Source organism: Streptosporangium oxazolinicum (assembly GCF_039537505.1).
In the GTDB taxonomy this organism is placed as follows: Bacteria; Actinomycetota; Actinomycetes; order Streptosporangiales; family Streptosporangiaceae; genus Streptosporangium; species Streptosporangium oxazolinicum.
Map to the genome: position 1 here is coordinate 1 of NZ_BAABAQ010000006.1, position 461,373 is coordinate 461,373.

382 protein-coding genes, 2 tRNA genes, 3 pseudogenes and 2 riboswitches are annotated in these 461,373 nt (G+C 70.7%); of the genes and pseudogenes, 227 read left to right on the forward strand and 160 right to left on the reverse strand.

Features of this window, described 5'->3' with window-relative positions:
* The 3 genes from ABD817_RS17605 to ABD817_RS17615 form a co-directional block, all read right to left on the reverse strand.
* A partial coding sequence (locus ABD817_RS17605) for a hypothetical protein (protein ID WP_344919043.1) occupies positions 1 to 202 on the reverse strand: 202 nt, incomplete at its 3' end.
* Between the two features lie 176 nt (positions 203 to 378).
* Positions 379 to 1,569: a helix-turn-helix domain-containing protein gene (locus ABD817_RS17610; protein WP_344919044.1), complete on the reverse strand. Its 1,191-nt coding sequence runs from the start codon at positions 1,567 to 1,569 to the stop codon at positions 379 to 381.
* Between the two features lie 14 nt (positions 1,570 to 1,583).
* On the reverse strand, positions 1,584 to 2,219 hold the full coding sequence (locus ABD817_RS17615; protein WP_344919439.1) for an HAD family hydrolase: 636 nt from the start codon (positions 2,217 to 2,219) through the stop codon (positions 1,584 to 1,586).
* 401 nt (positions 2,220 to 2,620) lie between these two features.
* Here ABD817_RS17615 and ABD817_RS17620 point away from each other — a divergent pair, with 401 nt between their 5' ends.
* Together ABD817_RS17620 and ABD817_RS17625 are read left to right on the forward strand one after the other, a co-directional pair.
* Positions 2,621 to 4,087 carry an aldehyde dehydrogenase (NADP(+)) gene (locus tag ABD817_RS17620; protein WP_344919045.1) on the forward strand — a complete coding sequence of 489 codons (1,467 nt, stop codon included), beginning with the start codon at positions 2,621 to 2,623 and terminating at the stop codon, positions 4,085 to 4,087.
* A 249-nt stretch (positions 4,088 to 4,336) separates the two neighbouring features.
* Positions 4,337 to 5,290 carry an aldose epimerase family protein gene (locus tag ABD817_RS17625; protein WP_344919046.1) on the forward strand — a complete coding sequence of 318 codons (954 nt, stop codon included), beginning with the start codon at positions 4,337 to 4,339 and terminating at the stop codon, positions 5,288 to 5,290.
* A gap of 89 nt (positions 5,291 to 5,379) precedes the next feature.
* Here ABD817_RS17625 and ABD817_RS17630 read toward each other — a convergent pair whose 3' ends face one another.
* Complete coding sequence (locus ABD817_RS17630; RefSeq protein WP_344919047.1) at positions 5,380 to 6,024, reverse strand: LysE family translocator; 645 nt, start codon at positions 6,022 to 6,024, stop codon at positions 5,380 to 5,382.
* A 213-nt stretch (positions 6,025 to 6,237) separates the two neighbouring features.
* A complete protein-coding gene (locus ABD817_RS17635; RefSeq protein ID WP_344919048.1) occupies positions 6,238 to 7,104 on the reverse strand; it encodes a LysR family transcriptional regulator in 867 nt (288 codons plus the stop codon).
* 75 nt (positions 7,105 to 7,179) lie between these two features.
* On the opposite strand from ABD817_RS17635, the gene ABD817_RS17640 reads away from it, so the two are divergent.
* A complete protein-coding gene (locus ABD817_RS17640) occupies positions 7,180 to 7,704 on the forward strand; it encodes a cysteine dioxygenase family protein (protein WP_344919049.1) in 525 nt (174 codons plus the stop codon).
* A 113-nt stretch (positions 7,705 to 7,817) separates the two neighbouring features.
* On the opposite strand, the gene ABD817_RS17645 is transcribed toward ABD817_RS17640, so the two are convergent.
* Positions 7,818 to 9,176: a M20/M25/M40 family metallo-hydrolase gene (locus ABD817_RS17645; protein WP_344919050.1), complete on the reverse strand. Its 1,359-nt coding sequence runs from the start codon at positions 9,174 to 9,176 to the stop codon at positions 7,818 to 7,820.
* A gap of 281 nt (positions 9,177 to 9,457) precedes the next feature.
* Between ABD817_RS17645 and ABD817_RS17650 the strand changes: the two genes are divergently transcribed.
* Positions 9,458 to 10,852: an aspartate aminotransferase family protein gene (locus ABD817_RS17650; protein ID WP_344919051.1), complete on the forward strand. Its 1,395-nt coding sequence runs from the start codon at positions 9,458 to 9,460 to the stop codon at positions 10,850 to 10,852.
* Between the two features lie 301 nt (positions 10,853 to 11,153).
* Entirely contained in the window at positions 11,154 to 12,269 is a 1,116-nt protein-coding gene (gene ald, locus ABD817_RS17655) for an alanine dehydrogenase (protein WP_344919052.1), read from the forward strand.
* 81 nt (positions 12,270 to 12,350) lie between these two features.
* Here the strand turns inward: ald and ABD817_RS17660 are convergent, their stop codons facing one another.
* The 8 genes from ABD817_RS17660 to ABD817_RS17695 form a co-directional block, all read right to left on the reverse strand.
* Positions 12,351 to 13,763, reverse strand: a complete 1,413-nt coding sequence (locus ABD817_RS17660) for a tetratricopeptide repeat protein (RefSeq protein ID WP_344919053.1) — start codon at positions 13,761 to 13,763, stop codon at positions 12,351 to 12,353.
* Positions 13,764 to 13,917: 154 nt separating this feature from the next.
* Positions 13,918 to 15,165, reverse strand: a complete 1,248-nt coding sequence (locus ABD817_RS17665) for a sulfite exporter TauE/SafE family protein (RefSeq protein WP_344919054.1) — start codon at positions 15,163 to 15,165, stop codon at positions 13,918 to 13,920.
* Positions 15,166 to 15,295: 130 nt separating this feature from the next.
* Positions 15,296 to 16,489: a hypothetical protein gene (locus tag ABD817_RS17670; protein ID WP_344919055.1), complete on the reverse strand. Its 1,194-nt coding sequence runs from the start codon at positions 16,487 to 16,489 to the stop codon at positions 15,296 to 15,298.
* The gene (locus ABD817_RS17675) at positions 16,486 to 17,004 is read right to left on the reverse strand and encodes an RNA polymerase sigma factor (protein WP_344919056.1); all 519 of its coding nucleotides are present in this window, start codon (positions 17,002 to 17,004) and stop codon (positions 16,486 to 16,488) included. Before ABD817_RS17675 ends, ABD817_RS17670 begins: the two co-directional genes overlap by 4 nt.
* A 127-nt stretch (positions 17,005 to 17,131) precedes the next feature.
* Positions 17,132 to 17,404, reverse strand: a complete 273-nt coding sequence (locus tag ABD817_RS17680) for an SHOCT domain-containing protein (RefSeq protein WP_344919057.1) — start codon at positions 17,402 to 17,404, stop codon at positions 17,132 to 17,134.
* A gap of 104 nt (positions 17,405 to 17,508) precedes the next feature.
* Positions 17,509 to 18,144, reverse strand: a complete 636-nt coding sequence (locus ABD817_RS17685) for a Uma2 family endonuclease (protein ID WP_425583383.1) — start codon at positions 18,142 to 18,144, stop codon at positions 17,509 to 17,511.
* Between the two features lie 83 nt (positions 18,145 to 18,227).
* Complete coding sequence (locus tag ABD817_RS17690) at positions 18,228 to 18,875, reverse strand: response regulator (protein WP_344919058.1); 648 nt, start codon at positions 18,873 to 18,875, stop codon at positions 18,228 to 18,230.
* The gene (locus ABD817_RS17695) at positions 18,872 to 19,999 is read right to left on the reverse strand and encodes a sensor histidine kinase (RefSeq protein WP_344919059.1); all 1,128 of its coding nucleotides are present in this window, start codon (positions 19,997 to 19,999) and stop codon (positions 18,872 to 18,874) included. The genes ABD817_RS17690 and ABD817_RS17695 overlap by 4 nt, the downstream gene beginning before the upstream one ends.
* 131 nt (positions 20,000 to 20,130) lie before the next feature.
* Between ABD817_RS17695 and ABD817_RS17700 the strand changes: the two genes are divergently transcribed.
* The gene (locus tag ABD817_RS17700) at positions 20,131 to 21,897 is read left to right on the forward strand and encodes a gamma-glutamyltransferase family protein (protein ID WP_344919060.1); all 1,767 of its coding nucleotides are present in this window, start codon (positions 20,131 to 20,133) and stop codon (positions 21,895 to 21,897) included.
* Between the two features lie 596 nt (positions 21,898 to 22,493).
* Here ABD817_RS17700 and ABD817_RS17705 read toward each other — a convergent pair.
* Positions 22,494 to 22,670: a hypothetical protein gene (locus ABD817_RS17705; protein WP_344919061.1), complete on the reverse strand. Its 177-nt coding sequence runs from the start codon at positions 22,668 to 22,670 to the stop codon at positions 22,494 to 22,496.
* A gap of 207 nt (positions 22,671 to 22,877) precedes the next feature.
* Between ABD817_RS17705 and ABD817_RS17710 the strand changes: the two genes are divergently transcribed.
* Complete coding sequence (locus ABD817_RS17710; protein WP_344919062.1) at positions 22,878 to 23,693, forward strand: SURF1 family protein; 816 nt, start codon at positions 22,878 to 22,880, stop codon at positions 23,691 to 23,693.
* Between the two features lie 29 nt (positions 23,694 to 23,722).
* Positions 23,723 to 24,034, forward strand: coding sequence for a DUF3817 domain-containing protein (locus tag ABD817_RS17715; RefSeq protein ID WP_344919063.1), 312 nt, complete (start codon positions 23,723 to 23,725; stop codon positions 24,032 to 24,034).
* Positions 24,035 to 24,103: 69 nt separating this feature from the next.
* Here ABD817_RS17715 and ABD817_RS17720 read toward each other — a convergent pair whose 3' ends face one another.
* From ABD817_RS17720 to ABD817_RS17735, 4 genes are all read right to left on the reverse strand, one after another.
* A complete protein-coding gene (locus ABD817_RS17720; RefSeq protein WP_329090742.1) occupies positions 24,104 to 24,295 on the reverse strand; it encodes a hypothetical protein in 192 nt (63 codons plus the stop codon).
* A 113-nt stretch (positions 24,296 to 24,408) separates the two neighbouring features.
* Positions 24,409 to 25,443 carry an LLM class F420-dependent oxidoreductase gene (locus tag ABD817_RS17725; RefSeq protein ID WP_344919064.1) on the reverse strand — a complete coding sequence of 345 codons (1,035 nt, stop codon included), beginning with the start codon at positions 25,441 to 25,443 and terminating at the stop codon, positions 24,409 to 24,411.
* Positions 25,440 to 26,606 carry an acetyl-CoA C-acyltransferase gene (locus ABD817_RS17730; protein WP_344919065.1) on the reverse strand — a complete coding sequence of 389 codons (1,167 nt, stop codon included), beginning with the start codon at positions 26,604 to 26,606 and terminating at the stop codon, positions 25,440 to 25,442. Before ABD817_RS17730 ends, ABD817_RS17725 begins: the two co-directional genes overlap by 4 nt.
* 64 nt (positions 26,607 to 26,670) lie before the next feature.
* On the reverse strand, positions 26,671 to 28,122 hold the full coding sequence (locus ABD817_RS17735) for a carotenoid oxygenase family protein (protein WP_344919066.1): 1,452 nt from the start codon (positions 28,120 to 28,122) through the stop codon (positions 26,671 to 26,673).
* Positions 28,123 to 28,432: 310 nt separating this feature from the next.
* Here ABD817_RS17735 and ABD817_RS17740 point away from each other — a divergent pair, with 310 nt between their 5' ends.
* Complete coding sequence (locus ABD817_RS17740; RefSeq protein WP_344919067.1) at positions 28,433 to 29,353, forward strand: winged helix-turn-helix transcriptional regulator; 921 nt, start codon at positions 28,433 to 28,435, stop codon at positions 29,351 to 29,353.
* A 16-nt stretch (positions 29,354 to 29,369) separates the two neighbouring features.
* Here the strand turns inward: ABD817_RS17740 and ABD817_RS17745 are convergent, their stop codons facing one another.
* The 4 genes from ABD817_RS17745 to ABD817_RS17760 form a co-directional block, all read right to left on the reverse strand.
* Positions 29,370 to 30,719, reverse strand: a complete 1,350-nt coding sequence (locus tag ABD817_RS17745) for a hypothetical protein (protein ID WP_344919068.1) — start codon at positions 30,717 to 30,719, stop codon at positions 29,370 to 29,372.
* A 297-nt stretch (positions 30,720 to 31,016) separates the two neighbouring features.
* Positions 31,017 to 32,558 carry a serine/threonine-protein kinase gene (locus ABD817_RS17750; protein WP_344919069.1) on the reverse strand — a complete coding sequence of 514 codons (1,542 nt, stop codon included), beginning with the start codon at positions 32,556 to 32,558 and terminating at the stop codon, positions 31,017 to 31,019.
* Complete coding sequence (locus ABD817_RS17755) at positions 32,551 to 34,530, reverse strand: serine/threonine-protein kinase (RefSeq protein ID WP_344919070.1); 1,980 nt, start codon at positions 34,528 to 34,530, stop codon at positions 32,551 to 32,553. Before ABD817_RS17755 ends, ABD817_RS17750 begins: the two co-directional genes overlap by 8 nt.
* Positions 34,527 to 36,122, reverse strand: a complete 1,596-nt coding sequence (locus tag ABD817_RS17760) for a serine/threonine-protein kinase (RefSeq protein WP_344919071.1) — start codon at positions 36,120 to 36,122, stop codon at positions 34,527 to 34,529. Before ABD817_RS17760 ends, ABD817_RS17755 begins: the two co-directional genes overlap by 4 nt.
* Positions 36,123 to 36,267: 145 nt before the next feature.
* Between ABD817_RS17760 and ABD817_RS17765 the strand changes: the two genes are divergently transcribed.
* On the forward strand, positions 36,268 to 37,989 hold the full coding sequence (locus tag ABD817_RS17765) for a class I adenylate-forming enzyme family protein (RefSeq protein ID WP_344919072.1): 1,722 nt from the start codon (positions 36,268 to 36,270) through the stop codon (positions 37,987 to 37,989).
* Positions 37,990 to 38,243: 254 nt separating this feature from the next.
* Here ABD817_RS17765 and ABD817_RS17770 read toward each other — a convergent pair whose 3' ends face one another.
* Entirely contained in the window at positions 38,244 to 39,092 is an 849-nt protein-coding gene (locus ABD817_RS17770; protein WP_344919073.1) for an arylamine N-acetyltransferase family protein, read from the reverse strand.
* Positions 39,093 to 39,648: 556 nt separating this feature from the next.
* Here ABD817_RS17770 and ABD817_RS17775 point away from each other — a divergent pair.
* Positions 39,649 to 40,338, forward strand: coding sequence for a response regulator transcription factor (locus tag ABD817_RS17775; RefSeq protein ID WP_344919074.1), 690 nt, complete (start codon positions 39,649 to 39,651; stop codon positions 40,336 to 40,338).
* 181 nt (positions 40,339 to 40,519) lie between these two features.
* Positions 40,520 to 44,242, forward strand: a complete 3,723-nt coding sequence (locus tag ABD817_RS17780; RefSeq protein WP_344919075.1) for a DUF4153 domain-containing protein — start codon at positions 40,520 to 40,522, stop codon at positions 44,240 to 44,242.
* A gap of 96 nt (positions 44,243 to 44,338) precedes the next feature.
* Here the strand turns inward: ABD817_RS17780 and ABD817_RS17785 are convergent, their stop codons facing one another.
* Entirely contained in the window at positions 44,339 to 44,587 is a 249-nt protein-coding gene (locus ABD817_RS17785; RefSeq protein ID WP_344919076.1) for a helix-turn-helix domain-containing protein, read from the reverse strand.
* 89 nt (positions 44,588 to 44,676) lie between these two features.
* On the opposite strand from ABD817_RS17785, the gene ABD817_RS17790 reads away from it, so the two are divergent.
* From ABD817_RS17790 to ABD817_RS17805, 4 genes are all read left to right on the forward strand, one after another.
* Positions 44,677 to 46,200 carry an N-acyl-D-amino-acid deacylase family protein gene (locus tag ABD817_RS17790; RefSeq protein WP_344919077.1) on the forward strand — a complete coding sequence of 508 codons (1,524 nt, stop codon included), beginning with the start codon at positions 44,677 to 44,679 and terminating at the stop codon, positions 46,198 to 46,200.
* Positions 46,201 to 46,368: 168 nt separating this feature from the next.
* A complete protein-coding gene (locus tag ABD817_RS17795; protein ID WP_344919078.1) occupies positions 46,369 to 47,478 on the forward strand; it encodes an alanine racemase in 1,110 nt (369 codons plus the stop codon).
* Positions 47,479 to 47,507: 29 nt separating this feature from the next.
* Entirely contained in the window at positions 47,508 to 47,894 is a 387-nt protein-coding gene (locus tag ABD817_RS17800; RefSeq protein WP_344919079.1) for a Rid family detoxifying hydrolase, read from the forward strand.
* Positions 47,895 to 47,925: 31 nt separating this feature from the next.
* Complete coding sequence (locus tag ABD817_RS17805) at positions 47,926 to 49,137, forward strand: hypothetical protein (protein WP_344919080.1); 1,212 nt, start codon at positions 47,926 to 47,928, stop codon at positions 49,135 to 49,137.
* Between the two features lie 118 nt (positions 49,138 to 49,255).
* On the opposite strand, the gene ABD817_RS17810 is transcribed toward ABD817_RS17805, so the two are convergent.
* A complete protein-coding gene (locus ABD817_RS17810; protein ID WP_344919081.1) occupies positions 49,256 to 49,876 on the reverse strand; it encodes a LysE family translocator in 621 nt (206 codons plus the stop codon).
* Positions 49,877 to 50,012: 136 nt separating this feature from the next.
* Here ABD817_RS17810 and ABD817_RS17815 point away from each other — a divergent pair, with 136 nt between their 5' ends.
* Complete coding sequence (locus ABD817_RS17815; RefSeq protein ID WP_344919082.1) at positions 50,013 to 52,811, forward strand: helix-turn-helix transcriptional regulator; 2,799 nt, start codon at positions 50,013 to 50,015, stop codon at positions 52,809 to 52,811.
* A gap of 321 nt (positions 52,812 to 53,132) precedes the next feature.
* Here ABD817_RS17815 and ABD817_RS17820 read toward each other — a convergent pair whose 3' ends face one another.
* Positions 53,133 to 53,513: a response regulator transcription factor gene (locus tag ABD817_RS17820; protein ID WP_344919441.1), complete on the reverse strand. Its 381-nt coding sequence runs from the start codon at positions 53,511 to 53,513 to the stop codon at positions 53,133 to 53,135.
* Positions 53,514 to 54,695: 1,182 nt separating this feature from the next.
* On the opposite strand from ABD817_RS17820, the gene ABD817_RS17825 reads away from it, so the two are divergent.
* Together ABD817_RS17825 and ABD817_RS17830 are read left to right on the forward strand one after the other, a co-directional pair.
* Positions 54,696 to 55,100, forward strand: a complete 405-nt coding sequence (locus ABD817_RS17825; RefSeq protein WP_344919083.1) for a C40 family peptidase — start codon at positions 54,696 to 54,698, stop codon at positions 55,098 to 55,100.
* Positions 55,101 to 55,386: 286 nt separating this feature from the next.
* Positions 55,387 to 55,458 (forward strand) — tRNA-Arg (locus ABD817_RS17830).
* A 131-nt stretch (positions 55,459 to 55,589) separates the two neighbouring features.
* Here ABD817_RS17830 and ABD817_RS17835 read toward each other — a convergent pair.
* Entirely contained in the window at positions 55,590 to 55,718 is a 129-nt protein-coding gene (locus ABD817_RS17835) for a hypothetical protein (protein WP_344919085.1), read from the reverse strand.
* A gap of 165 nt (positions 55,719 to 55,883) precedes the next feature.
* Entirely contained in the window at positions 55,884 to 56,960 is a 1,077-nt protein-coding gene (locus tag ABD817_RS17840; protein ID WP_344919086.1) for a tyrosine-type recombinase/integrase, read from the reverse strand.
* A 103-nt stretch (positions 56,961 to 57,063) separates the two neighbouring features.
* Between ABD817_RS17840 and ABD817_RS17845 the strand changes: the two genes are divergently transcribed.
* Positions 57,064 to 58,289, forward strand: a protein-coding gene (locus ABD817_RS17845; RefSeq protein WP_344919442.1) for an IS3 family transposase whose coding sequence is annotated in 2 segments (ribosomal slippage) — positions 57,064 to 57,376 and positions 57,376 to 58,289 — 1,227 coding nt in all. Because the reading frame shifts where the segments join, the coding sequence is not laid out codon by codon here.
* Positions 58,290 to 58,304: 15 nt separating this feature from the next.
* On the opposite strand, the gene ABD817_RS17850 is transcribed toward ABD817_RS17845, so the two are convergent.
* The 3 genes from ABD817_RS17850 to ABD817_RS17860 all read right to left on the reverse strand — a co-directional run bounded on the left by ABD817_RS17850 (position 58,305) and on the right by ABD817_RS17860 (position 59,508).
* Positions 58,305 to 58,523 (reverse strand): hypothetical protein, encoded by a 219-nt coding sequence (locus tag ABD817_RS17850; RefSeq protein WP_344919088.1) that lies wholly within the window; start codon positions 58,521 to 58,523, stop codon positions 58,305 to 58,307.
* Positions 58,524 to 58,594: 71 nt separating this feature from the next.
* On the reverse strand, positions 58,595 to 59,323 hold the full coding sequence (locus ABD817_RS17855) for a hypothetical protein (RefSeq protein ID WP_344919089.1): 729 nt from the start codon (positions 59,321 to 59,323) through the stop codon (positions 58,595 to 58,597).
* Positions 59,320 to 59,508 carry a hypothetical protein gene (locus ABD817_RS17860; protein WP_344919090.1) on the reverse strand — a complete coding sequence of 63 codons (189 nt, stop codon included), beginning with the start codon at positions 59,506 to 59,508 and terminating at the stop codon, positions 59,320 to 59,322. Before ABD817_RS17860 ends, ABD817_RS17855 begins: the two co-directional genes overlap by 4 nt.
* Positions 59,509 to 59,977: 469 nt before the next feature.
* On the opposite strand from ABD817_RS17860, the gene ABD817_RS17865 reads away from it, so the two are divergent.
* The 4 genes from ABD817_RS17865 to ABD817_RS17880 all read left to right on the forward strand — a co-directional run bounded on the left by ABD817_RS17865 (position 59,978) and on the right by ABD817_RS17880 (position 63,678).
* A complete protein-coding gene (locus ABD817_RS17865; RefSeq protein ID WP_344919091.1) occupies positions 59,978 to 60,388 on the forward strand; it encodes a GntR family transcriptional regulator in 411 nt (136 codons plus the stop codon).
* A gap of 86 nt (positions 60,389 to 60,474) precedes the next feature.
* Positions 60,475 to 61,650 (forward strand): hypothetical protein, encoded by a 1,176-nt coding sequence (locus tag ABD817_RS17870; RefSeq protein WP_344919092.1) that lies wholly within the window; start codon positions 60,475 to 60,477, stop codon positions 61,648 to 61,650.
* 4 nt (positions 61,651 to 61,654) lie between these two features.
* A complete protein-coding gene (locus ABD817_RS17875; RefSeq protein ID WP_344919093.1) occupies positions 61,655 to 62,215 on the forward strand; it encodes a cysteine hydrolase family protein in 561 nt (186 codons plus the stop codon).
* Positions 62,216 to 62,358: 143 nt separating this feature from the next.
* Positions 62,359 to 63,678, forward strand: a complete 1,320-nt coding sequence (locus ABD817_RS17880; RefSeq protein WP_344919094.1) for a hypothetical protein — start codon at positions 62,359 to 62,361, stop codon at positions 63,676 to 63,678.
* 298 nt (positions 63,679 to 63,976) lie between these two features.
* On the opposite strand, the gene ABD817_RS17885 is transcribed toward ABD817_RS17880, so the two are convergent.
* Positions 63,977 to 65,158, reverse strand: a complete 1,182-nt coding sequence (locus tag ABD817_RS17885; protein WP_344919096.1) for a Fic family protein — start codon at positions 65,156 to 65,158, stop codon at positions 63,977 to 63,979.
* A 170-nt stretch (positions 65,159 to 65,328) separates the two neighbouring features.
* Here ABD817_RS17885 and ABD817_RS17890 point away from each other — a divergent pair, with 170 nt between their 5' ends.
* The 4 genes from ABD817_RS17890 to ABD817_RS17905 all read left to right on the forward strand — a co-directional run bounded on the left by ABD817_RS17890 (position 65,329) and on the right by ABD817_RS17905 (position 68,722).
* The gene (locus tag ABD817_RS17890; protein WP_344919097.1) at positions 65,329 to 66,411 is read left to right on the forward strand and encodes a virulence RhuM family protein; all 1,083 of its coding nucleotides are present in this window, start codon (positions 65,329 to 65,331) and stop codon (positions 66,409 to 66,411) included.
* A gap of 582 nt (positions 66,412 to 66,993) precedes the next feature.
* A complete protein-coding gene (locus tag ABD817_RS17895; protein WP_344919098.1) occupies positions 66,994 to 67,536 on the forward strand; it encodes a P-loop nucleotide/nucleoside kinase family protein in 543 nt (180 codons plus the stop codon).
* A 40-nt stretch (positions 67,537 to 67,576) separates the two neighbouring features.
* The gene (locus tag ABD817_RS17900) at positions 67,577 to 67,756 is read left to right on the forward strand and encodes a hypothetical protein (RefSeq protein ID WP_344919099.1); all 180 of its coding nucleotides are present in this window, start codon (positions 67,577 to 67,579) and stop codon (positions 67,754 to 67,756) included.
* A gap of 96 nt (positions 67,757 to 67,852) precedes the next feature.
* Positions 67,853 to 68,722, forward strand: a complete 870-nt coding sequence (locus tag ABD817_RS17905; RefSeq protein ID WP_344919100.1) for an SIS domain-containing protein — start codon at positions 67,853 to 67,855, stop codon at positions 68,720 to 68,722.
* Positions 68,723 to 68,937: 215 nt separating this feature from the next.
* Here ABD817_RS17905 and ABD817_RS17910 read toward each other — a convergent pair whose 3' ends face one another.
* From ABD817_RS17910 to ABD817_RS17920, 3 genes are all read right to left on the reverse strand, one after another.
* Entirely contained in the window at positions 68,938 to 70,086 is a 1,149-nt protein-coding gene (locus ABD817_RS17910; RefSeq protein WP_344919101.1) for an NAD(P)/FAD-dependent oxidoreductase, read from the reverse strand.
* Between the two features lie 353 nt (positions 70,087 to 70,439).
* Complete coding sequence (locus tag ABD817_RS17915; protein ID WP_344919102.1) at positions 70,440 to 71,405, reverse strand: TIGR03557 family F420-dependent LLM class oxidoreductase; 966 nt, start codon at positions 71,403 to 71,405, stop codon at positions 70,440 to 70,442.
* Positions 71,406 to 71,467: 62 nt separating this feature from the next.
* Positions 71,468 to 72,841 (reverse strand): NAD(P)/FAD-dependent oxidoreductase, encoded by a 1,374-nt coding sequence (locus tag ABD817_RS17920; protein WP_344919103.1) that lies wholly within the window; start codon positions 72,839 to 72,841, stop codon positions 71,468 to 71,470.
* A 344-nt stretch (positions 72,842 to 73,185) separates the two neighbouring features.
* Between ABD817_RS17920 and ctaD the strand changes: the two genes are divergently transcribed.
* Complete coding sequence (gene ctaD / locus ABD817_RS17925) at positions 73,186 to 74,886, forward strand: aa3-type cytochrome oxidase subunit I (RefSeq protein WP_425583384.1); 1,701 nt, start codon at positions 73,186 to 73,188, stop codon at positions 74,884 to 74,886.
* Positions 74,887 to 74,922: 36 nt separating this feature from the next.
* Here ctaD and mshB read toward each other — a convergent pair whose 3' ends face one another.
* Positions 74,923 to 75,774 carry an N-acetyl-1-D-myo-inositol-2-amino-2-deoxy-alpha-D-glucopyranoside deacetylase gene (gene mshB / locus ABD817_RS17930; protein ID WP_344919105.1) on the reverse strand — a complete coding sequence of 284 codons (852 nt, stop codon included), beginning with the start codon at positions 75,772 to 75,774 and terminating at the stop codon, positions 74,923 to 74,925.
* A gap of 70 nt (positions 75,775 to 75,844) precedes the next feature.
* Positions 75,845 to 76,855, reverse strand: a complete 1,011-nt coding sequence (locus tag ABD817_RS17935; protein WP_344919106.1) for a hypothetical protein — start codon at positions 76,853 to 76,855, stop codon at positions 75,845 to 75,847.
* 597 nt (positions 76,856 to 77,452) lie between these two features.
* On the opposite strand from ABD817_RS17935, the gene mshA reads away from it, so the two are divergent.
* Positions 77,453 to 78,757: a D-inositol-3-phosphate glycosyltransferase gene (mshA, locus tag ABD817_RS17940; RefSeq protein ID WP_344919107.1), complete on the forward strand. Its 1,305-nt coding sequence runs from the start codon at positions 77,453 to 77,455 to the stop codon at positions 78,755 to 78,757.
* Here mshA and ABD817_RS17945 read toward each other — a convergent pair.
* Both ABD817_RS17945 and ABD817_RS17950 read right to left on the reverse strand, forming a co-directional pair.
* On the reverse strand, positions 78,688 to 79,473 hold the full coding sequence (locus ABD817_RS17945) for a tyrosine-protein phosphatase (RefSeq protein ID WP_344919108.1): 786 nt from the start codon (positions 79,471 to 79,473) through the stop codon (positions 78,688 to 78,690). The two genes, mshA and ABD817_RS17945, sit on opposite strands and share 70 nt — an antisense overlap.
* An 89-nt stretch (positions 79,474 to 79,562) precedes the next feature.
* On the reverse strand, positions 79,563 to 81,017 hold the full coding sequence (locus ABD817_RS17950) for a condensation domain-containing protein (RefSeq protein WP_344919109.1): 1,455 nt from the start codon (positions 81,015 to 81,017) through the stop codon (positions 79,563 to 79,565).
* A gap of 496 nt (positions 81,018 to 81,513) precedes the next feature.
* Between ABD817_RS17950 and ABD817_RS17955 the strand changes: the two genes are divergently transcribed.
* Positions 81,514 to 88,515, forward strand: coding sequence for an amino acid adenylation domain-containing protein (locus tag ABD817_RS17955; protein WP_344919110.1), 7,002 nt, complete (start codon positions 81,514 to 81,516; stop codon positions 88,513 to 88,515).
* 115 nt (positions 88,516 to 88,630) lie between these two features.
* Entirely contained in the window at positions 88,631 to 89,014 is a 384-nt protein-coding gene (locus ABD817_RS17960; protein ID WP_344919111.1) for an acyl carrier protein, read from the forward strand.
* A 149-nt stretch (positions 89,015 to 89,163) separates the two neighbouring features.
* Here ABD817_RS17960 and ABD817_RS17965 read toward each other — a convergent pair whose 3' ends face one another.
* Positions 89,164 to 90,099 carry an MBL fold metallo-hydrolase gene (locus ABD817_RS17965; protein WP_344919112.1) on the reverse strand — a complete coding sequence of 312 codons (936 nt, stop codon included), beginning with the start codon at positions 90,097 to 90,099 and terminating at the stop codon, positions 89,164 to 89,166.
* A 112-nt stretch (positions 90,100 to 90,211) separates the two neighbouring features.
* Complete coding sequence (locus ABD817_RS17970; RefSeq protein WP_344919113.1) at positions 90,212 to 91,552, reverse strand: carotenoid oxygenase family protein; 1,341 nt, start codon at positions 91,550 to 91,552, stop codon at positions 90,212 to 90,214.
* An 86-nt stretch (positions 91,553 to 91,638) separates the two neighbouring features.
* Here ABD817_RS17970 and ABD817_RS17975 point away from each other — a divergent pair, with 86 nt between their 5' ends.
* Positions 91,639 to 92,367: a PadR family transcriptional regulator gene (locus ABD817_RS17975; RefSeq protein WP_344919114.1), complete on the forward strand. Its 729-nt coding sequence runs from the start codon at positions 91,639 to 91,641 to the stop codon at positions 92,365 to 92,367.
* A 152-nt stretch (positions 92,368 to 92,519) separates the two neighbouring features.
* On the opposite strand, the gene ABD817_RS17980 is transcribed toward ABD817_RS17975, so the two are convergent.
* Together ABD817_RS17980 and ABD817_RS17985 are read right to left on the reverse strand one after the other, a co-directional pair.
* A complete protein-coding gene (locus ABD817_RS17980) occupies positions 92,520 to 93,413 on the reverse strand; it encodes a serine/threonine-protein kinase (protein WP_344919115.1) in 894 nt (297 codons plus the stop codon).
* Positions 93,414 to 93,438: 25 nt separating this feature from the next.
* A complete protein-coding gene (locus ABD817_RS17985) occupies positions 93,439 to 95,382 on the reverse strand; it encodes an HsdM family class I SAM-dependent methyltransferase (protein WP_344919116.1) in 1,944 nt (647 codons plus the stop codon).
* Between the two features lie 84 nt (positions 95,383 to 95,466).
* On the opposite strand from ABD817_RS17985, the gene ABD817_RS17990 reads away from it, so the two are divergent.
* On the forward strand, positions 95,467 to 96,270 hold the full coding sequence (locus ABD817_RS17990; protein ID WP_344919117.1) for a PP2C family protein-serine/threonine phosphatase: 804 nt from the start codon (positions 95,467 to 95,469) through the stop codon (positions 96,268 to 96,270).
* 201 nt (positions 96,271 to 96,471) lie between these two features.
* Here the strand turns inward: ABD817_RS17990 and ABD817_RS17995 are convergent, their stop codons facing one another.
* The 5 genes from ABD817_RS17995 to ABD817_RS18015 all read right to left on the reverse strand — a co-directional run bounded on the left by ABD817_RS17995 (position 96,472) and on the right by ABD817_RS18015 (position 106,687).
* Complete coding sequence (locus ABD817_RS17995) at positions 96,472 to 97,302, reverse strand: phosphoribosylaminoimidazolesuccinocarboxamide synthase (protein ID WP_344919118.1); 831 nt, start codon at positions 97,300 to 97,302, stop codon at positions 96,472 to 96,474.
* Positions 97,303 to 97,586: 284 nt separating this feature from the next.
* A complete protein-coding gene (locus ABD817_RS18000; protein ID WP_344919119.1) occupies positions 97,587 to 102,557 on the reverse strand; it encodes a DNA repair ATPase in 4,971 nt (1,656 codons plus the stop codon).
* Complete coding sequence (locus tag ABD817_RS18005; RefSeq protein WP_344919120.1) at positions 102,554 to 104,695, reverse strand: flotillin family protein; 2,142 nt, start codon at positions 104,693 to 104,695, stop codon at positions 102,554 to 102,556. Before ABD817_RS18005 ends, ABD817_RS18000 begins: the two co-directional genes overlap by 4 nt.
* 13 nt (positions 104,696 to 104,708) lie before the next feature.
* Complete coding sequence (locus ABD817_RS18010; protein ID WP_344919121.1) at positions 104,709 to 105,338, reverse strand: hypothetical protein; 630 nt, start codon at positions 105,336 to 105,338, stop codon at positions 104,709 to 104,711.
* Positions 105,339 to 105,925: 587 nt separating this feature from the next.
* Entirely contained in the window at positions 105,926 to 106,687 is a 762-nt protein-coding gene (locus ABD817_RS18015; RefSeq protein ID WP_344919444.1) for a PP2C family protein-serine/threonine phosphatase, read from the reverse strand.
* 272 nt (positions 106,688 to 106,959) lie between these two features.
* On the opposite strand from ABD817_RS18015, the gene ABD817_RS18020 reads away from it, so the two are divergent.
* Both ABD817_RS18020 and ABD817_RS18025 read left to right on the forward strand, forming a co-directional pair.
* Positions 106,960 to 108,543 (forward strand): peptide chain release factor 3, encoded by a 1,584-nt coding sequence (locus tag ABD817_RS18020; RefSeq protein ID WP_344919122.1) that lies wholly within the window; start codon positions 106,960 to 106,962, stop codon positions 108,541 to 108,543.
* Between the two features lie 174 nt (positions 108,544 to 108,717).
* Positions 108,718 to 109,698, forward strand: coding sequence for a Gfo/Idh/MocA family protein (locus ABD817_RS18025; RefSeq protein WP_344919123.1), 981 nt, complete (start codon positions 108,718 to 108,720; stop codon positions 109,696 to 109,698).
* A gap of 216 nt (positions 109,699 to 109,914) precedes the next feature.
* On the opposite strand, the gene ABD817_RS18030 is transcribed toward ABD817_RS18025, so the two are convergent.
* Positions 109,915 to 110,463, reverse strand: coding sequence for a YciI family protein (locus ABD817_RS18030; RefSeq protein WP_344919124.1), 549 nt, complete (start codon positions 110,461 to 110,463; stop codon positions 109,915 to 109,917).
* Between the two features lie 746 nt (positions 110,464 to 111,209).
* On the opposite strand from ABD817_RS18030, the gene ABD817_RS18035 reads away from it, so the two are divergent.
* On the forward strand, positions 111,210 to 112,379 hold the full coding sequence (locus ABD817_RS18035; RefSeq protein WP_344919125.1) for an amidohydrolase family protein: 1,170 nt from the start codon (positions 111,210 to 111,212) through the stop codon (positions 112,377 to 112,379).
* A 122-nt stretch (positions 112,380 to 112,501) separates the two neighbouring features.
* The gene (locus ABD817_RS18040; protein ID WP_344919126.1) at positions 112,502 to 112,669 is read left to right on the forward strand and encodes a hypothetical protein; all 168 of its coding nucleotides are present in this window, start codon (positions 112,502 to 112,504) and stop codon (positions 112,667 to 112,669) included.
* A 253-nt stretch (positions 112,670 to 112,922) separates the two neighbouring features.
* Here ABD817_RS18040 and ABD817_RS18045 read toward each other — a convergent pair whose 3' ends face one another.
* On the reverse strand, positions 112,923 to 113,522 hold the full coding sequence (locus ABD817_RS18045; protein ID WP_344919127.1) for a hypothetical protein: 600 nt from the start codon (positions 113,520 to 113,522) through the stop codon (positions 112,923 to 112,925).
* 129 nt (positions 113,523 to 113,651) lie between these two features.
* On the opposite strand from ABD817_RS18045, the gene ABD817_RS18050 reads away from it, so the two are divergent.
* Both ABD817_RS18050 and ABD817_RS18055 read left to right on the forward strand, forming a co-directional pair.
* Positions 113,652 to 114,224, forward strand: a complete 573-nt coding sequence (locus ABD817_RS18050; protein ID WP_344919128.1) for an RNA polymerase sigma factor — start codon at positions 113,652 to 113,654, stop codon at positions 114,222 to 114,224.
* Positions 114,205 to 115,038, forward strand: a complete 834-nt coding sequence (locus tag ABD817_RS18055; RefSeq protein ID WP_344919129.1) for an anti-sigma factor — start codon at positions 114,205 to 114,207, stop codon at positions 115,036 to 115,038. The genes ABD817_RS18050 and ABD817_RS18055 overlap by 20 nt, the downstream gene beginning before the upstream one ends.
* Before the next feature lie 75 nt (positions 115,039 to 115,113).
* Here the strand turns inward: ABD817_RS18055 and ABD817_RS18060 are convergent, their stop codons facing one another.
* The 4 genes from ABD817_RS18060 to ABD817_RS18075 form a co-directional block, all read right to left on the reverse strand.
* The gene (locus ABD817_RS18060; RefSeq protein ID WP_344919130.1) at positions 115,114 to 115,266 is read right to left on the reverse strand and encodes a hypothetical protein; all 153 of its coding nucleotides are present in this window, start codon (positions 115,264 to 115,266) and stop codon (positions 115,114 to 115,116) included.
* A 65-nt stretch (positions 115,267 to 115,331) separates the two neighbouring features.
* Positions 115,332 to 116,018: a hypothetical protein gene (locus tag ABD817_RS18065; RefSeq protein WP_344919131.1), complete on the reverse strand. Its 687-nt coding sequence runs from the start codon at positions 116,016 to 116,018 to the stop codon at positions 115,332 to 115,334.
* A 258-nt stretch (positions 116,019 to 116,276) separates the two neighbouring features.
* Entirely contained in the window at positions 116,277 to 119,375 is a 3,099-nt protein-coding gene (locus ABD817_RS18070; protein WP_344919133.1) for an AfsR/SARP family transcriptional regulator, read from the reverse strand.
* Between the two features lie 329 nt (positions 119,376 to 119,704).
* Complete coding sequence (locus ABD817_RS18075) at positions 119,705 to 120,172, reverse strand: NBR1-Ig-like domain-containing protein (RefSeq protein WP_344919445.1); 468 nt, start codon at positions 120,170 to 120,172, stop codon at positions 119,705 to 119,707.
* Positions 120,173 to 120,663: 491 nt separating this feature from the next.
* Here ABD817_RS18075 and ABD817_RS18080 point away from each other — a divergent pair, with 491 nt between their 5' ends.
* The gene (locus ABD817_RS18080) at positions 120,664 to 120,975 is read left to right on the forward strand and encodes a hypothetical protein (RefSeq protein ID WP_344919134.1); all 312 of its coding nucleotides are present in this window, start codon (positions 120,664 to 120,666) and stop codon (positions 120,973 to 120,975) included.
* A 269-nt stretch (positions 120,976 to 121,244) separates the two neighbouring features.
* On the opposite strand, the gene mscL is transcribed toward ABD817_RS18080, so the two are convergent.
* Positions 121,245 to 121,673, reverse strand: a complete 429-nt coding sequence (gene mscL, locus ABD817_RS18085) for a large conductance mechanosensitive channel protein MscL (RefSeq protein ID WP_344919135.1) — start codon at positions 121,671 to 121,673, stop codon at positions 121,245 to 121,247.
* A 190-nt stretch (positions 121,674 to 121,863) separates the two neighbouring features.
* On the opposite strand from mscL, the gene ABD817_RS18090 reads away from it, so the two are divergent.
* From ABD817_RS18090 to treZ, 4 genes are all read left to right on the forward strand, one after another.
* The gene (locus tag ABD817_RS18090; protein ID WP_344919136.1) at positions 121,864 to 125,217 is read left to right on the forward strand and encodes an ATP-binding protein; all 3,354 of its coding nucleotides are present in this window, start codon (positions 121,864 to 121,866) and stop codon (positions 125,215 to 125,217) included.
* 112 nt (positions 125,218 to 125,329) lie between these two features.
* Positions 125,330 to 127,435: a glycogen debranching protein GlgX gene (glgX, locus tag ABD817_RS18095; RefSeq protein ID WP_344919137.1), complete on the forward strand. Its 2,106-nt coding sequence runs from the start codon at positions 125,330 to 125,332 to the stop codon at positions 127,433 to 127,435.
* On the forward strand, positions 127,428 to 129,953 hold the full coding sequence (treY, locus tag ABD817_RS18100; protein WP_344919138.1) for a malto-oligosyltrehalose synthase: 2,526 nt from the start codon (positions 127,428 to 127,430) through the stop codon (positions 129,951 to 129,953). The genes glgX and treY overlap by 8 nt, the downstream gene beginning before the upstream one ends.
* A gap of 3 nt (positions 129,954 to 129,956) precedes the next feature.
* Positions 129,957 to 131,684: a malto-oligosyltrehalose trehalohydrolase gene (treZ, locus tag ABD817_RS18105; protein WP_344919139.1), complete on the forward strand. Its 1,728-nt coding sequence runs from the start codon at positions 129,957 to 129,959 to the stop codon at positions 131,682 to 131,684.
* Between the two features lie 69 nt (positions 131,685 to 131,753).
* Here the strand turns inward: treZ and ABD817_RS39600 are convergent, their stop codons facing one another.
* From ABD817_RS39600 to ABD817_RS18115, 3 genes and pseudogenes are all read right to left on the reverse strand, one after another.
* Positions 131,754 to 132,758 (reverse strand): YbgA family protein, encoded by a 1,005-nt coding sequence (locus tag ABD817_RS39600; RefSeq protein ID WP_425583389.1) that lies wholly within the window; start codon positions 132,756 to 132,758, stop codon positions 131,754 to 131,756.
* Positions 132,759 to 132,908: 150 nt separating this feature from the next.
* Positions 132,909 to 133,394 (reverse strand): annotated as a pseudogene (locus ABD817_RS39605) (RNA polymerase sigma factor); the annotation flags it as partial.
* A 189-nt stretch (positions 133,395 to 133,583) separates the two neighbouring features.
* Positions 133,584 to 134,534, reverse strand: a complete 951-nt coding sequence (locus tag ABD817_RS18115) for a MerR family transcriptional regulator (protein ID WP_344919141.1) — start codon at positions 134,532 to 134,534, stop codon at positions 133,584 to 133,586.
* Between the two features lie 134 nt (positions 134,535 to 134,668).
* Between ABD817_RS18115 and ABD817_RS18120 the strand changes: the two genes are divergently transcribed.
* Positions 134,669 to 135,967: a cryptochrome/photolyase family protein gene (locus ABD817_RS18120; RefSeq protein WP_344919142.1), complete on the forward strand. Its 1,299-nt coding sequence runs from the start codon at positions 134,669 to 134,671 to the stop codon at positions 135,965 to 135,967.
* Positions 135,968 to 136,059: 92 nt separating this feature from the next.
* Positions 136,060 to 137,025, forward strand: a complete 966-nt coding sequence (locus tag ABD817_RS18125; protein WP_344919143.1) for a hypothetical protein — start codon at positions 136,060 to 136,062, stop codon at positions 137,023 to 137,025.
* A 170-nt stretch (positions 137,026 to 137,195) separates the two neighbouring features.
* On the opposite strand, the gene ABD817_RS18130 is transcribed toward ABD817_RS18125, so the two are convergent.
* The 6 genes from ABD817_RS18130 to ABD817_RS18155 form a co-directional block, all read right to left on the reverse strand.
* Positions 137,196 to 137,558: a hypothetical protein gene (locus ABD817_RS18130; protein ID WP_344919144.1), complete on the reverse strand. Its 363-nt coding sequence runs from the start codon at positions 137,556 to 137,558 to the stop codon at positions 137,196 to 137,198.
* 37 nt (positions 137,559 to 137,595) lie between these two features.
* Positions 137,596 to 138,273: a uracil-DNA glycosylase gene (locus ABD817_RS18135; protein ID WP_344919145.1), complete on the reverse strand. Its 678-nt coding sequence runs from the start codon at positions 138,271 to 138,273 to the stop codon at positions 137,596 to 137,598.
* An 83-nt stretch (positions 138,274 to 138,356) separates the two neighbouring features.
* Positions 138,357 to 139,232: a carbohydrate ABC transporter permease gene (locus ABD817_RS18140; protein ID WP_344919146.1), complete on the reverse strand. Its 876-nt coding sequence runs from the start codon at positions 139,230 to 139,232 to the stop codon at positions 138,357 to 138,359.
* Positions 139,229 to 140,893, reverse strand: coding sequence for an ABC transporter permease (locus ABD817_RS18145; protein WP_344919147.1), 1,665 nt, complete (start codon positions 140,891 to 140,893; stop codon positions 139,229 to 139,231). The genes ABD817_RS18140 and ABD817_RS18145 overlap by 4 nt, the downstream gene beginning before the upstream one ends.
* A gap of 12 nt (positions 140,894 to 140,905) precedes the next feature.
* Positions 140,906 to 142,237 (reverse strand): ABC transporter substrate-binding protein, encoded by a 1,332-nt coding sequence (locus tag ABD817_RS18150; protein WP_344919148.1) that lies wholly within the window; start codon positions 142,235 to 142,237, stop codon positions 140,906 to 140,908.
* Positions 142,238 to 142,342: 105 nt separating this feature from the next.
* Positions 142,343 to 143,614 (reverse strand): ABC transporter substrate-binding protein, encoded by a 1,272-nt coding sequence (locus tag ABD817_RS18155; protein WP_344919149.1) that lies wholly within the window; start codon positions 143,612 to 143,614, stop codon positions 142,343 to 142,345.
* Between the two features lie 137 nt (positions 143,615 to 143,751).
* Between ABD817_RS18155 and ABD817_RS18160 the strand changes: the two genes are divergently transcribed.
* The 3 genes from ABD817_RS18160 (at position 143,752) to ABD817_RS18170 (ending at position 147,378) form a co-directional block, all read left to right on the forward strand.
* Positions 143,752 to 144,249, forward strand: a complete 498-nt coding sequence (locus ABD817_RS18160; RefSeq protein ID WP_344919446.1) for a PadR family transcriptional regulator — start codon at positions 143,752 to 143,754, stop codon at positions 144,247 to 144,249.
* A 17-nt stretch (positions 144,250 to 144,266) separates the two neighbouring features.
* Complete coding sequence (locus ABD817_RS18165) at positions 144,267 to 145,007, forward strand: ABC transporter ATP-binding protein (RefSeq protein ID WP_344919150.1); 741 nt, start codon at positions 144,267 to 144,269, stop codon at positions 145,005 to 145,007.
* A gap of 91 nt (positions 145,008 to 145,098) precedes the next feature.
* Positions 145,099 to 147,378 (forward strand): ABC transporter permease, encoded by a 2,280-nt coding sequence (locus tag ABD817_RS18170; protein WP_344919151.1) that lies wholly within the window; start codon positions 145,099 to 145,101, stop codon positions 147,376 to 147,378.
* Positions 147,379 to 147,420: 42 nt separating this feature from the next.
* Here ABD817_RS18170 and treS read toward each other — a convergent pair whose 3' ends face one another.
* Together treS and ABD817_RS18180 are read right to left on the reverse strand one after the other, a co-directional pair.
* Positions 147,421 to 149,148 (reverse strand): maltose alpha-D-glucosyltransferase, encoded by a 1,728-nt coding sequence (gene treS, locus ABD817_RS18175; protein WP_344919152.1) that lies wholly within the window; start codon positions 149,146 to 149,148, stop codon positions 147,421 to 147,423.
* A 486-nt stretch (positions 149,149 to 149,634) separates the two neighbouring features.
* Positions 149,635 to 151,293, reverse strand: a complete 1,659-nt coding sequence (locus ABD817_RS18180; protein WP_344919153.1) for an asparagine synthetase B family protein — start codon at positions 151,291 to 151,293, stop codon at positions 149,635 to 149,637.
* A gap of 71 nt (positions 151,294 to 151,364) precedes the next feature.
* Here ABD817_RS18180 and ABD817_RS18185 point away from each other — a divergent pair, with 71 nt between their 5' ends.
* The 16 genes from ABD817_RS18185 to ABD817_RS18260 all read left to right on the forward strand — a co-directional run bounded on the left by ABD817_RS18185 (position 151,365) and on the right by ABD817_RS18260 (position 172,656).
* Positions 151,365 to 153,272 (forward strand): glycosyltransferase, encoded by a 1,908-nt coding sequence (locus ABD817_RS18185; RefSeq protein WP_344919154.1) that lies wholly within the window; start codon positions 151,365 to 151,367, stop codon positions 153,270 to 153,272.
* A 33-nt stretch (positions 153,273 to 153,305) separates the two neighbouring features.
* Positions 153,306 to 153,962 (forward strand): DALR anticodon-binding domain-containing protein, encoded by a 657-nt coding sequence (locus ABD817_RS18190; protein WP_344919155.1) that lies wholly within the window; start codon positions 153,306 to 153,308, stop codon positions 153,960 to 153,962.
* Between the two features lie 44 nt (positions 153,963 to 154,006).
* Complete coding sequence (locus ABD817_RS18195; RefSeq protein WP_344919156.1) at positions 154,007 to 154,819, forward strand: neutral zinc metallopeptidase; 813 nt, start codon at positions 154,007 to 154,009, stop codon at positions 154,817 to 154,819.
* 341 nt (positions 154,820 to 155,160) lie between these two features.
* Positions 155,161 to 158,028, forward strand: a complete 2,868-nt coding sequence (locus ABD817_RS18200; RefSeq protein WP_344919157.1) for a type 2 lanthipeptide synthetase LanM family protein — start codon at positions 155,161 to 155,163, stop codon at positions 158,026 to 158,028.
* Positions 158,018 to 158,263 carry a hypothetical protein gene (locus ABD817_RS18205; protein WP_344919158.1) on the forward strand — a complete coding sequence of 82 codons (246 nt, stop codon included), beginning with the start codon at positions 158,018 to 158,020 and terminating at the stop codon, positions 158,261 to 158,263. Before ABD817_RS18200 ends, ABD817_RS18205 begins: the two co-directional genes overlap by 11 nt.
* A 39-nt stretch (positions 158,264 to 158,302) precedes the next feature.
* Entirely contained in the window at positions 158,303 to 161,242 is a 2,940-nt protein-coding gene (locus ABD817_RS18210; protein WP_344919159.1) for a helix-turn-helix transcriptional regulator, read from the forward strand.
* A 216-nt stretch (positions 161,243 to 161,458) separates the two neighbouring features.
* Entirely contained in the window at positions 161,459 to 164,686 is a 3,228-nt protein-coding gene (locus tag ABD817_RS18215; RefSeq protein ID WP_344919160.1) for a type 2 lanthipeptide synthetase LanM family protein, read from the forward strand.
* Positions 164,683 to 166,854 carry a peptidase domain-containing ABC transporter gene (locus tag ABD817_RS18220; RefSeq protein WP_344919161.1) on the forward strand — a complete coding sequence of 724 codons (2,172 nt, stop codon included), beginning with the start codon at positions 164,683 to 164,685 and terminating at the stop codon, positions 166,852 to 166,854. Before ABD817_RS18215 ends, ABD817_RS18220 begins: the two co-directional genes overlap by 4 nt.
* Before the next feature lie 91 nt (positions 166,855 to 166,945).
* Positions 166,946 to 167,131: a hypothetical protein gene (locus ABD817_RS18225; RefSeq protein ID WP_344919162.1), complete on the forward strand. Its 186-nt coding sequence runs from the start codon at positions 166,946 to 166,948 to the stop codon at positions 167,129 to 167,131.
* A gap of 99 nt (positions 167,132 to 167,230) precedes the next feature.
* Positions 167,231 to 167,404, forward strand: a complete 174-nt coding sequence (locus tag ABD817_RS18230) for a hypothetical protein (RefSeq protein ID WP_344919163.1) — start codon at positions 167,231 to 167,233, stop codon at positions 167,402 to 167,404.
* Between the two features lie 31 nt (positions 167,405 to 167,435).
* Positions 167,436 to 167,603 carry a hypothetical protein gene (locus tag ABD817_RS18235; protein ID WP_344919164.1) on the forward strand — a complete coding sequence of 56 codons (168 nt, stop codon included), beginning with the start codon at positions 167,436 to 167,438 and terminating at the stop codon, positions 167,601 to 167,603.
* 31 nt (positions 167,604 to 167,634) lie between these two features.
* Positions 167,635 to 167,814: a hypothetical protein gene (locus ABD817_RS18240; RefSeq protein WP_344919165.1), complete on the forward strand. Its 180-nt coding sequence runs from the start codon at positions 167,635 to 167,637 to the stop codon at positions 167,812 to 167,814.
* A gap of 193 nt (positions 167,815 to 168,007) precedes the next feature.
* Positions 168,008 to 168,184, forward strand: a complete 177-nt coding sequence (locus tag ABD817_RS18245; RefSeq protein ID WP_329090927.1) for a hypothetical protein — start codon at positions 168,008 to 168,010, stop codon at positions 168,182 to 168,184.
* 265 nt (positions 168,185 to 168,449) lie between these two features.
* Positions 168,450 to 169,832: a diaminopimelate decarboxylase gene (lysA, locus tag ABD817_RS18250; RefSeq protein WP_344919166.1), complete on the forward strand. Its 1,383-nt coding sequence runs from the start codon at positions 168,450 to 168,452 to the stop codon at positions 169,830 to 169,832.
* A gap of 58 nt (positions 169,833 to 169,890) precedes the next feature.
* On the forward strand, positions 169,891 to 171,183 hold the full coding sequence (locus ABD817_RS18255; RefSeq protein ID WP_344919167.1) for a homoserine dehydrogenase: 1,293 nt from the start codon (positions 169,891 to 169,893) through the stop codon (positions 171,181 to 171,183).
* 660 nt (positions 171,184 to 171,843) lie between these two features.
* Positions 171,844 to 172,656, forward strand: coding sequence for a polysaccharide deacetylase family protein (locus ABD817_RS18260; protein ID WP_344919168.1), 813 nt, complete (start codon positions 171,844 to 171,846; stop codon positions 172,654 to 172,656).
* 168 nt (positions 172,657 to 172,824) lie between these two features.
* On the opposite strand, the gene ABD817_RS18265 is transcribed toward ABD817_RS18260, so the two are convergent.
* From ABD817_RS18265 to ABD817_RS18280, 4 genes are all read right to left on the reverse strand, one after another.
* On the reverse strand, positions 172,825 to 174,558 hold the full coding sequence (locus ABD817_RS18265; protein WP_344919170.1) for a glycosyltransferase family 2 protein: 1,734 nt from the start codon (positions 174,556 to 174,558) through the stop codon (positions 172,825 to 172,827).
* A gap of 65 nt (positions 174,559 to 174,623) precedes the next feature.
* Positions 174,624 to 176,570: a glycosyltransferase gene (locus tag ABD817_RS18270; RefSeq protein WP_344919171.1), complete on the reverse strand. Its 1,947-nt coding sequence runs from the start codon at positions 176,568 to 176,570 to the stop codon at positions 174,624 to 174,626.
* Positions 176,570 to 178,294 (reverse strand): glycosyltransferase, encoded by a 1,725-nt coding sequence (locus tag ABD817_RS18275; RefSeq protein ID WP_344919172.1) that lies wholly within the window; start codon positions 178,292 to 178,294, stop codon positions 176,570 to 176,572. The genes ABD817_RS18270 and ABD817_RS18275 overlap by 1 nt, the downstream gene beginning before the upstream one ends.
* A complete protein-coding gene (locus ABD817_RS18280) occupies positions 178,291 to 178,770 on the reverse strand; it encodes a hypothetical protein (RefSeq protein ID WP_344919173.1) in 480 nt (159 codons plus the stop codon). The genes ABD817_RS18275 and ABD817_RS18280 overlap by 4 nt, the downstream gene beginning before the upstream one ends.
* A 421-nt stretch (positions 178,771 to 179,191) precedes the next feature.
* Between ABD817_RS18280 and ABD817_RS18285 the strand changes: the two genes are divergently transcribed.
* Positions 179,192 to 180,892, forward strand: coding sequence for a glycosyltransferase (locus ABD817_RS18285; protein WP_344919174.1), 1,701 nt, complete (start codon positions 179,192 to 179,194; stop codon positions 180,890 to 180,892).
* Between the two features lie 71 nt (positions 180,893 to 180,963).
* Here ABD817_RS18285 and ABD817_RS18290 read toward each other — a convergent pair whose 3' ends face one another.
* Both ABD817_RS18290 and ABD817_RS18295 read right to left on the reverse strand, forming a co-directional pair.
* Entirely contained in the window at positions 180,964 to 181,773 is an 810-nt protein-coding gene (locus tag ABD817_RS18290) for an SAM-dependent methyltransferase (protein ID WP_344919175.1), read from the reverse strand.
* 486 nt (positions 181,774 to 182,259) lie between these two features.
* On the reverse strand, positions 182,260 to 183,852 hold the full coding sequence (locus ABD817_RS18295; RefSeq protein WP_344919176.1) for a glycosyltransferase family 2 protein: 1,593 nt from the start codon (positions 183,850 to 183,852) through the stop codon (positions 182,260 to 182,262).
* 223 nt (positions 183,853 to 184,075) lie between these two features.
* Here ABD817_RS18295 and thrC point away from each other — a divergent pair, with 223 nt between their 5' ends.
* The 24 genes from thrC to ABD817_RS18415 all read left to right on the forward strand — a co-directional run bounded on the left by thrC (position 184,076) and on the right by ABD817_RS18415 (position 208,555).
* Positions 184,076 to 185,134, forward strand: a complete 1,059-nt coding sequence (thrC, locus tag ABD817_RS18300) for a threonine synthase (protein WP_344919177.1) — start codon at positions 184,076 to 184,078, stop codon at positions 185,132 to 185,134.
* 70 nt (positions 185,135 to 185,204) lie between these two features.
* A complete protein-coding gene (gene thrB, locus ABD817_RS18305; RefSeq protein ID WP_344919178.1) occupies positions 185,205 to 186,155 on the forward strand; it encodes a homoserine kinase in 951 nt (316 codons plus the stop codon).
* A 467-nt stretch (positions 186,156 to 186,622) separates the two neighbouring features.
* Positions 186,623 to 188,632, forward strand: a complete 2,010-nt coding sequence (rho, locus tag ABD817_RS18310; protein WP_344919179.1) for a transcription termination factor Rho — start codon at positions 186,623 to 186,625, stop codon at positions 188,630 to 188,632.
* 331 nt (positions 188,633 to 188,963) lie between these two features.
* Positions 188,964 to 190,283, forward strand: a complete 1,320-nt coding sequence (locus tag ABD817_RS18315; protein WP_344919180.1) for a sensor histidine kinase — start codon at positions 188,964 to 188,966, stop codon at positions 190,281 to 190,283.
* Positions 190,284 to 190,296: 13 nt separating this feature from the next.
* Positions 190,297 to 190,941 carry a response regulator transcription factor gene (locus ABD817_RS18320; protein ID WP_344919447.1) on the forward strand — a complete coding sequence of 215 codons (645 nt, stop codon included), beginning with the start codon at positions 190,297 to 190,299 and terminating at the stop codon, positions 190,939 to 190,941.
* A 278-nt stretch (positions 190,942 to 191,219) separates the two neighbouring features.
* Complete coding sequence (rpmE, locus tag ABD817_RS18325; protein ID WP_329090954.1) at positions 191,220 to 191,438, forward strand: 50S ribosomal protein L31; 219 nt, start codon at positions 191,220 to 191,222, stop codon at positions 191,436 to 191,438.
* 101 nt (positions 191,439 to 191,539) lie between these two features.
* Positions 191,540 to 192,592: a peptide chain release factor 1 gene (gene prfA, locus ABD817_RS18330; protein ID WP_344919181.1), complete on the forward strand. Its 1,053-nt coding sequence runs from the start codon at positions 191,540 to 191,542 to the stop codon at positions 192,590 to 192,592.
* Positions 192,593 to 192,601: 9 nt separating this feature from the next.
* Entirely contained in the window at positions 192,602 to 193,456 is an 855-nt protein-coding gene (gene prmC / locus ABD817_RS18335) for a peptide chain release factor N(5)-glutamine methyltransferase (RefSeq protein WP_344919182.1), read from the forward strand.
* A gap of 10 nt (positions 193,457 to 193,466) precedes the next feature.
* Positions 193,467 to 194,132: an L-threonylcarbamoyladenylate synthase gene (locus ABD817_RS18340; protein WP_344919183.1), complete on the forward strand. Its 666-nt coding sequence runs from the start codon at positions 193,467 to 193,469 to the stop codon at positions 194,130 to 194,132.
* A gap of 108 nt (positions 194,133 to 194,240) precedes the next feature.
* On the forward strand, positions 194,241 to 196,844 hold the full coding sequence (locus ABD817_RS18345) for a hypothetical protein (RefSeq protein WP_344919184.1): 2,604 nt from the start codon (positions 194,241 to 194,243) through the stop codon (positions 196,842 to 196,844).
* A gap of 118 nt (positions 196,845 to 196,962) precedes the next feature.
* The gene (locus ABD817_RS18350; RefSeq protein ID WP_344919185.1) at positions 196,963 to 197,343 is read left to right on the forward strand and encodes a hypothetical protein; all 381 of its coding nucleotides are present in this window, start codon (positions 196,963 to 196,965) and stop codon (positions 197,341 to 197,343) included.
* Between the two features lie 126 nt (positions 197,344 to 197,469).
* Entirely contained in the window at positions 197,470 to 198,735 is a 1,266-nt protein-coding gene (locus tag ABD817_RS18355; protein WP_344919186.1) for a serine hydroxymethyltransferase, read from the forward strand.
* Positions 198,736 to 198,792: 57 nt separating this feature from the next.
* Positions 198,793 to 200,151, forward strand: coding sequence for a glycosyltransferase family 4 protein (locus ABD817_RS18360; RefSeq protein ID WP_344919187.1), 1,359 nt, complete (start codon positions 198,793 to 198,795; stop codon positions 200,149 to 200,151).
* A gap of 152 nt (positions 200,152 to 200,303) precedes the next feature.
* Positions 200,304 to 200,729 carry a Cg1360 family ATP-synthase-associated protein gene (locus tag ABD817_RS18365; protein WP_344919189.1) on the forward strand — a complete coding sequence of 142 codons (426 nt, stop codon included), beginning with the start codon at positions 200,304 to 200,306 and terminating at the stop codon, positions 200,727 to 200,729.
* A 78-nt stretch (positions 200,730 to 200,807) separates the two neighbouring features.
* Positions 200,808 to 201,023 carry an AtpZ/AtpI family protein gene (locus tag ABD817_RS18370; protein WP_329090972.1) on the forward strand — a complete coding sequence of 72 codons (216 nt, stop codon included), beginning with the start codon at positions 200,808 to 200,810 and terminating at the stop codon, positions 201,021 to 201,023.
* 67 nt (positions 201,024 to 201,090) lie between these two features.
* The gene (gene atpB / locus ABD817_RS18375) at positions 201,091 to 201,882 is read left to right on the forward strand and encodes a F0F1 ATP synthase subunit A (RefSeq protein WP_344919190.1); all 792 of its coding nucleotides are present in this window, start codon (positions 201,091 to 201,093) and stop codon (positions 201,880 to 201,882) included.
* A gap of 69 nt (positions 201,883 to 201,951) precedes the next feature.
* Positions 201,952 to 202,179, forward strand: coding sequence for an ATP synthase F0 subunit C (atpE, locus tag ABD817_RS18380; RefSeq protein WP_155338733.1), 228 nt, complete (start codon positions 201,952 to 201,954; stop codon positions 202,177 to 202,179).
* A 35-nt stretch (positions 202,180 to 202,214) separates the two neighbouring features.
* Positions 202,215 to 202,763, forward strand: a complete 549-nt coding sequence (locus ABD817_RS18385) for a F0F1 ATP synthase subunit B (protein ID WP_344919191.1) — start codon at positions 202,215 to 202,217, stop codon at positions 202,761 to 202,763.
* A 46-nt stretch (positions 202,764 to 202,809) separates the two neighbouring features.
* Positions 202,810 to 203,619 (forward strand): F0F1 ATP synthase subunit delta, encoded by an 810-nt coding sequence (locus ABD817_RS18390; protein WP_344919192.1) that lies wholly within the window; start codon positions 202,810 to 202,812, stop codon positions 203,617 to 203,619.
* A gap of 23 nt (positions 203,620 to 203,642) precedes the next feature.
* The gene (gene atpA, locus ABD817_RS18395) at positions 203,643 to 205,292 is read left to right on the forward strand and encodes a F0F1 ATP synthase subunit alpha (RefSeq protein ID WP_344919193.1); all 1,650 of its coding nucleotides are present in this window, start codon (positions 203,643 to 203,645) and stop codon (positions 205,290 to 205,292) included.
* Between the two features lie 3 nt (positions 205,293 to 205,295).
* Positions 205,296 to 206,195: a F0F1 ATP synthase subunit gamma gene (locus ABD817_RS18400; RefSeq protein WP_344919194.1), complete on the forward strand. Its 900-nt coding sequence runs from the start codon at positions 205,296 to 205,298 to the stop codon at positions 206,193 to 206,195.
* Position 206,196: 1 nt separating this feature from the next.
* The gene (atpD, locus tag ABD817_RS18405; protein WP_344919195.1) at positions 206,197 to 207,624 is read left to right on the forward strand and encodes a F0F1 ATP synthase subunit beta; all 1,428 of its coding nucleotides are present in this window, start codon (positions 206,197 to 206,199) and stop codon (positions 207,622 to 207,624) included.
* Positions 207,625 to 207,692: 68 nt separating this feature from the next.
* On the forward strand, positions 207,693 to 208,100 hold the full coding sequence (locus tag ABD817_RS18410; RefSeq protein ID WP_344919196.1) for a F0F1 ATP synthase subunit epsilon: 408 nt from the start codon (positions 207,693 to 207,695) through the stop codon (positions 208,098 to 208,100).
* A gap of 44 nt (positions 208,101 to 208,144) precedes the next feature.
* On the forward strand, positions 208,145 to 208,555 hold the full coding sequence (locus tag ABD817_RS18415) for a DUF2550 domain-containing protein (protein WP_344744681.1): 411 nt from the start codon (positions 208,145 to 208,147) through the stop codon (positions 208,553 to 208,555).
* 149 nt (positions 208,556 to 208,704) lie between these two features.
* Here the strand turns inward: ABD817_RS18415 and ABD817_RS18420 are convergent, their stop codons facing one another.
* The gene (locus ABD817_RS18420) at positions 208,705 to 209,295 is read right to left on the reverse strand and encodes a cob(I)yrinic acid a,c-diamide adenosyltransferase (RefSeq protein ID WP_344919197.1); all 591 of its coding nucleotides are present in this window, start codon (positions 209,293 to 209,295) and stop codon (positions 208,705 to 208,707) included.
* Between the two features lie 66 nt (positions 209,296 to 209,361).
* Between ABD817_RS18420 and ABD817_RS18425 the strand changes: the two genes are divergently transcribed.
* The 6 genes from ABD817_RS18425 (at position 209,362) to ABD817_RS18450 (ending at position 217,024) form a co-directional block, all read left to right on the forward strand.
* Positions 209,362 to 212,529, forward strand: coding sequence for a S41 family peptidase (locus tag ABD817_RS18425; protein ID WP_344919198.1), 3,168 nt, complete (start codon positions 209,362 to 209,364; stop codon positions 212,527 to 212,529).
* A 95-nt stretch (positions 212,530 to 212,624) separates the two neighbouring features.
* On the forward strand, positions 212,625 to 213,800 hold the full coding sequence (locus tag ABD817_RS18430; protein WP_344919199.1) for an ABC transporter ATP-binding protein: 1,176 nt from the start codon (positions 212,625 to 212,627) through the stop codon (positions 213,798 to 213,800).
* A gap of 2 nt (positions 213,801 to 213,802) precedes the next feature.
* A complete protein-coding gene (locus ABD817_RS18435) occupies positions 213,803 to 214,600 on the forward strand; it encodes an ABC transporter permease (RefSeq protein WP_344919200.1) in 798 nt (265 codons plus the stop codon).
* A gap of 117 nt (positions 214,601 to 214,717) precedes the next feature.
* A complete protein-coding gene (locus tag ABD817_RS18440) occupies positions 214,718 to 215,854 on the forward strand; it encodes a sensor histidine kinase (protein ID WP_344919201.1) in 1,137 nt (378 codons plus the stop codon).
* A 64-nt stretch (positions 215,855 to 215,918) separates the two neighbouring features.
* The gene (locus tag ABD817_RS18445; protein WP_344919202.1) at positions 215,919 to 216,512 is read left to right on the forward strand and encodes a response regulator; all 594 of its coding nucleotides are present in this window, start codon (positions 215,919 to 215,921) and stop codon (positions 216,510 to 216,512) included.
* 194 nt (positions 216,513 to 216,706) lie between these two features.
* Entirely contained in the window at positions 216,707 to 217,024 is a 318-nt protein-coding gene (locus ABD817_RS18450; protein WP_344744689.1) for an STAS domain-containing protein, read from the forward strand.
* 224 nt (positions 217,025 to 217,248) lie between these two features.
* Here ABD817_RS18450 and ABD817_RS18455 read toward each other — a convergent pair whose 3' ends face one another.
* The 6 genes from ABD817_RS18455 to ABD817_RS18480 all read right to left on the reverse strand — a co-directional run bounded on the left by ABD817_RS18455 (position 217,249) and on the right by ABD817_RS18480 (position 222,368).
* On the reverse strand, positions 217,249 to 217,854 hold the full coding sequence (locus tag ABD817_RS18455; protein WP_344919203.1) for a TetR/AcrR family transcriptional regulator: 606 nt from the start codon (positions 217,852 to 217,854) through the stop codon (positions 217,249 to 217,251).
* A 245-nt stretch (positions 217,855 to 218,099) separates the two neighbouring features.
* Positions 218,100 to 218,723 carry a response regulator gene (locus tag ABD817_RS18460; protein WP_344919205.1) on the reverse strand — a complete coding sequence of 208 codons (624 nt, stop codon included), beginning with the start codon at positions 218,721 to 218,723 and terminating at the stop codon, positions 218,100 to 218,102.
* Between the two features lie 3 nt (positions 218,724 to 218,726).
* Positions 218,727 to 220,127 (reverse strand): sensor histidine kinase, encoded by a 1,401-nt coding sequence (locus tag ABD817_RS18465; RefSeq protein ID WP_344919206.1) that lies wholly within the window; start codon positions 220,125 to 220,127, stop codon positions 218,727 to 218,729.
* On the reverse strand, positions 220,085 to 220,927 hold the full coding sequence (locus tag ABD817_RS18470; RefSeq protein WP_344919207.1) for an ABC transporter permease: 843 nt from the start codon (positions 220,925 to 220,927) through the stop codon (positions 220,085 to 220,087). Before ABD817_RS18470 ends, ABD817_RS18465 begins: the two co-directional genes overlap by 43 nt.
* Positions 220,928 to 220,935: 8 nt before the next feature.
* Positions 220,936 to 221,820 (reverse strand): ABC transporter ATP-binding protein, encoded by an 885-nt coding sequence (locus ABD817_RS18475; protein ID WP_344919208.1) that lies wholly within the window; start codon positions 221,818 to 221,820, stop codon positions 220,936 to 220,938.
* Between the two features lie 86 nt (positions 221,821 to 221,906).
* Complete coding sequence (locus ABD817_RS18480; protein WP_344919457.1) at positions 221,907 to 222,368, reverse strand: ATP-binding protein; 462 nt, start codon at positions 222,366 to 222,368, stop codon at positions 221,907 to 221,909.
* On the opposite strand from ABD817_RS18480, the gene ABD817_RS18485 reads away from it, so the two are divergent.
* Together ABD817_RS18485 and ABD817_RS18490 are read left to right on the forward strand one after the other, a co-directional pair.
* On the forward strand, positions 222,315 to 222,443 hold the full coding sequence (locus tag ABD817_RS18485; RefSeq protein ID WP_344919448.1) for a Scr1 family TA system antitoxin-like transcriptional regulator: 129 nt from the start codon (positions 222,315 to 222,317) through the stop codon (positions 222,441 to 222,443). The two genes, ABD817_RS18480 and ABD817_RS18485, sit on opposite strands and share 54 nt — an antisense overlap.
* A gap of 23 nt (positions 222,444 to 222,466) precedes the next feature.
* Entirely contained in the window at positions 222,467 to 222,691 is a 225-nt protein-coding gene (locus tag ABD817_RS18490; protein WP_344919209.1) for a DUF397 domain-containing protein, read from the forward strand.
* Between the two features lie 78 nt (positions 222,692 to 222,769).
* On the opposite strand, the gene nucS is transcribed toward ABD817_RS18490, so the two are convergent.
* The 5 genes from nucS to ABD817_RS18515 all read right to left on the reverse strand — a co-directional run bounded on the left by nucS (position 222,770) and on the right by ABD817_RS18515 (position 226,380).
* A complete protein-coding gene (nucS, locus tag ABD817_RS18495; protein ID WP_344919210.1) occupies positions 222,770 to 223,429 on the reverse strand; it encodes an endonuclease NucS in 660 nt (219 codons plus the stop codon).
* Between the two features lie 104 nt (positions 223,430 to 223,533).
* Complete coding sequence (locus ABD817_RS18500; RefSeq protein ID WP_344919211.1) at positions 223,534 to 224,688, reverse strand: ABC transporter permease; 1,155 nt, start codon at positions 224,686 to 224,688, stop codon at positions 223,534 to 223,536.
* Positions 224,685 to 225,563, reverse strand: coding sequence for an ABC transporter ATP-binding protein (locus ABD817_RS18505; protein ID WP_344919212.1), 879 nt, complete (start codon positions 225,561 to 225,563; stop codon positions 224,685 to 224,687). The genes ABD817_RS18500 and ABD817_RS18505 overlap by 4 nt, the downstream gene beginning before the upstream one ends.
* Positions 225,563 to 225,943, reverse strand: a complete 381-nt coding sequence (locus ABD817_RS18510; protein ID WP_344919213.1) for a winged helix-turn-helix domain-containing protein — start codon at positions 225,941 to 225,943, stop codon at positions 225,563 to 225,565. The genes ABD817_RS18505 and ABD817_RS18510 overlap by 1 nt, the downstream gene beginning before the upstream one ends.
* A complete protein-coding gene (locus ABD817_RS18515; protein ID WP_344919214.1) occupies positions 225,940 to 226,380 on the reverse strand; it encodes a hypothetical protein in 441 nt (146 codons plus the stop codon). The genes ABD817_RS18510 and ABD817_RS18515 overlap by 4 nt, the downstream gene beginning before the upstream one ends.
* A gap of 236 nt (positions 226,381 to 226,616) precedes the next feature.
* Here ABD817_RS18515 and ABD817_RS18520 point away from each other — a divergent pair, with 236 nt between their 5' ends.
* The 3 genes from ABD817_RS18520 to ABD817_RS18530 all read left to right on the forward strand — a co-directional run bounded on the left by ABD817_RS18520 (position 226,617) and on the right by ABD817_RS18530 (position 228,801).
* The gene (locus ABD817_RS18520; protein ID WP_344919215.1) at positions 226,617 to 226,937 is read left to right on the forward strand and encodes an ATP/GTP-binding protein; all 321 of its coding nucleotides are present in this window, start codon (positions 226,617 to 226,619) and stop codon (positions 226,935 to 226,937) included.
* A 202-nt stretch (positions 226,938 to 227,139) separates the two neighbouring features.
* Positions 227,140 to 227,853, forward strand: coding sequence for an alpha/beta hydrolase (locus ABD817_RS18525; protein WP_344919216.1), 714 nt, complete (start codon positions 227,140 to 227,142; stop codon positions 227,851 to 227,853).
* Between the two features lie 147 nt (positions 227,854 to 228,000).
* A complete protein-coding gene (locus tag ABD817_RS18530) occupies positions 228,001 to 228,801 on the forward strand; it encodes an alpha/beta fold hydrolase (RefSeq protein WP_344919217.1) in 801 nt (266 codons plus the stop codon).
* A 232-nt stretch (positions 228,802 to 229,033) separates the two neighbouring features.
* Here the strand turns inward: ABD817_RS18530 and ABD817_RS18535 are convergent, their stop codons facing one another.
* Both ABD817_RS18535 and mce read right to left on the reverse strand, forming a co-directional pair.
* A complete protein-coding gene (locus ABD817_RS18535; protein ID WP_344919218.1) occupies positions 229,034 to 230,329 on the reverse strand; it encodes a DivIVA domain-containing protein in 1,296 nt (431 codons plus the stop codon).
* A gap of 157 nt (positions 230,330 to 230,486) precedes the next feature.
* Positions 230,487 to 230,948, reverse strand: a complete 462-nt coding sequence (gene mce / locus ABD817_RS18540; protein ID WP_344919219.1) for a methylmalonyl-CoA epimerase — start codon at positions 230,946 to 230,948, stop codon at positions 230,487 to 230,489.
* Between the two features lie 83 nt (positions 230,949 to 231,031).
* Between mce and ABD817_RS18545 the strand changes: the two genes are divergently transcribed.
* Complete coding sequence (locus ABD817_RS18545) at positions 231,032 to 232,219, forward strand: acetyl-CoA C-acetyltransferase (protein ID WP_344919221.1); 1,188 nt, start codon at positions 231,032 to 231,034, stop codon at positions 232,217 to 232,219.
* A complete protein-coding gene (gene meaB / locus ABD817_RS18550) occupies positions 232,216 to 233,160 on the forward strand; it encodes a methylmalonyl Co-A mutase-associated GTPase MeaB (RefSeq protein WP_344919222.1) in 945 nt (314 codons plus the stop codon). Before ABD817_RS18545 ends, meaB begins: the two co-directional genes overlap by 4 nt.
* Before the next feature lie 157 nt (positions 233,161 to 233,317).
* Here meaB and ABD817_RS18555 read toward each other — a convergent pair whose 3' ends face one another.
* Together ABD817_RS18555 and ABD817_RS18560 are read right to left on the reverse strand one after the other, a co-directional pair.
* Positions 233,318 to 233,995, reverse strand: a complete 678-nt coding sequence (locus ABD817_RS18555; RefSeq protein WP_344919223.1) for a DUF4230 domain-containing protein — start codon at positions 233,993 to 233,995, stop codon at positions 233,318 to 233,320.
* 75 nt (positions 233,996 to 234,070) lie between these two features.
* On the reverse strand, positions 234,071 to 235,486 hold the full coding sequence (locus tag ABD817_RS18560; RefSeq protein WP_344919224.1) for a hypothetical protein: 1,416 nt from the start codon (positions 235,484 to 235,486) through the stop codon (positions 234,071 to 234,073).
* Between the two features lie 291 nt (positions 235,487 to 235,777).
* Here ABD817_RS18560 and ABD817_RS18565 point away from each other — a divergent pair, with 291 nt between their 5' ends.
* The 10 genes from ABD817_RS18565 to ABD817_RS18610 all read left to right on the forward strand — a co-directional run bounded on the left by ABD817_RS18565 (position 235,778) and on the right by ABD817_RS18610 (position 247,664).
* The gene (locus ABD817_RS18565; protein WP_344919225.1) at positions 235,778 to 236,311 is read left to right on the forward strand and encodes a MarR family winged helix-turn-helix transcriptional regulator; all 534 of its coding nucleotides are present in this window, start codon (positions 235,778 to 235,780) and stop codon (positions 236,309 to 236,311) included.
* Between the two features lie 448 nt (positions 236,312 to 236,759).
* Complete coding sequence (gene icmA / locus ABD817_RS18570) at positions 236,760 to 238,427, forward strand: coenzyme B12-dependent isobutyryl-CoA mutase large subunit (RefSeq protein ID WP_344919226.1); 1,668 nt, start codon at positions 236,760 to 236,762, stop codon at positions 238,425 to 238,427.
* A 46-nt stretch (positions 238,428 to 238,473) separates the two neighbouring features.
* Positions 238,474 to 239,412 (forward strand): tetratricopeptide repeat protein, encoded by a 939-nt coding sequence (locus tag ABD817_RS18575; protein ID WP_344919227.1) that lies wholly within the window; start codon positions 238,474 to 238,476, stop codon positions 239,410 to 239,412.
* A 200-nt stretch (positions 239,413 to 239,612) separates the two neighbouring features.
* Complete coding sequence (locus ABD817_RS18580) at positions 239,613 to 241,025, forward strand: NAD-dependent malic enzyme (RefSeq protein ID WP_344919449.1); 1,413 nt, start codon at positions 239,613 to 239,615, stop codon at positions 241,023 to 241,025.
* A gap of 219 nt (positions 241,026 to 241,244) precedes the next feature.
* Entirely contained in the window at positions 241,245 to 241,823 is a 579-nt protein-coding gene (locus ABD817_RS18585) for a YqgE/AlgH family protein (RefSeq protein ID WP_329091052.1), read from the forward strand.
* Between the two features lie 174 nt (positions 241,824 to 241,997).
* The gene (locus ABD817_RS18590; protein WP_344919228.1) at positions 241,998 to 242,249 is read left to right on the forward strand and encodes a DUF3039 domain-containing protein; all 252 of its coding nucleotides are present in this window, start codon (positions 241,998 to 242,000) and stop codon (positions 242,247 to 242,249) included.
* Between the two features lie 348 nt (positions 242,250 to 242,597).
* On the forward strand, positions 242,598 to 243,260 hold the full coding sequence (locus ABD817_RS18595; RefSeq protein WP_344919229.1) for a zinc metalloprotease: 663 nt from the start codon (positions 242,598 to 242,600) through the stop codon (positions 243,258 to 243,260).
* Positions 243,257 to 244,657 carry an MFS transporter gene (locus tag ABD817_RS18600; RefSeq protein ID WP_344919230.1) on the forward strand — a complete coding sequence of 467 codons (1,401 nt, stop codon included), beginning with the start codon at positions 243,257 to 243,259 and terminating at the stop codon, positions 244,655 to 244,657. Before ABD817_RS18595 ends, ABD817_RS18600 begins: the two co-directional genes overlap by 4 nt.
* Positions 244,658 to 244,755: 98 nt before the next feature.
* On the forward strand, positions 244,756 to 245,622 hold the full coding sequence (locus ABD817_RS18605) for a hypothetical protein (protein WP_344919231.1): 867 nt from the start codon (positions 244,756 to 244,758) through the stop codon (positions 245,620 to 245,622).
* A 290-nt stretch (positions 245,623 to 245,912) separates the two neighbouring features.
* Complete coding sequence (locus ABD817_RS18610) at positions 245,913 to 247,664, forward strand: DEAD/DEAH box helicase (RefSeq protein WP_344919233.1); 1,752 nt, start codon at positions 245,913 to 245,915, stop codon at positions 247,662 to 247,664.
* Between the two features lie 188 nt (positions 247,665 to 247,852).
* On the opposite strand, the gene ABD817_RS18615 is transcribed toward ABD817_RS18610, so the two are convergent.
* The 3 genes from ABD817_RS18615 to ABD817_RS18625 form a co-directional block, all read right to left on the reverse strand.
* A complete protein-coding gene (locus ABD817_RS18615) occupies positions 247,853 to 248,608 on the reverse strand; it encodes a hypothetical protein (RefSeq protein ID WP_344919234.1) in 756 nt (251 codons plus the stop codon).
* A 119-nt stretch (positions 248,609 to 248,727) separates the two neighbouring features.
* Positions 248,728 to 249,303 carry a nicotinamidase gene (locus ABD817_RS18620; RefSeq protein WP_344919235.1) on the reverse strand — a complete coding sequence of 192 codons (576 nt, stop codon included), beginning with the start codon at positions 249,301 to 249,303 and terminating at the stop codon, positions 248,728 to 248,730.
* Positions 249,304 to 249,307: 4 nt separating this feature from the next.
* Entirely contained in the window at positions 249,308 to 250,585 is a 1,278-nt protein-coding gene (locus tag ABD817_RS18625; protein ID WP_425583390.1) for a nicotinate phosphoribosyltransferase, read from the reverse strand.
* 52 nt (positions 250,586 to 250,637) lie between these two features.
* Between ABD817_RS18625 and clpS the strand changes: the two genes are divergently transcribed.
* The 6 genes from clpS to ABD817_RS18655 all read left to right on the forward strand — a co-directional run bounded on the left by clpS (position 250,638) and on the right by ABD817_RS18655 (position 253,882).
* On the forward strand, positions 250,638 to 250,925 hold the full coding sequence (gene clpS / locus ABD817_RS18630; protein ID WP_329091067.1) for an ATP-dependent Clp protease adapter ClpS: 288 nt from the start codon (positions 250,638 to 250,640) through the stop codon (positions 250,923 to 250,925).
* A 136-nt stretch (positions 250,926 to 251,061) separates the two neighbouring features.
* Complete coding sequence (locus ABD817_RS18635; RefSeq protein WP_344919237.1) at positions 251,062 to 251,586, forward strand: DUF2017 domain-containing protein; 525 nt, start codon at positions 251,062 to 251,064, stop codon at positions 251,584 to 251,586.
* A gap of 9 nt (positions 251,587 to 251,595) precedes the next feature.
* Positions 251,596 to 252,012 (forward strand): M67 family metallopeptidase, encoded by a 417-nt coding sequence (locus tag ABD817_RS18640; protein WP_344919238.1) that lies wholly within the window; start codon positions 251,596 to 251,598, stop codon positions 252,010 to 252,012.
* Between the two features lie 280 nt (positions 252,013 to 252,292).
* Positions 252,293 to 252,430 (forward strand): hypothetical protein, encoded by a 138-nt coding sequence (locus ABD817_RS18645; protein ID WP_329091073.1) that lies wholly within the window; start codon positions 252,293 to 252,295, stop codon positions 252,428 to 252,430.
* An 87-nt stretch (positions 252,431 to 252,517) separates the two neighbouring features.
* Positions 252,518 to 252,796, forward strand: coding sequence for a MoaD/ThiS family protein (locus ABD817_RS18650; RefSeq protein ID WP_344919239.1), 279 nt, complete (start codon positions 252,518 to 252,520; stop codon positions 252,794 to 252,796).
* 138 nt (positions 252,797 to 252,934) lie between these two features.
* Complete coding sequence (locus ABD817_RS18655) at positions 252,935 to 253,882, forward strand: PLP-dependent cysteine synthase family protein (RefSeq protein ID WP_344919240.1); 948 nt, start codon at positions 252,935 to 252,937, stop codon at positions 253,880 to 253,882.
* Positions 253,883 to 254,044: 162 nt separating this feature from the next.
* On the opposite strand, the gene ABD817_RS18660 is transcribed toward ABD817_RS18655, so the two are convergent.
* Complete coding sequence (locus ABD817_RS18660) at positions 254,045 to 255,913, reverse strand: DUF3352 domain-containing protein (protein ID WP_344919242.1); 1,869 nt, start codon at positions 255,911 to 255,913, stop codon at positions 254,045 to 254,047.
* Positions 255,914 to 256,208: 295 nt separating this feature from the next.
* On the opposite strand from ABD817_RS18660, the gene ABD817_RS18665 reads away from it, so the two are divergent.
* The 8 genes from ABD817_RS18665 (at position 256,209) to ABD817_RS18700 (ending at position 263,738) form a co-directional block, all read left to right on the forward strand.
* Positions 256,209 to 257,000 (forward strand): thioesterase family protein, encoded by a 792-nt coding sequence (locus ABD817_RS18665; RefSeq protein WP_344919243.1) that lies wholly within the window; start codon positions 256,209 to 256,211, stop codon positions 256,998 to 257,000.
* Positions 257,001 to 257,107: 107 nt separating this feature from the next.
* The gene (gene murI, locus ABD817_RS18670) at positions 257,108 to 257,929 is read left to right on the forward strand and encodes a glutamate racemase (protein ID WP_344919244.1); all 822 of its coding nucleotides are present in this window, start codon (positions 257,108 to 257,110) and stop codon (positions 257,927 to 257,929) included.
* A gap of 120 nt (positions 257,930 to 258,049) precedes the next feature.
* Positions 258,050 to 258,802, forward strand: coding sequence for an MBL fold metallo-hydrolase (locus tag ABD817_RS18675; protein WP_344919245.1), 753 nt, complete (start codon positions 258,050 to 258,052; stop codon positions 258,800 to 258,802).
* A gap of 5 nt (positions 258,803 to 258,807) precedes the next feature.
* The gene (gene rph, locus ABD817_RS18680) at positions 258,808 to 259,524 is read left to right on the forward strand and encodes a ribonuclease PH (RefSeq protein ID WP_344919246.1); all 717 of its coding nucleotides are present in this window, start codon (positions 258,808 to 258,810) and stop codon (positions 259,522 to 259,524) included.
* On the forward strand, positions 259,521 to 260,129 hold the full coding sequence (rdgB, locus tag ABD817_RS18685) for an RdgB/HAM1 family non-canonical purine NTP pyrophosphatase (protein WP_344919247.1): 609 nt from the start codon (positions 259,521 to 259,523) through the stop codon (positions 260,127 to 260,129). The genes rph and rdgB overlap by 4 nt, the downstream gene beginning before the upstream one ends.
* Before the next feature lie 239 nt (positions 260,130 to 260,368).
* Positions 260,369 to 262,057 carry a molybdopterin-dependent oxidoreductase gene (locus ABD817_RS18690; RefSeq protein ID WP_344919248.1) on the forward strand — a complete coding sequence of 563 codons (1,689 nt, stop codon included), beginning with the start codon at positions 260,369 to 260,371 and terminating at the stop codon, positions 262,055 to 262,057.
* A gap of 552 nt (positions 262,058 to 262,609) precedes the next feature.
* On the forward strand, positions 262,610 to 263,365 hold the full coding sequence (locus ABD817_RS18695) for a toxin glutamine deamidase domain-containing protein (protein WP_344919250.1): 756 nt from the start codon (positions 262,610 to 262,612) through the stop codon (positions 263,363 to 263,365).
* Positions 263,366 to 263,468: 103 nt separating this feature from the next.
* The gene (locus tag ABD817_RS18700) at positions 263,469 to 263,738 is read left to right on the forward strand and encodes a hypothetical protein (RefSeq protein WP_344919251.1); all 270 of its coding nucleotides are present in this window, start codon (positions 263,469 to 263,471) and stop codon (positions 263,736 to 263,738) included.
* Between the two features lie 99 nt (positions 263,739 to 263,837).
* Here the strand turns inward: ABD817_RS18700 and ABD817_RS18705 are convergent, their stop codons facing one another.
* The 9 genes and pseudogenes from ABD817_RS18705 to bcp form a co-directional block, all read right to left on the reverse strand.
* On the reverse strand, positions 263,838 to 266,354 hold the full coding sequence (locus ABD817_RS18705) for an ABC transporter permease (protein WP_344919252.1): 2,517 nt from the start codon (positions 266,352 to 266,354) through the stop codon (positions 263,838 to 263,840).
* 1 nt (position 266,355) lies between these two features.
* Entirely contained in the window at positions 266,356 to 267,126 is a 771-nt protein-coding gene (locus ABD817_RS18710; RefSeq protein ID WP_344919253.1) for an ABC transporter ATP-binding protein, read from the reverse strand.
* Positions 267,127 to 267,458: 332 nt separating this feature from the next.
* Positions 267,459 to 268,016: a DUF1707 SHOCT-like domain-containing protein gene (locus ABD817_RS18715; protein WP_344919254.1), complete on the reverse strand. Its 558-nt coding sequence runs from the start codon at positions 268,014 to 268,016 to the stop codon at positions 267,459 to 267,461.
* Positions 268,017 to 268,025: 9 nt separating this feature from the next.
* Entirely contained in the window at positions 268,026 to 268,691 is a 666-nt protein-coding gene (locus tag ABD817_RS18720; protein WP_344919450.1) for a response regulator, read from the reverse strand.
* 23 nt (positions 268,692 to 268,714) lie between these two features.
* Entirely contained in the window at positions 268,715 to 269,914 is a 1,200-nt protein-coding gene (locus tag ABD817_RS18725) for a sensor histidine kinase (RefSeq protein ID WP_344919256.1), read from the reverse strand.
* 186 nt (positions 269,915 to 270,100) lie between these two features.
* Positions 270,101 to 270,229, reverse strand: a complete 129-nt coding sequence (locus ABD817_RS18730; protein WP_344919257.1) for a hypothetical protein — start codon at positions 270,227 to 270,229, stop codon at positions 270,101 to 270,103.
* Positions 270,230 to 270,533: 304 nt separating this feature from the next.
* Positions 270,534 to 270,606 (reverse strand) — tRNA-Leu (locus ABD817_RS18735).
* 28 nt (positions 270,607 to 270,634) lie between these two features.
* Positions 270,635 to 271,042 (reverse strand): annotated as a pseudogene (locus ABD817_RS39610) (HNH endonuclease signature motif containing protein); the annotation flags it as partial.
* A gap of 104 nt (positions 271,043 to 271,146) precedes the next feature.
* Complete coding sequence (gene bcp, locus ABD817_RS18740) at positions 271,147 to 271,611, reverse strand: thioredoxin-dependent thiol peroxidase (protein WP_344919258.1); 465 nt, start codon at positions 271,609 to 271,611, stop codon at positions 271,147 to 271,149.
* Between the two features lie 111 nt (positions 271,612 to 271,722).
* Here bcp and ABD817_RS18745 point away from each other — a divergent pair, with 111 nt between their 5' ends.
* Together ABD817_RS18745 and ABD817_RS18750 are read left to right on the forward strand one after the other, a co-directional pair.
* Positions 271,723 to 272,052, forward strand: a complete 330-nt coding sequence (locus ABD817_RS18745; protein WP_344919259.1) for a DUF3618 domain-containing protein — start codon at positions 271,723 to 271,725, stop codon at positions 272,050 to 272,052.
* 121 nt (positions 272,053 to 272,173) lie between these two features.
* Complete coding sequence (locus tag ABD817_RS18750) at positions 272,174 to 272,662, forward strand: hypothetical protein (RefSeq protein WP_344919260.1); 489 nt, start codon at positions 272,174 to 272,176, stop codon at positions 272,660 to 272,662.
* A gap of 207 nt (positions 272,663 to 272,869) precedes the next feature.
* Here the strand turns inward: ABD817_RS18750 and ABD817_RS18755 are convergent, their stop codons facing one another.
* A complete protein-coding gene (locus tag ABD817_RS18755) occupies positions 272,870 to 274,063 on the reverse strand; it encodes an amino acid deaminase/aldolase (protein ID WP_344919261.1) in 1,194 nt (397 codons plus the stop codon).
* A 149-nt stretch (positions 274,064 to 274,212) separates the two neighbouring features.
* On the opposite strand from ABD817_RS18755, the gene ABD817_RS18760 reads away from it, so the two are divergent.
* A complete protein-coding gene (locus ABD817_RS18760) occupies positions 274,213 to 274,875 on the forward strand; it encodes a DUF6286 domain-containing protein (RefSeq protein ID WP_344919262.1) in 663 nt (220 codons plus the stop codon).
* 224 nt (positions 274,876 to 275,099) lie between these two features.
* Here ABD817_RS18760 and ABD817_RS18765 read toward each other — a convergent pair whose 3' ends face one another.
* From ABD817_RS18765 to ABD817_RS18800, 8 genes are all read right to left on the reverse strand, one after another.
* Positions 275,100 to 277,049, reverse strand: a complete 1,950-nt coding sequence (locus ABD817_RS18765; protein ID WP_344919263.1) for a hypothetical protein — start codon at positions 277,047 to 277,049, stop codon at positions 275,100 to 275,102.
* Positions 277,050 to 277,336: 287 nt separating this feature from the next.
* A complete protein-coding gene (locus ABD817_RS18770) occupies positions 277,337 to 278,713 on the reverse strand; it encodes an L-serine ammonia-lyase (protein WP_344919264.1) in 1,377 nt (458 codons plus the stop codon).
* A 72-nt stretch (positions 278,714 to 278,785) separates the two neighbouring features.
* Entirely contained in the window at positions 278,786 to 279,175 is a 390-nt protein-coding gene (gcvH, locus tag ABD817_RS18775) for a glycine cleavage system protein GcvH (RefSeq protein WP_344919265.1), read from the reverse strand.
* Positions 279,172 to 280,263, reverse strand: a complete 1,092-nt coding sequence (gene gcvT / locus ABD817_RS18780; RefSeq protein WP_344919266.1) for a glycine cleavage system aminomethyltransferase GcvT — start codon at positions 280,261 to 280,263, stop codon at positions 279,172 to 279,174. The genes gcvH and gcvT overlap by 4 nt, the downstream gene beginning before the upstream one ends.
* A 33-nt stretch (positions 280,264 to 280,296) precedes the next feature.
* Positions 280,297 to 280,391: riboswitch (glycine riboswitch) on the reverse strand.
* A riboswitch (glycine riboswitch) is annotated at positions 280,392 to 280,491 on the reverse strand.
* A 73-nt stretch (positions 280,492 to 280,564) separates the two neighbouring features.
* A complete protein-coding gene (locus ABD817_RS18785; RefSeq protein ID WP_344919267.1) occupies positions 280,565 to 281,260 on the reverse strand; it encodes a gamma-glutamyl-gamma-aminobutyrate hydrolase family protein in 696 nt (231 codons plus the stop codon).
* Positions 281,261 to 281,438: 178 nt separating this feature from the next.
* Entirely contained in the window at positions 281,439 to 282,203 is a 765-nt protein-coding gene (locus ABD817_RS18790; RefSeq protein WP_344919268.1) for a 3-oxoacyl-ACP reductase, read from the reverse strand.
* 5 nt (positions 282,204 to 282,208) lie between these two features.
* Complete coding sequence (locus ABD817_RS18795) at positions 282,209 to 283,555, reverse strand: aldehyde dehydrogenase family protein (protein ID WP_344919269.1); 1,347 nt, start codon at positions 283,553 to 283,555, stop codon at positions 282,209 to 282,211.
* A 2-nt stretch (positions 283,556 to 283,557) separates the two neighbouring features.
* Positions 283,558 to 284,901 (reverse strand): glutamine synthetase family protein, encoded by a 1,344-nt coding sequence (locus ABD817_RS18800; RefSeq protein ID WP_344919270.1) that lies wholly within the window; start codon positions 284,899 to 284,901, stop codon positions 283,558 to 283,560.
* An 88-nt stretch (positions 284,902 to 284,989) separates the two neighbouring features.
* Between ABD817_RS18800 and ABD817_RS18805 the strand changes: the two genes are divergently transcribed.
* The 5 genes from ABD817_RS18805 (at position 284,990) to ABD817_RS18825 (ending at position 288,358) form a co-directional block, all read left to right on the forward strand.
* On the forward strand, positions 284,990 to 285,709 hold the full coding sequence (locus tag ABD817_RS18805) for a FadR/GntR family transcriptional regulator (protein WP_344919271.1): 720 nt from the start codon (positions 284,990 to 284,992) through the stop codon (positions 285,707 to 285,709).
* 274 nt (positions 285,710 to 285,983) lie between these two features.
* Positions 285,984 to 286,736 (forward strand): hypothetical protein, encoded by a 753-nt coding sequence (locus ABD817_RS18810; RefSeq protein ID WP_344919272.1) that lies wholly within the window; start codon positions 285,984 to 285,986, stop codon positions 286,734 to 286,736.
* Between the two features lie 49 nt (positions 286,737 to 286,785).
* Positions 286,786 to 287,226, forward strand: a complete 441-nt coding sequence (locus ABD817_RS18815; protein ID WP_344919273.1) for a hypothetical protein — start codon at positions 286,786 to 286,788, stop codon at positions 287,224 to 287,226.
* Positions 287,223 to 287,909, forward strand: a complete 687-nt coding sequence (locus ABD817_RS18820; RefSeq protein WP_344919274.1) for a nucleotidyl transferase AbiEii/AbiGii toxin family protein — start codon at positions 287,223 to 287,225, stop codon at positions 287,907 to 287,909. Before ABD817_RS18815 ends, ABD817_RS18820 begins: the two co-directional genes overlap by 4 nt.
* A gap of 260 nt (positions 287,910 to 288,169) precedes the next feature.
* The gene (locus ABD817_RS18825; protein WP_344919275.1) at positions 288,170 to 288,358 is read left to right on the forward strand and encodes a hypothetical protein; all 189 of its coding nucleotides are present in this window, start codon (positions 288,170 to 288,172) and stop codon (positions 288,356 to 288,358) included.
* 121 nt (positions 288,359 to 288,479) lie between these two features.
* Here the strand turns inward: ABD817_RS18825 and ABD817_RS18830 are convergent, their stop codons facing one another.
* The 3 genes from ABD817_RS18830 to ABD817_RS18840 all read right to left on the reverse strand — a co-directional run bounded on the left by ABD817_RS18830 (position 288,480) and on the right by ABD817_RS18840 (position 293,159).
* Complete coding sequence (locus ABD817_RS18830; RefSeq protein ID WP_344919276.1) at positions 288,480 to 290,297, reverse strand: nickel/cobalt transporter; 1,818 nt, start codon at positions 290,295 to 290,297, stop codon at positions 288,480 to 288,482.
* Positions 290,298 to 290,404: 107 nt separating this feature from the next.
* On the reverse strand, positions 290,405 to 291,700 hold the full coding sequence (locus tag ABD817_RS18835; RefSeq protein WP_344919277.1) for a tetratricopeptide repeat protein: 1,296 nt from the start codon (positions 291,698 to 291,700) through the stop codon (positions 290,405 to 290,407).
* Positions 291,701 to 291,776: 76 nt separating this feature from the next.
* A complete protein-coding gene (locus ABD817_RS18840; protein ID WP_344919278.1) occupies positions 291,777 to 293,159 on the reverse strand; it encodes a DUF4331 domain-containing protein in 1,383 nt (460 codons plus the stop codon).
* A gap of 500 nt (positions 293,160 to 293,659) precedes the next feature.
* On the opposite strand from ABD817_RS18840, the gene ABD817_RS18845 reads away from it, so the two are divergent.
* The 3 genes from ABD817_RS18845 (at position 293,660) to ABD817_RS18855 (ending at position 298,516) form a co-directional block, all read left to right on the forward strand.
* Positions 293,660 to 295,387, forward strand: coding sequence for an ABC transporter ATP-binding protein (locus tag ABD817_RS18845; protein ID WP_344919279.1), 1,728 nt, complete (start codon positions 293,660 to 293,662; stop codon positions 295,385 to 295,387).
* Positions 295,388 to 295,724: 337 nt separating this feature from the next.
* Positions 295,725 to 297,380: a urocanate hydratase gene (hutU, locus tag ABD817_RS18850; protein ID WP_344919280.1), complete on the forward strand. Its 1,656-nt coding sequence runs from the start codon at positions 295,725 to 295,727 to the stop codon at positions 297,378 to 297,380.
* Between the two features lie 311 nt (positions 297,381 to 297,691).
* A complete protein-coding gene (locus ABD817_RS18855; RefSeq protein WP_344919281.1) occupies positions 297,692 to 298,516 on the forward strand; it encodes a MurR/RpiR family transcriptional regulator in 825 nt (274 codons plus the stop codon).
* Between the two features lie 185 nt (positions 298,517 to 298,701).
* Here ABD817_RS18855 and ABD817_RS18860 read toward each other — a convergent pair whose 3' ends face one another.
* From ABD817_RS18860 to ABD817_RS18870, 3 genes are all read right to left on the reverse strand, one after another.
* Positions 298,702 to 299,451: an ABC transporter permease gene (locus tag ABD817_RS18860; RefSeq protein WP_344919282.1), complete on the reverse strand. Its 750-nt coding sequence runs from the start codon at positions 299,449 to 299,451 to the stop codon at positions 298,702 to 298,704.
* A 17-nt stretch (positions 299,452 to 299,468) separates the two neighbouring features.
* Positions 299,469 to 300,437 (reverse strand): ATP-binding cassette domain-containing protein, encoded by a 969-nt coding sequence (locus ABD817_RS18865; RefSeq protein ID WP_344919283.1) that lies wholly within the window; start codon positions 300,435 to 300,437, stop codon positions 299,469 to 299,471.
* Between the two features lie 112 nt (positions 300,438 to 300,549).
* Entirely contained in the window at positions 300,550 to 301,080 is a 531-nt protein-coding gene (locus tag ABD817_RS18870; RefSeq protein WP_344919284.1) for a PadR family transcriptional regulator, read from the reverse strand.
* Positions 301,081 to 301,118: 38 nt separating this feature from the next.
* On the opposite strand from ABD817_RS18870, the gene ABD817_RS18875 reads away from it, so the two are divergent.
* The 6 genes from ABD817_RS18875 to ABD817_RS18900 all read left to right on the forward strand — a co-directional run bounded on the left by ABD817_RS18875 (position 301,119) and on the right by ABD817_RS18900 (position 307,230).
* A complete protein-coding gene (locus ABD817_RS18875; RefSeq protein ID WP_344919285.1) occupies positions 301,119 to 301,454 on the forward strand; it encodes a hypothetical protein in 336 nt (111 codons plus the stop codon).
* Between the two features lie 28 nt (positions 301,455 to 301,482).
* Positions 301,483 to 302,169: an SDR family oxidoreductase gene (locus ABD817_RS18880; RefSeq protein WP_344919286.1), complete on the forward strand. Its 687-nt coding sequence runs from the start codon at positions 301,483 to 301,485 to the stop codon at positions 302,167 to 302,169.
* Between the two features lie 100 nt (positions 302,170 to 302,269).
* Complete coding sequence (locus ABD817_RS18885; protein WP_344919451.1) at positions 302,270 to 303,535, forward strand: allantoate amidohydrolase; 1,266 nt, start codon at positions 302,270 to 302,272, stop codon at positions 303,533 to 303,535.
* Positions 303,523 to 304,884 carry a formimidoylglutamate deiminase gene (locus ABD817_RS18890; RefSeq protein WP_344919287.1) on the forward strand — a complete coding sequence of 454 codons (1,362 nt, stop codon included), beginning with the start codon at positions 303,523 to 303,525 and terminating at the stop codon, positions 304,882 to 304,884. The genes ABD817_RS18885 and ABD817_RS18890 overlap by 13 nt, the downstream gene beginning before the upstream one ends.
* Complete coding sequence (hutI, locus tag ABD817_RS18895; protein ID WP_344919288.1) at positions 304,881 to 306,071, forward strand: imidazolonepropionase; 1,191 nt, start codon at positions 304,881 to 304,883, stop codon at positions 306,069 to 306,071. The genes ABD817_RS18890 and hutI overlap by 4 nt, the downstream gene beginning before the upstream one ends.
* Before the next feature lie 211 nt (positions 306,072 to 306,282).
* Positions 306,283 to 307,230, forward strand: coding sequence for a sigma-70 family RNA polymerase sigma factor (locus ABD817_RS18900; protein ID WP_344919289.1), 948 nt, complete (start codon positions 306,283 to 306,285; stop codon positions 307,228 to 307,230).
* 331 nt (positions 307,231 to 307,561) lie between these two features.
* On the opposite strand, the gene ABD817_RS18905 is transcribed toward ABD817_RS18900, so the two are convergent.
* From ABD817_RS18905 to ABD817_RS18915, 3 genes are read right to left on the reverse strand one after another with little or no spacing between them, the layout of a single operon-like run.
* On the reverse strand, positions 307,562 to 307,864 hold the full coding sequence (locus ABD817_RS18905; protein WP_344919290.1) for a hypothetical protein: 303 nt from the start codon (positions 307,862 to 307,864) through the stop codon (positions 307,562 to 307,564).
* Positions 307,865 to 307,874: 10 nt separating this feature from the next.
* On the reverse strand, positions 307,875 to 308,426 hold the full coding sequence (locus tag ABD817_RS18910; protein WP_344919291.1) for a hypothetical protein: 552 nt from the start codon (positions 308,424 to 308,426) through the stop codon (positions 307,875 to 307,877).
* 38 nt (positions 308,427 to 308,464) lie between these two features.
* Complete coding sequence (locus ABD817_RS18915) at positions 308,465 to 310,642, reverse strand: DUF6571 family protein (protein ID WP_344919292.1); 2,178 nt, start codon at positions 310,640 to 310,642, stop codon at positions 308,465 to 308,467.
* A gap of 854 nt (positions 310,643 to 311,496) precedes the next feature.
* Here ABD817_RS18915 and ABD817_RS18920 point away from each other — a divergent pair.
* From ABD817_RS18920 to ABD817_RS18960, 9 genes are all read left to right on the forward strand, one after another.
* On the forward strand, positions 311,497 to 312,810 hold the full coding sequence (locus ABD817_RS18920) for an ammonium transporter (RefSeq protein WP_344919293.1): 1,314 nt from the start codon (positions 311,497 to 311,499) through the stop codon (positions 312,808 to 312,810).
* A complete protein-coding gene (locus tag ABD817_RS18925; protein ID WP_329091194.1) occupies positions 312,807 to 313,145 on the forward strand; it encodes a P-II family nitrogen regulator in 339 nt (112 codons plus the stop codon). Before ABD817_RS18920 ends, ABD817_RS18925 begins: the two co-directional genes overlap by 4 nt.
* A gap of 3 nt (positions 313,146 to 313,148) precedes the next feature.
* Positions 313,149 to 315,425, forward strand: coding sequence for a [protein-PII] uridylyltransferase (locus ABD817_RS18930; RefSeq protein WP_344919294.1), 2,277 nt, complete (start codon positions 313,149 to 313,151; stop codon positions 315,423 to 315,425).
* Positions 315,426 to 315,628: 203 nt separating this feature from the next.
* Positions 315,629 to 318,499 (forward strand): sensor histidine kinase, encoded by a 2,871-nt coding sequence (locus ABD817_RS18935; protein WP_344919296.1) that lies wholly within the window; start codon positions 315,629 to 315,631, stop codon positions 318,497 to 318,499.
* Positions 318,496 to 318,918 carry a roadblock/LC7 domain-containing protein gene (locus tag ABD817_RS18940; protein WP_425583385.1) on the forward strand — a complete coding sequence of 141 codons (423 nt, stop codon included), beginning with the start codon at positions 318,496 to 318,498 and terminating at the stop codon, positions 318,916 to 318,918. The genes ABD817_RS18935 and ABD817_RS18940 overlap by 4 nt, the downstream gene beginning before the upstream one ends.
* 39 nt (positions 318,919 to 318,957) lie before the next feature.
* Positions 318,958 to 319,320: a DUF742 domain-containing protein gene (locus tag ABD817_RS18945; protein ID WP_344919297.1), complete on the forward strand. Its 363-nt coding sequence runs from the start codon at positions 318,958 to 318,960 to the stop codon at positions 319,318 to 319,320.
* A complete protein-coding gene (locus ABD817_RS18950) occupies positions 319,301 to 319,888 on the forward strand; it encodes a GTP-binding protein (RefSeq protein WP_344919298.1) in 588 nt (195 codons plus the stop codon). The genes ABD817_RS18945 and ABD817_RS18950 overlap by 20 nt, the downstream gene beginning before the upstream one ends.
* A 600-nt stretch (positions 319,889 to 320,488) precedes the next feature.
* Positions 320,489 to 323,377 carry a sensor histidine kinase gene (locus tag ABD817_RS18955; RefSeq protein ID WP_344919299.1) on the forward strand — a complete coding sequence of 963 codons (2,889 nt, stop codon included), beginning with the start codon at positions 320,489 to 320,491 and terminating at the stop codon, positions 323,375 to 323,377.
* 1 nt (position 323,378) lies between these two features.
* Positions 323,379 to 323,981 (forward strand): DUF742 domain-containing protein, encoded by a 603-nt coding sequence (locus ABD817_RS18960; RefSeq protein WP_344919300.1) that lies wholly within the window; start codon positions 323,379 to 323,381, stop codon positions 323,979 to 323,981.
* Positions 323,982 to 323,994: 13 nt separating this feature from the next.
* Here the strand turns inward: ABD817_RS18960 and ABD817_RS18965 are convergent, their stop codons facing one another.
* Both ABD817_RS18965 and ABD817_RS18970 read right to left on the reverse strand, forming a co-directional pair.
* The gene (locus tag ABD817_RS18965; RefSeq protein ID WP_344919301.1) at positions 323,995 to 324,981 is read right to left on the reverse strand and encodes an SIS domain-containing protein; all 987 of its coding nucleotides are present in this window, start codon (positions 324,979 to 324,981) and stop codon (positions 323,995 to 323,997) included.
* A gap of 37 nt (positions 324,982 to 325,018) precedes the next feature.
* Positions 325,019 to 326,002 carry a hypothetical protein gene (locus ABD817_RS18970; protein WP_344919302.1) on the reverse strand — a complete coding sequence of 328 codons (984 nt, stop codon included), beginning with the start codon at positions 326,000 to 326,002 and terminating at the stop codon, positions 325,019 to 325,021.
* A 313-nt stretch (positions 326,003 to 326,315) separates the two neighbouring features.
* Here ABD817_RS18970 and ABD817_RS18975 point away from each other — a divergent pair, with 313 nt between their 5' ends.
* Genes ABD817_RS18975 through ABD817_RS18990 form a run of 4 tightly spaced genes read left to right on the forward strand, consistent with a single transcriptional unit; the run spans position 326,316 to position 330,112 of the window.
* The gene (locus ABD817_RS18975) at positions 326,316 to 327,443 is read left to right on the forward strand and encodes a polyamine ABC transporter substrate-binding protein (protein ID WP_344919303.1); all 1,128 of its coding nucleotides are present in this window, start codon (positions 326,316 to 326,318) and stop codon (positions 327,441 to 327,443) included.
* Positions 327,440 to 328,321 (forward strand): ABC transporter permease, encoded by an 882-nt coding sequence (locus ABD817_RS18980; protein WP_344919304.1) that lies wholly within the window; start codon positions 327,440 to 327,442, stop codon positions 328,319 to 328,321. Before ABD817_RS18975 ends, ABD817_RS18980 begins: the two co-directional genes overlap by 4 nt.
* Positions 328,314 to 329,087 (forward strand): ABC transporter permease, encoded by a 774-nt coding sequence (locus ABD817_RS18985; protein ID WP_344919305.1) that lies wholly within the window; start codon positions 328,314 to 328,316, stop codon positions 329,085 to 329,087. The genes ABD817_RS18980 and ABD817_RS18985 overlap by 8 nt, the downstream gene beginning before the upstream one ends.
* Positions 329,087 to 330,112 (forward strand): ABC transporter ATP-binding protein, encoded by a 1,026-nt coding sequence (locus tag ABD817_RS18990; RefSeq protein ID WP_344919306.1) that lies wholly within the window; start codon positions 329,087 to 329,089, stop codon positions 330,110 to 330,112. Before ABD817_RS18985 ends, ABD817_RS18990 begins: the two co-directional genes overlap by 1 nt.
* On the opposite strand, the gene ABD817_RS18995 is transcribed toward ABD817_RS18990, so the two are convergent.
* The gene (locus tag ABD817_RS18995; RefSeq protein ID WP_344919307.1) at positions 330,106 to 330,714 is read right to left on the reverse strand and encodes a TetR/AcrR family transcriptional regulator; all 609 of its coding nucleotides are present in this window, start codon (positions 330,712 to 330,714) and stop codon (positions 330,106 to 330,108) included. The two genes, ABD817_RS18990 and ABD817_RS18995, sit on opposite strands and share 7 nt — an antisense overlap.
* A 124-nt stretch (positions 330,715 to 330,838) precedes the next feature.
* On the opposite strand from ABD817_RS18995, the gene ABD817_RS19000 reads away from it, so the two are divergent.
* From ABD817_RS19000 to ABD817_RS19025, 6 genes are all read left to right on the forward strand, one after another.
* Positions 330,839 to 332,110: a glycosyltransferase gene (locus tag ABD817_RS19000; RefSeq protein ID WP_344919308.1), complete on the forward strand. Its 1,272-nt coding sequence runs from the start codon at positions 330,839 to 330,841 to the stop codon at positions 332,108 to 332,110.
* Positions 332,111 to 332,144: 34 nt separating this feature from the next.
* Entirely contained in the window at positions 332,145 to 333,551 is a 1,407-nt protein-coding gene (locus tag ABD817_RS19005; protein WP_344919309.1) for an aminobutyraldehyde dehydrogenase, read from the forward strand.
* Positions 333,552 to 333,748: 197 nt separating this feature from the next.
* Positions 333,749 to 336,703: a nitrate- and nitrite sensing domain-containing protein gene (locus tag ABD817_RS19010; RefSeq protein WP_344919310.1), complete on the forward strand. Its 2,955-nt coding sequence runs from the start codon at positions 333,749 to 333,751 to the stop codon at positions 336,701 to 336,703.
* Positions 336,700 to 337,122 carry a roadblock/LC7 domain-containing protein gene (locus ABD817_RS19015; protein WP_344919311.1) on the forward strand — a complete coding sequence of 141 codons (423 nt, stop codon included), beginning with the start codon at positions 336,700 to 336,702 and terminating at the stop codon, positions 337,120 to 337,122. Before ABD817_RS19010 ends, ABD817_RS19015 begins: the two co-directional genes overlap by 4 nt.
* A gap of 9 nt (positions 337,123 to 337,131) precedes the next feature.
* Positions 337,132 to 337,530, forward strand: coding sequence for a DUF742 domain-containing protein (locus ABD817_RS19020; protein WP_344919312.1), 399 nt, complete (start codon positions 337,132 to 337,134; stop codon positions 337,528 to 337,530).
* A gap of 7 nt (positions 337,531 to 337,537) precedes the next feature.
* Positions 337,538 to 338,077 (forward strand): GTP-binding protein, encoded by a 540-nt coding sequence (locus tag ABD817_RS19025; RefSeq protein WP_329091233.1) that lies wholly within the window; start codon positions 337,538 to 337,540, stop codon positions 338,075 to 338,077.
* Between the two features lie 528 nt (positions 338,078 to 338,605).
* Here the strand turns inward: ABD817_RS19025 and ABD817_RS19030 are convergent.
* The 5 genes from ABD817_RS19030 to ABD817_RS19050 all read right to left on the reverse strand — a co-directional run bounded on the left by ABD817_RS19030 (position 338,606) and on the right by ABD817_RS19050 (position 343,077).
* Positions 338,606 to 339,610, reverse strand: a complete 1,005-nt coding sequence (locus ABD817_RS19030) for a methyltransferase (RefSeq protein ID WP_344919313.1) — start codon at positions 339,608 to 339,610, stop codon at positions 338,606 to 338,608.
* Positions 339,611 to 339,722: 112 nt separating this feature from the next.
* Complete coding sequence (locus ABD817_RS19035; RefSeq protein ID WP_344919314.1) at positions 339,723 to 340,505, reverse strand: ABC transporter ATP-binding protein; 783 nt, start codon at positions 340,503 to 340,505, stop codon at positions 339,723 to 339,725.
* A gap of 9 nt (positions 340,506 to 340,514) precedes the next feature.
* Entirely contained in the window at positions 340,515 to 341,306 is a 792-nt protein-coding gene (locus ABD817_RS19040; RefSeq protein WP_344919315.1) for an ABC transporter permease, read from the reverse strand.
* Positions 341,306 to 342,094, reverse strand: coding sequence for an ABC transporter permease (locus ABD817_RS19045; protein WP_344919316.1), 789 nt, complete (start codon positions 342,092 to 342,094; stop codon positions 341,306 to 341,308). Before ABD817_RS19045 ends, ABD817_RS19040 begins: the two co-directional genes overlap by 1 nt.
* Positions 342,091 to 343,077, reverse strand: coding sequence for an ABC transporter substrate-binding protein (locus ABD817_RS19050; RefSeq protein WP_344919317.1), 987 nt, complete (start codon positions 343,075 to 343,077; stop codon positions 342,091 to 342,093). Before ABD817_RS19050 ends, ABD817_RS19045 begins: the two co-directional genes overlap by 4 nt.
* A 499-nt stretch (positions 343,078 to 343,576) precedes the next feature.
* Between ABD817_RS19050 and ABD817_RS19055 the strand changes: the two genes are divergently transcribed.
* The 17 genes from ABD817_RS19055 to dprA all read left to right on the forward strand — a co-directional run bounded on the left by ABD817_RS19055 (position 343,577) and on the right by dprA (position 360,512).
* Positions 343,577 to 346,750 (forward strand): nitrate- and nitrite sensing domain-containing protein, encoded by a 3,174-nt coding sequence (locus ABD817_RS19055; RefSeq protein WP_344919318.1) that lies wholly within the window; start codon positions 343,577 to 343,579, stop codon positions 346,748 to 346,750.
* A gap of 43 nt (positions 346,751 to 346,793) precedes the next feature.
* Positions 346,794 to 347,207, forward strand: a complete 414-nt coding sequence (locus ABD817_RS19060) for a roadblock/LC7 domain-containing protein (protein WP_326646986.1) — start codon at positions 346,794 to 346,796, stop codon at positions 347,205 to 347,207.
* Positions 347,208 to 347,291: 84 nt separating this feature from the next.
* Positions 347,292 to 347,693: a DUF742 domain-containing protein gene (locus tag ABD817_RS19065; protein WP_425583386.1), complete on the forward strand. Its 402-nt coding sequence runs from the start codon at positions 347,292 to 347,294 to the stop codon at positions 347,691 to 347,693.
* Positions 347,674 to 348,267, forward strand: coding sequence for a GTP-binding protein (locus tag ABD817_RS19070; RefSeq protein WP_329091247.1), 594 nt, complete (start codon positions 347,674 to 347,676; stop codon positions 348,265 to 348,267). The genes ABD817_RS19065 and ABD817_RS19070 overlap by 20 nt, the downstream gene beginning before the upstream one ends.
* 85 nt (positions 348,268 to 348,352) lie before the next feature.
* A complete protein-coding gene (ffh, locus tag ABD817_RS19075; protein ID WP_344919319.1) occupies positions 348,353 to 349,909 on the forward strand; it encodes a signal recognition particle protein in 1,557 nt (518 codons plus the stop codon).
* Positions 349,910 to 350,975: 1,066 nt separating this feature from the next.
* Positions 350,976 to 351,461, forward strand: a complete 486-nt coding sequence (gene rpsP, locus ABD817_RS19080; protein ID WP_344919320.1) for a 30S ribosomal protein S16 — start codon at positions 350,976 to 350,978, stop codon at positions 351,459 to 351,461.
* Between the two features lies 1 nt (position 351,462).
* Positions 351,463 to 351,705: an RNA-binding protein gene (locus ABD817_RS19085; RefSeq protein WP_329091253.1), complete on the forward strand. Its 243-nt coding sequence runs from the start codon at positions 351,463 to 351,465 to the stop codon at positions 351,703 to 351,705.
* A 104-nt stretch (positions 351,706 to 351,809) separates the two neighbouring features.
* Positions 351,810 to 352,337 (forward strand): ribosome maturation factor RimM, encoded by a 528-nt coding sequence (rimM, locus tag ABD817_RS19090; protein WP_344919321.1) that lies wholly within the window; start codon positions 351,810 to 351,812, stop codon positions 352,335 to 352,337.
* 1 nt (position 352,338) lies between these two features.
* Complete coding sequence (gene trmD, locus ABD817_RS19095; protein ID WP_344919322.1) at positions 352,339 to 353,148, forward strand: tRNA (guanosine(37)-N1)-methyltransferase TrmD; 810 nt, start codon at positions 352,339 to 352,341, stop codon at positions 353,146 to 353,148.
* A 187-nt stretch (positions 353,149 to 353,335) separates the two neighbouring features.
* The gene (rplS, locus tag ABD817_RS19100) at positions 353,336 to 353,689 is read left to right on the forward strand and encodes a 50S ribosomal protein L19 (protein ID WP_344919323.1); all 354 of its coding nucleotides are present in this window, start codon (positions 353,336 to 353,338) and stop codon (positions 353,687 to 353,689) included.
* Positions 353,690 to 353,845: 156 nt separating this feature from the next.
* Complete coding sequence (gene lepB / locus ABD817_RS19105) at positions 353,846 to 354,712, forward strand: signal peptidase I (RefSeq protein WP_344919324.1); 867 nt, start codon at positions 353,846 to 353,848, stop codon at positions 354,710 to 354,712.
* A gap of 9 nt (positions 354,713 to 354,721) precedes the next feature.
* Entirely contained in the window at positions 354,722 to 355,315 is a 594-nt protein-coding gene (lepB, locus tag ABD817_RS19110; protein WP_344919326.1) for a signal peptidase I, read from the forward strand.
* Between the two features lie 64 nt (positions 355,316 to 355,379).
* On the forward strand, positions 355,380 to 356,066 hold the full coding sequence (locus tag ABD817_RS19115) for a ribonuclease HII (RefSeq protein ID WP_344919327.1): 687 nt from the start codon (positions 355,380 to 355,382) through the stop codon (positions 356,064 to 356,066).
* 39 nt (positions 356,067 to 356,105) lie between these two features.
* On the forward strand, positions 356,106 to 356,429 hold the full coding sequence (locus ABD817_RS19120) for a DUF2469 domain-containing protein (RefSeq protein ID WP_030511723.1): 324 nt from the start codon (positions 356,106 to 356,108) through the stop codon (positions 356,427 to 356,429).
* A 323-nt stretch (positions 356,430 to 356,752) separates the two neighbouring features.
* Positions 356,753 to 357,106 (forward strand): YraN family protein, encoded by a 354-nt coding sequence (locus ABD817_RS19125; RefSeq protein ID WP_344919329.1) that lies wholly within the window; start codon positions 356,753 to 356,755, stop codon positions 357,104 to 357,106.
* A 104-nt stretch (positions 357,107 to 357,210) separates the two neighbouring features.
* Complete coding sequence (locus ABD817_RS19130) at positions 357,211 to 358,926, forward strand: YifB family Mg chelatase-like AAA ATPase (RefSeq protein ID WP_344919330.1); 1,716 nt, start codon at positions 357,211 to 357,213, stop codon at positions 358,924 to 358,926.
* Between the two features lie 611 nt (positions 358,927 to 359,537).
* On the forward strand, positions 359,538 to 360,512 hold the full coding sequence (dprA, locus tag ABD817_RS19135; protein ID WP_425583387.1) for a DNA-processing protein DprA: 975 nt from the start codon (positions 359,538 to 359,540) through the stop codon (positions 360,510 to 360,512).
* Here the strand turns inward: dprA and ABD817_RS19140 are convergent.
* Positions 360,452 to 360,910 (reverse strand): murein hydrolase activator EnvC family protein, encoded by a 459-nt coding sequence (locus tag ABD817_RS19140; protein WP_344919331.1) that lies wholly within the window; start codon positions 360,908 to 360,910, stop codon positions 360,452 to 360,454. The genes dprA and ABD817_RS19140 overlap by 61 nt on opposite strands.
* A gap of 1,132 nt (positions 360,911 to 362,042) precedes the next feature.
* On the opposite strand from ABD817_RS19140, the pseudogene ABD817_RS19145 reads away from it, so the two are divergent.
* Positions 362,043 to 362,970 (forward strand): annotated as a pseudogene (locus ABD817_RS19145) (CoA transferase).
* A 235-nt stretch (positions 362,971 to 363,205) separates the two neighbouring features.
* Here ABD817_RS19145 and ABD817_RS19150 read toward each other — a convergent pair.
* Positions 363,206 to 364,489 carry an MFS transporter gene (locus ABD817_RS19150; RefSeq protein ID WP_344919332.1) on the reverse strand — a complete coding sequence of 428 codons (1,284 nt, stop codon included), beginning with the start codon at positions 364,487 to 364,489 and terminating at the stop codon, positions 363,206 to 363,208.
* 118 nt (positions 364,490 to 364,607) lie between these two features.
* On the opposite strand from ABD817_RS19150, the gene ABD817_RS19155 reads away from it, so the two are divergent.
* From ABD817_RS19155 to ABD817_RS19180, 6 genes are all read left to right on the forward strand, one after another.
* Complete coding sequence (locus ABD817_RS19155; protein ID WP_344919333.1) at positions 364,608 to 365,216, forward strand: ArsR/SmtB family transcription factor; 609 nt, start codon at positions 364,608 to 364,610, stop codon at positions 365,214 to 365,216.
* A 227-nt stretch (positions 365,217 to 365,443) separates the two neighbouring features.
* The gene (rpsB, locus tag ABD817_RS19160) at positions 365,444 to 366,364 is read left to right on the forward strand and encodes a 30S ribosomal protein S2 (RefSeq protein ID WP_344919334.1); all 921 of its coding nucleotides are present in this window, start codon (positions 365,444 to 365,446) and stop codon (positions 366,362 to 366,364) included.
* Between the two features lie 109 nt (positions 366,365 to 366,473).
* Positions 366,474 to 367,307 (forward strand): translation elongation factor Ts, encoded by an 834-nt coding sequence (tsf, locus tag ABD817_RS19165; protein ID WP_344919335.1) that lies wholly within the window; start codon positions 366,474 to 366,476, stop codon positions 367,305 to 367,307.
* A gap of 50 nt (positions 367,308 to 367,357) precedes the next feature.
* Positions 367,358 to 368,125, forward strand: a complete 768-nt coding sequence (pyrH, locus tag ABD817_RS19170) for a UMP kinase (protein ID WP_386160956.1) — start codon at positions 367,358 to 367,360, stop codon at positions 368,123 to 368,125.
* Positions 368,126 to 368,564: 439 nt separating this feature from the next.
* Positions 368,565 to 369,122, forward strand: coding sequence for a ribosome recycling factor (frr, locus tag ABD817_RS19175; RefSeq protein ID WP_344919337.1), 558 nt, complete (start codon positions 368,565 to 368,567; stop codon positions 369,120 to 369,122).
* Positions 369,123 to 369,178: 56 nt separating this feature from the next.
* Positions 369,179 to 370,048 (forward strand): phosphatidate cytidylyltransferase, encoded by an 870-nt coding sequence (locus tag ABD817_RS19180; protein WP_344919338.1) that lies wholly within the window; start codon positions 369,179 to 369,181, stop codon positions 370,046 to 370,048.
* A 32-nt stretch (positions 370,049 to 370,080) separates the two neighbouring features.
* Here ABD817_RS19180 and ABD817_RS19185 read toward each other — a convergent pair whose 3' ends face one another.
* Complete coding sequence (locus ABD817_RS19185; protein WP_344919340.1) at positions 370,081 to 371,154, reverse strand: suppressor of fused domain protein; 1,074 nt, start codon at positions 371,152 to 371,154, stop codon at positions 370,081 to 370,083.
* Positions 371,155 to 371,226: 72 nt separating this feature from the next.
* On the opposite strand from ABD817_RS19185, the gene rlmN reads away from it, so the two are divergent.
* Together rlmN and ABD817_RS19195 are read left to right on the forward strand one after the other, a co-directional pair.
* Positions 371,227 to 372,351, forward strand: a complete 1,125-nt coding sequence (gene rlmN / locus ABD817_RS19190; protein ID WP_344919341.1) for a dual-specificity RNA methyltransferase RlmN — start codon at positions 371,227 to 371,229, stop codon at positions 372,349 to 372,351.
* Positions 372,352 to 372,764: 413 nt separating this feature from the next.
* On the forward strand, positions 372,765 to 374,042 hold the full coding sequence (locus ABD817_RS19195; protein ID WP_344919342.1) for an ATP-binding protein: 1,278 nt from the start codon (positions 372,765 to 372,767) through the stop codon (positions 374,040 to 374,042).
* 444 nt (positions 374,043 to 374,486) lie between these two features.
* Here the strand turns inward: ABD817_RS19195 and ABD817_RS39615 are convergent, their stop codons facing one another.
* Both ABD817_RS39615 and ABD817_RS19200 read right to left on the reverse strand, forming a co-directional pair.
* The gene (locus ABD817_RS39615) at positions 374,487 to 374,732 is read right to left on the reverse strand and encodes a hypothetical protein (protein WP_425583388.1); all 246 of its coding nucleotides are present in this window, start codon (positions 374,730 to 374,732) and stop codon (positions 374,487 to 374,489) included.
* Positions 374,733 to 374,769: 37 nt separating this feature from the next.
* Entirely contained in the window at positions 374,770 to 375,195 is a 426-nt protein-coding gene (locus ABD817_RS19200) for an ATP-binding protein (protein ID WP_344919344.1), read from the reverse strand.
* Between the two features lie 563 nt (positions 375,196 to 375,758).
* On the opposite strand from ABD817_RS19200, the gene ABD817_RS19205 reads away from it, so the two are divergent.
* The 4 genes from ABD817_RS19205 (at position 375,759) to ABD817_RS19220 (ending at position 379,653) form a co-directional block, all read left to right on the forward strand.
* Positions 375,759 to 376,562 (forward strand): helix-turn-helix domain-containing protein, encoded by an 804-nt coding sequence (locus ABD817_RS19205; protein ID WP_344919454.1) that lies wholly within the window; start codon positions 375,759 to 375,761, stop codon positions 376,560 to 376,562.
* Between the two features lie 15 nt (positions 376,563 to 376,577).
* Entirely contained in the window at positions 376,578 to 376,787 is a 210-nt protein-coding gene (locus ABD817_RS19210; protein WP_344919345.1) for a DUF397 domain-containing protein, read from the forward strand.
* 501 nt (positions 376,788 to 377,288) lie between these two features.
* Positions 377,289 to 377,780: an AAA family ATPase gene (locus ABD817_RS19215; protein WP_344919346.1), complete on the forward strand. Its 492-nt coding sequence runs from the start codon at positions 377,289 to 377,291 to the stop codon at positions 377,778 to 377,780.
* Positions 377,781 to 378,150: 370 nt separating this feature from the next.
* Entirely contained in the window at positions 378,151 to 379,653 is a 1,503-nt protein-coding gene (locus tag ABD817_RS19220; RefSeq protein ID WP_344919347.1) for an alpha/beta fold hydrolase, read from the forward strand.
* Between the two features lie 100 nt (positions 379,654 to 379,753).
* On the opposite strand, the gene ABD817_RS19225 is transcribed toward ABD817_RS19220, so the two are convergent.
* The 4 genes from ABD817_RS19225 to ABD817_RS19240 all read right to left on the reverse strand — a co-directional run bounded on the left by ABD817_RS19225 (position 379,754) and on the right by ABD817_RS19240 (position 386,867).
* Entirely contained in the window at positions 379,754 to 380,425 is a 672-nt protein-coding gene (locus ABD817_RS19225; RefSeq protein ID WP_344919348.1) for a hypothetical protein, read from the reverse strand.
* Positions 380,422 to 381,216: an ATP-binding cassette domain-containing protein gene (locus ABD817_RS19230; RefSeq protein WP_344919349.1), complete on the reverse strand. Its 795-nt coding sequence runs from the start codon at positions 381,214 to 381,216 to the stop codon at positions 380,422 to 380,424. The genes ABD817_RS19225 and ABD817_RS19230 overlap by 4 nt, the downstream gene beginning before the upstream one ends.
* 135 nt (positions 381,217 to 381,351) lie before the next feature.
* Complete coding sequence (locus tag ABD817_RS19235; RefSeq protein WP_344919350.1) at positions 381,352 to 384,687, reverse strand: galactose-binding domain-containing protein; 3,336 nt, start codon at positions 384,685 to 384,687, stop codon at positions 381,352 to 381,354.
* A gap of 50 nt (positions 384,688 to 384,737) precedes the next feature.
* Entirely contained in the window at positions 384,738 to 386,867 is a 2,130-nt protein-coding gene (locus ABD817_RS19240) for a ThuA domain-containing protein (RefSeq protein ID WP_344919351.1), read from the reverse strand.
* 662 nt (positions 386,868 to 387,529) lie between these two features.
* On the opposite strand from ABD817_RS19240, the gene ABD817_RS19245 reads away from it, so the two are divergent.
* A complete protein-coding gene (locus tag ABD817_RS19245) occupies positions 387,530 to 390,244 on the forward strand; it encodes a glycosyl hydrolase family 95 catalytic domain-containing protein (RefSeq protein WP_344919352.1) in 2,715 nt (904 codons plus the stop codon).
* A gap of 218 nt (positions 390,245 to 390,462) precedes the next feature.
* On the forward strand, positions 390,463 to 391,011 hold the full coding sequence (locus ABD817_RS19250) for a DivIVA domain-containing protein (protein ID WP_344919353.1): 549 nt from the start codon (positions 390,463 to 390,465) through the stop codon (positions 391,009 to 391,011).
* Between the two features lie 104 nt (positions 391,012 to 391,115).
* Here ABD817_RS19250 and ABD817_RS19255 read toward each other — a convergent pair whose 3' ends face one another.
* Positions 391,116 to 391,610, reverse strand: a complete 495-nt coding sequence (locus ABD817_RS19255) for an Lrp/AsnC family transcriptional regulator (protein WP_329091340.1) — start codon at positions 391,608 to 391,610, stop codon at positions 391,116 to 391,118.
* 193 nt (positions 391,611 to 391,803) lie between these two features.
* On the opposite strand from ABD817_RS19255, the gene ABD817_RS19260 reads away from it, so the two are divergent.
* The 11 genes from ABD817_RS19260 (at position 391,804) to ABD817_RS19310 (ending at position 404,194) form a co-directional block, all read left to right on the forward strand.
* Entirely contained in the window at positions 391,804 to 393,261 is a 1,458-nt protein-coding gene (locus ABD817_RS19260) for a gamma-aminobutyraldehyde dehydrogenase (RefSeq protein ID WP_344919354.1), read from the forward strand.
* Positions 393,262 to 393,287: 26 nt separating this feature from the next.
* Complete coding sequence (locus tag ABD817_RS19265) at positions 393,288 to 394,433, forward strand: ABC transporter ATP-binding protein (protein WP_344919355.1); 1,146 nt, start codon at positions 393,288 to 393,290, stop codon at positions 394,431 to 394,433.
* Between the two features lie 43 nt (positions 394,434 to 394,476).
* Positions 394,477 to 395,685, forward strand: a complete 1,209-nt coding sequence (locus ABD817_RS19270) for a polyamine ABC transporter substrate-binding protein (RefSeq protein ID WP_344919356.1) — start codon at positions 394,477 to 394,479, stop codon at positions 395,683 to 395,685.
* A gap of 42 nt (positions 395,686 to 395,727) precedes the next feature.
* A complete protein-coding gene (locus ABD817_RS19275) occupies positions 395,728 to 396,579 on the forward strand; it encodes an ABC transporter permease (protein ID WP_344919358.1) in 852 nt (283 codons plus the stop codon).
* Entirely contained in the window at positions 396,576 to 397,427 is an 852-nt protein-coding gene (locus ABD817_RS19280) for an ABC transporter permease (RefSeq protein WP_344919360.1), read from the forward strand. Before ABD817_RS19275 ends, ABD817_RS19280 begins: the two co-directional genes overlap by 4 nt.
* Before the next feature lie 261 nt (positions 397,428 to 397,688).
* Positions 397,689 to 399,083, forward strand: a complete 1,395-nt coding sequence (locus ABD817_RS19285; RefSeq protein ID WP_344919455.1) for an NAD(P)/FAD-dependent oxidoreductase — start codon at positions 397,689 to 397,691, stop codon at positions 399,081 to 399,083.
* A gap of 200 nt (positions 399,084 to 399,283) precedes the next feature.
* Positions 399,284 to 400,171, forward strand: coding sequence for an alpha/beta hydrolase (locus ABD817_RS19290; RefSeq protein WP_344919361.1), 888 nt, complete (start codon positions 399,284 to 399,286; stop codon positions 400,169 to 400,171).
* A gap of 5 nt (positions 400,172 to 400,176) precedes the next feature.
* Positions 400,177 to 401,178: an N-acetylglucosamine kinase gene (locus ABD817_RS19295; RefSeq protein ID WP_344919362.1), complete on the forward strand. Its 1,002-nt coding sequence runs from the start codon at positions 400,177 to 400,179 to the stop codon at positions 401,176 to 401,178.
* Between the two features lie 219 nt (positions 401,179 to 401,397).
* A complete protein-coding gene (locus tag ABD817_RS19300; protein ID WP_344919363.1) occupies positions 401,398 to 402,564 on the forward strand; it encodes a DUF418 domain-containing protein in 1,167 nt (388 codons plus the stop codon).
* Positions 402,565 to 402,572: 8 nt separating this feature from the next.
* Complete coding sequence (locus tag ABD817_RS19305; RefSeq protein ID WP_344919364.1) at positions 402,573 to 402,881, forward strand: hypothetical protein; 309 nt, start codon at positions 402,573 to 402,575, stop codon at positions 402,879 to 402,881.
* Positions 402,882 to 402,973: 92 nt separating this feature from the next.
* A complete protein-coding gene (locus ABD817_RS19310) occupies positions 402,974 to 404,194 on the forward strand; it encodes a cation:proton antiporter (protein ID WP_344919365.1) in 1,221 nt (406 codons plus the stop codon).
* An 85-nt stretch (positions 404,195 to 404,279) separates the two neighbouring features.
* Here ABD817_RS19310 and ABD817_RS19315 read toward each other — a convergent pair whose 3' ends face one another.
* The 3 genes from ABD817_RS19315 to ABD817_RS19325 all read right to left on the reverse strand — a co-directional run bounded on the left by ABD817_RS19315 (position 404,280) and on the right by ABD817_RS19325 (position 409,263).
* Positions 404,280 to 406,511, reverse strand: a complete 2,232-nt coding sequence (locus tag ABD817_RS19315; protein ID WP_344919366.1) for a WD40 repeat domain-containing serine/threonine protein kinase — start codon at positions 406,509 to 406,511, stop codon at positions 404,280 to 404,282.
* A gap of 232 nt (positions 406,512 to 406,743) precedes the next feature.
* A complete protein-coding gene (locus ABD817_RS19320) occupies positions 406,744 to 408,630 on the reverse strand; it encodes a propionyl-CoA synthetase (RefSeq protein WP_344919368.1) in 1,887 nt (628 codons plus the stop codon).
* Positions 408,631 to 408,708: 78 nt separating this feature from the next.
* A complete protein-coding gene (locus ABD817_RS19325; RefSeq protein ID WP_344919369.1) occupies positions 408,709 to 409,263 on the reverse strand; it encodes a hypothetical protein in 555 nt (184 codons plus the stop codon).
* 139 nt (positions 409,264 to 409,402) lie between these two features.
* On the opposite strand from ABD817_RS19325, the gene ABD817_RS19330 reads away from it, so the two are divergent.
* The 3 genes from ABD817_RS19330 to ABD817_RS19340 all read left to right on the forward strand — a co-directional run bounded on the left by ABD817_RS19330 (position 409,403) and on the right by ABD817_RS19340 (position 414,876).
* Positions 409,403 to 410,068 carry a TetR/AcrR family transcriptional regulator gene (locus ABD817_RS19330; RefSeq protein WP_344919370.1) on the forward strand — a complete coding sequence of 222 codons (666 nt, stop codon included), beginning with the start codon at positions 409,403 to 409,405 and terminating at the stop codon, positions 410,066 to 410,068.
* A gap of 270 nt (positions 410,069 to 410,338) precedes the next feature.
* On the forward strand, positions 410,339 to 411,667 hold the full coding sequence (locus ABD817_RS19335) for an SWIM zinc finger family protein (RefSeq protein ID WP_344919371.1): 1,329 nt from the start codon (positions 410,339 to 410,341) through the stop codon (positions 411,665 to 411,667).
* Positions 411,664 to 414,876, forward strand: coding sequence for a hypothetical protein (locus ABD817_RS19340; protein WP_344919372.1), 3,213 nt, complete (start codon positions 411,664 to 411,666; stop codon positions 414,874 to 414,876). Before ABD817_RS19335 ends, ABD817_RS19340 begins: the two co-directional genes overlap by 4 nt.
* Before the next feature lie 69 nt (positions 414,877 to 414,945).
* On the opposite strand, the gene ABD817_RS19345 is transcribed toward ABD817_RS19340, so the two are convergent.
* Positions 414,946 to 416,664, reverse strand: coding sequence for an HAD family hydrolase (locus tag ABD817_RS19345; protein WP_344919373.1), 1,719 nt, complete (start codon positions 416,662 to 416,664; stop codon positions 414,946 to 414,948).
* Between the two features lie 461 nt (positions 416,665 to 417,125).
* On the opposite strand from ABD817_RS19345, the gene ABD817_RS19350 reads away from it, so the two are divergent.
* Positions 417,126 to 418,025, forward strand: a complete 900-nt coding sequence (locus ABD817_RS19350; RefSeq protein ID WP_344919374.1) for a hypothetical protein — start codon at positions 417,126 to 417,128, stop codon at positions 418,023 to 418,025.
* Positions 418,026 to 418,121: 96 nt separating this feature from the next.
* On the opposite strand, the gene ABD817_RS19355 is transcribed toward ABD817_RS19350, so the two are convergent.
* From ABD817_RS19355 to ABD817_RS19375, 5 genes are all read right to left on the reverse strand, one after another.
* Complete coding sequence (locus ABD817_RS19355; RefSeq protein ID WP_344919375.1) at positions 418,122 to 418,664, reverse strand: hypothetical protein; 543 nt, start codon at positions 418,662 to 418,664, stop codon at positions 418,122 to 418,124.
* A 206-nt stretch (positions 418,665 to 418,870) separates the two neighbouring features.
* The gene (locus ABD817_RS19360; RefSeq protein ID WP_344919376.1) at positions 418,871 to 424,588 is read right to left on the reverse strand and encodes a ThuA domain-containing protein; all 5,718 of its coding nucleotides are present in this window, start codon (positions 424,586 to 424,588) and stop codon (positions 418,871 to 418,873) included.
* Positions 424,589 to 424,797: 209 nt separating this feature from the next.
* Positions 424,798 to 426,078, reverse strand: a complete 1,281-nt coding sequence (locus ABD817_RS19365; RefSeq protein WP_344919377.1) for an ROK family protein — start codon at positions 426,076 to 426,078, stop codon at positions 424,798 to 424,800.
* 420 nt (positions 426,079 to 426,498) lie between these two features.
* Positions 426,499 to 428,922, reverse strand: a complete 2,424-nt coding sequence (locus tag ABD817_RS19370) for an alpha/beta hydrolase (protein WP_344919378.1) — start codon at positions 428,920 to 428,922, stop codon at positions 426,499 to 426,501.
* A gap of 334 nt (positions 428,923 to 429,256) precedes the next feature.
* Entirely contained in the window at positions 429,257 to 430,255 is a 999-nt protein-coding gene (locus ABD817_RS19375) for a helix-turn-helix transcriptional regulator (RefSeq protein WP_344919379.1), read from the reverse strand.
* 168 nt (positions 430,256 to 430,423) lie between these two features.
* On the opposite strand from ABD817_RS19375, the gene ABD817_RS19380 reads away from it, so the two are divergent.
* The 9 genes from ABD817_RS19380 (at position 430,424) to ABD817_RS19420 (ending at position 439,468) form a co-directional block, all read left to right on the forward strand.
* The gene (locus ABD817_RS19380; protein ID WP_344919380.1) at positions 430,424 to 430,885 is read left to right on the forward strand and encodes a VOC family protein; all 462 of its coding nucleotides are present in this window, start codon (positions 430,424 to 430,426) and stop codon (positions 430,883 to 430,885) included.
* 72 nt (positions 430,886 to 430,957) lie between these two features.
* Positions 430,958 to 431,995 carry an aldo/keto reductase gene (locus ABD817_RS19385; RefSeq protein WP_344919381.1) on the forward strand — a complete coding sequence of 346 codons (1,038 nt, stop codon included), beginning with the start codon at positions 430,958 to 430,960 and terminating at the stop codon, positions 431,993 to 431,995.
* Between the two features lie 227 nt (positions 431,996 to 432,222).
* On the forward strand, positions 432,223 to 433,884 hold the full coding sequence (gene mdcA / locus ABD817_RS19390; RefSeq protein WP_344919382.1) for a malonate decarboxylase subunit alpha: 1,662 nt from the start codon (positions 432,223 to 432,225) through the stop codon (positions 433,882 to 433,884).
* A gap of 7 nt (positions 433,885 to 433,891) precedes the next feature.
* The gene (locus ABD817_RS19395; RefSeq protein ID WP_344919385.1) at positions 433,892 to 434,872 is read left to right on the forward strand and encodes a triphosphoribosyl-dephospho-CoA synthase; all 981 of its coding nucleotides are present in this window, start codon (positions 433,892 to 433,894) and stop codon (positions 434,870 to 434,872) included.
* Positions 434,860 to 435,153: a malonate decarboxylase subunit delta gene (locus tag ABD817_RS19400; RefSeq protein ID WP_344919386.1), complete on the forward strand. Its 294-nt coding sequence runs from the start codon at positions 434,860 to 434,862 to the stop codon at positions 435,151 to 435,153. The genes ABD817_RS19395 and ABD817_RS19400 overlap by 13 nt, the downstream gene beginning before the upstream one ends.
* Positions 435,150 to 436,970, forward strand: coding sequence for a biotin-independent malonate decarboxylase subunit beta (locus ABD817_RS19405; RefSeq protein WP_344919387.1), 1,821 nt, complete (start codon positions 435,150 to 435,152; stop codon positions 436,968 to 436,970). The genes ABD817_RS19400 and ABD817_RS19405 overlap by 4 nt, the downstream gene beginning before the upstream one ends.
* On the forward strand, positions 436,967 to 437,575 hold the full coding sequence (locus tag ABD817_RS19410) for a malonate decarboxylase holo-ACP synthase (protein WP_344919388.1): 609 nt from the start codon (positions 436,967 to 436,969) through the stop codon (positions 437,573 to 437,575). Before ABD817_RS19405 ends, ABD817_RS19410 begins: the two co-directional genes overlap by 4 nt.
* Positions 437,560 to 438,498 carry an acyltransferase domain-containing protein gene (locus ABD817_RS19415; protein WP_344919389.1) on the forward strand — a complete coding sequence of 313 codons (939 nt, stop codon included), beginning with the start codon at positions 437,560 to 437,562 and terminating at the stop codon, positions 438,496 to 438,498. The genes ABD817_RS19410 and ABD817_RS19415 overlap by 16 nt, the downstream gene beginning before the upstream one ends.
* 79 nt (positions 438,499 to 438,577) lie before the next feature.
* On the forward strand, positions 438,578 to 439,468 hold the full coding sequence (locus tag ABD817_RS19420; RefSeq protein ID WP_344919390.1) for an alpha/beta hydrolase: 891 nt from the start codon (positions 438,578 to 438,580) through the stop codon (positions 439,466 to 439,468).
* Between the two features lie 309 nt (positions 439,469 to 439,777).
* Here the strand turns inward: ABD817_RS19420 and ABD817_RS19425 are convergent, their stop codons facing one another.
* From ABD817_RS19425 to ABD817_RS19440, 4 genes are all read right to left on the reverse strand, one after another.
* The gene (locus tag ABD817_RS19425) at positions 439,778 to 440,803 is read right to left on the reverse strand and encodes a carbohydrate kinase family protein (protein ID WP_344919391.1); all 1,026 of its coding nucleotides are present in this window, start codon (positions 440,801 to 440,803) and stop codon (positions 439,778 to 439,780) included.
* A 217-nt stretch (positions 440,804 to 441,020) separates the two neighbouring features.
* A complete protein-coding gene (locus ABD817_RS19430; protein WP_344919392.1) occupies positions 441,021 to 443,864 on the reverse strand; it encodes a PEP/pyruvate-binding domain-containing protein in 2,844 nt (947 codons plus the stop codon).
* Positions 443,833 to 444,318, reverse strand: coding sequence for a MarR family winged helix-turn-helix transcriptional regulator (locus tag ABD817_RS19435; protein ID WP_344919393.1), 486 nt, complete (start codon positions 444,316 to 444,318; stop codon positions 443,833 to 443,835). Before ABD817_RS19435 ends, ABD817_RS19430 begins: the two co-directional genes overlap by 32 nt.
* A gap of 301 nt (positions 444,319 to 444,619) precedes the next feature.
* Positions 444,620 to 445,327, reverse strand: a complete 708-nt coding sequence (locus ABD817_RS19440) for a hypothetical protein (RefSeq protein WP_344919394.1) — start codon at positions 445,325 to 445,327, stop codon at positions 444,620 to 444,622.
* Positions 445,328 to 445,846: 519 nt separating this feature from the next.
* On the opposite strand from ABD817_RS19440, the gene ABD817_RS19445 reads away from it, so the two are divergent.
* Complete coding sequence (locus ABD817_RS19445; protein ID WP_344919396.1) at positions 445,847 to 447,085, forward strand: NAD(P)/FAD-dependent oxidoreductase; 1,239 nt, start codon at positions 445,847 to 445,849, stop codon at positions 447,083 to 447,085.
* Between the two features lie 102 nt (positions 447,086 to 447,187).
* Positions 447,188 to 447,766, forward strand: coding sequence for an N-acetyltransferase (locus tag ABD817_RS19450; RefSeq protein WP_344919398.1), 579 nt, complete (start codon positions 447,188 to 447,190; stop codon positions 447,764 to 447,766).
* Between the two features lie 24 nt (positions 447,767 to 447,790).
* Here ABD817_RS19450 and ABD817_RS19455 read toward each other — a convergent pair whose 3' ends face one another.
* Positions 447,791 to 449,401 (reverse strand): NsdA family TPR-like regulatory protein, encoded by a 1,611-nt coding sequence (locus ABD817_RS19455; RefSeq protein WP_344919399.1) that lies wholly within the window; start codon positions 449,399 to 449,401, stop codon positions 447,791 to 447,793.
* A gap of 327 nt (positions 449,402 to 449,728) precedes the next feature.
* Here ABD817_RS19455 and ABD817_RS19460 point away from each other — a divergent pair, with 327 nt between their 5' ends.
* From ABD817_RS19460 to ABD817_RS19470, 3 genes are all read left to right on the forward strand, one after another.
* Complete coding sequence (locus ABD817_RS19460; RefSeq protein WP_344919401.1) at positions 449,729 to 450,394, forward strand: ATP-binding protein; 666 nt, start codon at positions 449,729 to 449,731, stop codon at positions 450,392 to 450,394.
* 131 nt (positions 450,395 to 450,525) lie between these two features.
* The gene (locus tag ABD817_RS19465) at positions 450,526 to 451,596 is read left to right on the forward strand and encodes a hypothetical protein (RefSeq protein ID WP_344919402.1); all 1,071 of its coding nucleotides are present in this window, start codon (positions 450,526 to 450,528) and stop codon (positions 451,594 to 451,596) included.
* A 262-nt stretch (positions 451,597 to 451,858) separates the two neighbouring features.
* Complete coding sequence (locus ABD817_RS19470) at positions 451,859 to 452,599, forward strand: VOC family protein (RefSeq protein ID WP_344919403.1); 741 nt, start codon at positions 451,859 to 451,861, stop codon at positions 452,597 to 452,599.
* Positions 452,600 to 452,654: 55 nt separating this feature from the next.
* Here the strand turns inward: ABD817_RS19470 and ABD817_RS19475 are convergent, their stop codons facing one another.
* The 7 genes from ABD817_RS19475 to ABD817_RS19505 all read right to left on the reverse strand — a co-directional run bounded on the left by ABD817_RS19475 (position 452,655) and on the right by ABD817_RS19505 (position 458,627).
* Entirely contained in the window at positions 452,655 to 453,869 is a 1,215-nt protein-coding gene (locus ABD817_RS19475) for a hypothetical protein (protein ID WP_344919404.1), read from the reverse strand.
* The gene (locus ABD817_RS19480; RefSeq protein WP_344919405.1) at positions 453,866 to 454,150 is read right to left on the reverse strand and encodes a hypothetical protein; all 285 of its coding nucleotides are present in this window, start codon (positions 454,148 to 454,150) and stop codon (positions 453,866 to 453,868) included. The genes ABD817_RS19475 and ABD817_RS19480 overlap by 4 nt, the downstream gene beginning before the upstream one ends.
* Positions 454,147 to 456,801, reverse strand: a complete 2,655-nt coding sequence (locus tag ABD817_RS19485) for an SUMF1/EgtB/PvdO family nonheme iron enzyme (protein ID WP_344919407.1) — start codon at positions 456,799 to 456,801, stop codon at positions 454,147 to 454,149. The genes ABD817_RS19480 and ABD817_RS19485 overlap by 4 nt, the downstream gene beginning before the upstream one ends.
* On the reverse strand, positions 456,798 to 457,547 hold the full coding sequence (locus tag ABD817_RS19490) for a class I SAM-dependent DNA methyltransferase (protein WP_344919408.1): 750 nt from the start codon (positions 457,545 to 457,547) through the stop codon (positions 456,798 to 456,800). Before ABD817_RS19490 ends, ABD817_RS19485 begins: the two co-directional genes overlap by 4 nt.
* Positions 457,548 to 457,676: 129 nt before the next feature.
* Positions 457,677 to 457,976 carry a hypothetical protein gene (locus tag ABD817_RS19495; protein WP_344919410.1) on the reverse strand — a complete coding sequence of 100 codons (300 nt, stop codon included), beginning with the start codon at positions 457,974 to 457,976 and terminating at the stop codon, positions 457,677 to 457,679.
* A complete protein-coding gene (locus tag ABD817_RS19500) occupies positions 457,966 to 458,373 on the reverse strand; it encodes an ATP-binding protein (RefSeq protein WP_344919411.1) in 408 nt (135 codons plus the stop codon). Before ABD817_RS19500 ends, ABD817_RS19495 begins: the two co-directional genes overlap by 11 nt.
* Positions 458,370 to 458,627 carry a hypothetical protein gene (locus tag ABD817_RS19505; RefSeq protein WP_344919412.1) on the reverse strand — a complete coding sequence of 86 codons (258 nt, stop codon included), beginning with the start codon at positions 458,625 to 458,627 and terminating at the stop codon, positions 458,370 to 458,372. Before ABD817_RS19505 ends, ABD817_RS19500 begins: the two co-directional genes overlap by 4 nt.
* A 207-nt stretch (positions 458,628 to 458,834) precedes the next feature.
* Here ABD817_RS19505 and ABD817_RS19510 point away from each other — a divergent pair, with 207 nt between their 5' ends.
* Positions 458,835 to 459,692: a helix-turn-helix domain-containing protein gene (locus ABD817_RS19510; RefSeq protein WP_344919456.1), complete on the forward strand. Its 858-nt coding sequence runs from the start codon at positions 458,835 to 458,837 to the stop codon at positions 459,690 to 459,692.
* 23 nt (positions 459,693 to 459,715) lie between these two features.
* Positions 459,716 to 460,015 (forward strand): DUF397 domain-containing protein, encoded by a 300-nt coding sequence (locus ABD817_RS19515; protein ID WP_344919413.1) that lies wholly within the window; start codon positions 459,716 to 459,718, stop codon positions 460,013 to 460,015.
* A 350-nt stretch (positions 460,016 to 460,365) separates the two neighbouring features.
* Here the strand turns inward: ABD817_RS19515 and ABD817_RS19520 are convergent, their stop codons facing one another.
* Positions 460,366 to 461,313 carry an alpha/beta fold hydrolase gene (locus tag ABD817_RS19520; RefSeq protein ID WP_344919414.1) on the reverse strand — a complete coding sequence of 316 codons (948 nt, stop codon included), beginning with the start codon at positions 461,311 to 461,313 and terminating at the stop codon, positions 460,366 to 460,368.
* Positions 461,314 to 461,373: the final 60 nt, after the last annotated feature.

Below are 461,373 nucleotides of genomic sequence, written 5' to 3' on the forward strand. Positions count from 1 at the left end.
GGCGGCGCGCGTCGAGGCGCGCGGCCATCAGCGCGCCGGTCGGCTGCGCGTACTCGTGGTCGGCGACCTGGCCGGGACAGCCGTGCGCGTAGGGCGCGTGCCCGCAGTCGGCACAGCCCATCGGCAGGGGCGGGACGTCGGCGAAGCAGACGCAACGCCTCGTTGTAGTCCGGTCGAGAACCGGAGCATTAGGGTTGTTCACGGGTCAGGAGTCCCTTCCTGATCAAGGGGCCCGTACGGCGTGTCAGCGCCTGCGGGCTCCACTTTTCGCGTAGGGAAACGGAACGTCACCGCTTGCCTACGCCTTGACTCGGACGACCCCATGGTGCTTCGCAGGGAATCCGCGAAGTGCCACACCTTGTGTCACTGGAGCGGCTGTTAGATCACGCCGACCCATTCGGCGAAACTGATCAAGGCTTCGCTGCTGGTGCGGTACAGGCGTAGGAGAGTCTCGGTATCCTCACGGACCCACGGATGCTCTCGGGTGTGCTGCGGCGCGATCCGGCGGGCCGTACGCAGCGACTCGAATGCCGCGTCCTTCAGACCGGCCCACAGCTGCGCCCTGGCCAGGTCGATGAAGAAGCCGCTGCGGCGTTCGGCGGGCATGTCCAGAGGCGGCGACCAACTGCCGCCCAGGGTGAGGGCGAGCTGAAGGTGGCGGTCTCCGAGGCCGAGCGCGATGGATACCTCGTGGACGCGGACCGAGCAGGGGCCGAACGCGGTCCCGTAGTAGATGTCTTCGGGGACGAGGTCGCCGAGTCGCCGCGCCTCGCTCAGGTGGGTCATGGCGGCGTCGGCGTTAGCCGCTCGCGCCGCGATGACGGCAGCCCGCATGTGCAAGGACCCCAGGACGCCGAGACGTGGGCGTCCTGCTTTCTCTGGCAGGCGGTCAATGGCCGACTCAATGGCACGCAACCCCGCCTGGTAGGCGTGTGCGGCGAAGAAGATTTCGGTCCGCACATACGCTGTTGACGCGGTCAGGAGGGGATCCTCGGCGGCGGCCGAGGTCTGGCGCATCAGCTCGATCAGCCGAGCTGACAAATCCAGGTAGCCGTATTTGTAGGCGACCGCATCGGAGGCTCGGTAGGTGGCGACAAGCAACGCCGCGAGGTCATCGGGATTAGCCGTTGCGTGAGCCCCGCGGATGAGTTCGCCGAGTAGTCCGGGAAGGATCTGTGACAGCAGCACGTACTGAGCGCCCAGGCGTTTCTGGACCACGCCGGTAACGGACGCTCGAAGCGCGGGCAGGGGGCGTACCGGACCCTCGTCGGGGATGTCGTAGGCGGCGATGACTTCACGCAGTGCGGGGATCGCGTCGTGGACGCGGCCGTCGAGGCGGCCAGAGTTCCCTAGGAGTCGCGAGGGATCAACGCCCAGCGCCGCGGCGATGGTGTCCAGGGCCTGGTCGCCAGGTACGCGTGTGCCTTGCTCGATCTTCCGAAGCATGCTGATGGAGACGTTGGCCGCCTGGGCGAGGTCGGCTTGGTGCATGCGGCGCGCGCTGCGAATCGCGGCGACGCGCTTTCCGAGGCTGTTTCCAGAAGATTGGCGGGCCATCTCGGTGTGCACTTCCGGCTAGGAGGCTAGGAGGCTAGGAGGGAAGGTAGTTGGGTGATGCTGTCGACCTGCCAGTCGGCCGCGCTCAAGGTGGCTGTGTCGTTTGCCCAGAGGTGCCCCCAGGGGCCGCGCCGGATTATGCAGGTGCGCAGGCCGAAGGCTTTCGCGGGAATGATGTCGTTCGCGGGGTGGTCGCCTACGTAAACCGTTTCACGAGCAGGCGCTTCGGCAAGCTGCAGGACTTTGGCGAAGAACCCGGGGTCGGGTTTCGCGGTGCCCCATTCTTCCGATGTGACGATGGCGTCGGCCGGAATCGACAGCCCTCGTAGGAGGTCACCGGCCCTGCGTGTCTGGTTCCCGGCGACGCAGACACGAAGTCCCGCATCACGCAGGGCCTGTAAGCCCTGCCGCACGTCGGGGTAGAGGTCGGTCTCGTCAAGGTGCTCGCCATGACCGGCCTCCTCACGGGCCCGGCGCTCTGCGTGCAGGTCGATGCCGGGCCGGAGAATGCGGACCGCCTCCGCGTTGTCCATGCCCAGTGCTGTCACCGCGCCGACCAGGGCGGACAGGGTATGGCGAGGGACGTTCAGCCAATCCGCCCAAGACCCCCAGTAGCGGTCATCGCGAACCAGCGTCTCACCTATGTCGAACACCACAGTCATGACCACACTTCGGAGAGTAAGTCAGCGCGGCGGCGTACGCCTGGGAAGCGTGACCGCCGCCGCGCTGATCGCAGCGTACGTGAGGCGTACTACCTCTGACTAAACATTGGTGCTGCGGGTAACCGACCGGCGGGCGCGGAGGCTGCCCGTATGGGGGCTGAGATTGTTGGCGCGGATCGTGCGGACCATACTGGCTTGCCATCGGTGATCCTGGGGCTAGGGGTGTAGCAGGACACCTCGAATGCCTGGTCGGATGACACGTTCTGTTGCTCGATGGGTTGGTCCAAGGCGTGGTCGATCGAGGGTGAGTGGATCCGTGCCCGGTGACCACTGTGATGGAAAGCGCTTACCATAGGAGGGTGGTCTGGCGTGGCAGGTTCCGTTGAGGAAAGGCTTCCGTTGTGATCCACTCAGTTGACCCCAGGACCGGTGAGTCCGTCGGGGACCCCTTCCCGCTGACCTCGGACGACGAGGTGGACGCGATCGTCGGGGCGGCTCGCGCGGCCGGGACCGCCTGGCGGTCCGCGGACCGGGCGGGGGCGCTCGACGCGGTCGCGGCGGCGCTGGAGGCGAACGTCGAGGAGCTCTGGCGGGCGGCCGACGCGGAGACCGCGCTCGGGGAGACCCGGCTGCGCGGGGAGGTGGCGCGGGCCGCCGGTCAGTTCCGGCTCTTCGCCCAGGTGCTGCGGGACGGCGGGCACGTGGAGGCGGTGATCGACCACGCGACGGCCCAGCCGCCGGTCCCCGACCTGCGGAGGATGAACCACCCCCTGCCCGGCGTGGCCGGGGTCTTCGCGGCGAGCAACTTCCCGTTCGCCTTCTCGGTCGCGGGCGGTGACACGGCCTCGGCGCTGGCCGCCGGGTGTCCGGTGGTGGTCAAAGCCCACGACGGGCATCCGGCCACGTCGGAGCTGTCGTGGCAGATCATCCAGCGCGCCCTGCCCGACCCGGCCCTGCTCGGCCTGGTGCGCGGGCTCGACGCGGGAAAGCGGCTGGCCGTGCATCCGTCCGTGGTGGCCGTCGGGTTCACCGGTTCCATCCCCGGGGGCAAGGCCATCCAGGCGCTCATCGCCGAACGTCCCGACCCCATCCCGTTCTACGGGGAGTTGGGCAGCGTCAACCCCGTCGTCGTGCTGCCCTCGGCCGCCCGCGACGGCCTCGCCCAGGGGTTCGCCGCCTCGCTCACCCTCGGCACCGGCCAGTTCTGCACCAACCCCGGGCTGGTGTTCGTCCCCGACGACGCCGACCTCCTGGTGTCCATCGCCGAGGCGGTCTCCGAGACCGTGGGCGGGCCGATGCTCACCGAGCGGATGCAGGGCGGCTTCCTGCGCGGGCTGGCCAGACTCGGCGGGCTCACCTCGCTGGCCGAGGGGCAGCCGGGAGAGGGGGCGTTCGCGGTGACCCCGCAGGTGTTCGTCACCGACCTGGCCTCGTTCGCCGCGGACCTGCCCGATCTCGCGGAGGAGTGCTTCGGCCCGGCCGCCCTCGTGGTGGTCTACACCGACCCCGCGCACCTGCGTCCCGTACTGGAGAGGCTGGACGGCTCGCTGACCGCCACGATCCACGCGACCGACCCCGCGGAGGCGCGTGAGAGTGCCGAGGTGCTGCTCAGGAAGGCGGGACGGCTGATCTGGAACGGCTGGCCGACCGGTGTCGCGGTCCGCTGGGCCATGCACCACGGCGGTCCCTGGCCCGCCAGCACGGCCGCCGCCCACACCTCGGTCGGCGCCGCCGCGATCCGCAGATGGCTGGTGCCCACCGCCTACCAGGACTGGCCGGCCCAGCTCCTGCCGCCGGAGTTGCGCGACGACAACCCCCTCGGCATCCCCCGCAGGGTCGACGGGGTCCTTGTGGAGGGGCGTGCCTGACCGCGCCTGACATCCCCGCGGACCCGGGGGCTCGCTGTTAACGAGCCGTCCGGGTCCGCCGGGTCCGCCGGGTCCGCCGGGTCCCGCGGTCCTCAGCCGACGGCGTCGTACCCGGACGGCTGAACCGGCCTAAGCTGACCACCGTGGTCATGCCCACGGCCGCCGCGGTCGTTCGACGACGGTGCCACCCCCACCCTGCCCCCCGGACACCAGCCCGGTCGTCCGTGAATCCACCGGAGAGGCACGACAATGACCTTCGGAACCACCCCGTCGGGCGAGCGGGTCGAGCGGCACGTGCTGTCGAACGGGTCGATGCGCGCCGCGATCCTCAGCTACGGGGCGATCCTGCAGTCGCTGGAGGTCTCCGGCGTCGACGTGGTCCTCGGCTACGACAACCTCGGCGACTACCTGACGCGCAGCCACTACTTCGGCGCCGTGGTCGGCCGGTACGGCAACCGCATCGCGGGCGGGCGCTTCACCCTCGACGGCCGCGACCACGAGCTGCCGGTCAACAACGGCCCCAACAGCCTGCACGGCGGGACGCACGGCTTCGACACCCGGGTCTGGCGGATCACCGCCGCCTCGGACACCGCCGTGACCCTGGAGCACGTCAGCCCGGACGGCGAGCAGGGCTACCCCGGCACACTCACCGTCTCGGTCACCTACACGCTGACCGGCGACGCGATCCGGATCGACTACCACGCGGTCACCGACGCGCCGACCGTGCTGAACCTCACCAACCACTCCTACTTCAACCTCGCCGGGGGCGGCGACGTCCTCAAGCACGTGGTCCGCATCGACGCCGACCACTACCTGCCGGTCGACGCCACCCAGATCCCGACCGGGGAGCTCGCCCCGGTCGCCGGAACCCCGTTCGACTTCACCTCGCCGCGCGAGATCGGCGAGCGGATCGCCGACCCCCTGCTGGGCGGCGGCTACGATCACTGCTACGTCCTGCGCGGCGGCATCGAGGTCCGCGAACCGGCCGGGGGGCTCGCGATGGAGGTCACCACCACCGAGCCGGGCGTGCAGTTCTACACGGGCAACGTCCTGGACGGCGTCGCCACCGCGTACGGCAAGCACGCGGGACTGTGCCTGGAGACCCAGCACTTCCCCGACTCGCCCAACCGGCCCCACTTCCCCTCGACGGTCCTGCGTCCCGGCGAGCCGTTCGAATCCACCACCACCTACCGCTTCGTCTGACGCCCCCGGGCCGGATCTGGCCCTCGAAGAGCTCGCCCGGTAACCGGGGGTGACTCGGCTCTGCCGTGCTCCGGCAGGGCCGGACAGGGTCAGGCCTTGGCCATGGAGTTCTCGCCGCTGAAGGCCGCGACGGCTCCCAGGCCGAGGTAGACGACGCCGCTGGTGACGTCCAGACGGCGGCGGGCGCGGGCCGAGCGGCGCAGGCGGCCCGCCATGGCCGAGGCGAGCAGGGCGAAGGCGCCGTCACTGGCCATGCCGAGCACCGTCCAGATCAGGCCGAGCAGCACGATCTGCGGGGCGATCGGCCCGGCCTCCGGGTCGGCGAACTGCGGCAGGAAGGCGAGGAAGAAGATCGCGGTCTTCGGGTTGAGCACGTTGACCACGAAGCCCTCCCAGAACATCCGCGATCTGGTCGCCGTCCGAGGCTCGAAGGACTCCTCCCCGTTCGAGCGGGTCATGAGCTTGCGCACGCCCAGCCAGACCAGGTAGGCGGCGCCGAGATACTTCACGATCGTGAACCCGGTCGACGAGGCCGCGAGCAGGGCGCTGATGCCCAGGGCGGCGGCGGCCACGTGGACCAGCGAACCGAGGTGGATGCCGAGCACCGATATCAGCCCGGCCGACCGGCCCTGGGCGACGCTGCGGGTCACGATGTAGAGCACCGCGGGCCCCGGTACGACGAGCAGGGCGAGGGTCGCGGCGGCGAAGAGCGCGAGAGTCGGCAAATCCGGCATGTCCGGATCGTAGGGTCACCGATTGCCCCGGCGCCTCACATTTTCACCGCCGCACCGCGCGACCGTACGGGGTGATCAGTAGGGTCACCGGTTGCTCCGGCGCCTCACATTTTCACCGCCGCACCGCGCGACCGTACGGGGTGATCAGTAGGGTCACCGGTTGCTCCGGCGCCTCACATTTTCACCGCCGCACCGCGCGACCGTACGCGGCGATCACGGGGACGTCACCGAGGCCAGGGCCGTCAGCAGGGCGGCGGTGGCCGGAGGGTCGGGGGGCTCGCCGTAGGTGGCGGCGTAGACGTGGCGGGTCGAGCCGGGGAGCTCGGCCACGTTGACCTTCGGATGCCGGTGGGCGTGCAGGGCGAGCCCCGGCAGGGCGGTCACCCCGATCCCGGCGGCGACCAGGGCCTGGACGGCGACGATGTCGTCGGTGGTGAAGGCGATCTCGGGCTCGAAGCCCGCCCTGGCGCACAGCTCCAGCAGGTGGCTGCGGCAGCGGTCGCAGCCGCCGATCCACCGGGAGTCGCGGTGCGAGGCCAGGTCGCCGGTGAGGCCGGAGGTGACCAGGTAGCTGGGGTCGTCCAGCAGGTGGAGCAGGCGGATCCCGTCGGCCTCGGGGGCGGTGTCGTCGTAGCGGAAGATGACCGCCACGTCCACGTAGCCCGCCTTGAGCATGCGCAGTGCGTCGGGAGGCTCGGTCTCGGTCAGCCGCAGCTCCAGGCAGGGGTGTTCCTCGGCGAGGACGGCGGCGGCCTCGGGCACGAACGTCCCGAGGGCGGAGGGGAAGGCGGCCAGCCTGACCCGCCCGGCGCGCAGGCCCACGTGCGCCGACAACTCGGCGGACGCGGAGTCGAGGCGGCCGATGATCTCGGTGGCCCGTTCGGCGAGCAGGCGGCCCGCCTCGGTCAGCCGGATGCCCCGGCCGACCCGCTGGATCAGCTTGGCCCCGGTCTCGGCCTCGAGCTTCGCGAGGTGGTGGCTCACCGAGGGCTGGGAGTAGTGCAGCTCCTTGGCCGCCGCGGTCACCGAGCCGTGCCGGGACACCGAGGCGAGGACGCGGAGCCGCACGATATCAAGCATGTATCAACTTTATCTATGAATAAGCGGGAAGATAGGCATTAGACGTTATGGATCTCCCCGGCGCATCCTTGAAGCATGACAACCTTGACGCTCACCCGTCCGGGCCTGGCCGAGCTGGTCGCGGGGGTCCGGGAGCTCGTCGACCCGTCCGCCGACGCTCGGATGACGGCCTTCGCCGTGGCCGGGCTGCTGCGTGAACGGCTGCCGTCCCCCGAGATCCTCACCGAGGAGGAGCGCCTCGGCGACCCCGACCGCTACATCGGCCACACCCTCCACACCGAGGACGCCTTCTCGATCATGGCCGTGGTCTGGCGGCCCGGACAGAAGACCGTGATCCACGACCACATCGCGTGGTGCGTGTTCGGCGTGCTGCAGGGTGTGGAGTACGAGACCCTCTACCGCGACCACGGCGACCACCTGACCGAGATCGGCAGGGCCGCCAACCAGACCGGTGAGGTGAGCGGTTTCGCCCCGCCCGGTGACATCCACCGCGTCCACAACACGGGCGACGAGACGGCCATCTCGCTCCACATCTACGGGGCCGACCTCGGCGCCGCCCCCACCAGCGTGCGCCGCGTCTACGACCTGCCCGTCCGCTGAACGCCCCCCGTACCCTGAAAGACCCCTGCGCCCCGCCCGTCCGGTGAGCGGGGTCCACGGGCCTGGCCTCCCCATCGGGCCGGGCCCGCCCCGGGGCCGTGCCGGACCGTCCGTCAGAACGCCGTGGAGCCGTACTCCCGGCCGTACTCCTGAAGGAAGAGCGCCTCGGCGGTGGCGGTGCGGCGGAGCTCTTCGAGGTTCACCCGCTCGTTGGGGGCGTGGATCGCCGCGTCGTCGTCCTCGGCGCCGAAGAGCAGGATCGTGGCGGCGGGGAACTGCCTGACGAAGGTGGAGACGAGCGGGATCGAGCCACCGGCTCCGACGTCGCGCGGGGGACGGCCGAAGGCACGTTCCATCGCCCGGTTCAGCGCGGAGCGGGCCGCGCCGCCGGTGTCGGCCAGGTAGCCGGAGCCCATGGTGTAGTCGCCGACCTCCACCTGGACGCCCCAGGGGGCGACCTGCCGCAGGAAGTCGACGACGGCCTCCAGGGTCGTCTTCGGGTCGCCCGCCGGGGGCACCCGGACGGTCACCCGGGCCCTGGCGACGGCCTGGACCGCGTTGATCGCGCCGGAGACCGTCGGCACGTCCAGGCCGGTGACCGTGATCGCGTACGAGGCCCACAGGCGGTCGGCCAGCGAGCCGGAGCCGATCGTGGAGACGCCGTCGAGCACACCCGCGGTGGAGCGGAAGTCCTCCTCCGACGGGCCGGTGCCGAGGAAGCTGCCGCGCGGCAGGCCGGGGACGCGGATGTCGCCGTGGTCGTCGTGCAGGGCGGCGAGCATCCGGATCAGCGCCGCGAGGGCGTCGGGGGCGGCGCCGCCGAACGAGCCGCTGTGCAGCGACTCCTTGAGGGTGCGCACCTCGATGGTGAAGGCGCCCATGCCGCGCAGCGAGGTCGTCACCGAGGGGTCGCCCACCCGGGGGTTGCCGGTGTCGGCGACCACGATCGCGTCGGCGCGGAACAGGTCGGGGTTGTGCTCGACGAAGGACTCCAGGCGCTCGCCCGCGTACTCCTCCTGGCCCTCGATGATGACCTTGACGCCGACCGGGAACCGCCCCTGGAAGGCGCGGAGCGCCGCGACGTGGGAGATGACCCCCGACTTGTCGTCGGCCGCGCCCCGGCCGTAGATCGCGCCGTCGATCTCCGTCGGCTCGAAGGGCGGGGTGCGCCAGAGCGCGAGGTCGCCCGTGGGCTGCACGTCGTAGTGGGCGTACAGGAGCACGGTCGGCGCGCCGGGCGGGGCGGGGGCCTCGGCGTAGACGGCGGGGAAGCTGCCCTCGACGGGGATCTGCCGCACGTGCGGCAGGCCGGTGCCGCGCAGCAGCTCCTCGGTCACCGCGGCGGCGGCGTGTACGGGCTCCTCGGGGTGGCCGGGGAAGGCCACCGAGGGGATGGCGACGAGCCGTTTGAGGTCCGCGACCGTCTGGGGCATGCCGGCGGCGACGGCGTTCTCGATCTCGTCAGGAGTCACGACTTTCCCCCGCATCTCAATATCTGGTGCGTCCTATTGGATCACAAGCGCGGCTACGGCCGCCCTCGCGCACGATTCCAGCACACCAGGGTTCCGCCAAGTGGAACCGGGGTTTGGGCAATGATCGGATGCCCTTCTCATCTGATCGCGGATTTCGTCGTTGTTACATAGTGGTTTTGCGGATTCCGAGGTTCTCGCACTTTAATGCCACGTTTTCACTTGGCAAGAGCTGTTCTGGCAGGCAGACTGTTGGAAGCTCAGCTCAACGAGGGAAGATCGTGATGACGCACCCTGAAAACACCGACGTGACCTCGCTCATGAAGGCCGCGCAGGACAACCTGTGGATGCACTTCACCCGGCACAGCTCGTACGAGGGCGCCGAGGTGCCGATGATCGTGCGGGGTGAGGGCTCCTACATCTACGACGTGCACGGCAAGCGCTACCTCGACGGCCTCGCCGGGCTCTTCGTGGTCCAGGCGGGTCACGGCCGCAGTGAGCTGGCCGAGGCCGCCGCCAAGCAGGCCCAGGAGCTGGCGTTCTTCCCGCTGTGGTCGTACGCGCACCCCAAGGCCGTCGAGCTGGCCCAGCGTCTCGCCGCGGAGACCCCCGGCGACCTCAACCGCGTCTTCTTCACCACCGGCGGCGGCGAGGCCGTCGAGAGCGCGTGGAAACTCGCCAAGCAGTACTTCAAGATCACCGGCAGGCCGCTCAAGCACAAGGTCATCAGCCGCCAGATCGCCTACCACGGCACCCCGCAGGGCGCCCTGTCGATCACCGGCATCCCGGCCTTCAAGCAGATGTTCGAGCCGCTGGTCCCGGGCTCCGTCAGGGTGCCCAACACCAACCACTACCGCGCCGACGAGATCACCGGCGTGCCCGGCATGACGCCCGAGCAGTACGGCCACTGGGCCGCCGAGCGCGTCGCCCGCGCCATCGAGATGGAGGGCCCCGACACCGTGGCCGCCGTCTTCGTCGAGCCGGTGCAGAACGCGGGCGGCTGCTTCCCGCCGCCCCCCGGATACTTCCAGCGCCTGCGCGAGATCTGCGACGAGTACGACGTCCTGCTCGTCTCCGACGAGGTCATCTGCGCCTTCGGCCGCCTCGGCACCATGTTCGGCGGGCAGAAGTTCGACTACGTCCCCGACATCATCACCTGCGCCAAGGGCATGACCAGCGGTTACTCGCCGATCGGCGCCATGATCGCCTCCGAGCGCCTCTTCGAGCCGTTCAAGAACGGCACCGAGATGTTCGCCCACGGCTACACCTTCGGCGGCCACCCGGTGTCCTCGGCCGTCGCGCTGGCCAACCTCGACCTGTTCGAGCGGGAGGACCTGCTCGGCCACGTCACCCGCAACGAGCCCGTCTTCCGCTCCACCCTGGAGCGTCTCCGTGATCTGCCCATCGTCGGCGACGTGCGCGGCTCCGGTTACTTCTGGGGCATCGAGCTCGTCAAGGACAAGGTCACCAAGGAGACCTTCACCACCGAGGAGTCCGAGCGCCTCATCAGGGGCTTCCTGTCCGGCGCCCTCTACGAGGCGGGCCTGTACTGCCGCGCCGACGACCGGGGTGACCCGGTCATCCAGCTCGCCCCGCCGCTCATCTGCGGCCCCAAGGAATTCGACGAGATCGAGTCCATCCTCCACTCGGTGCTGACGGAGGCATGGAGCCGCCTCTGAGCGCGTACGGCCGCGCCCCCTCCGGACCGCCACGCGCGGCCCGGAGGGGTGTGCCGTACCCACCGGCGCCCCTCGCGCCCACCGGCCCTCCCGCCGCCGTACGGTGTCCCTCCCGGCGGCCGAGCGGTACGCCGAGCGGTATGCCGACCCTTCCGCCGTCCGGCCGCCGTGCCGGACGCCTGTCCGGGGACGAGCCCGGCGAGACGCCGTGCCCTCCCGATGCCATGTCCGCTGGAGTGGCCGCACCGCACCCGCGGAAACCTCGCCGTGCCACCCCGTCGAAACAACGAAAGGAAATCCCATGAAGATCGGCGTGCCTGCCGAGGTCAAGAACCACGAGTACCGCGTCGCCGCGACCCCGGCGGGCGTGCACGAGCTTGTCCGTCACGGCCACGACGTCTACATCCAGCGCGACGCGGGCCTCGGCTCGCACCTCACCGACGAGGAGTACCTCTTCGCCGGGGCCAAGATCCTCGACACCGCCGACGAGGTGTGGGGCCAGGCCGAGATGATCCTCAAGGTGAAGGAGCCCATCGCGGAGGAGTACCACCGCATGCGCCCCGGCCAGGTGCTCTTCACCTACCTGCACCTCGCGGCGGGCCGCGAGTGCACCGCCGCTCTCCTCGACCGCCAGGTCACCGGCATCGCGTACGAGACCGTCCAGGTCGGCAACACCCTGCCGCTGCTCGCCCCGATGTCCGAGGTCGCGGGCCGTCTGGCCCCGCAGGTCGGCGCCTACAACCTCATGCGCTTCAACGGCGGGCGCGGCGTGCTGCCCGGCGGCGTGCCCGGCGTGGCCCCCGCCAAGGTCGTCGTCATCGGTGCGGGCGTCTCCGGGCTCAACGCCGCGCAGATCGCGGTCGGCATGGGCGCGGACGTCACCGTCCTCGACCTCAACATCGACCGCCTGCGCTTCGTCGACGCCATCTACCAGGGCCGTCTCAAGACCCTCGTCTCGACCTCGTACGCGATCGAGAAGGAGGTCCTGGAGGCCGACCTGGTCATCGGCGCCGTGCTGATCCCCGGCGCCAAGGCCCCGACCCTCGTCTCCAACGAGCTGGTCTCCCGGATGAAGCCGGGCTCCGTGCTCGTCGACATCGCCATCGACCAGGGCGGCTGCTTCGAGGACTCCCGCCCGACCACGCACGCCGAGCCGACCTACCGGGTCCACAACTCGGTCTTCTACTGCGTGGCCAACATGCCGGGGTCCGTCGCCAACACCTCCACCTACGCGCTGACCAACGCCACGCTGCCGTACGCGGTCAAGCTGGCCGGTCTCGGCTGGAAGACCGCGCTCCAGCGGGACGCCTCCCTCGCGCTGGGCCTCAACACCCACGCGGGACGGCTCACCAACGAGCAGGTCGCCATCGCCCTCGACCTGCCGTACGTGCCGGTCGCCGAGGTCATCGCCGCCTGAGCCGGGTTCCGTACGCGCCACCCGTACCGCGCGGGCAGGCGCGGGACGGGTGACCCCACCGGGCCGGGTCGGCGGTGCCGGTCACGGTGACCAGCCGGAGCGCAGGGCGCGGGCGGTGATCAGGACGTGCTCGACCTCCGCCGGAGTCGGCCAGGGGGCGCCTCCGGGGCGCAACAGCGTGGCCCGTACGGACGCCAGGTGCTCGATCGCGCCCGACGGCAGCCCGCTCCGCTCGGTCAGCCACGCCGTGACGTCGGTGTGGTCGCGCAGCGGCCGGGTGACGAGATCCCAGGTGCCGAGGATCTCGGTCAGGTCGGCGACCCTCAGGGGGGCGCCGCCCCGCCGGGCGACGGCGGCCGCAGCCAGCTCGGCGCGGGCGACGAGCTCGGGCTCGGTGGTCCGGCTCCACGGGGAAGAGGGCGGATCGGACAGCCACCGCTCCGCCTCACGGGAGAACCCCGCGGCCGACAGCAGCGCGGCCAGCTCGACCGCTGCCCGGTGATGCCCGGCCTGTGCCGCCTGGCGGAACCAGTGCTGCCCGCCCTGCAGATCGCTGTGCTCGGCGATAAGCAACAGGCCGAAATTGAAGGCGGCCTCCGGGTCGCCCCCCGCCGCGGCCCGGCTGAACCAGTGACCGGCCCCCCGCGCGTCGCTCATCTCCACGCACACGAACCCGGCCGTCCGCTGGTCGTCGATCCTGCCGGTGCAGGCCGCCCGCTCGAACCAGGCGCGCGCGGTGCGCAGGTCGCCGAGGGAGAGCGCGATCCCGCCGAGCTGGGACGCGGCGCCGGGATGCTCGTTCCTGGCGGCCAGCCGGAAGAACGCCTCCGCCCCCTCGGGGTCGCGGTTGGCCTGGAGGAACAGCCCGAGGTGGTAGGCCGCGTCGGCATGGCCGCTCCGTGCGGCCAGCTCCCACCAGCGCAGCGTCTCGTCCTCCTCACCGGAGGCGTAGGCGAGGAACCCGAGGTCGTGGGCCGAGGCCAGGTCGCCGTCCATCGCGGCCCTGCGATGCCACTCCCCGGCGGTCTTCACCTCGCCGCCGTCCTCGCAGAGCAGCGCGAGCCGCCTCGCCGCCGCGCGGGAGCCCGCGTTGGCCGCCGTCTCGAACCACCGCCGGGCGGCCGGGACGTCGCCGTGCTGATCCAGCAGGAGGGTCGCCAGGTTCACCGCGGCCTCGACGTCTCCGGCGTTCGCCGCCAGCTCGTACCACCTCGCGGCCTCCGCGGGGGTGCCGTGCTTCTCGTGCCAGATCCCCAGGTTGTAGGCGCTGTCGAGGTTTCCCGCGGCGGCGGCGCGCTCCCACCAGTGTCGCGCCGCCGACCGGTCGCCCCGCTGCGCGAAGTGGCGGCCGAGCAGGTGGGCGGCCTGCACGTCGCCGCCGTGCGCGGCGAGCAGCAGCTCCGTCTCGCCGTCCGTGTCGTTCTCGTGCTCGGTGCTCCGGGGGGTGGGTATCAACCCCGAGACCGTCTCCTGGTCGTCAGGCCACCACCCCATGTCACCCTCCTCGCCGACGGCGCGCAGCCGACAGATCACAGGGTGACACGTAACCATTCGCTGGCGGAGGGTAATCGCGGACTTCCGCCCTACCGGTCCGTCCCACCGTCCCGTCCCACCGGTCCAACCGTCGGTCGTCCGGGGGCGCCGACGCTCAGACGAAGCGCACGAACCCCACGTACATGCCCATCGAGCAGACGTAGCGCAGGGAGCCCGCCTCCCGCGCGCCCAGCCGTACGGTGGCGGGCAGCGCCACGTCGCGGCCGTCGATCGTGAGCGTCCCGGTGCAGCCGGGGACGCCCTCAAGGTGGAAGACGAGGTCGGCGGGAACCCCCGCGCGGACGGTCACCACGCCTGGCCGGTATCCCCGGTCGGTGGCCCAGATCTCGACCCGCTGGACGCCGTCGGCGGCGCGTACGGCCGCTCTCGCCTGATCGACCGCCTGATCGCCCACTTGATCGCCCGCTGTGCCCCTCGGGTCGGTCGTGGTGCCACCCGCCTGGTCGTCCGTCGTCCCCGCCGGGTTTCCCGTCGTCCCCGCTGTCCCCGCTGTCTCCGCTGGGGCGCCCGCCACCCGTGCCGGGCCGCCGGATCCGGGGAGCCATCCTCCGAGGCTCAGCCCCGAGGAGATCGTCCACAGGCCCGCCGCCAGTGCGACGACCCCCGCCAGCGCCGCCAGCCTGGTGGTCGCGGCCCGCCGCAGGACCAGTCCGAGCAGCGCGAACGCGGGCGCCGTCCCCGCCACGAACCCGGCCATCACCGCGCTCCCGCCCAGTGCCGACCCGCTGGAGACAGCGACCATCTCGGTGCTGAGCGTCACCCCGCACGGCAGCAGGACCGTCGCGGCGCCGAGCAGCAACGCCCGGGGAGAGGGGGCGGAGATCCCGGACACGCCGTCACGCCGCCACGTACGCCTACCCGACCGCGTATGCCTGCCCAACCACGTGCGCTCCTTCGACGCGGCGCCCGGGTGGCATCCACCCTCCGGCTCGCGCCCGAACATGCGGATTCCGAAGAACACGACCGCGATCCCGGCCGTGACGAGCAGCGCGGCCCTGACCTGGGGGCCCAGCCGCACGGCGGACCCGGCCAGCCCGAGCAGGGCTCCGGCCACCGCATGGGAGCCGAGGCGCCCGGCGAGGAACAGCGCGACGACCGCGGGACCCGACGGCCCCGCCCCGCTCCCCTCACTCCCGCCGTGACTCCCATCGTGTCCGCAGGAGCGGGCCGGGCGGTCACGGGAGGTGAGGCCGGTGAGCAGGCCACCCTGTACGGCCGTGCACGAGGCCGTACCCGCGACCAGTCCCGCGGCGAGCCCTCCGGCGAACAGCGCGGCCGGTCCCGCGCTCAGCGGACATCCCCGGTAACCATCCAGATCGCCACGGACCCAACGTAAACTCACCAGAGGACAACTGGCAGTGACATTTCCTTACCGAGCGCTCACGCTGTCCTTACCGGACGTCCATGCCCCCAGCGTTCTTCGATGTTTCTTGGCGGCCGGGTGCGCGGGTAAATCCCGCCGACGGCGAAACTCATCGTCCGGCGGCGTTCAGGTTGACGAGAACCTGGGTGCCACGCTCCGTCCGGAACCAGAAGATGCCCTCCTGCACGTACAGGGTGGGGGAGGGCTTCTCGCCCTGGCGTGTCGAAACCGGGAACAGCAGGCCGGTGCGTCCCGTGGCGACGTCGTGCACGGCGCTCGCCCGCCTGTCGTCGCGGTCCTTCTGGTGGAGCAGGATGAAGCGGCCCGAGTAGAGATCCCCGCCGGCTGTCCCCGGCAGCCCGCGCGGGCCCGTCCCGTCGCGTCGCCATGCCTCGACGCCGTTGAAGCACCACGTCACCCCGCAGTCATTCCACGACGTTCGCCCGGCGGGAGGGTTCGCGTTCCTGGCCTCGCCGGTGAGGACGTTCTTCAGGAACTCCATGGGGCGAGTGATGGGATGGTCCACCATCGTGTCCCGCTCGGGCCACCCGGCCCACGGCCAGTCGACCAGGTAATAGCCCCTCGTGCCATTGATCAGGGACGCCTTCCCACCCTTCAGCGGGGCCCGGTAGACGCCGCCGTCGAGCGGCGACCACACGGCCATGCCGCCGGCGATGGCCAGATCGATCCCCCTGTAGCTGTTGTCGCTGGTCAGCACGGCCGTGATCGAGGCGATCCGCCGCGGGATGCCGCCGGTGACCGGCACCGCCCATATCTCCGTCATGCGGTCACGGAACGCCGACCACGCCACATACCCGTCACCGAAGACCAGCGGCGCGTTCATCACGCTCACGTCCTTGAGCGGTGCGATCTGGGTGAACCTCCGCCGGTCGACGTCGTACGACCAGATCCCGTCGAGCCGGTTCCTGGTGAGTCCTCGCCCCACCACGACCCGGTCGGTGACGAACACGTCCGGCTTGAACACCCGGCCGCCCGGTCCCTTCGTCGGGATCTCGTGCACCGCGCCCGGCCACACCTGCTTGACCGGTGGTGAAAGGGGGCCGATGTGGGGCGTCGGCTGTACCGCCGGAGTGGGTGGAGCGGGTGGCGTGACCGTCCGCGCCCCCACGACGGTGGCCACCGCCACGATCGCGATGGCGGCGGCCACCGCCACCGGCGCCCACCACCTGGCGCCGGACGACAGCCCGCGTGGCGAGGGCAGGGCCCGGGGCCGCCCGTCGTCCAGCACGGTCTCGGCCTTGGCGGCCATCGCATCCCTGAGCCGGTCCTCGATGTCGGTCATGCCTTGCCTCCCAGCTCGCGCTCAAGCCGCTCCAGGGCCCTGAAAGCGGTGGACCGCACGGTGCTCTCCCTGACGCGCGTCGCCTGGGCGATGTCGGCGTAGGACAGGTCGAGGTAGTAACGAAGGATGAGGACCTCGCGCTGCCGCCTGGGCAGCCGGCCGAGCGCGGCCAGCATCTCCTGCCGCGACTCGCCCAGCAGCGCGGTCGTCTCCGCGGAGTCCATCGGCTCGTCCGGCCGCCCCGGCACCGCCCTGGCGGCGACGCCGCGCCTGCGCAGGACCGAACGCGAGGCGTTGAGTACGCAGACGCGGATGTACGTCAGGGTGAGGACCTCGGGGCGCTTGCCGTGCAGCCTGGAGAAGACGTCCTGTACGACGTCCTCCGCCCCTTCCCGGTCGCCGACGAGCAGCACGGCCAGGCGTACCAGGGCGAGCCGGTGCTCGCGATACAGGTCGACCAGTATCGCCTCGGCACCGGGCGGCGCGGACGCGCGAGCGACTATCTCACCGTTCATGTTCTAAGAACGCGTACCGGTCCCGATCCGCTGCCTCGGCGGGTACGGCCATGCGCACACCCGCCCGACCGGTCGGGGCCGCCGTGAGAAGGCGTCGCGGCCCGCCGGGTGCGCGCCCAGGCGGCGTTCAGACGACACCGCTCCGCAGCACCGACACGCGCTCGAAATACTCGTCGCCGCTCATCTCGCCGCGCGCGTACCGCTCGGCGAGGATCTGCTCCGCCGTCGCGGTCGTGCTGGGCGGCGGGGTCGCGCGGTGAGCGCCCCACGGTCCCCATCCGTTGCGCCGTGCCCGGAACGCGAGCGTCCCCAGCACGATCCAGAACACGATCCAGAAAGCCGGGAACACCGGCCACCACGGCCCCGGGCCCCAGTGGGGGGCCATCGAGAGGACATCCATGTCCTCACCTCCTTCAGACACCCCCACCTTCCTCTCGCGACGCCCGCCGCGAATCGGCCCGTCGTCCGATCCCGCCCTACCGCCCGTGGCGTACGCCCCGCTCGTCACGGCGTGGCCGGGGTGTCCACGAAGATCGAGGTGTCGAGGGTGAAACCGACCGGCTCGGGGATATGGAGGCGTGAACCCATCTCGACCCGGGTGGAGGTCCGGTATTCGCCCTCCTTGGGGTCGCTGAGGACCGTCACGGTGGCGGGGGTGGCCACGGGGTCGATGAGGATCGTCACGGGGACACCGCCGGAGGCGTATATGGCGGGCTTGCGGTCGCGGTCGTCGACGGCGCTTCCGGGGGACACGACCTCGGCGACCATGAGGAGGCCGGAGGAGAGCAACTCGCGGGCGCCCCAGCGCGGGCAGTCGGCGGGTACCAGGACGAAGTCGGGAACGACCGAGTCTTGGGATCCGTTGACGTGGACCGCGACGTTGCCCGTGTACGCGTTCAGGTCGCCATCCGCGATCAGGTGACGGAGTTCGGAGAAGAGGCGCATCGCCATTCGGGCGTGCTCCGGGGTGCCCAGCGGGCTCACCACCAGCCTTCCGTCGATCACCTCGGCCCGCAGTCCCGGAAGGGACGGGAGGGCGTCGAAGAGTTCGCGTGGCGTGTGCGGCAGACGTCGGGACGCGGTTCCGGGAGAGGGCCTCAGATCCGCGTGACGTGGACGCGGCGCTGTTTCCATGATCATGCACCCCTCCGTCTCGTCGTGAACACGCTGAGTATTCCAGGGGAGGGGATGAGACGCCGGGTTCTCGCGGAAGGACGCCGAGGTCAGACCCAGCCGGGGCGGACGAGGCCGGATTCGTAGGCGATGACGACCAACTGGGCGCGGTCGCGGGCGTGGAGCTTCATCATGCTCCGGCTGACGTGGGTCTTGGCGGTGGCGGGGCTCATGAAGAGCTCGCCCGCGATCTCGTCGTTGGTCATGCCGGTGCCGACCAGGGCGAGGACCTCGCGTTCGCGGTCGGTGAGCAGGCCGAGGTCGCGGGTGTGGTGCGGCTCCTTGGCGCGGCTCGCGTACTCGGCGATCAGGCGGCGGGTCACGCCGGGGGAGAGCAGGGCGTCGCCTCCGGCCACCACCCGGACGGCCTGGATGAGCTCGGCCGGTTCGGTGTCCTTGACCAGGAAGCCGCTGGCGCCGCTACGGAGGGCCTCGAAGACGTACTCGTCCAGCTCGAAGGTCGTCAGGATGATGATCCTCGGCCCGGCGGGCATCTCGCGGGTGGCGGTCAGCCCGTCCATGCCGGGCATGCGGATGTCCATCAGGACCACGTCCGGCTCGTGTTCGGCGGCGAGCCGCACGGCCTGCGCCCCGTCGGCGGCCTCGGCCACCACGGTCATCCCCGGCTGCGCGTCCAGCAGGGCGCGGAATCCGGCCCTGACGAGAGCCTGGTCGTCGGCGAGAACAATCTTGATCATCGGGGCTCCTCCGGGATCGGCAGCCGGGCCTCGACGCGGAAGCCCCGGCCGTGGTGCGTGGCGGTCAGCGTTCCCCCGAGTGCCGAGGCCCGCTCCCGCATGCCGGGGACGCCGTTCCCGCCGCCCAGGCTCTCCCCGGGGGCGTCGCCGCCCGAGTCGGTGACCTGGACGGTCAGCGCGCGGGGGTCGTAGCCGAGCAGGACCGTGACCGACGCGCCGGGGGCGTGCCGGGTGACGTTGGTGAGGGCCTCCTGCACGATGCGGTACCCGGCCCGGTCGACGCCGGGAGGCAGCGGCCCGGCCTCGCCGACGATCTCCTTGGTGACCGGCAGCCCGCTGCGCTCGATGAGCTCGTCGAGCCGGTCCAGCCCGGCGGTGGGGGAGCGGGGGGCGCCGTCGCGCAGGACGTTGAGCACCGACCGCATCTCGGTCAGCACGTCCTTGGACGCCTGCTTGATCGTGGTGAGCGCGGTCCGCGCCTGCTCGGGGTGGTCGTCGATGAGGTGCAGCGCGGTGGACGCCTGCACGTGGATGAGGGAGATGTTGTGCGCGAGCACGTCGTGCAGCTCCTGCGCCATGGTCAGCCGCTCCTCGCTGGCCTGCCGCCGCACTTCCTCCTCCTCCACCCGTGCGCGCTCGGCCTGCCGCTCCCTCCTGGCCCGCGAGAACTCCGCCGCCACCAGGACCAGGCCCATCAGCGCGCCCACCGTGAGGTTGTGGAGCCAGCCGGACGTACGGACGGGGGCGAGCCAGGACGTGTAGACCACGAGGAACACGTAGGCCAGGCCCCAGATCGACCAGGCCGCCCGCCGATGGCCGCTCACCACGGCGGTGTGGAACGCGACGATCGGGCTGAGGAAGACCGGGCCGTAGGAATAGCCGAGGCCGATGAAGATCACGGTCGAGGCCGCCGCGACGGCCAGGCAGGGCACCGGACGGCGACGGCGTACGATCAGGGCCAGAGGCCCGGCCAGCAGGAGCGCGCAACCCAGCGGGTCGAGCGGGACCCTGAGCATGCCGGGGTCGTGGACCTGCCACCACTGCACGCCGCGGGTGGCCATGACCTGGAAGACCCCCGCGAACAGCGGGAGCAGGAGCTCGGCCCAGCGGGGTTTGGCGTGCACGCTCAGCACTGTACGTGCGCCCGTCCGGACGGCGCGTCCGTCCGGTGACGCATGAGGCACTACACCCCCCGCGGTAGGGAAGGGGCTGACAAGGCTCACAGGCTGAGTCAAGCTGTCTGCGGGAGGTCATCATGATCAATCGTCGAATCGCCACCCCCCTGGCGGGGATCCTGGTGGGAAGTTCCGTATTGCTCGTCCAACCCGCCGCCGCGTCTCCACAGGCGTCACCGGCGTGGCCACGGGCGGAGAAGAAACCCGTCGCGGAGGGGTACGGGGGCGCGGTCTCGACCGTCGACCTCGACGCCAGCAAGGTCGCGCTGGGCGTGCTGCGCGAGGGCGGCAACGCCATGGACGCGGCGGTCGCAGCGGCGGCCACCCTGGGCGTGACCGAACCCTACTCGGCCGGGCTCGCCGGGGGCGGGTTCATCGTCTACTACGACGCGCGCCGCAAGAAGGTCCACACGATCGACGGCAGGGAGACCGCGCCGAAGGCGATGGGGCCGACCTCTTTGGAGGGCATCCCGTTCGAGGAGGCGGTGACCAGCGGGCTGTCCGCGGGGGTGCCCGGCAGCGTGGCCCAGTGGGAGCTGGCGCTGCGCAGGTTCGGCACGCTCTCGCTGCGCCAGGCCCTGAACCCCGCGATCGAGGTCGCGTCCAAGGGGTTCAAGGTCGACCAGACCTTCTACGACCAGACCGCCTCCAACGCCGCCCGTTTCAAGGACTTCACCTCCACCGCCAAGCTCTACCTGCCGGGCGGGGCCCCGCCGCCGGTCGGCTCCACCTTCCGCAACCCCGAGCTGGCCGACACCTACCGCAGGCTCGGCAGGCAGGGCGGCGAGTGGCTGTACGGCGGCGGCCTGGGCGCCGAGATCGTGGCCACCGTCAAGAAGCCGCCGGTCACCCCGGGCTCCACCCGCAACGTGCGGCCCGGCCTGATGGAACTGGGCGACCTGAAGGCCTACCGGGCGCTCGAACGGCCGCCCACGAAGGTGACGTACAAGGGCATGGACGTGTACGGCATGGCGCCGCCGTCCTCGGGAGGCTCGACGGTCGGCGAGGCGCTCAACATCCTTGAGGCCCTGCCGAAGGTCGGGGAGCACGAGTATCTGGAGGCGTCCAGGCTCTCCTTCGCCGACCGGGGCAAGTACGTCGGCGACATTCCGGGCGTCCCGCTCAAGGAGTTGCTGTCCGACGGGTTCGCCAAGGAGCGCGCCTGCCTGATCGGCGAGCGGGCGCTGGCGAGCCCGGCCGCGCCGGGCAACCCCGACGGGACGTACGGGCCGTGCGCGCCCGCGCCCTCGGCGGAGGCCACCCCCTCGGCCCCCGAGGGGCCGGAGACCACGCACCTGGTGGTCACCGACCGGTGGGGCAACGTGGTCGCCTACAACATCACCATCGAGTCGACCGGCGGCAACGGCATCGTCGTCCCCGGCCGGGGCTTCCTGCTCAACAACGAGCTGACCGACTTCACCTTCGGCCCGGCCCCCGGCGACCCGAACCTGCCCGCGCCGGGCAAGCGGCCCCGTTCCTCGATGGCGCCGACGATCGTCCTGGACGACGGCAGGCCGCTGCTCGCGCTGGGTTCCCCCGGCGGCTCGACGATCATCACCACCGTGCTGCAGATCCTGGTGAACCGCTGGGACCTCGGCATGTCGCTCCCCGAGGCGCTCGCCGCGCCCAGGGCCACCCAGCGCAACACCGCCCAGACCCAGGCGGAGCAGGCCTTCATCGACCGCTACGGCGCCGAGCTCACCGCCCGGGGCCACAGCCTCGTGCTGAACCCCGAGATCGGCGCGGCCACGGCGGTCGAGTTCCTGCGGCACGGGAAGCTCCAGGCGGTGGCGGAGCCGACCCGTCGCGGTGGCGGCAGCGCGCTGGTGGTGAGCGAGCGCAGGTAGGGTTCCCGCCCTCGCGCCGACACGTACGGTGACGGTGTGAAGGACGCCGACCCCGGTGGCGCGGTCCTGGCCGCGCCGCCGGGCCTGTCGGGGGACGCCCAGGTGATCGGCTCTCGCGGCCCCGCCCCCGGCCCCCGGCCCCGGCCCCCGGCCCCGGCCCCCGGCCCCGGCCCCCGGCCCCGGCCCCGGCCCCCGGCCCCGGCCCCCGGCCCCGGCCCCGGGAGGAGGCCGGTCAGGGGCTCGGTAACGCCGCGCTCATGCGGTCTCCTCGCCCCCGGCGGCTGGAGGTCACCGGGGACGTCTTTTGGACGTCCTTGGATGTTCTAGGACATCCATGGACGCTCAGCGGCGTTCGGTGACGTTCGAAGAGGCTCGTGGGCGTCCGAAGGGGCTCGGGCGGCGTGTGGCGTTCAGGGACGTTCGAAGACACCCAGGAACGTCCGGGGACGCTTGGACGCTCAGGAGCGTTCGGGGACATTTGAGACACCTCTAGGACCGTTCGGGGACGTTTGAGATGCTCAGGGACGTTTCAGGGATGTTCGGGAACGCGAAAAGCGCCGAGGGCGAGGCCGTCGGCGCTGCGGACCCCTCGGTCGTCAGAGCAGCAGGTACGCGCCCACGGCGACGACGACCAGCACCGCGACCACCACCGCCGCCGTGATCGGCAGGGCGAGCGACCGCTTCTCGGGAACGGCCTCCGGGTCCTTGCGCTGGGCGAACGCGCGGAACGCCTGGGTGTTGCCCGCGGGGTCAATCGGCTGAGGATCAGACATGGAGATGACTTTAGCGATACGGGATACCTCCCAACACTGATTTGTCCACTTTCACGGGAAGGATGTCCTGGTGCTTGGCCGAGGGCGGGTGCCGGTCGTGTCGCCAAGGCGCTGGGACGGCGCTGGGGCGGTGAATGTGCCCCGGTGCCCGGCCGGAGGACGGGTACTGGGGGCCGGACCGCCGACCCGGCCGGATAGCGTGGTGTCATGCTCCGCATCCTGTTCTCCGCCCGCGTGGTGGTGCTCCACCTGCTCGCGGTCGGAGCCCTCGTCGTGTGCGGGCTGCTGGGCAGGTGGCAACTCGGTGTCTTCGAGGACTCCGGCAGGCCCCACTCGCTGCTCGACCCCGCCCCCGTGGCGGTCACCACCCTCACCGCGCCCGGAAAGCACCTGACGGCCGACGCCGTCAGCCGCCGGGTGACCGCCGAGGGCACCTTCGACGCCTCGAAGCGGCTCCTGGTGGCCGAGCGCGACGGGGGCCTGTGGCTGCTCTCGCCGCTCGACCTCGGCGACGGCACCTCCATCCCGGTCGTACGCGGCTGGGTGGCCACGGCGGGCGACCCCGCCGTCACGGCCCCGGCCGAGGGCAGGGTGGTCCTCAGCGGGCGCCTGCAAGCCTCCGAGGCCACCGACAGCGTCCAGCGCCGGACCCGGCAGCTGCCTCCGGGACAGGTGCTGACCGTGTCGTCGGCCGAGCTGATCAACCTCTGGCGGGGCACGAAACTGCGCGACGGGTTCATGGTCGCCGCCACCCAGTCACCGGCCCCCGAGGTCGCGGCCAGGCCGGTGAGCGTCCCCCCGCCGACCGAGCCGGGCGGGCTCACCTGGCGCAACCTCGCCTACGCCGCCCAGTGGTGGATCTTCGGGCTTTTCGCGGTCTTCATGTGGTGGCACTTCGTTCGTGACGCGCTGCGCGGCCGCACGCGGGAGCGCGACGCCGCCGACGCCGCCGATTCCGATCCCGCTCCCAGCCCCACTCCCGAGGCGGAAACCCCCGCCCTGCCAGCCCGCACCGCCCCGTGAACCGAATCCCAACACCGAGGTAACCGACCGTGGAATCCGCTCTCAAGCCCTTTCGCATCCTGGCCTACATCGTCGGCGTGATGCTGCTCGTCCTGGTCACCTGCATCGTGCTCAGGTACGGCTTCGGCATCGAGCAGCCATCGAAGATCGTCTCTCCGATCCACGGCTTCCTCTACATGCTCTATCTCGTGGCCACGATGAACCTGGGCATGAAAGCGCGCTGGACGTGGCCGTACATCCTCGGGGTGATGCTCGCGGGCACCGTGCCGCTGCTCTCGTTCGTGTTCGAGCGCAAGGTCACCCACCGGGTGGAGTCGGAGCTCGCGACCGCCACCGCCTGACCGGCCCGGCCCGGCCCGGAGACGCGGGTTCGCGGGGCCGGGCCGTGCCGTGCGGGCTCACGTGCCGCGTCAGCGGCCGAGACCCCGGCGGCGCGAGCGCTTGAGGCGCTCGCGCTGTGACGGGTCGAGCATCAGGTAGCCGACGACCGGGGCGGCGACGACGCCCAGGAGGACCAGCAGCGTCACGAAACCTGGCAGGAAGAGCCACGACAGGAACACCACTGCTCCGGCGCCGATCGCGTACTTCTGGACGGGCGACATCCTCAACATCCTCCGAACGCGGGGCGGACGCCCCGTCTGTAGTTCATTGTGCGTCGCCGGTCCAACGTGTGGAGCTATCGCCGTGGTTCCGACCGAGATATATCGTGATTTAACTATCTCGCCAGAGCCTTGAGCGTCGCCACGCCGCCGGGGTCGGCGTCCGTGCTGACCGGGACCAGGGCCACCTCGTCCACCCCCGCGTCGGCGTACGCGCGCAGGCGCTCGTGGGCCGCGTCCACGTCACCGAGCAGGGCGACCGACTCCAGCAGGCCGTCGGGGATGGCGGCCAGCAGCTCGCGGGGGTGCGGGCGGGTCCTGGCGTACGCGACCACGTCCCCGAATCCGGCCTCGATGAACATCTCGCCGTATCCGGGTGCGGCGAGATAGCCCACGACGGCGCGTCGGATCCGGTCGACCGCCTCGCGTCCCGGGTCGACCGCGGCCGTCACCCAGGCCGCCACCCTCGGCACCTGCGTCGGCGCAGGGGTCGCGTCCCGGCCCTGTCCCCGGTCCTTTTCCTGGTCCTGTCCCTGGTCTTGGTCCTGGGCTGTCTGGGCCATATGGGCCGCCGCGCGGAGGTCGGCGGTCAGGCGGGCCGCGGAGGCGGGGGTGATCAGGTTGAGCACCATCCGGTCGGCCGTCGCGGCGGTCCGTACGGCGGAGGCGCCGAAGGCGGCCACGGTCAGCTCGGCGCGGGGCGCCGGAAGCCGGAGTCGATAGCCGCGACTTTTCACGTATTCACCTGAAAAATCGGATTTGTCGCCATCCAGGAGCGGCCTGAGCGCCCGCACCGTCTCCCGCAGTACGGCCGCCGACCGCGCCCGTGACCTGCCGTGCCACTCCTCGACGACCATCGGGCTCGACGTGCCGACCGCCACGTTCACCGGTCTCCCGGCGAGGGCGGCCACCGACGCCACCCCCATCGCGATCATCATGGGGTCCCGTACGGCCACCGCCAGCGGCCCGACGGTGAGCCCGATCCGGCCGGTGGACAGCCCGATCGCGGTGGCCAGCGCGAAGGCGTCGTAGGTGGCCATCTCGCCCACCCACAGCTCGTCGTAGCCCAGCTCGTCGGCGGCCCTCGCGGTCAGCAGGGCCTCCTCGGCGGGCCGGTCCTGCCAGAGGCCGAGGGAGACGCCCAGCCTCACGCGACCCGCTCCAGCAGTACGGCGGAACCGCTGCCCGCGGCCCCGCTGACCGCGGCGACGCCGTACCGGGCCCCTCGGCGTTCGAGCTCGTCCGCGCAGGCGGCGACGAGGATGGCGCCGGTGGCGCCGAAGGCGTGGCCCATCGCGATGGTGCCTCCGTTGACGTTGAAACGGTCGTCGCCGACCTTCAGGTCCCGCTGGAATTTCAGGCACAGGGCGGCGAACGCCTCGGCGAACTCGTAGACCTCGACGTCGTCGGGGGTGAGACCGGCCCCGGCGACGACCCGTTCGACCGCGAGCTGGCCCGCGGTGAGCATGGTGACCGGATCGACGGAGGCGGTCGCGGTGGCCACGATCCTGGCCCTGGGACGCAGGCCCAGCTCCGTACCGGTCGCCTCGGAGCCGATCAGGAGCAGGCCCGCCGCGTCGCACAGGCTGGGAGAGGTGCCCCGGGTGTGCAGGTGGCGCAGCTCGCCGACCTCGGGACGATGCCCGCGGACGATGGCGTCCTGGTCGTCCTGTCCGGCGAAGGCGGGGTCCATCGCGGCGAGCGCCTCCAGGGTCGTGCCCGGCCGCACGTGCTCGTCGCGCCGCAGGTCGTTGACCGGCACCAGCGAGCGGTCGTGGCGCCCGGCGGCCCACGCCTCGGCGGCCAGGGTGTGGGTGCGCAGGCCGTACGCGTCGAGCTCCTCGCGTTCGAAGCCCTCGACCGTCGCGACCAGGTCCGCCGCGATGCCCATGTGGATCGACCCGACCCTGTCCACCACCGCGGGGTCGGCCCACAGCGGCCCGCCGTCGGAGAACATCGGCACCCGGGAGACCGACTCGACCCCTCCGGCGACCACGGTGCGGCTCTGCCCGGACTCCACGAGCGCGAAGGCCGTACGGACCGCGTCGATGCCCGAGGTGCAGTAGCGGTTGACGGTCATGCCGGGCGCGTCGAAGCCCGAGGTGAGCGCGGCGGTCCTGGCGAGGTTGCCGCCCTGGTCGGCGTTCTGCGAGGCACAGCCGACGATCATGTCGTCCGCCCGCTCGACACCCGTCCGCTCGCGCAGGGCGTCCAGGAGCCTCTCCAGCATGGTCAGCGGCGTCACATCCGCGAGCCCTCCGCCGGGCCTGGCCTTACCGCGTGGGGTTCTGACCGTCTCGTAGATGTATGTCATCGCCTGTTCCGCTCCTGCCGGATGTCGTGCGCGGGACCCCCGCGGTCTTGCTCGTCCGCGGGCCTCACGTGGCCGAGTCCCGCAGCTGGTCCGCGCGCACCCAGGTGGCGTGGAAGCCGAGCGGCACCCGCTGGGGCAGGATGATCCGGGCGACCGGTCCCGCGCCCAGGTTCGCCGCGTGCAGGACCTGCACCTCGGAGGTGCCCTCGCGCTCGTCGGTGACGAAGCTGACGAGGTAGCCGTCCTCCTCGCCGGTCGCGCCGTCGCGCGGCGCGAACGGGGCCTCGCTGCCGTAGCGGTGCTCGCCGTAGTAGTACGTCTCCTTGCCGCCCGTCACGTTGTCGTAGCGGACCAGGCCGTCGAAGAGGTTGGTCGCGGCGTCCTTGACCGAGACGTTGTAGGCGTAGCGCGACCGCAGGCCCGTCAGCCGGGCGTCCACCGAGGGGAACTCGGTGTTGTGGTCCTCGTCCACGAACCCCTCGGACGTGCGGCCGGTGCGCAGGTCGAAGCGGTAGCGGTACATCCGCGCGTCGAGCTTGAGGTAGGAGATCATGCGGGCCAGCGGGCTGCCGCTCCCCGCGGGCGCGGGACGGCTCACCCGGCAGACGTCCAGCACGATCTCCCCGTCCTCCTCCCAGGAGTTGACGACGTGGTAGATGTAGCAGGGTTTCGCGTCGAACCAGCGGATCTCGTGCGCCTGCCCGCGCCGGGGGATGACGCCGAAGCGCGAGGGCAGCTCCCGGTCGAACGTCAGCTTGTAGCGGCCCTGACGGGCGGCGTCCATGTCCTGGTAGAGCGGCAGGTCCATGAGGATCGCGTGGTTCTCGGTGATCGCCATGTCGTGCGGTAGCCGGGCCCCCGGCAGCTCCAGCTCCACGCAGTGCTCGACCTGCCCGCCCGCGCCGACCACCCCGTAGCGCAGGTACGGCCTGCGGGGCCCGTAGTCGAACCAGAAAAGCTCCCCGGTCCGCTCGTCGACCTTGGGGTGGGCCATGAAGTCGCCGGTCAGCGTGTCGAGGAAGGTCTCGACGCCGAGCGTCTCCAGGCTGAGGGGATCCACGCCGTACGGGGAGCCGCACAGGTACCACGTGGTGAGGACCCGGCCCCGGTGGAAGATCACGTCGGTGTTGGCGGAGTCCTTGAGGCCGAGCCCGCGGGTGTTGCCGAACGGGTTGCCCTTCGGGTTCTCCATCACGCCGGTCCACAGGGACCGCCCGGCGGCCGACTCCGCCTCGAACGCCCTCGTCCTGACGTAGCGGTTGCGGTAGCGGGCCCTGCCGTTCTCGAAGTGCATCGCGTGCACCATGCCGTCGCCGTCGAACCAGTGGTAGCGCCCCTTCATGGGAAACCGCGCGTTGGGCCCGTTGCGCAGGTAGACGCCGTTGAGGTCCTTCGGGATCTCGCCGACGACCTTGAGGTTCTCGGCCGTGATCTCGTCCTGGACCGGGGCGTAGACGCCCAGCAGGTACGGATTCGGCTCGCCCGACTCGTCCATGACCATCACAGGTTCCGCCATGCCCTGGACGCTATGATAAAAGAAGTCAGCTCGTCAATGGCCGTTCGCGCCGGGGATGTGGCCAAAGGGGGCACCGGGCTGTCCGGGCGGTGCGGGGTTGGTAGTTTGGCGGTTTCGCCGGAAAGTTTCGCCGGGAAGCCGGAAAGCCGGGAACAAGAATGATCATCCTGTCCGCCGGAGACAGGCACGATCATGTTCGCCGGTTACCGTGCCCGTTCGGCTGAAAGGGCACGGCTGAAAGGACGCGACCGGAACGCGGTCACCCTCACCGGCGACGAGGACGACCACGCGACCATCTGGAGGACAGGCTGTGGACGGCGCTGAGCGGGAGCGGGCGCGAGCCGAGCTCAGTGCGATCGGGCAGGCGCTGGCGATCCTGGGAGACCGATGGGTGCTGCTGATCCTGCAACGGGCGTTCCTGCTGCGGATCCGGACCTTCGCCGGCTGGCACGACGCGCTGGGCATATCCGAGTCGGTCCTCGCCGCCCGGCTCAAGGAACTGGTCGACCACGGCATCTTCGAGCTGTCGGCGTACCGCAACGGCCGCACCCGCTACGAGTACCGGCTGACGGAGCGCGGGCTCCGGCTGTGGGCCCTGCTGGTGGCCATCCAGGCGTGGGAGCGCGACTGGGTCGACCCGGAACGGCTCCCGCCGCTGCTGCACGAGCAGTGCGGCCAGGACGCCAAGCCCTACCTCGGGTGCGGTTCCTGCCTGCGGCCGACGAGCGCGCGCGACACCAGGACCGAGCCCGGCCCGCTCGCCACGTTCTCCCGGATCGGCCCGCCGCGGCGCCACCGCCGCACGGTCCGCTCCGACGCCCCGCCCGACCTGATCGGCTACTGCCCGGCGTCGATGGAGATCCTCGGCGACCGGTGGAGCACCAGCGTCCTGGCCGGGGCGTTCCTCGGCACCCGCCGCTTCGTCGACTTCCAGTCCGGTCTCGGCATCGCGCCCTCGGTGCTCACCGACCGGTTGCGCCGCTTCGTCGAGCTGCGCGTCTTCGACGCCCGGCCCGACGGCTCGTACCGGCTCACCGACAAGGGACTGGCCTTCTTCGAGGTCTTCGCCTTCCTGGTCGACTGGGCCCAGCGCGAGCTCCCCGCCCCCGAGGGCTCGGCCCTGTCGATCACCCACGCGTTCTGCGGCGCCGCCTTCCGGCCGGTCCTGCTGTGCAGGGCGTGCGGCCGGCCGCTCCAGCGGCGCGAGGTCCGTTTCGTCCTCCCCGAGTGACGGCGGCCCGGAGCTCTCACCTCCGGCCGCGGAGCGCGTCGATCACCCAGCGGGCCGCCTGGAGCGCTCCGGCGCGGCCCCTGCCGCCGGTGTCGGTAACGGTGAACCGGTGATACTGCAGCGCCGTCACGAGGTTCCCCGTACGGAACACGACCACCGAGTTGACACTCGAATGGCCGTTGCCGAGCTGGTAGACGTAGGCCTCGTCACCGAGTCCCGGCACGTCGGCCGGAGCGTTCACGATCCGCGAGTCCTTCGCGTCCCGTGAGCGGAGGCGAAGGTAGGCCGAGTGCGCGAGCGCCGCCTTCGGCTCGCGGACGACGGTGATCTCCAGCGTGTTCTTGAGGCTGCCGGGCGCGGTCCTGTCCGCCGCCGGCCACTCGCACGCCGTCTTCTCCCTCGACGGGGAGGGCGCGAGATAGAGGCGGTCGGCCTGTTCCCCGGAGATCAGGGAGCACGGGTCCGGGGCCTTCGCGAAGAAGGTGGGCAGCGGTGCCGGAGCCGTGTCCCTCGGCTGGACCGCGGGACGGGGCCAGAGCAGCCAGAACGCCGTACCGCCACCGGCCAGGAGGACGAGCGCGGCGGCCATGACGAGCAGGCGGGTACGGCGGCGTGACCCGGCGGGGCGTGGGGTGAGTCCCCGCAGGATCGTCCGAGCCGTGGCGGCGTCCGGGCGACGGGCGGGGTCGGTCGCCAGCAGGCCCTCCAGCAGCGGGGCCAGCGGGCCGGAGCCCGCCGCACCGGTGCCCCCCGAGGCGGGGCCGGACCCGCCGACGGTCCCCGGGGTGGGGGCGGTGCCGCCTGCCGGGTGCGGGCCGGTGTACGGGCCGGTGTGCGGTCCGGTGCCCGGCGCCTGCCCCTCGACGGCGGTGAAGAGGACGGCGCCCAGGTCGCGCAGCTCGTCGGTGGCGTCGAAGATGGCGAAGCCGGTGACCACGACCCTGCCGTCCGGGGTGAGGAGTACGCTCTCCGGGCCGGCCAGGAGACGAACGCCTCGCTCGTGGGCGGAGGTCTGCGCGTCCAGTACGCGCAGCCCGACCTCGGCCGTCCGCTCGGAGGTGAGCGGTCCTTCGGCCCGGACGGTCTGCAGCACCGAGCGGCCCTCGACCGACTCCAGGATCAGCCACACCCGGTCGGGGAGGGAGACGACGTCGTGCAGGGCGATGACGTTCGGGTGCCTGAAGTCCGCCGCGGCGCGGATCCGGCCGAGAAGCCCGTCGCGGTGCGGGCCGGGTGGCGGGAGCGGTATCCCGGTGATCGTGACGTCACGCTGGAGCAGCTCGTCGCGGGAACGCCAGGTGGTCCCGGCCCGGTCGCGGCGCTCCAGCAGCCGGTAGCGACCGGCCAGCAGGTTCGGGTCGGTCATGCCGGACGCCTGGGGGCGGCGGTGCTGGAGTGCGCGGGTCGCCGGTGTGCGGTGCCGAGGCGTGCCGTTCGCCGGTGTGTGGTGCCGGGGCGTGTGGGGCGTCCGGAGGTGGCGGTGCCGGAGTGCGCGGGTCGCGGGTGTGTGGCGCCTGGGAGTGTGGGCCGCTCGGAGGTGGCGGTGCTGGAGTGCGCGGGTCGCTGATGCGCGGTGCCTGGGTGTGCCGGTCGCCCGGGGGCGGCGGTGCCGGAGTGCGCGGGGCGCCCGGGAGCGGTCGGGTGGGACGCGGGGCGGGGGTGCTCAGTCACTGTTGTTCAGCTTCTCGGCGACCTGGCGGGCGGCGCGAAGGACCCGCTCGCGCAGCTCGGCGTCCGGACGCTCGCCCTTCTGCGACGCGTTGACCTCGACCAGCAGGTTGCTGATCCGGAAATGAACTGTGGAGTTGACCCGGTCCAGCGCGATCAGGTCGTAGGCGAAGGCCTCCGCGCCCACCCGGTCGGCGTTCCTGACGGCGCCGGTCGTGCCGAGGAGGCCGTCCCCCCTGTCGGCGGTGATCTTGGTGCGTTCGGAGACGAAGAACGCGTGGGCCACCTCCGGGGCCGCCTTCGCCCGCACGGGTGCCTTGCGGGTCAGCGAGAGCCGTAACCAGCGCACCTCCGACGGGCCACCCCAGTCGCAGCGAGACTCCCCTTCCGCCTGCGCGGTCGCCGCGGGTTCGGGGGTCGAGCCGGGCACCACGGCCCAGCTCTGGGCGTCGGCCAGCAGCGAGCAGGCGTCCGGCACGGTGGCGAACCGTCCGGCACCGGCCGTGGGCGACGGGGTCGCGGGTGCCTCGGGGTCGCCCGCCGCCGTCATCAGCACCACCGCCCCGGTCGTCGCCAGCGCCACCACGGCGAGCGCGGCCCCGGCGATCAGGCCGGTACGGCGGCGCGGGGCCGCCCGCTTCCCGGGCACGGTCTCCTGCGCGGAGAGCGGGGAGACGGGGGAGAACGGGAAGAGCGGTTCCACCGGCAGTCCCTGGGAGACCTGCCGCAGGGCCGCGCGCAGCCCCGACTCCCCGGGGCGCAGCCGGGGATCCTTGACCAGCGCCGCCATGAGCACCGGAGCCAGATCCCCCGCCCGGCGCGGCGGGGGCGCCTCCTGGGTGAGGATCGCGCCGATGGTCGCCGCCGAGGTCTCGCGGCGGAAGGGACTCCGGCCCTCGACGGCCGTGTACAGGGTCGCCGCCAGGGCCCACAGGTCGGTGGCCGGGCCGTCGTCGGCGCCGCGCAGCCGCTCGGGGGCCATGTACCCGGGGGAGCCGATCAGCGCGTCCGGCGAGGTGAGCTGGACGTCCCCCTCCAGGGTGGCGATGCCGAAGTCGGTCAGCAGCACCCCGCCGTCCCCGGCGAGCATGATGTTGGCAGGTTTCACGTCGCGGTGCACGATGCCCCGGCTGTGCGCGAGGGCGAGCGCGTCCAGCACGGCCAGGCCGATCACGGCCACCCGCCGTGGCGGGAGCGGCCCCTCGGCCTGGACCGCCTGTTCCAGCGAACGGCCCTTGACCAGGTCCATCACGATCCACGGGCGGCCGTCCTGCGCGACGACGTCGTGTACGGCCACGATGGACGGGTGTCCCAGCCGGGCGGCGGCGCGCGCCTCGCGCAGGGTGCGCTCCCGCGCCTCGACGCGCTGCGCCTCGGGCAGGTTCGGGTCGAGCCTGACCTCCTTGATCGCCACCTCGCGGTGGAGCAGCTCGTCGCGGGCCCGCCACACGACGCCCATCCCGCCCGCGCCGAGTTTCGCGACGGCCCGGTAGCGGCCCGCCAGCACGGGCAGCGGGCCCGCCACCCGATCAGTCATCGGTCTTCAGGGACTCGGTGAGCCAGCGGGACACCTTCAGCGCGCCTTCGGCGATCTTGCCGTCGGGGTCCTCCTTGACGCCGCCCCGCTCGTAGTCGACCTCGGCGATCAGGTTGCTGATCCGGAAGACCACGGTCACCTTGTAGGAGCCGCCGTACAGGTTGATGGAGTTGTACGCGCCGGAGGTGAACGCCTCCTCGCCGATGCCCCGCAGGTCCTTGGGCGGGAGAGGTTTGGGAGTGGTGAACTGGCCCTTGTCGACGAAGTCCTTCTTCTTGCCCGCCAGATACTCCCTGGCCCTCATCACCTCGGAGCCGTCCTGCCTCTGGGCGATCAGCCGGACCCGCAGGTCGTACTTCTCGACGTTGGGCTTGCGCCAGTCGTGCTGGTTGAGCCAGTTGCAGACGGAACGCTCGACCTCCGAGCTCTTGAAACCCGGCACGACCTCGTTCACCTGCTTCTCGTCGAGCAGGCTGCAGGCCCTGGGGGCCGTGGCGAAGCGGCCCTTGGCGCCGGAGGGCTCGGTGGCGGTGAGGCCGTCGTCGGAGTTCGTGACCAGCGAGGTGAGCAGGACACCGATGGTGACCGCCATGCCGAAGAGCAGCACACCGGTGAGTGCCACGACGGGCCGGGGTACGAGCACCCCGGTCGTCCGCGTCGGAGGCTCGGCGGGCGGGCCCTCCGGTGCCGGGAGGGGGAGGGGGGCCGGTTCGCGCGAGGTGGGGGCGTCCTGCGGGTTCGGGTGGGGCGGCGTGGTGCCGGGCGGGACGGGCGGAACGGGGGCGCCGGGGTGGGGCGGGCCCTGCTGAGGTGAGCCCTGCTGGGGCGGGCCGGGGTGGGACGGGCCCTGGAGGGAGGTGCCCTGCTGCGGCGGGACCGAGGGCGGGGCCTGCCAGAGGATCGGCGTGCCGGGGGAGGAGGAGAGCGCGACCTGCGGGGGGACGGGGACGTCCTGAACGGGAAGTCTCGCGGTGATCGCGGACATCTGCTCGGCCAGGGTCTTCCTGAAGGGCGCGGTCGACTCCCCAGCGCTGACCGGAGCGGTCCCGTCGTCCTCCTGCCTCCCGGCGGTGCCGGACGCTCCGGGCCCCCCGGGCCCCCCGGGCGGCGCGGTCGCGTCGTACCTCTGGGGTCCCGTCGTCGAGGCGGATCCTGTCGCGGCGGGTCCGGTCATACCCGGGCCTGTCATGCCCGGTCCGGGTGTGGTGGCCGCTCCCGGTGCCCCGGCCGCTCCGGATGCCCCGGGGCCCGGGAGGGGCGCCTGCCCGAAGGCCGCCGGCGTCCCGGCGGCGGTCCCAGCGGCGAAGGGGGGAAAGGACCCGGAAGGGGTGAGGGGGCCGGAGGCTCCCGGATCGGGGGCTCCCGCGGCCTGCGGGAACGGGCCGCCCGAGGCCGGGGGGAGCGTACCCGCGGGGGGCTGCGCGACCGGGGGTTCGGGACGGTACTGGGAAACGTCGATCAGGGCGGCGCGCAGGGCGACCGGGTCGGGCCGCTGGGCGGGATCGCCCGCGAGCAGGTGGAACAGGACGGGCGCGATCGGGCCCGCGTTGTCCAGGGAACCGCCGGGCGACGGCGGACGGCCCTCGACGGCGGTGTAGAGGGTCGCGCCGAGCGACCACAGGTCGGCGGCCGGGCTGGTCACCCCCTCGGGAGAGGTGAAGAGCGAGGACGGCAGGGACGGCCCGGCGAGGACGATCTGCTCGTACGGGCCGAGCAGCACCGAACTCGGCCGCACGTCGCCGTGGAGCATGCCCTGCCGGTGCATCGCCACGAGCTGGTCCAGCACGGCCACCCCGACCACCGCTGCCTGCTGGGGGGACATCGGCCCGAACCGGGCGACCACCTGTTCCAGCGAGCTCTGCTCAAGCATCGGCGCGCCCTCGGCTCCGGCGATCCCGGGCCCCGGCGCGGGGGGAGCGGCCTGCCCGCCCGCGTGCCTGCCCTGCGATCGAGGGACGTCTGGATGGTTCATCCGCTCGCTTTCTGCTTGTTCAAGGCGTTCGCGACCCATGTCGCGGTGGTGTGGGCGCCCGCCTGGATCGCCGGGCCGTCCTTGCTGCCGTCCACGACGGTGTAACCGACGTCGAGGACGAGGTTGTCCACGCGTACGACCACGTAGCTCTGCTCCAGCCTGCCTGTCTTGCGATTCTCGTAGACGTCGTAGCCGAACGCCTCGTCCCCGGCGGGTTTCACCGCCGTCGGGGCGGTGGAGCGGGAGGAGCGGATTCCGGCCTGGATCTCCGGCCAGCTCCAGGCGTTCTCCCCGCTCGGTATGACGCTCTGGCGCCGGTTCACGAACAGCTCGTGGGCCTGTCGCGGGCTCTTGCCCCACTGGTCGCCGCCGGAGAGGCGCACCTCCAGCCCCATGCCCCTGGCCGCCCACTGGCAGCCGCCGTCGTTGGTCGGCTTGCCCTCGCCCGCCAGCGCGGGCAGCAGCTGCCTGGCCATGGCGCCGGGGATGAGCTCGCACACGTTCACCGGTGTGGCGAAGGCGCCGGGACTCTCGCTGAGCCTGACCCGCTTCTCGGCGGCCGTGGGGTCCGAGGTCAGCAGGAACGTCACCCCGAAGGTGACCGCGACGACCACCGCGATCCCGGCCGTCTCCACGGCGGCCCACAGCGCCGTGCGGCTCAGGCGCGGCTCGGGTGGCCGTACGGAGACGGAGACGGGGGCGGCGGGGCCGGGGCCGGGGCCGGGGGACGGCGGGGGGACGGACGGCGCGGCCGGTGTCTCGGCGGGCGTACGACCGGCGGCCAGCTCTCCCAGCGAGCGGGCGACGTCCTCGAAGGACGGGCGGCCCTCGGGAATCGGGTGGAGCATGCGCGTCAGCAGCGGGCCCAGCTCGCCCGCGCGCTCCGGCGGCCTCGGCGGCTCGGTGAGCACCCGGCTGATCGCCGCGATGGGGCTCTCCGCGGGGTGCGGCGGCACCCCCTCGACGGCGAAGTAGAGCGTGGCGCCCAGGGACCACAGGTCGGAGGCGGGACCGCCGCGCTCGCCGCGCAGCCGTTCCGGCGCGATGTAGTTGGGCGAGCCGACCAGGTGGCCGGTCCGGCCAGAGGTGGCCTCGCCGTCGGCGACCGCGAAGCCGAAGTCGGTGAGGACGGCCTTGCCGGTCCTGGTGAGGAAGACGTTGCCCGGCTTGACGTCGTGGTGGACCACCCCGGCGGCGTGGGCGGCACCGAGCGCGCTGAGGATGCCCACACCGATCCTGGCCGCCTGGTGCGCGGGCAGCGGGCTCCGGTCGCGGACGGTCCGCTCCAGGGACGCGCCGGACAGCAGCTCCATGACGAGCCAGGGCCGTTCCTGATCGATGACCACGTCGTGGACGGTCACGATCGAGGGATGCTTGAGCCGGGCGGCGAGGTTGGCCTCCCGGAGCGCCGAGGCGAAGAGCTCCTGCCGCTTGACGGGATCGAGGTCAGGCGGGAGCCGTACCTCTTTCACCGCCACGTCGCGGCCAAGCGTCTCGTCGGTGGCGAGCCAGACCGTGCCCGCCCCACCCTCGGCGAGAGGGTTCAGCAGCCGGTAACGGCTCGCCAGCACTCGAGTGTCGATCCCGCTCACCCCGTTCGCTTATCCCATCGCGGACAGCAACATAGTCACTTAGCGGCACATGAACCAATGAACGGTGATTCCGCCTCATCCATTGACCCCTAGCTTCTGTTTTCGTAGTGTCACGAGCATCCTCACAAGGACCTCTGGAGTCGCGATGAAGCGCCTGCACACGCAAGAGCGGATCGACCGTTACACCGCCGGAGGCTGGTGGACCGGAGACACGATCGACCAGCTGCTACGTGCCCAGGTGAGCGCCCGTCCCGGCGCCCTCGCGATCGCCGACCCGCCCAACAAGGCCGACCTGCTGCCCGGTGAGATCAAGCGGCTCACCTGGTCCGAGCTGGACGCCGAGATCGACCGGGTGGCGGGGGTCCTGCGCGGCCGGGGGATCGGGCCGGGGGACGTGGTCGCCGTCCAGCTGCCCAACAGCGTGGAGCTCGCGGTCACCTTCCTCGCCGTGGTCAGGGTGGGGGCGGTGGTCACCCCGTTCCCCGTGCAGTACCGCGAGTACGAGCTGAACCAGCTCTGCGCCCTCGCCGGGGTCGTGATCTTCGTCACCTCGACGACCGCCGCCGCCCGGGTGCCGGAGAACATCCCGGCCCTCACCTGGCCCGAGCTGGACGCCGACCTCGACGCCGCGAGCGCCTCCCCGGTGGGTGAACCCGGTTCCGTCCAGCCCGGGGCGTCGGGTGTCCCGTCTGGGGCGCCGGGTGTTCCGTACGAGGCGCTGGATGTCCCGTCCGGGGCGTCGGGTGTCCCGTACGAGGCCCACCCCGCGGACCCCGTCACGATCTGCTGGACCTCGGGCACCGAGGCCACTCCCAAGGGGGTGCCGAGGTGCCACTACGACTGGCTCGCGGTCGCCTCGACCTGCGCCGCGGCTCCCGGCCTCACCGAGGACGACGTCATCCTCAACCCCTTCCCCATGGTCAACATGGCGGGGATCGGCGGGGTCTTCCTGCCCTGGCTGAAGACCGGTTCCGTGCTCGTCCAGCACCACCCGTTCGACCTGCCGACCTACCTCGGGCAGATCGCGGCCGAGGGCGTCACCTACACCCTGGCCCCGCCCGCGCTGCTGTCGATGCTGCTCCAGCAGGAGGCGATCCTCGCCAGGACCGACCTCACCACGCTGACCCGGATCGGCTCGGGCTCGGCGCCGCTGCCGCCGCCGATGGTCAAGGGCTGGCAGGACCGGTACGGCATCGCGATCATCAATTTCTTCGGTTCCAACGAGGGCGTCGCGCTCCTCTCCGACCCGGTGCACATGCCCGACCCCGAGGACAGGGCCCGCTTCTTCCCCCGGCCCGACGCCCCGGGCACCACCTGGCCCGGCACCCTCGGCGCGACCAGGACCAAGCTGGTCGACCCCCTCGGCACGGAGATCGTCGAGGCCGGGATCCCCGGCGAGCTGTGCCTTTCGGGGCCGACCGTCTTCTCCGGTTACCTGCCGGGTACGGCCGCCGCCGACCCGTTCGACAGGGACGGCTACCTGATGACCGGTGACGTGTTCGAGATCGCCGGAGACCAGGGGCAGTACCTGCGCTACGTCGACCGGGCCAAGGACCTGGTCATCAGGGGCGGTATGAACATCGCCCCCGCCGAACTGGAGGCGCTGGTCTCCGGCCACCCGGCGGTGGCCGAGGTGGCGGTGGTCGGCTACGCCGACGAGGTCCTCGGCGAACGCGTCTGCGTCGTCCTCGTCCCCAAGCCCGGCCAGACCGTGGACCTCGCCTCGGTCGTGGACCACCTGCGGGGTAAGGGCATCGCCTCGTACAAGCTCCCCGAACGCCTGGAGATCGTCGAGGCCCTGCCCCGCAACCCGCTGGGCAAGATCCTCAAGCGGGAGCTGAAGGAGTCGCTGGCGACAGGCGACTGAGCCCCGCGCCCCCGCTCCGGCGGTCCCCTGCTCTGGCCCTGGCCCCGGTCCCGGTCCACGCGACCGGCTCCGCGTATCCGCGTATCCGCATGGACCTCACGGAACGCTCGGAGGCGGGACTTGCCGGGTAGGGAGACACGGGGGCTCCGAGGGCCCGAGGCAGCGGAGGCGGGACTCTCTACGGCAGGAAGCCCGGGTTCATCGGAGGCGGGACTCTCCATGGCAGGGAACGCGGGGGCTCCGGGCGCCCGGGGTCAGCGGGAGGCGGCCCATTTCTCGTGGGCGATCCACAGGCGCTGCCAGAGTTCGGCGCGTTCCGCGAGGGTGACGTCGGGCAGGGACAGGCCGAAGACGTCGGCCAGCATCTCGAAGTAGTCGCGCTCCGTCCACGCGGTCAGGGTGTGCTCACGGTCGCCGAGACGGGTCAGGACCAGGCCCCGCATGACGTCGACCCCGCTCGCGTCGCGCCGCTGGACCGTGGCCACGCGGACGAAGCCCGACTCGGGCGAGGTGGAGAAGAACTCGTGCCTCGCGGCGAACTCCCGCATCTCGGCGGGCGCGGCGCGGAAGTCCATGCCCAGGAAGTCGCCGCGCGGGTCGTGGTCGAACCGCCACCCGCCCGGCTCCACCTCGGAGGGACGCAGGCCGTACGTGAAGGGTCCCTGCCGGTATGTGCCCGCGACGAGCGGGAGCGGGTCGTGGATCGCGTCGCCCAGGCCCTGGTCGACCAGCCACTCTCCGCCGGGATTGCCCGGACCGGGCAGTCCCGAGACCGTGAGCACGAGGTGGCCGCCGTCCACGTTCGCCGGGACCCCGGCGTGGCCCTGCACCCCGCCGCGATGCCGGGTCACCCGGTAGCCGAGCGCCCTCAGCAGCACGGAGAAGGCCCCGTTCAGGTGGTAGCAGTAGCCGCCCCGGCCCCGGACGATCCGCGCCGCCGACTCCACGGGGTCGACGGTCGTCGGGCGGCCCAGCCAGATCTCCATGCACTCGTACGGCACGCGCTCCGCGTGTGCCCGGTGCAGCAGGTGCAGCGACTCCACGCTCGGAGGCCCGTCGATCTTGACGCCGATCCTGCGGAGGTACGCGGTGACATCGATCACCCTGTCACGGTAACGCCGAGATGGGCGCGTACCTAGCCTCGGACGTGCGCTTTCTCCGACAGACGGGAGTGGTTTCCCGGACGCGCGAGAGTGCTTTCTCGAACGCGGGAGTGGTTTCTTGGACGCGCGGGAGCGGCTTCTCGAACAGACGGGAGCGGTCGTGAACGGCCGCCGGTGCCCCGGCGGATGCCGGGGCGCGGGGCGTCGCGTCCGGTGGGGTGAGGCGCGGCGCATGGCCCGGGTGCCGACGAGCGGACCCAGCGCGGCCACGACCACGACCACGGCCGCGATCACGCCGCCGCCGGTGGCCGCTGAGACGATCTCACCGTCGAACAGGGCACGCTCGGCCTCCACGACGTACGTCAGCGGGTTGAGCCACGAGAGCACCCGAGACCAGTCCCCGGGCCGTCGCTGACGGGCTCGTTTCCTTGGGACGCCACTGGTCCCGACGGGGGCCTCGCACGCGCGGCCGGTGGGTCAACCGATCACTGGGGTACGCAGAACCTTCACAATTCGCCACAGGTCTTCTGCACGGCTCAGGTCTACGCTGCCGGACATGGCAATCCCTCAGCAACGACGTGTCCTCGTGGTCGAGGACGACGAGACGATCGCGCGGGCCGTACGCCACAGACTGGCCGCCGAGGGTTTTGACGTGCAGGTCGTCGGGGACGGGCAGGCGGCGCTGGCCGCCTACGCGAGAACAGGACCCGACGTGGTGGTGCTCGACCGGCTGCTGCCCGGCCTCGACGGGCTGGAGGTGTGCCGGCGGATGCAGGCGGCCAGGCCGGTGCCGGTGCTCATGCTCACCGCGCTGGGCGAGGAGACCGACCTTCTGGTGGGACTGGGGGTCGGGGCCGACGACTACATGGCCAAGCCGTTCAGCATGCGCGAGCTGGTCGCCCGGGTGCACGCCCTGCTGCGCCGGGTCGAACGGGCCTCCCAGCTGGCCGTGACCGACACGGTCATCCGCCTCGCCGACGTCGAGATCGACACCGCGGAGCGCCGCGTCTACGTGCGGGGCGCCGAGGCCCAGCTGACCAGGACCGAGTTCGACCTGCTCTGCCGTCTCGCCGAGCGCCCCGGCCAGGTCTTCGAGCGGGAACGGCTGCTCGCCGACATCTGGGGCTTCTCCGAGGCCGCGGCCACCCGCACCGTCGACAGCCATGTGCGCGCCCTGCGCCGCAAGCTCGGCCCCGGCGTCGTCCGTACCGTCCACGGCGTCGGCTACGCCCTCGTCAAGCCATGAACCGGCGGCCGGTGCGCGCTCTCGGGCACGACGGTCGTGAACGCACGCGGTGGCGGGGCCGTGAACGCGGGCCCGCGTACGCCCCCGAAGCGGCATTCACGTCCGGACGAGAACCGATCGTCCTCTCCGTCACTCAGACACTCATGTGCCCCTCCACTCCAACACCGGAATGCGCCGACCATTGAGACCTCTCGACTTCCTGGGCCGGATCAAGGTAAAGCTCGGCATGGTGATCCTGCTGGCCGTGGTGACGGCGTTCGTCGTCAACGAGGTCGGCATCAACATCGGTTACTCGCGCAATGTGCGCGTCGCGGTGGCCGTGGTGTTCGCGCTGATCATGGTGCAGTTGCTCGCGCGGGGGATGACCAAGCCGCTGCGAGAGATGGCCGCCGCCGCGCAGACCATCGCCAAGGGCCGGTACGGCCTGCGGGTGACCGCGTCCTCCCGTGACGAGGTCGGCGAGCTCGCCCGCGCCTTCAACGCGATGGCCGCCGACCTGGGCGAGGTGGACCGGCAGCGGCGTGAGCTGGTGGCCAACGTCAGCCACGAGCTCCGCACGCCGATCACCGCGCTCCGTGCGGTGCTGGAGAACGTGGTCGACGGGGTCTCGGATCCCGACCCCGTCACCCTCGGCACCGCGCTCGCCCAGACCGAGCGGCTGGGCCGACTGGTCGCGCAGCTGCTCGACCTGTCCCGACTGGAGTCCGGGGCCCGGCTGATCGAGCGTGAGGACGTCGAGCTGCGCCAGCTGTGCGAGCAGGCCCTGCGGGAGGCCGTACTGGCCAGGGAGGGGGTGGTGGCGCGCTGTGAGGTCCCGGAGGGGTTGAGCCTGCGCGCCGATCCCGACCTGCTCGCCCAGGTCCTCGCCAACCTGCTGGACAACGCGGTACGGCACAGCCCCATCGGCGGGGTGGTGGTGCTCGCGGCGACGGCCAGGGGAGAGGGGGTCCGGCTGCGGGTGAGCGACCAGGGGCCGGGGATCGCGGCCGAGGACCGGGCGCGGGCGTTCGAGCGCTTCTCGCGCCTGGACGCGGGGCGGGCCGCCGACGACGGCGGCGCCGGGCTGGGACTGGCCATCACCAAGGAGATCGTCGAGCTCCACGGCGGCTCCATCCACGTTGACGACGGTGTCGGCTGCCACGTCGTGGCCGACCTTCCGGAAAGGATCGAGATGAGCCCCCCGTCTCTCCCCGCCAAGGGTTCCCTTCCTTCGGAAGCGGACGCGGTCGCCCCGGGGAAGATTCTTCCGGGCGAGGTTCCCGTGGCTTCTACGGTCTCCGCGTCTTCCGTCCCGCTTACGGCCGGTACACCGTCCGGAGGTCGCGAGGCAGCCGGGGCCGTGGGGGGTCCCGGATCCGACGAACCAGACGAACCAGTGGAGAGCGGCCGGGTATCCGGAACTGGTCAGGAGTCCGGAGCCGTCGAGTCGGTCGAGCGGGGCGAACCGGCGGAGACCGGCCGGGCGGCCGAGGTTCGTGAGATGGTCGGGGCCGGGCAGGTGTCCGGGTCGCGAGAGGTCGCGGCGACCGCTTCCGTGACCGGCTCTGTGAACAGCTCTGTGACCGGTGCTGTGGCCGGTCCGGTGAGCGAACCGGCAGTCGGCTCGGTGGGCGGATCGGCAGTCGGACCGGTGATCGGTTCGGCGGTTGGTTCGGCAGTCGGACCTGTGATCGGCTCGGTGGGTGGGCCGGTGATCGGCTCGGGGGCCGTTCCCGGCGAACCGGTTGGGGCCGTCCAGGACGCCGGACCCGTTCAGGTGTCCGGACCTCGCGAGACCGGCGAGGCGCCCGGCACCTCCGACCCGGCCACGGATCCGGTCACGGACCCGGGCGGACCCGGGCGCGACGTGATGTCCGGACCGATGCCCGCCTCTCCGGAGCCCGGAGCCGCCGCCCCCGATGCCCCTGTCCCCGCCGTCCCCGATGTCGCCGTCACGCCCTCTCCTCCCGTACGGCCTTCCTCGCAGCCGTCCCCACCGCGGCCCGTTCTCGTCAGGGACGGGAGCGCGCGTCAGAGGCCGGTCGTGATGCGGAACTGGTCGGGGGCGTTCATCGGGGTCCTCCTCGGCGGCATCGCCGGACTGGTGTGCGCCGTGATCGTGGGTATCGTCCTCGCGAACGTCGACCCCCTGCTGGCCGTGTTCACCGGGGCCGTCATCGTCGCCATCGGCGCGTTCGTCGGCACGGTCATCGGTGCCACCACGCCCGCCGAGGATTTCCTGGCCCCCGTCGAACCGCTCCCGCACCGGCCTCCGGCGCGGGGGCCCGCCGCGCAGCGCGTCACCGTACCGGGTCCGGAAGCTCCGCAGCGGGAAGGCGAGGCACGGCAGGCAGTTGTCAGGGAAGAGGCCACGGGTTCATTGGCGAGCCCCTCGGCGGTCTCCCGGCCGGGCGGGGGGAGAGGGCCCGGGGCTCCCGGCGGGTACGAGGCGCCGCCGATCTTCCCCCGGCCCGAGCTGCCGGACACGCCCCGGTGGGTGCTGCCGGTGTCGGCCGCGGTCGGGCTGCTCGCCGCGGTCGCGGTGCCGTACAGCAGGGCCGGGCTGGGGCTCGTGCTGGTGTCCGCGGCGATGGGGATCGCGGCGATCCCCGCGGCGCGCAGGAGGATCAACCCGTGGTCGGCGGGGATGGGGGCGATCGCCTACGGGCTGGTCGCGATGGTGATGTTCAGGGACGCGGACTGGCTGGTCGCGATACTTCTGCTGGCCGGGTTCCTGACGGCCGCGCTCGCCCTGTCGGGGGCCGGGCGCGGCTGGCTCGGGGTGCTCAGGGGTGGCGCGTCGGTGATCCTGGGCCTCCTGCCGGTGCCGTGGTTCCTCGGCGCGAGGCTGAAGGGCCTCGTGTCCCGCCGCCGGGCGATGCCCCTGCTGCTGGGGGGCGGGCTCACCGTCGCGCTGCTCGCGGTGTTCGGGGCGCTGTTCGCGTCGGCGGACGCGGTCTTCGCCGAAGCCGTCGAGCGGGTGTTCAGCGCGCAGGAGTGGGCGGAGTCGCTGCCGCTGCGGATCCTCCTCTTCGTCGTCTTCGCGGCCGTGGTCGCCTCCGCCGTGCTGGTCGGGCTGCGACCCGTGGCCGAGCCGAAGGCCCCCGACCTGAAGGCCACGGTCGGCCGGGGTCTGTGGGTGACCCCGCTCACGGCGCTCAACCTGCTGTTCGCCACGTTCGTGGGAATGCAGCTGACCGTGCTGTTCGGCGGTACCCGGTGGGTGCTGTCCGCCACCGGGCTGACCTACGCCGAGTACGCGCGCTCCGGGTTCTTCCAGCTCGTCGTCGTCAGCGTGTTCGTCCTGGCCATCGTGGCGGTCGCCTCGGGGGTCGTGGAGCTCAAGGGGGGCGACCGCTGGCTGATGGCCGGGCTGCTCGGCCTGCTCTGCGTGCTGACCCTGGTGATCCTGTTCTCCGCGCTGCACTGGCTGGACCTGTACGCCGACGCCTACGGGCTCTCCCGGCTGCGGGCCTCGGTGTCGGCGACGGTGCTGTGGCTGGGCGGGGTCTTCGCGCTGGTCCTCGCCGCGGGCGCGGCCCGGCTCACCGGACGCGGGCACGCGCGCTGGCTGCCCAGGACCCTCGTCCTGATGACGAGCGCCTCCCTGCTGGCGTTCGCGGTCTGGAACCCCGACCTGCGAGTCGCGGAGACCCAGCTCGCCGTACGGGGCGTGGAGCGGGTCGACCTCGACTACCTGGGAGACCTCGGCGCGGAGGCCGTGCCCGCCCTGGACAGGCTGCCGGAACCGGCCCGCAGCTGCGTTCTGCGGGACGTGGTCGCGGCCAACGAACTCGCCGGGCCCGACCCGTGGAACGGCTGGAACCTGGTCCGCCGCGAGGCGAGGGACCTGCTGCGGGAACGCCCGGTCCTCAAGGACGTCTCATGTCCGCAGACCCCTTCCCGGCTGGAGACCCCGTACTAGGACTGATCCGAACATCCCGGCAGGTAGAGCGGCAACAGGGACGCGGTGAAGCCCGTGAATCGCCGCGTCCCAGGAAGTGATGCGTGACCGAGGAGGTCAACTCGCCTCGCGTAGTGGCTGGAACCGGACGCTCAACCGCATTTCCAGAGCTTCTGCGAGCCGCTCCAGCATCGGGATGGTCGGCATCGTCCCGCCCGCCTCGAAGCGCGCCACCGCCGGCTGCTTCAACCCGCTGCGCTCAGCCAACTCGGTTTGAGTCAGCCCGAGTTGCTCACGCCGGAGCCGGTCATCGCCGCCACCGAGTAAGCCGCTGGAGATCAGGGTGCCGTTGAGGGAGCGGCCCACGCGTCACTTGGGAAATCCGGGACATGGGCAGGGGGAACGAAGGTGAGCGCTGGATGCGACGAAGACCTTCCGGGTGATTGAATCCCGGCATGTCGTTCGATGTGTTGATCAGGGATGGCTGGGTGCTGGACGGCACCGGAGCCCCGGCCTGCCGGGCCGACGTCGGCGTCACCGGGGACCGGATCACCGCCGTGGGCCGCCTGGACGGCGCGGACGCCACGACCGTCGTCGAGGCCGCCGGGCGTCACGTCATGCCCGGTCTCGTTGACTGCCACGCACACGGCGACGCCCTCGTCCTCGACAAGGACGTGCAGCTCGCCGCGCTCCGCCAGGGTGTGACCACGTTCGTCCTCGGCCAGGACGGGCTCTCCTTCGCCCCCTCCACCACCCTGGAGACCTTCGCCTACGCCACCCGCTACTTCGCGGCCGTCAACGGTGTCCACCCCTCGGCCGACGGGCCGATCGGCGTCGGGGAGCTGCTCGCGGGCTACGACCGGGCGACCGCGCTGAACACCGCGTACCTGCTGCCGCACGGCACGATCCGCCACGACGTGATGGGCGCCGCCGAGCGGGCCGCCACCGCCGACGAACTGGCCGCGATGCTGGCCCGCGTCGAGCGCGGCCTGTCGGAGGGCGCCGCCGGTCTCTCCACCGGCCTGGAGTACGCCCCGGGCCGCTACGCCGACGCCGCCGAGATCGCCGCGCTCTGCGCGCCGCTGGGCCGCCTGCCGTACGTGACGCACATGCGTGGGTACGGTGCGGCGGCCCCCGAGGGGATGGCCGAGGTGACGGACATCGCCCGGCGCTCGGGCGTCGCCGTGCACGTCTCGCACTACCACGGTCCGGCCGCCACGCTCCTGCCGCTGATCGACGAGGCCCGGCTCATGGGGCTGGACGTCACCTTCGACACCTACCCCTACCTGCGGGGCAGCACGATCCTGGCGATGGTCGCGCTGCCCCGGTGGGTCCCGGCCGCCGACACCGACCGCGCGCTGGAGCTCCTGGAGTCCGAGCCGATCGAGTGGGACGAGACGCTCTGGCCGAGGATCACCTTCTCCCACGTGCCCGGCGCCGAGTGGGCAGAGGGGATGACGCTGCCCGAGGCCGCCGCCGAGGCCGGGCTGGAGCCGGGGGAGTTCTGCCGCAGGATCCTCATCGACACCCGGCTGGAGGCCGGATGCGTGTCGGCCCGCCCCGACGAGGGCCCCGAGGGCGAGGCGTCGGTCCGCGCGATCCTGCGCCACCCGGCCCACACCGGCGGCTCCGACGGCATCTACGTGGGCGGACACCCCCACCCCCGGGGCTACGGGGCGTTCGCCAGGATGCTCGGCCACCACGTCCGCGAGACCGGTGACTGGACCCTGGAGCAGGCCGTCGTCCACCTCTCCTCGCACCCGGCCCGCCGCTTCGGCCTCGACGGGCGGGGTCTCGTCCGCCCCGGGCAGGTCGCCGACCTGGTCGTCCTCGACGCCACAGCGATCGCCGACCGGGCCACGTACGCCGCCCCGCGCACCCCGGCCACCGGGATCGGCGACGTCCTCGTCTCCGGGGTCCCGGTTCTCGCCGAAGGGGCGCTCACCGGCGCCATTCCTGGCAGGGCACTACGCCCCTGAGCCCCCGGAGGCTCTGGCCCCTCAAGAAGCCCCGAGGGCGCGGCCCTGCGGAGGGCGCCGTGAGGATAGGGTCCTCAGGGCGGCCAAGGGGGACGCGATCTCCCACGCCCGGATCCGGCGGCCGACGAGCCGTCACATCCGCCGAGGCGACCAGAGGGGGACGGGGACGTGAAGGGCATCGTGGATCCCGAGGCGGCGCTGGGGGCCTCGCTGTTCGGCGGGGCGTTCACCTTCCCCGTGATGGTGGCCCACCGGAGCGCGCTGGAGCACAACATCGCGACCCTCGCGGCCTTCACCCGGCAGTACGGGCTCACCTTCGCCCCGCACGCCAAGACCACCATGTCGCCCGAGCTGGTGCGGGCGCAGCTCGACGCGGGCGCGTGGGGGCTGACGGTCGCCACCCCCAGCCAGGCGCTCACCCTGCGCGAGTTCGGCGTCTCCCGGATCGTCCTCGCCAACCAGGTCTTCGACCCGGCCGGGCTGACCGCCCTGGCGGGCCAGCTGGCCGACGACCCCGCGTTCGAGTTCCTCTGCTTCGTCGACTCGACGGCCGGGGTCGAGGCGCTCTCCCGGCACGCCGGAGCCAGGCCGTTCCGCGTGCTGGCCGAACTCGGCCACGAGGGCGGGCGCGGCGGCAGCCGTACGCTCGCTCAGCTGCTGGAGGTCGCCTCGGCGGCGGAGGCGGCCGAGGGCGTGGAACTGGCGGGCGTCGCCGGGTACGAGGGGTCGCTGGGCTCGGCGCGGGAGGTGCGGGCCTACCTGCACCGGCTGCTGGAGGCGCTGGAGCACCTGCGGGTGCGCGGCCCGATCCTGTCGGTGGGCGGCAGTCAGTGGTTCGACGTGATCGGCCGTGAGCTCGCCGCCTGCCAGGCCACGGTCATGCTGCGCAGCGGCGCCTACGTCTCCCACGACGACGGCTACTACCGCGAGCGCACCCCGTACACCCGGATGGACGGGGAGCTGCGCGCCGCGCTGGAGATCTGGGCGCACGTGCTGAGCGTTCCCGAGCCCGGTCTGGCCGTGGTCGGGTTCGGCAAGCGCGACGCCCCCTTCGACGAGGGGCTGCCGATCCCGCGCGGAGCCGTCGCGGACGCGACGGTGCTCAAGGTCCAGGACCAGCACGCGGTCCTGAGATTGGCGCCGGGCTCGCCGGTGGGGCCGGGGGACCTGGTGTCGTTCGGCATCTCCCACCCGTGCACCGCCTTCGACAAGTGGCGGGCCATCCCGGTGGTCGACGAGGAGTACGTCGTCGTCGATCTGATAAACACCTTTTTCTGAATTCCCCATTGCTGAAGAGGAGTCTTGAGATGAGCGGCAAGCAGGAGCTGAGGACCGACGAGGGCGCGGCCCCCGTCGGGGCGTACTCGCAGGGCCTCGTGGTCGGCGACTTCGTCTACACCTCGGGCATGGGGCCGCTGAGCCCCGAGACCGGTGAGGTCGTCGGGACCGACGTGGCCGAGCAGACCCACCAGGTGATGCGCAATCTTGGCGCGATCCTCGCGGCGCACGGGCTCGGCTTCGACGACGTGGTGAAGTCGACCGTGCACCTGGAGCACCTCAAGCGTGACTTCGCCGCCTACAACGAGGTATACAAGTCGTACTTCACCCGCCCGTACCCGGTCCGCACGACCGTTGGCTCGGACCTGATGGACATCCTCGTCGAGATCGACTTCGTGGCCTACAAGCCGCGTTAGAGTCTGACCGACTTCGTGGGAGGGCGGCGGCTTGGACAGCTCGCTATACGTCTACGTCGAGGACGTACGCGGGGAGGGCCTGGAGGCGGTCCTCGACCGGATCACCGGATACGGCGTGACGGGCGTGACCGTGGCCGCCGCCTACCACCGTGCCCGCGACGTCACCCCGCACGGCCGCTCCCGGGTGACGCTCCGCAGCGACGGCGCGCACTTCACGCCGCCCGCCGACCTGTTCGGCGGGCTGCGGCTGGTCCCGCCCGTCCAGGAGGGTGCCGAGGACGAGCCGCTCGCCGCCCTCCGCCGGGCCACCGCCGAGCGCGGCCTCGCGCTGCACGGCTGGACCGTCTTCCTGCAGAACACCACGCTCGGCCTGGCCAACCCGGACGTGACCGTACGCAGCTGCTTCGGTGACCGGGGCTCGCCCGCCGACCTGTGCCCCTCCCACCCCGACGTGCGCCTGTACGCGGTCGCGCTGGGCCGGGCGGTGGCCAGGCAGGGCGTCGACAGCGTGGTGGCCGAGGCGCTGCACTTTGGCACCTTCGGCCACGGCTACCACCACGAGCGCAGCTTCGTCCCGCTCGGGCCGATGGACGCCTTCCTGCTCGGCCTGTGCTTCTGCGGTTTCTGCATGCGCCGCGCCGCCGACCTGGGCGTCAACGCCGAGGTGGCGCGCGAGGAGTGCTCCAGGATCGTGGGCGCCGTGCTCGACGGCGACCCTCCCGCCCAGGGCGAGGTGACCCGCGCAGCCCTGACCGCGTACGCGGGGCCCGAGGTGGTCGCCTACGCGCGGGCCCGCTCCGAGGTGGTGACCTCGCTCGTCTCCGAGGTCTCCACCGCCGTCACCGGCGAGGGCTCGCGTCTCGTCTTCCTCGACGCCACCGGAGCCGTCAAGGGCTACACCGACGGCCTGCCCTCACCGGGGCTCGCCGCGCACGACTCCTGGCAGCTCGGCGTCGACCTGGTCGCCCTCGGTGACCTGGTGCCCTCGCTCGGCGTGCTCGCCTACGCCCGCGACGCGGCCAGGGTGGCCGACGACGTGGTCGCCTACCGCCGCTCGACGGGCAAGGACAAGGAGCTGCGGGTCGTCCTGCGGCCGGGGCTCCCCGACACCGACTCGGCCGACCGCCTCGCCGCCAAGGTCCGCGCCGTGCGGGCCTCGGGCGCCGACGCGGTCGACTTCTACGCGTACGGGCTCATGCCCTACCCGATCCTGGACCGCATCCCGGGCGCGCTTTCTACTTGACCACCGGGATCGCGGGTCCGCGGAGGTGTCGTCCGGGGCGGTGCTCACGGCGCGGCCGTTCGCTCGGGTGGGGCCGGGGCGGTTCCAGGTCGAGCGACCGCAGGGCGCGGTGTGGTTTTCAGGTCGAACGATCGGAGAGCGCGGTCGCGACGCCGAGACCCAGGTAGACGACCCCGCTGAAGTGGCCGATCAAAGGTGCCCTGCTCCTCAGCCGCCCGCCGACGGCGCCCGCCGCCATGGCGTAGATCAGATCGGAGAGCAGGCCCAGGAGCAGCAGGGTCCCGCCCAGGACGGCGATCTGCAGCGGCACCGCGCCCGCCTCGGGCTCCACGAACTGGGGCAGGAACGCCAGGAAGAAGAGAATCACCTTGGGGTTGAGCACGTTGACGACCACCCCTTCAAGGAAGATCGTCCGAAGCGGCTGCGGTGCGGGCTCCCGGCTCGCGAGCTCCTGCCTGCTCGTCAGCGCCCGGATGCCCAGATAGACCAGGTAGGCCACCCCGGCCCACTTGATCACATTGAACAGGGTCGCCGACCGCGCGATCACGTACGAGAGACCGGCCGCCGCCGCCGCGATGTGCACCAGCGTGCCCACCTCGATGCCGATCGCGCTCGCCACACCGGCGGCGCGGCCCTGGGAGACGGCGCGGGTGATGATGTAGATGTGGTTCGGGCCCGGTACCAGGACCAGTGCCAGCGAGGCGACCGAGAAGATCAGCAATGTGGAGGGCGAGATCATGCCCTGACCCTAGGGGCGTTCCTGTCCTCGCCGTCAGGGCCAATGCGCGGGTCCTTTGGCGTACCAATCCGTCCCCGCTCGTTCCCTGTCGGGGTACCAATCGCCCCCTTCGGCGCCCCGTGCGATACTCGCCGACGTGGGGTGGCAGAGCACGCAAAGCGTTCTGATCGGGCGATCGGCAGAGCTCGATCGCCTGACCGCCGTGCTCGACACCGCGGCCGAGGGACAGGCCGGGGTGGCCCTCGTGGGAGGCGACGCGGGCATCGGCAAGACCCGTTTGATCACCGAGCTGGCCGGGCGGGCCGAAGCCGCGGGGTTCGCCGTCCTCGTCGGCCAGTGCGCGGAGCTCGGCGACGCCCTTCCCTATCTCCCGCTCGCCGACGCCCTGCGTTCGGCGCGCGGGGAGCTGCGCGCGGCGCTCGACGCGCGGCCGGTCCTCGGCCGGTTGCTGCCCGGCGGCACCGACCCGGGCAGGGAGAGCACGTCGGGCCTGACACAGCAGCAGCTCTTCGGCTCGATGCTCGGCTTCCTGGCCGTGCAACCCGTGCTCCTGGTTCTTGAGGACCTGCACTGGGCCGACCAGTCCACCCGCGACCTGCTGGTCTTCCTCAGCCGGATGCTGCAGACCGAGCGCGTCTGCCTCGTCGGCACCTACCGCACCGACGACCTCCACCGCCGCCACCCGCTGCGCCCGGTCCTCGCCGAGCTCAAGCGACTTCCCTCGGTGACTCCGGTGGAGCTGAATCCTCTCGACCGCCACGAGATGACCGACTACCTGGCCGCACTCGGCGGCACCGACGCCGGTGTGATGCGGAAGGTCGTCGACCGGGCCGAGGGCAATCCGTTCTACGCCCAGGAGTTGCTGGACGCCGCCTCCGAGGGCTCCTCGATGCCCGACGGCCTGGCCAGCCTGCTGCTCTCCCGGGCGGAGCTGCTCTCCGACCCCGCGCAGCGGGTGCTCGGCGGCGCGGCCGTCGCGGGCCGCCGGGCCGACCACGACCTGCTCCAGCAGGCCTCCGGCCTCGACGACCTCGCCTTCGAGGAGGCCATGCGGGAGATCGTCTCGCGCGGCCTGCTCCGCCCCGACGGGGAGTACGGCTACGCCTTCCGGCACGCGCTCCTCCAGGAGGTCGTCTACAACGACCTGCTGCCCGGCGAGCGGACCAGGACGCACGCCGAGTTCGCCCGCCTGCTGACCGCGAGAGGAGGGGCGGCGGCCGAGCTCGCCCACCACTACCTTGCGGGTCACGACCTGCCCGGGGCGCTGGCCGCGTCCGTGGAGGCCGGGCGCAGGGCCGAGCGCCTCGGCGCTCCCGCCGAGGCGCACCGCCACTTCGACCGGGCACTCGGGCTCTGGGACCGGGTTCCCGACGCCGAGCGGCTGGCCGGGATCGACCACGTCGCCCTCGCCGGGCGCAGCGCCGCCGCCGCGGCCGACAGCGGCGACAACCATCGGGCGATCTCCCAGCTCCGCCGCCTCCCACCCTCCGCCGAGATCAACGAGCGGCTGTCCTACTACCTCATCGACACCGAAGACGTCGAGGGCGCGATCGCCGCCGCGTACACGGCCGTCGAGGCGGCGCCGGAGGGGCCCGTGCTCGCCCGCGCGCTCGCCACCTACGCCCGTTCGCTCTACTGGACCGAACGGCACGACGAGGTCGAGGCCCTGGCCAGGCGTGCCCTGGAGACGGCCCGCGCGAGCGGCGCCGCCGACGCGGAGACGAGCGCGCTGATCACCCTCGCCGCCCTCGCCGCGCTCGCCGACGACATCTCCCACGCCAAGGAGCTGCTCGCCTGCGCGAGCGCCGAGAGCTCGGGCAACCTCGCCATCGACCTGCGGGCCATGTTCACCTACGCCCGGGTCCAGTACGAGAGCGGCGACCTCGCCGAGGCGGCGACCACCACCGACCGGGGGCTGCGGCTGGCGCACGAGAGCGGCCTCAACTGGAGCACCTACGGCACCGACCTGCGTTTCCTGCGCCTCATGATCCACTACGTCGCGGGGGAGTGGGACCTGGCGGCGAAGGTCGCCTCCGGGTTCGCCGTTCGCGTCGGGACCCCGCCGGAGGCGCTCCTGTCGTCCTTCGCGCTCTTCGTCGAGGTGGCCAGGGGCCTGCCTGTCGTCGAGGACCGCCTGTCCTGGCTGAAGTCCTTCTGGTCCGGTGATATCACGATCATCGCCATGAGCCGCAGCCTGGCCGCCGAGCACGCCCTGTGGCGCGGCGACCCCGAGACCGCGCTCGAACACGCCCGCGCGGGACTCGACGCCATACCTCCCAACGACCCCGCGGTGATCCGGATCAGCAGCACCGCCCTGTGGGCGCTGACGGATCTGGGACGCGCCGACGAGGCCGACGCGTTCCTGGAACGGGCGAGGGTGCCCGCCGCCGTCGGCCCCGGTTCCGTCCGGCGCGGCCCGCTCGGTCCCGAGGGGCTGGCCTGGCTCGCCAGGGCCGAGGCCGAGTGGCACCGCGCGCACGGCCGCCTCGACGTCGCGGCATGGCGAGCGGTGGTCGAGGCCTTCGACTTCGGATTCGTCTACGAGGTCGCGCGCTCGCGGTGGCGGCTGGCCGAGGCGCTGCTCGCCCAGGGCGACCGTGCCGACGCCCTGAAGGAGTGGAGGCGCGCCGTCGAGACCGCCGAGTCACTGGGCGCCCAGCCGCTCGCGGCGGCCCTGGCGGAGCTGGGCCGCAGGGCGCGCTTCACCCCCGAGCCGTCGGACGCCCCCACCTCCGCTCCCACCTCCGCCCTCACCGCCCGCGAGCGGGAGGTGCTTGCCCTGGTGGCCGAGGGGCTGCCCAACCGTGAGATCGGTGAGCGGCTGTTCATCGCGCGGAAGACGGTGAGCGTGCACGTCTCCAACATCCTGGGCAAACTGGGCGTCTCCTCCCGCACCCAGGCTGCCGCGGTGGCCCACCGGGACGGCCTGCTCTGACGACCCCGCGGCTCCCTCGGGGGGTTCGCGGCTGGAACACACCGAGGCCCGCCACCTCGCGGCAGCGGAACCGGCCGATGTCGCCCGGCCATTGCTCGGGGCGGTGTACGGCCGGAGCCGTCCTGCCCTGCTCCTCGCCCGTGCCCGGAACCCGTCCCGGCCGCCGGATGAAGCCGGGGCTCGTCCGGCTGCTGTGAGCCCCTGCCCTGGCCGCCGTGGGCATGGCCCCCGCCTCGGCAGTCATGGGCTCGTCGTCGCGTACGGCCGAAGTGGTCTTGGCCTCCGCCCGTGCCCGGAACCGGCCCTGTCCACCGGGTGGGATCAAGAGCCGGTCTTGCCGCCGCGCGCCGTCAGGGCCAGCTCCCGGACGACCTGGATCAGCTCGGCCGGGTCGAAGGGTTTCGTGAGGTAGGCGTCGACCCCGATGCCGAGGCCCCGCCGCTTGTCGTCCTCCTGCGCCCGCGCGGTGATCAGGACCACTTTGATGTGGCCGGTCCCCGCGTCGTTCCGCAACCTGGTGGCGGTCATCCAGCCGTCCAGCCTGGGCATCATGACGTCCAGCGTGATGACGTCCGGCATCACGTCCAGCACCCGATCCAGGCAGTCCTGTCCGTCAGAGGCCGTATCCACCTGGAATCCCTCCAGGGTCAGATTGACCGCGATGAGCTGTCGGATGACGTCGTCATCGTCCACTACCAACACCTTGCCCAGAACCTCTCCCACGGGCGTGAGGCTAACTCCTCTCCCTCACCCACGCGCGGCTTTCCGAGGATGTGTACGCACAGCTGTCCACGGGTGACACGTTTCCCCTCTTTCGTCCGGAACACCGAGGCTCCATGACCACGTCACCGGAGAGGCGGGGAACGGTCACCGGGGAGGCAGGGAACGGTCGCCGGAGAGACGGAGAGCGCGGAAGTCGCGGGCATTGGCCGCGAGGGCCGGGGCCGCGAGGCGCACTGACCATTCTTCCCCGGCGAGCAACACCTTCCAAAAGGCGGCCCGGCCCGTGCTCGTGTCCATGCGGGCCGGTTCCTCAGCTGGACGTGGATATTCGCAGTTATCCACAGGGTGGTGTCGTTCACCGGAGTTATTCACAGAATCCCGTTCGGCTCATTAGCGATCACCTCTCCCCGTCGATCCTGGGGCCTCGATCCTTTATCGAGCCCAAGGAGGGCGTGCGTGATCACGACACTCGTCTCCGTCACCATCCTCTCGGCGGCCCTCGCGGGAAGCTCCCCGTTCCCCGCGCCCCGCCTCTCCCCGGAAGCCTGCGACACCTGGGGTCGCCTCCTCTCCCTCTTCCAGGCCGCCCCACCCGCCCCACCGGGCGGCACATCACACTCGTTGCCGGAAAGGAACTGGTTACCGGAGAGGAGTCGGCTGCCGGTGGAGATCCGCGCCGTTCTCGCAGCGGTCTGCGAGCCCCGGTCCTCGCTCTCCCCGGGCGCGGGCGACAGTCGATCGACGTCCTCCCGTGGCTTCTTCCCCGCCCTCGCCGGCGAACGGCCACCGGGGCCCTCCGGAGTGGGAGGGGGGCGGGCGTTCACCCCCTTCACCCCTCTCGCCCCGGAGGCGGGAGCGCCGGTGGAGCCCTTGGGCGCCCTAGGTGGGTGGGCGATGGGCTCCTCCTCTCTAGCGGAGCCAGCAGAGCCAGCGGATTCGGTGGAGCCGAGAGGCCCCCGAGCCTTCTCGGGGCTGGAGTCCTCACAGGCGCGCGCCAAGAGATCGCAGAGCCCTTCCGAGGGAAGGAAAGCGTCTTCCAGTCGAGGGGCGGTGTCCCCCCGGGCAGCGTCCCCTCGGGCGGTGTCCTCCCGAGGGAAGGCCCTCTCCGGTGGGCGGGCGGCGCCTTCGAGCGGAAGGGCGATGTCCTCTCGCGAGCGCATCATGTCTCTGTCTCTGCGGGGGCAGATCGCGGCCACCACGGCACTCCGCCAGGTCGGCAAGCCGTACGTGTGGGGCGGCGGTTCGAGCGCGGGCCCGACCGGTGGGGGCTTCGACTGCTCGGGGCTCACCCTGCACGCCTGGGCCAAGGCCGGGGCCAGGCTCACCCACTACACCGGCACCCAGTTCAGGCAGGGCCGCCGGGTGCCCTTCTCCCAGCTCCGTCCGGGAGACCTGGTCTTCTTCGGCGGAGGCACCGGAGATCCCACCCACGTGGGCATCTACGTCAAGGACGGCGTCATGGTCCACGCTCCCAAGACCGGCGACGTCGTCAGGACGATCGACTTCGCCGCCTCGCCCTACTACCTCTCCCGCTACCGAGGCGCCATCCGCCCCACTCCGCGCTGACTCGCCCCATCGGGCCCCGTTCGGCCCTGCCTGACTCGTCCCGCCCTGGCCTGACCCCCCGTCCGATCCGGTCCCACGCTGACTCGCTCCGTCTCGGAGTCACTTCGTCACGGGCGGCGCCCTGTTTCGCGCGGCGTCTCCCCGCGTCGTCCCGTCAGCGCCTGCCCGTCCCGATAGCCCCCTTGCTCTCGGCTTTCCCGTCGCCCTCGACCTGTCTTGGAGATCACTCGCTTCCCTAACCGAGTGTCGGTCCCCCTCAGGATGCTGGTAATGTAATCACGCGTTGGCCCCCTTAGCTCAGGGGATAGAGCACCGGCCTCCGGAGCCGGGAGCGCAAGTTCGAATCTTGCAGGGGGCACACAAGCCAGGCCAGCCCAGATATGCGCTGACCTGTAGGTAGAACGTCGAAACGGGCGGGACTCCAGTCTCACGGAGTCCCGCCCGTTCTCATTGGCGCTCACTGGTTGTGGACCAGCTGTGGACCAGATCTCACGGGGTCAGCACGGCCTCTATGCGGCGGTTGTTCTGATCTTGGCGGCCATCCAGGCATTTGGCGTAGCGCTTGAGGAGGACTTCCACGCTGTTGCCTGCGCGAGCGGCCACCTCGGTGGCGTCCACTCCTGCGTTGAGCCAAGTAGACAGAGCCGCATGTCGTAGGTCGTAGGGCCTCCTGGCCAGAGGGGAGGCCACCTGCTGAGGGGTGAGAGCGAAGCTGCGGGCCTCCCTCCACACCCGCGCGTAGGTGGAAGCCCCCAGCACGCCGCCGCGCTCGTTGCAGAACAGTCAGCCGTCGGGAGCGGTTCCGAACTCCTCCAGGTGGGCTCGGAGCATGTCGACCAATGCAGGCGGGATAGGAACCTCCCGGACCGCCCTCGTGTCACGTTGCTTCAGGCCACGCAGATCGTGAACCGTGCCCGTGTCCGTCCACTGCTTTCCACTGCTGGGACGGGTCTTGGCCAGGGTGAGAAGGCCCCAGCCTTCCTCGGGTAGGTCGCAGTCGTCTTGCCGTAGCCCTACGGCCTCGGCGGGCCGGACACCCGCGAAGTAGAGCGTGGCGTAGAAGGCCACCAGTCGGCGCCCTCGGGCACGGTGCCAACTCCCGATATAGGACACAGCGGCGAGCAGTTCCCGCGCCTGTTCCGGGTTGACGACCGCGCGCCTGTCTACGGCATCGTCCTTGGCGATCTTCTTCTGCTTGATCCGCTTGAGCGGATTCTCCTTGAGTTCGCCAAGGTCGATGCCGTACTCTAGCGCCGTGTTCAACCCCCGGCGACGGCGGGCCGTGGTGTCGGTGGCGGCAGTTCGCCGCTCCAGGGTGAGGCCGAGAGCCTCGCTCACGCGGCGCGCAACAATGGGGTCGGCCATGTCAGCGAGGGGGAGCGTGGACTTCCGGAGAATCCGCATGGTCGATACCAACTCGACGGGTGCTGCCTCGCTCTCCTCGCGGGGAATCAGCGCCCATTGCATGGCTGCGCGGATCTCTTTACGGGGCAGGTCGAGCGCATCGCCATCGAGCATCGCGAACGTGGCCACGGTCAAGCTGTCCACGATGCTCTCGCGAGTCTTCGCCGCAGCACCGGGCCATCGTATGGCGGTGTACTTGGCGGCGAAGTCGTACCAGCTCATAGGTGGTTTTTCGACTTCCGGAGCCAGCATGGAGGAGGGCAGGCCGGTCTCGGTGTCGAACAGCTCACCCTTTTTCGCGGCCTTGAGCAGGTCGGCACGGAAGTTGTCGGCGAGTGCCTTGGTCAGGAACGCTTTGGATTTCGGCTCTGTGCCGACCTTCCATCGAAGCTGGTATGGCTTGGTGCGCCCCTTGCGGTTGCGGATGCTCCACACCACCACGTCGTGAGTCAGCACGGCGTCCCCTCTTGCGCTACGCCCTGCTCGAAGGGGGCCTTTCCCCTTGAACGTGGACACCTTGGAGACTGGATCTTGAGGTCCAGGGGAAGAGATGTCCCTGATGGTGATGAAGAACTACCCGCCCGAGTTCAAGGCCGATGCGGTGGCGCTGGTGCTGTCGAGACCGGACCGGACGATCACGTCGATCGCGCGGGATCTGGGAGTCAGCCGCGAGACGCTGCGGGTGTGGGTACGAGCCGCGCAGGCTCGGGGTGAGGGCGGGCGGCGAGCGGCTGGCGGGGTCAGCACTGGCAAGGACACCTCGGCCGGGCCCGTAGCCTCAGACGACGTGCTGGAAAAGGAGAACAAGCAGCTCAAGGCGCGAATCCGGGAGCTGGAGCAAGAGCGCGACATTCTGCGCAAGGCGGCCAAGCTTTTCGCGAACGAGACAAACTGGTGAACCGCTTCCAGTTTGTTGAAGATCACAAAGCGCTCTACGGGGTGAAGCGGTTGTGCCGGGTGCTGCAGGTGTCACGCTCAGGCTTCTACCGATGGTTGAAGGGTGTTGCGGCGCGGCTGGCCCGCCGCCAGGACGACGAGCAGCTGGCCGGGCGGATGCGGCGGATCCATGCCGAGCATGAGGGCACCTACGGCTCGCCTCGGATGACGGCCGAGCTGCGCGCGGCCGGGATCGTGGTCAACCACAAGCGGGTGGAACGGGTGATGCGCGAGCACGGCATCGCCGGGCTGCATCTACGCAAGAAGGTCCGCACCACCGTCTCGGAACCGGACGCGGCACCGGTGGCGGACCTGATCCGGCGTGACTTCACCGCCGAGCAGCCGAACACCCGCTACGTCGGCGATATCACCTATCTGCCCGTCAGCGGCGGCCGGTTCCTCTACCTGGCCACGGTCGTGGATCTATATTCGCGTCGGCTGGTGGGCTGGTCGATCGCCGATCACATGCGCACCGAGCTCGTCGTCGACGCGCTGCAGGCCGCGGCGCACACCCGAGGCGGCCCTCTGGACGGCGCGGTGTTTCACACCGACAACGGGGCGCAGTATTGCTCGCGGGAGTTCGCGCGGGCCTGCCGCCGGCTCGGCGTCACCCGCTCACGCGGCGCGGTCGGCACCAGCGCCGACAACGCGGCGGCCGAGTCCTTCAACGCGAGTCTGAAACGCGAGACACTGCAGGGCGCACACCACTGGCCCGACGCCCGCACCGCCCGCCTGGCCGTGTTCGGCTGGATCACCCGCTACAACACGATCCGGCGGCACTCCCGGCTCGGCCAGCTCAGCCCGATCGACTACGAGAAGACGACAGATAGCCTGAAGTCTGCCGCCTGAAACCGGTGTCCACGTTCATGGGGGAAGCCCCACCTCTCCGATAGAGAAGTTCAGGCCGCTCAGCCACTCACCGATGAACGTCCCGGCCAGGCCGGTCCCGCCCAGGAACATCAGGATGGAGATCACCCGATTGAGCACCGGGCCGTTGAGCTTGCCGAGCTTGGCACGTTTCTTGTGGAGCAGGATTCCCAGCGCCAGGCACAGAATGCCGAACGCAATGGCGGGCGCGTCCATGACGAGTCCTTTCTGAAGGTTGGAGGTTCCGGCCGAGGTCGAAGACCATGACGGCGGTAGTGCTGGTGCGGTTACTGAGCCACCTCCGCCCCGGAGATGGCGACTGGAGCGGCGGGGCGGCGGTCCCACCAGGGGCGACGAGGGCGCTCCGACCTCAAACTGGCCATCTCGGTGACCAGCCCCTCCACGGCCAAGCCCACGCTGGCGATGTCACCCCGGCCCTTGGCCAGGACGTCCAGGCCGGTGGCGATGGCAGCCAGACTGCCGGTTACCGCCTCGCCGATCGGGGCGGCGGCCGAGAGTGCAGCGGTCAGGCCCGCCATCTCCGCGCGGATCGCGGCCAACTCGGCGGTTAGCGCGGTGGCCTGGACCTGGTGAGCTTGGCGCGTCTGCGCCAGTTCCTCTCGGATGGCCACCAGCGCGTGCGCAGTGGACAGCTGTGCGTCTACCGCTTGCGCCTGCTGGCGGTCTGGGTGCCACGCGTCAGCAGGGTGGTAGGCCAGGTACCCCTGTGCCAGGTCAGCGTGCGTCACCCGGCACCCCTCGGCGTGAGTTTGCGCCCACGCTCGCGCTATCCCCAGCGCGTGCTCCCCGTCCTCGATCAAGATGCGGGTGGGAGCGCCCCAGTGCTCCCTGCCCCACCAGACGGTTTCTTCCGCGCCGCATCCGGCACAGGTAGCGACGGTCTGGTCTGGGCCGTAGGAGTCGTAGCGGCCGGCGCGCTCGGCGATCGTCACGGACAGACCGCCCACGGTCATGTATCGGGCGCGGAACCCCTTGGGAGTCGCGGCGGCGGTCACCAGGTCACCTCCGCCGGCGTCGCGCCGGCGTCGGCGGCCTCCCTTAGGAGGTCATCAAGGATGTCGGCAGCTGCAGCGCGACGTGCCCTCATGTCGTCCCAGCTCTCGCCGGGCAGGATCGGTGCGTTGAGGTCGGGGTGCATGTGTGTCAGCACGTAGGCCAAGGGGCGGACGTCGATGTCCAACGATGGTGGCGCCCCGGCTTCCACAGGCGACACACCGGAGGGAACGGCAGAGTGACGGGGCATCGTGGGAGTACCTCTCTGAACTGGTGGATGAGGGGTCGGCGGGTGCGGTCGGAGTGCCCCGGCAGGGAGTCGAACCCTGCCTGCGACCATCGGGGCGGTAGATCGGTGGGCTCTTTGCGGGAGGTATGGGTTGCTCCCGTTGTAGGCAGAGCCCTGCCCTCCGGCTGCCAAGGTGCCGGGAACCTCGGCCCCCTCTATCCGGGGCCCCTTGAAGTGCGTATGCACAGCCCGTCGGAGCACGGCTTGACGCCGCCTTCCCAGGTCTTCCATCTGTGCAGGCTGAAGCAGTAATGCGGATATTTGACTAGACGATCGTATTGAGACGGTTCACCTGTCTCAAGACAGTAGTTAGGAGCGACTGGCTCGTCAAGCTCTCTGTCGTAAGACGGTTAAGTACGCTTGATCCGTGGAGAAGCAGAGTCCTCGCGAGGATGCGGACCGTCATGCGAGCAAGAAGCTCGCTGCGGTTCTGCGCACTGACATTGCAGAGGGGCGGTTGGCCCCCGGTGCTCGACTGCCCTCCTACCGGCAGCTCGCCGAGAGGCATGGAGTCGTGGTCAACACCGCTCAAGCGGCGGTTCGACTGCTTCAAGCCGAAGGTCTGGTGACGATCCGGCCGGGCAGCGGCACCGTTGTTCGGTCAGAGCAGGACGCGCTGCCAGAAGACCTGAGAAGCGAGTTGGAAGAAGTGCGTGGACAACTGCGGCAGACTCGGGAAACTCTGTCCGCAGCGGAGAAGGCTGTAACAACCCTCCTGGAACGACTCCCTGTCATGGCTTCCGCAGAGACTCGGCGGGAGCCGAGGGATTCCGGCTGATCTGGCGGTTTCTTTCACGCCTCAAGAGTTGCGGTGACGTTCGGCAAGCAGTAGACGACGCGAATAGACGCGAAGGGGCATCCCCCATGTCCGGAGAGAGCGTACGTGCCGGCAGTAAGCAGTTCGCCCCGAACAACGTCCTAGTCGCCAAACGTCAGGCGCTCGGATGGAGCCGCAACCGGGCGGCGCGGGAGCTTGAACGGGCGGGCAGGGATCGAGGGTTAAGCGTCCCGGAGCTTGGGACGATCGAAAAAGCCCTATACCGGCATGAAACGGGCCGCGCTGCTTATAGGGATCCGCTCTATGTCGAGCTGTACTGCCTTGTCTACGAAGCGACGGTTCAAGACCTTTTCGGGGAAATCGAACCGGCTTCCTCTGCTAACGGCGAAGCGTTTGGGGTTCGTTCTCATAAGTTCGTTGCGGCTTACATCGGCGCTGAACAGGTTGACGCGCTTATCACGAGGGGAGTGGTTGCCAAGCATCCTCCCCAATGCGGTCTTGAATGCCATGTGGCAGACGTAGCGCACGCTGAGGGGGAACGTCGCCTCTACGTATGGCCATTCGGCGTTGCGATCTTCCACGTCGTTGAGGAACTTGAGCTTCCCAACATCGCACGCTTGGCCGTATGGCGCAGGAAGACGTATGCCCGAGAGTTGGAATGGGCCTCAAGTCATCTTTCTGGCTTGACTGGGGCGTTAGTCGAGGCATCCTACGTGCTGAGCACTTATTGGCTTCACCAGCCGTCATGGCCAGGGCATGAGATGGACGCAGCGATCCGTATCATGTGTGCGCCACGAGTGCTCTTGGAAAGAGCCTCAGAGGCTACAGAAGCATCGCTGGCACACGCGGAACTAGTTGAGCGCTCCTTGCTGGCCGAAGGATACGAGCCAGCGGAAATGGTCCCCTTTGGGATTAAGGGGATATCGATCGGATATGCCTCTTGGTCTGGAGTCGTTTACTGCCCTACCGCTCCCCGGCGTGCGCTAGCCGAAGACGAGCTTGTCACCATTGAGCTAGCTACCCAAGCCATTTGGGCGTACTGCGAGCACATTAACCGACAGGTAGAGCAGGGCATGGATCCTGAAGTGCCTGAACCGTACGGCTGGCGCTTCCTGCGGGGCGTCCGTTCTCGACTGACGAACGCCCGCCCACAGGAGACCGGGCAACACAGGTCTATGCGTACTGCGATCCTGGACACGAGCGGCCTTATCGGCCACCTTTCCCAGGCGATCGACATCCTTAGAGAAACCAGCGAAAGGTAAGCCCGTGTTCAACAGTTCCGCGGTTCTGGTTGTGGTAGATGTCCAGAACGGATTTGTGCGGGAGCAGTCGGCCCACGTGGTTCCAGTCATCGTGGACGTAGTGAGTCGCTGGCAGGCCGCAGGCGGCGACGTGGTTTTCACGCAGTACTTCAATTACGCGGGAAGCAACTTCGAGCGGCTATTCAAATGGTCCAAGCTTATGGAATCACCCGAAACGGATATCGTTCCCGAACTTATTCCGTACGCGAACAAGGCAACGGCTGTAGTCGATAAGACTGTGTATAGCTTCTTTAACGAAGAGGGTGTAGCCCTGGTACGAAGCCATGGATGGACCGATATTTACGTTTGTGGAATCGCCACAGAAAGCTGTGTCCTCAAAACTGCAGTTGACGCCTTCGACTATGGCGACCATCTGACGCCATGGCTTATCGAAAACGCATCGGCAAGCCATGCGGGCCGGGCGGCCCACGAGGCCGGGATTCTGGTGGCGTCCCGCTTCATCGGTCCCGGGCAGATCATCAAGGCCTCTGACATTCCATGGGCCAGGCTCACCGAAATGGCGTGAGCTGGCGCTGATTCTTCGCCGGGCCTCATTGCAAGGTCCTTGATCTCAACGGCGTAAAGAATAAAGGCTTGTCAATCCCCCGAGGTCGAGCCAAAGCGCGACGCTACTTTCGATACCCCTTACTTATTGATAAGAGAAACTCCATGACCAACGAAGTTAACGAGCACAGCGAAGACATCGGCGCTTTCATTTTCGCTCTAACTGCGATACTTCCGCACGGTATCAAAAGTACCAAAGAAGGGGTATCGCTTCCACTTTCGGAAGGCCATTTAGGGGCGGAGGGATCAAATTTTATCCCATACGCAGAACTGAATGGCATATTTGACAAGCTGAAATTAGCGAAGAGAATAGACGGCTCCGGGCTAATGTGGCTACGGAGGGCAGAAATTCTCCTAACTTCCCTCGATGACAGGTCGATCACCGCTTTTCTTCGAGATATCAAGATATCTGGGTATGGGGAAAATTCTATACAGTATGAAGTTGGTCGCCCATCAAAAGAGTTTCTTGTCTTCACTCTTGCACACCTCTCTCGAAATTCAGAGAAGGAAGGAGCGGGTTGGTGGTCGCAGATCCGGATGCGTATTTATAAGCGATCTTATGGAACTCGTCGAACATCTTCAGATAACATCGATGACTCGGTCGATGCTCTTGACTTTTTGGCCAGCATATTTCCTGCGATTACGCTGAAAATAACTGCTCCTGCTGAACGTTCCGATTTTGAGGCTCTCGCAAATTCTTTCTTGTTTCATTGGGCCTACAACTTCGATGCGGCGGTTCGGTCGAGTAATGGGTTTGATCAATTTACGCGAAGCACAAGAATTCGGCGCACTCGTAGGTCTAAGTCGCAAACCTTCGATGCGCCGATGAGGGTCTATCACCCTGATCTGACTCAGCACTATCTTATGGGGGTGGCGGCGCGAGTTCCCCTACTCGAATACCTTTCTTACTATCACATCGCTGAGCACTTCTTCGAAAAGGTATTTCAGGATGACCTTGTCGAAAGAGTTCGCCTGACAATTACTGACCCGTCCTTCTCTGTAAGAAGATCAAAAGATATTCAGGATCTCATTAAGATAGTAACTAAGTCTCAACGTCAAGTTCGCGAGGAAGGGGGTCGAAATGAACTGAGATCTCTTCAACTCACTCTCGAACGCTTCGTTGACCGCGATAGGCTTGTGAATGATCTAAATGCGTACGATAGCTCGCTCGTGGCGCATTATGGAAGCAATGCGGTTGCTTTTGCAGATGCCGACAAGGTGGATTTGCAGGAGAGTGATTTAGGGAGGGTTTTTGGAGCCCTATCGCGGCGCATATATAAGGTGAGGAACTCTCTGGTTCATGCTAAAGACGGCGCATATCCGAGATATGCCCCATTTATGCATGATGTGGACCTCTCTCAAGAAGTGCCCTTAATGCGATTCATTTCAGAGCAAATAATTATTGCTCATGGAAAAGTTATTTGACGGTGTGGTAGATCGGTTGAGCAAAATCTGCCACGCGGCGGGTGCTGGGTGAGGAGCACCCCTCCACGTTGGCCAGCCGCAACAACCTGGCAACCGTGCTTTCGAAGCTGGGCCGCTTGTGGGTCGTCCGAAGTAGGCCAACGATGACAGGCGACAGGCTGACGTGGCCTCTTCGCTGGAGCTGTCATTACTTCGTTTGTACGCATTCCTGCGCGCGCTGCGCTTAAACACGCGCAGCGCGCGTGCTTGTCGCCCTTGGCTCACAGCTGCGCAGCTCGCCAAGGGGGGCCAGCTCTACCTAGTCAGCAACGTCTTCATGCTGGGCTCGGAAAGGGAGGAAGGCTCTCATCTGCTCGACAAAGGGCCGGACGTTGCCGCGGACCTTCAGGATGAGCCCGAGGTCCTCTAACGCGTTGACATCCCGGCTCACGGTTCGTCGAGTCTTGCCTGCGTACTCGGCCGCTAAGCGTGTGGAAACCTCGGGGATCTTGCTGATGGAGGTCCAGCGGTCAGCGGGTAGGTCCAAGACGAGATGTCGTTGGCGGACACTGGAGGCCGTATGGCTATCGGGCACAGTCTCGTGGACGAAATTGATCCAAGCTACTGTGAGTTGTTGCATCTGAATCGTCTTAACCTGCTCACGCAGTTCATCAACGAACCCCTGCAGCGCGTAAAATAAGAACCCGTTCGGGTCGTATGGCGACTGACTGCTTTCCTGGAGTACCTGATAGTAGCGGGTACGGGTACGCATATAGAAGTTTGCTGGCAGATGTGCAGCCAATATTGGAACGCCTGCGTGAAGTAGAAGTTGGTACTCCACTAGTCGTGCTGTACGGCCGTTTCCATCACGAAAAGGGTGAATCCAAGCTATATACAAATGGGCTAACAGTGCTGAAAGGATTGCGGCGGGCTGACGTAACTCCTCGCCGGCAACCTTGCAGATTACCCGAAGCCATTTGCAGAGTTGGTCTAGGAGGTATCCACAGTCCTCCGGGGGCGCGCCGCGGTAGCTACCAACGAGGACGCTCTCGGTACGGATCTCCCCTGGGGCGACCTTCTCGGCGTCTGGGACCTTGTGGAGGACGAGTCGGTTTAGTTCTTCAATGCGTTCCCGAGTCAGCGCCAGAGACTTGCCGTCCCTGAGATCCGCCTCGATCAGGCTGTAGGCGGCCACGATGTTGTCGACCTCCTGACCTAGGTACTCCAGGGAAGGAGGCAGGTCAAGCTGATGGCGGACCCGCTGGAGAACCTCGTTCTCCGAGAGGGTATTGCCCTCGATCCTTGTAGTTGCATGGGCGCTCTTGCTTAGGAAGATCTGGTTCAGTTCGTCGGCAAGGCTGGGTTGAAGTGGCGCTCCGGCGATGTGCCCACACTTGGAGAGCACCTCGCCGAGCAGCATCCAGGTGCGGAAGCCGAGCTGCTCACGGGGATCGAAGTCGAACGCGATCCAGGGGTGAGTCTCCGAGTGTTGTCGTACCATGTGTCCAATCCTATATCTAACGAAACCGCAGATGAGAGCAGGTTTCAAAGATCGTTGTGAGTATTTGTGACGCTCGTGATGTCCACGACCGTGTCTGTTTGGGTGTCTAATGGGTTCCCGTCCAGAGGCTAACGAGCAGGTCAAGATCACGAAGGCGAGGGGGAGGCCGTATGGCCGGATCCAATGGCGAACTGATCCTCTACACCACAGAGGACGGGCGCGCAGAGATCCAAATGCGCACCGATGGCACGACGGTCTGGATGACCCAGGCGGAGATGGCCCACCTGTTCGACACCAGTACGCAGAACGTTCAGCAGCGGATCTCGGCGATCTTCGCAGAAGGGGAGTTGACTGAGTCAACTATCAACTCAGAGTTGATAGTTCGCCAGGAGGGCAGTCGGCTCGTCAAGCGTGAGCTGCTGACCTACAACCTCGACATGGTCCTTGCCGTGGGCTACCGCGTGCGTTCTCCGAGGGGTACCCAGTTTCGTCAGTGGGCTACTACTACCCTGCGGGAGTACCTGATCAAGGGCTTCGTCATGAACGACAGTCGGCTCAAGGAGCCGGGTGGGCTCGACTACTTCGACGAGCTGCTCAAGCGCATCCGGGACATTCGGGCCTCGGAGAAGCGCTTCTACCAGAAGCTTCGTGACTTGTTCGCGACCAGCGTCGACTATGACAGCAGGTCGGATGCGTCCCCCAAGATCTTTGCGACGATCCAGAACAAGCTCATCTACGCGGTGTCCGGGTGTACTGCAGCCGAACTGATCGTTAAGCGGGCCGACTCCTCTCACCCCACGATGGGTCTCACTTCGTGGGTGGGCGAGCGGGTTCGTAAGGCGGACATCACGGTGGCCAAGAACTACCTCAACGAGGATGAGATCGACACGCTCAACCGGCTGACGACTCAGTTCCTCGACTTCGCCGAGGGGCGTGCGAAGCGCCGCCAGCAGACGACCATGGCTGAGTGGGTTGCTCAGACTGACAGGTTCATCGAGTTCAACGAATACGAGGTCCTGCCCAACGCGGGACGCGTGTCCGCTAAGGACATGAAAGGCATCGCGTGTGAGCGCTTCCGGGAGTTCGACGAGCAACGTCGGCGTCGAGAAGCGATCGAGGCGGATCGGGAGGATGAGGAAGTAGTTGCTCGACTCCTATCCGATGTAGCCGATGATGGGGCTCTGGATGAGCTGAAAACCGTGGAGGAAGGGGTACGTAGGAACGCCCACGGGGGCGCCCCTGGTGCCGATTGAGCCCATAGCCCGGCGGGGTTCCTAAGGTCCGGAGGGGGTCGCTAGGAGCCGATATCCGCCAGTAGGACCGATGATGTTGAGCCCCTGCTCTCGAAGATGAGGGCAGGGGTTGTCTGCTCGTACCATGATCCTTGTGAATGCGTCTTCAGATTTCTCCACGCGGCCGCTCCAGCCGTCCTTCCCCCGCATTAGGCGTAGTCAAGGAGATCAGCAAGGCTGTTTCCTGCTATCTGTGGACTATCTGTGGACCGTCAGTGGTGGGGGAGCGAAGATCGATTAAGTAGTCACTGGTCAGGCACCATGTGGATGGGAAGTGTGCACTCCTCTCCGGAGCCGGGAGCGCAAGTTCGAATCTTGCAGGGGGCACCAGCGATCCATCAGGGGAAACCCGGCGATGACCTGCGGAAACGCAGGTCATTTCGCGTTTCGGGCCCTATGTCCGTGATCTACGGCTTCCCGTTCCGGGTGAGGGTCTCCGCTGAGGGGGCGATCTTCTGTGTGAGGACGCGGGTCTCTGCCGAGGACGGGGATCTCTCGTCGGCGTGCCGGTGGTGGCATACCTGTGGCGGCTAAGATCAGGTCATGGTCGCTGTGCTGGTCAACGGGCTGCCGGGGGCGGGCAAGACGACGCTCGCACGGGCGTTGGCCGACGAGTTGGGGCTTCCGTTGTTCAGCAAGGACTCCGTGAAGGAGTCACTGGCGGAGACCATGGCCCAGGTGCGTCCGCGGGACTGCGCGCCCGGCGAGTGGAGCCGGATTCTTGGCGCGGCCGCCGCCGAGACCCTGTGGACGCTGCTGGCCGACGCGCGTGGCAGGGCCGTTCTGGAGAGTCCGTGGCTGGCTCATCTGCGTCCCGTCGTCGCCGAGGGTCTCCGGCGCGCGGATGTGACGGTGGTACACGAGGTCTGGTGCGACGTGCCGCTGGAGATCGCACGTGGCCGGTTCGCGGCACGGGCCGCCGACCGGCACGCCGTGCATACCGGGAGCAGTGGCTCCTCCGATGAGGAATGGCGGTTCTGGGAGCGGGTCGCCGAGCCGCTCGGGCTGGGAGCCGTGCACCGCGTCGACACAACGCGGCCGGTCGACGTTCCGGCACTCGTCCGTCTCATCAGGGCCGTCCGCTGAGGGCGACCGCTTCGCAGGTCACCAAGTCCTTGCAGCGTGGATGCCTCGTCCTCCAGGCCCGTCCTTCAGGGCGGGGGAAGGAAGCGCCTTCCTCACTTACGGCGCCGACGGCGTTTCCTCGGGCGACGGCACCGAGCACCATGTCTCGGAGTACGCCGTGCTCGCGCTGGACGATCTGGTCGTGCGGCTGGTGGGTGACGAGTTGCGGCCGCTTTCCTGACCTGTCCCCGTGTCCCCTCTGCCTGACCCGTCCCCGCGCCGCCTCCCGGTGTTCGTCCATGCTCAAATATCAACAGGCATCGATGAGGAGGCGCACGTGACGTACGTCCTGCGGGAGATCGCCGATCAGCCCGCGTGCTGGCGGCGGGCGCTGGATCTTGGCGCGGCGAACCCGGCGGGTCTGCCGGAGGCGGGGGAGCGCGTCGCCGTGATCGGCTGCGGCACCTCGCTGTACATGGCGCAGGCGTACGCGGCCCTGCGCGAGCGGTCGGGGCAGGGGGAGACCGACGCGTTCCCCGCCTCCGAGCTGCCCGCGCGCCGCTACGACCGGCTGGTGGCGATCACCAGGTCCGGGACGACGACCGAGGTGCTGCGCGCCCTCGGCGCGGCGGGTGACGTCCCGACGGTCGCCATCACCGCCGATCCCGAGACCCCGGTGACCGGCCTGGCCGGGACGGTGATCGCGCTGGAGTTCGCCGACGAGCGCTCCGTGGTGCAGACCCGGTTCGCCACCAGCGGGCTCGCCCTGCTCCGCGCGCACCTCGGGGAGGCCCCCGCCGACCTGGCGGTCCAGGCCGAGACCGCGCTCGCCACACCGCTCCCGGAGGGGGCGGTCTCGCGGCGGCAGTTCACCTTCCTCGGTGGCGGGTGGACCAACGGCCTGGCCCGGGAGGCGGCGCTGAAGCTCAGGGAGGCCGCGCTGGCCTGGTCGGAGGCGTACCCCGCGATGGAGTACCGGCACGGGCCGATCAGCATCGCCGACGAGAACAGCCTGGTGTGGTTCTTCGGCGGCGAGGAGGAACTGCTCGACGACGTCGCCCGCACCGGGGCCCTGATCACGGTCACCGCCCTCGACCCAATGGCCGACCTGATCCGGGCCCAGCGGCTCGCGGTGGAACTGGCCCGGTCGCGCGGTCTCGACCCGGACAACCCACGCAACCTCACCCGGTCGGTGATCCTCCGCTAGCCACGGTGGAGATCCGTCACCGTCAACGCCGCGCTGGACGTCGCCTAAAGGGTGGAGGCGCCGGTGCCGAACACCGCGCCCTGTTCCCGGAGCTGTCCGGGACGCCGGGGTGTCGTGCTGCCGGGGAGCCCGCCGCCCGGTGTCGCTCCCGGCGTGGGTGCCGCGCTTGACGTCGGGGCGGGCGTCGTGGCCGGTTCGCCCGCCGGGGGCTGTGTTCAGCGGCGCCGGACGGTGTTCAGCAGCCAGCGGCGGACCACGGCCAGCGCCAGCGGCACCGGTACGGTGCCCGCCCCGAGGCCCACGTCGACGAGCAGGTCGAACACCTCCTTGCGGCGGGCGGCGGTGTCGATCGCGGCGTCGATGAAGCCGGGTGACTGGGAGGCGAGGGCGAGCACGTCGGTGGTACGCAGGTGCCGCCCGAGGGCTTTTCCCAGCCCGCGCCGGTACGCGGGCAGCGGGTCGCCCGCCGCCTGGACGGCCGCCTCCCCGGCGAGCCGGCCGGAGACCAGCGCGTAGAAGATGCCCTCGCCCGTGAGCGGGTTGATGAGACCGGCGGCGTCACCGGCGAGCATCACCCGCCCGGACCCCGGCGTCGGGCGGCCCGGGGACAGGGGCAGGTGGTGGGCGCGCAGGTCGCGGGCCCTCACGTGGGGCAGCAGCTCGGCGAGCCGTCCGTGCAGCACTTCCTTCCCCGGCAGGCCGGTGGCGTGCAGCCGGGGCAGGAGCATGCCGTAGCCGACGTTGGCGGTGCCGTCGCCGATCGGGAACGACCACGCGTACGCGGGCCACCCGTCCCGCTGCATGAAGATGGACTGGACGTCGTCGTCGGCGGGCACGTCGGCGTAGCCGCGCACGGCGATCGCGGTGTGCCTCTCGGGGGAGGGGGAGATGCCGATGAGGCGCCGTACGGTCGAGTTGGCCCCGTCCGCGGCGACCACGGCGCGGGCGGTGACGGTGCCGTCGAGGACCACGCGGTCGTCGAGGACGGCGAGCGCGCGGACCTGGTGGCGGCGGACCTCGACGCCGCGGGCGCGGGCGGCGTCGACGAGGCGGGCGTCGAAGACCTTGCGGGGGACGACGTGGTTGGGCCTGGCGGAGGTGGCGGAGACGCGCGCGCCACCGGGGGAGACCACCGCCAGGCGCTGTGTCGGCCGGTAGTCGGCGATGAGGTCGGGAAGGCCCAGCAGGGCGAGCTCGTCGCGCCCGTGGGCGGCGATGCCGTCGCCGCACGCCTTGTCGCGCGGGAAGTCGGCCCTGTCGAGCAGGAGGACCCGCGCCCCGGGCCTGAGCTGTCTCGCGCGCAGGGCCGCGGCCGCTCCCGCGGGCCCGCCGCCGACCACCACCAGATCCCACACGTCATCCACCCCGGTGAGCCTTCCCCGTACGCCCGGGGGGAACCGCCGCCGCGGTGGATCTCCATGCGTGGCACCTACCCGGCCGGTGGCTTGAGGTCGCTCGGGGCGTGGATCTCCACGGAGAGCGCCTGCCCGGCCGGTGGCTAGAGGTCGCTCGGGCGTGGATCTCCACGAAGAGTGCGTGTCCGGCTGGTGGTTTGAGGTTGCTCGGGGCGTGGATCTCCACGGAGAGCGCCTGCCCGGCCGGTGGCTAGAGGCCGTTCGGGGCGTGGATCTCCATGGAGCTCCACGATGAGCGCCTGCCCGGCCGGTGGCTAGAGGGCGCTCGAGGCGTGGATCTCCATGGAGAGTGCGGCCGGTGGTTAGAGAGCGCTCAGGGCGGGGAGCAGCTCCTTCTCTGACCAGTCGAGGAACGCCTCCTGGTGCTCGTGGCCGATCTGGACCAGGGCGACGTGGGTGAAACCGGCGTCGGTGTAGGCGCGTACCGCCTCCACCACGGCGTCCACGTCGGGGCCGCACGGCACCTTGGCCGCGACGTCCTCGGGCCGCACGGTCTGGGCGGCGGCGGCGAAGTTGACGGGGCCGGGAAGCTCGGACATGACCTTCCACCCGCTCAGCGACCAGCTCCACAGCCGGTGCGCCCGCTCCGTGGCGGCCTCCACGTCGGGGTCGTAGCAGATGGCGAGCTGGCCGTAGACAGGTTTGCCGGTGCCGCCCTCCCCGGAGAACAGGCGTACCAGGTCCGAGTCGGGGTCGACCGCGACCAGCGCGTCGCCGTGCTCGGCGGCGATCCTCCCCGACCGGCCGCCGGAGGCGGCGATCGCCAGCGGGACGGGCCGGTCCGGCAGGTCGAACAGCTTGGCCGAGTCGACGTCGAAGAACTCGCCGCGGTAGGTGACGTACCCGCCCTCGAACAGCTCCCTGATGATCTGCACGGCCTCGCGGAACATCCCGTGCCGGGTGTCGGCCGAGGGCCAGCCCTGGCCTATCACGTGCTCGTTGAGGTTCTCTCCCGCGCCCAGTCCCAGCGTGAAGCGGCCCTCGCTCAGTACGCCCATGGTCGCCGCCTTCTGCGCCACCACCGCCGGGTGGTAGCGCATGATCGGGCAGGTCACGTACGTCATCAGGGGCAGACTCCGGGTGGCCTGCGCCGCCGCGCCGAGTACCGACCAGGCGTACGGGGAGTGGCCCATCTCCTCCAGCCACGGAAAGTAGTGGTCGGAGATGACCGCGTAGTCGAAACCGACCCGTTCGGCTGTGGTGACGTCCTCGACCAGCTGCCTGGCGGGCGTCTGTTCGCACATCATCGTGTAACCGATCTTTGCCATACCCTGCCCCTTCCCCGGCTTCCCGCGAGCATCGCCGGGAGCGCCGAAAATCTCGCCGTCCTTTACGAATCTCCTGGCCTCGATGAGTTGCCCGATCTAGATGAGGCGCTCGTCTTCGGCGGTTCCTCCCCGCCCGAGCCGTGCGGGTGCTCGGGGGTGGCGGAGGTGAGCGGGACCGCTGGGCCGCGGACCACGTCCAGCTGGACGGTCTGGCGGGGCACCAGGAGGTCCAGCAGCCAGCTTCCCGCGATGCGCACCCGGTTGCGCGGGATGGCGAACAGGTGGTAACCCCGGGTGATCGCCTTGGCCACCATGCCCGACAGCGGCACGCCCAGCGGGTCCGCGGCGGCGCCGGTCCCGCCCAGGTCGACGACGAACCCCAGGTCGTGGTGCTTGTACGGCCGGAGCTTCCCGTGACCGTAGGAGGCGGCGATGTTGTGCGCGACCCGTTTGCCCTGGCGGCCGGCGTGCTGGGCGGTCATCGCCGTGTACTCGCCCGGCCGGGTGAGGTCGGGAACCGCGGCCGCGTCGCCGCAGGCGAAGATCTCCGGGTGGCCGGGCACCCTCAGGTACTCATCGACGAGCAGACGCCCCTTCACGGTCGGCAGGCCCAGGGACTCCACCATCGGGTCGGGGCGCACGCCGACGCACCAGATCAACGACCTGGTCGCCACGAACTCCCCGTCGGAGAGCTTCACCCCCTCCGCCGTCGCCTCGGCCACGCTCGTGCCGGTGCGGATCTCCATGCCCCGCTCGGACAGCGTCCGGTGCGCGACCCGGGACAGCCGCTCGTCCAGCTCGGGGAGGATGCGCGGGGCGATGTCGGCGAGGATCCAGCGCACCGGCTGGTCGCGCAGCCCCGGCCGGTGCCTTCGGATGGCGAGCGTGAGCAGCTGGCCCTGCGCCGCCACCTCGGTCCCGGTGTACCCGGCGCCCACGACCACGAACGTGCACCTGGCCCGGCGCTCCTCGGGGTCGTCGGACGCGTCGGCGAGCTCTATCTGGCGGATCAGGTGGTCGCGCAGGTAGACGGCCTCGGCGATGCTGCGGAAGCCGTGGGCGTACTCGGCGACCCCGGGCACGGGAAGCAGCTTGTTGACGCTGCCGACCGCGATGACCAGGCGGTCGTAGCCCAGTTCGCGGTGGTTGCCCTCGGCGTCGGTGCACTTCACGCGGCGCGCCTCGATGTCGACGGTGTCCGCCGTGGCGAGCAGGTGTCGTACCCCGGGGTAGTCACCGGCCAGGGAGACCGCGACCTTGCGGGGGTCGAGGATGCCCGCCGCGACCTCCGGCAGCAGCGGGAGGTAGAGGAAGTAGTCGGTCGGGTTGATCAGGACGATCTCTATCGCGCCCTTCGCGATCCGGGACAGGGTACGGACCACGGTGAAACCCGCGAACCCTCCTCCGATCACGACGACTCGTTGTCGCTGAACCATGACGTCGCTCCTTTCGGCACTCCGTTTCCAGCGGCGTGCCCTGTCCGCCCCCGGGTCAAGCGCGACGGGCCGTCCTATGTTGTCCGTACGGCGAGTACGGCCCGTGATCCGGCACGGTGTGCCAAGGGGGCCGGAAGGCAGACAAGAGGGATTAATCGCCAGGTCATCGCGTGGGCAAGATGGCGGGGGCGGGCGAGTGGGAGCCGCTTTCCCCGGGGATGGCCGGGGGAAGGCGGTGGAATCCGGATGCCGCGCCGGTTCGAGGACGGTCCGGTCTGTTCGAGGATCGGCCGGTTCCCGGGACAGGCCGGTTCGAGGACGGGCCGGTTCGGAGGGGGTGGGTCGTGACGACCTTCGAGCAGTCACGCGAGGAGCCGCTGACCTCACCGCTGGCACCGCGCGGCAGGGAGCCGGGCTCGATCGTCGTACGCTGGCTCACGAGCACCGACCACAAGGTCATCGGCTACCTGTACCTGATGACCTCGTTCGTCTTCTTCCTGCTCGCCGGGATCATGGCCATGATCATCAGAGCGGAGCTCGCCCACCCGAAGCTGCAGGTGGTGACCCAGGAACAGTACAACCAGCTGTTCACCATGCACGGCACCCTCATGCTGCTGCTGTTCGCGACGCCGCTGTTCGCCGGGTTCGCCAACGTGGTCATGCCCCTGCAGATCGGCGCGCCCGACGTGGCGTTCCCCCGGCTCAACATGGTCAGCTACTGGCTCTTCCTGTTCGGCGGGATCATGGTCTTCTTCGGCTTCATCACCGAGGGGGGCGCCGCCGACTTCGGCTGGACGGGATACTCGCCGCTCGCCAGCGCGACCCACTCCCCGCAGCTCGGCGGCGACCTGTGGGTCGTGGGCCTGACGATGTCCGGGCTCGGCACGATCCTCGGCTCGGTGAACTTCATCACCACGATCATCTGCATGCGGGCCCCGGGGATGACGATGTTCCGCATGCCGATCTTCACCTGGAACACGCTGCTCACCGGCGTCCTGGTGCTGATGGCCTTCCCGGTACTGGCCGCCGCGCTGCTCGTGCTGCTCGCCGACCGCAGGTTCGGCGCCCACGTCTACGACCCGCTGACCGGGGGGCCGATCCTGTGGCAGCACCTGTTCTGGTTCTTCGGCCATCCGGAGGTCTACATCATCGCGCTGCCGTTCTTCGGCATCATCACCGAGGTGATCCCCGTCTTCAGCCGCAAGCCGATCTTCGGCTACATCGGCCTGGTCGGCGCGACCATCGCCATCGCGGGCCTGTCGATGACGGTGTGGGCGCACCACATGTTCGCCACCGGCCGGGTGCTGCTGCCGTTCTTCTCGTTCATGTCGTTCCTGATCGCGATCCCGACCGGGGTGAAGTTCTTCAACTGGGTCGGCACCATGTGGCGCGGGCACATATCACTCGACACGCCGATGCTGTTCGCCGTCGGCTTCCTGGTCACCTTCCTGCTCGGCGGGCTGACCGGGGTCATCATGGCCTCCCCGCCGCTCGACTTCCACGTGACCGACTCGTACTTCGTGGTCGCGCACTTCCACTACGTGGTCTTCGGCACCGTGGTCTTCGCGATGTTCGCGGGCTTCTACTTCTGGTGGCCGAAAATGACCGGCAAGATGCTGAACGAGAAGCTGGGCAAGTGGCACTTCTGGACGTTGTTCATCGGCTTCCACACCACCTTCTTCGTCCAGCACCTGCTGGGCGCGATGGGCATGCCGCGCCGCTACGCCGACTACAGCGCGTTCGACGGGTTCACCGACCTCAACCTGATCTCCTCGCTCGGGGCCTTCCTGCTCGGCGCCTCCACGCTGCCGTTCCTGTACAACCTCTGGTACACCGCGCGCCACGCCCCGCGCGTGACGGTGGACGACCCGTGGGGCTTCGGCAACTCGCTGGAGTGGGCCACCTCCTGCCCGCCGCCCCGGCACAACTTCACCTCGATCCCGGCCATCCGCTCGGAGCGGCCCGCCTTCGACCTGCACCACCCGAGGACGGGGACGCAACCGCGCCAGCTCGACCCCGCGGCCGGGCTCAACGAGGAGATCTGACCCCTGGGTCATGACCGGGATCGTACGTGAGCGGGGTCAGCCGAAGAGGCCGGTCTCGCGGCCGTCCTCGCCGGGCGGCCCCGGCTCTCCCGCCAGCAGCGTGTAGTACTCCACGCCCAGCGCGGGCTGTCCCACGTAATCGGAGAGCGCGAAGAACGAGCCGTCCACGCTCAGCTGCGTTCGGTGCGCGCGCAACGCGGTGATCTTGGCGCCCAGGTGCGCCCTCGCGTCGACCCGCGTCGTCACCTGCTCGCCGGGGACGCCGAAGCCGAACTCCTCGACGGAGCCGACCCGCTTGAACGGCCCGGTGCCCACCGCGCGCTCCAGCTCGTCCAGCGGCATGGCGGTGACGTAGAACCGGGAGGGCCGCCACGGCTCGCCCTCGCCGAAGGACGGGTCGGAGGCCCTCTCGAACGCCCGCCACGCCACCCGGTGGGCCTGGATGTGGTCGGGGTGGCCGTAGTAGCCGTTGTCGTCGTAGGTGACGACGACCTGGGGCCTGACCTCCCTGATGAGGCGGACCAGCTCCGCGGCGGCCTCGTCGAGGTCGGCGCGGAAGAAGCAGCCGGGGTGGTCGTTGGACGGCGAGCCCATCATGCCGGAGTCGCGCCAGCGTCCGGGCCCGCCGAGGAAGCGGTGGTCGTCCACGCCGAGGGCCGCGCACGCCACCGCCAGCTCGCCCTCGCGGTACGGGCCCAGCCGGTTCTCCCGGCCGGCGGCGAGGTGGCCCAGCTCGGGAGGGACCACGTCGCCCTCCTCGCCCAGCGTGCACGTCACCAGGCAGACGTACGCGCCCTCGGCGACGTACTTCGCCATCGTCGCCCCCGTCCCGATGGACTCGTCGTCGGGGTGGGCGTGGACGAGGAGAATGCGACGGTCGTACGGCATGGCTCCGCTCCGCCCTCTCTGTTTTCGTGGTTTCCCGCCGGGGCTCCCGGTGGCGGGAGCCCCGATGGGTTCACCTCGCGTCGACGTATCCGCTCGCGGCGGCCCGGATCCCGGCCTGGAACCGGCTCACCGCGCTCAGGTTCTGCAGCAGCGCGCCGATGTGGCGGCGGCAGGTGCGCACGGACATCCCCAGCCTGCGGGCGACGGCCTCATCGGTGAAGCCCTGGGCCAGCAGGGTGACGATGGCGTGCTGTATCTCGTCCGTCGCGCCCTGGTAGCCCAGGTCGGAGGCGGAGTAGGGGATCGCGGAGTTCCACAGGTGCTCGAAGACCTCCGACAGGAACCCGACGACGGACAGGTCGCGTGCGGCGACCGCCCCCGGCGCCGCACCCGCCTCGCCCGGCCGGGACATGAAGGCGATCTCCCCATCGAAGATCACGAGATGGTTCGGGAGCTGGGGCGTGGTGCGCACGCTGGCACCGGCCGCGATGAGCTTCTTGATGTGCCCCCTGGTGGGCAGGTCGGCGCGGGCGCTGTGCTGGTAGAGCATCCGCAGCCGCACCCCCCGCTCCAGCATGGCGAGGTTGCGCGTCAGCGTGTCGTCGAGGTCGGCCCAGGAGGGCGCGTTCGGCTCGACGCTCAGCATCTCGCGCTCGCACGCCGCCGCCGCCATGTGCAGCGATCCGCGCACGGCCGCGCCGTCGGGCAGCGACTCCACCGGGTTCGCCGGTTTCCTGGTGCGCTGCACCTCGTCGTATCCGTGCATCAGGGAGTGCATCTGCGTACGGATTCCGGTGATCAGGTCGCGCCGGTGGTGGATCTCCGTCTCCATCGGCGATATCAGCGAGGCGGCGGCGATCTCCGGGTTCACCGGTACGAGGTTGGTCAGATGGCCCGGCTCCGGGCGGAGCAGGTGCAGGCGGGTCAGCCGTTCTATCGCGTCCTCGACGGTGCGGGGGTCGAGATCGAGCTCTTCGGCGACGTCGCGGGCCGTACCGATATGGCCCCTGTGAAGTGCCCTGAAGTAGACGGAGGCGGTGTCCTCGTCCAGGGCGCGTAGTTGGTCAGATAGTCCACCCACAAGCCTTTTCCCCCTTGCGGCTATTCTTGCCAGAGTGTGCCAGAAAATTGCACAACATTGCTAGATAGTTGTGAAGAACTGTCTGGATCGCTTTCCTCGTCGCCGCCAAGGGGGCTGGCGGGCCGTGGAGAGCGGCAGCCGGGCCTCTCCCGAGGGCCGCGAACGTAACCGCACACCAGGGCGCTGGCACCATCGGGGTGGCCAATTGTTGTCAATGTCCTGTGCCGTGACGCCCGCGTCAACAGGTTGACGACGCCGCGGGCGAGAGTGTCTGATCATTCACAGTTCGCGACCGGCGTGTCCCGTGGGATCGCGACGACCACACCCGGCCCCCCCGTGATCCCACGATGGCCGGGCACGACTTCCGGATTCCGTCCCGGGAGAACGGCGGGGGCGCCGCGTGCGGCAGCCGTACCTCGCCGGGCTTCTCCACGCCCTCGCCGAGATCCTGTGACGGCGCGGTTGCCCGGGAGGCGGGACGGCTCGCGCCGCGCCGCCCGCGAACCCGGCATCGGTGCCGGGATTCCGGTCACCGGAGATTCCCAGCCGCGGGGGCGGAGGACGACGCGTCCCGGGCGAATGCTCAAGCGGAGGTGAATGCCTGTGCCGCGACGCCTTCCCCCTCTCCGGAGGATCGCGACCGTCAGCGTCCTTACTTCCCCGTTCGCCCAGCCGGGCGGCGGCGACGCGGGGGGACTCAACGTCTACATCGTCGAGGTCGCCCGGCGGATGGCGGCGCTGGGCGTCGAGGTGGACATCTTCACGCGCGCCACCGCCCCCGGCGTGCCGCCGCTGGCCGAGCTCGCCCCCGGCGTGCTGGTCAGGCACCTGGCCGCGGGCCCGCCCAGGGAACTCGACAAGAACGACCTGCCGGACACGCTCGGTCCGTTCACCGCCGAGATGCTGCGGGCGTGGGGTGGGTACGACCTCGTGCACGCCCATCACTGGCTGGCCGGGCGGGTGGGGGCGGTCGTCAAGGAGCGCTGGGGCGTTCCCCTGGTGCAGTCCATGCACTCGCTCGGCGCGGTCAAGAACGCGTCGCTCGCGGCGGGAGACGAGCCCGAGCCGGCCGGGCGCATCGCGGGGGAGACGGAGGTGGTGGCCGCCGCCGACCGGCTCGTCGCCAACACCGTGCAGGAGGCCGGTCAGCTGGTCACGCTGTACGGGGCCGACCCGGCCAGGGTGCGGACCGTCAATCCCGGCGTCGACCTGTCCCTGTTCCGCCCCGGCTCGCGGGCCGGGGCCCGGCGCGCGCTCGGCCTCCCCCCGGACGCCGTCGTGCTGCTGTTCGCCGGGAGGGTCCAGCCGCTCAAGGCACCGGACGTCCTGCTGCACGCCGCCGCCCGGATGATCCACCACGACCCGGGCCTCACCGGGCGCCTCGTCGTGGCGGTCGTGGGCGGGCCCAGCGGAGCCGGTTGGGGACGCCCCGACCACCTGGGCAAGCTCGCCGCCACGCTCGGCATCACCGGTCAGGTACGGCTGGAGCCGCCCTGCCCGCAGCCCAGGCTCGCCGACTGGTACCGGGCGGCGACCGCCGTCGTGGTGCCCTCCCACGCCGAGACGTTCGGCCTGGTGGCCGTCGAGGCCCAGGCGTGCGGCACCCCCGTGGTCGCCGCGGCCGTCGGCGGCCTCCGCACCGCGGTGCGGGACGGGATCTCCGGCGTGCTCGTGGACGGGCACGACCCGGCCGCGTACGCCCGCGTGCTCGGCGACCTCGTGGCCGCGCCCCGGCTGCTGCGCGCCCTCGGCGAGGGGGCGCTCGCCCACGCGTCCCGGTTCGGCTGGGACCAGGCCGTCGACAGGCTGACGGAGGTGTACGCCGACGTCGCTCAGGTGGCGGGGCCGACGAGCCGGGCGCGGGCCGCGGTCAGGTCGTCGTCGCCGAGTCCGGCCCCGTGAAGGTAGGACTCGACGTCGAGCGACTCCACCGTGGCCACGATGACCTCGCGGGCCGTGGTGTTCGCGCGGGCGAGCGCAGCCTGGATCCTGGGACTCTCGTCAGGCTCGCCGAGCTTGACGAAGAGAGGCCGCAGCCGCTCGGTGCTCAGCTCGTAGTCGGCGGCGATGTCGGCGGCCGGCACGCCCGCGAGGGCGAGCATCAGCAGGATGACGAGCCCGGTGCGGTCGCGGCCCGCCATGCAGTGCACGACGACACCGCCCGGCTCGGCGCGGGCGATCGCCGATACGGCGGCGGCGCACCGCTCCGCCTTCCGCTCCAGGAAGGGCCGGTAGTACAGGGGCGTGCCGTACAGGCCCTCGGCCAGCCCGGCCCAGAACCCGGTGTCGCCGCGGTCGTCCAGGGGTACGCGCACGGTGGTCAGACCGGCGGGACGGCTCACCGTCCCGCCCCGCCAGTCGCCGTCGTTGCGCAGGTCGACGACCGTGCGGACACCGTGGTCCGCGAGCGCCTCCCACCCGGCCGGGCTGAGGCGCTCGGGGGCGTCGGAGCGGACGAGGGCGCCCCAGCGCGTCTCGCGGCCGTCGGCGGTGCGCAGGCCGCCCAGATCGCGGACGTTGTGGCAGCCGTCCCAGTCGAGGTGCCGGTCCCTCGGGACGGCGGCGTCTCCTGGGACGGCCGGTCCCTCGCGACCTCGATCGTCACGGTGGGCGTCCATGTGAGGTCCTCCCGGTGCTTCGTCGTGCCGTCGCCGTACTCGCCGCGACCGTCCCACGTTGGTCCGCCGCCCGTGTCGCCGTGTCCCCCTCAGGGGGCGGAGATCGTGCCGCCGGGCGCCGGAGGGGCTCCCGCGCACTCCGACGCGGCCCAGACCATCAGGTCCTCGACGTACAGGAGCATGTCCTCCGCGGTCTCCCCCCAGCCGGTCGCGTCACTCCACTGGAGGCTGAACACGGCGCCCGCGGGGCGGTGCAGGACGGTCATCATGTAGCGGGCGCCCAGCGGGCGGGGCGGTGAGAAGGTGACGATCCGGTCGTCCTCGTCGCCGGGGAACCCGGCGTCGCCCGCCGGCCACAGCGTGTTGAGGTCGTCCGCGACCCCCTCGTCCATGTAGCTGAACCGGGGGTAGGCCACCCCGGTCTTGTACAGGTCGCCGAGGATCTCCTCGCACATCCGCTCCGTGGCGTACGGGTCGGCGTTGGCGAACCGGTGGCCGGACAGCTGCTGGGCGGCGCAGTCCGCCAGCGCCCTCCGGTACGCGGCCCCCGGCGAGCCGGTGGACACGGTGGACACGGCGGACACGGCGGGCAGGAGCACGGGCATCGTCATGGTGGCCTTGCGCACCGACCGTCCCGCCCCCGCGGAGAAGCGGTTCGCCGAGATGGCGAAGATCCCGGCCCGCGACGACCGTTCCACCGCGCAGACGGCGGTACCGAAGGCGAGGAGGAAGGCGGCGGAGGGGGAGACGCCCGTCGCCCGCGCTATGGCGCCCGCCGCGTGCCCCGCGCGGCGGGACGCCAGCCAGCAGGAGCGGAACTCCCCCCGGCCCGGCTCGCCGGACCGCCCGAGGGGGGCACGCGAGGGCGCGTGGGGCACGTGGCCGTGGAGCGCCTTGCCGATCTCACCCAGCCGCCGCTCCCAGTAGCCCAGGGCCCGCCGCTGGTAGGCCCGCCCGGCGGGGGAGGTCTCGGAGAGGGCGACGTCGATCGGCTGCTCGACGGCGAGGCCGGAGCCGAACGGCTCGCGGCCCGCCGCGCGGGCGCGCAGGGCGTGGTTCAGGTCGTCGCAGAGGACCCGCATCCCCCACGGGTCGATCGCGACGTGGTCGACGACGAGGTCGATCCGGCGCACGTGCCCGCCCGCCGCGTCCAGGACGGCCTTGACGGGCCACTGCTCGCCGATCCTGAAGCAGGTGCGCCGCCACGGGGTGTCGAACCGCCGTCTGAAGGACACCTCGTCCTCCATCACCTGGATCACGTCGTCCAGCCGGTCGTCGGCCGGGCAGACGTACTGGAGGCTGTCCTCGCGCCCGGCGCGGCGGACCAGTGACCGCAGCCCCTCGTGCCGGGCGAGGACGTCGCGTACCGCCGCGACGACCTGGCCGACGGGCAGGTCCCGCCCCGGTACGGCGGCGCAGATGTTGTCCTCGTAGGAGGTGTCGGTGTCGGTGGGGATCCACTGGACCCACTCGTGCTGGGCCCAGGTGAGCGGTCCGTCGCGTACCACCCGCGTGTCCGGAGACCAGCCGGGTCCGGTCAACAAAGTCCCCGCCTTCGAATATCGGGAATCTCTCCCGGGGCCGGAAGCCGAAAAACGGTTCGGACGGAACGGCGAGCGGAGGGAGAGAACGTCGTGGGCGACCGTCCGGACCGTGTCCGGCGTGATTCCGCGAATCCGCCCCTGTCGTGAATCCGCCCGCGAAGCCGCTCGCCGACAATGATCAGACACTCCCGGCGGCGGCGCGGTCAACCTCCCGCACCCGCTTTCGCGGCGTGAGCACCGGCAACTAGTGCCGGGCAACATGATGTCAGCGGTACGCCCGGCGGTGGAGTGAGCGACCCGGAGCGAAGTCAGCGCCCCCTCGGCGGCGGCTTCGGTATCCGAGGCTAAATGTCTAGTCCTTGCGGATTTATGTTTTTATCTGACAGTCTTTTGTCGTGATTATGAGGGATTTCCTTTCGGGCTCGCGATCTGCCAGTGGGGAGGCCGTCATGAGAACGGCCCCCGTGCCTCTCCGGTGGGAGGCATAGGAATGGACATGCTCGCGCGGGGGGACGCGCGGGAGGGGATCGCTCCCCGGCCCGACGGTGTCCGCGAGCTGCCGCTCTCGTTCGGCCAGGAGCGCATGTGGTTCCTCGACCGGCTGGAACGGACCGGCGCCGCCCACAACGTCTTCATCGCCGAACGGCTCAGGGGGCCGCTCGACCCGGACGCCCTGGAGCGGGCGCTCGCCGGGATCGTGGTCAGGCACGAGATCCTGCGGACCCGCTTCCCTGGCAGGGACGGCGCTCCCGTCCAGATCGTCGACGAGCCGCGCCCGACCGGCGACCGGCCGCACGCCGCCGCGACCGGGACGCGAGGCGAGACGGGAGCGCGGGACGAGACCGGACCACAGGATGAGGCCGGGGTACGGGGCGAGACCGGATCACAGGGGGAGACCGGGGTACGGGGGAAGATCGGGGCACGGGGTGGGTCCGGGGCGCGGGATGAGGCCGGTTCGGGGAACGAGGGACACGACCGGCCGTACCTGGAGCTGCTGGACCTGTCGGATCTTCCCGAGGCGGAACGTGAGGCGCGGACCGCGCGGCTCGTCCGGGAGCAGATCGAGCGGCGGTTCGACCTGGCGGGCGAGCCGCCGCTCCGGGCGGGCCTGGTGCGCCTGTCCGAGCGGGAACACGCGATCTACATCGTGTTCCACCACATCGCCGTGGACGGCTGGTCGGTCGGGGTGTTCGCGCGCGAGCTGGCCACGCTGTACGGCGCGTTCCTGGCCGGTGAGCCACCGGTGTGGGAGCCGCTGCCGGTCCAGTACGCGGACTTCGCGCTGTGGCAGCGCCAACGTTCGGACGACCTGACGGACAGGACGCTCGGCTACTGGCGGCGCAGACTGGCCGACCCGCCGACGCTGGAACTCCCGACGGACCGGCCGCGCCCCGCGGTCAGGACCTCCGAGGGCGGCGCCGCCCGGCTCCGGCTCCCCGCCGAGCTGGCCGACGGTGTGGACGGGCTCGCCCGGAGCACCCGCACCACGCCGTTCATGGTGCTGCTCGCCGTGTACCTGGTCCTGCTGTCGCGCCGCTCCGGCCAGGAGGACGTCTGCGTCGGTACGCCGATCGCCGGACGGGACAGGGACGAGCTGGAGCCGCTCATCGGGCTCTTCCTCAACACGCTGGTGATCCGCGGGGACCTGTCGGGCGACCCGACCTTCGGGGAACTGCTCGTCCGGGTCCGCCGCGCGGCCCTGGAGGCGTACACCAACGCGGACCTGCCCTTCGACCGCCTGGTGAGCGAGCTGAACATCCCCAGGGACCTCAGCCGCACCCCCCTGTTCCAGGCTCAGCTCGTCCCGCACGACTATCGGGACACCGCCCTGACCCTGCCCGGGGTCACCGCCGAGCCGATCGACCCGGGCGACGCCCGGCCCGCGATGTTCGACCTGTCGCTGGAGTTCGGGCGGCGGGACGGCGGCCTCGAACTCTCGCTCGTCTACAACACGGCCCTGTTCGACCACGGCACGGCCGAGCGCATGGCGGAGCACGTCGCGGCCATGCTGCGCAGGGCCGTCGACGACCCCGGCACGAGACTGTCGGAGCTGGGCCTTCCCCCGGAGGCGGAACGCGAGCTCACCCTCACCGCGTGGAACGACACCGCCGTCCCGCTCCCGGAGACCACCCTGCACGACCTGGTCGCGGGCGAACCCGGCACGGTCGCGGCCACGTGCGGGGGGCGGAGCCTGACGTACGCGGAACTGGAGACGAGCGTCAACCGGCTGGCGAACCGGCTGCGGCGCGAGGGCGTGCGGCCCGGCGCCGTCGTGGCCGTGTGCGCCACCCGCTCGCTGGAGACGCTGGTCGCGCTGCTCGCCGTGATGAGGGCGGGCGGCGCCTACCTGCCCCTCGACCCGGACTACCCCGCCGAGCGCCTCGCCTTCGTCCTGCGCGACTCGGGCGCGGAGCTGCTCCTCACCGAGGAGCGCGTACGCGGACGGCTCCCCGAGGGGGCCGCGCGGGTCCTGCTCATCGAGGACCCCCGGGCGTTCGCCGGTGAACCCGGTACGCCCCCCGCGCCGCTCGCGACACCGGACGACCTCGCGTACGTGATCTACACGTCGGGCTCGACGGGCCGCCCCAAGGGGGTCGCGATCGAGCACCGCGCCGTGGTCAACCTGCTGCTGGCCATGAAGGACCTGCTAAACGCCGGACCCGGCCACGTCTGGCTGGCGCTCACCTCCCTGTCGTTCGACATCTCCGTGCTGGAGCTCTTCCTCCCGCTGGTCACCGGCGGCCGGGTCGTCGTCGCGGGCGGCGCGGAGGCGCCGGACGCGCTCGCGCTGGTGAGGCTCGCCGCCGGGCACGGCGTGACGCACGTCCAGGCGACGCCGTCGGGCTGGCGCGCGCTCCTCGACGCGGGATTCGACGGACCGGCGGTGACCGCCCTCGCCGGGGGCGAGGCGCTGCCGCCCGCCCTCGCCCGCGCGCTGCGAGAGCGCGTACGGGCGATGTGGAACGTGTACGGGCCCACCGAGACGACGATCTGGTCCACCCGCGAGCCGGTGCCCGCCGAGCCCGGCGCGGTGGCGATCGGCAGGCCGCTGGCCAACACCCGGGTCCACGTGCTCGACGAGAGGCTCGACCCGGTGCCCGTCGGGGTGGTCGGCGAGCTGTTCATCGCGGGGACGGGGCTGGCGCGGGGCTACCTGCACCGGCCGGGCCTGACCGCGGAGCGCTTCCTGCCCGACCCGTTCGGCCCTTCGGGCTCACGCCTGTACCGGACCGGCGACAGGGTGAGGTGGCTGGCGGACGGGCGGCTGGAGTTCCTCGGCCGGGCCGACGGCCAGGTGAAGCTGCGAGGTCACCGTATCGAGCTGGGCGAGGTCGAGGCCGCCCTGGAGACCCATCCCCGGGTCGCCCGCGCGGTCGCCGCGATCATCGACGACACCCTGGTGGCGTACGTGGTCGGGGCCTCGCCGGTCGCCGGAGAGCCCGCCGTCCCGGCCGTTGCCGCCACCGAGGACCCTGCCACCGGAGCCGGAGCCGAAGCCGGAGCTGGATTGGGCTCGGGAGCCGGTGCCGGTTCCGATGTCGAGGTCGTGAGAGGAACCGGAGCCGGGGCCGGGGATATCGCGGACGCCGCAGACACCGATACCCCCGTGACCGTCGGGGAGCCGGATCTCGCGGGACTCCGGGAGCACGTCGCGCGGTCACTGCCCGCGATCATGGTGCCCGCGGTCGTGGTGCCGCTGTCCACGCTGCCCCTCACCCCGAACGGCAAGCTCGACCGCAAGGCGCTTCCCGCGCCGGGCAGGCCGTCCGCCGGGCACGGCCGTCCGCCGGAGAGCCACCTGGAACGGCAGGTGGCCGGGATCTTCGCCGAGGTGCTGGGCGTGGCCGCCGACCGGCTCGGCGCCGACGACGACTTCTTCGGCCTGGGCGGGCACTCGCTGCTCGCGGTCAAGGTCACCGCGCGGATCGCGGCGCTGCTCGGCGTGGAGGTTCCCCTCAGGGAGCTGTTCGGCCGGCCGACGATCGCCGGGTTCGCCGAGGCCGTCGGCGCCGCCGCGTCCGGTCTCGCGGACGACCGCGACGGTCGTGCCGTCCCGCTGCGTCCGCGCCCGGACGGTACGCCGCTCGCGCTCTCGCCCGCGCAGGAGCGGCTCTGGCTCATGCACCGGGTCGATCCGGACGACGCGGCGTACAACATGTTCACCGTCTGGCGCCTGCGCGGCGATCTCGACACCGCCGCGCTGGAACACGCTCTCCGGGATCTGGCGGCGCGGCACGAGACCCTGCGCACCCGCTACCCGGAGGTGGACGGCGGGCCGGTCGCGATCACCGACCGCGCGACCGGTCCGCTGATCGAGCACATCGACCTCACCGGTGAGGAACCGGCGAGCGGGGAGGCCACCGAGGAGAGGCCCGGGGAAGCACTCGCGGGGCGGGGCGGCTCGGGAAGCGTCGAAGGACTCGCGGGAAGGACCGGCTCGGGAAGCGCCGGAGGGGTCGCGGGGAGGACCGGTCCCGGAAGTGGCGAGGGGCTCGCGGACCTCGCGAGCAGGGAGCGGGAGGCGCGGAGGCTGGTCGCGGAGCGGACCAACGCCCCCTTCGACCTCACGGGCCCGCCCCCGTTGCGGGTCAGTCTGCTGCGCCTGGCCGAGCACGACCACGTGCTCTGCGTCGTCCTCCACCACATCGCGGGTGACGGCTGGTCGCTCAACGTGCTGGCCGATGACCTGGCAGCCCTGTACGCCGCGCACAAGAACGGGACCGAGCCCGGTCTCGCCGAGCCGCCGGTGACGTACGGGGACATCGCGTTCTGGCAGCGGAGCCGCGACGACGGGGCGGCGCTCGGCTACTGGCGCGAACGGCTCGCCGACCCTCCCGTGCTGGAGTTGCCGCTCGACCGTCCCCGCCCGCAGATCTCCTCCCACATCGGGGGGTCCCACTCCTTCCGCCTGTCCGCCGATCTCGCCGCGCGGCTGGAGGAGGTGGCCCAGGAGTGCGGGGCGACCCTTTTCATGGTGCTGCTCGCCGTGTACCAGGTGCTGCTGGCCCGTCACACCGGCCAGGATGACATCATGGTCGGCTCCTCCTACGCGGGGCGGGACCGCGTCGAGCTGGAACCGGTCGTCGGTTATCTCGCCAACACCCTGGTCCTGCGGGGCGACCTGTCGGGAGACCCCTCCTTCACCGACCTCGTCGGTCGTACGCGGACGATCCTGCTGGAGGCGATGGCGTACCCGGAGGTGCCGTTCGAGAAGCTCGTGACGGAGCTGGAGGTGGAGCGCGGCCTGAGCCGTACGCCGCTCTTCCGGACCATGGCCATCCTGCACAGCCAGGACGACGGCGTCAGGGACTCCCTCGCCGACCTGGACCTGGAGTTCTTCGACGCCGGATACCGGCAGGCCAAGTTCGACCTCATGCTGGAGATGTGGCGGCGCGACGACGAGCTCTTCCTGGTGCTCGGCTACGACGCCGAGTTGTTCGAGGCCGAGACCGTCGCCCGCCTCGCGGGCCGGTTCGCCGTCCTGTGCCGCGCGGTCGCCGCCGACCCCCGCCGGGTCCTCTCCGCGCTGCCGCTGCGCACCGACGAGGACGACGCCCGGCTGCGCGTCCACGAGGAGACGACGGCCCACGTCCCGGGCCCCCTCGTGCCGGACCTCGTCGCGGAGGCGACCGCCGCGCACGCGGGCGCGACCGCGGTGGGCTGCGGCGCCGAGACGCTCACCTACGCGGGCCTGGAGCTCCGCGTCGCCTCGCTCGCCGCCCTGCTCCGGCGCCGCGGTGTCGTACGGGAGACGGTCGTCGCGGTCCTGGCGGACCGGTCGATCGACGTCGTCGTGGCACTGCTCGCCGTGTGGCGTGCCGGTGGCGCCTACCTGCCCGTCGATCCGGAACTCCCCGGGGAACGGGTCGGGACGATCCTGTCCGACAGCGGAGCCGCCCTCCTGGTGACGGCCCGCCCCCTCGACGGCCCGCCGCCGGGGGACGTCCCGGTGCTGGTCCTGGCCGACCTGGAGGCCGAGGAGCCCGGGGAGCTCACGGAGACCGCGCGTCCCGCCGACGGTGACGACGCCGCGTACGTGATCTACACCTCGGGGTCCACCGGGCGGCCCAAGGGCGTGGTGGTGGAGCACCGGGCACTGGCCGAGCGGGTGGCCTGGATGAGGGAGGCGTACGGGCTGGGGCCGGGAGACCGGGTGGTCCAGTTCGCCGCGCTCGGCTTCGACGCGCACGCCGAGGAGATCTACCCCGCCCTCGCCTCGGGAGCGGCCCTCGAACTCCTGCCGGGCGGCGCGGTCACCCTTCCCGAGGTGCTCGCCGGACCACGGGGACATGAGGTGACCGTGCTGGACCTGCCGACCGCCTACTGGCACCGGCTGGTCGACCAGCTCGACGACGTGGCCTGGCCGGAACGGCTGCGGCTGGTCATCCTCGGCGGCGAGCAGGTGCACGCGGAGGCCGTGGCCCGCTGGCGGGAGAGGTTCGGCGACCGGGTCCGGCTGGTCAACACGTACGGGCCCACCGAGGCCACGATCATCGCCACCGCGGCCGATCTCGGCTCCGCCGACACCGAGGGACGCCCGCCGATCGGACGGCCGATCGGCGGCACCCGGGCGGTCGTCGTCACCCCTCGACCCGGTGCTTCCGGAGAGGCGCCTGGTGTTTCCGAAGAGCCGCCTGGTGTTTCCGAAGAGCCGCACGGTGTTTCCGGAGAGCCGTACCGCACGCCGTCCGCTGTTTCCGGGGAGTCCCTCCGCCGTGTGCCGCCCGGTGTCCCCGGGGAGTTGCTCCTCGGCGGCGCGGGGCTCGCCCGGGGGTATCTCGGCCGTCCGGACCTGACCGCCGAGCGTTTCCCGGACGACCCGGAGATGGGACGGCTGTACCGCACCGGGGACCTGGTCCGGTGGCGCGCGGACGGCCTGCTGGAGTTCCTGGGCCGCGTCGACGACCAGATGAAGGTCCGCGGGTTCAGGATCGAGCCCGCCGAGATCGAGGGACGCCTCCTCGCCCACCCCGGCGTACGGCAGGCGGCGGTGACCGCCCGTGAGGACAGGCTGGTCGCCTACGTCGCGGGCCCGGCCGACCCGGTGGAGCTCCGGCGCGACCTCGCCGTGGTGCTCCCGCCGTACATGGTCCCCGATGTCTGGGTGACCCTGGACGAGCTGCCGCTGACCACCGGAGGGAAGATCGACCGCCGTGCGCTGCCCGCGCCCGGCCTCGACCTCGACGAGGACCGGCCCTTCGTGGAGCCCAGGAACGACGCGGAGATCCTCGTGGCGGGCGTCTGGCAGGAGGTGCTGGGGGTCGGCAAGGTCGGCGCGCTCGACGACTTCTTCGCGCTGGGCGGCCACTCGCTGCTCGCCGTGCGCGTCGGATCCCGCCTGCGTACGGCCGCGAAGATCGACGTTCCCATGCGTGAGCTCTTCAGGAACCGTACGGTGGCCGATCTCGCGGTCGTGGTGGAGCGGATCCTGATGGAGGAACTGTCCGCGCTGACGGACGAGGAGGTCGCCCGGATACTCGGCACGGACGGCTCCTGACCGCGCCCCCCTTCCCCATGGCTTTTCCCACGACGACCGACGAGCCGGAGGAGAACCCGGCCCCCTTCCCGGGCTGGAACCCGGGGTCTTCCACAGCTCCCACAGGAGGTATTCGATGAGTCACCAAGACGTCGCCGGTCCGGCCGGTCCGACAGGTCTGGCCGAACCGGCGGAACCAGCCGGTCCTGCCGGGCAGGCGGCGGTGGCCGAGCGGGCCGGGGGTACGGCGGGGGAGGGCGCCCCTCTTTCCGGGGACGCTCTCCGGCTGTGGCTGGCCGGGGCCTTGTCCACGGCGTGCGACGGGGAACTCTCCGCCCAGGAAATCCTCGACTCCGACAACTCGTTCGTCGCCATGGGGATCACGTCGATCGCCACGATCCGCCTGGTCGACCTCATCGAGGCGGAGCTGGACGTCATGATCGACTTTGGCGGTGACACCTGGTTCCTCCAGGACCTGGACGCCCTGACCGCCTACCTGACCGACCTCACCCGCTCCTGAGGGACCGTCGCATCCGCTCCTGAGGGATCGCCGCCGGACGCGAGCCCGGTACTCCGTCCGGCGCGACCTGTCCCGCCGGACGTGCCCTTCGCCGCCCGGATGGTCCTCCCGGCCCGCTTGCTCTTCGAGGGTCTGACGCGACCGCCCCGTCAGAGGTGACCCATCGCGCGGCCGAGGGCGATCCCGGTGGTCTCCTCGGGGTACGGGGACAGGCGCACGGCGTCGGCGGGAGACAGGAGACCCGTGGTCACCTGCTCGCACAGGTGGGCCAGGGCGGTGATCTCCGCGTGCTGGGCGACGACGAACGCGCGGCCGACCGGGTCACCGTGACCGGGAACGACCGTACCGCCGTGACCGTGACCGGCCGCGCGGCCCAGGTCCGGGCCGGTGGCGGAGCGGGAGACGGCCGTGTCGTCGTGACCGTTCCCGGGGCCGGTCGCGCCGCCAGGACCGTCGCCGGGGCCGTCGTCGAGCAGGTCGAGCAGGTCGAGCAGCCCGGCGACCGTGGCGGGCCATTCGAGGGGATAGGCGTCCTCGTAGGCGGGCGGCGCGCCGTTCTCCACGAGGTCCCCGGCGAAGATCACCCCGGCGTCCGGTACGTGGACGACCAGATCGTTGCCGGAATGGCCACGGCCGAGATGGGCCAGGACGATCGGGCGGCCTCCGACGACCAGCCGCGCCCGGTCGGTCACGAGATGGTCCGGCGGCACGATCTCGGTCCTCGCGATGTCGTCGGCGATGTCCGGGCGTCCCAGATCCCGGTAGTGGCGTGCCCACTCCTCCTTGGCCCGGTCGCCGTTCTCGACCAGGTCGGCGCGGCAGCCCTCGTGCGCCCAGACGGGGCGGCCGAGGAACGGCCGGGTGCCGAAGCTGTGGTCGAAGTGCGAGTGGGTGATCGCCACCGTCCACGGGTCGCGGGTGATCCGCCTGACCTCCGAGAGCAGCTCCGCCCCCTGCCGCTCGTCCCCCCGCGTGTCGACCACCAGGCAGCCGCCGTCGCCCATGACCAGCCCCACCGACAGGTCCAGCTCGGCGTACCGCCGCACCAGCACCCGATCCGCCACCTCGACCCATCGACCTTCCACGGGTCGTATTCTTCCCGACCGCCGAGGTCGGCCGAGGCGACCGGGACACCGGCCCCGCCGAACCGTGCGAACCGCCCGGAAGGTCCCCCGTCCCGCCGGTGGGGCGGCGGGGTCAGGAGTCGGCGAACCAGGAGCCGTGGAAGCCCGCGGGCACCCGGCGCGGCAGCCGTACCGTCGCCACGGACTCCAGCGTCCCGGCGTCCAGCACCCGCAGCGACGAGTCGTTCCCCGCCGTGACGATCGACATCAGCCAGCCGTCGTCCTCGGCCCGCGCGTTTCCCGAGGGGACGAACACGGCCTCGCCCGTCGCGCCGCCGGTCTCCCTGACGTCGCTCGCGCCGGTCTCCACGTCGTACTTGACGATCGTGTTGTGGGCCACGGTGTACAGGTAGCGGCTGGGGAGACCGGTTCGTGCCGGGTTGACCGTGGGAAACTCGGTCGCACGGTCGTCGAGGTGCTCGTCCTTCGCGATGCCGCTCTCCGGGTCGAGCGTCCACCGGTGCAGGCTCGCCCCCAGCCGGACGTCTCCCGGGGCGGCGGGGCCGGGAACCCCGCCCGTGCCGCCGCTGATCCTTTCCCACAGGCCCTGGAAGCTTCGCGGCGTGTAGCGGATCGCGTCGAGGACCACCCGGCCCGCGGCGTCCTCGTGGGCGTTGCCGACGTGGAAGACGTAACACGGGTCCACGTCGAACCAGCGCACCCGCCCGTCGGCCCGGCCCATGACGCCGAGCCGGGCGCCGTAGGCGTCGTCCCAGCGGTAGGGGAGGCCGCGACGCTCCATGGCCACCTCCATGTCGAAGAGCACCGGCAGGTCCAGCCAGACCACGTGGTTCTCGGTGATCGCGAAGTCGTGCATCATGGTCGGCCCGGGGACCTCGACCTGCCGGCTCTCGACCAGCTCGCCGCCGGCCGACAGGCGGTGGTAGGTGAGGTACGGAGGGGCGAAGCCGTAGCCGAAGAACAGCAGCTCCCCGGTGCGCGGGTCCTCCTTGGGGTGGGCGGTCATCGCCGTGGTGAGCCTGCCGCCGAAGTCGCAGGAGCCGATCGTGTCCAGCTCGGGGCCGATCTCGTACGGCAGGCCGCTCTCGACCAGCGCGAAGATCCGTTCGGAGTGCCGGATCACGCTGGTGTTGGCGGTGACGGCGGCCAGGTCGCGCTCGCCGGAGTCCGTCTCGCCGGAGTCCGTGAGGAACAGGGGGTCGTCGGTGAACGAGGTGGTCCGCGTCCACCGGTTGCGGTACCACTCGGCGCGGCCGTCGCGCAGGCGGACGCCGTGGAGCATGCCGTGACCGGCGAACCAGTGCCCCGGGTCCTGGCCCGGCAGCGGGTTGGGACCGTTGCGGAAATAACGCCCCGTCAGCTCGGCAGGGAGAACCCCGTCGACAGGGAGGTCGTGGGCGTCGGTCTCGTCGGGAACAGGGGCGAGGTCGCCCTGCAGGTAGGACGGGGTCATGGCTCCTCCTCAATATTCTACTAGTGACATGTCAAAAGTAGAACTTCCATAAATGACATGTCAATAGAGAAATGTAAGATGCCGTCATGAGTCTCCGACACGCGCTCCTGGGTCTGCTCTACGAGGGTCCGGCGAGCGGCTACGACCTGATGAAGCTGTTCGAGATCTCCCTCGACAACGTCTGGGCCGCCACCCAGAGCCAGCTCTACGGCGAGCTCGGCCGCCTCGCCGCCGCCGGGCTGATCGAGGTCGTCGCCGAGGGGCCACGGGGTCGTAAGGAGTACGCGCTGACGGAGCCGGGCCTGGTCGAGCTGCGCCACTGGCTGACCAAGGTCGAACCCGAGCGGGTCCGCCGCAGCGACATGCTGCTCCGGGTCTTCTTCCTGGGGACGGTCGATCCCGCCCAGGCCAGTGCCTACCTGGCCAGGCAGGGCGCCGTCGCGGCCGAGCAGCACGAACGGCTCAGCCAGATCCGCCCGCTGACCGAGGGCCCCGAACAGGTCTCCATCTACGGGCGGCTCGCCCTGGAGTGGGGCCTGCGCGCCAGCGTCATGGAGCAGGAGTGGGCCGAGTGGGCCGCCCGCGAGATCGAGACCTTCGCCACCGCCGAGGCAACCCGGGACACGCGGGCAACACCGGACGCCCAGGACGGACGGAAAGCACAGGACACACAAGACGAGCACGACGAACGGGGCGAGCGGGACGGGGAAGGTGAGCGGGACGGGCAGCCCCGGGGTGAGCACACCACCGACGCCGAGCATCCGGACCCGGGCCGTGAGACGCCGGAGGCCGGTAAGGCGACCGCCGACCGCTAGGAACCCGCGACGGGGCCAGGCCGGGGGCCGTGCGGACAATACCCGGCCCGACCCCGTGATGCCCGGCCCCGCCCCGTGATACCCGGTCCCACTCGGGCGGTGCCCGACGGTGCCCGGCCCCGCCCGACGGCGTCACGGGCGCCGTGGATCCGTCAGCCCAGGACCCGGCCGACCATCCGCGCGTACATCCGCCCCGGGCTCGGCACCGACGACGGGTGCAGGAAGCCGGGGAGCATCGGCAGGTCCACCGCGAAGGGTTGCAGCCGCTCGTAGAGGACGTCGGCGCTCGGGGGGCGGTTGTCGGGGTCCTTCTCCAGCAGTTCGGCGACCAGGCGGTTCAGCTCGTCCGGCACCCCGGGCACCTCCGGCGGGCGTTCCTTCACCTGGCGCTCGAACACGGCGTACTCGGTGGGGCCGGTGAACAGCTGGCGGCCCGTCAGCATCTCGTGGATCACGCACCCGAGGGCGTAGAGGTCGCTGCGGGGGCCGGACAGGCCGCGCTGGATCTGCTCGGGGGCCATGTACGACGGGGTGCCGAGGATCTGGCCCGTCCGGGTGAACTGGGTCGAGCCGGACTCGCGCAGCACGGCCAGGCCGAAGTCGAGGACCTTCACGCTCCCGTCGGGGCAGAGCATCAGGTTGGTCGGCTTCAGGTCGCGGTGGTAGATGGACAGCGCGTGGGCGGCCGTCAGCACCGCGCAGGCCTGGGCGGCGATCGCCGCGGCCCAGGGCACCGGGAGCGGGCCGTGCTCGCTGACCACGTCGGCCACGGTGACGCCCTCGATGAACTGCATCACCTGGAACAATCGCTGGTCGAAGGTGCCGAAGTCGTACAGGACCGGAGCGCCGGGGTGCTCCAGCCTGGCCAGGATGCGGGCCTCGCGCAGGAAGCGCCGCTTCAGCTCCTCGTCGGGGCCGGTGAGGAACTTCAGGAACTTGACGGCCACCCTGCGGTCGAGATGCTTGTCGTGACCGCCGTAGACGGCCCCCATGCCCCCCTGGCCGAGAGGAAGGTCGTCGAGCACGTATCGGTCGCCGATGACCATCGACCCTCCCATGGACCTGCGGGCATCAAGCCCCTTGGTCGCACGGCCGGAGATGACCGTCGACCAGTCCGTCAAAGCCTAGCCGGATCAGCGTTTCCCCCAGCGTCCGCGTTTCGCGCAGTCTGTCCTCCAGCTCGAACAGCTCGCGGAAGGCCGTACCGTACAGCCGCTGGTCGGACAGGGGCAGCATGGGCACCCGCGCCCGTCGCACGTCGAGGCGGCTGGAGCTGGGATGGATCCTGGCCGCGTCGGCCGAGCGCAGGAAACCGGCGAGGAACCCGGAGTCGAGCCGCTGCGGGTCGACCCGGTAGAGCGTGAGCTGCGGGCCGAGTGCCGCGCCACTCTGGGTGATCACCCTGACCGCGCCCAGCACGGTGGTCACCACGTCGCCCGGTCTGATCATGACCAGGGCCGGGTCGAGGGTGGTGCGGCCCGAGGGCGGCGTGCCCGCCGCGGTGTCGTCGGCGGTCAGTACCGGGAGCGGGCCCTCGTCGGCGGACATCCTCGCCGGAGCCTGCAAAATCGTGATCAGTCCGGCCTTGGCCAGCTCGCCGATCGTGGTGGTCGGCAGGTCCTGCCGCTCGGTGAGCACCTGGAGGGCGGGGATGGCGTCCGGCAGCAGGGCCGAGGTCTCCTTGAACCTGGCCAGGGCGTCGGTGAAGTCACGTGGGAAGTCGAGGCCGCCGTGCTGCGGGCGGTGCCTGGACGGGGCGAGGTCGACCTCGTCGTCGAGCAGGTCGATGATCCGCACCGTCCGGCTCTCACCGGACAGCTCGGCCTCGGGGTTCTCCACGTACGCGCGCCAGGCGGGCTCCACGATCGACAGGTCCTCACCCGCGTCCACCACCAGCAGCTGGGACGGGGAACGCCCGCCGTCGGGCCTGCGGAGCATCCACAGGTCGGGGCCGCCGGGTGCCAGCGTCACCACGGCCCGCAGCGCTCCCGCCCGGAGCAGGTTGCCGCGGATCCGCTTGCCGGGACGGCGGCTGGCGGCGGCGGTGGGCATCAGGATCGCCACCAGGCCGCCCGGCCTCACCCGGGCCAGGCAGTGCTGCACCCAGGCGAGCTCCGACTCCCCGCGCGGCGGCAGCCCGTACTCCCAGCGCGGGTCACCCGCGAGCTCCTCGTGTCCCCAGACCCGCTCGTTGAACGGCGGGTCGCAGACCACGGCGTCGGCGGGCTCGCCGGCCAGGCGGTCATCGCGCAGGGAGTCACCGGCGACGATCCGCGCCTCGGCTCCGCGCAGCAGCACCCGTACGGCGGTGAGCAGCGCGTTCGTCTCGTTGATCTCCTGTCCCATCAGGACGGTCTTCCGGTCCTCCGGCACGCCTTCTCGCCGCCCGGTCCAGGAGTCCGCGCCCAGCAGCAGCGTCCCGACGCCACACGCGGGGTCGAGGACGACGCCCCCGTCCCCGGCCGCCAGCCGGACCATCAGGGCGGCCACGTCGTCCCTGGTGACCGGGAGACGGCGGGAATGGGCCTCGACGTAGCGCTCGAACAGGAACTCGAAGACCTCCAGCGGCCCTCGTTCGGCGGCCAGTTCCGCGACCAGCCGGACGAGGGCCAGGTCGTCCAGGCGGAGATCGGCGGAGCCGGGGAGATCCGTCGTCACCTCGGCCACGCGGGTGAGAGACTTCGTACCATGATCACGCCAGGCGGTGGGCTCGCGGCGCAGGAACAGCAGGAACGCGCCGACCCTGGCCACCAGTCCGCCCAGCCTGAGGTCGTCGACAGAGGTGCGCATCCGCTGCCAGACCAGGTCGCCGAGCGAGACCTCGAACGACTTGCCGTTCGCGCGCAACCACACGGCGATCTCGGGCAGGGAGAACAGCGGGCTGGAGGTGGTGCCGCCCACCGGCTGGGGAAAGTCCTCGTGGCGGCGGCGCCAGTTGCTCACCGCAGCCCTGCCGACCCCGGCGAGCCTGGCGATGTCGCCCGCGTTCACGGTGATCTCCTGGCTCTCCTCCATGATGGGCCACAGTAGTTGACTGTGCCGCAACGGTCTACAACGACTTTGCTTGTGAAGTGCTTCAACCAATGATTTACTGCCCTCATGGCACTGAACCAACCACTTGCACTGCGCTACGCGGCCCGCTCCGATGTGGGTGTCCGTCGTGAGGCGAACGAGGATTCGGGCTACGCGAGCGCGCGCCTGCTCGCCATAGCCGACGGCATGGGTGGTCATGCGGGTGGAGAGGTCGCCAGCTCACTTGCCGTCACAGCCATGGCGAAACTGGACGACACCCTGCCCGCCGATGGTGTCGACCTGCTCGCCGCGCTCAAGGATGCCGCCAGGGACGTGAACCACACGCTGCGCGACATGAGCGAGCAGGACCCCACGCTCCGTGGCATGGGCACCACGTTGACCGCCATGCTCTGGGACGGCGCCACCTTCGCCCTGGCCCACGTGGGAGACTCGCGGGCCTACATGTTGCGCGACGGCGCCCTCTACCAGATCACCCACGACCACACCCTGGTCCAGTCGCTGGTGGACGAGGGGCGGATCACCCCGGAGCAGGCCGCCGAGCACCCGCGCCGGTCGATGGTGCTGCGGGTCCTCGAAGGCACCGGTGACGGCGAGCTGGACCTGTCGCTGCGCGAGGCCTACCCCGAGGACCGCTACCTGCTCTGCTCCGACGGCCTGACCGCCGTGGTCGGCCCCGAGACCCTGTTCAACACGCTGACGGAGATCTCCGACCCCGACGAGGCCGCCCGCTGGCTCATCGACCTGGCCAACCGGGGCGGCGGTCCCGACAACATCACCTGCATCGTGGCCGACTTCGGGGCGCCCACCGACGCGGCCCAGCAGGGCCCGACCGTCGTGGGCGCCGCGGTCGAGCGGAAACTCTCCCTCTGACCGACCCGTGAGCCCCCGGCCCCTCGGCCCCGCGGGCTCCGGTCCTCAGGTCTTACGGGGTCGGCGAGAGCCGGCGCCCGCACGATCCCGTGCCGGTCCGCAGCCGGCCCGGAGCCGACACATCGACACAGCCGACATGAGGCCGACGCGACACCAGCCGGCCTCAGCCCGCCTCAGCGGGAGGCCGTACCCCTTCGGCACTCACCAGGTCCTGCCGGTGATGCGCTCGTACGCCTCGATGTAGCGCTCCCGGGTGACCTTCACGATCTCGGCGGGCACCTCCGGAGCGGGCTCCTTCTTGTCCCAGCCCGTGCCGGTCGCCCAGTCGCGCACGTACTGCTTGTCGAAGGAGAACTGCGCGTGGCCGGGCTCCCACCGGTCGGCGGGCCAGAAGCGGGAGGAGTCGGAGGTCAGCACCTCGTCGCCGAGCACGAGCGTGCCGTCGGCGGCCCGGCCCAGCTCGATCTTGGTGTCGGCGATGATGACGCCCCGCTCCGCGGCGAGCTCGGAGCCGCGCCGGTAGACCTCCAGCGTGATCCGCCTGAACTCCTCGGCGGCCTCCGCACCCTCCAGGGCGACGACGTCCTCGAAGGCGATGGGTTCGTCGTGCTGCCCGAGCGGCGCCTTGGTGCTCGGGGTGAAGATGGGCTCGGGAAGCCTGGAGCCGTCGACCAGTCCGGGCGGCAGCGGCACACCCGACACCGACCCGTTCGCCCGATACTCCTTCAGCCCGCTGCCGGTCAGGTAGCCGCGCGCGATGCACTCGACCTGCACCATGTCCAGCCTCCGGCACCGCACCGCCCGCCCCTCGAACTCGGCGGGCACGTCGGTCGCCGAGATCACGTGGTTGGGCACGATGTCGGCGAGCTGCTCGAACCACCACAGCGACAGCCGCGTGAGGATCTTCCCCTTGTCGGGGATCGGGGTGGGCAGGATCACGTCGTACACCGAGACCCGGTCGGACGCCACGAGGACGATGTCCCCGCGATCCTCGTAGACGTCGCGGACCTTCCCGGAATGAAGAAGCTTCACTGCGTTCCTTGCTCTCGCTCGACCCGGCGGCCCTCAGCGGGCCACCGGTCGCTGACCGACACCTGCTCACCGTATTCGACACCCCGCGACGCCCCGTGGCCGGGCGCCGTCCCGGGGTGTCGGGCTCCTCGTGGACCCGGCGCACCCGCACCTCCGGTGGGGTGGCCATGCCGCGACCGTTCCCGGGCAACCGCGACGACAGCCTTGGACGTCGGTGGAAGCCGCCGGTCAGCGGGCCGAGGTTGACGGAGGGGGCCGGCTCGACGGTGGCCCCGCCCCGGGTCTCACGGTCCGGGGGACAGGCGGTCGGCGGCGTGTTCGATGGCGGTGCTCACCCGGTCGGCGAGCAGGCCGACCGCGCCGACCGCGCGGGTCATCGGGTCGTCCTCGGCGCCGCCGAGGGCCTGGGAGCGCAGGTAGGCGGCCTTCACCTCGGCCCACCGCGCGGCCTGTACGGGGGTGATGGTGCCGCGCAGCTCGGCCAGTTTGAGCAGGTTGGCCTCCGCGCCCGAGGTGAGGGTCTGGGCCTCGCCGAGGTAGTGGTCGTCGATCACGGCCTCCAACTCGGCGTCGTTCATCACCGGGACGACCCGGGCCGCGAGCTTGTTCATGTTCCGGTACGAGCCCTGGAGCTGGAACGGCGGCTCGGTCCGCGACGCGTCCGACTGGGCGGCCGAGGCGATGTACGCCCGGTTGTTGGCCAGCACCACCCGCTGGACCCGCAGCAGCTTGCGCAACACCGCGAGGACCTGCTCCAGCTCCACCGAGGAGTACGGGTGGGAGAGCTGGTCGGCCCGGACCCCCGAGTCGCCGCGCGCCAGCCGTACCAGGAGGCGGATGTCGCCCCGGTCGCGGGTGGAGAGCGGCGACAGGACCGGATTGGAGGTGAGCGCGTTGTCGATGTAGCTCAGCGCGAACAGCTCGTCCCGCCCCGACAGCACGTCACCGAGGTTCCACACGTCGGCGCGGTTGGCGAGCATGTCGGGGATGTGGAAGCGCCTGCCCGACTCGGTGTACGGGTTGCCCGCCATGCAGACCGCGAAGCGCTTGCCCCGCAGGTCGTAGGTGCGGGTCCTCCCCTCCCAGACGCCCTCCATCCGGCGCTGGCCGTCGCACAGGGAGACGAACTTCTGCAGCAGCTCGGGGGAGGTGTGCTGGATGTCGTCCAGGTACAGCAGGACGTTGTTGCCCATCTCCAGCGCGAAGGAGATCTTCTCGATCTCCTGCCGCGCCGTCGCGTCGGGCGCCCGCGCCGGGTCCACCGAGGTCACCAGGTGCCCCAGGGCCGGACCGTTGACCTTGACGAAGATCAGCCCCAGCCGGTTGGCCACGTACTCCATGAGGGTGGTCTTGCCGTAGCCCGGCGGGGAGATGAGCAGCAGCATGCCCATCTGGTCGGTCCGCTTGACGTCCCCGGCCGCGCCGAGCTGCTTGGCCAGGTTGTCGCCGATCAGCGGCAGGTAGACCTCGTCGAGCAGCTGGTTGCGGACGAAGGCGCTCATCACCTTCGGCTGGAACTCCTCCAGCCTCAGCCGCTCGCGCTCGGCAGCGACCAGCTCGTTGCGCCGCCTCTGGTAGGCGCGGTACGCGGGGACGCGGTGGTCGCGGAAGTGCCGGGTCCTGGCGAGGAACTCGTCCAGGCGCAGCTCCATCGCGCGCCCGGAGATCCGGGGGTGCGCGCCGAGCAGCCCCTTGACCTCGGTGGTCAGCGCCGCCGAGGAGTCGTGCCGGGGCACCTCGCACAGCAGTACGGCCACCGCCTCCACCAGCTCCGCCGACCCGGACCCCGACCTCGATTCCAGGCCGGAGCCCGACCCCGAGGTGTCGAAGGCGGAGAGCCACGCCTCGGCCAGGCGGTGGCGTGCGGCGAGGTCGTCGCCGAGCGCCCGCAGGTCGTCCTCGAACTCCCCGCGCGCCGGTCCCAGCGCCCGGTCGAACCGGTCGAGCAGCGACCGCGCCCCCGCGCTCGTCACGAACCCGAACGGCCTGCCCGGCAGTTCCTCGAAGAGATACTCCCCGGCCAGCTCGAAGACACGCTCGTCTCCCGTACCGTCGCCGTGGAGGTCCCGGCCGAAGGACGCGATCGCGGAGCCGAGGGCGGCGCGGGTCTCCTCCACCGCCTCCACCCCGCCGAACAGGGTCCGTGCCCGCGCGAGCGACGTCGCCCGGGTGGTCCACGCCGCCCGGGTGGCCTCGTCGGTGCCGAAGGCCCAGAAGAGCTGGGCGGCGGCCCTCGCGGCGGGCGGGTAGCGGAGCAGTCCCGCGCCCGCGCGCAGCCGGAGCGCGGCCTGGAGGATCGAGGTGGCGTCGTGGTCGTGCACGCCCCGCTCGTAGCCCTCGTCGTACCGGGTCTCCGCCACCCGGCGGACGATCTCCAGCAGCTTCCCGCCGCTCCCCGCCGCCTCGTGCAGCGCCTCCAGGGAGCCCGCGCCCGGGGTTCCGGCCTCGGCGGCGGCCAGGATCGAGGCGGCCAGGTGCTCGCCCCGGTAGACCTCCGGCGACTCCGAGACCGTCAGCTGGTTCCAGAACGGCCGGGTCTCCTCGAAGGCCGCGTCGCGCACCGGGGAACGGTAGTCGGTCCCGGTGACGGCGAACGCCATCCGGTCCTCGTGGGGAACCAGGGTGAGGTCGGCCGCCCGGGTGTTGACCGCGAACAGGTGGCGGCCGAGCCGGATGGTCTCCCCGCCGTCGGTGTAGAGGTCGAGCCGGTCGCGCAGGGCGCGGCCCGCCTCCTGGCGGGCGGACTTGATCCGGCCTTCGAGCTCCTCCGCGCGCACCTGGTCGCCCAGTGCGCGTAGCTCCCCGGCCACGCTCTTCAGCTTGAGCACCATCGGGTCGGACCCGAAGTAGGTGTTCACCTCGTCCAGCGACGTCAGCCCGGCCACCCGGCGCCGTACGCTCGACAGGACGCGCGTGGCGGAGTCGGCGAGCCGGTCGGCGCGGCGGGCCCGCTCGTCGAGCAGTGCCTGGCGGCGCGAGGAGAACGCCTCGTAGACGTCCTCCCGCTTGGAGGTCAGCTGCCCCAGGAAGTCGTCGAACTCGGCGAAGCGCGACTCCAGGTTCTCCAGCTGGAGCATCAGGCGGCCCAGCTGCTCGTCGCAGCGCTCGGGGGTGTCGGACATCGCCAGCGCCCCGGTGACCGCCTGCCCCAGCAGGGCGTACTCGGCCGCGAAGGCCGCCCGCCCCTCACCGGCCAGCAGCTCCCCGCGCCGGGCGTCCAGCGTGGCGCGGGCGCGGTTGACCCCGCCGAGCACCTCGCCGATCCGTTCCAGGATGGCGGTCCGCACGGTGGCGTCGGCGATGTCGAGGGTGCCGACGACCTCGACCACGATCTCCAGGCCCCGCGCCTGCCGTTCCAGCCGCTCGCCGATCGGCCCGGCCTCGGCCACGGTCGCGATGGCGCCCGCGTCGGAGACCAGCCGCTCGACCTCCGCGTGGTATTCGGCGAAGGCGTCGTCGCCCCGCAGGAATTCCGCCGCCCGCCGCGCGGTGCCGCCCAGCTCGGCCGTGAGCTCCGCGTCGAGCGCGTCGATCCCGGCGGTGTCGACGCGCCGCAGCTCGCGCAGGGTCACCAGGTGCCCCTGCGACCGCCGCAGCTCCGACAGCCGGTCGATCCAGCCCCGCGCGGACCTGGGCGTCTCGCCGCGCGCGTGCCGTACGAGCGCGGTGACCTCGGCGGCGGCGGCCTCCAGCGCCTCGGCGGCCTGCCGGGTGAGCGACCGGACCTTCTCGAACTCGTCCAGCACCTGCTCGGCCGTGGCCCGCACGTCGGCGAGCGGGCCGCGCAGCCGGTGCTCGCCCAGCCAGTGATAGTGGTCGAAGACCCGGGAGCAGGAGGCGATCAGCGCTTCGAGGACCGGGGTCGACGGCGCCATCTCCTCGACCATCCGCGCCACCGACAGGCAGTCGGAGATGCCCCGCACCAGTTCCGCGTTGCCGATCCGCTCCAGCGGCCCGGTGCCGGCCGGGCGCCCGGCGGCGTAGACGTCCGACTGGTACGCGGTCTGCCAGACCTGCATGGGGTGGACGCGAGTGGGTTCGTCGGAGGTGGCCTTGAAGACGACCAGCGTGCCGTCGTCGAACAGCGAGTACCCGTGGCAGGACAGCGGCGTCTCCACCTCCTTGCGGATCACGTTGTACGGCAGCAGCAGCGACCGCCCCTCGGCGCGGGCGTGGAAGACGTACAGCACGTCCTCGCCGTTGGGGGAGCGGATGACCCGCTCGAACTCCAGCTCGGACACGTCGGTGTCGAAGGTCTTGCCGACCCCGGTGGACAGGTGGTAGCCGCCGGGGAAGATGATCCCCTGGTCCTCGGGCAGGCGCCGGCAGGCCCGCCCGATGCCGTCGAGGCGGACCACGCCCTTGGTCCGGGTGTTGAACACCAGGTGCCGCCACTCGGGTTCCTTGTACGGCCGTACCCGCAGCAGGATCAGCGGGCCGATCCTGGCGTGGTGCACCTCCGCGTCGGCGAGGCTCTGCAGCGGCTCCGCGACGGGCTCGCGGTAGACGCCCTCCCCGGTCTCGGTGTTGTTCTCGATCTTGATGGTGAGGTCGCCGCCGACGGTCTCGACGAACACCTCGCCCTCGATCGAGATGTGCGGGTGGCGGCCGGGCACGTGGTCGTCGCGGGTGGCCGGGATCCACTCGAAGTCGTGCGAGGGCGGGAACGTGTGGTCGCGTTCCCCCCGGTCGTCGATGTAGGAGAGCGTGCCGTCCGCCCCGACCTGCCAGCGCAGCACGCGCGTGTCCTGCGGGCCGGTCTGGAAGACGGCGAGCATCCTGTCCTCGACGCGGCGGAGCTGGAGCAGCCGGGTCTCCCGGTAGTACCGGTAGAGCTCGGCGAAGTCCCGCTCGAAGCGCGGGTCGCGGAACATCGGCGCGGGGTCGAACCGGAACGCGTTTCCCTCGTCCCCCGTCACGTCCCGGACGAAGGTGTGCACGGAGAAGACGTCCTCGACGGTCGTCTCCGGCTTCATCCCGATGAACACGTTGTAGCCGAAGAGCATGAGCCCGCCGACCGACACGATGTCGCGCGGCACGCAGTTGTTCTCGGTGCGTATCCGCTCGGTGCCGACCAGGCGCAGCTCGGTCCCGCCGAACACCGCGAGGCGCTCGGCGTTGAGCGCGTCGGACTGCCGGGCCAGCTCGGCGGCCTGCTCGGCCAGCCGGACGCGGAGCACCTCGTAGGTGCCCGCGTCCAGCCCCGCCCCCTCGCCGGGGGCGCCGGTGACGGCCTCCGCCGTGGAGGACGTCACTGCTTGACGGAACCGGTGGAGTTGCCGGTGTTGGCGTTGGCGTTGGCCAGGGCGGCGACGGGGACCTCGGTCGTGGTGGCCGCCTGGGCCTCGCCCAGCAGGCCGCGCAGCCTGTCCGCGTCGGGACCGCCTTCCTTGATCATTTTCATCAGCAGCGCGGACAGCGAGAGGTTCCGCACGTCGGCGGTGTCGATCGAGCCGAGAACCCTGCCCAGGTCGGCGGGGAGGCTCGCCGAGCCGTCCAGGTAGGGACCGGCCAGCGTACGGGCGACGTCGGAGTTCTCCACGAAGCCGTCCACGGCCTTGCCCATGGTGATCGAGCCCATCAGCCGGTCGAAGAACACGGTGTCGCCGCCGACGATGTCGATGTTGGCCTTGGACAGTCCGGCCGACACCACGGAGGCCTGCGCCTCGGCGATCTTGAGCTGGACGTTCACCCCCGCGAGACGGATCTCCTTCTCGGCCTCCAGCCGCAGGCGGTACTCCTCGTGGGCGCGGGTGGCGTCGGTGAGCGCGGCCATCGCCGCGGCCTTCTCGGTGAGACCCTCGGCCTCGGCCTTGAGCTTCTCGCCGACCGTCGCGGCGGCGGCCAGCGCCATCGCCTGCTCGCCCTCCGCCTCGGCCTTGAGCTTCTCGCGCACCGCGGTGGCCACGGCGTGGGCCCTGGCCTGCTCGCCCTCGGCGACCGCCAGCGCCTTCTCCCGCTCGACGCTTGCCTCGGCGCGGCCGACCTTCTCGATCGCCGCGGCGTCCCGCTCCCGTACCTGCACCTCGGCCAGGCCGACGGCGGCCATCTCGGCCTGCACGCCCTCGGCGAGGCGGATCTGGGCGCGGGCGTCGAGCTCGGCGGCCTGCTGCCGCGACTCGGCCAGCACCAGCGCCTCACGCGCCCGGTGCCTGGACGCGGCCTCGGCGGCCTCGGCCGCCTTGATGTCCTTGACCAGGCTCTCCTGCGCCTCGGCCTCGGCCTGGATGATCACGGCCTGGCGGTTCCGCTCGGCCTCCTCGACCACGCGCAGGCGCTTGATGCTCTCCTCCTGCTCGGCGACCGTCTTCTCCACCACGATCCGCTCGCGGACCACCTCGGCGATGGAGCGCTTCTCGCCCTCCACCTCCTTGTCCTTGGAGATGCGCGACAGCTCGGTCTCGCGCTCGCGGGCGATCACCTCGAGCAGGCGGTCCTTCTCGATCCGCTCGGTCTCGATGGCGAGGACCCGCTCGCGGTTCTTCGCAGCCACCGCGATCTCGCGGGCCTGGTTCTCCTGCTGGACGCCGAGCTGCTCGTCGGTACGCAGGTGCGCGGCGTGCGCCTTGAGCCGCTCCTCGGCCTGGACCCTGGCGGTCTCCGCCTCCTCGCGGGCGCGCATGGTCTCGACCTCACGCTTCTGCTTGGTCTCCGCGTCGGCCTGGCGGCGCTCCAGCTCCAGGATGGCCTCCCGCGCGTCCACGTTCTGGCGGGTGATCTCCTTCTCCTCGCGCCGCTGGAACTCGTTGGTCCGTACGTGCTCGATGGCGGTCAGCTCGGTGATCTTCCTGATGCCCTGCGCGTCGAGGATGTTGTTCTTGTCCAGGGAGAGCAGCGAGGTCTGCTCCAGGTAGTCGATGGCCGCGTCCTCAAGGCTGTAGCCGTTGAGGTCGGTGCCGATGACCTGGATGATCTGGTCGCGGAAGTGGTCGCGCTGGGTGTAGAGGTCCACGAAGTCGAGCTGCTTGCCGACCGTCTTGAGCGCCTCGGAGAACTTGGCGTTGAACAGCTCCTGCAGCGTCTCCTGGTCGCTCGCGCGCGCGGTGCCGATGGCCTGGGCGACCTTCACCACGTCCTCGACGGTCTTGTTGACGCGGACGAAGAAGGTGATGCGGATGTCGGCGCGGATGTTGTCACGGCAGATCAGGCCCTCACGGCCGGTACGCGCGATCTCGATGGTCTTCACCGATATGTCCATCAGCTCGGACTTGTTGAAGACGGGCAGCACGACGGCCCCGGTGAAGGTGACGTCGACCTTGTTGATCTTCGAGATGATCAGGGCCTTGCCCTGTTCCACCTTGTGGAACAACTTGCTGACCATGAAGAGCATGGCGATGACGACGAGGAGGACGACGGCGAGGAGGATGCCGAGCCCGGTGGAGATGACGTCCAATGTGGCCCCTCGGTTAAATAGGACGATCAGGGTCGAGTTCCGCGTCGTACGGCGTCACCCAGAAGAATTCGCCGGGGGAGTCATAGGCGAATATCAGGGCGACGCTGCCGGCGGCGAAAACCTCGTCACCGGTCTGCCGTACTTGAACGAGAGCGGAGGAGCCGTCGGCGGACGTGACCTCGGCCTGGCCGAAGGCGCGGTCGACGCGGCTCGTGCGGATGACGCACACGCGGCCCACGAAGTCGGCGCGGGAGGGGACGCGCTCCTTCGGGACGAGACGCCGCAGTGACAGGACGAGGAGACGCGTGCACGCCCAGGCGCAGACCAGTGCCGCGACCAGTACGGCGACCAGGGCGGGGGTGCTCGTGACCAGCGTGCCGCCCACGAGGCTCGCGAACCACGCGACGACGACCAGCAGCGAGACGGCCACCGCGGCCGGGACCCCGCCGAGTCCCAGACCGCTCAGGAGGCCGGTGCCCCCCGTCGCCTCGGACCCGTCACCGTCGACACCGCTGCCACCGCTGTCACCGTCGAACCCGAACACCCCGGCCACAACGAGCACCCAGTACGCGATGATCACCAGGAGCAGGAATGTGAACAGGACGGTCGGAAAAGACAGTGCGGCATCGACAAACTGGCCCATCGGCGTGTGAGATCCCCCTGCTGGCATGCTGGAACGCGCTCCCCCGAGCACGTGTAAGTGACTATATACAGATAAAGAATAGTTAAAGGGAATAGTTCCCAAAGCGGGGAAATATCTGCACAGGTTTCTCGGCCACGGGGCTTACCGGCGCGCGAGGGGGCGGGGGAACCATCCGAGGGCCAACGCGACCAGGGCGTGGAGAACAGGACGTAGAAGGGCGGAGGAGCGGGAGCGGGGCTCCGCGTCCTTCGGCCCCGTCCCGGGAAGTCGTTCCGGGAAGCCGCCGCGGGAGGTCAGGCGGGGCGAGTGATCATGTAGGCGAGGCCGACGAGGATCACGACGGGAATGAGCCACACGACGGCCTCGATGGCGAACTCCTTGTACATGGGGAACATCCCTCCGGAGCGGTGATCGGCGAGGAGCCCTGATCTCCGACGATAGCCGCTGCCCCCGGCCGCGACCAGGACTCGCCGCGTACCGGTCCGGCCTCCGTGAGGGCCGGTCCGCACGGGAGGGGGCGCCTCCACATGGGTCGTGCGAGGGACTGGCTCTACGAGGGACTAGCTCTATGAGGGGTCGGGTCGGCCCTACGAGGGGTTGGCCGAGCCGACCACCACCGAGGTGTCCGAGGGTTCCCCCTCGACCACGTCGGCGACCACGCAGGTGATGTTGTCGGGCCCTCCCGCGTCGCAGGCGAGCGCGATCAGCTGCCGCGCCACCTCGTCGAGGTCGTCGACCTCGGCGAGCACCTGGCGGAGCCGTTCGGCGTCGACCACCCCGGACAGTCCGTCGGAACAGAGCAGGTAGCGGTCGCCGATCTCGGCGTCCCGCAGGGAGAGGTCGAGCTCAAGATTGTCGCCGCCGTCGAGGACCTGCAGCAGGATCGACCGGTGCGGGTGGCGGGCGGCCTCCTCGGCGGTGATCCGGCCGTCGTCCATCAGCGTCTGGACCAGGGTGTGGTCGTAGGTGATCTGGTACAGGTCGCCGTTGCGCAGGAGGTAGGCGCGGGAGTCGCCGATGTGGGCGAGCGCGACACGCGAGCCGTTCCAGAGCATCAGGGTCAGGGTGGTGCCCATGCCGGTGAGTGACGGGTCTTCCTCGACCAGCTCGCGCAGGCGCTGGTTGGCCTTGCGGACCCCGGCCTCGGCGGCGGCGGCGAGGTCGCCGGGGCACTCCTGGTCCAGGGACGCGACGGTGGCGATCGCCGCCGAGCTGGCGACCTCCCCGCCCACATGGCCGCCCATCCCGTCGGCGACGGCGAGAAGCCGGGCGCCCGCGTAGGCGGCGTCCTCGTTGCCTTGCCGGATCCGGCCGACGTCGGAACCTGCCGTATAGCGCAGCGTGATCATCTGCACATCACTAGATCGTCGAGTTGCACGAGCTGAGCCGCTTTCGGACAGTTGGGATGGGCATAGGGCGAACCGAGATGTTCCACAATCCACTTAACACCATGGTGGCGCAAGCGGCCTGGGGAAGTGTTGCCACATCTGTTGACACCTGTGGTGGCGCGTAAGCTGTTTTCAGTGCACCAGGCGGCACCCAGGGTGCACCCTAGGACCCCTTCAGTGCCCCCGCACTGTGCCCGGAGTACCCCACCTTACGCATCGCTAGGAGATCAGTAATGGCCGCGATCCTTCAGGAGGCGGCTCGTCGCCGCACGTTCGCGGTGATCAGCCACCCCGACGCGGGTAAGTCGACCATGACCGAGGCGCTGGCGCTGCACGCCTCCGCGATCAGCCAGGCGGGTGCGGTGCACGGCAAGTCCGGGCGGCGCGGGGTCACCTCCGACTGGATGGAGATGGAGAAGGCCAGGGGCATCTCCATCACCTCCGCCGCGCTCCGGTTCGAGTACCGCGGGCACATGTTCAACCTGGTCGACACCCCCGGCCACGCCGACTTCTCCGAGGACACCTACCGGGTGCTGGCCGCCGTCGACTGCGCGGTCATGCTGCTCGACGCGGCCAAGGGCATGGAGCCGCAGACCCTGAAACTGTTCGAGGTCTGCCGGCACCGCCGCATCCCCGTGATCACGTTCGTCAACAAGTGGGACCGGCCGGGGCGCGAGGCGCTGGAGCTGCTGGACGAGATCGAGGAGCGCACCGGCCTGAAGCCCACGCCGATCACCTGGCCGATCGGCACCGGCGGCTTCTTCCACGGCGTGGCCGACCGCACCGCCGACCGGATCGTCCGCTACACCCGTACGCCCGGCGGCGCCACCAAGGCCATCGAGACCGACCTGAGCGCCGAGCAGGCCCTGGCGGAGCTGGGCGGCGACTGGGAGCGGGCCAAGGACGAGATCGACCTGCTCTCCGCGATCGGCTCCGACCACGACCAGAAGACCTTCGAGGCGCACGAGTCGACCCCGGTGCTGTTCGGGGCCGCGCTGTCCAACTTCGGCGTCGGCCGCCTGCTGGACGCCATGGTCGACATCGCCCCCGCCCCCACGCCCCGCCCGGACGTCGCCGAGGACCCGCGCCCGCTGGAGGAGCCGTTCTCCGGCCTGGTCTTCAAGGTGCAGGCCAACATGGACCCCTCGCACCGCGACCGGATCGCCTTCGTCCGGGTCTGCTCGGGCAGGTTCGAGCGCGGCATGGTGCTCGTCCACGCGGCCACCGCCCGCCCGTTCGCGACCAAGTACGCCCAGTCGGTCTTCGGCCAGGAGCGCGCCACGATCGACGAGGCGTACCCCGGCGACGTGGTCGGCCTGGTCAACGCCAGCGCCCTGCGTCCCGGCGACACGCTCTACGACGGCCCGCCCGTCGAGTTCCCGAGGATCCCGAGCTTCGCGCCCGAGCACTTCTCCACCGCCAGGGTCCGCGACTCCAGCCGGTCCAAGCAGTTCCGCAAGGGGATCGAGCAGCTCGACGCCGAGGGCGTGGTCCAGGTGCTCCGCTCCGACGTCCGAGGCGACCAGTCGCCGGTGCTCGCGGCGGTGGGCCCGATGCAGTTCGACGTGGTCAAGCACCGGATGGCCGCCGAGTTCAACACCGAGATCCTGATGGACCGGCTCGACTTCGGCATCGCCAGGCTCACCGACGCCGAGTCGGCGCCGATCCTGGCCCGCCAGCGCGGGGTGGAGGTCTTCACCCGATCGCTCGACGGGGTCCTGCTGGCGCTGTTCACCGACGAGTGGCGGATGCGCGGCGTGATGCGCGATCACCCCGACCTGGTGCTCAACGCCCTGCTCGCCGACACGCGCGGCTGACGTTTCCAGGGGGGTGCGGGCCACACGGGGTGAGGCCCGCCCCTGAGGGCCGCCTCTGAGACCCGCACCTGAGGCCCGCACCGCCGGTCCTTTCGCGGGTCCTTTTGTGGGCGCCCGGGACAAGGCCGGTACCGGGGACCTCCTCGCCGGGCGTCCATGGTGAGATATATCGTCATGAACGCGATTAAGTGGGGAATTCTGGCGACCGGCGGCATCGCCGCCACTTTCACCGAAGACCTGAAGCGCCTGCTGGACGCCGAGGTGGTCGCGGTCGGATCGCGGTCGGAGAAGTCCGCGCGAGACTTCGCCGACCGGCACGGCATTCCGCGGGCCCACGGGAGCTGGGCGGAACTGGCCGCCGACCCCGAGGTGGACATCGTCTACGTCGCCAACACCCAGAACGCCCACTACGACGCCGTACGGACCTGCCTTGAAGGGGGCAAGGCCGTGCTGTGCGAGAAGGCGTTCACCCTCAACCGGGCCGAGGCCGCCAAGCTGGTCGACCTCGCGCGGGAGCGGGGGCTGTTCCTGATGGAGGCCATGTGGACGCGCTGCATCCCGGCCATCCGCAAGATCATGGAGCTGGTCGAGGAAGGCGCCGTCGGCCCGGTCAGCACCGTCCACGCCGACTTCGCGTTCTCCGTCTCCGTCCCGCCCGACCATCGGCTCCGCAATCCGGCACTCGGCGGTGGCGCGCTGCTCGACGTGGGCGTCTACCCGATCTCCTTCGCCCACATGGTGCTCGGCGCCCCCGCCGGGGTGCGGTCCTGGGCGCGGCTCACCCCCGAGGGGGTGGACGAGAACACCGGCGTACTGCTCGGCTACGACAGCGGCGCGGTCGCCCTGCTGTCCTGCGGCATCGCCACGGACAGCCCGGTCACCGCGTCCATCTCCGGCCCGCTCGGCCGGATCGAGCTGCCGCACATGTTCTTCCGCCCCGACACCTTCACCCTGTACCGCACGGACAGCGAGCCGGAGACCTTCTACGTCCCCTTCGAGGGGAAGGGCATGCTGCACGAGGCGACCGAGGCGATGCGCTGCCTGCGCGAGGGCCTGCTGGAGAGCCCGCTGATGCCCTGGCAGGCGACCCTCGACGTGATGGGCGTCATGGACGAGGTCCGCTCCCAGGTGGGCGTCCGATTCCCCGGCGAATAACACAACCGGGGCGTTCCCCTTTCGCGCTCTTGAGGCTTTTCCCGCTCCATGTGCTTGGGGTGTTTCCCCTTCCGTTCCAGGGATCGTCGCAACACCCCAGCTCGGGGAGTGCGATGGAGTTCGAGGTCCGCAAGATCCGGACACCTCAGGGGCGGCGGAAGCCGACCCGTGAGCGGGAGGAATACTTCCGCCTTATGGATCACGGTCAGGTGCTCATTACCGTCGCCCGCCGAACTCCCAGTCGTGGACCTCGATGTCGGCGTACCGGTCCAGGGTCAGGACGGCACGTGCCGCGTCCGGGTCCGGCGCCCGGAGCAGCAACGCCGTACCCAACCAGGTGGTGCCGTCGTCGGACAGCAGCGGCCCGTACGCGATCAGCTCGTCCCGGTCGGGCGGCGGGACAAGGTCGGCGGCCTGCCCGGATCCGAGGCCCAGCACCAGATACCGGTTGCCACCGTCCCTGCCGCCAGGGAAATCCCACATGGTGCGCCCCAGCACGTTGCGCCATCGGCGCAACACCACGTCCCGGTACACACCGGCCTGATAGTTAGGCTCATCGAAGACGAACGCGCGCGCACTCGCGAGATCTGGCAGGTCGGCGATGTGCACGCTGCCGGTGGCCGTGTCGCCACCGCGGTCGAAGGTCGGGCCACGTGCGATCATCTCCGCCGCGTACCGGTCCATGTAGGACCAGTGCTCTTCCAACAGCTCGTCACGCAGCTCCGCGGAATCAGGCCGATCGCGGTGATAACAGAAGAACTCCATGCCGAGTACCTACCATGGACCGCAGCGACAGCCCCAATCTGGTCATCCGAGCCATCGGCGGAACCCCAGTCGGCTCGCTATTCTGGATGTCGCCAGTAAGTGATCATCGTGTTGCGACGATCCCTCGAATGCGCCCCCTTTTCCTGCGCCTGAGGTGTTTCCCGTCCTGTCTGCCTGGAACGTTTCCCTGGCGGACGGGGCGTTCTCGGTACGTGGTGCCCGGTGTGGTTGTTCTTTGTGCTCGCTGCGGTGGGCGGGTGTTCCGGCCGGCCGTCTCAGTTGCTGTCTGGTGTTTCCGGCCTTCGGCCTGCTCGGGCGTGGTGGTTGCGGGCTCTTTTTAAGTCGGCCGGAACACCCGCCCACCTCCGCTGCACGTGTTCTGCTCGTACGGGGTGCGGGCCGTAGTTGCTTGCTTTCCGGCTGTCTTGGCGACTCGCCGCCGCTGAAGCGTCCCGAGGGGGTGGGCTCAGGGTGGATCGCCGTAGCTGAAGCGCAACCTCGGAAAGGAGCGCAGGGCCGGGGTCACGACCCGGCCCAGGGGTGCGACGCGACAGCCGCCCCGTTGACGGCCGTACGTGCCGAGGAGCGCGGGGGCGTTCGTTCCTTCTGAGGGGTTTCTCAGCGAATTTCAGGGTCCTCTCAGGTCGTTCGTGATGTTGTTACGCCGCTACCACCTCCCGATCCGCGCCGTCCCGAAAACGGGACAGGCCGCCCGCGTGTGCCATCCCCCCAGGAGCCTCCCGACCATGACGCCACTCGCCATTCACGCCGGACAGATGTTCGACGGTACGAACGTGTCCGGACCCACGACGGTCTTCGTGGAGGGTGGGCGGATCACCGGCGTGGACACCACGGGCGCTCTCCCGCCGGACGGGGTGGGGCTGGTCGACCTCGGCGCGGACGCGTTCCTGATGCCAGGGCTCATCGACCCTCACGTGCATCTCGGCTTCGACGCCGGTTCCGACCCGGTGACCGCGTTCACCACCGCCGACGACGCGGAACTGCTGGCCAGGATGCGTACCGCGGCAGGCAGGGCGCTCCGGGCCGGTATCACGACCGTGCGCGACCTCGGTGACCGCGACTATCTGGCGCTGAGGTTGAACGCGGAGTCCGGAGAGGGACCGGAGATCCTCGCGGCGGGGCCCCCGATCACCACGCCCGGCGGCCACTGCCATTTCATGGGGGGCACGGCCGAGGGAGCCGCTGCCCTGCGTGCCGCGGTACGGGAGCGGTACGAGCGGGGCTGCGCGGTCGTCAAGATCATGCTGAGCGGTGGCAACATGACGCCGGGCTCACCGCCGCACGAGTCGCAGTACTCCCTGACCGACCTGCGGGTCGTCGTCGACGAGGCGCACCGGCTCGGCCTGCTCGTCGCGGCCCACGCGCACGGTACGCCGGCGATCAGGGACGCGCTCACGGCGGGGGTGGACAGCATCGAACACGCGACATTCGTGACCGCGGACGGAGTCGACGCGGACCCGGCCCTGCTCGCCGCCATCGCCGAGAGCGACGTCTTCGTGAGCGCGACGATCGGCGTCGTCCCCGGCGACTCACCGCTTGTCCTGCCACCGGAGGTCGCCAAGCGCGTGCAAGCCGTCCACGAGGCCCTCAGGACCCTCTACAGGCTCGGTGCCAGGATCGTGCTCGGTACGGACGCCGGCATCATGCCGGTCAAGCCGCACGACGTGCTGCCGTACGCCATCTCCCAGTTCACCGCGGAAGGTCCGTCCTCCCTGGAGGCGCTCACGGCGGCGACCAGCCTGGCCGCTCAGGCGTGCGGGGTTTCCGACCGGAAGGGACGGATCGCGGTGGGCGCGGACGCCGACCTGCTGGCAGTGACCGGGAATCCCCTTGAGGATCTCGACCGGCTCCGAGACGTCCGAGCGGTCTTCCGCGCGGGCGTCCGGGTCAGATGACTCGTTCGGGGTGGAGCTGGTCGAGGAAGGCGCCGTCGGCCCGGTCAGCACCGTCCACGCCGACTTCGGGTTCTCCGTCTCCCTCCCGCCCGACCATCGGCTCCGCAACCCGGCACTCGGGCATGCTGCACGAGGCGACCGAGGCGATGCGCTGCCTGCGCGAGGGCCTGCTGGAGAGCCCGCTCATGCCCTGGCAGGCGACCCTCGACGTGATGGGCGTCATGGACGAGGTCCGCTCGCAGTCGGGCGTCCGCTTCCCCGGCGAAGGACCTTTCCCGGCGCACGACTGACCAGGGCGTTCTCCCGGTTTCCCGGTTGTGACGCCTCCCGGTCATCCGGTATGACGCGCGCCGTCCTCGGCTCGCCCGGCCCGCCGATTCCGAACGCTTGACGGCAGGCCGGGTCCCCTCTCGCGCCCGGCGCGCGAGCCACTCCGCACCGGGCGCTCCATATGTCTCGTCCGCCGGTCGGCCGTTTGCCGTGGCGGCCGCTAGTTTCGAGGGCGATGAGGTCGGGACGTGCTGTCCGCGGCGTCGGGGCGGCTCAGAGGTGCAGGGTGGTCGACGCGGTGCCGATTCGCAGGCCCCCCGAGAACAGGTGGGTCTTCAGCGTCTTGTTCAGCGCATCCGCCGCGACGGCGGTCAGCTTGACCCGGATGTTGCGGGCGTGCACGACCGAGCCGTCCACGTTGAGCTTGGCGGCCGACAGGTCGAGGTCGAAGACCGGAACGCGGGTCTTGGGGTCGTCGTTGACGTTGCCACTGATCCTGCCCTTGGCCAGGTCGATGACGAAGTCACCGACCTTGAGACGCTTGCCGTTCTTCACGTTGACGAACGCCAGGTCGCCGCGGTGCTCGACCTTCCCGCCCAGCGGGTCGACCGAGGCCTGGCCACCGGTGACCGGGTAGCGGAAGGAGAGGGCCAGGTTGTCGCCGGAGACGTGGACGCCGGTTTTGCCGGGAGAGGTGGCGTAAGCGGAGATCCCGTTCTCCAGAAGGACCTTGCCCAGGCCTCGGACCGTGGTGACCTTGGTCTCGCCGCCCTTGACGGGCGCGGTCGTGGCAGCCGAGGCCGGAGCCTGGAGGGGGAGGACGAGCAGGGCGGCGCAGGCCGCGACCGAACTCAGCGTGCGAAGGAAGCGCATGGTAGGTTTGCCTTTCCTTGGACCGACATCACCCCCTCTTCTTGGGCCAGGTGCCGCGTGGATGCACCTTTACTCCCCGTTTGTCGCCGAAGAAATGAATGACGATTGTCCCGACCACCCCGACCGGACATGTCGCACAAAACTAACGACGACAGGACCGGGCTAGACGAGGAAGCCCTGGCCGCCGGCCTGCGCGGTGGAGACGAGCGCTGCCTGGCCGAGGCGTACCGCCGATGGGCCCCGATGGTCTACACGCTCGCGCTGCGCTCGCTGCGGCACGCCGCCGACGCCGAGGACGTCACCCAGCAGGTGTTCATCGCCGCGTGGAAGGGCAGGGTCGGCTACGACGCCGAGGCCGGATCCCTGGCCGCCTGGCTCACCGGCATCACCCGGCACAAGGTCGCCGACCGCTGGAGGATGATCCAACGGGAGCAGAAGATCACCCACACCGTGGGCTCCGCGGTTCAGGAGCCCCCCGCCCTGGACGCGGTGACCGACGGTGTCCTGCTGACCGACGAGCTGAACAAGTTGGGCGAGCCACGACGTACCATCCTTGAACTGGCCTTTTACCAGCAGCTCACGCACATCGAGATCGCCGCCAAGCTGGATCTGCCGCTGGGAACGGTCAAGAGTCACATCAGCCGAGGGCTCGACCGGCTGCGCCGACGTCTGGGGGTGAACGGTGCATCATCTGAACGATGACACGCTCGCGCTGATCGCCCTGGGAGAGGAGAGCGATCCCGCGCACCTGGCCACCTGCCCGGACTGCCGCGAACGCCTCGACGGGCTCGTCCAGGTCGTCCTCGCCGTCCGGCAGGGACCACTGGAGCATCCCGGCCCCGGTGTGTGGGAGGGGGTGCGCGCGGAGCTCGGCCTCTCTCCCGGTCTCCTGCCCGGACCCGCCGTCCCACCCGCTCCCGCCGCCCCGCTCGTTCAGGCCGAGTCGGCTCCGCCCGGCCCGGCGTCCACCGGTCCGGGCGCTCAGGCGGCCCCGGCCGCTCCCGCCGCCCCCACGCGGCCCCGCCCGTTCCGTTCCTTCCGCGAAGCGGGCGGAGGGGGGGCGAGCTCGCGTGCCGGCCGGCGCGTCCGGCTGCTCGCCGCCGTGGCCGCCGGTCTGGCCGTGGGTCTGGTCGCCGGGATCGGTGGCACGCTCCTCTTCCAGAGGCCGGCTCCGGATCGTGACACCGTCGTGGCCCAGACGGTGCTCGGCGCCCTGCCGGGCAAGCGGGGGGACGGCGTGGCGGAACTCCGGACCGGAGCGGGCGGCGATCGCCTGCAGGTCCGTCTCAGCGGACTGCCCGCGCCCGACGGCTTCTACGAGGTCTGGCTGCTCGACCGGGCCGCCCAGCGGATGATCTCGCTCGGACCCCTGGGCCCTTCGGGACAGGCCTCCTACTCCCTGCCCGCCGACATCAGGACCAGCGACTACCCGGTGGTGGACGTCTCCCGCGAACCGCTCGACGGGAATCCCGGGCACTCCTCCGACAGTTTCCTGCGCGGCACCCTGCACGGATAGGAGCCGAGCCCGCCGCGTCGGCGGCGGGCTCGGCTCGCGTGTTCGCGCGGAACCCGGGGCTGAGCGCCGATGACCTCACCCGCGACCGGGCTTCCGCGCGCCCCGCGCCGTCTCGGCGAACGCGGATTCGTCCTGCTCGAAGGCGAACGGCGGACCTTCCAGCACATCGCCGCCAGTCCCGGCCGAATCGGCGGCCTCGGCGGCCTCGGCGGCATCGCCCGCGCTCACCCGTTTCGAGCACGACCACCCACCGGAGATCCACCGAGGTCACGTCACCCCGCGCCCGCCGGGAGTTAGACGAGGCGCCAGTCGTGGCGTTCCAGGAAGGCGCGCTCGCCGGTGGCGTACTCGGTGAAGGCGTCCTGGACCGCCCCCAGGTCCGGGACGTGGGTGCGGAACATCCGGTTCCTGACGCTGTCCTTGTACTCCAGCTCGTAGCCCGAGCTCTCCGGGGAGCTCTGCACGAAGTGCTCGCCGAAGACGACCAGGGCCGTGAACGGGTTCTGCGGGGACATGGTGGCGAGCGCGTCGGAGATGAGCTGGAGGTCGGGGCCGACCACGATCATCCCGTCGCCCGTGCGCATCTCCATGGTCGGGTAGACGCCTCGCGGAGACAGGTTGTGCACCAGGCCGCGCTGCGGGTCGTAGCAGACCAGGCCGCACTCGGTGGCCAGGGCGAAGACCTCGGCGGACACCTCGTCGGCCCGCTCCAGGTCCACGCCGACCAGGACGTGGTCCGGGGAGAGCCACTCGGCCCCGGGCAGCCGATCGGCGAACGCCGTCACCCCGGGGTGCGTCTCAACGTCCTCCCGCCCTCCGGGGCGGGGATCCGCGTCATGCGGGAGCGTCGCCTCCGGCTCCCCGGGAGGAGCAGCCCAGGCGTCCTCCCGATCGCCGTGGCGGAGAGCCTGGAAGACGTTCTCCGCGTGTTCCCTGGTGATCGGTTTGGGCTCGTACCAGACGGCCAGTTCGAAACTCACGGTTCCATTGTCCTCCGGGTGCCTTTCCCGGTGGAAAGGGCCGGACCGATCGGATGATCGGCCCGGAGGACGTGCCGGTGGCCGGGGTGTTCACGACACGCGGGGAGGGCCGGCCCCTGTATGGCCCTGCCGGTGACGAGCCCGGCGTACCCGCGCTCATCCTCTACGGATCGTGAAGCTTCGAACGACCACGTGATTCTCCTGCCATCCGGACGCTACGGAGCGACTGCATATTTTCCGCATATGCCGGAAAGCTGATCAGGGGGAGCCGGTGATCGAGGATCCGAGGAGACCGGCCAGGTTGTCCGCCTTCGCCCTGTCCCCGATGAGGGTGAAGAGCTCGTGGGCCTCGCGCCAGCACCTTACGGCCCTCTCCCTGTCGCCGGCCGCCACGTGGGCGAGGCCGAGGCTGCGGAGCGCGCCTCCCAGGTACGTCGTCCAGCTGCGGGTCCGCCACAGCGCCACGGACTCCGTCAGGCGTTCGACCGCTCGCGCGTGGTCGCCGTCGGCGCGGTCGAGGTCGCCGAGGATCCAGAGGGCGTCGGCCAGGTGGTGGGTGAGGTTGTAGCGGCGGCTGAGCTCCTCCACGGTGTCGGCGGTGGGCCTCGCCCGCTCGTCGCCGTCGCCGTTGTAGAGCTTCGCCAGCGTGACCAGGGTCATCGCCTCCGACGCCGGGTCCCTCGCCACCCGGGACATGACGAGCGAGCGGTTGAGACAGTGTTCCGCCGGCTCGGACTGGCCGGTCTCGACGTACGCGAGGCCGAGGAACTGCAGGGACGTCGCCTCGAAGCGCGGGTTTCCCAGCGTCTCGGCCACCCTCAGCGCGCTCACCAGGTGCGGGATCGCCGAGAGGACGTCCCGCTGGCCGTGCGTGATGCCGAGGGCGAGGTGGGCACGCGCCCGGCCGCCGAGGTGGCCGGTCTCCTCCGCGAGGCGCAGCGCCGTCTCCGCCGACTCCACGGCCGGTTCGACGAATCCCTGCGCGGCCAGGCCCCAGGCGCACATCACGTGGGCGTCCGACAGCCCGCGCAACTCGCCGACCTCGGTGAACATCTCAGCGAGCCGGACGGCGTTGGTGTGCAGCGCCACCATGGCGCCGCCCTCGTGCTCGACGCCGGTCCAGGTGGTCACGTCGAGCAGCCCGCGCAGCATGACGGCCTCGCCGAGCAGGTTTCCCGCCGTACGGCAGGCCAGCATGGCCCGCTCGTTGAGGCGCCGGCACTCGGAGAAGAACCCGTGCGAGTCGAAGTAGCGTTCGAGGCACCCCGCGAGGTCCCAGGCGAAGTCGTCGAGCGCGAGGGCGCAGGCCTGCTCGATGAGACCGGCCAGCGCGGTCCGTTCGGCGTTGAACCAGGCGAGGGGGTCGCGCAGGAGGGACGCGGCGATGTCCCCGGGCAGTGCCCGGCGCGGCGCCGGGCCGTGGAGCACGGCGTAGCAGGCGCCGTGGACGTGCTCCATGGCCTGTTCCGCCAGCCAGAGCCACGCGCCGAACGCCCGGGTCGTCGCGAGCAGCAGTTCGGCGGGCTCCTCCTCGGCCTCCGCGCGCTCGCGGGCGTACAGCCGGACGAGGTCGTGGAAGCGGTAGCGGGCCTGCCCGGTGGCGTCGATCCCGGAGATGGTGGCGAGCTGCGCGTCCACCAGGAACTCCAGGTACGTCTGTCCCTCCTCGTCCGGGCAGTCGAGCAGCGCGGCGGGAACCCAGCTCGCGAAGCCGGGGACGTCGAGGAGGCCGAGCAGCCGGAAGGCGCGCCGCGCGTTCTCGGGGAGACCGACGTAGCTCAGGGCCAGGCTCGCCCTGACCGCGTGGTCGCCGACGATCAGCTGGTCGAGGCGCCCGCGCTCGTCGCCGAGCCGCCCGACGAGCCAGGCGACGCTCTGCCGGGGGCGGGCGGCCAGCCGCGCGCCCGCGACGCGCACGGCGAGCGGGATGCGGTCACACAGCCAGACGAGCTCGGTGGCGGCGGAGAGCTGCGCGGCGACGCGGTCGTGCCCGATCATCCGCGAGAGCAGCTCCACGGCCTCCTGGGTGCTCAGGACGTCCAGTTCGACCGGTCGCACGCCCTCCAGCCCGGAGAGCCTCGCGCGGCTCGTGACGATCACGGCGCAGCCGGAGACACCGGGGAGCAGGGGTCTGACCTGCTGTTCCGACGCCGCGTTGTCGAGGACGATCAGGACGTTCGCGCGGGCCAGGCGGCTGCGGTACAGCGCGGCGCGGGCCTCGACCGACTCCGGGATGCTCGACCCGGGTACGCCCAGCGCGACCAGGAACCGCCCGAGCACGTGGCCGGGATGCGCCTGCTCCTCCTCGTGCGCGCCGTGCAGGTCGACGTAGAGCTGCCCTCCGGGAAACCTCCCGGCCAGCCGGTGCGCCACGTGCACCGCCAGCGCCGTCTTGCCGATGCCGCCCATTCCCGTGATGACCGAGACGGTCGTCGCGGAACGCTCGTCCAGCCGCGCGACGAGCTCCCTGACGTGCTCCTCGCGGCCCGCGAAGTCGGCGATGTTCATCGGCAGCTCCGCGGGGGGTTCGCGCGGCTCGGCCGAACCCCATCCGGCTCTCGCCTGCCCGTCCCGCTCGTTCCTCGCGGGCTCCTTGACGGGGCCGCTCGCGACGTGCCCGGAGGCCGCCCGCTCCCCGGTCAGGATCAGCTGGTGGAGGTCGCGCAGGCCGTCGCCGGGTTCGACGCCCAGTTCCTCGTTCAGGAGGCGCCGGGTGTCGGCGTACACCGTCAGCGCCTCGGAACTCCGGCCGACACGGGTGAGCGCCACCATGAGGTGTGCCCGCAGGCGCTCGCGGAGCGGGTGCGCGTTCATGTGGCCGGTGAGCTCGGCGACGAGCTCGGGCTGGAACCTCACCGCGAGGTCGGCCTCGACGCGGTCCTCCAGGGTGGACAGCCGCAGCTCCTCCAGGCGCGCTGCCTCGCCGGAGAGGTCCTCGACGAACCGCAGGTCGGCGTACGGGGGGCCGCGCCACAGCCGCAGGGCCTGGTGGAGGAGGTCGGCGGCCTCGTGGTGGTCGCCGTGCAGGAGCGCGTCGCGGCCCTCCTTGGCCAGTGACTGGAACCGGTGGACGTCCAGCTCGCCGGGGTGCACGACCAGCAGGTAGCCGCCGTGGCGGCGCAGGATCCGGTCATGGCCCAGGGCCCGGCGGATACGGGAGGCGTACAGGCGCAGGTTGTTCCCGGCCGTCTTCGGCGGGGACCCGCTCCAGAGGGCGTCCGTCATCAGGTCGTCGCCGACGGACCGGTTGGCGTGGTGGAGCAGCATCGCGAGCAGTGCCCTCTGCTTGCTCCCGCCCAGCGGAAGCGGCCGGTGGTCGGACCTCACCTCGACCGGCCCCAGGACGGAGAAGTCCATACCACTCCCCCGGAAGGCTTTTGGGAAGGCTTCGAAGGGGCCAAGTGTGCCCGACCTCCCACAGACCGTCAACGATCTCTACGGGGCCAGGAGGCCGGGGCGCGAGGTGAACGGGCGCTCAGGGCGGCGAAGCCGGGTTTCCCACCGGGGGACCGCCCGGCCCCTCCACGGGCCTCCAGGCGCTCAATGGGTGTTCGAGAGCTGATCGCCGGCTTCACCGGCCCGTTCGAGCGGCTGTGGCCCCGTCACGTCTATGCATCTCCCCACCACGGGACGGCCTCCACGATCAGCTCTCGAACGCGCTGTCGGGGAGGCCGCCGGTGGGTGGATCACTTCACGGTGACGTCAAGGAAAATCGGATTCTTCCCGGCGAACGTCTGGGCACCGCTGTCGTTGATCATCTTCCAGTAGATCTTGCACCTGCCCGCGACGTCGGCGGCCCGTACGTCCACCGCTATGTCGACCGCCTCGCCGGGGGCGGTCGGCCGGATCGGGACCCGCTCGGGGGCCCGGCAAGGCGTGTTGTTGATCCGTCTGAGATGGCGCCCGTGCCACGGGACGGTTCCCGTGTTGCGGAGCCGCCATATCTTCGTGAAGCGCGTTCCGCTCCGCACCACGGTCCCGTCCGGATAGGTGACGTCCCCCTCGAAGGCGGAGTCGTCACGCGGGGCGGCGGAGTCGCCGAGCGGGTCGGAGGTCCGGGCCCAGGTGGCGGACGGAGCGGGCTCGTTCTCCGCGCCCCTGCTGACGAACGACAGGACCAGGGTGACCAGGGTGCTCACCCCGCCCGCGACCACGGCGGTCAACAGGGTGGAGAGAACCTGCTTCCTGGCACGCGGGGACCGCCTCTCCGGGGCCGGTCCGGATGCAGGTTCGGCGCGTGCGATTTCGTCTGATTGCCTTGGTGATCGGGGTGGTGATGGCGGTTTTGATCTCCGGGGTGGGAGTTCCCGAACGCCTGGTTCAACCAGCGTCCGCAGCCGTTCCCGGCGAGCCGATCGTCTTGCGCCGGCGGCGGATCGGCCCGGCCACATAGCTCAGTGTTGAACGCGACAAAATCAACCGCGGCACGGTAGAACAACACCTGAGGATCTGGTTGGGATGGGTCTGGTCGTGGCGATCAACCCACCTATCGGGAACTTCTCTGTGTCATCAGGCGAACACCGGACCCGCGATCACGCCGTGACCGACATGCCCCACCCTGGGATGAGAAGAGTTCCCTCAACCACTTCAAAATCGCAATCCATGAGTGGGATACTTATGGAGAAAACGTTTACCGGGAGTATTTGTGTCATCGTGGGATTATTATCAAGCGAAGTCCGAAAATGGCCGTTTAATTGACGATCCGTCAGAGGATGCGATCTATATCATGCTCGGAGAGCTGCGATTTCCCGACAACACTTTCCTTGTGATCGAGCAGCCTGAGCACAATTCTTCGTGGTATGTAGTGATATCGGTCCTCGATCCAGATGGCTATGAAGTGGAATTTAAAGATGGCGTCCGGGGCATACACCGTTTATTCTCTGAAGTGGATCAGGGTGTTGTTGTCAAAGAAGTTACAATTTGGCTTGCGCAAGCGTATCGATTTCATAGTGCGTAGAGAGCGAAGAGCGACAAAGCCACATACGACGAAGTCATGCGGCACCTGCACGACAAGAAGCCCGACGAAGCGGCCAGGCGTCTGGCCGGCGAAGTTCGCATGTCTCCGGAAGAGGCCGTGGCTACCGTCACAGGTCTGCCCTTGCCAGGCTCTACGTGCCGGTTACCCGGCAGCCTCCTACGTCAGGACGGTCTTCGTGCTCTCGAAGTAACGGGACGGCGCAGGAGCATGAACGGCCGGAGAGCTTGGAAGTCCGGGGCCTGATGCCACTACGCGGGCGGTCTGTCGCCGACGGCGACCCGCGACAGCTCGACGGTGCAGAACGCGCAGCGCTTGGCCTCGATCGGGATGTCGCTCAGGCACTCCGGGCACTCCTTCTCGGTGGCCTTCTTGTCCCGGTCGAAGAAGCCGATCAGCCGGGTCATGGGCATCACGACCAGCCAGTAGATGACCGCCGCGATGATCATGAAGCTCAGCAGGTGGTTGATGAAGTCGCCGTACATGAACTTGGAGCCGTTGATCGTGAACACGTACTGCGAGAAGTCCGGTTCCCTGCCGCCCGTGATCGCCCCGATCAGCGGTGTGATGAGGTCCTTGACCAGTGCCTGCACCAGCCCGCTGAAGGTCGCCCCGACCACGACCGCCACGGCGAGCTCGACGAGGTTGCCCCTCAGCAGGAACTTCTTGAATCCGCCCATCACTCATGTCCTCCACTCGTGAGGACAGTCGCACTACCCAGCCGTCGGCGGCCAAACTTCCGTGTTTTCCGGGCTTCCCGCCCTCGAAAGCACCCTTCCCAACCGGGGTGCGAGTCGTCCCGTGGAGCCGGACAGGGGACGACAGGGGCGAAAGGTTACTATCGGCGCAGTTCGCGAGCGAGGTGGCCGGATGGACTTTCGTGTGCTGGGCCCGGTCGGGGTGTTCGCCGACGGAGGGGCGGCGCTGGACATCGGCCCCTACCAGCAGCGGCTGGTGCTCGCCATGTGCGTCCTCGCCGCCCCGCGCCCGGTCGGCCCGAACCGGATGATCGACGCGCTCTGGGAGGGCGACCCCCCTCCCGGGGCGCTCAACACCGTGCAGGCGTACGTCTCCAAGCTCCGCCGCGTCTTCGAGCCGGGCCGGGCGAGGAACGTGCCCCCGGCGGTCCTGGTCAGCAGGCCGGGGGGCTACGCGCTGGACGTCCCCGGCGGCGCGATCGACCTGGGCAGGGCGCGGGGGCGGGCGGCCGGGGGCAGGAGCCTGGGGGCCGAGGGCGACCACGAGGGGGCGGTGAGGGAGCTGCGGCTGGCGCTGGGGGAGTGGAGCGGGGAACCGCTCGCGGACCTCTCCGGCAGTTCCTGGGCGGTGGAGGAGAGCGCGCACCTGGCCGAGCTGCGGCTCACGACCGAGGAGGACCTGGCCGAGGCGGAGCTCGCACTCGGCCGGGGGGCGGCGCTGACGAGCGGGCTGGCCCACCTGGTCGGCGCCCACCCGTTCAGGGAGCGGCTGCGGGTGCTCGCCGCGCACGCGCTCTACCAGGCGGGACGGCAGGCGGACGCGCTCGGCGCGCTCGCCGAGGGACGCCGGTTGCTGATGGAGGACATGGGGCTGGACCCCGACCCCCGGTCGAGGGAGATGGAACGGCGCATTCTCGGCCAGGACCCCGCGCTGACTCCCCGCATCGTGGCGGAAACGGTACGGGAGAAGGAGAAGGGCTCCGGGCTGGTGGGCAGGGACGCCGAGACGGAGGCGCTGGAGCGGGCGGTCGCCGGTGACGGGCACCGGGTGGTGCTGCTCGCCGGGGAGCCCGGCATCGGCAAGACCAGCCTGGCCGAGCACGCCGCCGGGGCCGCGCGGGCGCGGGACCACCGGGTGGTGTGGGGCCGCTGCTGGAGCGGTACCGGCGCGCCGCCCTTCTGGCCCTGGACGCAGGCCGTGCGGGACCTGGTCGGCAGGGACGGCGAGCTGGCGCGGCTGACCGGGGCGGGCCTCACGGGACAGGCCGGGCAGTTCGCGTTGTACGAGGCGTTCGCCCGGCTGCTGAACGAGCACGGCCGGGTCCTGGTGGTCCTCGACGACCTCCAGTGGGCGGACACCTCGTCGCTGCGGCTGCTGGAGTTCCTCGCCTCCACCCGGCTCTGCCCCGAGCTCACCGTCGTGGCCACGTACCGCGACACCGACGTGCGCCCCGGCGAGCCGCTGGAGTACGTCCTCGGCGCGCTGCTGCGGCTGCCGCACGTGCGGCGGCTCCTGCTGCGCGGCCTGGCCGAGGGGGAGATCCGCGAGTATCTGGGACGGGCGGGCGCCGACCCGGCCCTGGCCGAGGAGATGGGCAGGCTGACCGCGGGCAACCCGTTCTTCCTGGGGGAGGTGCTGCAACTGGGGGAGACCCCGGAGGCGCTGTCGGACGTCGTACGCGGCCGGATGGCCGGTCTGCCGCCCGGTACCGAGGAGGTGATGACCGTCGCGGCGCTGCTCGGCAGGGAGGCGGCGACCGACATCCTGACCCGCGTGGCGGGGCTGCCCGAGGATCGGGTCCTCGACATCGTCGACGCCGCCGTGGGGGCCCGGCTGCTGGTCGAGGGGGACGGGCCGAGCTGCCGGTTCGTCCACGACATCGTCCGCGACGTGTTGCGCGAGGCACTGCCGCCCCTGCGCCGCAGGAGGCTGCACGCGCGGATCGCGGAGGTGCTGGAGGAGCGGAGCGGGACGCGGCTGACCGAGATCGCCCACCACTACCGCGAGGGCCTGCTGAACCCCCGGATGGTGGGCAAGGCCATCGGCTACACCCGGCGCGCGGCGGCCCAGGCGACCGCGCAGTTCGCCCACGAGGACGCGGTGGAGAACCTGGAGAGGGCGATCGCGATGATCGACCGGCTGCCGGGGCCCGACGACGCGCTCCGCTGCGACCTCCTGCTCGACCTGGCCGAGGCGCGGACGGCGGCGGGGATGAGCGCCGCGGCCCACGCCTCCCTGGAGGCCGCCGCGGAGATCGCCGAACGACTCGGCGACGACAACCGGCTGGCCAGGGCGGCGCTGGGGTTCTCCGACCCGATCCATCTGGCCATGTACGAGGAGATGACCGGCATCGACCGACTGGCCGAGCGCATCGACCGGGTCCTCGCCTCCGACCTGGCCGGGGACTCGCCGTGGCGGGCCCGGCTGCTCGCCGCCGCCGCGCTGACCGGCTCCACCGTACGGCCCGTCGAGCGCAGTGTGGAGATGGCGAGGGAGGCGGTGCGGCTGGCCCGCCTCGCCGGTGACGACCGGACCCTGTCCAGGACGCTGATCGCCCTGGAGATCCTGCTGCGCTCCGGCCACGACCACGAGCGGCGCGAGGCGGTCGCCGGTGAGATCGTGGAGATCGGCCGCCGTACCGGGGACCTGGTCGTCGAGTGGATCGGCAGGGAGAACGAGTACGTCGAGCTGAACGCCAGGGGAGCCTCGGGGCGGGCCGTGGAGCTGCTGGCCTGGCTGCGGGAGACCGCGGAGCGGCTCAGGCTGCCCTCGCTGGTGAGCCTGGCCGCCTGGCAGACCGCGGTCCGCGCCTACCTGTCCGGGCGCTTCGCCGACGCGCTCGCCGCGGCCGACGCGTCCGGCGCGGCCCACCCCGAGGGAGCGCTGGGCCGGGACGACGCGTCGCTGCGGCGGGAGATGTTCCGCTTCCTGTCCCTGCGGGCGGCGGGCAGGGCTCACGGGGCGAGCGAACCGAGCGGACCGGGCAACGTGTGCGGACCGGGCAAGGCTTATGGACTGGGAGAGGAAGGCGAACCGAGCGAGGTTCACGGACCCGGCGGGGAAGGTGGGCCGGGCGAGGCGCTCGCGCTCGCCGACGAGATGCTCGCCCGCCGCCCCGGCCAGAAGCCCTGGCGCGTCCTGCGCTGCCTCGCCCTGATCGACCTGGGCAGGACGGCCGAGGCGCGCGACGCCTTCGCCGGGCTCTCCCGCGACGGCTTCGCGGAGATAGGTCCCGAGCTGGCCTACCGGTTCGTCCCGGACGCCCTCAGCGAGATCTGCGCGGCGCTGGGCGACGAGGCGGCGGGGAGGATCCTGTACGGCAGGCTCGCCCCGCACGCGGGCCGGTTGCTGGGCTGGTCCCTGACCGACCTGTGCCTGACCAGGCTCGCCCTGCTCGGAGGTGACGAGGACCGGGCGCGGGCCCATCTGCGGGCGGCCGAAACGTTCGCCGCCGGAGCGGGACTGCGCGTCTACGAGCCCGCGATCCGCGCGCTGGCCGGTGAGTTCCGCCACGGCCTGTTCTAGGCTCGTCACGCACGTCGTCACCGAGCTCTGAGATCACCGTCACAGGAGTGAGAAATGTGCGCATGGCCGGGCCAACTTGGGGCATGTTTGTCCACCGCTGAAGGGCGGTGCAATGATCGAGATCTGGCCGGGTGACCCCTATCCCCTTGGGGCCACCTACGACGGCGCGGGAACCAACTTCGCGCTTTTCACCGAGGCCGCCGAACGCGTCGAGCTGTGCCTGTTCGACGAGGAGAACAAGGAGACCAGGGTCACCTTCACCGAGTGTGAGGGTTTCGTCTGGCACGGATATCTGCCGGGCGTCGGCCCGGGGCAGCGGTACGGCTACCGCGTGCACGGGCCGTACGACCCGCAGAGAGGGCAGCGGTGCAACCCCGCGAAGCTCCTGCTCGACCCGTACGCCAAGGCGGTCGAGGGGGAGGTGAACTGGGACGAGGCCGTGTACGGCTACCGTTTCGGCCATCCCGACAGCCGTAACGACGCCGACTCGGCCGAGTTCATGCCGCGCTCCATCGTGATCAACCCGTTCTTCGGGTGGGGGCACGACCGGCCGCCGAGCACGCCGTACCACAACACGGTGATCTACGAGGCGCACGTCAAGGGCCTCACGATCAACCACCCGAAGATCCCCGAGCGGATCCGGGGCACGTACGCCGCGATCGGCCACCCGGAGATCATCGATCATCTCACCGCGCTCGGCGTGACGGCGATCGAGCTCATGCCGGTGCACCAGTTCGTCACCGACCACGTCCTCGCCGAGCGGGGGCTGACGAACTACTGGGGCTACAACAGCATCGGGTTCTTCGCGCCGCACAACGCCTATTCGAGCACCGGGCAGCGCGGCGGGCAGGTGCTGGAGTTCAAGGCCATGGTCAAGGCCCTGCACGAGGCGAACATCGAGGTCATCCTCGACGTGGTCTACAACCACACGGCCGAGGGCAACCACCTGGGCCCGACGCTGAGCATGCGCGGCATCGACAACCCCGGCTACTACCGCCTGGTCGACAACGACAGGCGGTACTACATGGACACCACGGGCACCGGCAACAGCCTGTTCATGCGCTCTCCGCACGTGCTTCAGATGATCATGGACTCGCTCCGCTACTGGGTCATCGAGATGCACGTGGACGGCTTCAGGTTCGACCTGGCCTCCACGCTCGCGCGCGAGCTGCACGAGGTCGACCGGCTGAGCGCCTTCTTCGACCTGGTCCAGCAGGACCCGGTGCTGTCGCAGGTCAAGCTGATCGCCGAGCCGTGGGACGTCGGCCCCGGCGGCTACCAGGTGGGCAACTTCCCCGCCAGGTGGACCGAGTGGAACGGCATGTACCGCGACACGATCCGCGACCTGTGGCGGGGCGAGCCCGCCGCGCTGCCCGAGTTCGCCTCCCGGCTGACCGGCTCCAGCGACCTCTACCAGGACGACAGCCGCCGCCCCGCCGCTTCCATCAACTTCGTCACCTGCCACGACGGCTTCAGCCTGCAGGACCTCGTCTCCTACAACAACAAGCACAACGAGGCGAACGGCGAGGACAACCGGGACGGCGCCGACGACAACCGCTCCTGGAACTGCGGCGAGGAGGGGCCCGCCTCGCTGGCGATCGAGTCCCTGCGCGAGCAGCAGAAACGCAACTTCCTGACCACGCTGTTCCTGTCCCAGGGCGTTCCGATGATCTCCCACGGCGACGAGTTGGGCCGCACCCAGCGGGGCAACAACAACGTGTACTGCCAGGACAACGAGCTGAGCTGGGTCGACTGGTCCGACGTCAGGGAGAACTGGCTGCTGCTGGAGTTCACCCGGCGGCTGGCCAAGCTCCGCGCCGACCACCCGGTCTTCCGGCGGCGCCGGTTCTTCTACGGGCGGCCCGTACGCGGTTCTGAGGAGAACCTCAGCGACATCGCCTGGCTCACCCCGAGGGGAGAGAAGATGACCGACGCCGACTGGAACGTGGGGTACGCCAAGTCGCTCGCCGTCTTCCTGAACGGCGACGCCATCACCGAGCCCGACCGCCGGGGCCGGCAGATCGTCGACGACTCGTTCCTGCTGCTGTTCAACGCCCACCACGACGTCATCAAGTTCACGCTGCCGAAGGACTACGGTGAGATGTGGCTGACGGAGATCGACACGGCCATGCCGATCACGGTCGACACCCGGGTCTGCCGGGCCGGAGAGAGCGTGCCGGTGGTCGGCCGCTCGGTGAGGGTGCTGCGCCGTGTCTGAACCTCTGACCCAGCCCGCCCCCGAGCCCGCTCCCCTGGAGCCCGCGCCCGGGATCGTCCCCCCGGAGTCCGTGCCCGAGCCGGGCATGCCGCCGGACCCCCTGCCGGACTCTCCGCCCGAGCCCCCGCCCGGTGCCGTCCCCCCGCAGGTCGGCCACGACGAGATCCTGCCGGACTCCGTCCCCGGGACCAGGGCGGGCGGCGACGTCCCCGACCTCCTGGCGCTCCCCGAGGAGGCGCCCGCGCCCTCGCCGTCGCCGGGCTCGTACGAGGTGCCGGTCTCGACCTACCGGCTCCAGCTCACCCCCGACTTCGGGTTCGACAAGGTGGCCGAGCTCGCCCCGTACCTGCGGGACCTGGGGGTGAGCCACGTCTACCTGTCGCCGATCCTCCAGGCCGTGCCGGAGTCGCGGCACGGCTACGACGTGACCGACCACTCGCGCGTCCGCGAGGAGTTCGGCGGCGTCGAGGGACTGCGGGAGCTGTCGGCGACGCTGGCCCAGCACGGGATCGGCGTCGTCGTCGACATCGTGCCCAACCACATGACGGTCCCGGTGCCCGAGTCGGGCAACGCGCAGCTGTGGTCGGTGCTCAAGGACGGGCCGGAGTCGCCGTACGCGTCGTGGTTCGACATCGACTGGTCCGTCGAAGACGATGACGAGAACGTCGGCGTCGGCAGGGTGAACATGCCGGTGCTCGGCGACGCGGGCGAGGCGGTGGCCGACGGCGACGTGCTGCGCTACCACGACCACGAGTTCCCGCTGCCCGACACGCACTACCGGCTGGTCGACTGGCGGCGCGGGCCCGGCTACCGCCGGTTCTTCGACGTGTCCTCGCTGATCGGGGTGCGGGTGGAGGACCCGGAGGTGTTCGACGCCACGCACGCCGTCATCCTCTCGCTCGTCAAGGAGGGGGTCATCCAAGGGCTGCGGGTGGACCACCCCGACGGGCTCGCCGAGCCGCGCGGCTACCTGTCGCGGCTGCGCGAGCGCTCGGGCGTGTGGACCGTGGCGGAGAAGATCCTGGTCGGCTCCGAGCGGCTGCCCGACGACTGGGAGTGCGACGGCACCACCGGCTACGAGACGCTCAACCGGATCACCGGGCTGTTCGTCGACCCGGCGGGCAAGGAGCAGCTGGTCGAGCTGTTCACCCAGCACACCGGGGTGCCCGGCGACTACGCCGCCGTGGTCCGCGAGTCCAAGGCGGAGGTCCTGGACCTGTTCTTCGGCGCGGAGATCGACCGGCTGCACGCCGTCGTCGGCTCCGACCGCCGGACGCTGGTGGAGCTGCTCGCCGCGATGCCGGTCTACCGGGCCTACGCGGTCCCCGGCGAGCCGGTGCCCGAGATCTCGGTGCGGATCGTCGAGGAGGCCGGGCGGGTCGCCGCCGGACGGCTGCCCGAGGGCGCCCCGGTGGCGGAGGTCGTCAAGCGGGTCCTGACCGGGCCCGCCGAGGCGGTCACCCGCTTCCAGCAGACCTGCGGCCCGGTGATGGCCAAGGGGGTCGAGGACACCGCCCTCTACCGCTGGTACCCCCTGTCCTGCCTGAACGAGGTGGGCGGCGAGCCCGACCGGTTCGGCGGATCCGTCGAGGAGTTCCACGCGTTCTGCCGGGAGATGGCGCCGGGCACGATGACGACGCTCTCCACGCACGACACCAAGCGCTCCGAGGACGTACGGGCGAGGCTCGCCGTGCTGTCCGAGCTGCCGGGGGAGTGGGCGGCGGCGGTCGGCGAGTGGTCCTCGAAGGTCTCCTTCGACCCGGCCCTCGACTATCTGGCCTGGCAGAACCTGATGGCCTCCTGGCCGATCGGGCCCGACAGGTTCTTCGACTACCTGTTCAAGGCGGCCCGCGAGGCCAAGACCTCGATCTCCTGGGCCACCCCCGACCCCGCCTACGAACGCGGCATCCGCGACTTCGTCGGCCGGGCCGTCGAGGAGTGCGGGGCCTCGGTCGCGGAGTTCGCCGCGAGGATCGAGCCGTACGCCAGGTCCAACTCGCTGGGCCAGAAGCTCGTCCAGCTCATGCTGCCCGGCGTGCCCGACCTGTACTGGGGCAACGAGATCACCGACTTCTCCCTGGTCGACCCGGACAACCGGCGCCCGGTCGACTTCCCGCTGCGCCGCCGGATGCTCTCGGCGGCCCAGGCCCACGCGAGCCAGGCCCACCCGGACGAGGCCCACCCGAGCCCCGCCACGACGCGCCTTTCGTGGGACGAGGCCAAGCTGGCGGTCACCGCCATGGCCCTGGACCTGCGCCGGAGGCTGGACCCCGAGGCGCCGTACGTCCCGATCGAGGCCGGGGAGCACGCGATCGCCTTCGCCAGGGGGGAGCGGGCCGTGACGGTGGCCACCCGGCTGCCCGTCGGCCTGGAGCGGCGCGGCGGCTGGGGGAGCGACACGCTCACCCTGCCGCACGGCACGTGGCGGGATCTGCTGTCGGGGAGCGAGTACACCGGCAGGATCCCGCTCGCCCACCTGCTGTCCGTCCACCCTGTCGCGCTGCTGGAAAGGGGCTGACCGATGTTCGAGGTATGGGCACCGCGGGCGACGGCGGTGGACGTGGAGATCGGCGAGGTCCGCTACCCGATGTCGTCCGCCGGGGGCGGCTGGTGGACGGCGGAGGTGCCCGGCGCCGGGCACGGCACCGACTACCGGTTCCGGCTGGACGGGGGCGAGGCGCTGCCCGACCCCAGGACCCGGTGGCAACCGGAGGGGATCTTCGGCCCGAGCCGGGTCTACGACCACGACCGCTTCGAGTGGGGCGACGCCCTGTGGCGGGGCCGCGACCTGCCGGGCGCGGTCATCTACGAGTTACACATCGGCACCTTCACCCCCGAGGGCACCTTCGACGCGGCGATCGGCAAGCTGGAGCACCTGGTGGAGCTCGGCGTCGACTTCGTGGAGATCATGCCGGTGCCGCCGGTGCCCGGCGGGCGCAACTGGGGCTACGACGGCGTGGACCTGTGGGCCGTCACCGAGACCTACGGCGGCCCCGACGGGCTCAAGCGCCTCGTGGACGCCTGCCACCGGAGCGGGCTCGGCGTGATCCTCGACGTCGTCTACAACCACCTCGGCCCGTCGGGCAACTTCCTCGCCCCCTTCGGCCCGTACTTCCACTCCAGCGCCTCCTCCTTCTGGGGACAGGCCGTGAACCTGGACGGCCCCGGCTCCGACGAGGTGCGCGCCTACTTCGTCGGCAACGCGCTGCAGTGGCTGCGCGACTACCACGTCGACGGCCTGCGGCTGGACGCCGTGCACGCGCTGCACGACGACCGGGCGACGCACCTGCTGGAGGAGATCGCCGCCGAGACGGAGGCGCTGTCGGCGGCCGTGGGCAGGCCGCTCACGCTCATCGCCGAGTCCGACCTCAACGACCCCCGGCTGATGACCCCCCGCGAGGCCGGGGGGTTCGGTCTGGCGGCGGCCTGGAACGACGACGTCCACCACGCCCTGCACGTGGCGGTGACCGGCGAGCGGCACGGCTACTACGACGACTTCCACGGCGCCCTGCCCAAGGTGCTGACCCGCGCCTACTACCACGACGGGACCTACTCCTCCTTCCGGGGGCGCTCCCACGGCCGCCCGGCGTCCCACGTGCCCGGCTACCGCTTCGTCTGCTGCGCGCAGAACCACGACCAGATCGGCAACCGGGCCGAGGGCGACCGGATGGCGCCCGAGGCGCTGCGGCTGGCCGCGGGACTCCTGCTCACCTCGCCGTTCACCCCCATGCTGTTCATGGGGGAGGAGTGGGGGACGCGGGCGCCGTTCCTGTTCTTCACCGACCACGTCGAGCCGCAGCTGCGCGAGGGGGAGGGCGAGCGGCGGCGGCGGGAGTTCGTCGGCTTCGGCTACGACGACTGGGCGGACAAGGCCCCCGATCCCGGTGAGGAGATGACGTTCCTGCGCTCCAAGCTCGACTGGGGCGAGCTGGACGACGACGCCCACCGGGCCCACCTCGACTGGTACCGCGCCCTGATCGCGCTGCGCCGCGCCCACCCCGAGCTGACGGACCCGAGGCTGGAGCGGGTACGCGTCGACCACGGTGAGTCCTGGCTGGTCGTGCACCGGGGAGGGCTCAGGGTGGCGGCGAACCTCGGCCCGGTCGCGCTCACGGTCAAGCTGGGGACGGGCCGGTTCGCGCCCGGCAACATCCTGCTCGCCTCCGACCCGTCGGCGACCGTGGAGGGGGAGGAGCTGTCCCTGCCTCCTCGTTCCCTCGCGGTCGTACGGCTGGATCCGGCCGTCTGACCGGTGGTCCCCTGACCGTCGCGAGGCCCGGACCCGACCGGTCCGGGCCTCGCTCGCGACGTCGTGGGATCAGGCGGGCACGTGGTTGCGCAGCCGCAGATCCTCCGGGTACGGGGAGAAGTACGTCTGGTCCCGTACGTACTCCCCGGCCTGGCCCTGGGCGTGGTGGCGGATCAGGGTCGCCGGGACGCTCAGCGCCACCTGCCCGGCCTGGTAGGAGGCGATGACCTCCGCCAGGTCGGCCCGGCGGGCCGGGTCGAGCGCGTCGCCCACCATCCCCATGCAGTGCTGCAGGACGTTGACGTGCCGGCCGATGCTCGTCTTGGTGGCGAACGCCGTGCCGAAGACGCGGGCGTAGTCGGCGGCCAGCTCGTCGCGGGGCCGGGTGCCCGCCCCGGCCACCACCCGGCCCGCCTCCCGGGAGGCCTCGGGGTCGTGGGCCAGCAGCTGCATCTTGTGCCGGGAGTGGAAGGAGACCAGGTCGCGGGGGCGCCAGTCGCTCTCCAGCAGCGCGCGGAGCCGGGCGCGGGCGAAGATCCGTTCCACGAAGTTCTCGCGGAGCAGGGCGTCGTTGAGCCGCCCCTCGTCCTCGACCGGCAGCAGCGGGTGGGTGTCGAGGACCGCGGCCGCGAACACCCCCCTGCCCTTGCGGTCCACGGTCGTGCCGCCCGCGTGGACGGGAATGCCGTGCACCCCGCAGCTGGGGCTCTTGGACTTGAGGACGTAACCGTCCACCTCCCGCAGGGCCGGAACCCGTTCGGCGGCGAGGGCGGTCATCCTGCCGGTGAGGTCCACCCGGCTCTTCCTGGAGACCAGCCGCGTGCCGTCCGGTGAGCGCTCCAGGCGAAGGGTCTCGCGCGGGCTGCCGAGGCCGATCTCCATCTCCGGGCAGATGTGCACCCACTCGACGTGTTTGTCCAGTTCGCCGCTGAGGAACCGGTTGCGGCTGTGCCCGCCGTCGAACCGGACCGGCTCGCCCAGCAGGCAGCTGGACACCGCGACCCTCGGCCTGACGACCTGCCGGCCCGCCTCGTCCGTCCTGTCGGTTCTGTCGGTGTCGTCGGTGCCGTTCATCGTGCCCGCCTCGCCTGCCTCGCCCATCGCGCCTGTCGCGCCCATCGCGCTCGAACCGCTCGCGCCACGCGCGGCGGGCACCTCTTCCCGGTGCGGTCCGGCCTCCCAGCCGTCCGTCGCGGACGTGCTGAGGATGCCGGACAGGCGGCGCAGACCGCGCGCCGTACGGGCCTTGATCGTGCCGAGCGGGACGCTCAGCTTCTCGGCGATCTCCCGCTGGGTCAGGTCGCCGTAGTAGGCCAGCTCGATCGCCTGGCGCTGCGGGTCGGGCAGCTCGGCCAGCGCGCGCCGCACCTGGTCGCGCTCCGCCAGGCCGTCACCGTCGATCCGGCCGTCGTCCCCGGCGGGATCGGCGATCACGTCCAGCGGCACCGTGCGCAGGGTGCGTATTCGCAGATGGTCGACCGCGCGCTTGTGGGCGATGCCGAGCATCCAGGCGGGAAGGCTGCGCGCCGGGTCGAAGCGGTGCCGGGAACGCCAGACCTCCGCGAACACGATCTGCTGAAGATCCTCGACATCCTGTGGCCGGACGAATCGCCGCAGGTAGGAACGGATGAGAGGCCCGTGGGCGCGGAGGCACTCGACCAGCGCCGCCTCGTCGCCCTCGGCGAACCGAGTGTTCAGGGGGTCTGTCATGATGCCCTCCTCTTACCAAGAAAACCTACTCAAAACTTATTCATACTCGCCCGGCGCCCGTGATCGCAAGCAGGGTGCGCGGCGGTGCCCACGAGTCCGGCGGGAAAGGGCCAATCCAGGGCGGGGCGGCCCGAAGCGGCGTGCCGGAAGGAGCGGCAGAGCGGAGCAGGGGCGTACCGGGGAAGGGCGTCAGGCCAGGGCGGCGGCGGCGACGCGGGTGAGCGCGTCCTGGAAGGACGTGACGCGGGGGATGGACGCGGGCAGGCTGTCCCACCAGCCCATACCGCCGGCGACGATCAGGCTCGGCGGGCGGAGCGCGGGCAGCGACGCGAGCGGGGCGGGGTCGCCGGTCTCGGCGAGCTGGGACCAGACGAAGACCACCGAGGGGCCCAGCCGCCGCATCGCGTCCGCCAGCGCCGGGTACGGGGTCCTGGCGCCCAGCACCCGGGTCTCCACGTGGTGGTCGGTGGTGAGCGCGGCGGCCAGCGCGTAGATCGGCAGGCTGTGGAGGTCGTCCTCGGCGCAGGCGAGCAGGACGGGACGGTCGGCGGCCGGCCGGGCGGGGCGCTCGGTGAGCCCGATCAGCGCGGCCAGCAGCCGGTCGGAGAACAGATGCTCGACCTCGATGCTCGCCCCGCTCTCCGCCTGGCGCCTGCAGATCGTCTCGAAGACCGGTATCGCCAGATGCTCCCAGGTCCACAGCACGCCGTGCCTGGCGAGCGCCGCGTTGATCCAGTCGTGGACGGCCCCGCTGTCCAGCGTCATCGCCGCCCGCGCCAGCATCGCCACCGTGGGCACGCCGGACGGCCGTCCGGCCATCCGCTCCGGCGGGGGCGGCCACCCGGGCTCCGACCGCCGCTCCGCCGGGGGCGTCGAGGGAACGGTCTCGATCCTCAGGACCTCCCGCGCCGCGTCGGAGGCGGGAACCCCGCTCCTGATGAGCCGGTTCATCTCCTCCAGGCGCCACAGGTCGCGGGCGTCGTAGCGGCGGTGGCCCCCCGGGCTCCGGCGGCTCGGGCCCACGCCGTAGCGTAGGTTCCAGGTCCGCAGCGTGGGGGCGGGCACCCCGAGGCGCCGCGCGACGGCTCCGATGCCGTAGCCCGGTTCCTCACCGGTTGCCACCTGACGCTGCTCGTCCATCTCATCCCATTTCACGCCTGCTCTGCCCCGTACCAGCCTGACAGGCGACGCGAGCGGTTGCTCCATGAACATTCTTTCGAGTTCCGGGCCCCTGTGGACGCAACCAACAGAGCGTGACCGGCCGAAGGGGAAACGTGACCGATACTGTGATCGTTTTGTTCAGCCGCGATCTCCGGGTGCACGACCACCCGGCGCTCGCCGCGGCGTGCGAGCACGCACGTCATGTCATACCGCTCTTCGTCGCGGACCCCGCCATACCCGGGGACAACCGCCGGGGATTCCTCGCCGAGTGCCTCGCCGACCTGCGCGAATCGCTTCGCGAACGGGGTGGCGAGCTGGCCGTGCGCCACGGTGACCAGGTCGCCGAGACGATGCGCCTGGTGGGCGAGTCGAAGGCCCAGGCCGTCTACACCAGCATGGACGTCAGCACCTTCGCGAACCGCAGGCAGCGGCGCCTGGCCGAGGAGTGCGAGCGCGCCAGGACGGCGTTCCAGATGTTCCCCGGCCTGACGATCGTGCCCCCCGACGCCCTCAGGCCGTCGGGCGGAGGCGACCACTACCGGGTCTTCACGCCCTACTGGCGGGCCTGGACCCGGCAGCCCCGCAGGGACGTGCTCAAGGCTCCCGGCATGGTGAACGTCCCCGAAGGGCTGAGGGCGGGGAGGCTGCCCGAGCCGGGGCGCGAGCCGCGCGAGCTGTTCAGGGGCGGTGAGACGGCCGGGCGCCGGAGGATGACGCAGTGGCTGAGGCACTGCGTGGCCGACTACGCCGACGGCCACGACGACATGGCGGGCAACCGCACCTCCATGCTCAGCCCCTACCTGCGCTTCGGCTGCGTCTCGCCGCTGGAGCTGGAGTCGTTCGCCGGGGTAGAGGGGGCGGGCGGGGACGGCGAGGAGTTCGTCAGGCAGCTGTGCTGGCGTGACTTCTTCCACCAGGTGACGCGGGCCTTCCCGCGTATCAACCGGGACGACTACCGGCCGCGCGGGCACGAGTGGCGCGACGACGACCACGCGGCGCAGGCGTGGAAGGAGGGCATGACCGGAATCCCGATCGTGGACGCCGGGATGCGGCAGATGCTCTCCGAGGGCTGGATGCACAACCGGGCCCGCCTGATCGTGGGGTCGTTCCTCGTCCGGCGGCTGCGCCTCGACTGGCGCGTCGGCGCCCAGCACTTCTTCGACTGGCTGCTCGACGGCGACGTCGCCAACAACTACGGCAACTGGCAGTGGGTCGCCGGGACCGGCAACGACACCCGCCCCAACCGGCCCGTCAACCACATCCGGCAGGCCAGGCGGTACGACCCGGACGGCGAGTACGTCCGCCGCTACGTCCCCGAGCTCGACGCCGTGCCCAGGCGGGCGGTCCACGAGCCGTGGAAGCTCCCCTTGGGCGTCCCCGGCTACCCGGCGCCCCTGGTGCGCATGGACTGACTCCGGCCGGGGCGGTGATGCAGGTGGTACGAGGGGGTACGGAGGGTACGGGTGATGCGGAACGAATCGTCCCCCTCGCGCGTCGCACAGGTGTGACCCCCTATGACGCCGCCGATGCAGGCACCCCCGATGCCGCCGACGCCCTGCTCACCGCCCGCGAACGAGTGCGGCGGCTCGAACGACTGACCAGCCGGCGCGACGCGGTGGCCGTGCAGCTCGACGAGGTCGCGGCGCTCCTGGGTGACCTTGAGGACCAGCTCGCCAAGGAGGAGGAGGACGTCTCCAGGCTGGAGGGCGGTTTCTCCGCCTTCCTGGCCGGGCTCACCGGGTCCAGGGACGAACGGCTCGCCAGGGAGCGCGCCGAGGTGCTGGCCGTGCGGCAACGCCTGGACGGCCAGCGCGGCCGCCTCGAATGGCTGAACGCCGACCGGGCCGCCGTCGACGAGGGGCTCGCCGGGCTCGGGCGGGCGCGGGAGGAGTACGACGCGCTGCTGGAGCGCGAGGAGCGCCGGCTGGTCGCGTCCGGTGACCCCAGGGGCCGTGAGCTGGTCGAGCTCGGCCACAACCTCGCCGACACCCGCGCCGACCTGGCGGAGCACCAGGAGGCCCACCGGGCCGGGGTCGACGCCTTCCACGGGGTCGGCGAGGTGCTGCGCTGCCTGGGCGGCGCCCGGGGCGCCTCCAGGTGGGACATGCTGGCCGGGGGCGGCGGCTTCGCGGACATGATGGAGCACGGCCACCTGCGCGACGCGGACGAGGCCGCCTGGCACGCCCAGCAACTGCTGGACACCTTCGCCAGGGAGCTCGTCGACATCGGCGTGAACGTCGCCCCGAAGCTTCCCGAGGTGGACACCCGCTGGTTCGCCGACATGTTCTTCGACAACATCATCACCGACGCGATCAAGCACCACCGGATCGCGGGCACCGGCGCGGCCGTGGCGGAGGTCGCGGAGTGGGTGCGGCGTACGGTCGAGGGCCTGGAGGTCCGCCGCGAGGAGCTGACCCGGCGGCGGGACGCCCTGACGGCCCGCCGAGAGGAGGTCATCGTCATCGGCTGAGCCGCGGGCCCCTCCGGCGGGCGTCCCACGGTGGGACCCCTGGCGAAGGGCTCCGGCGAAGGGCTTCGATGACGAGAAAGCCCCGGCGGTGATGGGTCCTCCCGGCGGGGCGCCTGGCCGGGAGGACCCACCACCGCCGGGGTGGCGGGGTCGTTCTCAGTCGTGTGTTCTCAGTGCCTGTGGTCGTGACCGGCGTGGTCGTGGCCCGCGTGGTCGTCGTCGTCCTCATCCTCGTCCGACGGGCCGTCGGAGGGCTCGACGCCCAGCACGGCCTCGCGGGGCTCGATCTGGTCGACATGCTCGATCAGCCCCAGGACGTGGTCCGGCTCGATCAGCCACTGCAGCGCGGTGGCGCCGGTGTCGTCGGCCGAGACCAGCTCAGCCTGCTCCTTGCGCTCGTCGTCGTCAAGATCGGCGTCAGGGTGGCTGATCTCTTTCAGCGCGGCGGCCTGCAGGGCGGCGATGTCCTGCACCTCCACGGTCAGCTCAACGGTAAGACGCAGATAGCGTTCGGTGCCCGATACATCACTCATAGTGGAAATCCTAGTGCCTGGGGATGGTCGGAACAGCCTAGGGGAGCTTCCAGTCGATGGGGCGCGCGCCCTGCTGCTCAAGAAGTTCGTTCGTCCTGCTGAACGGGCGGGAGCCGAAGAAGCCGCTGCGGGCCGACAGGGGGCTGGGGTGCGCCGACTCGATGGCCGGGACGGAACCGAGCATCGGGCGGAGGTTGCGGGCGTCGCGTCCCCACAGGATCGCCACCATCGGCTTGTCGCGGGCGACGAGGGCCTTGATGGCCTGCTCGGTGACCTCTTCCCAGCCCTTGCCCCGGTGTGAGGCGGGCTTGCCCGGCATGACGGTGAGCACCCTGTTGAGCAGGAGCACACCCTTCTCGCTCCAGGGGGTCAGGTCGCCGTTGCTCGGCATCGGTAGCCCGAGGTCCTCGGTGAGCTCCTTGTAGATGTTGCGCAGGCTGCCCGGGATCGGGCGCACGTCCGCGGCGACGGAGAAGCTCAGGCCGATCGGATGACCCGGCGTGGGGTACGGGTCCTGGCCCACGATCAGCACCTCGACCTGGTCGAAGGGCTGCTGGAAGGCGCGGAGCACATTGGCGCCCGAGGGGAGGTACTGCCTGCCTTCCGCCACCTCCTTCCGGAGGAACTCGCCCATTTCGGCGATCTTATCGGCGACGGGTTCGAGGGCCTTGGCCCACCCGGCTTCCACGACTTCGTTCAAGGGACGTGCGGCCATGGGTAGGACCCTATCGAGGTTTTAGGCCCGGTACGGCGCGTGCCGGGAATCGACGCGTGCCGCACCGGGCCTGCCCCTGTTATCTATTTCACCGAACCAGCCATCATCCCCTGGACGAAATACCGCTGGAAGGCGAAAAAGAGGATCAACGGGATAATCAGCGACAGAAAAGCTCCTGGCGCAAGAATGTCCACGTTGGTCCCGAATTGCCGCATTTGTGACTGGAGGGCCTTGGTCATGGGCTGGTTCTCGGTGTTGGCGAAGACCAGCGAGACGAGCAGGTCGTTCCAGACCCAGAGAAACTGGAAGATCCCGAGCGAGGCGACCGCCGGTTTGGCCAGCGGGAACACCACGGTCGAGAAGATCTTCCATTCCCCCGCGCCGTCCATCCGCGCCGCCTCCAGCAGCGAGCGTGAGATGCCCGCGAAGAAGTTGCGGAGCAGGAAGATGGCGAAGGGGAGACCGAAGGCGACGTGGAAGAGCACCACGCTCGCGATGGAGCCGAAGATCCCGGCCGAGCCGTACAGTTTCGCGATCGGGATCAGCGCGATCTGGGTCGGCACCACCAGCAGGCCGACCACCACCAGGAACAGTGCGTCCCTGCCGGGAAACTCCATCCAGGCGAACGCGTACGCCGCCATGGCGGCGATGCCGATCACCAGGACGGTCGAGGGCACCGTGATGAACACGGTGTTCCAGAACGACGCGGTGAACCCGGTGGCCAGCAGGTCGGAGTAGTTCTGGAGGGTCAGTTCGGCCGGCTTGGTGAGGATCGTCCACCAGCCGGTGGAGTTGTTGGCCGTCTCGTCGCGGATCGAGACCACGAACAGGCCCAGGGTGGGAACCAGCCAGAACAGGCCGATCACCACCAGTACCGCCTGGACCAGGCCGCCGCCCAGCCGGTCCACGATCCTGCCGAGGACGCCGCGGCGCGGGGCGCCAAGGGTGGAGGTCGTCACTGGTTGTCCCTCCTGAACCGGCGGATGTTGAGAATCATGAAGGGCAGGACGAGGACCAGCAGGAAGATGGCGAGCGCGCTACCCAGCCCCTGGTTGCTGCCTCCGCCGAACGAGACCCGCCACATCTCCAGCGCGATCACGTTGGCCTGCGGCTGCACCGATCCCGGCGCGATGACGAAGACCAGGTCGAAGACCTTCAGGGTATTGATGATCATCGTGACGAACACGACGAGCAGCACGGGGGAGAGCAGCGGAACGGTGATCTTGCGGAACACCTGCCATTCGGTGGCGCCGTCGATGCGGGCCGCCTCCAGCGCGTCGCGCGGGATGGCCGCGAGCCCGGCCGCGATCAGCACCATGGCGAACCCGGCCCACACCCAGACGAACGCGCCGATGATCGCCGGGGTGATCAGTGTCGGGCCGAGCCAGGGGATCCCGGCGAAGGCCGCGTCGAAGTTCGACTGCGGCAGCCGCACCTGGTAGTCACCCGGAGCGAGCCCGGTGAAGCGGAAGGTGCCGTCGGCCTCGCTGGTGGCGGTGGCCTTGACCGCGCCGTTCTGCACCGCCTCGACCGTCATCCCGGCCAGGGCCTTCTCGGTGCCGTCCACCTGGTTGGGCGCGCCGCCGCCGCCCTGGGTGAAGTCGAACCAGACGGTCCCGGCCAGCTCGCCGGGTCCGGGCTGGGCCGCCTTCGCCGTCGAGGCAGAGGTGAGGTCGGCGGGCTTCACGCCCACGAGCGGCAGGAGCACCGCCTGCCCCGGCTGCGCGGGCTGCTTGGCCACCACCCCGCCGCCCTGCCCGGGGGCGACCGGGGACTGGTCGTTCTCCCTGGGACGGGCGTCCGGGTAGCCCTGGCCCGAGCCGAACAGGCCGGTCACCGAGGTGATCACGGCGTTGGCCACGCCCCGGTCGGGGGCCTGCTCGTAGACCAGGCGGAAGATGACGCCGGAGGCCATCAGGGAGACGGCCATCGGCATGAACACGACCAGCTTGAACGCGGTCGCCCAGCGGATCCGCTCGGTCAGCACCGCGAAGACGAGGCCGATCACGGTGACCAGGGCGGGAGCCACCGCGACCCAGATCAGGTTGTTCCTGATCGTGGTCAGGGTGGAGGAGTCGCTGAAGATCGTCGCGTAGTTGTCCGCCCCGACGAAGGTGCCGCCGCTGGCGTCGTAGAGGCTCCGGAAGATCGAGTAGATGATCGGGTAGATCACCATCACGCCGAGCACGAGCGCGCCCGGCAGCAGGAACCACAGCGCCAGCGTCGGCGGCGGCCCCAGCCGGGAGCGCCCGGCGGGCACCGGTGCCGGTTCCACGGCCGGTGCCGCGGCCCCGGCCGTCGCGAGCTCCGGTTCGGCGACCGGCTCGGCGACCGGCGCGGCCTGGTCGTCCGACGTGACGTCGGCCAGGGCCGGGTGGCCGTCCCCGTCGCCGGAGGCCGTCGTCCCGGAGGGCTCAGGGGTCTCCGGGGTCTCGCCGCCGGTCGGGGTCCCGGAGGCCCCGGCGTCGGTCGTACGGGCACCGGGAGCGGTGTCGGGAGCGGTGTCGGAAGTGGGGCCGGCGTCCTGCGCCGGCCGCGGGGTGTCGTCAGGTCCGGAGGAGGGACCGCGGGCGGCGTCGCCGCCACGCGGATCCCGCGGGCCGTCTAACCGATCGGTCACGGCCTCTCTCCCCTACTTCCAGGCCTGCTTGGCGGCGTCTTCGAGCTTCGTCTGGATGCCCTTGACGTCCGAGGGGTCGCGGACGAAGTCCTGCAGGAACTTCCACTCGGCCTTGCCGTCGGTGCCGCCGAAGGCGCTGGGCGCGAGGTCGGACATGTCGTAGCGGACGGTGTCACCGGCGGCGATGATCGTCTCGGCGAGCTTCTTGGTCAGCTCGTCCGGGTAGTTGTCGGGCGAGACGTTGCGGTTGGGAGAGAGGTAGCCGGGGAGCTTCGCCCAGACCTCGCCGCCCTCCTTGGAGGCGAGGAACTCCAGCAGCGCCATCGCGCCCTTGGAGTCCTTCAGCGCCACCGCGATGTCGCCGCCCAGCACGACCGGCTCGGTGTCACCGGCCTTCGGGAACGGGAAGTACTTGGCCTCCTCGCCGAGCTTCGCGCCCGACTGCTCGGCCGTGACGCCCACGAAGTCCGCCTCGATGACCATCGCCGACTTGTCCTGGCCGTAGACCTGGGTCACGCAGGTCGGGAAGTCGGTCTGCAGGGCACCGGCGGAGCCGCCGAGCAGGAACTCCTTCTTGCCGACGAGCTGCCCGATCTTCTCCAGCGCGGTCGTCACGCTGGGGTCGGTCCACGGGATCTCGTGCTTGGAGAGCTTGGTGTAGTTCTCCGGGCCCGCGGTGGACAGGTAGACGTTCTCGAACAGGTCGGTCAGGGTCCAGCCGGAGGCGCCGCAGAGGGAGAACGGCGGGGTGCCGGAGTCGGCGACCGTCTGGGCGGTCTTGATCAGGTCGTCCCAGGTGGCCGGGGGCGTCGCGCCGGCGTCCTGGAAGGCCTGGTCGCGGTACCAGATGAGCGACTTGTGGGCCGCCTTCACCAGCACGCCGTAGGCCTGGCCGTCGGCCGAGCCGAGTTCCTTCCAGTACGGGGTGTAGTTGTCGTCGATCTGCTTCTGGACCTCGGCGGTGAGCGGCTTGAGCGCCTTCTGGTCCGCGTACTGCTGGACCAGGCCGGGCTGGGGCAGGATCGCGACGTCCGGCGGGTTGCCGCCCTCGATGCGCGGGCCGAGGTAGGCGCCGGTGTCCTCGCCGGTGGAGGCGTAGGTGACCTTGGCGCCGGTCTTCGCCTCGAACGCCTTGAGCACCTGCTCGAAGTTGGTCTGTTCGGCGCCGGTCCACTTGGCGGCGACCTCGACGGTCACCCCTTCGAGGGTCTTGGCGGCGGCCGGGGCGGACGCGGACGCGCTGTCGCTCGTCGCCGGTGCCGGGGCGGCCGACTCGCCGCCGCCGCACGCGGCGAGTGCCAGGGCGAGTCCCGCCGTTGTCACCGCTGCAATGGTTCTGCGCATGCTGAACAGAGCTCCTGAGACGTTAAAACTTGAAATAGAGGGATATATGGGACGAACAACCAGCCGAAATGGGGATGACGGCTTCTGCCGGGGAGCACCCCGGCGTCATTGAGCCCGGATGATCTCTTCGAGTTGGCCCTTCATGGAGGAGACGACGTCGTCACTGTCGCCCTTCGTGAAAGGCGGTGTGAGAGCGTTGGAGACCGCGCTGGCGATCACCAGGCTCACCTGGTCGTAGTTGGCACTGGCGGGCCTGGGCCGGGCGGAGAGGATGCTCTGCTTCAGGACCGGCAGGTAGGGAAAACGCTTGATCAGGCCGGGGTCGTCGTACAACTCGGCCCACACGGGCGGGAACGAGCCGTCGGCGAGCACCCGCCGCTGGTTCTCCAGGCTGGTGAAGTATCGGATGAACTCGACGGCCGACTTCTGCCGCTTGGAGAAGGCGCTCACCGCGAGGTTGTAGCCGCCGAGCGAGGCCGTTCCCGGCCCGTTCGACCCGGGAAGCCGGGTGACCCCGAACCTGTCCCCGACGGACGAGCCGGTGGCCGGCCCGTACGCGTGCGGCCAGTTGCGGGCGAAGGCGAGCCTGCCCTCCTGGAAGGCCAGCCGCGACTCCTCCTCCTTGAAGGAGAGCGCCTCGGGCGGGATCCACCCCTCCCGGAACCCGTCCACCAGGAAGTCCAGCCCGGCCTTCGCCTTGTCCACGTCCATGATCACCTTGGTGCCGTCCGGGCTGAGGATCTGCCCGCCCGCCGACTGCACGGCCTCGGCGAAGTTGACGGTCAGGCCCTCGTAGGCCAGGAACTGCCCCGCGTAGCCGCCGATGCCGTACTTCTCGTGCAGGGCGCGCGCCTGGGTGCGCAGGTCCTCCCAGGTCTTCGGCGGCTTGAAGCCCTCCTTGGCCAGCAGGTCCTTGCGGTAGTAGAGGAGGCCGGCGTTGCTGGTGTACGGGACCGCCCAGAGCTTGCCCCGGTAGACCGCCGTGTCGACGACCGGCGGCAGGAACCGGTTGAGCGGGAACATCGCGCGCTCCAGCGGCAGGATCCAGCCGGTCTCGGCGAACTCCGCCGTCCAGACCACGTCGAGCCCGAGGACGTCGTAGCGGTCGCTCTTGGCCTGTAGATTCGCGACCATCTGGGCACGCTGCTCGTCGGCCCCCTCGGGGAGCTCCAGCAGGGTCACCCGCTCCCCGGGGTGGGTCTGGTTCCACCGGTCGAGCAGCGGCTGCAGGTACGTCGTCGTGTCGCGGCCGATCACGAGGGTGAAGGGACCCGTCCCGCCGAAGCGTTCGGTCTCCCGCGCGCCGGCCGCCGAGCACCCCGCACCGGCGAGCCCGAGAAGCACGGCGAGCGCGACGGGGATGAGTCGGCGCACCATGACCTCCCGGTTTCTAGTTGGTTACATACGTGTTAGGTAGATGCATGCATGTTATGCATAGCGATAACATCATCGTCAACGGATAACCCCGTAACGCTCATGTAACGAGCTCTCCGAGGAGGTGGGGCGTGCGGCTGATGCTGCTGGCGCTCCTCGCGAAGGAACCTGCCCACGGCTATGAGCTCAAACAGGCACTTGAACAGATCTTCGGCAGCGCCTACCCTTCACCGAACATCGGGCAGATCTACGTCACGCTCGGCCGCCTGGAGAAGGACGGCCTGGTGCGCGCCGTGGACGTCGAGCAGTCCAACCGGCCGAACAAGAAGGTCTACTACCTGACGGCCGACGGCCGCGAGATCCTCGACACGTGGGTGGACGAGCCCACCGAGGGGCCCAGGGTCCGGGACGAGTTCTTCATGAAGCTCGTGCTGGCCCCGATGACCGGCATCGCCGACAGGATGGCGATGATCAACCGCCAGCGCCGTCACTACCTCGGACTCATGCGTGACCTCAACGACCTCGCCGAGCGGACCGACCCGGAGAATCGCGTCGCGCTCCTGCTGGTCGAGGGGGCCATGCTGCACCTCCAGGCCGACCTCGACTGGCTCGAACGCTGCCAGGAGGACCTGAGTTGACGTCTCCCGTGGTTTCCGTGGCTCCCGTGGTCGAAACCGTCAATCTCGTCAAGATCTACCAGGACGGCGGGGTGCCGGTGCCCGCCGTGCGCGGGGTCGACCTGCGGGTGGCCCCGGGGGAGTTCGTGGCGGTCATGGGCCCGTCCGGCTCCGGCAAGTCCACCCTGGTCCACATGATCGGCGGCCTTGAGGCCAGGACCAGCGGCGAGATCTGGCTCGACGGGCAGCGGGCCGACACGCTCGGCGAGAGCGCCTGGGCGCTGCTCCGCCGCCGGAAGATCGGTTTCGTCTTCCAGTTCTTCAACCTCGTCGCCAACATGACCGTGGCCGACAACGTCGAGCTGCCCGCCCTGCTGGCCGGGGCCTCCGCGCGCGAGGCCCGCCGACGCCGCGAGTACCTCCTCGGCGAGCTCGGCCTGACCGCCCGCGCCGACGCCGCCCCCTCCCAGCTCGCCGGGGGTGAGCAGCAGCGGGTCGCGCTGGCCCGCGCGCTGGCCAACGAGCCGAGTCTGCTGCTCGCGGACGAACCCACGGGCAACCTCGACAGCCGCAACACCCGCGACGTCCTGCGCCTGCTCGGCGAGGTCCACCGCGAGGGCCAGACCGTCATCATGGTCACCCACGACGCCAGGGTGGCGAGCCTGGCCGACCGGGTGGTCGCCCTCCTGGACGGCCAGATCGTCGACGACGGCGGCACCGGGCTGGTCCGCCGCCGCCCCAAGGGCGGCGCGGGCGACGTCGTCGAGCTGAGAGGCTGACGGTGCGCCCTCCGCTCCTCCCGTCGGCGTTTTCGCCGTCCCCGGGGCCCGCCGTGCCCGAGGCCCCGCGAGCCGTACGGGGAGCGTCGCGGTGAGCACCGTACGCGCCTCCGTCAGGTGGATCCGGGCCGACCTCAGGGCCCGCAGGGCCCAGGCGCTGCTCACGGTGCTGGCCGTGGCCGGGATCGTCACGGCGCTGATCACCTCCGCGACCCTGCTGGAGGACGGCACCAACCCGTGGCGCGGGCTGTTCGCCGAGTCCAGGGGCGCGCACGTGTGGATCCACACCAAGGACGCCCCCGACCCGGCCGCGCTGTCCAGGCTCCCCGGCGTGGTCCAGGTCGCCGGACCCTACCGGTCGGCTCCGGTCACCCTCACGCTGGACGGGAAGAAGTCACCGGTGGCGCTGCGGGAGATGTCCGCGACGCCGCCGAGGGTCGCCGCCCCGCTGATCCGCGAGGGGCGCCCGCTCCGCCCCGGCGACGCCGACGGCGTGGTCGTCGAGCGCTCCTTCGCCAAGGCGCTCAACCTCAAGGTGGGCGGCGCCTTCCCGGTGACCGCGCTCAACGGCGCCACCCACCCGCTCATCGTGGTCGGCCTGGCCGACACCGCCGACCAGGGCTTCTACCCCGAGTGGACGCCCGGCCTGGCCTGGACGCTCGCGCCCGTCCTGGCCAGGGTCGAGCCCGCCCTGGGCCGCAGCGAGTCGGTCACCGGCCTGCGCCTGGCCGACGGGGAGGCCACGCTGCCCGCCGTCCACGGGGCCGTCACCCTCCTGGACGAGCAGATCCAGCGGATGTCCACCTGGCGCGAGGTCCGCGCCTCGATGGAGCTGGACAACCGGCTGCTCGGCCTGCTGCTCGCGCTGTTCGGGATCACCGGGCTGGTCGCGGCGGCGCTCGCCATCGCCAACGCGGTGGGCGGCCGGGTGCTGAGCCAGACGCGCGACATCGCCACCCTCAAGTCCCTCGGCTACACCCGGGGCCAGGTCTTCGGGGTGCTCATGGCCGAACACGGCGCGATCGGGCTGGTCGGCATCGCGATCGGGCTGCTCTGCGGGCAGGTCGCCGCCTCGTTCGTCCTGGACGGGGTGCCGATCCTGCCGCTCTCCCCGGTCCCGCTGTTCGCCATCGCCGGCGGCACCGCCGCCGTGGTCCTGGTCGCGGTGGCCCTGCCCGCCTGGCGGGGCGGCCGCACCCCGCCCGTCCCCGCGGCCCCCGCGGCGCCGCCCAGGGGGCACCTGTCGCGGCTGGCCCGCCTGGCACTCCTCGTACGGCTGCCCCCGGCCCTGGTCCTGGGCACCCGCGACGCCTTCACCCGGCGCGTCCCGGCGTTCCTGAGCATCTTCGGCGTCGCGGTCCCGATGATGATGATCACCATCGGACTCGGCTGCTGGGCCACCCTGGACGACTTCCTGCGCCACCCGGAGCAGGTCGGCCAGGCGGCGGCGCTCACCGTGCGCCCGGACAAGCTCCCGGCCGACGACGCCCTGCGGATCGCGAGGGCCGACCCGGGGGTGCTGACCGTCTACCCCGGCACCGAGGTGCCCGCCCTGGAGCCCGAGCAGACCAGGAGCGTGCTGGCCCGCGCCGCGGGCACCTCCGCCGAGCCGTACCCCTTCTCGGTCGTCGAGGGACGGATGTACGCCGCCAGGGGAGAGGCCGTCGCCGGGCAGGGGCTGCTCGACCTGCTGGACGTGAAGATCGGCGACCGGGTCCGGCTCACCGTCGGCGGCACCCCGCTGATCGTGCACCTCGTGGGCCGGGTGGTGGAGCCCGACCAGGACGGCGAGGTGCTCTCCTTCGGGATCGACAGTCTCGCGGCCAAGGACGCGGTGCCGCCGCAGTTCTACAGCCTGGTGCTGCGGCCGGGCGCCGACCCGGCGGAGGTCAGGGCCCGGCTGCTGATCGCCTCGGGAGAGGCCCTCGAGGTGAACCGGGTGGTCAACCCGGCGGAACGGCTCGCGATCATCCGCGTGGTGATCGTGGCGCTGATCGTCGTGCTCGCCCTGCTCGGCCTGGCCAACCTCCTGACGGCGAGCGCCCTGAGCCTGCGCGACCACGCCCTCGACCTCGCGGTGCTCAAGGCCATGGGCCTCACCCCCCGGCAGGTGGCGGCCACCCTGGTCACCGGGACCGGCCTGCTGATCGTGCTGGGCGTGGTCGCGGGCACCGCGGCCGGGGCCTCGCTGGTCGGCGGGCTGATCGACCTGCAGGGCCACACCAGCGGTGTCGGCGCGGGCATCGGCCGTACGCCCTCGGCCCTGACGCTCGCCGTCGCGGTGCTCGTCGCGGTGGGAAGCGCCCTGCTGGTGACGCTGATCCCGGCCGGGCGCGCGGCCCGCGCCCAGGTCCCGGTCACCGCGAGATAGCCCCGGGACGGTGATTCGTCCCGGGGCTGTCTCGAAAGGGGCTCAGAAGTCGAAGCCGGGGGTGTCGGAGTTCTTGAGCGAGAACCAGTAGAAGCCGTGACCGGGCAGGGTGAGCAGGTACGGCAGGGTGCCCACGGCGGGGAAGCGCACCCCGCCCCTGGCCTCGACCGGGATCATGCCCGCGAAGCGGCGCAGGTCGAGCTCGACCGGCTGCGGATACTTCGACAGGTTGTTGACGCACAGCATCAGGTCGTCGCCGTCCTCGCGGACGAAGCTGAGCACCGCCGGGTTGCTGGACCACAGCTCGTTGTAGACGCCGGTGCCGAAGACCGGATGGTTGCGGCGGATCGCCAGCATGTTCCTGGTGAAGTGGAGCAGCGAGGCGGGGTTCTTCTGCTGCGCCTCCACGTTGACCGCCTGGTAGCCGTGGATCGGGTCCATGACGACGGGCAGGTACAGGCGTCCCGGGTCGGCCTTGGAGAAGCCCGCGTTGCGGTCGGGGCTCCACTGCATCGGGGTGCGGACCGCGTCGCGGTCCTCCAGCCAGATGTTGTCGCCCATGCCGATCTCGTCGCCGTAGTACATGACCGGGGAGCCGGGCAGCGACAGCAGCAGCGCGGTGAACAGCTCGATCTGGTCGCGGTCGTTCTCCAGCAGCGGGGCGAGGCGGCGCCGGATGCCGAGGTAGGCCCGCATGCGCGGGTCCTTGGCGTACTCGGCGTGCATGTAGTCGCGCTCCTCCTCGGTGACCGTCTCGAGCGTCAGCTCGTCGTGGTTGCGAAGGAAGATGCCCCACTGGCCGCTGTCGGGGAGCTTCGGGGTCCGCGACATGATCTCGGAGATCGGCTCGCGGCTGCCCCGCCGCACCCCCATGAAGATGCGCGGCATGAGCGGGAAGTGGAAGGCCATGTGGCACTCGTCGCCGCCGACGGCGGGATCGCCGAAGTACTCGACGACGTCCTCGGGCCAGCCGTTGGCCTCGGCCAGCAGCACCCGGTCGGGGTAGAGGCGGTCGACCTCGGCGCGGACCTTCTTCAGGTACGCGTGGGTCTCCGGCAGGCCGGAGCAGTCGGTGCCCTCGCGCTCGAAGAGGTAGGGGACCGCGTCGAGCCTGAAGCCGTCGATGCCCAGGTCCAGCCAGAACCGCAGGACCTCCAGCATCGCCTCCTGGACCGCCGGGTTCTCGTAGTTCAGGTCCGGCTGGTGGTGGAAGAAGCGGTGCCAGTAGTACTGCTTGCGGACCGGGTCGTAGGTCCAGTTGGACTCCTCGGCGCCGACGAAGATGATCGGCGCGTCGGGATACCCGGCCGGGTCGTCGGACCAGACGTAGAAGTCGCCGTACGGGCCCTCGGGGTCGTGCCGGGAGGCCTGGAACCAGGGGTGTTTGTCGCTGGTGTGGTTCATCACCAGGTCGGTGATGATGCGCAGGCCCCGCCTGTGCGCCGACTCGATCAGCTCCACGAAGTCCCCGAGGTCGCCGAAGTCCGGCAGGATCTTCATGTAGTCGGAGATGTCGTATCCGCCGTCACGCAGGGGAGACTCGTACAGCGGGAGCAGCCACAGGCAGTCGACGCCGAGCCACTCGACGTAGTCCAGCTTCTCGATGAGGCCGCGCAGGTCGCCGGTGCCGTCACCGTTGGAGTCCTTGAACCCGCGGACCAGCACCTCGTAGAAGACCGCGCGCTTGTACCACTGGGGGTCCGCCGAGACGAAGTCCTCGGACACCGACTCGTGGGAAGGGGAGGGGGAGGGCAGGGGGGATGGATTCATCGTGTTCTCGCTCACGGTGATGAAGGGCAGGACGAAGTCACCGGATGCTCCGGCTGATGATGTTTGGTGACCGCGCCGGCGGGAGCCGTCATCCCCACGAGCTCCATGGCCGCGGACAGGCCGAATTTGTGATTCGGGACCGTCCGTTGTGGCGCTTTCTGGGCCGAACACTACCAGCCACCTGACGCCCTCGAAGCCCCCTTGGCGTGGTACATCGCTCCCGCCCCACGGAATTTCCCGGCGCATCGCGCCATGGATGCGTAATCGCCGTGTCACTCATTGTTTTCCTGTGCGAAACACGACACGCCTCACGGGGGTGACCTCGTCCTATGCCCGAGGATCCGGCCGCCACACGGATCATTCGGCGCGACCGGGAAACGGTCCTTTGCGAGGGGGTTCCGAACCGGGTCTCCGAGGGCGCGTGAAAAGCCCGCCGGACCGTGTGTCACGGACCGGCGGGCCGGGGGGAATCCGGGCCCGGGGAGGTCAGTCCCAGGGCGGGGTGAGGTCGGGGAGGTGGTCCTGGTAGTCGCCGAGCCAGGCGCCGAACAGCACCAGGCCGCGCACCCAGAAGCGGTCGTTCCAGCCGTTGAACCGCGCCAGCCCGTCGGGCCCCTCGGCGACCACGGCGTGGAGCTGCTCCGACAGCAGCGAGGGCACGGCGGCGGCGACCCGGGTGAGCATCCGGTGGCCGTACTCCCTGGCGGGCGCGGCGGCCGAGCGGAGCGGGATCCGCTGGAGCGGCTGCTTGACCACGTTGGTGGAGGGCAGCGCGGCCACGCGCGGGTTGGCCGCGTACAGGATCTCGCGGTAGAAGCGCCCCCGGTCCTTGCGGTGCACGCCGACCGAGAGCGCCGCGTCGAAGAAGGCGGGGTGGATGAACGGCGCCGCGAACGAGACCTCGGGGCCGACCAGGTTGACCGGGGAGCGGGCGATGCCCCGCGCGGTCCTGGTGTGCAGGACCGACAGCGGCAGCTCCGCCCGGTGGCCGTTGAGCATCGCGGTCGACCGGGTGAAGGCGCGGCCGACGCTGTCGGTGATCCAGGCCTCGGCCCCCTCCGACAGGAACGGCACGGACGGGGAGCCCAGCGACAGCGAGCCGAGCAGCGCGGCCTTGCGCTCGGCCTGCGTGGAGGCGTCCAGCGCGGCCCCGCTGACCATGAAGTTCTTCAGCAGCGGCCCCCCGGCCAGCCCGTCGACCAGCGTCCGCCCCGCCCGGTGCACCTCGCGGGCGAACGGGGTGTACCAGGCGTGGTGCGGGGTGAGGAACTCCAGCCGCCGCGCCGCGGCCAGCGCGTCGTCGGGGTAGGCGGCGGCGTCCTGGGTGATCACCCGGTGGCGCACGCCCAGCTCGCGGGTGATCGCCTTGGCGAAGACGATGTCGGTGTCGGTGCCGTCGTCGGGACTGGTCGTCCACGACTCCACGTCGGCCCCGCGCGCCACCGCCACCGAGCACAGCAGCCGCGAGTCGTAGCCGCCGCTGACCGGCACCAGCAGCGGGCGCCCGTCGAACTCCTTGTAGACCTCGTGCAGGATCTCCAGGATCTCCCCGGCGGTCCGTCCCGCCTCGTAGGGCTCCTCGCGCAGCCACCGGGGCAGCGACCGCTCGACGCCGATCCGGTCCGACGCCCGGTCGAAGACCAGCGCGCTCGCCCCCGCCAGCCGCCTCACCTGTGTGTACGGGGTGTCGTCGCGCAGCGGGAAGGTCAGCTGGATGATCGAGGCCCAGGCGTCCCAGTTGATCTCGTACGGCGTGCGGGCGAGGGAGAGCAGCGGTTCCAGCAGCGAGGAGAAGTAGACCGCCCCGCCGAGGGACAGGTAGTAGACGTCCACGAGGCCGAGACCTCCGGCGTGCAGCGTGATCCGCTCGCCGTCGTCGATCAGGCCGGGTGTCTCGTAGGTCTCCGCCACCGTGATCCACGGCGCCGCCCCGCCGGGCCTGCGCTCCCCCCAGGCGAAGGCCCAGGTGTGCTCGTCCCTGCGGTAGGGGGGCAGCGGGGAGGAGCTGAACAGGGCCGCGTTCCCGGCCTGGACGGCGGGCCTGACCCGCGGCCCGGCCCCGCGCAGCGTCTCCAGGACGGCCTCGTCGAGGTGCCCGATGCCGCCGCAGACGTACGGCCTCACATTGAACGTCGGCCACTGCACCGTGCTGACTCCTCTGTGTCGCGATTGACCAAAGGGTATCCTTTCGCCCGGCTCACGAAACGGAGGACGGCGTGGCGGGCGAGCAACTCGAAAGCACACGACAGGCGTTGCGGGAGGCGGTGGCGCACGCGGAGAGGGCGTCCGAGCTGGCCCGCCTGCTCGACGCGGCACAGGCCAAGATCGCCGACGCGGAGCGTGCGGCCGAGGAGCTGCGCGGGGTGAAGGAGCTCCTGAGCGAGACCGAGGAGCGGCTGGAGGCCGCGAACGCGGCCGAGGAGAAGCTCCGCAAGGACCTGGCCGAGCAGCGCTACCAGGCCGAGGTGGCCAGGTGGAAGCTCTCCTCGGTGCAGGTGGCCCGCTGGTCACGGCTGGGCGACGCGATCAAGACGGGCAAGAGCAACCCGGTGCGGCTGGCGCGCGGCCTGCGCGGGGCGGCCAAGCCGGCCAAGCGCCCGACCGCTCCCAAACGCCAGCCGGTGCCGCGCAAGGCGGGCGACAAGGCGCCCGTCCCCGGGGCGTCCTTCCAGGCCACCAGCTCCGTCAGGACCGTCGGCGGCAGGTCGGTGCGGCTCAAGCCGTACCGCGTCCCGACCGGACCGAACACCCGCCCGCACCTGACCGCGGCCGTGATCGCCGCGCCGCACGGCGAGGCGCTGCTGCGCTACGAGTGGCGCCAGACCACCGGCTTCACGCCGAGGGACTTCGCCCGGGTGCTCGCCGCCGAGGTCCCGCACCTGCTGCTGGTCGAGTCGGTGACCGAGGGGCCGTGGGCCGCGGAGGTGCGCTGGCCCGGCCAGGGACTGCGCGCCCTGCTGGCCTGGTGCGCCGAGCGGGGCATCCGCACGGTCTTCTGGCACACCGGGGGCGCCCCCGCCGAGTTCGTCGCCGCGGCCAGGCTGTTCGAGCACGTCGTGACCGCGCTGCCCAAGTCCGTGGGAGCGTGGGGCACCGCGCTGGCGACCCAGGAGCCCGAGCAGGGACGCCGGGCGCCCTCGCTGGGCATCCTGCCCTTCGCCGTCCAGCCGCGCGTGCACAACCCGCTGCCGCTGGCCGGGGACCGGTTCGAGCGGGTGCTCTCGCTGGAGGAGCTGCTTCCCGGACACCTGTCGTACCCGGACGTGCTCACCTCCTACCGCTGGCCCGTCGCGGTCGAGTGCCCGCCGGGCACCGAGCCCTGGCGGATGGCCGAGCTGGCCGCCTGCGGCACCCCCATCGGCACCGAGCCCGACCCGCGCCGCGCCCACCTCGCGCTCCGCCAGGCGTACGCCTCGGGCACGATGACCAACAAGGTCGACGACCTGCTGGACGCGATCGGCCTGCCCAGCGGCAGGGCCACCCTGAACATCTCGGTGATCATGATCGACCGGGGCGACCTCGGCCACACCCTGGCCCAGGTCGCGCCGCAGAAGGGCGTCGTCCAGCTGGTGCTGCTGTCGGACGCCTCCGACGCCGCGGCGCGGGCCCGCGAGGCGATGCCCGACGGCGTGGACGTCACGGTACGCCGCTCCGACCCCGGCCTGACCACGGGCGGCCTGCTCAACCGCGCCCTCGACCTGTGCCAGGGCGACCTGGTGGCGGTCATGGACGCCCGCGACCAGTACGGCGAGCACTACCTGACCGACCTCAGCCGGGCCTTCCTGTTCGCCAGCGCCGACATCGTCGGCAAGGCCGCCTACTACGCCCACCTGCGCGACGTCGCGGCGACCGTGCTGCGCCAGCCCTCGGCGGAGTACTCCTACCTGCCGGATGTCGCGGGGGCGACCCTGCTGGCCCGCCGCGCGGTCCTGCGGGGCATCGGCTTCGCCGACGTCTCGGACAACTGGGCGGACGTGCTGATGCGCCAGTGCCGCGCGGACGGGATCAAGGTCTTCTCCGCCGACCGCTTCGGGTACGTCTGCCTCCGCGACCGCGACCGCTGGCTGCTCGGCTCGGCCCAGCTCGTCGACTACGGCCCGGCCGACCCGCACGCCCTGATCTGACCGGGGGCGTGCCGGGGTCGTTAGGCTGCCGGGATGACGCCCGGCGAGCTCGGCGAGGTCCTCGGCCTGCCCCCGATCCCCAGGGGGACGTGGGCCGAGGAGGCGCTCTACGTCTCCCCGGCCGCGCTGCGCCGGGGAGAGGACCCCGCCGAGATGGCCGACCGGCTCCGCGCGCTGCCGGGGATCACGGCCGTCCGGGTGCGGCCCGGCGGCTTCCTGGAGATCGCGGTGGCCGTCCCCGGTGAGCTGGTCACGGAGATCGGCGCGGGCGTTCCCCCGGTCACGGGCGGGTCCCCGTGGGAGGATCTGCCCAGGACGTGGGCCAACCCCGGGTTCGTCGTCAGGTACGCGCACGCCCGGGCGGTCGCCGTACAGCGCTGGGCCGTGGAACTCGGCGTCGGCGGGGACTTCAGGCCCGAGCTGCTGGCGGACCGCAGGGACCGGGCGGTGCTCAGGCTGCTGGCCGAGGTGCACGGCAGGCGGGTGAGCCGGGACCCCGGGTGGGCCGCCTACGCCGAGGGGCTGGCGCTGGCCTACCACGACGCGTTCGAGGGGGCCGCCGCGCTTCCCTCGGGCGACGAGGAGCCGTCGGAACTCCACGCCGCCCGGGTGCGCCTGGCGCGGGCCGTACGGGACGTGCTGGCCGAGGCGCTGGCGGCGCTTGGCGAGACGGCACCCGAGAGATTGTGATAGACCCTCCCAAAAGGAGTTCAAAGGGATCAGGGGAGAGGCGAATGGTCGGGCCCCGGGACTGGGAGGCGCGCGAGCCGCGCCGGCCCGGGATGATCCGGCGGGTGCTGCCGACCCTGATCGCCTTCGCCGTCATCCTCGGCGGGCTCGCCTATCTCGGCGGAGACCTCAGGGAACTCCTCGGAACCGCCCCGGGCTCGCCCATCTCGGCCGCGGCGCAGCATCGCCTCTACGAGGAGAGCGGGCCGGTCGACGGCCGCTGCGGCACCCTTCCCAAAGACCTCGACGCCGACGTCACGGCGTCGCTGGAGGCCCTCACCGGGTGCCTGGAACGGATGTGGGCGGCCACCCTGGCGCGGGCGGACATCGACTACGAGCCGCCGGGGGAGGTGCGGCTGGTCGCCGCCCCCGAGGAGGCCGCGTGCGGGATCGACGACTACGACTGGGCCGGGATCTACTGCCCCGAGCCCCGCGTCGTCAACGTGCTGGTCGAGGGGGAGCAAGCCTTCCCGATGATGTTCACGCTCGCGCACGAGTACGCCCACCACGTCCAGGAGGTGAGCGGGATCGCCGACCAGAGGGGGTCCGAGGCCTTCGACGAGGCGTGGTCGCGGCGGCTCGAACTGCAGGCGGACTGCCTGGCCGCGGTGTCGCTGCGAAGCGCCGCGCCACGCGGGCTGGAGAGCCTGCGCCGTCTCGCCGGGCGCGGTTCCGGCGCCGATGACGGCGTGGAGGCGGGCTACCGGCAGTCGCACGGTTCGGGGGCGAGCAGCGCCGAGTGGATGCGGCGCGGTCAGGAGGGCGGCACCGTGGGGTCCTGCAACACCTGGGGCGCCCCCGCCGAGCGGGTCTCCTAGGAGCCGTCGTCACCGGGGCGGCCCGCACGGTGTGGAAGGTTCCTCCACCCGAGCGGGTCTCCCAGGAGCCGTCGTCACCCAGGGGGGACGAACCTGGGGGAACGGTGAACCCTGTCGTTCGCGCCAGGCTCGCCCCGGTGACACGGGACCGACGCGGCGGCTCGCCGACTCTCACGGAGAGACGCGGGGAGACACCGAGGACCGGCGAACGGTGTCACCGGACCTCGGACGGACATCGCCTGGACGTCGGGCGGGGGATGTCGCCGTAGACGAGGGCTCGACGAAATATGGGGGCATCGCACCCATGTCGTGGTTTGTAGTGATCGTCATACTTGCTGGCTGTGAACCTCGCGACCCCGTCCGCCGTCGTGCCGCCCCGAGTCCGGGCGGTAGCGCGTCCCGTCGCCGGATCCGGTACGTCGGAGGCCCTCGTGGACATGCCCGGCGTCCCGGCGGGGCGGGACGCGGCCCTGTCGGACGCGGTGCGTCCGCTCGTCCGGCAGGCGGTGGAGCGGCTGGTCGCCGGCGCCGCACGGCTGGAGGGTGGGTTCGGGCTCGCCTCGGTCCGGGAGCGGTTCGCGACGGACCTGACGGCCCGGCTCACGCGGATCGCCTCCCGGGTCCTGGTGTTCGAGCTGAACGCGCGGCGGGTGAGGGGCGAGCTGTCCGGAGCCACGCCGGCCGAGCGGTTCGCCGACTTCGTGGACCGGGTGGGCGGTGAGGAGGGGTTCGCCGGGCTGCTGGAGGACTACCCCGTCCTCGCCCGCCTGCTGCGTCAGGCCGCCGACCAGGCGGTGGAGGCGGGGCTGGAATTCCTGACGCGCTTCGCGGCGGATCGTGAGCACCTGCGGGAACTGCTGGGGGGCGAGCCCGGGAGCCTGGTGGAGTTCTCCGCCGCGGGCGACAGCCATCTCGGGGGACGCGCCGTCACCGTGGTGACCCTGACCGGCGGCGCGAAGGTCGTCTACCGGCCGAGGCCGGTCCAGGCGTACCTGCGCTTCGCCGAGGTGCTCGACTGGCTCAACGAACGACTTCCCGGTCTCGGCCTGAGCGTCCCGCGCGCGGTGCGGCGGGAGGGCTACGGCTGGACGGAGTTCGTGCGGGCCGAGCCGTGCGCGGACGCGGCCGAGGTGGAGCGGTTCTACACGCGCGCCGGTGCGCTGCTCGCCCTGCTGTACGCGGTGAACGCCATCGACGTGCACTACGAGAACCTCGTCGCCCGCGCGGGCCTGCCGGTGCTGGTCGACGTCGAGACGCTGTTCCACGCGGCGTTGCCCGCGGAGGTGTCCGCCGACCCGGCGCTGCACGCCCTGCGGGACTCCGTCCAGCGCACCGCGCTGCTGCCGAAGATGATGGTCGGCGAAGAGGGCGCGCTGGACATCTCCGGCCTGGGCGGGGACAAGGACGGGGTGTACCCGTTCCTGTCCGCCCGGTGGGAGGGGGCCGGGACGGACACGATGCGGCTGGTGCGCGGCGTCACCCGTTTCGTCGGAGCGGTCAACCGCCCCACGCTGGACGGGGTGGACGCCGACCCGGCCGACCACGTGCCGAGCCTGCTGGCCGGTTTCCGGCGCGCCTACGACGCCATCGCGGCGGGACGCGACGAGCTGCTGCGCGGCCCACTGGCGCGGTTCGGCCAGGCCGAGGTCCGCGTACTGCTCCGGCCCACCCGTTTCTACGGCGAGCTGCTGATGGAGTCGACGCATCCGGACGTGATGCGGTCCACCGCCGACCGGGACGAGGTGTTCGACCTGCTGGAGGCCGTGTCGGCCGGTGATCCCGCGCGGTCGGCCGCGGTGCCGTCCGAGCGGGCCGACCTGTGGGCGGGGGACATCCCGTACTTCGGCGCGTCCCCCGGTGAGCGGGAGATCCGCGACGGCGGGGGCAGGGTACTGCCGTGGCGTCCGGAGGAGAGCGGGCTGGACCTCGTGGCCGCCAAGCTGGCCCGGCTGGGCGCCGCCGACCGGGAGAACCAGGAATGGATCATCCAGGCGTCGATGGCGGTCCGGGTGGCGGGTGGGCGGCACGCGTCCGGCGAGCCGTCCGGGGCGCCGTCGCCGGTCACGGTGCCCCACCCGGCGGCGCTCGTGGCCGCCGCGCGGGGCATCGCGGACCGCCTGTGCGCGACCGCGCACCGCGACGGCCGTACCGTCAACTGGCTGGGCCTGGAGCCGGTGGAGGACGGCCGGTGGACGATCATGCCGTTGGGCGCGGGGCTGGCGAGCGGGTACCTGGGCGTCGCGCTGTTCCTGGCGCAGGCGAGTCGCGCCACCGGTATCTCCCGCTACCTGGACTTCGCCCGGATGGCGGTGCGGCCCCTGCCACGGCTGCTGGAGCGGATCGGCGCGCACGAGGCCCTGCTGCGCGCCGTGGGCTGCGGGGGATTCGGCGGCCTCGGCGGCATCGCGTACGGCCTGTCGCAGCTCGGCGTCCTGCTCGGCGACGCCGAGGTGGCGAGCTGGGTGGAGCCCGCGGTGGAGGCGGCCGGCGCGGCGGTCACCGACGAGGCGCCGCTGGACGTCCACGACGGCCTGGCCGGGTGCCTGGCCGCGATGCTCGCCGTCCGGCACAGCGCGGGGACGGCGGGTACGGCGGGGACGGCCGGGGTGGCGGACGCGGCCGGTCGCGTGGCGGCGGCGTGCGCGGAACGCCTGGAGGCGGCGGCTTCGGCGCCCTCGGCGGCGGACCTGCCGCCGGGTTTCGCCTTCGGCGCCGCGGGCGTGGGGTGGGCGCTGCTCAGGCGGGGGCCGAGCCCGGAGGGCGCCCGTCTGCTCACCCGCGCCGCCGCGCGGGCGGCGGAGGTGGAGGTGGAGGGGGACACCTGGTGCCACGGCCGGGCGGGAGTGCGCCTGGCCCTGTCCGACGCCGATCTCCTGGACGATCCGGCGGCGCCCCCAATCTCCGATGCCCCGCTGGGGGGACACGGCCTGTGCCACGGAGAGGCGGGGCGTCTGGAGACGCTGAGCGCCCTCGCCCGGCGAGGCGACCTCGCGGCACAGCGGTCACTGCACCGCCACACCGGCAGGCTGCTGGCCTCGCTGGACGCCTACGGAGCGCGGTGCGGTACTCCCCGCCACGCGTCGACCCCGGGCCTGCTGGACGGCCTGGCCGGCATCGGCCACGGTCTGCTCAGGCTGGCCCATCCCGAGATGACCCCGTCGGTGCTGCTGTTGCGGCCGACTGATGAAGGAGAGATCCGTGGACTCTGAGAACCGTTCGACCGTCGGGGAACCGGCCGCGTCGTGGCAGGACCGGCTGGGCGATCCGGCCGGATCGATCATGATCAGGCTGGCCGGGGTGTCCCCGGTGACCCGCGCGCTGGTGCTGGCCGGCCTGACGGCGGGGACGACGATCGCGCTCGGCTCGCCGGACACCGCGGCGCACGCGGTAATGGCCGCGGGCGGAGATGACACCGTAATACCTGTCTCTATGAGTGCTCCTTAATACCATTTTTCGTGACATGACGGCAGTTAGCCTGTCGTCATGTCATTTACCTCCCCCATTCTGGTCGGACGCGAAAGGGAGATCGAGCAGCTCGACCGGCGCCTCGCCGCCGCGCGAGAGGGCCGGGGTGGCGCGGTCTTCCTGCTCGGCGATCCCGGGATAGGCAAGTCCCGCCTTTCCGCGGAGTGCGCGTACCAGGCGTTCGACACGGGGATGACCGCGTTACGGGGGCGGGGCGGAGGCGTCAGCGCGGACATCCCGTTCAAACCGCTGTGCGAGGCGCTGCTCTCCTACACCAGGACCAAGGAGCCGCCGGACGATCCGGCCCTGATGCCCTATCTGCCGGCGCTCACCACGCTGGTCCCCGAGTGGCGCCGGGCGGGGGTCGCCGACCACCTGGAGTCGGTGATGGTGCTGGCCGAGGCGGTCCTGCGGCTGCTGGCCGTCATCGGGCGGGACGGCGGCTGCCTGCTCGTCCTGGAGGACCTGCACGACGCGGACGCCGACACGCTCGCCGTCGTCGAGTACCTCGCCGACAACCTCGCCGACGTGCCCGCCTTCCTGCTGGCCAACATGCGCAGCCACGCCGGGCCCGCGCGGTCCGTCGCCGAGACCTGCGCCCAGCGCCGGACCGCGGCCCTCGTCGAGCTCGCGCCCCTGCCGCCGGAGCAACTCGCCCGGCTGACCGCCGCCTGCCTGGAGGCCCCGCCCGACGACCTGCCCCGGCAACTTCTCGCCCGTATGGAACGTGACACGGGAGGCGTCCCGTTCGTCGTCGAGGAGCTGCTCGCCGCCATGGCGGACGTCGGCGCCCTGGAACACGACGGGCGGCGGTGGCGGCTGAACGGCGACCCCGCGATCGACGTGCCGACCACGCTGGTGCGCAGCATCACGCTGCGCGCCGCCCAGCTGAGCCCCTCCGCCCGGGAGCTGCTGCACACGGCGGCGGTCTTCGGCTCCCGCTTCCCGGTGCCGATGATCCAGGAGGCCACCGGCCTGGCCGACCGCGAGGTCATGGACTTCCTGCGCGCGGGGACGGGGGCGCGGCTCATCACACCGGACGACTCCGCCGGTGACTGGTACGCCTTCCGGCACGCGCTGATGGCCGAGGCCCTGCGCTCCTCGCTGATCCCCGCCGAGCGGGCGTCGATCGCGCGCCGCGCCGCCGGCGCGCTGGAGCGACTGCACCCCGGGCTGCCCGGCGAGTGGTGCCAGATCGCGGCCACCCTGCGCCTCACCGCCGGGGACACCCTCGGCGCGGCCGGCCTGCTCGCCGACGCCGGACGCCGCCTGCTGGACGACGGCGCCGCCGACCTGGCCGTCACGCTGCTCGAACGCGCCTACGCCATGCTCGGGTCCGCCCCCGCCGACCTGCGGGCGAACGTCCTCCAGGGGTTGTTGCACGCGCTGACCGAGAGCGGGCAGGCCGACCGCGCCTTCGCCCTCGCCAAGGACCTCCCCATCAGCGGCGACCTGGCGATGACCATCCCGTACGAGATGGACCTGCGCACCAAGCTGGCCTGGGTCGCCGCCGAGATCGGCGGGACCGCCGACGGCCTGGCGCACGTCGCGGCGCTCCGCAGACTCCTCCAGATCAACCCGGACGAGGCCCGTACGGCGGCCATCGACGTGATCGAGGCCCAGCTCATCGTCCCCGACCACGGGGTCCTCCAGCAGAGCCCCCAGCGGATGGCCGCCGCCGAAGCCCTCGTCCGGCGGGCCGTGGAGGTCGCCGAACGCGTCCCGCTCCCCGAGGTGGCCTGCCAGGCGTGGGAGCGGATGGCGATGTTCTCCCGGACCCGAGGGTTCGACGAGCCCGACCGGTGCCTGACGCGGGTGGTGTCCATCGCCGATGTCCACGGCCTGAAACTGTGGAAGCTGCGGGCGATGCTGCGCCTGACCGTCAACCACGCCCTGCGCACCGGCGAGCGGGAGCCGCTGGAGGAGGTCGGCAGGGCGGCGGCCCAGGCGGGCGCGATCAGCCTGGTCCACTCCACGCAGGCGTCCCTGGTCATGACGGGGGTGCTCCGCGGCGAGTACGGTGACGCCCACGAGCTCGCCGTCCCGTGCGTCGAGTCCACCATCCGGCTCGGCCACACCGCCTACACCCAGTACCTCCTCCTCGCCCAGGCCACGCTCGCGGCCCACCAGGCCAGGCGCGCCGACATGGAGGGCACGCTGGAACGGTTCCGCAGATGGGGCGGCGAGAGCAGCCTGCACATGCCGGTGGTCTACGGCCTGTGCCAGGCGATGTGCGCACTGCTGGAGGAGGACCGCGACCTCTGCGGCGAGATGCTGACCAGGGCACGGAAGTGGGAGGACGACAACCCCACCATCTACTACCTCACCGGCAGGTACGGCCTCGGCGTGCTCATGGACGTGCTCGCCGGCCGGGCGGGCGCCACCGAATGCGACGCCGCGGAGACCACCTCGGCCGCCGAACTGGCCTGGAACCGGACCTTCCTCCACCTGGCCAGGGCCGTGCTGCTGGGCCGCCAGGGCGACCCGGAGCGCGCGCTCACCGCGTTCGGCAGGGCCGCCGAGGCCGCCCGGCCCTTCCCCCTCGCCCACCACCTGGGGCTCCGGCTGGTCGCCGAGGCGGCCCTGGCGGACGGCTGGGGCGAGCCGCTGGTCTGGCTGCGCACCGCCGAGGAGTACTTCCACCAGGCGGGCATCCCCGCGGTCACCGGGGCCTGCCGGGCGATGCTGCGCGGGGCCGGCGCGGCCGTGGCGCAGCGCCGTACCGGGCGGGAACAGGTGCCGAGCGGGCTGCGCGCCCAGGGCGTCAGCGTGCGGGAGTACCAGGTGCTCGCCCTGCTCGCCGAGCGGCGCGGCAACGTCGACATCGGCAAGCGGCTGTTCATCTCGCCCCGCACCGTGGAGAAGCACGTCGCGAGCCTGCTGCAGAAAACGGGCCTGCCCGACCGGGCCGCCATGTACGACCACGCGGCCGAGCTGATGCGCCACAGTCCTACCTGACGCGGCCGACGCCTTCGTGACGCTTCGGTGTGCGAGTACGCGTGCCCCGGTCCCACCTGACGCGGCCGATGCCCCCATGGCGCCCCCGGTGTACGAGTACGCGCATGCCGGTCCCACCTGACGCGGCCGATGCCCCCATGACCCCCGGTGGGCCCGCGCGAATATGGGGGCGGCGCCCGCATGTGACCGACGCCGCGCATCGGCAGAGTGCCAGTCATGAGCGGAGACGGAATCACCCCGGGGGCGGCGCCCGAGCTCGGCGCGGCGTGGTGGACGGGCGGGCTGACACTGGCCGAGCGGCTGGACCGGACCGGCGGAGACATCCCGGCGGGGCGGGCGCCGGAGTCGGCCGGCGAGACCGCGCGCTGGCGGCTGCGGGAGTGGCGGAACGCTCACGGGCTGCTGGAGAGCGGGCAGTTCGACCGGCGGCTGGCCGCGGCCGGGCTCACCGTCGACGAGCTGGCCTCGCTGCTGGACGAGGAGCCCGCCGCCCTGGCCGGCCGCGTCGCCCGGCCGGATTGGGCCGTACGGGCCGCCGAGTCGATCGCCACGGCGCACGCGGCGTCCGCCGAGGTCGTCGCCCGCGCGGGCGCGGCGCCCGCCGACGAGGGGTTCGCGGCGATCATGGCGCCGTTCGCCGAGGGCGCGCTGCGGCACCTGGGCGACGCGCTGGACGCGTGCGGCGCGGCCGTCCGGGCGGACGCCCTGCTCGCGGCCTGGAACGTCGAGCTCCGGCAGCGGCTCGCGGCACCGGCGTCGCGGACGCTGGTGCTGGAGCTCAACGTCATGCGCGTCTCGCGGCGGCTTGAGGGGGCGACGCCCGAGGAGCGGTTCGCGGACTTCGTCCGGTGGTTCAGGCGCCCCGAGGCGCTCGCCGCGCTGTGCGAGGAGTACCCGGTGCTGGCCAGGCTGCTGGCCCAGACGGCCGACCGGTTCGCGGCCGGCCGCAGCGAGATGCTCGCCCGCTACGCCGAGGACCGGCCCGACATCGTACGGACGCTGCTGGGCGGCGTCGACCCCGGCCCGCTGACGGCGGTCGAGGGCGGCGGCGACACCCACCAGGGTGGCCGCGCGGTCAGCGTCCTCACCTTCGAAAGCGGCGCGCGGGTGGTCTACAAGCCACGCCCGCAGGCCGTCCACCGGCACTTCAACGACGCCCTGGCCTGGCTCAACGAGCGCGTCACGGGCCTGGACCTCGTCCGCCTGGCCGTGCTGGACCGCGGACCGTACGGCTGGGTGGAGTTCGCGCCCCACCTGCCGTGCCGGGACCGGGAGGAGGTCGCCCGCTACTACCACCGGCTCGGCGCGCTGCTCGCGATGCTGCACGCCCTCGACGGCGCCGACTTCCACTGCGAGAACCTGATCGCATGCGGCGACCAGCCCGTGCTGGTCGACCTGGAGGCCCTGCTGCACCCGCTGGTGCCCGGGGCGGGGATCGAGCGCCTCATGGAGGACCCTGCGGCGCTCGCCCTGGAGTCGTCGGTGAGCCGCAGCGGCCTGCTGCCCGAGCTGATGGTGGGCGAGGGCGGTGTGATCGACCTGTCCGGCATGGGCGGCGACAAGGACGCCGTACTGCCGATGAGGACGCCGACCTGGACCGGGCGGGGCACCGACGAGATGCGGCTGGTCCGCGAACACCTGGCCTTTCCCGGCGTGCGCAACCGCCCGCGCGTGGGCGAGGACGAGGCCGACCCCGCCGACCACCTCGACGACCTGCTCGCCGGGTTCGGCGTCGGCTACGAGGCCATCGTCGCCGACGCCCCCGCCCTGGTCCGGCTGATGACCGCGTTCTCCGGCGACGAGGTCCGCGTCGTCCCGAGGGCGACCCGCACGTACGGCAAGCTGATGATGGAGTCCACCCACCCGGACGTGCTCCGCCACGGCCTCGACCGCGACCGCGTGCTGGACCACCTGTGGGCGATCACCCGTGGCGACCGCACCCGTGAGCGGCTGATCGCCTATGAGGCGGAGGACCTCTGGGCGGGCGACATCCCGATCTTCACCACCCGGCCCGGCAGCCGCGACCTGTGGACCTCCGGCGGCGTCCGCGTCCCGGACGTCCTGCCCGAGCCCAGCCTGAGCCGCGCCGTCCGCAAGGTCCTCGGCATGGGCCGGGCCGACCGCGCCCGCCAGGAATGGGTCATCCGGGCGGCCATGGTCACCCGGGACCACTCCGGGCTCAGCACCGTCGCCGTCGGCACGGCACCCGCCGTCCCCTCCACCTCCGCCACCGTCAGGCCGGACGAGGCCCGGCTGGTCGCCGCCGCCCGGGACGTCGCCGACCTCATCGACCGCCACACCTGTGCCTCCGGCCCCGGCGGGCGCGTCAACTGGCTCGGGCTGGAACTGGTCGAGGAGAAGTACTGGATACCGCAGCCGCTGAGCTGGAACCTGTACGACGGCTACACCGGCGTGGCGCTGTTCCTGGCGCAGTGCGCCGCCGTCACCGGTGAGGAGCGGTACGCCGACCTGGCACGGCGCGCGGCCGGCCCGCTCGCGCGGCTGGCCGAGGACCCGCCGGAGGAAGGCGTCATGGGCGCCTTCACCGGCCTCGGCGGAGTCGCGTACACCCTGCTCCACCTGGCCACCCTGCTGGACGACGCGAGGCTGGCGCGGCCGGTCGAGGACCTGGTGGAGCTGTGCGCGAAGGCGGCCGGTCAGGACGAGGCGCTGGACGTCATCTGCGGCAGCGCCGGAACCCTGGCCACGATGCTCGCGATCCACCGAGCCACCGGGTCACCCGCCGCCTGGCGCGCCGCGGAGGCGTGCGCCGAACGCCTGGTGACCACCGCGGTCCCCACCGGGGCCGGAGTGGCCTGGCACACGCCCATGAGCGACGACCTGCCGCTGACCGGCTTCTCCCACGGCGCCGGAGGCATCGGCTGGGCGCTGCGCCGCTACGCCGACGCGGGCGGCGACCCGCGCGCCCGTGACACCGCCCTGGCCGCCTTCGCCTACGAGAGCGAGCACTACCGGCCGGACCTGGGGGGCTGGCCCGACTACCGGGGAGGACAGGGCGGCGACGACATGCTCCACGCCTGGTGCCACGGATCACCCGGCATCGGCCTGTCACGCGTCGGCGGCCCGGCGCCGGACCTCGACCGAGACCTCGACCCGGACCTCGACCGCGCGCTCGCCGCCGAGCTGGGGCGCGGGCCGATGGCCAACCACAGCCTCTGCCACGGCGAGCTGGGCAACCTCGAACTGCTCGTCCAGCTGCGCCACCGGCCCGAGGCGGCGGAACTGCTGACGGCCCGCACGACCCACCTCCTCGACGACCTGGCCCGCCGAGGCCCCCGCTGGGGCGCGCCCGGCGCCGCCCCCACCCCCGGCCTGATGAACGGGCTGGCCGGCATCGGGCACGGCCTGCTCCGGCTCGCCCGGCCCGAGAGCGTCCCGTCCGTGCTGCTGCTCGACGCGCCCATCGGGGGTGAGCGCCGATGAGCAGGAACAGGGTCCCGCTGCGACACCAGCTCACCTCCACCGAATGCGCCGCGGCCTGCCTGGCCATGATCGCCAGCTTCCACGGCAGGGACACCCGGGTCTCCGAATGCCGGGAGACCCTCGGCATCGGGCGCGACGGCGTGTCCGCCGCCCACCTGATCGCCGCCGCCCCCCGCATGGGCCTGCACGCGCGGACCGAGCGGATGGAACGCCTCGGCCCCATCGACCAGCCGGCCATCGCCTACCTGGCCGACCACCACTTCGTCGTGGTGGAACGGGTCGGCGCGCGGCGCGTCCGCCTGGCCGACCCGGGCGGCGGCCGTCAGTGGCAGAGCGCGCAGGACTTCGACCGGCGCTTCGGCGGCGTGCTCATCCACGTGTCGCCCGGCCCCGGCTTCGTCCGGCGGCGCACCCCCATGCGGGAGTGGCTGATGCTCCGCTACCTGCGGGACTTCGTGGCGATGCCCGGCAGCCGGAGCCTGCTCGCCGCCGTGCTGGCCTGCGCGACCGTGCTGAAGCTGCTCGCCCTGGTGCTGCCGCTCGCCACCCAGCAGGTCGTCGACACCTTCGCCCCCGACCGGCGGACGGACATCCTGCCGCTCTTCGCCCTGGTGGTGCTCGGCACCACCGTCCTGGCCGGGCTGACGACCCTGCTGAGGGAGACGGCGGTGCTCGCCCTGCGCGTCCGCGCCGAGGCGACGCTGGGGCGGCAGCTCATCCGCCACATGCTGCGGCTGCCGCTGTCGTTCTTCATCCAGCGCCGCAGGGGAGACCTGCTCGCCCGGCTCGGCAGCGTCTCCACCACGCGCGAGACCGTAACGCAACGGCTGCTGATCCTCGTACTGGACGCCGCGCTCCTGGTGGGCTACCTGATCGGCCTGGCCGTGCTCGCCCCCGGCTACGTGCCCGTCGTCCTCGCCCTGGGCGCCGCCCACGTGCTGCTGGTGGTACGCGTCTCCCCACGGGTCGCGGCCGTCTACCAGCGGGAGCTGTCGGCCAAGGCCGAGGAGCAGAGCTACCTCACCGAGACCCTGGAGGCCGTGGTCCCGGTCAAGGCCAACGGTGTCGAGGGACGGGCCGAGCAGCACTGGGCGCGGCTGTTCGACACGTATCGCGGCGCCCTGGTCGTCCGCGGCCGGATCACCGCCGGTCTGGAGGCGTTCCACCAGGCCCTCACCATCGCCGCGCCGCTGCTCCTGCTGCTCACCGGGCTCGCGCTCGTCCTGAACGGCGGCATGACGATCGGCACCGCGCTCGCCGCCAGCACCGTCGCCCTCGCCGTGCTCGCCCCCCTGCAGGGGCTGGCCAGCGCGGGCCAGAGCTACCCGATGCTGCGCAGCCAGATCGAGCGGGTCTACGACATCGTCGACGCGGACGAGGAACCCTCCGGCCCCGTACGCCTGCCCGCGCACACCGCCAGCGGCGTCGAGGTCGAGGACCTGGTCTTCCACTACCAGGCCGACGCCCCGCCGGTGCTCAGGGACCTCACCTTCACCGTCCCGCCCGGTGGCAAGCTCGGCATCGTCGGCCGCACCGGCTCCGGCAAGAGCACCATCGCCCTGCTGGTCCTCGGCCTGCTGCGCCCCACCGCCGGTACGGTGCGCCACGACGGGTACGAGCTGGACGACCTCGACGTCCACGACCTGCGCTCCCGCTGCGGGGCCGTCCTGCAGGACCTCAACCTGTTCAACGGCACGATCATGGACAACCTCACCCTCGGCCGCGAGGACGCCACCGAGGAGGAGGTCGTGCGTGCCGCCCGCATCGCCGGACTGCACGACGACGTGGGCGCCATGCCCATGAAGTACGGCACCCTCGTCGGCGAGGCCGGCGCCGCGCTGTCGGCCGGGCAGCGCCAGCGGGTCGCCCTGGCCCGCGCCCTCGTCCACCGGCCTCGCCTGCTCATCCTGGACGAGGCCACCAGCCACCTCGACCCCGAGACCGAACGCCGCGTCGACGCGGCGCTGTCCCGGCTCGAGGTCACGCGGATCGTCATCTCGCACCGGCTGAGCGCGATCCGCGACGCCCACAGGATCCTCGTGCTCGACCGCGGCCGCGTCGTCGAGCGGGGCACGCACGAGGAGCTCATCGCACGAGAGGGGACCTACCGAGAGCTGTTCGCGCACGACGCGGCGCCCCGGCAACGAGCCGGGGCCCTGAACGCGTGAGGCGCGCCGGATCCCGCCGGCGCGCCCCAGGACCGATTCCGATCGTGATCCACGAGATCCCAATCCAGAAAATCCAGAAGGAGAGTACGTCATGTCCGACAACGAGCTGATCCGTCAGTGGAAGAACCCGCAGGCCCGTACCGCCGACCTCGCCCACCCGGCCGGGGAGATCACCCTGGACGACGCCCGCGTGGTCGGCGGTCGCCCGCCGGTGAGCGAGTACTTCCTCACCTGGGGCTGCTGCCCCACCGCCACGTGGTGCGGCGGCGACTTCTGATCCGCTCCACCGCGAAGGGCCCTCGGCCCGCCTCCGCGCCGGTCCGGCCGGAGCCTCCCGAAGCATCGAGTCTCACCGATCTCACCAAGGAGTTATGGAATGTCTGACAACGAGCTGATCCGTCAGTGGAAGAACCCGCAGGCCCGTACGGCCGACCTGGCCCACCCGGCCGGGGAGATCACCCTGGACGACGCCCGCGTGGTCGGCGGTCGCCCGCCGGTGAGCGAGTACATCCTCTCCTACGGCTGCTGCCCCACCAACTTCCTCTGCTGATCCCCGGCGGCCCACACCAAGGAGTTATGTGATGTCCGACAACGAGCTGATCCGTCAGTGGAAGAATCCGCAGGCCCGTACCGCCGACCTGGTTCACCCGGCGGGGGAGATCAGCCTGGACGAGCTGGTCGGCGGCCGCCCGCCCGCCACCGAGGGGATCGCCTCCTGGGGCTGCTGCCCCACCGGCTACTACTGCTGACCCTCGGCCGCGTGCGCCAGGGAGGCGTGAGATGTCCGACGACGAGCTGATCCGTCAGTGGAAGGACCCGCGGGCCCGCGCGGCCGACCTGGTCCATCCCGCCGGGGAGATCGACCTCGACGAGCACCTCGCGCGCGTCATCGGTGGCATGCCGCAGGAGACCTGGCCCCCGGTGATCTCGCACAAGTGCTGCACCGTGGACCTCTGCTAGGAGGCCCGGAGCATCCGGCCCGAGACCGTGACCGAGCGTCGCGTCGCGGACCTCCGCCGCGAGGTCCGCGACGGTCCACCGGGCACGGCCACCAGTGGTTACCGAAGGTTACCGAAGGGTGGCCGGTTCGGCCCTCGTGCCGGACCGGCCCCCGCGCCTCACGCACGACCAATCTCGACCAAGGAGACATGTGATGTCCGACAACGAGCTGATCCGTCAGTGGAAGAACCCGCAGGCCCGTACGGCCGACCTGGTCCACCCGGCCGGGGAGATCAGCCTGGACGAGCTGGTCGGCGGCCGCGAGCCGAGGACGGAGCACTTCATCAGCATCGGCTGCTGCGCCACCAGCACGCTCGCCTGCCCGGTGTAGTCCCGCCGGGCGGCTGAGTGCCGGTGCGGGCCCCGGCGCCGGCGGCCCGGCACCCGGCCCGCACCGGTCCTCACCGGCCCGCGCACCCCGGCCGGGATGCGCGGGTCCGCCCCGGGCCTCTCCCAAGATCACGTCGCGGTACGACGTTAAAATATGTCGCGAAAGCGGCCAATAACGTAAAAAGTTCACGTGTTCGGGGAGGATCGCGTCTCGATGGGTGGGCAATCGTCTCAGGGGGATCACCGGGTCCGATAGCCTCGATCGGGTGAGTCGATTCGCCCATCCCGCCGGTGACCGGCATGCAGAAGTGCTGCCCGAGGAGCGCCCTCCGCACGCACCCGCCGACCTGAACACCCTCGACCCGACCATCTGGCCCCGAACGTCGAGCCGCGCCGACGGCTCGATCACGATCGGCGGCGCGGACGTCAGGGACCTGGTCGCGGAGCACGGCAGCCCGCTCTACGTGGTGGACGAGGAAGACTTCCGCTCCCGCTGCCGCGACTACGCGAGCGCGTTCTCCGGCGGCGAGGTCCACTACGCGGGCAAGGCCTTCCTGTGCCGCGAGGTCGCCCGCTGGATCATGCAGGAGGGCCTCGGCCTCGACGTCTGCAGCGCCGGGGAGCTCGCCGTCGCGCTCAGCGTCGGGTTCCCGCCCGAGCGGATCACCATGCACGGCAACAACAAGTCGCTCGCCGAGCTGGAGAAGGCCGTCGAGGTCGGGATCGGGCACATCGTGGCCGACTCCTTCGAGGAGATCGCCCGCCTGGGCTTCCTCGCCGACAAGCACGGCAGGCGTCCCAAGGTGATGATCCGCGTCACCGTGGGCGTCGAGGCCCACACCCACGAGTTCATCGCGACCGCCCACGACGACCAGAAGTTCGGCTTCTCGCTGAGCGGCGGCGCGGCGGCCGAGGCGGCCAGGCGGATCCTCGCCCTGCCCCAGCTGGAGCTCGTCGGCCTGCACTCCCACATCGGCTCCCAGATCACCGACACCGCCGGGTTCGAGGTGGCCGCGGCCCGCCTGGCCACCCTCCTGGTCAAGATCAAGGACGAGCACGGCGTCGTGCTGCCCGAGCTCGACCTCGGCGGCGGCTACGGCATCCCGTACGTCGAGGGCGACACCGCGCCCGACGTCAAGGAGATCGCCGATAACCTGCGGGAGATCGTCAGCAAGGTGGCCAGGGGGGCCGGTCTGCCGGTGCCCAAGCTCACCGTCGAGCCGGGCAGGGCCATCGCCGGGCTGGCCGGGGTGACGCTCTACGAGGTCGGCACGATCAAGGACGTCGAGGGCCTGCGCACCTACGTCAGCGTCGACGGCGGCATGAGCGACAACATCCGCACCGCCCTCTACGGGGCCGAGTACACCGCGCGGCTGGCCTCCCGGGAGAGCGCCTCGGCACCGATGCTCTCGCGCCTGGTCGGCAAGCACTGCGAGAGCGGCGACATGGTCGTGCGCGACCTGTGGCTCCCCGCCGACCTGGCCACCGGCGACCTGATCGCCGTCGCGGGCACCGGCGCCTACTGCCGCTCGCTCGCCAACAACTACAACTATCTCCCCAAGCCCGCCGTGGTCGCGGTCAGGGACGGGGTGTCCCGTGTGATCGTCCGCAGGGAGACCGAGGACGACCTCCTGAGAGGACAGCTGTGAAACGACCCGGAGCGGCCGAGAGCCGTCCATGGTGTGAGCGACGAGGGGGCGTGACCGCATGGCACTGAAAGTCGCACTTCTGGGATGCGGCGTCGTCGGCTCCCAGGTGGTCAGGCTCATGCACGAGCAGGCCGACGACCTCGCCGCCCGGATCGGGGCGCCGCTGGAGCTCGCCGGGGTCGCCGTACGGCGCCTGGGCCGCAGGCGGGACGCCGACGTGGACCCCGCCCTGCTCACCACGGACGCCGAGGCCCTGGTCACCCGGGACGACATCGACGTCGTCGTCGAGGTGATCGGCGGCATCGAGCCCGCCAGGTCGCTCATCCTGGCCGCGCTGAACAGCGGCAAGTCGGTCGTCACGGCCAACAAGGCGCTGCTCGCCGAGGACGGCGCGACCATCCACGCCGCGGCCAGGGCCGGTAACGCCGACCTCTACTTCGAGGCGGCCGTCGCGGGCGCCATCCCGCTGATCCGGCCGCTGCGCGAGTCGCTCACCGGAGATCACGTGCACCGCGTGCTCGGCATCGTGAACGGCACCACCAACTACATCCTCGACCAGATGGACTCCAGCGGGGCCTCGTTCTCCGACGCGCTGGGGGAGGCGCAGGCGCTGGGCTACGCCGAGGCCGACCCCACCGCCGACGTGGAGGGCTTCGACGCCGCGGCGAAGGCCGCGATCCTCGCCGGGATCGCCTTCCACAGCCGGGTGACGGCCGCCGACGTGCACCGCGAGGGCATCACCGAGATCACCGCGACGGACGTGGCCAGCGCCAAGGCCATGGGATACGTCATCAAGCTGCTGGCGATCTGCGCCCGCTCCGACGACGGCAGGTCGTTCGGGGTGCGGGTGCATCCGGCCATGATCCCCAGGACGCACCCGCTGGCCGGGGTCCGCGAGGCCTACAACGCGGTGTTCGTCGAGGCGCGCTCCGCCGGGCAGCTCATGTTCTACGGCGCGGGCGCGGGTGGCGCCCCGACCGCGAGCGCCGTGCTGGGCGACATCGTGGCCGTGGGGCGCAACGTGCTGGCGGGCACCCGTGGTCCGGAGGAGTCCACGTACGCGGACCTGGTCGTGCACCCGATGGGCGAGACCGTCACGCGCTACCACGTCTCGCTGGACGTCGCCGACAAGCCCGGCGTGCTCGCCAGGGTCGCCGACATGTTCGCCAAGCAGGACGTCTCCATCCAGACCGTCCGGCAGGAGGGGCACGGCGCGGACGCCCAGTTGGTGCTGGTCACCCACAGGGCCAGCGACGCCGCGCTGTCGGCCACGATCGAGGCCCTGCGCGAGCTGGACATCGTCCGCGACGTGGTGAGCGTCATGCGCGTCGAGGGCGAGGACACCCCCTAACGGCGCCTCGCGGCTCGGCCCCAACGGCGGGGCCGGGTGCTCGTCGAGCGAGGACACCCTCTGGCGGCGCCTCGCGGGGCCGGTCCGCCGTGACCGGCCCCGCGGGCCTCGGCCCGCGCCGATCAGCGAGCCACGGTGGCGCGGACCGTGCGAACGGGGGTCGTTTCGGCCCGTCAAGGTGGGTGGGGTCAGGGGCTCGGGACGGCCCGTCCTGCGGAGATCGTTCCGAGCCGTCCAGGCCCGGTGGGGTCAGGAGCTCGCGGCGACCGGTTCACGGGGGTCGCTCCCGGAAGGCCGGTGCGTGGTTCACGGCTTTCCCGCGTCTCTTCGAGCCTGCCGCGCCTCCCCGAGCTGTCCCGCACTTCCCCGAGCCGTGCCGCGTCTCCCCGAGCCGTGCCGCGTCTCCCCGAGCCGTGCCGCGTCTCCCCGAGCCGTGCCGCGTCTCCCTGAGCCGTGCCGCGCTTCCCGCGCCGTGCCGCGCCGGATCGGGGGGTGAACGCGCGGCGCCGTTCGTGCTCGGTGCGGGTCCCCGGGACCCCGTGCCATGCCGACTCGGCATCGGCTTCCTGGGCATTTGATAACAGATCATTTGGTGACCCCTGCCGACTTATAAGGTGCTTTCATGCCCTGTTTGCCGTTCCGCGAAAGGGAGTTTTCACCGTGAAGGTCTTCCCCCGGATGGTGGCGCTCTCCGTGGCGCTGGCCATCGTGGCGACGCTGGGCCCGGCCGCCCACGCGGCGACCGCACGCCCCTCGAAGAAGATCAAGACGGTCGTCGCGCTCACCTTCGACGACGGCGACTCCTCCCACCCGGCCGTCGCCCGCATGCTGGAGAAACGCGGTATGCGTGGAACGTTCTACGTCAACACCGACACCGTCGGCGACGAGGAGAAGCTGACCCGGCGCGGGCTCGCCGAGATCGCCAGGAAGGGCCACGAGATCGGCGGTCACACGCTGACCCACGTCCGTCTCACCGAGCTGACCCAGAGCGAGCAGGAGGGGCAGATCTGCGACGACCGCAGGGCGCTGGTGGCATGGGGATACCGGCCCACGACCCTCGCCTACCCGTTCGGCGCGGTCGACTCCGACGCCATGGCGGTGGCGCGCCGGTGCGGCTACGACGCGGCCCGCGGGGTGGGCGGGCTCAAGGAGTGGGGATGCCCCGCCTGTCCGGCCGGTGAGGCCCTGCGCCCGAAGAACCGCTACGACATCCGCACCCCGGGCTCCGTCCGCGAGGACACCCTGCTGCGACACATGAAGCAGCAGGTCCTCAACGCCGAGAAGAGCGGCGGCGGGCTGGTCCCGCTGGTGTTCCACCGCGTCTGCGACGACTGCGGCCTCTACTCGACGACTCCCCGGCTCCTGGGCCAGTTCCTCGACTGGCTGGTGACCCGGAAGCCGCACGGCACGGCCGTGCGAACCCTGCAGAGCGCCGTCGGCGCCCGTTACCGCCCCCTGCCCAGGCAGGAGTGACCGGGCCGCCGAGGACGCCCGGAGGTCCGGGGCGTCCTCGGCGGCAGGGCGTGGCGGCAGGGCGTGGCGGCAGGGCGTGGCGGCAGGGCGTGGCGGCAGGGCGTGGCGGCAGGGCGTGGCGGCAGGGCGTGGCGGCAGGGCGTGGCGGCAGGGCGTGGCGGCAGGGCGTCAGGAACCCTCGGTGAGCCTGCGGAGGCGGCGGGCGGCGCGGCCGAGAAGGGAGCGCTGCTGGGCCTGGCGCAGGGCCACGGCCTCCAGACGGCGCTGCTCGGCCTTCTCCTTCCACCTGACGGTGTCGCGGCTGCCCTTGGCGGCCTTGGCGCGCAGTTCCTTCAGCTCGGCCTTGAGGGCGGCGACCTGCCGCTGGGCCCGCTCGCTCTCCTTGGCGCGCGACTCGGCCGCGGCCTTCCAGCGCGCGGCCTCCCGGTTGCGGTTCACGGCCCAGTACGGGTAGGCGCGGGCGGCGGGCCGGAACTTCCAGGACTCCGCGTCCAGCCAGGTCGCCCCGTGCAGGTCGGCGATCACGTCGTCGAGCCGCTCGTCCTCGCGGGCCACCCGCATCGCCCTCGCGACGGCGGAGGTCCGCTCCAGGCGGGCGGCCAGGACTCCGGACTCGTCCTCGTCCAGCGCCACGAGCAGCAGGCCCTCGTCGTCCTTCTCCGCCTGCTCGATCAGCTTGGCCAGCGAGTCCACCCCCGGTACCCACCCGGCCGGGCAGACGAGGCGGAACGGCGCGGGCGCCGAGGTCGCGGGGACCCGTTCGGCGAAGGAGACGCGGCCGTCGTGGGCGTACTGGCCGCGCAGCAGCCGCAGGTCGAGCAGCGGGTCGTCCAGCGGGACCGGGCGCTCGCCGGTCAGCGACGCCCACGGCCCGGTCAGGGTGACGCGCACGTCGGGCAGGGTGCTGGCCAGCGACCCGTCGACGCTCGCCCTGACGTCCTCGAAGGAGGCGTCCCCGGCGTCCACCACGACGTCGACGTAGGGGACCAGCCACTGCCGGCCCGCGTCGGTGCGCAGGTGGCGCCGGTACGGGATCCGGTCGGCGATGAACGGGTCGTTGTGCCGCCTGACGTCAGCGGGCCTGCGCATCGCCGTCGTGGTGCCCAGGTGCCAGCCGAGGGCCTCGGCGTCGGGGACGAACACCGCGCCCGTCTGGGTGAGCCGGTAGCCCAGCTCGGTGTCCTCGCCGAGGGTCAGGGAGGTGTCCAGCCCTCCCGCCTCCCTCAGCAGGGCGGCGGGCAGTGAGACCGTCGCGCCCACGTGGACGCGGTGCAGCAGCGAGCTGGGCGCGTCCCGGAAGTCGCGGTGGGTGGCGACGAGCTCGCCGATCCAGTCGTGCCCGTGTTCGGGGTCCTCCTCGAAGAGGGAGCCCGCCCTGTCCTTGCCGACGGCGATCTGGACCTCGGCGGGGGTGGGCGGGGTACCCGCCATGGCGGTGAAGCGCAGCGTCCCCGTCACCACCATGTAGTCGGCCAGATGGTGCCAGCGCATGTGCGCCTCGACGTGTTCCCGGTAGGAGACGATGTCTGCGTCCATCCGGTGGATCACCTGGCCGTCCGCGGCGGCCGTGCCGGTCTCCAGGGCCCAGGCGATGCCCCGGCGGCCGGAGGCGTTGCCGATGATCCGGGTGTGTTCCGGGGCGATCCCGGGGAGCCGGAGCGGGGGGGCGCTGCCGTCGTCCACGACGATCACCTCGAGGAGGTGGGCGGGGTAGGTCTGCGCGGCGAGCGCGGCGAGCGTGAGGTCGAGCCTGTCCTGCCGCCCCCTGGCGGGGATCACCACGCTCACCGACAGGCGCGGCTCCCAGCTGCCGGGGGCGGGGGCGGACAGCACCCCGTAGTCGTTGCCCGGGATCCGCGGCGTGGCGACGGCGCCGCGGGCGAGGATCCGCGACGTGCTCACGGCGTCTTCCCCAGCCGAAGCCGGAGCCGGTGTCGCGTACGGCGCATTGGGGATACGCGGCGTGCTCACGGCGCCTCCGGGGGGAGTTCCATGAGCGCGCTGGGCCGGAAGCCGCGCCACTGGCGCTTGTTGCGCCGCAGGAACGTGCCGATCGGCTCGCGCCAGGTGTGGTTGGCGACGTTGCCGCGCCGCAGGATGTAGCCGAGTCCCTGGGTGCGGTAGATCTGCCCGCCCGCGGCCTGCACGGCGTGCTGGAACTGGGCGTCGATCGTGCCGGGCATGGGACGGAACCCGCCCACGGCCTCGAAGGCGGAGCGTTCGGAGAAGATGGTTCCTCCGGCGATGAAGTTGGTGATCTGCTCGGTGATCTGCTCGCGGTGGACGGTCACCCCGATCGAGGCGAGATAGACGAACTCGGGGACCATGCCCACGACCTGGGCCCCCGAGTAGGAGTGGGCCAGCAGCAGGTCGGAGATGAAATCGGGCCCGTACCAGTCGTCGTCGTCCATCTTCAGCAGGAACGACCCCGAGGCCCTGGCCGCGGCCTGGTTCAGCACGTTCCCGAACACGGTCCGCTTGTCGACCTCGACCACGGTGACCGGCCGCTCGAAGGAGGCGAGGGCCCCGGCCACGCCGGGATGCGCCGCGGAGGCGCCGTGCAGGGCGAGGATCACCTCGAACTCGGCGCCGCGCTGCCTGGACAGCTGTTCCAGCGCGAAGCCCACCATCTCCGGGCGGCGGGTGACGAGCAGTACCGAGACCGTCGGCACGGGCGCCGAGGGGGCGCCCAGCTGCTCCCAGCGGGCGCGGACCCCGTGGACGCGCAGCGCCTCGCGGCGCAGCCGGATGCTGTGCTCCTCGCGCTCCAGGTCGTCCTTGAGCGCGGGCTCGTCGACCGAGGTGATCAGCCTGGCCAGCTCGGGGCCGAGGGCGCCCGCCCAGCGCGGCACGGCCTCGGAGATCAGGGGCACCCCGGCCGCCGCCAGCCCCGTGACGACCCGCAGCGCGGCCGCCGGGCCGGTGTGGCTGCGCCGCCAGTCCACATGTAGGGCCCTGACCTGCCTGATCCGGTTGACGTCCACGTCCGTGACGCGGCCGGAGGCGTCGAAGGAGGTGAGCGTCCTGCCATCGCAGGTGATCGCCCAGCGGCCGGACTCCGAGGACAGGTCGGCCGTGCCGAGGGACGGCACGGTGATGAAGTTCATCGGGTTGACCGAGCGGGTGTCGACCGGGGGGATGGTCCGGGGTTCCGACAGGTCGCCGACGCCGTTCTCCAGGATCTTGCCGCCGCCGGGGCGGCCGAGTCTCTCCCAGGTCATCAGCTCGGCGACCGGGCGGTCCACCGTGGTCTCGCCGGTGGTCTCGCCGGTGGGCTCGGCGCCGGACCAGGGCGGCGGCTCCTCGCCGACCGCGCGCACGACCAGGTCGGCGCCTCGGGCGCCGAACCTGTCGGGGACGGGCCCCGTCAGGGGGGCCGGGGCCGCGTTCGGGTCGCCGGGTCGCCAGTGGGCCGCTCCAGGGCCCGCCAGACCGGCGACGGGCCCGGAGACGGCGTCCATCCGGTGCCCGCCGAAGGCCCTCGCGGTCGCGGCGAGGGTCCGTCCCGCGGGTACCGGTTTGGAGAAGCTCGCCTCGACCACCCAGGCGGGCTGTTTCGGCTGGTGGACGCGGAGTTCGACGAGAGCGCGCCAGCGGTGGGCGGGGGTGGGGGACAGCACCGGCGCGGTGTACCAGTACGGCGTCTCCTTCACGGCGACGACGACCCGGGGGGCCATGGGCAGCAGTGACTGCAGGCTCGCGGCCCGGCGGACGTCGGTCGGGGTGCGGGCGAGCACCAGGATCTCCGCGGCGCCCTCCTCGGCGCGCGGGATGCCGTCGAGGTCGCCGTCGAGGTCCATCGCCCCGTACGTCTCCAGCTCGCCGAGTGTCTCGAAGCCCACGCAGTAGACGAGGACGCGTCGCTTGCCGCTCCGCTCCCTGGCGGCGCGGACCAGATCGATCAGAAGGGACATCAGCCGGTCTTCCCCCGTAGCCTGGCCGTCGAGATGATCTTTCCCAGCGGGCCGAGGCGCCGCTCGTCCTCCAGGCGCGCGGCCTCCGCCCGCAGGCGTCCGGTCTCGGCGCGGAGGCTTTCCACCTCGTCCTTCAGGCGTTCCGCCTCGCGCTTCCAGCGCGCGGAGTCGGCCCGCCACTTCGCGGTGTCCCCGGCGACGGGCTCCGCCTCGTCGGCGGTCGTCACGCCGACCTCGGCGGCGCTCACCCAGAGGGAGCCGAACAGTTCGTGGACGGCGTCGTCGAGCCCGTCGTCGCCGCCCGGTCCCTCGCTCACCAGCGCCGCCCTGGCGAAGGCGGCGGTGCGCTCGAACCTGGCCGCCCTGATCCCGGAGGGCCCCTCGTCGAGCGCCGCGCTCAGCAGCCCGTACTCCTCGCGTTCGGCGAGTTTGACCAGCTCGGCCAGGCTTTCCGCGCCGAGTGCCCACCCCGCGGGGAAGGTGAGCCGAAACGGCGCGGGCGCGGAGTTCGCGGGCACCTCCTCGGTGAAGGAGACGCGCGGCTCGTGGACGTACAGGTTGCGTACCAGGCGCAGGTCGAGCAGCGGCTCGTCGAGGGAGCGGCGGCGCCCGGCGGGAAGGTCCGCCCAGGGCCCGACCACGGTGACGGCGACGTCGACGAGGGTGCCCGCGAGCGCGGAGTCCACGCTCGCCCGTACGTCCTCGTAGGAGGCGCCCCGGGCGTCGACGACGACGTGCACGTACGGCACCAGCCAGGCCCTGCGCGGGTGGGTACGCAGCCAGCGCAGGTCGGGGATGAGGTCGGGCAGCACCGACCAGTTGTGCCGGTGCACCTCCTTCTCCCGGATCATGACCGTGGACGGCCCGAGGTGCCAGCCGCGGGCCTGCGGGTCGGGGATGAAGACCGCGCCCGCCTGCGCGAGGCGGAAGCCGAGATCGGTGTCCTCGGCCATGTTCAGGGTGGTGTTCACGCCGCCGACCGAGCGCAGCAGCGCCACGGGGACCGAGGTGGTGGCCCCCGAGTGGAGCCGGTAGGCCCCGGCGCCCGCGTCCCGCAGCCACCGGGTCTCCTCCAGCACCCCGGCCCGCCACTCGTGCGGCGCGGACTCGTCGAACAGCTTCTCCGCGTCCCCGGCCTCCACGGCCGAGAAGACCTCCCTGGCGGAGGGCCCGGCCCCGTCGGGGGTGAATCGGACGTCGCCCATCACGACGGCGTAGGGGAGGAGATGGTGCCAGCGCATGTGCGCCTCGACGTGCTCCCGGTCGAGGATCATGTCGGAGTCGACCCAGTGCAGGACGTCGCCCGCCGCTGCGGCGGCGCCGGTCTGGCGGGCCCAGCCCCGTCCCCAGCGGCCGTCGGGCACCCGGACGAGCCTGGTGTTGGCCGGGGTGATCTCGGGGACGCGCAGTGGCGGGTCACTGCCGTCGTCGGCGACGACCACCTCCATGAGGTGCGCGGGGTAGGTCTGCGCGGCCAGCCCGGCGAGCGTGCGGTCCAGGGCCTCCTGGCAGTCGTGCGCCGGGATCACCACGCTCACCCTGAGCCGGGGCTCCCAGGTGCCCGGGTCGGGCGGGAGCAGCGATCCGTAGTCGTTGTGCCTGACCCCGGCGCGCGGGACGACGACCCGGCCGTTCTCGTCGGCGCGGTCGGCCCGGTCGGTGCGGTCGTCGCGCGGGCGGGTGGACGAGGCGGCGCCGGGGGTGACGGAACCGGTCCCGATCACGCTTTTCCCTCTGTCGTTCCGTCGGCCCGTTCGGTCCTGGCCTCCACCGCCGCCAGGCGCGGCAGCAGGTCGTGGACCATCTCCTCGATCTCCTGGCGCCGGGGTACGGAGGCGAGCCGGTCCTCTCCTAGGGAGACCAGAATCGCCTGCAGGTCCTCGTCCCGCTTGCGCTCGTGCTCCTTGAGCAGCTCGACGATCTCGTCCAGCCGCCGGTCCAGCCGCTGGGTGGCCGTCTTGACCGTGGCCAGTTCCGCCTCGTAGCGCTTGACCCGGGCGTCGATCCGCTGGGCCTTGCCGTCGACCCTGCGTACGGTCGCGACCGCCAGCACCTGGACGGCGAGCACCGTCGCGATCGCGCCGAGCACGATGGCCGCCGTGACCGAGATGATCTCGAAGCTCGCGAGCAGCGTCAGCGCGATCAGGAACACCGGGCCGAGTGTCGCCGCCAGAAGCGTCAATTTTCGGGGCGTGGGCATCCGCGCTTACCTTCCGTGCTGCTCTGTGTCGTTACCTGTCCTTGTTGGTGGTAAATGAGGCTATCGGCTCTCCAAGTGCAAATACGTCGAGGAATAGGAAATTCGAAGGTTCCTGTGACCTGTGTGACAGCTGTGATGCTTTAGCGGTGATCCTCGATGTCAAGTGGGAAGTGTGGTGAGAAGCGATCTTCCTGCCTCGCTATCCTTCGCTCGTGCCCGCGCAGCCGACCCCCCTCCCCCCGCCCCCTCCAGCGACCCCGGCGGGCTTCCCTCGGCCGGTGACGGGAGCGCGCGCCCACCGTGCCCACTGCCCGGGGCGCCCGGCACGGCGCTCTGTCCCGAGGCTTTCCCCAGACCGTCTTTCGCTCGTCGCGCCGAACCGGTGGCGCGGTCCCCGTCCGAGCCCGATCCTGGAAACGCCATGACAGCACGGATCACCGGTAACGACTACCGGAGCCTCACGCCACCCGCCCTGGGCTCCTGGGCACCCTCGCTCCGGGTCAGCGTCGTCGTTCCCGCGTACGGTGACCAGGAGAAACTCGATCTGGCGCTCGCCGGGCTGGCCACGCAGACCTACCCCGCCGCCCTCACCGAGGTCGTCGTGGTCGACAACGGCAGCGACCCGCCGCTGCGGCTGCCCGCGCTGCGTCCCGAGGACACCCGCCTGATCGTCTGCTCCGTCCCCGGCCGCGCGCACGCCCGCAACGCCGGGCTGTCGGCCGCCACCGGCGACGTGATCCACTGGCTCGACTCCGACGTGGTCCTGGACCGCAGGTCGGTCGAGGCGCACATGCGCTGGCACCACGCCGCCCCGTACCTCGTGGTGACCGGCTACCTGCGCTTCACCCCGGCCGGGCTGCCGGCCCCCGAGGTGGTCGCCGCCGCCGACGACCTGACCAAGCTCTTCGAGCCCGCCGAGCCGCACGCCTGGCTGGTCGACCTCGTCGAGCGCACCGACGGCCTCACCGCCAACCCGCACCGCGCCTTCAGCCTGCACGTCGGCGGCGCGACCTCGGTCAACGCCGCGCTGCTCGCCGCCGCGGGGCCGATGGACACCGACCTGATCCTCGGCCAGGACACCGAGATGGGCTACCGGCTCGCCCAGGCGGGCGCCGTCTTCGTCCCCGAGCCGCTGTCGCGCGCCTTCCACCTGGGCCCGACCATGCGCATGCGCGACAAGGCCCCGATCGACCGGGTGAGCCACGCCTTCGTGGCCGACCGGATCCCGTCCTACCGCTGGCTCCGCTCCCATCCGGCCAGGCAGTGGAAGGTGCCGTACGTCGAGGTGGTCGTCGAGCCCGGGGGGCTGTCGGGGAGATACACCTACGACGAGGTGCGCGCCACCGTCGACGCCGTGCTCGCGGGCACCGTGCCCGACGTCGCGGTCACCCTCGCGGGGCCGTGGGACCGCGTCGGCGCCGAGGGGCGCGCCCCCCTGAAGAACCCGGACCTGGACCTGGTGCTGATCCGAGGGCACTACGCCCACGAGCCCAGGGTCCGCTTCACCGACGAGATCTCCGCTCCGCCCGGTTCCCGCGCGCCGTCGAGTCCCGCCTGGGCGGTTCCCTACCGTCTCAGGCTGCCCGCCGGGTGGGTGCCGGGCGAGGACACCCTGGCCCGGCTGCTCGACCTGGCCAGGGACGAGGGGTACGGCCTGGTCTCGGTGCTGCTGGCCGAGGGGGACGGCGACGCCGCCGGGCCCGGCTCGGGGCGGGCGCTCGTCGCGGCGCGGCTGGAACGTGCCGCCGCGTTCGCGCGCGCCGCGATCGTGCGGGGGGAGGGGGAGGACCTCGACGCCGCCGTGGACGACACCTTCGGCGTGATCTGGGTGGACGGCGAGACCTACGGGTTCGCGCCGGAGGCCCGTGCCCTCGCCGGACGCCGTGGCGCCTACCGGGCCAGGATCGAGGCGGAGGCCGAGGTGGCCCGTCTCACCAGGGAGGCGGAACGGCTCCGCGACCAGGTGGTCAAGTGGCGCGAGGAGGCGGGCCGCTGGCGCAGGAGCACGGTCGAGCTGCGGCGCGAGGTCGGCACCCTGCGCAAGGAGCTCGCCGCGGCGAGGAAGGTCGTCCAGTACGGGCTGCTGTCCTCCGTGAAACGGGCCATCATCCGCCGTCGCTGACCGCCCCCCGCCGTCGTTCTCCCTCGCTCCCTTGCACCTCGTGAGGGCCGCCCCCGTCGGTGCCGGGCCGCTCAGCGCTCGCCGGTGACGGCGCCGACGCCCCCCAGGAAGTAGGAGGCGGTGCTGTCGCGGTACGGCTGGTACGGCGCGTCGGTGCCGGGCGCCGGCCGCCACTCGGGCAGGTTGACGACGCCGGGCTCGATCACGTCGAAACCCTCGAACAGGCGGATGATCTCCTTGCCCGTACGGGTGACGAAGCGCGAGGAGGCCCGGGTGTAGACCTTGCCGACCCCGTCGGCGACCTTCGGGCGGGCATCGGCCGCGCCGTGGGACAGGACAAGATAGCTGCCGGGCGCCATGGCCCCTCGCAGGGTGGCGAGGATGCCCAGGGGGTCGTCCTCGTCGGGGACGAAATGCATGATCGCCAGCAGGAGGATCCCCACCGGCCGGTCGAAGTCGATCGCCGCGCGCACGTCCGGGTGCTCCAGGATCTCCCGGGGCCGGCGTACGTCACCCTCGACGATCGTCACGTTCTGGTTCTTGCCGAGGATCGCCCTGCCGTGGACCAGGACGGTCGGGTCGTTGTCGACGTAGACGACCCGCGCTCCGGGGGCGACCTGGTGCACGTTGTTCTGGGTGGGCAGCCCGGCACCGATGTCGAGGAACTGGTCGATCCCCGACTCGGCGAGGAAACCGACCGCCCGGCCCAGGAAGGCGCGGTTGGAGCGGGCGCTGGGCCGGATCTCGGGGGCGATCCTCAGGGCCTTCTCCGCCGCCTCCCGGTCCACGGGAAAGTTGTCCTTACCTCCAAGATAGTAGTCATACATGCGTGCGACGTTAGGAATATGCGTTTCAACATCTTTAGGCACCTGGTCGGTCACGTTCCGCTCCCAAGAAATGACATTTCCATAATTGCGTCGATCATAGCCACTCGGTCATCGAATAAGCCCGCACAGAGCCCGCGAGACGGCGGCCTGGCCGCTCTCGCGCGACGTGCCCGGTCTCCGGCCCGCCGGGGGCATCGGCCACGACAGCGGGCGACCCTGCCCGTCCACGGCGTTCACCTCAACCGTGACCCGTCTTTTCTTCCTGTCTTTATTCTCGCCCGTCATGCGGCCGTATTTAGTGTCCCGGCGTGGCCGGGGCTGCGCAGGGGCGGGGCCGCAGGCATTTCCACCGTCTCCCCGGGCGGCTTTCTCCCCGATGCCCGGTGCCCGGCCGCGCATTCGTGATCTCGGGCCCGCTCGTCATCGCCTCCGGCCGGTCGTACGGCATGCCACGCCCCGCAGGAGAGCCGCGAGAAAGCGGGGGCCGCGCGGTACGTCCTGCCGACGTCACGCCCCCGCCGGAGGGCCGCTGAGTTCCTGTCAGTTCCTGAGCGCGGTGCGGAGCCTGCCGAGGAGGGAGTCGCGTCCCTCCTGCCCGGGGGTCCGCTTCGCCGAGGGACTCGCGGTTTCCCGCCCCTGAGCCCGAGCCTGGGCCTGAGCCGGGGCGGCGGCCGGAGGCGGGGTTTCGGGCGTGGCCGGGACACGGGTGGCGGGGGAAGGAGCGGCGGGGAGAGGGGCGGCCTTGGGGTCGGCCGGCCAGAACTCCGACCGGTCGCCGCGCCGTACGCCGTGGGTGGCCTCGATCGACGCGGTCACGTCGTCCGCGCCGAGCAGCCTCGCCCGGCCCAGTGCCTCGGTCCGCTCCAGCGTCGCCTCGCCGTCGCCGCCGAGATCGGCGACGACCATGCCCAGGCGGTTCTCCTGCATCACGCGGATCATCCGCTCCAGCGTGTCGCGTCCCAGCGGCACCGAGACCGGGCCCGTGTAGCGGAACGCGATCGGGGCGGGGGTGGCGGAGACCTCGTCGGCGAACCGCACCCGCTCGTCGTGGGCGAAGTGCTCGCGCAGCAGCCGCAGGTCGAACAGGGGGTCGTCCAGCACCGGCCGGCGCTCCCCGGACAGTTTCGACCACGGGGCTACCAGGGTGACGATCACGTCGCCGAGCGACCCGTCGAGTGCCGCGCCCACCGCCGCGCGCACCCCCTCCTCGGGCCCGTCGACGCGGAGCACCACCTCCACGTACGGGACCAGCCAGTGGCGGCCCCGGTCCTTGCGCAGGTCGCGGCGGAGCGGCACCCGGTGGGCCAGGTAGGGGGCGACGACCCGCACCGCCCGCTGCGGGTCGCGGCGCTGGGCGGGAAGTCCCAGGTGGACGGCCTGGGCGGCCATGTCGGGGACGAAGACCACGCCGTGCGCGGCCAGCCGGTAGGCGAACTCGGTGTCCTCGCCCCGCAGCACCCCGGGGTCCACCCCGCCCACGGCCCGGAAGATCTCGCGCCGCATCGACACCGTCGGCCCCGTGCACACGTGGTAGGGGTTGCGGCTGGCCCGCAGGCCGTTGGTGCGGGAGATCGTCTGCTCGGTGGAGCTGGGCAGGGCTCCCGACAGGTCGAAGAGGGACTCCAACGAGCCCGCGCGCACGCCCTCGTGGACCCGGCCGGCCGTCAGCGCCGGCTCCTCGACGAACTTCTTCGCGCCGATCGTGACCAGGTATCCGGCCAGGTGGTGCCACCGGGCCAGGGCCTCGATGTGCTCGCGGCAGACGACCATGTCGGCGTCGAGGCGCTGGACGATCCGGCCCTCCGCGAGCGCGGCGCCGGTGTTCACCGCGTGGGCGATGCCCCAGCCCGAGGAGCCGGTGGTCACGATCCTGGCGCCGCTCGGGGCGATCTCCGGTAGCCGCAGCGGGGGCTCGCTGCCGTCGTCGACCACGATCACCTCCATGAGGTGGTCCGGGTAGGTCTGCGCGGCCAGGGCGGCGAGGGTCAGGTCGAGCCTGTGCTGCCCGCCGTGGGCCGGAATGATCACGCTCACCGGGAGCTCCGGATCCCACGCGCCGAGCGCGGGCGGATCCAGGGGCGAGTAGTCGTTGTGCCGGATCGGCGGCAGGTCCGCCGCCGTGCCGCCCGTCATGATGTGGCACCCCTGTCGTGTCGCCCGTCGTGTTCCCCGCGTGTCAGGCCCGGTCAAGCCTCGCAGACCATATCGGTTGATCCTTAGAGTTCCCTGGGGAGACGCCCGGCTTGTCCATCTGGTGGACAGCGCATCCCGGAGCCGAGCGTGTTGCCCGTAGACTCGTTTCCCAACAGCGCAGGTAGCACGCGCACGGACCGGCCGCGCGCGGTGAGGAGCAATCATGACCAGGGCGTGGCGTGGCCTCATCGAGGAGTACCGTGACCGACTTCCGGTGACCACGGCGACGCCCGTCGTCACGCTCCTGGAGGGCGGCACACCGCTCGTCCCGGCGAACCGGGTGTCGGCGCTGACCGGCTGCGAGGTCTACCTGAAGGTCGAGGGTCTCAACCCGACCGGAAGCTTCAAGGACCGTGGCATGACCATGGCCATCAGCAAGGCCGTCGAGGACGGGGCGAAGGCCGTCATCTGCGCCTCGACCGGCAACACCAGCGCCTCCGCCGCCGCCTACGCGGTCCGCGCGGGCCTGACCTGCGCCGTGCTGGTGCCCCGAGGCAAGATCGCGATGGGCAAGCTGGCCCAGGCGCTGGTCCACGGGGCCAGGCTGCTCCAGGTCGAGGGGTCCTTCGACGACTGCCTGGAGATGACCAGGAAGCTGTCGGAGAACTACCCGATCGCGCTGGTCAACTCGGTGAACCCGTTCCGGCTCCAGGGCCAGAAGACCGCCGCCTTCGAGATCGTCGACGCGCTCGGGGACGCCCCCGACATCCACTGCATCCCGGTCGGCAACGCGGGCAACATCTCGGCGTACTGGATGGGCTACACCGAGTACGCCGGGGACGGCATCGCGACGAGGACGCCGAGGATGTTCGGCTTCCAGGCCAGCGGTGCCGCGCCGATCGTCAACGGCGCGCCGGTGACCCACCCGCACACGATCGCCACCGCGATCCGCATCGGCAACCCCGCCTCGTGGGGGCTCGCCGAGGCCGCCCGCGACGAGTCGGGCGGTGTCATCCAGGCCGTCACCGACCGCCAGATCGCCGCCGCGTACAAGCTGCTCGCCCAGGAGGAGGGCGTGTTCGTCGAGCTCGCCTCCGCCGCCAGCGTGGCCGGTCTCCTCCAGGCGCACGCCCAGGGGCTGGTCGAGCCCGGACAGCGCATCGTGTGCACGGTGACCGGAAACGGCCTCAAGGACCCCGACTGGGCCATCTCGGGCGCGCCCACGCCGGTGACGATCCCGATCGACGCGCACGCGGCGGCCACCGCCCTCGAACTCGCCTAGTGGATCTCAGGAGAAGCGACGTGCCCCTCACGGCCCCCCGGGGACCTCTCACGGCCCCCCGGGGACCTCGATGACCGGCGGCACGGCGAAGGCGACCGTCCGCGTCCCCGCGACCTCGGCCAACCTGGGCCCCGGATTCGACACGCTGGGACTCGCCCTCGGCCTCCACGACGAGATCGAGGCCGAGACCTCCGACTCCCCGGGCGTCGAGATCGCGGTCGAGGGCGAGGGGGCCGGCGAGCTCGACCTGGGCGAGGGGCACCTCGTCGTCACCACGATGCGCGCGACCTTCGGCAGGATGGGTCTCCCGCAGCCGCGCGGCATCCGGCTGCGCTGCCTCAACCGGATCCCGCAAGCCCGAGGACTCGGCTCCTCCTCCGCGGCGATCTGCGCCGGCATCCTCGCCGCCCGCGCGCTGGCCGCGACCCCGTACGCACAGCCCGGACCGGCCGGGCCCGCCGAGCTGACCGACGACGCGGTCCTCGCGCTGGCCACCGAGATCGAGGGCCACCCCGACAACGTGGCGCCGTGCCTGGCCGGCGGGCTCACCGTCGCGTGGACGGACGCCGGGGGCGTGCCGCACCTGGTGCGGCTGCTCCCGCACGAGGCCGTCAGGCCGGTGGTCCTCGTCCCCGCGCACCGGCTGTCCACCGAGATCGCCCGAGGGCTGCTGCCCAAGGACGTCCCGCACGCCGACGCCGCCGCGAACGCCGGGAGGGCCGCGCTGCTGGTCGCGGCGCTGACCGCCAGGCCCGAGCCCGATCTGCTGCTGGCCGCCACGGAGGACCGCCTCCACCAGGACTACCGCGCACCCGCCATGCCGCACACCGCCGATCTCGTACGACGGCTGCGGAAGGCGGGGATCGCCGCGGTCGTCTCGGGAGCGGGGCCCACGGTTCTTGCGTTTTCAACGGTGAATACGCAGGATTTGATCGCACCGGAAGTGGGTAATGACTGGCACATCCAGCCACTGGATGTCGAGACCAGGGGCGCCCGCGTTGTTTCTCTTGAGACACGCTGACGACTCTTCGACCTTCAGGGAATAGCTGTGTGCGCTGGTGATGTTAGGCTGATAGCCGCACCAGGTGCCCCGCGTTGGGTGCGTGCTTGTCAGCCACACATCGCTGTGTCATGTCTCACCTGGTGAGACATGAGCGCCGCAGTGGCCTCCCCGAATCCGTCGCCTCCGAATGCTCCATATTTCGGTTGGGGCAATGAGAAGCGGCGTTTTAGGGGACATGCGCGTTCGATCTATCTCGACATCTGGTTGCCGGTAGCAATCCGGGGGGGTGTCCTCCAAGTCCCACCGTCGGCGATTCTCGATGGTGACGGCCTGGATCCGCCCTTCTCCGACAGTGGCGGCGGCTCTCCATGGGCCGCCGAGGATCGCGACGTGCAACCCGACCCGGTCTGTCCCACCGGGTCGATCGCACCACCGGGACGATTGGCTGATCATGGCCACGCCCGACCCCTGGGAAGGACCCATTAGTGAGCGACACCACCACCGAACTCCTCTCCGACGTCACCGGCACGGCGCCGACGTCCGGCGACACCCCCACCCGCCCCGCGGCCAAGCCGCGCCGTCGCTCCGGCACCGGCCTTTCCGCCATGGTGCTGCCTGAGCTGCAGGCCATGGCCTCCGGCCTCGGCATCAGCGGGACCGGGCGGATGCGCAAGAGCCAGCTGATCGCGGCCATCCAGGAGAAGCAGGGCGTCTCCACCGAGAGCGCCCAGGCTCCCGCCGCCGTCAAGGAGACTCCTGCCGTGGCCGCCCCCGCCGTCGTGGCCGAGCCGGTCGCCGAGCGTCCGGCGCGCACCCGCAGGGAACGTTCCCGCCCCGTCGTGGCCGCCGAGCCCGTCGTGGAGCAGGCACCCCCCGCCCCCGAGCCCCTGGCCGCCGTCGTCGCGCCCGAGCCCGTCGTGGAGCAGCAGACCATCGACACCGCCCCGGCCGAGGGCCGTGGCGAGCGCGGCGAGAGCCGTCGCGAGCGCGGTGAGCGCCGTGGCCGCAACAGCGACCGTGGCGAGCGCGGCAACGACCGCCGCGAGCGCGGCGACAACCGCCCCGAGAACCGGACCGACAGCCGCGCCGACCAGCGCGCCGCCGACCCGGGCCAGAACCGCGGCGACCGCCTCAACGACCGTAACGACCGCGGCGAGCGGACCAACGACCGCGGCGACAGGGGCGAGCGCGGCGACCGCGGCGACCGTGGCCCGCAGAACCGGGGCCCGCAGGACCGCAACGACCAGCACGGCGTGGGTGACGACGACGACCGCCGTGGCCGCCGTGGCCGGTTCCGCGAGCGCAACCGCCGTGGCCGCGAGCGCTTCGACAGCAACGAGCCCGTGGTGGGTGACGACGACGTCCTCATCCCGATCGCCGGAATCCTGGACATCCTCGACAACTACGCGTTCGTCAGGACCAGCGGTTACCTGCCGGGCTCCAACGACGTCTACGTCTCGCTGGCCCAGATCCGCCGCAACGGCCTGCGCAAGGGTGACGTCGTCACCGGCGCCGTCCGTCAGCCCCGCGACGGCGAGCGCCGCGAGAAGTTCAACGCGCTCGTCCGCCTCGACACGGTCAACGGCATGGACCCGGAGCAGGCGCGGCAGCGGCCCGACTTCAACAAGCTCGTCCCCCTCTACCCGCAGGAGCGCCTGCGCCTGGAGACCGAGCCGAACATCCTGACCACCAGGATCATCGACATGGTGGCGCCGATCGGCAAGGGCCAGCGCGGCCTCATCGTCTCCCCGCCCAAGGCGGGCAAGACGATGGTGCTCCAGTCGATCGCCAACGCGATCACCCGCAACAACCCCGAGTGCCACCTGATGGTCGTCCTGGTGGACGAGCGTCCGGAAGAGGTCACCGACATGCAGCGGTCGGTGAAGGGCGAGGTCATCCACTCGACCTTCGACCGCCCGGCCGAGGACCACACCACGGTCGCCGAGCTCGCCATCGAGCGCGCCAAGCGCCTGGTGGAGCTCGGTCACGACGTGGTCGTGCTCCTCGACTCGATCACCCGTCTGGGCCGCGCCTACAACCTGGCGGCCCCGGCCTCCGGCCGCATCCTGTCCGGTGGTGTCGACTCCACCGCGCTCTACCCGCCGAAGCGTTTCTTCGGCGCCGCCCGCAACATCGAGAACGGCGGCTCGCTGACGATCCTCGCCACCGCGCTGGTCGAGACCGGCTCGAAGATGGACGAGGTCATCTTCGAGGAGTTCAAGGGCACCGGCAACCTGGAGCTCAAGCTCAACCGGCAGCTCGCCGACAAGCGGATCTTCCCCGCGGTGGACGTCGACGCGTCCGGCACCCGTAAGGAAGAGATCCTGATGGGCAAGGACGAGCTCCAGATCACCTGGAAGCTCCGCCGCGTGCTGCACGCCCTGGACATGCAGCAGGCCCTTGAGCTTCTCCTGGAGAAGATGAGGGAGACGAAGTCCAACGCGGAGTTCCTGCTCCAGGTGCAGAAGACGACGGTCAGCTCCGACCGCGACTGATCGTCCGCCGTACGTCGAACGCCCCGGCCCCTCCGGCCGGGGCGTTCGCGTTTCCCAAGTCCCTTGTGCGGCCCCGCACTTCGGGATATCCCTACTTCAGGACGCCTTCTCCTCCGCGGCTCCCGGGCCCGCGCCCGCGCGGACGGCACGCGAAAAGGGCGGTCCGCGAGGACGGTACGCGAAGACGGACGGCGCGCCGAGACGGACGGCGCGAGAGACGGCGGGGACGGCGGCGACAGCGGGTGCGGCAGAGACGCTGAAGCCGCCGGAGGCGCCGGATGACGCCGGAGGCGCGGACGGCGACGACGGGCACCGGGGACAGAGGAGGCGCATGACGTCCGAGACGCTGGGAGGCACGCCCGTGGTCAGGGCACCGCTCAGGCGACGCGTTCCGCTCGGGCCGAACGGCCCCCTGGGCATGATCGTCGATCCGATGACCTGGCGGGCCGTCCCCTACCTGCTGATGAGCATGTTCTACGGCCTCGCCTGCTTCGCGTTCCTCGCGTCCGTGATCCCGGCCTCCCTGGTGATGGTGGTCGTGTGGGTCGGGTTGCCGCTGCTCGCCCTGACCATGCTGGCCTGGCGGGGCGCCGCGATGCTGGAGCGCAGGTTCCTCCGGCTCGCCTTCGGCGTCGACATCCCCAGCCCCTACCGGCCCTCCGAGGGCGACAACCTGTTCCTGCGCTGGAAGGACATGTTCGTCGACCCCGCCACCTGGAAGGATCTGCTCTATCTCCTGCTGCTGCTGCCGATCGGGATCGCGGAGTTCACCGTCTCGGCGGTCCTGTGGACGCTCGGGCTGGGCCTGACGACCCTGCCGCTGCCCCTGCTGCTGGCGGGGCGGCCAATGACGCCCCTCGCGGAGCTGCCGATCGACAGCGGGCCGAGGGTGCTGTTGTGCGCGCTGGTCGGGGCCGGATTCCTCCTCGCCGCCCTCTACGCGACCCGGGGGATGGCCTGGCTGCACGGCCTGCTGGGCGTCGCCCTGCTGGGGACGAGCGAGAAGAACCGGCTGGCCGCCCGCGCCGCCCACCTGCGGGCCAGCCGGGCTCGGGGGGTGGACGCGGCCGAGGCCGAGCGGCGCCGGATCGAGCGGGACCTGCACGACGGCGCCCAGCAGCGGCTGCTGTCCGTGGCGATGGACCTGGGCCGGGCCCAGGCCAAGCTGGACTCCGACCCCGACGGGGCCAGGGAGCTCCTGGCCCAGGCGCACCGGGGTACCAAGGCCGCCATCGCCGAGCTGCGCGACCTCGCCAGGGGCATCTACCCGGCGATCCTCACCGACAGGGGGCTGAGCGCGGCCCTGTCGTCGCTCGCCGCGCGCGCCCCCGTACGGGTGGACCTGTCGGTGGAGGTCTCCCACCGGCCCCCGGCCGCGGTGGAGAGCATCGCGTACTTCGTCGTGGCCGAGTGCCTGAGCAACCTGGCCAAGCACTCCGAGGCCACCGAGGCGTTCATCCGGGTGAGCCGCCGGGAGCAGCGGGTGATCGTCGAGGTCTACGACAACGGGGTCGGCGCCGCCGTGCCCCGTCCGGGCAGCGGCCTCGCCGGGCTCGCCGACCGGGCGGCGACCATCGACGGCACCCTGACCGTCGACAGCCCGCTGGGCGGCCCCACGATGATCAGGGCGGAGTTACCCTGCGAATGGTGAGAGCGTGGGACCCATGCGGGTGGTGATCGCCGAGGACTCGGTGCTGTTGCGCGAGGGGCTGGCCCGGCTGCTGGCCGACGGGGGCATCGAGACCGTCGGGGTGGCGGGCGACGGCCCCGGTCTGGTGACGGTGGTCGACGAGCACGATCCGGACCTCGCCGTCGTCGACGTGCGGATGCCGCCGACCCACACCGACGAGGGGCTGCGCGCCGCCCTGGAGGCCAGGTCCAGGCGGCCGGGGCTGCCGATCCTCGTCCTGTCGCAGTACGTCGAAGAGCAGTACGCCACGGAGCTGATCGGCGGCGGCGCCGCGGCGGTCGGCTACCTGCTCAAGGAGCGGATAGCCGACGTGGCCGAGTTCCTCGACGCCGTACGCCGGGTGGCGGCCGGGGGGACGGTCATCGACCCCGAGGTGATCGGACAGCTGCTGGGCCGCCAGCGCAGGGGCGACCCCCTGGAGTCCCTGACCGCCAGGGAGAGCGAGGTCCTGGCCCTGATGGCGGAGGGGCGCTCCAACACCGCGGTCGCCGGGCGGATGCTCGTCACCGAGGGCGCCGTGGAGAAGCACATCTCCAGCATCTTCGGCAAACTCGGGCTGGAGCCCGCCCCCGACGATCACCGCCGGGTCCTCGCGGTACTGGCGTACCTGGGAAGGTGACAGCCTGGAGCCCCTGGTTTCCTCGCGGGGATCGGGAACCCCGGATACCGCGCCAGGCAGGGGGCGGCGAGCACACTGTGTCCGGTCCGGAGACGCAGGTCACCGGGGCGGGGGAATGTCTTGTGGCCTGGGGTGGTTGGAGGATCTGGCACACTGGTAGCCGAACCGTAGCGGTTCCGGTTCCCGCCCGCGCGCACCCCGGTGTGCTCAGCGCGCAAGCCTCACAGGCGAGAGACAGTGGCGACCCGGCGACCGCGTTTTGGAGAGGAAAAGGCGATATGAAGCCCGATATTCACCCGGAGTACAACGCCACTCAGGTGACGTGCACCTGTGGTAACTCCTTCACCACCCGCAGCACCGCCAAGAACGGCGTGATCCACGCCGACGTGTGCTCCGCCTGCCACCCCTTCTACACGGGCAAGCAGAAGATCATGGACACCGGCGGCCGGGTGGCGCGCTTCGAGAAGCGCTTCGGCAAGAAGCCCGCGGGCCAGTAGCTCTCATCCCGGCGCCGGCTCGGAGAACCCCTCGTGGGTGCCCGGGTCGGCGTTCGTGGTGATGAGGCAGGCTGACAAGGGCTTTCAAGGAAGGACGCACGGTGAACCTCGACGAGCTGCTCAGTGAGTACGCCGAGCTGGAACTCAAGCTCGCCGACCCCTCCGTGCACGCCGACCAGAAGCAGGCGCGCACCTTCGGCAGGCGCTACGCCGAGCTGACCCCGATCATCGCCACCTACCGCGAGCTGGAGGGCGTTCACTCCGACCTCGGCACGGCGAGGGAGCTGGCGTCGGAGGACGAGGGGTTCGCCGAGGAGGCCAAGGAGCTGGAGGCCCGGATTCCCGAGCTGGAGGAGAAGCTCAGGCATCTGCTCGTCCCGCGCGATCCCAACGATGACAAGGACATCATCATGGAGATCAAGGCGGGCGAGGGCGGCGAGGAGTCCGCCCTGTTCGCCGGAGACCTCCTGCGGATGTATCTGCGGTACGCCGAGCGGATCGGCTGGAAGACCGAGCTGATCGACGCCACCCACTCCGACCTCGGTGGTTACAAGGACGTCACGATCGCCCTGAAGGCGAGGGGCGACGAGGGCGTCTGGTCGAGGCTCAAGTTCGAGGGCGGCGTGCACCGCGTCCAGCGGGTCCCGGTCACCGAGTCGCAGGGGCGCATCCACACCAGCGCCGCCGGAGTGCTCGTCTACCCGGAGGCCGAGGATGTCGACGTCCAGATCGACCCGAACGACCTCCGCATCGACGTCTACCGCTCCAGCGGCCCCGGCGGCCAGAGTGTCAACACCACCGACTCGGCCGTGCGGATCACCCACGTCCCGACGGGCGTCGTCGCCTCCTGCCAGAACGAGAAGAGCCAGCTCCAGAACAAGGAGTCGGCCATGCGCATCCTGCGGGCCCGCCTTCAGGCGATCGCCGAGGAGGAGGCCAACGCCGCCGCCATGGCCGAGCGCAAGTCCCAGATCCGCACGGTCGACCGCTCCGAGCGCATCCGCACCTACAACTTCCCCGAGAACCGCATCTCCGACCACCGCGTCGGTTTCAAGGCCTACAACCTCGACCAGGTGCTCGACGGAGACCTCACGGCCGTCATCCAGTCCCTGCTCGACGCCGAGATGGCGGAGAAGCTCGCCGCCCATTCATAGAACGCGCCCATGACCTTTCTGCTGGACGAGATCGCCCTCGCCACCGCCCGTCTCGCCGAGGCAGGTGTGCCGTCGCCGCGCACCGACGCCGAGGAGATCGCCGCGTCCGTGCACGGCGTGCGCCGCGGCGAGCTGCACATGGTGAAGGACTCCGACTTCGACGCCCTGTTCTGGGAGGGCGTCGCCCGCAGGGAGTCCCGCGAGCCGCTCCAGCACATCACCGGGCGCGCCTACTTCCGCTACCTGTCCCTGGAGGTCGGGCCCGGCGTGTTCGTCCCGCGCCCGGAGACCGAGATCGTGGCGGGCTGGGCGATCGACCGGCTCCGGGAGATGGACGTCGCCTCGCCCGTGGTCGTGGACCTCGGCACCGGCTCGGCCGCCATCGCGCTGTCCATCGCCCAGGAGGTCGCGCTCGCCACCGTGCACGCGGTCGAGGTCGATCCGGGCGCCTACACCTGGGCCAAGCGCAACATCATCGAGCACGGCCAGGGCCGCGTGCACCTGCACCCGGAGGACCTGGCCGACGCCCTCTCCGAGCTGGACGGCCAGGTCGACCTGGTGATCTCCAACCCGCCCTACATCCCGCCGGGCGCCATTCCCCGCGACCCCGAGGTCCGCGACTACGATCCGCACCGCGCGCTGTACGGATCGGGCAGCGACGGCCTCGACGAGGTCAGGGCGGTGGAGCGGACCGCCAGGCGGCTGCTCCGCCCCGGGGGGTTCGTCGCCGTGGAGCACGCCGACCAGCAGGGCACCCCGGTCTACCTGATCTTCCCCGAGGAGAGCGGCTGGCGCGACGTCCGCAGCCGCCAGGACCTGACCCGCAGGGACCGCTTCGTCACCGCTCGGTTCGGCCAGGAATAGGATGCACGCCGTGAGCCGACGTTATGACTGTATGGATGCCGAGCAGCGAGCCACCGGCCTGAGCGAGGCCGCGTCCACCCTGCAACGGGGAGAGCTCGTGGTGCTCCCGACCGACACCGTCTACGGTGTCGGCGCCGACGCCTTCACGCCCGCCGCGGTCAGCGCCCTGCTGGACGCCAAGGGGCGCGGCCGTGACATGCCGGTCCCCGTGCTGGTCGGGACCGTCCGGGCCGCCAACGCCCTGGTGGAGAACCTCGGCCCGTACGGCCAGGATCTCGTCGACGCCTTCTGGCCGGGCCCGCTCACGCTGATCTGCCGCGCGAACCGGTCGCTGTCGTGGGATCTCGGCGACGCCAAGGGCACCGTCGCCGTCCGGATGCCGTTGCACGCGGTCGCCCTCGACCTGCTCAAGGAGACCGGCCCGCTCGCCGTCTCCAGCGCCAACCGCTCCGGCGCACCCCCCGCCACCACCGCCGCCGACGCGGAGAGGCAGCTCGGCGACTCGGTGGGGGTCTATCTCGACGCGGGGCCGTGCGAGAGCGACGTCCCCTCGACGATCCTCGATCTGACCACCGCGGTGCCCAGGCTGTTGCGGCGCGGGGCGATCAGCGTGGAGAAGCTGCGCGGTGTGATCGGCTACGTCGCGACGGACACGGGCCCGGAGCCCGACAACTGATCGGTCATCAACGGCATATGCCGTGATCCATGCCATCTGATTATCACCGTGACGCCGGGCTGTCTCCCCGGTACCTTGAAGTGGGCCGACACTTCCTGGGAGACGTCCATGGGCAAGTTCGAAGGAATGGACCCCAAGCTGGTCCGCGACCTGTTGTCCGAGGTGCAGCGGGCCGCCGAGCAGATGCGGAACGTCGAGGGCAAGGTCTCGCAGATGATGAGCGGGGCGGGTCTGTCCTCCCAGTCGACCCACAGACCCGTCCAGGTCGCCGACGCGTGCGACGTGATGGTCCGCGACGTCTCCGCCCGGGTGGCGTTGCTGGAGAAGAAGGTCAACCAGAACGCGACGGCACCTCCTGCCGAGCCGAAGGCCGGGGACACGAAACCCGAGACGGGTTCCCAGGGCGAGGGAGCGAAACCGGAGACGGGCTCCCAGAACGGCGCGAAGCCGGAGACCCCAAAGGCGGACGACCTCAAACCGGCCGTCGGGGCGGACGACAAGCCCCGCGTCGGCGACCAGTCGGCCGAGACCACCCAGCGCGACGATCCCAAGGACTCCTCCAAGCCCGAGACCAAGCCCGACGCCCCGAAGGCCGACGCTCCGAAGGGCGACGAAGCCAAGCCTGAGGCGGGGGCGAAGGGCGACGAGACCTCCCCGCGGGACGATCGGGACGATCGGAAGGAGACGCCGAAGCCGGAGGCGTCCGGAGCCGACGACCGGAAACCGGAAACGGGGTCGAAAGCTGACGAGACCTCCCCGCGCGAGGGGGAGAAGTCCAAGGAGACCCCCAAGCCGACCGAGAACGTACCGCGCGAGGCCCCCAAGCCCGACCCCACACCCGAGCCTCCACGAGCCGAGAACCCGCGTCCCGAGCCTCCAAAGCCCGATCCCACGCCCGAGCCGCCCCGGGCCGAGGAGCCGCGTCCCGAGCCTCCGAAGCCCGATCCCACACCTGAGCCCCCCAGGGCCGAGGATCCGCGACCCGAGCCTCCCGCCCCCGACCCCGTGCCGGAGGCTCCGAGGGGCGATTCCGTGCCCCCGCCGGAGGCGTACGACCCGGACTCCCGGTCCGTGCCGGACGCGCCGAGGGCCGAGGACCCGCGGATCGAGGCGCCCGCGCCGGATCGCGTCCCGGAGATGCCGAACGCCGAGGGCGCGCCCATACCGGGGACACCGAACGCCGAGGGTGCGCCCGTGCCGGAGGCGCCCAGGCAGGATTCCGCGCCCGCGCCGGACGTCCCGAGGGCCGACGACGCGCGGCCGGAGGCGCCGAGGGTCGAGGACCTGAAGCCCGCGGTTCCCGGACCGGGGGAGAATCCGCAGGGCCAGGGGGGAGGGCCGCCCACCGACACCGCGCCGCGAGCCGACACCGCGCCGCCCGCCGACACCGCGCCGCGCGAGACGCCCGACGTCCCGCGTACGCCCGAGGCCCCCAACTCGGACACCATCCCCGCGCCCGGAACGCCGCAGGGGGACTCCACGCCCGCGCCGGAGCCACCCGGGGCCGATGACACGCGGCCGGAGATCATCAACGCGGACGACACGACGCCGCGCGGGCAGGATTCGACCGGCAACGTGCCCGTGAACGATTCCGACGCCAAGGGCGACGCCGGTTCCAAGGGTGACGAGACGACGCCGCGTGGGGAATCGACCGGCAACGCGCCCGACGCCAAGGAGAACGCCGGTTCCAAGGGCGACGAGCGCTCGCCCAGGGAGGGGGGAGGCTCGTCCGGCGAGACCATCCTCGACACCCCCAGGAAGGATCACCCCGACGACATCGACCAGAGCGGCGACTCCAGGGCGAAGGTCGTGGAGGTCGACGGGGTGAAGGTGCTCCAGATCCCGCTCGACGCGCCCACGGCGGCCGAGGTCGACGAGCTGCTGAAGAACATCGAGGACATCCCGCCGCTGGAGATGCCCACCGTCGAGGGTGCCTCCGTCACCGGGGGGCAGCCGGGCTGGGTCGAGCCGAACGAGCCGCTCGATTCCGCCAAGCCCGCGTACCCGCTCCTCGACACCGCCGGTCCGACCACGGACCAGACCGTCCAGCCGCCGGGCACCGGCGGCGACACCACCTCCCAGTCCACCGGTACGACCTCCGGCGAGCCCGCCGCGCCCCGGCCCGCCGATGTGACGCCGGCGGATCCCCCTCCCCAGTCCAGCGGTGACGCCGCGCCCCGGCCCGTGGGGACGGCCTCCGGTGAGCCCGCGATCCAGACGGCGGGCACGACCTCGGGTGAGGCGGCCACGCGGCCCGCAGGGGCGCCGGTGCCGTCGGTCGGCGACGCGGTCTCCGGTGCGGCACAGGGGGCCGAGGGGGTCTCCGGGCAGGCGGCGGGAGCCGCTCCCGGCGGTGTGGCCGCGCAACCGGAGACGCAACCGGTCTCGCAGCCGGAGACGCAACCGGCCGCCCAGTCGGACACGCGGCCGGTCTCGCAGCCGGACGGAGGTTCGGCCGCCCGCTGGGCGAACGACGGCAGTGACGTCGTCACCGCGGAGGCGAGCCCCCTCGACCTCGACGCGCTCAAAACGCTCGCCGACAACGCCCGCGAGATCGAGCCGCTGGAGATGCCGGGCGTGAGCGTGCCCGACGGGGAGACCTGGGGCGAGGGGGCCTGGGTGCCGATGGACGTCCGGCCCGACGGGCCTGCGGGCGACGTGGAACCGGGAGACCCGCTGCGGCCGATCCCCCCTCCGGGGGGCGGCCGGTGACCATCGCGACGTGATCGCCGGGCGGTGAGCGAGTGGGTACGAAGCGGTCAGGTAGTGGGTAGCAGTGGGTAAGTGAGCAGGAGGCAGGGAGCGTGTCAGCGAGGGTGAGGAGCCTGTGATGTTCGTGGATCCACCCGCACCGCAGCCGCTGCAGCCGGGGGAGACCCCGCCGGCCTCGGCCAACGCCGGTCTGCCGTCCCCGGACGCGGTCACGTCGTGGGAGTTCAACCCCGACTACCAGCGGCTGGTCATGATGTGGAGGCAGGTGCTCCCCGTGCTCGACACGCTGACCGCCAGCCTGGACAAGGCGTACCAGCTCGCCAGGAGCAGGGATGTCTGGGACGCCCCCGTCTCGGGCCGCTACGTCGAGGACATGACGGAGTGGCGCACCCGTCTGGGCCTCTACCGGCAGGCGGTCCTGACGTCGATCAGCGACCAGGCGGCCGACACGCCGAGGTGGGTGCCGGTCAGGGCCGGGGCCCCGCACGCGTTCTCGTGAGGCGTGCCTCCCGGCGGGGGCGGTTCCCCGCGACACGCTCTCCCGGGGCCGCGCGTCCCTGACGTGCGATAACCGGGGAGGGCGGGCTTACAGTGGGGGTGAGTCGTCGTCTTCGGGGTGTGAGCCATGGGCGCAGAACCGTACTACGGGCCGGATTTCGATCTCCTGCTGCGCGAGGACCCGGAGATCGCGGGCGTGCTCCTCGACGAGCTCGACCGGCTCCGCGGGGGCATCCAGCTGATCGCGAGTGAGAACTTCACCTCGCCCGCCGTGCTCGCCGCACTCGGCTCGACGCTCACCAACAAGTACGCCGAGGGCTACCCCGGCAGGCGTTACTACGCCGGGTGCGAGGTCGTCGACCGGGCCGAGCGGCTCGCGATCGACCGCGCCAGGCGGCTGTTCGGCGCCGAGCATGTCAACGTGCAGCCCCACTCCGGCGCCTCGGCGAACCTGGCGGCCTACGCGGCCCTGCTCCAGCCGGGCGACACCATGCTGGCGATGGAGCTGTCGCACGGCGGCCACCTCACGCACGGCTCCAAGGTCAACTTCTCGGGACGCTGGTTCGACGTCGTGGCGTACGGGGTGCGCAGGGACACCGAGCTGATCGACTACGACGAGGTCAGGGACCTGGCGTTGCGGCACCAGCCCAAGATGATCGTCTGTGGTGCCACCGCCTACCCCCGTGAGATCGACTTCGCCGCCTTCAGGGGGATCGCGGACGAGGTGGGCGCCTGGCTGCTCGCCGACGTCGCGCACACCGTCGGCCTGATGGCCGGGCGAGCCCTGCCGTCCGCCGTGCCGTACGCGGACGTGGTGACCTTCACCACGCACAAGGCGCTGCGCGGTCCGAGGGGTGGCGGGATCATGTGCACGGGGGAGCTGGGGCCCAGGATCGACCGCGCGGTCTTCCCGTTCGTGCAGGGCGGCCCGCTCATGCACGCGGTGGCGGCCAAGGCGGTCGCGTTCGGCGAGGCGCTGCGGCCGGAGTTCGCGGAGTACGCGCGCCAGGTGGTGGCCAACGCCCAGGTGCTGGCCGACGCGCTGGCCGCCGAGGGCATGCGGCCCGTCTCCGGGGGCACCGACAGCCATCTGGCGCTGATCGACCTGCGCGACGTCGGGATCTCCGGCGCGGTGGCCGAGCAGCGGTGCCACGCGGCCGGGATCACGCTGAACCGCAACGCGATCCCGTACGACCCCGAGCCGCCCACGGTGACGTCCGGGATCCGGGTCGGCACCCCCTGCGTCACGACCCAGGGGATGGGTCCCGAGGAGATGAAGGAGGTGGCCTCGATGGTGGCGCAGGTCATCCGCAACCCTGACGCGACGCGGGAGATACGGGAGCGCGTCGCGGTGCTGACGAGGGCTCACCGGATATATCCCAGCGAACTATGAGCTGTTCTGTGTCGTTTTCCGGTCACAGGTGGCCGGACTATCCGCGAAACTGGTTCCGTGCGCGAATACCTACTCATGGCGCTCGTCGCGGCCGCGGTGACGTACCTGCTGGTTCCGCTGATCCGCGTTTTCGCCATCCGCATCGGTGCCATGCCCGAGGTCCGCGATCGTGACGTGCACACCACGCCGACACCCAGGCTCGGTGGCCTGGCGATGTACGGCGGTCTCGTCGCCGGTCTGCTGATCGCCGCGGAGCTGCCCTACGCGGGGGGCAAGCTGGCGGACGAGGGCCAGGGCAAGACCGTGATCGCGCTGATCGCCGCGGGCGGTCTGATCACGCTGACCGGCTTCCTGGACGACTGGCTGGGGATGGACGCCCTCGTCAAGCTCGCCGGGCAGGTCGGCGCCGCGGGGGTGCTCGTCGCCTTCGGGCTGAGCCTGCCGTGGCTCCCGCTGCCCACCGCGCTGGGCGGGCAGACCACCCTCGACTCGACGCTGAGCCCGCTGATCACGATCCTGATCGTGGTCGTCATGATCAACGCGGTCAACTTCGTCGACGGGCTCGACGGGCTGGCCGCGGGGATCGTGGGCATCGCCGCGATGGCCACCTGGACGTACTCGGTGGCCCTGTCGAAGGACTTCGGCAACACCAGCATCAACGCGACGGCGGTCATCGCCTCGGTGCTCATCGGGATCTGCCTGGGCTTCCTGCCGCACAACTTCCACCCGGCGAAGATCTTCATGGGTGACACGGGGGCGATGCTGATCGGCCTGGTCCTCGCCTCCACGATGATCCTGGTCACCCCGCTCGACTCCGGCAGCATCAACGGCTTCCCCGTCATCCTTCCTCTCCTGGTGCCGGTCGCGATCCTGGTGCTCCCGCTGCTGGACCTGATCATGGCGGTGATCCGGCGCACGTCCAACGGCCTGTCGCCGTTCTCGCCCGACCGGGGGCATCTGCACCATCGCCTGCTGGACATCGGCCACTCGCACCGCCGCAGCGTCATGATCATGTACGCGTGGACCTTCCTGTTCGCCTTCGCGGTCGTGGCGCTGTCCATCGAGGGCGTCCCGCTCGTCCTGTTCCCGCTGACCGTGCTGCTCGCCATCGGCGTGCTGGTGATGATGGCGCTGCCCCGCTGGCGCGCCCGCCGCGACCTCGGCGGGGCCGAGGGGCGCGGCGGGCTCGATCCCGCCGCTCCCACGGGTCCCGAGGGCCCCACGGCGGGGCCGGGCCGGCACGCGGGGCCGGGTGGGCAGCCGCCGGGCCGGCCCAGGCCCCACCCGTACCCCTCGGAGGCGCCGGGGCCCCGTTCGGTCGCCGCCGGCGACGACACGGCCACGCTGTCGGTGCTGCCCGACCTGTCGCTCAGCGCTCCCCGGCAGGGGTTCTCAAACCCTGAGACGCCTCTTTGAGCCGCTTGCGCCGATTCCTTGATCGTTTACTTGAAACGGCAGGTAAAGGCGCTCTTCCTTGAGCTTGTGATAGCTTTCACTAGCAGATGGTGAACCTGGCTAGACCTGCAAGGTAGCAATCGCTCGCTTGATAACAGTCACTTGGAGTGCCGATGCTGGCCAACGACGTGCGCCTTCTGAAGGGGGCTGCGATACCCACGGTGCTGGTGGGCCTGGTCGTGATCCTCGTCGCGGCGCTGCTGGCCGGAGCCAAGGGCGCGCTCGGCGCCATGATCGGGACTGCGGTCGTCTGTGTCTTCTTTACCCTCGGCATCGTGGCCGTCTCGTACGCGAGCCGGGTGTCGCCCATGATGATGATGACCGCCGCGGTGCTGAGCTACGCGGTGAAGATTCTCGTGATCATGGCCCTGCTCAAGACCTTCGAGAGCGCCACCGCCTTCGAGCCCAAGGCCTTCGGCTGGGCGGCCATCGCGTGCACGATCGCCTGGACGGTCGGCGAGATGCGCGGCTTCATGAAACTTAAAATGCTGTACGTCGACCCCAATGCCCGGATTCCAGGTCAGGGCGATCCACGATGAGGCGTATCATCTCGCTGGCGGCTTGGACCCTGCCCGATATGACTAGTCCTCACCGCGACTGCTATCGTCATGCCCGCGATGAGCGAAAAGAAAATCCGGCCCGAAGACGACGGCCGCGACTTCGCCAGCGCCGCCTGGTCGATCCCCAGCTATCTCCTCTCCGGGATGATCCTGTACGGCGGTGCGGGCTGGTTGCTGTCCGAGTGGACTGGCGTGGTCGCCTTCACTCCGATCGGATTGATCCTCGGGGTCGCTCTATCCGTCTACCTGGTCTACCGGAAGTACGGTCGCTAGCCTTCGGCGGCGGTCGCTTCGCTGACGAAGCCATTTCGATCAACTACCACGCTGAAGGGAACGCCGCGTGAGCACGCTGACGCTCCTCGCTCCCGGGGACGAGTTCACGCCTCCGGGGCTCGAACTCTTCGACGCCGCCCCGATCATCTCAGGCGTCGCCTGGTTCACGAAGCCGGTGCTGCTGGCCCTGCTGAGCACGGTCATCGTCATCGCCTTCTGCTGGTCGGCCTTCGGCAACCCGAAGCTGGTGCCGAGGGGCGTGCAGAACATCGGCGAGATGGGCTACATGTTCGTCCGCGACCAGGTCGCCCGGCCGTTCCTCGGCAAGGACGCCGACCGGTGGATGGGCCTGCTGCTCAGCATGTTCTTCATGGTCTGGGTCTGGAACCTGATGGGCGTCATCCCGGTGCTGCAGTTCCCGGTCGCCTCGCACATCGCCTTCCCCGTGGTCCTCGCCCTCAGCGTCTACATCCTCAAGGTCTATCTGGGGATCAAGCACCAGGGCGCGATCGGCTACTTCAAGAACATGATGTTCCCGCCGGGGTTGCCCAAGCCGATCTACGTGCTGCTGGCCCCGATCGAGTTCCTGTCCAACCTGATCATCGCGCCCTTCACGCACGCGGTGCGACTGTTCGCCAACATGTTCGCCGGCCACATCATCCTGGCCTTCTTCAGCCTCGTCGGCTTCTGGTTCCTCTTCGAGAAGCTCACCCCGCTGGGCGCCCCGCTCGGCGTGGTCGGCGTGATCATGACGATCGCGATGACGGGCTTCGAGATGTTCATCCAGTTCCTGCAGGCGTTCCTCTTCGCGATGCTCGCCGCGATGTACATCGGCAACTCGCTCCACGCCGACCACTAGACGCACAGACCTCCCTCGAATATCCAGACCGGTGAGCCTTCACCGGCCGACCAGTAAAGGAAACACACAATGAGCGTCCTCGCTGAGGTCACCGGCTCCCTCGGTTCCATCGGTTACGGCCTCGCCGCCATCGGCCCCGGCATCGGCGTCGGCATCATCTTCGGCCAGGGTGTGCAGGCCATCGCCCGCCAGCCCGAGGCCTACGGCCTGATCCGCCAGAACATGCTGCTCGGCTTCGTTCTCACCGAGGCGCTGGCCCTCATCGGCCTCGTCGCGCCGTTCATGTTCGGTCGATAAAGACGCAGGAAAACCTCTGACGGAAGGCTGCACAAATGATTCAGGCAGCTTCGCTCCTGGCGGCGGAGGAGGGGGCTAACCCCCTTCTCCCGCACACCTATGAGCTTGTCGTCGGCGGCTTCGCCTTCTTCGTCGTCCTCTTCGTCGTCGGTAAGATCCTCACCCCGCGCATCCAGAAGACCCTGGTCGAGCGGACCGACGCGATCGAAGGCGGCATCAAGCGAGCCGAGGACGCGCAGAACGAGGCCCAGGCGCTGCTCAAGCAGTACAAGGACCAGCTCTCCGAAGCCCGTCACGAAGCCTCCCGGCTGCGTGAGGAGGCTCGCGAGCAGGGCGCGCAGATCAAGGCCGAGCTCCGCGAGGAGGCTCAGGCCGAGGCCCGCCGCCTGGTCGAGGCCGCTCACCTGCAGATCGAGGCCGACCGCCAGCAGGCGTTCGCCCAGCTCCGCACGGAGCTCGGCCGCCTGTCGATCGAGCTGGCCGGTCGTATCGTCGGCGAGTCCCTGGAGGACGAGGCGCGTCAGCGCCGTACCGTCGACAGGTTCCTCGAGGAGCTCGAGTCGACCAGCGCGGCGGTCCGCTGATGACGCGGCGAACCGGGCATGACGCGCGAGTGTCGGTGAACGGCCGATGAGAGGTCTGAGCAGGGCCTCGCTGACCGAGGTCGAAGAGCGCTTCAACGCCGTCGCGGGAAGCGCCGACCTCGGTACGCTGGCCGACGAGCTCTTCTCGGTCGCCGACCTGCTGGACCGCGAGCACGGGCTCCGCCGCAACCTCTCCGACGCCGCGCGTCCCGCCGCCCAGAAGGCGCAGGTCGTGCGGGTGCTGCTGGAGGGCAAGATCAGCGACGCCGCGGTGGAGACGGTCGTCGCGGCCGTGTCCGCGAAGTGGGCGCGCTCGCGTGACCTGGCCGACGCCCTGGAGCGCCTCGGCGTCATCGCCGCCTCCGCCGAGGCGGAGGCGCAGAGCAGGCTCGACGACGTCGAGGACGAGCTGTTCAGGTTCGGGCGCATCGTCGCCTCGAACCTGGAGCTTTACCGAACCTTGACGGCACCGGCGGTTCTTGAGGCGGCCAAGCGGGAGCTGCTGAGCTCCCTCCTGGCCGAGAAGGTCGCCCCCACCACCCTGCGCCTGGTCACGCAGCTCGTGCTGTATCCGCGAGGACGTAGCCTGGAGGGCGGGCTTGAGGAGTTCGGCAGGCTGGTCGCCGCCCAGCGGCAGCGTCTCGTCGCGGTGGTGCGCAGCGCCGTCGCGCTCTCAGAGGAGCAGAAGCAGCGTCTCGCCACGTGGCTGCGCACCTCGTACGGCCGCGACGTTCATCTGAACGTCGAGGTGGATCCGCGGGTGCTGGGAGGGTTCTCGGTTCGCATCGGGGACGACCTCATCGACACCACCATCGCGGGACGAATCGAAGAAGTCCGCCGCCGGTTGGCCGGCTAGGCGAATAGGGAGACTGAAGAGAGATGGCGGAGCTTACGATCCGGCCGGACGAGATCCGGGACGCACTTGAGCGCTTCGTCCAGGCGTACGAGCCGGAAGGTGCCGCGCGCGAGGAGATCGGGACCGTCGTCGACTGCGGCGACGGCATCGCCCATGTCTCCGGCCTTCCCTCGGCGATGGCGAACGAGCTGCTTGAGTTCGAGGACGGCACGCGTGGCCTGGCACTGAACCTGGACGTCCGAGAGATCGGCGTCGTCGTTCTGGGCGACTTCAGCAAGATCGAGGAGGGCCAGTCGGTCCGCCGGACGGGCGAGGTCCTGTCCGTGCCGGTCGGCGACGGCTTCCTCGGCCGGGTGGTCGACCCGCTGGGCGTCCCCCTGGACGGCAAGGGCCCGATCGAGTCCGAGAGCCTGCGCGCCCTCGAACTCCAGGCCCCCTCGGTGGTTCAGCGCCAGCCGGTGAAGGAGCCGCTGCAGACCGGTCTCAAGGCGGTCGACGCCATGACGCCGATCGGCCGCGGCCAGCGCCAGCTGATCATCGGTGACCGTGGCACGGGCAAGACCGCCGTCGCCGTGGACACCATCCTCAACCAGCGGGAGAACTGGCTCTCCGGCGACCCCGACAAGCAGGTTCTCTGCGTCTACGTCGCGGTCGGCCAGAAGGGCTCCACGATCGCCCAGGTCAAGGGTCGCCTCGAGGAGGCGGGCGCGATGGAGTACACCACCATCGTCGCCGCTCCGGCGTCCGACCCGGCCGGTTACAAGTACCTCGCGCCCTACACCGGCTCGGCCATCGGCCAGCACTGGATGTACCAGGGCAAGCACGTCCTCATCGTCTTCGACGACCTGACCAAGCAGGCCGACGCCTACCGCGCCGTCTCCCTGCTGCTGCGCCGCCCGCCGGGCCGCGAGGCGTTCCCCGGTGACGTCTTCTACTTGCACTCCCGCCTCCTGGAGCGCTGCGCGAAGCTCTCCAAGGAGATGGGTTCCGGCTCGATGACCGGTCTGCCGATCATCGAGACGAAGGGCAACGACGTCTCGGCGTTCATCCCCACCAACGTCATCTCCATCACCGACGGCCAGTGCTTCCTTGAGACCGACCTGTTCAACGCGGGTGTGCGCCCGGCCATCAACGTCGGTGTCTCCGTCTCCCGAGTCGGCGGCTCCGCGCAGATCAAGGCGATGAAGAAGGTCGCCGGTACGCTGCGCCTGTCGCTGTCGCAGTTCCGTGACCTGGAGGCGTTCGCCTCCTTCGCCTCCGACCTGGACGCGGCCTCCCGCGCCCAGCTGGAGCGTGGCCAGCGTCTGGTCGAGCTGCTCAAGCAGGCCCAGTACAGCCCGTTCCCGGTCGAGAAGCAGGTCGTCTCGGTGTGGGCCGGCACCACCGGCCAGCTCGACGACGTCCCGGTCGAGGACATCCGCCGCTTCGAGGCGGAGTTCCTCGACTACCTGGGCCGCGAGAGCAAGGGCATCCTCGACGGCATTCGCGAGACCCGCGACCTGCCCGACGACACGGTGACCGCCCTCAAGGACGCCATCACCGAGTTCAAGAAGAGCTTCGAGACCTCCTCCGGTGAGTACCTGGTCAACGACGAGCCGGTCGCCGCGCTCGGCGAGGGCGAGGTCGGCCAGGAGAAGATCACGAAGCGAGTCCGCACGGCAGAGAAGAAGTAGCCGATGGGTGCCCAGCTAAGACTGCTGCGGCGGCGGATCAAGTCGGTCAAGTCCACGGCGAAGATCACCCGCGCCCAGGAGCTCATCGCCTCGTCCCGCATCGTCAAGGCGCAGCAGCGGATGCAGGCCGCCGTGCCGTACGAGCGCGAGATCACCCGCGCGGTCACGGGCGTGGTCAGCAACACCTCCACCACCGACCATCCGCTGACGGTGGCCAAGGAGCAGCCCGCGAGGGCCGCCGTCCTGATCGTCACCAGCGACAGCGGTTTCTGTGGCGGCTTCAACGCCAACATCCTCCGCGAGGCGGAGGCGCTCGGCAACCTGCTGCGGGACAGGGGCATCGAGCCCGTGCCCTTCGTGACGGGTCGCAAGGGCGTCGCCTGGCACGCCTTCCGCAACCGTGAGATGGGCGGGCAGTGGACGGGGTTCTCCCGTAAGCCCGCCTACTCCGACGCGAAAGAGGTCGCCGGCACGCTGATCGAGGCCTTCTCGGCCGAGGACGGGGTGGACGAGATCCACATCGTCTCCACCGAGTTCGTCTCGATGCTGACGCAGGAGGTCGTGGTCAAGCGCATCCTCCCGCTGGTGGTCGAGGAGACCGCGGAGACGTCCGACACGCCGCTGCCGTACTTCGAGTTCGAGCCCACCGCGGGCGAGGTCCTCGACACGCTGCTGCCGCGTTACGTGGAGTCGCGCATCTTCACCGCGCTGCTCCAGTCGGCGGCCTCAGAGGAAGCCTCGCGCCGCCGGGCCATGAAGTCGGCCACCGACAACGCCAACGAGCTCATCCGCGTGTTCACCCAGCAGATGAACCAGGTCCGCCAGGCCGAGATCACCCAGGAAATCAGCGAGATCGTCGGTGGCGCGAACGCGCTGGCCGACTCCGCAGCGGGGAAAGAGTGAAATGACTGCACAGACTGTTGAGACCGGCGTGGGCCGCGTCGCGCGGGTCACCGGTCCCGTCGTCGACGTGGAGTTCCCCGTCGAGGCGATGCCCGACATCTACAACGCGCTCAAGGTCGACGTCGAGCTGCAGGGTGAGGCCAAGGTCCTCACCCTGGAGGTCGCCCAGCACCTGGGTGACAACCTGGTCCGCGCGATCTCCATGCAGCCCACCGACGGCCTCACCCGTGGCGCCCCGGTGACCGACACCGGCGCGGCCATCTCGGTCCCCGTCGGCGACGTCGTCAAGGGCCACGTGTGGAGCACCCTCGGCGAGTCGCTGGACGTCGAGACCTCGTCGCTCCAGATCAACGAGCGCTGGGGCATCCACCGCCCGTCGCCCGCCTTCGACACCCTCGAGTCGCGCACCGAGATGCTGACCACCGGCATCAAGGTCATCGACCTGCTCACCCCGTACGTGCAGGGCGGCAAGATCGGCCTGTTCGGCGGCGCGGGCGTGGGCAAGACCGTTCTGATCCAGGAGATGATCCGCCGGGTCGCCCGCAACTTCGGTGGCACCTCGGTGTTCGCCGGGGTCGGCGAGCGCACCCGTGAGGGCAACGACCTCTGGCTGGAGATGGAGGAGGCGAACGTCCTCAAGGACACCGCCCTCGTCTTCGGCCAGATGGACGAGCCCCCGGGCACCCGTCTGCGCGTCGCGCTCTCCGCCCTGACCATGGCGGAGTACTTCCGGGACGTCCAGAAGCAGGACGTGCTGCTGTTCATCGACAACATCTTCCGGTTCACCCAGGCCGGTTCCGAGGTGTCCACCCTGCTCGGCCGCATGCCGTCCGCGGTGGGTTACCAGCCGACCCTCGCCGACGAGATGGGTGTCCTCCAGGAGCGCATCACCTCGACCCGCGGTCACTCGATCACCTCCATGCAGGCGATCTACGTCCCCGCGGACGACATCACCGACCCGGCCCCGCACAACGCGTTCGCGCACCTCGACGCGCAGACCGTTCTGTCGCGGCCGATCTCGGAGAAGGGCATCTACCCCGCGGTGGACCCGCTCGACTCCACCTCGCGGATCCTCGACCCGCTGATCGTCGGCGAGGAGCACTACCGCGTGGCCCAGGAGACCAAGCGGATCCTGCAGAAGTACAAGGAGCTGCAGGACATCATCGCGATCCTCGGTATCGACGAGCTCTCGGAAGAGGACAAGGTCACCGTCAACCGGGCCCGTCGCATCGAGCGCTTCCTGTCCCACCCGATGTACGCCGCCGAGGCGTTCACCGGCCAGCCCGGTGAGAACGTCCCGCTGGACGAGACCATCGCCTCGTTCAAGGGCCTGTGCGCCGGCGACTACGACCACCTGCCCGAGCAGGCGTTCTTCATGGTCGGCGGCATCGACCAGGCCGTGGCCAAGGCCAAGGAACTCGCCCGCTAGTCGCCTTCGGCGCCGGTACGGTCACCCGGCCGTACCGGCGCCTGGTTCGATAAGGAACTGGAGAGAAAGTGGCGAAGCTGCGAGTAGGCGTCGTCTCCCCGGAGCGTGAGATCTGGTCCGGTGAGGCCGACATGGTGATTGCCAAGACCGTCGACGGCGAGATCGGTATCATGCCTAAGCACGCGCCCGTGCTCGGCGTTCTCGTCGAGGGCGGTCTGCTGAAGATCAAGCGAGGCGACGGCGAATCCGACCTCGTCGCCGCCGTCCACGGAGGATTCCTCTCGGTGGCCGATGACGAGGTGTCGATCCTGGCCGAGCTCGCCGAGCTGGGTTCCGAGGTCGACGTCGCCCGTGCGAAGAGCGCCCTGGAGCGGGCTCAGGCCTCGGTCGAGTCCAACCAGGAAGACGCGGACGCGGTCGCCGAGGCCAAGCGCGCCAGGGCCCGGTTGCGCGCGGCCGGGGAAGAAGTCGGATAAATTCTGCTTCTTAGGCTGTACGCGCTTTTGGGGGGCGAGCAGACATGGTGGTGGATGTTCTCATCGTGCTGGGGCTGCTCGTCGCCCTCCTGGGACTCCGGGTTCTCATCCTGACCCGCTCCCGGGGATCGGTGCTCTGTTGCCTGCGCTCCCTGTCGAAGGAGCGAGGCTGGCGGGTCGGAGTGGCCCGCTACGCCGACGGACACCTCAACTGGATCCCGCTCATAGGTCTGCTTCCAAGGCCGCGCCACGTCATCGTGAGGCGCGGCCTTGTCGTTTCCGGGCGTCGCAGGGTCGGGTCCGGTGAGTTCTTCGGGTTCATCGAGGGCGTGACGGCGATCGAGTGCCGCAACGGGCAGGACGCCTTCGAGCTCGCCATGGGATACCGGGCCCTGACCGGTTTCGTCGCCTGGCTGGAGTCCGCCCCGCCCAGCGCCTATCTCGACGTCGCCTGACCTTCGCTCAGTCGCCCAGCGCCTACCTCGACGTCGCCCTCGCTCAGCCGCGCAGTGCCTGTCTCGCGTCGCCTGGCCTTCGCTCAGCCACTCAGCCGCTCGATGCCTGTCTCGATCGCCGCCCGGCTTTCGCTCAGCCACTCAGCCACTCAGCGGGTGCCGCCGGGCTTCCAGAGGATCTCGTCGCCGCCCGAGGCCACCCGGCAGAGGATGAACATCAGGTCGCTCAGCCGGTTGAGATACCTCGCGGTCAGCGGGTTGACGTCGTCGTGGGCCTCCAGCGCCGACCAGACGGTCCGCTCGGCCCGCCGGACCACGGTCCTGGCGACGTGCAGCCAGGCCACGGCCGGGGTGCCGCCGGGCAGGATGAAGCTGCGCAGCGGCGTGAGGCGCTCGTTGAACTCGTCGCACCGCGCCTCCAGCCATTCGACGTAGGAGGGCTCGACCCGCAGCGGCGGGAACTCGGGGTTCTCCGCGACCGGGGTGCACAGGTCGGCCCCGACGTCGAACAGCTCGTTCTGGATCCGGGTGAGGACGGCGGTGACGTCCGCCTCCAGGGTCCCCGCGGCGAGGGCGACGCCGATCGCGGCGTTGGCCTCCTCGACGTCGGCGTAGGCGGCCAGGCGCGGATCGGTCTTGCGGGTGCGGCTCATGTCGCCGAGCGCTGTCGTGCCGTCGTCCCCGGTGCGGGTGTAGATCTTCGAGAGCACCACCGGCTTGTCTCTGTCAGCTCGCGTCATGTGGCTCAGCGTATCGGCAGGAAAAACCCTCCCGATTAACCTGATAGTGGACAATATGCTTTGTCGATGGTTTCTGGTTTCTACCTGCGATTCCCTCACATCTCCCACGAGACGCTGACCTTCGTCGCCGACGACGACGTCTGGGCGGCCCCGGCGGACGGCGGACGGGCGTGGCGCCTCTCCGCGGACCGGGCCCCCGCGGGCCATCCCCGCCTCTCGCCCGACGGCACCAAGGTCGCCTGGACCAGCGTTCGCGACGGTGCTCCCGAGGTCCACCTGGCGGATCTGGGATCCGGTTCGGCGGAGCGGCTGACCTACTGGGGAGACGCGCGGACACGCACCCGAGGCTGGACGCCGGACGGTGAGGTTCTCGCGATCAGCGCGGCCGGCCGGCCGTTCGTCTCGCAGACCTGGGCCTACGTGCTCGGGGAGGGACGCGTCGAGCGGTTGCCGTACGGCCCGGTCAACGACCTGTCGGTCACGGGGGACCCGGAGAACACGGTGGCGCTGCTCACCGGGGGGCTCGCCCGCGACCCGGGGACCTGGAAGCGCTACCGGGGCGGCACGGCGGGCCGGCTGTGGGTGCGGCGCGGTGACGGCGACTTCACCCGGATCCTGGCCGACCTGAACGGCCACCTCGCCAACCCGATGCTCGTCGGGGGGCGGCTCGTCTTCGTCTCCGACCACGAGGGCGTCGGCAACCTCTACTCCTGCGAGCCGGACGGCGGCGGCCTGCGCCGCCACACCGACCACGAGGTCTTCTACGCCCGGCACGCCACCACCGACGGGACCCGGATCGTCTACCAGAACGCCGGGGACCTCTATCTCCTGGACGATCTCGACGCCGAGGCCCGCAAGCTCGACGTCACCCTCGGCTCCCCGCTGCGCGGACGGCAGCCGTACCAGGTCCACGCGGGCAGGCGGCTGCACGACCTGGCCGTGGACGCGACCGGGCGGGCCAGCGCGGTGGAGGTCCAGGGGTCGGTGCACTGGGTGACCCACAGGGACGGCCCGGCGCGGCAGCTCAGCGACGGCCTGTCGGCGGGGCGGCCCCGTATCCTCGGCGACGACCGCGTGGTGTGGGTCTTCGACGACGGCGAGGCGCAGGGACTGGAGATCGCCCCGGCGGGGGGCGGGGAGAGCCGCAGGATCGCGGTGGGCGCGCTGGGCGAGGTCGGGGACCTCGCCGTCGCGCCCGACGGGAACACGATCGCGGTGACCAGCAGGAACGGGCGGCTGTTCCTGGTCGACGTGGCCTCGGGCGAGGCCGTGGAGCTGTCCGGGGCCGAGGGGGAGATCCACGGTCTCACCTGGTCGCCCGACTCGGCCTGGCTGGCCTGGTCGCACCCGGACGGCTCCCAGCTGCGCAGGATCAGGCTGGCCAGGGTGGCGGACCGGGTCGTCACCGACGTCACCGACGGCCGGTTCGTGGACGTCTCGCCCGCGTTCACCGGGGACTATCTGGCGTTCCTGTCGCGGCGCGGCTTCGACCCGGTCTACGACGCGCACTCCTTCGACATGTCCTTTCCCTTCGGCTACCGGCCCTACCTGGTGCCGCTGTCCGCGTCCACGCCGTCCCCGTTCGCGCCCAGTCCGGCGGGGCGGGCCGCCGACTCCGGCTCCGACGACGACAAGAAGAAGGACGACGGCGCGATCACCGTGGACCTGGACGGCATCGCCGCCAGGGTCGTGCAGGTGCCGGTGCCCGAGGGCCGCTACTCGGACCTGCGGGCGGTCAAGGGCGGGTTCGTCTGGCTGCGGGAGCCGCTGGCGGGGGAGCTCGGCGAGGACCGGGACGAGGTGGGGGGCGAGGCGCCCCGCCCGGCGCTGGACCGCTACGACCTGGTCAAACGCAAGTGGGAGGAAGTGGTCGACAAGCTCGACTGGTACCGGGTGAGCGGTGACGGCACGCAGCTCGTCGTCAGCGACAAGGGCACGCTCACGGTCCGCCCGGCCGGAGGCAAGCAGGGCGGCAAGAACGGCGACGACACGACCGTCGACCTGTCCAGGATCCGGATGACCGTCGATCCCCGGGTGCTGCGGCGGCACGCCTACGCCCAGCTGGGCCGCCGGATGCGCGCCGACTTCTGGGTCGAGGACATGGCCGGCGTGGAGTGGGAGGCCGTGCTGGAGGAGTACCGGCCGCTGGTGGACCGGGTCGCCACCGCCGACGACTTCGCCGACCTGCTCTGGGAGGTCGTGGGCGAGCTGGGCAGCTCGCACGCCTACGTCGACGCCGCCCCCTGGGGGTATTCGGCCTCCGAGCCGATCGGACTGCTCGGCGCCGACCTCTCCCGGGGCGACGACGGCCGCTGGCGGGTGGACCGGGTGCTGCCCGCCGAGTCCTCCGACGTGTACGCCCGCTCGCCGCTGGCCGGGCCGGGGGCGGGTGTTCAGCCGGGAGAGGCGCTGCTCGCGATCGACGGCCGTCCGGTGCCGCCCGAGGGACCCTCGCGGCTGCTGGTCGGCGCCGCGGACAAGCCGGTCGAGCTCACCCTGGACGGTGGCCGACGGGTGGTCGTCACGCCGCTCCGCGACGACCGGCGCCTGCGCTACCAGCACTGGGTGGCCGAGTGCCGGGCCCGGGTCAGGGAGCTCGGCGGCGGACGCCTCGGCTACCTGCACATCCCGGACATGGTGGCCGAGGGCTGGGCGCAGTTCCACCGCGACCTGCGCCGGGAGATGACCTTCGAGGGGCTCGTGGTGGACGTACGGGGGAATCGAGGCGGTCACACCTCCGAGCTGGTCATCGAGAAGCTGATCCGCCGGGTCATCGCCTGGGACCTGCCCCGGGGGATGACGCCGATCACCTACCCCGAGGACGCGCCGCGCGGCCCGCTGGTCGCGATCACCGACCAGAACGCCGGGTCCGACGGGGACATCGTCACCGCCGCCTTCAAGATCCACAAGCTCGGGCCCGTGGTGGGCACCCGCACCTGGGGAGGCGTCATCGGCATCGAGGACTCTCACCGCCTGGTCGACGGCTCGCGCGTCACCGTGCCCAAGTACGCCTTCTGGTTCGAGGAGCTGGGCTGGGGCGTGGAGAACTACGGCGTCGACCCCGACATCGAGGTCGACATCACCCCCGGCGACTGGGCGGAGGGGAGGGACCCGCAGATCGAGGAGGCGGTACGGCTCGCGCTGGCCGCGCTGGACGAGCGCCCGGCGGCGACCCCGCCCGACCTCGCCACCCGGCCGTCCCGCCGTCGTCCCGCGCTGCCGCCCCGCCCGTAGTTGACATTTGTCATCCAAAACACCTTAAAGATCACTGTTTTTCCGGTGATATCGGCGACTACCTGCTCAAACGCGGGGAGGCGACGATGGTCGCCATGAGAACACCACAGGTGACGGACCCACCCGGCGCCGCGACCGCCGGCCTCGGCAACGTGATCGAGGTCGGCGGGCTCCGGCAGTCGTACGGGGACTTCGAGGCGGTGCGCGGCGTCTCCTTCGCCGTCCCGAGGGGCGAGCTGTTCGCCCTGCTCGGCACGAACGGCGCCGGCAAGACCACCACCGTGGAGGTCCTGGAGGGTTTCAGGGCCCCCACCGGCGGTAGCGTCCGCGTGCTCGGGCTCGACCCGTTCAGGCAGCGCCGGAGGCTGCGGCCCCGCGTGGGGATCATGCTGCAGGAGGGGGGCTTCCTCGGTGACCTCACGGTCGCCGAGACCGTCGGCCTCTGGGAGGGGCTGAGCCGGGACGCGGGCCGCCCCGGCACCTCCGCCGCGCCCGCCGCCCCCTCGGGGGCGTTCCCCCTCCTCGGCCGGCACCGGGGCACGGATCCGCGGACCACGGACGCGCTGGAGGCGGCGGGGCTGGGCCGCAAGGCCAGGACCAGGGTGCGGCAGCTCTCCGGCGGCCAGCGGCGCAGGCTCGACCTCGCGCTGGCGGTGATCTCCCGGCCGGAGGTGCTCTTCCTGGACGAGCCGACCACCGGCATGGACCCCGAGGCGCGGCGCGCCACCTGGAAGGTGATCGAGGACCTGCGGGCGGGGGGCACCACGGTGCTGCTCACCACCCACTACCTGGAGGAGGCCGAGCGCCTCGCCAACCGGCTGGCCATCATGCACGAGGGCCGGATCCACCTCCAGGGCACCGTCGAGGAGGTGGTGGCCGGGTCGGGCGACAGGATCTCCTTCCGCCTTCCCGGTATCTCCTGGGCCTTCGGCGAGCTTCCCTCGCTGGACGGCGTGGCCCCCATACTGACCTACGGCGGCGACACGGGAAACACGGGCGGTACGGGGGTCGCGTACACCCTGAACGGCGGGCGGGCCGAGGCCCGCGCGCACGCGGCGGTCCGGCGGCTCCTGGAGTGGGCCGACGAGCGGGGGGAGACCCTGGAACGGCTGGCCGTGCGCCGGGGAACCCTGGAGGACGCCTTCATGCGCGTGGCCGGGGAGGCGCCACTGGACGGGCCACCGGACGGGGAGGGGACCGGAGCGGGCGGGGCGCTCCGGGGAGCCGGTGACGGGCCGGTGGCGGCGGGACCGGCGAGAGAGGGCGAGTGATCATGAGAACCGACGTGCTGCACGCGGTGAGGCTCGCGAGGATCGATCTGACCCTGGTGGCCAGGAACACCACGGTTATGTTCAACGTGCTCCTGCTGCCGCTCCTGATGGCCTGGGTGTACACCCAGGCGGTCGGCGCCGGGAAGATCGACGGCGTGGGCGGGAGGCTTTTCGTCCTGGCCGGACTGCCGGGGCTGATGCTGGTGTTCGCGGTCTTCATCAACCTGGTGAACTCCTTCACCGCCCGGCGCGAGGAACTGGTGCTCAAGCGGTTGCGCGCGGGCCAGCCGTCGGGCCCGGCGATCCTCGGCGGCAGCGCCCTCGGGGCGCTCGTGCTCTATCTCGCCCAGGTGGCGCTCCTCGCGGTCTGGGTGCGGAGGTTCGAGGGGGTCACGGTGGCCAACGTGCCGATGCTCGTGGCCGTCGCCGTCCTGGGGGTCGCGCTGTTCTGCCTGCTCGCCGCCGCCTTCTCCGGTCTCACGCCGAACGCCGAACTCGCCCAGGTGACGGTGCTGCCGGTGCTCCTGGTCGTGCTGGTCGGCGCCCCGATCGCGTTCCCGGCCGACACGCTGCCCGGCGTGCTGGGCCACGTCTCGGCCCTGCTCCCCGCGACCCCGGTCGTGGAGATCGCGCGCACCGCCTTCCTGGGCGGAGACTACGTCTCCGGAGGCGGGGAGGCGCTGAGCATGGGCGGGCAGTGGCTGGCCGCGCTGCCCTCCTTCGCGGTCCTGCTGGGGTGGATCGTGGTGGCCGGGCTGCTGGCCCGGTGGCTGTTCCGCTGGGAACCCCGGCACGGCTAACGTTCATACGAAATGTCAGCTGATATCGGCGAAAAAGGGATGAGGCGTCTCGCGCGTCTCATCCCCTCCGCGCTTCCCCGGAGAAAGCAGCGATCCTCCCTCCAGCGCTTCCGTCGGATGACCCTCCTCACCCTGACCCTGGGCATCGTGATGGCCTGGCTCGGCCCTCTCAGCGAGCTGGGGGAGGAGAGCGGGTCACCCGGGCTCCTCCTGCTGGTCGTCGGGGTGCCGGGCCTGGTGGTCTTCACCGTCCTCTACGTGAGGATCCTCGAAGCGGCCGTGGACGGGACCCCCGCGCGAGGCGAGATCGTCGCCTCGGCCGTGGTCGTGGTGATCCTCCTGCTCACCCAGGACGGCGACCCCTGGTCCTGGGGGCTGCTCGGCCCGGCCTGGGCGTCGGGTGTCGCGCTGCTGCTGAGCAGGTCCGCCACGGTCGTCGCCACCGTCGTGGCGGCCACCGTCGGCCTGCTGCTCGCGCCGCCGGGCCCCGGTCCCGGGCTCGGCCTGCTGCTCGCGCCGCCGTACGCGGAGGACTCCCTGCCCGTCGTCGGCGCCTACCTCGGGGTGGCCGCGGCGGCGCCGTGGGCGAACCGGCTCCAGCTCTGGTTCTGGCGGATAGTGCGGGCCGCGGAGGAGGGCAAGGAGGCGCAGGCCAGGCTCGCCGTCACCGAGGAGCGGCTCCGCTTCTCCCGCGACCTGCACGACCTGGTCGGGCACAGCCTCTCCGCGATCGCCGTCAAGAGCGAGGTGGCCGCCAAACTGTCGGAGGTGGACGCCGCGCGGGCGGCCGGGGAGATGGACGAGGTACGGATCCTGGCGCGGCAGACGCTCAAGGAGATCCGCGCGGCGGTGCGCGGCTACCGGACGGTCGACCTCGCCGCCGAGCTGCGCGCGATGACCGCGGTGCTGGAGGCGGGCGGCATCCGCTGCACACTGGAGACGCCGTCCGACCAGATGCCCGAGGGGACGGCCACCCTGCTGGCCTGGGTGGTCAGGGAGGGCACCACCAACGTGCTCCGCCACAGCTCCGCCACCACGTGCCGCATCACGATCACCCTCCGCGAGGGGAGCGCCGTGCTGGAGATGACCAACGACGGGGTGGACAGGGCGGCCAGGGTGGACGGCCGGGGCGGTACCGGCCTCGTCGGGCTGTCGGAGCGGGTCGCCGCCATCGGCGGGACCGTCACGGCGGGCCCCGGCGGCCCCGGGAGGTTCAGGCTGCGGGCGACGGTCCCGCTGGAGGGAGAACGATGACCCAGACGATGACCTCGGCACCGGGCCGTCCCGCCGGGGCGAGCGGTCCGGCCGGGGCGGCGCGGTGATCCGGGTACTGCTGGCCGACGACGAGCACCTGGTCAGGAAGGCGATCGCCACCCTGCTCGGCCTGGAGGCGGACATCGAGGTGGTGGCCGAGGTGGCCAGGGGAGACCTGGTGACGGCGGCCGTACTGGAGCATCGGCCCGACGTGGTCGTGCTGGACATCGAGATGCCGGGGATGGACGGGCTGAGCGTCGCCGAGACGCTGCCGGGCCATGCGGTGCTGATGCTGACCAGCTTCGGGCGGCCCGGATACCTGCGGCGGGCACTCGCGGCCGGGGTGCGCGGCTTCGTCCCCAAGGACGCCTCCGCCGACGAGCTGGCGACGGCGATCCGCAAGGTCCACGCGGGCGGGCGCTATCTCGACCCGGAGATGGCCGCTTCGGCGATGATGGCGGGGGAGAGCCCTCTCACCGAGCGTGAGCGCGACTCCCTGGAACTGGCCGCGCGGGGCGCCTCGGTCGCCGAGATCGCCGCCGCGCTCCACCTCACCCAGGGCACCGTACGCAACTACCTGTCCAGCGCCATCGCCAAACTGGGCGCGACCAACCGGATCACCGCGATCCGATCGGCCCAGCAAAAAGGTTGGCTCTAAACCGCGTTTTCTCCTTTGATTCGGGCAAGGGACCTTCATGTCCACGGGAAGGGCGGCGCCGGGAGCGAGGGAGGTTCGCACCTTCTTGTACGCCGTGAAACCATACGAACGCGATGCGTGACCACATGTCCGTGGTGACGCGTCGCCGTTGTGCCGGGCCGCTTCCTGCCGGTGGCCGGGCGTGAGGAGGAGGCATGCGCGTCCCTGGTAACCCCCGGGCCCAAGTGGTCGGCGTCGGGAATCGTCTCGACGTCGGAACCGTCGCCCGAGTGCGCCCGCGGCTGCACGAGGCGGTCGACTCCGGGCGCGGCGACCTGATCGTAGATCTTTCCAGGCTGGAAATGATCGATGCCACCGGTCTCGGGGTGCTGGTGGGTACGCACCGCCGCGCTGTGGGCGCGGAACGCCGTCTTATCCTGCGGGGGGTGCCGCCGAGGGTGATGCGGGTGCTGGCGGTGACCCGGCTCAACCGGGTCCTCACCGTCGAGCTTCCCATGGCCGCGGTGGCCTGATCCGGGCGGTCGCCGGAGTTCGGGGCCACGGCGATGCCAGAACACACCGGAGTTCGGGGCCACGGCGGCGCCGGAACGCACCGCAGTCCTGGGCGATCGCGGCGCCGGAACGCACCGCAGTCCTGGGCGATCGCGGCGCCGGAACGCACCGGAGTCCAGGCCGACGGCGACGCCGGATCACATCGGGACGGGCCCTGCGGACCCGTCCCCTTCTCCCGCCGCCGTCAGGTCACGAAGGACCTGCGGAAGATGTGCGTGGCGGTGTCGATCAGCCCGGCGACCGGAGGCGGGTCGTCGGCCAGGACCCACTCGATGAGCAGCTCCTGGATCGCTCCGATCATGCCCAGCGCGAGGAGGTGCTGGTTGGCCTTCGTCACCTCCGGCAGGTCGGCGACGTTCGACTCGATCGTTCTGGTGAAGGCCGCGACGGCCGACTGCCTGGAGGTGACGAGACACTCGCCCGCCCTGCGTACCTCCAGATGCATGATCCGCGCGCGGCGCCTGTCGTCGGTGACGAAGCTGATGTAGCTGGTGACTCCCGTTTCGACCCGGTCGGCCAGGGTGTCGGGGGCCTGCTCGATGGCTTTCGACATCGCGTCCAGCGTCTCGCGCACGCACCGGTCGTACACGGTCTGCATCAGCTCGTCGCGCCCCGAGAAACACTCGTAGAAGGCGCGGTTGGAGATGCGTGCCTCGGCGCACAATCTCTCGATCGTCGTTTCGGGGAATCCGGGGTCGGAGTAAAGAATGTAGGCCGCGGAGATCAGGCGCTCCCGGCGCTCCGCAAGCCTCTCCTCCGCTGACATTCCCCGGTAGGACCGTCCGTTCATGTCAAGCTCCCGCGGATCGGCGTGAGGTTGACAGATACTCGCTTTATCACTTCCACCTCATGGTTCTGGCCCCCGGAATCAACCATTATGGGTGCAAGATCCTTTTTGTGGAAGAGTAGCTGTGGTATTGCTTACATCCTTGGTGCAAGAAGGTGACAAGTCTGAGTAGTCGGTCAAGTTACCTTTCGCCCGCAAGGTGAGGTTCGTCGCGGTCGGCACGGGCCTCGGCCCCGGTTCGCGGTCGTCTAGCGGGTGAGCAGGCCCCGGTCCAGGGCCGTTGTCACGGCGGCGGTGCGGTCGGAGACACCGAGCTTGCCGAAGACCCGCAGCAGATGGGTCTTGACCGTGGTCTCGCTGATGAACAGGGTCCTGCCGATCTCCGCGTTGGTCAGCCCCCGGGCCACCAGGGAGAGCACCTCGGTCTCGCGCGGCGACAGCGACTCGGCCACCGGAGCCCGCATCCGGGTGACCAGCCTGGTCGCCACCGACGGCGACAGCACGGTCTCCCCGCGCGCCGCCGAGCGGATCGCGGCGAGCAGGTCGGCCCTGGAGGTGTCCTTGAGCAGATACCCCGCCGCACCGGCCTCGACCGCCCGTACGATGTCGGCGTCGGTCTCGTAGGTGGTCAGCACGACCACCCGGCTCTCCGGCCGCCCGGTGAGGATGCGCGAGGTGGCGCTCACCCCGTCCCCGTCGGGCATGCGCAGGTCCATCAGGATCACGTCCGGTGTGAGCTCCCCGGCCCGCACGACGGCCTCGTCCCCCGACGCGGCCTCGCCCACCACCGTGATCCCGGGGTCGGCCTCCAGCATGCCCCGCAGGCCCTCGCGGACCACCGGGTGATCGTCGACGATCATCACGCGAAGCATGTGTCACACTCTCTGGCCGGGGCGGCCGGGCCGTTCGGTTCGGTCGGCGGGGACGTCGGAGGCGTCGGCCTGGTCGCCGAGGTCGCCGAGGTCGCGGGGATCGCCGGGGTTGCGGAGGTCACGGGGGTCATGGGGATCGCCAGGGTCGCCGGAAGGGGCCGGGAGGTCGCCGGAGGTGAGGGCGGGCCGGTCGGTGGGGACGGCCACCTCAAGGGTCGTCCCCTCACCGGGGAGTCCCGTCACGGTGAGGGTCCCGCCGACCTGCTCCACCCGGGCGCGCATGCCCCGCAGGCCGTACCCCTGGCCGCCGGACGGCTCGAAACCGCGTCCGTCGTCGCGCACCTCCAGCCGTACGGAGTCGTCCCGGTAGGCGATCGAGACCGTGGCGGACTCCGCGCCCGCGTGCTTGCGCACGTTGGCCAGGCCCTCCTGGGCGGCGCGGACGAGCACCACCTCGACCGGCGCGCTCAGCGGCCGGGACTCCCCGTACACCTCGAACGCGGTGGACAGGTCCGTCTCCTCGCCGAGCCGGTTCGTCAGCCGCCGCAGCGCCTCGTCCAGGGTCGAGCCGTCCAGCGGTGCCGGGCTCAGCGTGGTGACCAGCAGGCGGGCCTCGGTCAGGTTCTCCCGTGCCGTCCGCATGGCCAGCGCCAGGTGGCGGGACGGGTCCGGCTGCGCCTCGGCCGCCTGGATCAGCATGATGATGCTGGTGAAGCCCTGCGCCAGGGTGTCGTGGATCTCCCCGGCGAGCCGCTCGCGCTCGGCCTGCGCCCCGCGCTCGGCCGAGAGCCTCGACACCGTGGCCCGGCTGCTCTCCAGCTCCTCGATGAGCACGGCCCGCTCCTCGCTCTGCCGGGTGATCCGTTCGATCCAGACGCCGAAGATGGCGGAGAAGAAGATGACGATGGTGGTGACCATCAGGAAGTTGAACGGCTCCGGATTGTCGACCAGGAACAGGTAGCGGATCATCGGGGAGAGGTTCAGCGCGGTCACGGCGATCATCGCCCGCCTGGCGGGGAAGACCATGAAGCACTGCGGGCAGATCCCGAACAGGGCGAACGTCGCGTACGGCGCGATGAGCCCGGGGGCGGTGAACAGCGCGACCAGCAGGACGACGTAGAGAGCCCCCCGGCGCCTGTCCTCGACCACGATCGCCGGACGGCCCAGCAGGACGTAGAGCGGCAGGATCGTGAGCAGGCAGCCCGCCACGATCACCTTCTCGCGTACGGGCACGTCGATGCTGAGCGCGGTCCAGCTGGGCAGGAGAAGCGCGATGACCAGGAGCACCTCCCAGCCCCACAGCGACTCCCAGGCGTGCGGACCGGCCCCCCGGGCGGGGGGCGCGGTGTGGTCGGCGGGGATCATCCGTCGCGGCGGCTCTTCCAGCGGAACGTCATCAGGCACAGCACCAGTCCTCCGACCGCCCAGGCTCCCAGAACCAGGGCGACCCGGTCGAGTTCGTACGAGTTCGCGACCTCAAGTGTGACTCCGGCGTCGCCCAGGAAGACCGACCGGAATCCCTGGCACATCCACTTGAGCGGGAAGATCGAGGCGACGTTCACCAGCCAGGACGGCAGCTGCCCGACGGGGATGAACACCCCGGAGACGAACTGCAGCACCACGAACGGCATCGCGATCACCGCGCTGGCGCTCTTGGCCGACCGGGGCAGACTGCTGATCGCGACCCCGAGCAGGGACGAGCCGACGACGCCGAGCACGAACACCCAGGTGAAGGTCACCCACCGGGACGCCTCCGAGGGCAGTTCCAGGCCGAACAGCGCGACGCCGATGGTCAGCAGGATGACGACCTGCAGGAAGGAGACGGACAGGGTGTTGAGGGCCTTGCCCACGAAGTAGGAGGTGCGGGGCAGCGGGGTGCCCGCCAGCCGTTTGAGCGTGCCGTCGTCGCGGTCCATCGCGACGTTGATGCCGAGGTTCTGGAACCCCGTCATCGCGGCGGTCCCGATCAGCCCGGCCACGTAGAGCTGTGAGACGGTCAGGCCGGTCCCCTCCATCTCGCTGGAGAAGATCGAGCCGAAGAGCACCAGCATGATGATCGGGAAGGCGAAGGTGAAGATCACCGCGTCCCGCTCGCGGAAGAACATCCTGTTCTCGACAACCGCCCGTGACAGCCCCAGTCGTGTCACGGAAGGTTGCCCGGCCCGGACGGCCGGGGCAGAAGATCGGGCAAGGGTCTGGCTCATCTGGCTGATCACCTCGGGGAATCGGTCGACGCTCGGACAGAGGACGATCCGGCGGGGGTCTCGATGAGGCGGAGGTAGACGTCCTCCAGGGTGGGACGGGTCACGGCCAGTCCGGGGACCTCGCCGTCGAAGCGGTGGGTCAGCTCCAGGACGGTCCTGGTCGGCGTGTCCGTCTCCAGGGAGCGGCGCTCGCCCGCGTCGGACCAGCTCACCAGGGCCTTGGCGGTGGCCCTGCCGCCCAGGGTCTTGGGCTCGCCCTCGGCCACGATCCGCCCCCCGGCGACCACGGCCACCCGGTCGGCCAGCGCCTCGGCCTCGTCCAGGTAGTGGGTGGTGAGCACGATCGTGGTGCCGTCGCGGGCCAGGCCCTCGATCAGCTCCCAGAACCGCCTGCGGGCCTCCGGGTCGAACCCGGTGGTCGGCTCGTCCAGGAAGAGCAGCTCCGGGTCGCCGATCACCCCCAGCGCGACGTCCACCCGGCGCCGCTGGCCGCCCGAGAGCTTCCGGATGCGCTGGTCCGCCTTCTCCATCAGCCCGACCTGCTCGATCACCTCGTCCGGGTCCTTGGCGCCGGGGTAGTAGCCCGCGAAGTGCCGCACGGTCTCCCGTACGGTCGCCTCGGCCACGTCGTCGGCCGTCTGCAGCACGATGCCGATCCGCGAACGCCACGCGCGGGTGGGCCTGCCGGGGTCGACGCCCAGGACGCTGACCTCCCCGGCGTCCCGGGTGCGGTGCCCCTCCATGATCTCCACCGTGGTGGACTTCCCGGCCCCGTTCGGGCCGAGGATCGCGAACACCTCGCCCGCGCGGATGTCGAGATCGATCCCCCCGACGGCCTGAACGTCGCCGTAGCGCTTCGTCAGGCCCCTCACTCTTACCGCTGTGTCCTCCATGCGTTAAGCGTCGCGTTTGTGCGGCTTTCCCGGCACCAACGTTCGATGGAGCCCCGTGTCCACCGAACGGAGGACACCCGGCCTCGTCATCCCCCGGTACGCGATCTCTCGCCGCCGGGTGTGTGGCCGGGATCGGCGGCGATCACGCACCAGACGATCTTGCCGCCGGTGACCGGCCACCGGTAACCCCAGCTGCGGCACATCAGCTCGACGAGCAGCAGGCCGCGCCCGCCCTCCTCGTCGTCGGACGGGGTCTTCGGAACGGGCGGGGTGCGGTCGCCGTCCCACACCTCGACCACGACGTACGGGCCGGTTCGGTACATGCCGATCGTCACCAGGTCGGGCGAGAGCATGGCCTCCCCGTAGGAGACCGTGAGGTCGCCCGTCGCCTTGACGGCGTTCGTGACCAGCTCGGAGGCGATCAGCTCGGCGGTGTGCTGGGTTTCGGGTCGGACGACCCCGACGTGGTGTACATCGAGTACACCACCGGCACCCTGTATTTGGAGAAGACTCCAGAAGTCGAGCGGTATACGCTGATGTTTGACCATTTGCGGGCAGCCGCACTGCCTGTAGAGGCGTCGAGGACTCTCATCGCGAAAATCGCGGCCGAGCTTGACCAGTGAACGCCGGGGGAGGGGACGCGGGGATGTCGGTCAACGATCAGCCTGTAGACCTGTCGGGCGCCGAGTGGCGCAAGAGCGCGCGCAGCAACGGTCAGGGTGGTGCCTGCGTCGAGGTGGCGCGAAACCTGCCCGGGGTTATCGCCGTGCGCGACAGCAAGAACCCGAACGGCCCTGCCCTGGTCTTCACGCCCGCGGAGTGGTCGGCGTTCCTGGGTGGGGTGCTGGACGGCGAGTTCGGCACGCCGTAACGGCCGTCGGGCTCTGTTTCGTGGATCTCCCGTGAGCCCCGGTGGCATCCGGGGCCGGTTCGCGCTGTCGGAAGACTGTCAGAAGAGGGTGTCGTTGCGTTCGATGCCGCGCAGTTCGTCGTAGTCGAGGGTGACGCAGCGGATGCCGCGGTCCTCGGCCAGGGTCTTGGCCTGGGGGGCGATGCTCTGGGCGGCGAGGATGCCGCTGACCGGGGCGAGCAGGGGGTCGCGGTTCATCAGCTCCAAATAGCGGGTGAGCTGCTCCACCGCGTCGATGTTCCCCCGGCGCTTGAGCTCCACGGCGATGGACGCGCCCGTGTGGTCGCGGCAGAGGATGTCGACGGGGCCGATGGCCGTCATGTACTCGCGGCGGACGAGTGTCCAGCCCGCGCCCAGGGTGGTGATGTGCTCGGCGAGCAGCTCCTGCAGGTGGGCCTCGACCCCGTCCTTGATCAGGCCCGGGTCCACGCCCAGCTCGTGGCTGGTGTCGTGGATGATCTCCTCCATGGTGAGGACGAGCTTCTCGCCGGTCTTGCCGTGGGTCACCGTCCAGGTGCCGGGTTCCTCGCGGAGCTTGCACGGCGGGTTCATCCAGTTGAGCGGCTTGAAGGCCCGATCGTCGGCGTGGATGGAGACGCTGCTGTCGGCCTTGATGAGGATGAGCCGGGGCGCCATCGGAAGATGGGCGGTGAGCTTTCCGACGTAATCCACGCTGCACCGCGCGATGACCAGACGCATGACCGAACCCTATCGGCCGGACGGGGTCCGGATCCCCGTCATCCGTCCGGCCGCCGGAGGACCGGCTCCCGGGCCATACGGCCCGGAGAGCCACGCCGAGAGGGTCAGCGCATCGCGTCGGAGAGCTTGACGCGGGCGCCGGTACGCAGGACCGCGCGGCTGTAGATACGCGCGCCGAGAAGGAGGGTGCCCGCCGTCGCCAGGAGCATCAGGACCGCCGCCACGGCGATCTCCCAGGCGAGCACCTCGCCCCCGGCCATCCTGACCGGCATCACCATCGAGGAGAACGGCGGCACCAGCGACAGGATCCTGGCCACCGGGCTGTTCGGCTGGACCGCCGCGAAGTAGGCGACCAGGTAGGCGACCATCATGAGCATCGTCATCGGGCTCAGCACGCTGTTCGCGTCCTCCTGCCGGGACACCAGCGACCCGAGCGCCGCCGCCATCGCGGCGAAGAACGCGTATCCGAGGATGAACCAGAACAGGGCGCTCACCACGATGCCCGTCATGCCCGGGGGCAGGTCGGCCGCGAGGCCGGTCGCCGCCGCCGCGCCGAGACCGGCCACGATGATCACGGCCATGTTGGCCAGCGCGAGCGCGCCGAGTCCCACGATCTTGCCGCCGAGCAGCTGCCAGGGGCGGACCGAGGTCAGCAGGATCTCCACGATCCGGCTGCCCTTCTCCTCGACCACGCCCATGGCGACGTACATGCAGGAGTAGATGAGCAGGAAGAACAGCACCATGACCATCAGGGACGCGATGCCTGTCCGCACGCCCGCGTAGCGGGCGTCGGCACCGATGGAGACCTGTTCCAGCGGGGTGACCCGCATGGCGGCGGCCACCTTGGCCGGGTCGAGCCCCGCCTCGGCCAGTTGCTTCTGGGTCTGGGTGGCCTGGTTCGCGGCCTCCAGCAGCAGGCCGAGCTCACGGTCCACCTCCCCGTCGGCGTACACCCTGCGGCCGTCCACCAAGGCGGCGTCCACCTCGTCCCGGCTGATCGCGCTGACCGCGGCGCCCACGTCGGAGAGAGGTTTGACGGTGAGCTCCACGTCCTTGGCGGCGGCGGTCAGGGCCGGTCCCAGCGACTGCGACTGCGGTCCGGCGAGCCCCACGGTGTAGGAGTCGGGGCCGGAGAAGAGCCTGGGCAGGAACGCCACCGCCGCGACCAGGACGACGCTGGCCACGAGCCCGATGACGAACGCCTTCGTACGGCCGCGCGTGACGATCTCCCGCCGCGCGACCAGCCACAGCCCGTTCACGCGACGGCCTCCCTGAAGATCTCGGTGAGTGTGGGGCGCTGCCAGCCGAAGTGCTCGACGCTTCCGGCCTTGACCGCGAGGCTCAGGATCTCCTGGCCGTCGCCGTCGACGCCCGAGACGAGGACCTCGTCGCCCTTCTCGGTGACCTCTCCCGGCAGGGACGCGGCCCAGCCGGGGGAGGCGTTCCTGACGACGACCCTGAGCCGGCCGCGTCCCTCCCGCTCGCGCAGCTCCTCGACCGTGCCGCTGGCCACCACGCGACCGGCGGAGATGATGCCGACCGAGTCGCAGAGCCGCTCGACGAGGTCCAGCTGGTGGCTGGAGAAGAGCACCGGCACACCCGCGGCACGCCGCTCGGCGAGCACCTCGGCGAGCGCGTCGACGGCGAGTGGGTCCAGCCCGGAGAAGGGCTCGTCCAGGATGAGCGCCTCCGGGTCGTGCACCAGCGCCACCGCGAGCTGCACGCGCTGCTGGTTGCCCAGCGAGAGCGCGTCCACCGCGTCACCGGCGCGCTCGGTGAGCGAGAGCCGTTCGAGCAGGTCAGCGGTGGCCTTTCTCGCGCCGCCCGCGGTCAGGCCGCTGAGCCTGCCGAAGTACTCGACCTGCTCGGCGACCCTCATCTTCTGGTAGAGGCCGCGCTCCTCCGGCATGTAGCCGAACCGGCGCCGGTCGTCGAACGTCAGGGCCCTGCCGTCGCGGCGCACGGAGCCCGAGTCGGCGGTCAGCACGCCCATCAGGATGCGCATCGTGGTGGTCTTGCCCGCCCCGTTCGCCCCGACGAAGCCGAACATCTCGCCCGGTCTCACGGAGAACGTCACGCCGTCCAGGGCGATCTTGTCGCCGTACCGTTTGTGCAGGTCGTCTATCTCGATCATCAGGGGGATCCCTCGGTGAGGCGTCTCAGCACGGAGACGTAGTCATGGAACGCCCGGCGGCCCTCGTCGGTGATGGCCAGCCAGGTGCGGGGACGCTTACCCACGAAGGCCTTCTCCACGTGCACGTAGCCGGCCTCCTCCAGGGTGACGATGTGCTTGGAGAGCAGTGAGTCGCTGATCTCGATCGTGTCGCGCAGGAAGCGGAACTCGGCCTTGTCGGTGACCGACAGGGCGGCCATGATCGACAGCCGGACGGGCGCGTGGATGACGTCGTCGAGGTCGTGCCGGGGGTGCGAGCCCGTGCCGCCCGCCGCCCTGCCCGTACCGCCGCTCGTCGGGCCCGTCTCGTCCGCGCCGTTCGTGCGGTTCGTCCCGCTCACCGTTCCGCCCGCAGCACACGCCATGCCGCGTAGAGGAGGGGGACGCTCGCGCAGACCGCCATCGCGATCAGTGCCGCGCTCCAGCCGGTGCCCGGCTCGTCGGGAAGGAGGAACATGCCGAACACGAACACGACCAGGACCAGGACGACGTACGAGACCGTCACGGGGCCCTTCGCCTTGTTGGCCCAGGTGACCTCCGGGTCCTGGGTCCTCATGCCGCCGAGGTAGCCGACGAACAAGATGGTCAGGACGACCCACGCCACCCCGGCGACGAGCCGGGACCAGGCGGGGCCGAGGAACATGACGGGCCAGTAGACGATCGTGGCCAGGCCGACGACCGCGTAGAGCAGGCCGACGACGCGCGCGGGCCGCCGGGTGCGCCGGCCGACCTCGCCGATCCGCCGCAGGGCCTCCTCCGGTGTCAGCTCCTCCTTCATGTCTCCTCCTCTGCTCATGTACTCAAACGGTACTTACTACTCAACTCTCATTCAAGTACTTTCTTACCGTTCTTTAGCTACCGGCCCGGCTTTTGGGGTAGCCGGTACCTCTCTGGGAGACTGTTGCGGTGCCGGAACGGGCGGTTCGCCATGTGGGGCGGACCTGGTGGGCAGGGTGGGAGAACGATGACGAGCAGTTGTGAGGCGGCGGGGACCCGGAGTCCCCGAGACCTGCCGTGAGCCCCCGCAGGGCCCGCCGCGCCGACCCCTTCGACCGTGGCGGCAACCGGGGCCTCGCCCGTCCGGTCGGCGACTCCGTACCCGGCGTCGACCGGACCGAGGAGTGGCCGGACGGCGACTGGCAGGTGCGCCGGATCACCGGCGGCGCGGCGGACAAGATCTACCGTTGCCCCGGCTGCGACCAGGAGATCAGGCCCGGCCTGCCGCACCTGGTCAGCTGGCCCGCCTGGCAGGGCGGGGAGGACGAGCGCAGGCACTGGCACACCGCGTGCTGGCGCAACCGGGTGAGGCGCGGTCCCGGCCGAAGCAGATACTGACCGGCCATGACCTGCACGACCAGCCATGACCTGCGCGACCGGCTGCAACCTGCACGACCGGTACGACTGGCCATGACCTGCATGACCTGCATGACCTGCATGACCTGCATGACCTGTACGACTTGAGCGACCGGCTACGACCCGCACGACCGGCCACGAGCGGCGCCGATGCCGATCGGCCGAAGCGGATTCGAGGAGAGACATGGAGATTCGGGCCTCTACGGTGCTGCCCGCGCGCAGGGAGCCGATCGAGCTGCACACCGGAGACGGTCTGACGCTCGTCGGCGAGCTGGCCCTTCCCGCGGACCGGCCCCCGGTGGCCACGCTGGTCTGCCTGCACCCGCTGCCCACCCACGGCGGCATGATGGACAGCCACGTCTACAAGAAGGCCGCCAACCGGCTGCCCGCCCTCGCCGACCTGGCCGTGCTGCGGTTCAACACGCGCGGCACCACCTCGGAGCGGGGCACCTCCCAGGGCGCCTTCGGCGGGGGCGAGGACGAACGCCTGGACGTCGCCGCCGCCCTGGAGTACGCCGACTTCCACGACCTGCCCCGGGTCTGGCTGCTCGGCTGGTCCTTCGGCACCGAGCTGGTGCTCAAGTGGGGCCACGACCCGCTGGTGGAGGGCGCGATCCTGCTCTCCCCGCCCCTGCACCGGGCCACCGACGCCGACCTCGACGCGTGGGCGGGGTTCGGGCGTCCGCTGACCGTGATGGTCCCGGAGTTCGACGACTACCTGCGCCCCGAGCAGGCCCGCGAGCGCTTCGCCAGGGTGCCCCAGGCCGAGGTGATCGAGGTGGACGACGCCAAGCACCTGTGGGTCGGCGAGCCGTACGTGCGCATCGTCCTCGACCGGATCGTCCTGCGGGTGAATCCGGCCGCCCATCCCCTGCCCACCGAGGTTCCCGGCTCGTAGGATCCGTCCGGTCCGTGCCTGTCACGGGGCCTTCGTCGCCGTATCGTCGAGTGGGTCCTGTTCGTCGGCGACGGAGTTACCACAACGTCATATACGGTTGTGGAACCGGGGGTGTCAGGTGGGGGTCCCGGGAATACGGTGGACGGCGTGCAGCTGTACACGCGGTCGGCGGGAGAGGGGCTTCCCGTCGTCCTCCTTCACGCGTTCCCCATGTCGTCGGCCATGTGGCTGGCCCAGCGGGAGGGCCTGTCCTCGGTCTGCAAGGTCATCACCCCCGACCTGCGCGGCTTCGGCGGCTCGGTGCTGGGCGAGGACGACCCCTCCCTCGACGTGATGGCCGACGACGTCGCCCGCCTGCTGGACCACGAGGGAGTGGACCGCGCGGTCGTCGGCGGGCTGTCCATGGGCGGCTACGTGACGATGGCCATGTGCCGCCGCCACCCCGACCGGCTGCGAGGGGTGATCCTCGCCGACACCAAGGCGGGAGCCGACCCGGAGGCCGCCAGGTCCAACCGCGAGCGGATCGCCGCCGCGGTGCTGGAGGAGGGCACGTCCGTCCTGCTGGAGGAGGTGCTCCCCGGCCTGGTCGGGCAGACCACCGCGCAGCGCAGGGCGATGGTGTTCGGCCGGGTGCGCGGGCTCGTCCAGGCGGCCCCGCCGACGGCCGTCGCCTGGGCGCAGCGGGCCATGGCGGGCCGCCCCGACTCCTTCGACACATTGCGGGCGCTCAAGACGCCCGTCCTGGTGATCGTGGGTGAGGAGGACGAGATCACCTCGCCCGCCGACGCGGGCGCGATGGCCGAGGCCGTGCCCGACGGGCGGCTGGTCGTGATCGAGAAGGCCGGTCACCTCAGTGCGATCGAGCAGCCCGAGGCGTTCAACCGGGCGGTGTCCGGCTTCGTCGCCGAGCTCGCCGGAGGGATCGGGGAATCGCCGTCTCGCGGATGAGCGGCGCGACCGTCGCGGCCACCGGGATGGTCGGCGACTCCTCGACGGAGCCCGGCACCGCCTTCACGGCAGGGAATGAGGTCCAGGCGGGAAGCCTGAGCGGCGGGGAATGAGACCCAAGCGGGAAGCCTGAGCGGCGGGCAAGGAAGCGGGACAGGAAGAGAGCCCGGCGACCGTGAAGGTCGCCGGGCTCTCTCGTAGCCGTCGCCAACGCCCCGGAGTCAGCGGCCGCCTATTCCTGCCACCACTCCGCGTCGTCGTCCTTCGCCTCGGCCCTGGCGGGCGCGGGGACCGGCTTCTCGGCGCCGTTGGTGGCACTGTTGGTGGCGGCGGGGATGGCCGGCTTCGGCGGCGCCGCGGCGATCGCGGGCTCCGGCTCGGCGGCCGGGAGCGGCGCGCCACCGAGCAGCTGGCGCAGCTGCGCGAGGTGGCTGGTGATGCTGTCGCGCTGGCGGGTCAGCTCGTCGACCTGGCGCTGGGCGACCGAGCGGCTGCGCTCGGACTCCGCCTTGGCCTCGGAGACGATGGAGTCGGCGCTCGACTTGGCCTCGGACACGATCTGGTCGGCGTTCTTGCGCGCGTTGGCCAGCAGTTGCTTGGCGTGCGTGTCGGCCTCGCGGCGGGTCTGCTCGGCCTGCTGGGTGGCCTTGGTGGCCCGCTGCTCTGCGGTGGCCGCCCGCTGCTCGGCGGTGGCGGTCAGCTGCTGGGCCGCGGCCTGCGCGTTGGCGTGGCGCTCGGCCTCCTGGCGCTCCGCCTCCTCGCGCCGGGCGGCGAGCTGGATCTCGAACTCCGCCTCGTCCTGGGCCCGCTTGGCCTCGGACTCCTCAAGGACCCGCTGGGCCTGGGCGCGCATCTCGTCGGCCTGGCGCTTGGCGGTGGTGAGGACCTCGTCGCGCTCCCGCTTGGTCGAGGCGCGCAGCTGGGCCACCTCGCGCTCGGTGGTGGTGCGCAGCTTGGCGATCTCGCGCTCGGAGTCGGCGCGCTTCTCGGCCACCTCGTGGTCGGCGGTGGCGCGCAGCTTGGAGACCTCGCGCTCGGTGGTGGCGGTCAGCTCGTCGGCCTCGCGGCGGGCGGTCGAGCGGATCTCCTCGGCCTCGCGCTCCGCGCTGGTGCGCATCTCGTCGACCTCGCGGGTGGCGAGGGCGCGCTTCTCGGCCGCCTCGTTCTCGGCGGCGGCGCGCAGGTCGGCGGCCTCGACCTTGGACGCCGCCTTGATCTCGTTCGCCTCGGACCTGGCGGCCTGGACCAGCTCGGTCGCCTGCTCCTCCGCGAGGCGGAGGAGTTGCTCGATCCGGGCGCCGAGCCCGGAGTAGGTCGGCCGCTCCTGTTCCTGGAGCTGGCGCTGGGAGTCGGACAGATCCCGCTGCAGGCCCTGAACCTGCTCCCGGGACTGCCGGAGCTCGCCGTCGAGCTGCTTCAGGTGGTCGTGGACCTGGTGCCGGTCATAGCCACGGAGCACCACGTCGAATTCCCGAGCGGGGGCGTCTTCAAAGAAGTTGTTGAGCTGGGCGTCGATGTCGGACTGCATGGAGGCTCGATCCTGGGTTGTCGAGACGGCTACACGGGCCGGACGGGGGTTTCAGGCATCCGAAGCGGGAGCCGGGGCGGGATCCACGTCCGGTGGTACGCCAGCGTACTCCGCCGTTGCCGAGTTGGCGGTCTCGTCCGGCTTTATGCGTGACTTGTTACGTATCAGCGTTTCTTGCATTCGGCGTCGTCCCGGCTTGCCTTTCCGCGGCCTGTACGAGTTCGGTGAGCATTCCCCCGACGTCTTTGGGATGAAGAAAGGCGATCGAGGAGCCCAGGGAGCCGTGACGCGGCCGCTCGTCGAGCAGCCGGACGCCCCGGCCGCCGATCTTGTCCAGGGCCTGCACGACATCCGGGACGCCGAAGGCGACATGGTGAACGCCCTCACCGCGCTTCGCGAGGAATTTACCGACCGGCGTGTCGGGACCGAGCGGTTCGAGGAGCTGGATATAAGACCCACCGCCTTCGCCGTCGGCGATGTGCAGCATGGCCTCCTTCACTCCCTGCTCGGTGTTCACCTCACGGGCCACCACCGTGAGCTCGAAGGTCCGCTCGAAAAAAGCGATCTTCTCCTCAAGGTCGTGACAGGCGATTCCCACATGATCGATGCGCATGAACATAGGGACATCCTCCATGGCGATCGCTGATGTACTCATGGGTATGGTGGCAAAGTCGTCCCAAGCCCGCCAGGGAGGCTCCTCTTATGTCTGGTTCCGTCATCGTCGCCGGAGCTCGTACGCCCATCGGACGGCTGCTCGGCTCGCTGTCCGGCCTGTCGGCCGCCGAGCTCGGCGGCATCGCCATCAAGGCCGCGCTGGAGCGTTCCGGTGTCGCCCCCGACGCCGTGCAGTACGTGATCATGGGGCAGGTGCTCCAGGCGGGCGCCGGTCAGATCCCCTCCCGCCAGGCCGCCGTGAAGGCGGGCATCCCGATGACCGTGCCGTCCCTGACGATCAACAAGGTCTGCCTCTCGGGCCTGGACGCCATCGCCCTGGCCGACCAGCTCATCCGCGCCGGTGAGTTCGACATCGTGGTCGCGGGCGGCATGGAGTCCATGTCGAACGCCCCGCACCTGCTGCCCGGCCTGCGCAGGGGCGTCAAGTACGGCTCCGCGGGCATCGTCGACTCGATGGCCTTCGACGGCCTCACCGACGCGTACGACCAGGTGGCGATGGGCGAGTCCACCGAGCGGCACAACGCGCGCCTCGGCCTGACCCGCGAGGAGCAGGACGAGTACTCCGCCCGCTCCCACGCGCTCGCCGCCGCCGCGATCAAGAACGGCACGCTCGACGACGAGATCGTGCCGGTGGCCATCCCGCAGCGCAAGGGCGAGCCGGTGGTCTTCTCCGCCGACGAGGGCGTACGCGGGGAGACCACCGCCGAGGTCCTGTCGCGGCTGCGGCCCGCGTTCACCAAGGACGGCACGATCACCGCCGGGTCGGCCTCGCAGATCTCCGACGGCGCCTGCGCGGTGGTCGTGATGTCCAGGGCGAAGGCCGAGGAGCTCGGACTCGACTGGCTGGCCGAGATCGGCGCCCACGGCAACGTCGCCGGACCCGACAACTCGCTCCAGTCCCAGCCCGCCAACGCGATCAGGCACGCCCTCGGCAAGCAGGGCCTCTCGGCCGGAGACCTCGACCTGTTGGAGATCAACGAGGCTTTCGCGCAGGTCGTCCTGCAGTCGGTGAAGGAGCTCGGCGTCCCCCTCGACAGGGTCAACGTCAACGGCGGCGGCATCGCCGTCGGCCACCCGATCGGCGCCTCCGGCGCCCGTATCGTCCTCACCCTCGCCCACGAGCTCAGGCGCCGTGGCGGCGGTCTCGGCGCGGCCGGCCTGTGCGGCGGCGGCGGGCAGGGCGACGCCCTGATCATCCGCGTCCCCTCGGCATGACCGCGGAGGTCTCCGACCTGGTCGCGATGGCCAGGGAGGGAAGGCCCCGGGCGGTGGCCCGGCTGATCTCCATGGTCGAGAACGGCTCCCCGAGGCTGCGGGAGATCACCGGGCTGCTCTGCGCCGACCGGCCGTACCGGGCCCGGATCATCGGGCTCACCGGCTCCCCGGGCGTCGGCAAGTCCACCTCGACCGGGATGCTGGTCCACGCGTTCCGCAAGCGGGACATGAGGGTCGGCGTGCTCGCCGTCGACCCCTCCTCGCCGTTCACCGGCGGGGCGCTGCTGGGCGACCGGGTCAGGATGCAGGACCACGCCACCGACCCGGACGTGTTCATCAGGTCGATGGCGAGCCGGGGCCACCTGGGCGGGCTGTCGTGGGCCACGCCCCAGGCGCTGCGCGTCCTGGAGGCGGCCGGGTGCGAGGTCATCCTCGTCGAGACCGTCGGGGTCGGCCAGGCGGAGGTCGACATCGCCTCGCTGGCCGACACCACCGTCGTGCTGCTCGCTCCCGGGATGGGCGACGGCGTCCAGGCGGCCAAGGCGGGCATCCTGGAGATCGCCGACGTGTTCGTGGTGAACAAGGCCGACCGCGAGGGCACCCAGGCCACCGTCCGCGAGCTCCGCAACATGATCGCCCTGGTCGAGCGGCCCTGGAGGCCGCCGATCGTGCAGACCGTGGCCAGCCGGGGTGAGGGAGGCGAGGAGGTGGTCGACGCCCTCGGCGACCACCTGGCCTATCTGGAGGCGTCGGGCGAGCTCGTCCGGCGCCGCCACGCCAGGGCGAGGGACGAGATCGAGGCGATCGCCGTCACCACCCTGCGCTCCCGCTTCGGCCACCTGCGCGGCGACCGGCGCCTCGACGCCCTCGCCACCCGCGTGCTGGACGCGGGACTCGACCCCTACACCGCGGCGGACGAGCTCCTGGCCGCCTCGGGCTGAGCGGAGCCTGGCCCCCGGGGTTCGCGTTCCGGGGTGAGAGCGGGTACGCCGTGGCACGCGCCGGACCCGGGATTCCGGTGCGGAGGCGCCTTGACACCGTGGTCCTGGCGCCCGAGCCCCCGCGCCGGGCTCCGGTGCCGGGCTCGGGCGCCGGGGCTCAGGTCTCGTCGGCGAACTTGACGGTGACCTTCTCGAAGCCGAGGCCCTTCAGCAGGCCCTCAAGCATGATCTTGGTGTTCTGGTCGGCCCGGTTGCGCAGGTCGCTGGCTTGGGCGGCCTCGGCGATCTTCTTCTCGGCGAGTACGTAGAGCTCCCGCTGGTCGGCGGGGGAGGAGGACAGCAGGTCCTCGACCCGGTCGAAGAGGCCGCGCTGCTGGGCGTAGACGTACGAGCGCTTGTTGTCGATGTTCGGCTTCTCCAGCTGGGCGCGGGGCAGCCTCACCGTGACCTCGGTGCGGTCGGGGGAGACCGTGAGGGCACTGCCGGCGATGCCGCCGAAGTCGACGTAGGCGTCGACGCCGCCGGCTCCGACGAAGAGCGTCCTGCTGCCCTTGATCGCGTCGGGCAGGAAGGCCGCGTCCTTCTCCAGGTCCACCACGACCTGGAAGTTGCCGGTGGCGGCCTCGAAACGGCTGAGGTTGTGGATGGACTCCAGCAGCACGGGCTGGCTGCGGTCGACCGTCTCCTCACCGAACGGGTTCAGCCACGACCAGGTGAGGCGGGCTCCCACGACGAGAATGATCACGACGACGAGCAGCCCGGCGAGGAAACGCCAGCCGCGTCCGCGCCGCGCCGCCGGGGGTGCCGCGGGCGGAGCTTCTTGGGGGGCTTTCACAGCGCTCTCCTTCCCCGGACGGTGACCTTCTCACGCCTTCTCGCGTCTTCTCCCGCGGAGCCTATGTCGATCTCCTCACCCTCGCGGCGACGGGAGCGCGCCGCCCTCGGCGAAGGGGGCGCGCCAGGGGCCGGACGGCATGCTCGCCCCGGGGGACGGGGACCCGCCGGGTGCCTGGTCGACGGTGCCGGGCCGGGGCTCGGGACCGGTCGAGGTGCCCCCCGCGCCCTGCCCGGTCTGTCCTGTCTGAGAGGTCTGCCCGGCCTGGCCGCCGAAGTGAGTGCTTTGTAGCCGGCAGCCGGTGAAGTCGGCGTAGTAGAGCCGGAGCCAGTCGCGCCGCTGGACGTCCGTGAGGCCGGAGAACCAGGCCGCGGCGTACCGGTGCTCCGGGAGCGGCCCGCCGGGAAGCGGCTCACCGCGCAGCCACGCGGCCACGATGTCGCGGTATCCCGACGCGGGGGCGGTGTCGCACTTGGCGGCCAGGCCCTCGACGAACTCGTCGGCCGCCTTCTCGGCGAACCCGGCCGCCAGGTCGTCGACGTGGATCGCGATCACGCCCGCGGCGACGGGGGCGTTGTCGCGCCGGGGGTGCTGCTCCACCCGGGAGAACTCCCCGGGCGTCCCCGCCAGCCGGGACGCGATCTTGATGAACTCCGAGCTCAGCTCGGGCAGGCCGGCGCGCATCCCGGGGTGCACGCAGACCATGATCGGCCACTCCTGGCAGCTGTAGACGACCTGCTGGGCCGAGACGGGCTGCTGCTCGGTGAACAGCCTGGCCATGCCGGTCCCCGCGGCCAGCACCGCGAGCAGCGCGGCGGCCAGCACCAGGGCCTGGCGCGTCACGACCGCCGCCCAGCCGAGCAGCAGTGCCGAGCTGATCCCCACCAGCCAGAGCGTCTGATCGGTGAACGCCGCCGCGTTCAACCCCTGGAACGGGTCGTACGGCTCCCGCGTGGCGGGGGCGAGCCGGTCACCCCAGGCGGGCCCCTGGCACAGCCAGGTGAACAGGCTGTAGCAACCGAGCCCGGCCAGGACCGGTGTGATCGTCCACGGCATCAGCCAGCCGAGCACCCAGCCGATCACGACGTACAGCGCCAGCCCGGCCGCGCCCATCACCAGGCCGCTGGGCAGCAGCCGCCCGGCCTGCTCCGTGATCATGATTCTGACCGCGAGGACCATGACGGTGGCGGTGAAGGCGCCTCCCGTCACCACCAGGATCGCCAGTGGCGCCCGTACCGCCTGCCACGGGGTCATCGACCGCCCGCGTGTCCCGCGCCGCCTGCGCACCGCCACCCAGGCGGCGAACGCGGCCGCCACCGGGCCGGTGAGCCGGAGCGAGCCGATCACCGCGACGATGATGTTCTCCCACGCGCTGACACCGGGAACCAGGACGCTCCACGCCGCGACCACCCCGAGCACGAGCAGGATGGCGACGGCCATCAACCCGCTCTGCTGGAGTTCTTCGCGTGAAACGCCCCTGTGCTCACGCACCGGTGGGCGTGGTGAAAACCCACGCCGCGTCGGTGTGGCCGAAGCCCGCCCGGCGTTCGAACGCCGTCAAGTTGTCGTTCATCAAGCACCCCCCGTGCCGTGAATGTGCGGATGCCGGTCCCCTCGGCACCGGTCCGGCTCGCGTCCCCCGCAGTCCGGACTGAGTCATCGTGGCCACTTGGCCACGGCCTCACCATTCGATGTGGGAACCATAACGGAGCGTGACGTTTGGCGTCCGGGTTCTTGGTGAAGCCATCAGTCCGGTGACTTTGTGTATACGGGCGAATCGGGATGAGGCCGCGCTACCGTAGCCCTGTGGTTACAGGTCAGCTGAATCTCCCGTTTGACCCCATCGAACGTGCCGCGGAGACGTGGCGCGTTCACTTCGGGCCCTCCTCGGCCATGGCCGCCGTCACATCGATCATGAGAGCGCACCAGATCCTGCTGTCGCAACTGGACACGCTGCTCAAACCGCATGACTTGACCTTCGCCCGGTACGAGGCACTGGTGCTGCTGACCTTCAGCAAGACGGGGGCGCTGCCGCTCTCCAAGATCGGTGAGCGGCTGATGGTCCATCCCACGAGCGTGACCAACACCGTGAGCCGCCTGGAACGCGCCGGTCTGGTCCGGCGCATGCCCAACCCCCGCGACGGCCGGGGCGTGCTCGCCGAGATCACCGAGCGGGGCCGCGAGACCGTTCACCGGGCGACCGCAGACCTGATGGCGGCCGACTTCGCCATGCCCATGTACGACGAGGCGCGGCTGGAGCAGATGTTCGACCTGTTCAGGACCCTCCGCGTGGCCGCCGGCGACTTTCAGTACTGAAGGCGACGCTGCGCGTCGCGGTGAGGCCGCTCTTACCCGGCTCCTTCCCTCGTCGAACGAGGCCGCTCGTTCCTCGCGACCTCGCTCTCCTCAGTCCAGTCCCCGGCGCGGCCTCACGGGCTGAAGGCGACGCTGCGCGTCGCGGTGAGGCCGCTCTTACCCGGCTCCTTCCCTCGTCGAACGAGGCCGCTCGTTCTTCGCGACCTCGCTCTCCTCAGTCCAGTCCCCGGCGCGGCCTCACGGGCTGAGGGCGACGCCTCGCGTCGCGGCTCCCTCGTCGATCGGGGCCTCGCGGGCCGGCGGTGAGGCCGCCCGGATCCGGCTCCCGGCCCTTCCGTCCCCATCCCGTCCCGACCCCGCGCCTGGCCAAAAATTAGTAGGACGTCCTAGTATCTCCATGAGGCCACAAGCCGGATAAGAAGCCACATGCCGTACAAGGGGGTTGGCCATGGACGCCGAGCGGGTCGAGGCGGGGCGGGCGCGCTGGCAGGCGCGGTTCGACGGGGCGCGCAAGCGCGAGGCGGAGTTCCGCACCCTTTCCGGGATCGACGTGGAGCCGGTCTACGGGCCCGAGGGCGCCGATCCGCGCCTGGAGCGCATCGGCTGGCCCGGCGAGTACCCGTTCACCCGCGGCCTGCACCCCACCGGCTACCGGGGCAAGGCGTGGACCATCCGGCAGTTCGCCGGGTTCGGCAACGCCAGGCAGACCAACGAGCGCTACAAGATGATCCTCGGCGCCGGTGGCGGCGGGCTGAGCGTCGCCTTCGACATGCCGACGCTGATGGGCCGCGACTCCGACGACCCGCGCTCACTCGGCGAGGTGGGCCACTGCGGCGTGGCGATCGACTCCGCGCTGGACATGGACCTGCTCTTCGACGGCATCCCCCTCGGCGACACCACCACCTCGATGACGATCAGCGGCCCGGCCGTCCCGATCTTCTGCATGTACGTCGTCGCCGCCGAGCGGCAGGGGGTGCCCGTCGGGAAGCTCAACGGCACCCTGCAGACCGACATCTTCAAGGAGTACATCGCGCAGAAGGAGTGGCTGTTCGCCCCCGAGCCGCACCTGCGGCTGATCGGCGACCTGATGGAGTTCTGCGCGGCCGAGATCCCCGCGTACAAGCCGCTCAGCGTGTCCGGCTACCACATCCGCGAGGCCGGGTCCACGGCCGCCCAGGAGTTGGCCTTCACGCTGGCCGACGGGTTCGGCTACGTGGAACTGGGCCTGTCGCGCGGCCTGGACGTCGACGTCTTCGCCCCGGGCCTGTCCTTCTTCTTCGACGCGCACATCGACTTCTTCGAGGAGATCGCCAAGTTCAGGGCCGCCCGGCGGATCTGGGCGCGGTGGCTGCGCGACGTCTACGGCGCGAAGACCGACAAGGCCCAGTGGCTGCGCTTCCACACCCAGACGGCCGGGGTGTCGCTGACCGCGCAGCAGCCGTACAACAACGTGGTGCGCACCGCGGTCGAGGCGCTCGCGGCGGTGCTCGGCGGCACCAACTCGCTGCACACCAACGCGCTCGACGAGGTCCTCGCGCTGCCCTCCGCGAAGGCGGCGGAGATCGCGCTGCGCACCCAGCAGGTGCTCATGGAGGAGACCGAGATCGTCAACGTCGCCGACCCGCTCGGCGGGTCCTGGTACGTGGAGGCGCTGACCGACCGGCTGGAGGCCGAGGCCGAGGCGATCTTCACGAGGATCAGGGAGATGGGCTCGGACGGCACGATGACCTCGGGCATCCTGCGCGGCATCGAGGACGGCTGGTTCATGTCCGAGATCGCCGAGGCGGCCTTCGACTACCAGCGCAAGCTGGAGAAGGGCGAGAAGAGGATCGTCGGGGTGAACTGCCACACGGCCTCCATCGACGAGCCGCTGGAAATCCTCCGGGTCAGCCACGAGGTCGAGCGCGAGCAGAACCGCGTCCTGGCCGAGCGCCGCGCCGGCCGGGACCAGGCGGCCGTGGACGCCGCGCTGGCCGCGATGGTGCAGGTCGCCAGGGGGGAGGGCAACATGATCCCCGCCATGCTCGACGCGGCCAGGGCCGAGGCCACGCTGGGCGAGATCTGCGACGCGCTGCGCGACGAATGGGGCGTCTACCTCGAACCGGCCCGCTTCTAGCGATGGCGCGTCGGGGCATCGACCGGGATACGGCAGGATTGGAGTCATGAGCCCAGCGGACTTCACTCGACCCGGATCGCTCTACGGCGCCGTCGATCTCGGCGCCCGCAAGCAGGCCCTTGAGGCACAGGCGCGGCGGGAGACCACCGCGCAGGAAACCGGCGGTGTTCCGGCGCCGGTCATCGACGTCGACGACGCCAACTTCGCGACCGAGGTCGTCGAACGCTCCATGAACGGCCTCGTGCTGCTGGAGCTCACCGTCACCCGCGCCGAGCAGGCCAAGCAGTACAGCCTGCTGCTGGAGAAACTGGCCGCGGAGAACACCGCCCGGTGGGTCCTGGCCAGGGTCGACGTCGAGCTCAACCCCCAGATCGCGCAGGCGCTGCGGGTGCAGAACGTGCCCGCCCTGTACGCCATCTTCCAGGGGCAGCCGGTGGCCGTCGTCCCGGGCATCGCCACCGAGCCGCAGCTGCGCGACTGGCTGTCGCAGCTGATGGAGGCCCTCGCCCAGTACCTCCCGCCCCCCGGCGAGGAGGCCGCGAGCGGGGAGGGAGAGCAGCCGCAGGAGCCCCCGGTCGACCCGGACGTGCTCGCCGCCGAGCGGGCCATCGACGCCGGTGATCTCGACGGCGCGGTGGCCGCGTACGAGCGGCTGCTGGCCCGCTCGCCGAACGACCAGGACGCCAAGCTGGGCCTGGCCGGGCTCGGCCTGATCCGCCGGACGCAGGACGTCGACCCGGCCGGTGTGCGGGACCGCCTGGCCGACCCCGCCGACATCGAGGCCCAGCTGCTGGCCGCCGACTTCGAGATGCTCGCCGGCGAGGTGGACAAGGCCTTCGACCGGCTCGTCGACGTGGTACGCCGCACCTCGGGCGCCGACCGCGACACGGCCAGGGTGCACCTGCTCGGCCTCTTCGACACGCTCCCCGGCGACGACCCGTCCATCGGCAGGGCCCGGAGAAACCTGGCCAGCGCCCTGTTCTGAGCGGCGTTCTGAGCGGCGTTCCCGGCGATCGGTGCTCCGGGCACCCGGCTCGCGGCCCGTACCGTGGGCCGGGTGGCATGGCGTATGTCGTGACCGCATCTATATGCGCAGGTCCGCCCACCAGGGCGCGCCCACCCGTCACGAGATGGCACGATGGAAGCCATCCCAACCAAAGTCAGTCGCAAAGGAGCGGATTGGCTGTGGCCACCGTGCCGAGTGTGTCGTACTCCATCACCGTGCGCCTGGAGGTGCCCGCCGGCGGCAATGCCGTCAGCCAGCTCACCCACGCCGTAGAGTCCGCCGGAGGTGTGGTCACCGCGCTCGACGTGACCACGGCCGGCCACGAGACGCTGCGCATCGACGTCACCTGCGCCGCGCGTGACACCGATCACGCGCAGGCGATCGTCGACAAGCTGGAGGGCGTCGAGGGCGTCGTCATCCACAAGGTCTCCGACCGGACCTTCCTCATGCATCTCGGCGGCAAGATCGAGATGCGGTCGAAGGTGCCGCTGCGCAACCGTGACGAGCTCTCCATGGCCTACACGCCCGGCGTCGCCCGGGTCTCCATGGCCATCGCGCGCAACCCCGAGGACGCCCGCCGCCTGACCATCAAGCGCAACACCGTCGCCGTCGTCACCGACGGCTCGGCGGTGCTCGGCCTGGGCAACATCGGCCCGGCCGCCGCGCTCCCCGTCATGGAGGGCAAGGCCGCGCTGTTCAAGCGGTTCGCCGACATCGACGCCTGGCCGATCTGCCTGGACACCCAGGACGTCGACGAGATCGTGCGCACGGTGCAGATCATGGCCCCCGGCTTCGGCGGCATCAACCTGGAGGACATCTCGGCGCCGCGCTGCTTCGAGGTGGAGCGGCGGCTGCGCGACCTGCTGGACATCCCGGTCTTCCACGACGACCAGCACGGCACCGCGATCTGCGTGCTGGCCGCGCTCACCAACGCGCTGCGCGTGGTCGGCAAGGACCTGGGCGAGGTCCGCATCGCCCTGGCGGGCGCGGGCGCGGCCGGTACGGCGGTGCTGCGCCTGCTGCTCGCGGCGGGTGCCCGCAACATGATCGTCTGCGACTACCTGGGCGCCGTGCACCGCGGCCGCCAGGACCTGGACGACTCGCTCCAGTGGATCGCCGACCACACCAACGCCGAGGGCTACTCCGGTGACCTGCGCGGCGCGGTCAAGGGCGCCGACGTGTTCATCGGCGTGTCCGCGCCCGGCATCCTCAACGGCGACGACATCGCCTCGATGGCCAAGGACGCCGTGGTCTTCGCGCTCGCCAACCCCGAGCCCGAGGTCTCCCCCGACGACGCCCGCGAGCACGCCGCCGTGGTCGCCACCGGCCGCTCCGACTACCCGAACCAGATCAACAACGTGCTGGCCTTCCCCGGGGTCTTCCGCGGCCTGCTCGACGCCCAGGCCACCGTGGTCAGCCAGGAGATGCTGCTGGCAGCGGCCAAGGCGCTGGCCGCCGTGGTGACCGCCGAGGAGCTCGGCCCCAACTACATCATCCCCAGCGTGTTCCACCCGGACGTGTCGGGCGCCGTCGCGGCGGCCGTGCGCGAGTCGGCCGGTGGCCGGGCCCGTACGGGCATGACGGAGGCGTGACAAGGGGTGCGACGAGGGGTGTGACAAGGGGCGTGAGGGTGGCCTGAGGCCCCCGTTTCCCCTGGGCCACCCCCTGCCGCCCGTCGGCCGCCCGCCGCCCGTCCGCTTCGTCTCGTGGAGTGCCCTTCCATACGCGTCACGTGACACCGGGCGGGGGCCGGGCCATCGGAAGCGCGGGTGGAGCAGCGCGAAAGGGGGTTCAACCCTCATGATGGAGGTATGGCGGAGGCGATCTACGTCGGTGGGCTTCTGGTGGCGACCCCGCAGCTGGAAGATCCCAACTTCCGGCGCAGCGTGGTCCTGGTGCTGGAACACGACCTCGACGGCGGCACCCTGGGCGTGGTGCTCAACAGACCGAGTGACATCTCGGTGACCCAGGTGCTCCCCACCTGGGACACCATGGTCACCGGACCATCCGTGCTGTTCCAGGGCGGCCCCGTCCAGACGGACAGCGCCCTGGCGCTGGCCGCCGTCCCGAGCGGGCAGGAACCGCTCGGCTGGCGGCGGCTGCACGCGGGCACCGCGGCCGTCTCCAGGCTCGGCACCGTCGACCTCGACGCGCCGCCGGAGATCCTCGCCGGAGAGATCGCCCAGATGCGCATCTTCGCCGGGTACGCGGGATGGTCGGCGGGGCAGCTGGAGAGCGAGATCGGCGAGGGCGCCTGGTACGTCGTGGACTCCGAGCCCGGCGACACCTTCCACCACGAGCCCGAGTCGCTGTGGCGGGCGGTTCTCCGCCGCCAGAGGGGCGAGCTCGCCTACGTGGCCACCTGCCCCGACGACCCGTCGATGAACTAGCCGGCCCCCCGTCTACCGCCCCGGCACCCGATCCCGGGGCCTTTCCCAGGGGTTTTCCCAGGGCCGGTCCCAGAGGCGATCCCGGGGTGTCGTGCCCGCGCCGGTGGGACGTGTTCCGCGACCCACCGGCCGCCGGTGCCCCGGGCGCGGTGGTACGGGCATAAAATCGCCAGGGTGAGTACGAAGATTCTCCCTGAGAGCGACGTCCGCCCGGACCTGTCGCACGGCGACGGCGACCACGAGCGCTTCGCCCACTACGTCGAGAAGAACAAGATCATGGAGAGCGCGCTGAGCGGGATCCCGGTCCGCGCGCTCTGCGGGAAGGTCTGGGTGCCGAACCGCGACCCCCAGAAGTTCCCGGTCTGCCCGGAGTGCAAGGAGATCTACTCGGGTCTGCCGAAGGGCGAAGACAGCAACAACGAGTGAGTGTTGCTCATGGGTGATCGCCACAGATGAGGCTACGGTCGGGGTGCCGCCGGGGGGCGGCGAACGACCAGTGCCAGGGATCTGTCGGGGGAGTCCATGTTTCGGCGTGCGATCGCTGTTGTTTCCGCATGCCTGTTCACGGTGGGCGCCTCTCCTCCCGGTCCCGCCGTTCCCGCCCCTCCCGGCGGAGGAGTCGCCGCGTCCGGGGCGCCGGGGTGTGCCCCCTCCCCTCGGGCCGCCCGCCTCGCGGTGCCGGGACCCGCGTCCGCGCCGTCCCCCGTGCCCGCAGGCAGGCGGCGGGGGTCGAGCCCGACCCGGCCCGCGCTCCCCATCACCGTCCCCACCTGGGTGCACGTCATCACCGACGGCCGCCTCGGCGCGCCCGCCACCGCCGTACGCGCCCAGATCGCCACGCTCAACGCCGCCTACTCCGGGGGGCTCGGCGGCGCGGACACCGGGATCCGGTTCAGGCTGGACGGCGTCACCCGTACCGTCAACGCGGCCTGGTTCCGCGAGCCCGTCACCCACGAGCGGATGATCAAGCAGATGCGCAGGGGCGGTCCCGAGACCCTCAACCTCTACCTCGCCCAGCTCGGCGAGCTGGTGCTCGGCTACTCCACCTACCCCCACGGATACGTCAAGGAGCCCGTCCTCGACGGCGTGGTCGTCGACTGGCGGAGCCTGCCCGGCGGGGCGATGCGCAGCTTCGACCGGGGATACACCGCCGTCCACGAGATCGGGCACTGGCTCGGGCTGCTGCACACCTTCGAGAAGGGCTGCGATCCGCTGGGCGACGGCGTGGCCGACACCGAGCCCGAGGGGCAGCCCACCGAGGGCTGCCCGCTGGTCAAGGACACCTGCAAGGGCGGCGGGCCCGACCCGATCCACAACTTCATGGACTACTCCGACGATCGCTGCATGTCCGGGTTCACCCCGGGTCAGGCCGTCAGGATGCAGGAGATATGGGCCGTCTACCGAGGTCGGGGGGCGAACACTACCCTTGACGGGTGACAGTACCGAAGACAGCAGACGCTCCATACGAATCCCCCCGACCTCCCCGGATCTTCGGTCCCGAGTACCGGACCGCCTCCCTGGGCATCCTGCTCGTCATCACGCTGATCGCCTTCGAGGGCATGTCCGTGAGCACGGTCATGCCCGCCGTCTCCGAGGACCTCGACGCCCTCGACCTGTACGGGGCAAGCCTCTCCGCCTTCCTCATCGCCTGCCTGCTCGCCAACGTCGTCGCCGGGCTCTGGTCCGACCGGCGGGGGTACGTCTGGCCGTTCCTGCTCGGCGTGGGGCTGTTCACCGCCGGTATGGCCATGGCCGGAGCCGCCGGATCCAAGGAGCTGTTCATCGTCGCGCGGGTCGTGCAGGGTCTCGGCGGCGGCGCCGTCATCGTGGCGATCTACGTGATGATCGCGCGGGTCTACGTCCCGGCGACCAGGCCCCGGGTGTTCGCCGCGCTGTCGGCGGCCTGGGTGCTCCCCGCCGTCGTCGGGCCCGGCCTCACCGGGCTCATCGCCGAGACCGTCGGATGGAGGTGGGTCTTCTACGGCATCGTGCCGCTGGTCGTCCCCGCCCTCGTGATGCTCCTGCCCGCGTTGCGCGTCGGCGGAGACACCCCGGCGCCCACACTCTCCACAGGACCCCGGTCCAGGCCGCTCGCGATGACCCTGGCCGCCACCGCCACGGCGTGCGGCGCCGGGATCCTGCTGTACGGGGTGAGCCACCTCCACGACACCCCGGTGCCGGGCGGGATCGCCACCGTCGCGGGGCTGGCCGCCCTCCTCGCGGGACTGCCGAGACTGCTGCCGCCCCGGGCCCTCAGGTTCGGCCGCGGCCTGCCCACCACGATCATGATGCGCGGGGTGTTCGCCTCGGCGTTCTTCGGGGTCAACGCCTTCATCCCGCTGTTCCTCACCGAGGTGCACGACTTCTCCGTCGCAGGGGCGGGGGTCGCGCTCACCCTCGGCGCCCTGGGCTGGAGCACCGGCTCCTACCTGCAGACCCGCCGCTCGTACGACAGGCCGCTGCTGGTGCGGATCGGCGCCACGGCGATCACCGCGGGCATCCTGATGACCCTGCTCGCCCTCGTACCCGAGGTCGGCGGCTGGGTCACCGTACCCGCCTGGGTCGTCGCCGGGTTCGGCATGGGCATCGGCATGACCAGCGTCAACGTCACCGCGATGCACCAGTCGCCCGATGCCGAGCAGGGCGCCAACTCCGCCGCGCTCCAGGTCGTCGACACCCTGGGCAGTGGGATCACCATCGGCGTCGGCGGGGGCCTGATCAACCTGATCGGCCACGACGACATCGCCGCCGGTTACGCCACGATCGTCGTGCTGATGGCCTTCATCGGCCTCTTCGGGATGCTCGTGGCCCAGCGTATGAGGGACATCCCATGACTCATTGGTCACTCCCGTAACAGTGATCACCCATAGCCGGGTCACGCCGCGGGATGCGTGGTAGGACGGTAGGACCGTCGCCGCCGGGAGGAGGTCCCGTGCACGAACGACCTCGCCGGTCGGACCCGCCCGACGAGCCCGGCAGGGGCGGGGGGCGCCGATCCCGGCGGGCCCGCAGGGCCGCGCGGGCGGCCGAGAACGAGGTGTGGCCGCCTGCGGACCCGGACCTCGACGACGAGCGCCGTCCCTGGCCGGCACCCGAGGACGACGAGTACCGTCCCTGGCCGCCGCCCGAGGACGAGCCGTCCGACGCCCGCTCCCACCTGACCTGGCCGCCCCGCATCCCCGAGCCCGGCGACGACCTCCCCCCCTCCGCCCGCTGGTACGGCACGCCCATCGCCCCTCCCGAGCGCCGTCCGGGCCGCCTGCGCCGCGTGCTGCTCGTGCTGCTCGCCCTGGCCGCGGCGGGCGGCGTCGTCGCCGGGGTGGCCGTGCTGGCGCTGCGGGCGCTGCCCTCCCCGGTACCGAGCCGGGTGACCGACCCGGTCGCGGGGGTCAGCTACCCGCTGCCCGAGCGCTGGCTCGCCGGTACGGTGCCGCCGGTCACGGACTTCACCTCGGCCGCGGGCGACGGTGTCAACACGACCGTGATGGTCATGCCCGCCGAGCCCGCGACCGACGTGCGCGCCGCCGCCACCGAGCTCAGCGACCTGTACGCGCGGCTCCTGCTGCACGGTGACGATGTGGAGGTCGTGGACGACACGGAGATCACCGTGGGCGCGCGTACCGGGCACACCCGTTCCCTGCGCGCGGAGTACCTGGACGTGGTGAACCGGCCGGCGTACCTGCGCGTGGTCTTCCTCGCGGGGGCCGGGGGACGCCCGGTGGTCGTGGTCGCGATGACCCAGCCGGACGATCCCGTGTCGAGGGCCGAGATCGACAACGTGATCGCGGGCCTGCGCTGAGCGGGCGTCGCGCTCCGGTTCCGCGCGTCGGGGGCCCGGTCCCCGGGGGGCGGTTCCCGCGGGCGGGGGCCGGTTCCGTGAATCCCGGTGGGCCGCCGGTCCCGGCCCCGGTCCCGGTTCCACAAGCGGGCGGTTTCGGGTTTCGGGTTTCGGGTTTCGGGTTTCGGATTTCGGGCTCCAGGTTCCGGTGATCTCGGCTCTGTGGAGCTCTAGCACGAGGAGACGACCTTGGCGAGGATCTCGGCGGATCGGCACGTCTTGTCGGCGGCGCAGATTACCCTGGGGACACTGTGAGCACTTTCGCCGCATCCCACCTCTCGCCCTCATATCCGGACCGTGCCGCCTGGGGCACCGCGCCGAAGCTTCGCGCGTGGCAGCAGGAGGCCTTTGACCTGTACTCCAGCCGTGAGCCGCGTGACTTCCTCGCGGTCGCCACGCCGGGTGCGGGCAAGACGACCTTCGCGCTCCGCATCGCCAGCGACCTCCTGTCACGAGGGATCATCCGGGCTGTGACGATCGTCACACCGACGGAGCACCTCAAGCAGCAGTGGGCGGACGCCGCGAGCAGGGTCGGCATTGCGATCGACCCCGAGTTCAAGAACAGCCAGGGCGCGACCTCCCGCGACTACATCGGGGTGGCCATCACCTACGCCCAGGTGTCCATGCACCCGGCGCTGCACCGCGCCCGCACCGAGGCCCGCAAGACGCTCGTGATCTTCGACGAGATCCACCACGCGGGCGACGCGAAATCCTGGGGCGACGGCGTGCGGGAGGCGTTCGAGCCGGCCGCCAGGCGCCTCGCCCTGACCGGGACCCCCTTCAGGTCCGACGTCAACCCCATCCCCTTCGTCACCTACGCCGAGGACGGCGACGGGATCCGGCGCAGCCTCTCCGACTACTCCTACGGGTACGGCCCGGCGCTCGCCGACGGCGTCGTCCGGCCGGTCATCTTCCTCGCGTATGCCGGTGAGATGCGCTGGCGGACCCGCGCGGGCGACGAGATCGCCGCGACCCTCGGCACGCCACTCACCAAGGACCAGCTCGGCCAGGCGTGGCGGGCCGCGCTCGACCCCAAGGGCGAGTGGATCCGCCAGGTCCTCCGGGCGGCCGACCGGCGCCTGACCGAGGTGCGCAGGGGCGTGCCCGACGCCGGTGCCCTGGTCATCGCGACCGACCACGAGACCGCCCGCGCCTACGCCCGCCACATCAGGACCATCACCGGGGAGGGCGCCACGGTCGTGCTCTCCGACGACCCCACGGCGTCCAAGAAGATCAAGGAGTTCTCCGCCTCCGAGCAGCGCTGGCTGGTCGCGGTCCGGATGGTCTCCGAAGGGGTCGACATCCCGCGCCTGGCCGTCGGCGTCTACGCGACGAGCATCTCGACCCCGCTGTTCTTCGCCCAGGCCGTCGGCCGTTTCGTCCGCGCCCGCAAGCGGGGCGAGACCGCGTCCGTCTTCGTGCCCTCGGTGCCGACCCTGATGGGCCTGGCCGGGGAGATGGAGGCCGAGCGCGACCACGTGCTCGACCGCAAGCCCCCCGAGGAGGGGCTGGACGACTTCCTCCTGGAGGACGCCCAGCGCAAGAAGGACAACCCCGACGTCGTGGGCGACGAGCTGCCGTTCGAAACCCTGGAGGCGGTCGCCACCTTCGACCGGGTCCTGTTCGACGGCGGCGAGTTCGGCAGCGCCGCGGAGACCGGCTCCCCCGAGGAGGAGGACTTTCTCGGCCTGCCGGGCCTGCTGGAGCCCGACCAGGTCCGCACCCTGCTGAGCAAGCGCCAGTCCGACCAGCTGAAGGCCAAACGGAGCAGGCCCGAGCCCAAGGAGCCGCAGCTCGCCCCGCACGAGCTGATCGCCAACCTCCGCAGGGAGCTCAACGGCCTCGTCGGCGCCTGGAACCACCGCACCGGCCAGCCCCACGGCGTCATCCACGCCGAGCTCCGCAGGGCCTGCGGCGGGCCCGCCATCGCGCAGGCCTCCGCCGAGCAGATCCAGGAGCGGATCGACAAGATCCGCCACTGGGCCACCCAGCGCTCCCACTGACACCGGTCACCGGGTCGGGCGGATCCCCGTCCGACCCGGTCGCCCGGCCGGGTGGTCCCCGTTGGTTCCGGTCACCCGGTCGATGGTCCGAGCGTTTCCGGTCGCCTGATCGGCGATCTGAGCGTTTTAGGGGGACCGGCCGGTGGTTCGGGCCTTTCCGGTCGCCCGAGCGGTCCCGCCCGTCCCGGTCACCGGACCTCGGACGGTTCCTCCGGTACGCGACCCGGCCGGATGAGGGCGATCGGCCTGCCGGTCCGCCCGTCGATCGCCCTGAACGCCCCCGTGTCGCGCACCGGCACCGTGAGCGGCACCTCCAGGGAGGCCACGCCACCGGCGATGCTCACGGGCCATGTGGTGGCGCCGGGGGAAAGGCGCTCCGCCCTGTCCTCGCGCATCCAGACCTTGATCGTGCGCTTCCTGTGATGCAGGACCACGGTCGCGGTGTCGCACTCGTCCTCCCTGGCCTTCCAGAAGAGCGTCACACCCCGCGGCGCCCCCTGGCGGCGGGCCAGCCGCACCCGTTCGGGGGCCGGCATCCGCCCCCGGCAGGAGGTGTCCCGCGCACCGGACGCGCCACGCTCGCCGGGCCCGTCCCCGGGGATCCGCCCCTCCGGCCCCGCCTGTGCTCCCCGGGTGTCCCGCGCGCCCTGCTGGGCCGCCTCGGGGAGCGGCGTCGGCGCCTGGGGCGCCGTGGGCGGAGACTGGATCCGGAGCCAGGGCTCGGTCCGGGCCGCGGGGGACACCGCCGGAGACATCGCCGGGGACGGGGGCGCGGCGATCGGAGTCCGCGCGGGAGCCTGGACGAGGGTGGTGGCCCAGATCGTGGCCGCCTCCAGCGCGACCAGCGACAGCACGCTCGTCAGCCGTACCAGCGTCCCTCCGCGGAACAGGTTCCACAGGCACAGCGGGGTCAGGATCAGCCAGGAGACGCCGAGCACGAACATATGAGGTCACCACCGGTAGTAAGAGGTCTCGGCTCCCCGTGATACTCCTGTCGCGGCCGGTGATGGTCCTGTTTGCCCATCCATGCCGATCCGGTGATCGTTCGAATGCTGAGAGGTCGTCAGGCCGGGCGGAGCACGGGGGTTCCGGTGAGGCGGGCTCCGGCGGAGCCGAGTTCGGCGAGGGCGGTCTCGGTGGTCGGGGCGGACACCCCGGCGGTGAGGTCCAGCAGCACCCGAACGGACAGGCCGTGCGCGACCGCGTCCAGGGCGGTGGCCCGTACGCAGTGGTCGGTGGCGATGCCGACGACGTCCACCGCGTCCACGTGGCGCTCGCCGAGCCAGTCGGCCAGGCTCGTACCGTCGGGGGTGACGCCCTCGAAGCCGCTGTAGGCGGCGCTGTGGGCTCCCTTGCTGAACACCTCCTCGACGCGGGCGGTGTCGAAGGCGGGGTGGAAGTCGGAGCCCGGTGTCCCGGCGACGCAGTGGGCGGGCCAGGTGGTCACGTAGTCGGGTTCGGCGGCGAAGTGGGAGCCGGGGTCGACGTGATAGTCACGGGTGGCCACGACGTGGTCGTAGCCGTGTGAGGCGGCGTGCCGGGAGATGGCGGCGGCCACCTCGGCGCCGCCGCCGACCGGAAGGCTGCCGCCCTCGCAGAAGTCGTTCTGGACGTCGACGACGATCAGTGCTGTTGGCATGCGGTCAGTCAAACACGGTCGGGATCGCGGCGTAGCCCCGGGACAGCTGGTGGGCGTTCGAGGGCAGCTCGGCGACGGCCTCGCGGTGTCGCGCGCGGCCCGCGTCCAGTTTCTCGCGCCCGACGATCTCACCCTCCCTGACCAGCGGAACCTGTAGCGGGCGGGCGTTCGAGGGGGACTCGCCCGAGACGGTGACCAGCTCGGCGACCGCCGTGCCCTCGGCGTCGAGCTCGCGGAAGGCCTCCTTGCGCCCGCCCCGGCTGGGCTTGCCCACCGACTTCTTGGCCACCGGCCGCATGACCCCTCCGGCGTCCTCGCGGGCGACGAGCTTGTAGACCAGGGCGGCGGTGGGCGAGCCGGAGCCGGTGACCAGTGACGTGCCGACGCCGTAGCCGTCCACGGGCGCGGAGGCCAGCGCGGCGATGGCGTACTCGTCGAGGTCGCTGGTGACGATGATCCGGGTCTTGTGGGCACCGAGCGCGTCGAGCTGCTCGCGGACCTCGTGGGCGACCTGGCCGAGGTCACCGGAGTCGAGGCGGACCGCCCCGAGGGAGGGCCCGGCGAGCTCCACCGCGGTCCGTACGGCCTGGGCCACGTCGTAGGTGTCCACGAGCAGCGTGGTACCGGCGCCGAGGGAGGCGATCTGGGCCCGGAAGGCCTGTTCCTCCGAGTCGTGGAGCAGGGTGAACGCGTGGGCCGCGGTCCCGGCGGTCGGTATGCCGTACTCGCGGCCCGCCATGAGGTTGGAGGTGGAGGAGAACCCGCACAGGTAGGCGGCCCGCGCCGCCGCCACGGCCGCCGCCTCGTGGGTGCGCCGCGAGCCCATCTCGATGAGCGGCCTGGTCCCGGCGGCGCGGATCATGCGCGTGGCGGCGGTGGCGATCGCGCAGTCGTGGTTGAGGATCGACAGGATCACGGTCTCCAGCAGCACGGCCTCGGCGAACGTGCCCTCCACCGTCATGATCGGGGAGCCGGGGAAGTAGCACTCGCCCTCGGCGTAGCCGTCCACGTCCCCGGAGAACCGGTATCCGGCGAGGAAGTCCAGGGTGGGCTCGTCGACCACCTCGTTGTCCCGCAGGAACGCCAGTGACTCCTCCTCGAAGCGGAAGGACTCCAGCGCGTCCAGCACCCGGCCGGTCCCCGCCACGATCCCGTAGCGCCGCCCGCCGGGCAGCTGGCGCGCGAACACCTCGAAAACCGCCCGCTTGGCGGCGGCGCCGCTTCTCAGCGCCGCCTCAAGCATCGTCAGCTCATAGTGATCGGTAAGCAACGCGGTGCTCATGCTCTTTGTCACGAGTCGAAGACTAAGCCCGGGGTAGGGCAGACTGGTGAATGTGGGTAGCACCGCTCCAACCGAGGTCGAGCGTCCGTCAATCGACGTACGGCCTGATCTGCCATGGTTGACGATCGTCTGGAATGACCCGGTCAACCTGATGTCCTATGTGACGTACGTCTTCCAGTCCGTTTTCGGATACTCCAAGGAGAAGGCGGAGAAGCTGATGCTCGATGTGCATCACAAGGGTAAGGCCGTGGTCTCCAGCGGCACCCGCGAGGAGATGGAGCGCGACGCGCAGATCATGCACTCGTACGGGTTGTGGGCCACCGTCCAGCGGGATTCGTGAGCGCGCGGGCGGCCCGGCATCACGCGTCGCCACGCGGCGAACGGCCGGGCCTGAAACGATCGGGCTCGGAGCGACGGACGGGCCTAAGGTGGCGGGCGGGTCTCGGGTGGAGCCCGCGAGGAATGGTGGGCGAGAGATGAGTTCGGGGTTCAAGCCGGGGCGCGAGGGCGGTGTGATCACGGTTTTCGACGCCGCCGAGGTGTCGATCCTGCGCTCGCTGGTCACGCAGATCCTGGGCCTGATCGAGCCGGGGGAGACCGGCGACGACCCCCTGGAGAAGGCGCTCGGCATCGGCGCCTCCGAGCAGTCCAACGATCCGGTGCTGGCCCGGCTGTTCCCCTCGGCCTACGAGGACGGCGAGGCGGCCGCCGAGTTCCGCAGATACACCGAGGCGACGCTGCGCGAGGGTAAGCGGGCCGACGCCAAGACGATGCTCGACAGCGCCGAGCCCGGCCGGGTCGAGCTGACCAGGGAGCAGGCGCAGGCGTGGATGCGCGCGCTGAACGACGTGCGGCTCGCGCTCGGCACCCGGCTGGAGGTGACCGAGGAGGTGCACGACGAGATCGCCGACATGGCCGAGAGCGACCCCCGCTATCCGGCGTACGTCATCTACGACTGGCTGACCTACCTCCAGGACACCCTGGTCCGTGCCCTTTGGTAACTTCCAGTCATGCTCACGATCTCCCGGGAACTGGTTGACAAGATCATCGCGCACGCTCGGGCGGACCACCCCGACGAGGCCTGCGGCGTGGTCGCGGGGCCGCTCGGTTCCGACTCCCCCGAACGGTTCGTCGCGATGGAGAACGCCGAGCGGTCACCGACGTTCTACCGGTTCGACTCGCTGGAGCAGTTGCGCGTGTGGCGGGAGATGGACGACCGCGACGAGGAGCCGGTGGTCATCTACCACTCCCACACCGCCACCGAGGCGTACCCCTCCCGCACCGACATCTCCTACGCCTCCGAGCCGAACGCCCACTACGTGCTGGTCTCCACCCGTGAGGAGCTGGGGGAGAAGGCCGAGTTCCGCTCGTACCGGATCGTCGACGGCGTCGTGAGCGAGGAGGAGGTGACGATCACCTCCGGGTGACCGTCACCGTCCAGCGTCCGAGGGCCGCGTCCGAGGTCCGAGAGGCCGGGCGTCCTGGCGCCCGCGTCCGGGTTTCCATCTCCTGGCCTCCACGCCCTCCTTGGCCCTCCACGTCCGAAACCCGGACGTCTGGGTGTGCCGGGGTCCGAGGGGCTGGGCGTCCAGGCGTCCGAGCGCCAGGGGTCCGGATGCCCGCGTCCGGGCCGCGTCCGGGATTCGTCCGACGCCGGTGTCCGGTACGGCCGTGAGGCGAATGGACCCTTTGGGTAAACTGGTGAACATGCTGACCGCCGCCCCGAGCCAGGAGGACGTCGTGCTCTCGCGTCCCGGCCCTCGGGCACGGCACGCGGGTGTCGCGCCCGTACAGAACTTCCTGTTCGCGCACACACCCTCCGTCGTCGTCTACGACTGTCGCTGACCGGCTTTTCTGGAATCCTCCGGTGCTCACCGGTGTTCTGATCCGGTGGGCTTTACTCCCATGACGACGCAAGGAGATTGACCCGCGATGGCCATCGAGGTTCGCATTCCGACCATCCTGCGCACCTACACCGACGGCGCCAAGGCCGTCGACGCCAAGGGCGCCACGCTTGAGGAGCTCATCGGCGACCTGGAGGCCCGGCACCCCGGGCTGAGGGAGCGCCTGGTCGACAAGGGCGCGCTGCGCCGCTTCGTGAACGTCTACCTGAACGACGAGGACGTCCGCTTTCTGGGCGGGCTGGAGACCCCGGTCGCCGACGGCGACACGGTCACCGTCCTGCCCGCCGTGGCCGGCGGCTCTCGCTAGCCGCGCGGCACCGCCCGCCCCCGCGAGAGCTCCACGATCTCCCGCGGGGCGGGTGGCACACGCCGCGGTTCCAGGGCTGTCACCGCGAGGCACCAGGTCTGTCACCACAAGGTCAACCCGAAGCGGAAGCCGTACACCATGCGTTTTGACTCACTGATCGAATCGGTCGGCCGGACACCGTTGGTCGGCCTGCCCAGGCTCTCGCCCTCGGAGGACGTGCGGATCTGGGCCAAGCTCGAAGACCGCAACCCGACAGGTTCGGTCAAGGACCGGCCGGCGCTGTGGATGATCGAGCAGGCGGAGAAGGACGGGCTTCTCCAGCCGGGCTGCACGATCCTCGAACCCACGAGCGGCAACACCGGCATCTCGCTGGCGATGTCCGCCAGGCTCAAGGGCTACAAGCTGATCTGCGTGATGCCGGAGAACACCTCCGAGGAGCGCCGTCAGCTGCTGCGCATGTGGGGCGCGCGGATCATCTCCTCGCCCGCGGCGGGCGGCTCCAACGAGGCGGTCAGGGTCGCCAAGGGCCTGGCGGCGGAGAACCCCGACTGGGTGATGCTCTACCAGTACGGCAACCCGGCCAACTGGCGCTCGCACTACGAGTCGACGGGGCCGGAGATCCTGGAGGATCTGCCGTCCGTCACCCACTTCGTGGCCGGTCTGGGCACCACGGGCACCCTGATGGGCGTCGGCAGGTTCCTGCGCGAGCGCGTCCCCGGCGTGCGGATCGTCGCCGCCGAGCCGCGTTACGGCGAGCTGGTGTACGGGCTGCGCAACGTGGACGAGGGCTTCATCCCCGAGCTGTACGACGCCGACGTCCTGACCACGCGTTTCTCGGTCTCCTCCGCCGACGCGCTCCGGCGCACCCGGGAGCTGCTGGCCGGGGAGGGCATCTTCGCGGGGGTCTCCACCGGGGCCGCCCTGCACGCCGCGCTCGGCATGGCGGCCAAGGCCGTCAAGGCGGGCGAGCGGGCCGACATCGTGTTCGTGGTCGCGGACGGCGGCTGGAAGTACCTGTCCACCGGCGCCTACGAGGGGACGCTGGACGAGGCCGAGGAGCGGCTCGAAGGCCAGCTCTGGGCCTGAGTGTCCTTCTCGCCGTCGACGGGCTCGGTGGGCGCGGGGAAAGTGCGACGGCGAAGGGCGGGCGTCCCACCGGGACGCCCGCCCTCTGTCATCTGTCGTCCCCGGCGGGGCCGGAGCCCTGCCGGGGACCTGGGGAGGCTTGATCGAACAGGATCAGGTGGATCAGTTGAACAGGAGCCTCATCGAGAAGGACGCCTCGCTGCCCGACTGGGTGCCGCTGATGCCCACGGCGCGGAGCACCTGGAGGTTGGCCTTCTCCTCGCCCTGGAGGCCGTTCAGATAGAGGTTCTCCACCTTGTCCAGGTCGGCGTAGACGGCGAAGGTCGCCTCACCGGCGTTGGGGACCGCGAGCTGGAAGGTCTCGCTGTCGCCCAGGGCGCCGTCCTTGTTGAGCTCGGTCGCGTAGTCCTGCGCGCTGGCCAGCACGAAGACGCCGTCACCGGGAACCTTGGCGAGCTGCGGGACGGCCGTCCCGGAGTCCACCAGGAACTTCTCGATCTTGCCGACGACCTCCTGCGCCTTGGCCGGGTCGGTGACGATCTTCGCGCCGAACCTCGGCTGGTTGCCGCTGAGGCCGTTGGAGTCCAGGGCGAGGGTGATGTTCTCGCCGAGCAGCGTCACCAGGTCGTCCGGGAGCGCCAGGCCGTACCTCTGCTTGGCCTGGTCGGCGAACTGCTGGACGCCGCCGCCCGCGGCCTGGTCGGCCGACTTCATGACCTGCGCCCACTGCTTGCCGATCACCTCGCCGAGGCCGGAGATCGAGATCGCACCGGCGGTGGAGGCCGGAAGCGTGCCGATCCTGGAGGCCTCGGGGGTGCCCATGTCCAGACCCTCGGCACCGCGGCTGATGCCCGCGAGCTCGACGTACTCGCCGTCGAAGCGAAGGGCGCCCGCCACGCGGACGTTCTTGATCTGGGCGAGGGCGGTGGGGTCCTGGGCGGCCAGCTGGGGAGCCATTCCCGCGAGCTTGCCCGCGTCGGCCCAGAAGGAGAGCACGCCGGTCTCGCCGAGGGCGCCCAGGTCGTCGGAGAAGTTGGCGTTCCCCGACAGCGGCTCGGCGGTGACGGCCCTGTCGGCGTCGGCCTGGGTCGGGGTGAGCAGCGCGTAGTCCTCGCGGAACGCGATGCCGTACTTCTCCTCGCCCATCAGCTTGGCGATGCCCGCCTTGGCCTTGTCCTGGTCGGTGACCTGGACGGCCACCACGACGCCGGGCTCGGCGCCCGCCTTGGCCGGGGGCAGCGCGGCCACGCCGACGCGGACGCCGAGCCACGGCTCGATGTCGGCGGCGTAGTCGACCTTGTCGAAGCCGCCGGTGCCCTTCTTGAGCTGGTCGAAGATCGCCTGGCGCGGGTCCTCGCCGGTGAAGGAGTCCTTGGTGACCGTGAACTTCCTGGCGATGGTGAACAGCGCCACCTTCTGGTTCGCGGCCGGGTCGAGGTCGAGGCGCACGTAGCCGATGGCGTTGCCGGGCAGGACGTCGTGCGGCTGCGCGCCGCCGCCGCTGAGCAGGTTGACCGCGAAGAAGCCGCCGCCGCCCACCAGGGCGACGACCAGCGCGGCGATCACCGCGAGCAGCCAGCCCTTACCGCCCTTGCGGGCGGGAGGCCCGGGGGGCGGCCCGGCGCTCAGGAAGTCGGGGCCCTGCTGCCAGTTCCCGGGCTGCTGCGCGTACGCCTGCTGACCGTAGTTCTGCTGCTGCTGTTGCTGGTAGCCGGGCTGCTGCTGGCCATACTGCTGTCCGTACGGCTGCTGAGCGGCCTGCTGGCCGTAGTTCTGCTGTCCGTACGGCTGTTGCTGCTGGTATCCCTGCTGGGGGTTCTGCTGCTGGTAGGGCTGGCCCTGCTGCGGGTAGGGCTGCCCCTGCTGGTAGCCGCCGGAAGGCTGTGGGTATCCGGGCTGGCCGTTCTGTGGATAGGCCTGTGTGTGCGGCTGGTCGTTTCGCTGCGCGCCCTCGTTCCAACGGTAGGCGATCGTCCTGTCGGGTTGCTGACCCGGCGTGGGCGACTGGTCGGGGGGATTGTTGGCAGGCATGATCACTCACAATGTGGACTTCGCGGATAGGGAGAAGTTAGTGCACATTGCTAGCAACCCGCTTGCATTGAACTAACTATGTGATTGGTCCATCTAAGGGGACCAACCCCTGCTCAGCACGGCTTTATGGCCCATCGCCGCCTTTGTCGTTCTGTTCCCGCAGGTCACTGCCATCTCCTCCTTATCGTGAGTCCCCGTTTTCCCGGAGATTCCGGTGCCCGGGACCGGCCCGGGGAGGCGAAGGCCGTACGGAATGGGTAGAGTGACCCCTCTAGAACAAGGTTCGGGAGCGTGGATGACGAAGTTCGACGAGGCGACAGCGGCCATCAGGGTGGACGAGACCACCTACGACGTGTGCCTCGACACCGGATACTCGGTCGGCGGTCCCCTCAACGGCGGCTACCTGATGGCCGTGCTGCTGCGCGCGGTCGTGGACGCCTCCCCCCACGAGCACCCGGTGACCACGGCTGTCCAGTTCCCGCGCGCGGCCAGGCCCGGCCCCGCGCAGGTGCGCCTGGAGCAGATCAAGACCGGCCGCACCGTCACGATGACCCGGGCGACCCTGGTCCAGGACGGCGACTCCTTCATCGAGGGACTCGTCACGACCGCGACCCTCGGCGATGCCGCCCCCGACTGGACGGACGGGCCCTCGGTGGTGATGCCGCCGATCGAGCGGTGCGTCTCGCTGCCCGTTCCCAAGGCCGAGTCGAACATGACGCTCGCGGCCCAGATGGAGCTGGCCTTCGACCCTCCCACGATCGGCTGGCTCGACGGCAGGCCCACCGGCAGGCCCGAGGCCCGCGCCTACTTCCGGATGGCCGAGCCGCAGGACCCCGACCCGTACGTGCTGGCGTTCGCCGTGGACGCCCTCCCGCCGGTGGTCTTCTCCGCCGGAGAGCGCCACTGGGCCCCCACGGTCGACCTCACCTGGCACCTGCGCGCCCTGCCCGCCCCCGGCCGGCTCACCCTCCTGGCCGGAGGCCGCCTGATCAGCGACGGCTGGTTCGACGAGGAGGTCGAGGTCTGGGACTCCGCGGGCCGCCTGGTCGCCCAGTCCCGCCAGCTGGCCCGCATCGGGCGAGGCTGACCTCCGTACGGCTGAATGTCACGAAAAATACATGGCTGAGCTGGCAATCAGCGTTGTGAGGATTCTTACCGTGATCGGTCGTCCCAGGTCGCCTAGCCTTGGGAACTGTGTCGCAAGCGAGTATTGGAATCTTTGACAGTGGTGTCGGCGGTCTCACGGTGGCCCGAGCGATCATCGATCAGCTGCCCAACGAGTCGATCCTCTATGTGGCCGACACGGCGAGACAGCCGTACGGCCCCAAGAGCATCGCGCAGGTTCGCGCCTACGCGCTGGAGGTGATGGACCACCTCGTCGAGCACGACGTCAAGATGCTGGTGATCGCGTGCAACAGCGCCAGCGCGGCGGTGCTCCGCGACGCCAGGGAACGCTACGCCGTCCCGGTCGTCGAGGTGATCCAACCGGCGACGCGCCGTGCCGTGCGGGCCACCCGCAACGGCAGGGTCGGGGTGGTCGGGACCAGGGCCACGATCGAGTCGATGGCGTACCACGACGCGTTCGCCGCGGCTCCCGACGTCCGGCTGACCGGGGTGGCGGCACCGCGACTGGTGGAGTTCGTGGAGCGGGGGGAGACGATGAGCGACGAGCTCATCGACGTCATCCGCGAGTACCTGGAGCCGGTGCTCGCCGACGGATGCGACACGCTGATCCTGGGATGTACGCACTACCCGCTCCTCACCGGGCCGATCTCCTACGTGGTGGGAGACGGCGTCACGCTGGTGTCGAGCGCCGACGAGACCGCCAAGGACGTCTACCGCGTCCTGCACGACCGGAGCCTGGCCGCCGTGGGGGGCGCGCCAGGACACCGTTTCCGCGCCACCGGCGACGCGGGCCTCTTCGCAGACCTCGGACGACGGTTCCTCGGACCGGAGATCCAGGCGGTCGAAGTGGCGGTAGTAGGGGATGTTCCGAACAACGGGCATCGCGTGTGACGGTGCTCAGGCGCTCCGTAGGGGGAGCGCCGGAGATCGGCGGACGAAGGGGGACGGACACCGGCCACCGGCGCCCGCGCCGTGGCACGCGGCGCCGCACAGTAACCGTAGGAGGCCGCCGTGAAACTGACGATCATTGGATGCTCGGGGAGTTTCCCCGGGCCTGACAGCCCCTCCTCCTGCTACCTGCTGGAGGCGGAGGGGTTCCGCATGCTGCTCGACTTCGGGAACGGCGCGCTCGGCGCGCTCCAGAAGTACATGGGTCTGTACGACGTGGACGCGATATGCCTGTCGCACCTGCACGCCGATCACTGCCTCGACATGTGCCCGTACCACGTGGTGCGCACCTACTCGCCCGAGGGCCCGCTGCCCCGGGTGCCGGTGTACGCGCCCTCGGGCGCGCGGGAGCGGCTGGACTCCGCCTACGCGATGCCGGACGAGCCGTCGCTCGACACGGCCTTCGACTTCGTGGGCCTGACGCCCGGGATGTTCGAGATCGGCCCGTTCGAGGTGACGGCCGCGCTGGTGAACCATCCCGTGGAGACGTACGGGTTCAGGGTCTCCCACGGCGGGCGCTCGGTGGCCTACTCCGGCGACACCGGCGAGAGCGCCGAACTGGTCGAACTCGCCTCGGGGGCCGACGTGCTCCTGTGCGAGGCGTCGCATCTCGACAAGCCCGGCCTCCCCACCGGCCTGCACCTGAACGGCCGCCAGGCGGCCGAGCACGCGGCCAAGGCGGACGTGGACACCCTGGTCCTCACCCACCTGGTGCCCTGGAACGACCGGGACCGCGTCATGGAGGACGCCTCCCGCGGGGGGTTCGGCGGGCGGATGGAACTCGCACGGAGCGGGGCCCGGTATGACCTAGGGTGAACGTCATGGCTCGCGCAGATGGACGTTCTCCCGATCAACTCCGCCCCGTCACCATCACCCGAGGCTGGCTCGCGCACGCAGAGGGCTCGGTGCTCGTCGAGTTCGGCGGCACCAAGGTGCTCTGCGCCGCCTCCGTGCAGGACAGCGTGCCGCGCTGGCGCCGGGGCAGCGGTCAGGGCTGGATCACGGCCGAGTACGCCATGCTGCCGCGCGCCACGAACACCCGCAACGACCGCGAGTCGGTACGCGGCAAGATCGGCGGCCGTACGCACGAGATCTCCCGCCTGATCGGCCGCTCCCTGCGCGCCTGCGTCGACTACAAGACGCTGGGCGAGAACTCGATCGTCATCGACTGCGACGTGCTCCAGGCCGACGGCGGCACCCGCACCGCCGCCATCACCGGGGCGTACGTGGCACTGGTCGACGCGGTCGCGTGGATGCGCAAGCGCAAGATGTGCGGCGGAGACCCGCTGGTCGACTCGGTCGCGGCGGTTTCCGTCGGCGTCGTCGGCTCCACGGCGCTGCTCGACCTCTGCTACACCGAGGACGTCGCCGCCGAGACGGACATGAACGTGGTGATGACCGGCTCCGGCGCGTTCGTCGAGGTCCAGGGCACCGCCGAGGGCAAGCCGTTCGACCGCGCCGCCCTCGACGAGCTGCTCGACCTCGGCGCGGCAGGGTGCGCCGAGCTCACCCGCCTCCAGCGGGAGGCCCTGGCATGAGCGCACCACGTGTCGTCCTCGCCACCCGGAACGCCGGGAAGATCGCCGAGCTGCGCCGGATCCTCGCCGACGCCGCGATCCCGGTGGAGATCGTCGGGCTTGAGGAGTTCCCCGAGATCGGCGATGTCGCCGAGACCGGCCTGACCTTCGCGGAGAACGCCCTGCTCAAGGCGCACGCGGTCGCCCGGCAGTCCGGCCTGCCCGCCATCGCCGACGACTCCGGCCTCTGCGTCGACGCCCTGAACGGCATGCCCGGCATCTTCTCCGCCCGCTGGTCGGGAAAGCACGGCGACGACCAGGCCAACCTCGACCTGCTGCTCGCCCAGGTCTCCGACGTGCCCGAGGGGCACCGGGGCGCGCACTTCGCGTGCGCGGCGGCGCTCGCCCTCCCGTCGGGGGAGGAGCGGGTGACCGAGGGGGCGCTGCACGGCGCGATCATCTCCGCTCCACGCGGCACCGGCGGCTTCGGCTACGACCCGATCCTCGTCCCCGACGGCGAGACCCGGACCACCGCCGAGCTGTCCGCGGCGGAGAAGGACGCCATCAGCCACCGAGGCCGCGCCTTCCGCGCCCTCGCCCCGATCATCGCCGAAGTGGTCGTCTGACCTTCTCCGGTCCGCTCCTTGGCCGGAGCGGTCGTCTGGCTTCTGTAGGGTGACAGCTCGCTCGACCTCTCCGGTTCGTCCTGAGGCCCGCTCGTGGAGCATCTCCCGGCCTGGCCTGGCGGAATTGATCACCCGGCTTTCTCTCGGCGGTGATCCGTACGGAAAGCGAGCAGGCTTCTGGCCGGTCCTGTAATCGGGGCGTAAGAATCCGGGGGCCCGTAGGGGCGTAGCGTCGGAGTATGCAGAGCAACAGGCGCGTGCCCTCGTGGGCCTCGGCGCTGATCGGCCTGGTGTCCGGCGCGGTGGCGGTAGGGATCTCCCTGCTCGTCGCGGGCCTGGTGAAACCCTCCGCCTTCCCGGTCGTCGCGGTCGGCAACTCCGTTGTCGACCTCACCCCGGCACCGCTCAAGGAGTGGGCGATCCGCACCTTCGGCGAGAGCGACAAGACCGTGTTGCTCGCGGGGATCCTCCTGATCCTGGCCGCGATCGCCGCCGCGCTGGGCAGGGCCGCCGTCCGTGATCTCCGGTACGGGCTGGCGGGCCTGGCCGCGTTCGGCCTCATCGGCGTCGTCGCCGTGCTCACCCGCCCCGGCTCCGGGCTCATGGACGTCCTCCCGACGCTGGCCGGGGTCGGCGCCGCCGCGTACGCCCTCCGGCGGCTCGTCCGACAGGCCCTCGTGCCCGTCGAGGCTCCGGCCGAGCCGTACCGGAGCGTGTCCGGTGGCGCCGATGCCGTGGGCGCGGCGGGGGCCGCGCACGACACCGGGTCGGCTCTCTCGACCGGGCAGCCGCAGGAGCCCGGCGAGCACCACGCGTCGTCGACCCCGCCCGTCATGCGGGCCGGGAACGACCTGTACGCGTTCGACCGCCGGGGCCTGCTGACCGGCGCGCTTGGCGGTGTGGCCCTCGCCGGGGTGGCGGGAGTGGCCGGGCGCGCGCTCTCGGGGCGGGCCGAGGTGAGCGCGGCGCGCGGTGGCATCACACTGCCCCGGCCGGTGAAACCCCTCGCCCCGCTGCCCGCCGGGGTCGACTTCAGGATCAAGGGCCTGTCGCCGTTCGTCACTCCCAACAACGACTTCTACCGGGTGGACACCGCCCTGGTGGTCCCTCAGGTGGACCCGCGTGACTGGACTCTCACGATCCACGGCATGGTCGACAGGCCCGTGGAGCTCACCTTCGCCGACCTGATGAAACGCGCCGTGGTCGAGGCCGACGTCACGCTGTGCTGCGTCTCCAACGAGGTCGGCGGACCCTACATCGGCAACGCCCGCTGGCTGGGCGTCAGCCTGGCCGGGGTGCTGCGCGACGCGGGGGTCCAGAAGGACGCGGACATGCTGCTCAGCACCTCCGCCGACGGCTGGACCGCCGGAACCCCGGTCGACGTCGTCATGGACGGCCGAGACTCCCTGCTGGCCTTCGGCATGAACGGCCAGCCGCTCCCCGTGGAGCACGGCTTCCCGGTCCGCCAGGTCGTCCCCGGGCTCTACGGCTATGTCTCGGCCACCAAATGGGTCACCGACATCAAGGTCACCCGCTTCGACCGGGACGAGGCGTACTGGACCCCGAGGGGCTGGTCCGCGAAGGGGCCGATCAAGACGGAGTCGCGCATCGACCTGCCCAGGGACGGCGCGACCGTCCCGGCGGGCAAGACCGTCGTCGCGGGCGTCGCCTGGGCCCAGCACAAGGGCATCGACGCGGTCGAGGTCCGTATCGACCAGGGCCCATGGCGCCAGACCCGCCTCGCCAAGGCCCCCACCGCCGACACCTGGCGCCAATGGGTCCTCGACGACTGGGACGCCACCCCCGGCAGCCACACCATCGAGGTCCGCGCCACCGACGCCACCGGCTACACCCAGACCGGCGACCGAGCCCCCATCACCCCGAACGGCGCCACCGGCTGGCACACCATCACCGTCGAAGTCGCCTGACCCAGGATGTTGTCCACGTCCCTCGGTATCGACGTGACAAGCGAGGAACTACCCCCGCCATGCGAGGCTGACTCCGACGACGACGGCGATCGGCTGCGCTTCACCCGATCATCCCCGCGCGTGCGAGGCCGACGTCTCCAGGGTGTTGATCTTGGTGCCCTGGGTGGGACCACCCCTGCGTGTGCGGGGCCGACCTTTTGTGAGCTGTGGATTTACCGGTGTAGGGCCTGTGTTTTCATTAGGTGCACCTGGGAGAGATCGCCGATCTTGGTCAGTGTTAATGAAGCAGTACTGAAGTTAAGGACAATCGAGGCGGCTCGCAAGGCTATCGGGAGGAGAGGGAAGATCTGAGCTACGTTCCTGCGCGTCTTTGGCTTTCCGCTCCGTACGAGGCCCGTATCACTGAACGGCACCAAACCAGGCCCCTCGCATGCAGTGACCCCTTTGCTGCCCATCCTAGGGCGGGCGCTGGGCTTTAAATGGTCAACTCTTCCCTGTCGAGGAGAGGGCCGTCCTACTATCTGGCTCCCAGGGGATGGGGACGGGGGAGCCGTGAACGAGTGGAGTCTGGCCACGGGGGTCTACAACCCCGTGGTGACGGTGGACGGGCAGCGGTGGCGGGACTTCGAGCTGGAGGTTCAGGTGCCGGTCGTGGCACCGGCGCCGCGCGAGCGGGAGCGGGAGCGGATGCGCTGGGGTCCGGCGCGGCTGGACCAGTGCAGGCCGTACGGGGTGGCGGGTGGGCTGGCCAGGCCCGATCCGCAGATCGAGGAGGACATGCTGCGGGCCGTCCCCCTCACCGAGCAGGGCACCCCGCGCCGCTTCCCCGACCCGCGCGGCATGTGGATCAGGCTGATCAACGGGACCGGCTCGGCGGACGACCCGTTCCGGGCGACCAACGCGATCGACTGCGCCCTGTCGGTGCTCTCCACCTGGTACGGCACCCCCGCGGTGGCCGCGCCCCGCAGGCCCGAGTACGACAGGGTGGGCAGGCCGCTGCTCAGCGGGGAGGCCGGGGGAGTGGCCAGGGCGGAGCGGTGGCTGGGGCAGCGCTTCCAGTACGTGGGGCAGGGACGCCACTCCTACCTTCCGATCGCGCAGGCGCTGCTGGCCGGGGGGCACGGCTCCTCCGCGGTCATCATCAACCGCTGGCCCGCCGGGGGCAGCCACGCCTGGAACGCGGTGAACTTCGACGGCGAGGTGATCTGGATCGACGCGCAGCGGGGCCACATGGCGGTGGAGCCGCCGTACGAGTCGGTGACCGGCGTGTTCTGCGTCGTGATCGACAGGGAGGGGCGGCGGCTGTGACGTCTTTCCCAGTAATTTTCTCAACGGTTTCCCCGGCACCTCTCCGGATGGCTTTCCTCGCGGAGGCGGGTTCCCACAGGACGAGCGGGACGAGGAGGACAGGGTGAATCCGGACCAGGCGCGGGCGGTGGCGGAGGAGTACTTCAACGGGGTCCGCGGCCCAGGCTCCGCCGTCGAGATCAGGATTTATGCCTTCAACGAGGGTTATGTCGCATGGTCGAACGAGCCCGAGTCCGACGATCCCAGCGTGCTGCCCGACACCGTCGGCTCCGGCTGCGTGGTCATCGACCGGGCCACCGGCGAGATCGTCATCCGGCCACTGCTCAACCCCGAGACCGTGGCCGAGCAGTGGCCGGGACGCCGCCCCCGATAGCGAGACGTCCCGGCCGCGACACTCGGCTGCTCGCGAAGGCGCCCACGATCGACCCCGCTGCGGCTCCACTCCCGTACGAGAAGTGCACGGGAGCCGCGCTCAGCCGCTCGCGAGTGAGCCCACGACCGAGGCGCGGGCCGCGCGCCGGGCGGGCAGGACGGCGGCGAGCACCCCGGCCAGGCCGGACAGGGCCACGAACGACAGGATCTGCGGCACCGGCAACTGGAAGATGACATTGTCGGTCATCGTCTGCGCGGCGGCCCAGCCGAACGCGATGCCCAGCGTCACGCCGACCAGCGCGCCGATGAGCCCCAGGACCAGCGCCTCGACCGAGAGCATTCGCCGCAGCTGGGGCCGGGTCAGGCCGAGCGCCCGCAGCAGCGCGGACTCGCGGGTGCGCTCGTGGACCGACAGGGAGAGCGTGTTGGCGATGCCCAGCAGGGAGATGAGCACCGCCAGGCCGAGCAGCCCCGTGATGATCATCAGCACCATGTCGAGCGCCTCGTCGAACTGGCCCCGCATCTCCGTCGAGCTGGCGACCTTCGCCGTCGGGTACGGCTCCGTCGCCGCCTCGACCGCCGCGAGCGCCCGGTCCGGGTCCACGCCGTCCCGGTGTTTGATCATCACCCGGCTGTCGCCGATCTCGCCGAAGTAGCGGTCGAAGTCCCGCTCGGGCACCGTCACGGCGGCGAGGCTCGCGTCGATGTCGGAGAGGCCCACGATCGTCAGGTCGACCGCGCCCGCCTTCGCCGTCCGTACGGTGATCCGGTCACCGACCCCGAGCCTGAGCCGTTCGGCGACGCGCTCGGTGACGAGAGCGGTCCCCGGCCCGAGCCGGTCGAGCGAGCCCGCGTCGAGCGGCGGGTTGAAGCCGGGGACCGGGGTGAAGGTCCCCACGTCGTACCGCGCGGTCCCGGTCGCGAGCCTGGCGGTGGTCTCGCGGAAGGCGATGACCGAGTCCAGCTCGGGCCTGGTCCGCAGGTTCTCGGCGATCGCGCGGGGCAGGCCCGAGTCGCGCTCCTGAGTCTGCACCAGGTAGTCGAAGGGGAACTGCTCGTCGAGCTGCTGGGTGTACGTCACCCGCACGGTGCCGGTGACGACGGAGATGACCGTCATCAGCGTCACACCCACGGTGAGCGCCACGGTGGTGGTCGCCGACCGCTTCGGGTTACGTCGGGAGTTGTCCACGGCCAGCCTGCCGGGCACACCGAAAAGCCTGGCGGGCACCCACCCCGCGAAGGCGGACAACGGCTTGACGATCACCGGCCCGAGGGTCAGCACCGCCAGGAAGACGAACGAGCAACCGGCCATCACCACCACCAGGGCGGTCTCGCCGGGCTTCATGGACATCCCCGCCACCGAGGCGCCCACGCCCGCGACCAGGAACAACCCCGCGAAGATCATCCGTACCAGGCCGGTTCTGAAGGTCTGCTCCTCGGTCTGCGAGCGCAGCGCCGCGATCGGGGCCACCCGCGTCGCGGCCCGCGCGGGCAGCAGTGCCGCGCCGACCGTGACCGTCAGGCCGATGACCAGGCCCAGGACGATGGTGCGCGGCGTCAGGGTGGTGGCGGCGGCCGAGGGCAGCGGCGCCTCGAACGCGGTGAGCACGGCGAGCGCCCCCGCGCCCAGGCCGTAGCCGAACAGCAGGCCGAGCACCGACGACAGCAGGCCGACCACGGCCGACTCCAGCACGATCGACCCGAAGACCTGCCCGCGCGTCGCCCCGATGCACCGCAGCAGCGCCATCTCGCGGGTCCGCTGGGCCACCAGGATGTTGAAGGTGTTGTAGATGACCAGCGCGGCCACGAACATCGCCACCACGCCGAACAGCAGCAGGCCCAGCATCAGGAAGTCGCCGTTGGCGCCGTTGGAGGCGGCCAGGTCCGCCGCGTACCGCTCACCGGTCCTGACCTCGTGCTCCGCGCCCACGGCCGCGGCGACCGCGTCGCGCAGCGCCTCCTGGGTGACACCCTGGGCGGCGGCGACGTCGATCTCCCGGTACCCCTCCTGCCCGGTCATCGTCCTGGCCGTGTCCGTGGTGTAGCCGACCGCGCCGAAGTATCCGAGCTCCTGGTCCAGGCCGATGTCGAACAGGCCCACCAGGGTGAACTCGTGCCGGGCGTTCTTCGCGTCGAGCACCGCGATGGTGTCGCCGACCTTGAAACCCCTGGTCCTCGCGGTGCCCTCGTCGAGCACGGCCTGCGTCGCGGTCATCGGGGCCGTACCGCTGACGATCGCCGTACGGTTCAGGTCGCCCCCGGGCAGGGAGATCCCCGCGGTGGGAAAGTCACCGGCGGCCTTGCCGTCCTTGCCGAGCAGGGCGGACGTGCCCCGCACCAGTCCCTGGGCGTCGGCCACGCCGTCCACGGCGCGTACCTTCTCCAGGGTCGCCTCGGAGGCCGTCGGTGGTTCGTCACCGTTCCCCTTGGACAGGGGGGTCACGGCGACGTCGATCCTGTCGGCCGCCGCCGAGAACTTCTCGGTGAAGCCCGCGTCGATGGTGTCGGTCAGGACGAACGTCCCCGCGATGAAGCCCACCCCCAGCGCGATCGCCAGCGACGTCAGTGCCAGGCGCAGCCGGTGCGCGAGCAACCCGGCCAGCGTCGTCCTCAGCACCTCACGCCTCCAGCTTCATCAGCGTGTCCAGCACCGACTGCGGCGTCGGCCCGGTCAGCTCGCTGACCAGCAGGCCGTCACGGAGGAAGACCACGCGGTCGGCGTACGAGGCCGCCACCGGGTCGTGGGTGACCATCACGATCGTCTGGTCGAGCTCGCGCACCGACGTCCGCAGGAAGGACAGCACCTCGGCGCCGCTGCGCGAGTCCAGGTTGCCGGTGGGCTCGTCGGCGAAGATCACCTGCGGCCTGCTGATCAGGGCGCGGGCGACCGCGACGCGCTGCTGCTGGCCGCCCGACAGCTCCGTGGGCCTGTGGCCCAGCCGGTCACGCAGCCCCACGGTCTCCACGACCAGGTCGAACAGCGCGGGGTCGGCCAGCTGCCCGGCGATCTCCAGCGGGAGCCGGATGTTCTGCTCCGCCGTCAGCGTCGGCAGCAGGTTGAACGCCTGGAAGACGAAACCGATCCGCTCGCGGCGGAGCATGGTGAGCTGCCTGTCGTTGAGCCCGGTCAGCTCCACGTCCCCGATGTGCACCTGCCCGCCGCTCACCGTGTCCAGCCCGGCCAGGCAGTGCATCAGCGTGGACTTCCCCGACCCCGAGGGACCCATGATCGCGGTGAAGGCGCCCGTCGAGAAGGAGACGTTCACTTCCCGCAGCGCGTGCACGGCGGTGTCCCCCCGGCCGTACACCTTGCTGAGTTCCCTGGCCGTCACGGCCGGCACCGCGCTTCCCCGCGCGTCCCACGCGCCGACCTCTCCGGTGATGGTCACGGCAGCTCTCCTCAATAACGTATGGCGTATGACTGCCCAAACGGTATTGATGGGGAAAGAGGGATCCATCAGGCATTAGGCCTGACTTGCGAGGCGGGGGAGGGGGCCGGAGAAGGAGGGACGCGACCTCCGTCGTAGCGCCGCCTCGGCCATTCGGACGAGGGGTCGAGGTGACCGAGGGGCCGAGGCGGCCCAAGGCGGCCGGGACGATCGGGATGCTCAGGACGCTTAGGGCGACTGAGTGACCGGGATGGCCGAGGTGGCCGGGAAGGCGAGGTGGCCGAGGCGACCGGGATTCCGGCTCCGGGGAGGTTTCTCCGCCCCGCCCGGGTCTACCTCCGTGGGTATTTGATCTTCAGGGTGCCCAGGCCGACCCTGCCGGTGACGCGCAGCACCGGCGCGTCCGGACGGCCCGGATCGGTGGCCTTGTTGCTGATCGTGCCCATGTTCGTGGTCACCGAGTCGACCCACACGGTCCATCCTCGCGGCACGATCACCAGGATGGTGCCCATCCCGCAGGTCGCCTCCAGCAGCACCTCGCGGTGCGAGCACACCGCCTCGGTGAAGTCGATCTTCACATTGCCCGAGGTGCAACTCGCCACGATGCGCGCGGGCACCACCCAGTAGTCCTTCTGCTGCACATTCCCGTGCTTCGTCCGCAACTCCAGGACCCCGCCCCCCGTACCCGGCGCGGCGAGCGACGAGTTCAGCGGCAGGTCGGCGGTGAGAGCCCTCAGATCGGCGTACGTCTTGGCGGACTGCGTCCGCTCGATCCGCTCCTCCAACTCCTCCAGGGTGAGCCGCCCTTCCCCCGCGGCCACGCGCAACTGCTCGATGACCACGTCACGGTCGGCGTGCGACGCGCGGAGCAGACCGTCAGAGTCCGTCATACGATCATGCTAGTCGGCCGAATGCGGAGTGACGATCCCTGATTCATAGGCATATACGACGACCTGCGCCCGATCTCTCAGGCTCAGCTTGGCCAGTATCCGGCCCAGATGCGTCTTGACCGTCGCCTCCGCCAGCTCCAGCCGACCGGCGATCTCCATGTTCGACAACCCCCTGGCCACCAGCACCAGCACCTCCCGCTCCCGCGCCGTCAGCCCGGACAACACCGGAGGCTCGGCCGTTCCCGCCGAGGGAAGGTGCACCGCGAAACGCTCCAGCAACCGCCGCGTCGTGCTCGGCGCCACCACCGCGTCCCCGCTGTGCACCGACTGGATCGCGCTCACCAGATCGGCGGGCGGCACATCCTTCAGCAGAAACCCCGACGCGCCCGCCTTCAACGCCGCGAACGCGTACTCGTCCAGATCGAACGTGGTCAGGATCAGCACCCGAGGACCCCCCGCCACCGAACGGATCAGCCGCGTCGCCTCCACCCCGTCCATGACCGGCATCCGCACGTCCATCAGCACCACGTCCACGGCGACCGTCCGCACCGTCTCCACCGCCGCCACCCCGTTGCCCGCCTCCGCGACGACCTCGATACCGGGATGGGCACTGAGAACCATGCGAAAACCGGCGCGCAGCAACTCCTGATCGTCGACCAGCATCACACGAATCACCCGGTCATCCACCGCGTACTCCGTCAAGCCGCCCGACCCGCCCCGGTATCGCCGATCGGCAGCCGCGCCACCACCTGGAACCCGCCGCCCGGAACGGGCCTCGCCTCCACGCTCCCGCCGAACATCGCGACCCGCTCCCGCATGCCGACCAGCCCGTGCCCACCCTCGCGCTCCGGCGTCGCGGCACCACGACCGTCGTCGGTCACCCGCACGAGCAGCTCCCGCACGCCGTACTCCATCTCGACCGTGGCCCTGCTGTCCGGACCGCCATGCTTGAGGGTATTGGTGAGCGCCTCCTGGACGATCCGGTAAACCGTAAGCTGCTCCCCCTCGGGAAGCTCCCGGGAAACGCCGGACACCCGCAACTCCACCGGCAACCCCGACTCCCGCACCTGCGCCACCAGCCCGTCCAGCTGCGACAGGCTCGGCTGCGGAGCGTACTCCTCCTGAACACCGTCGGCCCGCAGCACGCCCACCATCCGCCGCATCTCCGCCAGCGCCCTGCGGCCCGTGGCCGAGACCGCCTCCATCGCCCTGCGCGCCTGCTCCGGATCGCGGTCGATCGCGTACCCCGCCCCGTCGGCCTGAACGATGATCACACTCACGTTGTGCGCGACCACGTCGTGCAACTCACGGGCGATCCTGGCCCGCTCCGCCGCCGCCGCCAGCCTGGCCTGCTGATCACGCTCCCGCTCCGCCCGCTCGGCCCGCTCCTCCAGACCCTCCAGGTAACGACGCCGGGTGTTCGCGTAGATCCCCGCCATCCAGACCGCCACCGCGAACGCCGAAGCCGTGGCGAAAGCACTCGGATCAAGCCCCTTGGGCACCCGCCCGAACACCAGGAACAACCCCAGCTCCACCACCAGCCCCGCCCCCACCGCCCAGCGCAACGGACGCCGCGACGCCACTTCGTACATGGCGACGAGCACGGAGACGTTGAAGAACAGGGGCGGCACCCCGGCGAGCCACTGCAGGAAAGAGGTGAGCGAGATGATCGCGAAGACCGCGACGGGACGCTCGCGCAACCAGAACAGCGGCACGAACAGCAGCAGCGTCAGCCCCGCGAACCCCCACAGCCCGATCCTCTCCGCCCCCCAGGCCACCATGTTGATCACCCCGACGGTCCAGACATTGAGCAGCGAGACCAGCAGGAACGGAATCAGCCACAGGGCATCTGTGATCCTGGGATGGCGCCCGCTCCAGGCGCGTAGTCTGCCGAACACATCACCACGATACGTATGCGCAGATCAGCCCCCTTCCCCCTCAAGGTGGAACCCGGTGTACGACTCAGGTCGCACACCGGGCCGCACATTCGGCACGGCTTACACAGCCTTTACGGTCTCTGGGGCACCATGGTTTCTGGGAGCGCCCTACGGGGTGAGTAAAGGGAGATAGTTTGTGGTGATCAATCACAACGACGCGGGTCGCGCGGCCACGAGAACAGGCCGCGCGACCTGACGTTTTCCCAGGCCTGCCGGATAGCCATCGCTCCCCCCGCCCGCACGGATCCACAGGGTTTCCCAGTCGGTGACGAGCATCGCGCCCTCCCGGGCGACACGGCCGGACGAGGCCGGACCTCACGCGAGCGGCTCGCCGGAGCCGTCTCCCACGGCGAAACCGCGCGAACCCGCCTCCCAGGTCTCACCGGCCTCGTCGAACGCGATGCGCTCCTCTTCGATGATGGATTCGCGCATCAATTGGATGGCTCTGCGTATGACCGCGGATCTCGACGCGAAGCGTTTTTCGCTCCGGCAGTATTCTATGAAGAATGAATCCTGGGGCGATATTGTTACGCTGGTGTCTATCGACTTCATGTCGACCGGGATATCTTGAATTGTTTTGTAGGGCCGTCGGGATTCGAACCCGAACTTGCACGGACCTAAACCGTGTGTCTCTGCCTTTGGACTACGGCCCCTTGATTTTCCTGCGAAATTCTCTGTCTGTGAATGGCAATTGGGGCAGAGAAAGCGCAGGTTTTCTTTTCTGTTGTCCAGCCAGTCGCCATTGATATGGTCGACGTGCAGTGTCAATGCCTGACCCCGCCAGGCGCCCTCGATCCTACATCCCGCGCAGCGGTACGGCATCCCGATAGCGATCAAGCTGCGCCTGAGCTGCCCCGGGTCCGGGCGCGTGCTGCCCTCCGGCCGTACGACCAGAACCTGTTCCGGGAGACGGCGTCGCGGTGAGGGTCGCCCCTTGTTGGGGGAGACCCTGCGAAAGTGCGACGTGTCGATTCCGAAGCGCTTCAGCTGGCGGCTGATGTGGGCGTGGTTGCCGCCCGCGATGGTGATGCCGAGGCGGCGCAGGACGTCGGCGATGCTGAAGGAGTCGGCCGCGGCCTCCGCCAGCATTTCGGGGGTGTATTTGTATTTGGTGGGCACGCCCCAAGGCTAGGTAATGGGGCCGACAATTCTTGGCACGTGCCCATGTCGTATTAAATGGCGAAAAAGGGGTGTTAGTCGACGCCGAGTTCGCGGCGGAGGCGGGCCACGTGGCCGGTCGCCTTCACGTTGTAGAGAGCCTTCTCTATCTTGCCGTCTGCGTCGATGACGAAGGTGGAGCGGATGACCCCGACGGTCGTCTTGCCGTACATCGTCTTCTCCCCGTACGCGTCGTAGGCCTTGTGGACCTCAAGGGAGGGGTCGGACAGAAGCGGGAAGGTCAGGGCGTCGTGCTCGACGAACTTGGCGAGCTTGGCCGGGCTGTCCTTGGAGACGCCGAGCACGGCGAATCCGGCAGAGGTCAGCGAGGCGAGGCTGTCGCGGAAGTCGCAGGCCTGCTTGGTGCAGCCCGGGGTCATCGCGGCGGGATAGAAGTAGAGGATGACGCGCTTGCCGCGATATGTCTCCAGCGACACGGTGGTGCCGTCGGCGGCGGGAAGCGTGAAGTCCGGGGCGGCGTCGCCCGGCTCAAGTTTCATGGTGTTCCTCCGAGGAATGGTTCCCGGGTCAACTTACCGGCCTGCCCGAAGTGCCGTGGGTGGGCGGGACCTGACAGACTGATCAGTGTCAAGGAGTAGGGGAGGAGAGCCATGGCGGACACCGATCCCGCGGAGTTGGAACGGCAGATCGAGCGCACGCGCGCGGAGTTGGCCCAGACGGTGGACGCCATCGCGGACCGGGTGAGCCCCAAGCGGGTCGCGGCGCGCGGTGTGGCGAGGGTCCGGGCGAACGCGGAGCATCTCGTCGGCCAGGTCGGGGACCTGGTGAGTGGCGCGGCGGGGCCGAAGCCGGTCAGGCTCGCCGGTGAGCCCGAGGATCTGTGGGCGGACGACCGGCCGGACCTGGCGCCGATCCTGATCGGGGTGGGGGCGGTGCTGGCGCTCGGTGCGGTGGTCATGCTGTGGCGCCGTCGTCGCTGACCGGGGCTTCCGGATGTTGCCGGTGACCGGTCGGAGACCGTGAATTGAGTAGGGGTTTACTCATGTGACCTTTTTCCTGCTCGCGGAACATCGCGAGTAGGTGAAAGGGAGGGGTAAATCCATGAAAAACATGATTCGCGCCGCGATCGCGGTGGTGGCTACCACGGGCCTCATGCTGACGGCGGCTCCGGCCGCCTTCGCCGCGACACCGGCTACCGCGTCTTCGGCCTCGTCGGCGCGAGACTTCGACGACAGCTTCGAGCAGGAGTCCAGGAACGGCCTGGCCTCGCTGGGGGCGGAGTACTCGGTCCGGGGTGACGAGGAGGAGGACAACACGTTCAGGCTGCGGGGCGAGCTGTACGACGGTGACCGGCGCACCTTCCGCCAGGGCGGTCGCTGTGCCTATGTCGAGGTCCAGATCATCTCGTCCGGTGACGAGGACTGGGAGGTCGCCAAGCGCTACAGGCTGTGCAGCTACGACGACACCAAGCGCTTCCGCGTCACGGCGCACGACGTGAGTGAGGTGCGGGTCAAGACCTGCCAGGTCAAGTACCGAGGCTCGTCGACCTACAGGTGCAGCAGGTGGGCGGAGCTCGACCTGGGCTTCTGAGGTCTCTCGGAGGCTCGGCCCCTCCGGGTGCGAGAGCACCGCAGGCCATCGTGCCCGGAGGGTGGGGCCGGGGGCATCACAGGAACCGGGACATCACGGAAACTGGGACGTGACGGGAACGGGCACTCGCCGGTGGACCGGCGGGTGCCCGTTCCGCGTGTCCGTTCCGCGTGCCGGGACCCGCTCCCCTCGAAAAAGCGCCGGAGGTCAGAGGAAGGCGCGGCCCTCGCCCCGGTAGGTGGGGACCTCGTCCACGACCTCGTCCCCGTCGATCAGGTGCAGGCTCGCGAAGCGCTCGCAGAGCTCGCCCGCCTTGGCGTGCCGGAACCAGACCCGGTCACCGGCGCGCAGGTCCTCGGCGGCCTGTCCGATCAGGGGGGTCTGGACCTCCCCGGCTCCCTCGTTGGAGTCGTAGCGCAGCCCGCACGGCAGGTAGGGCTGGGGAAGGCGGTCGTCGCCGGGGGCTCCGGAGGCGGGGTAGCCGCCGCCGAGGACGGTGACGACGCCGGGCGCGGGGCGGCGGACGACGGGCAGGGCGAACAGGGCGGCGGGCCGGCCGGTGAATCCCCGGTAGAAGTCGAACAGGCGGGGGTGGAAGAAGCCGGATCCGGCCGCGATCTCGGTGACGGCCCTCTCCTTGGCGGTCTTCTCGATGCTGCCGGTGCCGCCGCCGTTGACGAACTCCAGGTCGGTGACCTGGCGGACGGCCCGCACGATCCGGCCCCTGCGCGTGATCAGCTCGCGCCGGGACCGGGCCTGCATCAGGCGTACGGCCCGGGTGAGGGCGGGGTTGCCCGGAGGGTTGTCGCCGACCCCGGCGATCTGCGCCTCGTACGCCATCAGGCCCACGAGCCGGAACCCGGGCCGTTTCGCGATCTCGGTGGCGAGGTCGGCGGCCTGGTCGATCTCGCGGATGGGGGAGCGGCGGACGCCCGCCCTGAACCGGCCGCCGAAGGCGAGGTAGCCCGCGTCGACGTCCAGGCAGAGCCGGATCTCGTGGCGGTCGCGGACTCCGGCGACGGCGGACTCGACGAGGTCCAGGTGCTCGGTCCGGTCCACCATGATCGTGATCTCCCGGGCCGCGGCCGGTCCGGCGGCCAGCTCGGCGAGCGCGGCGCGGTCGACGGTGGGGTACGCGACCAGCACGTCCCGCATCCCGGTGGAGACGAGCCAGAGGGCCTCGGGGAGGGTGAAGGCCATGATCCCGGTGAAGCCGTCCATGGCGAGGATGCGTTCGAGCACGGCCCGGGACCTGACGGACTTGCTGGCGACCCTGATCGGTTTGCCTCCGGCGCGGCGGACCATGCCCTCGGCGTTGGCGCGCAGGGCGGGAAGGTCGAGGACGGCGAAGGGAGGGTCCAGGTGCGCTGTGGCCCGGTCGTAGCGCTGGCGGTCGTCCATGCCCGCAGGATAACCCGGCCCCGGGAAATGTGAACGCTATTCATATTGCCGGACGGGTGATCAATGCTCCCGCCAGGGGGATCCCAAGATCGTGCAAGTGGGCGGTTGATCCCCGGCCCGCCCCTGCCGGAACGCGTACACCTGACCGAATGACGACTACTCTCCAGGACATCCTGGCGGGCTCGGGAGGCACCGGCAGTGCGGGGACCACCACCGGAGGCTCGGGAGGCAAGGCGGCGGCCGAGCAGTTCCAGGACGTCCGGCGCCGGTCGGTGCGGATGCTCAGGCCGGCCAGGACCCCCGTGGGCGTCCCCGCCGCCCTGACGGTGTCCGCCGTGCTGGCGGTCTCGGCCTCGGTCACGGTGGGCCTGCTCATGGAGTCGCCGCTCGCGCGGATGCCCTACCGGCGGCTCGTCAACGGTGCCGGCGCGTGGAACTGGTCGGATCCCGCCACCTTCGCCGCGTCGACGCTCGCCATGGCGGTGGGCCTGGTGATGCTCGCGCTCGCCGCGCTGCCGGGGCGGACCCGGCTGATACCGCTGGAGTCGGGAGACCCGCACATGGTGATCGGCGTCACCAGGTCCGGGCTCCGTCGCACGCTGCGGGAGGCGGCCGAGTCGGTGGACGAGGTGAAGGGGGCGCGGGTGCGGCTCACCTCGCGGATCGTCGAGGTCACCGTGTTCACCGACGCCGAGCGGACCGGGCCCGTGCTGCGCCGGGTGGGCGCGGCGGTGGGCGACCGGCTGGCGGGCCTGGGCGCGATGTGCGCGGGTGACGTCGTCGTACGGCTGCGCGGGAAGGGGGGCCGATGAGGCCGTACCTGGGCAACCGGATCGGCCTGGCCGTCACCGGGACGGTGCTGGTGTGCGCCGGGCTCTACGCCTTCCTGCGGGGGCGCGGCGACATCCCCGGCCACTCGCCCGGGGCCAGGCTCGTGCGCCGGGGGTTTCCCGGGTGGCTGGCCGCGCATCCGTGGCTGGGCTGGCTGGTCGCGCTACTGCTGGTGGTGCTGGCGCTCCTGGCGCTGCGGTGGCTGCTACACGCCGTGGGGTGGGGGCGGTGGGGCAGGCGGACCGGGACGGGGACCGCCATGCTCGGGGTTGCTCTTAAAGAAGTCGAAGGGCTCACTCGTGTCCGCGTCAGGTACGTACGGTACGAGCGGCTGCGCATCGGGGTGGGCTGCGCGCCCGCCACCGATGTCGGCAAGCTTGTGGCCCGGCTGAACAGGGACGCGGTGGGGAAGGTCCGACGGGCGCTCGGGGAGGTAGAACTCGGCGTGGTGGTTCGCCTGCACGTCCGCCGCCGCTGACCCGCCGTACCCCGGCCGTTCGGCCGTCACGCCGTACGCCGGGCGCTCACCCGTCGCGCCGTACGCGCTGCTTCCGTAGGGGGTGTTTTCGTACGCCTGCCCGTCGTACGACCCGTGCGCCGTTTCCCGGACGGGGCTCGCGTACACCGGCCGTTCGGCCGTCGCGCCCTGGAACGGGTCCTCGTCGCCGGTGCCCTCGTACGGCGGCTCCTCGTCCGGTTCCTCGGCCGCGGGCGTGTTCCTCTCCTCGTGCCTGACCCCGAAGGCCAGCCCGGCGGCCAGGCAGACCAGGGGAAGGGCGGGGACGACGTAGCGGTGGTCGAAGGCCGCGATGAAGGGCGGCAGGATCAGCAGCATGGTCCCCGCCGCCCAGGGCAGCAGCACCACGCCGCCGAGCCGCCGCAGCCGCGTCAGCACGCCGACCAGGCCGACCAGCAGGATCACCGCGAGGTACGGGCCCCGCACGAAGGCGTACTCCTGGTAGTCGCGCAACCAGCCCGCGTACGGTTCGGCCATCACCGGCGCTCCCGACGAGCCCTGGTAGGCCACGGTCAGCTCCTCGGCGGTCCTGCCCTGCGAAGCGGCCCCCGAGGTGAAGGGGCGCACGGTGTCGGGGAAGACGTAGGCGCTCTGCGGACCGGGAGCCGGGTAGACGCGCCGGGTCCAGTCGAAGATGTGGGCCGCGTCCTCCAGGCCCGCCCGGAGGAAGTCGAGCGGCTGGGCCATGATCGCCCGGGTGGCGAAGGCGCCCGCGAGCGCGTCGCGCTCGGCCCAGCTGCCCTTGACCTTGTTCAGCGGCGACTCGCCGTCCCAGATGTAGACGGGTGGCGCCGCGCGCTGTCCCAGCGGCTCGACGGGGCACAGGGCCGCCTCGGGCCCGGTCGGCTGGATCTTGGCGCAGTCGGCGAAGGTCATCGTCCGCGCCCAGAGGAAGGTGTTGCCCCTGGTCAGCCCGAAACTGCCGTGTTCGGCCCTGAACCAGGCCGCGTACGAGCCCAGGCCGAGCGCGGCGGCCAGGGTCGCGGCGACGACCGCCCGCCACCCGGCCCTGCGGATCACCATGCAGACCAGTGCCACGGCGATCAGCGGCAGCCCGATCGTGCGGGTGACGGTCGCCACGGCCAGTAGCGCTCCGGCCAGCGCCGCGACCCACGCCGAGGGGCGCCGCCGCCACAGCAGCAGCGTGACCGCGAGCACCGCGAGGAACTGGAAGAGCAGGTCCGCCATGACGAGGTGTTCGAGCTGGATCTGGTAGGCGTCCAGCAGCACCGGCAGCGCGGCGAGCGTCGCGCCCCACCCGGGCAGCCCGCCCAGCCTGCGCAGCAGCAGGTAGACGCAGACGGCCACGACCAGGCCGAGCAGGTGCTGCACCGCGACCACCGCGGGAATGCTGGACAGTGGCTTGAGGATCCACAGGAACAGCGCGTAGCCCGCCGGACGGGACTCCAGGGGGCGGGGGGCGAGCCCCGCGTTCAGGTAGACGAAGGAGTCGGCCCAGAACCACAGGGCGGGCCGGTAGCCGAGCATGGCGAGGACCCGCAGGCCGCCACCCGCCAGCAGGGCGGTGACGAAGAGCCAGTGCGACCCGAGGAAGCGGAGCATCCGCAGGGGGCGGGAGGGGTTCGTGGAGCGCTGGGAGCGATGGGAACGGCTCGCCGGGTGCGTTCCCGTTACCACCGCGACCTCCCGAGTCCCGCGCACATGGCCACCCAGCATAGGCGCGGGATCGGAGAAGCTCGCACGTCATGCGAAATTTGATAGCGATCGGGTTGTATGTCCCCGAAGCCCCTCTTCTCGCGTGCTCCCCAAGGACTCTCGGGAGCCACTCCCGTTCGAGGGACCTTCGGGCGTCGGGGACCGCTCCCGTTCAAAAGCCCCCCGGAAGCCGGAAAGCGTTCCCGTTCAACGGACCCCGGGAACCGTCTCCGTTCAAGACACCCCTGAAGCCGGGGAACCGCTCCCGTTCAGCACTCGATGACGTTCACCGCGAGCCCTCCCCGGCTGGTCTCCTTGTACTTGTCGAGCATGTCGCGGCCGGTGTCACGCATGGTCTTGATGGCCTTGTCCAGCGAGACGAAATGGCGGCCGTCGCCGCGCATCGCGATCCTGGCGGCGGCGATGGCCTTGATCGAGGCGACCGCGTTGCGCTCGATGCACGGGATCTGCACCAGGCCGCCGATCGGGTCGCAGGTCAGCCCCAGGTTGTGCTCGATGCCGATCTCGGCGGCGTTCTCGACCTGTTCGGGGGTCCCGCCCATCACCTCGGTGAGCCCGGCGGCGGCCATCGAGCAGGCCGAGCCGACCTCGCCCTGGCAGCCGACCTCGGCGCCGGAGATGGAGGCGTTCTCCTTGAACAGCACGCCGATCGCCCCCGCGGTCAGCAGGAAGCGGATCACGCCCTCGTCGTCGGGGTCCTCGGTGAAGCGGTCGTAGTAGGTGAGCACGGCCGGGATGATGCCCGCGGCGCCGTTGGTGGGCGCGGTGACGATGCGGCCCCCGGCGGCGTTCTCCTCGTTGACCGCGAGGGCGAACAGCGAGACCCAGTCCATCGTCTGCAGCGTGTCCTTCTCCTGCGACTCGCTCCGCAGCTGCCGGTGGAGCTGGTGGGCGCGGCGGCGGACCTTCAGGCCGCCGGGCAGCACGCCCTCCTTGCCGATGCCGCGCTGTACGCACTCGCTCATGACCTGCCACAGGACGAGCAGCCGGTCGCGGATCTCGGCCTCGGTACGGCCGAAGGCCTGCTCGTTCTCCAGCATCAGCCCGGAGATCGACAGCCCGGTCTCCGCGCACTGGGCGAGCAGCTCCGCGGCCGTGGTGAAGGGGTACGGCAGGACGGTGTCGTCGGGTTTGATCCGGTCGGCGCCGGTGGCGTTCTCGTCGACGACGAAGCCGCCGCCCACCGAGTAGTAGACCTTCTCGCGGATCGTCTCGCCGGACTCGGACAGGGCGGTGAAGCGCATGCCGTTGGGGTGGCCGGGGAGCGAGACCTTGCGTTCGAAGACGAGGTCCTCGCCGATGACGAAGGGGATCTCGCGGGAGCCGTACAGGGAGATGGTGCCGGACTCGCGCATGGCGGCGAGCCGTTCGTCGACCGCGTCGACGTCGACCAGCTCGGGCTTCTCACCGGACAGGCCGAGCAGCACGGCCTTGTCGCTGCCGTGGCCCTTGCCGGTCAGGCCCAGCGAGCCGTACAGGACGGCGCTCACCCGGGCCGTCTTCTCCAGGAGCCCGTCCTGGTGGAGGCCGCGGGCGAACTTGTGGGCGGCGGCCATCGGGCCGCCGGTGTGCGAGCTGGACGGGCCAATTCCGATCTTGAAGAGATCGAAGACGCTGATCGTCATCTGAATCCTTCCAGCGTGGACGGCCACGCGCGCCCGAGGACGCGCGTGGCCGTGACGCGAGGGGGGAGAGGCTTAGGACTCACCCGAGGTGAGCGCGGCGTACTCCTCCGGCGACAGCAGGTCGTCGGCGGAGCCCTCAAGACGTACGCGGAACAGCCAGCCCTCGCCGTAGGGGTCGCTGTTGACCAGCGAGGGGTCGTCCACGACGGCCTGGTTGACATCAACGATCTCGCCGCTGACCGGGGCGAAGATGTCGCTCACCGACTTGGTCGACTCGACCTCGCCGACGGCGTCACCGGAGGTGACCGTCGAGCCGGCCTCGGGGACCTGCACGTAGACCACGTCGCCCAGCGCGCCGGCGGCGTAGGCGGTGATGCCGACGGTGAGGGTCAGGCCGTCATCGATGCCAGAGATCCACTCGTGTTCCTTGGTGTAGTGCAGTTCCTCGGGAATGCTGCTCATTTTTTCCTCCTGTAGAAGGGCAGTGCGACGATCTCGACCGGCTCGTGGCTGCCCCTGATGTCGACGGCCAGTCCTGACGATTGGCCGTTGTCCACGTAGGCCATGGCGATGGGTCTGCCCAGTGACTGGGAGGGCGCCCCGCTGGTGACCTCACCGACGACCGCGCCGTCACCGGCGACCACCACCGGATACCCGTGCCGGGGCACCCTGCGGCCGGACGCGATCAGGCCGACCAGGCGGCGGGACGGCGAGACCTCCCTGAGGGGTTCGAGGGCGGCCCTGCCGACGAAGTCGCCCGGCTTGTCAAACCTCACCACACGGCCCAGCCCGGCGTCGAACGGGGTGAGGCCGGACGACAGCTCGTTGCCGTACAGCGGCATCCCGGCCTCCAGCCTGAGGGTGTCGCGGGCGGACAGGCCCGCGGGGATCAGGCCGTGCGGCGCGCCCGCCTCGGTGAGGGCGGCCCAGACCGGCTCCGCGTCCTCGGCCGCGACGAACAGCTCGAAGCCGTCCTCGCCGGTGTACCCCGTACGGGCGACGAGGGCCTCGCGGCCCGCGACGACGGCGGGCAGGCCCGCGTAGTACTTGAGCCCGTCGAGGTCGGCGTCGGTGAGCGAGCCCAGGATCTCCGCGGAGCGCGGGCCCTGGACCGCGACCAGCGCGTACCGCTCGGAGCGGTCGTCCACCGCGGCGTCGAAGCCCTTGGCGCGATCGGTCAGCTCGGCGGCCACCCGGGGGTAGTTGGAGGCGTTGGCGACGACCATGAACTCGGCGGGGGCGAGCCGGTAGACGATCAGGTCGTCCAGCACGCCGCCCTCCGGATCGACGATCATCGTGTAGCGGGCGCGGCCGGGCTCCAGCGCGGAGAGGTGGCCGACCAGCGCGTAGTCGAGGGCTTCGGCGGCCTGCGGCCCGGTCACGAAGATCTCCCCCATGTGGGAGAGGTCGAACAGGCCGGCCGCCTGGCGGACCGCGTTGTGCTCGGCCGACTCGCTGCCGTAGCGGAGCGGCATCAGCCAGCCCGCGAAGTCGGTCAGCGTCGCGCCGAGGGACTCGTGCACGCCGCGCAGCGGCGTAGGTCGGGACATGTGCGCACCTCAGACAAGGGACAGATGAGAGCATCCTCCCCCTCTGTCGTGGGTGCCTGAGAGTTTCATCCGGGTTTTGCCGGACTTTCACCTTCGGCGAGGCCGTGGGACCTGCTTTCCAGAGGGCACCTACCCGCACGGTCCTTTGCCTTGAGAGGTTCGCGGGGAGGGCTTGCTCCTTCAGGGGTCCTGGCCTGGGTGATCAGGACGCTCTCCCGCACGGGATTCATCGGTGTCACCGGCCAGCCTAACCGCCCGCACCGGCCGAGCGAAATCCCCTCGCGGCACCGATCCGCGCCGGTCAGGGGGTGGCGTGCCGGACCAGTGCCTCGAACAGAGCGGACTCGCCGTCGGTCTCGGGGTGCCACTGGACGGCGAGGGCGAACGGGTGGTCGTCCAGCTCCACGGCCTCGATCGTGCCGTCCTCGGCGTGGGCGGTCACGGTGAGGCCCCCGGCGAGCCGGTCGAGGGCCTGGTGGTGGTAGTGGGCCACGTCCACGGTCTCGGTTCCGAAGATCTTCGAGGTCCGGCTGCCGGGGGCGAGCCACACCGGCATCCTGCCGTAGTGGCCGGGGGCCGGGGCGTGCCCCGGATGGCCGACCACGTCGGGCAGGTGCTGGTGGAGGGTGCCGCCCAGCGAGACGTTCAGGACCTGCATGCCCCTGCAGATCCCCAGGAAGGGCAGGCCCCGCTCCAGCGCCGCCCCGACCAGCCCCAGCTCGGCGTCGTCGCGGAACGGCCGGACGTAGCCGGTCCGCTCGTGCGGCTCCTGCCCGTACCGCTCCGGGCCGACGTCCCCGCCACCGGCCAGGATCAGCCCGTCCAGGCGCCCCGTCAGCGCCGAGGGGTCGCCCGCCGGGGGCAGGATCACCGGCTGCCCGCCCGCGCGGGCCACGTGGTCGACGTAGTCGTACGGCAGCAGCGCGGTGGTCGTCTCCCAGACGGTGAACCGCGCGGGCTCGACATAGCAGGTGATGCCGATGACGGGACGGGACATGATCTCCTGTCTTGCTCCTGTGCGGGAACCGGGCGCCACGAGGGGAGCCCATACCTCCTCCTCGCACGGTACCGACCGGGGCGGGACACGCCGGGGCGACACGCGCGAAGAAAGCCGCGAGGGGCCGCGACGGGGTCTCCGGGGGTCTACAGGGGTCTCCGGGGGGCGACGGTGGGGTCTACAGCGGGGTGACGTACGCGCCGGAGATGCCGCCGTCCACCAGGAACTCGGAGCCGGTGATGAAGCTGGCGTCGTCCGAGGCGAGGAACGCCACCGCGGCGGCGATCTCGGACGCCTCGGCGAAGCGGCCCACCGGGATGTGCACCAGGCGGCGCTGCGCCCGCTCGGGGTCCTTGGCGAACAGCTCCCGCAGCAGCGGCGTGTTCACCGGCCCCGGGCACAGGGCGTTCACCCGGATGCCCTCGCGGGCGAACTGCACGCCCAGCTCACGGGACATGGCCAGCACCCCGCCCTTGGAGGCGGTGTAGGAGATCTGGCTGGTCGCCGACCCCATCACGGCCACGAACGACGCGGTGTTGATGATCGACCCCTTGCCCTGCCGCCGCATGTACGGGATGGCGTGCTTGCAGCACAGGTAGACCGAGGTGAGGTTCACCTCCTGGACCCGGCGCCAGGCGTCGATGCCGGTCTCCAGGATCGAGTCGTCGTCCGGTGGCGAGATGCCCGCGTTGTTGAACGCGATGTCCACGCTGCCGTAGGTGTCGAACGCGGTCTGGAAGACCCGCGTGACGTCGTCCTCATCGGTCACGTCGGCCCGTACGAACAGCCCGCCGACCTCGTCGGCGGCCTTGGAACCGGTCGCCTCGTCCAGGTCCACGCACACGACGCGGGCGCCCTCCTCGGCGAACCGGCGCGCGGTGGCCAGGCCGATCCCGCTTCCCGCGCCGGTGATGACCGCGACCCGGTCCTGCAAACGAAGCATCGCCTCTACTCCTCGGAAATGAAGACGTTCTTGATCTCGGTGAAGGCCGACAGGGCGTCGGGACCCAGCTCGCGGCCGAGGCCCGACTGCTTGAAACCGCCGAACGGGGTCCAGTAGCGGACACTCGAATGCGAGTTGACGCTGAGGTTGCCCGCCTCGACCGCCCTCGCCACCCGCAGCGCCCGGCCGACGTCGCGGGTCCAGATGGACCCGCTCAGGCCGTACGGGGTGTCGTTGGCGATCCGCACGGCGTCCGCCTCGTCGTCGAACGGCACCACCGACACCACGGGCCCGAAGATCTCCTCGGTGAACGCCCGGTCGTCGGCCGACCCGGGCGTCAGGACCGTCGGCGGGAACCAGAACCCCGGCCCCGACGGGCACGTGCCCCGCAGGTGGGGCGGCTCGGTGACGAAGGAGGCCACCCGCTCCCGGTGCTCGGCGCTGATCAGCGGGCCCATCTCGGTGGCCTCGTCGCGGGGGTCGCCGACCTTGACGTCCAGCACCGCCTGCCCGAACCGGGCCAGGAACTCGTCGTGGACCGAGCGCTCGACCAGGATCCGGGACCGCGCGCAGCAGTCCTGGCCCGCGTTGTCGAACACCGCGTACGGCGCGGTCGCCGCGGCCCGCTCCAGGTCGGCGTCGGCGAAGACCACGTTGGCGCTCTTGCCGCCCAGCTCCAGGGTGAGCCGCTTGACCTGCCCGGCGCACGTGGCGGCGATCTCCTTGCCCACCTCGGTCGAACCGGTGAACACGATCTTCGCCACGCCGGGGTGCCCGACCAGCCGGGCGCCCGCCACCTCCCCGGCCCCGGGCAGGACCTGCAGCACCCCCTCGGGCAGACCGGCGGCCAGGGCGAGCTCGGCCACCCGCAGGGCGGTGAGCGGGGTCCACTCGGCGGGCTTGACGATCACGGTGTTGCCCGCGGCCAGTGCCGGGGCCACCCCCCAGGTCATGATGACCATCGGGAAGTTCCACGGCACGATCACGCCGACGACGCCCAGCGGCTCCCTGAAGGTGACGTCCAGCCCGCCCGGCACCGGGATCTGCAGGCCGTGGTTGCGCTCGGGCGCCCCCGCGTAGAAGTCGAGCACGTCGGCGACGTTGCCCGCCTCCCAGCGGGCGTTGCCGATCGTGTGCCCGGAGTTGGCGACCTCCAGCAGGGCGAGCTCCTCGGCGTGCTCGCGCACCAGCGCGGCGAAACGACGCAGCAGCCGGGCCCGGTCTCCCGGGCCGACGTTCCGCCAGGTCGCGAAGGCGCGTCTGGCGCGCTCCACCGCCCTGTCGGTCTCGGCGGCGTCCGCCATCTCGACCTCGGCGACGGCCTCTTCCGTCGCCGGATTTATGATCTTCACCTTCACATCCGTTCGAATCCTCGGAACAGCTCCCAGTCGGTCACCGCCGCGTCGAAGGCGGCCAGCTCGACCCGGGCGTTGTTCGCGTAGTGCGCCACGACGTCCTCGCCGAAGGCGGCCGTCGCGAACGCGGAGCCCTCCCAGAGCTCCAGCGCGCCCCGCAGCGTACTCGGCACGGTCTCCGCGCCCGACGAGTAGGCGTTCCCCGTGAAGGCGTCCTCAAGCGGCAGCTCGTTCTCGACGCCGTGCAGGCCCGCCGCGATCAGCGCCGAGACCGCCAGGTAGGGGTTGACGTCGCCGCCGGGCACCCGGTTCTCGATCCGCAGCGAGGGGCCGTGGCCGACCAGGCGCAGCGCGCACGTCCTGTTGTCCACACCCCACTTGACCGCGGTGGGGGCGAAACTGCCCGGCACGTACCGCTTGTAGGAGTTGATGTTCGGCGCGTACAGCAGGGTGAGCTCGCGCGTCAGCGCGATCTGCCCGGCGATGAAGTGCTCTCCCGTCGCCGACAGGCCGTGTGGTCCGGAACCGGCCATGACCGGCTCCCCGTCCGCGTCCCTGAGCGAGATGTGGATGTGGCAGGAGTTGCCCTCGCGCTGGTTCGGCTTGGCCATGAAGGTGATCGCCATGCCCTCCTGGGAGGCGATCTCCTTGGCGCCGTTCTTGTAGATCGAGTGGTTGTCGCAGCTGGACAGGGCCTCGCCGAAGCGGAAGGCGATCTCGTGCTGGCCGAGGTTGCACTCGCCCTTGGCCGACTCGACGTACATGCCCGCGCCCTCCATGCCGAGCCTGATCCTGCGCAGCAGGGGTTCGACCCTGGCGGTGCCGAGGAGGGAGTAGTCGACGTTGTAGAGGTTGGAAGGCGTCAGGTCGCGGTAGCCGCGGCGCCAGGCGTCCTCGTAGGTGTCGTTGAAGACGACGAACTCCAGCTCGGTCCCGACGAAGGCCCCCCAGCCCCGCTCGTCCAGCCGGGCGAGTTGCCGTCGCAGGATCTGGCGCGGCGAGGCGGTCACGTCGGAGCCGTCCTCCCACACCAGGTCGGCCATCACCAGGGCGGTACCCTCCTGCCACGGCACGCGGCGCAGGGTGGACATATCAGGTTTCATGACAAAGTCGCCGTATCCGCGCTCCCACGACGACATGGCGTAACCGTCGACCGTGTTCATGTCGACGTCGACCGCGAGCAGGTAGTTGCAGCCCTCGGAGGCGTGCCGCACCACCTCCTCCAGGAAGTAGCGTGCCGACAGACGCTTTCCCTGGAGGCGGCCCTGCATGTCGACGACCGCGAGCAGTACGGTGTCGATCCGCCCTGCCCGCACCTCGTCATGAAGCTCGGGGACGTCCACATGCCCTCCTCGTCGGGGGTCTTATTGGGCTAGTGTCAGACCATTGACGTGTAGCGGGGGGAGCCTTGTCAAGGGCCGGAGGAGATAATTGGACGAGGTGTCGCGGTTGACGGCCGTGCTGCGGCCGGTGCGCGCGGGCAACGCGTTCGAGGAGACGGTGGAACGCCTGCTCCAGGTCATCAAGCTGGGACTGGTGTCCGAGAAGCTGCCGCCCGAGCGGGAGCTCGCCGCCCAGCTCGGCATCAGCAGGGTCACCCTGCGCGAGGCCATCCGCGAGCTGCAGGAGGCGGGCTACCTGGAGGTGCGCCGAGGCCGGTACGGCGGCGCCTTCCTCACCTACGCCCCGCCGGACCCGCACCGGGACGACCTGCGCCGGGCCGTGGTCGAGATGGGCACCGACGACCTCTCCGACGCCCTCACCTTCAGGATGGCGGTCGAGTGCGGCGCGGCCCAGGTGCTCGCCGCCACCCCGCTGACCCCGGAGCGGCGCGAGATCCTGCGGGAGAGGCTGCGCGAGGTCAACTCGGCCGGCCCCGGCGACTACCGCCGCCTCGACACGGCCTTCCACCTCGCCATCGCCGAGCTGACCGGCTCCGCCCTGCTCGCCGGGGTCTGCGCCGACGCCAGGCTCCGGGTCGCCGACCTGCTCAACGCCATCCCGGTGCTCCAGCGCAACATCGAGCACGCCGCGGTCCAGCACCAGGCGATCGTGACGGCCATCCTGGCCGGTGACCCGGAGGCCGCGCGCCGCGCCGTGGCCGAGCACCTGGAGGGGACGGCGGCGCTGCTGAGAGGGTTCCTCGCCTGACGCGAGGCGCGCCCCGTACGGGACGGGGCGTGGGTTTCCGCTCGGCGCGAGGTGTGTCCTGGACGGGTACGTGGGAGGCCGGGCACCCGGGAACACGAGGGTCCGGGGCCGATCCACCGGGGAACGGGGCACCTGGGGGCCGGGCGCCTGAGAACCGGGTGCCTCGGGGCCGGGCGTCTGGAAAACCGCCGTGCCGCCGTGGTTCCCGCGCCTGCCGGAGGGCCTCCCTCGCATAGCCTGAGGAACGGTGGGGGATTTGTTCCGAGAACGGATCATGGACACAGGACGGCTGCCGCTGTTCTGTTTCTTCGTCGCGCTCATCGTCGTCTTCCTGCTCACCAGGATCAACGTCCGGCTCATCCGCGCCAAGATCGGCTGGTTCGGCGACGTCAACGTCGGGGAGATGCACATCCACCACGTGGTGTTCGGCGTGGTGCTGACCCTGCTCGGCGGGGTGTCCGGCCTGATCGTCTCGGGGGTCTCCGAGGGCTGGTACGCGGTGACGGCGGCCGTCTTCGGTGCCGGTGCCGCTCTGATCCTGGACGAGTTCGCGTTGATCCTGCACCTGCACGACGTCTACTGGGAGGAGGAGGGCCGCGCCTCGGTCGACGCGGTGTTCATCGCCGTCGCGATCACCGCCCTGCTCCTGATCGGCCTGCGCCCCCTCGGCTGGGAGGACTACGACAGCGAACCCCGGGCCACGTGGCTCACGGTCGGCTTCATCGTGGCCAACCTCGTGCTCGCCGTGATCACGTTGCTCAAGGGCAAGATCTGGACGGGGCTCGCCGGGCTTTTCGTCCCGATCCTCCTGGTGCCCGGCGCGGTACGGCTGGCCCGACCCGGATCGCCCTGGGCCCACTGGTTCTTCGCGCCGGACTCCCGGAGCCCGCAGCCTCGCAAGATGGCCAGGGCCGAGGGCCGCGAGGAGCGCTGGCGACGCCCGGTGATCCGCGGCAAGATCGCCTTCCAGGAGTTCCTCTCCGGCCGCCACGACCTCCCCTCCACCCGTCGCCGTTCCCGCCGCTGAGCCCGCGCGCCCGGTGGACCTCGGGCGAATGACGGGCATACTGGGGGACGTGAGTACGCTTCCGTCCCGATGGGACGGCGTGGAGCAGCGCGTCCCCGAATCGCTGGCCGACCTGCGCGGCCCGGCGACGGGGAAGGTCGCCCTGCCCGTGCACCTCGGCTGGTCCGGGCTCACCGAGTTCGACCTGGTGAACCCGTTGCTGCGGATGAGCCTCTACCGTACGGTCATCACCGGCGGCGGCCGGTCCGACGCCGAGTCGTATCTGAACGCCGAGCTCCTCGTGGCCGACTGGCCGACCCTGCGCCGGGGCATCGGGCCGAGCTACCGGAGGGCCTGGGAAACCAAGATCGCCGCTCTGGGGTGGGGACCTGACACCGGGATGGGGGCCGGGATGGGCTGGAGCACCGAGGCGGGGGCCGGAGTGGGCTGTGACACCGAGGCGGCACCGAGGCGGGGGACGGACGCCGTGACCCCCGGGTGGGAGCGGTGATCCTGCCGCCCTTCCAGCAGCGGATGCTGGAGGCCGCGCTGCCCGCCTGCACCCGGTTCGGGCTCGTCCTGGCGGGCGGTTACGCGATGAACGCCCACGGTTTCACCGAACGCCCGAGCAACGACCTCGACTTCGCCACCGCCGCGGAGACGCCGCTGCCCGAGGTCGCTGAGGGAATGGCCGAGGCGTTCAGGGAGGCCGGGCTGGAGGTCACCCTGACGGAGGTGACGCCCCGGATGGGCCGCCTCGTGGTCAGCGACCCGGTGACCGAGCAGAGCTGTGAGTTCGACCTGCTCAGGGAGGCGTTCCAGCGGCAGCCCGTGATCGTCGGCGATGTCTCCGTCGTCTCCCTGGACGACGCGGTCGGCCTGAAGATGCGCGCTCTGCACGAGCGCAGCCTCGCCCGCGACGTCATCGACATCGCCTCGGTCTCCCACCTGTACGGATTCCGGGATCTCGAACACCTCGCCCGCCTGCACAACGAGGAGTTCGAGCTCGCCGAGCTGGTGATGCGGCTGGAGTTCGTCGACCTGATCGCCGACGAGGACTTCGAGGCCTACGGCGTGGACGGCGAGCAGATCATGGAGATCCGCCGGTTCGCCTGCGCCTGGGTGGAGGACATCGGTCTCCGCCGCGCCGAGGAGGGCGACGTCGACTACGACGACGTTCCCGACCCCGACTGAGGAAGCCTGGAACAGGGGCGCCGGCTATGCCGGAAGGTGACGTACGGCGACGCCTCACATGTGCCCACGTTGGTCGCGGCCGCCAAGCTCAGCCGGGCTTTCTCCGCTGCTCTGGTTTCCGGATCCGGAAGGCCTCGGGGATCGGGCCGATGGTGAGGCCGGGGACCCGAGAGGGACGGGAAAGCTCGTGGGACGCATATTCGGCCGTGCGCCGGGCAGTCGGAGGTCCTCTCTGCTGAAGGGTGCTGATCATGGGTCTCATGGAGAAGCTCAACCTGCGCGAAATGAAGGCCAGGGCCAAGCTGAAGCTGGCCGACCGGACGGGCAACCGCCGGAAGGTGGCCGAGGCCAGGACCGAGGAGGCCGAAGCGAAGCTTCTGAAGACCCAGGACGAGATCCTGGAGACCGTCGCGGAGATGCGCAAGGAGTACGGCGCCCGCCGCCGCTGACTCCCACCCCGCCGCACCGAATGCCGGTGTCCCGCCGAAGGGCTCCCCAGGAGTCGACTCCGGATCGGCGGGACACCGACGGTGGCCCGGCGGGGTCACCTGGAGGGGCTCAGAGGGGCACTCAGAGGGAGCCCGTGAGTCCTCGCAGGGCCAGTCCCAGGCCGAGCAGGACGACGAGGGCGGCGGTGCCGACCGGGGCGAAGGCCGAGACGCGGGCTGAGACGCGGGCCGCGAGGCCGCCGCCCGCCGTGGCCAGGCGGTCGAGCCGCCCGGTGAGTTTGACCAGGAGCAGTCCGGTGGCGGTGAGCGTGCCCGCCATCCCCACGCCGTAGGCCAGGACCAGCGCGATCCCGAACCAGGTGCGGCCGAGCGCGATCGCCCCGAGCAGGACGACGAGCGCCGAGGGGCTGGGTACGAGCCCCCCGGCCACCCCCATGCCCACGAGCCCGCCCTTCCAGGGCGCCGCCTTCTCGCTCTTCTCGCCGCCGGTGGGAGCGGTTTCTTCGGTGGGAGTGGTTCGGTTGTTTTGTGACCATACGGCCTCCTCGCCGGGAACGGTTTCCTCCCGCTCCAGCAGCGCCACGGCACGCCCCTCCTCGGTGAGCCGGTCGTGCCCGTGCCCGTGCCCGTGCCCGTGGCCGTGACCGTGACCGAAGTGCTCATGTCCGTGGCCGTGACCGTGACCGAAGTGCTCATGTCCGTGGCCATGGCCGAAGTGGCCGTGGCCGTGCCCGTGGGACGGGGCCTCGCCCGTGCGGTAGGCGCGCCAGGCGGACAGCAGCAGGTGAACGCCCACGGCGGAGATCAGCAGGCCGCTGGCGAGGCCGAGCCAGGCGAGGACCCCCTCTCCGGTGAGCGCGGAGAAGGCGCTCAGCAGGAGGCCGACCACGATGACGCCCAAGGTGTGGGTGGCGGTCACGGTGGCGCCGACGACCAGCGCGTCACGGGGACGGCCCCTCCTGCCCGCGAGGTAGGCGGCCATGACGGTCTTGCCGTGACCGGGGATGAGGGCGTGCCCCGCGCCCAGGACCGTGGCCAGCAGGACGGCGAGCAGCCCCAGCGGCAGGGTGGGCGAGTCGGTGCCGATCAGGCCGATGAACGTACGGTCCAGCGCGGCCAGCGCGTCGGCGATCGGCCCGTCGGGGACGAACGGGAGCGTGACCGCCACCGATCCGGTCCCCGGGGCCACACCCAGCTCGGCGGTGCGCTGGTCGAGCGGGCTGGACAGCAGGCCGTCCGGGTAGGCCCGCAGTTCCCGGCTGGCGCTCGTGCCGGGCACGGACGAGCGCGCCAGTCGTACCCCTCCCGCCGCCACGGCCGTGATCTCCCGCCAGCCGATCCGGTCGGCGAGGTATTCGTCGCCGAACGAGATCGTCCCGGTCCCCCGAAGAGGGGCGGCGACGGCGGAGAGACGGCAGGTCAGGCGGGTGGTCTCCAGGCCGCCCTGGCCGGGTTCGTAGCCGAAGGCGCTCTCGGCGACGCGCCAGGGTGTCGCGGTCCCGTTCACCGCCAGGCGCTGCGCGGAGGCGAGCTCGGCGCAGCGGGCGGTGCCGTACGCCGACCGTTCGGCGTCCGAGATCGTGCCCGAGCGGTCGGCGTCCACCGAGAGGCGAGCCTGGAGGGTGGGCAACTCGGCGCTGTCCACCACCGCCAGGTTCTCCACCAGGTCCTTGCCGATCCGCAGGCCGTTGTAGTGGTTGACGGTGAAGTTGCCCAGCGGGTGCGCGACCCGCGCGCCGGTCGTAGTCGTGGTGGCCGTGCCAGTGGCGGTCGCCGTGCCAATCGCGGCCGTGGTCGCGATGGTCGTGCCGGTCGTGGTGGCGGCGGACGGGGGCGCGAGGAGGATGAGCGCGCACACCGCGACCGCCACGACCGGGAGGGCCGCGCCGAGCACCGCGCGCGGCACCCGCGCGAGCCTCGACGGCCTCGTTGGCTTCACCGGCCTCGACGGTTTCGGAGACCTCGACAGAGACCTCGGTGACTTCATCGGCCTCGACGCCTTCGCGGGTTCGCGCGGTGTCGTTGGTTTCTGGACCTCTGTGAGCTTCATGACAACCTCGCGAGGGCGGGCAGGCCGGGAGAGAAGGAGGGGTTGGCCGCGCGGGCGCGGGCGGCGGAGCGCCTCGCCTCTCCGGTCAGGCCCAGGGCACGTTCGATCTCCGCGCGGTGGTGCAGCAGGAGGGCGTTGCGCCAGCCGGTGTCGGTGGCTCTCCTCGCGTACGGCAGGGCCTCGCGGCTGCGGCCGTCGCGGTGCAGGGCCCAGGCCAGGGCGTCGGCGGCGACCACGTTCGGGTTGCGGGCGTACTCGGCCCGCGCGTGTGTGACGGCCAGTGCCGGAGAGCCGTGGTCCGCCTCGTACTCGGCCCAGGTCAGATCGTCCCGCACCCCGGCCGCCCGCATCAGATCCCGCTGTGCCCGCAGCAGGGCCCACTGTTCGGAGGGGTCCCTGCCCGCGGCGGCCAGCACCTCGGCGTACTCGATCACGTACTGGGCCAGGGGCAGCCGCGCGACCACGGTGGCGTAGCGGTCGATCGCCTCGGCCGTGCGCCCGTCGAGCGCGGCGGCCCTGGCGCTCCCGGCGAGGGCGGGGACGAAGCCGGGGTCGGCCTCCAGCGCGAGCCGGTACTGTTCGGCGGCGCCGCGCAGGTCACCGGAGTGCAGGGCCAGCTCGCCCAGGTAGTGGCGGCAGTAGGCGACGTCGGCGGGGGAGAAGGCGTCGGAGAGCGCGTGTTCCAGCATCCGGCGGGCCGTCGCCCGATCGCCCCTGAGTTCGGCGTCGTAGGAGGCCCGAGTGAAGGCCGCGACACCGGGACGGAGCTCCATCATCCTGTCGACGGCCCGCCCGGCCTCCCCGTACCGGCCGAGCTGGGTGTAGGCGTCGGCCAGCACCGCATGGGCGTCCAGGCCGTAGGGGTTGGCGGCGACCGAGGAGCGGGCCAGCCGTACGGCCTCGGCGAACTCGTGGCGCCCGGCGGCGAGCGCGGCCAGGCCGCTGAGCACCTCCGGGTCGCCGGGGCTCAGCGCGGAGGCCCTGGCCAGCGCCTCCTCTGCGCGCGGGTAGGAGGACGGGTCGGCGGTGACGCGCGCCTGCTGGACGTAGGCCGCGCCAAGGCGCGCCCAGGCCAGGTGGTCGGCGGGCAGCCGCCGGAGCCGGTCGGTCAGCGCCCCGATCGCGCCGTCGAGGGAGACGGCGGAGGCGGGTGTCCCGGCGAGCTCCACCCGGGCCGGGGCGGCGGTGGCTGGCGCGGGCCGGTCGCCGGGGATCAGCGCCGCCCCGAGGGTCAGCGCCGCGGCCAGGCCCAGCACGGCCGCGGCGGTACGGGCTTTCGCGGAAGTCTTCATGGTCGGCATCCCTCCGGTCGGCACGGGAGCGCGCGGTCGCGCGGGGCCGGGCGGAACCCGGCCCCGCGCGCCCGCGTCAGCTCGCGTTCACCGACGTGTTGCCCGGCAGCGGGATGTACGGGAACACCGTGCCGAACGACTTGTCGTTGGCGTCGACCTTGTCGCCCGCGGCCAGCGCGTCGACGAGCTTGCCGGTCTGCGCGGCGCCCGCCATCGCCTGGAGAGCGATGTCGATCACGTCGTCACCGAGGCGGCGGCCGTTCGGGAAGCCCTGGAGGTCTCCGGCGAGCACGCCGAGCCTGTTCGGGGTCGCGGCGGGCGGGATCGCCATGTTCAGCCGCAGCATCTCCGACGGGCGCAGCTTCCCGGCGTCCTTGTTGAGGCTCTGCGAGTTGAGGTCGGCCTTGATCGGGCCGTTCTCCTTGGCGATGCCGGTGAGGAAGATCTCGACCAGGTCGTTGCGGGGCGTCTTCGGCGCCTTGAGACCGTAGATGGCCTCCAGGAGCTTGGGCACCTCGGGTTCGGTGACGCGCTTGACGACGGCGGGAACCCCGGCGTCCTGGTCCGGCGGCAGGGCGTTGAAGGCGTCCTTCAGCCCGGCTGGGACCACGACCTCGTTGACCAGCGGCTGGCCCAGGCGGGAGACCTGGACGTAGCCCTTCGGGCTCCACTTGTCGACGGTGGACCAGACGCCGACGACGGGGTTGCGCTTCGGGTCGCCGCGCAGCGCGATCTCGTCCTTGGGCAGCTGGAGGGCGAGGCTGTGCACGTTGTAGCCCTTGAGCGTGTCCTGGCCGACCTCGGACAGGTCGCCGCCGTACAGCAGGTCGAAGACCCGCAGGTCGGCGAAGAACGCCTCGTCCGACTGCCCGGCGAAGACGTTGCCCCCGCCGGGGAGCTTCTTGACGGCCTGGGCGCGCAGCGCGCCATAGTCGGGAATGGAGGCGGGACCGGTGTTGCTCGGCGCCACCACTCCGTTCGCGACCAGGGTCCTGGTGCCGTGCGCGGTGCTCCTGGTGAGCTTGTACCGCTGCCTGAACAGCAGGTTCTCGTCGTTCAGCGAGGTGATGGGGCCGTTGTTGTACAGGAAGGTGCCGTTGCCGCGCCGGTCCTCGTTGCGGAACGTCCACTGGTAGACGACGTCGGGCTTGGCGTCGCCATTGCTGTCGATCTTGATGTTGTAGCGGGAGTTGGTGTCGAACTGGTAGAAGTTCGGGCCGCCGTTCGGCTCCTCGAACGGGATGAAGTTGGCCAGCAGCGTGACGGTGCCGGGCTTGTCGGGACTGACGAACGCGTACACGTCCGTGTTGTCGTTGCGGGGGTCACCCGCGATCATCGGCGCCTCGCGGTGCGAGGAGGCGGTGCCGGTCTCGGCCCTGAGCAGGGTGAACGAGGAAACGGTCAACGCCCCTATGACGCCCATGCCGATCAGGGCGCGCCGGTTGATCCGGAGCTCCATGTCAGTTGGTCCTTTCGGCCGCCGGTCACGGTGTGACCGGCCGTGGGTACGGGGGAGGAAGGATCCGGCCGGATTCCTCGGCGCCCATTCGCCGCCGTGGCCGCCCCGGATTGGTCCTGGGGGAGATGAGTTTTCGCTGCCTCATTTATCGATTCATCAGGGGAAATGGGCGGTAACGCCTTTTTGGTACTGATCTCGTCGTCGGACTCCTGGCTCCCGTACAGACCCCGGCCGATCCGAAGAGGACGTCGCCTTGGCGTCAACCTGTATTGACAGTGTCGATGGCGTCAACTTATGTTGACGCCATCGACTTTCGCTACAAAACAGGGCGAGACGCTCGGGGTGGGCTCATGCGCGGTAGACAGAAAAGGCAGCCGGAGGCCGATCGCGTCGATTGGGAAGGGAACACGTTGCCGGGGGTCACATTGACGGACGACACGGGGCAGGGAGACGCGGGATCAGAGAGGACGGGACCGGGAGACGCGGAGCCGGGGGACCCGGTGCCCGAGACCGCGTCCTGGCGGTTGCTGGTCGCGTACATACGGCCCCATCGAGGGGTCCTGCTGCTGGGCGGGGCGCTCAGCCTCCTCGGCTCGCTGGCCGGGCTGGCGATGCCGCTCCTGGCCAAGACGGTCATCGACGCCTTCGGCGAGCAGCGTTCCCTGCTCGGCCCGGTGCTCGGCCTGACCGCCGCCGTGCTCCTGGGCGCGGCCATCGGCGCGCTGGGCAACTACGTGCTGGAACGGATGGGCGAGGGCATCGTCTTCTCCGCCCGCCGCGGCCTGGTCGACCGGATGCTGCGGCTGCGGGTGTCCGAGGTCGACCGGCTCAAGCCGGGTGACCTGATGTCCCGGGTGACCTCCGACACCACGCTGCTGCGGGCGGTGTTCACCAGCGGCGTGGTCGAGACGGTCAGCTCGCTGTTCATGCTCGTGGGCGCCGTGGTGATGATGGCGCTCATCGACGGGCTGCTGCTGCTCATCACGCTGGGAGTGCTGGTCGTGGTCGGCGGGTTCGTCAGCCTGATCATGCCCCGCATCCGGCGCGCCTCGATGCAGGCGCAGGTCGCGGTCGGCGAGATGGGCGCGGTCCTCGACCGGGTGCTCCAGGCGTTCCGTACGGTCAAGGCCAGCGGTGCCGAGGAGCGGGAGATCGCCTCGGTGAGCGAGGCGGCCCGCGAGGCGCGCGACCGGGGGGTCGCCGTCGCCTGGCTGGCCTCGATCGCCGGTGTCTCGGCGTGGGTCTCCGCGCAGCTGGCCTTCGTGGCCGTGCTCGGCGTGGGCGGCGCGCGGGTCTCCTCGGGCGCGCTGGAGGTCTCCTCGCTGATCGCCTTCCTGCTGTACCTGTTCTACCTGGTCGCCCCCATCGGCCAGCTGGTCCAGGGCTTCACCCAGGTGCAGAACGGCCTGGCCGCGGTGAAGCGGATCCGCGAGATCGAGGAACTGCCCGCCGAGGAGGCGGACGGCGCGGTGTACGAGGTCGGCACGGCCCCGGCCGGGGTGGTCTTCGAGGGCATCGCCTTCCGCTACGGCGACGACAGGCCGGTCGTCCACGACGACGTCTCCTTCGAGGTGCCCGCGGGCGGGCTGACCGCCCTGGTGGGGCCTTCGGGGGCGGGCAAGTCCACGGTCTTCGCCCTGCTGGAGCGGTTCTACGAGCAGCAGGCGGGGACGATCACGATCGACGGCCGCGACATCGCGGACTGGCCGCTCGCCGAGTTGCGCGCCTGCCTCGGCTACGTCGAGCAGGACGCGCCGGTGCTGGACGGCACGCTCAGGGAGAACCTCGTCTTCGCCGCGCCGGGTGTGGACGAGGCCGACATCTGGCGGGTGCTCGCCCGCACCCGCCTGGAGGACCTGGTCTCCCGGCTCCCCGAGGGGCTGGAGACCCGGGTCGGCCATCGGGGGATCATGCTCTCCGGCGGCGAGCGCCAGCGGGTCGCCATCGCCCGCGCCCTGCTGCGCAGTCCCAGGCTCCTGCTGCTCGACGAGGCCACCTCCCAGCTCGACGCGGTCAACGAGCTGCGGCTCCGCGAGGTGATCGCGGAGGTGGCGGCGGAGACGACCGTGCTGGTGATCGCCCACCGCCTCTCCACCGTGGCCGGGGCCGACCGGATCGTGGTGATGGAGGCGGGCCGGGTGCGGGCCGTGGGAACCCACGACGAGCTGCTCGCCGGCGACCCCCTCTACCGTGAGCTGGCCGCCACCCAGTTCCTGCTGCCCACCTAGACCTGCGGTCACCGGCTCGGTTGGGTAAATTCATATCGTCCATAAAGGAATAATTCGGGCATCGGGTCGAGGGGCTGATTCGCCGTCCGGCGAACCGGGAATCCCCGCCTGTGCGAAGCCTCTCCTTCGCATCGGAGCGCCCATCGGGCGCGCGCGCCGCATTCGATCACCCGGTCCCGTCCGTGCGGGACGAGGATCGGGGCGTGGCGATCGTTACGGCTACCACCGGGGGTGCCACGGGCGTGCTGCCCGGGGCACCCCCTTTTCCGGGTTGACCTGTAGCCTCCGGGTGACCAAATATGAATACGTTCATTCATTCCTGAGGGGGAGGTCGGGCATGTCCGGCAGCCGGATTGTGCGCGCGCCGCGCGGCACCACGCTCACCGCCAAGGGGTGGCCGCAGGAGGCGGCGCTCCGCATGATCCAGAACAATCTCGATCCCGAGGTCGCCGAGCATCCGGAACAGCTCGTCGTCTACGGCGGCTCGGGCAAGGCCGCCCGCGACTGGCGCTCCTTCGACGCGATCACCCGTACCCTGACCACCCTGGAGGGCGACGAGACGCTGCTGGTGCAGTCGGGGCGCCCCGTCGGGGTGTTCCGCACCCACGAGTGGGCGCCCCGGGTGCTCATCGCCAACTCCAACCTGGTGCCCGACTGGGCCGACTGGGAGGAGTTCCGGCGCCTGGAGGCCGCCGGGCTGACCATGTACGGGCAGATGACGGCCGGTTCCTGGATCTACATCGGCACCCAGGGCATCCTGCAGGGTACCTACGAGACCTTCGGGGCCGTGGCCGCCAAGAGGTTCGGCGGGAGCCTCGCCGGGACGATCACGCTGACCGCCGGGCTCGGTGGCATGGGCGGCGCCCAGCCGCTGGCGGTGACCATGAACGGCGGCGTGGTGATCTGCGTCGACTGTGACCCCAGGTCGATCGACCGGCGGATCGAGCACCGCTACCTGGACGTCCGCGCCGCCGACCTCGACGAGGCGCTGCGTCTGGCGTACGAGGCCCGCGACCAGCGCAGGCCGCTGAGCATCGGGGTCGAGGGCAACGCGGCCGAGGTCGTGCCCGAGCTGCTCCGCAGGGGCGCCGAGATCGACGTCGTCACCGACCAGACGTCCGCCCACGACCCGCTGATGTACCTGCCGGTCGGCGTGGCCTTCGAGGACATGGCCGACGAGCGCGAGAAGGACCCGGCGGGCTTCACCCGCAGGGCCCGCGAGTCCATGGCCGCCCACGTGGAGGCCATGGTCGGTTTCCAGGACGCCGGGGCCGAGGTCTTCGACTACGGCAACTCGATCCGGGGCGAGGCGCGGCTCGCGGGCTACACCCGCGCGTTCGACTTCCCCGGCTTCGTGCCCGCCTACATCCGGCCGCTGTTCTGCGAGGGCAAGGGCCCGTTCCGCTGGGCCGCGCTGTCCGGCTCCGCCTCCGACATCGCCAAGACCGACCGCGCGATCCTGGAGCTGTTCCCCGACAACGAACCGCTCGCCCGGTGGATCCGGCTGGCCGGGGAGAAGGTCCACTTCCAGGGCCTGCCCGCCCGCATCTGCTGGCTCGGTTACGGTGAGCGCCACCTGGCCGGGGAGCGGTTCAACGACATGGTGGCCTCGGGGGAGATCGAGGCCCCGCTGGTGATCGGCCGCGACCACCTCGACTGCGGCAGCGTCGCGAGCCCGTACCGGGAGACCGAGGGCATGGCCGACGGCTCCGACGCGATTGCCGACTGGCCGCTGCTGAACGCCATGCTCAACGTCGCCTCCGGCGCCGCGTGGGTCTCCATCCACCACGGCGGCGGCGTCGGCATCGGCCGTTCCATCCACGCCGGGCAGGTCACCGTCGCCGACGGCACGAAACTCGCCGGGGAGAAGCTCAACCGGGTCCTCACCAACGACCCCGGCATGGGCGTCATCCGCCACGTCGACGCCGGATACGACGAGGCCGTCACCGTGGCCGGGGAGCGGGGTGTCCGCGTCCCGATGCGTGAGTCCTGACGGGAGGCGCGCCCTGCCCGGCGCCCGTCTGGTTCGCGTGCCGCGTCCCGACGCCCATGCGAGCCCTGACCGGGCGCGGGTCACGGCGGCCGGACCACGTCATCCGCCGCACAGCCCGTGCGAGTCCACGGACCGGGGGACACACGGTTACCGGCTGGGGCGTAGCGGCGCCGGTTCGCGTGCCGCGTCCCGATTCCGGGCGCGAATCCTTCCGGTGCCGCTCACTCCCTCCCGCCCGGGTGTATGAACGACAGCGGGGCGGGGCGGACGGGAGGGGAATGCTCGTGGGTGTTCGAGCGGTTGGAGGGGGCGTGGGTGACGGACTCGACCGGCTTCTGGAGGGGCGGCGGCTGTCGCCCGTGCAACGGCGGATCGCGCGCTATCTGGGTGACCACCTGTCCGAGGCCGTCTTCCTGTCCAGCGTGGAGCTGGCCGACCGGGCCGGGGTGAGCCAGCCGTCGGTGACGCGGTTCGCGATGGTGCTCGGCTTCGCGGGATACCCCGAGCTCAGGCAGGCGCTGCGGCCCCTGGTCGTGGGCGGCAGGAGGCCGTCGCGGGCCAACGACCTGCAGACCGCGATCGACGTGGAGATCGACAACCTGCGGAGCGTGCGCGACGCGCTGAGCGACCCCTCCGACCTCACGGAGCTGGGCGCCAACCTGGCGGGATGCGAGCCCCTGCCGGTGCTGGGCCTGCGGGTGTCGAGCGGGCTGGCCACCACGTTCGCCTACTTCGCGCGCCGGATCCACCCCGACGTCCGCCTGCTGACCCACGGCGGCTCCGAGCTGGCCGACGGCCTGTACGCCGCGCGCCGGGCGGGAGCGGGCTGGCTGGTCGCGGTGGTCCTGCCCCGCTACCCGGCCGAGGCCGTGCAGGCTCTGCGCGGCGCCCGCGACCTCGGCCTGCGTACGGCGGTGATCACCGATCGGCGGGACGTGCCCTTCGAGGCCGACGTGATCCTGCCCGCCCCCGTCGGCGAGCGGCTGGTCTTCGACTCGCACGCGGGACCGCTCGCCCTGGCCATGGTGCTGGTGGAGGCGATGGCCGACGCGGCGCCGCTGCGCACCCAGGCCCGGCTGGACGAGTACGAGCGGATGATCGACCAGGCCGGGGTTTTCACCGAGCAGCTCGACTGACGGCGCGGCAGACGCCGCGTCACCTTAGGGCCTGTTTTGTGGATCTTTTCGCCTACCGCGGTTGCCCAGGCGGCGCCCCGCGGCGTTGTCGTCGTCGCCCATAACTCCGTTATGAACTCCTCCTCCGCCTTGCGGGGCATCCACCTGGACGATCCTCGCCACGGCGAAGACCCACAAAACAGGCCCTAACCCGCGAGTCGTTTCATCGAGCTGACCGACCAGCGCAGGCTGATCGCGGACAGGACCAGGATGAGGCCGAAGGCCAGCGGGATCGAGCCGTCGGAGAAGTCGCCGTCGAACAGCGCCCGGCCCGCCTCGACCGCGTGGTAGAGCGGGTTGAACTGCGCGACCGCCCGCATCCAGTCGGGGGCCAGCGACATGGGCAGCATGATGCCGGTGAGCAGGATCAGCGGCATCGCGAAGAACTGCATGATCTGCGACATGCCGTTCTCGTCGCGCAGCGCCAGCGCCATGCCGTACGACAGGCCGGAGGCGAGCAGCCCGGTGGCGGCCATCAGCACCAGCATGACCGCGAGCCCCGGCAGACTGGCCCGCATGCCCATCAGCGTGGCCAGCGCGATCACCAGCAGGGCCTGGACGACCAGCACGATCATGTCGCGCAGGGTGCGGCCCAGCACGATCGCGGGCCGCCAGACGGCGCTGACCGCGAGGCGCTCCAGGTAGCCGTTGCGGATCTCGTTGATCATGCCGAAGCCCACGAAGAGCGAGCCGAACAGGGCGACCATCATCATCACGCCGGGCGTGAACATCCGCAGCGTGTCGCCCATGGTGCCGCCCGCGCTGGTGTTGGCCACCAGCGGTGCGAAGAGGAGCAGGTACAGAACGGGCTGCATCAGGCCGAACAGCGGCCAGATGGGGTTGCGCAGGGTGCTCCTGAGCTCGTAGCCCAGGAACAACATCGTGTGTCGGAGCACGGGGGGTCCTTGTCGTCCTAGTTCGCGTCGCGCAGGGAACGGCCGGTGTGGCGCAGGAAAACGTCGTCGAGCGTGGCCCGGTCCAGGGAGATCGACCGGATCGGCAGCCCCCCGGTCTCCAGGACGCGAAGCAGGGCGGGCAGGTTGTGCTCCCCGTCGTCGAGGTAGGCGCGCAGGACGTCTTCCTCCCTTTCCTCCTCGCGGACCTCCCTGACGTACGGCTCGGCGTCGAGGAGCGCCCGCGCCTCGGAGGCCCGGTCGAGGCGGAGTGTGACGACGTCGCCCGCGACCTCCTTCTTGAGCTCGGCGGGGGTGCCCTCCGCGACGACGCGGCCGTGGTCGATGATGACCAGCCGGTCGCAGAGCGCGTCGGCCTCCTCCAGGTAGTGGGTGGTCAGCAGCACGCTGGTGCCCCGATCGCGCAGGGATCGCACCTCATCCCACAGGTTGGCGCGGTTCTGCGGGTCGAGACCGGTGGTGGGCTCGTCGAGGAAGAACAGCGGCGGGTGGTTGACCAGGCCGACGGCGAGGGCGAACCTGCGTTTCTGGCCGCCGGAGAGCGTCCGTACGGGACGGTCGGCCAGCTCGGCCAGGTCGAAGGCGGCCAGGAGTTCGTCGCTTCGCGCCTTCGCCCGCGCGCGGGACATGCCGCCGATCCTGGCGGCGAGGACCAGGCCCTCGCGGCCGGGGGAGTTCTCGTCCACCCCGCCCCCCTGGCCGACGTAGCCGATCTTCTCTCGTACCCTGGCCGCCTCGGTGACCACGTCGTGGCCCGCCACCCGTGCGGTGCCGGAGGTGGGGGTCACGAGGGTGGCGAGCATCCGGATCGTGGTGGTCTTTCCCGCGCCGTTGGGGCCGAGGAAGGCGAAGATCTCGCCCTCGGCGACGGACAGGTCGACGCCTTTGACGGCCTCGACCTCCCGGGGGCCGTCTTTGCCGCGCCTGGTGGTGAAGGTCTTGCGCAGGTCGTGCGCTTCGATGATCATGACTCTCCGTCGTGGGGGGAGGGGAAGAGTTTCGGGGAACCGCGGTGGAGGCTCAACCGGATTTCCGGGCCGGCGATCGTCCTCGGCCCCGGGGGCCGGGCGGGGCGGGGTCTCAGGGCAGTTTCCCGGCCCTGACGTCGGCGACGGACGCCTCGATCCAGTCGAGCTGCGCCTGGAACTGGCGGATGTTGAGCCGGAGGCACTCGTCGATGTGCCGGGGGGCTCCGTAGCCCTGCTTGCCGCCCAGCGCCCGCCCCATCATCGAGATGGACGCCCGCAGCTGCTCGGCCCTCGCCTCCATGGCGTTGACCAGGTCGGCAGGCGGCAGGCGGTCCATGAAGGTCAGGGCGACCTGGAAGGGGTCGACGATCGGCCTCACGAACCACCAGCTGTTCATCAGCTGCTGCTGGAAGTCGGCCCGTCCGGCCTCGGTGATGCCGTAGACCGTCTTCCCGCCCCTGCCCTGCTCGATGATCTCCAGCAGTCCCTCCTCGGCCATCTTGGCCAGGCCGTGGTAGATGGAGCCGTAGGCCACGTTGGCCCAGCTGTCGGCGCCCCACAGCTCAAGGCGGCGCCGTACCTCGTAGCCGTGCAGCGGGCCGTCGAGCAGCACGCCGAGCAGCAGGGTCCGGGTGGAAGACATATGCAAATTTGTATTCAAATTTGAGTACAGTGTCAAACGTGCGAGAGATCAGGCGTGACGACGACGGTGCCCTCATGGGCTTCGTCCGCCCGGCGGGCGGAGGCTGGGAGCCCCTGACCGTGTTCGGTTACCCGCCGGGGGAGCCCTCCCCGGAGGAGGAGGCGCTGGAGGCGGTCCACCGGTCCGGGCTGGAGGTGCTGACGCGGCCCTGGTGGTTCCTGGAGGACGGGAGGTGGTACCGGTGCGTGATCGTGGAGGCGGCGGCCGACGCGGTCAGGATCCGGCCGGACGACGCCGGCTACCCGCGCGAGGACGTCCTCGCGATGACGCTGGAGCACCCCGGGCCGGAGACGTTCCGTCCCGGGTCAAGGTGATCGTCATGCCCGAGTTAGGGTGATCATTATGTCCGAACGCCCCACCGCGCTGGTCACCGGCGCCTCCCGAGGGGTCGGCGCCGCGATCGCCCGCGCCCTGGCTCCCACGCACGACCTGGTGCTCGGCGGTCGCGACCCCGAGGCGCTGGCCGAGGTGGTCTCCGGCCTGCCCGGCGCGCGGCCCTGGCCGGTGGAGCTCACCGCCGTCACCGAGGCCGACGTCGCCGGTGTCGACCGGCTCGACGTGCTGGTGCACAGCGCGGGCGTGGTGACCCTGGGACGTGTCGAGGAGACCCCGGCCGAGGTGTGGCGGCGCACGATGGAGGTGAACGTGATCGCGGTGGCCGAGCTGACCCGGCTGCTGCTGCCCGCGCTCCGCGCGGCGCGGGGCCACGTGGTGCTGATCAACTCCGGCGCGGGGCAGCGGGCCAACCCGAACTGGGTCTCCTACGCGGCCAGCAAGCACGCGCTGCGCGCCTTCGCCGACGGGCTCCGCCTGGAGGAGCCCGAGCTCCGGGTCACCACGATCTACCCGGGGCGGATCGCCACCGACATGCAGCGCGAGCTGCGGGCCGTCGAGGGCGGCCCCTACCAGCCGGAGAACTACCTTGACCCGGACTCGGTGGCCAGGGTGGCGCTGACAGCCCTGACCGCGTCCCCTGACGCCCACATCACCGAGATCACCGTCCGTCCCGCCGCCGGCCCCCTGAACTGAGAGCGGCGCGGCGGGCTGAGGCGAGGAAGCGACGGGCCGAGGGGGTGCCGGGCTCGCCAATGAATGGGCTCATTCACATAATGGGAGGGTGTTCGACGAGATGTGGGGTGCCATAGAGCACCTCGGACGTGACGGCCGGACCCGGGGCTACCTGCGAGACGCGTGGTCGCCCGCGGATCTGGAACTCCGGCGGTGGTTCGGGCAGGAGGCCGACCGGCGCGGCCTCGACCTGAGGGAGGACCGCAACGGCAACCTGTGGGCCTGGTGGGGCGACCCCTCGGCCCGGCCGGGCGTGGTCACCGGCAGCCACCTCGACTCGGTGCGGCAGGGCGGCGCCTTCGACGGCCCCCTCGGCGTCGTGTCGGCCTTCGCCGCCCTCGACCTGCTGCGGGCCGGGGACTTCCAGCCCGTACGCCCCCTCGGAATCGCCTGCTTCACCGACGAGGAGGGCGCCAGGTTCGGCGTCCCGTGCGTCGGCTCCCGCCTGCTGACCGGGATCCTCGACCCGGACAGGGCCCGCGCGCTCAAGGACGACGAGGGCGACTCGCTGGCCGAGGTGTTGCGCGGGGCGGGCCGCGACCCCGGTGGCCTGGGCCGGGACGAGGAGACCCTGCGGCACATCGGCGTCTTCGTCGAACTCCACGTCGAGCAGGGACGGGACCTGGTCCACCGGGACGCCCGGGTCGGTGTCGCCTCGGCCATCTGGCCGCACGGCCGCTGGCGGTTCGACTTCCACGGCCAGGCCAACCACGCGGGCACCACCCGCCTGGCCGACCGTGACGACCCGATGCTGCCCTTCGCCCGTACCGTCCTGCACGCCCGCCAGGCCGCCGAGCGCGGCGGCGTGGTCGCCACCTTCGGCAAGACGCGCGTGTCTCCCAACAACGCCAACGCCGTCCCCGGCCTGGTCAGCGCCTGGCTGGACGCCAGGGGCGGCGACGAGGACGCGGTCAGGGCGCTGGTCGCCGAGCTGACCGAGTTCTCCGGCGCCGAGGTCACCGTCGAGTCGTGGACCCCGGTCGTCGACTTCGACGCGGTCCTGCGGGAGCGGGTCGCCGCGGCCGCCGGGAACGCGGTCGCCGCCGAGAGCGTCGCCGGGAGCATGGCCGGGGGTGGGGGCGCGGCCGGGGGTGGGGGCGCGGCCGGGGGCGGAAGCGCGGCCGGGGGTGGGAGCGCGCCCGTCCTGCCGACCGGCGCCGGACACGACGCGGGCATCCTCGCCTCCGCGGGCGTGCCCAGCGCGATGGTGTTCGTCCGCAATCCGACGGGCATCTCTCACTCTCCGGAGGAACACGCGGACCGGGCCGACTGCCACGCCGGGGTCGTCGCCCTCGCCGCCGTTGTGGAGGACCTGTGCGGGAGCTGAGCTACTGGTGCGAACTGGCCTGGCTGCCACCGGGCGAGGTCGTCGCGGGGGTACTCGTCAGGGTCAGGGACACCCTGATCGCCGAGATCGTCACCGGCGTGGCGGCCCCGCCCGGCGGAGCCGTCCGGCTGGCCGGCCTCACCCTCCCCGGGCTGGCCAACGCGCACTCCCACGCCTTCCACCGCGCCCTGCGCGGGGTGACGCAACGGGAGAAGGGCAGCTTCTGGACCTGGCGCGAGCAGATGTACGGTGTGGCGGGCACCCTCGACCCCGACTCCTACCTCAGGCTCGCCAGGGCCACGTTCGCCGAGATGTCACTGGCCGGGATCACCTGCGTGGGGGAGTTCCACTACCTGCACCACGGGCCGGACGGCAGGCCGTACGACGACCCGAACGCCATGGGACACGCGCTCGTCCAGGCCGCGCGGGAGGCGGGGCTGCGCATCGCGCTGCTGGACGCCTGCTACCTGACCGGCGGCGTCGGCACCCCGCTGAGCGGCGTGCAGCGGCGGTTCGGCGACCGGGACGCCGACGGGTGGGCCGCGCGGGCCGAGACGCTCATGGCCCGCTACCGGGACGAACGGGACGTGGAGATCGGCGTGGCCGTGCACTCGGTCCGCGCGGTCAAGGCCGAGCAGATCCCGGTGGTCGCCGAGTTCTCCCGGCACCACGCGGTCCCGCTGCACGCCCACGTCTCCGAGCAGCGCGCGGAGAACGCCGCCTGCGTGGAGACCTACACCGCGACCCCGGTCCAGCTGCTGGACGCGCACGGCGCGCTCGGCCCCCGCTCGACCGCCGTACACGCCACACACCTGTCGGATGTGGACGTCGCGCTGCTCGGCGCCTCCGGCACGCGCGTGTGCATGTGCCCGACGACCGAGCGCGACCTCGCCGACGGCATCGGACCGGCGAGGAGACTGTTCGAGGCGGGCACGCCCATCACGCTCGGCTCGGACAGCCACGCGGTCATCGACCTGTTCGAGGAGGCCCGCGCGGTCGAGCTGGACGAGCGGCTGGCCACCGAGCGGCGCGGCCACTGGTCGGCCGCCGAACTCCTGAACGCCGCCACGGCCGCGGGGCACGACTCGCTCGGCTTCGCCGACGCGGGCATGCTCGTCCCCGGCGCGTGGGCGGACCTGGTGTCGGTGCGTCTCGACTCGGTCCGTACGGCCGGGGCCTCCCCGGCGCACCTGGCCGAGACCGTGCTCTTCGCCGCCACGGCCGCCGACGTGCACTCCGTGGTGTCGGGCGGGCGCCGCGTGGTCGCCGACGGAGAACACGCCCTCGGTGACGTGGGCGCCATGCTCGCCGAGGCGGTCGCCGAGGCGCGAGAGGAGAGGTCGGTATGACGAGCGAGGTCGGTATGACGAGCGAGGACCGGTCCGCGACGAGCACCCTTTTCGACCGCATCGGCCTGCTCTACACGGGTGACCCGGCCCGGGAGGAGATCGAGGACGCGGCCCTGGTGGTCGAGGGCGGCGAGGTGGTGTGGGCGGGACCCGCAGGCGCGGTTCCGCACGCCGACGAACGGGTGGACGTGGCCGGGCGCTGCGTCATCCCCGGCTTCGTCGACAGCCACGCCCACCTCGTCTTCGCGGGCGACCGCACGGCCGAGTTCGCCGCCCGGATGGCGGGCCGCCCGTACACGGCCGGAGGCATCCGCACGACGGTGTCGGCCACCCGCGCCGCCTCCGACGCCGAGCTCGTGACGCGCACCGCCGGCCTGGTCGCCGAGATGCTCGCCCAGGGGACGACCACGGTCGAGATCAAGAGCGGCTACGGCCTCACGGTCGAGGACGAGCGCCGCTCACTGGAGATCGCGCGGGGGTTCACCGAGGAGACCACCTACCTGGGCGCGCACGTCGTACCCCCCGACGCCTCCTCGGCCGACGCGTACGTCAGCACCGTCACCGGGGAGATGCTGGAGGCCTGCGCGCCGCACGCCCGGTGGGTCGACGTGTTCTGCGAGCGCGGGGCCTTCGACGCCGACCAGAGCAGGGAGATCCTCCTCGCCGGGGTGAAGGCGGGGCTGCTGCCGAGGATCCACGCCAACCAGCTGGGCCCGGGGCCCGGGGCGCGGATCGCCGCCGAGGTGGGCGCGGCCTCCGCCGACCACTGCACCCACCTGACCGACGACGACGTCTCGGCGCTGTCGTCGGCGGGGGTGGTGGCCACCCTGCTGCCCGGCGCGGAGTTCTCCACCCGCTCGCCCTACCCGGACGCCCGCCGCCTGCTGGACGCCGGGGTGACGGTCGCGCTGGCCACCGACTGCAACCCGGGCTCCTCCTTCACCTCCTCCATGCCGTTCTGTGTGGCGCTGGCGGTCCGCGAGATGCGGATGACGCCGCTGGAGGCGATCAGGGCCGCCACGTACGGCGGCGCCAGGGCGCTGCGCCGAGGGGACATCGGCACGCTGAGGGTGGGGAGCAGAGGGGATCTGGTGATTCTCGACACACCCACGTACGTCCATCTCGCCTACCGGCCGGGGGTGCCGCTGGTGACACAGGTGTGGAAGGAAGGGCGCCGCCTGGTTTGATGCCCTTTGCAGGGGTTAGTTGGAGCCGTTGGCGTTACGCCGGGAAACATCCTCCTTGAGGAGGAAATCCAAAACCATTCTCCAGGCGTACTTCTTGAGGGAATCTTTGCCCTGATCCATCCGTTGGAAAGACAAGCGATGTGTCCGCGCGCACGGGGCGTTGAGCGAGCGGGTGGACACGTCATAAGCAGGCGGAGCGAGGTGCCATCGGATGGCAAGGCCGACGGGGAATCGGACGCAGGATCAGCACGTCTCTGATCGAGACCTGCTAGGGACCTACCTGGCAGAGATCGGACGGGTGCCCCTGCTCACCGCGGAGGAAGAGGTCGAGCTCGCCAAGCGGATCGAGGCGGGTCTTTTCGCGGAGCAGTTGCTGGACGGTGGGTTGGGCGGGTTGACGGAGCCGCGGATCGCGGACGCGGCCGATGAGGAGCTTGAACGACTGGCCGTTTCCGGACGGAGGGCCAAAGACGAATTCATCCAGGCCAATCTACGTCTTGTGGTGGCCGTCGCGCGCAAATATTCCGGGCGGGGAATGCCACTGATCGATCTCGTCCAGGAGGGAAACCTGGGGCTGGTCCGCGCGGTCGAGAAGTTCGACTACCGACGCGGTTACAAGTTCTCGACATACGCCACGTGGTGGATCAGGCAGTCGGTGGGGCGCGCCATCCACGAGCAGGCCCGGCCGGTGCGCCTGCCCACCCACGCGGGCGAGCAGATGACCAGGCTGATGCGGGTCCGCCGCGACATGCTGGCCGAGTTCGACCAGGAGCCGACCGACGCCGATCTGGCGGCGGTCCTCGAACTCCCCATCGAGCGGGTCCGTGAGCTCCGCCGATGGGCCTCCGACCCCGTCTCGCTGCAACTGGGCGTGGGCGACGAGGACGAGACCGAGCTCGGCGACATGATCGCCGACGACACCTGGGCCGATCCCGAGCAGCAGGCGATGGACATCCTGGAGCGCGAGCGCCTGGAGGAGTGGCTGACCGGGCTGGAAGGGCAGACCCGCGAGATGCTCCGCTGGCGCTACGGCCTGATGGACGGCCGCGAGCACACGCTGACCGAGGTCGGCGAGCGCTACGGCATCGGCCGCGACCGCGCCCGCCGGATCGAGCGCGACGCGCTGGCCCGGCTGCGGAAAATGGCCACGGCCGCCTGACCCCCGCGATCCGGCACGGTCTCGTTTGGACCGTGCCGGATCGCTTTTCGTACCGGCTGGTCCGGCGTGGTGTGCTTTCGGATGGATCTTGTCATCGCGGCGTGTTCACGCGGTGGCGGGTTTCATCGCGGCGTGTTCACGCGGTGGCGGGTTTCATCACGGGGGTGGGTGTCGTGGCCGTTCACGCTGGGGGCCTGTCGCCGTGGTGACGCTTCGCGGGGCCACGGTAACGCGAGGGCGGACCGTTCCCAGACCACATTGGCCGACGGCTCCAAGCCGCTGTTCACCCCCGTCGAGTCCCGGGCTTCGTCGGCGGCGTCAAAGCCGGTGATTAGGAAAGGCCGTAGCGGGCTCTGATGACCTTGGCTTCTTCTTCGGTGACCTTTTGAGGGGTGCGGGCCAGGGCCTGGCGGAGATCAGAGGTGATCTTGTCGCCCGAGGCGCGGAGGCGGGTGCGGTGGTGGGTGAGCTGCTCGTCGAAGCGCTTGGCCGCCGGGCCGTTCCAGACCTTGCCGGAGTGGAAGGCCTGGAACGGGGTCTCGATGTTCTTCTCGACCTCGTCCAGCAGCGGTTCGACCGTCCGGAGCGCCTCTCCCAGCGCTTGGTAGAGCGGATTGGGCACCATCTCGGCCATGGTCGTCTGGTCAGTCCTTCGTGGGGGAGGGGGAGGCGGTCTTCGCGGACGGGGCACCGGCATCGGTGAGCAGCTTCGGTGCGATCAACTTCATCATCGCCGCCACATCGGCGGCGTTGTCTCGCCCCTGGACACCGATCTCCAGCTGAATCGACAGGTCTGCCCTGCCTCGAAGGAGGTGGGCGTACGCGGCGTTGTTCTCCCTGCCCTCAGGTTTGGAGTATGCGCCGATGGATCCGGGAACGATCTCCGGTAGGGGTGTGGCACCGTCGTCGAGATACTCCATGATCGCCGCTCGGTACCCTCCTATTGAAAGGTCGATCACGAGGACGTTCTCCTGGTCTGTTCTTCGGCGGATCACGCAGACTCCCGTCCTCCGACTTTCGCCGCTCGTGAGATTGAAGTGACCGCGAACCAGCGGATCGCGCACTCCGGTCATCAGCTCCACGGCCTTCAGCGGAATGTGGTCGCAGATGTACGGCGGGGCGGCCACGGTTGGTAACGGGGTGCGGTCGACCGGGGGGGCTGCTTCGTTCTGGCAGGCGGTGGACAGGGCCAGCACGCACATCACAGCCACGAGTGGGACGAGGGGCCTGTTCATCATGATCCGTATTGGGAGAAGCCGTCGGAGAATCCTTGATCCAGGCGACTCTCGACATCTCGCCACGTTTGTCCCGCTGGTCCGCTGCGCCATCGCTGGTAGGCCTCGAATTTGCGGTCCTTGTCGATGTCGTTGGGTGCTTTCTCGTCGATCATCTCGTCCCTGGTCATGAGCGTCCGATCGTCCTTGAGGAAGTTGTTGGGGTTCTCGCGAGGATCGTCCCCCGCTCTAAGATCTTCCAGTGAGGCCCAGGGATGGGTGGCGGCGGCGGGTTCGGCGGCACCGAACAGACCGTGCTTGAGCATGGATCGAACGGTGAGGTCGCGCACGAGGTTCCGGGTTCGGTCGACGGTGGTGTTGGCGGCCTCGCGGGCGTCGCTCTCCGCCTCTCCCTTGACGACGTCTTCGGCCACTCCCGTCCACGACCCCACGACACCGGCCACGATGGGCCACGCACCGGTCGAGGGGAGGAAGACGAGGCCGGAGTTGAGCACTGCCAGGTACGTCTTGACAGCCTGTTTCTTCGCTTCGTCGAGTTCCTTGCCCTCCTCGATCTTGACCAGTCCGGCCGCGTCGGTGATGAGGCCGAATCCCGCGCCGATCCGTGTCGCGCCGGACAGGAGCGCGTCGTTTCTCTGCTTGGCGTTCGTGTTCTGGGCGGCATTGTCGAGGACCCATCCGGCGAACGCCGTCTGAGCGGTGGTTACAAGGGAGAACGCCTTGGAGTCCGCGAACGCCTCTTTCATCACCCGGCGTAACTCTGTCTGGTCGAAATGTGCTCCCCAGGGATCTTGTCCGGAAATATCGAAATTGTCAGCACTGCGAACTCCAGGTACGACCTCGTCTTCACCTTCTCTGGCGACATGGTTGACGTCCCGGATGTACTCCGACAGTACGAGTCCGGTGAAGGTCGGTTTCACGGCCGAGTCGGGGGGCTGACGGTTCTTGACGCGTTCGGCTTCGAGGTGGATGAACTCGGAGGCGAGTTTCGCCGACCAGTAGCCGCGTGAGGGCTTGTCCGGGGTGCCGGAGTGGTCGCGGAAGCGGAGCATGGCGGCTTCCAGGGCCTTGCCCAGGGCTGTGCCGCCGTCGTTCATCTTCCCCCCGGTCACATAGCGCTTCAGTGCGGCGGGGTCGCCGACGAAGAAGTCCTGGGCCGCCTCGGGATGGCGGCCCAGCGCGTCCAGCACGTCGATGATCGCCTGTGGCTCCATGGCCCTGACGTACTTGGCCCCCTCGACCTTTCTGGCGACGCCGACCAGGAAGGCGGTGGCGAAGGTGCCGTGTTCGAGGGCGAGGCTGATCGCCTGGTAGTTGCGCCGCTGCTCCCAGTGGTCGCCGGACTCGGCGGTGAAGGCGTCGAGCCAGGCCTTGCCCAGATTGGGGCTCGCCGTCCCCAGGGCCTTGCTGAGGGCGGTCTGTACCTGCTCCGACTTCTTTCTGTCGCGGTTCTCCACCGCTTCCGCCATCGCCTCGCGGAACGTCGCCGCGCCCAGTGCGGTCAGCAGCGCGGTGGTGAAGGTCGCGTCCCCCGTGCGTTTCTCCAGCTCCGCCACGGCCTTGGCGTCGATCTCGCCCTTCTTGGCGGCCTCGGTCAGCTTGACGGCGGCGGCGTAGACGTCGGGGTCGTGGGAGGCCTTGCCGTAGAGGGACTCGTTGAAGGCGGCCAGGCCGCCGGGCAGGCCGGAGGCGCCCCACTCGGTGCGCTCGGAGCGGATCGTCTCGCTGCGACGCCGCAGGTCGGGGCGGCTGGTGCCGATCCAGCTCCGTGCCTCGCGCAGCGCGCTCAGCGCCGAGGTGTCCAGGTCCAGCTTCTCCAGGGCCGCGCGGACGCGGGGCTCGCCCTGGCCGATGGCGTCCTCCGCCCGGCCGAGCCCGCGCTCGAAGGCGTCCATCGCGGCGGGATCGATGCCGGAGAAGCCGCCGTCCACCCCCCGTGGCGCGGTCGAGGCCGTGGGTGAGGGCGGGTGCGGAAGGGCCTGCGGGCCGGACGCGGGCTTGGCGGGCGGCGGGGACGACGTGGCGCCGGACGGGGACGCGGGCGGCTGGGGGGCGGGTGCGGGGGAGGGGTCGGGCGGCCGGGGCACGGGTGTGGGGTCGGCGGGTTGCGCCTGGGGGCCGCCGTTCGGACCGGCGGCGGACGGGGCCGGTGTCGGTGACGGATAGGGGTGGTTCATGGGACGGCGGACTCCAGCGCGGTCGACGAGAACACAGGCATGGAAATGCCAGCCTATGTTTCGTGTATCTCCCGGCAAAGGGATTTCACCTGTCCAAGATGGACGCTGATACGCGGGCGGATCCCGACGCCGGTCATCACGCGGCGCGTAAAGGGAGGGCGTTATGCGGCGGGAGGGATCGGCGCGGTGGCGCGCTTTTCCACGGCGCTCGCTGTGCGCTTCTTTCGAAAGTAACGCTTCGGTTACGGCGGTCCGCTCTGAACGGTCTCGTACGGATCGCTTCAGCCACACGGAGTTCACCGGGCTGCCGGAGAGTGAGGCGCTACGGGCGCACGCCGTGCGGTGCAGCGGAGGAGGCGGGTGTTCCGGACGGCTTGAAGGGGGTCCGTGGCCATGGCGTCCGCGCAGGCCGGAGGCGTGGACCGCGAGACGGTGACTGAGACGGCCGTCCGAAATGCCCCCCATCGTGGCGTGAGCGGTGCCGAAGCCGATCAAGGCCGCGCGAGGTCCTGGCCAAGGGTTACGGCTCGGGCTATTTGTCGGGGTTGAGGGGGTGTGGTGGGCGTGGCGACGGTCATGGGCGGGGTCGTCGGCGTCCCCGCGAACTCCCAAGCGGGGTTCACCTGGGCTCTTTTACGGTCAGCTCCAAGTCATGGCGCGCCGCGTCCGAAACACGTCTGAAACACCATGCGGCCGAGATTCACAGATGTGAAACACGCAAGGTCGCACCTTGAAACGGTGGAAGAACACGCTGTGGCGCAACGTCAGTGCGCGGCCGGTCGATGGAGCCCAGGAAGCGATCACTGCGACTGTGAAACCGGCCACACGCCATTTGTAAGGGAGGGTCGCGTCGAATGAAGATCGATAGCGGCACCACTGCCTGGATGCTCACAGCCACCGCGTTGGTGCTGTTGATGACTCCTGGCCTTGCGTTCTTCTATGGAGGAATGACCAGGGCCAAGAGTGTCCTGAACATGATGATGATGTCGTTCGTCAGCATCATCACCGTCACCATCACATGGGTGCTTTACGGGCACTCGCTGACCTTCACCGACAACGGCAGCGAGCTCGTCAACAAGTTCATCGGCGGCTTCGACGCCCTTGGGCTGCAGAGCCTGGTCGACACCGCCACCAAGGACGATGGCACGGGCATGCCGAGCCTGGTGTTCTCGGCCTTCCAGCTCACTTTCGCGATCATCACCGTCGCGCTGATCAGTGGTGCCATCGCCGACCGCGCCAAGTTCGGCGCCTGGGTGCTGTTCACCGTGGTCTGGGCGACCATCGTCTACTTCCCGGTGGCCCACTGGGTCTGGGGCAACGGCTGGCTGTTCAACCTCGGCATCGAGGACTTCGCCGGTGGCACCGTGGTCCACATCAACGCCGGAGCCGCGGCGCTGGCGCTGGCGCTCGTGCTCGGCAAGCGCGCCGGCTGGCGCAAGGAGCCGATGCGGCCGCACAACCTGACCCTGGTTCTGCTCGGCGCCGGTCTGCTGTGGTTCGGCTGGTTCGGCTTCAACGCGGGCTCCGAGCTCGCGGTGGACGGCACCGCCGGCCTGGCGTTCATGAACACCCAGATCGCCACCGCGGCGGCGGCGGGCGCCTGGCTCGTGGTCGAGAAGCTCCGCGACGGCCACGCCACCAGCCTCGGTGTCGCCTCCGGCGCCGTCGCCGGTCTGGTCGCCATCACCCCGGCCTGTGGTTTCGTGGACCCCTGGGCGGCCCTCGTGCTCGGTCTCGTCGCCGGTGCGGCCTGCGCCTACGCGGTGAGCCTGAAGTACAAGTTCGGCTACGACGACTCCCTCGACGTGGTCGGCGTGCACCTGGTCGGCGGTGTGGTCGGCGCGGTCTCCCTCGGTTTCATCGCCGCCTACCCGTTCCTGGAGCAGCAGAGCACCGGCCTCTTCTACGGCGGCGGTGTCAAGCAGCTGGGCCTGCAGATCCTCGGCCCGGTCGCGGTCGGCGCCTACTCCTTCATCATCACCTGGGTCATCGCTAAGATCATCGACAAGACGGTCGGCTTCCGGATCGGCGCCGAGGAGGAGATCACCGGCGTCGACATCACCTCCCACGCCGAGACCGGTTACGACCTCGGCACCATCCACTCCTCGGGTGTGGCCGCCGTCAACGGTCCGGCCCCCACCCCGGCGTCTAAGAAGGTGGACGCATGAGACTCATCACCGCGATCATCAAGCCGTTCAAGCTCGATGATGTGAAGGCGGCCCTGGAGCAGTTCGGGGTCAAGGGCATGACGGTCAGCGAGGCCAGCGGCTACGGCCGTCAGCGTGGTCACACCGAGGTGTACCGCGGCGCCGAGTACCAGGTCGACCTGGTGCCCAAGGTCCGCCTCGAAGTGCTCGCCGAGGAGGAGGACGCCGAAGACGTCATCGACGTCATCGTCAAGGCGTCGCAGACCGGCAAGATCGGTGACGGCAAGGTCTGGTCCGTTCCGGTGGACACGGTGGTCCGTGTCCGCACCGGAGAACGCGGACCCGAGGCGCTCTAACCGGTGAGAGGCGACACTCGCTCGTACGCCGCGGCCCGTAAGGAACGGGCCGCGGACATCGACCGCTGGCTGACGGACCTGGTCCGCACCGCTGTCGGCACACCGTACGGGCCCAACGGGGGGACGACGAGAAACGACGAGCGCGGCGCCCTGAGCGGAGTCGCGCTCGTCGCGGTTGGCAGCCTCGGGCGCTCCGAGCTCGCGCCGGGTAGTGACCTCGACCTGGTCCTGCTCCACGACGGGCGGGAGGACGTGGCGCGCGTCGCCGACCGCGTCTGGTATCCGATCTGGGACTCCGGGGTGGGGCTCGACCACTCGGTGCGGACGGTGGACGAGGCGGCCAAGGTCGCCAGGGAGGACCTCAAGGCGGTCCTCGGCCTGATCCAGGCCCGGCACGTGGCGGGAGACCCGGAGCTGACGCGGTCGGCGCGCGAGGTCGTGCTCGCCGAGTGGCGTGCCGACTCCCGGCGCCGCCTGGGCGAGTTGCGCGACGCCGCCGACAAGCGGGCGGAGGCGAGCGGCGAGCTGGCGTTCCTGCTCGAACCCGACCTCAAGGATTCTCGCGGCGGTATCCGCGACGTGCAGGCGATGCAGGCCGTGGCGGCGGCATGGGTCGCCTCGGCCCCCGGGCCCAGGGTCCGCGAGGCGTACGAGCTGCTGCTCGACATCCGGCACGGCCTGCACCTGGTGACCGCGCGCGGAGCGGACAGGCTGGTGCTCCAGGAGCAGGACGCGGTCGCGGGGGTTCTCGGCCTGCTCGACGCCGAGGCGCTGATGCGCAGGCTCGCCGAGGCCGCCAGGACGATCGGGCACGCCTTCGACGCCACCTGGCGCACCGTCGACCGGCTGCTGACCGGCCCCACCCCCCGTGGTCGCCGCCCGCTCGCCGACGGCGTCGTCGAGCACGGCGGGGAGGTCGTGCTCGCCCGCGGGGTCAACCCGCGCAAGGACCCGGTCCTGGTGTTGCGCGCCGCCGCCGCGGCGGCCGAGGCGGGGCTGCCGCTCGCGCCCGCCACGGTCAGCACGCTGGCCGCCCAGTCGCCGCCGCTGCCCGTGCCCTGGCCGGACGAGGCGCGTGACGCGCTGGTCGCGCTGCTCGGCGCCGGTCGCGCTGCCGTGCCCGTCTGGGAGGAGCTCGACCAGGCGGGGGTGCTGGTCCGCCTGCTGCCCGACTGGGAGCGGGTGCGGCACCGCCCGCAGCGCAACCCGGTGCACCGCTACACCGTCGACCGGCACCTGATCGAGGCCGCCGCGGGGGCCGCCTCGTTCACCCGCGAGGTCTCCCGGCCCGACCTGCTGCTCATCTCCGCGCTCCTGCACGACATCGGCAAGGGATATCCCGGCGACCACTCCACCACCGGTGCCGTCGTCGCCCGCGACATCGGCACCCGGATGGGCCTGCCCCCGGCCGACGTCGACATCCTGGAGACCGTGGTCCGCCACCACCTGCTGCTGCCCGAGACGGCCACCCGCCGCGACCTGGACGACCCGGTGACGATCTCCCGGGTGGCCGAGGCCGTCGGCTCGCGTGAGGTCCTCGAACTGCTGGCGGCCCTCGCCGTGGCCGACGGCCACGCCACCGGGCCCGCCGCCTGGAACTCGTGGAAGGCCTCGCTCGTCGCCGACCTGGTGCGCCGGGTGCGTTCGGCGCTGTCGGGAACCCCGCTGCGTCCCGCGCCCTCGCTCTCGGTGGAGCAGGCGTCCCTGGCCCGTCACGGCGGTGGCGCCGTGCGCGTCAACGGGGGAGCGGTCACCGTGGTCGCGCCCGACCGCGCCGGGCTGCTCTGGCGCGCGGCCGGGGTGCTGGCCGCGCACCGGATGGTGGTGCGCGCCGCGTCGGCCGCCTCGGCGGGGGCGACCGCCGTCATCGAGTTCTCCGTCGTTCCCGAGTACGGCTCGCCGCCCGACCCCGCGACGCTGGAGGCGGACCTGAGACTGGTGCTGGCCGGGCGCCTCGACATCGAACAACGCCTGGCCAGGAGGACCAGGTCGCTGCGCCCGGCCCGGGTGCCGGTGGCGCCGCCGAGGGTGAACCTGGTGGACGACGCGTCCAACACCGCGACCGTCGTCGAGGTGCGAGCCCATGACCGTCCGGGGCTTTTGTGGCGGATTGGTAGAGCATTTGGTGAATGTGGCCTTGACGTACGGGCCGCCCGTGTGGAGACTCTCGGCGCAGAGGCGGTGGACGTCTTCTACGTGGTCGACAGGGCCGGCCGCCCGCTGACCGACGAGGTCCAGCGGGCACAGGTACGTGATCAAGTGCTGGCTGCCCTGCGGTAACCGTAAAAAATCGGTCTCTCGTCGCCTTCGTAACGATTAAAGTCGCTATGTCGGTTTTGCCGATTCTTTGCCATGACCTTGTGGTCTGATGTGTCCACCTGTGTCGTGATTGAGGGGTAGCGAGAGCGGTGACTACGGCGACATCCGAAAGCGGAGGTGCTTCGGCACCCGACCGTGGCAAGCGGCCTGCCGCCCGGTTCGGTTTGAAGAACTGGCGCGTTCGTTCGCGCCTGACGGCCCTGATCCTGGTGCCGACGGCGGTGGGCGTCGTGCTCGCCGGCACGCGTGTGGTGGCCTCCGTCGACAGCGTGGCGGGACACCAGCGGACCGCCGCCGCGGCCGAGTACTCCGGTGGGCTCCGCGACCTGGCCCAGGCACTCGGGTTGGAACGTGACCGCGGTGCCTGGTCGTCGTTCCAGCCCTCGAACAAGGGCTTGAAGGACAGCTCCGACGCGCAGCGGAAGACCGTGGACGCGCTGGTCAGGAAGGTGCGGCTGGAAGTCCAGGCGATCGACGACTCCTACGGCGCCCGAGCCGTCGAGGCGGCCAAGAACGTGGCCTACCAACTGGAGGGCCTCCCCGAGCTGCGCCGCCTCGCGGGCATCGCCCGGGTGGAACGGTACAGCTTCATGATCGCCCCGTTGCTGACGCTCCACGAGGAGCTCACGCTGGTCAGCGACGATCCGGGGATCGTCGGCAACACCCGCGCGCTCAGCGCCCTGGCGTACGCCAAGGAGGAGGTCTCCAAGCAGCGCGCCCGGCTGCTGGCCGGTTACTACGCGCCCTCGCTCATCAACCCGCAGGAGGTCGAGAAGTTCATCGCCTCCCGCTCCCGCATGGACGAGTACGAGGCGGACTTCGGCGTCGAGACGACCCCGGCGAACGCGCAGCTCCTCACCAGCGCCCTGATCGACGAGAGGGTCCACCGGGCCGAGCTGACCAAGGCCAGGGTCATCGTGCTCGCCAGCGACCCCACGCGCACCGGGCGGCTGCTGGCCGACTTCGACGAGGTCAAGCAGTGGTTCTCGGACAACACCGCGGTCCTCGACCGGATGCGGAGGGTCGAGACCAAGGTCGCCGGTGACGTGGTCACCCGGGCCCGGGACCTGGAGGACGCCGAGCAGCGCAACGCGATCATCACCTCCGGGCTGATCCTGCTCCTGCTCCTGCTGGTACTCGGCCTCACGGTCGTCATCGCCCGCTCGATGGTGACGCCGCTGCGCCGCCTGCGCGCCGAGGCGCTGGAGGTCGCGAGCTTCCGGCTTCCCGAGATCGTGCGACGCCTCCGGGTCTCCGGCGACACCCGTACGCCCGAGGTCGATCCCATCTCGGTCGACAGCGCCGACGAGATCGGTGAGGTCGCCAAGGCCTTCGACGAGGTGCACCGGCAGGCCGTGCGCCTGGCCTCCGAGGAGTCCGAGCTCAGGTCCAACATCAGCGCGATGTTCGTCAACCTGTCGCGGCGCACGCAGACCCTGGTCGAGCGGCAGATCTCGCTGATCGACGGCCTGGAGAAGGGCGAGGAGGACGGCGGCCGGCTGGCCGACCTGTTCAGGCTCGACCACCTGGCCACCCGCATGCGCCGCAACTCCGAGAACCTCCTGGTCCTCGCCGGTCACGAGCCGACCCGCAGGCGGAGCCAGCCGGCCAAGCTCGTCGACGTCGTCCGCGCCTCCCTGTCGGAGGTCGAGGACTACGAGCGGGTCCAGGTCAAGGTGCACCGCACGATCTCGGTCGCGGGCAGCGCCGCCAACGACATCGTGCACCTGGTCGCCGAGCTGGTGGAGAACGCCATCCAGTTCTCCCCCCGGGCCAGTCAGGTCGTGGTCTCCAGCAGTGTCATCGAGGGGGGTGGCGCGCTGCTCGCGGTGAGCGACCCGGGCATCGGCATGACCCACGAGGAACTGGTCGAGACGAACCGCAGGCTGGCCGACCCGCCCGTCGTCGACGTCTCGGTGTCGCGGCGCATGGGCCTGTTCGTGGTCGGCCGCCTCGCGCTGCGCCACGGCATCCGGGTCCAGCTGCGCCCGCAGGAGGGCGGCGGTCTCGTCGCCATGGTCCTGTTCCCGCCGACGCTCATCGTCCAGGCGGTCCAGCCGGTGCAGACGCCCTCCTGGGGGACCGAGCAGGCCGCCCCGCAGGACCTCTTCGCCGCCCCCGCCCGCCCGGCCGTCCAGCGGCCCTCGTACGGGCGGCCCGAGGCCGGGCCTGGACACACCCACCCCTCGTTCGAGCCGGGGCGGGACCCGTTCGGGCGGGATCCCTTCGGGCAGCCGTCGTTCGGGCAGAGCTCGTTCGGTCAGACGTCGTTCGGCCAGACGTCCGTGGACGTGCCATCGTTCGGCTCCGCCCCGGCGCCCGGTGACCGCCCGGTGCCGGACTGGCCGGTTCCCGCCGGTCCCTCCGGCTCGCCCGGTGCCCCGGCGAGGAGCGGCCCGCCCCTGCCCAAGCGCCAGGTCAACGGCAACGGCGGCGCCCCCGCCTCCGAGTTCTCCCCCTGGAGCCAGTCCTCGTACGAGGACACGACGGCGGGGGTGATGCCCGCGGTGGGCGTCTCCCCGCTTGAGGCCGAGGAGGAGTACCTGCCCATCTTCGCCTCGATCGAGTCCGCCTGGTTCCGCCGCGCGGAGAGCTCGGGCGGGTCCCCGGGACAGGTGGCGTCTCCCGGGCCGGCGGCCGCGTGGGCGGAGGAGACGACACCCCCGACCGGCATGCCGGTCCGCGAGACCCCGCCGAGGAGAGAGCAGGTGAGGTCGGTGACGGAGGAGCGGCCCGCGCCGTCGGGCGACCCCGACAGCTGGAACACCCCCGCCGACGCCGGGTGGCGCGCCGCCCAGGCGGCGAGCGAACCCGCACGCGGCGGGGTGACCGCGGCCGGTCTGCCCAAGCGCACCCCCAAGGCGAACCTCGTACCCGGTACGGCCGCCGCCGTGCCGTCCAGCCCCATGCCGCCCCTGTCACCGGACAGGGTGCGCGACCGTCTGTCGAGCTTCCAGCAAGGCGTACGGCGGGGCCGCGCTGAAGTAGTCGACACCACCACCAGGAACCTGGTGGACGAGGAGGAGGGCTCGTGACGATCCTGAGTCATGAGGCACGCAGGTTCGACTGGCTGATCACCGAGTTCGTCCGCGGCACGCCCGGTGTCGCGCACGCGGTGTGCGTCTCCGCCGACGGCCTGAGGATCGCCAGTTCCGAGGGGTTCCCGCCCGACAGGGCCGACCAGCTCGCCGCCGTCGCGGCGGGACTGCTCAGCCTGACGGTGGGCGCCTCCCGCGTGTTCGAGGGGGGTGCCGTCACCCAGACCGTGGTCGAGATGGAGCGCGGCCTGCTGCTGGTCATGGCGATCAGCGACGGCTCCGTGCTCGCCGTGCTCGCCTCCCCCGACTGCGACATGGGCCTGGTGGCCTACCAGATGACCCTGCTCGTCGACAGGGCGGGACAGGTGCTCACCCCGGCGCTCCGCGCCGAGCTGCAGTCCTCCCGGGGCCGGTGATGAGCGCGCTCACCCCCGGTTCCCGCACGGGAGAGGCTCGTGCTCGGGACTGACGGAACCGGGGACGACGAGCCCCTGTTCCGTCCGTACGCCGTGACCGGCGGCAGGTCTGAGCCCCGGTTCCACATGGCGATGGAGGCGCTGGTCTCCTCCTCCTTCATCATGGAGGAGGACCTGGCGCTGCTCACTCCCGAGCAGGATGCGATCATCAGGCTCTGCCGTTCGTACCGCTCGGTCGCCGAGATCTCGGCTCTGCTGAGGGTCCCGCTCGGCGTGGCCCGCGTGCTGGTGGCGGATATGGTCGACGAGGGCTTCGTCCGCATCCACCAGCCGCATCTCGACGAGGGACAACCGGACCTCAACATGCTCGAAAGGGTTCTCAGTGGACTTCGCAGGCTCTAGCCAGGGTGGCCTGACGTCAACGAAGATCGTTGTCGCGGGTGGGTTCGGCGTCGGCAAGACCACGTTCGTGGGGGCGGTGTCGGAGATCGTGCCGCTGACCACGGAGGCGGTGATGACCGACGCCAGTGCCGGGATCGACGACCTCGGGCTGACTCCCCACAAGAACACCACCACGGTCGCGATGGACTTCGGCCGCCTCTCGCTGGATCGTGACCTGATCCTGTACCTGTTCGGTACGCCGGGTCAGCACCGGTTCTGGTTCATGTGGGACGACCTGGTCCGCGGCGCGATCGGCGCGGTGGTCCTGATCGACACCCGGCGGCTGGCCGACGGTTTCCCGGCGATCGACTACTTCGAGGAGGCCAAGCTCCCCTTCGTGGTCGGCGTCAACGGCTGGAACGGGGAGTTCCCGCACCACGAGGAGGAGGTGCGCGAGGCCCTGACGCTGGCTCCGCACATTCCCGTCGTGCGGACCGACGCCCGCTCCCGCGACTCCGTCAAGAGCACGCTGATCACTCTGGTCGAGCACGTTCTGCGGGTCCGCACGGCCTACGGCACGTCGGTGTAGTCCCGGCGTCCTCCCCGGGGACGGGCCCGCGTTTCGCGGGGCCGTCCCGGTGAGAACGCGGGCGGGGTTGGGGCTCTCCCCGGCGTAGGGCACGGGTGACCCGGCCCTCGGCTCGACCGGCGCTGCCGTTCCCGGCTCTCCCAGAAGGGAGGACGCCCCGGTTCGTGGGGCGGGGTCGGCCCGGCATCCACTGTTCCCGGATGGTTTCGTGGGCGCCGAGCCCGGCCACGATCTCCTCCGGGAGCGGGGGCCGGGGTCTGGTGGGGATGACGGATGTGGGGAGTCAGGGCAGGGGTGGATATCGTGAATCACAATGTTGCGGTCTTCCATGAGCCGGCGTGCCCCCGTCACGGCCCCCGCGATCCCGGGTTGGAACGGTGCAAACGGCCATACGGTGCGGGAAATACCTAATGAGAGTATTCGGACAGCCGAAACCGGGTTTCCAGTCATAGCTGGAGCCCCGGATCCAGTCCCTGCTTCACCACGAATACCCATTTATAGAGCTGCGTTCGCTTGGCCCCATCGGTTGATATGTGCTCGAATTGCCGGGAACCACGGGAAATTTGGCCAGGGGTTCATCCACCGAGAGGGCAGCGTTCGGTGAGTACACACGAGATCCAAGGCGCGGGCGGTCGTCTGCGCCTGCGGAACTGGCGGGTGCGCCGTCGCCTGGTCGCGCTCATCCTGGTGCCCACGATCGCCGCGGTGCTGCTCGGCGGTGTCCAGGTGTTCGCCTCGATGCGCACCGCGGGCGACTACCAGCGGGTCAACGATCTCGCCCGGCTCTCCGCCCGCATCGGCACGCTCACCCACGAACTGGCCGAGGAGCGCGACCACACCGCCTGGTTCATCGCCCGAGGCCGCCCGCGGGACGGCGTGGGGAACCTACGGACCCAGATGGACCTGGTCGACAACTCCGTGGCGCGCGTCCGCGAGAGCGGTTCCCTGCTCGGCGCGGAGGTGACCGGCCGCACCAGGGCGGAGGTCGAATCCGCGATCACCCGTCTGGACGGCCTTCCCCCGCTGCGCGAGCAGGTCCTGAAGTCGACGCTGTCGCCCGACGCGGCCATCGCCGCCTACTCCCCGGTCATCGCCGGCCTGCTCTCCCTGCACGACGAGGTCGGCAAGGGCATCGTCGACGACGTCCTGTTCGGCCAGGCGCTCACCCTGGACGCGCTCGCCCGCGCCAAGGAGGCCCTCTCCTTCCAGCGGGCGCTGCTGACGGTGGTGCTCGTGGCGGGACGGTTCGAGCAGGGGCAGATGGAGCAGTTCCTCGGCGCGCTCTCCACCGAACGCAACGAGCGCGGGACCTTCGCCGCCGAGGCCGGAAGCCGGGACCGCCGTCTCTTCGACGAGACCGTCAACGGCCGTACCGCCGAACGCGCCGAACTCATCCGCGATCTGGTCCTGCGCCGCGCCGCCTCCGGCATCCCGCTGAAGGGCCTGGACCTGGAGCGGAAGGACAACGCCAAGGAGTGGTACGACGCGGCCACCGTCGTCATCGGCACCATGCGCGAGGCCGAGGAGCGGCACGCCCAGGACATCGTCGCACGCAGCCAGCGGCTCGGCGACGACGAGCAGAACCGCGCCCTGATGGTCGCCGCGGCCGTCGCCGCCCTGCTGGCGCTCGTGCTGGTGATCACCATCGGGGTGGTGCGCTCGCTGGTCGGGCCGCTGCGGCGGCTGCGCAGGGAGGCCCTGGAGGTGGCGGGGGAGCGGCTGCCCGCGTACGTCCAGCGGGTCCGCGAGTCGCACGGAGGGGAGATCGTCGCCGACGTGCCGCCGATCGGGGTGCTGTCGCGCGACGAGATCGGCGAGGTCGCCAGGGCGTTCGACGAGGTCCACCGGGAGGCCGTGCGGCTGGCGGGCGACGAGGCCAGGCTGCGCAACACCGTGAACGCGATGTTCGTCAACCTCTCCCGGCGGAGCCAGACCCTGGTGGAACGCCAGCTCAGCCTGGTCGAGCGGCTGGAGCGCGGCGAGCGCGACGACCAGCGGCTGGCGGACCTGTTCAAGCTCGACCACCTCGCCACCCGCATGCGCCGCAACAGCGAGAACCTGCTCGTCCTCGCCGGGCAGGAGGTGGCGCGGCGCTGGAGGGAGCCGGTCGAGCTGGTGGACGTGGTCAGGGCCTCGCTGTCGGAGGTGGAGAACTACGAGCGGGTGACGAACCGGGTCCAGTCGGAGGTGGCCGTCGCGGGCCCCGCGGTGAGCGACGTGGTCCACCTCCTCGCCGAGCTGGTCGAGAACGCCGTCTCGTTCTCGCAGCCGGACACCAGGGTCACGGTGTCCAGCAACCGGATCGACGGCGGCGGCGTGATGGTCTCGGTGACCGACAGGGGCATCGGCATGACGGCCGACGAGCTCTCGGAGGCCAACCGGCGGCTGGCCGACCCGCAGGCCGCCGACGCCTCGGTCGCCCGGCACATGGGGCTGTTCGTCGTCAGCCACCTCGCGCTCAAGCACGGTATCCGCGTCCAGCTCCGCCCCCAGGACTCCGGCCTGGCCGCGATGATCCTGCTCCCGGAGGCGCTCCTCGTCCTGCCGCCCATCGGGATCCAGCCCGGCCACCCGAGGTCCGCCGCGGCCTTCTCCGGCATGCCGCCGGGCGCGGCAGGTCTTCCCCCCGGCGTGGTCGGCTTCTCCGCGGGGGAGACCGGTGTGCCGTTCCCCGGTGACACGGGTGGCTCGCCCGGTGTGCCGTTCCCCCACGTCCCGGACGACGCGTCCGGTTCGTCGTTCCCGCGGGTTCCGGGTGACGCGTCCGGTGTGCCGTTCCCGCAGGTTCCGGGTGACGCGGGTTCGTCCCAGAGGGTTCCCCTGCTCGCGGCGCCCACGGCCGTCGAATTCCCCGTCGAGCGGGCGCCCTCGCGGGTCGGGCCGGACGCGACCGCGTGGAGCGTGTGGAACCCGCCCGCGGAGCGGTTCCGCCCGCCGGAGGAGCGGGGGGAGTTCCCGCAGCCGCCCCCCGGCCCGTTCGACCGCCTCCCGGGACCGCTCGACTCCCCGTCCGGCTCCTTCGCCGATCAGGGCCCGGCGGAGCGGGAGGACGACTTCCTGCCGATCTTCGCCGCGGTCGAGTCCGGCTGGTTCCGGATCTCCGAGCTCTCCCGGGAGGCCCGTCCCGAGGCGGACGCCACTCCCGGCGACCCCGTTTCCGGTGATTCCACCCCCGGGGACTCCGGCGATCCCGCGCCCGGGGACTCCCCGGCCGAGCCCGAGTCGTGGACCTCGCCCGGTGACAGCGGCTGGCAGGCCGCGCAGGCGGCGAGCGCCCCCGCGCACGGCGGTACGACCTCGGCCGGCCTGCCCAGGCGCACTCCCCGGGCCAACCTGGTGCCCGGCTCGGTCGCGCCGCTCGCCCAGCCCGAGCCGTCCCCGGCACCAAGCACGCCGCGCCTCTCGCCCGAGCGGGTGCGCAGCCGCCTGTCCAGCTTCCAGGAGGGCGTGCGCCGGGCACGCAACGAACTCCCGAATCAGGAGGAATAGCGTGCGGGCCGACAATCGGGACCAGGGGCGGGGGCTTCGCGACGGCCGCGCCTTCCCGTGGGACGAGCGGTGGGAGGACACCCCCCGGTACGGCTTCCCGGCCGGGTCACCGCGATACGGGTCGCCGGGGGAGACACCCGAGGCCGCGCCGTCCGCCCACGCCACCGGGGCCGAGCCGCCGCCGTACGGCTCACCGGGGGAGACGCCCGTGCCCCTGGCCCGGCGGGACGGGCGCCTTGGGTACGGGTCCGAGCACGACGAGCCGGCCGAGGAGGAGAGCTCGCTGGTCCGGATGTACGCCGTGACCGGGGGGCGGGTCGTCCCGAGTTCCAGGCTCGCGATGGAGGCGCTGGTCTCGACCACGACCACGGCCCCCCTCGGCCTGTCCTACGTCCGGGAGTATCGCTTCATCAGCGATCTGTGCCGCAGTATCCGCTCGATCGCGGAGATATCCGCTCTCCTGGGTGTCCCTCTCGGCGTCACCCGCGTCCTGGTCTCCGACATGGAGTCCGAGGGCCTGGTACGGATCCACCACCCCAGGGTCACCGCGGCGGGCCCCGGCCCCGACCTCCTCGAACGCGTCCTCAACCACCTCAGGGACTAGCGTCCCGGAAGCCTCAGGCGAGCCACCAGCGGGCGGCGACGAGCTCGGCCACCAGGGTCTCGGTCAGGAGTGCCACGTCGGGGTCGTCGTCGTGGAGGTAGCGGACGGAGGACTTGGCGCCGGGGAGGTCGCCGCCGACGGTCAGGACGGTCGAGCCACGCTGCCGGATCCAGTCCATGGCCTGCTCGTCGTAGCGGGAGCCGGGGAAGAGGATGGCCCGGTAGTCGAGGGTCTTGGTGAGGTAGACGTCCACGTGGGCCCAGTCGCCGGTCTCGCACGCGTCGGCCGCCCTGCGGGGCCCCTCCCGGAACATCAGGGCCGACTGCTCGGCGGAGGACAGGTGCTCGGCGGGAGCGATCGTGTAGACGCCGTGCGGGCCGTCGAGCAGCGCCGCCGCCGGTTCCAGCCACTCGCCACGGCGGTCGAGCAGGTCGGCGGTGGCCTCGGCCGTACGGCGGAGCACCTCGGGCACGTCCCGGCCGAAACCGCCGCCCCCCGCCGATCCCGCCGGGCCGGGGGCGGTGAGACGGTTTCCGAGTGCCAGGAGCAGGGCGAGGGTGTGCTGGAAGGTCCGGCAGGAGACGCCGCCGCGCTCCTCGCCCGCCACCATCGGGACCACCAGGTCGGCGCCCTCGGTGACGGCCGAGTCGGGGCTGTTGGTCAGCGCGAGGACGAAGGACCGGCCCCGGTGGCGGGCGACCGCGTCCAGGGTCTCCCGGCTGCCGCCGGTGGCGGAGATGGCGACCACCAGGGTCTCCGGGCCCGGCGGGTAGGACAGGGCGGCGGAGGCGTACTCGGCCACGGCGTCCACCCCGGCGGCCCGCAGGCGCAGCGCGGCCACCCGGGCGGCGTACCGGGAGCTGCCCATGCCGAGCAGGAGCACCCGCCGGATCCCCGAGGGGATCCCCGCGAAGGGGTCACCCGTCTCCAGGGTGTCGGCCAGGGCGGCCAGCGCGGCGGGCTTGGCCTCCAGGTCGGCGAGGTACAGCTCGGGGATCACGGGGTCTCCTTCGTGGGGTTCGTCGAGTGTGCCGGGTTCACCGGTATCGGGACCGCAGCACGCCCATCGGGGCGTAGCGCCAGCGAGGGAGGTGCCTGGCCGCGTAGACGAGCTCGCGGCACTCCTGCTCGATCTCGAACGGGCGCAGCAGGGAACGGTCCAGGAGCGCGGCGTGGCCCAGCTCGTCCAGCCGCCCGAGGTAGGCCGACTCCAGGGTCGCGCGGGCCGTGGCGGCCCATCCGGCGATCACCTCGGGATCCGCGTCGCGGCGCCTGATCGCGACCTGGCCGACGTGTTCGAGGCTCGTGGTGAGCTGGGCGAGGTCGCGGGCCGAGGGCTGGAAGGGGTCGGCGCCCGCGACGGTCGGGTTACCGTCGAAGTCGATCACCGCGTAGCCGTCCCGCCAGCGCAGGATCTGGCCGACGTGCAGGTCCCCGTGGATGCGGATCAGCGGGGTGACCCCCGCGGAGGCGAGGGGCGCCAGCTCGGCGCGCAGCACGCCCGCGCGCCGCGCGAGCCAGTCGCCGTCCTCGCCGCCGGTGAGCGCCAGCGCCTCCTCCAGCGCCTCGCCCGCCCGGAGCGACCACGGGTTCCCGCCCGCCCGTACGGGACCCGCGTGTCTCACGGGGGAGGGGAAGGTCGCGGACGGGGTGGCCATCGCCGCGTGCAGGTCGGCGGCGAGGACGCCCAGGCCGGCGGCGAAGGAGGTGCCGCCGGAGACGGCCTCGTCCACACACCACTCCCAGCCGTCGGCGGCCTCGGGCAGGTACGCGGTGACGAGGGCGAGCAGCAGCTCGGAGCCGTCGTCGGCGCGCCGGGAGACGGCCGCGTACGGCGTGGCGGTCGCGGTGAAGCCGACGGACGTCAGGTGCGCGAACACGTCGGGCGCGGGCTGGGGGAGCGGCGCGGGCGGGGTGAGCCATTTCACGACGACCCTCTCGCCGACGACCACCGAATGGTTGGTCTGGTCGACCTCGAACCCCCGCTCGGCGCTCCGGACGGCCCCGCCGGTCGATGACAATTGAGTGTCGATTGAGAAAAGAGTAGTGATCGCCGCGGGGAGCGAGTGGAATCGGCGAACCCCGAATGGGGCGGGAGCCTCGCAGCTCAGAGCCTCGACGAGCTCACTGGTCCGCCCGTCGCCGGCCCGGGGAACCGTGTCGATCCGGTCCCAGATTGAAGCAGGATTTAGCAAACGGATCAAACTTTCCAGTGGTGATGTCGGGGGAAGTCTTGCTCAAGTTAATGTTGACTGCAACACTCCTGCTTTGGTCTGCCGTGTCCCTTACGGCCGGTCTACCCCACTTACACTGAATTCTGAAGGAGTAGCGGCCGTGTCCCGCACTCGGTACACCCGTCGTCTTCCGGCCGCCGTCCTGGCCGCCGGTCTCGCGCTCGCAGTCTCGGCATGTGGCGGGGAGGCCGCGGACACCGCTGCCGCGCCCGCGGCCAGTGCCTCGGCGGCGCAGCTCAACCCCAACGCCGATCTCTCCAAGCAGAGCGTCACCATCTCTGTCTGGACAGGCTATACGCCCCCTGACCTGACCCAGCGGATCAAGGACAAGCTCAAGACCACCCTCAAGGTGACGGAGCACGCCACCAACGAGGAGATCATGGCGAAGCTCACCAGCGGCGCCGACACCGGTCTCGACGTGGCCTTCGTCTCCGGCCAGTACGCCCAGGCCCTCAACGAGGCCGGGCTGCTGGAGCCGATCCACCCCGAGCTGATCCCGAACCTCGCGAACCTCTACCCCGAGGCCAAGGAACTGTCCTACGACAAGGGCAACGTCTTCTCGGTCCCCTACACCTGGGGCACCACGGGCATCTGCTACCGCACCGACCTGGTGAAGACCCCGCCGACGAGTTGGAACGATATTCTCAACCCGCCGGCCGACGCGCTCAAGAAGGTCACCATGATGACCACCGAGCGCTGGCTGGCACTTCCCGCCATCAAGGCGCTCGGCTACTCGGTCAACACCAGGAGCGACGAGGAGATCGCCAAGGTCAAGGCGAAGCTGGAGGAGGCCAAGCCGAAGCTGCTCAAGTACGAGGACGTCACCTTCGGCGACATGCTCAAGAGCGGCGAGGCCGTGATGGTCGAGGCGTGGGACGGCTGGTGCCCGACCACCAACAAGGACATCAAGTTCGTGATCCCGAAGGAGGGCAGCGACCTGTGGGTGGACACCATGGTCGTGCTGAAGTCCTCCAAGAACAAGGAGGCGGGGCACGCCTTCATCAACTACATCCTGGACCCGAAGGTCCACGCCTGGGCCGCGGAGAACATCCTCTACAAGGTCCCGAACAAGGCCGCGATGGACGCGATGGACCCCAAGCTCAAGGCTGACAACGCCCCGCTGCAGATGACCCCCTCCGACCTGCTCAAGGGTGAGTCGATCATCGACCTGGGCGAGGACTCGGCCAAGTTCACCCAGCTCGCGACCGAGGTCACGGCGAAGCAGTGACACGTTCCACCGTTTCCGGCGCGTCCGCGAGATCGCGGGCGCGCCGGTCGCGTGCCCTGGGAGGACTCGTCTTCCTGGGGCCCGGCCTGACCTACCTGCTCGTCCTCCTGCTGATACCGCTCGCCCTGCTCCTCAGCTTCACGGTGTTCCGCAGGGGCCGGTTCGGCGGGGTGGTCTACGAGGTCACCGGGAAGAACTTCGCCCGGCTGCTCGACCCGCTCTACCTGGAGATCGTGCTCGGCTCGCTGAAGCTGGCCACGATCGCCACCCTGGTCGCCCTGCTGATCGGCTACCCGACGGCGTACCTGATCGCCCAGCTCCCGCGGAAGTGGAAGACGATCGCCCTGGTGGCGATCGTGCTGCCGTTCTGGACCAACTTCCTGATCCGCATCTACGCCTGGATCATCCTGCTGAGCGGTCCGGGCCTGGTCAACAGCACACTGCTGGACCTGGGGCTGATCGACGAGCCGCTGGAGCTGCTCTACAACCAGGGCACCATCGTCACCGGCCTGGTGTACTCGTACCTGCCGCTGATGGTCCTGCCGCTGTACGCGGCGATCGAGAAGCTCGACCCGCAGCTGCGCGAGGCCTCGGCCAACCTCGGCGCCTCACCCGCGCGCACGTTCGCGTCGGTGACGCTGCCGCTCACCCTGCCGGGGGTGCTCACCGGCTGCCTGTTCGTCTTCGTGCCGAGTTTCGGCAACTTCGTCATCCCCGAACTGCTCGGCGGCGGCCGTTCCATCATGGTCGGCAACCTGATCAGGGACCAGTTCCTCAAGGCGCGCGACTGGCCGTTCGGATCCACCCTCGCGCTGGCGCTGATCGCCGTGCTGATCGTCCTGCTGCTCCTGCAGGCCTGGAGTGCCCGACGTGCGTAGATCACGCCTGCTGTACGTCCCCTTCTGGGCGGCCTACGTCTTCCTGTACACGCCGATCGTCGTGCTCGTCGTGATGTCGTTCAACTCGGGTGAGTCCCCCTACGTCTACGAGGGCTTCAGCCTGGACTGGTACGGCGTCCTCGCCCGGGACGAGAAGATCCGCGAGGGGCTGGTCAACACTCTCATCGTGGCCGCGGGCTCCACCGTGCTGTCCACGGTGCTGGGCACCCTGCTGGCGGTGGGCCTGGCCCGGCACACCAGGTCGCGGACGCTGGACGCGCTCGGCGTGCTGCCCGCGGTCCTGCCCGACCTGGTGCTCGCCATCGGCCTGCTGGTGTTCTACGCCACGATCAGGTCGACCCTCGGGCTGCACTCGGTGCTGCTGGCCCACACGGTGTTCGGCATGGCGTTCGTGACCGCGGTGGTCCGCACCCGGCTCACCGGCGCCGACACCTCGCTGGAGGAGGCGTCCAGGGACCTGGGGGCGACGCCGTTCACCACGTTCCTGCGGGTCACGCTGCCGCAGCTGGCGCCGGGCATCGTGGCGGGCGCGCTGCTGGCGTTCACCCTCTCGGTCGACGAGTTCGTCATCGCGTTCTTCACGGCGGCCCCCACCACGCCGACCCTGCCCATCGTCATCTACTCAATGGTCCGCTTCGGGGTCACCCCCGAGATCAACGCGCTGGCCACGCTGTTGCTGCTGGTGAGCTTCACCGCGGTCATCGTGACCCAGCGGATGACCCGACTGACGGAGTCGCTGTCCTAATGCTGAAGATCACAGGTGTCAGCCGCCGGTTCGGTGACGTCACGGCGCTGTCGGACGTCTCCCTGGAGATCCGGCAGGGCGAGTTCTTCGCGCTGCTCGGCCCCAGCGGCTGCGGCAAGACGACGCTCCTGCGGATCCTGGCGGGCTTCGAGTCACCCGACGAGGGCTCCGTCACCCTCGACGGCGACGACCTGCTCGGCCGGGCGGCCCACCGCCGCCCGGTCAACCTGATGTTCCAGTCGTACGCGCTGTTCCCGCACATGACCGTGGCGAAGAACGTCGCGTACGGCCTGGAGAGGGAGCGGCTGGGCCGGGCGGAGATCCGCCGCCGGGTCGGCGAGGTGCTGGAGAAGGTCGGGCTGGACGCCATGGCCGGGCGCAGGCCCCAGCAGTTGTCCGGCGGCCAGCGGCAGCGGGTCGCGCTGGCCCGCGCGATCGTGAAGCGGCCACGCCTGCTGCTGCTCGACGAGCCGCTGTCCGCGCTGGACAAGAAGGTGCGCGCGGAGATGCAGCTGGAGCTCAAGCGGCTGCAGAACGAGGTCGGCATCACCTTCGTCGTGGTCACCCACGACCAGGAGGAGGCGATGTCGCTCGCCGACAGGATCGCGGTCTTCAACGCGGGGTCGGTCGAGCAGGTGGACGCCCCGATGGAGCTGTACGAGCGCCCGCGCACCCCGTTCGTCGCCGGCTTCGTGGGGGCGAACAACCTCTTTCCCGGCAGGGCCTGCTCGGTCGGCCTGGCCGGTGACGGGCTCGGTCTGCTTCCCGGGGTCTCGAACCTGCCCGACGGCACGCCCGCGCTGCTCGCCGTCCGGCCGGAACGGCTCAGGCTGGGTAGCGAGGGGGTGCTGCGCGGCGAGGTCGTCGACGTGAGCTTCTACGGCGGCGTCTCGCACGTGTCGGTCCAGGTGGGCGGGCGTGCCACCCCCGTCCTGGTCGCCACCCCGGGGGCCACCCAGGTCCAGGCGGGCTCCCTCGTCGCGCTCGGCTGGGCCGACGGCGACGGAGTGCTGATCCCTCAATGAGAAGACTTGAGCGGGTTGTCCGTCGCGGTCCTGGCGTAGTCGAGGATGAGCTCCGCCGCCTCCTGTGGGCCGATCACCGGGTGGCGGGCCGTTATGCGATAGCCGTACGCGTCCTCGAGCGCGACCAGGTTGCGGGCGATGAGCAGGGAGTCGCCCGACAGCCTGAAGGTCTCCAGGGCGGCCCCGGTGTCGAGGATGCTCTGGTAGAGCGAGACCTGACGGTCGTAGAGGGTGGTCAGCAGGAGCGCGTACATCCTGTTGCGGGGCGCGGCGCCGCCGAGTTCGTTGAGCAGCCGGACGTCCGGGTCGTCCGGGCCGTGCGGCAGCCCCGAGCGGATGGTCACGACGAGCTTCTCCGCGGGGTCGCGCATACCGCTGATCCGCTTGAGTCTCTGCTCGTAGAAGCGCTCCATCCCGGCGTGGTGGGCGTCGACGAGCAGCTCGCTGAGGCGTGGGTAGTGGTAGAGGACCGCTCCGGAGGTGAGGCCGGCCTCCTCGGCGACGTGGTTGAGGTGCACCCCCTCGGTGCCGTGCCGGATGATCGCCCGGTGTGCGGCCGCGATGAGATCCAGGCGCCGGTCCGCCCGTCCCTTGCGCGTCATATTCCCCCGCTCGTTGAAAACCACGCTCTGTGCCGGGGTCCATAGTGTCCTTTTCTCAGCGTTTTTGCCAGCCGAGAATTGAATTGTTCCTCAAAGCCGCAACCTCTAGACGCAAGGAGGCGTGATGTCTCTCACGATCCTGTTCATGCCGGAGAGTGCCTACGGGCCCACGAACAACTGCATCGGCATCGGTGACATTCTTCGCAAGCGCGGACATCGAGTCGTTTTCGCAGCTGAGGCCTCCTGGAAGGGGAAATTGACGGCCCTCGGATTCGAGGAGGATCTCGTCGATCTCGCGCCTCCCTCCGAAGAGGAGCAGGACGCCGGACAGTTCTGGAAGGACTTCATCAGGGACACCGCCCCCGAATACCGGAAGTCGACCCTGGATCAGCTGGAGACGGTGACCAAGCCGATCTGGGACGCGCTTATCGACGGCGCCAAGTACTGCGAGCCTCAGCTGAAGGCGATTATCGAGCGCGTCCAGCCGGACGTCATCGTCGAGGACAACGTCATCACCTTCCCGGCGCTGCTCACGGCGGGCAAGCCGTTCGTCCGCATCGTGTCCTGCAACCCGCTGGAGGTGCGCGGCGAGGGCGTCGCCCCGGTCTTCTCCGGGCTGCCCGCCGACGACCGCTCCGAGTGGGGCGCCTTCAACGCCGAGTACGACCGCACCCACCGCGAGATCTGGACCGCCTTCAACGAGTGGGTCGTCGAGCAGGGCGCCCGCCCGCTGCCCGACCTGGACTTCATCCACGAGGGCGACCTCAACCTGTACGTCTTCCCGGAGATCGCCGACTACACCGACGCCCGCCCGCTGGGCGACTCCTGGCACCGCCTGGACTCCTCGGTGCGCGAGACCGACGGCGAGTTCGAGCTCCCCGAGTCGCTGGCCGGGCAGGAGGGGCCGCTGGTCTACTTCTCGCTGGGCTCGCTCGGCTCGGCGGACGTCGGCCTCATGCAGCGGGTCGTCGACGTGCTGGCCACCACCCCGTACCGCTTCATCGTCTCCAAGGGCCCGCTGCACGAGGAGATCAAGCTGGCCGGCAACATGTGGGGCGCCGAGTTCGTCCCGCAGACGAAGATCATCCCGCTGGTCGACCTGGTCATCACGCACGGCGGCAACAACACCACCACCGAGGCGCTGCACTTCGGCAAGCCGATGATCCTGCTGCCTCTGTTCTGGGACCAGTACGACAACGCGCAGCGCGTCCACGAGCTCGGCTACGGCGTGCGCCTGGCCACCTACGCCTTCTCCGACGAGGAGCTCACCGGCGCGCTGGAGCGGCTGCTGGGCGACACCGCCCTCCGCGAGCGCCTGGCCGCCGCGGGCGAGGAGATCCGCGGCCGGGACGGCCTGCGCAGGGCGGCCGACCTGATCGAGCGGGCCGGCGCCTGACGGCTCTCCGCATCACCACGACAAGGGAAGTCCGATGGGCAAGTTGATCAATCCGGCGACCGGCGACCTCCTGCGGGAGGTGGCCGAGACCTCGATCGAGGGGGTGGCCGCCGCCGTGCGGCGGGCCCGCGTGGCGTTCGAGGAGTGGAGCGCGGTGACCCCGGCCGAACGTTCCAGGGTGCTGCTGCGCTTCGCCGACCTCGTCGAGGCCGACGCCGAGGAGCTCACCCGGCTGGAGGTCATCGAGACCGGCAAGCCCGCGGCGGTCTTCCGTGACGGCGAGCTGCCGTTCGCGGCCGACAACCTCCGCTTCTTCGCCGGTGCGGCCCGCTCGCTGGACGGCACCGGCGCGGGGGTGTTCAGCTCCGGCTACACCTCGGTGCTGGTACGGCGCCCGGTAGGGGTCGTCGGATCGATCGCTCCCTGGAACTTCCCCCTGGTCATGGGGGTGTGGAAGATCGGCCCCGCGCTCGCGGCGGGGAACGCCGTGGTCATCAAGCCCGCCCCGCAGACGCCGGGCACCACGCTCAGGATGGCGGAGCTGTTCGCCCGCGCCGGCGCGCCCGACGGCCTGCTCCAGGTCGTCCTGGGCGACGCCGAGGTGGGCGAGGCGCTCGTCGCCGACCCGGGCGTCGACATGGTGAGCGTGACGGGCTCCACCGCGACCGGCCGCGCCGTCATGCGCGGCGCCACCGGCTCCCTGAAGCGGGTCCACCTGGAGCTCGGCGGCAAGGCCCCGGCGCTGGTCTTCGGCGACGCGGACCTGGCCGAGATGGCGAGGGGCGTCGCGATGGGCGCCACCTACAACACCGGCCAGGACTGCACCGCCGCGACCCGCGTCTACATCTCCCGCGACGTGTACGACGAGGCCGTCGAGGCGCTCCACGCGACGCTGGCCCAGATCACGGTGGGCGACCCCTGGGATCCGGCCACCGACATCGGCCCGCTGATCTCCGCCGGGCACCGCGACCGCGTGCACGGCTTCGTCGGGCGGGCCGTCGCCGAGGGCGCCTCCGTGCTCCACGGCGGTGTCCCGCTCGAAGAGCCCGGGTTCTACTATCCGCCCACCCTGATTTCCGGCGCCGCCCAGGATAGTGAGATCGTTCAGGGTGAGCTTTTCGGCCCGGTACTCGTGGCGCTGCCCTTCGATGGCGAGGACGAGGCGATACGGCTGGCCAACGACACCCCCTACGGGCTGGCCTCCTCGGTCTGGTCCAGGGACGTGGCGAGGGCGCTGCGTGTCTCGCATCGGCTCGACGTGGGAGTGACCTGGGTGAACGACCATCTGCCCATCGCGTCCGAGGCGCCGCACGGCGGGGTCAAGGGAAGCGGCTTCGGCAAGGATATGAGTCAGGAGGCGGTTCAGGAATATTCTGTGACCCGCCACCTGATGATCAAGCACCAGGCTCCGGAGGTGAGGGATTCCTTCCGGCCAGCCTAAACGCTTTGGCGCTGTATGTCCCTTTTATGGGGATATGTCGGCACTTACTCCATTCGAAGTGACATAAAGGATGTGCTCAAATTGCTTCCGCCGCTTCCAAATCCGGCGAGGGGTTACGTAGGCCAGTGATGACACAAGACCGCCGGAGCCACCGCGCGTCAGGGGTGGGCAGTCGACTCCTGCCGGCGAACTGGCGCGTGCGTCCCCGTCTGGTCGCGCTGATCCTGCTCCCGACCGCCGCGGCCGTGCTCCTCACCGGCCTCCAGCTCACCACGGCCCTGTCCACGGCCAACGAGTACCGCCGGATGACCGAGGTCGCCTCGCTGGTCGAGTCGCTCGGAACCCTCTCGCACGAGATGGCCGAGGAGCGCGACCTCACCGCCTGGTGGATCGCCCTCACCAACCGCACCAACTTCGGCAAGGTCACGGAACAGCGTGAGGTGGTCGACCGCAGCAGTGCCCAGGCGCTGGCCGCGATGGACGCCCTCGACGCGTCGCAGGCCACCCGCGTCCGCACCGAGGTCGCCCAGATCCGCCGCTGGCTCGACGGGCTCCCCGGCCTGCGCAGGCTGATGGCCGAGGGAAGCGTGCTTCCCCGCGCGGCCCTCGGCATGTACACGCGGATGATCACCGACTTCACCACCCTCCACGACGACCTGGGCCGCAGTGGCGGCGACGAACGCCTCATCGGGGACGCGCTCGCGCTGGGCGCGCTGACCCGGGCCAAGGAGCAGGTCGCCAGGCAGCGGGGCACCCTCCTGGTCAGCTTCCTGGACCGCAAGTTCGACTTCGACGACCCCGCCGACCTCCTCGGCGCGTACCGGAGCCAGCTGAGCGAGGAGAACTCCTTCCGCGCCACCGCCTCCGCCAACGACATCAAGGCCTTCCGCGACGCGGTCAGCGGCCCCAGGGTCGACCAGGCCGACTCCATGCGCGCCCTCGTCATGTCCCTCATGCGCGAGAACAAGCCTCTGGAGCGGATCGGCCGAGGCTGGCTCGTGAGCGCCACCACCTGGTACGGCGCCTCCTCCTCGACCGTGGACGGCATGCGGACCGTCGAGCGCCGCCTGGCGTCCGCGGTCGTCTCCCGCAGCCAGGAGATGGAGAGCGCCGAGCAGCGCAGCGCGGTGATCTCCGGTGCCTCGATCCTGGTCCTGCTGGTCCTGATCCTGCTCATCACCGCCTGGGTGGCCGGTACGCTCGTCCGGCCGCTGCGCAGGCTGCGCAGCGAGGCGCTGGAGGTGGCCGACACCCGGCTGCCCGAGACCGTCCGGGTGCTGCGGGAGTCCGGAGACCAGACCCCGCAGGTCGAGGTGCCCTCCATCGGAGTGGCCTCCCGCGACGAGATCGGGGAAGTGGCCCGAGCCTTCGACGAGGTCCACCGCGAGGCCATCCGGCTCGCCGGTGACGAGGCCCGCCTGCGTAGCAACATCAACGCGATGTTCGTCAACCTCTCCCGCCGCACCCAGTCGCTGGTGGAACGGCAGATCGACCTCATCGACGACCTGGAGCAGGGCGAGCAGGACGAGGGGCGGCTGGGCAGCCTCTTCAAGCTGGACCACCTGGCCACCCGCATGCGCCGCAACTCCGAGAACCTCCTGGTCCTCGCCGGCCAGGAGCAGAGCCGCCGGTGGAGTGAGCCGGTCCCGCTCAGCGACGTCGTCCGCGCCTCGCTGTCGGAGGTCGAGAACTACGAGCGGGTCAACCTCCGGGTCGAGTCGGGAATCTCGATCATCGGCCAGGCCGTCAACGACATCGTCCACCTGATCGCGGAGCTCGTCGAGAACGCGATCTTCTTCTCGCCGCAGGACACCAAGATCACGGTGACCAGCAACGGCAACGAGATGGGCGCCGTCATCCTGGCGGTCACCGACTCCGGCATCGGCATGAGCGACGAGGAGCTGACCGAGGCGAACCGCCGCCTGGCCGAGCCTCCCGCGGTGGACCTGTCGGTCTCCCGCCGGATGGGCCTGTTCGTGGTCGGCCGCCTGGCCATGCGCCACGGCATCAGGGTCCAGCTCAGGCGCCCGGAGACCGGCGGCCTCAGCGCCGTCGTGCTCCTGCCGGTGCAGGTGGTGGCCCAGTCCACGATGATGCCCGAGCTGGCCCTGTCGGGCCAGGGCATGCAGTCCGGCTCCTTCGGCGGCCCGTCGAACTCGTTCGGCTCCATGTCCAACCAGGACCCGTTCGCCTCGGTGAACCCCGACCCGTTCGGCTCCGCCCCGAACCCGGACCCGTTCGGGACCGGGATGGGGCGCGGCGGCCGGCCGCAGGCCGGTCTCGGGACGCCGCCCACGCAGGCGCCTCCCCAGGTGCCCGCGCCGACGTCCGGGGACCTGTGGTCGGGCCCCGTGGTGCCCGCCTCGGCGGTGGAGGACCTGTGGTCGTCCCCGCTGGCGTCGACCGCGCCGCCGTCGTTCCCCTCGGCCTGGCCGGACCCGCCCGCGATCGACCCCTGGACGCCGCACCGGCTGGAACCGGTGGAGAACACCCAGGCCCTTCCCGTGGTCGAGGTGCCGCCGACGGAACCGGAGCCCGAGGAGTTCCTGCCGATCTTCGCGGCGGTGGGATCCGATTGGTTCCGCAGCGGCGCGTCCGCCACTCCCGAGCCCGAGCCGGAGCGGGAGGCCGCTCCCGAGCCCGTGGCCGAGGTCAGGCCACGGCCGCTGGAGCAGCGGGTCAGGCGGGGTCCGCAGGGGCTGGAGACCCAGAACATCCCGCAGATCACGCATTCCTCGCCGCCGCCCCAGCAGCAGGCGCAGCCGTTGCCGCAGCGGACGCCGCCGCCTCAACAGCAGGCGCAGCCGTTGCCGCAGCGACAGCCGCAGGCGCAGCCGCTCAGGCCGGCCGAGCCCGCGGCAGAGAGGCAGCCGTGGAGCACCCCCTCCGACCAGGGCTGGGCGGCCGCCGAGGTCGCCAAGAAGCCCGTGGAGGGCGGGATGACCGGAGCGGGCCTTCCCAAGCGGGTGCCCAAGGCGAACCTCGTGCCCGGAGCAGCCTCGTCGGCCCCGGCGGCTCCGGCCCCCCCGATGCCGCCGATCTCGGCGGAACGGGTGCGCAGCCGTCTGTCCAGTTTCCAGCAAGGCGTACGGCAGGGACGCGCTGAGATGAGCGAGCGCGCCAACGCCGTCGAGGGAGAGAACCAGCAGTGAACAACCAACTCAGCCAGGCCGCTCGCGGTTTCAACTGGCTGATCACCGAGTTCGTCAAGGAGATGCCCGGGGTGGCGCACGCGGTGATCGTCTCCGCGGACGGGCTCCCGCTGGCCTACTCCCAGGGCTTCCCCAAGGACAGGGCGGACCAGCTCGCCGCGATCACGGCCGGTCTGATCAGCCTCACCCAGGGTGCCTCACGGGTGTTCGAGGGCGGCCCTGTGGCACAGACGGTGATCGAGATGCAGCGGGGCCTCCTGCTGACCATGTCGATCAGCGATGGTTCCGCGCTGGCCGTGCTGGCCTCGCCGGACTGCGACATGGGCCTCGTGGCCTACCAGATGACACTGCTCGCAGAACGTGCCGGCCAGGCCCTTACGCCTGCGCTCCGGGCCGAGCTGCAGTCGGCTCAGCGATAGGGGGGTGATATGGACGCACCAGGTTGGCGCGGCCCGGAGGAATCTCTGGGCGCGCCCCAGGCCAAGAGCGGGCGAGATCGTTTGATTCGCCCGTACGCTGTGACCGGGGGCAGGACCGCTCCTCGGATGCAGCTCGCTCTCGAGGCGCTGGTTTCCTCGGCGACGTTCGCGGGCGTGGATCCCACCACGCTCTCCACGGAATATCAGGCGATCATCTCGCTGTCCCGGCAGGTGCGCTCGGTTGCCGAGCTCTCCGCCCTGTTGCGCATGCCTCTCGGCGTGACCCGGGTGCTGATCGCGGACATGGCGGCCGAGGGCCTGGTGCAGATCCACCAGCCGTCGCTGGATGCGGGTAAGCCGGATCTCAATTTGCTTGAAAGGGTGCTCAGTGGGCTTCGCAGGCTCTGACGCCGGGATGACGTCGACGAAGATCGTCGTTGCCGGCGGGTTCGGTGTCGGCAAGACGACCTTCGTCGGTGCGGTCTCCGAGATCATGCCGCTGACCACGGAAGCGGTGATGACAGAGGCGAGTGCGGACGTCGACGACCTCTCGCACATCCCGACAAAGCGAACCACCACGGTCGCGATGGACTTCGGCCGGGTCTCGCTGGACCGCGATCTGATCCTGTACCTGTTCGGTACGCCGGGTCAGCACCGGTTCTGGTTCATGTGGGACGACCTCGTGAAGGGCGCGATCGGTGCGATCGTGCTCGTCGACACCCGGAGGCTGGCCGACAGCTTCCCGGCGATCGACTACTTCGAGGAGGCCGGCCTGCCGTTCGTCGTGGCCCTCAACGGGTTCGGCGGATCGCACGTCCACGGTGAGGAGGAGGTGCGGGAGGCTCTGACGATCTCCCCGCACATCCCCGTCGTCCGGACCGACGCCCGGTCCCGCGACGCCGTGAAGTCGACCTTGATCACCTTGGTCGAGCACGTCCTGACGCTCAGGGTCTGACGTCACACGGTGTGGGCCCCGTCCCTGGAGGGACGGGGCCCACAGCCGTCTCCGGCCGGGGGTGGCGTCGCGGGTCTCCGGAGCGGGGACATTCACCGTTCGCAAAGCTCACCTCTGATAATCCCACCCGAAATCGGCTGACAAAGCATGTCCTAAAGCCATCGAATTCGGTGGGGGCGGAGATACGCGCGATGAGTTTTCCGGCCGCGGGGGCGTTGCGCGCCCGATCGAAGGCGCGTGATTTTGTCCGGAACTCCGGCGGCGCGCGGCGGTAATCGATCATATGGCCACCGATTTCACGGTGGTCATTTCTGTTTTGTGCGAAAGGTGGGCCGGGGAAATCGGACCGGCGCGAATCCGGTTTTGTGCGAAAACCGATCCGTGAAGGCGACTTCATAGTGGCTTCGTGCGAAAGCGGCTTCGTGTGAAGGTGGCTGCGGGTGAAGGCGGCTTCGTGTGAAAGGCGCATGAAACAGCGGCGGCCGGTGGCGTGAACCCCACGCCACCGGCCGCCGCTGTTCGCGATTCCTACATCGGCAGGGCCTCGACGATGGAGGAACCGCCGGGAAGCTCTATCTGCCGGTTGAGCTGGAAACCGGACTTGCCCAGGAGCTCCGCGTACTCGGAGGTGCTGCGCTCCATGCCCTCGCCGAAGAGGGCGAGCATCCGCATGTCGACGTCCTTGCTGATGTGCGGCCGGTCGTCGTCCGGGACCACGAACTCCACGATGAGCACCCGGCCGTCGTCGGGGATGACCTCCCTGACGTTGCGCAGGATCCGTACGGAGTCCTCGTCGGACCAGTTGTGGATCACGCTGCTCAGCAGGTAGGCGTCCCCTCCGGCGGGCACGGAGACGAAGAAGTCGCCGGCGGCGAAACTGCAGCGGTCTTCAAGACCGGCGTCGGCGAAGAACTCGCGAGCCCCGCTGACCACGCGTTCCTGGTCGAACAGCACCCCGCTGAGATCTGAGTGCTCCTTCAGTACGGCGGCCAGGATGTGCCCCTTGCCGCCGGCCACGTCCACCAGGGTCCGCACGCCGGAGAAGTCGTAGCGGGAGGCCACGGCGTCCGCGAACGGCTGTGCCCTGACCACCATGTAGTCGTCGAACAGCGCGCCCGCCTCGGGGTTGGCCCCGAGGTAGCGGTAGAGCGGCCCGTGCCGCTCCACGAAGCCCGACCTCCCGGTGCGTACGGTCTGCTGGACCTTGCCCATGCCGTACCAGAAGCCGTCCTCGGCGATCATCCGGACGGCGGAGCGCAGCGAGCCGGGCGTGTCGGCGCCGAGGGTGGCACCCGCCTCGGTCAGCTCGTACGTGCCGGGCGCGGCCGTCGCGACCATGCCCATGGAGGCGAGCTGGCGCAGCACCCTGCCCAGCGCGGGCGCGTTGGCGCCGCAGCGCAGCGCGAGCTCGTCGACGGTGAGGGCGCCGTCTCGCAGGTGGTCGGCGCAGCCCAGCTCCGCCATCGTGGCCAGGGCGGCGAAACGGGAGACACCGCCGATCGCATCCCAGACCGGTGCCTGTGGGTCGCTCATGGAAATCCTCTCTTCTCCGGCGTGCGGTCCGGAGGGAGCCGTGTTTCTGGAGGTGGTTTCGTCTCGGGGAGTTCTCGGGAGTTCTCGGGAGTTCTCAGGAGCTCAGGAGTTCTCAGGGAGTCGAGGTCGACGGGCTGCGCATGCCGCGTACCAGACGGCCGACCTCGGCGCGCAGGTGCACGAAGTCGGGGTGCTCGCGGGTGGTGATCTGGTCGCGCGGGCCGGGCAGGTGCACGCGCAGGTCGCCCACGATCCCGGCGGGGGACTTGGACAGGACCACGACACGGTCACCGACGTAGACGCTCTCGTCGATGTCGTGGGTGATCAGCACGATGGTCATGTTGTGCAGGCCGCGGACCCGCAGGGTCAGGTCCTCCAGGTCCTCGCGGGTCTGGGCGTCGACGGAGCCGAAGGGCTCGTCCATCAGCAGCAGGGCGGGACGGTAGGCCAGCGCGCGGGCGATGGACACCCGCTGCTGCATACCCCCGGAGAGCTGCCACGGGTACTTGGCCGAGGCGCCCTGTAGCCCGACCTCCTCCAGTGCCTCCAGCGCGGCCTGCTTGCGCCGAGGCTTGTCCAGGCCCTTGCGGCGCAGCGGGAGCGAGACGTTGTCGGCCACCGACATCCAGGGGAACAGGGACCTGCTGTAGTCCTGGAACACCACGGCCAGGTTGTCGGGTGTCCGCTCCACGCGGGTGCCGTTGAGCGTGACCTGGCCGCCGCTGGGCCGGATGAGTCCCGCGATGGAGCGCAGCAGGGTGGACTTGCCGCATCCGGAGGGGCCGACGACGCACACCAGCTCGCCCTGGGCGACCTTCAGGTTGATGCCGCCCAGCGCGTTGTGCGCGGTCGGCCCGCTGCCGTAGGTGTGGGAAAGGTTCGTGATTTCGAGCACAGCGGGTCCTCAGGTCGTCTGCTTGGCGGATCGGTGCCAGGACAGGACACGTCGCTCGGCCGCCAGGAACGCCGAGTTGAGCGCGTATCCCAGGACGCCGAGCACCACGATGGTCGCCCACACGCCGGGGAAGTCGTACGACCTCTGGGCGTCCAGGAGCTGGTAGCCGATCCCGTCGGTGCTGCCGATCAGCTCGGAGAGCACCATGAGGATCAGCGCCAGCGACAGGCTGACCCGGAGACCGGCGAAGATCTTCGGCATGGCCGAGGGCAGGATGATCCGGAACAATCGCTCGCGGCCCGTCAGCCCGAAGACGCTCGCGGTGTCCAGGTGCTGGCGGTCGACGTGCCTGGCCCCCTCGCAGGCGTTGATCAGGATCGGCCACACGATGCCGAACGCGATGAAGTTGATCTGCATCCGGGGGCCGATGGCGAACAGCGCCAGGAACAACGCGAGCAGCATGGGCGGGGGAATGGCGCGGGCGAACTGCACCAGGGGGTCGATGAGGCGGAAGAGCAGCGGGGAGCGGCCCAGCGCGACCCCGAGGGTGATCCCGACGATTCCGGCCAGCACCCACCCGGCCAGCAGCCGACCGACGCTCGCGGGGATGTTCTCCAGCGCCGCCTCGGTGAGCCAGAGCCGCTCGGCGGGGCCGGTCAGCCACATCGTGTACGCGCTGGCCGCGATCTGCGACGGAGGCGGGAAGCTGAGTATCTCCAGGTAGCGGGTGAGCAGCTCCCACAGCGCCACGATGACAGGAACCGGCCACAACCGTCCGGCGACACGCAGCGGGCCGCTCATCACACCACCTCCGTACGGGCGGTGTGCCAGCGGAAGAGCCGCCGCTCCGCGAGCACGAACAGGCCGTTGGTGACCACGCCGATGACCCCGGCCCAGATGGCGGCGGCGATGACGTACTGCGTCGCGTCCACGCCGCCCGCGCTCTCCAGGACGTAGCTGCCGATGCCGTCGGTGCCGCCGCCGAGCAGCTCCGCGCTGATCGCCACGATGAGCGCGATCGCCGACGCCAGCCGGACCCCGGTGGCGATGAAGGGCGCGGTGCTCGGCAGGGAGACCCGCCACAGCACGGCCGGCTTCCCGAACCCGAAGCTGCGGAGCGTCTCCTTGGCGAGCGGGTCGACGTCCTTGAGGCCGTACATCGTGTTGATCAGGATGGGCCAGGTCGCCGCGTAGACGACCAGGGTGACCTTCATGTCGAACCGGTCGGAGAACACCGCGAGTGCCAGCGGGATCAGCGCGATCGACGGGATGGGGCGCAGGAACTCCACGATCGGCCGCAGCGCGCTCTCCACGCGGGGCAGGCTGCCGAGCAGGAGTCCGGCGGGCACCGCGATCGCGACCGTGAGCAGCAGCCCGGTCGCCCACGCGCCGAGGGTCGAGACGACGTCGGAGAGGAACTCCCCGTCCGTCACGAGAGCGACCGCCCGGCCGAGCACCGTGGAGGCCAGCGGGAACGCGAGCGGGTCGATCAGCCCGGCCCGCCCCGCGACCTCCAGGACGCAGAACAGCCCCGCGACGCCGAGGGCGCCGCAGAGCAGTCTGCTGTCGAGCGGGTTGCGCCGTGTCACCCGAGGTTTCCGGGGAGGATGGTCTTGGCGTCGATCGCGCTCGTGAGGTAGCCCTGCTCAAGCATGAGGTCGGCGACCCGCTGCAGACGGGTCTCGTCGAGGCTGGTGGGGAAGGAGCCGAGCGTGATGACGGCCGCGGTCGCCGCGTCGATCTGGGTGTAGGTCGGCAGGATCTCCTCGACGGCCTTGCGGTCGGTGGCGGCGATCTGCTGGGCCTTGGCGATCGCCCGCTGGAAGGCGGCGACCGTCTTGGGGTTGTCGGTGGCGAACTTCTCGGTGACGGCCACTCCCGCGATGGGGAAGTCGGCGGTGGAGTCGACCATCGTGTCGGCGAGCTTCTGGGCGCCGATGGTCTTCTGCGCCGCGGTCAGGGCCGGCTCCGTCATCCAGGCGGCGTCGACGGTCTTGCTGGCGAGCTGGGCCCCCATCTGGGGGAAGGGGAACTCCACGAACTCCACGTCCTTCTCGGTGAGGCCGTGGGTCTTGAGCACCGTGGTCACCGCGAGGGTGCCGATGTTCTGCTTGCTGTTGACCGCGATCTTCTTGCCCTTGAGGTCCGCCGGGGTCTTGATCCCGGAGTCCTTCGGCACCATGAGGTTGAACGAGTTCGGGGCGGCCTGGTAGAGGTCAGAGATGATCTTCATCTTCTGGCCCTTGGAGACGGCGAGGAAGGTGGAGACGTAGTTCGTCTGCGTGGCGTCCAGGGTGCCGCCCATGAGGGACTGCTGGGCCTGGGCGCCGCCGGGCACCGGCTCGATCTCGACGGTGAGCCCTTCCGCCTTGAAGAAGCCCTTGTCTCTGGCGATGTAGAGCGCGGCCGAGTCGGGGATCGGCAGCGCTCCCATCTTGATGCTGGCCTTCTCAAGGCCGCCCGCGTTCGCGGAGGTGGTGTCAGCGGGGGTGTCAGAGCTTCCGCAGGCGCTCAGCGCGAGGGCGGCGGCCACTCCTGCGATGACGGCCCGGCTCGCAAGTTTGAACCTCATGGGTCTCCTTAGCTGCGTTTGACCGCCCCTGCCGGAACTCGCGGTAACTCATCGGGCGACATGGAGGGGGTCCCGGGAGGCATGTTGGTCAAGGGGGGTATGCCGACCGCGGATCAGAGTAGCGGAGTAGATCAGTCAAATTACAAATATCACCCCTTTTGCCCCTATCGCCCCGAAGTAACAAAACGGCCATAGGAGACCCACTTGCCACACCCGTATCAATCGCAAGATGGACCGGCGTAGCGGGCGTCGCGAAAGATGTCAATAAATCTGTTTGGCAACTTTGCGGAAGTTTGTGGTTACAGGACGGAGAGTCGTCGCCCGGTTGCGGGTGTGGTGTACCCGTTAAGTGAGGAATGCGAGTTATGTGCTGTTGGCCGAACTGATCCGGCTGTGCTCCAATAACCCCTACCCCATGGATGCGTCGGCGTCACTCGCACATCATTGCGTGACGCGATCCCCTCCAAGCAGACGATCCGAGGAGAGGCAGCGGAGGCCAGTGAGGACAGCGTCAATCCCCAGCGAACGCGAATCCGGGCTGGCACCTGCCCTGGGATTCGACAACCAGGGGGGGCGGCCGCAGAGCGGCCCGGGTCAGGACCTCGACGGTCGCGACTCCGAGAAGTCCGCGAGGAACGGCGGCAAGCTAGCGCTCAAGAACTGGCGGGTGAGATCGCGGCTCATCGCGCTCATCGTCATTCCCACGGTCGCCGCGATCGTGCTGGGCGGCCTGCGGGTCACCAGCTCGATCAGCAGCGCCGCCGAGTACGAGCGCGTGCGCGTCACCGCCGAACTCGCCGCCGGGCTCAGCGACCTGGTCGACGAACTGCAGCTTGAGCGGGACCTGTCGGCCCGGCACGTGGCGCAGGGCCGCCCGGCCACCGGCAGGGCGAACCTGCGCAAGCAGTACGAAGAGGTCGACGAGGTCGTCGGGCAGGTGAGCTCCCGCCTCAACGCCGCCATGGCCGACAGCGGCCTCCTGGAGTCCCTCGGCACCCGGGGCGAGACCGAGCTCACCCAGATCCGCCGCCGTATCGACGAGATCAAGAGCGTGCGCGAACTGGCCGCGGGTACGGCCACCCAGCTGCCGGCCCAGCCCACGATCGCCATGTACTCCCGTACCATGACGGACCTGCTGGCCCTGCACGACGAGATCATCCAGGGCGTCTCCGACCAGGACCTCACCGGCGGCGCGGCCGCGTTCGCCGCGCTGACCAGGGCGAAGGAACAGGCGTCCAGGGAGCGGGCGAACCTCGCCGTCGCCCTCGCCGTCAGGGAGTTCAGCGCCGAGGGCCTCGACGCCATGCTGGCCGCCCGCGCGCAGTTCGAGGGAGAGCTCGCGACCTTCCGCTCCGAGGCGTCGATCGAACAGCGGCAGCTCTACGACGACACGGTCAGCAGCCAGAAGAAGGACCGCGCGGCGGCCCTGCGCGCCCGCGCCGTCTTCATGGCGCTCAACGGCCTGCCGCTGAGGAACGTCGACGTCTCCCGAAGCGACCTCGGCGACCAGTCGACCTGGTTCGACGCCTCCAGCAACGTCATCGAGCGCATGCGCACGGTGGAGGAGCAGGTCGCCAACACCCTCATCATGCAGAGCAGCGTCCTGCAGGCGTCCGAGCAGCGCGGCGCGCTGATCGCCGCCGGGCTGAGCGGGCTGCTCCTCCTCCTCGTCCTGATCGTCACCGCCGTCATGGCGCGGTCGCTGGTCAGGCCGCTGCGCAGGCTCCGCACCGAGGCGCTGTCCATCGCCGGCCAGCGTCTTCCCGAGACCGTCCAGGGCATGCGCGAGAGCGGCGAGGTCTCGACCACCGACATCACCCCGATCGGCGTCGCCTCCGACGACGAGATCGGTGAGGTGGCGCGGGCCTTCGACGAGGTCCACCGCGAGGCCGTGCGACTGGCGGGCCAGGAGGCCACGCTGCGGAGCAACGTCAACTCGATGTTCGTCAACCTCTCCCGGCGCAGCCAGACCCTGGTCGAGCGCCAGCTCTCCCTCATCGAGAGCCTGGAGCAGGGCGAGCAGGACGAGGGCCGGCTCGGCAGCCTCTTCCGTCTCGACCACCTCGCCACCCGCATGCGCCGCAACTCCGAGAACCTCCTGGTCCTCGCCGGCCAGGAACCCGCCCGCCGGTGGAGCCAGCCGGTCCCGCTCATCGACGTGGTCCGCGCCTCGCTGTCGGAGGTCGAGAACTACGAGCGGGTGGACCTGCAGCTGTCCGCGGGCGTGTCCGTGGCGGGCACCTCCGTCAACGACGTCGTCCACCTGATCGCGGAGCTCGTGGAGAACGCGATCTCCTTCTCCCCCCGCGAGACCAAGGTCATCGTCTCCAGCAACCGCATCGACGGCGGCGGAGTGATGGTCTCGGTGACCGACATCGGCATCGGGATGACCGCCGAGGAGCTCTCCCAGGCCAACTGGCGGCTGGCGAACCCGCCGGTGGTGGACGTCTCCGTCTCCCGCCGGATGGGCCTGTTCGTGGTCGGCCGCCTCGCCCTGAGGCACGGCATCCGCGTCCAGCTCAGGCAGCAGGACAGCGGCGGCCTGACCGCGATGGTCCTGCTCCCTGAGAACCTGCTCGCCGTCACCAACCGTCCGGGCGGGCCCACCCCCAGCATGCAGAGCGGCGACTGGGCCGGATCCATGGCCTCCATGGACCGCCCGCCCGTGCTGGCCAGCCCCACCGCCCCCCCGATACCGTCCTTCGCCTCCTTCGAGGCCGCCCACCAGAACTCGTTCGCCTCCTTCGACCTGGGGCAGCAGTTCAACTCCTTCGAGGCCTCGCAGCCTCCCTTCGGCGGCGGCCAGTTCGGGCAGGCGCCCGTCGACACCCCCTGGCCGGGACAGGTACCACCGCCCGGCGCCGACCCCCATCACGGCTGGCCGAACGCCGCCCAGCCCGACCCCTCCGGATGGCGGCAGGGACAGGGCGGACCTCGCGGCGACGCGGGGATGTGGTCCGGAGGCCAGGGCGCGCCCTCACGCGGCGACGCCCCCGTCTGGCCCGGCGGGCAGCAGCAGAGCAGGGACAGCGGCTCCGACGTCTGGTCGACCTCCTCGCGCGGCGACTCCGGGGGATGGCCGTCCACCGGCAACTCCGGCTCCTTCGGGCGACGCCCCTTCGACCCGGCGGACAACACCGGCCCGCTGCCGGTGATCCCCGACTCCTCGCCCATGGAAGAGGCGAAGGAGGAGTTCCTGCCGATCTTCGCGGCCGTCGAGTCCGACTGGTTCAAGAAGGTCGAGCCGGCCCCGGCCGTCCAGGAGCGGGTCGAGGAGGTCCCCGAGGTCCACGCCGTCCAGGAGACCGTCCAGCTCTCGCAGCCGGCCGCCCCCGCGCAGGGGAGCGGCGGCTGGTCCTCGCCCGCGGACGTGGGCTGGCAGGCGGCCAAGGCCGCCAGCGAACCCTCACTCGGCGGGATCACCGGTTCCGGGCTGCCCAAGCGGGTGCCCAAGGCGAACCTGGTACCCGGTACGGCCGCGCCCGACCTGAGCGCGGCCCCCCAAACTCCCGTGCACCGGCCGACCGTCTCCCCGGAGGCGGTGCGCAACAGGCTGGCGAGCTTCCAGCAGGGAGTACGGCAGGGGCGCGCGGCCGCCAGAGGCGGAGCCGGAGACGGGCGGCCGTATCCCGACTTCGGCCGGGACGTTGAAGGAAACAAGGAGGACCGGTGAGCGAGCTCATCATGGTCGCCAAGGAGGATGACACGTGCGCGAAATGAGCCAGGCCGCCCGGGGGGTCAATTGGCTGATCACCGACTTTGTGAACAACGTCCCAGGTGTGGCGCACACGGTCGTCGTGTCAGCCGACGGTCTGCCGTTGGCGTATTCGGATGGATTTCCCAGGGACAGGGCGGACCAGCTGGCCGCGGTCGCGGCCGGTCTGATCAGTTTGACCCAGGGTGCCTCACGGGTTTTCGAGGGCGGGGCGGTCACCCAGACCGTGGTGGAGATGCAGCGAGGGCTGCTTCTCATCATGTCGATCAGTGACGGTTCCTGTCTGGCGGTGCTGGCCGCCGCCGACTGTGACATGGGGCTGGTGGCCTACCAGATGACGATGCTCGTCGAGCGGGCCGGTCAGGTGCTGACCCCGGCCGTCCGCGCGGAGCTGCAGTCTTCCCATTCACGGTGACGGCGATGACGCTAGGAGGCTGCCGTGGCAGGCCGCGGCTGGACTGGTGAGGGCGACCCGCTCGGCGGGTATCCCTATCAATCAATGGACGACCCCCATCGGCACCAGGGCGGTCCTCCTTCCCATCTCATGCACCCGGCGCCGTCGGAGCAGAGCTCCCTCGTCCGTCCGTATGCCGTGACCGGGGGGCGCACCGCCCCCCGGACCCAACTCGCCCTGGAGGCCCTGGTCTCCTCGGCGACCTCCATACATCACGATTTATCCACCCGCACCCCGGAATATCAGGCGATCAGTGCCCTGTGCCGGCAAGTGCGTTCGGTCGCTGAGATCTCCGCGATGCTCCGCATCCCGCTCGGCGTGACCCGGATCCTGGTGGCCGACATGGCCGCCGAGGGCCTGGTGCAGATCCACCAGCCGCAGCTGGACGCGGGTAAGCCGGATCTCAACCTGCTGGAAAGGGTGCTCAGTGGACTTCGCAGGCTCTAGCCGCGGCGGCGGCCTGACATCGACGAAAATCGTCGTCGCGGGTGGGTTCGGCGTCGGCAAGACCACGTTCGTGGGGGCGGTGTCGGAGATCGTGCCGCTGACCACGGAGGCGGTGATGACCGACGCCAGTGCCGGGATCGACGATCTCGGCCTCACGCCGAACAAGACCACCACCACGGTCGCGATGGACTTCGGCCGTGTCTCACTGGACCGCGATCTGATCCTGTACCTGTTCGGTACGCCGGGTCAGCACCGGTTCTGGTTCATGTGGGACGACCTGGTCCGCGGCGCGATCGGTGCGATCGTGCTCGTCGACACCCGGAGGCTGGCCGACAGCTTCCCGGCGATCGACTACTTCGAGGAGGCCAAGCTCCCCTTCGTCGTCGCGGTCAACGGCTGGGACGGCACCTATCTCCACGGCGAGGAGGAGGTACGCGAGGCGCTGACACTGGCGCCCCACATCCCCATCTCCAGAACCGACGCCCGCTCGCGCGACGCGGTGAAGGCCACGCTCATCACGCTTGTCGAGCACGCGCTCACCATGCGGATGGCCGTCCCCGGCTGGGGTCGCTGACCGCGGGAGGGCGTCAGTCGTACCTCCCAGCGGATAGGCTGGGAGGTCGAGTCGCAGACCTGTAGCGCAGAGGCTGGCCAATCACGTGTTCGAGACGCTTTCCGACCGGCTGACATCGGTCTTCTCCTCCCTTCGATCCAAGGGTCGGCTGTCCGACGCCGACATCGACGCGACCTGCCGCGAGATCCGCATCGCGCTTCTCGAGGCGGACGTCGCGCTGCCCGTGGTCAAGGCGTTCGTCGCCCAGGTCAAGGAGCGCGCTCGCGGCGTCGAGGTCTCCCAGGCGCTGAACCCGGCGCAGCAGGTCGTGAAGATCGTCAATGACGAGCTCATCGAGATCCTCGGCGGCGAGACCCGGCGGCTTCGCTACGCGAAGAACCCGCCGACCGTCGTCATGCTCGCGGGCCTGCAGGGCGCGGGCAAGACGACCCTGGCCGGCAAGCTCGCCCGCTGGCTGCGGGAGCAGAACCACACGCCACTGCTGGTCGCCGCCGACCTCCAGCGGCCCAACGCCGTCCAGCAGCTCTCGGTCGTGGCCGAGCGCGCGGGCGTCGCGGTCTACGCGCCCGAGCCGGGCAACGGCGTCGGCGACCCGGTCGCGGTGGCCCGCCAGTCGATCGACCACGCCAAGCGGCAGCAGCACGACATCGTCATCATCGACACCGCGGGCCGCCTGGGCATCGACCAGGAGCTGATGCGGCAGGCGGCCGACATCCGCGACGCGGTCTCGCCCGACGAGGTCCTGTTCGTCGTCGACGCCATGATCGGCCAGGACGCCGTCTCCACGGCCCAGGCCTTCATGGAGGGCGTGGGCTTCGACGGCGTCGTGCTGACCAAGCTCGACGGCGACGCCCGAGGCGGCGCCGCCCTGTCGGTCCGGCACATCACCGGCAGGCCGATCATGTTCGCCTCCACCGGTGAGAAGCTCGAAGACTTCGACGCCTTCCACCCCGACCGGATGGCGTCGCGCATCCTCGACATGGGTGACATCCTCACCCTGATCGAGCAGGCCCAGAAGACCTTCGACGAGGCCGAGGCCGCCAAGATGGCGAGCAAGCTCACCTCGGGCGAGGGCTTCACCCTGGAGGACTTCCTCGAGCAGATGATGATGGTCCAGAAGATGGGCCCCATCAAGAACCTGCTCGGGATGATGCCCGGCATGGGGCAGATGCGCGAGCAGCTCAACCAGGTCGACGACCGCGACCTCGACCGCGTCGCCGCCATCATCCGCTCGATGACCCCCGCCGAGCGCCAGAACCCGAAGATGATCGACGGCTCCCGCCGGGCCCGCATCGCCAGGGGCTCCGGCGTGTCGGTGACCGAGGTGAGCGGCCTGGTCACCCGCTTCTTCGACGCCCAGAAGATGATGAAGCGGATGGCCGGCGGCATGGGCATCCCCGGCATGCCCGGCGGGCGCAAGGGCGGCAAGGCCGCGCAGAAGAAGGCGGCCAAGGGACGCAGGGTGAGCGGTGACCCGCGCAAGGCGGCGCTCGGCAAGGCCCCCGGCAAGACCGACGAGCCCGCGACCCCCGCGGGCAACGGCCTTCTCGGCAAGCTGGGCTCCCGGCAGCAGCTGCCGCCGGGCCTGGAGCTGCCGCCGGGCTTCGACCCCTCGAAGTTCAAGCTCCCCGGCCAGAAATGAGCGACGACGGGTTCCACACGCGGGCGAGGTGGATCTGGGTGATCATCGTCGTGGGATTCATCCTCGTCGCCGTGCTCGAACTCCTCGGGGTGCGCCCCAAGTAGTGCTCCCATCCGTACGGTGACGAGTGCAGCGTGAGCGGCAGGGGCGCCAGGAACGACGGCCGGGGCGACGTGGACGGCGCGGACGGCGCGGACACCGGCCGGACGGGCGCCTCCGGCGGGGCCGGGAGCCCCAGCGGGACCGGGATCACCGGCGAGACGGGTGTTCCCGGTGAGACCGCGGCTCCTCGTGGGAACGGCGCCCCGGGTACGGCCTCCGGCATGACGGGATTCCCGGACCACGCGGACGCTCCGAGCGGGCCGGGGAGGACCGGTGTCCCCAGCCGCGCGGCGGCCCGGGGCAGGGCCGGTGTCAGGGGCGGAACGAGTGTCCCGGGGCGTACGAAGGTCCCGGGCTGTTCCGGCGATCCCCAGGGGGCCTGGGGATGCCCGGGGGCGTGATCGTCATGACCGGTCCCGATCCCGGGGTTCCCGAAGGTCCTCGGGGTCCCGGTGGTCCCGGTGGTCCCGGTGGTTCGGGGGGTCTGGGGAGTCCCGGTGATCCCGAGGAGCCCGGGAAGTCCGGGGAGCCCTGAGGTTCCCGAGGTTGCTCCGAGGGGTCCGGCGGGGGACGAGATGGGCGCCGGGGACACGTCGGCCTGACCCGCCGGGGTCGTCGCCCTGATGGCCAGCACCGCGCCCAGCACGATGACGGAGCCGGTCGCGGTCAGCAGCAGAGATCTGAGGGTGGTTGCCACGGCGGCCATTTAGCGCACCAGGCCGGCCCGCCGGGGGTCCCGGACACACGGGGATTACCGAGATTTGCCCTCCGGCCGCCGTACCGGATGGCCTCGGGTTGGCCGGGCACTCCCGCACGTCTGGCACAATGACATGTTGGAACATCGTGACACGTGGTTGCCCTCTCACTCCCGCGTGCCATGCCTGTCCCTCGAACGGTCCTCTCCTCGTGCCCCACTCGATGAGACGCCGCTCACCCACGCTCTAATGCAGGAGAGACCACACCAGTGGCAGTCAAGATCAAGCTCAAGCGGCTCGGCATGATCCGCAACCCGCAGTACCGCATCGTCATCGCCGACAGCCGCACCAAGCGTGACGGCCGGGCGATCGAGGAGATCGGCCTGTACCACCCGAAGGAGAACCCCTCGCGCATCGAGGTCGACTCCGACAGGGCGGCCTACTGGCTGGGTGTCGGCGCGCAGCCGACCGAGCCCGTGCTCAAGCTCCTCAAGCTCACCGGCGACTGGCAGAAGTTCAAGGGCGAGCCGGCTCCGGCTCCGCTCCTGGTCGCCGAGCCCAAGGCCGACCGTCACGCCGCCTACGAGGCCGCGGCCAAGGAGGCGCTCTCCCTGGAGGCCGCCACCACGCCGAAGAAGTCGACCCGCAAGGCGGCTCCCAAGGCTGAAGAGGCTCCCAAGGCCGAAGAGGCCGCCGCCGAGACCCCGGCTGAGCCCACCGCGGCCGCCGAGGAGAAGCCGGAAGGCGAGGCCTGAGGTGCTCGAGGAGGCCCTCGAGCACCTGGTGAAGGGCATCGTCGAGCATCCTGACGACGTCCAGGTTCACGCTCGCCGCATCCGCAGCGGGCGTGTGCTTGAGGTCCGGGTCCACCCCGAGGACCTCGGTAAGGTCATCGGTCGCGGCGGCCGTACGGCCAAGGCGCTTCGCACGGTCGTGAACGCCCTCGGCGACGGCAAGTACGTCCGGGTCGATCTGCTCGACCTGAACGAGGCCCGCTAGCCGACGAGACGCGTCCATCGAGCGAACGGGCCACCCGCCCAGTGTGGGTGGCCCGTCTGCTTTCCCTAGACTTTCCCTAGTCACCCTTACGTGAGGAGGCGGGCGTGCAGCTCGTCGTAGGCCGGATCGGCCGCCCGCACGGGCTCCGCGGGGACGTGTCCGTGGAGGTGCGCACCGACGAGCCGGACAGGCGCTTCGCCCCGGGCACCGCCCTGGCCACCGACCCCGCGTCGACCGGCCCGCTGGTCGTCGAGTCCCGCCGCTGGCACTCCGGGATCCTGCTGGTCAGGTTCGAGGGCGTGACCGGCCGCGACCGAGCCGAGGAGCTCCGCGGCACCATGCTCGTCATCGACTCGGACGACATCCCGCCCTCCGACGACCCCGACGAGTTCTACGACCACCAGCTCATCGGCCTCACCGTGGTCAAACCCGACGGCGAGGCGGTGGGAGAGGTGTCCGACGTGCTCCACCACGGCCAGGACCTGCTCGTGGTACGGCGCGGGAAGAGCGCCGGGGCCACCGAGGTCTACGTGCCGTTCGTCAAGGCGCTCGTCCCGGAGGTCGACCTCGTCAAGGGCGTCCTCGTCGTGGACGGTCCCGCCGGACTGCTCGACCCGGACGAGATCGTCTGACATGCGCGTCGACGTCATCTCCATCTTCCCCGAGTACTTCGCCCCCCTCGACGTCTCCCTCATCGGCAAGGCCCGCGAGCGCGGCATCCTCGACGTACGCCTCCACCAGCTCCGCGACCACGCCCACGACGTGCACCGCACCGTGGACGACACCCCCTACGGAGGCGGTCCCGGCATGGTCATGAAGCCGGGCCCCTGGGGGGAGGCCATCGACGCGGTGCTCGCCTCCGGCCCGGCCGAACCCCCGAGGATGATCGTGCCGACCCCCAGCGGCGTGCCGTTCACCCAGAGGCTCGCGATGGAGTACGCCGCCGAGCCGTGGCTGCTGTTCACCCCGGCCCGCTACGAGGGCATCGACTCCCGGGTGATGGCCGAGTACGGCGCCCGCATGCGCGTGGACGAGGTCAGCGTCGGCGACTACGTGCTCGCCGGGGGCGAGGTGGCGGTGCTGGTGATGATCGAGGCCGTCGGGCGGCTGCTGCCGGGCGTGCTCGGCAACGTCAACTCGGCCGTGGACGACTCCTTCGCGCCCGGCGCGATGGAGAACCTCCTCGAGGGCCCCGTCTACACCAAGCCGCCCGAGTGGCGTGGGCACGAGGTGCCGGAGATCCTTCTCTCCGGGCACCACGGGAAGATCGCCCGGTGGCGCCGGGACCAGGCGCTGCGCCGTACCGCGAGGAACCGGCCGGAGCTGCTGGCGGCGCTCGACCCGGAGAGCCTGGACAAGCACGACAGGCGGGCCCTGGCGGAGCCGGATCTCCCCGAGACGGGTCCCGCGGGCTCCACCGGTCCGGCCGCCCTGACCGGTTGATTTCCGGTCGGTCGGAGAAATATGGCAGACTGAAGCGTTGCCGCCGACTGCCCATCCGGTCCCCAGACCGGTCTCATCGCGGTCGGCTCCGAGACATAGTCCACTTCAGCACGCGTGTCCATCGCGATGCCGCTCCCTCGCGGCCGGATGGACCTCCGTGTGCGCTCGTAAATGAGGTCCAACTGCCATGCACACGCTGATCAGCGAGCTTGAGAAGTCCTCGCTCCGCACCGACGTCCCGGACTTCCGGCCCGGTGACACGCTTGAGGTCCACGTCAGGGTCATCGAGGGCAGCCGGTCCCGTGTCCAGGTCTTCAAGGGCTTCGTCCTGCGCCGCCAGGGCGGTGGCTCCCGTGAGACCTTCACCGTCCGCAAGGTCAGCTACAGCGTCGGCGTCGAGCGGACCTTCCCGGTGCACAGCCCGGTCATCGAGAAGATCACTCTCGTGACCCGTGGCGACGTCCGCCGCGCCAAGCTCTACTACATGCGTGACCTGCGCGGCAAGGCCGCTCGCATCCGCGAGAAGCGCGACGCCCGCTAGGCGCGTCAGCGTCCGCCGACCTGGCCCGTGCCCCCTTCACCGGGGAGCGGGCCAGTCGCATGTAAGGAGGTTTGACCTCCTATGGCAATACGCATGGCTATGCGGTACCCCGTCACTCGACCACTTGGTACCGCCCATCATCTAGGCTCGTCAGCGATGACTAGCGAAGACCGGGAGTACGGCGCAGTCTCGCGTCGACCTGTCGAGGACGAGGTGGACGTGGTCGCCGAAGACACTCAGAAGAGCGCCGAGGACGGTAAGGCCAAGAAGAAGGGCTCCTTCTGGAAGGAGTTGCCCGTCCTGGTCGTCGTGGCGTTGGTGCTCGCCCTCATAATCAAGACCTTCGTGATCCAGGCGTTCTACATTCCCTCGGAGTCGATGGAGAACACCCTCCTCACGAACGACCGTGTCCTGGTCAACAAGCTCGTCTACCGCGTCCGCGACATCGAGCGCGGTGACGTGGTGGTCTTCTCCGGGGTCGACTCCTGGGACCCCGAGATCGATCTTGAGGAGCCGCCCAACCCGGTCGCGGGATTCTTCCGCTGGGTCGGCACCGCCTTCGGTGTGGTTCCCGGCGAGAAGGACTACATCAAGCGGGTCATCGGTGTCGCCGGTGACACCGTGAAGTGCTGTGACGCCCAGGGCCGGGTGACGGTCAACGGGGTCGCCCTCGACGAGAGCTACCTCTACCCCGGTGACGTGCCGTCCCAGAGTTTCTTCGAGGCCAAGGTCAATCCGGGGCGCCTGTGGGTGATGGGCGACCACCGGCTGGTCTCCCTCGACTCCCGTTCCCACCTCGGCGACCCCGGTGGCGGGACGATCCCGGTGGACAAGGTGATCGGCCGGGCCTTCGTGATCGTGTGGCCGTTCTCCAGGGCCACGACCCTTCCCATTCCCGACATCTTCGGCCAGCCGGCCCTCAAGGCCGCCGCGGCCGTGGGAGGGGCGGCTCCGCTCCTCGCGGGCTTCGCGGGAGCCGTGCCGCTGGTGCTGTGGCGTCGTCGTTGGCTTTCGAGGCGGTAGCCGGATCCCATGACCGTTGAACCCGAGGTTGAGAAGAAAGAGAAGCGCGGCAAGGGTGGTGGCCTGCGCGAGTCACTGTTCCTGCTGGTGTGCGGGGTGGTGGTGGCGATGCTGTTGCAGGCTTTCGTCTTCCAGTCGTTCTGGATCCCGTCGGAGTCGATGCAGAACACCCTTCTGGTGGGTGACCGGGTGGTCGTCAACAAGCTGCACGGCGACTCCGAGCGCGGCGACATCGTGGTTTTCAGGGGCTGGAACAACGAGGACACCATCAAGCGGGTGATCGCCGTCGGCGGTGACACGGTGAAGTGCTGCGACGCCAAGAAGCGGATCACGGTCAACGGGGTGCCGCTCGAAGAGAGCTCCTACCTCTTCTCCGAAGACTTCCCCTCGGGGGAGTCGTTCGAGAAGGTCGTTCCCCAGGGGCGGCTGTGGGTCATGGGCGATCACCGCACCGCCTCCGCCGACTCGCGGGCCCACGAGGAGAGGCTGGGGGAGGGGTCGATTCCCGAGAGCGACGTCATCGGCCGGGCCGTCGCGATCTACTGGCCGTTCTCCAGGGCCACGGTCCTTTCCCGGCCGGAGAGCTTCCTCAAGGTGAGATAGCGGTACCGAATGCCCCAGAGGAGGCGTACTCTCTGGTCATGGTCGTTCTGTCACCCGTGGTGCCATGACGGTTGCGTTTCGCCCCAGACCCAGCGTGGTCCGGCGGGATTCGGGACTGTACGGCTACGAGCGGGCTCTCAGCCGCCGCGGGCTCGGTCCCGTGGCGGGGGTCGACGAGGCCGGTCGGGGCGCCTGCGCCGGGCCGCTGGTGGTCGCCGCCGTGGTGCTGGGCGGCCGGATCGACGGCTTGGACGACTCCAAGCTGCTGACGGCCTCCCGGCGCGAGTCGCTGTACGAGCGGATCACGGCGACCGCGGAGGCGGTGAGCGTGGTGGTGATCCCGCCGGGTGAGATCGACACCCGAGGTCTCCACAGATCCAACATCGGAGGAATGCGCAGGGCGGTGGCGCGACTACCCTGTCACCCCGGCTACGTTCTGACCGATGGGTTCCCCGTTCCCGGTCTGCCCGCTCCGTCACTGGGCGTGTGGAAGGGAGATCAGGTCGCGGCCTGCATCGCCGCGGCCTCGATCGTGGCCAAGGTGACGCGGGACGAGATGATGGTGGCACTGCACGAACGCCATCCCCGGTACGGATTCGCCGTGCACAAGGGGTATGGCACCGCCGGCCATCGCAGGGCTCTCAGCGCCTACGGCCCGTGTCCGGACCACCGCTTCTCGTTCTCGACGGTGGCGCGGTCAGGAGCGGGCGAGGTGATGGGTGAGAATGAAGTGGGGGCCGGTGCCGTCTGATCGGGCGGGCCGGGGTGGGCGTTTAACAGGAGGACCGGTATGAGCGCAGAGGATCTCGAAAAGTACGAAACCGAGATGGAGCTGCAGCTTTACCGTGAGTACCGCGACGTTGTCGGCCTTTTCACCTATGTCGTGGAGACCGAGCGGCGCTTCTATCTCACCAATTCCGTCGATCTTGACGTGCGCACCGCCGAGAACGGCGACGTGTTCTTCGACGTGAAGATGCAGGACGCCTGGGTCTGGGACATGTACCGCCCGGCAAGGTTCGTCAAGAACGTCCGGGTGGTGACCTTCAAGGACGTGAACGTCGAGGAGCTCGCCAAGCCCGACCTGGAGATGCCCAAGGAGGGCTTCTCCTCCTGAGCCGCGCGTCCTGAACCGCGCGGTCCTGAACGCTGAGCCTGGTTTGCTTGTCCTGAGCGCTGGGCCGCCGTGCCTGAGCCGCTGTCCTGAGCGCTGAGCCTGAGCCGCTGTCCTGAGCGGCTTTGAGAGCATCGTTCGAGGGGGCCGGGGTCACGGAGGGCCCCGGGGCGGGGTCGAACGGTTCGAGGCGCTGTGGCGCGGCTGGGGGTCGCGAGAGGTTATCCACAGGCGTGCGTCGAGCTCGGCCGGATTTCCACAGAACCGCGTTCGGTTTCTCGGTGGCGCGATGAGCTGAGCGAAGGTCTGGAACCGGAGGTGGTTCCATGGCCGCGAAGGATGAGCTCGGCAGGCACGGCGAACAGATCGCCGTCGACTATCTGCTCGCACACGACCTGCAGATCCTGGATCGCAACTGGCGATGCCCGGACGGGGAGATCGACATCGTCGCCCGGGAGGGGCGCACGCTCGTCGCGGTGGAGGTGAAGACCCGTTCGGGCCGCAGTCACGGCACCGCCTTCGAGGCGGTCACCGACGCGAAGATCGCCCGGCTGCGCAGGCTCGCGGCCGGCTGGCTCGCCGAGCGTCAAGACCGATTCGACGCGGTCCGCGTCGACGTCGTCGCCCTGGAGCGGTTCGCCGGGGATTTCGTCGTCCGCCACGAGCGGGGGGTGTGCTGATGTCTCCCATGTCTCTCAGCCTGTCGACGTCTCCAGGGTCTCCAGGATCTCCCGGGTTTCCCGGCCTGTCGTGGATCGTTCGCTCCCCGTGGGGGGTGGGGTGAGTGGCCGTCGCACGCACGCGCTGCGTCGCCCTGGTCGGGGTGACCGGCCGTCTCGTCGAGGTCGAGGCCGATATCGGCAGCGGGGTGGCGGGCCTCCACCTCATCGGCATGCTCGACACCGCGCTGAGCGAGGCCCGCGACCGGGTGCGCTCCGCCCTGGTCAACAGCCGCTACGCCTGGCCCGACTCCCGGATCACGGTCAGCCTGTTCCCCGCCAGCCTGCCCAAACGCGGGAGCCTGTTCGACGTCGCGATCGCCATGGCCCTGCTCGCGGCGGCAGGGTTCGTGCCCGCCGCCAGGGTCGCCGAGCCGTTCTTCCTGGGCGAGCTGGGCCTGGACGGCTCGGTCAGGCCGGTGCGAGGCGTGCTCCCCGCCGTGCTGGCGGCCGTCGCGGCCGGTGCCCGCACCGTCGTCGTCCCGGCCCGTAACGCCGCCGAGGCCGGTCTCGTGCCGGGGGTGACCGTGGTTCCGGCGACCACGCTGGGCGCGCTGGTGAGCTGGCTGCGGAATGACGAACCGATGGGAGGTCTCCCGCCCGGTGCCGGGAAGCCGGGTGCCGGAGGGGCCGGTTTCGGAGAGCCCGGTTTCGAAGGATCCGGTTCAGGGGGAGCAGGAGGAGCCGATGCCGGAGGGACAGGTCACGGAGGGGCTGAGGCCGGAGATCGCGATTCGGGGGCCGCGTGTCCGCTCCCGCCGGGGCTCCCCGGCGAGGCCGCCCTCGGAGACGCCTGCGATTCCGGTGACGGCCCCGGCGACGCTCCCGATCTGAGGGACGTCGCCGGGCAGCCCCTCGCCCGCCGCGCGCTGGAGATCTGCGCCGCCGGTGGCCACAACCTCTGGATGCTCGGTCCTCCCGGCACGGGAAAGACCATGCTCGCCGAGCGGCTGCCGACCCTGCTCCCCGCCCTGGAGCGGGACCAGGCCCTGGAGGTGACCGCCATCCACTCGGTCGCCGGTGTGCTGCCCAGGGACCGTCCCCTGCTGGTTCGCCCACCGTTCGTGGCGCCCCACCACACCGCGACCGTCGCCTCTGTGATCGGCGGGGGCAGCGGGATGATCCGTCCGGGAGCCGTCTCGCTCGCCCATCGGGGAGTGCTCTTCCTGGACGAGGCCCCCGAGTTCTCGACGACCGTTCTCGACGCGCTCAGGCAGCCGCTCGAATCGGGGCGGGTGACGGTCTCCAGGGCGCTGGCGTCGGTGACCTTCCCCGCCAGGTTCGCGCTGGTGCTGGCGGCCAACAGGTGCCCGTGCGCGCGGCCCTCCACCCCGGACGACCCGTGCGCGTGCGCTCCCGCGGCCCGCCGACGCTATCTCGCCAGGCTCTCCGGCCCGCTGCTCGACCGGGTGGACGTCAAGGTCGGCCTGTTCCGTTCGACGCGGCGCGAACTCCTCGCCGACCGCCGGTTCATCGAGTCGAGCCGAGTGGTGGCCGAGCGGGTGCTGTTCGCGCGTGAGCGGGCCGCCAAGCGGTTCGCGAACAGGCCGTGGCGGTGCAACGCGGAGGTGCCCGCCCGCGCCCTCCACACCGAATACCGGCCGCCGCAGGCGGCGATGTCACCCCTGCTCGGGCATCTCGACAGCGGCCGGCTGAGCGCCCGGGGCCTCGACCGGATCCTCAAGCTGGCCTGGACACTGGCCGATCTCGCGGGCAAGGACCGGCCGGAGCTCCACGAGACCAACTCCGCGCTCGGTCTCTGGCTGGGGGAGGAGCGATGAGCGACAGACTGGCACGGCTCACCCTGATGCGCCTGGCCGAGCCGGGTGACGCCGTGATGGGCGCCCTCGTGACCCTGCGCGGTCCCGAGGCCGCCGTCGCCCTGGTCCGGCGGGGCGCCGCGGACGCGGAGCTCACCCGATGGTTCGCCGACGCCCATGGCCGCCCGGCCGGAACCCCCGGCCCACCGGTTGGAGACTCCGGCCCACCGACAGGGGGTCCCGGTCCGCGTGGACCGAGTCCGGAGCCGCCGGGCGGAGGGTTCGGCTCACACGGCGGACGCCTCTCTTCGCGTGACGGAGGCTGGGGCCCGTGTGAGGGAGGCGAGGACCCTCGTGACGTAGGCCCGGAGCCGAGAGCCGGGGGCCGGGGCCCGCGTGACGGGGGCCCGGAGCCGGGAGACCTGGGGTCGAGAGACGGGGCGTCCGGCTCATCCGGGGACCGGCCCTTCCCTCGCGACGGCTCGGGGGCGGCGCGGCGCGAGAGATCAAGCGTTCCCGGCGGCCGGTCCGACAGCGGTCGGCCCGGTAGTGGCGGGGCCGGAGCGGATGGCAGAGCGGGTGACGGCTCGGGGGCCGCGCGGGACGGGCGGCTCGGGGCCAGGCTCGACCGGATGGTCGCCTCCTGGGCGGCCCGGCTCAGGACGGCCGACCCCGAGCGCGACCTGGCCGAGGGAGAGCGGATAGGGGCCAGGCTGGTGATTCCCGGCGATCCCGAATGGCCGACCCAACTGGATGACCTGGGAGACTCCCGGCCCTACGCTCTCTGGCTCCACGGTGACGCCGACCTGCGGTTCTCCTGTCTCAGATCCGTCGCGATCGTCGGCTCCCGAGCCGCCACGCCATACGGCGCGCACGTGGCGGCGGAGCTCGGGGCCGGGCTGAGCGAGAGGGGGTGGGGTGTCGTCTCCGGCGGCGCCTACGGCATCGACGGGGCTGCCCACCGGGGTGCCCTCACCGGTGAGGGGCCGACCGTCGCCGTGCTCGCCTGCGGCGCCGACGTCGCCTACCCCAGCTCGCACCAGCAGCTGTTCGCCGCCATCCGGGCGCGGGGGGTGCTGGTCAGCGAGTGCCCCATGGGCGCGCACCCGACCCGGCCGAGGTTCCTCGTCAGAAATCGCCTCATCGCGGCCCTGTCCAGGGGCACCGTGGTCGTCGAGGCGGCCGTGCGCAGCGGAGCGCTCAACACCGCCGGGCACGCGATCGCGCTCAACCGTCATCTGGCCGCGATACCGGGCCCGGTGACCTCGGAGTTCTCGGCGGGGTGCCATCGGCTGATCCGCCAGGGCAAGGCCATCTGCGTCACCGGCCCCGAGGAGGTGATCGAGCTCGCCGGATCGCTGGGCACCGACCTGGCCCCGGAGTCGCGCGGCCCGGTGCTTCCCCGCGACCGGCTCGACCCGGAGAGCCGGAAGGTTGTCGAGGCCATGCCCACCCGGATCGGTGTGGGCCCCGCGACGATAGCCGTCGCCGCGGGCGTTGACCTGGAGACCGTGCTCGCCTGCCTCGGTGGTCTGGCCGCCGCGGGCTACGTCGAACGCGTCTCCCGTGGCTGGCGCCTCCGCCCCGACCGCCCTCCCGGCGGATAGCTCTTTCTCGGCCCGTTCTCGGGTGTGGGCCACAGCGGGAGAAGGCGGACCTGGCCGTGGCCGAGGAGGAGCAAGGGGTCGAGATAGGCGCGGTCGCGGAGCAGGCCCCAGTGCAGGCAGGCGGTGGGGCAGTGCCCCGGGACGTCCTGGAGGGTGCCGATCACCTCGCCGGTGGCCACCGCCTGCCCGCGCCGTACCGAGGGCTGGACCGGCAGGTAGGTCGTCCGCAGGCCGCCGGGGTGGAGCACGGTCACCACGCTCCGGTCCGCGAGTGGACCGGCGTAGCCGACCGTTCCCGCTCCGGCGGCGCGCACCTTGGCTCCTGGGGACACGGAGAGGTCGGTGCCCCGGTGACCGGCCAGCCACGGCTGCGGCGGTGGTGCGAAGCCCCTGAGCACCCGTGGCCGCCCGGCGAGCGGCCACTCCCAGGGAGGGGATTCCCCGGAGGCGGGTTCTCGGGAAGGGGCGTGCGCCCCAGCCGGGCGCGTCGTCCCAGCCGGGCGCGTCGTCTCCGCCGGGTGCGTCGCGCCAGTCTGGCGTGTCGTCCCCGCCGGGCCGTGCGCAGCCGTGAGGACGGTCGCGGGGGTAGTCACGGGAGATGCCACGCCGTACGCGCCGTATGCGCGGCCGGTTACCCCGGTGGGGTGCGCTGGGGCGGTCGCGCGATGGGCACCCGTCGCCGGTGTGGCCAGGACCAGTGAGCACAACAGGGCTCGCAGCCCCACGGTGTGGACGGACTTCATGGCCGGTAAGCATGAAGACCCGTGACGCGTCAAGTATGAGCCGAACGAGATTCTGTGGACAGGCGGCTGGGGTATGGCCAAGGGGCGCGGGGTTGTGGATAGGCAACCGGGGTGTGGCCAAGGGGTGGAGGGTGTGGCCAAGGGGCGCGGGATGTGAACAGGTAGCCGGGGTGTGGCCAAGAGGCGGAGGGCGTGGCCAAGAAGCGCGGGATGTGGACAGGTAGCCGGGATGTGGCCAAGGGACGCGGCATGTGGTCAAGGAGCGGAGGGGTGGCCGAGGATGAGGGGAAGGGGGAGCCCAGGACGTCGGGTGAGCGGGGATCACGTGGTCGAAGAGCGTATTCGCGAGCTGGCCACGGAGGTGGGCGTCGAGTTGCCGCCGGTGCGGGTGAGCGGGGACGATCCGGTGCTGCCCTCCGTCTTCCACGTGGGCACCGCCGCCGCCATCGCGGTCGGGGCCGCCACCGCGGCGGCCGCGGCGCTCAGGGGAGGCGGGAGCCGGGCCGCGGTGGACGTGCGGGAGGCGGCGATCTCCTTCCTGGACGAGCGCCACTTCAGGATCGACGGAGCCGCCGTGGACCTGTGGGCTCCCCTCTCCGGCGACTACCGCACCGCCGACGGCTGGGTCCGGCTGCACTGCAACTTCGACCATCACCGTGACGCGGCCCTCGCGGGGCTGGGACTGTCCGCCGATACGGGCAGGGACGCCGTCGAACGCGCCTGCGCGGGCCGTACCGCCGTCGAGGTCGAGGGGGCGGTGACGGCCGCGGGAGGATGCGCCGCGGCCATGCGCGACCGCGCCGGGTGGCGTGAGCACCCGCAGTCACGGGCGGTCGCCGGGTCGCCGCTCGTCCACCTGACCCGGCTCGGCGCCCCCGGCGGTGTGAGGGACCTCGGCAGCGTGAGGGACCCCGGCGGTGGGGGGACCGGCGCTCCGAAAGGCGGGGGAGGACGGGCGCTCGACGGGGTGCGGGTGCTCGACCTGACCAGGGTGATCGCCGGGCCGGTGGCGACCCGCACACTGGCCGCCCACGGGGCCCAGGTGCTCAGGGTGGGCGCCGGACACCTTCCCGAGGTGCCGGGGCTGGTGATCGGCACCGCGTTCGGCAAGCGGTCCTGTCATCTCGACCTGAGGACTCCGGCCGGGATCTCGGCGCTACACGACCTGGTGGCGGGGGCCGACGTGTTCGTGCAGTCCTACCGGCCGGGGGCTCTCGAAGCGCTGGGGTTCGGTCCCCGGAGGCTGGCGGAGATCAGGCCGGGCATCGTGTGCGTCGACATCTCGGCGTACGGGGGGGCGGGGGCCGTGGGCGGGCAGGCGCGGGTTCGACAGCCTGGTGCAGATGGTGTGCGGCATCGCCCATGAGGGCGGCGACGGGTCGCGGCCGCACCCGTTGCCCGCCCAGATCCTCGACCACGCCACCGGCTACCTGGCGGCCTTCGGCGCGATGGCCGCCCTGCTCCGCCGGTCCGTCGAGGGGGGATCCTGGCGGGTGGAGCTCTCCCTGGCCGGGACCGCGCGATGGCTGGACGGCCTCGGCAGGGTCGCCGGGGCGGCCGCACCGGAGCCCGACGTCACCGGCATGATCGAGGAGATGGACAGCGCCTTCGGCCGTCTCACCTACCTTCGGCCGCCGGGCACCGTCGACGGTGTGCCGCCGTACTGGTCGAGCCCGCCTCCGGAGAGGGGCGAGCACCCGCCCGCCTGGTGGTGAGGCCGTTCCCGGTCTCCCGGCAAGGCGCTTCCGGGAACGGTCTTCCGGAAGGCCCTTCCGGGAAAAACCTCGGGAACGGCCTCCCGGAGACCTCTCGGGGACGATCTCCCGGAAAGGGCCTCACATGGATGGCCTCGACGTGAGCGTGCCCGTGGCGTGGGTGCAGCCAATGGGCCGGGGGCGGTCCGCCGCGGGGTCATCGGATCCGGCAGGCCCGGGGAGTGGTGCTGCGGGGTCATCGGGTCCGGGAGGTGGGGGAGCGGCGCAGGGGTGAGAGCCAGATCCACGCGATCGAGGTCAGGACCCCCGCCGCGGAGATCCAGAACACCGGGCGCAGCCCGAGCACCTCACCGGCCAGGCCGCCCGCGAGACCGCCGAGGGTGAGGACGCCCTGGATCATGAAGGACTGGGTGGCGTTGACCCGGCCGCGCAGTTCGGCGGGGGTCTCGCGCAGGGTGATGGCGCCCATGCAGACGGAGAAGGCCACGACGGCCACGCCGGAGGCCACCGCGCTGGCGGCGAGGAGGAGGAAGCTGCGCCACACCGGTCCTGAGGCGAGCGCGGCGATCACGAAGTCGACGGGGAAGAGCAGCACGGAGCAGGCCAGTATCCGGTTCTCGCCGTACCGGCCGGTCAGGCGCGGGACGACGGCCGCGCCGAGCAGGCCGCCGACGCCGAAGCAGGCGGTGATGGCGCCGACCAGCCCCGCGGGCAGGCCGACCACGTTGAGCGCGTAGATCACGAACAGTGCCATGTAGACGCTGCCGAAGAAGTTGATCGTGATCCCGGCGCCGCAGAGCGCGCGGAGCGCCGGGTGTCCGGCCACCGTGCCCAGGCCCTCGCGGATCTCGGTCCACATGCCGCGCGGGGGAGCGGGCGTGTGGTTCTCCGGCGCCCTGATCGACCTGATCAGGAACGCCGAGGCCAGGAACGACACCGCGTCGACCAGGATCGCGAACGGTGCCGTGATCAGCTGGACGAGCAGTCCGGCGAGGCCCGGACCGGCGACGGTCGCCACGGCGAAGGCCGACTGGAAGCCCGCGAGGGCCTCGGTCCGCTGGCTGTCGTGGACCACGATGGCCAGGTGCGGGAAGTTGACCGCCCGGAAGATCACCGAGCAGGTGCCGACGACGAACGCCACCGCGATCAGCCACGGCACGCTGAGCAGTCCGGTGATCCAGGCCGCCGGGATCGTGGCCATGGCGACGGCCGAGACCGTGTCGCAGGCGACCATGACCGGCCGGTGCCGCCTCAGCCGGTCGGCGAGGGCACCCGCCTGGAGCCCGATCAGCAGATAGGGCAGCGAGGTCGCGGCGGTGAGCACGCCCATCTGGACCGGGGACGCGCCGAGCAGGACGGCGGCGGTCAGCGGCACCGCGAGCCGGGAGACCTCGGTGCCGGTCTCGGTGACGGCGCGGGCGGAGAGCAGGAGCCGGTAGTCGCGCTGCTTCCTGAGCGGCACCGGCCTGCTCGCGGGAACCTCGGGGGGCACAGGGGGCGCGGAGGTCGGGAAGGTCACGGCGATCCGTCCCTTCCCGGCTTCCGAAAATTCTGAAGGGAATGCTTCATAACTATGAAGATAACCCTTCATAGTTATGAAGGCAATGCTTCACACATGGAGTGGGTACGGTCTGCACATGACCGAGGCACCGATGCGCAAGGCCCTCACCGACCCCACGGCGATGCGCGCGCTGGCGCACCCCGCGCGGCTCGCGATCCTGAACCGGCTCCAGGCCGAGGGGCCCTGCACCGCGACCGAGGTCGCCGAGGTCGTCGGGGTCACGCCCAGCGCGGCCAGTTACCACCTGCGCATGCTCGCCAAGTACGGCTTCGTCGAGGACGCGCCCGCGCGCGGTGACGGCAGGGAGCGGCTCTGGCGCTCCAGCGCCGTGGGTCTCAGCGTCAGCCCCGACCCGGACGACGGCCCGGACGTGCGCGGAGCCAAGGAGTTCCTGATCAAGGCGTTACGGGAGCAGGCGGCCGAAGAGGTGGACAGGGCGATGGCGAACCTCGAACGGGAGCCACGGGAGTGGCGCGAGGCCGCGCTGTTCAACCGTGCCGTCCTGCTGGTCGACGCCGAGGAGCTGAAGGCGCTGAACGAGCGGATCGACGAGCTGCTCGCCCCCTACAAGACCACCGTCAGGGACCGGGAGGACGCCCCGCCCGGAGCCCGGGTCTCCGAGGCGCAGGTCAGTCTCTTCCCCCGCGCCAGGCGCCGGCCGCACGGCCTTCCACGCGACGCGTAAGGGGCGCTTGACGGGCGAAGGTCGGGAAGCGGCGCGGTTGCGGGTACACTTTTGGTGGCCTGTGAGTCATGGGCCGACTTCGCATGCCCCGTCAAGAACCGGGGTCCCTCGGTCCGGGCGAGAGCCCGGCTGGATCCGGTTCGGGGCATCAGGGCGACAGCCGCAGGCTGTCGCGTCCAACCGAGAACAGCGCCCAGAGATGGGCGCCCCGATCTGGAGGACGATCAATGTCCACCCCCGTCGTCACCATGCGACAGCTGCTGGAAAGCGGCGTGCACTTCGGCCACCAGACCCGTCGCTGGAACCCGAAGATGAAGCGCTTCATCTTCACCGAGCGCAACGGCATCTACATCATCGACCTCCAGAAGTCGCTGGCCTTCATCGACAGGGCCTACGACTTCGTCAAGGAGACCGTCGCGCACGGCGGCACGATCATGTTCATCGGCACGAAGAAGCAGGCCCAGGAGGCGATCGCCGAGCAGGCGGCCCGCGTCGGCATGCCGTACGTCAACCAGCGCTGGCTGGGTGGCATGCTCACCAACTTCTCCACCGTGCACAAGAGGCTCCAGCGCCTGAAGGAGCTGGAGGAGCTCGACTTCGACAACGTGGCCGCCTCGGGGCTCACGAAGAAGGAGCTCCTCATGCGCCGCCGCGAGAAGGAGAAGCTGGAGCGCACCCTCGGCGGCATCCGGGACATGTCCCGGATCCCGAGCGCCGTGTGGGTCGTCGACACCAAGAAGGAGCACATCGGGATCAGCGAGGCTCGCAAGCTTCACATCCCGGTCGTGGCCATCCTCGACACCAACTGCGACCCCGACGAGGTCGACTATCCGATCCCGGGTAACGACGACGCCATCCGCGCCGTCGGCCTGCTGACCCGCGTCGTCGCCGACGCCGTCGCCGCCGGTCTCATGGCCCGCGCCGGAGCCAACCGCGGCGGGGACGACAAGCCGGCCGTCGCCGGTGGCGCCGAGCCGCTGGCCGAGTGGGAGCAGGAGCTGCTCGCGGGCAGCGCCGACAGCGCCCCGGCCGCCGAGGCCGAGGCCGCGGAGGCCCCTGCCGAGACCGCCGAGACCGCCGAGGTCGCGGACGCTCCCGCCGAGACCGCCGAGGCCGAGTCCACCGAGAAGACCGAGAAGCAGGCCTAGGTCACTTTCGTACGGCCCCTGCCGTACGACCCGCAAGACCCTTCCGGGTGGGTGCCGCTCAGTCGGGGGCACCCACCCGATCCACGACGATTCCCACGAGGAAAAGACAATGGCTTCCGTGAACATGGCCGACGTCAAGCGGCTTCGTGAGCTGACCGCCGCCGGCATGATGGACTGCAAGAAGGCGCTGGAGGCGTCCGAGGGCGACTTCGACCGCGCGGTCGAGATCCTCCGCCTCAAGGGCGCCAAGGACGTCGGCAAGCGTGAGGCCCGTACCGCCTCCAACGGCCTGGTCGCCCTGAAGCAGGACGGCGACTCCGCCGCCGCGCTGCTGGAGCTCAACTGCGAGACCGACTTCGTCGCCAAGGGCGAGCGCTTCCAGGAGCTCGCGGGCCAGGTGGTCGACCACATCCTGGCCACCAAGCCGTCCGACGTGCCCGCGCTGCTCGACTCCGAGTTCGACGGCAAGAGCGTCAAGACGCACCTCGACGAGGCCAACGCCGCGCTCGGTGAGAAGATCGAGATCCGCAGGTTCGCCGTGCTCGAGGGTGGCTTCATCGGCGCCTACATGCACAAGACCGACCCCCAGCTTCCCCCGGCGGTCGGCGTGCTCGTGCAGCTCGACTCCCCGAACGCCGACGTCGCCAAGGACATCGCGCAGCACGCCGCCGCGATGGCCCCCAAGTACCTCAGCCCCGCCGAGGTCCCGGCCGACGTCATCGAGAAGGAGCGCGCGCTCTTCGAGGAGATGACCCGCGAGGAGGGCAAGCCCGAGGCCGCCATCGGCAAGATCGTCGATGGCCGGATCAACGGCTGGTACAAGGACTTCACCCTCCTTGAGCAGTCCTTCGTCAAGGACAACAAGAAGTCGGTCGCGAAGTTCGCGGACGAGAATGGTGTCAAGGTCCAGGCTTTCGTCCGCTTCAAGGTCGGCCAGGCCTAATTCCTGACATCCGCTCTTCAAGCAGAGCATCAAACGAGGAGGCCGCCGCCGTGCAGGAGAACCCAGGACCCGCTACGCCGGCGGTTTCTTCGTACTCGGACCCGCTTCGCTGGAAGCGGGTGATGTTGAAGCTGTCCGGCGAGGCGTTCGCCGGCGGCGAGCCGCTGGGCATCGACCCGGGCGTCGTGGGCCACCTCGCCGACTCGATCGCCGAGGCCGTCCGCGGTGGCGTGCAGGTCTCGGTGGTCGTGGGCGGCGGCAACATGTTCCGGGGCGCCGCCCTGTCCGAGCGCGGCATGGACCGCGCGCGGGCCGACTACATGGGCATGCTCGGCACGGTCATCAACTGCCTGGCCCTCCAGGACTTCCTGGAGAAGCGGGGCATCGACACCCGTGTCCAGACGGCGATCACCATGCAGCAGGTCGCCGAGCCGTTCCTGCCCCGCCGCGCCATCCGCCACCTGGAGAAGGGGCGCGTGGTCATCTTTGGGGCCGGGCTCGGCTCGCCGTTCTTCTCCACCGACACCTGCGCCGCGCAGCGAGCGCTGGAGATCGGCGCCGAGGCGCTGCTCAAGGGCACCCAGGTGGACGGTGTCTACGACGCCGACCCCCGTAAGAACCCCGACGCCGTCCGGTTCGACCATCTCGAATATGGTGAGGTGCTGACCCGTGGCCTTGGGGTCATGGACGCCACCGCCATCAGCCTGTGCATGGACAACAGCCTTCCCATCGTGGTCTTCGACCTCATGGGTGAGGGCAACATCCTGCGGGCGGTACGCGGTGAGAAGATCGGCACGCTGGTGAGTCCGGCCCGGTAACGAGCCGGTATGACAAGCCGGTATGCCAACAGGGCCGGTACGGCAACGGGAGCGAACCCGACGTAGCGAGTGGAGTGGTACGCGAGGTAGGAGCGTCCCGCGAAGCGAGTGAGGAGTGGTGAGCGACCAGAGGACAGGGAGCGAGCCCGACGTAGCGAGTGGAGTGGTACGCGAGGTAGGAGCGTCCCGCGAAGCGAGTGAGGAGTGGTGAGCGACCAGAGGACAGGGAGCGAGCCCGACGTAGCGAGTGGAGTGGTACGCGAGGTAGGAGCGTCCCGCGAAGCGAGTGAGAAGGGGCGCGTGACCGAGAAGACAGGGTGCGAACCTGACATAGCGAGCTGAGCGGTACGCGAGCGTGGCGGTCCAGTGGGCCCGCGGCGTGATGACGTCCCGCGAAGTGCGTGAGGATGGGGAGTGACCGAGAAGACAGGGAGCCGCTGTGATCGACGAAACCCTCCTCGAAGCCGAGGAAAAGATGGACAAGGCCGTGTCGGTGGCGAAGGACGACTTCGCGGGCATCCGCACGGGTCGTGTCACCCCGTCGATGTTCAACAAGATCAGCGCTGAGTACTACGGGACACCCACCCCCATTCAGCAACTCGCCTCGTTCCACGTGCCCGAGGCACGCATGGTCGTCATCCAGCCCTTCGACAAGAGCTCGATGGCCGCGATCGAGAAGGCGATCCGCAACTCGGACCTCGGTGTGAACCCCGGTAACGACGGAGCGGTGATCCGGGTGGCCTTCCCCGAGCTGTCGGAGGAGCGCCGCAAGGAGTACATCAAGGTCGCCCGGAACAAGGCGGAGCACTCCAGGGTCTCCATTCGCAACATCCGTCGTAACGCCAAGGAGACCCTGGACAAGCTGATCAAGGATGGCGAGGCCGGTGAGGACGAGGTGCGCCGGGCGGAGAAGGAGCTCGACGACCTCACCCAGAAGCATGTCGCCAAGATCGACGAGCTGCTCAAGCACAAGGAATCCGAGCTGCTTGAGGTTTGATCCATGATCCTTGTCCCGCGCGGGCCGTCCGTGCGGGACAAGGATTTTGTGTATGTATGAAAGTAGGACCCCCTGTGGAACCCGTGGCGGGCAGTAGCCGTACCGGCCGGAATCTCCCCGTCGCGGTGGCGGTGGGGCTCGCCCTGGCGGCGGTCATCATCGCCTCCCTCTATTTCGTGAAGGTGCTCTTCCTCGCCGTGGTGGTCGCGGCGGTGGGCATCGGCGTGACGGAGCTGGTCCGGTCGTTCAAGGCCAGAGGCATCAACGTCCCCCTGATCCCGGTTCTGGTGGGTATGACCGCCATGCTGGCCGGCGCCTACTGGGGCGGGGATCTGACCGGCTCCGTCTGGGGCGGGACAGCCTGGCTGGTCGGCGTCTTCGCGATGACCGTGCTCGGGCTGATGATCTGGCGGATGTTCCTGGGCACCGAGAACTACGTCCGAGACACCGCCGCGGCCATCCTGGTCGTCGTCTACCCCTCCCTGCTCGTCGGTTTCGTGGCGCTGCTGCTCGCCAACCCCGACCAGGGCCCGGACCGGGTGGTCGTCTTCATCGCCACCACCGCCGCGAGCGACATCGGCGGATACTTCGCCGGGATCTCCCTCGGCAGGCACAAGATGGCCCCGGTGATCAGCCCGAAGAAGACCTGGGAGGGCTTCGCCGGGTCGGCGCTGGCCTGCATGGCGGTGGGCGGCTGGCTGGTGGCGTGGCTGCTGGAGAACGACATCTGGAAGGGTGTCCTCATCGGCGCGGTCGTGGTGGTCTTCGCCACGCTCGGCGACCTGGTCGAGTCGGTGATCAAGCGCGATCTCGGGGTCAAGGACATGGGCAGTGTGCTTCCCGGTCACGGCGGCATGATGGACCGTCTCGACTCCATGGTGGCCGCGCTGATCCCGGTCTGGATCCTGCTCACCCTGCTGGTCTGATCCGCCGGTTCCCGAGGTTCCGTACGGCTCGGTCATCCCGCTTCGGTGAGCCGGGTCGCGGACAGGCGCGGGAGCACCGCCCGGTAGCCCTCGGCCGAGACCAGGCTCAGCTCGTCCGGGGTGATCGGGACGAGCCAGAGCCACTGCACGGAGTCGCCGCCGAAGGAGAAGCCCGACAGGTCGGGCAGTCCCGGCAGCCCGGTGAGCATCATGACGCCGCCGTAGGCGGAACCGAGCGGGAAGGTCTCCGGCCGGTGGTACCACTTGGCGGTGTGGCCGTGGCCCAGCCAGGTGACCGAGTGCCACGGGTACTGTCCCAGCCACAGGAACAGCCGGGCCGCGTCGCGGGCGTCGCCGGGGGAGGCGACGGCGAGCTCCACCCGGGCGTACGCGTCCGGCCGGTCGATGTACTGCTCGACGGTGGGCATCCGCTGGCAGCTCATCCCGACCGTGGACAGGATCGTGTGCTCCCTGTCGCGTTCCGGCGGGCGTTCGGTGATGCCCACCGTGGGCATCCGTTCGCCCCCCGCGTCCCAGAACCTGCCCGCGGTGCCGATCTTGCGGTCCAGGTGGCCCATCACGAACTGCTGGAACGAGGCCCAGGAGCCGTCTCCGCCGCGCCACTCCCAGTAGGCGCGGGCCTTGGAGATCCGGGAGGCCAGGCCGTCGTGGGCCTCCTCCAGCGACCAGGCGAACGGGGACTCGCCCAGCGCGTCGCGGGAGTAGCCGGGCATTCCCCGGCTCATGTCCGCCCACCCAGGAATGACCGCGAGGAGCTCGTCGTTCTCGTACAGGGCGACGCCGTCGCCCTCCTCGAACCACAGCGACCGCAGCGCGCCCAGCGGGCCTCTGCCGCCGGGGTGGCGGGTGTTCGCCCGGGGGGCCATCGGCGGCAGTTCGGAGGTCAGGCGATCCGGGTCGATCCCGTCCGGGGCCGGGCCGTGGTTGGCCAGCCAGACGGCTCCGTGCACCGTTCCCCCCGGCCCGCACAGGTAAGCTACCGAGGAAGTCTCGTCGCGTTCGACCACCAGGGTGCGGCTTCCGTAGGGATTGACGTCGGTGAGCACGACCTCGACGCGGTCTCCCGTGGGGCGTTTTGTCGCCATACCTCCGGACTCTAGATCACTGTCGGGCACCGCTTCGAGCATTCGCGTAACCGTTGAGAGAAGGCGTTGGACTTGTCGACCGTCAGCCCGCCCGGGACCCCCGCACCCGGCCAGCTCACCTTCGTGGCGCCGCGCCGGGCCAAGCCCGCCCGCCACCTGGCCGACCTGACCATGGCCGAGCGCCGGGCGGCCGTCGCCGAGCTGGGCGAGAAGCCGTTCCGCGCCGACCAGCTCTCCCGGCACTACTTCGAGAAGCTCAACGGCGATCCCGAGCAGATGACTGACCTCCCGGCCGCCGCCAGGGAGAAGTTCGCCGCCGCGCTGTTCCCCCGGCTGCTGACCTCGGTCAAGGAGATGACCACCGACGCGGGCACCACCCGCAAGACGCTGTGGCGCCTCTTCGACGGCGCGCTGGTCGAGTCGGTCCTGATGCGCTACACCGACCGGACGACCATGTGCGTGTCGTCGCAGGCCGGGTGCGGGATGAACTGCCCGTTCTGCGCCACCGGCCAGGCGGGGCTCACCCGCAACATGACCACCGCCGAGATCGTCGAGCAGGTCGTCGCCGGGGCCCGCGCGCTCGCGGCCGGTGAGGTCCCCGGTGGTCCCGGGCGGGTCAGCAACGTGGTCTTCATGGGCATGGGCGAGCCGCTGGCCAACTACAAGGCCGTGATCGGCGCCGTCCGCCGCATGGTCGAGCCCGCCCCCGACGGCCTGGGCATCTCCGCCCGGGGCGTCACCGTCTCCACGGTCGGCCTCGTCCCGGCCATCGGCAAGCTCGCCGCGGAGGGCCTGCCGGTGACGCTGGCGCTCTCGCTGCACGCCCCCGACGACGAGCTCCGCGACACGCTGGTGCCGATCAACACCCGCTGGAAGGTCGCCGAGGTCCTCGACGCGGCCTGGGACTACGCGGCGCGGACCAAGCGTCGGGTCTCCATCGAGTACGCGCTGATCAAGGACATCAACGACCAGGAGTGGCGTGCCGACCTGCTCGGCAAGCTGATCAAAAACAAGCTGGTGCACGTCAACCTGATCCCGCTCAACCCGACCCCGGGTTCGAAGTGGACCGCCTCCCGTCCGGAGGACGAACGAGCCTTCGTCCGTCGCCTGGAGTATCACGGCGTGCCGGTGACGGTCCGCGACACCCGTGGCCGCGAGATCGACGGCGCCTGCGGCCAACTCGCCGCCGCCGAGTAGCCTCCTTACCGCACGACCGTCTTACCGTACGGCTGCGCCCGCTGAGGCGCAGCCTGCGGCCACCTCGCCGCCGAGTAGTTTTACTTACCGTACGGCTGCGCCCTCCGAGGCGCCGACCGCCGCCCCGGCGCACCCACCCGGGGTGGCGCTCCCTGGCCGCTCCACCCTCCCGCCGCATCGCCAACCGGCGGCCCGGTGTGGCCCATCCGGATTTCACGCCGTTGCCTTGACGTTCTCTGGTGGTCACACCCACATCGACCGGCATCCCGCAAAGTGGCGACCATCCTGCTGTGCTACCGGCGGCCATCCTGTCAGCGATCCAGCGACCAATCCGTCAGCAAACCAGCGACCAAACTGTCAGCAACCCAGCGGCCATCCTGTCATCAAACCTCGGGCTGTGACATGCTTGTCCCATGGTCAGCGGCTCACAGACTCCTCTCGGCAGGGTCATTCCACGGCGTGCGGAAAGGCTCGTCGAGGAGGCCCTGGCCGACACCCGCGTCACCCTCGTCACGGGGGCACGCCAGTGCGGCAAGAGCACGCTGGTCCGGCTCCTCGCCAAGGGGCGCACCGGAGAATGGCGCAACCTCGACACCCCCGCCGCACGCCAGGCCGCGCTCACCGATCCCGCCGGTTTCGTGGACTTTCCCGAGCTCATGGTCATCGACGAGATCCAGCGAGCCCTCGAGCTGCTGCTCGCCATCAAGGAACAGGTGGACACCGATCCGAGGCCGGGCCGATACCTGCTGACCGGATCGGCGCGCGTGCTCGGGCTCCGGGGGCTTCCCGACGCGCTACCCGGCCGGATGGAGACTATCGAGCTGTGGCCCTTCTCGCAGGGCGAGATCGACGGCACGGCCGACGGGTTCGTGGACGCGGTCTTCGCCGGGCCTGACGACCTTCACCACACCTCCGAGGTCAGCCGCGCCGAGTACGCGGAACGTCTGGTCCGGGGCGGGTTCCCCGAGGCGGTCTCGCGGCCCAACGTCCACAGACGGGAACGATTCTTCGACTCGTACGTCGCGGATCTCATCGCGCGTGACGTGAGCCAGCTGGCGGAGATCGAGCGAACGGCGGAGATGCGGGCCCTGGTCCGGCTACTGGCCGCCCGGTCAGGCCAGTTGCTGGTTCCCGGGTCTCTGAGCAACGGGATCGGGCTCTCCGCGAACACGGTCCAGCGCTACCTTGGCCTGCTGGAAGAGGTCTTCCTGATCAAGCGCATTCCCGCCTGGTCACGCAACCTCGGCAGCCGCGCGATCGGGACGCCCAAGATGGCGTTCGTCGATTCCGGGATCGCGGCGAACCTCCTGGGAGCCGACTCCAGGAGCCTCGTGCGTCCCGAGGGCGCCTTCGGCCCGCTCCTGGAGGGCTTCGTCCTCATGGAGCTGGCCCGCCAGCTCACCTGGTCCGACGAACGCGTGGAGCTGTTCCACTACCGGACCAAGGACAAGGTCGAGGTCGACGCCGTCCTGGAGAATCGCCAGGGCCGCGTGGTCGGGATAGAGGTGAAGGCGTCCTCGACGGTGCGACCGGACGACTTCAAGGGCCTGCGACACCTCGCGGCCCGCCTCGGCGACGACTTCGCGGTGGGAATCGTCCTCTACACGGGGACACAGACACTCCCCTTCGGCGACCGCATGCGCGCCATGCCGGTAAGCGCCCTCTGGGAGGTCACCGCTCCACGCGGGTGACCTTACGACGGCCGCTTGGGCTTCGGGAAGATCGAACGACCTTCATCCCATTTTCGTGATCATGGATTTTGCAGCGAACCACTGGGATATTCTGCACAACCGAAGGTTCACTGCAATTTCCCCGGGGTCGGTCACAGATATAGGTGCGCTGAGCTGCGACTTTACCTTGGGGTCCTCATCACCCTTTAGAGGGTTTGCAACGCGTCGGCGCCAGCCGGGCGGCGCGAGGCGGCCCGTCCTCATCACCCTTTAGAGGGTTTGCAACGTCAGCGGCTCCGGGCCGACGCTGAGCGCCTCAGGGCCGCCGTCCTCATCACCCTTTAGAGGGTTTGCAACGCCATACCCAGGGCGGCCGAGGCCGCCGACGAGACGGTCCTCATCAGCCTTCCGAGGGTTCGCAACAAATGGACGCGTGCCTTGACGACGTCGGTGAACTTCGCGCCCTCATCGCCCTTTCGAGGGGTCGCAACCGGTCAACGGGACGCGTCGCCAGGGCTGCTTTTCCAGTTGTGCCTCCTCTTCCAGGTTGCGGGCGAGTTCCTCCACGGTCGCTCCACAGCGGACGTTGCACAGGCCGTGCTCAAGCCCGTACGCCGACAGGTTGGTACGCCGTACGGCGTACCAACCGTCTCCGGTGCTTTTGGAGATGGTCCAGGTCTGCCCATAGCGGGTTATCAGTTCTCTCGACATCTGTGTCCTCCCGCCAGGGTCGGTGTGGGCATCGGCGTCACGGCACGCACGCGGTTACGGCGAGGTCGGCCCACACCACGCGTCCGGCGGCGACCTCGTAGGACCCCCACTTCAGGGCCATCTCCTCGATCAGTTCCAGGCCGCGTCCTCCGTCGCTGTCGGCCCCCACCCGCCGGACCTGCGGAGCGCTGTCCGACGCGCCCTCATCGACGACGGCCAGCCGCAGCACCGGACCTTTCGCCCGGAGTTTCACCGTGACCAGGCCGCCTTGGCGCCTGCCGGAGTTGGAGTGGCGCACCGAGTTGGTCACCAGCTCGCTCACCACCAGCAGCACCATGTACTCGTCACTCTCATCGTTCGTGAGCTCCCGTAGCCGCAAAGCCGCCTTGACGAACGCTCGCGCCAACGGGACCGATACCAGGGCTCCGGGAAGGATGACCGCCCCCATGAACCGCGACGTCATCGGCTCACCGCCTCCCGGACGAACTGCGCGGCTTCCTCGCTCAAGGCTCGCACTCGCTGGTCAACACCCTGGCCCCAGGTGAAAACCCAAACCCCTTGCTCCTTCGTCGCCCTGATCTCCACAGCACTGCTCGCCGGGCCCAGCACCAGTGCTGGTTCTTCGTCTTTGGGGAGTTCGACCGATGAGGTCACGTGCAGGACGCGCAGATCCCATGCCAATCGCACCAGATGAATGAACTGTTGCTCCGTAGATGGCGCTGTCACTGATCCCTGCCTTTCGTCGGTTCGGTAGGTCCGAGCGAGGAGACGTAGCGAGGTACTCGATCTTTTGCTGCTGCAACCGTCTCGTCTGGAGCGCGGGTGACGAGGGCTTGATCCGTGGCTGTCTGTATAAGTTCGGGTGCCCGTTCGGGCAAGGAGTGGCAGACTGGCCACACAACATGATGCATACGATACGGTGTGTACGCAACATGTTGCGTGTGCATCGGCCATAATAATTCCACTACGCTTTGCTTCATGACTCAACGGCGGCAGGCTCCAACCACCCGCCTGCGACGGCTCGCGATGGAGCTACGTCAGCTCAGGGAGCGCTCGGGCTTGTCCCGTGAACAGGTGGCCAGCACCACCGAGATCAACCGCGCCACCCTTTACCGCATCGAGATGGCGCAGGCGAAACCGCAGCTGCGAACACTCCGGGCGCTGCTTGATGTGTACGGTGTGCCGGAGAAACACCGGAATGCCCTGGTCGCGATCTTGAAGCTGGCAGGGGAAGAGAACTGGCTGAAGGCCGCCTCGGAAGATCTGCCCGATCAGTACGCTACCTACATCGGGTTCGAGCAGGAGGCAACGGGGGTTCTCAACTACGAATTGGCGTTCATCCCCGGCCTACTCCAAACCGAAGCATATGCACGCACAGTGATTCCTGGAGGCGATCCTGGGTTGTCGGCGGCGGAGGTTGAAAACCGCGTGGCGGCCCGCATGGCTCGCCAGGTCAACCGTCATCCGTCGCTGACCATTGAGGCGATCATTGATGAGGCGATGCTGCGCCGTCATGTCGGCAGCCCCGAAATCATGTGCGAGCAACTACAGCATTTGCTTAACAAGAGCGAACAGCCCCACATAGCGTTGCGGGTGATCCCATGCGCAGTCGGTGTTCACCCAGGGATGCACGGATCGTTCGTTGTCCTCCAGTTTGGACACGACGTTCATGATGTCGTCTACATCGAGGTGAGCACGACAGACCTGTTTCTGGACAGCGAGAATGACGTAAAGCGCTATAACCTGATGTTTGAGCACCTCCGAGCGATAGCGGCCAGCCCGGACGAGAGCCGTGAGCTCATAGCTCGCGCGCTCACAGACGTAAAGTGAGAGGGGGGTTGGGGGATGAACAGGGGCCCTGATCTTTCCCGCGCCGAGTGGCGGACCAGTAGCCTGAGCGGCTCAAACGGCCAATGTGTTCAGGTTGCCTTCCTCGGCAAGCATGTGGCCGTACGCGACAGCAAGAACCCTCAGGGACCCGCGTTGGCCTTTGGGACGCGTGAGTGGAGTGTCTTCGTCTCCGGCGTCAAGGGCGGCCGGTTCGACCTGGTCTGACCGTACGGTTTGGAGGCATCCCTGCTGGGTTACCCCAGGTGAGGCAGGCGGCGCTCGACCACCTCTGGTGATCGGGCGCTTTTTGCTGTCCGGGCCAAGCGTCGGGAGAACCGTGCCGTCGAAGGACCAGAACTGCGACTCTGTGATGAGCCGCAACCCCAACAAGTGCCGCCCTACGAACAGGTAGGGACCGAACGTGAGCAGCCAGCACCGCGACCCCGACTCCGGACGCGCATTAGGAAGGCGATAGGGCGTGCTCCTCACCCGGCTGAGCACCCGCCGCCTTCCTACAGGTTGGCCCGCCACCTTGCCGCCCGTCCGACACCTCTCCGAACACGGCCTGGAGTTCACCGCCCCGGTGTCATTCCTGGTCGGGGAGAACGGCTCCGGGAAGTCCACCGTCATGGAAGCGATCGCCGACGTCTGCGGCATCAACTCCGAAGGCGGCAAGGCGGGCACCCGATACGCCAGCACAGGACCCGCCACCCCCTCGGGGATGTCATGGACGCCGACCTCACCGCTACCGGCCTCCGTCTTCTTCACGGCCCCCGTACCAAGCGCCGGGCGTTCTTTCTCCGCGCCGAAACTCTCTTCAACCTCGGACGGAATGTCTCCGGCCGGTACGGGTTCTGGGAAGAGGACCTCACCGAGCAATCCCACGGGGAAGGGTTCTTCACCGTCCTGGAACGCATGGTGGCCGGGCCGGGGCTCTATCTCATGGACGAGCCCGAGGCGGCTCTCTCGTTTCACTCATGCGTGCGCCTGGTCGGCCTCATGGCCCGCGTCGCGGACGAGGGTGGGCAGATCATTTGCTCCACTCACTCGCCGATCCTCACCAGCCTCCCCGGCGCACAGATCATCGAGCTCGGCGACCACGGCACCCGCGTCACGGAGTGGGAGAAGCTCCAGCTGGTCGATCACTGGCGACGCTTCCTCGCCAAGCCGGACTTCTACCTGCGGTATGCCTTGGACACGGCCGCCGACGCTGACTGATCAAAGGGGTCGTTCCCGTGCTCACACCGGGCACGTGCAGGGGTGATAACGGCCGGTGGACCGGTCGGCCGTCGCTCGCGCCGACGAGCGGCCCGTCGGGTTCGGAGCGTTCGTGAGAGGACCCGAGGCGGATCCGGCGGGTCCTGTTTCGCCGGTCGTGCGTCCGCGTGGCGGTGTCGTCGTCCACGTCGATGACGAGGCACAAACCTCACCGGGTCGGATGCCCATTTAGAGGAAATGCTGTCATTTTCTCCGGTTTCTGCCGTCGAATATGTGGTGATCCGCTAGCGTCGCCCGTTACGACAGAAGATCGACTAGAGACTGGAGCATTGTGCGAAGAAGAACCTCTTGGTTCGCTGTCCTGCTGGCGATGGTGACGGTTTTACCGGTCGGGGTGGCCAGCGCGGAGACCGAGGTCCCGAAGGCGCAGGCCATCGCCTGGGCGCCCTGTGAGGAGGAGCCTGCCGCCGAGTGCGGCACGCTGAGTGTGCCCATCGACTGGTCGAAGCCGGGCGGGGCGAAGGTCGACATCGCCGTCGCGCGGCGGAAGGCCACGGATCCGGCCGCGCGGGTCGGTTCGCTGGTGATCAATCCCGGTGGTCCGGGTGGGTCGGGCGTGGAGGCCGTGTACGGCGCCCCCGGGTCCTACACCGAGGAACTGCAGCGGCGGTTCGACATCGTCGGGTTCGACCCTCGGGGCGTGGGGCGCAGCAACCCGGTGATCTGCTCGGCGTCGGTGTACAACCGGATGCCGCACACCGTCATGAAGAGCCAGGCCGACTTCGACGCCTGGAACGCGTTCACCAAGCAGCTGCACGCCGACTGCCGCGCTCGTACCGGCCCGCTGTACGACCACGTCGACTCCGTCGACGTCGCCCGTGACCTGGACGCGCTGCGCGCCGCCCTGGGTGAGGAGAAGCTCACCTACTATGGGATCTCGTACGGCACGCTGATCGGCCAGATGTACGCCGAGCTGTTCCCCGGCCGCGTCCGGGCCCTCGGGCTCGACAGCAACATGGACCACAGCCTCGGCGTCGCGGGCTTCCTGGCCACCGAGGCGATCGCCGTCGAGGACGCGTTCGACGAGTTCGTCGGCTGGTGCGAGCAGGACACCAGCTGCGTCCTGTATGGGCGTGACGTCCGTGCGATCTGGAAGGACCTGCGGGAGAAGGCGCGGCGCGGTGAGCTGAAGTACCCGAGCACGGGCCAGACGATGACCGAGTTGCAGGTCATCTACAACGCCGCGCTGGGCACCGAGGGACCGGCCTGGCACCTGCTGAGCGAGGTGATCAACTGGTTGAACGGCGGGCCGCAGCCGGAGTGGGTGCCCCCGCTGTCCGGCCGGCAGCCCGTGGAGGGTGACGTCGCGTATCTGCCGACCGCGGTTCTCTGCCAGGACTACAACCTCCAGGTGCGTAACTACGCGGAGTACGCCGCACTCATGCGTGCCTCCAACCTGCTCGCACCCGACACGGGGTACCACCCGTACCCGATCGACGATCTGCCGATCTGCATGAACTACCCGACCACCAACGCGCCGCACGCACTGCGATACACGGGCGACGCCCCGCTGCTGCTCGGGAACTCCCTGCACGATCCGGCCACCCCGTGGATATGGTCCGCCAACGCGGCCCGTCAGCTCGGGTCCAAGGCAGTGTTGCTCACATACGAGGGCTGGGGGCACCGCATCTACGGCAAGGACAAGTGCCAGACGGACATCTTCGACGAGTACCTGATCTCGCTGAAGGTGCCGCCGCGCGGCACGCGCTGCGCTGTGGGCACGCCCGAGGAGAGCGTGCTCAAGCAGCGGACGCCGTCGCGGACGTGGCCGACCGGCCCGAACCACTGGGCGGCCGGCCCGGTCGCCTTCTGACCCCGGAAGCGGTCCTCCACCCGGGACGCCGATCCGGGTGAGAGCCGAGTGGGTGGGTGTCGTCGGACCACGGCGAGTCCGGTGGTTCGACGACACCCGTTCAGGGGTTCAGGCGGCGGATGCGTGCGTACAGGACGAGGCTCGCGGCGGACCAGAAGAGGGTGGCGGCGGAGATGGGGAGGAGGACGGTGTCGAGCAGGCCGTCGTTGGCGGCGCGCATCCAGGGCATGATCGGCACCGAGAGGCGGCCCACCGGGGTGAGGCTGATCAGCAGCAGGGCGAGGTAGCCGCCGAAGAGGGCGAGCATCGAGACGGCGGGGGAGGCGAGGATCGGGCGGCTGGTCAGGGCGCCCAGGGCCGTTCCCGCGCTCACGCCGAGCACGTGCAGCGCGATGCCGAGCGCCAGGTCGGCGAGTGTGGGCATGGCGGCGAAGCCGATGACCAGCGGAAGTGCGATCGCGATCGTCGCCATGCCGAGGTTGACGAGCAGCGCGGCGAGCAGTCCGGCCCCGATCTCGCGGCCGGGCCGTCCGGCGGCCGTCATGGAGATGAGGCGCTGGGTCGGGGGCTCGGTGTCGAGCAGCCCCCGGGCGGCCCAGGCGAAGACGAGGATGAGCAACCCGGCCGAGTCGGCGTACGCGGACAGTTCCTTGCCGGGCGGGGTCAGCGTCGAGTAGAAGACGACCAGCATCGCGAAGAGCCCGATCATCGGCTGGAGCAGCCGGTGCGACCGGGCGTAGGCGGCGAGCTTGAAGCGTACGAGGTGGATCATGAGGACCGCCTGGTGAGGTAGCCGTCGGCGCGGAGCTTCTGCTCGACCTCGTCGGCGTCGTCCGCGTTCACGATCACCTCGATGACCACCTGCGGGGACGGTTCTTCCGGCGACCTCTCCGGGGAGGGCTCCTTCGAGGCGTCCCGGGGAACGCGGGGGAGTGCCTCAGAGGTGTCTCGTGGGGAAAGACGGAGGCCGGGGGTGACGTCGCCGTCCGCGACGAGCCAGTGGTCGGCGCCGGGGAAGTCCCGGAGTTGCTTCTGGTGGTCGCTGACCACGACCGTGCCGCCGCGCGCGGCGATCTCTCCGATGATGACGGGGAGTTCGACGCGGGTCTGCTCGTCGAGCCCGGCGAAGGGTTCGTCCAGGATGAGCAGGTCCGGTGGGGCCAGCAGCGACTGGATGAGCCCCACTTTCTGCGCGCTGCCCTTGGACAGGTCGCCGAGCGGCTGCTCCAGCAGGTGGGTGGCGTTCAGCCGTTCCGCCAGTTCCCCGGCGGAGGTGGAGGGGATGCCCCGGACCCTGGCCATGTGGGCGAGGTAGACGGCGACGGTGAACGGCTGGTCCACCGGGAACACGTCGGGGGCGTAGCCGACGACGCCGGGCCGATTGGAGATCGAGCCCCGGGACGGGGGGACGAAGCCCGCGAGCAGCCGCAGCAGCGTCGATTTTCCCGCGCCGTTGCGGCCGGTGACCTCGATGACGGAACCGGGACGGAGCGTGAGCTCGACATCCCGCAGGACCCAGGGGCCGCGCCGCGAGTATCGGAAGGACACCGTGGAGAGCCGCATAAGCCGCAACCCTACCGTGATCATCCGCTTTCCGGCCCGCGTCCTTCCGGAACGCGAACGGAGACCCCGCGCGAACGCGAGGTCTCCGTCGTCATCGAATCTGTGCGGTGTTATGTGTTGTCCGTGTCCACGGCATCAGCTGCCGTAGACGTCGAAGTCCCACAGGGAGTAGCCGTAGGCGGGCAGTGAGCGCTGGGTGCCGTAGACCCGTACGTAGCGGCCGTTGCCGCTGACGGTGAGGTCGTCGACTCCGCCATCGGAAGTGGTGGTGGAGTAGATGTTGGTCCAGGTGCTGTTGTTGGTGGAGGTCTGGACCTGGTACGCCCTGCCGTAGGCGGCCTCCCAGTTCAGCCGGACCCGGTTGATGGTGCGGTTGGCGCCCAGGTCGACGGTGATCCACTGCGGGTCGCTGTAGAGGCTGCTCCAGCGGGTGGCGGGGTCGCCGTCCACGGCGTAGGAGCCGACCCGGCCGTTGCCCTCTTCGACGCTGCTGGTCGTGACCGGCTTGCCGATGGACAGCAGTGACGGGTTCGAGGTGGCCGGGGTGCCGTAGACGTTGAGGTCCCACAGCGAGTAGCCGTAGGCGGGCAGGGCGCGCTGGGTGCCGTAGACCCGCACGTAACGCCCGGTCCCGCTGACGTTGAGGTCGTCCACACCGCCGTCGGAAGTGGTGGTGGAGTAGACGTTCGTCCAGGTGCTGTTGTTGGTGGAGGTCTGGACCTGGTACGCCCTGCCGAAGGACGCCTCCCAGTTCAGCCGCACCCGGCTGAGGTTGTAGTTCGCGCCCAGGTCGACGGTGATCCACTGCGGGTCGGCGTAGAGGCTGCTCCAGCGGGTGGCGGAGTTGCCGTCCACCGCGTTCGCCCCGACGTGGGTGCTGCCGCTCTCGACGCTGGAGGTGGTGACCGGCTTGCCCTGCGCGATGTCGCCACCGGGGTTGGGGTTGCCGGGCGGGGTGCTGGCGCCCACCCCGGTGAAGGTGTAGCTGTCCAGGTCGAACAGGGCGTTGGTGCCGGTGTTGGTCCCGGTGAAGACGAGGTACAGGTCGTGGGTGCCGTCGTCGGGCTTGGTGACTGGGCCGGTCACCTCGGCGTAGTTGTCCCAGCCGCCGGTGCCGCCGACCGTGAGACGGGCGACCTCGGGGCCGGTGGGCGAGTCGAAACGGAACGACAGGACGCCGCCCGCGTTGGCCGAGGAGACACGTGCCTTCACCCCGGTGATGCCCTTGAGGCTGACGGCGTGGTGCTTGACCCACTCGCCGCTCTGGATGTCACCGAGCCGCTTGGCGCCTTCGGCCGCGGCCTGGTCGACGACCTTGGGACCGTTGAGCTGCGCGTAGTGCTCGGCCTGCCACTGCTTGGGCCAGAGCGTGATCTCCTTCTCGCCGGTGAGCGGGACGGAGCCGGTCGCGCCGCGGTCGGTGTAGCTGCTGCGGATCACGAAGAACTGCACGGCGTCGAGCCCGGCGTGGATCGGGCCGGTGTTCACGGTGAAGCCGCAGCCGGTGCCCTGGCCCTCCTCGTGGGCGTGCTCCTGGTGGCCGAGCGCGGCGCGGATGACGACGTTGGCGCAGGGGGGCGTGCCGTCCTGGGCGTCGCTCGCGGTCGCGGTCGAGATCAGGTCGTCACCCCAGCTGTACATGCCTCCGGCGGGCAGGCCGTTCAGCGTCACCGTGGGCCGGTTGTTGCCCACCACGATGGGGATCACGACGGTTCCGGTGCGGTTGCTCGGATCCCTGACAGTGAGCCGGGCTCGCTTGTCGCCGTTGGTCGTGTAGGTGTACGAGGGGTTGGCGGCGGTGGAGTCGACGGTGCCGTTGTCGTCGAAGTCCCAGGCGTAGGTGAGGGCGTCACCGTCGGGGTCGGAGGTTCCGGCGCTGGAGAAGGTGACCGCGAGCGGGGCGAGCCCGTTGTCCCGGTTCACGGTGGCCTGGGCGATCGGCGACCGGCCGCCCTGCACGTGGTTGATCTTGTAGAGTCCGGCGTCGGCGGCGCCGGAGAAGTAGCCGCTGCCGTACTCCAGCAGGTAGAGCGAGCCGTCGGGGCCGAACTCCATGTCGATGGGGTGTACGAGGTTCATGCCCGCGAGCACCGGCTCGATGATGGTCGGCGTCCCCGTGGTCGGGTTGCCGTTGTTGAACTGGACCTCCTTGATCCAGTTACGGCAGTACTCGGAGATGAGCAGCTTGTTGTCGTAGTAGGCGGGCCACTTCACGTCCGAGACGAGGTTCGGGTCGTAGTGGTAGACCTCGGAGTGGTTGGGAGAGCCGCAGCCGCCTGGGTTGTCCAGGGCGGGCCACTCCTTGCTGCCGCCGTGCTGCTCCCAGACCAGCGCCGGCTTGGTGGGGGGAAGCTGCTGCAGACCGGTGTTGCGCGGCGAGTTGTTCACCGGGCCGGTCGTGCCGCCGCAGGGGAACCAGCCTCGGGGGGCGTTCGCCGCGAAGTCCCAGTCGTTGTAGGCGACGTTGGGGCCGCCGCAGTAGGGCCAGCCGTAGTTGCCGGGGCCGGTGGCGCGGTTGAACTCGTCGTAGGCGGCGGGGCCGCGGTTGGCGAGGGTCGCGTTCGCGTCGGGGCCGACCTCACCCCAGTGCAGGGTGTTGTTCGACTTCTTGTCGACCCAGATCCGGTACGGGTTGCGGGTGCCCATGATGTAGATCTCGGGTCTGGTCTGCGCGGTGCCCTGCGGGAAGAGGTTGCCCGAGGGGATCGTGTAGGTGCCGTTGTTCTCCGGGTGGATCCGGTTGATCTTGCCGCGCAGGTCGTTGGTGTTGCCGGAGGTGCGCTGCGCGTCGTACTGCGGGTTGCGGCTGGTGCGCTCGTCGATCGGGGCCATGCCCGCCGAGTCGCCGCCGGAGTTGGTGTTGTCGCCGACGGCGAAGTACAGGTTGTTGTTGCTGTCCCAGCTCATCGAGCCGGCCGAGTGGCAGCACAGCTCCCGCTCGGTGGGCCACTCGATGATCATGTCCTCGCTGCCCGGGTCGAGGACGTTCGTGCTGGTGTTGAAGGTGAACCGGGAGATCCGGTTCACCAGCGGCGTCACCTTGGGCGAGTAGAAGAGGTACACCCAGCGGTTGGTGGCGAACTGCGGGTGCAGGGTGATGCCGATGAGCCCGTCCTCGAAGCGCGCGTCCAGCTGGACGGTGAGCGCGACGGTCGTGGCCTTGGTCGCGGGGTTGTACAGGCGGACCTGGCCGCCGCCGGAGGTGGTGCCCCGGTTGATGTAGAGGACCTTGCCGTCGGGCAGGACGGAGAGTTCGATGGGCTCGCCCATCGACAGCCCGCCGTCCAGCTTGACCTTCTCGAAGGCGCTGGTCGGCGGGGGAGCGAAGGCGGCGGCGGTCTTGAGCGACGCGGTGGAGGCGGTGGAGGCGGTCGACGCCGCTGCGGTGGTGCCGGTGGCTCCCGCCGCAGCGGTGGCGAGAGCGAGAACAAGAACGCCTAAGGCCGTGCGAAGGCGCGTGAAACCTAACACGAAGGTCTCCTGGGGGGGTGAAAAGGCAGGTGCGTGTGAGGAGTGGTCTGTCAGGTGCCGTAGACGTCGAAGTCCCACAGCGAGTAGCCGTAGGCGGGCAGGGCGCGCTGGGTGCCGTAGACGCGGACGTAGCGGCCGGTCCCGGTGACGGTGAGGTCGTCCACACCTCCATCAGAGGTGGTGGTGGAGTGGATGTTGGTCCAGGTGGTGTTGTTCGTGGAGGTCTGGACCTGGTAGGCCCTGCCGTAAGCGGCCTCCCAGTTCAGCCGGACCCGGCTGATCGAGCGGGTGGCGCCCAGGTCGACCGTGATCCACTGCGGGTCGGCGTAGGCGCTGCCCCAGCGGGTGCCGGGGTTGCCGTCCACCGCGTTCGCCGCCACGTGCGCGCTGCCGGTCTCCACGCTGGAGGCCGTGACCGGCTTGCCGGTGGACAGCAGCGTGGGCGTGGGCGTCGAGGTGGCCGGGGTGCCGTAGACGTTGAGGTCCCACAGGGAGTAGCCGTAGGCGGGCAGTGAGCGCTGGGTGCCGTAGACCCGCACGTAGCGACCGGTCCCGGTGAGGGTGAGGTCGTCCACACCGCCGTCGGAGGTGGTGGTGGAGTAGACGTTCGTCCAGGTGCTGTTGTTGGTGGAGGTCTGGATCTGGTACGCCCTGCCGTAGGCGGCCTCCCAGTTCAGCCGCACCCGGTTGAGGTTGTAGTTGGCGCCCAGGTCGACGCTGATCCACTGCGGGTCGGCGTAGGCGCTGCCCCAGCGGGTGGCGGGGTTGCCGTCCACCGCGTTCGCCGCGACGTGCGCGCTGCCGGTCTCCACGCTGGAGGCCGTGACCGGCTTGCCCTGCGCGATGTCGCTGGTCGGCGGGTTGGTCGGGCCGTCCTGCTTGATGCGGATGTTGCGGTAGCTGATGTCCAGGCCGTCACCGTCGTTCTGGACGCCGATGTAGCCGTTGGCGATGTTCCGGGTGCTCGTGTAGTCGTTGATCTTGACGCCGTTGAGGTAGATCTCGACGCGCTGCCCGTGCACCGCGATCTCGTAGGTGTTCCAGGAGCCGGGCGGGTTGAGCGCCGCGGCGCGGGCGGCGGTGTCGGGCGCCTTGAAGCTGTAGACGCTGCCCGTGGTGCGGGTGGGGTCGGCGTCGGTGGCGTCGATCTGGATCTCGTGTCCCAGGTTGACCGGCTGCCACGGGTCGTTGCCCGGGTCGGGGAAGCCGATGAAGACGCCGCCGTTGTCGTCGCCGGGCATCATCCAGTCGAGCTTGAGCGAGTAGTTGGAGAAGGTCGAGACGGGGTACCAGAGCAGGCCCATGCCGCCGACGGAGGACAGCGTGCCGTTGGAGAGGGTGAAGCTGCCCGCGCCCGCCTGGCGCCACCGGGAGAAGCTGGCCTGGGTGCCGTCGAACAGCGACGTGTAGCCGGTCTCGGGACGGCAGTCGGCGGCCTTGGCCTTCGCGGCGACCTGGATGCCGCCGAGCAGCATCTTCGTGAAGTTGGCGTCGGTGAAGGACTCGTCGGTGTGACCGAGGCCGGTGTACCAGGCCCGGCCGCCCTGGTAGTCCTGGCACCAGGTGATCGGGTGGTCGGCGCCCATGCCGCCGCCGCTGTAGGACGACTCGTCCAGGTTGGCCAGCACCTTGGCGGCGGTGCGCGGGTTGGTGCGGTAGTTGTACCACTCGTCGGTGCGGGTCCAGGTGGGCGCGAGGTGCGAGGTGGACGGGTTCCCCCGGTCCTCGACGCGGATCGTCGCCTGCTGGGTGGCGGGGTGGGAGGCGAAGTACGCCCCGACCAGGCCGCCGTACCAGGGCCAGTCGTACTCGGTGTCGGCCGCGGCGTGGATGCCGACGTATCCGCCGCCGCCCGCGATGTACGACTGGAACGCGGTCTGCTGCGCGGCGTTGAGCACGTCGCCGGTGGTCGACAGCCAGATGACCGCCTGGTACTGGGCGAGGTTGGCGGTGGTGAAGGCCCCCGCGTCCTCGGTGGCGGTGACGGTGAAGCCGTTGGCCGCGCCGAGCTGCTGGATCGCGGTGATTCCGACGGGGATGGAGGAATGCCGGAAACCGGCGGTCTTGGAGAAGATGAGGACCTTGGTCAGGGGGGCCGCCGACGCGGTACCGGGTATCAGCGCGATGGCTCCGGTAATCATGACGGCCAGCGCGAGGAGAACTCGCGAGATCCGGCGCATACGCCTACTCCTAGGGGGTAGAGGAGCGCGCCGCCGCACCTGGTGACAACCTTTCGGCGGAGATGTCGAGACATACGCCGCCGTACGACAAAAGATTCGCATGAACTGGCGAAAGCGTCAATGCGTCGGGGATGTTACGCGCGAGCCGCTCTTGATGATCTTGATACATCGGATGTATTTATTTGCGGCGGCCTGTAATTTCCGGAGGAGATGGACAAAATAAGGCCTGGTCAGCGACTCACTATGAGCACGGGGCAAATTTTTCCTGTCCAAACGGGATATTTCCTATCTTGACGCGCGCAGACGTCCGATGTTAACTACGGCTGACAGATCCGACCTACCGAGTGTGAAGCAGGCCCGGCCTGTGACCACAGGTGTCCCGGTGACGGATCTGCCCCCACGGGGAAGTTAGGGAGCCGCCGCCGGTCGCCGATTGCCGGCGGCGGCTCCCTAACTCCCCGGCGTACTCCCCCTGCATCACGTCACCCATCCACCGCTCCGTCACGCCGAAGCGACCCGCCCTCCCCAGGCGGAGGCGCCGCCACGCGGGTGGATGAGTCGCGCGCTCGGTCAAGGCGGGGCGGCGTGGCCGCCGGCCCCGGTGGCGATTAAGGAAGAACATGGCGAGAAAACCAGTACGTCTCTTACTCACGTGGTTCCTCGTGACATGTCTGGCCTCGGTCGGCATGGCCGTGCCGGCGTGGGCGGCACCGGGTGACACGGCCTTCGACCAGGCGACCGGGGCGCTGAAGGTCGACTACGGGTCGTACCTGTCGAAGCACGACATCGTCTACAACCGCCCCAACACCAACCCGATCCAGGGACTGACCGTCGGCAACGGCCGCACCGGGGCCATGGCCTGGAGCCAGAACGGCCTGACGATGCAGGTCTCCGGCGTGGACCTGTCGCAGCAGTCGACCTACGCGGCGGGCCTGGCGAACCTCAGGACCACCCCCGCGATGGACACCGGGTACACGACCTTCCAGCAGCGGCTCTCGCTGTACGACGGGACGCTGACCACCAAGTACGACTCCAACCGGACCGTGACCGTGATGGGGTCGCCGAACTCCGAGGTCATGGGCATCCACGTCGAGGACACCCGGGGCGGCGTCTCCAACGTGGCGTTCGACCTCAGCATGTGGGACCCGGCCACCGTCCAGAACATCGCGGACGTGCCCGACCTGAACACCTGGCGGACGATCTCCACCTTCTCCGACGCCAACGTGGCCGGTTTCAGCCGGGGCCAGACCGACGCCAACGGCTTCGGCTACAGCATGGCCGCCACCGTCGAGGGCGCGAACTTCACCACCCAGGTCGTGAACGGCAGGAACGTGCGGCTGAACATCACGCCCACCTCCAGCTACACCATCTGGTTCACCGCCGCGAGCCGGATCAACTCCCCCAACCGCGACTCGGTCGCCCAGGCCCGCAGCCAGCTCGCCTCGGTCAAGAGCACCGGCTACACCAACACGTTCAACAACTACCGCAACTGGTGGCACTCGTTCTGGGCCAAGTCGTTCGTCCAGTACTCCAACTCCAACCGTGACGCGGACTACCTGGAGAACGTCTACTACCTCAGCACGTACATGATCGCCGCGGGCAGCTACGGCAACTACCCGCTGCACTTCATCAACGGTGTCTTCCGCGCCACGCAGGACAACTCCAAGTGGAGCAACGCCTACTGGTACTGGAACCAGCGAGACGTCTACAACTCGTTCTTCGCCTCCAACCACACCGAACTGATGAACAACTTCAACCGGCTCTACAGCCGTAACTACAACGCGCTGAAGTCGTACACGCAGACGCGGTACGGGATCGACGCGCTGTGGGTGCCCGAGACCATGGGCTGGGACGGCAACGCGCGCGGCACGATCAACAGTGACTTCACCAAGAACATCCTGACGACCGGCTACCAGGCCGCGTACAACATGTACCTGCAGTACCGCTACACCAACGACACGAACTACCTGCGGGACGTGGCGTACCCGTACATGCGGGAGACCGCGAAGCTCTACAAGGGCCTGCTGTCCTTCGACGGGCCGACCGGCAAGTACTACATGGCCAACTCCAACTCGCACGAGACGTACTGGAACGTCCGCAACGCGATCACCGACCTGGCCGCGGTGCGCAGCATCTTCCCGCTCACGATCCAGGTCAGCCAGCAGCTCGGCCTCGACGCCGGACTGCGCGGCGACTGGCAGAACATCCTGAACAACCTGACCCCCTACGTCGTCGCCAACGGCGCCTACCAGCCGCACCAGCCGCCGATCTCGCAGACGAGGAACAACGAGAACGTCTCCTCGGAGCTGATCTGGCCGTACAACATCACCGGCATCGGCTACCCCGACTACCAGACCGCGCTGAACACCTGGAACCAGCGGCCGTTCCCCTACGGCAACGTGTGGTCCAACGACGCGGTCCAGGCGGCCCGTCTCGGCCTCGGTGACCAGGCGTACCAGGGCATGAAGACGATGCTGCAGAAGTACCAGAACTACCCCAACGGCATGACCACCAACACCAACGGCGTCTTCGAGTATCTCGGCGTGCACCTGTCGGCGCTGAACGAGTCGCTCATGCAGAGCTACAACGACAAGATCCGGGTGTTCCCCGCGGTGCCGGGCGACTCCTCCTTCGTCGGCAAGTTCACCCTCCTGGCCAAGGACGGCTTCCTCGTCAGCTCCGAGCGCGAGGCCGGGGAGATCAAGTACATCGGGCTCAGGAGCCTGCACGGCAAGCAGGCCACGGTGGTCAACCCCTGGGGCACCCAGCAGATCCGGGTGCGCCGCGCCTCCGACAACGCCATCCTGACCACCGTCTCCACCGGCGAGGTCTCCTTCGCCACCGCCGCCAACACGGTGTACGTCGTGGAGCGGACCGCCAAGCCGCTGAGCGGCTACGCCTCGACGACGCTGACCGGCTCCGCCAACCAGGGCGTCAAGGCCCTGAGCGGCACCGCCTCCACCCTGGGCCTGCCGGGTGGCACCAGCAACGGGACGATCAGCCTGCGCTCCAAGGCGAACGGCCTGTACGTCACCGCCTCGACCAGCTCGCCGCTGATCGCGAACGGGACGTCCGTCGGGACGGCGCAGCAGTTCGACAGGGTCAACCAGAGCGGCGGCACCATCGCGCTGCGGGCGAGGGTCAACAACCAGTTCGTGGCCGCGGAGGGCGCCGGTGCCCAGCCGTTGATCGCCAACCGTCCCTCAGTCGGGCCGTGGGAGACCTTCCAGCTCATTACGAACCCGGACGGTTCGGTCAGTCTCAGGGCCCAGGTCAACGGCAAGCTCGTGTGTGCCGAGGGCGGTGGCGCCCAGCCGCTGATCGCGAACCGCGATTCGGTCGGTCCCTGGGAGAGCTTCGACCTGGTAAATAACTAAATAAGAGGATTTTTCGGAAACCGAGTTCGGTGGGTCACCCGACCCGCCGGGCTCGGTTTCCGCCTTTCCCGCCGACCACCGGATCTGTCACCCCCGAGGTTCGACGTCTCGCTTTTACCCGGTGATCCCCTTCAGAATGGACGTCCGGGTAAAGGCCGATCGGGGAGACGCGAAAGGACGCGGGTGTGAACCGCTTTCCACGGGTTCTCGGGGTTCGGATGGGATATGACACGGACCAGGTGGATCGGCTGATCCGCCGGATCGAGGGCACCCTCGGCAGGGGCACCCCGGAGGGGGAGCCGGTCACCGCGGACGAGATCCGCGGCGCCCGTTTCCGCACCAGGCTCGGCGGCTACCACGAGATCGCCGTCGACTTCGCGCTGGAGGCCTTCATCGTGGCGATCGAGACCCGGCCCACCGGGACGGACGGGCGCCCGGCCGTCCCCGCCCGCCGTGCCGCGCCCGGAGAGCCGGAGCGGGGGGAGCCCGGGGAGGGGGAGGGGCGGGAGGATCACGCCGCCCGGGTCGAGCGGGTCGCCTTCCGGCCCGGACGCCTCGGCATGGGCTACGACGAGGACGAGGTGGACGTCTTCCTCGACCGGATCGTGGCCACCCTGCGCGGCACCACCGACGCGCCCCTCACCCCCGGCGACGTGCGCGAGGCCAGGTTCACCACGGTGATGCTGCGGCCGGGGTACGCGATCGGCGAGGTCGACGAGTTCCTCGACGAGATGGCGGGCGTCCTGGAGACCGGCCCCGGCCGATGACGATGCCCGTGCTCGCGCCCCACGGCATGTCGCGACCTGTCACGACCTGTCACGGGCTCTCGCGGGGTCGGGGCATGACGGGGCGAGAGGTGCGCGCGGAACCGTCAGCGGGTACCCCAGGAGTAAGTCTGCTTGTGAAGCTTGAGATAGACGAAGGTCTCGGTGGCGCGGACGGTCGGGATGGCCCGGATCTTGCCGAGGATCTCCAGAAGGTGCTGGTCGCTCTCGCAGACGACCTCGACCATGATGTCGAGCGACCCCGCGGTGAGCACGACGTAGTCGATCTCCCTGATGGCCGACAGCTCGTCGGCCACCGTCTCCAGGTCGCCCTCGCACTTGATGCCGATCATGGCCTGGCGGGGGAAACCCAGGGTCAGCGGGTCGGTCACCGCGACGATCTGCATCACTCCCGCGTCGAGCAGCCGCTGGACCCGCTGGCGTACGGCGGCCTCGGAGAGTCCCACGGCCTTGCCGATCGCGGCGTACGGCTTGCGCCCGTCCGTCTGCAGTTGCTCGATGATCTGCTTGGAGATCTCGTCGAGGACGACGGGGCCGGGCCTGGCGTCGTTTTCGCGGCGAACCTTGGGCGGCGTCGTCATGGGCGCTCCCTGGCGTCATGTTGCGGGGCTGTTGCCGTCGTGTTGCGGCTCGGATGCGACATGCTGTCAGTTCCGAGGCTTCTGTCAAGCGATTTCGTAGCAATTTGGTATCTTAACAACGAAATCCCTTGTCGTAGGGCTCTCGCTCTGTAAGAGTCGCGACAACTCAGCCCCGATTCATAGGAGGCCGACGGTGACCACCCCGGTTGAGACCAACGAACTCCCCCGCCTGCGGAACTACATCGGCGGCGAACTCGTGGAGACCAGGAGCGACCGGTTCTCCGACGTCATCGATCCGTGCACCGGCGAGATCTACCTTAAGGCCCCCGTCTCGGGCCCCGAGGACGTCGACGCGGCCTACGCCGCCGCCGCTGCCGCGTTCGAGTCGTGGAGCCAGGCCACCCCGGGCGAGCGCGCCAACCTTCTCCTCAAGGTGGCCGACGCGATCGACGCGCGGGCCGGTGAGCTGAACGACGCGGAGTGCCGCAACACCGGCAAGCCGCGCGCCCGGATGGCCGAGGACGAGACCCCGATCGCGGCCGACCACTTCCGCTTCTTCGCGGGGGCCGCGCGCACGCTGGAGGGGCCGACCTCGGGCGAGTTCCTCGCCGAGCACACCTCCGTCATCCGGCACGAGCCGATCGGCGTGGTGGGCCAGGTCACCCCCTGGAACTACCCGATGATGATGGCGGTCTGGAAGATCGCCCCGGCGCTCGCGGCGGGCAACACCGTCGTGCTCAAGCCCTCGGACACCACCCCCGTCTCCACGGTCAAGCTGGCCGAGATCCTCGGCGAGGTCCTGCCGAAGGGCGTCTTCAACGTCGTCGTCGGCGACCGGGAGACCGGCGCGCTGGTCGTCGGCCACCCGTCCGCCTCGATGGTCGCGATCACCGGTTCGGTCGGCGCGGGAGTGGCCGTGGCCAGGAGCGCGGCCGAGGACCTCAAGCGGGTCCACCTGGAGCTGGGTGGCAAGGCGCCCGTCGTCGTGTTCGACGACGTCAGGGACCTCAAGGCCGCTGCGGAGTCCATCGCCACCGCGGGCCTGTACAACGCGGGCCAGGACTGCACCGCGGCCTGCCGCGTGCTGGTCCACGAGGACGTCCACGACGAGTTCGTGGCCGCGCTCACCGAGGCGGCGGCGAGCACCGTGACCGGTGACCTCTCCGACGAGGAGGCCCTGTACGGCCCGCTCAACAACGCCGACCAGCTGGCCCGCGTCACCGGCTTCCTCGACCGGGTCCCCGGCCACGCCAAGGTCCTGACCGGCGGGAACCGGATCGGCGACCGGGGTTACTTCTTCGCCCCCACCGTCGTCGACGGCCTCAAGCAGGACGACGAGATGGTGCAGGACGAGGTGTTCGGGCCGGTCATCACCGTCCAGACCTTCTCCGACGAGGCCGACGCGGTCGCCAAGGCCAACGGCGTCAGGTACGGCCTGTCGGGCTCGGTGTGGACCTCCGACCACGGCCGGGCGATGCGGGTGTCGAACCGCCTCGACTTCGGCGTGGTGTGGGTCAACACCCACATCCCGTTCGTCTCGGAGATGCCACACGGAGGCTTCAAGCACTCCGGCTACGGCAAGGACCTGTCCGTTTTCGGGCTGCACGACTACCTGCGCGTCAAGCACGTCATGCACTACATCGGCGAATAGCCACGAAGAAGAGGGATAAGCCTGGAATGACGGAAATCCAGGCGGGCACGGAGACGGCCGACGCCGTCTCCCGCTCGCCCCACCTGCCCGCGATCGAACTCGACGGGGTCGTCAAGGAGTACGTCTCCCACGGCGAGGTCGTCCAGGCGGTCAAAGGTGTCACCCTGTCGATCGCCGAGGGGGAGTTCTTCTCCCTCCTCGGCCCCTCGGGCTGTGGCAAGACCACCACCATGCGCATGATCGCCGGGTTCGAGGATCCCTCGCGCGGCACCGTACGGCTGCACGGCCAGGACGTCACCGACGTCCCGCCCAACAGGCGCGACGTCAACATGGTCTTCCAGTCGTACGCCCTCTTCCCGCACATGAACGTCTGGGAGAACGTCGCGTTCGGCCTGCGGCGCAAGAAGGTCGCCGAGGCCGAGATCAAGCGCAGGGTCGGCGAGATCCTGGAGATCGTCGACCTCACCGGGCGGGAGAAACGCCGTCCCAGGGAGATGTCCGGAGGCCAGCAGCAGCGGGTCGCCCTCGCCCGCGCCCTGGTCAACAAGCCCCGCGCCCTCCTGCTGGACGAGCCCCTCGGCGCCCTCGACCTCAAGCTCCGCCAGGCCATGCAGATCGAGCTCAAGCGCATCCAGCGAGAGGTCGGCATCACCTTCGTGTACGTCACTCATGACCAGAGCGAGGCGCTCACGATGAGTGACCGCATCGCCGTCATGAACGACGGCACGGTCGAGCAGCTCGGCTCCCCCCGAGAGATCTACGAGCGGCCCGCGACCGCTTTCGTGGCCGGGTTCATCGGCACGTCCAACCTGCTCAGCGGCACCGTCGACCATTTCCGGTCCGGCTTCGCGGTGCTTAAGCTGGGTGACGACGACCACGTCCTGGCCGAGGGCGGATCGTTCCGTGCCGGGGAGCCGATCGCGATCACGGTACGCCCGGAGAAGATCAGGATTACCACGGAGAAGCCCGCCGGAGACCTCAGCGTCGTGCGAGGCACGGTCTCGGAGGTGGCCTATCTGGGGCTGTACACCAGCTACACGGTCTGCCTGGCCCACGGCGCAGAGGTGACCGTCTTCCAGCAGAACGCACTCGACAGCACGAGCACGGCGGAGCGTGACGACACCGTCTGGCTGTCGTGGCTGCCGCACCACTCGTACGCGATCGGAAGTTGAGCTCGAAATGGACCCCCGCACGAACCCCGCCTTTCTGCGAGGCATGACGCAGAGCCGTTCCGTCACCCGTCGTGACGCCCTCCGTCTCGGCGGTCTGTCGGCCGCCGCTCTCGCCCTCGCGGCCTGCGGCGTGCAGGGCAAGAAGGTGGCGGCGGTCCCCCCGAGGGACGCCGTCGCCGAGTACTGGGGCTCCAAGAAGAAGAACGGCACGCTGCGCTTCGCCAACTGGCCGCTCTACATCGACAAGGACGGCAAGCGGTACCCCTCGCTGGAGCTGTTCACCGCCGACACCGGCATCCAGGTGGCCTACCAGGAGGCCATCCAGGACAACAGCACGTTCTTCGGCAAGGTCCAGCCGCTGCTCGCCGCCAGCAACGACATCGGCTACGACCTGATGGTCCTGACCAACGGCCTTCAGCTGAGCAAGGCCATCGCGCTGGGCTACCTCGTCCCCCTCGACCACTCCAAGCTGCCGAACTTCGCGGCCAACGCCAGCTCCGCGGTGAAGAACCCCACCTGGGACCCCAACAACGCCCACACGATCCCGTGGACGGTCGGTGTGACCGGCATCGCCTACAACCCCAAGTACGTGGACGAGGTCAAGAGCATCGCCGACCTCTGGAACCCCAAGTACAAGGGCAAGGTCGGCATGATGCTCGACACCCAGGAGGTCGCCAACTTCGGCATGTTCGCCCTGGGCATCGACCCCGACAAGTCCACCGAGGCCGACTGGAAGAAGGCCGGGGAGAAGCTCAAGGAGCAGCGCGACGCGGGTCTCGTGCGCAAGTACTACGAGAACGACTACGTCGACGCCCTCGCCAGGGGCGACATCTGGATCACCATGGCCTGGTCGGGCGACATCTTCCAGCAGGTCGCCGAGGGCAAGGACCTGAGGTTCGTGGTGCCCGGCGAGGGCGGCACGATCTGGACCGACAACCTGTGCATCCCCAAGACCGCGCAGAACCCGGTCGACGCGCTCACCCTGATGGACTACGTCTACCAGCCCAAGATCGCCACGATGCTGGTCGAGTACATCAACTTCATCACGCCGGTCTCCTCCGCCAAGGACCTCGTTCTCGCCGACGCCGCCAAGGCCGAGGGCGACGAGAAGAAGGCGCTGGAGCAGATCGCCGAGAGTCCGCTGATCTTCCCCTCGGAGGCGGACATGGCCAAGCTGCGGTCGTACAAGACGCTCACCTCCGCGGAGGAGAAGATCTTCGAGGACATCTTCCAGCCCGTCACGCAGGGCTAGGCGGATGAGAGAGCGACTCGGACGGGAAGGGGCCGTCGGCCGGTGAAACGCCTCGCCCCCTACCTGCTCATCCTGCCCGGCGGACTCTGGCTCGCGATCTTCCTGGTGGTGCCGATGGTCTTCATGGCCTCGGTGTCCACCCAGGAGGGCAACGTGGTCGACGGATTCGCCCAGACGTTCAACTTCGCGGTGTACGGCGACGCCCTGGTGCAGTACCAGACGCAGTTCCTGCGCTCGGCCGGGTACGGCCTGGCCGCGACCCTGATCTCCATCGCGCTGGCCTACCCGGTGGCCTACTGGATCGCCTTCAAGGGCGGTGACCGCAAGTCCACCTACCTGCTGCTGGTGCTGCTGCCGTTCTTCGTCTCGTTCGTGCTGCGCACGGTGTCGTGGAGGTTCCTGCTCGCCGACGACGGCATGCTGCTGGGGCCGCTGAAGTCGGCCGGGCTGCTGCCCGAGGACTTCCACGTGCTGCAGACGACGTTCGCGGTGATCGGCGGGCTGGTCTACAACTACCTGCCGTTCATGATCCTGCCGATCTACGTCGCGCTGGAGCGGGTGGACCCCAAGGTGGTCGAGGCCGCCCAGGACCTCTACGCGGCCAGGCGTGAGGCGTTCACCAAGATCGTGCTGCCGCTCTCGCTGCCCGGCGTGTTCGCCGGGGTGCTGATGACGTTCGTCCCGATGACCGCCGACTACGTCAACGCGGGCATCCTCGGCGGCCCGGAGAACACGATGATCGGCAACATCATCCAGACCGAGTATCTGGTCAACAACGACTACCCGACCGCCGCCGCGCTGTCGTTCACGCTGATGGCGGCGATGCTGGTCGGCATCTTCGCCTACGCCAAGGCGCTCGGCACCGAGAACGTGCTGGAGGCGGCGGCCCGATGAGCAGCGGCACCATCGACGTCACGGAGGCCACGGTGGCGGACGCGCCCGCGGGGAAGGCGCCGCGGCGCCGCGGGCGGCTGGGCGACCGGCTGCTCTTCGGCTACGTCTGGCTGATCCTCGCCTGGCTGTTCCTGCCGATCGTCGTCATGATCGTGTTCGGCTTCAACGACACCCAGAGCAAGTCGAACGTGACCTGGCAGGGCTTCACCCTCCAGTGGTGGGGACGCCTGGACGAGTACCCCCAGCTGGTCGAGGCGGTGATCAACTCCCTCAAGATCGCCGTGCTCTCCACGGTGATCACGACGGTGCTCGGCACGCTCATGGGCCTGGCCCTGGGCCGCTACCGGTTCCGAGGGCAGGGCGCCACCAACCTGGTGATGTTCGCCGCGATCGCCTCGCCCGAGCTCGTCATGGGCGCCTCACTGCTGTCGCTGTTCGTCAGCCTGGGCGTGCGGACCGGCTTCGAGACCGTGGTCGTCGCGCACGTGCTGTTCTCGCTCTCCTTCGTGGCGATCACCGTGCGGGCCCGGGTGATCGGGCTCGACCGGTCGATCGAGGAGGCGGCGCGCGACCTCGGCGCGTCCACGTGGATCACGTTCTGGCGGATCACCTTCCCGATGATCCTGCCCGGCGTCGTCTCGGGCGCGCTGCTGGCCTTCGCCCTGTCCATCGACGACTTCGTGATCACCCAGTTCACCAGCGGCGCCGTCCAGACGTTCCCGCTGTGGATCTGGGGCGCGACCCGTATCGGGGTGCCGCCTCAGGTCAACGTCATCGGAACGCTTATATTCGCGGTAGGCGTCGCCATCGCCGTGGTCAACACGGTCACCGCGCGCCGCCGCACCTAGCCGTCGCCGAGCCCCGTGCCCTCACCGGGTGGCACGGGGCTTCGGTGTATCCGGATTTTCGGATCCCCGAATTTCCGGATTTACGGTGATAACGGCTCCGGCGGACAATAATCCCGGCGGAGACGGATTCCCGGCACGGACAGATTCCCGGCAGAGAACAGGGAGGCGAGATCGGACTCAGGCGGGGGGAACCCGCGCGTGATCTCCACGACCACGCGATACACACAAAGACAACCTGACTCACGTAGGGAAGTGAGATTTGTGGATCCGCTGAAGGCTCTTGCTGACGCGGAGCGCAAGCCGTACTGGCTCGACAGTCCGGCGAAACCCGAGCCGCTCGCGCGGCTCTTCGGCGAGACCTCCGCCGACCTGGCGGTGGTCGGCGGTGGCTTCTCGGGGCTCTGGACCGCCCTGATGGCGAAGGAACGCGACCCGTCGCTCGACGTCGTCCTCCTCGAGGGGCGCAGGATCGGCTGGGCGGCGTCCGGCCGCAACGGCGGCTTCGCGATGGCCACGCTGACCCACGGCATCGCCAACGGGCTGGAGCGCTGGCCCGAGGAGATCTCCACGCTCGAACGCCTCGGCGTCGACAACCTCGACGAGATCGGCGAGGCGGTCGCCGCGTACGACATCGACTGCGGCTACGAGCGCACCGGCGAGCTGCACGTGGCCACCGAGCCGTGGCAGCTGGAGGAGATGAACCGCAACGTCGGCGTCGCCCGCGACCTGGGCGCCCGCTTCGACGTCCTCGACGGGGAACAGATGCGGGCGGAGGTGAACTCGCCCACGTACATCGGGGGCCACTGGGAGCGCGACGGCTGCGCCATGCTCGACCCCGCCCGGCTGGCCTGGGGGCTCCGGCAGGCCTGCCTCTCGCTGGGCGTGCGCATCTACGAGCGCACGCCGGTACGCACGATGAGGGACACCCCGACGAGCCTGGACCTGATCACCCCGCACGGCAGCGTCAGGGCGCGCAGGGTCGCGCTCGGCACCGGCGTGTTCCAGCCACTGCTGCGGCGGCTGAAGCACTTCCTGGTGCCGGTCTACGACTACGCGCTGATGACCGAGCCGCTCTCCGACGAGCAGCTTGCCTCGGTGGGCTGGCACAACCGGCAGGGGGTCGGGGACGCGGCCAACCAGTTCCACTACTACCGGCTGACCGAGGACAACCGGATCCTCTGGGGCGGTTACGACGCGGTCTACTACAACGGCGGCATGATCAAGCCCGAGTACGAGCAGCGCGACGAGACCTTCGTCAAGCTGGCGGAACACTTCTCCACCACGTTCCCCCAGCTGGCCGGGCTGCGCTTCACCCACAGGTGGGGCGGCGTCATCGACACCTGCAGCCGGTTCAGCGCCTTCTACGGCCAGTCGCACGGCGGGCGCGTCGCCTACGCGGCCGGATACACCGGCATGGGCGTCGGCGCGACCCGGTTCGGGGCGAACGTCATGCTCGACCTGCTCGCCGGAGAGCGGACCGAGCGGACCGAGCTCCGGATGGTCAAGGAGAAGCCCGTCCCGTTCCCGCCCGAGCCGGTCCGCTCGGCCGGGATCCAGATGACCCGCTGGTCGATCGCCCAGGCCGACCTGCACCAGGGCCGCCGCAACCTCTGGCTGCGCACCCTGGACCGGATGGGTCTCGGATTCGACTCTTAGGGTCCGGGGTTTTCCGGGGTCTCGAACGGTCCTGAAAGGCCCCAAGAGGGTCCAGGAGGTCCCGGGTAGTCTCTAAGGCCGGTTCCCCGTCCGCTCCCGGCTCAGGCCGGATGAGCGGGCGGGGGACGGTCGTGTGGACGGCAGGGGCGGCTCCGGGGGAGCCGCTGGCTTCCGCCGCGCCCGCCGTACAGACTTGGAGCATGTCCGAAAAGGTGAAGTTCACCGCCGGAGGGATCACCCTCTTCGGCGACCTGCGGATCCCGGCGGCGCCGGGCCCGCACCCCGCCCTGGTCCTCACGGGCCCGTTCACCGGCACCCGCGACCAGGTCACCGGCCGGTACGCCGCCCGGCTGGCCGAGGCGGGATACGCGACGCTCGCCTTCGACCACCGCAACTGGGGGGAGTCGGGCGGGGAGCCGCGCAACCACGAGGACGCCCAGGGCAAGCTGGAGGACCTGCGGGCCGCGGTCTCGCTGCTGCGCTCGCGCTCCGAGGTGGACGGCGGCAGGATCGGCGCGGTCGGGATCTGCCTCGGCGGGGGCTACGCGCTCAGATTCGCCGCGTTCGACCCCCGGGTGAAGGCGTTCGCGGGTGTCGCGGGGGCCTACAACAACCCCTACGGCATGCGCGCCGGGATGTCACCGTCGGGGTACCAGGAGGCGCTGGCCTCGTTCACGGAGGTGCTGGAGCGCCAGGACGGGGGTGGTGAGGTGGAGTACCTGCCCGCGGTGGCAGAGGAGGGGGAGGCCGCGATGCCCGGCGACGAGCCGTTCGCCTACTACGGCACCTCCAGGGGCGCCTCGGAGCACTGGCGCAACGAGGTCACCCGGGCCTCCCTCCGCGAGTTGATCACCCTGGACAACATGACGGGCGCCGACTTCCTGTCGCCCAAGCCCGGCCTGATCGTGCACGGCGTGGTCGACCGCTTCTGCTCCCCCGAGGGCGCCGAGGAGGCGTACCGGCGGATGGACGAGCCCAAGAGGCTCGTCTGGCTGGACGCCAGGCTGCACATCGACCTCTACGACGCCGAACCGCACGTCACGCGGGCCGTCGAGGCCGTCACCGCGTTCTTCGGCGAGCACCTCTGAACGCGATGTACGTCCTCGGGCTGGACGTCGGCGGGACCTCCTCGCGGGCCCTCCTGCTCGACGCCTCGGGGCGGCGGGCCGGATACGGCAGGGCACCGGGCGGCAATCCCGCGGCCCACGGCAACGCCGTCGCCGTGGCCAACATCGGCCTGGCGCTGGAGCTCGCCCTGCGCGGGACCGATCCGGGCCTGGTGGCCGGGGCGGTCGTCGGGCTGGCGGGCGGCGGGGCGCTGGACCACCTGGTCTTCGACCCCATGTGGGCCGCCACCGGTATGCGCGTCCCGCCCCGGCTCACCGGCGACCTGGGCATCGCCTTCGCCGCCGGTACGGCGGAACCGCGCGGCACCGCGCTCATCGCCGGGACCGGGGCGATCGCCGCCAGGATCGAGGACGGCGAGCCGGTGATGATCGCCGACGGGCTCGGCTGGCTGCTGGGCGACCAGGGCTCCGGGTTCTGGCTGGGCAGGGAGGCGGCCGGCGCCGCCGCCCACGCTCTCAGCCGGGGCGACGCGGGCGGCGGGCTCACCCGCCTCGTCGTGGCCGCCCTGCTGGAGGACGAGATCCCCGGGACGGGCGCGGGGGTCGGCGAGATGGGGGGCGGTGGCGCGGGCACGGTGGAGGAGACGCGGGCACTGGCGATCAGGCTGGTGGTCCGCGCGCAGTCGCGTCCCCCGCTGGAACTCGCCCGGCTCGCCCCGCTCGTCAGCCGGGCGGCGGCCGAGGGCGATCCGGCCGCCCTGGAGATCGTCTCCACCGCGGCCCGGCTGCTCTGCGAGACGGTGGCCGAGGTCCGTCAGACGGGCGAGACGACCCCGATCGTGCTGGCCGGGAGCGTGCTGACCAGCGAGGGGCCGGTCGCCTCCGCCGTACGGGAGAGGCTGGGGCCCTCGGCGGTCCTGGCGGGCGACGGCGCGGGGGCGGCGGCGTGGCTGGCCGGACGGGAGGCGTTCGGCTGGGACCCGGCGACCGCCGCCCGGCTCCACGCCCGCGTCGTCTCCGGCGACTGACCGGGCCTCCCGCTCCGGCGGCGCGGCTCGTCTCCGGAGCGGGCCGGGAGGCCCGCGCGAGCCCACGCCCACGGTTCGTCTCCGGCGTCCGGCCCGGCTTGGTTCCGTTTTCCGGGCCGGGCTGTCCGCGCGGTCCGGTCCTGGTACATACATCGATGTACGTCCCGGATGGGTCTGCGAGACGATGTCCGCGGGCCCGCCGGACGGGATCGTGGAGGCGTGAAAAGCCGTCGTATAGAAGTGCTCGACCTGCTCAGGGGCATCGCCATCGTCGGCACCCTGGGCACGAACATCTGGATCTTCACCGACCCCGGAGGTCCCGCCGACGTCATCGGGGCGTTGGGTCAGCCGGGGACCCTGGAGACCTTCGTCCGCTTCCTCACCAACGGTAAGTTCCTCGCGCTGCTCACCCTGCTCTTCGGGGTCGGGCTCGAACTCCAGTACCGCTCGGCCGCGCGCCGTGGCGTGCCGTGGCCCGGCTGGTACCTGTGGCGGGCCGGGCTGCTGTTCGTCGAGGGCCTGATCCACTACCTGCTGATCTTCGAGTTCGACGTGCTCATGGGTTACGCGCTGACCTCGATCATCGTGGCGTACCTGATCGGCAGGAGCGACCGCGCGGTCACGGCGTGGATGGTCGCCGTCGGGTCGGTGTTCACCGCGCTGATCGGCCTGCTCACCCTCGGCATGCTCTCCGGCCAGGCGAGCGTGGACGGCGGGGCGGAGCCGTCCACGATCTTCGCCGACGGCACCTACCCGCAGCAGGTCGCCGCCCGGGTCGAGATGATCGTCCTCTACCGGATTGAGCTCGTCCTCATCGTCCCGATGGGCATCGTGCTGTTCCTGCTCGGCTCCCGGCTGATGCGCGCCGGGGTGTTCGAGGACTCGGCGCGGGGGGCCACGCTGCGCCGGAGGCTCATGGTCGCCGGACTCGCCGTGGCCCTGCCGCTGAACCTGGTCACCGCCTTCGCCGGTCCCGGCTGGTTCCTGGTGGACCGCTACCTGCTGCCCCCGCTGGTGGCGCTGGGCCTGCTCGGTCTCGTCGCGACCCTCGCGCGGCGGGCGACCGGCGCCCCCGGCCCGCTGAGGCGAGGACTGACCAACGTCGGCCGTACCGCCCTGAGCTCCTACATCTTCCAGAACCTGGTCGCGTCGGCGCTCTGCTACGGCTGGGGGCTCGGCCTGGCCGCGACGCTCGACGACCTGCGGCCGTGGTGGGTCGTGGCGGCCTGGGCGGGCATCTGCGCGCTCTTCATGACGCTGTCCACCCTGTGGCTGCGGCGCTTCGAGCGGGGTCCCGTCGAGACGCTCTGGCAGTGGGCGTACCTGGCGCCACAGGGGCGCTCGAAGGACCCTGATAAAATGGCGGAAGTTTCCACCGAACGTTAGGGCACGGTTTGTCGCGAAGGGTCGCCGGTACGGTCGCGGCCCTTCTGCTGGCCTTGATCGCCCTCGTGTACGCCCCGCTTCCGGGGCCCGCCGATCATCCCGCCGTCGCCGGGGCCGCCATCACGCTGGCCAGCGGGGTCGGCTTCGCTCCCGCGACACCCCACCCACCGGCCTGCGACCTGTGCCCGCCGGGCCCCGGTCTCGCGCCGCCCGGCTCCCCGGCGAGAGTCGCGCCCCTGCCCGCCCGGCCGGTCCCGGCCACGCGCACCCTGTACGACGACAGCTCTCCCAGAGCACCCCCGTCAAGCGATCGGTAGAGATTCCCGCCCGAAATCGTTTGACGGAGGTTTTCCCATGTTCCACGAATGTGTGTTCGCCATGCCCGCGATCGTCCTCAGGGGAGGTCCGCATGGCACTGGGTGACGCTCTTGTCGCGCTCGGCGGCTCCTTCCTCGCCGCCGGGATCATCGCCAGGCTCGGCTCCCGGATAGGGCTGCCGACCATTCCGCTGTTCATGCTGGCGGGCATCATCTTCGGCCCGCACACGCCCGGCCTCGCCCTCGTGGAGAACCCGGCGGACCTGAAGGTCATCGCCGCGCTCGGCCTGATCTTCCTGCTGTTCTACCTCGGCCTGGAGTTCTCGCTCGACGACCTGGTGGCGGGAGGCAGGCGCCTGGTGTTCGCCGGGGTCGGCTACATCGTGCTCAACGTCGGGGGCGGCCTGGCCTTCGGCTTCGCCGTCGGCTGGGGGACCAGGGAGGCCATGGTCCTGGCCGGGGTGATCGGCATCTCCTCCTCGGCGATCGTGACCAAGCTCCTGGTCGACCTGGGGCGCCTCGGCAACCCCGAGAGCCGCCTCATCCTCGGGATCATCGTCGTCGAGGACGTCTTCCTCGCGCTCTATCTCGCCGTACTGCAGCCGGTCCTCAGCGGCGCCGACAGCCTCGCCGCCGCCGCGATCTCCTTCGGCAAGGCGTTCGCCTTCCTGATCGCGCTGACCGCGCTGGCGCGGTGGGGTACGCGGCTGGTCGACAAGCTGGTCATCACCAGGGACGAGGAACTGCTGGTGGTGATGTTCACCGGCCTGGCGATCCTCACCGCCGGGGTCGCCGAGGAACTGGGCGTCTCCGACGCCATCGGTGCCTTCATGATCGGCCTCATCCTGAGCTCCAGCAGGGCGGCCCCGCGCATCCGGCAGCTCGTCCACCCGCTCAGGGACGCCTTCGCCGCGCTGTTCTTCTTCGCCTTCGGCCTGTCCATCGAGCCGGGCGACATGCTGTCGGTGGCCTGGCCCATCACGATCGCGGTGCTGGTCACGGTGCTGTTCAACGTCGCGGCCGGGGTGCTGGCGGCGAGGCTCAACGCGTTCGGCCGGGTGGAGGCGGTCAACATCTCGCTGACCGTGCTCTCGCGCGGCGAGTTCGCCCTGGTCCTGGCGACCATGGCGCTGGCCGCCGGGCTGGACGGCAGGCTCGCCCCGTTCATCGCCGGGTACGTGCTCATCCTCGCCCTGCTGGGCCCGCTGGTCGCGAGCCACTCCGAGCAGATCGCCCGGATGCTTCCCGGCGGGAGGTACGGGGGCGAGCCGGCGGACCCGGTGAAGTCGGGAAAGCGGGAATCGATCTCCTAGGCCCGCACGCTCCCAGGCCCGCACGCTCCCAGGCCCGCACGCTCCCAGGCCCGCCCGCGACGGCCTTCGCCGAGGGGGACCCTCGCTAGGAGGCCGCCGAAGCTCTCGCTCCGGTGGCCTCCCGGGCCGGAGCCCGTCCGGCGCGGCGTCGCCGGATCACCAGCGCTCCCGCCGCCACCACGACGAGCGCGCCCGCCCCGGCGAGCCACGGCCACGGGACGGCCGTGCCCGCGCCGGACGGCGAGAAGGCGCCCCACAAGATCACTTGACGGTCCCCGGCGGTGGCGAGCGTCTCGCCGTCCGGGCTGAACGCCATCGACCACACCGAAGCGGTGTGGCCGGTGAGCGGGTCGCCGATCGGCCGCCAGGTCCGGGTGTCCCACAGCCGGACGACGGAACCGGTGCCCACGGCCAGGGTGTCGCCGTCCGGGGCGAACGCGAGAGTGTGGATCTCGCCCGGATGGCCGGTGAGCGGGGCACCGATCGGACGGCGGGTCGCCGTGTCCCACACGATCACGGTCCTGTCGCCGCTGCCGGTGGCGAGGGTCCTGCCGTCGGGGCTGAAGGCGACCGACAGCACCGATCCGGTGTGGCCGGTGAGCGGGGCGCCGACCGGCTGCCAGGTCGCCGTGTCCCACACGATCGCCGCCATGTCGTCGCCGACGGTGACGAGGGTCCTGCCGTCGGGGCTGAAGGCGACCGCCTGAACCCAGTCGGTCTGGACGAGGGGGTCGCCGATCGGCTGCCAGGTCGCCGTGTCCCACACGATCACAGTCCTGTCGCTGCTGCCGGTGGCGAGGGTCCTGCCGTCGGGGCTGAAGGCGACCGCCTCCACCCAGTTGGTGTGGCCGGTGAGGGGGTCGCCGATCGGCTGGCGGGTCCGCGTGTCCCACAGGACCACTGTGTGGTCGCCGGGCTCGGTCCCCTCGCCGTTGCTGCCGGCACTGGCCAGGAGCCCGCCGTCCGGGCTGAACGCCATCGCCTGCACCGCCCTGGTGTGGCCGGTGAGCGGGTCGCCGATCGGCTGGCGGGTCCGCGCGTTCCACATGGTCACCGCGCCTTCGCTGTCGCCGCCGGCCAGCGTCTCGCCGTCCGGGCTGAACGCCACCGCGTTCACCGTTTCGGCGTTACCCCTGAGCTGGGCGACGGCGGTCACGTCCGCCGGGGTCGTCGCGGGCCGGAGCAGGTAGGCCACGATGGCGGCGGTGGCCAGGAGCGCCGCGGCCACGGCGACCACCGGGCGGAGCCGGTGTCTGGGGGCGCGCGCCGGGGTTTCCGGGGTCGCTGAGGACGCGAGCGTGGGCGAGGCGGCGGGCGGCGAGGCCGAGGAAGACACGGCGGTGAACGGCAGGGTGGCGGGCCGTGCCTCCTGGTGCGCGGTGGCGTACGGCTCGTACGGCTCGGTCGGCGGGGGAGGAGCCGGTGTGGGGAGGGCGGGGCGGTCGGCGATCCGGGTGTCGCCGTCGTCCGGATCCGGCCCGGCGGGGGGTTCACCGGGCGCCGTGGCGATCTCGGCGAGCGCTTCGGCGGCCTGGGGGCCGGTGAGGCGGAGGGCGGGGTCCTTGCGCAGCAGCCCCTCCAGGAGGGGGGCCAGGGGACCGGCGTGTACGGGCGGGGCGGGCGGCCGGGTGACGATCGAGACGTAGATCGATCCGTGCGTCGTGCCGCTGAACGGCCGGCGGCCCTCGACGGCGGCGTACAGGGTGGCGCCCAGCGACCACAGGTCCGACGCCGCGGTGGCGGGGTGGCCGGTGATCTGCTCGGGGGAGATGAAGGCCGGGGTGCCCAGGGTGACGCCGGCGGCGGTGAGGGTGACGTCCCCCTCGACGGTGGCGATCCCGAAGTCGGTGAGCACGACCCGCTCACCTTCGAGCAGGACGTTGGCGGGTTTGATGTCGCGGTGGGTGATCCCGGCGGCGTGCGCGACCGTCAGCGCCGCCAGAATCTGCCCGCCGATCGCCGCCACCCGCTGGGGCGGCAGGCGCCCCCGGGTTCTCAGCACCTCGTCCAGCGAGGGCCCGTCGACGATCTCCGTCACGATCCACGGGCGGCCGTCGGCTTCGACGACGTGGTCGTGGACGGTGATGATCGCCGGATGTTTCAGCTGCGCCGCGGCCCTGGCCTCACGCTGCATCCGCCGGTACAGCGTCTCGCGCGCGGGAACGTCCAGGTGATCGGGAAGGATGAGCTCTTTGATCGCCACCTGGCGGTGCAGGCTCTCGTCCCGTGCCCGCCACACCGTGCCCATCCCGCCGCGGCCCAGCACGTCCATCAGCCGATATCGCCCGGCGACCAGCCTGCCCGCGTCATTCGCCACGACAAAACCTTAACGACGAAACAGCGCGATAAGCCGTGAAGGGGAACTGATTGTGACCGTGATGATGCCGAGCGTCCGTCTCACGATAGGGGCGATGGCCATCGTATGAATTTTCCGGAAAGCCCGGGGTGACGTCCCGGAGTTCCTATCGACGACGTCAACGGCGGATGACAGGAATGGTTGACAGGCCGCGAAACCAGCACTTCGGTGATCGGCGTATCCCCGGTGGGATTCAACCGTCCACGGTGGTGGGGCGTCCGATGATGGGGCGCAGCACGTCCAGCACCGTCGCGTCCTCGATGGTGGAGGGGGCGGGCTCGTCGGAGCCCTCCGCGATGCCGCGCATGGTCTTGCGCAGGATCTTCCCCGACCGGGTCTTCGGCAGGGCCGGGACCACGTCCACCTGCCGGAAGGCCGCCACGGCGCCCACCTGCTCGCGGACGGCCAGGACCAGCTCCGCGCGCAGGGTCTCCGGGTCGATCTCCACCCCGCTCTTCAGTACCACGAAGCCGCGCGGCACCTGCCCCTTCAGCTCGTCGGCGACCCCGATGACCGCGCACTCGGCCACCGCCGGGTGCGCGGCCAGCGCCGCCTCCATGGACCCGGTCGACAGCCGGTGCCCGGCCACGTTGATCACGTCGTCGGTGCGGCCCATCACGAACAGGTAGCCGTCCTCGTCGAGGTGGCCGCCGTCGCCGGTCAGGTAGTAGCCGGGGAAGGCCGACAGGTAGGACTTCACGTAGCGCTCGTCGTCCTGCCAGAGCGTGGGGAGCGTGCCGGGCGGGAGCGGGAGGCGGATGCAGATCGCCCCCTCCTCGCCGGGGGCGCACTCGTCGCCCGAGGCGCGCAGCACGCGCACGTCGTACCCGGGGACGGGCACGGTGGGGGAGCCCGGTTTGACCGGCATGGGCTCCAGCCCGAGCGGGTTGGCGGCGACGGGCCAGCCGGTCTCGGTCTGCCACCAGTGGTCGACGACCGGCACGCCCAGCCTGCTCGCCGCCCAGTGGTAGGTGTCGGGGTCCAGGCGTTCCCCGGCGAGGAACAGCGTCCGCAGCGACGAGATGTCGTACCCGCCGAGCAGGGCCGCCTCGGGGTCGGCCCTCCTGATGGCGCGGAACGCGGCCGGCGCGGTGAACAGCGCGTTCACCCGGTGCTCGGAGATCACCCGCCAGAACGCGCCCGCGTCGGGGGTGCCGACCGGCTTGCCCTCGTACAGCACGGTCGTGGCGCCGCGCAGCAGCGGCCCGTACACGATGTAGGAGTGCCCGACGACCCAGCCGACGTCGGAGGCCGCCCAGAACACCTCGCCCGGCGCGATGTCGTAGACGTTGGCCATGCTCCACAGCAGCGCCACCGCGTGCCCGCCGTTGTCGCGGACGACGCCCTTCGGCAGGCCGGTGGTGCCGCTGGTGTAGAGGATGTAGAGCGGGTCGGTCGCCCGCACCGGCACGCATTCGGCGGGGTCGGCCTTCGCGCTCGCCCAGTCGACGTCCCGTCCCTCCACCAGCTCGGCGGGGGCCTGCTCGCGCTGGAGGATCACGCAGTGCGCGGGCGCGTGCGAGGCCAGGCCGAGCGCGGCGTCCAGCATCGGCTTGTACGGCACCACGCGGGTGGGCTCGATCCCGCAGGAGGCCGACACGACCACCTTGGGACGCGCGTCGTCGATCCTGGCCGCCAGCTCCCTGGGCGCGAACCCGCCGAACACCACCGAGTGCACCGCCCCCAGCCGCGCGCACGCCAGCATCGCGATCACCGCCTCGGGCACCATCGGCAGGTAGACCACCACCCGGTCGCCCTGCTCCACCCCGAGTGACCGCAGCACCCCGGCGAACCTCGCGACCTCGTCGCGCAGCTCGGCGTACGTGTAGCGCCTGGCGGTGCCGGTCACCGGGCTGTCGTGGATCAGCGCGACCCGGTCGCCGTGCCCGGCCTCGACGTGCCGGTCCAGCGCGTTGTGGCAGGTGTTCAGCTCCCCGTCGGGAAACCACCGGTAGAAGGGCGGCGCCCCGGCGTCCAGCACCTCGCGCGGCGGCCTGCTCCAGGTGACGGCCTCGGCGGCCTCGGCCCAGAAGTCCTCGGGGTCGGCGATGCTGCGGGCGAAGGCGTCAGCGTACGACATCAGGCCATCATGCTCTTCCCCGCCCGCCCGGTCGAGGCCCCTCTCCGGCCTTCGCGGTCGAAGATGCCGGCGTCCATGTCAGAGTCCTTGGGTGACACGGCCGAGGCGCAGCGCCGAGGCGAGGAAGAACAGGCCGCCGAGCGTGGCGTAGCCGGCGATGCCGACCAGCGACGCGCCTTCCTGGGCGGCTTGCAGGACGAACGACGTCCCGGCGACCACGGAGATAGCTCCACTGATGATCATCGGCCAGTGACCGTTCAGGTCGCGGCGGATCACACCCACGGCAAGCTGGATGAGACCGGACACGATGGCCCAGGCACCCCACACGCGCAGCACCGCCGGGATGCCGGACGAGGCGGCGAAGGCCAGGCCGACGGCGGTGATCCAGCTGATCGCGACGTTCACGTACAGGCTCAGCGCCGGGCCCGTCGCTTTCGACGAGCGGGCGTCGACGACAGCGGCGACCCCGTCGAACAGGGGGTAGAGCACCAGCAGAGTGACGCCGATCGGCCCGAGGGGCGACGCGGTCGCGATCAGCAGACCGGCCCAGACGAGCGCGAATCCGAATCGGACGAAGTACAGCCGTCGCAGGGAGGTGGCGACGGCGGCGGGGGAGGCGGTAACGGTGCTCACGGGAAATCCTTCGGTACAGGCGTGATACGGAGCGGGCCCCAGCGCGACAGCCGACATGGCGTCGGACGTGAACATGGGACGAGACAGTGAACATCTCTTTGGGAGATAGAACGTTCGGTCTTGTCGTAAGAGTGGCAGGATGCTGTCAGACCTGTCAAGACCGAACGTTCTATCTGCTATGCTTTCGGCGATGGTGCAGAACATTCGAGGTCAGGTGTCCGAAGCGCGATCACGGCTGCTCGGAACCGCCACCCGGCTCTTCTACGCGGAAGGGCTCCATTCCGTGGGGATCGACCGGATCGTCGCGGAGGCGAAGGTGACCCGCGCGACGTTGTACCGGCATTTCCCCAGCAAAGACGAACTCGTCGTCGCGTATCTGCAGGGAGCCGACCAGGCGATCCGCGATCGGGTCGGCGAAGCCCTCGGCAGCGGCGGACCGGCGGCCGACATCGTACGAACCATCGCCAGGTCGATCGCCGAGGACATCGGGTCACCCGGGTTTCGCGGATGCGCCTTCCTCAACGCCGTGGCGGAGTATCCAGACCCCGAGCATCCCGTGCACAAAGCCGTCCTCGCGCACCGCCGGTGGTTCCTGCGCACCATCATCGACGTGCTCGCGCACACCGGAGAGACGCCGCCCGAGCCCGCGGGCCGGCATTTCGTCATGCTGCGAGACGGCGCGATGGCGGCGGGCTGCCTGTCCGACCCGGCGGCGGTCCGCGAGACGTTCCTCCAGGGAGTCGAGGGGATCCTGCGGTTCCGCGCCGACTCCACGGCCCCTCGACCCAGGATGGAAACCGCCTGATCATCCAGCGGATCGATCGAGCGGCCGCGCGTGGTCTGGTTCGCTGGCTGCTCCGGAACACCGGCCGAGGAGCGGAAGACCGCAGACGGTCCCCGGGTCATCGAGGATGAATAACGATGGAGCGACCACGGCGCTTTTCCCATGTGAACGATCAAGGGTGGTGAAAGCCCGAGGCCGGTCTGGCGAGGGGCGTGGACGCTCATAAGGATTTCTCATCACCCCGATATCCGCCGCGCCGGTTTGTCGGTGGGGTGATCTAACGTCCCGGCCATGACTTCAGCGACGCAGGCGTACACATACGCCGCGCCCTCCTCCCTCGTCGACGGTCGTCTCGGATTGGCGACCTCCGGCGGCAGGGCCCTGTCCGGCCCGGCCGTGGCCCCCCGGTTCTTCAGCGGCGTGGTGACCCAGGCGGCCCCCGCCGCCGCGGCCCTGCTCGGCGTCGCCGACGTGGCGCTGGCCCGCTACCACCAGCCGCAGGCGCGGCCCGGCTGGGTGCGCGACCCGGTGGTGACGTGCAACGGAGACCGGTTGCGCTTCGAGTCGTTCTCGGCCTGTGGCGGCGTGTACGCCCGGCTTGATCTGCTGAACGGCGCGCTCGACGGTGAGGTGTTCGACCGGGGCACCACCAACGTCGACGTGAACGCGCCGCTCCGGGAGGCGCTGGCGCGCATCGGCGCGCGCGACCCGCTGCACCTGGGGGTCGGGCTCGACGAGCTGGTCGTGACCACGATGGACGGCGCGGTGGTGGAGAAGAAGGTGCCGCTGCCCGAGCGCTGGCTCCGCGGCTTCGCCGAGGTGCAGGTCATCGCCTCGGGCATGGACCAGCGCGGTGAGCTGGCCGGTATGGCGGCGGTGCGGTTCGTGCGCGGGCTGCCCAGGAAGGGCACGGTGTGGGTGGTGCAGGCGGGGCGGGAGCTGAAGGTCTCCGACCGTCAGGTTTCGGGCTCGGTCCAGCTCGCCGGTCCCAACCGGCTCGGCACCCTCCTGCCGCTGCTGCGCTTCGCGAAGTCCTTGCGGGTGTACGGCCCGGCCGACGCCGCCTCCAGCGCCTGGGAGCTGGAGCTCCCCGGGATGCGCTACACCCTCACCCTCTCGCCCGAGCGCTGGCGCGGCTTCTCCGGTGAGGGCGCGGTGCTCGACGACCTGGCCACCGACGAGGCCGAGGACGACGCCGACGTGGTGGGCATGCTGCTCAACTTCGAGCCCGAGGTCGAGATCGGCCTGCTGGCCGACCGCGCGGGCATGACCGCCGACCGGGTGCGGGCCGCGCTGACGCGGCTCGGCGTCGCCGGCCGGGTCGGCTACGACCTGTCGGAGGCCGCCCACTTCCACCGCGAGCTGCCCTACGACAAGGACAACGTGATTCTGCTCAACCCGCGGCTGGCCAAGGCGCGCAAGCTCGTCGACGCGGGTGCCGTGCACTTCGAGGGCGAGCTGGCCATCGTCCACACCTCGGGCGGCGCGCGCCGGGTCTCGCTGGCCGACGGATCCTGCACCTGCGAGTGGTGGTGGGACCATCGCGGCTCCCGAGGGCCGTGCAAACACGTGCTGGCCGCCCGGATCGTCGCCCGCGCCGCCGTGGAGATCTCCCGGTGACCCTCTGGACGGAGATCTGTGAGCTGGTCACCCGCAACCAGGTCACCCGCCTGGCCGACCGGCTCGTCACGCTCACCGAGGAGGAGCGCGCCGAGCTGGGCGGGCGGCTGCCCGGCCTCGTCAAGGAGCTGCGCCGTGTCCACACCGAGCGGGTGCGCGCCCAGCGTCCCGACGACGACGACTTCGAGGAGATGGTCTCCTGGGAGGTCGGCGACCTGCTCGACAGGCTGGCCGGCGCGCTGCTGCTGACCGGTGTCGGCGTCATCACCGGCCCGGCGGCCGCGGTGACGTGGATGACCGGCCGCGACGTCAACCGCCGCTGGGCCGAGGACCCCGACGTCGCCCAGGTGTGCCGGGTGGCGGCCACCCGTCCCCCGGAGTGGCGGCGTGATGTCGCGGTCCGGCTGGCCCAGCGGGTGCGCCGTCCCGCCGACCGCGTCGCGCCGCTCGCCGTGGCGCTGCTGCGTGAGTCCGGCGCCGTGCCGCCCGACCACGACCCGCTGGTGGCCGCCTGGCTGGCCGCGCCGAGCGTGGCCGCCGACCCGCTCACCCCCGTGCTGCTGCCTCGTGTCTTCGACGCCGACGGCGCGGGCCGCGCCCTCCGTGACGAGCGGCTGGAGCCCCGGCCCACCCGCTGGCTGGCCACCGCCGCCCGCGAGCTGCCCAGGCAGCGGGTCCTCGACGGTTGCGTGAGCCGCTTCCTGCGCGGCGGAGAGGTGCAGGACCTGCGGTTCTTCGTCCGGCTGCACATGCTCCTCGACCCCACGCCCGCCGAGTCCGCGCCCCGCCTGCGCGACTACCTGCGGTTGTTGCCGTCGGCTCCGGGCACGGTCGCCGAGTTGGCCGCCGGGCAGGTGCGCGGGGCGATGCCGCTCGACCACGCCGACCTGGTCGAGGCGGTCGACGCGCTCACCTTCCGGGACGAGGCCAAGCTCGCCGCCACGGGCCTGCGCTGGCTCGACCAGGCGATCCGGGCCACCCCCGAGGCGGCCGCCGATTTCGTGACCGCGCTGACCACGGCGTACGCGCACAAGTCCTTCGACGTACGCAACCGCGCGGCCGAGCTGACCCTGAGACACGCCGACCTGTTCGCCGGCCACACCGGGGCGATCCTCGACGCGATCCCCCTGCTCCCCGCCGACGTGGGCGCGAGGCTCGCCGCCCGGTTCGGCGGGGAGAGGCCCGTCGAGGAGCTGATCGAGGCCAAGGAGTTCCCGCCGCTGCCCGAGGTGCCCGCACCGGAGCGGTTCCCCAAGCCGTCGATCTTCCCGAACTACCACGAGCGGTGGATCGGCTGGGAACGCTGGATGGCGGCGTTCGTCGCCGGGGTCGCGGAGAACCGGACGAACCTGCGCCGCAGGCTGAGGCCGCACATCGAGCAGCAGACGCGATACCAGCGGGACAGGAATGAGATCACCGACCCCGACGAGTGGCAGGCCGTGCTCGCCGAGGAGCTCGTCGTGCCCGGCACCCTGCCGGAGATCCCCCCTGTCGGCCCGGAGAAGTTCTGGGACGACCCGAGTCGCTCGTTCTCGGTCCGCACGGTCACCCGTGGCGAGGAGATCGAGCTGGAGCCGCCGAAACGGCGGATCACGGTGGTCGGCGGCTGGCGCCCCGGCCGCTACCTCGACGACGACACCCCGCTCCGCGCCATCTTCATCACCTGGACCAGCGACGACGGCCCGGCCGGTGCCGTGGCCGTCGAGGCCGGCGAGCCGATCCCCTTCGCCAACGGCCGGGTCTACCTGTACGGACAGCCCTCCGACGACGACCAGGCACCGGACACGGGCCCCGACAAGTCCCAGGAGTACGAGGACTTCGACGACGCCGTCCCGGATCACCGCGAGAGCCGTCCGGTGGAGCCCGGAGTCCTCTACGACGACTCGGTGGAGGCCATGCCGGAGTACGACCTGCGTCGCGTCTACGAGCGCATGGCCGACCTGGGAGTGAGCCCCGACCGGATCACGGCGATGCGGAAGGGCCTGCCGGTGCCCCCGCCCGGCCCGGACGAGCCGCTCGTGGCGGTCACCGTCGGCTTCGTCCCACCCCGGTTGCGTTCCTTCCAGCCTGAGCCGCTTCCTCCCCTGGAGGCGCGGCGGCGGCACCGGCTCCCGCACCCGAACCGTCTCTCGCCGCCGTCCGACTTCCTCGCCACCCGCTACGCGGAGCTGTACGAGGCCCTGCGCGCCGGTACGCTGCCGCCGGTGCTGCTGGCCACGCCGACGTGGATGACCGGCCACCTCGATCCCGACGTGCTGGCCGACCGGCTGGAGACGTGCGCCGCCGCGGGCGTGGAACCGCTGCGGGCCGATCTGACGCAGGCGCTGCTGCGACTACCCCGGGGCGGCCACCCGGCCGCCGCCGACCGGGCCGCGAAGATCGATTCCGCGGCGGCGCGCACGGCGGCCGAATGGCTGGCCGGGCAGGGCATGCCCGACCCGGAGTGCGGTCTCCGGTGGACCCACATGGTGGACGCGTCCATGGTCGAGTTCGGCGACGGCGAACCCGCGCACTTCACCGAGGTCCGCCTGACGCCGGTGCTCCAGGCCACGCCCACCGGCGACGAGCTCATCGACGAGGTGCTGCTGCGGCAGCCGTTCGACTGGTCGGACGAGGACCTGGGCAGCGGGATCGGCGGGTGGCCGGCCATGCTGCCCTCGCACCGCGAGGTGGTGGCCGTGAACATGCTGCCGTTCGTGCTCCGTAGCCGCTGGTACGCGAGCGTGACCCCGGCGGAGCTGTCCCGCCTCGCCGCCTGCGACGGCCCCGTGAGCGAGGCGACGGCGGTGATCATCGCTTTCCTGCTGGGGAGCGGCGTGTCCGGGACGATCCCGGTGGTCCTGCGGATGGCGGCCAGGGGCGACCTGCCCGCCGAGGCGATCGGCCGCCAGCTCGCGCTGGTGCTGCGCCGCACCTGGCTGGAGACCCGTCCCGCCATCGCGGCCCTGACCGAGCTGGCCGACGCCGGCGGCCACCACGAGGTGTGGCGCATCCTGCGCGCTCTGCTGCCCGGGATGTTGCCGGGCGAGGGGCAGCGCATCACCGTGACCCACACCGAACTCGTCGCCTTCGCCGCCGACGTGGCCCGCTGGACCGGCGCGCGCGGGGAGATCCCGGTCGTCGCCGAGTTCGCGCGCGACCGCCGGACGATCCGCTTCGTCCACGAGTGCAGGCGCCTTCACACCCAGCTCACCGGACCCACGTCATAACGAACCGCGCCGGGGCGCCTCGGAGTCTCCGGCGGTCCCGGCGCGGTTCACGCCGTACCGGCTGGAGAGTCAGGTGATTCCGCTCGGTTCGGCGGGGGCGGTGTAGCGGGCCTCGATGAGCTCGCGTACCCGCCCCCTGGCGTCGTCGACGGAATCACCGGGATCCTGCTCGACCTCGGCCACCTCGGCCGCCAGTTCCTCGTCCTTGATGCTGTCCGCCATCCACCGCGAATAGTCGCCCTGGCGCAGGTGGTGGTTCCACGTCTCCTCATCGACGCCGTCGGCGATGCGGCAGAACGCCATCAGGTTGCCGGCCCGCAGGTTCAGCGCCTTCTCGGGACCGCGGAAGTAGAAGCTGGCGTCCTCCCCGAGCTCGCCGGCCGCGTACTTGCGGCGGTGCCTCTGGCGCTCCTCCTCGGGCGGGGCCAGCCGCACCCTGACCGGCTCGCCGTCCAGCTCCCAGAACAGCAGCTCCCCGGTCGGCAGGTCGGGAAGGTCCTTGCCGGGAGCGTCGCGGCCGGTGGCGGCGGCGAACGCGCCCAGGACGCCCCCCGGCTCGTCCCCGACCGCGACGACCGTGTTGAGGGTCTTGACGACCGCCTCGCTGACCGCCTCGGGATGCACGGTGACCAGCAGGAGCCCGCCTATCTCGCGCAGCATCTCCACCGACTGCAGCCTGAACCCGTCGGGCATCATGTGGTGGGCCTCGTCGACCACCAGCCAGTGCGGGTGCCCGGAACCGGCCGGCAGCGCCGACAGGCGGGGCAGGAAGTCCTGGAAGAAACCCGGCCGGTCGTCGAGGGGCACCCCCAGCAGGTTGACCACGACGCTCTGCCCGACGTCCTGCAACACCTGGAGGATCTCCTCCTGGGTGGGCGCGCGCCGGACGTCGCCGAGCACGGCCGCGCCCTCGATCCCGTCGGTGTAGTCGCCCTCGGGGTCGATCAGGCAGAACTGGTAACCGGCCCTGGTGATCCGCTCCAGCAACGCGGCCGTGACGGTGGACTTGCCGCTGTGCGAGGGCCCGGCGACCAGCATGCGCATGCCGTACGGCGGGAACCGCACCTCTCCGGCGTCGTCGGTGCCCAGGAGCAGGCGGTGGCGCGTCACGTCCACGTCGGACAGGTCGTCCTCCATGAGCCGGTCGATCAACTCGACGACCCCGGCACCGCGCTCGCGCTCGGTCACCAGGTCACACCGTTCCTTGACGGCGGGGAGCGCGTTGGCGACCGCGACCGCGCACTCGCACGCGGCCAGGAACGCGTGGTCGTTCTCGGCGTCGCCCACGCCTACCGTGCTGTGCGCCGACATCTCCAACTCGGCGAGGGCGGCGGCGAGGCCGGTGGCCTTGTTGACGCCCGAGGGCAGGACCATCACCGCGCCCTTGTTGAAGATGACCTGCATCTCCAGGCCGAGCTCGCGGATGGCGTTGAGAACGGTCTCGGCGTGGGGTTCCGAGGTGGCCACGATCACCGAGCCGACGCTGAGCGGCTCCACGTCCAGCTCGCGCAGGCGTTCGACGAGGGCCTCGGGCGGCGCCTCCGCGAGGATCGAGCTCTCCTGTTCGTCGGGACGGTACAGCACGGCCCCGTTCTCGGCGACGACCAGGTCGAACAGGTCCAGCCGCGCGAAGTCGCGGGTGAGGGATTCGATTTCCCTGCCGGTCACCATGACCAGCCGCCTCCCCGAGCGTGCGAGGCGTTCGAGCGCGTCCAGGGTGTCGTCGTCGACGCGGCCCTCGGTAGCCAGCGTCCCGTCGTAGTCACAGGCCAGAACGTGATAGCGCATGCCGGGCCACTTACCCCACCGCGGGGAGGGAAACGGGATGCGGGGTGAACTTCTCCTGGCAGGAAGACGCTCCGACGGCGGAGGGGGACCGCCGAGCGTGACGAGACGACGGCCACCCGGAAGACCGGACGCCCGGCCGAGGCTCCTCTTCGGCCTTCGCGCACGGAGAACGGCCCCCGATTTTTAATCCATTGGATTTGTCCGATATGGCGCGCTATTGAAATGTGGCGAACACCGATCATCGGCCTCGCCCCGCTTCACGTCTATGGAAAATGTCTCGTCTTCCACTTGTGCGGCGGAGCCTGGGGATACTCTGCGCAGGGTGGATGCCACGGCCGGTCCCCGGATGCGGGTGCTGCGCATATTCCGGCCGCAGGGCAAAGACGTCCGAACTCCCGACCCCGGAGCATGCCGTGCCGCACGATGAGCCCACCGTGTCATCGCTCTCACCAGGAACGAGAGTGAGCGACGAGCAGCTTGACCACACCCTGCAGGAGCTGGCGGCGGTGGTCCGTCAGGCACTCGACGACCTGGCCGCGGCCGACCGGCTCCTGGACGACCTCAGCGCCAGGCAAGAGCGAACACCGGTGGACCGCTGCCCGGACATCGACCCGCGGATGGCGCTGATCAGCGAGCAGGTCCTGCTCGTGGAGGAAGCCCGCAATCGTCACGAGGAGATCGCCTGCAGGCTCACCGCATGGTGGGCCGATGTCGCGGTGTGCGCTGTTCTGGGGGTGATCCAGGGAAGGTCTCTCACCCTCGCTCGCGTGGCCGCCGCCAACCCGTACGGGGAGATGGGGGAAGAGGCCCTCGCCTTTCTTCCCCCCATCTCGGATCATGACCGTCAGCTCGCCGAACTCGCCATTCTCATGGACGACAGCTGGGCGCCCGGTCTTGACCCGGTCGGGGGTGTGAGGTTCGCGTCCGAGGTCGGGTTGAGGGCCGCGTTCTCTCCGTCCGGAGAGAGGAGGGTCGTCGAGGACGGGTTCCCGGAGGGCAGGCGTCGACGTTTGTGGGGCCAGGTATGGATCCGGCATCAGATACCGCTGTTGCCGTCGAGTGCCCACATCGTGCGATCGCTGGAGGCGGCGGTCGCGCCTCCTGCCTCGATCAACGCCATCCGCGAGGCATCCGAAGCCGTGGAGGTGGCGCTGGCCGCCGAAATACGTGCGTGGGCCCTCGAAGAGGGAGAAGAGGGAGAAGGGCCGGTGATGCCCGAGGATGAGGAAAGCGCGTCCCAAAGGCGCGCCGAGATCGATGCGCTGTGGCGGCAAGCACGCGAGCTCCTGCCGTCGGTCGCCTCGTACTCCCAGGTCCTCACCGATCACCTGGGCACGATCCGGGACGCGCGACACCGCTGAGCGGGTTTTTGATCCGCGGGTTCGCGGGTTCGCGGATTCGGGAGTTCGTTCGGGGTTCGAGCCTCGGGGGCACGGTGGTCCTCCGGCCCCCGGGGGTCAGCCGGAGACGTTCCGGCGGCGGATAAGGACGATCATGACCGCGACGGCGGCCAGTGCGGCGGCGACGATGACGCCGATCTGGAGGGGCAGGTCGTCCGACGAGCTCTCCTGGGCGCGTTCGGCCAGTGCCGTGCTGGACACCGGAGCGGCCGCCGCGGGGAGCTTGATGTCCTGTGCCTTCACGGTCGCCGACTTGCTGGCCTCGGCGGGCTTGGTGGCGGTCACGGTGACCTTCCACTCACCCGCGGGGAGCGGCTCGGCCGCGTTGTAGAGGTTCTGGCCCTCGGGGGCCGACTTCAGCGGGATCGGGCCGAAGGTACGGCCGTCGGGGGCCTTCGCGAGCAGGGTCGCCGCGACGATGTCGGTGACCGGGCGGCCGTCCTTCTTCCAGGTGAACAGCACGTTGACGTTGCGGGCGCCGTCTCCGGCGACCTCCAGGGCGAGGGGGGAGTCGAGCGCGGCGGAGGCGGCCGGGGCGCCGAGCAGCAGCCCGAGCCCGGCCAGCAGGATGGTCGCGGCGTATCTCAGGGCCTTGTTCACGGGTCGTGGTTCCCTTCCGGGTTCGGCGACGGGTTCGGTGACGGGTTTGGCGGTGGGTCCGGCGACGGCGGTCCGGTGGCCGTCCGCCGTCGCCGGAGTACAAACCGGAGTACGAACCGGGGTGCTCCGTGCCGTGGGGCACCCCGGCTACGGATCCATCGGGGGTGCCGGACTCAGGGAAGGAGTCCGGCACCCCCCGGGTCGACTTACACGGGCGTGCCGCCGTTGGCGACGATCAGGGCGTTGGCGTCACGCAGGAACGTGGCCTTCACCGCCGCGTTGGAGACGGTCTTCGGGTCGTTGACCGCCTCGATGAAGCGCTCGAGCTTCTTGACGATCTTCTTCTTGTCGCGCTCGCGCTCCTTGTCCTCGGACACCATGACCTTGGAGATCTTGTCCTGGAGCTTCGCGGCACCGGTGGCCGTCAGCTGCCCGGCCGCCTCGAAGCGCTCGATCAGGGCGGAGATGTCGTCGGTCGAGGTGACCGTCTTGAACGCGACCGACTGCTCGTACGTGCCGCCGGACTCGGTCGTGACGGTGACGGTGAGCGTGTGCTCGCCCAGGGCCAGCTTGTGGAGCTGCAGAACGGTCCCGGACGTGAACGGCTGGCCGTCCAGCGTGCCGGTCACGGTCTTGACCCCGGCTCCGGCGACCTCCCAGGCGATGGTGAGGTCCTGGCTGTCGCCGTACTCGGTACCGTCCGCGACACCGGAGATGAGGATGGTGGGCTCGGTGCCCCCCTCCTCGATCTTGATGGTCGCGGCCTTGGTCTCCTCGACGTTGCCGGCCTTGTCGGTGGCGCGGTAGCGCAGCTCGTGGTCGCCGACACCGGTGACGTTGACCGTCGTGGTGTAGGGCGTCCAGTCGCCGCCGTCGAGGGCGTACTCGATCTTCTCCACACCGGACGTCGCGTCCGCCGCGGCGAGGGTCACCGGCACGGTGCCCTGCCCGACCGGGAGGAAGTCCGCGGTCGTGGTGGGCGCGGTCGCGTCGACCTTGACGGCGAGCGTCTTGGTCGCCTCGACGTTGCCCGCCTTGTCGACGGAACGGTACGCCAGGGTGTGGTTGCCGTCACCGGTGATGACCACCGGCTCCGCCGCCAGGTACGTGGTCCAGGCGCCGTTGTCGAGCTGGAACTCGGTCTTGTCGACGCCGCTGCCCTGCGCCTCGTCGGCACCGGCCAGCGTGACCAGGATCAGGCTGTTGAACCACCCGTTCGCCGGCTGGGCCGGGTCGGGGGTGGCCGTGGTCACCGGAGCGGTCGAGTCGCCCGTACCGCCGCCACCGTTGAGGCGGAAGTAGTCGAACTTGACCGTCTTGGACGCCTGCTGCGCGGTGCCGATGGTGTACACACCGATCTTGCCGTTGCCGACGGCGGTGTTCGTCACCGCCTGCGCGAACTCGGTCCACGTGGTGCCGTCGGCGGAGTAGGAACCCTTGAAGCTGGTGCCCTCCTTCTTCAGGCGCAGGTGCCAGACGCCCTGGGTGAGCGAGCCGATCTGCGGCTGCGGGTCCAGGACGGTTCCGGCGACCTCGCTGCGCAGCTCGATCCGCCGCGCCACCGCGGAACCCGCGGTGTTGTCGACGACGTAGTCGAGCTTCACGTAGTCGTCGTCACCGGCGTAGACGATCAGGCCGCCCTGCTGGTACTGCTCGTTGAGCGCCGACCCGTCGACCTTCGTCTCCAGCGTCCAGTCGCCACTCGGCGCCGTCTGCAGGATGAAGTTCTTCGGGTTGGTGTTGCCGGTCCCGAAGATGTCGCCGGCCTGGGTGTCGATCTCCAGGTTGCCACCGGTCACCCGGGTGGCCGAGCTGTCACCGCGGACGATCGCGTTCCAGCGGCAGGTGTCGAGGGACGAGCCGTTGAACTCGTCACTCGGCGCCGGCTGACCCGCGGTGTCGTCGGGGCTGATGTGGAACCAGTCGAAGGAGGCGTCGACGATCGGGCGGTTGCCCGTGCTCGCCAGGGCGAACATGCCGATCCTCGGGTTGGTGATCCCGGCGAGCGCCTTGGTCTGCGGCATCGCCGTGAAGGTGGTCCCGTCCGCCGAGTAGTGGGCGGTGAGGTTGGTGCCGTCGCTCATGAACCGCACGTACACCGTGTCGGGGTAGGCGTCCCCGAGGTTGGCCGTGTTGCTCTGCGCCACCTCGTTGGGCGTGCCGTTCTCCTCCCGGATGAACTGGAAGATGCGGGCGGCGTGGTCGTTGGTTCCCCGCGCCTGGAGCACCATCTTGGCGTAGTTGTTGTCGTCGCCGTACACGATCAGACCCGCCTGCTGGTACATGTCGCGGGCGTTCAGCGTGAACTTGGTGGTGGCCGTCCAGGCCCCCTCCGGCGTCGGCTGGAGCACGAGGTTGGTCGTGGTTCCGGGGGCGGTGCCGTAGATCTCGGTGAGCGACGTCGGCAGGACGAGCTTGCCGTCCGCGACCTTGAGGTTCTGGTCCTCACGGACGACCGACCAGCGGTCCCGGTCGAGCGCGGTGCCCAGGAAGTCGTCGGAACGACCGGTCAGGCACGCGGTGCTCGACGGGTCCACCTTGATGGAGACCGTCTTGCTCGTCGAGGCACCCTTGGCGTCGGTCACGGTCACCGTGGCGGTGTACGTGCCGGGCGCGGTGTAGGTGTGGCTCGCGTTGGCGGTGGTCGGCTCCGGCGAGCCGTTCACGCCGAAGTTCCACTTGTACGTGAGCGGGGTGTTGTTGTCGGGGTCGGTGGCGGTCGAGGTGAAGTCGACCTTCAGCGGGGCGACGCCCGTGGTCGGGGTCGCCGCCACGGTCACCGTCGGGCGCTGGTTGTCGGTGGCGCCCTGGCCGATGAAGTCGACCCAGTTGAAGTTGAGCAGGTAGGCGTCGTTGGCCGCGCTCGCCGGCTTGCGCACGATGAAGAACAGCGGGCCGGTCGTCGCCGGGACGTTGGTCAGGTCGACCGTGACGTCCTTGTACGTCTGCCAGCCGCCGGTCGGCGTGATGTCGACCGAGCCCACCAGGGTCCCGGTGTCGGCGTTGCCCGTCTTGATCTGCACGGTGCCGCCGGCGCCGCCCGAGGATACCCGGAACCGGACCTGGGAGATGCCGCCCAGGTTGATCGGGGTGTAGCCCCAGTAGTCGCCGTCGTTGGTGAAGCCGATGTTCTGGGCGCCGCCCTGCGGGTCGGTGCTCGTCTCGGTCTGGACGCCGGCGGCGTCGGTGCCGGTGCCGTTCGCGACCCGGCCGGTGGACGAGAAGTGCTCGGCCTGCTTGCGCTTGGGCTGGAGGATGACCTCGGCCCGCCCGGTCAGCGACTGGGCGCCACCCGAGCCCCCCTTGTCGGCGTAGGTCGCCTCAAGGATGTAGAACAGGTTGTCGTCGATGCCGTGGCCGCTGTCGGACAGCGTCTGGATGGTGCCCTCGCAGCCCTCGTGCTGGTCGAGCGGGTGACCGTGGCTGTCGTGACCCAGGTACGCCTGGATCTTGACGTCGTCACAGTCGACCGTGCCGTCCTCGGCGTCGGTAACGACGATCTTGTAGTTCACCTGGTCGCCGAACTCGAAGAACGCGCCGTTCGGCGGCAGCTCGAAGGTCACCTTCGGACGGGTGTTGCCCGCGGTGATCGGCAGGTTCGCCGTGCCGGTGAGGCCGTCGGGGTTGCTGACGGTCAGGACCGCGCTGTACTGCCCGGCCTCGGTGTAGGTGTGCGAGGGGTTGGCGGCGGTCGAGTCGGTGGTGCCGTCGCCGTCGAAGTCCCACGCGTAGGTGATCGGCTTGCCGTCCGGGTCGCTCGATCCCTGGCTGGAGAACTGCACGGTCAGCGGAGCCGGGCCGTCGGTCTTGTCCGCGGAGATGCGGGCGATCGGCGGGCGGGTGCCCTTGACGTACTCGATGCGGTAGATCCCGGAGTCGGCGTTGTCGCCGCCGAAGCCGGAGCCCCACTCGATCAGGTACAGCGCGCCGTCCGGACCGAACTTGATGTCCATGGGGCGCTTGAAGCTCATCGCCCCCAGGATCTGGTTGATCTTGATCTGGGCGTTGCCGGCCTCGTTGAGCTGGAACGAGAACATCTTGTTCGTGTTCCACTCACCGAAGATCGCCTTGCCGTCCCAGTAGGCCGGCCACTTGACGGGCGACTCCAGGTCGGCGTCGTAGCGGTAGACCGGGCCCGCCATCGGCGCGCCGCCGTTGAGCTCGGGGAAGGAGTTCGGGTTGGTGGCGCCGGTGTACGGGATCGCCGCGGCGATCGCCGGGGGCAGGTTGGTCAGGCCGGTGTTGTTGGGGGAGTCGTTCACCGGCGCGGCGCAGTTGTACGCCGCCCCCGACGTCTTGGTGGCGAAGTTGTAGTCGATGTACGGCGTGTTGTCGCCCACGCAGTACGGCCAGCCGTAGTTGCCCGGCTTGCTGACCAGGTTCCACTCGACGGTGCCCCGCGGGCCACGGGTGGCGCTCGCGGCACCGGCGTCGGGTCCGTAGTCGGCCACCATCGGGAAGCCGGTCTTCGGGTCCAGGCCCATGCGGAACGGGTTACGGAAGCCCATGGCGTAGATCTCGGGCTTGGTCTTGTCCGTGCCCGGCGGGAACAGGTTCCCGGCCGGAACGGTGTAGGTGCCGTCGTCCTGCGGGGTGATGCGCAGCAGCTTGCCGCTCAGGTCGTTGGTGCTGCCCGAGGTGCGCTGCGCGTCCCACGAGGACCGGCCCGCCTGCTCGTCGGTCGGCGTGAAGCCGTCCGAGGCGAACGGGTTGGTGTTGTCACCGGTGGCCAGCCACAGGTCGCCGGTCTTGTGGTCCATCATCATGCCGCCACCGTGGTGGCAGCACTCGGCCCGCTGCACCGGCACGTTGAGGATGACCTTCTCGCTGGAGAAGTCGAGCGCGTCGCCGTTGACCGTGAACCGGCTCAGCCGGTCGACGTTCTGGCCCGTCGGCGAGTAGAAGAGGTACAGCCAGTTGTTGGTGGCGAAGTTCCGGTCCAGCGCCAGGCCGAGCAGACCGCTCTCGTTGGCGGTGAACACGTTGATGCGACCGGCGGTCACGGTCGAGCCGGTGGTCTTGATGATCTTGACGTCACCCAGGCGGTCGATGTAGAAGACCCGGCCGTCCTTGGCGATGTCGGTCATCATCGGGTTCGCCGTGTTGTCGTCGAGGGTGACCTTCTCGAAGCTGCCGCTCTGCGAGGCCGAGCAGTCGGCCTTCTCGGCGCCCGCCGCGGTCTTGATCCCGCCGAGGAGCATCTTGGTGAAGTTCGGCTCGGCGAAGCTCTCCTTGGTGTGGCCGAGGCCGGTGTACCAGGAGCGTCCGCCGTCGTAGTCCTGACACCAGGAGATCGGGTGGTCGATGCCCTGCGTGGAGCCGGTGTAGGACTTCTGGTTCATCGACTGCAACACGTGCACGTTGTTGCGCGGGTTGGCCTGGAAGTCGTACCACTCGTCGACGCGGGTCCACGAGGTCGGCAGGTGCGAGGTCGACGGGTGGGCGAGGTCCTCGGTGAGAACCGTCGCCTGCTGGGTGGCCGGGTGCGACTTGAAGTACGCGCCGACGAGCTTGCCGTACCACTCCCAGTTGTAGCCGCTGTCGGAGGCCGCGTGGATGCCGGCGAAGCCGCCGCCGCCCTGGATGTAACGCTCGAAGGCGGCCTTCTGGTCCGGCGTGGTCACCGGGTCGCCGGTCGTGGACATGAAGATGACGGCCTGGTACTGCGCCAGGTTGGCGTCGGTGAACTGGGCGCTGTCCTCGGTCGTGTCGACCGCGAAGTTGTTCTCCTGGCCGAGCTTCTGGACCGCGGCGATTCCCTCGGGAATCGAGTCGTGCCGGAAGCCGCTGGTCTTGGAGAAGACCAGCACCTTGAAGGCGGGATCGGCGGCGTTCGCCGAGGCCTTGGACGCGGTCGCGGCGTTCGCGGGCGACGCCATGAGTGTGAAGACGGGAACCAGGGGCATGACGAGGGCCAGGGCCACCGTCGCCGCCGTCCGGCGTAGGGAGGAGGTTTCGGTTATTGGCAGGATCTTGGAGAACCTGGCCCACGTTCGAGAACGTGGTGACATGGGGTGATTCCTTCCCTGACTGGGGGGTGTCAGGCAAAGCGCGCGCCGCCGCACTGGTGCCACTTGTTACATGAGGTTGGGTACTGCGACTGGAGGGTGCCGCCTCCAGGCTCGGGGGCCTGTCAGATAGCTGACAGGCGGGGTAATGAATCCATGATCATGGTCGGGTGGTCGATGAGCCGGTTGACCACCATGCTCGCGGCGCCCCGTGAGGCGGCGCCGAAACCGAGGTTGGAGGCGACGAACCGGCACTGGCTGGCGGAGCGGGCCACGACCAGGCGTTCCAGCTCCGCCTGAGCGTGGGGCAGCAGCCATTCGGCGAGTGTGGCGAAGTAACCGCCGACGACGATCACCCGCGGGTTGAACAGGTTGGCCAGGATCGAGCCGCCGAGCCCGAGCCACCGCCCCACCTGCGCGACCGCGTTCATCATCTGACGGTCACCCTCGGCCAATCCTCTGGCGATCTCCGTCGCGCGCTCCTCGGGGTCGGATACCGGCAGGTCGGCCGGCTGGTACGCCTGATCGGGCATGGCCAGCCGCACCAGCGCGGCCAGTCCCACCTTGGTCTCCCAGCAGCCGTGCCGCCCGCAGCCGCAGCGGGCGCCGGCCGGGTCGACCGGCAGGTGCCCGACCTCGCCGGAGAAGCCGTCCGCGCCGCGGAGCAGCCTGCCGTCGACGAAGATGCCGCCGCCCACGCCGACCTCGCCGGTCAGGTAGACGAGGTGGGGGGTGCCAGCCGCGACGCCGGAGGTGTGCTCGGCCACGGCCGCGAGGTTGGCGTCGTTGTCCACCGACACTGGAACGCTCCACGGGCCGAGCGCCGCCGACAGCCGCTCCGCCAGCGGCAGGTCGCGCCAGCCCAGGTTGGGCGCGAACGTGACGACGCCACGCGCCACGTCGACCAGACCGGGGAGTGCCACCCCGACACCGGCCGGGACGGCCTCGGCCCGCTCCATCGTCTCGACGGCCTCCAGGGCCATCTGGCTGAGCACGCGCAGTGCGCGGTCCGGGCCACCGGCTATCGTGTCGAAGCCGACCCGGCGCTCCACCAGGACCCGGCCGCTGAGGTCGGACCCGTGGACCGAGATGTAGTCAACGTTGATCTCCAGACCCAGCGCGCCGACATGGGCGCCGTGCAGGGCCAGGGGGCGCCGGGGGCGACCGATCGCGCCGACGTGCTCCGTGTCGACCTCCCGGACGAGTCGCCGGTCGAGCAGCTCGGACACCAGGTTGGAGACCGTGGCCCGGTGCAGGCCGGTCACCTCCGCGATGTCGGCGCGAGACTGGGAGGCGTGGTCGCGCAGGTGGCGCAGGACCAGCGAGAGGTTCGTCTGGCGCACCATGGGAGAGCTGGTCGGCAAGGCGGTGCCGGCCGCGTACGCGGTGTTGTATTCCTGGGTCACGCGAGCCACCGCCTTTCGTTTGTCTCGGCAATCAACTAATGAGGTTTGTAACATGCACGTGTCCGGTGTGCACCTTGTTGCGAGGTAACGAGTTGACATCTTCGAATATGCGCAGGTAGAAGGCGCGTGCCTTCTGTCATTGGAACGTTACATTCGCACTTTTCATCTTTTCCGAGCCGGAGACCCTTCCGCGGCGCCGCCGAGAGCGCTACGTCGGCGCACAAGACGGCCGAGCCGACAGGAGCGTGTCGACCGCACGGGTTCCGGCGCCTCGCCGAGGAGCCGGCAAAGCGACGAGCCGATGGAATCCATCGGCTCGTCGTCGAAGGGAGCGGCTTCCGTGTTCACCGCCGGACGGGGCTCGGGCCACCGGCGGATCCCACGGCGGCGGGTACGGCCGGTGAGCCGTACCCGCCGAGGTCAGAGCGCGTCGTCGTCGGTGACGACGAGGCGGGCGAAACCACCCCCGATCGTGGCGTTCGTCGGCACGGACGCGACCACCTGGTACGACTGCGCGGCCGTCGCCGGGATGGTGTCGCCCGCGATCGGCACCTGGAAGGTGGCCGACCTCGCCCCGACGGGGATGACGACCTGCTGGGCCAGCGCCGTGATGACCGGTGCGGTGCCGCCGGGGATCGACTGGACGTTGACCGTCACCGGCCTCTTGCTCCGCCCCGACAGCGTCAGCGTCATGGTGGCGGTGCCGGGGCCGTCACCCTCGGGGACGGTGAGCCCCTGGAGCGAGACCTGCGGCAGCTCGTCCAGTTCGGCCTTGCCCACGCGGACATCGGAGAACGCGAGGTCGCCCAGGTACACGCCGCCGGTCGGGCTCGCGCCGGTGACACGGACCTCCCGCACGTCACGCAGGTCCACCTCGTCGAGGGACGACATCGGGACGCGTACCGTCCGCAGCCACGTCTTGGGGAGCGGCGAGGTCGTGCCGGGGAACGGCGTGAGGGCGTCGCTCACGTTGGAGACCGGCACGGTGCCGGTCGTGCCGCGACCGTCGACGACGGTGACCGCCAGGTCGACGTTCCCCGTCGCGTTCTCGTCGAGGGCGGCGCGGAAGGTCAGCGCGTCGTAGCCGTTGACGTTCCGCGACCCCTCGGGCAGCGGGACGCTCACCGCACCGGTGGTGTCGGTCCAGGCGAACCGCAGGACCGGCGTGGCGGTGACGTTCCCGGCGTACGTCGCGGGTGTCCAGGACGGCGCCTGCGAGGTGGTCAGCCGGGTGGCGCAGGTGGGCACGCCGCTCTGCGGCGAGCGGTCCAGCATGCCGGCGCAGATCACGCCGGTCGCCGCCCCGGAGACCGTGAAGGGCGACGACGGGGAGGTGAAGGGAGCCACGTCGAGGCGCTTGTCGGCCTCGGCCTGCGCGACCGTGTGGACGACCGCGCGCCCGGCGGACGCCGGAACGGCGCCGCTGCCGTCGAACAGCGGGAGCAGTTCGTGCTCCCCGCCCTGGACGAGACGGAAGAACCCGGCGATGTACGCCGTGCCCACCGCGTACTGCTCGGCCGGGGTCAACCGGCCGGGGGCGGCGGTGCTGCCGCACACCGGGTCGTTCCGGTTGCTCCAGTCGTCGGACGCCGGTGCGACGGCCACGCCCGGTGTCCACTCGGTGTTGAAGAAGTTGTGGTTCGTTCCCATGATCATGAGCGAGGAGCGGGACGCCTCGTCCTTCTCGAAGGCGTACAGGGAGTCGTCGTAGAAGTGCTGGCCCTGCTGGTTGGAGACGTCTCCGTCGCAGTACGGCAGGAAGACGGACATCGGGATGTTGGGCAGGGTCGCGCGGGCGAAGTCGGTGGGCGCGAGCGGGAGGACCGCCCTGATCCCGTACGGCGTGGGACGCCCGGCGTTGAGCAGCGCCGCCTTGACGACACCCTCACCCCCGCGTGAGTGCCCCATCAGGCCGATGTCGCCCATGTCGAGACGGTCCTCGAAGAGCTCGACGAGCCTGCCGTCGCCCGTCCCCTTCGTCGCGTCGGCGAGCAGGTCGAGGTGGCGCATGACGACCTCGCCGCGCGCGAGCGCGCCCCGGTCCTCGCTGAACGGGTTGTCGGCGGCGTTGACACCGTTGGCGCTGACCGACACGACGGCGTACCCGTGGCTGGCGAGCACGTCGGCGGGGCCGTCGTACCCGGTGAAGCTGAGGATCGGCTGCTGTCCGGCCGGGCACGGCCAGGTGCTGTTCGACGTCTGGCGCGTGACGGGGTTGTAGCACGCCGAGTGGCGGCCGTGCTGGAAGACGACCAGGGGAAGCCTGCCGGTGGCCTCCTTCGGCAGGTACACCTTCGCGCGGATCTCGGCCTGCCTGCCGCCGAGGCCCGCCAGGGTGATGGCGGTGTCGCCGAGGTCGTACTCGTCGTGGACGACGGTGTAGCGCCCGGGGGTCGCCGGGTCGATCGGGAGAGGAGGTGGGCTCGGCCGCTTCTGCTGGTTCTGCTGGTGAGGCGCCGGTTTGGGGGCGATCCTCGCGGTGGGGGCGGCCTCCGAGGGGACCTCCCCGTTCCAGGCCACGTCGACGGACGCCGCCGAGGCGGCCTTGGGGTCGGACGTGGTGATCGTCAGGGTCGTGCCGTCCGGCGACTCTACGGCGGGGCCGAGCGAGGTGCCGTCGACGGCGAGTTCCGGGATGGCGTCCCGCACCGGGAGCGGCTCGGCGAGCCGGAGGGTGATCTTGTAGCCACTCTCCACGGTCTCGACCGACCAGGCGCCGTCCTCGCCGGTTCCGGATACGGGTGGGTCGGCATGGGCGGGTCCGGCGAGGAGCATCGTGGAGGCGAGTACGGCGGTCACGGCTCCGGCGAGCGTCCGTATCCTGGCCTGCGCGTGCAAGCGCATGTTTTTCCCTTCGAGCGCAATGCCCCAGCGGTGCTTACGTCCGCTATTGGTGGGGTTTTTGCATGTACGACCTGAATCAGATCGCGCATGATCGCCTGCGAGGGTTACGAGGTTTTTGCGAGTCTGTAAATGACATTTAGTGATGACCGCTGGCAAACCGTCCGCCGGGGCTGCGGTGTCCACGGCCCCGGGCGCGGCTTCGCGCGGCCCCTGCTCGTCAACGGGGTGGGGGGAGCGGCTGCGGCGGCGGGGGTCTCGATGTCATGGCCGAGGAACTCGGCGACGGTGACGACGTCCTCGCCTCACGCGGCCGTGGCCTCGGTGGTACCGGCACTCAGGATGTCGGCGACGTGATGCCGTGGCCTGCCGCGGTCCTGGTGAATCGGCGGGCGAGGTGTGCGAAGGCGTCGGTGAGCTCGCCGGGGCCGACGACGTCGATGTCGGCGTCGTAGCGGGCGACGGCGGCGGCGAGGCCGGTCCAGGACCAGGATCCGAGGGTGAGCCGGCAGCGGTGGGGGCCGATCTCCTCGACGAGTCCGTCGCGGGTGTAGAGGGCCACGGTGGCGGCGGGCAGGTCGAGGATCACCGTGCCCTGGCAGGGCCAGTCGCCCGGGGCGTCGCCGGAGCCGCCGCGGAACGTGCCGGTGACGAAGGTGGCGACGTCTCCTCCGGGCAGGACGCGGGGGGTGAACCGGGGCCCGTTGGGGGTGCGCGGGGTGATCCGGTCGGCGCGGAAGGTGCGCCAGTCGTCGCGGTCGAGGTCCCAGGCGATGAGGTACCAGCGTCCGTCCCAGGTGACGACATGGTGGGGTTCGACGCGGCGCGGGGGTTTGTCGGTGGCCTCGCCGCCGTAGTCGAAGCGCAGGATCTCGCGGGCGTGGACGGCGGCGCTGATGCTCAGGAGCGCGTCGCCGTCGACCGGGGCGGCCGGCCGGGTGACGGGTCGTTCGACGGCGGTGACACGCAGCGCGTCGATGCGGTGCCGGAGCCGGGAGGGCATGACCTGCCGGATGGTGTTCAGCGCCCGTTCGGCGGGTTCGGCGAGGCCGTTGCCGGGGGTGGTGGCGACGATCCGCAGGGCGACGGTGAGGGCGACGGCCTGTTCGTCGTCGAACAGCAGCGGGGGTAGTTCGGTGCCGGCGCCGAGCCGGTAGCCGCCGTCAGGGCCTTTGACGGCGGCGATGGGGTAGCCGAGCTCGCGGAGCCGCTCGACGTCGCGGCGCACGGTGCGCAGGCTGATGCCCAGGCGATCGGCCAGCACCGTGCCGGACCAGTCCCGGCGGGTCTGCAGCAGGGACAGCAGGGCCAGCAGCCGGGCGGAGGTTTTCGGCATGAACCTGATTCTGCCCGCAGTAGGTGCCACATCCTGTCACCTATCCCTGCGAATCTTCGTATCGAGGCGGCCGGTCACCCGGTTCGGCCGTCCGAAGCTCTCTCAAACGCGCCTTATCACCCCTTACCAGGCCCGTCGCGCCTGGAAGATCAACAAGGAGTCACCGGCATGGCCATCTCCACCACCACCCACCTGAACTTCCACGGCGACGCCCGCGCGGCGCTGGAGTTCTACCAGACCGTGTTCGGCGGCCACCTCACCACCGTCACCTACGGCGACTTCGGCATGCCGAAGGACCTGCCCGACGCCGACAAGATCGTCTTCGGCCAGGTCGCGGCCGACAACGGCTTCGGCGTCATGGCCTACGACGTGCCCGGCCGGGCACCGGCCGCCGCCGCGCCCGCCACCACCACCCGCGAGCACGGCATGACACTGACCGGCGAGCGGTTCTTCGTGTCCGTCCGTGGCGAAACCGCCGAGGAAGTCGGCGCGCTGTGGGAGAAGCTCGCCGACGGCGCCGACCTCATCGAGGAATACGGCCCCTCGCGGTGGGCCCCGGGCTTCGGGATGCTGACCGACCGCTTCGGCGTCACCTGGATCCTCGACGTCGCCGCCCCGTACGCCGACTGATCACCACCGCACTCATCCGGTCCGAAACGGCCTTCCCCGGCCGTCTCGGACCGCCTTTGGAAGGAACAGATCATGCGCACCCGCCCCCTCGGCCGTACCGGCATCCAGGTCAGCCCCTACTGCCTGGGCACCATGATGTTCGGCCCGTTCGGCAACCCCGACCCCGACGACTGCGTCAGGATCGTCCATCGGGCCCTTGAGGCCGGTATCAATTTCATCGACACCGCCGACGTCTACGGCGGTGACGGCGAGACCGAACGGATCGTGGGCAGGGCGCTGCGCGGCCGACGCGACGACGTGGTGCTCGCCACCAAGTTCAACGGCCCCATGGGCACCGATCCCAACCGGCGCGGCAACTCCCGCCGCTGGATCGTCACCGCGGTCGAGAACTCGCTGCGGCGTCTCGGCGTCGACCACATCGACCTCTACCAGGTCCATCACCCCGAGCCCGGCACCGACATCGAGGAAACCCTCGCCGCCCTGACCGACCTCATGCGGGCGGGTAAGGTACGTGCGATCGGCCACTCCAGCCTGCCGGCCGCGGAGATCGTCGAGGCCCAGTGGGTTTGCGAACGGCGCGGGCTGGCCCGCTTCCGCACCGAACAGCCGCCGTACTCGATCCTGAACCGCGGTATCGAGCGCGACGTCCTGCCGGTGTGCGAGCGTTACGGGCTGGGCACGCTGGTCTGGAGCCCGCTGGCCTCGGGCCTGCTCACCGGCCGCTACCGCGAGGGCGTCGACGAACAGGTCTCCAGCGCCCGCATGCACTGGGTGCCGAAACACATGACCGACAAGCGCAACCACGACGCCGTCGAAGGACTCGTCCCGATCGCCGAGCGGGCCGGTCTGTCGCTCACCCATCTGGCCCTCGCCTTCGTTATCAGCCATCCCGCGGTCACCTCGGCGATCATCGGCCCCCGCACCATGGCGCAGCTCGACGACCTGCTCGCCGGTGCCGGCACCACCCTCGACGACGACACCCTCGACCAGATCGACAAGGTGGTCCCGCCCGGGGTGAACCCGGGCACGCTCGACATCGCCTACGTACCACCCGCACTCGCGCGAGCCGACCTGCGCCGCCGCCGCACCGGCGACCGCGCCGCCGCCTGACGTACCTGTCCGCGCACCACACCGCTCAACCGCGGGCGACACGGGGCGCCTCGTTTTTCGTGAGGCTTCCCCGCGCGAGGCGGACGCCGCGTTTCCCTCCCCGCAGCGGGGAGAATATCGGGGTGATATCAGCACTTGATCGCCTTTCGTGACGTTTTAACCTAATTTGAGTTAATTCTTCTATTTCGCGAGGTATCAGCCCCAGAAGCCTTAATTGGGGGCAGGCGATGGCACTCGCGAAGGTGGTCACCCGGGACTGGGCCCGGCGGCGGACCGCGAAACGGGAACGGTTGGAGGCGGTCCGCTCCTTCACCTCGGGCACCTCGGGCCGGGTGCTGGACGCCGGGCGGACGGGCGACGCCCTGCAGGCGCTGCTGCGTCCGGGCGACCGGGTGGCGCTGGAGGGCGACAACCAGAAACAGGCGGACTTCCTCGCCGAGGCGCTGGCCGACTGTGATCCGGACGTGGTTCACGACCTCCACATGCTGATCTCCTCGATCAGCCTGCGTGAACATCTGGACGTCTTCGAGCGCGGGGTGGCCCACCGCCTCGACTTCTCCTACGCCGGCCCGCAGAGCGTGCGCATGGCGCAGTTGCTCGCCGACGGCAAGGTCGAGGTCGGGGCGATCCACACCTATGTCGAGCTGTACGCGCGGATGTTCGTCGACCTCACCCCGGACGTCGCGCTGCTCTGCGCCGAGCAGGCCGACCGCGAGGGAAACCTGTACACCGGCCCCGACACCGAGGACACCCCGACCATCGCCGAGGCGACGGCGTTCCACGACGGGGTGGTCCTGGTCCAGGTCAACGAGCTGGTGGACGAGGTCACCCGGGTGGACATCCCCGGCGACTGGGTGGACCTGGTGGTGCGGAGCCCGCGGCCGTTCGCGCTGGAGCCGCTGTTCACCCGGGATCCCCGCCAGATCGGCCCGGTGGAGGTCCTGATGGCCATGCTGGCGCTGCGCGGGATCTACGAGCGGCACGGCGTGACCACGCTGAACCACGGGATCGGCTTCGACACCGCGGCGATCGAGCTCATCCTGCCCACGTACGGCGAGGAGCTGGGCCTGCGCGGGAAGATCTGCAAGCACTGGACGCTCAACCCGCACCCGACGCTCATTCCCGCCATCGAGAGCGGCTGGGTCGAGTCGGTGCACTGCTTCGGCGGGGAACCCGGCACCGAGCGCTACGTCGCCGCCCGCCCGGACGTGTTCTTCACCGGCAGGGACGGATCGCTGCGGTCGAACCGGGTGCTGTGCCAGCTCGCGGGCCAGTACGCCGTGGACATGTTCATCGGGTCGTCGCTGCAGATCGACGCCTGTGCCAACTCCTCGACGGTCACCGAGAGCCGGCTGACCGGTTTCGGCGGAGCTCCCAACATGGGGCACGATCCGCACGGCCGCAGGCACGCCTCCCCCGCCTGGCTGAGCCTGCTGACCGGCGAGGCCTCCGCGCCCCGGGGACGCAAGCTCGTCGTGCAGATCACCCAGACCTTCCGCTCCGGCGGCGTCCCGGCGTTCGTGGAGTCGCTGGACGCCGTCCAGGTGGGCAAGGACGCCGGGATGCCCATCCCGCCGATCATGATCTACGGCGACGACGTCAGCCACGTGGTGACCGAGGAGGGGGTGGCCTACCTCTACAAGGCCGCCGGCCTGGCCGAGCGGCGCGAGGCGGTGGCCGCGATCGCGGGCGCCACCCCGGTCGGCCGCGACATCGACGAGCGACGCGTGCAGGAGCTGCGCCGCGACGGTCTGGTGGCGCTGCCCGAAGACCTCAAGGTCGACGTCCGCAAGGCGGACCGCTCCCTGCTGGCGGCCCGCAGCATCGAGGATCTCGTCGCCTGGTCCGGTGGCCTGTATGATCCGCCCGCCCGGTTCCGGACCTGGTGACCGGCCGATGACCGTCATCGGTGGCGCGCCCGCGGCGAGGGCGACCGGAACGACCGGAACGACCCGGACGACGGGGACGACCGGGACGCCCCGGACCGAGGGAACGACCGGGGCGCCGGGACCGTCCGCGGCCCTGCTCGCCGGCCTGGCCGTCCGGGCGCTCGGCCAGGAGGCGCGGCTGAGCCCCAAGCCCGGCCTGGCCGACCGCCGTGGCCGCGGCGCGCACGACGACATGGACCTGCCGCTGCTCCTGGCCTCCGCCCGGGCGCTGCGTCCCACGTTCCGCTCCATCGCGGAGACGGCGGAGCGGACGGCCGCCGGGATCGGGCTCCGGGAGGAGCTGGGCCGGCTCGGCCGCGCGGGCGAGGCGGCCATGCTGCGGGTCACACGAGGGGTGAACACCCATCGCGGGGCGCTGTGGGCCCTCGGGCTGCTGGTCGCCGGCGCCGTCGGCGCCACCGGCGAGCGGGAGGCCGTCGGCCGGGCGGCCCGGCTGGCCGCCCTTCCCGACCGGCACCTCCCGGCGGGAGCGCCCTCCCACGGCGAGCGGGCCCGGCGGCGACACGGGGTGCGCGGTGCCCGCGGCGAGGCCGAGGCCGCCTTCCCCCACGTCGTCGAGGTCGCCCTGCCGCGGCTGCGCCGGGCCAGGGCGGCCGGGCTGGCCGAGGAGGTGGCCCGGCTGGACGCGTTGCTGGCGGTGATGAGCCTCCTGGACGACACCTGCGTCCTGCACCGCGGCGGCCCCGAGGGCCTGCGCGTCGTACGGTCCGGTGCCGAACGCGTCCTGGCAGAGGGAGGCGCGGGTACGGCCCACGGCCACGCCGCCCTCGTCGAGCTGGACGAGCGGTGCGTCGCACGGCGGCTGTCGCCGGGCGGGAGCGCCGACCTGCTGGCCGCCGCGCTCTTCCTCGACATGGTGCCGTGGCCGGGGCACGCCGTCCGAGGTACAAGCGTCGCCGAACGGAAGGTACTCACGTGCAAACGCTGAACTACGAGTTTCCCGCCGACCGGCCACCCGCCCGCCGGGCGCACGTCGGGGTGGTCGGGTCGGGGGATCTGGAGGTCCTGATGACCCCGGGGCCGGCCACCGCCGCCCGGGTGCGCGTACGCACCAGCGTCGACGGGTTCGACACGGTGTGGCGAACCGTGCTGGAGCGCTTCTTCGCCCGCCACGGTGTCGCCGGGAGTTTCGAGCTCAACGACTTCGGGGCGACACCCGGCGTGGTCACCCTGCGCCTGCGGCAGGCCGTCGAGGAGGGCAGGACATGACCGCGCAGCACACCCGGACGGACTGGGACGCGCTGCTCGCCCGCACAAGCTTCATCGAACTGGGCGCTCGGGCACGCGCCGGCGCGCTGCTCGACACCGGCACCGCCCGCGAGCTGTGCGGCCCCTTCGACCGGATCGAGTCGCCCTGGCTGGAGCCACAGGGCGTCGTCCCGGAGTCCGACGACGGCGTCGTCGTGGTCAAGGGAAGGCTCGGCGGGCACCCCGCGGTCGTGATCGGCATCGAGCAGGCCTTCCAGGGCGGCGGCATCGGCGAGGTCTCCGGCGCGAAGATCGCCGCCACGCTGTCCCTGGCCGCCGCCGACAACCGCGACGGCACCCCGACGGCCGTGATCCTGCTGCTGGAGACCGGGGGTGTACGCCTGCAGGAGGCCAATCTGGGCCTGGCCACGACCGCGGAGGTGTGCTCCGCCCTGCTGGAGCTGCGCGCCCTCCAGCCCGTCGTCGGCGTCATCGCCGGAGCGCTGGGCTGCTTCGGCGGCATGAGCATCGCCGCCGGGCTGTGCACCTCCCTGATCATGACCAGGGAGGGCCGTCTTGGGCTCGACGGTCCCGAGGTGATCGAGTCCGAGGCAGGCGTCGCCGAGTTCGACGCCTCCGACCACGCGCTGATCTGGTCGATCGACGGCGGCACCCAGCGCACAGGAACCGGGCTGGCCGATGTGCTCGTCCTCGACGACGTCACCGCCGTGCGATCCGCCGTGATCGAGACGGTGGGACGCGGCGTGCCCGGCGAGCATCGCTCTCAGCGAATCGGTGAGCTGCGGGCCCGCTTGCAGGCCGTGGACCCGGCCGATCCGCCGGAACCGGCCGGCCTCGCGACCGTCTGGGCGAAGGCCGTTCCGAAGGACACCGTGCCGCCGCAAGCCGTACCGACGGACGCCGGACCACCGGAAGCCCCGCCGCCGGACGCCGTATCGCCGGACCCCTCGCCGACCGGAAGCCGTCCCTCCGCGGGTCGTGCCGCCGAGGGGAGACGAACGATGAGCCGAGGCCGGAACTGGACGCGGGCGCTCGCCGACGGCGACGTGAGCACCGTGAGTGACGCGGTCCCGTCGGTGATCACGGCGGATGCCACGCTGGGCGACGACACCGCCCGCCTGATCGCCGTCGTGCCGGACCCGCGGAGCCCGTACCACCGCGCCCGCGACGGCGAGGTCGGCCTGCGCGAGGGGCTCTCGCTCGCCGAGGCGGTGACCGGCGTCGTCACCGGGGACGCGCACCTGCCCGACGGCCGCCGCCGCCCGATCGTCGCCGTCGTCGACGTTCCCAGCCAGGCGTACGGGCGCGTCGAGGAGCTGCTCGGCATCCACCACGCCCTGGCCGTCGCGGTGGACGCCTACGTCCGCGCCCGCACCGCCGGTCACCCCGTGATCACGTTCATCGTCGGGACGGCGCTGTCCGGCGGATTCCTGGCGCACGGCGCGCAGGCCAACCAGGTCCTGGCGCTCAACGACCCCGGCGTGGTGATTCACGCCATGCACAAGCAGGCCGCCGCGAAGGTGACCCGCCGGACCGTCGACGAGCTCGACGAGCTGGCACGGCGCGTCCCCCCGCTGTCCTATGACGTCACCGACTGGGCGAAGCTCGGCCTGTGCGACGAGCTCCTGGAGGTCGAGAACGCCGGCGACCCGACCGGCGGGGACGTCGGGAGGGCGAAGGACGCGCTCGCCGCCGCCGTCGAACGGGCCCGCCGGGGCCCTCGCGACCTGGGCAACCGCCTCACCTCGCCCGGCGCCCTGCGGACCCGGGCGGCCTCCCGCCGCGTCCGCGACGCGCTCGCCGCCCAATGGCGATGACCGCGCGCCCGCACGACCTGCTGCGGCTCACCGGCGCCGCAGCGCTCGGCGACGCGCTCCCCGCCTGGGCCGCCACGTCGGTCGCCGCCTGCCCCTGGGGCGTCGTACGGCGGGCACCGCACCCGCCCGGCCTCGTCCCGGTCGGCATCCGCGGGCCCGAGCGGTGGCAGCGCCACGCCGCCCTCGTACCCACCCGCGCGGTCACCCGATCCGTGCCGCCCGAAGCGCTGGGAGACCGGCGGCCCCGCCTCCCGCCGCTCGCCGAGACCCTCTCCGCCGTCGCCCTCCGGCTCGCCACCGAGCTGGACGCCGGCGCCACCTGGGGCCCGGTCGGCGGCGTCGGCTTCGAGCTGGCCACCGGGCAGCCGGCCACCCATCCCGGAAGCGACCTGGACCTGCTGATACGGACACCGCGCAGGCTGGAGCGAACCCGGGCCGCGCGGCTGGTGGCCGCCTTCGCCGCCCTGCCGGGCACGGTCGACTGCCGGCTGGAGACACCCGGCGGCGGGATCAGTCTCATCGAATGGGCCCGCGCCGGCGGCCCCGTCATGATCCGCACCGACCACGGCCCGCACCTGGTGAACGACCCGTGGGCCGCCTCGTGAGCGTCGCGTTCCTCTACCCCGGCCAGGGCACCCAGCGGCCCGGGATGCTCCATGACCTGCCCTGGCACCCGGCCGTCACCGCGACCCGCGCCGAGGCCGAGCGGATCCTGCCCGGCTCGTCCCTGCGGGACACCGCGCGGGCGCTGGAGTCCACCGTCACCACGCAGGTCGCGCTCTGCGTCGCCGGGGTCGCCGCGACCCGCGCCCTCGCCGCCGAGGGCGCCGTTCCCGACGCCGTGGCCGGGCACTCCGCGGGGGCGTTCCCCGCCGCCGTCGCCGCCGGGGCACTGACCTTCGCCGAAGCCCTCACGGCCGTGCGCCGCCGCGGCGAGCTGATGCGCGAGGCCCACCCTCGCGGGTACGGCATGGCGGCCGTACTCGGGCTGACCGTGCCCCAGGTCCGGCGCGTGATCGGGTCGATCAGCACCGACGACGATCCGGCCTACCTGGCCGTCGTCGACACCGACCAGCAGGTCGTGGTCTCCGGCGGCACCCGGGCCCTGGAACGCCTCACCGCGGCGGCCGCCCTGGCCGGCGCCCGTCGCGTACAACGCCTGGACATCGGCGTCCCCTCGCACTGCCCGCTGCTCGGCCACGTCGCCGACGCCATGGCCGACCACCTTGCCGCGATCCCCCGGCGTCCCCTCACCGTCGCCTGTGTCGGCGGCGCGGGGCGCCTGCTGCGCGACTCCGGCGCCGTCCTCGACGACCTCGCCCGTGGCGTCGCCGCCACGGTGAGATGGCGCGACGCCGTCGGCCTGCTCGGCGAGCTCGGCACGACCCTGTTCGTCCAGACACCCCCCGGGCACGTCCTCGCCGGGATCGTCCGGGCCGCCTGCCCCCGCGCCCGTGTCATCACCCTCGCCGACACCGATGTCGCCGACGCGGCGCTGCTCACCCGCCGCGCCGGGGGACGTGGATGAGGCCGCCGACGCGGTACGGAGCCGCCGGGCGGCGCCCACCGGACTCCGAAGATCACCCATCGCATCGAGGGAGAGCGCAATGAGCCCCGTACGCACCCGCCGACGGCTCAAGGTGGTCGTCCCCGTGACGGCACTCGCCGTGATCGCCGCGTCCGTAGTGACATCGCCGGTGACCGGCACCCGGGCGGCCACGACGACACGCGCGGCGGCGGCGCTCGCGGGCGACCCGCTGCCCTGCCGGTCACCGGGCCGCGCCAAGCCCACGGTCGTCCTGGTACACGGCGCCTGGGCCGACGCCTCCAGCTGGAACGGTGAGGTGAGCTCCCTGCAACAGGCGGGTTACGTCGTGCGGGCCCTCGCCAACCCGCTGCGCGGCCTCACCACCGACGCCGCGTCCGTCGCCGACTTCCTGAGAACCGTCTCCGGCCCGATCGTGCTCGTCGGGCACTCCTACGGGGGCTCGGTGATCACGAACGCCGCCGCGGGTGTCCCGAACGTCAAGGCCCTGGTGTACGTCGACGCGGCGGCGCCCGACATCGGGGAGACCACCGGCGGGCTCAGCGGCCGCGACTCCGCCCTTTCCAAGGATCCCGCCTCCCTCTACGACAGGGTGTCCTACCCGGGGGCGTCCCGGGGGGTGAAGGACCTGTACCTCAAGCAGGACACCTTCGTCCGCTCGTTCGCCTCGGACCTGCCCCGGGACACCGCCGTTCGCCTGTGGGCCTCCCAGCGCCCCGCCTCGACCATCGCGTTCTCGACGCCCTCGAAGGCGGCGGCGTGGAAGACCATCCCCTCCTGGTACTTCATCAGCACCGGCGACCGGATCATCACCCCGTCCTCGGAACGGTTCATGGCCCGCCGGGCCCGCTCGAAGGTCACCGAGTTCCCCGGCGGCTCCCACCTGACCCTGGTGTCGAACCCGGACGCGGTGACGGAGGTGATCGGATCCGCGATCTGCTCCGTCCGCTAGGAGCTGTTCGGGGTTCGGATCCGGATGGGGCTCGGTGGCGGGCTGGTCGTGGCTGGTAGAACTCGGATGTGGCGCGCTTTGACGTGACGGATGCCGAGTGGGCGTCGATCGAGCCGTATCTGCCGGTGGCGGGCTACCGGGCCGCCGCCACGGCGGGTGCGTGATCAGTCCAACGGGATCCTGTGACGTTTTCGCACCGGATCCGGCCGGCGTGATGTCCCGGAACGCTACGGGCCGTGGTCCACGCCCTACTCCCGGTTCAACGGCTGGGCCGAACCTCAACCACATGATCCGGACTCTGAACGGCTCCTAGCGCGCCCACGGGGGGTTGGCCCCGGCCACCGAGCAGGTGAGCGAGGCGACCCGGGCGGCGAAGGTCGCGGCGTCCACCGCGAGGTCGAGGTCGAGCCGGTCGAGCCGCCCGCCAAGCAGGCCGGAGGCGCGCAGCCGGTGCAGGAGCCCGGCGGTGAAGGAGTCACCGGCGCCGACGGTGTCGACGACCTCCGTGGGCGGTGTGGGGACCGTGGCGCGCTCGCCGCCGACGGAGACGAGCGCCCCCAGCGGGCCGAGAGTCACCACGACCAGGCGCACCCCGGCCTCGTGCCAGCTGTCGCAGACCCCCTCGACCGGCTCGCCGGGGTGGATGTGCTCCAGGTCGTCGTCACTCAGCTTGATCATGTCGGCCAGCGCGCACCACCGGGGCATCCGCTCCCGGTAGACGGCCGGATCGACGAGCGCGGCCCGCACGTTGGGGTCGACCGAGATCGTGGCGCGGGTCGCGGTCGCCGCCAGCGCCTCCTCGACGACCTCCGCGCCCGGCGCGCGGACCAGGGCCAGCGAGCCGGTGTGCAGGCACGAGACGTCACCGATCCGCTCGGCGGTCAGCTCCGCCGCGCTCCACGCCCAGTCGGCGGCGCCGTCGGCGTGGAAGGAGTAGCGGGCCCGCCCCGACGCGTCCAGGGTCGCCACCGCCAGGGTGCTCGGCTCGGCGGCGTCGACGCAGCCGGTCAGGTCGACCCCGGAGGCGCCGAGGTGCGCGCGGAACAGGGCGCCGAAGGAGTCGCCCGACAGCCGTCCCAGGAAGCGGGTGGCGGTGCCGAGGCGGGCCAGGGCCACCGCGGTGTTCGCGGGGCCGCCGCCGGGCAGGACGCGCAGGACGAGTTCGTCCCGCGCGCCGCCCGGGACGAGGGCGGCACCCGCGCCGGAGCCGTCCGCCGGGGAGTCGGCTGTGGGGGAGTCGTCCAGCGTCGAGGCGACGTCCGTGGTGAGGGCGCCGCTCGTGGTGAAGGCGTCGGCGACGCACTCGCCGAGTACGGCGACCTGGGTGGAGGGCATGATCCCCGCCTTTCCGGGAGGTGTCTCCTCGAAGGCATCTTCCTGGAAACGGTTCCCCGGAGGCAGCCTCTTGGCGGCATCTCCTGGGAGACGGCTTCTCAGAGACGGCTTCTCAGAGACGAGGCGGCAGGTGCTCCGGCGACATCGCCGGTAGCGGTCCCACCCATGTGAACCACGAGTGGGCCGTGCGCGAGCGGTGAACGAGCCGCGCGTCCGGTCAGGCGGCGGTGACGACGCCGGAGGCGCCGTCAACGGTGATCTCCTGGCCGGTGACGATGTGCTCGGTCGCCCCGCTCACGCCCACCACGGCCGGGATACCGTACTCGCGGGCCACCACGGCGCCGTGGGAGTTCGCGCCGCCCATCTCCATCACCAGGCCGCCCGCCGTGAGAAAGAGCGGCGTCCAGCCGGGGTCGGTGGAGGGGCAGACCAGGATCTCCCCGGGCTCCAGGTACGCGCCGACCGGGTCGAGGACGACCCTGGCGACGCCGGTGACGGTGCCCGCCGAGGCCGGGGTGCCGGTCAGCGCGCCGTCCACCGGCGTCCGTACGCCGACCGCCTCCGGCTCGGTGCCGTCCGACAGCAGGACGCGGGGGACGTGCCTGCGGCGCAGCTCGCGAGCGGCCTCCTCACGCCGCCGTGAAACAAGGTCCTTCAGCGCGGTCTCCTCGGGCCGGTCCGCGGCGGTGCCTCCGGCGCCCGTTCCGCCGGGGAAGACCGTCGGCCCGGTGCCGGACGCGCGATCACCGGCCCCGGGAGAGGAAGGGGTGACGAGGGCCTCTCGCGCCTCGCGGAAGGTCAGGAAGAAGACGTCGTGGGCGTCGGCCAGCAGCCCGCGCGCCGCCAGCTCTCCGCCGACGGCGAGCAGCTCGGCCCGCATCGCGGCGAGGGCGGTCACCATGACGTACTTGGGCATCTCGCGCAGACCCGCCAGCGCCCGGGTCCTGCCGAGGGTGAAGCGGACGAACCGCCCGCGAAGACCTCCGGCGCGCCCGCCCAAGGTCTTGATCATGAGGGTGGCCTCGGCGGCGCCCCTGGCGAACAGGGCGTCGGGGGCGAGGGCCGGATCCTCCAGCCGCAGGTAGTTGGCGAGGACGCCGATGATGTGGGTCGGGTCCTCCGACCAGCGCGGCAGCCCGAGATCGATCTCGGCGACCGCCCTGACGCCGTAGACGGAGAGGAAGTCCGTCAGGCCCTTCCCCACGACGCCGGGGAGCGATCCGGCGCGGAAGCGTCCGGCCAGCTCGGTGGCGGGGGTGCCCAGCAACAGGGAGGTGGCCTCGCGGTCCTCGCGGACGCGGGTGGCCAGCCGCCACAGCGCCAGGTCCATCTCGGTGGTCACGTTGTGCGGCAGCCCGCGCAGGACCGTCTGCAGCTCGCCGGGCCTGGCCCGGTCGCCCAGCGCCTTGGCCGCCAGGCCGAGCATCGCGAAACCGGCCGCCGCCGCCGGAGCGACGGTCGGCAGCAGCGGGAAGATCCGGTGGCTCAGCACCCGCTCGACGTGGTCGAGCCGCCGACTCGGGGTGGACCCCTCGGGCGCGGCCAGCCCCCTCCGCAGGCGCGCGCCCAGCAGCTCCACGTCCCGGTGCGCCGCCGCGGGGTTGAGCAGGGCCCGTACGGCACGCCGCAGGACGCGGAAGCGCGACACGATCCTGACCGCCCGGCGCAGGGGCGGACGGAGCGAGCGCTGGGTGACGCCGAACCGGGGATCGTCGAGCAGGCCGCGCAACACCTTCGCCGACCTGGCCTCCATCACGTCGAGGACCTTCGGGAAGGCCACGCGGCCCACCCTGCCGCGCATGAGACCGGTGATGTCGAAGAACAGCCGCCCGCCCGACTCCGCGATGACGGGGGCCCCGGCCACCCGGTCGGCCACCGGGATCCCCAGGATCTCGAACACCGACGACGACAGCAGCCTGAAGGCCGACATGCCCATGGGGGTGATCGGCCGGTAGAGGCCCTGGGCGAGGCTGAAGCAGAAGTAGATCCGCGTCCCCTCGGGCTCGAAGCCTCCGGGGCGTGGGTCCCGGGCACCGGTCCTCCCCGCTCCCGTACCACCCGCCACCGGCGACGGCTCCGCGTGGCGGGGAATCGGATAGAGCGTGGTGATGGGACGCGACTGGGTCAGCCAGAGGACGCCGTCGGAGTCGATCGCCCACTCGGTGTCCTGGGGCGTCCCGTAGTGCCGTTCCACCCGGTCGCCGAGCTCGGCCAGCGCCCGCAGCCGCGCGTCGGTGACACAGGCGCCTTCCGCGGACTCTGCGGAGCCCCCGGGGTCCCCGGTGCTCGCGGGCGCCTCGACGTGCTCGACGCCGCCGCCCGCCAGTGACCGTACGGCGAGCCGCTTGTCACCGAGGCGACGCTCGGTGATCTCGCCGGTGGCGGTGTCGACCACGAAGTGGTCGGGGTTGACCGCGCCGGAGACCACGGCCTCGCCGAGTCCCGGGCCGGCGTCGATCACCGCCTCGCGCCGCCGCCCGGTGACCGGGTTGGCGGTGAACATCACCCCGGCCACCTCCGGCTGGACCATCTCCTGGATGACCACCGCCAGGCGCACCGTGCCGTGGTCGATGCCGTTCGCGGCCCGGTAGGCGACGGCCCGGTCGGTCCACAGCGAGGCCCAGCACCGCCGGACCGCGTCCAGCACGGCGTCGGCGCCGATCACGTTGAGGTAGGTGTCCTGCTGCCCGGCGAAGCTGGCGTGCGGCAGGTCCTCGGCGGTCGCGGAGGAGCGGACCGCGACGGGACCGGCCGCGCTCCTGCGTACGGCGTCCGCGATGTCGCCGGGGACCGGCGCGGCGAGCACGAGCGCGCGAGCCTTCGCGGCCAGCGCGTTCAGGGCGGGGACGTCTCCGGCGGCCGTCGTGGCGAGTGCCGCGAGCACGTCCTCCAGCCCGGCTCCCTCGGTGACCCTGCGGTAGGCCTCGGTGGTGACGCACAGACCGGGGGGAACGGGGAGCCCGGCGGTGGTGAGCACACCGAGATTGGCGGCCTTGCCGCCGACCAGGGGCAGTGTCTCCGCCCCGATGTCATCGAATCTCAGGATGAGCGGCTTGGACATGGGGGCGTCTCCTTGCGGCTTCGCCGAGAAGCGTCATGGCCCGGATCACGAGCTCGCGTTCCTCGGCGGTCAGATGGGCCATGACTTCGAGCTGGGCGTCGGCCCGGACGCGTTCGAACGTGCGGAGGAAGTCCGTTCCGGCCGGGGTGAGGGCGATCCGCCGCACCCGCCGGTCGCCGGGATCCTCCCGGCGGTCGGCGAGCCCTCGCCGTACGAGCTGGTCGACCAGGCGGCTGGTGGCCGAGACGGACCGGCCGACCCGCCCGGCGAGTTCGCGGAGCGTCGGGGAGGCCGGGGTGTCGAGGGTGTAGAGCGTGGCGATCTGGGTCATGGAGGGCTCGTCGCCCTCGAACCCGCTCAGCAGATGGAGCAGCAGGCCGGGGATGAGCGCCCGGCGGAGGTCGCCGATGTCGTCGGCCATCCGATCGCGCTCCGCGCCGTCCACGGGGTCCATCGGACAACTCCTTGCGTCACTGCAACCAATGCGTTGCCGCAACGTTAAGCCGGAGAGGCCACTAAGTCAACAAGTGATGAAATTATCGTACGGACCGCTCGCCGGTTTCGCCGGAGGTCCGGTTCGCGGGCGAGCGAGCGGCCCGGGATGGTGGCGGGCACGCGGCCCCCTGTGGGCCGCCGTCCGGCCTGGACGCGGTGATCAGATTCCCGGGAAGCCGCCTGGCCGGGCCTCACCCGCGAGGCACCGTCCTGTGGGTCCGGATCCTTCGGCTCACCCGAGGATCCGGACCCGGGACACGCTAGTTGCCCCAGCCGAGCAGCCAGACCTGGCCGGCGGCGCCGTAGCGGTTCTTCTGCCACGGGTATATCCGGGCGGAGCACACGCCCGTGAGACGGTCGTAGGCCGTGCAGAAACGCCATCTGTCGGTGACGTCCCAGACGTTCCAGCCGATTCCGTAGGCCTGGATGTTCTGGCAGCCCTCGTAGATGTAGGTGGAAAGGCTCGTGCTCCCGGTGCAACCGGCGGAGGTGTAGGTGACCAGGACGCCGTCGCCGCACCAGGTGTGGTAGGCGCTTCCCTGAAGAGCGGGGGATCCGTATGTCGTCGTGAGAGACCAGCAGCCCGTCGCGGAAGCGGAATCGGCGAGACTGACGTTTCCCGTCTGCTTCGCGGGAGAGGGAAGGTCGCTGGTGAACTTTCCCTGGGACGTGTCGACGATGCCGGGAGGCGTTTCCTTCTGGAGGGACATGTCGATGTATTGATCGAGCTTCTTTTCCCGGATCTCGGTGGCCGTCAGGGCGCGCACGGTGGGCTTGGGCGGCGGTGCCACCTCCCCGGGCTGGGGCGCGGGCTCCCATGACCGGGGAGCGGACTCCCATGGCTGGGGCGCGGGCGGGTTGTCCGGAACGCTCGTCGGCGCGGGAGAGAACGCTCCGAGACTCAGGACGGCGGCCACCGCGAAGGCGCAACTGACCGTGACTCGGGCGAATCGTCGTTTCAATGGCATACGGCATGCTCCTTAGAAAAAAAGCGCGCCGTGGGCGGATTTCATGGATATCATCGCCGATGACGCGATCTTGATGGCGTGGAAAATATATACGTCCCCCTTTGTGAGAGGGGTGGAATTCCGTTTCCGGCAGGGTAAACGAAAATTTCCTCGTCCTGTCGCCCAAGGGTGCCGAGTGTCCTCTCCGGCCCGCGAGGCCGATGTCCGGGGCGGTTTCATGATGATTCCCTTATGTGCGCCAAAAGAGGAGAAGAGCTTATTTCTCATGTCGACCAGGTGTATTCCGGAATCGCGCCCCGGCCGCGCCTCCCGCCCCGCCGCCATCCGTCCCGCACCGGACCGCGTCCCGCGTCCCGCGTCCCGCGTCAGACCGGAACACGCCGGTGCGGTGGCGGGGCAGGGAAAAGGAGCGGGGAAAGGGGCGGGGAAAGCCGTCCGGACCGTCTCCTCGCACGGCCCGTCCCTCCCGTTTCTCGCGATCGTTGGAACCCGTACGGAAATCGGAGTAGGAAGGGACCTATGACTACCGAGCAGACGTTCGTCATCGTCGGAGCGGGCCTGGCGGGTGCCAAGGCGGCGGAGTCCCTGCGCGAGGAGGGCTTCGAGGGCGGGATCACCCTGATCGGCGCCGAGACAGAGCTTCCCTACGAGCGGCCCCCGCTCTCGAAGGGCTACCTGCTCGGCAAGGAGGAGAAGCCCAAGCTCTACGTCCACGACGAGGGCTGGTACGCCGCCAACTCCGTCGAACCGCTGCTCGGGCGCCGCGCGACCGACCTCGACCGGGCCGCCCACCACGTGGAACTCGACGACGGGCGGCGCGTCCGGTACGACAAGCTGCTGCTCGTCCCCGGTTCCTCCCCGCGCCGCCTCGACGTACCCGGCGCCGACCTCGAGGGCGTGCACCACCTCCGCGATCTCGGCGACTCGGAGCGGCTGCGCGAGGCCATCCGAGGCGGCGACCGGAGGGTGGTCGTCGTCGGCGCGGGCTGGATCGGGCTGGAGACCGCCGCGGCCGCCAGGGAGTACGGCTGCGAGGTGACCGTCGTCGAACCGAGGGCGGTGCCGCTGCACGCCGCGCTCGGCCCCGAGCTGGGCGCCTTCTTCGCCGACGTACACCGGCACCACGGCGTCGACGTGCGGCTCGGCCGCGAGGTGACCGGGCTCCTCGGCCCCGGGCACGTCAGCGCGGTCGCCACCCACGACGGGGAGGAGATCCCGGCCGACCTCGTGATCGTCGGCATCGGCGTCACCCCCAACACCGAGCTCGCCGAGCGGGCGGGCCTCGCCGTGGACAACGGGATCCTCGTCGACGAGTCCCTCCGCACCGACGACCCCGACGTCTACGCCGCCGGTGACGTGGCCAACGCGTTCAACCCCCTGTACGGCACCCGCGTCCGCGTCGAGCACTGGGCCAACGCCCTCAACGGGGGAGCCGCCGCGGCCAGGTCCATGCTCGGTCAGAAGGTGGTCTACGACAGGCCGCCCTACTTCTTTACCGACCAGTACGACGTCGGCATGGAGTTCTCCGGCTGGTTCGCGCCCGGCGAGTACGACTCCGTGGTCATCCGGGGAGACCTGGAGTCGAGGGCCTTCCACGCCTTCTGGCTCGCCGGCGGGCGCGTCGTGGCGGGCATGCACGTCAACCAATGGGACGAGGGCATCTCCGCGGCGCAGGAGCTGATCCGCAGCGGCGCGACCGTCGCCCCCGACCGGCTCGCCGACCTCTCCGTACCGCTGTCCGACCTCACGAAGAGCTGACCGGCTCCCGCCCCCTCCAGCTGAGCCGGAGCGGCTACCCCGCCCTTCCACGGGTAAAAAGCCCTCGGGGAAGGACGGCGAGACGAAGGCGAGGAGACGGGCATGACCGAGACGACCCCCACCGGCAAAGTGACCATAGAGACACACGGCCGCCGGGAGGCGCTCGCGCTGACCGGGACGATCTGCGCCCTCTACGAGGCGGTGTTCTCGCTGCCCCCGTTCGACGGGACCGCCGCGGAGTTCGCCAACCAGCGCTCCTACTACCCCAGGCTGGTCGACCGGCCTGGGTTCCGGCTGACCACCGCGCGATCCGGGCCGGAGTTCGTCGGGTTCGGGTACGGATACCTGCTGCCGGCCGACACCCGCTGGTGGAGCACGCTGGCGGAACCGGTCGGCGAGGAGTTCGCGGCCGAGACCGGGACCAGGACGTTCGCCGTCATCGACTACGGGGTGCTGCCCGACCGGCGGGGCGCCGGAGCCGGGCACCGGATCCACGACGAGCTGCTCTCCGGGTCCGGTGCCGAGCGGGCCACACTCTCGGTGCAGCCCAAGGCCGTACGGACCAGGGAGATCTACCGGAGATGGGGATGGCGGAAGGTGTCCCACCGGCTGATGGACCCGCCGATCCCCGCCCCCGTCTTCGAGGTCCTGGTGCTGGAGGAGATGCCCGGGGCGCGCTGATCGGCCGCGACGGGCCGGAAGCCGTCAGGCGATGAGCTGAAAGGTGTGCAGCTTCTCGTCCAGGGCGGCGACCTGGCGGGTCCTCGCCCACGGATTCAGCGTCTCGCGGACCTCCACCACCGAGCGGGCCAGCCGGGGCGAGGTGTTCTTGCAGGTGAGGCGGGCGGCCTCGCCAAGCTGCTCGCACGCCTCGTCGATGGAGCGCAGCCGCAGGTGCCCGCGCGCCAGATCCAGGCGGCTGAACGCCATGTTGCGGACGAACGCCGGATCGATCCTGGCCAGGGACCGGGCGGCCATCTCGACCGCGGTCCGGGCGTCGTCCATGTCCAGCAGGCACTTGGTCCTGGTCGACAGATACTGCCCGTCGCCGTAGAAGTAGAGCAGTTTGGCGCCCACGTCGCCCTCGCCCGCGTGCCCCAGCTCGTGGCGGGCCTGGTCGAGGCTGGTCATGCACCGGGCATGGTCCTTGTGACGGTCGCTCCTGGCCGAGCGGCGCAACACCGCCGAGTAGGCGCGGGCCCCCACGTCACACGCGTACGACACCAGCAGCTTGCTGTTGGCGCGCTGCCCCCAGGCCAGCGCGCCCAGTGCGTGCTCGACGCCCTGCCTGGGGTCGCCCCGCCAGGTCGCCAGCTGCGACCAGTTGGCGAGGACGAAGCTGTTCATCGCGTCGTCGTCGGCCTGGTGCGCGGCTAACTTGGCCTGCTCGTAGTAGTGGTTCGCCCCGTTGAAGTCGTTGAGGTTGAACAGCACCCAGGCGGTGAACCGGCAGATGTTGGCCAGCAGGGACAGCAGCCGGTCGCGCACCTCGTCGGTCGACGCGGCCGGGATCAGCGACCGTACCAGGTGCTGCTGGGCGAGCACGGTCCCCAGCACCGACTGGGGGCCGAGGGTGTCCTCCTGGCGCATGCAGTGGTGCAGCACGGCGTCGATGTGGTCGACGGTGGCCTCGTCCACCCGGGACGGTTCGGCGGCGATCAGGGCGAGCCGGTCGAGCTCGTCGTCGTTGAGCCGGGCCAGCAGCGGAGAGGCCGCCGCCGCGGCGGCGGCGGCCCTGATCAGGGCCAGGACGTCGCGTCGTTTCATGGTCGCCGCCCACTGGGCGAGCGCCCGCACCAGGGCGTCGTACTCCTCGTCGCGGGAGCTCCCGAACGGCACGGGCCCCGTGGGCAGGGTGGGCAGGGCCGCCAGCACCCCCCGGATGTCCTCGGGACCGAGGCTGCCCGCCGCCCCGGCCGCCACCAGCGCCCGCCCCCGGGACCGGACGGCCGGTGTGTTGTGCTCGTCGGCATCGCGGTGATCTTCACCGTCGACCAGGTCGGCGGTGCGGCACTGGTAGATGCGTGCCAGCCGGTTGAGCCCGGCGATCGGCGGCTCGTTGCCGGTGGGGCCGGGCCACGCTTCCCACGACCCGAGTTTCCGGGTCGTCAGCGGCTCGTTCGGCCAGTACTCGTTCCATAGATGGCAGACCTTGGCTTGTGTCAGGCGATGCGCCTCACGGAAGCCCTGGCGGGAGTTCAGGCGCCAGCGTCGCTTGAACTCAGCGGCGACCTCGGCCCACGTAAAACCACGTTCGCGAAGCTCAGCGCTGAAGACGTCCATCTGCTGCTTGACGCTGCGCGGTGCACGTGGCATCGGCTCGTCCCCTCCCGGCGGGTTCTCCGGCGGCGATTCTTCGGGCCGAACGTTACTGGTCGATCACGTTCGGTGACCGTCGAGTGCAGAAATCGGCGACCAGATCACCGCTCCTTGCAGCTCCGTCGCTCTACGGGGTGACTTGACGCCTGAGGGTGACGAACAGACTCGGTGGCGTCGCCTGTTTCCAGCACGCTCCGTGCAGCAGGGTTGAGAACAACGCCGGAGCCGTCAGATTCGCGTGGTCTCACCGCTCGGGCGGGGCGCCCCCAACTCTGCGCCGGGGGCGCGCGACCGAACCTCCGTTGAACTTCCCTGGAGCCATCAATGACCGTGCTCCCCGTCGAACGGCCGGGACCGATGCACTCACCGTTTCATCCTGATCTGGACGCCGCCGACCACCTGTCCACGGACTCCACGGACTCCCTGGACTCCACGGACTCCCTGGGCACTCCGGAATCCCCGGACTTCCCGGGTTTCCTGGACGCGAACGAGCTGTGGCTGGCGGCGCAGCCGGCCTCGGCCTCCCGGGCGCGCGACTTCACACGCGCGCAACTGCGGACGTGGGGTCTGGAGGAGCTGGCCGACCTCTGCGTCCTGGTCGTCTCCGAGATGACCACCAACGCCGTCAAGGCCACCGCCACCCCGTCCATCCCGTACGGCTACGCCCGCCCGCCCGGCCGTGCTCGCGCGCGGACCACCGGCCCGTACCCGATCCTCCTGCGGCTCCGCCTCACCACGGGGGGCCTGTTCGCGGAGGTCTGGGACAGCTGTGACGACTCGCCCGAGGTCGCCGAGGCGGGGGAGGACGACGAGAGCGGCCGGGGCCTGCGGCTCGTCGGCATGTGCACTGACGAGTGGGGTCACTACCCGGCACCGGACGGCGGAAAGGTCGTCTTCGGCCGCTGGACCCTGCCTGCCGCCTGGCACATCCCGGACGCGGTGCCCTCGCGGCCGTACGCCTACTCCCGGACCCACGCGACGCGCGGCTGATCCTTCGCGGCTCCCCACGCCACGGAAACGCCTCGGATGACGACGTGTCTCCTGAGCCGCTGAGGCGTGGGCTTTCCCGCCCTGCTGGATAAGCGCTTTCTCGCCCGGCTCGCGATGGGCAGAATGCCGGGATGGATGAGATCCTGCGCGCCGCGGGCGAAGTGCTGGGCGTCGAGCTGTCCGATCCGGTGGACCTCGGCGGCAGCCCGCGCAGCGTCGTCCTGCGCTGCCGGACGGCTTCGGGCGGCAGCGTCGTCGTGAAGAAGTTCGGTACGGACCCCGAGGACCTGCGCGCCTTCACCTCGGAGACGGCCGGGCTTTCGCTGGGTCTGGCCGGTCCCGAGCTGTTGGGCGTGGACGCCTCGGTCCCGCTGGTGGTGATGGAGGATCTCGGGTCCGCGCCGACCCTGGCGGACGTGCTGCTCGGTGACGATCCGCGAGCCGCCCTGGACGGCCTGTCGGCCTGGGCGCGCGGGCTCGGACGGCTCGCCACCGCGTCGGTGCGCCGACGCGCTGACCTGGCCTCCCTGTCGGCCCGTCACGGCATGAGCGTGCCGTCCTGGGACGAGAATCCGTGGGCCCTCCGGTGCGCGGCCGAACTCCCCTCGGCGCTCGCCGGGGTCGGAGTCGAGGCACCGCCGGAGCTGGCCGGGGAGCTGGAACGGATCGTGACGACGGGCGCGGACGAGTACCTCGCCTTCACCCCCGGCGACACCTGCCCGGACAACAACCTGCTCACCCCGGACGGCCTGCGGCTGATCGACTTCGAGTCGGCCTGCTACCAGCCTGTCTTCATGACGGCCGCGTACTGCCGGATGCCCTTCGCCACCTGCTGGTGCGTCTTCACCCTGCCCGCCGGGCTGGCGGAGAAGATCGAGGAGACCTACCGCGCGGAGGTCGTCGAGGCGTACCCGGAGCTGGTCAGGGACGAGATCTGGCAGCCCGGGATCCGGCGGGCGGTCGCGCTCTGGACGGTGTACATGACGACCGAGCTGATCCCGCGCGTGGCGGAGGACAGGCCGACGCACCGGACCCGGCGTCCCGTCCCGACGCTGCGGCAGCTGCTGAGACACCGCTGGGAGATGGCGAGCACCCTGGAGGAGTTCCCCGCCTTCGCGGAGACGATGCGGCTGCTGCTCCGGGACGTGGCCGACGGCTGGGACGTCCCCCCACTGCCGGGCTATCCCGCCTTCGGCGGCTGAGGACCGACCCGGCGCAGCAGGTAGGTCGTTTCCAGCACCCTGCTGTCGCTGTGACCGTACGTCAGACGTTGTTGGAGTCGTCCCGGTCTCCGAGTCTCCTGCGATGGGACCGGATTCGAAGAGCGGGATAAACACACCCGGCGGGGTGTGCCGTCCACGACTGAGGTGCCGCCGCGATGAGCATTGTGGCCGGTGAACGAGTCGCTCTCCGTCTCGCGACGGTGCGGATGTCGTCGCAGAGCAGGCGCATAGGATCACCGGCATGGCACTGCGACCTGTTCAGGTGAACATAAAGGCCCTTGATGCCTCGGCGGTCGGCCGGTTCTGGGCGGAGGCGCTCGGCTGGAGTGCCTACAGCCCCGGCGTGACCACCTACGTCGGACCCGCCGGCGGCCTCGTCTGGCCGGATCCGGTCGCTGTCTGCGTCGACGTCGTTCCCGTCCCGGAACCCAAGACGGGGACGAAGAACCGGGTGCACCTCGATCTCGCCACCACCTCCGCGGCCCATCAGGCGGAGTTGGTCGCGCGCCTCCAGGCCCTTGGTGCGACGCTCGCCGACGTCGGCCAGGGCGACGTCCCGTGGACGGTCCTCGCCGACCCGGAGGGCAACGAGTTCTGTGTGCTGGAGCCCCGGGAGATCCACCGGGACACCGGGCCGATCGCCGCGGTGGTGGTCGACTGCGCGGATCCGCGGGCCATGGCCCGCTTCTGGGGTGAGGCGATGGACTGGGCCCTGCATGAGGTGACCGGCGATCATGCGGTGTTGCGTTCCGCCAAGGGGGTCGGCCCGTACCTGGAGTTCCTCCGCACGCCCGGCGTGAAGACCGTGCCAGACCGCGTCCATCTTGACCTGCTGCCCTACCCCGGTGACGACAAAGCGACGGAGGTGGCCCGGCTGCGGGCCCTCGGCGCCACCGACCTCGACCTCGGCCAGGGCGACGTCCCGTGGACGTGCCTGACCGACCCGGAGGGCCACGAGTTCTGCGTCCTCGCCCCGTCCTGACGCGGAGCCTTAACGACACCCCGACAGGTGAGCCTTGTGTGCTCATGCGCGTTCGCTACGCGGTGAAGCGGCGGCGTAGCGCTCGGAGGGCGACGCGTGCGGAGCGGGTGCGTAGGAGCAGAGCCGTCAAGATGACGAAAGCCGCGCCGACGGAGGCGTAGAACCAGGGGTCGTCCGGTTCCACGACCTGGAGCAGTGCGAGCGCGATTCCGGCCGGGACGGTGATGAGCGTGAACACCACCACCGCGCTGTTGACGTGGCGGGTCTCGTCTTCGCGGGTGAGCCGGTTGGCGTCGCTGATCTCGGTCAGGATCTGCTCGAAGCGTTCACGGAGACCGTGCTGACGCTGGTAGGCGGTCAGCAGCCGGTTCGGGATGCCGTGGCTGGTGAGGTGCTGGGCCCACAGACGGCGCCGGAAGGAGCCGACCTCCCGTTCCAGCTCGGCCATCGCCTCCGGACGGGGGGAGTCGAGCGCGGCCACACCGTGCTCCTCAAGGTGTCTGAGCCCCTGGTTCTGGAGCAGGCCGAGCATGAGGGCGTCCAGATAGATGGAGCGCACGTACAACTCCCCGTACCCGAAGAACCGATCCTCGGCTCCGCCATCGGCTCGAATGCCGATCACGCCCATGCCGTCGCGCAGGACGGCGGCATGCCAGTCGACGGAGAGCCTGATGATCTCGCTGTCGGCCGGTTCGAGATTCTGCGGGTCGGGAGGGTAATCCGCCAGGGTGGTGCGTGAGGCCAGGGTCCACAGCCACTGGTGTGTCGCGGGCCAGCGCCAGTATCTGGGCTGGCGGTAGAGGCGGGGGAGTCCTCTGCCGCCGGGGGTCACGAAGCAGACCGTGAAGGGGCGTCCGGGCTCGATCTTCACCTGGCCCTCGACGAGAGACTGCGGGTCGAAGCCGACGGGCGGCGCGTCCCGGCGACCGGCCAGGCCGCGCAGCAGCGACAGGGGCGCCCCTCGCCTGGGCCGCAGGTGAACGGCGACCAACCCGCAGGCGTCCGGTTCGTCGGATGCCCGCAGTGCCTCGACACCCAGGACCTCGACATCGCCGACGACGCGGTGAACCGGGTCGTGCCAGCGGCGAGGGCGATCGTCCCGCCCGTACAGGACGCGAGTGGCCTTGTCGCTGTAGTACTCGCCACGCGCCTCGGCGGTGGAGCGCATCTGCCGGTGCCGGAGGACCAGAGGCCCGGGTGCCCACTCGGGTGTGGAGGGGAACCTGGCCTCGTAGACGGCGACAACGACCTGTCTCGCCAGCCGGGTCACCGGTAGTAGTCCTCGATGTCCGGAAGGTCGAGCCGGATGACATAGCGCGCCCGCTCCGAATCGTCCGGGTCGACCATGAACCTCACTCGCTCACCGGTCCGGATCGTACGGAACCCTTCGGTCACGATGTCGGAGTACATGAAGGAGTGGTGCGTCTCGGTCTCGATGTCGCGGACCACGTACGTGCCCTGCCGGCCATCGTGCCCGCTGCCCAGTGGCATGCGGTCGACGATGTGACCGAACCGCTGGCCGCTCGCCGTCGCGGTCTCCTCGATGCTCATCCGAGCTCCTCGACGCATCTGAAACCGACCGCGTTGCTGCATCCCCGACGCCGGGACAGGCCCTTGGAGGAGACCTGCAACGCCCGGTACGGGTTGTCGTAGGAACCGCCGCAGATGACCACCTCGTTGAGGTTCTCCAGCACCGTGCCGGTGATCTCCCAGACGTTCCCGGCCATCTCCCGTACCCCGAACGGCGACACGTTGCCCGGGTGCGCGTCGACCGGCCCCGGCATGGCCTGGCTGAGCCGCCCCCGGTCGAGTTCCTCCCGCCACGCCTCGTACGTGATCAGAGGCCGTCCGCTCCACGAGTCGGCACAGTTGACGATGTCCAGGTCGATGTCGTCACCCCAGGGAAAAAGCCGCCCGTCGCCACCCCGCGCGGCGGCCTCCCACTCCAGGGAGGTCGGCAGGCGTTTGCCCTCGAACCGGGCGAAGGCGTGGGCGCTCCAGTAGTTGACGCAGATCGCCGGATGGTTCTCGTACGCCGGATCGGTGAAGTACTCCTGCACCTTGAGGCGTTCCTGCCACGGCTCGTGGGAGAACTCCGGCGGCTTGTCCGGGTGGTCCCACTGCCGCGAACCGTGCTCTCGTACGGCCTCCAGGAAGCGGTTGTAGCGGCCGACCGTGACGGGGAAGCGGTCGAAGCGCACCGGGCGCTCGACGCGCCGGAGCATCAGGTGGTGACTCGGCCCGACGAGGTACGGGCCCGCGGGCAGGACGCAGTCGTCGGCCGGGGCCTGCGGCGCCTGGCGGGAACGCCGGTGCAGGAACTCCCGGACCTGCTCGGTCAGGCGCGGACCCGCCTCGACGGCCGACTCCCGACCGGACGGGTCACGCAGGTGTTCGGCCGCCAGCAGCTCCTGGTAGGCCGAGTGCGCGAACGCGATCCCGGACGAGTCGACGGGCCGGAAGAACTCCTTCAACCGGAAGGCGTCATAGGTCAGCCGCCCGCCCTCGAAGAACGATATGCCCAGCTCGTTGACGAGCTCGACGAACGTGAACGTCGTACGGCCACGCAGGAAGGCTGAGCCGAAGCACGCGACGATCGACGGCAGGGCGTCGGTGAGACCGGCCGAGGACGCCACCCGCGTCATGTGCCGCCAGGCGAGATCGACGAGGTGTGGGCGATCGTCGCCGCCGTCGAGTTCCAGCTCGCGTGCCAGGCGGAGTTCGAGGGGCGTCCCGGCGTCCGTGGCGTCCTGGAGCCGCAGCGCCGAGAAGCGGGGCACGCGCAGCGGGTTCACACCCTGCGCGTGGAGTTGCTGGACGAGCTTCTCCGACACCAGCGCGGTGCCGTCCAGCAGCCGTCGCACCTGCGGGGAGTCCTCAAGGAAGGAGACCCGCGAGCTCGTGACCACCGCCGACTCCGCCGACAGCACCTGGGCGAGCTCGGTGAACAGCTCCAGGAACCCCTCCTGGGTCATCGACGGCACCGCCTCGTCGATGCCGTCCAGCGCACACGCCACCGACCCCGACCGCGCGAAGTAGTGGAAGACGTCGAAGACGTACGAGTTCTCGACGGCCATGTACGGCGCGAGCGTACGGGTGACGAACTCCCGGAACTCCTCATCGCGACCTTTGAGGCTCATGTCGAAGTAGAAGCGGTAGCGGCGCTGGCTCGCCGTCGCCGACCCGGCGACCAGCTGCTTGAGCAGCGTCGACTTGCCGCTTCCCGAACGGCCCACGATGAGCAGGTTCCCTCCGGAGGAGGCGACCTCGTCCAGCAGCTCGTCTGCGGCACCGATCCGGGAGATCCGCTGCTCGCCGGTACGTTCGTCCGTGGTGAGCAGGTCACCGGATATCGTCAGGCCCGCCGGGTCGAGCAGCTTCGGGTAGGCGCCGAAGACGTCCGCCAGATGCCGGTCCAGGTCGACGAAGGCGTCCATGAAGCGGTCGTAGGTGACGATCCGGTAGTCCTCCCCGAGCGGACTCGGGACCGCGGGGACGCCGTCCTCCTCCAGGATCAGAAACCGGGTGAGCTTGGGCAGCTGGGTCTGCAACAGCTCACCGCCGGTGGCCTCCAGCACCGCGGCCACGTCGTCGACGTTCTTGCTGAGCAGCAGCTCGACGTACTCGCTGCGCAACCCCCGTTCGCGGAAGAAGAGCTGGTAGACGGTGTTGCGCGACAGCTCGAAGCGCTTGACCGGCTTGTAGTCGAGGGTCAGGTAGAGCCCGGCGAGAAACTCGGCCTTGAGCGCCACCTCGGGGGAGAGCTTGGGCACGTCCCCGGTCAGGATGCCGCTGCCGGTGCTGCCGAACCAGGCCAGCACGTCCAGCAACCGGCGTACAGCTGTCAGCCCGTCCTCGTCGGCGATCTCGTAGCCGTCGTGGGCCGACCGGTTGCGCAGGCGCTGGATGTCGCGCAGCGAGTCGAGAACACCACTGCTGCGGATGTGCGGCTGAGCCCCCTTGATCAGCTCGCTCAGGGCCTTCCCGCCCGGGTCACCGGGGACGTTGTGGTGCCGCCAGAGCTGCTTGAGGATCCGCTCGGTGATCTTCCCGACCAGCGCGATCGCGTTCTCTGGGTAGCCGTCACCGAGTGACTTGATCGGCCGCTCGAAGTCGAGGCCGAGGTGACGGGCGACGCGGGAGTGGTCGTCCAGCTCGTTGCGGAGCTGGTGGAGACGGCTGTCGAGCTCGACGCTGCTCACGCTTTCACCCCGAATACGAAGGCGAACCGGTCGAGGCACTGTAACTCGGGGCTCGGATACCTGCCCCGGATTTCCTCGATGCCCTTTTCCAACTCTGCATCATCGAAGCTGGAAAGCAGTGACATGTAGCGGTTTCGGACCATTCGCAGATAACGCTCGGTGCTGAAAGTGAGCGGGAACTCGTCGTAGGTGAGCTCGGTGTCGAGTCCGCTGCCACTCATCGCCTCCGCGATGCCGACGGGATCGGGCTGGCGCTCGCGAAACAGCCTCAGCGCCGCGTCGAACAGCGGGTAGTCGATGCTCGTCGGCAACATGACCACGAGCATCCGTCCACCCGGCCGCAGGAGACGGGCCAGCCCGTCGAGGACCCGTGGCGGATCGGCGACATGGTGGATCACCTCCTTGAGCAGGATCGCGTCGTAGCCGTCATGCGGAGGTCGTACGCGCTGCTCCGCGAGTTCCTCGGCCCCGGCGCGCAGCGAGACCAGACGCTCATGGGCGGGAAGCTGGTCGAGCATCGCGGGGGAGGGATCGGCGCAGACCACCACCTCGGCGTGCTCCGCGAGCTCCCGCGCGTACAGGCCGGTTCCGCCCCCGACGTCCAGCACCCGGTGATCCGGGGTGATCCGGAGCCGGTCGAGAATGTTTCCGGTCATCCATTGAATGAATTCCGGACTGTATGCCCAGTTCTCGTCATATTTGTCAGCCAGGCGATCGTAGTGAGCCCGCGTGACATCGCTCCGCACGAGACATTCCCTCCAAGCCGAGACACCAGGGCAAGCCAAGGGTCCATCGGACGGTGAGGTCGGTCAAGGCCGGTCCGAAGGCGGGATTTGGAGGGGTGTGGATTTGATAGAAGTGAATTCAGTAGTGAATTACCGTGCGAGGCCGTGCAGCAGGGCGATCCACATCGCGTCCGCCTCCCGGGCCTGCCAGCGGTCGCTCTCGTCGATCGAGTGATCTCGTCGCGTGCGGCGGATGAACCTCAGCCCGCCCGCCTGGCACAGCTCGTAGAACAGGGCGCCGCAGTCGCAGGTCCACCTGACGACCCGGGCCTGCCCGTCCCCACGTGGAGGGTGCCAGGTCAGCTCCTCGCAGTGGGAGCGGGCGGGGAGGACGTGCGGGCTGAGGCAGCGGGGTGGATAGTCCCAGCTGACCAAAATGTCACCGTCCACCCAGCTGGAACCAGACCACGCGTCCGGCCAGGGTCTCGTACCAACCCCAGGCCGAGGACAGCTCCTGCACCAGCCAGAGCCCGCGCCCTCCACCGCTGTCGGGACTCACGCCCGCGCAGAGGCGAGGCCGCTGCCCGACCGATCCGGCGTCGACGACGTCGATGTGGAGCGTTCCGAGGTGGTTGGCTACGGCGATGATGACCCGGCCGTCGGGGCCTCGGCCGGAGTCGGAGTGGCGGACCGCGTTGGTGACGAGTTCGGTGACGAGCAGCAGCGCGTCGTCGGTGTGCGGGTGGTCGAGCCCCTTCAGCAGGTCGTGGACATAGCGGCGGGCCCGGGGAACGGCCGCGACCTGCGCGGGCACCTCGACCCGGCCGAGCAGCCCCAGCGCCCTCACCGCGTCCCCCGCGTGATCCGCTCGCAGACCTTCCGCGCCCTGGTCCGGGTGCCTCGCTCGCATCCCCGCTCCCAGTCGAACGCCGAGACGTGGCCTTGCTGCTCGGTCACGGGACTCCGGCCTCCGGGCGGCAGGAAGATCTCCATACTCGGCTGCCGTCCGGGCGGGAACCGCACCACGGAGTCGACCCCGAGATCGTTCAACTCCCAGGCCAGCTCTACCAGCCGCCCACCCCACCCTTGAAGCTCATGCACTCTCATCGCCTCGTCATCCCTGTGTCGTTTTGAAGCTGTTCGCTTGGAAATCTCCCGTTGCGTTCCATGACTGAACTGTCACTCTGCGTGCTCAGTTTGCATGACCGTTGCTCGCCTGGCAATAAGGATCGAAATGAACATAGTGCACGTTGATGCATGAAGATCATTTTGACAGAATGCAGTGGATCGATCGCGGAGGGGAGTGGAATGGGTGCTCAGCAAAGCCCATCGGTACGCAGGCGCCGTCTCGCAGCCGAGCTGCAGCGCCTCCGCAAGGAGGCAGGGCTGACCCGGGACCAAGTAGCCGAACACGCAGGATGTGCGCCCGTCACCATCACTCGGATCGAATCGGCTACCAGCGCCGCCACGGTAGCCCTCGTGGCCATGATGCTCGACCTCTACCAGGTCACCACCGAACGCCGGGACGCCCTGATGCAGCTCGCGCGCGACGCACGCAAACGCGGCTGGTGGTACAAGGTCTCCGAGGCGATCCCGGAATGGGTTCAGAGCTACGTGGGTCTGGAAGAGGAGGCGACGATCTTCCAGGAATACCAGTCGGAGTTCGTGCCCGGCCTCCTCCAGACCGCAGGCTACGCGCGGGCCGTCATGAGGTCCGCGCCCGTGCTACCGCCGGACGAGGAGATGGAACGACGTCTCTCGATCCGGATGAAGCGTCAAGAGCGAGTGCTGGAACGGCCGGACCCGCCCACCATGTGGTTCATCCTCAACGAGGCGGTCATCCGCCGCCCGGTCGGAGGAGCGGAAACGATGCGAGACCAGCTCCAACGACTGACCCGTCTCTCGGAGACGAACCACGTCACGATCCAGATCCTGCCGTTCGCCACAGGCGTTCACCCCGCGATGGACGGCGGATTCACGATCTTGAGTTTTCCCAAACCGTCCGATCCGGACACCGTGTACGTTGAATATTGGCAGGGAAGCGTCTACCTGGAGGATCCATCAGAATTAGAGGCATACGCCCTGCTGTTCAACCATCTGCGAGCACGAGCCCTCGGGCCTGATCAGACCCGCGATCTCATCGCACAGGCTCTGCGGGAAACATGAGCGCGTGGAAAGGTGTGTCCATCGTGGATCTTTCCCAGGTGATCTGGCGCAAGTCCAGCCAGAGCAACGCCAACGGCGGCCAGTGCGTCGAGGTCGGCACCTGGCGCAAGAGCACCCTCAGCGGCGGAAACGGTGGTAGCTGCGTCGAAGTCGCGCTCACCGACAATGTTCAAGCCACCCCGGAGCGTCCAGTAGAGCCTGAACACCTCTTTTTGGTTCGCGACTCCAAGGACCCCGACGGTCCGGTGCTGTCTTTCGCTCCCTCCGAGTGGAACGCTTTCCTCGTAAACATCAAGGCGGGCTATCTCGCAGACCTGACTTGACGGTATGGGTGACCGTACTCGTGCTCTCGTAAATGAGACCGGTCGCGAGGATTGGAGTGAAACTAGCCAGTGCTGTGGCTCGTCGGGGTTCGTGGTTCCGCTGCAATGAGGCCGGTCCGGAACTTAAGCAACAACGTATGAGCCGTCTGGGTTAATGGGACCGCAATGAGGTCGCCCTGGAGACCGGCGTGGATCCTGGAAGAGGCCCCCGGACAATTCATATGGTCCGCCACTCCGCAATGAGACCGGTCACGAGGATCGGGTTGAAACGGTCGGCGGCGACGTACTTCTTCGTTAGGTCTCTCTCGTTCTTGTCGGCAGGGAAGGTTGGGGACACCACGACGTTGCCCTCACCGCCGAGCAGATCTTCCCGGTTCTTCCTCGCGTTCGGTGAGGGAGATATGGTCACGGATAATCTCGCCGATCCGGCGGGGTAGCAGGGGGGAGAAGAACCCGTGCCCCATGCCGGGCATGGCGACCAGGCGCGCGTTCGGGATCTGCGCGGCGACCGCCTCGCCGTGTGGCAGTGGGCGCAGGGGGTCCTCGGTACCGTGCACGACCAGCGTCGGCGCGGTGATGGCGGAGAGCGGCGCGAGCCTGTCGTCGGTCATCACCTTCCCGGCCAGATCATGGTTGGCCGCGGCGCGCGGGTCGCCGCCCAGGTCGCTCGCGGCCTCGACGAGCCGTCGTGCGGCCTGCTCGTCGAAGGGCAGGACATCGCCGTTCAGCACGCGCCAGGTCTCCAGGTTGGCCGCGATGTGCTCCTCGCAGGTGGCCGGGGGCGAGGTCGCCAGGTGGACGAGGTGCTGAAGGAACCGCGGCGTGGGCGGCGGCAGGTCGTCGGGGTCGGGCTCCTGTCCGGCGAAGGCTCGGGCGAAAGCGGGCCCCGCGCTGTGGCCCATCGGACCGGTCATGATCGCGGTCAGGGTGCGCACGCGCTCGGGGCGGTGCACGGCCAGCCACTGCCCGATCGCGCCGCCGAGGGATGCTCCCGCGACGTGCGCGGCGGCCACCCCGTGCCCGTCCAGCACGGCTGTCGCGTCGGCGGCCATGTCCGTCAGCGTGTAGGGACGTGTCGCGAAGTCCACACGGTCGGACCGCCCGGTGTCGCGATGGTCGAAGCGGATCACTCGCAGCCCGCCGTCGAGGAGAGTTTTCACTAATTCATCCGGCCAGCCCACTCCCATGGTGGAGGTGCCCATGATGAGCAGCACTGCGGGATCTCGCGGATCGCCGAACCGCTCCGTCCACAGTCGCACGTCGCCGGACACGACAAACTTCTCTTCGTTCGCTTTCACAGGCGTGAATTTATCGATTTCTCTCATCGGGGGCAAATTGCAATTAATGTGCCGTTAGTG

Excerpts from the sequence above, each read along its gene's own strand:
- ABD817_RS18270 (WP_344919171.1), bottom strand. The coding sequence starts at position 176,570 with ATGTCCCTTCTGATCGATCTGGTCCGCGCCGCCAGGGAGCGGAGCGGC.
- ABD817_RS18790 (WP_344919268.1), bottom strand. The coding sequence starts at position 282,203 with ATGCTTCGTTTGCAGGACCGGGTCGCGGTCATCACCGGCGCGGGAAGC.
- treZ (WP_344919139.1), top strand. The coding sequence starts at position 129,957 with ATGTTCGAGGTATGGGCACCGCGGGCGACGGCGGTGGACGTGGAGATC.
- ABD817_RS19465 (WP_344919402.1), top strand. The coding sequence starts at position 450,526 with ATGGATGAGATCCTGCGCGCCGCGGGCGAAGTGCTGGGCGTCGAGCTG.
- atpD (WP_344919195.1), top strand. The coding sequence starts at position 206,197 with ATGACTGCACAGACTGTTGAGACCGGCGTGGGCCGCGTCGCGCGGGTC.
- ABD817_RS18625 (WP_425583390.1), bottom strand. The coding sequence starts at position 250,585 with ATGAGCACCGCGTTGCTTACCGATCACTATGAGCTGACGATGCTTGAG.
- ABD817_RS18915 (WP_344919292.1), bottom strand. The coding sequence starts at position 310,642 with ATGAACCACCCCTATCCGTCACCGACACCGGCCCCGTCCGCCGCCGGT.
- ABD817_RS19425 (WP_344919391.1), bottom strand. The coding sequence starts at position 440,803 with ATGCCCTCCACCCAGGTCGCCGTACTCGGCGAGTGCGTCGCCGACGCC.
- ABD817_RS19295 (WP_344919362.1), top strand. The coding sequence starts at position 400,177 with ATGTACGTCCTCGGGCTGGACGTCGGCGGGACCTCCTCGCGGGCCCTC.
- rph (WP_344919246.1), top strand. The coding sequence starts at position 258,808 with ATGGCTCGCGCAGATGGACGTTCTCCCGATCAACTCCGCCCCGTCACC.
- ABD817_RS18475 (WP_344919208.1), bottom strand. The coding sequence starts at position 221,820 with ATGGAGGACACAGCGGTAAGAGTGAGGGGCCTGACGAAGCGCTACGGC.
- ABD817_RS17960 (WP_344919111.1), top strand. The coding sequence starts at position 88,631 with ATGAGTCACCAAGACGTCGCCGGTCCGGCCGGTCCGACAGGTCTGGCC.
- ABD817_RS17650 (WP_344919051.1), top strand. The coding sequence starts at position 9,458 with ATGACGCACCCTGAAAACACCGACGTGACCTCGCTCATGAAGGCCGCG.
- ABD817_RS18355 (WP_344919186.1), top strand. The coding sequence starts at position 197,470 with ATGGGCGCAGAACCGTACTACGGGCCGGATTTCGATCTCCTGCTGCGC.
- ABD817_RS18425 (WP_344919198.1), top strand. The coding sequence starts at position 209,362 with ATGGTTTCTGGTTTCTACCTGCGATTCCCTCACATCTCCCACGAGACG.
- ABD817_RS18245 (WP_329090927.1), top strand. The coding sequence starts at position 168,008 with ATGTCCGACAACGAGCTGATCCGTCAGTGGAAGAACCCGCAGGCCCGT.
- rplS (WP_344919323.1), top strand. The coding sequence starts at position 353,336 with ATGCACACGCTGATCAGCGAGCTTGAGAAGTCCTCGCTCCGCACCGAC.
- ABD817_RS17630 (WP_344919047.1), bottom strand. The coding sequence starts at position 6,024 with ATGCCGGATTTGCCGACTCTCGCGCTCTTCGCCGCCGCGACCCTCGCC.
- ABD817_RS17800 (WP_344919079.1), top strand. The coding sequence starts at position 47,508 with ATGAGCGGCAAGCAGGAGCTGAGGACCGACGAGGGCGCGGCCCCCGTC.
- ABD817_RS17685 (WP_425583383.1), bottom strand. The coding sequence starts at position 18,144 with ATGATCATGGAAACAGCGCCGCGTCCACGTCACGCGGATCTGAGGCCC.
- ABD817_RS18025 (WP_344919123.1), top strand. The coding sequence starts at position 108,718 with ATGAACGCGATTAAGTGGGGAATTCTGGCGACCGGCGGCATCGCCGCC.
- mdcA (WP_344919382.1), top strand. The coding sequence starts at position 432,223 with ATGGCACTCGCGAAGGTGGTCACCCGGGACTGGGCCCGGCGGCGGACC.
- ABD817_RS18470 (WP_344919207.1), bottom strand. The coding sequence starts at position 220,927 with ATGAGCCAGACCCTTGCCCGATCTTCTGCCCCGGCCGTCCGGGCCGGG.
- treS (WP_344919152.1), bottom strand. The coding sequence starts at position 149,148 with ATGAATCCATCCCCCCTGCCCTCCCCCTCCCCTTCCCACGAGTCGGTG.
- ABD817_RS18455 (WP_344919203.1), bottom strand. The coding sequence starts at position 217,854 with ATGAACGGACGGTCCTACCGGGGAATGTCAGCGGAGGAGAGGCTTGCG.
- ABD817_RS17640 (WP_344919049.1), top strand. The coding sequence starts at position 7,180 with ATGACAACCTTGACGCTCACCCGTCCGGGCCTGGCCGAGCTGGTCGCG.
- ABD817_RS18150 (WP_344919148.1), bottom strand. The coding sequence starts at position 142,237 with ATGCGCAGAACCATTGCAGCGGTGACAACGGCGGGACTCGCCCTGGCA.
- ABD817_RS18640 (WP_344919238.1), top strand. The coding sequence starts at position 251,596 with ATGCTCACGATCTCCCGGGAACTGGTTGACAAGATCATCGCGCACGCT.
- ABD817_RS18220 (WP_344919161.1), top strand. The coding sequence starts at position 164,683 with ATGAGCAGGAACAGGGTCCCGCTGCGACACCAGCTCACCTCCACCGAA.
- ABD817_RS17735 (WP_344919066.1), bottom strand. The coding sequence starts at position 28,122 with ATGGCGGAACCTGTGATGGTCATGGACGAGTCGGGCGAGCCGAATCCG.
- ABD817_RS17880 (WP_344919094.1), top strand. The coding sequence starts at position 62,359 with ATGACCAACGAAGTTAACGAGCACAGCGAAGACATCGGCGCTTTCATT.
- ABD817_RS17720 (WP_329090742.1), bottom strand. The coding sequence starts at position 24,295 with ATGTCGCCCGTCCAGAAGTACGCGATCGGCGCCGGAGCAGTGGTGTTC.
- ABD817_RS18840 (WP_344919278.1), bottom strand. The coding sequence starts at position 293,159 with ATGGAGCTCCGGATCAACCGGCGCGCCCTGATCGGCATGGGCGTCATA.
- ABD817_RS18295 (WP_344919176.1), bottom strand. The coding sequence starts at position 183,852 with ATGACGGGCGGCACGGCGGCGGACCTGCCGCCGATCCGGCACAACGAC.
- ABD817_RS19115 (WP_344919327.1), top strand. The coding sequence starts at position 355,380 with ATGACGGTTGCGTTTCGCCCCAGACCCAGCGTGGTCCGGCGGGATTCG.
- ABD817_RS18645 (WP_329091073.1), top strand. The coding sequence starts at position 252,293 with ATGCTGACCGCCGCCCCGAGCCAGGAGGACGTCGTGCTCTCGCGTCCC.
- icmA (WP_344919226.1), top strand. The coding sequence starts at position 236,760 with ATGGACGCCGAGCGGGTCGAGGCGGGGCGGGCGCGCTGGCAGGCGCGG.
- tsf (WP_344919335.1), top strand. The coding sequence starts at position 366,474 with ATGGCTTCCGTGAACATGGCCGACGTCAAGCGGCTTCGTGAGCTGACC.
- ABD817_RS17985 (WP_344919116.1), bottom strand. The coding sequence starts at position 95,382 with ATGGAGGAGAGCCAGGAGATCACCGTGAACGCGGGCGACATCGCCAGG.
- ABD817_RS17850 (WP_344919088.1), bottom strand. The coding sequence starts at position 58,523 with ATGGACGCGCCCGCCATTGCGTTCGGCATTCTGTGCCTGGCGCTGGGA.
- ABD817_RS19250 (WP_344919353.1), top strand. The coding sequence starts at position 390,463 with ATGGGATATGACACGGACCAGGTGGATCGGCTGATCCGCCGGATCGAG.
- gcvT (WP_344919266.1), bottom strand. The coding sequence starts at position 280,263 with ATGTCCCGACCTACGCCGCTGCGCGGCGTGCACGAGTCCCTCGGCGCG.
- ABD817_RS17790 (WP_344919077.1), top strand. The coding sequence starts at position 44,677 with ATGTCGTTCGATGTGTTGATCAGGGATGGCTGGGTGCTGGACGGCACC.
- ABD817_RS19180 (WP_344919338.1), top strand. The coding sequence starts at position 369,179 with ATGAAAGTAGGACCCCCTGTGGAACCCGTGGCGGGCAGTAGCCGTACC.
- ABD817_RS18870 (WP_344919284.1), bottom strand. The coding sequence starts at position 301,080 with ATGTCTTCCACCCGGACCCTGCTGCTCGGCGTGCTGCTCGACGGCCCG.
- ABD817_RS18035 (WP_344919125.1), top strand. The coding sequence starts at position 111,210 with ATGACGCCACTCGCCATTCACGCCGGACAGATGTTCGACGGTACGAAC.
- ABD817_RS18255 (WP_344919167.1), top strand. The coding sequence starts at position 169,891 with ATGGCACTGAAAGTCGCACTTCTGGGATGCGGCGTCGTCGGCTCCCAG.
- ABD817_RS18050 (WP_344919128.1), top strand. The coding sequence starts at position 113,652 with ATGTCGCACAAAACTAACGACGACAGGACCGGGCTAGACGAGGAAGCC.
- ABD817_RS19375 (WP_344919379.1), bottom strand. The coding sequence starts at position 430,255 with ATGCCGAAAACCTCCGCCCGGCTGCTGGCCCTGCTGTCCCTGCTGCAG.
- ABD817_RS18770 (WP_344919264.1), bottom strand. The coding sequence starts at position 278,713 with ATGACGATCAGCGTCTTCGATCTCTTCAAGATCGGAATTGGCCCGTCC.
- ABD817_RS18040 (WP_344919126.1), top strand. The coding sequence starts at position 112,502 with ATGCTGCACGAGGCGACCGAGGCGATGCGCTGCCTGCGCGAGGGCCTG.
- ABD817_RS19385 (WP_344919381.1), top strand. The coding sequence starts at position 430,958 with ATGCGCACCCGCCCCCTCGGCCGTACCGGCATCCAGGTCAGCCCCTAC.
- ABD817_RS17915 (WP_344919102.1), bottom strand. The coding sequence starts at position 71,405 with ATGGCAAAGATCGGTTACACGATGATGTGCGAACAGACGCCCGCCAGG.
- ABD817_RS18385 (WP_344919191.1), top strand. The coding sequence starts at position 202,215 with ATGATTCAGGCAGCTTCGCTCCTGGCGGCGGAGGAGGGGGCTAACCCC.
- ABD817_RS19405 (WP_344919387.1), top strand. The coding sequence starts at position 435,150 with ATGACCGCGCAGCACACCCGGACGGACTGGGACGCGCTGCTCGCCCGC.
- ABD817_RS18565 (WP_344919225.1), top strand. The coding sequence starts at position 235,778 with ATGAGGCCGCGCTACCGTAGCCCTGTGGTTACAGGTCAGCTGAATCTC.
- ABD817_RS18730 (WP_344919257.1), bottom strand. The coding sequence starts at position 270,229 with ATGCTCGTCACCGACTGGGAAACCCTGTGGATCCGTGCGGGCGGGGGG.
- ABD817_RS19510 (WP_344919456.1), top strand. The coding sequence starts at position 458,835 with ATGGGTGCTCAGCAAAGCCCATCGGTACGCAGGCGCCGTCTCGCAGCC.
- ABD817_RS19040 (WP_344919315.1), bottom strand. The coding sequence starts at position 341,306 with ATGAGCGGCCCGCTGCGTGTCGCCGGACGGTTGTGGCCGGTTCCTGTC.
- ald (WP_344919052.1), top strand. The coding sequence starts at position 11,154 with ATGAAGATCGGCGTGCCTGCCGAGGTCAAGAACCACGAGTACCGCGTC.
- mshB (WP_344919105.1), bottom strand. The coding sequence starts at position 75,774 with ATGCCGTACGACCGTCGCATTCTCCTCGTCCACGCCCACCCCGACGAC.
- ABD817_RS19440 (WP_344919394.1), bottom strand. The coding sequence starts at position 445,327 with ATGCCATTGAAACGACGATTCGCCCGAGTCACGGTCAGTTGCGCCTTC.
- ABD817_RS19330 (WP_344919370.1), top strand. The coding sequence starts at position 409,403 with ATGCTGTCAGACCTGTCAAGACCGAACGTTCTATCTGCTATGCTTTCG.
- ABD817_RS18415 (WP_344744681.1), top strand. The coding sequence starts at position 208,145 with ATGGTGGTGGATGTTCTCATCGTGCTGGGGCTGCTCGTCGCCCTCCTG.
- ABD817_RS19195 (WP_344919342.1), top strand. The coding sequence starts at position 372,765 with ATGGTCAGCGGCTCACAGACTCCTCTCGGCAGGGTCATTCCACGGCGT.
- ABD817_RS18450 (WP_344744689.1), top strand. The coding sequence starts at position 216,707 with ATGCGCGTCCCTGGTAACCCCCGGGCCCAAGTGGTCGGCGTCGGGAAT.
- ABD817_RS17675 (WP_344919056.1), bottom strand. The coding sequence starts at position 17,004 with ATGAACGGTGAGATAGTCGCTCGCGCGTCCGCGCCGCCCGGTGCCGAG.
- ABD817_RS17745 (WP_344919068.1), bottom strand. The coding sequence starts at position 30,719 with ATGACCGACCCGAACCTGCTGGCCGGTCGCTACCGGCTGCTGGAGCGC.
- ABD817_RS18435 (WP_344919200.1), top strand. The coding sequence starts at position 213,803 with ATGAGAACCGACGTGCTGCACGCGGTGAGGCTCGCGAGGATCGATCTG.
- ABD817_RS18505 (WP_344919212.1), bottom strand. The coding sequence starts at position 225,563 with ATGATCGAGATAGACGACCTGCACAAACGGTACGGCGACAAGATCGCC.
- ABD817_RS19345 (WP_344919373.1), bottom strand. The coding sequence starts at position 416,664 with ATGCGCTATCACGTTCTGGCCTGTGACTACGACGGGACGCTGGCTACC.
- ABD817_RS19380 (WP_344919380.1), top strand. The coding sequence starts at position 430,424 with ATGGCCATCTCCACCACCACCCACCTGAACTTCCACGGCGACGCCCGC.
- ABD817_RS19420 (WP_344919390.1), top strand. The coding sequence starts at position 438,578 with ATGAGCCCCGTACGCACCCGCCGACGGCTCAAGGTGGTCGTCCCCGTG.
- ABD817_RS17885 (WP_344919096.1), bottom strand. The coding sequence starts at position 65,158 with ATGGTACGACAACACTCGGAGACTCACCCCTGGATCGCGTTCGACTTC.
- ABD817_RS18240 (WP_344919165.1), top strand. The coding sequence starts at position 167,635 with ATGTCCGACGACGAGCTGATCCGTCAGTGGAAGGACCCGCGGGCCCGC.
- atpE (WP_155338733.1), top strand. The coding sequence starts at position 201,952 with ATGAGCGTCCTCGCTGAGGTCACCGGCTCCCTCGGTTCCATCGGTTAC.
- ABD817_RS19050 (WP_344919317.1), bottom strand. The coding sequence starts at position 343,077 with ATGAGGTTCAAACTTGCGAGCCGGGCCGTCATCGCAGGAGTGGCCGCC.
- ABD817_RS18320 (WP_344919447.1), top strand. The coding sequence starts at position 190,297 with ATGCGGGTGGTGATCGCCGAGGACTCGGTGCTGTTGCGCGAGGGGCTG.
- ABD817_RS18525 (WP_344919216.1), top strand. The coding sequence starts at position 227,140 with ATGGAGATTCGGGCCTCTACGGTGCTGCCCGCGCGCAGGGAGCCGATC.
- ABD817_RS19225 (WP_344919348.1), bottom strand. The coding sequence starts at position 380,425 with ATGATCCACCTCGTACGCTTCAAGCTCGCCGCCTACGCCCGGTCGCAC.
- glgX (WP_344919137.1), top strand. The coding sequence starts at position 125,330 with ATGATCGAGATCTGGCCGGGTGACCCCTATCCCCTTGGGGCCACCTAC.
- ABD817_RS18235 (WP_344919164.1), top strand. The coding sequence starts at position 167,436 with ATGTCCGACAACGAGCTGATCCGTCAGTGGAAGAATCCGCAGGCCCGT.
- ABD817_RS17955 (WP_344919110.1), top strand. The coding sequence starts at position 81,514 with ATGCTCGCGCGGGGGGACGCGCGGGAGGGGATCGCTCCCCGGCCCGAC.
- ABD817_RS17755 (WP_344919070.1), bottom strand. The coding sequence starts at position 34,530 with ATGAACCATCCAGACGTCCCTCGATCGCAGGGCAGGCACGCGGGCGGG.
- ABD817_RS17705 (WP_344919061.1), bottom strand. The coding sequence starts at position 22,670 with ATGTCTGATCCTCAGCCGATTGACCCCGCGGGCAACACCCAGGCGTTC.
- ABD817_RS18015 (WP_344919444.1), bottom strand. The coding sequence starts at position 106,687 with ATGATCACGCTGCGCTATACGGCAGGTTCCGACGTCGGCCGGATCCGG.
- ABD817_RS17970 (WP_344919113.1), bottom strand. The coding sequence starts at position 91,552 with ATGACCCCGTCCTACCTGCAGGGCGACCTCGCCCCTGTTCCCGACGAG.
- ABD817_RS18390 (WP_344919192.1), top strand. The coding sequence starts at position 202,810 with ATGAGAGGTCTGAGCAGGGCCTCGCTGACCGAGGTCGAAGAGCGCTTC.
- ABD817_RS17870 (WP_344919092.1), top strand. The coding sequence starts at position 60,475 with ATGTCCGGAGAGAGCGTACGTGCCGGCAGTAAGCAGTTCGCCCCGAAC.
- ABD817_RS17900 (WP_344919099.1), top strand. The coding sequence starts at position 67,577 with ATGCCTCGTCCTCCAGGCCCGTCCTTCAGGGCGGGGGAAGGAAGCGCC.
- atpA (WP_344919193.1), top strand. The coding sequence starts at position 203,643 with ATGGCGGAGCTTACGATCCGGCCGGACGAGATCCGGGACGCACTTGAG.
- thrC (WP_344919177.1), top strand. The coding sequence starts at position 184,076 with ATGACCAGGGCGTGGCGTGGCCTCATCGAGGAGTACCGTGACCGACTT.
- ABD817_RS19370 (WP_344919378.1), bottom strand. The coding sequence starts at position 428,922 with ATGCGCTTGCACGCGCAGGCCAGGATACGGACGCTCGCCGGAGCCGTG.
- ABD817_RS19155 (WP_344919333.1), top strand. The coding sequence starts at position 364,608 with ATGACCGAGGCACCGATGCGCAAGGCCCTCACCGACCCCACGGCGATG.
- ABD817_RS18990 (WP_344919306.1), top strand. The coding sequence starts at position 329,087 with ATGCTGAAGATCACAGGTGTCAGCCGCCGGTTCGGTGACGTCACGGCG.
- ABD817_RS18225 (WP_344919162.1), top strand. The coding sequence starts at position 166,946 with ATGTCCGACAACGAGCTGATCCGTCAGTGGAAGAACCCGCAGGCCCGT.
- ABD817_RS17975 (WP_344919114.1), top strand. The coding sequence starts at position 91,639 with ATGAGTCTCCGACACGCGCTCCTGGGTCTGCTCTACGAGGGTCCGGCG.
- ABD817_RS19020 (WP_344919312.1), top strand. The coding sequence starts at position 337,132 with ATGGACGCACCAGGTTGGCGCGGCCCGGAGGAATCTCTGGGCGCGCCC.
- ABD817_RS19270 (WP_344919356.1), top strand. The coding sequence starts at position 394,477 with ATGACGCAGAGCCGTTCCGTCACCCGTCGTGACGCCCTCCGTCTCGGC.
- ABD817_RS18635 (WP_344919237.1), top strand. The coding sequence starts at position 251,062 with ATGAGTTCGGGGTTCAAGCCGGGGCGCGAGGGCGGTGTGATCACGGTT.
- ABD817_RS18440 (WP_344919201.1), top strand. The coding sequence starts at position 214,718 with ATGACCCTCCTCACCCTGACCCTGGGCATCGTGATGGCCTGGCTCGGC.
- prmC (WP_344919182.1), top strand. The coding sequence starts at position 192,602 with ATGACCTTTCTGCTGGACGAGATCGCCCTCGCCACCGCCCGTCTCGCC.
- ABD817_RS17810 (WP_344919081.1), bottom strand. The coding sequence starts at position 49,876 with ATGATCTCGCCCTCCACATTGCTGATCTTCTCGGTCGCCTCGCTGGCA.
- ABD817_RS18285 (WP_344919174.1), top strand. The coding sequence starts at position 179,192 with ATGACAGCACGGATCACCGGTAACGACTACCGGAGCCTCACGCCACCC.
- ABD817_RS18215 (WP_344919160.1), top strand. The coding sequence starts at position 161,459 with ATGAGCGGAGACGGAATCACCCCGGGGGCGGCGCCCGAGCTCGGCGCG.
- trmD (WP_344919322.1), top strand. The coding sequence starts at position 352,339 with ATGCGCGTCGACGTCATCTCCATCTTCCCCGAGTACTTCGCCCCCCTC.
- rpmE (WP_329090954.1), top strand. The coding sequence starts at position 191,220 with ATGAAGCCCGATATTCACCCGGAGTACAACGCCACTCAGGTGACGTGC.
- ABD817_RS17615 (WP_344919439.1), bottom strand. The coding sequence starts at position 2,219 with ATGACTGTGGTGTTCGACATAGGTGAGACGCTGGTTCGCGATGACCGC.
- ABD817_RS18535 (WP_344919218.1), bottom strand. The coding sequence starts at position 230,329 with ATGCAGTCCGACATCGACGCCCAGCTCAACAACTTCTTTGAAGACGCC.
- ABD817_RS19220 (WP_344919347.1), top strand. The coding sequence starts at position 378,151 with ATGGTGACGGTTTTACCGGTCGGGGTGGCCAGCGCGGAGACCGAGGTC.
- ABD817_RS17730 (WP_344919065.1), bottom strand. The coding sequence starts at position 26,606 with ATGACATACATCTACGAGACGGTCAGAACCCCACGCGGTAAGGCCAGG.
- ABD817_RS18750 (WP_344919260.1), top strand. The coding sequence starts at position 272,174 with ATGAAAAACATGATTCGCGCCGCGATCGCGGTGGTGGCTACCACGGGC.
- mce (WP_344919219.1), bottom strand. The coding sequence starts at position 230,948 with ATGTTCATGCGCATCGATCATGTGGGAATCGCCTGTCACGACCTTGAG.
- ABD817_RS19185 (WP_344919340.1), bottom strand. The coding sequence starts at position 371,154 with ATGGCGACAAAACGCCCCACGGGAGACCGCGTCGAGGTCGTGCTCACC.
- ABD817_RS18925 (WP_329091194.1), top strand. The coding sequence starts at position 312,807 with ATGAGACTCATCACCGCGATCATCAAGCCGTTCAAGCTCGATGATGTG.
- rdgB (WP_344919247.1), top strand. The coding sequence starts at position 259,521 with ATGAGCGCACCACGTGTCGTCCTCGCCACCCGGAACGCCGGGAAGATC.
- ABD817_RS18585 (WP_329091052.1), top strand. The coding sequence starts at position 241,245 with ATGGCGGAGGCGATCTACGTCGGTGGGCTTCTGGTGGCGACCCCGCAG.
- lepB (WP_344919324.1), top strand. The coding sequence starts at position 353,846 with ATGACTAGCGAAGACCGGGAGTACGGCGCAGTCTCGCGTCGACCTGTC.
- ABD817_RS17690 (WP_344919058.1), bottom strand. The coding sequence starts at position 18,875 with ATGATCAAGATTGTTCTCGCCGACGACCAGGCTCTCGTCAGGGCCGGA.
- ABD817_RS18420 (WP_344919197.1), bottom strand. The coding sequence starts at position 209,295 with ATGACGCGAGCTGACAGAGACAAGCCGGTGGTGCTCTCGAAGATCTAC.
- ABD817_RS18045 (WP_344919127.1), bottom strand. The coding sequence starts at position 113,522 with ATGCGCTTCCTTCGCACGCTGAGTTCGGTCGCGGCCTGCGCCGCCCTG.
- ABD817_RS18785 (WP_344919267.1), bottom strand. The coding sequence starts at position 281,260 with ATGTCCCGTCCCGTCATCGGCATCACCTGCTATGTCGAGCCCGCGCGG.
- ABD817_RS19205 (WP_344919454.1), top strand. The coding sequence starts at position 375,759 with ATGGAGCTACGTCAGCTCAGGGAGCGCTCGGGCTTGTCCCGTGAACAG.
- ABD817_RS19255 (WP_329091340.1), bottom strand. The coding sequence starts at position 391,610 with ATGACGACGCCGCCCAAGGTTCGCCGCGAAAACGACGCCAGGCCCGGC.
- ABD817_RS19240 (WP_344919351.1), bottom strand. The coding sequence starts at position 386,867 with ATGCGCCGGATCTCGCGAGTTCTCCTCGCGCTGGCCGTCATGATTACC.
- ABD817_RS18135 (WP_344919145.1), bottom strand. The coding sequence starts at position 138,273 with ATGGCCGCACGTCCCTTGAACGAAGTCGTGGAAGCCGGGTGGGCCAAG.
- ABD817_RS19120 (WP_030511723.1), top strand. The coding sequence starts at position 356,106 with ATGAGCGCAGAGGATCTCGAAAAGTACGAAACCGAGATGGAGCTGCAG.
- ABD817_RS18880 (WP_344919286.1), top strand. The coding sequence starts at position 301,483 with ATGTCCGAACGCCCCACCGCGCTGGTCACCGGCGCCTCCCGAGGGGTC.
- ABD817_RS18155 (WP_344919149.1), bottom strand. The coding sequence starts at position 143,614 with ATGGTGCGCCGACTCATCCCCGTCGCGCTCGCCGTGCTTCTCGGGCTC.
- ABD817_RS19480 (WP_344919405.1), bottom strand. The coding sequence starts at position 454,150 with ATGAGCATCGAGGAGACCGCGACGGCGAGCGGCCAGCGGTTCGGTCAC.
- ABD817_RS19265 (WP_344919355.1), top strand. The coding sequence starts at position 393,288 with ATGACGGAAATCCAGGCGGGCACGGAGACGGCCGACGCCGTCTCCCGC.
- meaB (WP_344919222.1), top strand. The coding sequence starts at position 232,216 with ATGACCGCGGAGGTCTCCGACCTGGTCGCGATGGCCAGGGAGGGAAGG.
- ABD817_RS19335 (WP_344919371.1), top strand. The coding sequence starts at position 410,339 with ATGACTTCAGCGACGCAGGCGTACACATACGCCGCGCCCTCCTCCCTC.
- ABD817_RS17825 (WP_344919083.1), top strand. The coding sequence starts at position 54,696 with ATGTCTCTGTCTCTGCGGGGGCAGATCGCGGCCACCACGGCACTCCGC.
- ABD817_RS18995 (WP_344919307.1), bottom strand. The coding sequence starts at position 330,714 with ATGACGCGCAAGGGACGGGCGGACCGGCGCCTGGATCTCATCGCGGCC.
- ABD817_RS17635 (WP_344919048.1), bottom strand. The coding sequence starts at position 7,104 with ATGCTTGATATCGTGCGGCTCCGCGTCCTCGCCTCGGTGTCCCGGCAC.
- ABD817_RS19230 (WP_344919349.1), bottom strand. The coding sequence starts at position 381,216 with ATGCGGCTCTCCACGGTGTCCTTCCGATACTCGCGGCGCGGCCCCTGG.
- ABD817_RS18715 (WP_344919254.1), bottom strand. The coding sequence starts at position 268,016 with ATGACGGACTCTGACGGTCTGCTCCGCGCGTCGCACGCCGACCGTGAC.
- ABD817_RS18210 (WP_344919159.1), top strand. The coding sequence starts at position 158,303 with ATGTCATTTACCTCCCCCATTCTGGTCGGACGCGAAAGGGAGATCGAG.
- ABD817_RS19030 (WP_344919313.1), bottom strand. The coding sequence starts at position 339,610 with ATGAGCGACCCACAGGCACCGGTCTGGGATGCGATCGGCGGTGTCTCC.
- ABD817_RS18825 (WP_344919275.1), top strand. The coding sequence starts at position 288,170 with ATGGAGAAGCTCAACCTGCGCGAAATGAAGGCCAGGGCCAAGCTGAAG.
- ABD817_RS17750 (WP_344919069.1), bottom strand. The coding sequence starts at position 32,558 with ATGACTGATCGGGTGGCGGGCCCGCTGCCCGTGCTGGCGGGCCGCTAC.
- ABD817_RS18885 (WP_344919451.1), top strand. The coding sequence starts at position 302,270 with ATGTGGGGTGCCATAGAGCACCTCGGACGTGACGGCCGGACCCGGGGC.
- ABD817_RS19455 (WP_344919399.1), bottom strand. The coding sequence starts at position 449,401 with ATGCCACGTGCACCGCGCAGCGTCAAGCAGCAGATGGACGTCTTCAGC.
- ABD817_RS19280 (WP_344919360.1), top strand. The coding sequence starts at position 396,576 with ATGAGCAGCGGCACCATCGACGTCACGGAGGCCACGGTGGCGGACGCG.
- ABD817_RS18090 (WP_344919136.1), top strand. The coding sequence starts at position 121,864 with ATGGACTTTCGTGTGCTGGGCCCGGTCGGGGTGTTCGCCGACGGAGGG.
- ABD817_RS19435 (WP_344919393.1), bottom strand. The coding sequence starts at position 444,318 with ATGGACCCCGTGGACGGCGCGGAGCGCGATCGGATGGCCGACGACATC.
- ABD817_RS19060 (WP_326646986.1), top strand. The coding sequence starts at position 346,794 with ATGAGCCAGGCCGCCCGGGGGGTCAATTGGCTGATCACCGACTTTGTG.
- ABD817_RS39615 (WP_425583388.1), bottom strand. The coding sequence starts at position 374,732 with ATGTCGAGAGAACTGATAACCCGCTATGGGCAGACCTGGACCATCTCC.
- ABD817_RS19025 (WP_329091233.1), top strand. The coding sequence starts at position 337,538 with ATGACGTCGACGAAGATCGTCGTTGCCGGCGGGTTCGGTGTCGGCAAG.
- ABD817_RS18515 (WP_344919214.1), bottom strand. The coding sequence starts at position 226,380 with ATGAAGGAGGAGCTGACACCGGAGGAGGCCCTGCGGCGGATCGGCGAG.
- ABD817_RS17895 (WP_344919098.1), top strand. The coding sequence starts at position 66,994 with ATGGTCGCTGTGCTGGTCAACGGGCTGCCGGGGGCGGGCAAGACGACG.
- ABD817_RS18070 (WP_344919133.1), bottom strand. The coding sequence starts at position 119,375 with ATGGACTTCTCCGTCCTGGGGCCGGTCGAGGTGAGGTCCGACCACCGG.
- mscL (WP_344919135.1), bottom strand. The coding sequence starts at position 121,673 with ATGGGCGGATTCAAGAAGTTCCTGCTGAGGGGCAACCTCGTCGAGCTC.
- ABD817_RS18230 (WP_344919163.1), top strand. The coding sequence starts at position 167,231 with ATGTCTGACAACGAGCTGATCCGTCAGTGGAAGAACCCGCAGGCCCGT.
- ABD817_RS18400 (WP_344919194.1), top strand. The coding sequence starts at position 205,296 with ATGGGTGCCCAGCTAAGACTGCTGCGGCGGCGGATCAAGTCGGTCAAG.
- ABD817_RS19470 (WP_344919403.1), top strand. The coding sequence starts at position 451,859 with ATGGCACTGCGACCTGTTCAGGTGAACATAAAGGCCCTTGATGCCTCG.
- ABD817_RS17660 (WP_344919053.1), bottom strand. The coding sequence starts at position 13,763 with ATGGGGTGGTGGCCTGACGACCAGGAGACGGTCTCGGGGTTGATACCC.
- ABD817_RS18190 (WP_344919155.1), top strand. The coding sequence starts at position 153,306 with ATGACGCCCGGCGAGCTCGGCGAGGTCCTCGGCCTGCCCCCGATCCCC.
- ABD817_RS19125 (WP_344919329.1), top strand. The coding sequence starts at position 356,753 with ATGGCCGCGAAGGATGAGCTCGGCAGGCACGGCGAACAGATCGCCGTC.
- ABD817_RS18900 (WP_344919289.1), top strand. The coding sequence starts at position 306,283 with ATGGCAAGGCCGACGGGGAATCGGACGCAGGATCAGCACGTCTCTGAT.
- ABD817_RS18665 (WP_344919243.1), top strand. The coding sequence starts at position 256,209 with ATGACGAAGTTCGACGAGGCGACAGCGGCCATCAGGGTGGACGAGACC.
- nucS (WP_344919210.1), bottom strand. The coding sequence starts at position 223,429 with ATGCGTCTGGTCATCGCGCGGTGCAGCGTGGATTACGTCGGAAAGCTC.
- ABD817_RS19320 (WP_344919368.1), bottom strand. The coding sequence starts at position 408,630 with ATGTCGTACGCTGACGCCTTCGCCCGCAGCATCGCCGACCCCGAGGAC.
- ABD817_RS19430 (WP_344919392.1), bottom strand. The coding sequence starts at position 443,864 with ATGTCCAAGCCGCTCATCCTGAGATTCGATGACATCGGGGCGGAGACA.
- ABD817_RS17775 (WP_344919074.1), top strand. The coding sequence starts at position 39,649 with ATGGCAATCCCTCAGCAACGACGTGTCCTCGTGGTCGAGGACGACGAG.
- ABD817_RS18575 (WP_344919227.1), top strand. The coding sequence starts at position 238,474 with ATGAGCCCAGCGGACTTCACTCGACCCGGATCGCTCTACGGCGCCGTC.
- gcvH (WP_344919265.1), bottom strand. The coding sequence starts at position 279,175 with ATGAGCAGCATTCCCGAGGAACTGCACTACACCAAGGAACACGAGTGG.
- ABD817_RS17890 (WP_344919097.1), top strand. The coding sequence starts at position 65,329 with ATGGCCGGATCCAATGGCGAACTGATCCTCTACACCACAGAGGACGGG.
- ABD817_RS19000 (WP_344919308.1), top strand. The coding sequence starts at position 330,839 with ATGTCTCTCACGATCCTGTTCATGCCGGAGAGTGCCTACGGGCCCACG.
- ABD817_RS19310 (WP_344919365.1), top strand. The coding sequence starts at position 402,974 with ATGGCACTGGGTGACGCTCTTGTCGCGCTCGGCGGCTCCTTCCTCGCC.
- ABD817_RS18655 (WP_344919240.1), top strand. The coding sequence starts at position 252,935 with ATGCGTTTTGACTCACTGATCGAATCGGTCGGCCGGACACCGTTGGTC.
- ABD817_RS18865 (WP_344919283.1), bottom strand. The coding sequence starts at position 300,437 with ATGATCATCGAAGCGCACGACCTGCGCAAGACCTTCACCACCAGGCGC.
- ABD817_RS19200 (WP_344919344.1), bottom strand. The coding sequence starts at position 375,195 with ATGACGTCGCGGTTCATGGGGGCGGTCATCCTTCCCGGAGCCCTGGTA.
- ABD817_RS18920 (WP_344919293.1), top strand. The coding sequence starts at position 311,497 with ATGAAGATCGATAGCGGCACCACTGCCTGGATGCTCACAGCCACCGCG.
- lepB (WP_344919326.1), top strand. The coding sequence starts at position 354,722 with ATGACCGTTGAACCCGAGGTTGAGAAGAAAGAGAAGCGCGGCAAGGGT.
- ABD817_RS18460 (WP_344919205.1), bottom strand. The coding sequence starts at position 218,723 with ATGCTTCGCGTGATGATCGTCGACGATCACCCGGTGGTCCGCGAGGGC.
- ABD817_RS17680 (WP_344919057.1), bottom strand. The coding sequence starts at position 17,404 with ATGGATGTCCTCTCGATGGCCCCCCACTGGGGCCCGGGGCCGTGGTGG.
- ABD817_RS18020 (WP_344919122.1), top strand. The coding sequence starts at position 106,960 with ATGGCCGCGATCCTTCAGGAGGCGGCTCGTCGCCGCACGTTCGCGGTG.
- ABD817_RS18620 (WP_344919235.1), bottom strand. The coding sequence starts at position 249,303 with ATGCCAACAGCACTGATCGTCGTCGACGTCCAGAACGACTTCTGCGAG.
- ABD817_RS19065 (WP_425583386.1), top strand. The coding sequence starts at position 347,292 with ATGGACGACCCCCATCGGCACCAGGGCGGTCCTCCTTCCCATCTCATG.
- ABD817_RS18315 (WP_344919180.1), top strand. The coding sequence starts at position 188,964 with ATGACGTCCGAGACGCTGGGAGGCACGCCCGTGGTCAGGGCACCGCTC.
- ABD817_RS19215 (WP_344919346.1), top strand. The coding sequence starts at position 377,289 with ATGGACGCCGACCTCACCGCTACCGGCCTCCGTCTTCTTCACGGCCCC.
- hutU (WP_344919280.1), top strand. The coding sequence starts at position 295,725 with ATGTCCGGCAGCCGGATTGTGCGCGCGCCGCGCGGCACCACGCTCACC.
- ABD817_RS19395 (WP_344919385.1), top strand. The coding sequence starts at position 433,892 with ATGACCGTCATCGGTGGCGCGCCCGCGGCGAGGGCGACCGGAACGACC.
- ABD817_RS19210 (WP_344919345.1), top strand. The coding sequence starts at position 376,578 with ATGAACAGGGGCCCTGATCTTTCCCGCGCCGAGTGGCGGACCAGTAGC.
- ABD817_RS17670 (WP_344919055.1), bottom strand. The coding sequence starts at position 16,489 with ATGACCGACATCGAGGACCGGCTCAGGGATGCGATGGCCGCCAAGGCC.
- ABD817_RS18745 (WP_344919259.1), top strand. The coding sequence starts at position 271,723 with ATGGCGGACACCGATCCCGCGGAGTTGGAACGGCAGATCGAGCGCACG.
- ABD817_RS18195 (WP_344919156.1), top strand. The coding sequence starts at position 154,007 with ATGGTCGGGCCCCGGGACTGGGAGGCGCGCGAGCCGCGCCGGCCCGGG.
- ABD817_RS18490 (WP_344919209.1), top strand. The coding sequence starts at position 222,467 with ATGTCGGTCAACGATCAGCCTGTAGACCTGTCGGGCGCCGAGTGGCGC.
- thrB (WP_344919178.1), top strand. The coding sequence starts at position 185,205 with ATGACCGGCGGCACGGCGAAGGCGACCGTCCGCGTCCCCGCGACCTCG.
- ABD817_RS18030 (WP_344919124.1), bottom strand. The coding sequence starts at position 110,463 with ATGGAGTTCTTCTGTTATCACCGCGATCGGCCTGATTCCGCGGAGCTG.
- ABD817_RS19460 (WP_344919401.1), top strand. The coding sequence starts at position 449,729 with ATGACCGTGCTCCCCGTCGAACGGCCGGGACCGATGCACTCACCGTTT.
- ABD817_RS18350 (WP_344919185.1), top strand. The coding sequence starts at position 196,963 with ATGTTCGTGGATCCACCCGCACCGCAGCCGCTGCAGCCGGGGGAGACC.
- rpsB (WP_344919334.1), top strand. The coding sequence starts at position 365,444 with ATGTCCACCCCCGTCGTCACCATGCGACAGCTGCTGGAAAGCGGCGTG.
- ABD817_RS18370 (WP_329090972.1), top strand. The coding sequence starts at position 200,808 with ATGAGCGAAAAGAAAATCCGGCCCGAAGACGACGGCCGCGACTTCGCC.
- ABD817_RS19450 (WP_344919398.1), top strand. The coding sequence starts at position 447,188 with ATGACCGAGACGACCCCCACCGGCAAAGTGACCATAGAGACACACGGC.
- ABD817_RS18835 (WP_344919277.1), bottom strand. The coding sequence starts at position 291,700 with ATGAAGACTTCCGCGAAAGCCCGTACCGCCGCGGCCGTGCTGGGCCTG.
- ABD817_RS18430 (WP_344919199.1), top strand. The coding sequence starts at position 212,625 with ATGAGAACACCACAGGTGACGGACCCACCCGGCGCCGCGACCGCCGGC.
- ABD817_RS17980 (WP_344919115.1), bottom strand. The coding sequence starts at position 93,413 with ATGGTCATCGGCGACCGATACGTGCTCGACGACCTTCCTCTCGGCCAG.
- ABD817_RS18905 (WP_344919290.1), bottom strand. The coding sequence starts at position 307,864 with ATGGCCGAGATGGTGCCCAATCCGCTCTACCAAGCGCTGGGAGAGGCG.
- ABD817_RS18545 (WP_344919221.1), top strand. The coding sequence starts at position 231,032 with ATGTCTGGTTCCGTCATCGTCGCCGGAGCTCGTACGCCCATCGGACGG.
- ABD817_RS17710 (WP_344919062.1), top strand. The coding sequence starts at position 22,878 with ATGCTCCGCATCCTGTTCTCCGCCCGCGTGGTGGTGCTCCACCTGCTC.
- ABD817_RS19290 (WP_344919361.1), top strand. The coding sequence starts at position 399,284 with ATGTCCGAAAAGGTGAAGTTCACCGCCGGAGGGATCACCCTCTTCGGC.
- ABD817_RS19005 (WP_344919309.1), top strand. The coding sequence starts at position 332,145 with ATGGGCAAGTTGATCAATCCGGCGACCGGCGACCTCCTGCGGGAGGTG.
- ABD817_RS18615 (WP_344919234.1), bottom strand. The coding sequence starts at position 248,608 with ATGTTCGTGCTCGGCGTCTCCTGGCTGATCCTGACCCCGCTGTGCCTG.
- ABD817_RS39600 (WP_425583389.1), bottom strand. The coding sequence starts at position 132,758 with ATGAACGGCACCGACGACACCGACAGAACCGACAGGACGGACGAGGCG.
- ABD817_RS18345 (WP_344919184.1), top strand. The coding sequence starts at position 194,241 with ATGGGCAAGTTCGAAGGAATGGACCCCAAGCTGGTCCGCGACCTGTTG.
- ABD817_RS17920 (WP_344919103.1), bottom strand. The coding sequence starts at position 72,841 with ATGGTTCAGCGACAACGAGTCGTCGTGATCGGAGGAGGGTTCGCGGGT.
- ABD817_RS18660 (WP_344919242.1), bottom strand. The coding sequence starts at position 255,913 with ATGCCTGCCAACAATCCCCCCGACCAGTCGCCCACGCCGGGTCAGCAA.
- ABD817_RS19410 (WP_344919388.1), top strand. The coding sequence starts at position 436,967 with ATGACCGCGCGCCCGCACGACCTGCTGCGGCTCACCGGCGCCGCAGCG.
- ABD817_RS19445 (WP_344919396.1), top strand. The coding sequence starts at position 445,847 with ATGACTACCGAGCAGACGTTCGTCATCGTCGGAGCGGGCCTGGCGGGT.
- mshA (WP_344919107.1), top strand. The coding sequence starts at position 77,453 with ATGCCTGTGCCGCGACGCCTTCCCCCTCTCCGGAGGATCGCGACCGTC.
- ABD817_RS17990 (WP_344919117.1), top strand. The coding sequence starts at position 95,467 with ATGGCACTGAACCAACCACTTGCACTGCGCTACGCGGCCCGCTCCGAT.
- ABD817_RS18365 (WP_344919189.1), top strand. The coding sequence starts at position 200,304 with ATGCTGGCCAACGACGTGCGCCTTCTGAAGGGGGCTGCGATACCCACG.
- ABD817_RS17700 (WP_344919060.1), top strand. The coding sequence starts at position 20,131 with ATGATCAATCGTCGAATCGCCACCCCCCTGGCGGGGATCCTGGTGGGA.
- ABD817_RS18760 (WP_344919262.1), top strand. The coding sequence starts at position 274,213 with ATGACGACTACTCTCCAGGACATCCTGGCGGGCTCGGGAGGCACCGGC.
- ABD817_RS18650 (WP_344919239.1), top strand. The coding sequence starts at position 252,518 with ATGGCCATCGAGGTTCGCATTCCGACCATCCTGCGCACCTACACCGAC.
- bcp (WP_344919258.1), bottom strand. The coding sequence starts at position 271,611 with ATGAAACTTGAGCCGGGCGACGCCGCCCCGGACTTCACGCTTCCCGCC.
- ABD817_RS18810 (WP_344919272.1), top strand. The coding sequence starts at position 285,984 with ATGGACACAGGACGGCTGCCGCTGTTCTGTTTCTTCGTCGCGCTCATC.
- ABD817_RS17945 (WP_344919108.1), bottom strand. The coding sequence starts at position 79,473 with ATGGACGCCCACCGTGACGATCGAGGTCGCGAGGGACCGGCCGTCCCA.
- ABD817_RS18480 (WP_344919457.1), bottom strand. The coding sequence starts at position 222,368 with ATGGTCAAACATCAGCGTATACCGCTCGACTTCTGGAGTCTTCTCCAA.
- ABD817_RS18130 (WP_344919144.1), bottom strand. The coding sequence starts at position 137,558 with ATGAGTGATGTATCGGGCACCGAACGCTATCTGCGTCTTACCGTTGAG.
- hutI (WP_344919288.1), top strand. The coding sequence starts at position 304,881 with ATGACGAGCGAGGTCGGTATGACGAGCGAGGACCGGTCCGCGACGAGC.
- ABD817_RS18690 (WP_344919248.1), top strand. The coding sequence starts at position 260,369 with ATGCAGAGCAACAGGCGCGTGCCCTCGTGGGCCTCGGCGCTGATCGGC.
- ABD817_RS18115 (WP_344919141.1), bottom strand. The coding sequence starts at position 134,534 with ATGGACGAGCAGCGTCAGGTGGCAACCGGTGAGGAACCGGGCTACGGC.
- ABD817_RS18755 (WP_344919261.1), bottom strand. The coding sequence starts at position 274,063 with ATGGACGACCGCCAGCGCTACGACCGGGCCACAGCGCACCTGGACCCT.
- ABD817_RS17625 (WP_344919046.1), top strand. The coding sequence starts at position 4,337 with ATGACCTTCGGAACCACCCCGTCGGGCGAGCGGGTCGAGCGGCACGTG.
- dprA (WP_425583387.1), top strand. The coding sequence starts at position 359,538 with ATGGTCGCCTCCTGGGCGGCCCGGCTCAGGACGGCCGACCCCGAGCGC.
- ABD817_RS18280 (WP_344919173.1), bottom strand. The coding sequence starts at position 178,770 with ATGCCCACGCCCCGAAAATTGACGCTTCTGGCGGCGACACTCGGCCCG.
- ABD817_RS18010 (WP_344919121.1), bottom strand. The coding sequence starts at position 105,338 with ATGGGCCAGTTTGTCGATGCCGCACTGTCTTTTCCGACCGTCCTGTTC.
- ABD817_RS17765 (WP_344919072.1), top strand. The coding sequence starts at position 36,268 with ATGAAGCGCCTGCACACGCAAGAGCGGATCGACCGTTACACCGCCGGA.
- ABD817_RS18160 (WP_344919446.1), top strand. The coding sequence starts at position 143,752 with ATGCTGCTGGCGCTCCTCGCGAAGGAACCTGCCCACGGCTATGAGCTC.